The organism is Bradyrhizobium sp. USDA 223, assembly GCF_044909005.1.
Lineage (GTDB): Bacteria > Pseudomonadota > Alphaproteobacteria > Rhizobiales > Xanthobacteraceae > Bradyrhizobium > Bradyrhizobium yuanmingense.
On sequence record NZ_JBIYDR010000001.1, the window covers coordinates 4,985,640 to 5,447,012 of the forward strand.

The 461,373-nt window shown below is 63.8% G+C and carries 405 protein-coding genes, 2 tRNA genes and 11 pseudogenes (2 of these 418 running past the window's edge); 197 read left to right on the plus strand and 221 right to left on the minus strand.

What is annotated here, in order from left to right; translation table 11 throughout:
- On the plus strand, positions 1-266 hold the end of the coding sequence (locus ABIA40_RS23210; protein ID WP_404543363.1) for a uracil-DNA glycosylase family protein. Its footprint begins 541 nt before the window's first position; the window shows 266 of its 807 coding nt (coding positions 542-807); the start codon falls outside the window, past its left edge; the stop codon is at positions 264-266.
- A 151-nt stretch (positions 267-417) separates the two neighbouring features.
- Here the strand turns inward: ABIA40_RS23210 and ABIA40_RS23215 are convergent, their stop codons facing one another.
- The 4 genes from ABIA40_RS23215 to ABIA40_RS23230 form a co-directional block, all read right to left on the minus strand.
- Positions 418-1,926, minus strand: coding sequence for a glycosyltransferase family 39 protein (locus tag ABIA40_RS23215; protein WP_404543364.1), 1,509 nt, complete (start codon positions 1,924-1,926; stop codon positions 418-420).
- Positions 1,927-2,193: 267 nt separating this feature from the next.
- Positions 2,194-3,051: a ribonuclease HII gene (locus ABIA40_RS23220; protein WP_404543366.1), complete on the minus strand. Its 858-nt coding sequence runs from the start codon at positions 3,049-3,051 to the stop codon at positions 2,194-2,196.
- Between the two features lie 76 nt (positions 3,052-3,127).
- Positions 3,128-3,583 (minus strand): VOC family protein, encoded by a 456-nt coding sequence (locus ABIA40_RS23225; protein ID WP_271540442.1) that lies wholly within the window; start codon positions 3,581-3,583, stop codon positions 3,128-3,130.
- Positions 3,584-3,607: 24 nt separating this feature from the next.
- Positions 3,608-4,771 carry a PA0069 family radical SAM protein gene (locus ABIA40_RS23230; RefSeq protein ID WP_404543368.1) on the minus strand — a complete coding sequence of 388 codons (1,164 nt, stop codon included), beginning with the start codon at positions 4,769-4,771 and terminating at the stop codon, positions 3,608-3,610.
- Between the two features lie 210 nt (positions 4,772-4,981).
- Between ABIA40_RS23230 and ABIA40_RS23235 the strand changes: the two genes are divergently transcribed.
- Together ABIA40_RS23235 and ABIA40_RS23240 are read left to right on the plus strand one after the other, a co-directional pair.
- A complete protein-coding gene (locus ABIA40_RS23235; protein WP_404543369.1) occupies positions 4,982-7,396 on the plus strand; it encodes a phosphoketolase in 2,415 nt (804 codons plus the stop codon).
- A gap of 2 nt (positions 7,397-7,398) precedes the next feature.
- Positions 7,399-8,571: an acetate/propionate family kinase gene (locus ABIA40_RS23240; RefSeq protein WP_271540437.1), complete on the plus strand. Its 1,173-nt coding sequence runs from the start codon at positions 7,399-7,401 to the stop codon at positions 8,569-8,571.
- Positions 8,572-8,659: 88 nt separating this feature from the next.
- On the opposite strand, the gene ABIA40_RS23245 is transcribed toward ABIA40_RS23240, so the two are convergent.
- Entirely contained in the window at positions 8,660-9,502 is an 843-nt protein-coding gene (locus ABIA40_RS23245; RefSeq protein ID WP_157284784.1) for an RMD1 family protein, read from the minus strand.
- 257 nt (positions 9,503-9,759) lie between these two features.
- Here ABIA40_RS23245 and ABIA40_RS23250 point away from each other — a divergent pair, with 257 nt between their 5' ends.
- Positions 9,760-10,335 carry a glycosyl transferase gene (locus ABIA40_RS23250; protein WP_404543371.1) on the plus strand — a complete coding sequence of 192 codons (576 nt, stop codon included), beginning with the start codon at positions 9,760-9,762 and terminating at the stop codon, positions 10,333-10,335.
- 63 nt (positions 10,336-10,398) lie between these two features.
- A complete protein-coding gene (locus tag ABIA40_RS23255; RefSeq protein WP_404543372.1) occupies positions 10,399-11,358 on the plus strand; it encodes a GNAT family N-acetyltransferase in 960 nt (319 codons plus the stop codon).
- A gap of 256 nt (positions 11,359-11,614) precedes the next feature.
- On the opposite strand, the gene moaB is transcribed toward ABIA40_RS23255, so the two are convergent.
- Both moaB and ABIA40_RS23265 read right to left on the minus strand, forming a co-directional pair.
- Positions 11,615-12,175 carry a molybdenum cofactor biosynthesis protein B gene (gene moaB, locus ABIA40_RS23260; protein WP_271538261.1) on the minus strand — a complete coding sequence of 187 codons (561 nt, stop codon included), beginning with the start codon at positions 12,173-12,175 and terminating at the stop codon, positions 11,615-11,617.
- Positions 12,176-12,333: 158 nt separating this feature from the next.
- Positions 12,334-13,275 (minus strand): neutral zinc metallopeptidase, encoded by a 942-nt coding sequence (locus tag ABIA40_RS23265; RefSeq protein ID WP_036006315.1) that lies wholly within the window; start codon positions 13,273-13,275, stop codon positions 12,334-12,336.
- 418 nt (positions 13,276-13,693) lie between these two features.
- Between ABIA40_RS23265 and ABIA40_RS23270 the strand changes: the two genes are divergently transcribed.
- The 3 genes from ABIA40_RS23270 (at position 13,694) to ABIA40_RS23280 (ending at position 16,156) form a co-directional block, all read left to right on the plus strand.
- The gene (locus tag ABIA40_RS23270) at positions 13,694-14,824 is read left to right on the plus strand and encodes a site-specific DNA-methyltransferase (RefSeq protein WP_036037228.1); all 1,131 of its coding nucleotides are present in this window, start codon (positions 13,694-13,696) and stop codon (positions 14,822-14,824) included.
- A 195-nt stretch (positions 14,825-15,019) separates the two neighbouring features.
- On the plus strand, positions 15,020-15,346 hold the full coding sequence (locus ABIA40_RS23275) for a hypothetical protein (RefSeq protein WP_225147847.1): 327 nt from the start codon (positions 15,020-15,022) through the stop codon (positions 15,344-15,346).
- A gap of 129 nt (positions 15,347-15,475) precedes the next feature.
- Positions 15,476-16,156: a glutathione S-transferase family protein gene (locus ABIA40_RS23280; RefSeq protein WP_404543374.1), complete on the plus strand. Its 681-nt coding sequence runs from the start codon at positions 15,476-15,478 to the stop codon at positions 16,154-16,156.
- Between the two features lie 161 nt (positions 16,157-16,317).
- Here ABIA40_RS23280 and ABIA40_RS23285 read toward each other — a convergent pair whose 3' ends face one another.
- The 5 genes and pseudogenes from ABIA40_RS23285 to ABIA40_RS23305 all read right to left on the minus strand — a co-directional run bounded on the left by ABIA40_RS23285 (position 16,318) and on the right by ABIA40_RS23305 (position 22,512).
- A complete protein-coding gene (locus tag ABIA40_RS23285; protein ID WP_404543375.1) occupies positions 16,318-18,327 on the minus strand; it encodes a methyl-accepting chemotaxis protein in 2,010 nt (669 codons plus the stop codon).
- A 268-nt stretch (positions 18,328-18,595) separates the two neighbouring features.
- A pseudogene (locus tag ABIA40_RS23290) lies at positions 18,596-21,143 on the minus strand (HWE histidine kinase domain-containing protein).
- A complete protein-coding gene (locus ABIA40_RS23295) occupies positions 21,140-21,724 on the minus strand; it encodes a biliverdin-producing heme oxygenase (protein WP_404543377.1) in 585 nt (194 codons plus the stop codon). The pseudogene ABIA40_RS23290 and the gene ABIA40_RS23295 overlap by 4 nt, the downstream one beginning before the upstream one ends.
- A 124-nt stretch (positions 21,725-21,848) precedes the next feature.
- Positions 21,849-22,064: a DUF1127 domain-containing protein gene (locus ABIA40_RS23300; protein WP_404543379.1), complete on the minus strand. Its 216-nt coding sequence runs from the start codon at positions 22,062-22,064 to the stop codon at positions 21,849-21,851.
- Between the two features lie 4 nt (positions 22,065-22,068).
- On the minus strand, positions 22,069-22,512 hold the full coding sequence (locus ABIA40_RS23305; RefSeq protein WP_198400037.1) for a nuclear transport factor 2 family protein: 444 nt from the start codon (positions 22,510-22,512) through the stop codon (positions 22,069-22,071).
- Positions 22,513-22,603: 91 nt separating this feature from the next.
- Here ABIA40_RS23305 and ABIA40_RS23310 point away from each other — a divergent pair, with 91 nt between their 5' ends.
- On the plus strand, positions 22,604-23,527 hold the full coding sequence (locus ABIA40_RS23310; protein ID WP_404543381.1) for a LysR family transcriptional regulator: 924 nt from the start codon (positions 22,604-22,606) through the stop codon (positions 23,525-23,527).
- A gap of 103 nt (positions 23,528-23,630) precedes the next feature.
- Here ABIA40_RS23310 and ABIA40_RS23315 read toward each other — a convergent pair whose 3' ends face one another.
- Positions 23,631-24,251 (minus strand): glutathione S-transferase family protein, encoded by a 621-nt coding sequence (locus ABIA40_RS23315; protein WP_404543383.1) that lies wholly within the window; start codon positions 24,249-24,251, stop codon positions 23,631-23,633.
- Between the two features lie 124 nt (positions 24,252-24,375).
- Between ABIA40_RS23315 and ABIA40_RS23320 the strand changes: the two genes are divergently transcribed.
- Positions 24,376-25,653 carry a flavin-dependent oxidoreductase gene (locus ABIA40_RS23320; RefSeq protein WP_404543384.1) on the plus strand — a complete coding sequence of 426 codons (1,278 nt, stop codon included), beginning with the start codon at positions 24,376-24,378 and terminating at the stop codon, positions 25,651-25,653.
- Positions 25,654-25,848: 195 nt separating this feature from the next.
- Here the strand turns inward: ABIA40_RS23320 and ABIA40_RS23325 are convergent, their stop codons facing one another.
- Together ABIA40_RS23325 and mutY are read right to left on the minus strand one after the other, a co-directional pair.
- On the minus strand, positions 25,849-26,268 hold the full coding sequence (locus ABIA40_RS23325) for a PaaI family thioesterase (protein ID WP_404543386.1): 420 nt from the start codon (positions 26,266-26,268) through the stop codon (positions 25,849-25,851).
- 65 nt (positions 26,269-26,333) lie between these two features.
- Positions 26,334-27,434 (minus strand): A/G-specific adenine glycosylase, encoded by a 1,101-nt coding sequence (gene mutY / locus ABIA40_RS23330; protein WP_404543387.1) that lies wholly within the window; start codon positions 27,432-27,434, stop codon positions 26,334-26,336.
- A gap of 202 nt (positions 27,435-27,636) precedes the next feature.
- Here mutY and ABIA40_RS23335 point away from each other — a divergent pair, with 202 nt between their 5' ends.
- The 8 genes and pseudogenes from ABIA40_RS23335 to ABIA40_RS23370 all read left to right on the plus strand — a co-directional run bounded on the left by ABIA40_RS23335 (position 27,637) and on the right by ABIA40_RS23370 (position 37,347).
- Complete coding sequence (locus ABIA40_RS23335) at positions 27,637-28,134, plus strand: DUF721 domain-containing protein (protein WP_128263036.1); 498 nt, start codon at positions 27,637-27,639, stop codon at positions 28,132-28,134.
- Between the two features lie 139 nt (positions 28,135-28,273).
- Complete coding sequence (locus tag ABIA40_RS23340; RefSeq protein WP_404543389.1) at positions 28,274-28,930, plus strand: DsbA family protein; 657 nt, start codon at positions 28,274-28,276, stop codon at positions 28,928-28,930.
- Between the two features lie 217 nt (positions 28,931-29,147).
- Positions 29,148-32,613: pseudogene (gene smc / locus ABIA40_RS23345) on the plus strand (chromosome segregation protein SMC).
- Positions 32,614-32,737: 124 nt separating this feature from the next.
- Positions 32,738-33,715, plus strand: a complete 978-nt coding sequence (locus ABIA40_RS23350; protein WP_271538298.1) for a small ribosomal subunit Rsm22 family protein — start codon at positions 32,738-32,740, stop codon at positions 33,713-33,715.
- A gap of 138 nt (positions 33,716-33,853) precedes the next feature.
- Positions 33,854-34,414: a LemA family protein gene (locus ABIA40_RS23355; protein ID WP_036037187.1), complete on the plus strand. Its 561-nt coding sequence runs from the start codon at positions 33,854-33,856 to the stop codon at positions 34,412-34,414.
- A gap of 32 nt (positions 34,415-34,446) precedes the next feature.
- A complete protein-coding gene (locus tag ABIA40_RS23360) occupies positions 34,447-35,655 on the plus strand; it encodes a M48 family metallopeptidase (RefSeq protein ID WP_404543390.1) in 1,209 nt (402 codons plus the stop codon).
- Positions 35,656-35,863: 208 nt separating this feature from the next.
- Entirely contained in the window at positions 35,864-36,616 is a 753-nt protein-coding gene (locus ABIA40_RS23365) for a hypothetical protein (protein WP_271538302.1), read from the plus strand.
- Positions 36,617-36,678: 62 nt separating this feature from the next.
- A complete protein-coding gene (locus tag ABIA40_RS23370) occupies positions 36,679-37,347 on the plus strand; it encodes a hypothetical protein (protein WP_271538304.1) in 669 nt (222 codons plus the stop codon).
- Between the two features lie 18 nt (positions 37,348-37,365).
- Here ABIA40_RS23370 and ABIA40_RS23375 read toward each other — a convergent pair whose 3' ends face one another.
- From ABIA40_RS23375 to petA, 6 genes are all read right to left on the minus strand, one after another.
- Positions 37,366-37,905 carry an adenine phosphoribosyltransferase gene (locus ABIA40_RS23375; RefSeq protein WP_036024845.1) on the minus strand — a complete coding sequence of 180 codons (540 nt, stop codon included), beginning with the start codon at positions 37,903-37,905 and terminating at the stop codon, positions 37,366-37,368.
- A 9-nt stretch (positions 37,906-37,914) separates the two neighbouring features.
- A complete protein-coding gene (locus ABIA40_RS23380; RefSeq protein WP_404543392.1) occupies positions 37,915-40,080 on the minus strand; it encodes an anthranilate synthase component I in 2,166 nt (721 codons plus the stop codon).
- A 217-nt stretch (positions 40,081-40,297) separates the two neighbouring features.
- Positions 40,298-40,459 (minus strand): hypothetical protein, encoded by a 162-nt coding sequence (locus ABIA40_RS23385; protein ID WP_157286380.1) that lies wholly within the window; start codon positions 40,457-40,459, stop codon positions 40,298-40,300.
- 4 nt (positions 40,460-40,463) lie between these two features.
- Complete coding sequence (locus ABIA40_RS23390; protein WP_057026276.1) at positions 40,464-41,138, minus strand: dienelactone hydrolase family protein; 675 nt, start codon at positions 41,136-41,138, stop codon at positions 40,464-40,466.
- 213 nt (positions 41,139-41,351) lie between these two features.
- Positions 41,352-43,424, minus strand: a complete 2,073-nt coding sequence (gene fbcH / locus ABIA40_RS23395; protein WP_404543394.1) for a cytochrome b/c1 — start codon at positions 43,422-43,424, stop codon at positions 41,352-41,354.
- Between the two features lie 62 nt (positions 43,425-43,486).
- Positions 43,487-44,017: a ubiquinol-cytochrome c reductase iron-sulfur subunit gene (gene petA, locus ABIA40_RS23400; protein ID WP_036006265.1), complete on the minus strand. Its 531-nt coding sequence runs from the start codon at positions 44,015-44,017 to the stop codon at positions 43,487-43,489.
- Between the two features lie 279 nt (positions 44,018-44,296).
- On the opposite strand from petA, the gene ABIA40_RS23405 reads away from it, so the two are divergent.
- The 4 genes from ABIA40_RS23405 to ABIA40_RS23420 are packed head-to-tail and all read left to right on the plus strand — an operon-like array spanning position 44,297 to position 47,055.
- Complete coding sequence (locus ABIA40_RS23405; protein WP_404543396.1) at positions 44,297-44,734, plus strand: tRNA (cytidine(34)-2'-O)-methyltransferase; 438 nt, start codon at positions 44,297-44,299, stop codon at positions 44,732-44,734.
- 40 nt (positions 44,735-44,774) lie between these two features.
- Entirely contained in the window at positions 44,775-45,407 is a 633-nt protein-coding gene (gene queE, locus ABIA40_RS23410; RefSeq protein ID WP_404543398.1) for a 7-carboxy-7-deazaguanine synthase, read from the plus strand.
- A gap of 20 nt (positions 45,408-45,427) precedes the next feature.
- Complete coding sequence (gene hemF / locus ABIA40_RS23415; protein WP_404546327.1) at positions 45,428-46,315, plus strand: oxygen-dependent coproporphyrinogen oxidase; 888 nt, start codon at positions 45,428-45,430, stop codon at positions 46,313-46,315.
- Entirely contained in the window at positions 46,312-47,055 is a 744-nt protein-coding gene (locus ABIA40_RS23420; RefSeq protein WP_157286432.1) for an HAD family hydrolase, read from the plus strand. Before hemF ends, ABIA40_RS23420 begins: the two co-directional genes overlap by 4 nt.
- 282 nt (positions 47,056-47,337) lie before the next feature.
- Here ABIA40_RS23420 and ABIA40_RS23425 read toward each other — a convergent pair whose 3' ends face one another.
- The 5 genes from ABIA40_RS23425 to ABIA40_RS23445 all read right to left on the minus strand — a co-directional run bounded on the left by ABIA40_RS23425 (position 47,338) and on the right by ABIA40_RS23445 (position 54,146).
- Entirely contained in the window at positions 47,338-48,321 is a 984-nt protein-coding gene (locus tag ABIA40_RS23425; protein WP_404543400.1) for a Bug family tripartite tricarboxylate transporter substrate binding protein, read from the minus strand.
- Between the two features lie 161 nt (positions 48,322-48,482).
- On the minus strand, positions 48,483-48,854 hold the full coding sequence (locus ABIA40_RS23430) for a hypothetical protein (RefSeq protein ID WP_244941361.1): 372 nt from the start codon (positions 48,852-48,854) through the stop codon (positions 48,483-48,485).
- 30 nt (positions 48,855-48,884) lie between these two features.
- On the minus strand, positions 48,885-52,004 hold the full coding sequence (locus ABIA40_RS23435; RefSeq protein ID WP_404543402.1) for an efflux RND transporter permease subunit: 3,120 nt from the start codon (positions 52,002-52,004) through the stop codon (positions 48,885-48,887).
- A gap of 6 nt (positions 52,005-52,010) precedes the next feature.
- Entirely contained in the window at positions 52,011-53,711 is a 1,701-nt protein-coding gene (locus ABIA40_RS23440) for an efflux RND transporter periplasmic adaptor subunit (protein WP_404543404.1), read from the minus strand.
- Positions 53,712-53,762: 51 nt separating this feature from the next.
- Positions 53,763-54,146, minus strand: a complete 384-nt coding sequence (locus ABIA40_RS23445; RefSeq protein WP_036037130.1) for a hypothetical protein — start codon at positions 54,144-54,146, stop codon at positions 53,763-53,765.
- Between the two features lie 259 nt (positions 54,147-54,405).
- On the opposite strand from ABIA40_RS23445, the gene ABIA40_RS23450 reads away from it, so the two are divergent.
- Complete coding sequence (locus ABIA40_RS23450) at positions 54,406-55,455, plus strand: hypothetical protein (protein WP_128263021.1); 1,050 nt, start codon at positions 54,406-54,408, stop codon at positions 55,453-55,455.
- 103 nt (positions 55,456-55,558) lie between these two features.
- Entirely contained in the window at positions 55,559-55,756 is a 198-nt protein-coding gene (locus ABIA40_RS23455) for a DUF2158 domain-containing protein (RefSeq protein ID WP_404543406.1), read from the plus strand.
- Between the two features lie 63 nt (positions 55,757-55,819).
- Here ABIA40_RS23455 and ABIA40_RS23460 read toward each other — a convergent pair whose 3' ends face one another.
- Positions 55,820-56,173 carry a cupin domain-containing protein gene (locus tag ABIA40_RS23460; RefSeq protein ID WP_128263019.1) on the minus strand — a complete coding sequence of 118 codons (354 nt, stop codon included), beginning with the start codon at positions 56,171-56,173 and terminating at the stop codon, positions 55,820-55,822.
- 113 nt (positions 56,174-56,286) lie between these two features.
- Between ABIA40_RS23460 and ABIA40_RS23465 the strand changes: the two genes are divergently transcribed.
- Positions 56,287-56,973 carry a glycosyltransferase family 29 protein gene (locus ABIA40_RS23465; RefSeq protein ID WP_404543407.1) on the plus strand — a complete coding sequence of 229 codons (687 nt, stop codon included), beginning with the start codon at positions 56,287-56,289 and terminating at the stop codon, positions 56,971-56,973.
- Between the two features lie 182 nt (positions 56,974-57,155).
- On the opposite strand, the gene ABIA40_RS23470 is transcribed toward ABIA40_RS23465, so the two are convergent.
- The 6 genes from ABIA40_RS23470 to ABIA40_RS23495 all read right to left on the minus strand — a co-directional run bounded on the left by ABIA40_RS23470 (position 57,156) and on the right by ABIA40_RS23495 (position 61,865).
- The gene (locus ABIA40_RS23470; RefSeq protein ID WP_404543408.1) at positions 57,156-57,986 is read right to left on the minus strand and encodes an outer membrane protein; all 831 of its coding nucleotides are present in this window, start codon (positions 57,984-57,986) and stop codon (positions 57,156-57,158) included.
- A gap of 299 nt (positions 57,987-58,285) precedes the next feature.
- Complete coding sequence (locus ABIA40_RS23475) at positions 58,286-59,056, minus strand: sulfite exporter TauE/SafE family protein (protein WP_404543409.1); 771 nt, start codon at positions 59,054-59,056, stop codon at positions 58,286-58,288.
- Positions 59,053-60,309: a CCA tRNA nucleotidyltransferase gene (locus ABIA40_RS23480; protein ID WP_404543411.1), complete on the minus strand. Its 1,257-nt coding sequence runs from the start codon at positions 60,307-60,309 to the stop codon at positions 59,053-59,055. Before ABIA40_RS23480 ends, ABIA40_RS23475 begins: the two co-directional genes overlap by 4 nt.
- Before the next feature lie 10 nt (positions 60,310-60,319).
- The gene (locus ABIA40_RS23485; protein WP_036013774.1) at positions 60,320-60,583 is read right to left on the minus strand and encodes a DUF6111 family protein; all 264 of its coding nucleotides are present in this window, start codon (positions 60,581-60,583) and stop codon (positions 60,320-60,322) included.
- The gene (locus tag ABIA40_RS23490; protein WP_157286391.1) at positions 60,580-61,251 is read right to left on the minus strand and encodes a CoA pyrophosphatase; all 672 of its coding nucleotides are present in this window, start codon (positions 61,249-61,251) and stop codon (positions 60,580-60,582) included. The genes ABIA40_RS23485 and ABIA40_RS23490 overlap by 4 nt, the downstream gene beginning before the upstream one ends.
- A gap of 2 nt (positions 61,252-61,253) precedes the next feature.
- Positions 61,254-61,865: a DUF1285 domain-containing protein gene (locus tag ABIA40_RS23495; protein WP_404543413.1), complete on the minus strand. Its 612-nt coding sequence runs from the start codon at positions 61,863-61,865 to the stop codon at positions 61,254-61,256.
- Between the two features lie 268 nt (positions 61,866-62,133).
- On the opposite strand from ABIA40_RS23495, the gene ABIA40_RS23500 reads away from it, so the two are divergent.
- The 6 genes from ABIA40_RS23500 (at position 62,134) to ABIA40_RS23525 (ending at position 72,280) form a co-directional block, all read left to right on the plus strand.
- On the plus strand, positions 62,134-63,132 hold the full coding sequence (locus ABIA40_RS23500) for a MoxR family ATPase (RefSeq protein WP_025038173.1): 999 nt from the start codon (positions 62,134-62,136) through the stop codon (positions 63,130-63,132).
- Entirely contained in the window at positions 63,132-64,076 is a 945-nt protein-coding gene (locus ABIA40_RS23505) for a DUF58 domain-containing protein (protein ID WP_036024824.1), read from the plus strand. The genes ABIA40_RS23500 and ABIA40_RS23505 overlap by 1 nt, the downstream gene beginning before the upstream one ends.
- Positions 64,073-66,883 carry a DUF4159 domain-containing protein gene (locus ABIA40_RS23510; protein WP_404543415.1) on the plus strand — a complete coding sequence of 937 codons (2,811 nt, stop codon included), beginning with the start codon at positions 64,073-64,075 and terminating at the stop codon, positions 66,881-66,883. Before ABIA40_RS23505 ends, ABIA40_RS23510 begins: the two co-directional genes overlap by 4 nt.
- Before the next feature lie 7 nt (positions 66,884-66,890).
- The gene (locus ABIA40_RS23515) at positions 66,891-68,954 is read left to right on the plus strand and encodes a hypothetical protein (RefSeq protein WP_157286395.1); all 2,064 of its coding nucleotides are present in this window, start codon (positions 66,891-66,893) and stop codon (positions 68,952-68,954) included.
- Between the two features lie 371 nt (positions 68,955-69,325).
- A complete protein-coding gene (locus tag ABIA40_RS23520; protein ID WP_275497535.1) occupies positions 69,326-69,733 on the plus strand; it encodes a DUF2946 domain-containing protein in 408 nt (135 codons plus the stop codon).
- Positions 69,734-69,877: 144 nt separating this feature from the next.
- Positions 69,878-72,280, plus strand: a complete 2,403-nt coding sequence (locus ABIA40_RS23525; protein WP_404543418.1) for a TonB-dependent receptor — start codon at positions 69,878-69,880, stop codon at positions 72,278-72,280.
- Positions 72,281-72,560: 280 nt separating this feature from the next.
- Here ABIA40_RS23525 and ABIA40_RS23530 read toward each other — a convergent pair whose 3' ends face one another.
- The 3 genes from ABIA40_RS23530 to ABIA40_RS23540 all read right to left on the minus strand — a co-directional run bounded on the left by ABIA40_RS23530 (position 72,561) and on the right by ABIA40_RS23540 (position 74,690).
- Positions 72,561-73,076: a GNAT family N-acetyltransferase gene (locus tag ABIA40_RS23530; RefSeq protein ID WP_157286398.1), complete on the minus strand. Its 516-nt coding sequence runs from the start codon at positions 73,074-73,076 to the stop codon at positions 72,561-72,563.
- Positions 73,077-73,169: 93 nt separating this feature from the next.
- Positions 73,170-74,111: a glycosyltransferase family 2 protein gene (locus ABIA40_RS23535; protein ID WP_275508356.1), complete on the minus strand. Its 942-nt coding sequence runs from the start codon at positions 74,109-74,111 to the stop codon at positions 73,170-73,172.
- An 87-nt stretch (positions 74,112-74,198) separates the two neighbouring features.
- Entirely contained in the window at positions 74,199-74,690 is a 492-nt protein-coding gene (locus tag ABIA40_RS23540; protein ID WP_036037090.1) for an NUDIX domain-containing protein, read from the minus strand.
- Between the two features lie 108 nt (positions 74,691-74,798).
- Between ABIA40_RS23540 and ABIA40_RS23545 the strand changes: the two genes are divergently transcribed.
- Positions 74,799-75,683, plus strand: coding sequence for a metallophosphoesterase family protein (locus ABIA40_RS23545; protein WP_404546329.1), 885 nt, complete (start codon positions 74,799-74,801; stop codon positions 75,681-75,683).
- Positions 75,684-75,789: 106 nt separating this feature from the next.
- Here the strand turns inward: ABIA40_RS23545 and ABIA40_RS23550 are convergent, their stop codons facing one another.
- The 3 genes from ABIA40_RS23550 to ABIA40_RS23560 form a co-directional block, all read right to left on the minus strand.
- Complete coding sequence (locus ABIA40_RS23550) at positions 75,790-76,347, minus strand: hypothetical protein (protein WP_157286400.1); 558 nt, start codon at positions 76,345-76,347, stop codon at positions 75,790-75,792.
- A 184-nt stretch (positions 76,348-76,531) separates the two neighbouring features.
- Positions 76,532-76,741, minus strand: a complete 210-nt coding sequence (locus ABIA40_RS23555; protein WP_036013800.1) for a hypothetical protein — start codon at positions 76,739-76,741, stop codon at positions 76,532-76,534.
- Positions 76,742-76,812: 71 nt separating this feature from the next.
- Complete coding sequence (locus ABIA40_RS23560) at positions 76,813-78,447, minus strand: isocitrate lyase (protein WP_036013803.1); 1,635 nt, start codon at positions 78,445-78,447, stop codon at positions 76,813-76,815.
- Positions 78,448-78,880: 433 nt separating this feature from the next.
- Here ABIA40_RS23560 and ABIA40_RS23565 point away from each other — a divergent pair, with 433 nt between their 5' ends.
- Entirely contained in the window at positions 78,881-80,326 is a 1,446-nt protein-coding gene (locus ABIA40_RS23565; protein WP_157286402.1) for a short-chain fatty acyl-CoA regulator family protein, read from the plus strand.
- A gap of 179 nt (positions 80,327-80,505) precedes the next feature.
- On the opposite strand, the gene ABIA40_RS23570 is transcribed toward ABIA40_RS23565, so the two are convergent.
- Positions 80,506-80,799, minus strand: a complete 294-nt coding sequence (locus ABIA40_RS23570; protein WP_036013813.1) for a hypothetical protein — start codon at positions 80,797-80,799, stop codon at positions 80,506-80,508.
- 226 nt (positions 80,800-81,025) lie between these two features.
- Between ABIA40_RS23570 and ABIA40_RS23575 the strand changes: the two genes are divergently transcribed.
- Positions 81,026-81,826, plus strand: a complete 801-nt coding sequence (locus ABIA40_RS23575; protein ID WP_036024809.1) for a hypothetical protein — start codon at positions 81,026-81,028, stop codon at positions 81,824-81,826.
- 168 nt (positions 81,827-81,994) lie between these two features.
- On the plus strand, positions 81,995-82,342 hold the full coding sequence (locus ABIA40_RS23580) for a hypothetical protein (RefSeq protein WP_404543422.1): 348 nt from the start codon (positions 81,995-81,997) through the stop codon (positions 82,340-82,342).
- Between the two features lie 202 nt (positions 82,343-82,544).
- Here the strand turns inward: ABIA40_RS23580 and ABIA40_RS23585 are convergent, their stop codons facing one another.
- The 3 genes from ABIA40_RS23585 to htpX form a co-directional block, all read right to left on the minus strand.
- A complete protein-coding gene (locus tag ABIA40_RS23585) occupies positions 82,545-82,937 on the minus strand; it encodes a DUF3551 domain-containing protein (RefSeq protein WP_343212577.1) in 393 nt (130 codons plus the stop codon).
- 200 nt (positions 82,938-83,137) lie between these two features.
- Positions 83,138-83,779 (minus strand): tetratricopeptide repeat protein, encoded by a 642-nt coding sequence (locus ABIA40_RS23590; RefSeq protein WP_157286405.1) that lies wholly within the window; start codon positions 83,777-83,779, stop codon positions 83,138-83,140.
- A gap of 135 nt (positions 83,780-83,914) precedes the next feature.
- Positions 83,915-84,853: a zinc metalloprotease HtpX gene (htpX, locus tag ABIA40_RS23595; protein WP_157286406.1), complete on the minus strand. Its 939-nt coding sequence runs from the start codon at positions 84,851-84,853 to the stop codon at positions 83,915-83,917.
- Between the two features lie 367 nt (positions 84,854-85,220).
- Between htpX and ABIA40_RS23600 the strand changes: the two genes are divergently transcribed.
- Positions 85,221-86,486: an HlyD family secretion protein gene (locus ABIA40_RS23600; protein WP_404543424.1), complete on the plus strand. Its 1,266-nt coding sequence runs from the start codon at positions 85,221-85,223 to the stop codon at positions 86,484-86,486.
- Positions 86,483-88,423: a glycosyltransferase gene (locus tag ABIA40_RS23605; RefSeq protein ID WP_404543426.1), complete on the plus strand. Its 1,941-nt coding sequence runs from the start codon at positions 86,483-86,485 to the stop codon at positions 88,421-88,423. The genes ABIA40_RS23600 and ABIA40_RS23605 overlap by 4 nt, the downstream gene beginning before the upstream one ends.
- 39 nt (positions 88,424-88,462) lie before the next feature.
- Here the strand turns inward: ABIA40_RS23605 and ABIA40_RS23610 are convergent, their stop codons facing one another.
- Positions 88,463-90,787, minus strand: a complete 2,325-nt coding sequence (locus tag ABIA40_RS23610; RefSeq protein WP_404543428.1) for an AI-2E family transporter — start codon at positions 90,785-90,787, stop codon at positions 88,463-88,465.
- Between the two features lie 280 nt (positions 90,788-91,067).
- Here ABIA40_RS23610 and ABIA40_RS23615 point away from each other — a divergent pair, with 280 nt between their 5' ends.
- The 3 genes from ABIA40_RS23615 (at position 91,068) to ABIA40_RS23625 (ending at position 94,265) form a co-directional block, all read left to right on the plus strand.
- Complete coding sequence (locus tag ABIA40_RS23615; protein WP_404543430.1) at positions 91,068-92,369, plus strand: lytic murein transglycosylase; 1,302 nt, start codon at positions 91,068-91,070, stop codon at positions 92,367-92,369.
- Between the two features lie 112 nt (positions 92,370-92,481).
- Positions 92,482-92,985 carry a DUF1993 family protein gene (locus ABIA40_RS23620; RefSeq protein ID WP_036013837.1) on the plus strand — a complete coding sequence of 168 codons (504 nt, stop codon included), beginning with the start codon at positions 92,482-92,484 and terminating at the stop codon, positions 92,983-92,985.
- Positions 92,986-93,164: 179 nt separating this feature from the next.
- Complete coding sequence (locus tag ABIA40_RS23625) at positions 93,165-94,265, plus strand: alkene reductase (RefSeq protein WP_404543431.1); 1,101 nt, start codon at positions 93,165-93,167, stop codon at positions 94,263-94,265.
- Positions 94,266-94,483: 218 nt separating this feature from the next.
- On the opposite strand, the gene ABIA40_RS23630 is transcribed toward ABIA40_RS23625, so the two are convergent.
- The 7 genes from ABIA40_RS23630 to glpD all read right to left on the minus strand — a co-directional run bounded on the left by ABIA40_RS23630 (position 94,484) and on the right by glpD (position 102,200).
- Positions 94,484-96,226 (minus strand): ABC transporter substrate-binding protein, encoded by a 1,743-nt coding sequence (locus ABIA40_RS23630; RefSeq protein ID WP_271538835.1) that lies wholly within the window; start codon positions 96,224-96,226, stop codon positions 94,484-94,486.
- A gap of 130 nt (positions 96,227-96,356) precedes the next feature.
- The gene (locus tag ABIA40_RS23635; protein WP_157286412.1) at positions 96,357-96,686 is read right to left on the minus strand and encodes a DUF2160 domain-containing protein; all 330 of its coding nucleotides are present in this window, start codon (positions 96,684-96,686) and stop codon (positions 96,357-96,359) included.
- 10 nt (positions 96,687-96,696) lie between these two features.
- Entirely contained in the window at positions 96,697-97,503 is an 807-nt protein-coding gene (locus ABIA40_RS23640; RefSeq protein ID WP_157286413.1) for a carbohydrate ABC transporter permease, read from the minus strand.
- Positions 97,503-98,477 carry a carbohydrate ABC transporter permease gene (locus ABIA40_RS23645; protein WP_157286414.1) on the minus strand — a complete coding sequence of 325 codons (975 nt, stop codon included), beginning with the start codon at positions 98,475-98,477 and terminating at the stop codon, positions 97,503-97,505. Before ABIA40_RS23645 ends, ABIA40_RS23640 begins: the two co-directional genes overlap by 1 nt.
- Positions 98,477-99,562, minus strand: a complete 1,086-nt coding sequence (locus ABIA40_RS23650; RefSeq protein ID WP_404543434.1) for an ABC transporter ATP-binding protein — start codon at positions 99,560-99,562, stop codon at positions 98,477-98,479. Before ABIA40_RS23650 ends, ABIA40_RS23645 begins: the two co-directional genes overlap by 1 nt.
- A 14-nt stretch (positions 99,563-99,576) precedes the next feature.
- Positions 99,577-100,653: an ABC transporter ATP-binding protein gene (locus ABIA40_RS23655; RefSeq protein ID WP_057026248.1), complete on the minus strand. Its 1,077-nt coding sequence runs from the start codon at positions 100,651-100,653 to the stop codon at positions 99,577-99,579.
- Positions 100,650-102,200, minus strand: a complete 1,551-nt coding sequence (gene glpD, locus ABIA40_RS23660; RefSeq protein ID WP_404543436.1) for a glycerol-3-phosphate dehydrogenase — start codon at positions 102,198-102,200, stop codon at positions 100,650-100,652. Before glpD ends, ABIA40_RS23655 begins: the two co-directional genes overlap by 4 nt.
- Positions 102,201-102,470: 270 nt before the next feature.
- Between glpD and ABIA40_RS23665 the strand changes: the two genes are divergently transcribed.
- Positions 102,471-102,722, plus strand: coding sequence for a type II toxin-antitoxin system prevent-host-death family antitoxin (locus ABIA40_RS23665; RefSeq protein WP_404543438.1), 252 nt, complete (start codon positions 102,471-102,473; stop codon positions 102,720-102,722).
- On the plus strand, positions 102,722-103,138 hold the full coding sequence (locus ABIA40_RS23670; protein WP_404543440.1) for a type II toxin-antitoxin system VapC family toxin: 417 nt from the start codon (positions 102,722-102,724) through the stop codon (positions 103,136-103,138). The genes ABIA40_RS23665 and ABIA40_RS23670 overlap by 1 nt, the downstream gene beginning before the upstream one ends.
- Before the next feature lie 3 nt (positions 103,139-103,141).
- Here ABIA40_RS23670 and ABIA40_RS23675 read toward each other — a convergent pair whose 3' ends face one another.
- The gene (locus tag ABIA40_RS23675; RefSeq protein WP_036013860.1) at positions 103,142-103,987 is read right to left on the minus strand and encodes a DeoR/GlpR family DNA-binding transcription regulator; all 846 of its coding nucleotides are present in this window, start codon (positions 103,985-103,987) and stop codon (positions 103,142-103,144) included.
- 90 nt (positions 103,988-104,077) lie between these two features.
- Positions 104,078-104,764, minus strand: coding sequence for an HAD family hydrolase (locus tag ABIA40_RS23680; protein WP_404543441.1), 687 nt, complete (start codon positions 104,762-104,764; stop codon positions 104,078-104,080).
- A 152-nt stretch (positions 104,765-104,916) separates the two neighbouring features.
- Here ABIA40_RS23680 and ABIA40_RS23685 point away from each other — a divergent pair, with 152 nt between their 5' ends.
- A complete protein-coding gene (locus tag ABIA40_RS23685) occupies positions 104,917-105,369 on the plus strand; it encodes a nuclear transport factor 2 family protein (RefSeq protein ID WP_157286420.1) in 453 nt (150 codons plus the stop codon).
- A gap of 266 nt (positions 105,370-105,635) precedes the next feature.
- Here the strand turns inward: ABIA40_RS23685 and ABIA40_RS23690 are convergent, their stop codons facing one another.
- From ABIA40_RS23690 to ABIA40_RS23750, 13 genes and pseudogenes are all read right to left on the minus strand, one after another.
- Complete coding sequence (locus tag ABIA40_RS23690) at positions 105,636-105,827, minus strand: hypothetical protein (RefSeq protein WP_036013862.1); 192 nt, start codon at positions 105,825-105,827, stop codon at positions 105,636-105,638.
- A gap of 222 nt (positions 105,828-106,049) precedes the next feature.
- Entirely contained in the window at positions 106,050-106,457 is a 408-nt protein-coding gene (locus ABIA40_RS23695) for an acyl-CoA thioesterase (RefSeq protein WP_157286421.1), read from the minus strand.
- Positions 106,458-106,464: 7 nt separating this feature from the next.
- Positions 106,465-108,561 carry a 3-hydroxyacyl-CoA dehydrogenase NAD-binding domain-containing protein gene (locus ABIA40_RS23700; RefSeq protein WP_404546331.1) on the minus strand — a complete coding sequence of 699 codons (2,097 nt, stop codon included), beginning with the start codon at positions 108,559-108,561 and terminating at the stop codon, positions 106,465-106,467.
- A gap of 2 nt (positions 108,562-108,563) precedes the next feature.
- Entirely contained in the window at positions 108,564-109,847 is a 1,284-nt protein-coding gene (locus tag ABIA40_RS23705; protein WP_404543443.1) for an acetyl-CoA C-acetyltransferase, read from the minus strand.
- Entirely contained in the window at positions 109,847-112,114 is a 2,268-nt protein-coding gene (locus ABIA40_RS23710; RefSeq protein ID WP_404543445.1) for an acyl-CoA dehydrogenase, read from the minus strand. Before ABIA40_RS23710 ends, ABIA40_RS23705 begins: the two co-directional genes overlap by 1 nt.
- Positions 112,115-112,399: 285 nt before the next feature.
- A pseudogene (locus ABIA40_RS23715) lies at positions 112,400-113,024 on the minus strand (flavin reductase family protein).
- A gap of 178 nt (positions 113,025-113,202) precedes the next feature.
- Positions 113,203-113,802, minus strand: coding sequence for a TetR/AcrR family transcriptional regulator (locus tag ABIA40_RS23720; protein ID WP_157286426.1), 600 nt, complete (start codon positions 113,800-113,802; stop codon positions 113,203-113,205).
- Between the two features lie 33 nt (positions 113,803-113,835).
- Positions 113,836-116,973 carry an efflux RND transporter permease subunit gene (locus ABIA40_RS23725; RefSeq protein ID WP_404543447.1) on the minus strand — a complete coding sequence of 1,046 codons (3,138 nt, stop codon included), beginning with the start codon at positions 116,971-116,973 and terminating at the stop codon, positions 113,836-113,838.
- A 227-nt stretch (positions 116,974-117,200) separates the two neighbouring features.
- Entirely contained in the window at positions 117,201-118,307 is a 1,107-nt protein-coding gene (locus tag ABIA40_RS23730) for an efflux RND transporter periplasmic adaptor subunit (RefSeq protein WP_157286428.1), read from the minus strand.
- A 242-nt stretch (positions 118,308-118,549) separates the two neighbouring features.
- The gene (locus ABIA40_RS23735; protein ID WP_128262987.1) at positions 118,550-119,881 is read right to left on the minus strand and encodes an MFS transporter; all 1,332 of its coding nucleotides are present in this window, start codon (positions 119,879-119,881) and stop codon (positions 118,550-118,552) included.
- A 297-nt stretch (positions 119,882-120,178) separates the two neighbouring features.
- Complete coding sequence (locus tag ABIA40_RS23740) at positions 120,179-121,339, minus strand: winged helix-turn-helix domain-containing protein (RefSeq protein WP_271538414.1); 1,161 nt, start codon at positions 121,337-121,339, stop codon at positions 120,179-120,181.
- Between the two features lie 114 nt (positions 121,340-121,453).
- Positions 121,454-121,699, minus strand: a complete 246-nt coding sequence (locus ABIA40_RS23745; RefSeq protein WP_271538416.1) for a hypothetical protein — start codon at positions 121,697-121,699, stop codon at positions 121,454-121,456.
- 119 nt (positions 121,700-121,818) lie between these two features.
- The gene (locus ABIA40_RS23750) at positions 121,819-122,055 is read right to left on the minus strand and encodes a hypothetical protein (RefSeq protein ID WP_157286430.1); all 237 of its coding nucleotides are present in this window, start codon (positions 122,053-122,055) and stop codon (positions 121,819-121,821) included.
- 375 nt (positions 122,056-122,430) lie between these two features.
- Here ABIA40_RS23750 and ABIA40_RS23755 point away from each other — a divergent pair, with 375 nt between their 5' ends.
- The gene (locus ABIA40_RS23755; protein WP_128262984.1) at positions 122,431-123,072 is read left to right on the plus strand and encodes an OmpA family protein; all 642 of its coding nucleotides are present in this window, start codon (positions 122,431-122,433) and stop codon (positions 123,070-123,072) included.
- A gap of 55 nt (positions 123,073-123,127) precedes the next feature.
- On the opposite strand, the gene ABIA40_RS23760 is transcribed toward ABIA40_RS23755, so the two are convergent.
- Positions 123,128-124,417 carry a phospholipid carrier-dependent glycosyltransferase gene (locus ABIA40_RS23760; RefSeq protein WP_404546333.1) on the minus strand — a complete coding sequence of 430 codons (1,290 nt, stop codon included), beginning with the start codon at positions 124,415-124,417 and terminating at the stop codon, positions 123,128-123,130.
- A gap of 190 nt (positions 124,418-124,607) precedes the next feature.
- Here ABIA40_RS23760 and ABIA40_RS23765 point away from each other — a divergent pair, with 190 nt between their 5' ends.
- Positions 124,608-125,309 carry a FecR domain-containing protein gene (locus ABIA40_RS23765; protein WP_057026234.1) on the plus strand — a complete coding sequence of 234 codons (702 nt, stop codon included), beginning with the start codon at positions 124,608-124,610 and terminating at the stop codon, positions 125,307-125,309.
- A gap of 2 nt (positions 125,310-125,311) precedes the next feature.
- Positions 125,312-126,496, plus strand: a complete 1,185-nt coding sequence (locus ABIA40_RS23770; RefSeq protein ID WP_404543450.1) for a hypothetical protein — start codon at positions 125,312-125,314, stop codon at positions 126,494-126,496.
- Between the two features lie 160 nt (positions 126,497-126,656).
- Here ABIA40_RS23770 and ABIA40_RS23775 read toward each other — a convergent pair whose 3' ends face one another.
- The 3 genes from ABIA40_RS23775 to ABIA40_RS23785 form a co-directional block, all read right to left on the minus strand.
- The gene (locus ABIA40_RS23775) at positions 126,657-127,145 is read right to left on the minus strand and encodes a VOC family protein (protein WP_275497513.1); all 489 of its coding nucleotides are present in this window, start codon (positions 127,143-127,145) and stop codon (positions 126,657-126,659) included.
- 34 nt (positions 127,146-127,179) lie between these two features.
- A complete protein-coding gene (locus ABIA40_RS23780; protein WP_128262979.1) occupies positions 127,180-127,608 on the minus strand; it encodes a VOC family protein in 429 nt (142 codons plus the stop codon).
- Between the two features lie 129 nt (positions 127,609-127,737).
- Entirely contained in the window at positions 127,738-128,256 is a 519-nt protein-coding gene (locus ABIA40_RS23785) for a cupin domain-containing protein (RefSeq protein WP_128262978.1), read from the minus strand.
- Positions 128,257-128,384: 128 nt separating this feature from the next.
- Between ABIA40_RS23785 and ABIA40_RS23790 the strand changes: the two genes are divergently transcribed.
- Positions 128,385-128,603: a CsbD family protein gene (locus tag ABIA40_RS23790; RefSeq protein ID WP_036013900.1), complete on the plus strand. Its 219-nt coding sequence runs from the start codon at positions 128,385-128,387 to the stop codon at positions 128,601-128,603.
- A gap of 207 nt (positions 128,604-128,810) precedes the next feature.
- On the opposite strand, the gene ABIA40_RS23795 is transcribed toward ABIA40_RS23790, so the two are convergent.
- The 5 genes from ABIA40_RS23795 to ggt all read right to left on the minus strand — a co-directional run bounded on the left by ABIA40_RS23795 (position 128,811) and on the right by ggt (position 135,021).
- On the minus strand, positions 128,811-129,275 hold the full coding sequence (locus tag ABIA40_RS23795) for an FKBP-type peptidyl-prolyl cis-trans isomerase (protein ID WP_036013901.1): 465 nt from the start codon (positions 129,273-129,275) through the stop codon (positions 128,811-128,813).
- Positions 129,276-129,337: 62 nt separating this feature from the next.
- Positions 129,338-131,629, minus strand: coding sequence for a xanthine dehydrogenase family protein molybdopterin-binding subunit (locus ABIA40_RS23800; protein ID WP_271538430.1), 2,292 nt, complete (start codon positions 131,627-131,629; stop codon positions 129,338-129,340).
- A 2-nt stretch (positions 131,630-131,631) separates the two neighbouring features.
- Positions 131,632-132,648: a xanthine dehydrogenase family protein subunit M gene (locus ABIA40_RS23805; RefSeq protein ID WP_271538432.1), complete on the minus strand. Its 1,017-nt coding sequence runs from the start codon at positions 132,646-132,648 to the stop codon at positions 131,632-131,634.
- A 4-nt stretch (positions 132,649-132,652) separates the two neighbouring features.
- Complete coding sequence (locus tag ABIA40_RS23810; protein WP_404543452.1) at positions 132,653-133,267, minus strand: (2Fe-2S)-binding protein; 615 nt, start codon at positions 133,265-133,267, stop codon at positions 132,653-132,655.
- A 167-nt stretch (positions 133,268-133,434) separates the two neighbouring features.
- On the minus strand, positions 133,435-135,021 hold the full coding sequence (gene ggt, locus ABIA40_RS23815) for a gamma-glutamyltransferase (RefSeq protein ID WP_271538436.1): 1,587 nt from the start codon (positions 135,019-135,021) through the stop codon (positions 133,435-133,437).
- A 196-nt stretch (positions 135,022-135,217) separates the two neighbouring features.
- On the opposite strand from ggt, the gene ABIA40_RS23820 reads away from it, so the two are divergent.
- Both ABIA40_RS23820 and ABIA40_RS23825 read left to right on the plus strand, forming a co-directional pair.
- Positions 135,218-135,985, plus strand: coding sequence for a rhodanese-related sulfurtransferase (locus tag ABIA40_RS23820; RefSeq protein ID WP_404543453.1), 768 nt, complete (start codon positions 135,218-135,220; stop codon positions 135,983-135,985).
- Entirely contained in the window at positions 135,975-136,193 is a 219-nt protein-coding gene (locus ABIA40_RS23825; RefSeq protein WP_036024763.1) for a SlyX family protein, read from the plus strand. The genes ABIA40_RS23820 and ABIA40_RS23825 overlap by 11 nt, the downstream gene beginning before the upstream one ends.
- Positions 136,194-136,199: 6 nt before the next feature.
- Here ABIA40_RS23825 and ABIA40_RS23830 read toward each other — a convergent pair whose 3' ends face one another.
- Together ABIA40_RS23830 and ABIA40_RS23835 are read right to left on the minus strand one after the other, a co-directional pair.
- Positions 136,200-138,101, minus strand: coding sequence for a diguanylate cyclase (locus ABIA40_RS23830; protein WP_404543455.1), 1,902 nt, complete (start codon positions 138,099-138,101; stop codon positions 136,200-136,202).
- Between the two features lie 174 nt (positions 138,102-138,275).
- Complete coding sequence (locus tag ABIA40_RS23835; protein WP_036035323.1) at positions 138,276-138,491, minus strand: hypothetical protein; 216 nt, start codon at positions 138,489-138,491, stop codon at positions 138,276-138,278.
- Between the two features lie 106 nt (positions 138,492-138,597).
- Between ABIA40_RS23835 and hemE the strand changes: the two genes are divergently transcribed.
- Complete coding sequence (gene hemE / locus ABIA40_RS23840) at positions 138,598-139,632, plus strand: uroporphyrinogen decarboxylase (protein WP_404543456.1); 1,035 nt, start codon at positions 138,598-138,600, stop codon at positions 139,630-139,632.
- Between the two features lie 160 nt (positions 139,633-139,792).
- On the opposite strand, the gene hemC is transcribed toward hemE, so the two are convergent.
- The 3 genes from hemC to ABIA40_RS23855 are packed head-to-tail and all read right to left on the minus strand — an operon-like array spanning position 139,793 to position 143,068.
- Positions 139,793-140,773 (minus strand): hydroxymethylbilane synthase, encoded by a 981-nt coding sequence (gene hemC / locus ABIA40_RS23845; RefSeq protein ID WP_404543458.1) that lies wholly within the window; start codon positions 140,771-140,773, stop codon positions 139,793-139,795.
- A gap of 25 nt (positions 140,774-140,798) precedes the next feature.
- Positions 140,799-142,424 carry a GMC family oxidoreductase gene (locus tag ABIA40_RS23850; RefSeq protein WP_404543460.1) on the minus strand — a complete coding sequence of 542 codons (1,626 nt, stop codon included), beginning with the start codon at positions 142,422-142,424 and terminating at the stop codon, positions 140,799-140,801.
- Between the two features lie 53 nt (positions 142,425-142,477).
- Positions 142,478-143,068, minus strand: coding sequence for a TetR/AcrR family transcriptional regulator (locus ABIA40_RS23855; RefSeq protein ID WP_275508323.1), 591 nt, complete (start codon positions 143,066-143,068; stop codon positions 142,478-142,480).
- Between the two features lie 299 nt (positions 143,069-143,367).
- Between ABIA40_RS23855 and ABIA40_RS23860 the strand changes: the two genes are divergently transcribed.
- The gene (locus tag ABIA40_RS23860) at positions 143,368-143,733 is read left to right on the plus strand and encodes a nuclear transport factor 2 family protein (protein ID WP_404543462.1); all 366 of its coding nucleotides are present in this window, start codon (positions 143,368-143,370) and stop codon (positions 143,731-143,733) included.
- A 12-nt stretch (positions 143,734-143,745) separates the two neighbouring features.
- Here ABIA40_RS23860 and ABIA40_RS23865 read toward each other — a convergent pair whose 3' ends face one another.
- Complete coding sequence (locus tag ABIA40_RS23865) at positions 143,746-144,690, minus strand: hypothetical protein (protein WP_404543463.1); 945 nt, start codon at positions 144,688-144,690, stop codon at positions 143,746-143,748.
- A 165-nt stretch (positions 144,691-144,855) separates the two neighbouring features.
- Between ABIA40_RS23865 and ABIA40_RS23870 the strand changes: the two genes are divergently transcribed.
- Together ABIA40_RS23870 and ABIA40_RS23875 are read left to right on the plus strand one after the other, a co-directional pair.
- Positions 144,856-145,092: a hypothetical protein gene (locus ABIA40_RS23870; RefSeq protein WP_404543465.1), complete on the plus strand. Its 237-nt coding sequence runs from the start codon at positions 144,856-144,858 to the stop codon at positions 145,090-145,092.
- A gap of 122 nt (positions 145,093-145,214) precedes the next feature.
- Positions 145,215-147,176: a putative bifunctional diguanylate cyclase/phosphodiesterase gene (locus tag ABIA40_RS23875; RefSeq protein WP_404543466.1), complete on the plus strand. Its 1,962-nt coding sequence runs from the start codon at positions 145,215-145,217 to the stop codon at positions 147,174-147,176.
- Between the two features lie 136 nt (positions 147,177-147,312).
- Here the strand turns inward: ABIA40_RS23875 and ABIA40_RS23880 are convergent, their stop codons facing one another.
- The 4 genes from ABIA40_RS23880 to pgm all read right to left on the minus strand — a co-directional run bounded on the left by ABIA40_RS23880 (position 147,313) and on the right by pgm (position 151,969).
- A complete protein-coding gene (locus ABIA40_RS23880; protein ID WP_128262965.1) occupies positions 147,313-148,293 on the minus strand; it encodes a PDR/VanB family oxidoreductase in 981 nt (326 codons plus the stop codon).
- 11 nt (positions 148,294-148,304) lie between these two features.
- Positions 148,305-149,057, minus strand: coding sequence for a GntR family transcriptional regulator (locus ABIA40_RS23885; RefSeq protein WP_271538464.1), 753 nt, complete (start codon positions 149,055-149,057; stop codon positions 148,305-148,307).
- Positions 149,058-149,060: 3 nt separating this feature from the next.
- Positions 149,061-150,110, minus strand: a complete 1,050-nt coding sequence (locus ABIA40_RS23890) for an aromatic ring-hydroxylating dioxygenase subunit alpha (protein WP_271538465.1) — start codon at positions 150,108-150,110, stop codon at positions 149,061-149,063.
- 212 nt (positions 150,111-150,322) lie between these two features.
- Positions 150,323-151,969, minus strand: coding sequence for a phosphoglucomutase (alpha-D-glucose-1,6-bisphosphate-dependent) (gene pgm, locus ABIA40_RS23895; protein ID WP_271538467.1), 1,647 nt, complete (start codon positions 151,967-151,969; stop codon positions 150,323-150,325).
- A gap of 163 nt (positions 151,970-152,132) precedes the next feature.
- Here pgm and ABIA40_RS23900 point away from each other — a divergent pair, with 163 nt between their 5' ends.
- The gene (locus tag ABIA40_RS23900; protein WP_404543467.1) at positions 152,133-153,269 is read left to right on the plus strand and encodes an alpha/beta hydrolase family protein; all 1,137 of its coding nucleotides are present in this window, start codon (positions 152,133-152,135) and stop codon (positions 153,267-153,269) included.
- A gap of 52 nt (positions 153,270-153,321) precedes the next feature.
- Positions 153,322-154,092, plus strand: coding sequence for a transglycosylase SLT domain-containing protein (locus ABIA40_RS23905; protein ID WP_404543469.1), 771 nt, complete (start codon positions 153,322-153,324; stop codon positions 154,090-154,092).
- A 67-nt stretch (positions 154,093-154,159) separates the two neighbouring features.
- Here the strand turns inward: ABIA40_RS23905 and ABIA40_RS23910 are convergent.
- Positions 154,160-154,623, minus strand: a pseudogene (locus ABIA40_RS23910) (winged helix-turn-helix domain-containing protein); the annotation flags it as partial.
- A gap of 182 nt (positions 154,624-154,805) precedes the next feature.
- Between ABIA40_RS23910 and ABIA40_RS23915 the strand changes: the two are divergent.
- Positions 154,806-155,654, plus strand: coding sequence for an MBL fold metallo-hydrolase (locus ABIA40_RS23915; protein WP_404543470.1), 849 nt, complete (start codon positions 154,806-154,808; stop codon positions 155,652-155,654).
- 62 nt (positions 155,655-155,716) lie between these two features.
- Here ABIA40_RS23915 and ABIA40_RS23920 read toward each other — a convergent pair whose 3' ends face one another.
- Positions 155,717-156,604 (minus strand): aldose 1-epimerase family protein, encoded by an 888-nt coding sequence (locus ABIA40_RS23920; protein WP_404543472.1) that lies wholly within the window; start codon positions 156,602-156,604, stop codon positions 155,717-155,719.
- A gap of 181 nt (positions 156,605-156,785) precedes the next feature.
- Between ABIA40_RS23920 and ABIA40_RS23925 the strand changes: the two genes are divergently transcribed.
- From ABIA40_RS23925 to ABIA40_RS23955, 7 genes are all read left to right on the plus strand, one after another.
- A complete protein-coding gene (locus ABIA40_RS23925; RefSeq protein WP_404546335.1) occupies positions 156,786-157,889 on the plus strand; it encodes a glycosyltransferase family 4 protein in 1,104 nt (367 codons plus the stop codon).
- A gap of 253 nt (positions 157,890-158,142) precedes the next feature.
- Positions 158,143-159,282, plus strand: a complete 1,140-nt coding sequence (locus tag ABIA40_RS23930) for a glycosyltransferase (protein WP_404543474.1) — start codon at positions 158,143-158,145, stop codon at positions 159,280-159,282.
- On the plus strand, positions 159,282-160,622 hold the full coding sequence (locus ABIA40_RS23935) for a hypothetical protein (protein ID WP_271538481.1): 1,341 nt from the start codon (positions 159,282-159,284) through the stop codon (positions 160,620-160,622). Before ABIA40_RS23930 ends, ABIA40_RS23935 begins: the two co-directional genes overlap by 1 nt.
- 30 nt (positions 160,623-160,652) lie before the next feature.
- Entirely contained in the window at positions 160,653-161,921 is a 1,269-nt protein-coding gene (locus tag ABIA40_RS23940) for a glycosyltransferase family 4 protein (RefSeq protein WP_404543476.1), read from the plus strand.
- Complete coding sequence (locus ABIA40_RS23945; protein ID WP_404543478.1) at positions 161,918-163,309, plus strand: hypothetical protein; 1,392 nt, start codon at positions 161,918-161,920, stop codon at positions 163,307-163,309. Before ABIA40_RS23940 ends, ABIA40_RS23945 begins: the two co-directional genes overlap by 4 nt.
- 532 nt (positions 163,310-163,841) lie before the next feature.
- A complete protein-coding gene (locus ABIA40_RS23950; RefSeq protein WP_404543479.1) occupies positions 163,842-167,750 on the plus strand; it encodes an RHS repeat protein in 3,909 nt (1,302 codons plus the stop codon).
- Between the two features lie 224 nt (positions 167,751-167,974).
- Complete coding sequence (locus ABIA40_RS23955) at positions 167,975-169,099, plus strand: acyltransferase family protein (RefSeq protein ID WP_404543480.1); 1,125 nt, start codon at positions 167,975-167,977, stop codon at positions 169,097-169,099.
- Positions 169,100-169,124: 25 nt separating this feature from the next.
- On the opposite strand, the gene ABIA40_RS23960 is transcribed toward ABIA40_RS23955, so the two are convergent.
- Positions 169,125-170,606 (minus strand): lipopolysaccharide biosynthesis protein, encoded by a 1,482-nt coding sequence (locus tag ABIA40_RS23960; RefSeq protein ID WP_404543482.1) that lies wholly within the window; start codon positions 170,604-170,606, stop codon positions 169,125-169,127.
- Between the two features lie 109 nt (positions 170,607-170,715).
- On the opposite strand from ABIA40_RS23960, the gene ABIA40_RS23965 reads away from it, so the two are divergent.
- A complete protein-coding gene (locus tag ABIA40_RS23965; RefSeq protein WP_271538494.1) occupies positions 170,716-171,549 on the plus strand; it encodes a polysaccharide pyruvyl transferase family protein in 834 nt (277 codons plus the stop codon).
- A gap of 1 nt (position 171,550) precedes the next feature.
- On the plus strand, positions 171,551-172,666 hold the full coding sequence (locus tag ABIA40_RS23970) for a glycosyltransferase family 4 protein (RefSeq protein ID WP_157286758.1): 1,116 nt from the start codon (positions 171,551-171,553) through the stop codon (positions 172,664-172,666).
- A 17-nt stretch (positions 172,667-172,683) separates the two neighbouring features.
- On the opposite strand, the gene ABIA40_RS23975 is transcribed toward ABIA40_RS23970, so the two are convergent.
- Genes ABIA40_RS23975 through ABIA40_RS23990 form a run of 4 tightly spaced genes read right to left on the minus strand, consistent with a single transcriptional unit; the run spans position 172,684 to position 177,444 of the window.
- Positions 172,684-173,775, minus strand: a complete 1,092-nt coding sequence (locus ABIA40_RS23975; RefSeq protein WP_370129458.1) for an acyltransferase family protein — start codon at positions 173,773-173,775, stop codon at positions 172,684-172,686.
- The gene (locus ABIA40_RS23980) at positions 173,772-174,878 is read right to left on the minus strand and encodes an acyltransferase family protein (protein ID WP_370129456.1); all 1,107 of its coding nucleotides are present in this window, start codon (positions 174,876-174,878) and stop codon (positions 173,772-173,774) included. Before ABIA40_RS23980 ends, ABIA40_RS23975 begins: the two co-directional genes overlap by 4 nt.
- A gap of 9 nt (positions 174,879-174,887) precedes the next feature.
- Positions 174,888-176,225 (minus strand): hypothetical protein, encoded by a 1,338-nt coding sequence (locus tag ABIA40_RS23985; protein WP_157286760.1) that lies wholly within the window; start codon positions 176,223-176,225, stop codon positions 174,888-174,890.
- A gap of 7 nt (positions 176,226-176,232) precedes the next feature.
- Positions 176,233-177,444, minus strand: a complete 1,212-nt coding sequence (locus tag ABIA40_RS23990; RefSeq protein WP_370129454.1) for an acyltransferase family protein — start codon at positions 177,442-177,444, stop codon at positions 176,233-176,235.
- Positions 177,445-177,928: 484 nt separating this feature from the next.
- Here ABIA40_RS23990 and ABIA40_RS23995 point away from each other — a divergent pair, with 484 nt between their 5' ends.
- The 4 genes and pseudogenes from ABIA40_RS23995 (at position 177,929) to ABIA40_RS24010 (ending at position 181,549) form a co-directional block, all read left to right on the plus strand.
- On the plus strand, positions 177,929-178,603 hold the full coding sequence (locus tag ABIA40_RS23995; RefSeq protein WP_246732458.1) for a hypothetical protein: 675 nt from the start codon (positions 177,929-177,931) through the stop codon (positions 178,601-178,603).
- Positions 178,604-178,634: 31 nt separating this feature from the next.
- A pseudogene (locus ABIA40_RS24000) lies at positions 178,635-179,969 on the plus strand (GumC family protein); the annotation flags it as partial.
- 349 nt (positions 179,970-180,318) lie between these two features.
- Positions 180,319-180,867, plus strand: coding sequence for a CpsD/CapB family tyrosine-protein kinase (locus tag ABIA40_RS24005; protein WP_404546337.1), 549 nt, complete (start codon positions 180,319-180,321; stop codon positions 180,865-180,867).
- 394 nt (positions 180,868-181,261) lie between these two features.
- A complete protein-coding gene (locus ABIA40_RS24010; RefSeq protein WP_036013954.1) occupies positions 181,262-181,549 on the plus strand; it encodes a hypothetical protein in 288 nt (95 codons plus the stop codon).
- A 134-nt stretch (positions 181,550-181,683) separates the two neighbouring features.
- Here the strand turns inward: ABIA40_RS24010 and ABIA40_RS24015 are convergent, their stop codons facing one another.
- Positions 181,684-183,114 (minus strand): undecaprenyl-phosphate glucose phosphotransferase, encoded by a 1,431-nt coding sequence (locus ABIA40_RS24015; protein WP_370129450.1) that lies wholly within the window; start codon positions 183,112-183,114, stop codon positions 181,684-181,686.
- 611 nt (positions 183,115-183,725) lie between these two features.
- Between ABIA40_RS24015 and ABIA40_RS24020 the strand changes: the two genes are divergently transcribed.
- On the plus strand, positions 183,726-184,463 hold the full coding sequence (locus tag ABIA40_RS24020; RefSeq protein ID WP_081492935.1) for a metallophosphoesterase: 738 nt from the start codon (positions 183,726-183,728) through the stop codon (positions 184,461-184,463).
- Positions 184,464-184,529: 66 nt separating this feature from the next.
- On the opposite strand, the gene ABIA40_RS24025 is transcribed toward ABIA40_RS24020, so the two are convergent.
- Positions 184,530-184,808, minus strand: coding sequence for a hypothetical protein (locus ABIA40_RS24025; protein ID WP_404543485.1), 279 nt, complete (start codon positions 184,806-184,808; stop codon positions 184,530-184,532).
- A gap of 634 nt (positions 184,809-185,442) precedes the next feature.
- Here ABIA40_RS24025 and ABIA40_RS24030 point away from each other — a divergent pair.
- From ABIA40_RS24030 to ABIA40_RS24055, 6 genes are all read left to right on the plus strand, one after another.
- A complete protein-coding gene (locus ABIA40_RS24030; protein ID WP_271538512.1) occupies positions 185,443-185,706 on the plus strand; it encodes a hypothetical protein in 264 nt (87 codons plus the stop codon).
- Between the two features lie 1,233 nt (positions 185,707-186,939).
- A complete protein-coding gene (locus ABIA40_RS24035; RefSeq protein ID WP_404543487.1) occupies positions 186,940-187,611 on the plus strand; it encodes a hypothetical protein in 672 nt (223 codons plus the stop codon).
- Between the two features lie 668 nt (positions 187,612-188,279).
- The gene (locus tag ABIA40_RS24040) at positions 188,280-189,428 is read left to right on the plus strand and encodes a helix-turn-helix transcriptional regulator (RefSeq protein WP_404543489.1); all 1,149 of its coding nucleotides are present in this window, start codon (positions 188,280-188,282) and stop codon (positions 189,426-189,428) included.
- A gap of 16 nt (positions 189,429-189,444) precedes the next feature.
- Positions 189,445-190,620 carry a helix-turn-helix transcriptional regulator gene (locus ABIA40_RS24045; RefSeq protein ID WP_404543490.1) on the plus strand — a complete coding sequence of 392 codons (1,176 nt, stop codon included), beginning with the start codon at positions 189,445-189,447 and terminating at the stop codon, positions 190,618-190,620.
- Between the two features lie 615 nt (positions 190,621-191,235).
- Positions 191,236-197,268, plus strand: a complete 6,033-nt coding sequence (locus ABIA40_RS24050) for an FG-GAP-like repeat-containing protein (RefSeq protein WP_404543492.1) — start codon at positions 191,236-191,238, stop codon at positions 197,266-197,268.
- A 264-nt stretch (positions 197,269-197,532) separates the two neighbouring features.
- Positions 197,533-197,988: a YybH family protein gene (locus ABIA40_RS24055; protein ID WP_404543494.1), complete on the plus strand. Its 456-nt coding sequence runs from the start codon at positions 197,533-197,535 to the stop codon at positions 197,986-197,988.
- A 344-nt stretch (positions 197,989-198,332) separates the two neighbouring features.
- Here ABIA40_RS24055 and ABIA40_RS24060 read toward each other — a convergent pair whose 3' ends face one another.
- The 5 genes from ABIA40_RS24060 to ABIA40_RS24080 form a co-directional block, all read right to left on the minus strand.
- The gene (locus ABIA40_RS24060) at positions 198,333-199,694 is read right to left on the minus strand and encodes an HlyD family type I secretion periplasmic adaptor subunit (protein ID WP_404543495.1); all 1,362 of its coding nucleotides are present in this window, start codon (positions 199,692-199,694) and stop codon (positions 198,333-198,335) included.
- 18 nt (positions 199,695-199,712) lie between these two features.
- A complete protein-coding gene (locus ABIA40_RS24065) occupies positions 199,713-201,533 on the minus strand; it encodes a type I secretion system permease/ATPase (RefSeq protein ID WP_404543497.1) in 1,821 nt (606 codons plus the stop codon).
- Between the two features lie 12 nt (positions 201,534-201,545).
- On the minus strand, positions 201,546-205,295 hold the full coding sequence (locus ABIA40_RS24070; RefSeq protein WP_404543499.1) for a beta strand repeat-containing protein: 3,750 nt from the start codon (positions 205,293-205,295) through the stop codon (positions 201,546-201,548).
- A 73-nt stretch (positions 205,296-205,368) separates the two neighbouring features.
- On the minus strand, positions 205,369-205,935 hold the full coding sequence (locus ABIA40_RS24075) for a hypothetical protein (protein ID WP_404543500.1): 567 nt from the start codon (positions 205,933-205,935) through the stop codon (positions 205,369-205,371).
- 142 nt (positions 205,936-206,077) lie between these two features.
- Entirely contained in the window at positions 206,078-206,695 is a 618-nt protein-coding gene (locus ABIA40_RS24080) for a sigma-70 family RNA polymerase sigma factor (protein WP_404543502.1), read from the minus strand.
- Positions 206,696-207,547: 852 nt separating this feature from the next.
- Between ABIA40_RS24080 and ABIA40_RS24085 the strand changes: the two genes are divergently transcribed.
- The 4 genes from ABIA40_RS24085 (at position 207,548) to ABIA40_RS24100 (ending at position 212,252) form a co-directional block, all read left to right on the plus strand.
- On the plus strand, positions 207,548-207,745 hold the full coding sequence (locus ABIA40_RS24085; RefSeq protein WP_404543504.1) for a hypothetical protein: 198 nt from the start codon (positions 207,548-207,550) through the stop codon (positions 207,743-207,745).
- Positions 207,746-207,875: 130 nt separating this feature from the next.
- Positions 207,876-209,126: an HlyD family efflux transporter periplasmic adaptor subunit gene (locus tag ABIA40_RS24090; protein ID WP_404543506.1), complete on the plus strand. Its 1,251-nt coding sequence runs from the start codon at positions 207,876-207,878 to the stop codon at positions 209,124-209,126.
- A gap of 3 nt (positions 209,127-209,129) precedes the next feature.
- Positions 209,130-211,526, plus strand: a complete 2,397-nt coding sequence (locus tag ABIA40_RS24095) for a peptidase domain-containing ABC transporter (protein WP_404543507.1) — start codon at positions 209,130-209,132, stop codon at positions 211,524-211,526.
- A 453-nt stretch (positions 211,527-211,979) separates the two neighbouring features.
- Positions 211,980-212,252 (plus strand): hypothetical protein, encoded by a 273-nt coding sequence (locus ABIA40_RS24100; RefSeq protein WP_404543509.1) that lies wholly within the window; start codon positions 211,980-211,982, stop codon positions 212,250-212,252.
- A 551-nt stretch (positions 212,253-212,803) separates the two neighbouring features.
- Here ABIA40_RS24100 and ABIA40_RS24105 read toward each other — a convergent pair.
- On the minus strand, positions 212,804-213,199 hold the full coding sequence (locus ABIA40_RS24105; RefSeq protein WP_404543510.1) for a hypothetical protein: 396 nt from the start codon (positions 213,197-213,199) through the stop codon (positions 212,804-212,806).
- Between the two features lie 318 nt (positions 213,200-213,517).
- On the opposite strand from ABIA40_RS24105, the gene ABIA40_RS24110 reads away from it, so the two are divergent.
- Entirely contained in the window at positions 213,518-214,231 is a 714-nt protein-coding gene (locus ABIA40_RS24110; protein ID WP_404543512.1) for a hypothetical protein, read from the plus strand.
- A 695-nt stretch (positions 214,232-214,926) separates the two neighbouring features.
- Here the strand turns inward: ABIA40_RS24110 and ABIA40_RS24115 are convergent.
- Complete coding sequence (locus tag ABIA40_RS24115; protein ID WP_404543513.1) at positions 214,927-215,223, minus strand: hypothetical protein; 297 nt, start codon at positions 215,221-215,223, stop codon at positions 214,927-214,929.
- Between the two features lie 715 nt (positions 215,224-215,938).
- Here ABIA40_RS24115 and ABIA40_RS24120 point away from each other — a divergent pair.
- The 4 genes from ABIA40_RS24120 to terL all read left to right on the plus strand — a co-directional run bounded on the left by ABIA40_RS24120 (position 215,939) and on the right by terL (position 219,832).
- Positions 215,939-216,283 (plus strand): hypothetical protein, encoded by a 345-nt coding sequence (locus ABIA40_RS24120; RefSeq protein WP_404543515.1) that lies wholly within the window; start codon positions 215,939-215,941, stop codon positions 216,281-216,283.
- 263 nt (positions 216,284-216,546) lie between these two features.
- Positions 216,547-218,010 (plus strand): site-specific DNA-methyltransferase, encoded by a 1,464-nt coding sequence (locus ABIA40_RS24125; RefSeq protein WP_404543516.1) that lies wholly within the window; start codon positions 216,547-216,549, stop codon positions 218,008-218,010.
- Positions 218,007-218,429, plus strand: coding sequence for a DUF5681 domain-containing protein (locus tag ABIA40_RS24130; RefSeq protein ID WP_404543518.1), 423 nt, complete (start codon positions 218,007-218,009; stop codon positions 218,427-218,429). The genes ABIA40_RS24125 and ABIA40_RS24130 overlap by 4 nt, the downstream gene beginning before the upstream one ends.
- Positions 218,426-219,832 carry a phage terminase large subunit gene (gene terL / locus ABIA40_RS24135; RefSeq protein ID WP_404543520.1) on the plus strand — a complete coding sequence of 469 codons (1,407 nt, stop codon included), beginning with the start codon at positions 218,426-218,428 and terminating at the stop codon, positions 219,830-219,832. The genes ABIA40_RS24130 and terL overlap by 4 nt, the downstream gene beginning before the upstream one ends.
- Before the next feature lie 400 nt (positions 219,833-220,232).
- Here terL and ABIA40_RS24140 read toward each other — a convergent pair whose 3' ends face one another.
- Positions 220,233-220,628 carry a hypothetical protein gene (locus tag ABIA40_RS24140; protein ID WP_404546339.1) on the minus strand — a complete coding sequence of 132 codons (396 nt, stop codon included), beginning with the start codon at positions 220,626-220,628 and terminating at the stop codon, positions 220,233-220,235.
- A 250-nt stretch (positions 220,629-220,878) separates the two neighbouring features.
- Here ABIA40_RS24140 and ABIA40_RS24145 point away from each other — a divergent pair, with 250 nt between their 5' ends.
- The 6 genes from ABIA40_RS24145 to ABIA40_RS24170 all read left to right on the plus strand — a co-directional run bounded on the left by ABIA40_RS24145 (position 220,879) and on the right by ABIA40_RS24170 (position 227,761).
- Positions 220,879-221,730, plus strand: coding sequence for a YqaJ viral recombinase family protein (locus ABIA40_RS24145; RefSeq protein ID WP_404546341.1), 852 nt, complete (start codon positions 220,879-220,881; stop codon positions 221,728-221,730).
- On the plus strand, positions 221,714-222,859 hold the full coding sequence (locus tag ABIA40_RS24150; protein ID WP_404543521.1) for an ERF family protein: 1,146 nt from the start codon (positions 221,714-221,716) through the stop codon (positions 222,857-222,859). Before ABIA40_RS24145 ends, ABIA40_RS24150 begins: the two co-directional genes overlap by 17 nt.
- Positions 222,856-223,431: a hypothetical protein gene (locus tag ABIA40_RS24155; protein ID WP_404543523.1), complete on the plus strand. Its 576-nt coding sequence runs from the start codon at positions 222,856-222,858 to the stop codon at positions 223,429-223,431. The genes ABIA40_RS24150 and ABIA40_RS24155 overlap by 4 nt, the downstream gene beginning before the upstream one ends.
- A gap of 356 nt (positions 223,432-223,787) precedes the next feature.
- On the plus strand, positions 223,788-224,147 hold the full coding sequence (locus tag ABIA40_RS24160; protein WP_404543525.1) for a VanZ family protein: 360 nt from the start codon (positions 223,788-223,790) through the stop codon (positions 224,145-224,147).
- A 465-nt stretch (positions 224,148-224,612) separates the two neighbouring features.
- Positions 224,613-225,176 carry a transglutaminase-like cysteine peptidase gene (locus ABIA40_RS24165; protein WP_404543527.1) on the plus strand — a complete coding sequence of 188 codons (564 nt, stop codon included), beginning with the start codon at positions 224,613-224,615 and terminating at the stop codon, positions 225,174-225,176.
- Between the two features lie 515 nt (positions 225,177-225,691).
- Positions 225,692-227,761, plus strand: a complete 2,070-nt coding sequence (locus ABIA40_RS24170) for a carbohydrate-binding domain-containing protein (RefSeq protein WP_404543529.1) — start codon at positions 225,692-225,694, stop codon at positions 227,759-227,761.
- 89 nt (positions 227,762-227,850) lie between these two features.
- On the opposite strand, the gene ABIA40_RS24175 is transcribed toward ABIA40_RS24170, so the two are convergent.
- Entirely contained in the window at positions 227,851-228,921 is a 1,071-nt protein-coding gene (locus ABIA40_RS24175) for a glycosyltransferase family 2 protein (protein WP_370157915.1), read from the minus strand.
- Positions 228,908-229,978, minus strand: a complete 1,071-nt coding sequence (locus tag ABIA40_RS24180) for a glycosyltransferase family 4 protein (RefSeq protein WP_370158099.1) — start codon at positions 229,976-229,978, stop codon at positions 228,908-228,910. The genes ABIA40_RS24175 and ABIA40_RS24180 overlap by 14 nt, the downstream gene beginning before the upstream one ends.
- Positions 229,979-230,489: 511 nt before the next feature.
- On the opposite strand from ABIA40_RS24180, the gene ABIA40_RS24185 reads away from it, so the two are divergent.
- Positions 230,490-230,801, plus strand: a complete 312-nt coding sequence (locus tag ABIA40_RS24185; protein WP_157286778.1) for a hypothetical protein — start codon at positions 230,490-230,492, stop codon at positions 230,799-230,801.
- 54 nt (positions 230,802-230,855) lie between these two features.
- Here ABIA40_RS24185 and ABIA40_RS24190 read toward each other — a convergent pair whose 3' ends face one another.
- From ABIA40_RS24190 to ABIA40_RS24200, 3 genes are read right to left on the minus strand one after another with little or no spacing between them, the layout of a single operon-like run.
- A complete protein-coding gene (locus tag ABIA40_RS24190) occupies positions 230,856-231,548 on the minus strand; it encodes a bifunctional 2-polyprenyl-6-hydroxyphenol methylase/3-demethylubiquinol 3-O-methyltransferase UbiG (protein ID WP_036035408.1) in 693 nt (230 codons plus the stop codon).
- A 58-nt stretch (positions 231,549-231,606) separates the two neighbouring features.
- Positions 231,607-232,893, minus strand: coding sequence for a glycosyltransferase family 4 protein (locus ABIA40_RS24195; protein ID WP_404543531.1), 1,287 nt, complete (start codon positions 232,891-232,893; stop codon positions 231,607-231,609).
- A gap of 47 nt (positions 232,894-232,940) precedes the next feature.
- A complete protein-coding gene (locus ABIA40_RS24200; protein WP_370157918.1) occupies positions 232,941-233,771 on the minus strand; it encodes an FkbM family methyltransferase in 831 nt (276 codons plus the stop codon).
- Between the two features lie 261 nt (positions 233,772-234,032).
- Here ABIA40_RS24200 and ABIA40_RS24205 point away from each other — a divergent pair, with 261 nt between their 5' ends.
- From ABIA40_RS24205 to ABIA40_RS24240, 8 genes are all read left to right on the plus strand, one after another.
- The gene (locus ABIA40_RS24205; protein ID WP_370157919.1) at positions 234,033-235,997 is read left to right on the plus strand and encodes a hydrolase; all 1,965 of its coding nucleotides are present in this window, start codon (positions 234,033-234,035) and stop codon (positions 235,995-235,997) included.
- A 118-nt stretch (positions 235,998-236,115) separates the two neighbouring features.
- Positions 236,116-237,522, plus strand: a complete 1,407-nt coding sequence (locus ABIA40_RS24210; RefSeq protein ID WP_370157920.1) for a hypothetical protein — start codon at positions 236,116-236,118, stop codon at positions 237,520-237,522.
- Positions 237,519-239,570 carry a glycosyltransferase gene (locus ABIA40_RS24215; protein ID WP_370157921.1) on the plus strand — a complete coding sequence of 684 codons (2,052 nt, stop codon included), beginning with the start codon at positions 237,519-237,521 and terminating at the stop codon, positions 239,568-239,570. The genes ABIA40_RS24210 and ABIA40_RS24215 overlap by 4 nt, the downstream gene beginning before the upstream one ends.
- Before the next feature lie 73 nt (positions 239,571-239,643).
- Positions 239,644-241,065 carry a lipopolysaccharide biosynthesis protein gene (locus ABIA40_RS24220; RefSeq protein ID WP_370157922.1) on the plus strand — a complete coding sequence of 474 codons (1,422 nt, stop codon included), beginning with the start codon at positions 239,644-239,646 and terminating at the stop codon, positions 241,063-241,065.
- A gap of 37 nt (positions 241,066-241,102) precedes the next feature.
- Positions 241,103-241,978, plus strand: coding sequence for a glycoside hydrolase family 16 protein (locus tag ABIA40_RS24225; RefSeq protein WP_370157923.1), 876 nt, complete (start codon positions 241,103-241,105; stop codon positions 241,976-241,978).
- A gap of 72 nt (positions 241,979-242,050) precedes the next feature.
- On the plus strand, positions 242,051-243,208 hold the full coding sequence (locus tag ABIA40_RS24230) for a glycosyltransferase (protein ID WP_225147014.1): 1,158 nt from the start codon (positions 242,051-242,053) through the stop codon (positions 243,206-243,208).
- Between the two features lie 153 nt (positions 243,209-243,361).
- Positions 243,362-245,581 carry an AAA family ATPase gene (locus tag ABIA40_RS24235; RefSeq protein ID WP_370157924.1) on the plus strand — a complete coding sequence of 740 codons (2,220 nt, stop codon included), beginning with the start codon at positions 243,362-243,364 and terminating at the stop codon, positions 245,579-245,581.
- 226 nt (positions 245,582-245,807) lie between these two features.
- Positions 245,808-246,500, plus strand: coding sequence for a sugar transferase (locus ABIA40_RS24240; protein ID WP_370157925.1), 693 nt, complete (start codon positions 245,808-245,810; stop codon positions 246,498-246,500).
- A 512-nt stretch (positions 246,501-247,012) separates the two neighbouring features.
- Here the strand turns inward: ABIA40_RS24240 and ABIA40_RS24245 are convergent.
- Both ABIA40_RS24245 and ABIA40_RS24250 read right to left on the minus strand, forming a co-directional pair.
- Positions 247,013-248,341: an NAD(P)-binding protein gene (locus ABIA40_RS24245; RefSeq protein WP_404543534.1), complete on the minus strand. Its 1,329-nt coding sequence runs from the start codon at positions 248,339-248,341 to the stop codon at positions 247,013-247,015.
- Positions 248,342-248,489: 148 nt separating this feature from the next.
- Complete coding sequence (locus tag ABIA40_RS24250; RefSeq protein ID WP_370157927.1) at positions 248,490-248,609, minus strand: sugar phosphate nucleotidyltransferase; 120 nt, start codon at positions 248,607-248,609, stop codon at positions 248,490-248,492.
- Between the two features lie 221 nt (positions 248,610-248,830).
- Between ABIA40_RS24250 and gmd the strand changes: the two genes are divergently transcribed.
- A complete protein-coding gene (gene gmd, locus ABIA40_RS24255; RefSeq protein WP_370157928.1) occupies positions 248,831-249,922 on the plus strand; it encodes a GDP-mannose 4,6-dehydratase in 1,092 nt (363 codons plus the stop codon).
- Positions 249,923-250,018: 96 nt separating this feature from the next.
- Here gmd and ABIA40_RS24260 read toward each other — a convergent pair whose 3' ends face one another.
- The 4 genes from ABIA40_RS24260 to ABIA40_RS24275 form a co-directional block, all read right to left on the minus strand.
- Complete coding sequence (locus ABIA40_RS24260; RefSeq protein ID WP_404546343.1) at positions 250,019-251,200, minus strand: WcaI family glycosyltransferase; 1,182 nt, start codon at positions 251,198-251,200, stop codon at positions 250,019-250,021.
- 187 nt (positions 251,201-251,387) lie between these two features.
- Positions 251,388-252,362, minus strand: coding sequence for a GDP-L-fucose synthase family protein (locus ABIA40_RS24265; protein ID WP_404543536.1), 975 nt, complete (start codon positions 252,360-252,362; stop codon positions 251,388-251,390).
- Between the two features lie 292 nt (positions 252,363-252,654).
- Complete coding sequence (locus tag ABIA40_RS24270) at positions 252,655-252,927, minus strand: hypothetical protein (RefSeq protein WP_271538522.1); 273 nt, start codon at positions 252,925-252,927, stop codon at positions 252,655-252,657.
- 221 nt (positions 252,928-253,148) lie between these two features.
- Positions 253,149-254,138, minus strand: a complete 990-nt coding sequence (locus ABIA40_RS24275; RefSeq protein ID WP_404543538.1) for an ABC transporter substrate-binding protein — start codon at positions 254,136-254,138, stop codon at positions 253,149-253,151.
- Between the two features lie 262 nt (positions 254,139-254,400).
- On the opposite strand from ABIA40_RS24275, the gene ABIA40_RS24280 reads away from it, so the two are divergent.
- From ABIA40_RS24280 to ABIA40_RS24300, 5 genes are all read left to right on the plus strand, one after another.
- Positions 254,401-255,897 carry an undecaprenyl-phosphate glucose phosphotransferase gene (locus tag ABIA40_RS24280; protein WP_404543539.1) on the plus strand — a complete coding sequence of 499 codons (1,497 nt, stop codon included), beginning with the start codon at positions 254,401-254,403 and terminating at the stop codon, positions 255,895-255,897.
- A gap of 26 nt (positions 255,898-255,923) precedes the next feature.
- Complete coding sequence (locus tag ABIA40_RS24285) at positions 255,924-257,012, plus strand: glycosyltransferase family 4 protein (protein ID WP_404543540.1); 1,089 nt, start codon at positions 255,924-255,926, stop codon at positions 257,010-257,012.
- Positions 257,013-257,031: 19 nt separating this feature from the next.
- Entirely contained in the window at positions 257,032-258,189 is a 1,158-nt protein-coding gene (locus tag ABIA40_RS24290) for a glycosyltransferase family 4 protein (RefSeq protein ID WP_404543542.1), read from the plus strand.
- 27 nt (positions 258,190-258,216) lie between these two features.
- The gene (locus tag ABIA40_RS24295) at positions 258,217-259,137 is read left to right on the plus strand and encodes a hypothetical protein (RefSeq protein ID WP_404543544.1); all 921 of its coding nucleotides are present in this window, start codon (positions 258,217-258,219) and stop codon (positions 259,135-259,137) included.
- Positions 259,138-259,290: 153 nt separating this feature from the next.
- Positions 259,291-260,433: a hypothetical protein gene (locus tag ABIA40_RS24300; protein WP_404543545.1), complete on the plus strand. Its 1,143-nt coding sequence runs from the start codon at positions 259,291-259,293 to the stop codon at positions 260,431-260,433.
- Here the strand turns inward: ABIA40_RS24300 and ABIA40_RS24305 are convergent.
- Complete coding sequence (locus tag ABIA40_RS24305) at positions 260,386-261,369, minus strand: hypothetical protein (RefSeq protein WP_404543547.1); 984 nt, start codon at positions 261,367-261,369, stop codon at positions 260,386-260,388. The genes ABIA40_RS24300 and ABIA40_RS24305 overlap by 48 nt on opposite strands.
- A gap of 268 nt (positions 261,370-261,637) precedes the next feature.
- Here ABIA40_RS24305 and ABIA40_RS24310 point away from each other — a divergent pair, with 268 nt between their 5' ends.
- Positions 261,638-262,750 carry a hypothetical protein gene (locus tag ABIA40_RS24310; protein ID WP_404543548.1) on the plus strand — a complete coding sequence of 371 codons (1,113 nt, stop codon included), beginning with the start codon at positions 261,638-261,640 and terminating at the stop codon, positions 262,748-262,750.
- Between the two features lie 524 nt (positions 262,751-263,274).
- Here ABIA40_RS24310 and ABIA40_RS24315 read toward each other — a convergent pair.
- From ABIA40_RS24315 to ABIA40_RS24340, 6 genes are all read right to left on the minus strand, one after another.
- Positions 263,275-264,018 (minus strand): hypothetical protein, encoded by a 744-nt coding sequence (locus tag ABIA40_RS24315; RefSeq protein ID WP_404543550.1) that lies wholly within the window; start codon positions 264,016-264,018, stop codon positions 263,275-263,277.
- Between the two features lie 13 nt (positions 264,019-264,031).
- Complete coding sequence (locus tag ABIA40_RS24320; protein WP_404543551.1) at positions 264,032-266,296, minus strand: polysaccharide biosynthesis tyrosine autokinase; 2,265 nt, start codon at positions 266,294-266,296, stop codon at positions 264,032-264,034.
- 275 nt (positions 266,297-266,571) lie between these two features.
- Entirely contained in the window at positions 266,572-267,186 is a 615-nt protein-coding gene (locus tag ABIA40_RS24325) for a hypothetical protein (protein ID WP_404543552.1), read from the minus strand.
- A gap of 135 nt (positions 267,187-267,321) precedes the next feature.
- The gene (locus ABIA40_RS24330; protein ID WP_404543553.1) at positions 267,322-268,809 is read right to left on the minus strand and encodes an O-antigen ligase family protein; all 1,488 of its coding nucleotides are present in this window, start codon (positions 268,807-268,809) and stop codon (positions 267,322-267,324) included.
- Between the two features lie 28 nt (positions 268,810-268,837).
- On the minus strand, positions 268,838-269,419 hold the full coding sequence (locus ABIA40_RS24335) for a hypothetical protein (protein ID WP_404543554.1): 582 nt from the start codon (positions 269,417-269,419) through the stop codon (positions 268,838-268,840).
- A 170-nt stretch (positions 269,420-269,589) separates the two neighbouring features.
- Complete coding sequence (locus ABIA40_RS24340) at positions 269,590-270,792, minus strand: polysaccharide biosynthesis/export family protein (protein ID WP_404543556.1); 1,203 nt, start codon at positions 270,790-270,792, stop codon at positions 269,590-269,592.
- A 279-nt stretch (positions 270,793-271,071) separates the two neighbouring features.
- Between ABIA40_RS24340 and ABIA40_RS24345 the strand changes: the two genes are divergently transcribed.
- The 3 genes from ABIA40_RS24345 (at position 271,072) to ABIA40_RS24355 (ending at position 273,351) form a co-directional block, all read left to right on the plus strand.
- On the plus strand, positions 271,072-271,644 hold the full coding sequence (locus ABIA40_RS24345) for a hypothetical protein (RefSeq protein ID WP_404543558.1): 573 nt from the start codon (positions 271,072-271,074) through the stop codon (positions 271,642-271,644).
- Positions 271,645-271,719: 75 nt separating this feature from the next.
- On the plus strand, positions 271,720-271,995 hold the full coding sequence (locus ABIA40_RS24350; RefSeq protein ID WP_404543559.1) for a hypothetical protein: 276 nt from the start codon (positions 271,720-271,722) through the stop codon (positions 271,993-271,995).
- An 84-nt stretch (positions 271,996-272,079) separates the two neighbouring features.
- On the plus strand, positions 272,080-273,351 hold the full coding sequence (locus ABIA40_RS24355) for a hypothetical protein (RefSeq protein WP_404543561.1): 1,272 nt from the start codon (positions 272,080-272,082) through the stop codon (positions 273,349-273,351).
- A gap of 11 nt (positions 273,352-273,362) precedes the next feature.
- Here the strand turns inward: ABIA40_RS24355 and ABIA40_RS24360 are convergent, their stop codons facing one another.
- A complete protein-coding gene (locus ABIA40_RS24360; RefSeq protein ID WP_225188405.1) occupies positions 273,363-273,989 on the minus strand; it encodes a transglutaminase-like cysteine peptidase in 627 nt (208 codons plus the stop codon).
- Between the two features lie 193 nt (positions 273,990-274,182).
- Between ABIA40_RS24360 and ABIA40_RS24365 the strand changes: the two genes are divergently transcribed.
- Positions 274,183-274,920, plus strand: a complete 738-nt coding sequence (locus ABIA40_RS24365; RefSeq protein WP_275497428.1) for a metallophosphoesterase family protein — start codon at positions 274,183-274,185, stop codon at positions 274,918-274,920.
- Positions 274,921-274,940: 20 nt separating this feature from the next.
- A complete protein-coding gene (locus tag ABIA40_RS24370) occupies positions 274,941-275,594 on the plus strand; it encodes a hypothetical protein (RefSeq protein WP_404543563.1) in 654 nt (217 codons plus the stop codon).
- Position 275,595: 1 nt separating this feature from the next.
- Here the strand turns inward: ABIA40_RS24370 and ABIA40_RS24375 are convergent, their stop codons facing one another.
- Positions 275,596-275,955, minus strand: coding sequence for a hypothetical protein (locus tag ABIA40_RS24375; RefSeq protein ID WP_157285517.1), 360 nt, complete (start codon positions 275,953-275,955; stop codon positions 275,596-275,598).
- A gap of 481 nt (positions 275,956-276,436) precedes the next feature.
- Here ABIA40_RS24375 and ABIA40_RS24380 point away from each other — a divergent pair, with 481 nt between their 5' ends.
- Positions 276,437-276,763, plus strand: a complete 327-nt coding sequence (locus ABIA40_RS24380) for an Ig-like domain-containing protein (protein ID WP_244941382.1) — start codon at positions 276,437-276,439, stop codon at positions 276,761-276,763.
- An 86-nt stretch (positions 276,764-276,849) separates the two neighbouring features.
- Here ABIA40_RS24380 and ABIA40_RS24385 read toward each other — a convergent pair whose 3' ends face one another.
- Complete coding sequence (locus ABIA40_RS24385) at positions 276,850-277,092, minus strand: hypothetical protein (protein ID WP_128262894.1); 243 nt, start codon at positions 277,090-277,092, stop codon at positions 276,850-276,852.
- Positions 277,093-277,169: 77 nt separating this feature from the next.
- Positions 277,170-277,412, minus strand: a complete 243-nt coding sequence (locus ABIA40_RS24390; RefSeq protein WP_036035522.1) for a hypothetical protein — start codon at positions 277,410-277,412, stop codon at positions 277,170-277,172.
- A 183-nt stretch (positions 277,413-277,595) separates the two neighbouring features.
- Between ABIA40_RS24390 and ABIA40_RS24395 the strand changes: the two genes are divergently transcribed.
- Positions 277,596-278,807: a hypothetical protein gene (locus tag ABIA40_RS24395; RefSeq protein WP_404543565.1), complete on the plus strand. Its 1,212-nt coding sequence runs from the start codon at positions 277,596-277,598 to the stop codon at positions 278,805-278,807.
- A gap of 15 nt (positions 278,808-278,822) precedes the next feature.
- Here ABIA40_RS24395 and ABIA40_RS24400 read toward each other — a convergent pair whose 3' ends face one another.
- The 3 genes from ABIA40_RS24400 to ABIA40_RS24410 form a co-directional block, all read right to left on the minus strand.
- Positions 278,823-279,044: a hypothetical protein gene (locus tag ABIA40_RS24400; RefSeq protein WP_244941397.1), complete on the minus strand. Its 222-nt coding sequence runs from the start codon at positions 279,042-279,044 to the stop codon at positions 278,823-278,825.
- A 357-nt stretch (positions 279,045-279,401) separates the two neighbouring features.
- On the minus strand, positions 279,402-279,818 hold the full coding sequence (locus ABIA40_RS24405; RefSeq protein WP_036011274.1) for a hypothetical protein: 417 nt from the start codon (positions 279,816-279,818) through the stop codon (positions 279,402-279,404).
- A gap of 41 nt (positions 279,819-279,859) precedes the next feature.
- Entirely contained in the window at positions 279,860-280,150 is a 291-nt protein-coding gene (locus tag ABIA40_RS24410) for a hypothetical protein (protein ID WP_036011277.1), read from the minus strand.
- A gap of 909 nt (positions 280,151-281,059) precedes the next feature.
- Between ABIA40_RS24410 and ABIA40_RS24415 the strand changes: the two genes are divergently transcribed.
- The 3 genes from ABIA40_RS24415 to ABIA40_RS24425 all read left to right on the plus strand — a co-directional run bounded on the left by ABIA40_RS24415 (position 281,060) and on the right by ABIA40_RS24425 (position 283,976).
- Positions 281,060-281,353: a hypothetical protein gene (locus ABIA40_RS24415; protein ID WP_404546465.1), complete on the plus strand. Its 294-nt coding sequence runs from the start codon at positions 281,060-281,062 to the stop codon at positions 281,351-281,353.
- Positions 281,354-281,981: 628 nt separating this feature from the next.
- Positions 281,982-283,520, plus strand: coding sequence for an EAL domain-containing protein (locus tag ABIA40_RS24420; protein WP_404543566.1), 1,539 nt, complete (start codon positions 281,982-281,984; stop codon positions 283,518-283,520).
- Between the two features lie 90 nt (positions 283,521-283,610).
- A complete protein-coding gene (locus ABIA40_RS24425) occupies positions 283,611-283,976 on the plus strand; it encodes a VanZ family protein (protein ID WP_036035545.1) in 366 nt (121 codons plus the stop codon).
- A 44-nt stretch (positions 283,977-284,020) separates the two neighbouring features.
- Here ABIA40_RS24425 and ABIA40_RS24430 read toward each other — a convergent pair whose 3' ends face one another.
- The 4 genes from ABIA40_RS24430 to ABIA40_RS24445 form a co-directional block, all read right to left on the minus strand.
- Positions 284,021-284,467, minus strand: coding sequence for a CHRD domain-containing protein (locus tag ABIA40_RS24430; RefSeq protein ID WP_157285483.1), 447 nt, complete (start codon positions 284,465-284,467; stop codon positions 284,021-284,023).
- Positions 284,468-284,601: 134 nt separating this feature from the next.
- Complete coding sequence (locus ABIA40_RS24435) at positions 284,602-284,886, minus strand: hypothetical protein (RefSeq protein WP_036011293.1); 285 nt, start codon at positions 284,884-284,886, stop codon at positions 284,602-284,604.
- A 158-nt stretch (positions 284,887-285,044) separates the two neighbouring features.
- Entirely contained in the window at positions 285,045-285,488 is a 444-nt protein-coding gene (locus tag ABIA40_RS24440) for a hypothetical protein (protein WP_404543568.1), read from the minus strand.
- Between the two features lie 144 nt (positions 285,489-285,632).
- The gene (locus tag ABIA40_RS24445; protein WP_271538602.1) at positions 285,633-285,884 is read right to left on the minus strand and encodes a hypothetical protein; all 252 of its coding nucleotides are present in this window, start codon (positions 285,882-285,884) and stop codon (positions 285,633-285,635) included.
- A gap of 255 nt (positions 285,885-286,139) precedes the next feature.
- Here ABIA40_RS24445 and ABIA40_RS24450 point away from each other — a divergent pair.
- Both ABIA40_RS24450 and ABIA40_RS24455 read left to right on the plus strand, forming a co-directional pair.
- Positions 286,140-286,809, plus strand: a pseudogene (locus tag ABIA40_RS24450) (hypothetical protein).
- Between the two features lie 34 nt (positions 286,810-286,843).
- Complete coding sequence (locus ABIA40_RS24455; protein ID WP_404543569.1) at positions 286,844-288,994, plus strand: CHASE2 domain-containing protein; 2,151 nt, start codon at positions 286,844-286,846, stop codon at positions 288,992-288,994.
- A 57-nt stretch (positions 288,995-289,051) separates the two neighbouring features.
- Here the strand turns inward: ABIA40_RS24455 and pobA are convergent, their stop codons facing one another.
- Entirely contained in the window at positions 289,052-290,224 is a 1,173-nt protein-coding gene (gene pobA / locus ABIA40_RS24460; protein WP_404543571.1) for a 4-hydroxybenzoate 3-monooxygenase, read from the minus strand.
- A 49-nt stretch (positions 290,225-290,273) separates the two neighbouring features.
- Between pobA and ABIA40_RS24465 the strand changes: the two genes are divergently transcribed.
- On the plus strand, positions 290,274-291,179 hold the full coding sequence (locus ABIA40_RS24465; RefSeq protein WP_404543572.1) for a helix-turn-helix domain-containing protein: 906 nt from the start codon (positions 290,274-290,276) through the stop codon (positions 291,177-291,179).
- A gap of 346 nt (positions 291,180-291,525) precedes the next feature.
- On the plus strand, positions 291,526-292,137 hold the full coding sequence (locus ABIA40_RS24470; RefSeq protein WP_036035558.1) for an NYN domain-containing protein: 612 nt from the start codon (positions 291,526-291,528) through the stop codon (positions 292,135-292,137).
- A 23-nt stretch (positions 292,138-292,160) separates the two neighbouring features.
- Here ABIA40_RS24470 and pcaG read toward each other — a convergent pair whose 3' ends face one another.
- The gene (gene pcaG / locus ABIA40_RS24475; protein WP_404543574.1) at positions 292,161-292,787 is read right to left on the minus strand and encodes a protocatechuate 3,4-dioxygenase subunit alpha; all 627 of its coding nucleotides are present in this window, start codon (positions 292,785-292,787) and stop codon (positions 292,161-292,163) included.
- A 5-nt stretch (positions 292,788-292,792) separates the two neighbouring features.
- Entirely contained in the window at positions 292,793-293,581 is a 789-nt protein-coding gene (pcaH, locus tag ABIA40_RS24480; protein ID WP_036026596.1) for a protocatechuate 3,4-dioxygenase subunit beta, read from the minus strand.
- A 90-nt stretch (positions 293,582-293,671) separates the two neighbouring features.
- Between pcaH and ABIA40_RS24485 the strand changes: the two genes are divergently transcribed.
- From ABIA40_RS24485 to ABIA40_RS24495, 3 genes are all read left to right on the plus strand, one after another.
- Positions 293,672-294,601, plus strand: a complete 930-nt coding sequence (locus ABIA40_RS24485; protein WP_404543576.1) for a LysR family transcriptional regulator — start codon at positions 293,672-293,674, stop codon at positions 294,599-294,601.
- A 99-nt stretch (positions 294,602-294,700) separates the two neighbouring features.
- Positions 294,701-296,005: a nicotinate phosphoribosyltransferase gene (gene pncB / locus ABIA40_RS24490; protein ID WP_036011351.1), complete on the plus strand. Its 1,305-nt coding sequence runs from the start codon at positions 294,701-294,703 to the stop codon at positions 296,003-296,005.
- 327 nt (positions 296,006-296,332) lie between these two features.
- Positions 296,333-297,646, plus strand: coding sequence for a GGDEF domain-containing protein (locus ABIA40_RS24495; RefSeq protein ID WP_404543577.1), 1,314 nt, complete (start codon positions 296,333-296,335; stop codon positions 297,644-297,646).
- A gap of 8 nt (positions 297,647-297,654) precedes the next feature.
- Here ABIA40_RS24495 and ABIA40_RS24500 read toward each other — a convergent pair whose 3' ends face one another.
- Positions 297,655-298,275, minus strand: a complete 621-nt coding sequence (locus ABIA40_RS24500) for a TetR/AcrR family transcriptional regulator (RefSeq protein ID WP_404546344.1) — start codon at positions 298,273-298,275, stop codon at positions 297,655-297,657.
- Positions 298,276-298,937: 662 nt separating this feature from the next.
- On the opposite strand from ABIA40_RS24500, the gene ABIA40_RS24505 reads away from it, so the two are divergent.
- A complete protein-coding gene (locus ABIA40_RS24505) occupies positions 298,938-302,342 on the plus strand; it encodes an acyl-[ACP]--phospholipid O-acyltransferase (protein ID WP_404543579.1) in 3,405 nt (1,134 codons plus the stop codon).
- 27 nt (positions 302,343-302,369) lie between these two features.
- Here the strand turns inward: ABIA40_RS24505 and tcuB are convergent, their stop codons facing one another.
- Both tcuB and tcuA read right to left on the minus strand, forming a co-directional pair.
- Complete coding sequence (gene tcuB, locus ABIA40_RS24510) at positions 302,370-303,470, minus strand: tricarballylate utilization 4Fe-4S protein TcuB (RefSeq protein WP_404543581.1); 1,101 nt, start codon at positions 303,468-303,470, stop codon at positions 302,370-302,372.
- Positions 303,457-304,848: an FAD-dependent tricarballylate dehydrogenase TcuA gene (gene tcuA, locus ABIA40_RS24515; RefSeq protein WP_404543583.1), complete on the minus strand. Its 1,392-nt coding sequence runs from the start codon at positions 304,846-304,848 to the stop codon at positions 303,457-303,459. Before tcuA ends, tcuB begins: the two co-directional genes overlap by 14 nt.
- A gap of 140 nt (positions 304,849-304,988) precedes the next feature.
- Between tcuA and ABIA40_RS24520 the strand changes: the two genes are divergently transcribed.
- Positions 304,989-305,666, plus strand: a complete 678-nt coding sequence (locus tag ABIA40_RS24520; protein WP_404543585.1) for a GntR family transcriptional regulator — start codon at positions 304,989-304,991, stop codon at positions 305,664-305,666.
- A 17-nt stretch (positions 305,667-305,683) separates the two neighbouring features.
- On the opposite strand, the gene ABIA40_RS24525 is transcribed toward ABIA40_RS24520, so the two are convergent.
- From ABIA40_RS24525 to mobB, 7 genes and pseudogenes are all read right to left on the minus strand, one after another.
- The gene (locus tag ABIA40_RS24525; RefSeq protein ID WP_404543586.1) at positions 305,684-306,769 is read right to left on the minus strand and encodes a HupE/UreJ family protein; all 1,086 of its coding nucleotides are present in this window, start codon (positions 306,767-306,769) and stop codon (positions 305,684-305,686) included.
- Positions 306,770-306,785: 16 nt separating this feature from the next.
- Complete coding sequence (gene ybaK, locus ABIA40_RS24530) at positions 306,786-307,259, minus strand: Cys-tRNA(Pro) deacylase (RefSeq protein ID WP_157285465.1); 474 nt, start codon at positions 307,257-307,259, stop codon at positions 306,786-306,788.
- Between the two features lie 226 nt (positions 307,260-307,485).
- A complete protein-coding gene (fdhF, locus tag ABIA40_RS24535) occupies positions 307,486-310,254 on the minus strand; it encodes a formate dehydrogenase subunit alpha (RefSeq protein ID WP_157285464.1) in 2,769 nt (922 codons plus the stop codon).
- Positions 310,251-311,958, minus strand: a pseudogene (locus tag ABIA40_RS24540) (NADH-ubiquinone oxidoreductase-F iron-sulfur binding region domain-containing protein). Before ABIA40_RS24540 ends, fdhF begins: the two are co-directional and overlap by 4 nt.
- Before the next feature lie 268 nt (positions 311,959-312,226).
- Complete coding sequence (locus tag ABIA40_RS24545; protein ID WP_157285462.1) at positions 312,227-312,460, minus strand: sulfurtransferase TusA family protein; 234 nt, start codon at positions 312,458-312,460, stop codon at positions 312,227-312,229.
- Positions 312,461-312,507: 47 nt separating this feature from the next.
- Positions 312,508-313,764, minus strand: coding sequence for a gephyrin-like molybdotransferase Glp (gene glp, locus ABIA40_RS24550; protein WP_404543589.1), 1,257 nt, complete (start codon positions 313,762-313,764; stop codon positions 312,508-312,510).
- Between the two features lie 9 nt (positions 313,765-313,773).
- A complete protein-coding gene (mobB, locus tag ABIA40_RS24555; protein ID WP_036011416.1) occupies positions 313,774-314,301 on the minus strand; it encodes a molybdopterin-guanine dinucleotide biosynthesis protein B in 528 nt (175 codons plus the stop codon).
- Between the two features lie 209 nt (positions 314,302-314,510).
- Between mobB and fdhD the strand changes: the two genes are divergently transcribed.
- Together fdhD and mobA are read left to right on the plus strand one after the other, a co-directional pair.
- On the plus strand, positions 314,511-315,401 hold the full coding sequence (gene fdhD / locus ABIA40_RS24560; RefSeq protein WP_036026616.1) for a formate dehydrogenase accessory sulfurtransferase FdhD: 891 nt from the start codon (positions 314,511-314,513) through the stop codon (positions 315,399-315,401).
- Positions 315,382-316,038: a molybdenum cofactor guanylyltransferase MobA gene (gene mobA, locus ABIA40_RS24565; protein ID WP_404543590.1), complete on the plus strand. Its 657-nt coding sequence runs from the start codon at positions 315,382-315,384 to the stop codon at positions 316,036-316,038. The genes fdhD and mobA overlap by 20 nt, the downstream gene beginning before the upstream one ends.
- Positions 316,039-316,043: 5 nt before the next feature.
- On the opposite strand, the gene ABIA40_RS24570 is transcribed toward mobA, so the two are convergent.
- The gene (locus ABIA40_RS24570) at positions 316,044-316,343 is read right to left on the minus strand and encodes a hypothetical protein (protein WP_404543592.1); all 300 of its coding nucleotides are present in this window, start codon (positions 316,341-316,343) and stop codon (positions 316,044-316,046) included.
- A gap of 110 nt (positions 316,344-316,453) precedes the next feature.
- Between ABIA40_RS24570 and ABIA40_RS24575 the strand changes: the two genes are divergently transcribed.
- Positions 316,454-316,684 (plus strand): hypothetical protein, encoded by a 231-nt coding sequence (locus ABIA40_RS24575; protein WP_036011421.1) that lies wholly within the window; start codon positions 316,454-316,456, stop codon positions 316,682-316,684.
- A gap of 44 nt (positions 316,685-316,728) precedes the next feature.
- Here the strand turns inward: ABIA40_RS24575 and ABIA40_RS24580 are convergent, their stop codons facing one another.
- The 3 genes from ABIA40_RS24580 to ABIA40_RS24590 are packed head-to-tail and all read right to left on the minus strand — an operon-like array spanning position 316,729 to position 320,686.
- Positions 316,729-318,678, minus strand: a complete 1,950-nt coding sequence (locus ABIA40_RS24580; RefSeq protein WP_404543594.1) for a molybdopterin biosynthesis protein — start codon at positions 318,676-318,678, stop codon at positions 316,729-316,731.
- A 13-nt stretch (positions 318,679-318,691) separates the two neighbouring features.
- Complete coding sequence (locus tag ABIA40_RS24585) at positions 318,692-319,798, minus strand: molybdopterin-binding protein (protein WP_271538653.1); 1,107 nt, start codon at positions 319,796-319,798, stop codon at positions 318,692-318,694.
- A 60-nt stretch (positions 319,799-319,858) separates the two neighbouring features.
- On the minus strand, positions 319,859-320,686 hold the full coding sequence (locus ABIA40_RS24590) for a substrate-binding domain-containing protein (protein ID WP_157285455.1): 828 nt from the start codon (positions 320,684-320,686) through the stop codon (positions 319,859-319,861).
- Between the two features lie 281 nt (positions 320,687-320,967).
- Here ABIA40_RS24590 and ABIA40_RS24595 point away from each other — a divergent pair, with 281 nt between their 5' ends.
- Positions 320,968-321,861: a substrate-binding domain-containing protein gene (locus tag ABIA40_RS24595; RefSeq protein ID WP_404543596.1), complete on the plus strand. Its 894-nt coding sequence runs from the start codon at positions 320,968-320,970 to the stop codon at positions 321,859-321,861.
- A gap of 101 nt (positions 321,862-321,962) precedes the next feature.
- Positions 321,963-323,177: an ABC transporter substrate-binding protein gene (locus tag ABIA40_RS24600; protein WP_036026621.1), complete on the plus strand. Its 1,215-nt coding sequence runs from the start codon at positions 321,963-321,965 to the stop codon at positions 323,175-323,177.
- Positions 323,178-323,245: 68 nt separating this feature from the next.
- Here ABIA40_RS24600 and ABIA40_RS24605 read toward each other — a convergent pair whose 3' ends face one another.
- Complete coding sequence (locus ABIA40_RS24605) at positions 323,246-324,208, minus strand: TAXI family TRAP transporter solute-binding subunit (RefSeq protein ID WP_404543598.1); 963 nt, start codon at positions 324,206-324,208, stop codon at positions 323,246-323,248.
- Positions 324,209-324,315: 107 nt separating this feature from the next.
- Here ABIA40_RS24605 and ABIA40_RS24610 point away from each other — a divergent pair, with 107 nt between their 5' ends.
- From ABIA40_RS24610 to ABIA40_RS24625, 4 genes are all read left to right on the plus strand, one after another.
- Positions 324,316-325,290 carry a Bug family tripartite tricarboxylate transporter substrate binding protein gene (locus ABIA40_RS24610; RefSeq protein ID WP_404543600.1) on the plus strand — a complete coding sequence of 325 codons (975 nt, stop codon included), beginning with the start codon at positions 324,316-324,318 and terminating at the stop codon, positions 325,288-325,290.
- Between the two features lie 334 nt (positions 325,291-325,624).
- Positions 325,625-325,700 (plus strand) — tRNA-Ile (locus ABIA40_RS24615).
- Between the two features lie 84 nt (positions 325,701-325,784).
- On the plus strand, positions 325,785-326,042 hold the full coding sequence (locus ABIA40_RS24620) for a hypothetical protein (protein ID WP_404543601.1): 258 nt from the start codon (positions 325,785-325,787) through the stop codon (positions 326,040-326,042).
- 480 nt (positions 326,043-326,522) lie between these two features.
- On the plus strand, positions 326,523-327,362 hold the full coding sequence (locus ABIA40_RS24625) for a phosphotransferase (RefSeq protein ID WP_404543603.1): 840 nt from the start codon (positions 326,523-326,525) through the stop codon (positions 327,360-327,362).
- Here ABIA40_RS24625 and ABIA40_RS24630 read toward each other — a convergent pair.
- Both ABIA40_RS24630 and ABIA40_RS24635 read right to left on the minus strand, forming a co-directional pair.
- Complete coding sequence (locus ABIA40_RS24630) at positions 327,334-328,239, minus strand: MBL fold metallo-hydrolase (protein ID WP_404543604.1); 906 nt, start codon at positions 328,237-328,239, stop codon at positions 327,334-327,336. The genes ABIA40_RS24625 and ABIA40_RS24630 overlap by 29 nt on opposite strands.
- Positions 328,240-328,262: 23 nt before the next feature.
- Complete coding sequence (locus tag ABIA40_RS24635) at positions 328,263-329,264, minus strand: Bug family tripartite tricarboxylate transporter substrate binding protein (RefSeq protein WP_404543606.1); 1,002 nt, start codon at positions 329,262-329,264, stop codon at positions 328,263-328,265.
- A gap of 103 nt (positions 329,265-329,367) precedes the next feature.
- Here ABIA40_RS24635 and ABIA40_RS24640 point away from each other — a divergent pair, with 103 nt between their 5' ends.
- Positions 329,368-330,315, plus strand: a complete 948-nt coding sequence (locus ABIA40_RS24640) for a LysR family transcriptional regulator (RefSeq protein ID WP_404543607.1) — start codon at positions 329,368-329,370, stop codon at positions 330,313-330,315.
- A gap of 486 nt (positions 330,316-330,801) precedes the next feature.
- Here the strand turns inward: ABIA40_RS24640 and ABIA40_RS24645 are convergent, their stop codons facing one another.
- The 11 genes and pseudogenes from ABIA40_RS24645 to ABIA40_RS24695 form a co-directional block, all read right to left on the minus strand.
- The gene (locus tag ABIA40_RS24645) at positions 330,802-331,383 is read right to left on the minus strand and encodes an amidase family protein (RefSeq protein WP_404543609.1); all 582 of its coding nucleotides are present in this window, start codon (positions 331,381-331,383) and stop codon (positions 330,802-330,804) included.
- Positions 331,308-332,129: pseudogene (locus tag ABIA40_RS24650) on the minus strand (amidase family protein); the annotation flags it as partial. The gene ABIA40_RS24645 and the pseudogene ABIA40_RS24650, both read right to left, overlap by 76 nt.
- A 21-nt stretch (positions 332,130-332,150) precedes the next feature.
- Positions 332,151-332,834 (minus strand): DUF2848 domain-containing protein, encoded by a 684-nt coding sequence (locus tag ABIA40_RS24655; protein WP_404543610.1) that lies wholly within the window; start codon positions 332,832-332,834, stop codon positions 332,151-332,153.
- On the minus strand, positions 332,818-333,510 hold the full coding sequence (locus tag ABIA40_RS24660) for an ABC transporter ATP-binding protein (protein WP_404543611.1): 693 nt from the start codon (positions 333,508-333,510) through the stop codon (positions 332,818-332,820). The genes ABIA40_RS24655 and ABIA40_RS24660 overlap by 17 nt, the downstream gene beginning before the upstream one ends.
- On the minus strand, positions 333,510-334,256 hold the full coding sequence (locus tag ABIA40_RS24665) for an ABC transporter ATP-binding protein (RefSeq protein ID WP_404543612.1): 747 nt from the start codon (positions 334,254-334,256) through the stop codon (positions 333,510-333,512). Before ABIA40_RS24665 ends, ABIA40_RS24660 begins: the two co-directional genes overlap by 1 nt.
- Positions 334,253-335,176: a branched-chain amino acid ABC transporter permease gene (locus ABIA40_RS24670; protein WP_404543613.1), complete on the minus strand. Its 924-nt coding sequence runs from the start codon at positions 335,174-335,176 to the stop codon at positions 334,253-334,255. Before ABIA40_RS24670 ends, ABIA40_RS24665 begins: the two co-directional genes overlap by 4 nt.
- On the minus strand, positions 335,176-336,075 hold the full coding sequence (locus tag ABIA40_RS24675) for a branched-chain amino acid ABC transporter permease (protein WP_404543615.1): 900 nt from the start codon (positions 336,073-336,075) through the stop codon (positions 335,176-335,178). The genes ABIA40_RS24670 and ABIA40_RS24675 overlap by 1 nt, the downstream gene beginning before the upstream one ends.
- 33 nt (positions 336,076-336,108) lie before the next feature.
- Positions 336,109-337,497 (minus strand): ABC transporter substrate-binding protein, encoded by a 1,389-nt coding sequence (locus tag ABIA40_RS24680; RefSeq protein WP_404543617.1) that lies wholly within the window; start codon positions 337,495-337,497, stop codon positions 336,109-336,111.
- 52 nt (positions 337,498-337,549) lie between these two features.
- Positions 337,550-337,930, minus strand: a complete 381-nt coding sequence (locus ABIA40_RS24685; protein ID WP_404543619.1) for a cupin — start codon at positions 337,928-337,930, stop codon at positions 337,550-337,552.
- 17 nt (positions 337,931-337,947) lie between these two features.
- A complete protein-coding gene (locus tag ABIA40_RS24690) occupies positions 337,948-339,417 on the minus strand; it encodes a 4-hydroxyphenylacetate 3-hydroxylase family protein (protein WP_404543621.1) in 1,470 nt (489 codons plus the stop codon).
- Between the two features lie 20 nt (positions 339,418-339,437).
- Entirely contained in the window at positions 339,438-339,956 is a 519-nt protein-coding gene (locus ABIA40_RS24695) for a flavin reductase family protein (RefSeq protein ID WP_404543623.1), read from the minus strand.
- Between the two features lie 151 nt (positions 339,957-340,107).
- Between ABIA40_RS24695 and ABIA40_RS24700 the strand changes: the two genes are divergently transcribed.
- The gene (locus ABIA40_RS24700) at positions 340,108-340,713 is read left to right on the plus strand and encodes a MarR family winged helix-turn-helix transcriptional regulator (protein WP_404543625.1); all 606 of its coding nucleotides are present in this window, start codon (positions 340,108-340,110) and stop codon (positions 340,711-340,713) included.
- A 37-nt stretch (positions 340,714-340,750) separates the two neighbouring features.
- On the opposite strand, the gene ABIA40_RS24705 is transcribed toward ABIA40_RS24700, so the two are convergent.
- From ABIA40_RS24705 to ABIA40_RS24720, 4 genes are all read right to left on the minus strand, one after another.
- Positions 340,751-340,948, minus strand: coding sequence for a hypothetical protein (locus tag ABIA40_RS24705; protein WP_404543626.1), 198 nt, complete (start codon positions 340,946-340,948; stop codon positions 340,751-340,753).
- A 112-nt stretch (positions 340,949-341,060) separates the two neighbouring features.
- Entirely contained in the window at positions 341,061-341,870 is an 810-nt protein-coding gene (locus tag ABIA40_RS24710) for an N-acyl homoserine lactonase family protein (RefSeq protein ID WP_404543628.1), read from the minus strand.
- A gap of 27 nt (positions 341,871-341,897) precedes the next feature.
- Positions 341,898-342,284, minus strand: coding sequence for a carboxymuconolactone decarboxylase family protein (locus ABIA40_RS24715; RefSeq protein ID WP_157285224.1), 387 nt, complete (start codon positions 342,282-342,284; stop codon positions 341,898-341,900).
- 28 nt (positions 342,285-342,312) lie between these two features.
- A complete protein-coding gene (locus ABIA40_RS24720; RefSeq protein ID WP_404543630.1) occupies positions 342,313-343,818 on the minus strand; it encodes an MmgE/PrpD family protein in 1,506 nt (501 codons plus the stop codon).
- An 83-nt stretch (positions 343,819-343,901) separates the two neighbouring features.
- Between ABIA40_RS24720 and ABIA40_RS24725 the strand changes: the two genes are divergently transcribed.
- The 12 genes and pseudogenes from ABIA40_RS24725 to ABIA40_RS24780 all read left to right on the plus strand — a co-directional run bounded on the left by ABIA40_RS24725 (position 343,902) and on the right by ABIA40_RS24780 (position 355,937).
- A complete protein-coding gene (locus ABIA40_RS24725) occupies positions 343,902-344,795 on the plus strand; it encodes an NAD(P)-dependent oxidoreductase (RefSeq protein ID WP_404543631.1) in 894 nt (297 codons plus the stop codon).
- Positions 344,796-344,825: 30 nt separating this feature from the next.
- A complete protein-coding gene (locus ABIA40_RS24730; RefSeq protein WP_404543632.1) occupies positions 344,826-346,220 on the plus strand; it encodes an MmgE/PrpD family protein in 1,395 nt (464 codons plus the stop codon).
- Between the two features lie 79 nt (positions 346,221-346,299).
- Complete coding sequence (locus ABIA40_RS24735; RefSeq protein WP_036011532.1) at positions 346,300-347,235, plus strand: branched-chain amino acid ABC transporter permease; 936 nt, start codon at positions 346,300-346,302, stop codon at positions 347,233-347,235.
- Between the two features lie 2 nt (positions 347,236-347,237).
- Complete coding sequence (locus ABIA40_RS24740) at positions 347,238-349,010, plus strand: branched-chain amino acid ABC transporter ATP-binding protein/permease (protein ID WP_275509194.1); 1,773 nt, start codon at positions 347,238-347,240, stop codon at positions 349,008-349,010.
- Positions 348,997-349,704 (plus strand): ABC transporter ATP-binding protein, encoded by a 708-nt coding sequence (locus ABIA40_RS24745; protein WP_036011537.1) that lies wholly within the window; start codon positions 348,997-348,999, stop codon positions 349,702-349,704. The genes ABIA40_RS24740 and ABIA40_RS24745 overlap by 14 nt, the downstream gene beginning before the upstream one ends.
- Before the next feature lie 32 nt (positions 349,705-349,736).
- Positions 349,737-350,969 (plus strand): ABC transporter substrate-binding protein, encoded by a 1,233-nt coding sequence (locus tag ABIA40_RS24750; RefSeq protein WP_404543634.1) that lies wholly within the window; start codon positions 349,737-349,739, stop codon positions 350,967-350,969.
- Positions 350,970-350,999: 30 nt separating this feature from the next.
- On the plus strand, positions 351,000-352,235 hold the full coding sequence (locus tag ABIA40_RS24755; RefSeq protein ID WP_275497221.1) for an ABC transporter substrate-binding protein: 1,236 nt from the start codon (positions 351,000-351,002) through the stop codon (positions 352,233-352,235).
- A gap of 29 nt (positions 352,236-352,264) precedes the next feature.
- Positions 352,265-352,645, plus strand: a complete 381-nt coding sequence (locus ABIA40_RS24760) for a carboxymuconolactone decarboxylase family protein (RefSeq protein WP_036011548.1) — start codon at positions 352,265-352,267, stop codon at positions 352,643-352,645.
- A 16-nt stretch (positions 352,646-352,661) separates the two neighbouring features.
- Positions 352,662-353,432: an SDR family oxidoreductase gene (locus tag ABIA40_RS24765; RefSeq protein WP_404543636.1), complete on the plus strand. Its 771-nt coding sequence runs from the start codon at positions 352,662-352,664 to the stop codon at positions 353,430-353,432.
- Positions 353,433-353,456: 24 nt separating this feature from the next.
- Positions 353,457-354,197 carry an SDR family oxidoreductase gene (locus ABIA40_RS24770; RefSeq protein WP_404543638.1) on the plus strand — a complete coding sequence of 247 codons (741 nt, stop codon included), beginning with the start codon at positions 353,457-353,459 and terminating at the stop codon, positions 354,195-354,197.
- Positions 354,198-354,220: 23 nt separating this feature from the next.
- Positions 354,221-354,938, plus strand: a pseudogene (locus ABIA40_RS24775) (GntR family transcriptional regulator).
- 24 nt (positions 354,939-354,962) lie between these two features.
- Positions 354,963-355,937, plus strand: coding sequence for a tripartite tricarboxylate transporter substrate-binding protein (locus tag ABIA40_RS24780; RefSeq protein WP_404543639.1), 975 nt, complete (start codon positions 354,963-354,965; stop codon positions 355,935-355,937).
- A 70-nt stretch (positions 355,938-356,007) separates the two neighbouring features.
- Here ABIA40_RS24780 and ABIA40_RS24785 read toward each other — a convergent pair whose 3' ends face one another.
- Positions 356,008-356,355, minus strand: a complete 348-nt coding sequence (locus tag ABIA40_RS24785) for an SDR family NAD(P)-dependent oxidoreductase (RefSeq protein ID WP_404543641.1) — start codon at positions 356,353-356,355, stop codon at positions 356,008-356,010.
- 411 nt (positions 356,356-356,766) lie between these two features.
- Between ABIA40_RS24785 and ABIA40_RS24790 the strand changes: the two genes are divergently transcribed.
- Complete coding sequence (locus ABIA40_RS24790; RefSeq protein ID WP_271538691.1) at positions 356,767-356,892, plus strand: hypothetical protein; 126 nt, start codon at positions 356,767-356,769, stop codon at positions 356,890-356,892.
- Between the two features lie 1,407 nt (positions 356,893-358,299).
- On the opposite strand, the gene ABIA40_RS24795 is transcribed toward ABIA40_RS24790, so the two are convergent.
- Complete coding sequence (locus ABIA40_RS24795; protein ID WP_271538849.1) at positions 358,300-358,713, minus strand: hypothetical protein; 414 nt, start codon at positions 358,711-358,713, stop codon at positions 358,300-358,302.
- A gap of 222 nt (positions 358,714-358,935) precedes the next feature.
- Entirely contained in the window at positions 358,936-359,589 is a 654-nt protein-coding gene (locus ABIA40_RS24800) for a TetR/AcrR family transcriptional regulator (RefSeq protein ID WP_404543643.1), read from the minus strand.
- 113 nt (positions 359,590-359,702) lie between these two features.
- Here ABIA40_RS24800 and ABIA40_RS24805 point away from each other — a divergent pair, with 113 nt between their 5' ends.
- The 3 genes from ABIA40_RS24805 to ABIA40_RS24815 all read left to right on the plus strand — a co-directional run bounded on the left by ABIA40_RS24805 (position 359,703) and on the right by ABIA40_RS24815 (position 361,690).
- Entirely contained in the window at positions 359,703-360,599 is an 897-nt protein-coding gene (locus ABIA40_RS24805; RefSeq protein WP_271538697.1) for an NAD(P)/FAD-dependent oxidoreductase, read from the plus strand.
- Positions 360,600-360,620: 21 nt separating this feature from the next.
- A complete protein-coding gene (locus tag ABIA40_RS24810) occupies positions 360,621-361,094 on the plus strand; it encodes an isoprenylcysteine carboxylmethyltransferase family protein (RefSeq protein WP_271538851.1) in 474 nt (157 codons plus the stop codon).
- 137 nt (positions 361,095-361,231) lie between these two features.
- The gene (locus tag ABIA40_RS24815; protein WP_128262808.1) at positions 361,232-361,690 is read left to right on the plus strand and encodes a nuclear transport factor 2 family protein; all 459 of its coding nucleotides are present in this window, start codon (positions 361,232-361,234) and stop codon (positions 361,688-361,690) included.
- 146 nt (positions 361,691-361,836) lie between these two features.
- Here the strand turns inward: ABIA40_RS24815 and ABIA40_RS24820 are convergent, their stop codons facing one another.
- Complete coding sequence (locus ABIA40_RS24820) at positions 361,837-362,313, minus strand: DUF3833 family protein (RefSeq protein ID WP_271538701.1); 477 nt, start codon at positions 362,311-362,313, stop codon at positions 361,837-361,839.
- Positions 362,314-362,560: 247 nt separating this feature from the next.
- Between ABIA40_RS24820 and ABIA40_RS24825 the strand changes: the two are divergent.
- Positions 362,561-362,828 (plus strand): annotated as a pseudogene (locus tag ABIA40_RS24825) (hypothetical protein).
- Between the two features lie 27 nt (positions 362,829-362,855).
- Here the strand turns inward: ABIA40_RS24825 and ABIA40_RS24830 are convergent.
- Together ABIA40_RS24830 and ABIA40_RS24835 are read right to left on the minus strand one after the other, a co-directional pair.
- Positions 362,856-363,797 (minus strand): Ku protein, encoded by a 942-nt coding sequence (locus ABIA40_RS24830; RefSeq protein ID WP_271538704.1) that lies wholly within the window; start codon positions 363,795-363,797, stop codon positions 362,856-362,858.
- Positions 363,798-364,016: 219 nt separating this feature from the next.
- A complete protein-coding gene (locus ABIA40_RS24835) occupies positions 364,017-364,814 on the minus strand; it encodes an adenylate/guanylate cyclase domain-containing protein (protein WP_271538706.1) in 798 nt (265 codons plus the stop codon).
- Between the two features lie 175 nt (positions 364,815-364,989).
- Between ABIA40_RS24835 and ABIA40_RS24840 the strand changes: the two genes are divergently transcribed.
- From ABIA40_RS24840 to ABIA40_RS24855, 4 genes are all read left to right on the plus strand, one after another.
- Entirely contained in the window at positions 364,990-365,358 is a 369-nt protein-coding gene (locus ABIA40_RS24840; RefSeq protein WP_157285238.1) for a rhodanese-like domain-containing protein, read from the plus strand.
- A 94-nt stretch (positions 365,359-365,452) separates the two neighbouring features.
- On the plus strand, positions 365,453-365,659 hold the full coding sequence (locus tag ABIA40_RS24845) for a hypothetical protein (protein ID WP_050991724.1): 207 nt from the start codon (positions 365,453-365,455) through the stop codon (positions 365,657-365,659).
- A gap of 86 nt (positions 365,660-365,745) precedes the next feature.
- Positions 365,746-365,925 (plus strand): hypothetical protein, encoded by a 180-nt coding sequence (locus ABIA40_RS24850; RefSeq protein WP_128262804.1) that lies wholly within the window; start codon positions 365,746-365,748, stop codon positions 365,923-365,925.
- 262 nt (positions 365,926-366,187) lie between these two features.
- Positions 366,188-366,481, plus strand: coding sequence for a hypothetical protein (locus ABIA40_RS24855; protein WP_128262803.1), 294 nt, complete (start codon positions 366,188-366,190; stop codon positions 366,479-366,481).
- On the opposite strand, the gene ABIA40_RS24860 is transcribed toward ABIA40_RS24855, so the two are convergent.
- The 4 genes and pseudogenes from ABIA40_RS24860 to ABIA40_RS24875 form a co-directional block, all read right to left on the minus strand.
- A complete protein-coding gene (locus ABIA40_RS24860; RefSeq protein ID WP_275497231.1) occupies positions 366,468-367,673 on the minus strand; it encodes an adenylate/guanylate cyclase domain-containing protein in 1,206 nt (401 codons plus the stop codon). The genes ABIA40_RS24855 and ABIA40_RS24860 overlap by 14 nt on opposite strands.
- Positions 367,674-367,777: 104 nt before the next feature.
- Complete coding sequence (locus ABIA40_RS24865) at positions 367,778-368,365, minus strand: HutD family protein (RefSeq protein WP_404543649.1); 588 nt, start codon at positions 368,363-368,365, stop codon at positions 367,778-367,780.
- Complete coding sequence (locus ABIA40_RS24870; RefSeq protein WP_404543652.1) at positions 368,340-369,278, minus strand: alpha/beta fold hydrolase; 939 nt, start codon at positions 369,276-369,278, stop codon at positions 368,340-368,342. Before ABIA40_RS24870 ends, ABIA40_RS24865 begins: the two co-directional genes overlap by 26 nt.
- Positions 369,279-369,458: 180 nt before the next feature.
- Positions 369,459-371,550, minus strand: a pseudogene (locus tag ABIA40_RS24875) (adenylate/guanylate cyclase domain-containing protein).
- 309 nt (positions 371,551-371,859) lie between these two features.
- Between ABIA40_RS24875 and ABIA40_RS24880 the strand changes: the two are divergent.
- The 4 genes from ABIA40_RS24880 to ABIA40_RS24895 are packed head-to-tail and all read left to right on the plus strand — an operon-like array spanning position 371,860 to position 374,425.
- Positions 371,860-372,165, plus strand: coding sequence for a DUF2282 domain-containing protein (locus ABIA40_RS24880; protein WP_036026732.1), 306 nt, complete (start codon positions 371,860-371,862; stop codon positions 372,163-372,165).
- Positions 372,166-372,202: 37 nt separating this feature from the next.
- Complete coding sequence (locus ABIA40_RS24885; RefSeq protein ID WP_404543654.1) at positions 372,203-373,117, plus strand: DUF692 domain-containing protein; 915 nt, start codon at positions 372,203-372,205, stop codon at positions 373,115-373,117.
- Entirely contained in the window at positions 373,107-373,889 is a 783-nt protein-coding gene (locus tag ABIA40_RS24890) for a DUF2063 domain-containing protein (RefSeq protein WP_404543657.1), read from the plus strand. The genes ABIA40_RS24885 and ABIA40_RS24890 overlap by 11 nt, the downstream gene beginning before the upstream one ends.
- Positions 373,886-374,425, plus strand: a complete 540-nt coding sequence (locus ABIA40_RS24895) for a DoxX family protein (protein ID WP_157285245.1) — start codon at positions 373,886-373,888, stop codon at positions 374,423-374,425. Before ABIA40_RS24890 ends, ABIA40_RS24895 begins: the two co-directional genes overlap by 4 nt.
- A gap of 51 nt (positions 374,426-374,476) precedes the next feature.
- Here the strand turns inward: ABIA40_RS24895 and ABIA40_RS24900 are convergent, their stop codons facing one another.
- Genes ABIA40_RS24900 through ABIA40_RS24910 form a run of 3 tightly spaced genes read right to left on the minus strand, consistent with a single transcriptional unit; the run spans position 374,477 to position 376,560 of the window.
- Complete coding sequence (locus ABIA40_RS24900; RefSeq protein ID WP_271538725.1) at positions 374,477-375,322, minus strand: SDR family NAD(P)-dependent oxidoreductase; 846 nt, start codon at positions 375,320-375,322, stop codon at positions 374,477-374,479.
- A gap of 1 nt (position 375,323) precedes the next feature.
- Positions 375,324-375,884, minus strand: a complete 561-nt coding sequence (locus ABIA40_RS24905; protein WP_271538727.1) for a carboxymuconolactone decarboxylase family protein — start codon at positions 375,882-375,884, stop codon at positions 375,324-375,326.
- Positions 375,862-376,560: a TetR/AcrR family transcriptional regulator gene (locus ABIA40_RS24910; RefSeq protein ID WP_404543661.1), complete on the minus strand. Its 699-nt coding sequence runs from the start codon at positions 376,558-376,560 to the stop codon at positions 375,862-375,864. Before ABIA40_RS24910 ends, ABIA40_RS24905 begins: the two co-directional genes overlap by 23 nt.
- 100 nt (positions 376,561-376,660) lie before the next feature.
- Between ABIA40_RS24910 and ABIA40_RS24915 the strand changes: the two genes are divergently transcribed.
- The 3 genes from ABIA40_RS24915 (at position 376,661) to ABIA40_RS24925 (ending at position 379,132) form a co-directional block, all read left to right on the plus strand.
- Entirely contained in the window at positions 376,661-377,665 is a 1,005-nt protein-coding gene (locus ABIA40_RS24915; RefSeq protein ID WP_404543663.1) for a Bug family tripartite tricarboxylate transporter substrate binding protein, read from the plus strand.
- A 25-nt stretch (positions 377,666-377,690) separates the two neighbouring features.
- Positions 377,691-378,230 carry a VOC family protein gene (locus tag ABIA40_RS24920; protein ID WP_271538733.1) on the plus strand — a complete coding sequence of 180 codons (540 nt, stop codon included), beginning with the start codon at positions 377,691-377,693 and terminating at the stop codon, positions 378,228-378,230.
- An 89-nt stretch (positions 378,231-378,319) separates the two neighbouring features.
- Positions 378,320-379,132 carry a class I SAM-dependent methyltransferase gene (locus ABIA40_RS24925; RefSeq protein ID WP_271538735.1) on the plus strand — a complete coding sequence of 271 codons (813 nt, stop codon included), beginning with the start codon at positions 378,320-378,322 and terminating at the stop codon, positions 379,130-379,132.
- A gap of 29 nt (positions 379,133-379,161) precedes the next feature.
- Here ABIA40_RS24925 and ABIA40_RS24930 read toward each other — a convergent pair whose 3' ends face one another.
- Positions 379,162-380,703: a L,D-transpeptidase gene (locus ABIA40_RS24930; protein ID WP_404543667.1), complete on the minus strand. Its 1,542-nt coding sequence runs from the start codon at positions 380,701-380,703 to the stop codon at positions 379,162-379,164.
- Between the two features lie 251 nt (positions 380,704-380,954).
- Positions 380,955-382,391, minus strand: a complete 1,437-nt coding sequence (locus ABIA40_RS24935) for a lipopolysaccharide biosynthesis protein (protein ID WP_404543669.1) — start codon at positions 382,389-382,391, stop codon at positions 380,955-380,957.
- Positions 382,392-382,669: 278 nt separating this feature from the next.
- Here ABIA40_RS24935 and ABIA40_RS24940 point away from each other — a divergent pair, with 278 nt between their 5' ends.
- Both ABIA40_RS24940 and ABIA40_RS24945 read left to right on the plus strand, forming a co-directional pair.
- On the plus strand, positions 382,670-383,758 hold the full coding sequence (locus ABIA40_RS24940) for a glycosyltransferase family 1 protein (protein WP_404543672.1): 1,089 nt from the start codon (positions 382,670-382,672) through the stop codon (positions 383,756-383,758).
- Positions 383,755-384,822: an endo-1,4-beta-xylanase gene (locus ABIA40_RS24945; RefSeq protein ID WP_271538745.1), complete on the plus strand. Its 1,068-nt coding sequence runs from the start codon at positions 383,755-383,757 to the stop codon at positions 384,820-384,822. Before ABIA40_RS24940 ends, ABIA40_RS24945 begins: the two co-directional genes overlap by 4 nt.
- 3 nt (positions 384,823-384,825) lie before the next feature.
- Here ABIA40_RS24945 and ABIA40_RS24950 read toward each other — a convergent pair whose 3' ends face one another.
- From ABIA40_RS24950 to ABIA40_RS24960, 3 genes are all read right to left on the minus strand, one after another.
- Positions 384,826-385,773 (minus strand): DUF6492 family protein, encoded by a 948-nt coding sequence (locus ABIA40_RS24950; RefSeq protein WP_404543674.1) that lies wholly within the window; start codon positions 385,771-385,773, stop codon positions 384,826-384,828.
- Between the two features lie 96 nt (positions 385,774-385,869).
- A complete protein-coding gene (locus ABIA40_RS24955) occupies positions 385,870-386,664 on the minus strand; it encodes a protein-L-isoaspartate O-methyltransferase (protein WP_271538748.1) in 795 nt (264 codons plus the stop codon).
- 1 nt (position 386,665) lies between these two features.
- Positions 386,666-390,124 carry an ATP-binding protein gene (locus ABIA40_RS24960; protein WP_404543677.1) on the minus strand — a complete coding sequence of 1,153 codons (3,459 nt, stop codon included), beginning with the start codon at positions 390,122-390,124 and terminating at the stop codon, positions 386,666-386,668.
- 136 nt (positions 390,125-390,260) lie between these two features.
- Here ABIA40_RS24960 and ABIA40_RS24965 point away from each other — a divergent pair, with 136 nt between their 5' ends.
- The 3 genes from ABIA40_RS24965 to ABIA40_RS24975 all read left to right on the plus strand — a co-directional run bounded on the left by ABIA40_RS24965 (position 390,261) and on the right by ABIA40_RS24975 (position 397,970).
- Positions 390,261-396,704 carry an amino acid adenylation domain-containing protein gene (locus ABIA40_RS24965; protein WP_404543680.1) on the plus strand — a complete coding sequence of 2,148 codons (6,444 nt, stop codon included), beginning with the start codon at positions 390,261-390,263 and terminating at the stop codon, positions 396,702-396,704.
- 139 nt (positions 396,705-396,843) lie between these two features.
- Positions 396,844-397,017 carry a hypothetical protein gene (locus ABIA40_RS24970; RefSeq protein ID WP_275508170.1) on the plus strand — a complete coding sequence of 58 codons (174 nt, stop codon included), beginning with the start codon at positions 396,844-396,846 and terminating at the stop codon, positions 397,015-397,017.
- 221 nt (positions 397,018-397,238) lie between these two features.
- Positions 397,239-397,970: a 4'-phosphopantetheinyl transferase family protein gene (locus ABIA40_RS24975; RefSeq protein ID WP_404543683.1), complete on the plus strand. Its 732-nt coding sequence runs from the start codon at positions 397,239-397,241 to the stop codon at positions 397,968-397,970.
- Between the two features lie 232 nt (positions 397,971-398,202).
- Here the strand turns inward: ABIA40_RS24975 and ABIA40_RS24980 are convergent, their stop codons facing one another.
- The 3 genes from ABIA40_RS24980 to ABIA40_RS24990 form a co-directional block, all read right to left on the minus strand.
- Positions 398,203-399,228: a histone deacetylase family protein gene (locus tag ABIA40_RS24980; RefSeq protein WP_404543686.1), complete on the minus strand. Its 1,026-nt coding sequence runs from the start codon at positions 399,226-399,228 to the stop codon at positions 398,203-398,205.
- A gap of 125 nt (positions 399,229-399,353) precedes the next feature.
- Positions 399,354-400,289: an SMP-30/gluconolactonase/LRE family protein gene (locus ABIA40_RS24985; RefSeq protein ID WP_271538761.1), complete on the minus strand. Its 936-nt coding sequence runs from the start codon at positions 400,287-400,289 to the stop codon at positions 399,354-399,356.
- Positions 400,246-402,333, minus strand: a complete 2,088-nt coding sequence (locus ABIA40_RS24990) for a PQQ-dependent sugar dehydrogenase (protein ID WP_404543688.1) — start codon at positions 402,331-402,333, stop codon at positions 400,246-400,248. Before ABIA40_RS24990 ends, ABIA40_RS24985 begins: the two co-directional genes overlap by 44 nt.
- 200 nt (positions 402,334-402,533) lie before the next feature.
- Here ABIA40_RS24990 and ABIA40_RS24995 point away from each other — a divergent pair, with 200 nt between their 5' ends.
- The 4 genes from ABIA40_RS24995 (at position 402,534) to ABIA40_RS25010 (ending at position 405,442) form a co-directional block, all read left to right on the plus strand.
- Positions 402,534-402,767 (plus strand): DUF6894 family protein, encoded by a 234-nt coding sequence (locus tag ABIA40_RS24995; protein WP_157285260.1) that lies wholly within the window; start codon positions 402,534-402,536, stop codon positions 402,765-402,767.
- A 9-nt stretch (positions 402,768-402,776) separates the two neighbouring features.
- The gene (locus ABIA40_RS25000) at positions 402,777-402,953 is read left to right on the plus strand and encodes a hypothetical protein (RefSeq protein WP_198399843.1); all 177 of its coding nucleotides are present in this window, start codon (positions 402,777-402,779) and stop codon (positions 402,951-402,953) included.
- A gap of 533 nt (positions 402,954-403,486) precedes the next feature.
- Positions 403,487-405,076 (plus strand): gamma-glutamyltransferase family protein, encoded by a 1,590-nt coding sequence (locus tag ABIA40_RS25005; RefSeq protein WP_404543691.1) that lies wholly within the window; start codon positions 403,487-403,489, stop codon positions 405,074-405,076.
- Between the two features lie 147 nt (positions 405,077-405,223).
- Complete coding sequence (locus tag ABIA40_RS25010; RefSeq protein ID WP_198399845.1) at positions 405,224-405,442, plus strand: hypothetical protein; 219 nt, start codon at positions 405,224-405,226, stop codon at positions 405,440-405,442.
- Positions 405,443-405,494: 52 nt separating this feature from the next.
- On the opposite strand, the gene ABIA40_RS25015 is transcribed toward ABIA40_RS25010, so the two are convergent.
- From ABIA40_RS25015 to ABIA40_RS25030, 4 genes are read right to left on the minus strand one after another with little or no spacing between them, the layout of a single operon-like run.
- Positions 405,495-406,778, minus strand: coding sequence for an NAD(P)/FAD-dependent oxidoreductase (locus ABIA40_RS25015; RefSeq protein ID WP_404543693.1), 1,284 nt, complete (start codon positions 406,776-406,778; stop codon positions 405,495-405,497).
- An 11-nt stretch (positions 406,779-406,789) separates the two neighbouring features.
- Positions 406,790-407,521 (minus strand): amino acid ABC transporter ATP-binding protein, encoded by a 732-nt coding sequence (locus ABIA40_RS25020; protein WP_404543695.1) that lies wholly within the window; start codon positions 407,519-407,521, stop codon positions 406,790-406,792.
- Positions 407,518-408,171 carry an amino acid ABC transporter permease gene (locus ABIA40_RS25025; protein WP_024341720.1) on the minus strand — a complete coding sequence of 218 codons (654 nt, stop codon included), beginning with the start codon at positions 408,169-408,171 and terminating at the stop codon, positions 407,518-407,520. The genes ABIA40_RS25020 and ABIA40_RS25025 overlap by 4 nt, the downstream gene beginning before the upstream one ends.
- Positions 408,172-408,216: 45 nt before the next feature.
- A complete protein-coding gene (locus ABIA40_RS25030) occupies positions 408,217-408,975 on the minus strand; it encodes an ABC transporter substrate-binding protein (RefSeq protein ID WP_404543697.1) in 759 nt (252 codons plus the stop codon).
- A 178-nt stretch (positions 408,976-409,153) separates the two neighbouring features.
- Between ABIA40_RS25030 and ABIA40_RS25035 the strand changes: the two genes are divergently transcribed.
- A complete protein-coding gene (locus ABIA40_RS25035) occupies positions 409,154-409,804 on the plus strand; it encodes a helix-turn-helix domain-containing protein (RefSeq protein ID WP_404543700.1) in 651 nt (216 codons plus the stop codon).
- A gap of 132 nt (positions 409,805-409,936) precedes the next feature.
- On the opposite strand, the gene ABIA40_RS25040 is transcribed toward ABIA40_RS25035, so the two are convergent.
- Positions 409,937-411,202: a D-amino acid dehydrogenase gene (locus ABIA40_RS25040; protein ID WP_404543702.1), complete on the minus strand. Its 1,266-nt coding sequence runs from the start codon at positions 411,200-411,202 to the stop codon at positions 409,937-409,939.
- A 66-nt stretch (positions 411,203-411,268) separates the two neighbouring features.
- Positions 411,269-412,597 (minus strand): aspartate aminotransferase family protein, encoded by a 1,329-nt coding sequence (locus ABIA40_RS25045; RefSeq protein ID WP_404543704.1) that lies wholly within the window; start codon positions 412,595-412,597, stop codon positions 411,269-411,271.
- A 148-nt stretch (positions 412,598-412,745) separates the two neighbouring features.
- On the opposite strand from ABIA40_RS25045, the gene ABIA40_RS25050 reads away from it, so the two are divergent.
- Entirely contained in the window at positions 412,746-413,294 is a 549-nt protein-coding gene (locus ABIA40_RS25050) for a cupin domain-containing protein (RefSeq protein ID WP_018646206.1), read from the plus strand.
- A 233-nt stretch (positions 413,295-413,527) separates the two neighbouring features.
- Here the strand turns inward: ABIA40_RS25050 and ABIA40_RS25055 are convergent, their stop codons facing one another.
- From ABIA40_RS25055 to ABIA40_RS25065, 3 genes are read right to left on the minus strand one after another with little or no spacing between them, the layout of a single operon-like run.
- Positions 413,528-415,789: a xanthine dehydrogenase family protein molybdopterin-binding subunit gene (locus tag ABIA40_RS25055; protein WP_404543706.1), complete on the minus strand. Its 2,262-nt coding sequence runs from the start codon at positions 415,787-415,789 to the stop codon at positions 413,528-413,530.
- Positions 415,782-416,837 (minus strand): xanthine dehydrogenase family protein subunit M, encoded by a 1,056-nt coding sequence (locus ABIA40_RS25060; RefSeq protein WP_271538790.1) that lies wholly within the window; start codon positions 416,835-416,837, stop codon positions 415,782-415,784. Before ABIA40_RS25060 ends, ABIA40_RS25055 begins: the two co-directional genes overlap by 8 nt.
- Positions 416,834-417,331: a (2Fe-2S)-binding protein gene (locus ABIA40_RS25065; protein ID WP_271538792.1), complete on the minus strand. Its 498-nt coding sequence runs from the start codon at positions 417,329-417,331 to the stop codon at positions 416,834-416,836. Before ABIA40_RS25065 ends, ABIA40_RS25060 begins: the two co-directional genes overlap by 4 nt.
- A 240-nt stretch (positions 417,332-417,571) precedes the next feature.
- Between ABIA40_RS25065 and ABIA40_RS25070 the strand changes: the two genes are divergently transcribed.
- Together ABIA40_RS25070 and ABIA40_RS25075 are read left to right on the plus strand one after the other, a co-directional pair.
- The gene (locus ABIA40_RS25070; RefSeq protein ID WP_404543710.1) at positions 417,572-418,210 is read left to right on the plus strand and encodes a TetR/AcrR family transcriptional regulator; all 639 of its coding nucleotides are present in this window, start codon (positions 417,572-417,574) and stop codon (positions 418,208-418,210) included.
- Between the two features lie 272 nt (positions 418,211-418,482).
- The gene (locus ABIA40_RS25075; protein ID WP_404543712.1) at positions 418,483-418,971 is read left to right on the plus strand and encodes a hypothetical protein; all 489 of its coding nucleotides are present in this window, start codon (positions 418,483-418,485) and stop codon (positions 418,969-418,971) included.
- Between the two features lie 601 nt (positions 418,972-419,572).
- On the opposite strand, the gene ABIA40_RS25080 is transcribed toward ABIA40_RS25075, so the two are convergent.
- Complete coding sequence (locus ABIA40_RS25080; protein ID WP_074448090.1) at positions 419,573-419,950, minus strand: PRC-barrel domain-containing protein; 378 nt, start codon at positions 419,948-419,950, stop codon at positions 419,573-419,575.
- 219 nt (positions 419,951-420,169) lie between these two features.
- On the opposite strand from ABIA40_RS25080, the gene ABIA40_RS25085 reads away from it, so the two are divergent.
- Positions 420,170-420,574, plus strand: coding sequence for a DUF4864 domain-containing protein (locus ABIA40_RS25085; protein WP_271538797.1), 405 nt, complete (start codon positions 420,170-420,172; stop codon positions 420,572-420,574).
- A gap of 74 nt (positions 420,575-420,648) precedes the next feature.
- Here the strand turns inward: ABIA40_RS25085 and ABIA40_RS25090 are convergent, their stop codons facing one another.
- Positions 420,649-421,914 (minus strand): MFS transporter, encoded by a 1,266-nt coding sequence (locus tag ABIA40_RS25090; protein ID WP_271538855.1) that lies wholly within the window; start codon positions 421,912-421,914, stop codon positions 420,649-420,651.
- Between the two features lie 149 nt (positions 421,915-422,063).
- On the opposite strand from ABIA40_RS25090, the gene ABIA40_RS25095 reads away from it, so the two are divergent.
- From ABIA40_RS25095 to ABIA40_RS25130, 8 genes are all read left to right on the plus strand, one after another.
- Positions 422,064-422,510: a hypothetical protein gene (locus ABIA40_RS25095; protein WP_404543715.1), complete on the plus strand. Its 447-nt coding sequence runs from the start codon at positions 422,064-422,066 to the stop codon at positions 422,508-422,510.
- A gap of 76 nt (positions 422,511-422,586) precedes the next feature.
- A complete protein-coding gene (locus ABIA40_RS25100) occupies positions 422,587-422,868 on the plus strand; it encodes a hypothetical protein (protein WP_271538801.1) in 282 nt (93 codons plus the stop codon).
- A 9-nt stretch (positions 422,869-422,877) separates the two neighbouring features.
- Positions 422,878-424,305: a TolC family protein gene (locus ABIA40_RS25105; RefSeq protein WP_404543718.1), complete on the plus strand. Its 1,428-nt coding sequence runs from the start codon at positions 422,878-422,880 to the stop codon at positions 424,303-424,305.
- Between the two features lie 13 nt (positions 424,306-424,318).
- Positions 424,319-425,653 (plus strand): multicopper oxidase family protein, encoded by a 1,335-nt coding sequence (locus tag ABIA40_RS25110; RefSeq protein WP_271538805.1) that lies wholly within the window; start codon positions 424,319-424,321, stop codon positions 425,651-425,653.
- A 32-nt stretch (positions 425,654-425,685) separates the two neighbouring features.
- Positions 425,686-426,141 (plus strand): cupredoxin domain-containing protein, encoded by a 456-nt coding sequence (locus ABIA40_RS25115; protein ID WP_157285276.1) that lies wholly within the window; start codon positions 425,686-425,688, stop codon positions 426,139-426,141.
- Between the two features lie 17 nt (positions 426,142-426,158).
- On the plus strand, positions 426,159-426,461 hold the full coding sequence (locus ABIA40_RS25120) for a copper-binding protein (RefSeq protein ID WP_157285277.1): 303 nt from the start codon (positions 426,159-426,161) through the stop codon (positions 426,459-426,461).
- A 340-nt stretch (positions 426,462-426,801) separates the two neighbouring features.
- A complete protein-coding gene (flhA, locus tag ABIA40_RS25125) occupies positions 426,802-428,943 on the plus strand; it encodes a flagellar biosynthesis protein FlhA (RefSeq protein WP_271538810.1) in 2,142 nt (713 codons plus the stop codon).
- 294 nt (positions 428,944-429,237) lie between these two features.
- Positions 429,238-429,438, plus strand: coding sequence for a hypothetical protein (locus tag ABIA40_RS25130; protein ID WP_057027387.1), 201 nt, complete (start codon positions 429,238-429,240; stop codon positions 429,436-429,438).
- A gap of 280 nt (positions 429,439-429,718) precedes the next feature.
- Here the strand turns inward: ABIA40_RS25130 and ABIA40_RS25135 are convergent, their stop codons facing one another.
- From ABIA40_RS25135 to fliI, 6 genes are all read right to left on the minus strand, one after another.
- Complete coding sequence (locus ABIA40_RS25135) at positions 429,719-430,939, minus strand: NAD(P)/FAD-dependent oxidoreductase (RefSeq protein ID WP_271538813.1); 1,221 nt, start codon at positions 430,937-430,939, stop codon at positions 429,719-429,721.
- A 117-nt stretch (positions 430,940-431,056) separates the two neighbouring features.
- Positions 431,057-432,016 carry an AraC family transcriptional regulator gene (locus ABIA40_RS25140; RefSeq protein ID WP_157285281.1) on the minus strand — a complete coding sequence of 320 codons (960 nt, stop codon included), beginning with the start codon at positions 432,014-432,016 and terminating at the stop codon, positions 431,057-431,059.
- A 150-nt stretch (positions 432,017-432,166) separates the two neighbouring features.
- Positions 432,167-433,228: an anti-sigma factor domain-containing protein gene (locus ABIA40_RS25145; RefSeq protein WP_271538816.1), complete on the minus strand. Its 1,062-nt coding sequence runs from the start codon at positions 433,226-433,228 to the stop codon at positions 432,167-432,169.
- A 37-nt stretch (positions 433,229-433,265) separates the two neighbouring features.
- A complete protein-coding gene (locus ABIA40_RS25150; RefSeq protein WP_157285283.1) occupies positions 433,266-433,811 on the minus strand; it encodes a sigma-70 family RNA polymerase sigma factor in 546 nt (181 codons plus the stop codon).
- A gap of 312 nt (positions 433,812-434,123) precedes the next feature.
- Positions 434,124-434,543: a flagellar export protein FliJ gene (gene fliJ / locus ABIA40_RS25155; RefSeq protein ID WP_404543723.1), complete on the minus strand. Its 420-nt coding sequence runs from the start codon at positions 434,541-434,543 to the stop codon at positions 434,124-434,126.
- Positions 434,544-434,664: 121 nt separating this feature from the next.
- The gene (gene fliI / locus ABIA40_RS25160; RefSeq protein ID WP_271538821.1) at positions 434,665-435,990 is read right to left on the minus strand and encodes a flagellar protein export ATPase FliI; all 1,326 of its coding nucleotides are present in this window, start codon (positions 435,988-435,990) and stop codon (positions 434,665-434,667) included.
- A 448-nt stretch (positions 435,991-436,438) separates the two neighbouring features.
- Between fliI and ctrA the strand changes: the two genes are divergently transcribed.
- From ctrA to ABIA40_RS25180, 4 genes are all read left to right on the plus strand, one after another.
- Positions 436,439-437,140, plus strand: a complete 702-nt coding sequence (gene ctrA / locus ABIA40_RS25165) for a response regulator transcription factor CtrA (RefSeq protein ID WP_016848562.1) — start codon at positions 436,439-436,441, stop codon at positions 437,138-437,140.
- A 165-nt stretch (positions 437,141-437,305) separates the two neighbouring features.
- Complete coding sequence (locus ABIA40_RS25170; RefSeq protein ID WP_128262757.1) at positions 437,306-437,710, plus strand: DUF350 domain-containing protein; 405 nt, start codon at positions 437,306-437,308, stop codon at positions 437,708-437,710.
- A gap of 1 nt (position 437,711) precedes the next feature.
- Positions 437,712-438,098 carry a hypothetical protein gene (locus ABIA40_RS25175; protein ID WP_271538824.1) on the plus strand — a complete coding sequence of 129 codons (387 nt, stop codon included), beginning with the start codon at positions 437,712-437,714 and terminating at the stop codon, positions 438,096-438,098.
- 3 nt (positions 438,099-438,101) lie between these two features.
- Positions 438,102-439,259 (plus strand): glutathionylspermidine synthase family protein, encoded by a 1,158-nt coding sequence (locus ABIA40_RS25180; protein ID WP_271538826.1) that lies wholly within the window; start codon positions 438,102-438,104, stop codon positions 439,257-439,259.
- Between the two features lie 157 nt (positions 439,260-439,416).
- Here the strand turns inward: ABIA40_RS25180 and ABIA40_RS25185 are convergent, their stop codons facing one another.
- The 6 genes from ABIA40_RS25185 to chpT form a co-directional block, all read right to left on the minus strand.
- Positions 439,417-440,289 carry a protein-glutamate O-methyltransferase CheR gene (locus tag ABIA40_RS25185; RefSeq protein WP_271538828.1) on the minus strand — a complete coding sequence of 291 codons (873 nt, stop codon included), beginning with the start codon at positions 440,287-440,289 and terminating at the stop codon, positions 439,417-439,419.
- Positions 440,286-441,473 carry a chemotaxis response regulator protein-glutamate methylesterase gene (locus tag ABIA40_RS25190; RefSeq protein WP_271538830.1) on the minus strand — a complete coding sequence of 396 codons (1,188 nt, stop codon included), beginning with the start codon at positions 441,471-441,473 and terminating at the stop codon, positions 440,286-440,288. The genes ABIA40_RS25185 and ABIA40_RS25190 overlap by 4 nt, the downstream gene beginning before the upstream one ends.
- A 75-nt stretch (positions 441,474-441,548) precedes the next feature.
- Positions 441,549-441,914, minus strand: a complete 366-nt coding sequence (locus tag ABIA40_RS25195) for a PleD family two-component system response regulator (protein ID WP_007600538.1) — start codon at positions 441,912-441,914, stop codon at positions 441,549-441,551.
- Positions 441,915-441,988: 74 nt separating this feature from the next.
- A complete protein-coding gene (locus ABIA40_RS25200) occupies positions 441,989-442,459 on the minus strand; it encodes a chemotaxis protein CheW (protein WP_036036030.1) in 471 nt (156 codons plus the stop codon).
- A gap of 32 nt (positions 442,460-442,491) precedes the next feature.
- On the minus strand, positions 442,492-445,284 hold the full coding sequence (locus ABIA40_RS25205; protein WP_404543730.1) for a chemotaxis protein CheW: 2,793 nt from the start codon (positions 445,282-445,284) through the stop codon (positions 442,492-442,494).
- Positions 445,285-445,480: 196 nt separating this feature from the next.
- Positions 445,481-446,134 (minus strand): histidine phosphotransferase ChpT, encoded by a 654-nt coding sequence (gene chpT / locus ABIA40_RS25210; protein WP_271541498.1) that lies wholly within the window; start codon positions 446,132-446,134, stop codon positions 445,481-445,483.
- 200 nt (positions 446,135-446,334) lie between these two features.
- Between chpT and ABIA40_RS25215 the strand changes: the two genes are divergently transcribed.
- Positions 446,335-447,159, plus strand: a complete 825-nt coding sequence (locus ABIA40_RS25215; protein WP_271541496.1) for a 3'(2'),5'-bisphosphate nucleotidase CysQ — start codon at positions 446,335-446,337, stop codon at positions 447,157-447,159.
- 9 nt (positions 447,160-447,168) lie between these two features.
- On the opposite strand, the gene ABIA40_RS25220 is transcribed toward ABIA40_RS25215, so the two are convergent.
- Entirely contained in the window at positions 447,169-447,654 is a 486-nt protein-coding gene (locus tag ABIA40_RS25220) for a YHS domain-containing (seleno)protein (protein ID WP_157284948.1), read from the minus strand.
- Between the two features lie 139 nt (positions 447,655-447,793).
- On the opposite strand from ABIA40_RS25220, the gene ABIA40_RS25225 reads away from it, so the two are divergent.
- The 4 genes from ABIA40_RS25225 (at position 447,794) to ABIA40_RS25240 (ending at position 450,787) form a co-directional block, all read left to right on the plus strand.
- A complete protein-coding gene (locus tag ABIA40_RS25225; RefSeq protein ID WP_157284949.1) occupies positions 447,794-448,399 on the plus strand; it encodes a DUF1134 domain-containing protein in 606 nt (201 codons plus the stop codon).
- Between the two features lie 120 nt (positions 448,400-448,519).
- A complete protein-coding gene (locus ABIA40_RS25230; RefSeq protein ID WP_404543733.1) occupies positions 448,520-449,833 on the plus strand; it encodes a hypothetical protein in 1,314 nt (437 codons plus the stop codon).
- A gap of 150 nt (positions 449,834-449,983) precedes the next feature.
- A tRNA-Val gene (locus ABIA40_RS25235) sits at positions 449,984-450,058 on the plus strand.
- A gap of 297 nt (positions 450,059-450,355) precedes the next feature.
- Positions 450,356-450,787, plus strand: coding sequence for a hypothetical protein (locus ABIA40_RS25240; RefSeq protein WP_404543735.1), 432 nt, complete (start codon positions 450,356-450,358; stop codon positions 450,785-450,787).
- Between the two features lie 28 nt (positions 450,788-450,815).
- On the opposite strand, the gene ABIA40_RS25245 is transcribed toward ABIA40_RS25240, so the two are convergent.
- The 4 genes from ABIA40_RS25245 to ABIA40_RS25260 all read right to left on the minus strand — a co-directional run bounded on the left by ABIA40_RS25245 (position 450,816) and on the right by ABIA40_RS25260 (position 456,884).
- Positions 450,816-451,358, minus strand: coding sequence for a 2'-5' RNA ligase family protein (locus ABIA40_RS25245; RefSeq protein WP_404543738.1), 543 nt, complete (start codon positions 451,356-451,358; stop codon positions 450,816-450,818).
- Positions 451,359-451,427: 69 nt separating this feature from the next.
- Entirely contained in the window at positions 451,428-452,267 is an 840-nt protein-coding gene (locus ABIA40_RS25250) for a universal stress protein (RefSeq protein ID WP_404543740.1), read from the minus strand.
- A gap of 118 nt (positions 452,268-452,385) precedes the next feature.
- A complete protein-coding gene (locus tag ABIA40_RS25255) occupies positions 452,386-452,775 on the minus strand; it encodes a response regulator (RefSeq protein ID WP_036009791.1) in 390 nt (129 codons plus the stop codon).
- Positions 452,772-456,884 (minus strand): GAF domain-containing protein, encoded by a 4,113-nt coding sequence (locus ABIA40_RS25260; protein ID WP_404543742.1) that lies wholly within the window; start codon positions 456,882-456,884, stop codon positions 452,772-452,774. The genes ABIA40_RS25255 and ABIA40_RS25260 overlap by 4 nt, the downstream gene beginning before the upstream one ends.
- Positions 456,885-457,138: 254 nt before the next feature.
- Between ABIA40_RS25260 and ABIA40_RS25265 the strand changes: the two genes are divergently transcribed.
- The gene (locus ABIA40_RS25265) at positions 457,139-457,912 is read left to right on the plus strand and encodes an SDR family NAD(P)-dependent oxidoreductase (RefSeq protein WP_404543745.1); all 774 of its coding nucleotides are present in this window, start codon (positions 457,139-457,141) and stop codon (positions 457,910-457,912) included.
- 155 nt (positions 457,913-458,067) lie between these two features.
- Here the strand turns inward: ABIA40_RS25265 and ABIA40_RS25270 are convergent, their stop codons facing one another.
- From ABIA40_RS25270 to ABIA40_RS25295, 6 genes are all read right to left on the minus strand, one after another.
- Complete coding sequence (locus ABIA40_RS25270; RefSeq protein ID WP_157284956.1) at positions 458,068-458,745, minus strand: hypothetical protein; 678 nt, start codon at positions 458,743-458,745, stop codon at positions 458,068-458,070.
- A 125-nt stretch (positions 458,746-458,870) separates the two neighbouring features.
- Positions 458,871-459,353 (minus strand): transcription elongation factor GreA, encoded by a 483-nt coding sequence (greA, locus tag ABIA40_RS25275; RefSeq protein ID WP_157284957.1) that lies wholly within the window; start codon positions 459,351-459,353, stop codon positions 458,871-458,873.
- 55 nt (positions 459,354-459,408) lie between these two features.
- Entirely contained in the window at positions 459,409-459,936 is a 528-nt protein-coding gene (locus ABIA40_RS25280; protein ID WP_404543749.1) for a hypothetical protein, read from the minus strand.
- 278 nt (positions 459,937-460,214) lie between these two features.
- Entirely contained in the window at positions 460,215-460,553 is a 339-nt protein-coding gene (locus ABIA40_RS25285; RefSeq protein WP_036009769.1) for a hypothetical protein, read from the minus strand.
- A 175-nt stretch (positions 460,554-460,728) separates the two neighbouring features.
- Positions 460,729-461,247, minus strand: a complete 519-nt coding sequence (locus ABIA40_RS25290) for a hypothetical protein (protein ID WP_271541478.1) — start codon at positions 461,245-461,247, stop codon at positions 460,729-460,731.
- A gap of 38 nt (positions 461,248-461,285) precedes the next feature.
- On the minus strand, positions 461,286-461,373 hold the 3' portion of the coding sequence (locus ABIA40_RS25295) for an acetolactate synthase large subunit (RefSeq protein ID WP_157284959.1). Its footprint extends 1,460 nt past the window's final position; the window shows 88 of its 1,548 coding nt (coding positions 1,461-1,548); its start codon lies off the right edge, out of view — the gene reads right to left on this strand; it ends in the stop codon at positions 461,286-461,288.

A 461,373-nucleotide genomic window follows, 5' to 3' on the forward strand; every position in this document is an offset into this window, starting at 1 on the left:
AAATCTGCCTGCCCTTCATCCAGCGCCAGATCGAGCTGGTGAACCCCGACGTGCTGGTGACGCTCGGCAATCCCTCGACGCAGACGCTGCTGTCGACGCGCGAAGGCATCATGCGCACGCGCGGGCGCTGGTTCGACTACGACACCGGCCAGCGGCTGATCCGCGCGCTGCCGACGTTTCACCCGGCCTACCTCTTACGCTCGCCGGCCTACAAGCGGCTGGCCTGGCAGGATCTGCGGGCGATCGCGAAGGTGCTGGCGGGTTAGCGAGCTCTCGTGTCCCGGACGCGGTGCGGCACCCAGTGACGCTCCGCAGAGCCGGGACCCAGAAACGCAAGATAGTACGATGCGGCGAGATGGGCCCCGGCTCTGCGGCGCACCGCCGAAGAGGCGCTGCGCCGCGTCCGGGGCACGAGACCTACGTCCCCTTCGGCCGCACGATGGCCCAGCCGATTCGCAACAGCTGCTGCCGGCCGGTCACCAGCCATTCAAAGGCGCGCGGCACTTCCGGCACGATGCCGGGAAAGCGCTTGACGATCTCGGGCGGCGGCGTGCCGGCGGTATCGGAGGCGCGCCAGACCACGACGCCGCCGGTCTCGCTGAACTTGGTCTGGCTCATCCACGGCGTCCGCGCGGGGGCGGCGTCGATGAACAGGTGCGGCCGGCCGGAATGAAGCGCGATCAGGCTGGCGAGCTGGGTCTCGCCGGCGACGGCGCGCAGGCGATGGTTGGTGCGGCGGGCGAAGCTCTCGTCGAAGAAGTCCGAGATCGCGCGCGCCGGCATCGAGGTCGCAATTTCGCTAGTGCCCGTCCAAGGCAGGAACAGGACGGCGAGCACCACGCCGGCGGCGGGCGCGGCGACGGCGGCGGCCCAGACCACGCGCAGCATGCGCGCGCGGCGCATCGCGATGAGATCGCCGGCCGCGACGACCACGGCAAGCCCCGACATGATCAGCACGACACCGGGGCCGCCGACGACGGATTCGAGCCCGAGCAGGCCGGAGATCAGCACTGCGCCGAGCGGCAGAGCGAACGCGAAGAAATAGACGAAGTTGCGCGCGAGCGGCTCGACCGGCGGGCGGTAGATGATCGGTGGCTCCTCGCCCTTGCCGGCGAACATTCCGGTGTTGAGAAAGGTCAGCGCCGGGATCGCAGCTGCCCCCAGCACGAGGCCACCGAGCAGCCAGGCCGCATGCAGCGCGCGGGCGTTGAGCTCGGCGACTTGCGGCAAGGCCGGCAGCGTCAGCGTCTCGGCACGCATCAGAAAGACCGCATAGGGCAGCGCCAGCACGGCGACGACGATCAGCGCGAACAGCGGATCGAGTCCGCGCAGCGTCCGGCGGCCGCCGGCGGTCGAAACCGCGAAGACGACGATCAGCAGCAGCAGGAAGACCGCGGCGGGCGTCGTCAGCAGCAGGAGGCCGGCTTCGATCGACCAGGCGAACCAGGCATTGCCTCGGCGCTGGCCGATGATCTGCCAGGAGTGCAGCAGCAAGAGCGCCCAGAGCGGCCGTGCGAGGATCAGCGGACCGAAGTCCAGCGCGGACGAGGAGAAGGCCAGCACCGTCATGGTGAGCAGCACGGCAAGCACGGCCTGCTGCGAGCCGACCACGGCACGGGAGAGATGATAGAGCGCGATGAAGGTCGCGATCTCGCAGAGCTGGGCGAGCACATAGACGCCGAGCATGTGGCCGCCGGCGGCGCGATAGGCGATGTCGGCAAGCCAGACCGCAAGCGGCGGGCCGAGATCGGTGCCGACCTGGTATTCCCTGCCGAAGGCCAGAAGGGTCGCGAGAGTGCCGGGCGGGCTGCGGTAGAACACCAGCGCCACGAACAGCCACATCGCGGCCTGCAGCAGCACCGCAATCCAAACGATCAGCCGCGGCCGGGCGCGAATGAGCTCGATGACCAGGGAGGTAAACCGCATGCAACGTCCGAAGGTGCAGCCAACCCGTCCAGCCGGCCCTATTCGCTCACGTCTGTTTTGATAAAGGGCGCTGTGCGTCGTGGCAACTTCGGTCTGCTCCCTCTCCCCGTTCTTACGGGGAGAGGGCCGGGGTGAGGGGCTGCATCCGCGAACACGGCAACAGTTGGACTCGCGGAGAGTCCCCCTCACCCGGAATGCATCTGCGATGCATTCCGGCCTCTCCCCGCAGGCGGGGAGAGACGAAGGAGCGCTGCCGAAAGAGAAATCCTAGAGGCCGGCGGAAGCGTCGATCTCGACGCTCGCCTCCACCTGCACCTCGACCTCGGTCACCGAGAACAGGTCCTGCACCGGCTCGACGGTCCAGGGCATGTGCTTGGCGCGGGCGGCGGCGACGGGGGCGAAGAAGCTGCGGTGGTGGATGGAGGGGCCGAGGCGATCGAGCGCGTCGAGATGCTCGGGGACGGCGTAGCCCTTGTGCTGCTCGAAGCCGTAGCCCGGGCAGTCCTGCGCCAGTGCGCACATCAACCGATCCCGGGTGACCTTGGCGACGATGGAGGCCGCCGCGATCGAGAGCACGATGCCGTCGCCGCCGATCACGGCCTCGCAGTCGCATGCGGTGTCGAGCCGGTCGCGGCCGTCGACGAAGACGTGCCTGGGCGCCTCGGGCAGGGCCACCACGGCGCGCTTCAGCGCCCACAGCGAGGCACGCAGGATGTTGTCGCGGTCGATTCGCGCCGGCGAGGCGACGGCGACCGAGACCTGCGCGGTGGCGCAGATCTTGTCGAACAGCTTTTCGCGCTCCTCGGCGGTCAGGCGCTTGGAATCGTCGATGCCGCGGGGAATCCGGTCGGGATCGAGAATCACGGCCGCCGCCACCACAGGGCCGGCTAGCGGGCCGCGGCCCGCCTCGTCGCAGCCCGCGACCGGCCAGACGCCGCGCTTGATCAGCGCGCGCTCGCGGCGGAAGCTCGGGGGAGCAACGGCGATGATGCCCTTCTTGCCCGCAGGAACCTTCGCCGCATCGGCCGCAGAGATCTTTGCCGCCTTGGCGGGCACAGCCTTCTGCGCGGCCTTTTTCTTTAGCGCGGCTTTGGCTGGGGTCTTGGCGGAGGGGTCCCGAATCATGGCTGGGATCGTGCGCACGCAGCTTCGCCGACGCAACCGGGAACCCAGGATATTCCCGTTATTCAGGCCGCCCGCCCTACTCCGCCAGATGCACCCGCCGGTCCTCGCCCACCTTGATACCGGGCGCGACCACGACTTCCCAGACATGTGCATCGGGATCGGCAAAATAGCCGCAATAGCCGCCGTAATCGGTCGCGTGCGCCGCCTTGAGCAAGGTGGCCCCCTTCTCCACGGCGAAGGCCAGCACCTCGTCGACCTCCTCGCGGGTCGCGCAATTCCAGGCGAGCGTCATGCCGCGAAAGGTCGTGGGCCTCGGCTGGTCCTCCAAGGACGCGTCCGCGGCGAGCCGATCCCAGTGATAAAGCGCGAGCACCGGACCGCCGGTGTCGTAGAACGCAACCGCCTCGCCGGTCTCCTTCAGCCGGCGCGAGAAACCGAGCGCTTCGTAGAAGGCGATGCTGGCGCGGATGTCGTTCACACCGAGCGTGATGACGGTCAGCCGCGGCACCGGCACGGCGAGTTCCTTAAGCATGCGACACCTCTTGCACGTGTCCGCTCAAAACAGGCTGAGCTGATCGCCGTTCCGCTTCGGCCGCGCAAAGTGATCAATGGTCAGCTTTGAGCGCCGCTTGTTGAGGCCGAGCCGCTGGCAGGCGATCTCGAAACGGCGGCCGATGGTCCAGGCCATCGGTCCGGTGCCCTTCATCCGCTCGCCCCATTTGGCGTCGTAGTCGCGCCCGCCGCGCATGTCGCGGATCAGGGTAAAGACGTGGCGATAGCGGTCCGGATAGTTCGCCATCAGCCATTCGCGGAAGAGATCGCGCACCTCCAGCGGCAGCCGCAGCAGCACATAGGCGGCTTCCTTGACGCCGGCATGGGCGGCGGCGTCGAGGATGCGCTCGATCTCAGAATCGTTCAGCGCGGGGATCACGGGCGCGACCATCACCGTGGTGGGAATGCCGGCCTCCGAGAGCTGCTTCAGCGCCTCCAGCCGCTTCGGCGGCGTCGAGGCCCGCGGCTCCATGGTGCGCGCCAGCTTCGGATCGAGCGAGGTGACCGAGATCGCGACCTTGGCGAGGTTGCGCTTGGCCATCCGCTGGAGAATGTCGATGTCGCGCAGCACCAGCGCCGATTTGGTGACGATGCCGACGGGATGCGAGGTGCGCTCCAGCACTTCCAAAATGCCGCGCATGATTTTGCGCTCGCGCTCGATCGGCTGGTAGGGATCGGTGTTGGTGCCGATCGCGATCATTCGCGGCTCGTAGCCGGGAGCCGCAAGCTCCTTCTCGAGCAGCGAAGGCGCCTCGGGCTTCACGAACAGTTTTGACTCGAAGTCGAGCCCCGGCGACAGGCCGAGATAGGCGTGGGTCGGCCGCGCGAAGCAATAGACGCAGCCGTGCTCGCAGCCGCGATACGGATTGATCGAGCGGTCGAAACCGATGTCGGGGGAATCGTTGCGAGTGATCACCTTGCGCGAGGTGTCGATGGCGACACTCGTCTTGAACGGCGGCAGCTCGTCCAGGCTCTGCCAGCCGTCATCGAAAGCGACGCGCGCCTCAGCCTCGTAGCGGCCGCTGGCATTGGATTGTGCGCCCCGCCCTCGCCTTCGCGCGCGGTCGATGGCGACGCCAAGCTCGGGGAAATCTGAAGGCGCACCCGCCGGCTCGGAGGGCGCCGTGACCGGCGGGTGCTTGAGAGCATGAGAGGATGCTGGACTCATGCAGCCAAGATAGCACGGCGCGGGAACAAATCAAGAACGCAAACCAAAAACGTGAAAACAACCCCATGCACAGTAGAGCTGCCCAACCTTCGCGCGCCCGCCTTTGACCTCACGCAACACGGCCGTCACGACCATCCCGTCTCATGCCCGACGGATCGATCGCCCTGGAACCGGGTTGGTGACGATCGCGAAGTGAAGGTCGGCAGGAACATGACAATCCAACAAAAAACGGCCGAAGCGAGCAGCGACCTCGATCTGCTCGATCGCTATTGGCGCGCCGCCAACTACCTCTCGGTCGGGCAAATCTACCTGCTCGACAATCCGCTGCTGCGCGAGCCGCTGCGGCCCGAGCACATCAAGCCGCGTCTGCTGGGTCATTGGGGCACGACGCCGGGCCTGAACTTCATCTACGCCCATCTCAACCGCGTCATCCGGGCGCTCGATGTCAGCGTGATCTATGTCTGCGGTCCCGGCCATGGCGGTCCGGGCATGGTCGCCAACACTTATCTCGAAGGCAGCTACAGCGAGATCTATCCCGATATTGCGCGCGACGCGGACGGATTGCGCAAGCTGTTTCGGCAGTTCTCCTTCCCCGGCGGCATCCCGAGCCACGCCGCGCCGGAAACGCCGGGCTCCATCCACGAAGGCGGCGAGCTCGGCTATGCGCTGGTGCACGCCTATGGCGCCGCATTCGACAACCCGGATTTGATCGTCGCCTGCGTGGTCGGCGACGGCGAGGCCGAGACCGGGCCGCTCGCTGCGTCCTGGCACTCCAACAAGTTCCTGAACCCCGCCCATGACGGCGCGGTGCTGCCGATCCTGCATCTCAACGGCTACAAGATCGCGGGCCCCACCGTGCTCGGACGGATGCAGGACGCCGAGATCCGGGACCTCTTCCGCGGGTTCGGCCACGAGCCGCTGTTCGTCACGGGCGACGATCCCAAATTGATGCACCAGGCCATGGCCGATGCGCTGGACGTCGCATTCGCCAGCATCCGCTCGATCCAGCAACATGCCCGCGACGGTCGCACAAGCGTCGAGCGGCCGCGCTGGCCGATGATCGTGCTGCGCAGCCCGAAGGGCTGGACCGGCCCGAAGGAGGTCGACGGCAAGAAGGTCGAGGGTTTTTGGCGCGCGCATCAGGTGCCAGTCGCAGGCTGCCGCGAGAACCCGGCGCATCTCAAGGTGCTCGAAGACTGGATGCGCAGCTACGAGCCGGAAAAGCTGTTCAATGGCAACGGCGCCCTCGTTGCCGAGCTTCAGGCGCTCGCGCCCGACGGCGTCAGGCGCATGGGCGCCAATCCGCATGCCAATGGCGGCGTGCTGAAGAAGGAGCTGAAGCTGCCCGACTTCCGCAGCTTCGCGATCGAGGTGCCGCAGCCCGGCGAGGTCGTGGCGGAAGCCACGCGCGAGCTCGGCAAATTCCTGCGCGACGTCATTCGCCTGAATGCGAAGGCGCGCAATTTCCGCATCATGGGCCCGGACGAGACGGCATCGAACCGGCTCGACGCCGTGTTCGAAGCCACCGAACGCGTCTGGATGGAGCCGACCGAGCCTTACGACGTGCACCTCGCCCAGGACGGCCGCGTCATGGAGGTGCTGAGCGAGCATCTCTGCCAGGGCTGGCTGGAGGGCTATCTGCTCACCGGCCGGCACGGCTTCTTCTCGTGCTACGAGGCCTTCATCCACATCGTGGATTCCATGTTCAACCAGCATGCCAAATGGCTGAAGGTGACGCGGGAGCTGCCGTGGCGGCGTCCGATCGCCTCGCTCAATTATCTGCTGACCTCGCATGTCTGGCGCCAGGACCATAACGGCTTCAGCCATCAGGACCCCGGTTTCGTCGATCTCGTCGCCAACAAGAAGGCCGACATCGTCCGCATCTACTTCCCGCCGGATGCCAATACGCTGCTGTGGATCGCCGACCATTGCCTGCGCACCTATAACCGCATCAACGTGATCGTCGCCGGCAAGCAGCCGGCGCCGCAATGGCTGTCGATGCAGGACGCGGCGACGCATTGCGATGCCGGCATCGGCATCTGGACCTGGGCTGGAACGGAGGATGGAAAGGGCGAGGCCGACGTCGTCATGGCCTGCGCCGGCGACGTGCCGACGCTGGAGACGCTCGCTGCCGTCGACCTCCTGCGCAAGACGCTGCCGGACTTGAAAATTCGCGTCGTCAACGTCGTCGACCTCATGACGCTGCAGCCGAGGGAGCAGCATCCGCACGGCCTGTCCGACCGCGACTTCGACAGCCTGTTCACGCGCGACAAGCCTGTGATCTTTGCCTATCACGGCTATCCCTATCTCATTCACCGGCTGACCTATAGCCGCACCAACCATGCCGGAATGCATGTGCGCGGCTTTGCCGAGGAGGGCACCACGACGACGCCCTTCGACATGGTCGTGCTCAACGAACTCGACCGCTATCACCTTGCGATCGAGGCGATCGAACGCGTGCCGGGACTGGCGACCAAGGCCGCGCAGGTGAAGCAGCAATTCCGCGACAGACTGATCGAACACTCCCGCTATGTCCGTGAGCATGGTGAGGACATGCCTGAGATTCGTGACTGGGTCTGGCAGAACAGCGCCGGCGGCAACACGCCGGCCGAGGCCGGCGACTAGCGATGCCGGACACGGTCCTCGTCCTCAACGCGGGATCGTCGAGCATCAAGTTCGGCCTGTTCGATGTCGCGGCGGCCGAGCCCGCCCTGCTCTGCAAGGGCCTGCTGGACGAGCACGAGGCCAAACCCCGGCTGGTGGTGAAAGGCCCTGCAGGCGAAGACCTGTTCGAGACAAGCAAGCAGGCGCCGCAGGCAGCCGGCGACCATCTGTTCGCGGACGTGCTCGCCTTCATCGAGGACCGGTTCGGTGGACGCAGCCTGCGGGCCGTCGGCCATCGCATCGTGCACGGCGGGGCGGATTATTCAGGCCCGGTGGTCCTGATGGACGACATCATTGCGAAACTGGAGGCCTTGACGCCGCTGGCGCCGCTGCACCAGCCGCGCTGCCTCGCGCCGGTGCGAACGCTGGCGGCGATCCGGCCCGAGCTGACGCAGATCGCGTGTTTCGACACCGCCTTCCACCACGGCCTCGCGCCGCCCGCGAGCCGCTTCGCCATTCCCAGGCGATTCGAGGCGCGTGGCGTCAGGCGCTACGGCTTTCACGGCCTCTCGTTCGAATATGTCGCGGGACGCCTGGCCGAGATCGCGCCGGAGCTCGTGGCCAAGCGCACTGTCATCGCGCATCTCGGCAATGGCGCCAGCCTCTGCGCCTTGCGCGATAGCCGCAGCATCGACACCACGATGGGGCTGACGCCGCTCGACGGCCTCGTCATGGGCACGCGCTGCGGTGCGATCGATCCGGGCGTGCTGCTCTATCTGCAACAGTACGAGAACATGTCGGCCCGGGAGGTCCAGCACCTGCTCTATCACGAGTCAGGCCTGCTTGGCGTTTCCGGCATCTCCGCGGACATGCGTACACTGCTGGCGAGTAGCGAGGCTGCGGCGCGCGAGGCGGTCGATCTCTTCACCTTTCGTGCGGCGCAGCAGGTCGCGATGATGGCGGCCACGCTCGGCGGCCTGGATTGTCTGATCTTCACCGGCGGCATCGGCGAACATGCCAGGGAGATCCGCGGCGCCATCGGCCAGCGTCTCGCCTGGATGGGCGTGCGCATCGACGCCGCAAGCAACGATGCCGCGCGCGAGCGCATCAACGGCAACGACAGCACCGTCGCGGTCTTCGTTATTCCCACCAACGAAGAGATGATGATCGCGCGCCATTGCGCGGCGCTGATCTAGGGGGTTATGCCATTGCGGAAACACCCTCTCCGCAGGCGGAGAGGGTGTGCACTTACGTTGTAGCAATCAAACCTGAACTCATCGTGCTTTAGTGACCGCGGCCGGTCAGGAGCTGAAAAGTCCCCATCGCGATCTCGATCACGATCAGCACCACGATCGCGATCTCCAGGCGCAGCGAGCGCTGGGTGTCGATGATGTCGGTCAGCGCGTTGGCGGTCTCCGATACCGCGGTGAGCTTGCGCTCGAGCGTGTCGAGGCGCTCCTTCAGCTCGTACTCGTCCTCGAGACGGGAATACAGCCGATCGAGCTCGGGCTTCTCCCAGAGCACGTCGGGCTTCTCGGCGACCGCGACGCGGCCGGCAACGCGCTGCTGTACCAGCAGCGCGTTGCCGATCAATTGCAGAATGCCCGTGCGCCGACGCGGGGTGCGGCCGTGTTCGGCGAGCTCCCGTGCAAACGGCTCGATGACGTCGAACACCGCGGCGACGCGGCGCTCGTCGCGCGCCAGCGACGTGCTCTTTGCGAGCGCATCGGCAACCAGCAGCAGCCGGTCGTCGGAGAACTTGGCGAGGCAGATCGGCCCGCCCGGCTGGATCGTCTCGCCCGCTTCCTCGTTGCAGAGCTGCGCCTGCGCGATCTCCTCCTCGTACGGGCTGAGCTCTCCGGTCACGCGTGATTTCAGGCTGTCGACGAGAACCTTCTCCTCCGACGGCAACAGCCCGATCAGCACGACCACGCCATAGCGAAAGATCACGGCAAGGCCGGCATGAACGCGGAAGGCGGCCGGCGTCGAGGACACCAGCGTGCCGATCTCCAAGTTGGAAGCATTGATGCGGTCGCCCAGCATCAGCGCCCGGATCCGCAAGGTCGGTGCGGCCTCCTGCTTCGGCGATTTTGGCGCCGTGCCAACGGCGAGATGATCGGCGTTCATGCAAGGTCTCTCCCGGGCAGCGAAAGGTCGCTACGAAGCATCGGGGATAATACCGTCAGGATCGGCTTGTGCCGAAACATTCGGCAATATTATCAGCCCGCGCCTGGCACATCTGGCCGCGATGAACTCGCGGCAGTTTACCATCGCACGCCGAAGCCCCTTCCGAAAGTTGCACTCGGCAGCGCGACGGGTTTATGACAACATTATGCAACGCAACGCTACGCTTCTCCCGAAGTGCGGAAACTGAAGCCTCAATCATGCTGAGCGTCATCATTCCGACCGAAGGTGTCGAGCAGACGGCGGTCGCAACCCTGGCCGCGCTGGTGCCCGGCGCCGCAGCCGGCGTGATCCGGGAAGTGCTTCTGGTCGACGGCACGCGCAACGGCGTCATCGAGCGTGTTGCCGACGTCGCGGGCTGCCGTTTCATCGGCTTCGATGGGCATTCGCAAGGCGCTGCGCTTGCTGCCGGCGCGCGCCAGGCCCGATCGCCCTGGCTGATGTTCCTGCCTGCGGGCGCGGTGCTGGAAACCGGCTGGATCGAGGAAACCACCCAGTTCATCCAGGCCGTCGCCACCAGCGGCCGGGATCGTGCGGCGGTGTTCCGCTATGCCCGTTCGCCCTACGCAAATACCGCAGTGCGCGACGTCCTCTGGGCCGTGGCGCGCAGGCTCATCGGTCCGCTCGGCGATCAAGGCCTGCTGATCGCGCGTGATCATTACGACCGGATCGGTGGATACCCGCCCCACGCCCGGCATTCCGAGGCGCGGCTGCTCCGGCGGCTCGGCCGGTCGTCCCGGACCATGCTGCGCAGCCGGATCGTGATGGTCGGCTGAAGCGCCGAGATACTTGCCAACGTCAATCAATTAATTGACAATGGCAAATATCGAGGTGATCCCATGCTATCGAAAGCTTCGTCATCAAGCGCCGTGGCCGAACAGGCCGCCGACGACCACGTCGCAGCGGTTCGCGCCTTCAACCGCTTCTACACCCGCAAGCTCGGCGTGCTCGACCAGCACCTCGGCAAGAGCCCGTTCTCGCTCAGCGAGGCGCGGGTGCTCTACGAACTCGCCCAACGCGACGATCTTGCGGCAAAAGAGATCGGACACGAGCTCGGTCTCGATCCCGGCTATCTCAGCCGCATCGTCCAGAGCTTCGACGAGAAGGGGCTGATCACGCGAAAGCCCCTGCCCGCGGACCGCAGGCAATACCAGCTCAGCCTGACCGCCAAAGGCCGGCAGGCTTTCGTCAAGCTGAACCAGAGCTCGCAAAACGAGGTCGCCGCGATGCTGGCTCAGCTTTCACCCGGCGATGCGACGCGGCTCACGCAGGCGATGGCGACCATCGAGGCCGTGCTGGAGCAACGCCGAAGCTCGCCCGCTTCTTTCATGCTGCGCAGCCATCGCGTCGGCGATATGGGTTGGGTCGTCTCCCGCCAGGCTGCCGCCTACGCCGCGGACTACAATTGGGACATTAGCTACGAGGCGCTGGTCGCCGAGATCTGCGCACAGTTCATCAGGAATTACGACGCCGCGCGCGAGCACTGCTGGATCGCCGAGGCCGGCGGCGAGCCGGTCGGCTCGGTGTTCCTGGTCAAGGCCACGGACGAGATCGCCAAACTCCGCCTGTTGCAGGTTGAGAAGAAAGCACGGGGCCTCGGCGTCGGCCGCGCCCTCGTCGAGCAATGCATCCAGGGCGCCCGCGAGCGCGGCTACAGCAAGATGACGCTGTGGACGCAGAGCATTTTGGTGGCCGCGCGGGGGATCTACAAGAGTGCGGGGTTCAAGCTGGTCGCGACGGAGCCGCATCACAGCTTCGGGCAGGATCTGATCGGCGAAACGTGGGAACGGGATCTCTGACTGTTTTTATTCAACAACGCGCGCCGTGACCTTACCCTCCCCTGGAGGGGTCCTGGAGGGGGAGGGTCGGCTCACATGGAGCGCAGCGAAATGTGAGACGGGGTGGGGTGACGGTCTCTCCACATCCAACACTACTGGAGTGGAGAGATCACCCCACCCCGCTCGCGCTGCGCGCGATCGACCCTCCCCCTCCAGGGACCCTCCAGGGGAGGGTAATCCGTGCCTCGATCAGTTGGACATCATCCGTACAACGCGCTCACACCGTCGCGCCCTGCGCCTTTGGCCTTCGCAGATGCTCGTCCAGCCGCGGCATGATCTCGACGAAGTTGCAGGGGCGCGTGCGGTAGTCGAGCTGAGCCGCCAGGATGCCGTCCCAGCCGTCGCGGCAGGCGCCGGGCGAGCCCGGCAGGCAGAAGATGTAGGTGGCGCCCGCCACGCCGGCGGTGGCGCGACTCTGGATCGTCGACGCCCCGATCTTGGCGTGGCTCAGCATGTGGAAGGCGATCGAGAAGCCGTCCATGCGCTTCTCGAACAGCGGCTCGATCGCCTCGGGCGTGACGTCGCGCCCGGTAAAGCCGGTGCCGCCGGTGGTGATGACGACGTCGATGCCGCTATCGGCGATCCAGCGGCGGATCACGTCGCGGATCGCCTCGACATCGTCGGTGACGATCTCGCGCGCGGCGAGATGATGACCCGCAGCGGTGAGACGATCGGCGAGGGTCTGACCGGACTTGTCGTCGCTGAGCGCGCGCGTGTCGGACACCGTGAGCACCGCAATGTTGAGCGGGATGAATTGTTTGGATTCGTCGATGGCCATGTTGCGTCTTTCGTGTCCCGGACAAGGTGCGGCGCATCAGCGCCGCGCCGCAGAGCCGGGACCCACTTCAGAGGCTTGGGCAACCGGCAATATGGGCCCCGGCTCTGCAGCGCACCGCTGAAGGCGCGCCGCGCTGCGTCCGGGGCACGAGCCTTTCCTTACAACGCCCCCGCACCGAACGTGTTGCAGGCCTGGACCGTGCCCTGCTGGTACCCGATCATGAACCATTGCTTGCGTTGCGCCGCCGAGCCGTGGGTGAAGGAGTCGGGCACGACGCGGCCGGTGGCCTGGCGCTGCAGCGTGTCGTCGCCGATCGCGCTTGCCGTGGTCAGCGCGGCCTCGATGTCGCCGGGCTCGAGGAAGTTCGGACGCTTCTTCGCCTCGCGGTTGACCCAGACGCCGGACAGGCAGTCGGCCTGCAGCTCCACCTTGACCTGGAGCGCATTGGCCTCGGCCTTCGAGCCGACCTGCTGCTGCAGCCGCGTCACACGCGGAATGATGCCGAGCAGGTTCTGGATGTGATGGCCGACCTCGTGCGCGATGATGTAGGCGGTGGTGAAATTGCACGCCGACTTGCCGGAGCAGCCGCGAAAGCGGGTCTCGACCTCGCGGAAGAAGGCGGTGTCCAGGAAGATGGTCCGGTCGGGCGGACAATAGAACGGCCCCATGGCCGACTGCGCCATGCCGCAGCGGCCGCCATTGGTAGCGTTGCGGAACAGCACGATCTTCGGGCCGGTGTACGACTGGCCGTTGGCCTGGAAGATCTCGCTCCAGCGATCGTCGAGCTCGCCGAGGATGCCGGAGATCATGCTGCCCATCTCGTCGGTCGGCGCGCCGCGCTTGCCCGAGGAGGCCTGGCGATCGGTCTGGTAGGTCGGCGCATGGCCGCCGCCGGAGAGGATCTCGGCGCCGCCGATCAGGATGCGGGGATCGATGCCGAAGGCGTAGCCGACCAGGCCGAGGATGATGATGGTGCCGATGCCGAGCCCGCCGCCGCCCATCGGCAGGCCGAACCCGCCGCCTCCGCCGCCGCCAAAGCCACCACCTTCGTCGCGACGATCCTCGATATCGTCGCTGCGGCGGAAGTCATCGTAGCGCATGGCGGCCTTTCCTCTGGGGTCCCTGATTCAAGTTTCGACGGCGCACAGAAACGCGAAAGCTCAACGCGCCACATACGTAAAATTTCCGTTGCTTTTATCAATATCGTGGCCGGCAAAAATTGCCTAGTGCGACAGCCTGTCGATGCCAGCAAATTTTTCCGAGGGCCGAGCAATTTTTTCCGAGAGAAATTTACAGCCTTTTTCCCGCCACGATCGATCTCGCGAGGCGCGCAAGCGCGAAATACACTGTAAAACAAGGCGAATGCGCGCAACAATTTGCGCGCGAACGATGATGCGGGGAGTGCTCACGAAAGCGGCGGGTTAAGTCGATTTTTACTTTGCCCCTTCAATGTAACGGCCAGTCGGTTGTTTGGTCCCGCGTCGCCGACAGCGTCGCCTGAGTCAGAGTTCTTGAGTCATGGTAGAGTCGCGTCGCGGGGCGTCTGCAAGGGCGCCCCGCACAAATTTTGAGTCCCCATCGCATCGCATCATCGTCGGCGATTGCGTCGCCGAGATGTCGAAGCTCCAGGCAGGCAGCGTCGACCTGGTGTTCGCCGATCCGCCCTACAATCTGCAGCTCAAGGGCGACCTCAAGCGTCCCGACGAATCCCATGTCGATGCCGTCAACGACGACTGGGACAAGTTCGATTCGTTTGCCGCCTACGACGATTTCACCCGCGCCTGGCTGCTCGCCGCACGCCGCGCCATGAAGCCGTCGGCGACGATCTGGGTGATCGGCTCCTATCACAACATCTTCCGCGTCGGCGCCATCATGCAGGATCTCGGCTTCTGGCTGCTGAACGACATCGTCTGGCGCAAGACCAATCCGATGCCGAATTTTCGCGGCCGCCGCTTCACCAACGCGCACGAAACCATGATCTGGGCCGCGCGTGACGAGAAAGCCAAGGGCTACACGTTCAACTACGAGGCGCTGAAGGCCGCCAACGAGGACGTGCAGGCGCGGTCCGACTGGCTGATTCCGCTCTGCACAGGCGAGGAGCGCCTCAAGGGCACCGACGGCAAGAAGGTGCATCCGACGCAGAAGCCGGAAGGCCTGCTGGCGCGCGTGCTGCTGTCCTCGTCCAAGCCCGGCGATCTCGTCATCGACCCGTTCAACGGCACCGGCACCACCGGCGCGGTCGCCAAGCGCCTCGGCCGCTCCTATATCGGCTTCGAGCGCGACAAGACCTATGCCAAGGCGGCCGAGGCGCGCATCGCCAAGGTCGAGCCGTTGCCGGAAGAGAGCCTTGCCCCGTTCATGACCGCGCGCGAGGCACCGCGCGTTGCGTTCTCCGAGCTGATCGAGCGCGGCATGATCATGCCCGGCACCAAGCTGTTCGACGCCAAGAAGAAGCTCGGCGCATTGGTGCGCGCCGACGGCGCCATCATGCTGGGCGACAAGGTCGGCTCGATCCACCGCATCGGCGCGGTGGCGCAGGGCGCACAGGCCTGCAACGGCTGGACCTTCTGGCACGTCGAGACCAAGAAGGGCCTCAAGCTGATCGACGAGTTGCGTGCCGAGATCCGCGCCGGCATGGCGGCGGAGTAGCTTTCCTCTCCTAAGTCATTCCGGGGCGCGCGCAAAGCGCGCGAGCCCGGAATCCATCCAACAGCGTCCCATGCCGCCCAATGGATTCCGGGCTCGCGCTTCGCGCGCCCCGGAATGACGGCGGCGTGAGTTGAAAGCCGCGCCAACCAGGACTAGATTCGCCCGACTAGCCCCCTCCTGACCGGTTGGGCTCCCATGCGACGACAGTCCGAGACATTGCTGCTGGTGCCGCTGCTGCCGATCTTCCTGGTCGGCATGTTTCCGATGTTCCTGATCGCGCTGCTCGGATTCTTCGGCCTGGCGCTGTTCGGCGTGCTCGTGATCTGCGTCGGCCTCGCCAGCAGCAACGAGGCGCACGACAATTTCAACCACGACGTCATCGTTCACGGCTATGCGCGCGGTTCGGAGCGCGCGGCGCGCGCCTCCGACATGCATCTCGCAGCGCGGCTCGGCCTGCGGCTGGAAGCCGTTGGTGCGGCCATGGTCATCGCGGCGGCAATCGGCCTTTGTTACGCCGCCTGATCTGCGTACCGCGCAGACACCGCCCGGCAAACTCGCCGGTTGCTCTCTCGGACGAGGTTCAGGCAAGACAAGGCTCGCCCAACGACGCCGCGTCCGCGCGCGGCAATATAGACACCGGGGAGATGCTGGATGCTCAAGTTCTATTTCAATGGATCACCGAACCCGACCAAGGTCGCGCTCTTTCTCGAAGAATCCGGCCTGTCTTTCGAGCCGGTGAAGATCGACACCCGCAAGGGCGAGCAGTTCACGCCGGAATTCCTGAAAATCAATCCGAACGGCAAGGTGCCGGCGATCGACGATGGCGGCGCCATCGTGTTCGATTCGAACGCCATCCTGCTCTATCTCGCCGAGAAGACCGGCAAATTCCTGCCCGCCAACCGCGCCGAACTCCTATCCTGGCTGATGTTCGTGGCCACCGGCGTCGGGCCCTATTCGGGTCAGGCCGTGCACTTCAAGCATTTTGCGCCGAAGGAGCAGAACCACGACTACGCCCATAACCGCTATCAGTACGAGACTGACCGCCACTACAAGATTCTCGACGCTCACCTGAAGGACCGCCGCTACATGGTCGGCGACAGCTATTCGATCGTGGACATGGCGATGTGGGGCTGGGCGCGGATGGTGCCGTTCAAGCTCGGCGACGAGGCCTTTGCGCGATACCCGAACGTGAAGCGGCTGGTCGACGAGATCTCGGCGCGCCCGGCGGCGGCGCGCGCCATCGCCCTGAAGGACAAGTTCACCTTCAAGGCCGAGATGGACGACGAAGCGCGCGCCAACATGTTCAAGCACATGACGACCAAGGTGGCCTGATCGCGCCGCACCGCTATTCGAGGCCACGCGTATGCGCGTGGCCTCTTGCGTTCGAGACTCTAAAGCGCGATGCGATCAGGATGGAGCGTCATCGCGCTTTAGGTTGGTTGTTCAAGCATGATCTCTTCGGAAAAGCGCTGCACACTTTTCCGGATCATGCTTTAGGCGGCGTGGACCGAGCTCAGGAACTTGGCGACTTCCTGCTTCAACCGGTTGCTGTCGGCCGACAGCGAGCGCGCCGCCGACAACACCTGCGAGGAGGCCGAGCCGGTCTCGGAGGCGCCGCGCTGCACGTCGCCGATGTTGGACGAGACGAGCTGGGTGCCCTGGGCCGCCTGCTGGACGTTGCGGGAGATCTCCTGCGTCGCCGCGCCCTGCTGCTCCACGGCCGCGGCGACCGTCGACGCGATCTCCGACAGCCGCTCGATGGTGCCGCTGATCTCCCGGATCGAGCCGACCGACTCCTCGGTCGCGGCCTGGATGCCGGAGACCTGCTGGGCGATCTCGCCGGTGGCCCTGGCCGTCTGCTCGGCGAGCGCCTTGACCTCGGTAGCGACCACCGCAAAGCCGCGGCCGGCTTCTCCCGCACGCGCCGCCTCGATCGTGGCGTTCAGCGCCAAGAGGTTGGTCTGGCCGGCAATGGTGCTGATCAGTTCGACCACGTCGCCGATCCGCGCGGCGGCCTTGGAGAGCGCGCCGACGCGCTCGTTGGTCCGGCTCGCCTGACCGACAGCCTCGGTGGCGATGCGGGCGGATTCCTGCACCTGGCGGGCGATCTCGGAGACCGAGGAGGAGAGCTCCTCGGTCGCAGAGGCGACCGCCTGCACATTGGCCGAGGCCTCCTGCGAAGCGCTGGCGACCTCCGTCGAGAGGTCCTGGGCACGCGCGGCAGTCGTCGTCAACGTGCCGGCGGAGGCTTCGAGCTCGCCCGATGCCGACGACACCGTGTTGACGATCTCGCCGACGGCCTGCTCGAACTGATCTGCGAGCCTCGCCATGTCTTTCCTGCGGTTCTCGGCCTGCCGTGCCTCGAGTTCGGCCTGCTCGGCGCGCATGCTCTCGGTCTCGATCATGTTGTCCTTGAAGACCTGGATCGCCTTGGCCATGTCGCCGATCTCGTCGGCCCTGCCGCGGCCGGGAATCTCGACCTCGAGATTGCCGCCGGCAAGCCGCCCCATCGCCTGCGTCATCGAGGTCAGCGGACCGACGATGCTGCGGGCGATGAGGAAGGCGACGATGCCTCCGAACAGGATGGCGAGGCCGCCGGCGATCTCCTGCACGGTCGTCGTTCCCGCGATCACGGCCTCGGCGGTGGTGCGCGATGCCTGGTAGTCCTCCTTCAGCGTCGTTTCCGCCACCTTGAGCTTGCCGATGCTGTCGACGATGAGGGGCGCGAGGCTCTTGTTGTAGATCTCGTCCGCTTTAAGCATCGCTGCGGAGGTCGTCTCGAACGCCGTCTTGTAGGTTTCAAGCGAGGTCTTCACCGGCGCCAGCGTGGCGCGCAACGCCGCCGCCTGCGGGCTCTTTTCGAGTGCCCCGAGCCGTTGTAACGCCCTGTCGATGCTCGCCCTGAAGGTCGCGGGGCCCTGCGCATCGCGAAGGGCCAGAAAGCGCCAGTTTACGATCCTCACGAGCAGGATTCGGGATTCGAGATCGGCGACGAGGGAAGCGGTATCTTCATCGACGGCGGCGCGCGCCACGTCGACGAGCTTGTTCGTCTTGGTGGCCAGGTCCTCGCCACTCGGCAGCAGCGTCGCCTTGCCCGTTCTCGTCTCGTTGACGGCGTCGCCGAGATTGTCACGCAGGCGTCGCATTTTCGCGATCTCGTCGATCAGGCCGTTGTAGAGCGCGCGCCGCTCCTCGGAGAGCGTCCCCTGAGCGCCGACCCGGAGCAGCTCGCTCGCCGCGGTCTCGCGCTCTTGCGCTTCCTTCATTGCGGATTCGTTGCCGTCGTAGACGTAGCGCAAATTGGCCCGCTGAATAGCCTGCAGATGGGCCGATATTTCCAGCACCCGCGCCGTGCTGTCCGAGAGGGCGGATTGTTTTGCGACCTGATCCTGCACGTCCCGCAAATTCCAGACGGCAACCACCGCCATCACGATACCCACCGCCACCAGGGCCATGAAGCCTGCGTACAGGCGTCCCCTGATCCGCAAACGAAATTTCGGCATTCCCACTGTCCACCCAGATGCATGTGAATTAGAGGGGCCGAACGACTCCGGCGATCGTCACGGCCACTCCGACAGCCGCACGCCGCGCCCCGGCGGCCTACGCTGCACCGCGATACAATGGGGGACACTTCTTAATTGAACCTTCAAATTCCTCGCGCGCCCGATCTCGACCCGTACCAAATCTGCCGATTTTGGCGGCAGCTATGCAAAGCCGCATGCGAATCCGCTGTGCCATGCACGCCGATGCATACTGTTCGTCAGGGGATGGCTATTGGGCGCCGGCCTGTTGCAACTTGCCGAGTGCATTCTCGACCACTTCCAGCGTGTAGGGCTTCTGGACCACCGGCGCGGAGGCCAATTGCTCGGGGATCGGCGCGCGCTCGCCATAGCCGGTCGCGAAGATGAAGGGCACCCCGATCTCCTTCAGCTTCTGCGCCACCTTGATGCTGCTCTCACTGCCGAGATTGAGATCGAGCAGAGCAAAGCTCGGCCGCGAACGCTCGATCGAGCGCAGTGCCTGGTCGACGGTTGCGGCGGTGTCGACGTGGCGGGCGCCGAGGTCGAGCAGGATGACCTCCGCGGCCATCGCGATAATCAGGTTGTCCTCCACGATCAGGGCCGTGTCGGAAATCCGTGGACGGGCAGATTGCTGCTCCTCGATACGCATGGCGGCTCCCGCGATGGATGGGACGAGCTGGACGAAGTTGGGCGGAATGACGAACTTCGCCTGGACGCCCAGGAGGTCGAAACGGATCTCGGCATCGCCCTTGAGATCGAACGGCACCGACCGCTCGATGATGGTGGTGCCGAAGCCGCGCCGCGACGGCGGCTGCACGGGCGGCCCGCCGCTCTCCTTCCACTCGATGACGAGGCTGGAAGACGGGTCGAGGCGCCAGACCACCTCGACACTGCCGGTGGAATCGGCAAGCGCGCCGTACTTGGCGGAATTGGTCATCATCTCATGAACGACGAGCGCCAGCGTCGCGAACGCCTTTGGATCGAGCGCGACGTCCGGACCGCCCATCTTCACCCGGTCTGCGCGCGCACCGAGGTACGCGCCGGCCTCGGACTCGACCAGGGTGCGGAGCGCGACGGGTGCCCAGTTCAGGTTCGTGATCTGGTCGTGGGCGCGCGCGAGGGCCTGGATGCGGCCGCCGAGCACGCTCGCAAACTCCTCGATGCCGGTCGCGGTGTCCTTGCTCTGCGCCACCAGGGCGCGCACGAGGCTCAGGATGTTGCGGACGCGGTGATTGAGCTCGGCGATCATCAGTTCCTGCCGCTCCTGTGCCCCGCGTCGCTCGCGCGCGGCGAGGTCGGACAGTTGCAGGATCACCTCCAGCAGCGTGACGCGCAGGCTCTCGGCGATGCGGATATCGGCCGCCGACCACGGCTTCGACTGCCCCGCCACCGTTTCCTGCCATAGCTCGAAGCTCTTGCGCGGGGTGAGGCGCGGCCCGTGCGGACCTTCGTCGTAGACCTTGTTGGGATCGGCGGCCCATTTCACCGAGCGCGTGACCTCGCGACGGAAGAAGATCAGGCAATCGCGCGGGATGCGCGAGATCGGGATGGCGAGAAAGCCCGCCGCACGGTCACGGAAGGCCTGGCCGGCGGCGTAGACCTCGGCGATCTCGGCGCTGGCGAAGATCCGGCCCGGCGAAGTCCGGTTGATGAAGGCGACGAGATCCTTCACCTCATCTTCGGTCGGAGTCTCACCCTCGAGCGCGATGGTGTTGTCGGACCAGACTGCGACGCCGTCGCACTCGATCATCTTGCGGTAGTCGCCCAGGAAATCGACGATCGCCCGCCGGCTGTGGTCATGCGAGGCAGCGTTCTCGATCAATCGTTCCTTGGACCAGATGCGCGCGAGCCTCATAGGCGACGTCGCCCTCGCGCTCGCGGCCTTCCACGATCCACGAGAACATCTGACCGAACAGTTCGGAGGCCGTGCGCTTGTCGAACGAAATGTAGCGCGGCGAATAATGGTGGCAGGCAAACAGACCCCACAGCTTGCCGTCGCGCAGGATCGACACCGACATGGAGGCGGCAACGCCCATGTTGCGCAGATATTCGATGTGGATCGGCGACACCGAGCGCAGCACGCTCATCGACAGGTCGAGCAGTCCCGCATTGTGCGTGGCCGTGGACATCAGCGCGGCAGGCCGCGCGTCGACGTCGGCGATGATGCGCAGCCAGTTGCGCTGATAGAGCGCGCGCGCCTGCCTTGGGATGTCGGATGCAGGGTAACGCAGGCCGAAAAAGGATTCGAGCCCGGACTTCGCCGTCTCGGCGATCACCTCGCCGGACCCGTCCGGGTGAAACTGATAGACCATGACGCGGTCGAAGCCGGTCAGCACCTTGAGCTGACGCGCCGCCTCGCGCGTGAGATCGGCCATGCCGCGTGTCTTGCGGATCCGCTCGAGCATCAAGCGCACGAGCTCGCCGGAATTGACGCCCGGCTCGTGGACGCTCGGCTCCGCCTCGATGATCAGATAGACGCCGGAGAGATGAATCGAAAGATCGAAGGGTGGCTTGCCGGGCTGCAGCTCGACGCCGAACAGGCGTTCGGTCGCATCCGGACCGCCGAGATGATCGACCCGGCTGCGGATCGTTTCGACCGCCGCCTCGGAGATCACGCCCGACAGCGGCCGCTGCAGCAGGTCGGCAACATCCGTTCCAAGGAAGCTCTCGACGTTGTCCGACGCCATGCAGATCGTGAAATCGGAGAGCACAGCCAGCAGGAAGCCAAACGGCTGCACGCTGCCGGGAATGTGGATCGGCTCGCGATCGCAATTGGTGAGATTGACGGCCTGGTTCATGCCCGGTCCGCCGCCTGCTCGAATGCGGCGAAGGTGATGCGAGCCGCCTCGATCGCCTCGTCTTCGTCCCAGCGCTCGTCGGTTGCAAGTTTCGCCAGGAAACTTTGCCAAAACCGCCTGCCGGTGCCGTGACTGAGATAGGCGACAGCTTCGCAAGTCCGCGGATCGGCGGAATCGGCGACCATCTTCAGCAGGAATTTTGCCCCGAGACGGGAGCCTTCGAGCACATACATCGTGCCCACAACGCCGCTGCGCGTTAGTGGGGGCACCGACACCAGCCGCGGCACCGCGCTGCCAAGGCGCTCGAGATCAGCCAGAATTGCCGGGCTTCGCGATCGCTCCGGCCAGTCCGGGAAAGCCCTGCTGACGCCGGCCTCGACAAGTGCCGTCTCGAGTGGCAGCAGGGCGCCGGCACTGGCTTGCAGAAAGCGACGATAGCCGGAGAGCTCGGTCAGATCGAATGCCGACAGCTGCGCGTCGAGGTCGCGGTGCGCAGCCGACGTTGCGTCTCTTAGTCGTTCGCGGAGTCCGGAGAAGCTGCGGCCTACCTGCGTTGAAACGTCCGAAGCCACAGCCAGCATGAAATTCCCGAGAACGCAGGTTGCCGCGGGCGCGGCGCGCCCGGCAACCGAGGGAACGCCGGCGGCACGCAATAGTTCCGCCGGCCTGGCACCGCGAGGGGCGAGACATCGGGGTCCGCTCCGTTCATTTCTGCCGAACCGGCTTTCTGAGCTCGTGCTCGATCTCGCTCCAGGACACCCCGAAATCCTGAAGCTCGCGTTCGGTCATGGCCGCGAGCTGATAGCGGACCCGAGACCGCTCGCGCCGAGTCTGCATGAGTTCCAGCAGCGTCCGACAGGCCCGCACAAATATCGCGGGCCGTGACGAACAGGAGCGGCCGGTGGACACGACCTCGTCCAAGCCGTTAGCCCGCGGCCCTCGCGGGGGCTTGCGGAAACGGGCCGAGCGCCTTCTCGGTCAGCATGGAGTCGCAGTACTCGCGAATCTCCTTGATCTTGCCGTCCTCCAGACGAAAGACCAGGCAATAGTCGTTGTCATAACGCACGCCCTCGGGCGTGACGTTATCGCCCTTGGCTTCCACCACCACGATGTCGCCATCGGCGATGAAGCGATGGGCGATGGTTCGCGTACGGTCGCGCAGGCGCGTGCGGACATAGCCGTGGAGATCTTTGAGGATCGCCTCCTTGCCGGCAAAGGTGCGCGACCAGGAATATTGCCCCGTGACGACCCATTTGGCGTCGTCGGCGAGACTTGCGCTGAACAGGGCGCGGTCGCGCGCGGCCGGATCGGGATTGGCGGCCGCAGCAAAGATATCCTGCAGCAGTTTCTTGTTGGCGCTCGCGTTCATGTCGGCATCTCCTTGTGGTGACAACGCCGAGATCATCGCCGGCCCAACGTCATTCTTCAAATCGATATGAAATATGATATCTATTCACCCCATGAATTTGAATTCGCTCGACCTTAACCTGTTGACCGCGCTCGACGCATTGCTCCGCGAAGCCAATGTCAGCCGCGCGGCCCTGAGGATCGGCCTGTCACAGCCGGCCACGAGCCACGCCTTGCAGCGCCTGCGCGACATCTTCGGTGACCCGCTGCTGGTGCGCACGGGCGTACGGATGGAGCTGACGCCGCGGGCGCTGGCCCTGCGTGCGCCGCTGGCGCAGGCGCTCGACCAGGTCCGCGGGCTGTTCGTGCCCGATGACTTCGATGCCGCGCGCAGCGAGCGGCAGTTCCGCCTGATGATGCCGGATCTCGCGGTCGAGCTGTTGATGCCGCCCTTGATGGCGAAAGTGACGCGCCTTGCCCCCAACGTCCGCATCGACGTGGTGCCGTGGCGGGGACCTGCGATCTTCCACGCCGAGTTCGCCCGCACCATCGATCTCGTGATCTCGATCGGCAACGCCTTCAAGGGGTTTCATCGCCAGTTGCTCTACACCGACAGCGACGCGCTGGCGGTGCGGCGCGGCCATCCTGTGGGAGCGAGGCTGAAGCGGCGCGAGGCGTTCCTCGCCGCCCGCCATGTCGGCGTGATCATCCGCGGCCAGCCTGAGGATCTCATCGACACCTGGCTGCGCAGCAAAGGCGTCGAGCGACATGTCTCGCTGGTCGTGCCGGGCTATCTCGAAGCCTTGCACGTCGCCGCGCGCACCGATCTCGTCGCCTTCGTGCCGCGCCGGCTGATCGCCGCGCTGTCGAAGCAGCTCGGCATCGTCGCGGTGACGCCGCCGTTCGATCCCGGGATCGACGAGCAGTTCATGTTCCATCCGACACGCGCGCAGATGGACCCCGGCTCGATCTGGCTGCGGCGGCTGATGCTGGAGACGGGGCGGGAGCTGGAGCAAGCCAGGCGCCAGCTCTCGTAGGGTGGGCAAAGCGAAGCGTGCCCACCACCTTTGTTGCAATCTTGGAAAGATGGTGGGCACGGCGCTCTGCGCCTTTGCCCACCCTACAAGAATCGTCGCGTTGTTACGCCTTCTGCGCCACCATCACCTTGCTCACCGCGGGGCGATCGGACATGCGCTTGAAGTGATCGGCGATCTTCGGCGTCGCATTGATGTCGACGCTGTCGCCTTCGAGCCAGGTCGAGAGCGTATAGAGATAGGGATCGCAGATCGTGTACTGATCGCCCATCACCCAGGGTCCCCGAAACATCTTCTGCTCGATCAGCTTGAAGCAGGCGCCCATGGTCTTCGGCACCATCGCCTTCATGTCGGCGAACGAGTTCTCCTCCGTCGCCCAGCGCGCGCCGCGCATCTTGTGGGCGTGGTTGATGTGCACGGTCGAGCAGAGATAGGAGTTGAACGACTGCACCTGCGCGAAGTCGAAGGGATCGTCGAGCGGCGCGAGCTTCGCCTTGGGGAAGGTTTGCGCGAGATAGGCCAGCATCGCCGGCGTCTCGGTCAGGACGCCGCGGTCGGTCACCAGCGCCGGCACCCGGCCCTTCGGGTTGATGGCAAGATAGTCCGGGCTGTTCTGCTGGTTGTCCTTGAAGCTCAGCCGCTCAGCCGTGTACTCGGCGCCGGCCTCTTCCAGGGTGATGTAGGTGGCAAGCGCGCAGGTGCCGGTGGCGTAGTAGAGCTTGAGCATGTCGGACCTCATGGGGAAAACCGGAGGTTAACGGTCCTCCGCCGCGCCGTCCATAGGCGGCCTGTTCGCAGTTGCCCACGGCCGCCCGGCTGTGCCAAGACGCCTCCATCGGAGGGGTTTTCTCATGACGGTACTCATCGCCGGTGGCGGCATCGGCGGACTGACGCTTGCGCTCAGCCTGCATCAGATCGGCGTTCCCGTGAAAGTGTTCGAGAGCGTCGCGGAACTGAAGCCGCTCGGGGTCGGCATCAACGTGCTGCCGCATGCGGTGCGCGAACTGATCGAGCTCGGCCTGCTGGACAAGCTGGACGCCAGCGGCGTGCGGACGCGCGAGCTCGCCTATTTCTCCAAGCACGGCAAGCCGATCTGGAGCGAGCCGCGCGGCCTGGAGGCCGGCTACAAATGGCCGCAATTCTCGATCCATCGCGGCACCCTCCAGCAGATCCTGCTCGACACCGCGCTCGAGCGGCTCGGCCGCGACAACATCCTCACCAGCCATCATCTGACCGGCTGGACCGAGACGGCGGGCGGCGTGCGCGCCGACTTCGTCGACAGGGCGATCGGCAAGGCCGCCGGCACCTACGAGGGCGCGATCCTGATCGCCGCCGACGGCATCCATTCCGCCGCGCGAGAAAAGCTCTATCCGAACGAAGGCCCGCCGATCTGGAACGGCCGCATCCTCTGGCGCGGCGTCACGCCGGCCAAAGCCTTCCTCACCGGCCGCAGCATGATCATGGCCGGCCACGAGATCCTGAAATTCGTCTGCTATCCGATCTCGAAAGAACCGGATGCAAACGGCAACCACCTCATCAACTGGGTCGCGGAGCGCCACATGCCGCCGACCTATCAGTGGCGTCGCGAGGACTATAACCGCACCGCGCGGCTGGAGGAGTTCCTGCCCTGGTTCGAGAGCTGGACGTTCGACTGGCTCGACGTGCCCGCCCTGATCAGGAACTGCCCGCACGCTTACGAATATCCGCTGGTCGACCGCGATCCGGTGTCGCAATGGACCTTCGGCCGCGTCACGCTGATGGGCGATGCCGCGCATCCGATGTACCCGATCGGCTCGAACGGCGCCTCGCAGGCGATCCTCGACGCGCGCGTCATCACCCGCGAGATCCTGGCGCACGGTCCGACGCAGGCGGCACTGCTCGCCTATGAAGCCGAGCGGCGGCCCGCGACCACCGACCTCGTCCTGCTCAACCGCAAGAACGGCCCCGAGCAGGTGATGCAGCTGGTCGAGGAGCGCGCGCCGGATGGCTACAAGGTCGTCACCGATGTCCTATCGCAGCAGGAACTGGAAGACATCGCCGCCAACTACAAGCGCGTTGCGGGATTCCAGGTCGAGGCGCTGAATGCGAAGCCGCCGATCGTGAGCAAGGACGCCCGCGCGAGCGCTTGAGGGTCTGATCAATCAACTCGCGCGGCGCATTCCTCTTCACCTCTCCCCGCTTGCGGGGAGAGGTCGGATTGCATCGAAGATGCAATCCGGGTGAGGGGGTACAGGTCTCTCGTGGATCTCCCGTGTTGAGAGAGGCCCCTCACCCCACCCTCTCCCCGTAAGAACGGGGCGAGGGAGCGAGAGACCAGTGCCCGCTCACTTCACCACCCTCGCCGCCTCCAACAATCGCTCGCTGGCGCTTGCCGTCGCCAGCACGGTGCCGTCCTCCGCCATCAGCTTGGCTTCGACGAAAGCGATGGTCTTGCCGAGCTGCGTGACGTTGGCTTCGCCGGTGATCGGGCCCGGCTTTGCGGGTGCTAAAAAATTCACGGTCATGCTGATCGTGGTGGTGTAGAGCCGGCCCTCGCTCATCACCAGCACCGCCGGACCCATGGTGTCGTCGAGCATGGCCGAGAGCATGCCGCCCTGGATGAAGCCCGCGGGGTTGCAGAACTCCGGCTTGCCGTCGAAGCCAAGCTTGATCCAGCCCTCCTCCGGACGGGCATCGAGCAGGCGCCAGCCGAGCAGCTCGGCGCATGGGGGCCTTGGGAAGTTATCGAGCGCGGTCTTGACCATGCGAGATCTCCTTTGCCCCCTGTTAGCGCAAGACTGCTGACAGCCTGCTGTCAGCAGGATGGATGCTAGAGATCCAATCCATGCGCGATGATCTTGCGCATGACGTTGGGCAGCGCCTCATCTGCCAGAGTCGCGATCGGTACCCAACGCATGCCCTCGGGCGCGCGGACCCGGGCCTCGGCCTTGGCCGTGTAGACCACCAGCTCGAGCGGAAAATGCGTGAAGACGTGGGTGACGACGCCCACCTTGCGCTGCCAGCGCGACAGCCCCTTGAGCTGCGGCGCCTGCTGCTTCGCCGTTGCATCGTCCTGGCCGGCGAGCCAGTCCGAGCACGGCACCTCCGTCATGCCGCCGAGCAACCCCTTTTCGGGCCTCGAGCGGACGAGCAGCTCGTCGCCGCGCGTGACCACGAAGGCGGCGCCGCGCCTGAGCGTCCCGCTCTTCTTCGGTGCCTTGCGCGGGAACGTCTCCTGGGTGCCCTGCGCGCGTGCCGTGCAGTCCTCGTTCAGCGGACACAGCGAGCAGGCCGGCTTCTTCGGCGTGCAGATCGAGGCGCCGAGATCCATCAGCGCCTGCGCGCTGTCGCCGGCGCGAGACTCCGCCAGCAGCGTCGCGGCCAGTTGCTGGATGAGCGGCTTGGCTTGCGGCAGCTCCTCCTCGACCGCGAACAGCCGCGACACCACGCGCTCGATATTGCCGTCGACCGGCATGGTGCGGCGGTCGAACGCGATCGCCGCAATCGCCGCCGCCGTGTAGGGCCCGATCCCCGGCAGCGCGCGCAGCCCCTCCTCGGTATCCGGAAACACGCCGCCATGCTCGCCCGTCACCGCAACCGCGCAGGCATGGAGGTTGCGTGCGCGCGAGTAATAGCCGAGCCCGGCCCACATCCGCAGCACGTCGTCCTGCGAGGCTCGCCCCAGCGCCGTGACATCAGGCCAGCGCGCGACGAATTTTTCGAAATAGGGGCCGACCGCCTTCACGGTGGTCTGCTGGAGCATGATCTCGGAGAGCCAGACGCGGTAAGGATCGGACGCCTCGCCCGGCGCGGCGCGCCAAGGCAGTCGGCGCCGGTGGCGGTCGTACCATTGCAGGAGCGCGAGCGGGCGCGATGAGGTCTCCGGTTGAGAAGGTTCCGGCTTCGGCTTGCGTGCGGATCTGGGGCTCATTCCTCACTGTAGCGGCAATGCACTGGCCTCTCCACGTCATGCCCGCGCTTGTCGCGGGCATCCACGTCTTTCTTCGCAGGAAGAACGTGGATGGCCGGGCCTCCACCTCGCCGAAGCGGCTTCGGCCGCGCAGGCGGGACAAGCCCGGCCATGACGGGCCCGGGGGGTCTGTGGCCCGGCGTTCGAAGTGCTATAAGGCCTCATGTCCAAATCCGGCCCCATCTTCAAGCCCGGCCCCGTCAGCGCCAAACCGCTCGGGATCCTGCTCGACGACGTCTTTGCCGAGGCCTATGCCAAGCAGGGCTTTGCGGCGCGCGAGTTGGTGACGCGGTGGGCGCAGATCGCGGGGCCGGAGATCGCGGCCCATGCCGAGCCGCTCAAGATGCAATGGCCACGGCCGGTCGAGGGTCAGCCGCAGGAGCCGGCAACCCTGGTGCTGCGGGTCGAGGGGCCGATGGCGCTGGAGATCCAGCATTCGGCCGACGTGATCCTGGAGCGGGTCAACCGCTTCTTCGGCTGGAGCGCGGTCGGCAAGCTGGCCTTCCGCCAGGCGCCCCTGTCGCGGCCGCAGGCCCGGAAGCGGCCCGGCCCGCCCGACCCCAAGGCCGTCGCCAAGGTGGCGGAGAACCTGACCGACATCGAGGATGAAGAACTGAAGACCGCGCTGGCGCGCCTCGGGGCCGCCATCAAGCGAAATTGAGCCTCATTCCGCGGCCAAACTGGACCTGTCCGTAGCGCCCGCCATTGCCTCAAACGACGTTTCAAGCTAGCGACAGGCCGTCCGAGCAGGAAACCTTGACCGTCCTTTGGGCGAACCTTGCCAATCCCGGGAGCCGACCTTGATCATTACCCGCCGCGCCTTCACCACGATGCTGTCGCTGACCGGGCTTGCCGCGTTCGCCGGGCTCTCGCCGCTGCGGTTCATCACGGAAGCGATGGCTCAGTCGGCCGCCGACGTGGCCAAGCCGGTGTCGCTGCCCGACATGGCGCTCGGCCCGAAGGACGCCGCCGTCACCATCACCGAATATGCCTCGATGACCTGCCCGCACTGCGCCGCCTTCAACGAGCAGGTGTTCCCGAAGATCAAGACGGAATACATCGACACCGGCAAGGTGCGTTACGTCTTCCGCGAGTTCCCGCTCGACATCAAAGCCGCCGCCGGCTCGATGCTGTCGCGTTGCATTGCCAAGGACGACGCGCCGAAATACTTCGCGGTCACCGACATGCTGTTTCGCCAGCAGAACGACTGGGTGATGAAGAACACCACCGAGACCCTGACGCGGATCGGCAAGCAGGCCGGCCTCACCCAGCAGCAGGTCGAGGCCTGCCTGAAGGACCAGGCGCTGCTCGACAAGATTGCCGCCGACCAGAAATATGCCAGCGACGTGCTCAAGGTGGATTCGACGCCGACCTTCTTCATCAACGGCGAGAAGATCAAGGGCGACACCTCGTTCGAGGAGTTCGCCAAGAAGATCAACCCGCTGCTGAAGAGCTGATTCGCTCGTCAAGATCCTGATTCGCATCTCGAAAGCCGTATCTTTCCCGGCATAAATCCCTTGGGAAAAGAGGCTTTCGCCGGTTGCCCTCGCGGCGCACCGCGGCCATTGTCCAGCCGCATGAGGCGCCTCGCGCGACTCACCCAGACAGCGACATTGCCTTCCATGGTATTGTCCCGGCAGGGGGATTCGTGCCTGCCAACAGAGATGCGTGCTTATGAAAATCACCCGCCTGCGCCTTCACGGCTTCAAGTCCTTCGTTGAGCCCACGGACTTCGTCATCGAGCCCGGCCTGACCGGCGTGGTCGGCCCCAACGGCTGCGGCAAGTCGAATCTCGTCGAGGCGCTGCGCTGGGCGATGGGCGAGACCTCCTACAAGAGCTTGCGCGCGGCCGACATGGATGCGGTGATCTTCGCCGGCTCCGGCAATCGTCCGGCGCGCAACCATGCCGAAGTGACGATGACGATCGACAATGCCGATCGCACCGCGCCGGCGGCGATGAACGACAGCCAGATTCTCGAAATCTCCCGCCGCATCGAGCGCGAGGCGGGCTCGGTCTACCGCATCAACGGCCGCGACGTGCGCGCCCGCGACGTGCAGATCCTGTTCGCGGACGCCGCCACCGGCGCGCGCTCGCCCGCCCTCGTCCACCAGGGCAAGATCGGCGAGATCATCCAGGCCAAGCCCGAGCAGCGCCGCCGCGTGCTGGAAGATGCCGCGGGCGTTGCCGGCCTGCATGCCCGCCGTCACGAGGCCGAGCTGCGGCTGAAGGCGGCCGAAACCAACCTCACCCGCGTCGAGGATGTGATCGGCCAGCTCTCCGGCCAGATGGAAGGCCTGAAGAAGCAGGCTCGCCAGGCCGTGCGCTATCGCGAGGTCGCCGCCAAGGTCCGCAAGGCCGAAGCCACGCTGTTCCACCTGCGCTGGGTCGGTGCCCATGCCGACGTCAACGAATCCGGCCAGACCCACGATCTCGCCGTGCGCGAGATGGCCGAGCGCACTCAGCACCAGGCCGAAGCCGCCCGCATCCAGGCGATCCGCGCCGCCGAGATGCCGGCGCTGCGCGATGCTGAAGCGCGCGCCGCGGCCGGCCTGCAACGCCTGACCAATGCCCGCGAGCAGCTCGACCGCGAGGAAGAGCGCGCCAAGGAGCGCGTCGCCGAGCTCGAGCGCCGCCTCGCCCAGTTCGAGGGCGACATTTCGCGCGCCCAGCAGCAGACCATGGACGCCGACGTCGCGCTGCAGCGGCTCGACGCCGAAGATGCCGAGCTGAAGGAAGAGATCAAGTCGCGCGTCGAGAAGCGCTCCGGCGTCGACGAGCGCGTCGCCGAGGCCGAGGCGGTGCTGACCGAGACCGAGCAGCGCTTCGCCGAGCTCACCACCGCGCTCGCCGACCTCACCGCTAAGCGCAATCAGTTAGAGGCCAACGTCCGCACCCATCGCGACAAGCTCGCCCGGCTCGATCAGGAGATTGCGAACGTCACGGCGGAAGAGCAGAAGCTTGCCGCCGATACCGGCGGCTTCGGCGATCTCGACGAGCTGACCGCGCTGGTCGAGACCGCGGAAGAGACGCTGGCCGCCTCCGAAGCTGCGGCGCAGGCGAGCGAAGCGGCGCATGTCGCGGCACGCCAGACGCTGGAATCCTCGCGCTCGCCACTGGTCGAGGCCGACAAGCGCGTGCAGCGGCTCGAGACCGAGGCGCGCACGATCTCGAAGATCGTCAACGGCGAGACCAAGAATCTGTGGGCCGCCGATCATCGACGGCATCACCGTCGACAAGGGCTTTGAAAAGGCGATCGGCGCAGCACTCGGCGACGATCTCGATGCACCGATCGATCCGTCGGCGCCGATGCGCTGGACCAATGTCGGATACACCGAGGGCGATCCGGAGCTGCCCGAGGGCGCCGTTCCGCTCTCCAACCATGTGCAGGCGCCGGCCGAGCTGGCGCGTCGCCTCGTGCAGATCGGTGTCGTCCCGCACGAGCGCGGCGCCGAGCTGGTGTCGCAGCTCAAGACCGGCCAGCGGCTGGTCTCGCCCGAGGGCGACGTCTGGCGCTGGGACGGTTTTGTTGCCGCAGCGCATGCCCCGACCGGCGCCGCGCGGCGCCTGGCCGAGCGTGCCCGCCTCGTCGACATCGAGAACGAGCTGGAGCAGGCCCGCATCGACGCGCAGATCAAGCGTCAGGCGCTGGAGAACGCCGAGTCCGAGCTGCAGATGGCGGCGAGCACCGAAGGCGCCAGCCGCGAGGCCTGGCGCGCCGCGCAGCGCGAGCTGAACGTCGCGCGCGAGCGCCACGCCAATGCCGAGCGCGAGATCAGCCGCCATGCCGCGCGCAAGGCGACGCTGTCGGAAGCGCACAGCCGGCTCGCCGCCGATCGCGCCGAAGCCGAGGCCGCCTACGAATACGCCCAGGCCGGCATCGGCGAGCTGCCGTCGAGCGAAGACACCGAGACCCAGCTCGCCGCCGTCCGCAGCGACATCGAAGGCCGCCGCCGCATGGCCGCCCAGGTCCGCGCCGAGGCGCAGGCGCTGGCACGTGAGGCCGAGCTCGCCGATCGCCGCGTGCAGGCGATCCTCGCCGAACGCACCGAGTGGCAGAACCGCAAGGAGAGCGCGGCCTCCCATATCGACACCATCCAGGCCCGCATCGCCGAGCTCACGATCGAGCGCAGCGAGCTCGAAAACGCCCCGGCCGTATTTGCCGAAAAGCGCAGCGCGCTGATCACCGAGATCGAATACGCCGAGAACGACCGCCGCATGGCCGCCGACGCACTTGCCACCGCGGAAACCGCAATGGCCGAGACCGACCGTGTCGCCAAGCTGACGCTCGAGGCGCTCTCCAGCGCCCGCGAGGCCACCGCCCGCGCTGAGGAGCGCATGGAAGGCGCCCGCCGCCGGCTCGAGGACATCGAGCGCGAGATCCGCGACATGCTCGAGGTCGAGCCGCAGGCCGTCGCCGGCCTTGCCGAGCTCGAGCCCGGCGCCGAGCTGCCGCCGCTGCACGAGATCGAGGAAGACCTCGAGAAGATGCGCCGCGACCGCGAACGCCTCGGCGCCGTCAATCTGCGCGCCGAGGAAGAACTGCGCGAGGTCGAGACCCAGCACACCGGCCTCGTCACCGAGCGCGACGACCTGGTCGAGGCGATCAAGCGGCTGCGCCAGGGTATCCAGAGCCTCAACAAGGAGGCCCGCGAGCGGCTGCTGACCTCGTTCGACGTCGTCAACGACCACTTCAAGCGCTTGTTCGTCGAGCTGTTCGGCGGCGGCGAGGCCGCGCTGCACCTGATCGAGAGCGACGACCCCTTGGAAGCTGGCCTCGAAATCATCGCCAAGCCGCCGGGCAAGAAGCCGCAGACGCTGTCGTTGCTCTCGGGCGGCGAGCAGGCGCTGACCGCGATGGCACTGATCTTCGCGGTGTTCCTCACCAACCCGTCGCCGATCTGCGTGCTGGACGAAGTCGACGCGCCGCTCGACGACCACAACGTCGAACGGTACTGCAACCTCTTGCACGAGATGACCGGCTCCACCGACACGCGCTTCATCATCATCACGCACAACCCGATCACGATGGCGCGGATGAACCGGCTGTTCGGCGTCACCATGGCCGAGCGCGGCGTCTCGCAGCTGGTGTCGGTGAGCCTCGCCGAGGCCGTGGACATTCTCGACCAGAACGTGGCGTGATCTTGGACCGTCATTCCGGGGCGATGCGCAGCATCGAACCCGGAATCCATGGTGCGACCGACGCTGCGGATAAATGGATTCCGGGTTCTCGCTTCGCGAGCCCCGGAATGACGTGGGGTTGCTGATGATCTCCCCCACCCTTCCCGCCGAACTGAAAGCCGCCCTCGACGGCAAGCTGCAGGGCTTGTCCCGCAGCGACGCAGCCCAGCGCTCGCAGAAGATCTCGACTACGTATCGCGCCGGCGGCACCTCCAGCACGATCAAGTCGGACGCCGATGCGCTCGCTTATGCGCTGGCGCGCATGCCCGCGACCTACGCGGCGGTGGCGGCCAGCCTCAATGCGCTCACCGAGATCGCGCCTGATCTCGCCCCCGAAACATTGCTCGACGTCGGCGCCGGCCCGGGCACGGCAAGCTGGGCCGCCGCGGAAGCCTTTCCGTCGCTACAGGATTTTACCCTGCTCGATGCCAACACCACGCTGAGCCGGCTCGCGCTCGAACTGGCACACGGCAGCTCGCGATTGGCGGAGTGCCGTTATCTGCCCGGCGATGCCGGCGGCAACCTCGCCGAGGTCTCACAGGCCGATCTCGTCATCGCCAGCTACATCATCGGCGAGCTCAGCGAGGCCGATCAGCGCAAGCTGACCGAGGCGATGTGGGCCAAAGCGCGCCACGCGCTGGTGGTGATCGAGCCCGGCACGCCCGCCGGCTATGCCCGCATCCTCGCCGTGCGGCAGCAGCTGATCGCAGCTGGCGCTTTCGTCACCGCGCCCTGCCCGCACGAAAGGCCGTGCCCGCTCATCGCGCCCGACTGGTGCCATTTCAGCCAGCGCCTGCCGCGCTCGCAGGCGCACCGGCAGATCAAAGGCGCCGAGGTGCCGTTCGAGGACGAGCGCTTCATCTACGTCGCCCTGACCCGCACGCCGCCCGCGAGCCGCGCCGCGCGCGTGCTGGCACCGCCGGACGTCGGCAAGGCCGAGATCACGGCCAAGCTTTGCACGGAGGCCGGGGTCGCGCCGGCAAAAGTCCCGCGGCGGGACAAGGTGGCCTATGCCGAGGCCCGGCGCTGGCGCTGGGGCGATGCCGTCATGTCCGAAAGTTAATTTCGCTGGCCGTGCCTGCCTTGAACTCGGGCCGTTCCTGATCCGACCAAGTCTTACCTTCCCTCCGCGCCGGGCTCTCATCCTGCGTTAATTTCGTCTACCCTAGCGCCCGCCTTCTTCCCTCTTCAGGAGTTCTCCATGTCGACCGGCTGGATCGTCCTCGGCGTCATCGTCGTCCTCGCGCTGATCGCTTTCAGCGCCTACAACCGCCTGGTGGCGCTGAGCCAGCGTGTCGGCCAGGCCTTTGCCGACATCGACGTGCAGCTCAAGCAGCGTCACGACCTGATCCCGAACCTGGTCGAGACGGTGAAAGGCTACGCCTCGCACGAGCGCGGCACGCTCGACGACGTCATCAAGGCGCGCAATTCGGCGATGTCGGCGCAGGGCCCGGCGCAGGTGTCCGCGGCCGAGACCCAGCTCTCCGGCGCGCTCGGCCGGCTGATCGCGCTGTCGGAGGCCTATCCCGACCTCAAGGCCAACGCCAATTTCCAGCAGCTCGCCTCCGAGCTCTCCGACCTCGAAAACAAGATCGCGGCGAGCCGCCGCTTCTTCAACAACGCGGTGCAGGAATACAATACCGGCATCCAGCAGCTGCCCGCAGCTCTGTTCGCCGGCATGTTCGGCTTCACCAAAAAGGACTTCTTCGATCTCGGCGCCAGCCGCACCGAGGTCGAGACCGTGCCGCAGGTGAAGTTCTGATTTGAGCCGATAGGCCGGCAGGGCATCGCGTCATGGCCGCGTATGGTCTCTACACGCACATCGCCTCGAACAAGCTTCGTTCGATGCTGCTGCTCGCCGGCTTGTTCGCGCTGGTCTATGTGCTGGTCTATGCCGGCGCGCTGGTGGCCGAAGTGTTCATCGATGACAGTGAGACCGTCGCGTACTATCTCAGACACGCCTTCTCGGACCTGCTCAAGGCCGCGCCCATTGCAACGGTCGTGGCGGCGGTCTGGATCGTGATCGCCTATTTCTTTCACCAGTTGATGATCGATGCCGTGACCGGCGGCCACAGCGTCACCCGGCAAGAACAGCCGCGGCTCTACAATCTGCTCGAGAATCTCTGCATCTCGCGCGGTCTCACCATGCCGAAGCTGAAGATCATGGAGAGCCCGGCGCTGAACGCCTTCGCGACCGGTCTCAATCCGCGGCAATATTCCATCACGGTCACCACGGGTCTCCTCGATGCGCTCAACGACAAGGAGATCGAGGCGGTGCTCGGCCACGAGCTGACCCACATCAAGAACGGCGATGTGCAACTGATGGTGGTCGCCGTCATCATCGCCGGCGTGGTCGGCTTCTTCGGCGAATTGTTCTTCCGCCTGTTCACGAATCTGAACTGGAGCTCCGGCGGCTCCTCGTCCTCCGGCTCCTCCTCGTCGTCGCGGTCGTCCTCGTCGTCGAGCGAAAGCAAGAGCTCCGGCGGCGGCGCGATCATCGTCATCATCATCGCCATCGTGCTGATCGTGCTGGCCTGGCTGCTGTCGCAGGTGGTGAAGCTCGCACTGTCGCGGTCGCGCGAATATCTAGCCGACGCGGGTTCGGTCGAGCTGACGAAAGACCCCGACGCCATGATCTCGGCGCTGCGCAAGATCGAGAATCGCGGCGAGCTTCCCGGCGCGACCTCGGCCGTGATGGAGCTCTGCGTCGACAATCCACGCGAGGGCTTTGCCGACCTGTTCGCGACCCACCCTTCCGTGCAGTCCCGGGTCGACGCGCTGGTCAAGTTCGCCGGCGGGCGCGATCCGGGACCGCTGCCGGACCCCGCCGAAGAGACGGAACAACTCGAGACCGAACAAGCCGGCGCGCAGGACGGGCCGCCGCCGCTCTCGCAGGGGCCGTGGAGCGATGCGGCCGGTCCCGCGAGCCCGCCGCCCGTTCCCGCGCCCAGTCCCTCAGGAGCCCCGGCAGCCAATCCGATGGGACCGTGGGGCCGTCACTGACGGCGTGATTTGCCGCTTCATGCGCCGGGTTTCCCGGCAATCGGGAAAATCCTCGGGAATTGCCGTAAGTGGAGCGCGAGGAATTGAATTCTCCCTTGTTTCTGCCATGTTCGCGCCCAACAGCAGACTCGGGACGTCTTTCGGGACATCGATTTGGGGCCCGGCCGATTGCGACCTCGCGATCGGGGGCGCGCGTTAGGGGACAGCAATGGCAAAGCCGGCAGTGGTTGTGGTGGGCGCGGACAAGGGCGGGGTCGGCAAGACCACGGTATCGCGCACCCTGCTCGATTATTTCTCGGCCAACAACGTGCCGACGCGGGCGTTCGATACGGAGTCGCCGCGCGGAACCCTGAAACGCTTCCACCCCGACATCACCGAGATCGTCGACATGACGACGACGGCCGACCAGATGAAGATCTTCGACACGCTCAACGCTGTCAGCCCTTCGGTCACCGTGATCGACGTCCGCGCCGGCCTGCTTTCGCCGGCGCTGGCCTCGCTGCGCGACATCGGCTTCCTCGACGCCGCCAAGGCCGGCCAGATCACCTTCGCCGTGTTCCACATCCTCGGACCCTCGATCGCCTCGCTGGAGGAGATCGCGGAGACCGCAGGCTTCATGGGGGGCGCGAAATATTTCCTGGTCAAGAACTTCATCAACGACACCCAGTTCTTCCAGTGGGACCAGGCGACCTACAATTCCTACTTCCACCGCATCAAGGACGCGACCGAGCTGACGATCCCCAAGCTCAACGAAATGGCCTATGAGCAGGTCGAGGTGTCCTCCGTCCCGTTCCTGAAATTCGTGGCCAACAAGGGCATCAGCGACGAGGCCGCGAACTATTCCTTCGTGCTGCGCGGTTATGTCCGGCACTGGCTGGCCAATGTCTGGAGCGAGTTCGACCGCATCCGCCTGACCGACATCGTCGGTTCGAAGCCGGTGACCCGCAACAGCGAAAAATAGTTGCGCAAGCCGGGTGGATACGGCTGGATTGGGCGGTGAGTTGGCCCAGATAATAGCTGTCGATGCCCGCAACGCCCGTCTACATCATCTGCTCGCCTCGCCCGCAGGTCGGCAAGACCTTGCTGGCGCGGCTGCTGACGGAATTCCTGCTGCTCAAGAACGGCAACGTCGCGGCCTTCGACGTCAACCTGAAAGAGCCGTCGCTGCTCGATTACCTGCCGAAGGTGACCGAGACCGCCGACGTGATCGACACCTTCGGCAAGATGCAGCTGATGGACCGCGTCATCGTCGATGACGGTATTGCCAAGGTGATCGACCTCGGCTTCCACGCCTTCGACGAGTTCTTCAAGATGACCGACGAGATCGGCCTGCTGAAGGAGGCGGCGCGGCGCCACGTTGCGCCGATGATCCTGTTCGTCGCCGACACCGACCGCGTCTCGGCCCGCGCCCACGAGATGCTGCGTGGGCAGATCCCGCGGATGAACCTGGTCACGGTGGACAACGAATATGTCGTCCGCGGCGAGCTGCCGCCGGCAATGGGAGGCGGCCGGCTGTTCCGCCTTCCCGCGCTGCCCGGTTTCCTCAAGACCTATATCGATCGGCTAAATTTCTCCTTCACCGGCTATCTGCGCCAGGAGAAGGACTCTTCGACCGAGTTGCACCAATGGACCCGGCGGAATTACATCGCGTTCCGGGAGCTCGAGCTCAGCCTGATATTGCAGCGGTCGTAGGCGAAACGACCAGGACGCTCAGTGCCCCTCGAACGACATCAGCGTGCGCACGGGCACGTCCATGGCGCGCAGCTTGGCGGCGCCGCCGAGCTCGGGCAGGTCGACGATGAAGCAGGCGGCAACCACGTTGGCGCCAATCTGGCGCAGCAGCTTGACCGCGCCTTCCGCGGTGCCGCCGGTGGCGATGAGGTCGTCGACCAGGATCACGCGCTCGCCGGGTGCGACCGCGTCGACGTGCATCTCCATCTCGTCGATGCCGTATTCGAGCGAATAGGCGATGCGCACCGTGGTATGCGGCAGCTTGCCCTTCTTGCGGATCGGCACGAAGCCCGCCGAGAGCTGATGCGCCACCGCGCCGCCGATGATGAAGCCCCGCGCCTCCATGCCGGCGACCTTGTCGATCTTGTTGCCGGCCCAGGGATTGACGAGCTCGTCCACGGCTCGGCGGAATGCGCGCGCATCCGCGAGCAAGGTGGTGATGTCGCGGAACATGATCCCGGGCTTGGGATAATCCGGGATGGTGCGGACGCTCGCCTTGATGTCGTGGTCAAAAGTCATTCGTGCCTCTCAATTGACCGGCGCATCCAGCCGGAACGCGTTTTCGACAATACGTAGCCCCACCTCGCCGCCGAGCGACATCAGCGATTCCGGGTGGAATTGCACGCCGGCGATCGGCAGGGTCTTGTGCTCCAGCGCCATGGCGACGCCGTCCTCGGTGCTGGCGGTGACGGACAACACCTCCGGCATGCTGTCGCGCTCGACATAGAGCGAGTGATAGCGGCCGATGACGATCTCGTTCGGCAAATTGCGCATCAGCCGTCCGCCGCGCACCTGCACCCGCGAGGGCCGGCCGTGGGCGGGATGGGTGAGCTGGCCGAGCTCGCCGCCGAAATATTCGCCGATCGCCTGCACGCCGAGGCAGACGCCGAACACCGGCAGCTTCTTCTCCAGCGCCGCATCGATCGTCGTCTTGATCCCGAAATCCTCAGGGCGCCCGGGGCCGGGCGACAGCACCAGCAAGTCCCACCTCTTCTGCTTGAGCATGTCGAGCGCATGCACATAGCGGACCACGGTGACGCTGGCGCCGACCTGGCGGAAATAATCGGCGAGCATGTGCACGAAGCTGTCGTCATGGTCGATCAGCAGCACCTGCTTGCCCGAGCCAGTGGCATCAGGCGCAAAGGTCGAGAGCGGCTTCGGCGGGTCGCCGCGCAGCGCCTGGAACAGCGCGGCGGCCTTGACCTGGCACTCGCGGTCTTCTGCGGCGGGGTCTGAATCGAACAGGCAGGTGGCGCCGACGCGCACTTCGGCGAGGCCATCCTTCATGCGGATGGTGCGGATGGTGAGGCCGGTGTTGATACTGCCGTCAAAATTCACCGCGCCGATCGCGCCGGCATACCAGCGCCGCGGCGAGCGCTCGTGGTCCTCGACGAACTGCATCGCCCACAGCTTTGGCGCGCCGGTGACGGTGACGGCCCAGGCGTGGGTGAGGAAGGCATCGAGCACGTCGAAGCCGGGGCGCAGCATGCCCTCGACGTGGTCGACGGTGTGGAACAGCTTCGAGTAGGTCTCGATCTGGCGGCGCGCCAGGACCTTGATGGTGCCGGGCACGCAGACGCGCGCCTTGTCGTTGCGGTCGACGTCGGTGCACATGTTGAGCTCGAACTCGTCCTTCTCCGAATTCAGCAGCTGGCGGATCTGCTCGGCATCGCCGATCGCATCAAGGCCGCGCGCGATCGTGCCCGAGATCGGGCAGGTCTCGACGCGGCGGCCGTCCGAGCGCACGAACATTTCGGGCGAAGCCGAGACGAGAAACTCGCCTTCGCCGAGATTCATCAGCGCACCATAGGGCGACGGGTTGATGACGCAGAGGCGCTGGAACACTTCGGCCGGCGAGCGGTCGCAGGGCTCGGCGAACAGCTGGCCCGGCACGGCCTCGAACAGATCGCCACGGGCAAAGGCGGCGCGCGCTGTCTCGACCGTGGCCTGATATTCGCCCGGCGCGTGATCGGCAAAGCCCTGACGCGGCGTCTTCAGATAGGGGCTGTCGGCGGTCTCGCGCGGCAGGCCTTCGGTCGATTTGCCCTTCCAGGCGAAATCGTAAGAGAGCACGACGCCGCGGCCGGTGGCACGGTCGTAGGCGAGCAGGCGATCGGGAATATAGAGCACGATATCGCGCTGGTCGGTCTCGCGCGGGCGCTTCTGCACGAGGTCCTCGATCTGGAACACGAGGTCGTAGGCGAAAGCGCCGAACAGGCCGAGCAGGCCGTCGTCACTGGCGGAGAAGGCAGCGACGAGATCGCGCACCAGCGACATCACGCTGGCACGCCGCGTGCGCTGGTCCTCCTCGACCGGCGCATCGCCGCGGATGATGTGGCCGGAAAGGCGCGTCGCCGTCTTTTCGGAGATCACCACGCAGGGTTCGTGCAGCACGTCGCCGAGGAAGGCGATCAGCACCTCTCCGCGCGCGTTCAGCGCTTCCAGCTTGAAATTGACGCCAACGGTCTCGAGCTTGAGCGGCGGGTCAGAGAAGCCGAGATCGAAGCTCTCGTAGCGGCCGGGCACGGTCGTGCCCGAGGACAGCACCACGCCGCGGCGGCGGTCGAGCAGGTTGATCAGGTCGTCGAGCCGGTTGGCGCCGCCGGTGAACTGCTCGGCCACACGCGTGATCGCAAGACCGGCGCGGGTCGCGTACGCACTTCTGGCCGGGAGGGCAAAGACTGTCCTGTTCATGTCGTCCTCTTACGAAACTTGTCGAGGGAACGCCACACAGGACAAACGATCAGGCCGCCGCACTGCGTGGCGACCTTCGACGATTTTGAGAAATGAAATCGCACCGGCCACCTCTTTAGGAGGTGCGCCACCAAAGACGGGCTGGGCGGACGGCGGTGCTCATGGGCGGATACTCACCATGGCGCGGGGGCGGCGTCAAGGGTGGCCGAGCTGCGGGTCAGAGGCCACCCTTCTTCCAGAGGGCTGCCATCTCGGCGTCGCTGGCAAACTCGCCGCGCTCAGCTTGATCGAGCCCCTCGCGAACGGCCGCCCTGTGCTCCTCCGGGATCGCGAAGACCTCGCGCTCCCGACGCCTTTTGTTCTCGGATCGGTCTGGCACGCTCCTACCCCAGATGCTTCCTGAAAAACTCCGTCGCGCGGCCCCAGGCGAGCTCGGCGGCTTCGCGGTCGTGCACGGCCTGGCGCTGCTCGTTGACGAAGGCGTGCTCGGCGTCATAGCGGAACAGCTCCAGCGACTTGCCGGCGGCCTTCATGGCCTTCTCGAAGCCGTTGACCAGCTCCGGCGTGCACCAATCGTCCTTGTTGGCGAAATGGGCCTGGAGCGGGATCTTGACGTCGGCGGGCTTGGCCGCCTGCTCGGGCGGGATGCCGTAGAACACGACGCCGGCCGCGAGCTCCGGGATTTTGGTCGCGCCGATGATGGTCACGGCGCCGCCGAGGCAGAAGCCGGTCAGCCCGACCTTGGCACCGTTGCGCGACAGATATTGCGTGGCGCCGCGCACGGTCTGCGTGGTGGCGTCCATGAAGTCGAGCGAGTTCATCTCCTTGTTGGCGCTGTCCGTGTCGTGATACGGCACCACCTTGCCCTTGTAGAGATCGGGCGCCAGCGCGTCGAAGCCGGCCAGCGCGAAGCGGTCGCACAGGCCCTTGATCTGATCGGATAGGCCCCACCATTCCTGGATCACCACGACGCCCGGCGCATTGCCGCGCCCGGCATTGGCGAGATAGCCCGAGGCGTCCTTGCCGTCCGGGCGCTTGAAGGTGATGCTGGTTCCCATGGTGTCCTCCGGTGAGTTTCTGGGGGATCGGTTGGCGGTATTTTGGCGGGTGGGAGCGCGCGGCGCAATCCACACTCTCGTCATTCCCGGCGGTGTGCAGCACCGAACCGGAATCTCGATATTCCGGGTTCGCGCGATCACGCGCCCCGGAATGACCAGTCAACAAAAAGCCCCCTCGCGGGGGCTTCTTCATCTCGTCTCGTCCTTCGCCGCTCAGTGCGGGGCGGCCCAGACCTTCTTCTTGGTGAAGTACATCAGGCCTGCGAAGACGATCAGGAACACGAAGACCTGGAAGCCGAGGCGCTTGCGCGCTTCCATGTGCGGCTCGGCGGTCCACATCAGGAAGGTGGTGACGTCCTTGGAGTACTGCGCGACCGTAGTCGGCGAGCCGTCGTCATAGGTCACCTGGCCGTCGCTGATCGGCTTCGGCATCTTGATGGCGTGGCCCGGGAAGTACTTGTTGTAGTACGAGCCCTCCGGGAGGGTGACGCCCTCCGGCACCTTGTCCTCATAGCCCTGAAGCAATGCGGCGACGTAGTCAGGCCCCTGCTCCTGGTACTGGGTGAAGACGTCGAAGATGAACCAGGGGAAGCCGCGCTTGTAGGAGCGCGCCTTGGTGATCAGGGACAGGTCCGGCGGCGCCGCACCGCCGTTCGCGGCACGCGCGGCCTGCTCGTTCGCGAACGGCGAGGGGAAATAGTCCGCCGGCCGGCCCGGGCGCTCGAACATGTCCCCCGCATCGTTCGGGCCGTCCTTGACCTTGTACTCGGATGCAAACGCCGCGGCTTGCGCCACCGAATAGCCGGGCCCGCCGGGCTCGGCGAGGTTACGGAAGGCGACGAAGGACAGGCCGTGGCAACTGGCGCAGACCTCCTTGTAGACCTTGAGGCCGCGCTGCAGGGCGCCGCGATCGAACGTACCGAAAGGCCCAGCAAACGACCACTTGTTGCCCGGAGGCTTGTCGCTGCCTTCGGCCGCTTTCGCGCTGTCGATCGAGCCCGCGAACAGCGAGCCGGCGAGCGCCAGAACGATCGCGGTCGAGACCATCGGCGTCGACCGGCTGCCGGTCTTGGCCAGCACGGCATCCGAGATCGAGTTCGGCACCGGCCGCGGCTTCTCGATGCGCGCGAGCAGCGGCAGCACGATCAGGAAGTAGGCGAAGTAGCAGAACGTCAGGATGCGGCCGGCGATGACGTAGATGCCTTCCGGCGGCTGTGCGCCGAGATAGCCGAGCAGGATGCAGACCGCGACGAAGATCCAGAAGAACTGCTTGGCGAGCGGACGGTACTTCGAGGACTTGGTCTTGGCGGTGTCGAGCCAGGGCAGGAAGCACAGGATGATGATCGCCCCGAACATCGCGATGACGCCCGCGAGCTTGTCGGGAATCGAGCGCAGGATCGCGTAGAACGGCAGGTAATACCATTCCGGCACGATGTGCGGCGGCGTCACGCCAGGGTTCGCCGGAATGTAGTTGTCGGCGTCGCCGAGATAGTTCGGCATGTAGAAGATGAACCAAGCGTACAGCAGCAGGAAGCAGGCGACGCCGAACATGTCCTTGATGGTCGCATGCGGCGTGAACGGCACCGTGTCCTTTTCCGTCTTCGGCTCGACGCCGTCGGGATTGTTCTGGCCGGCGACGTGCAGCGCCCAGACGTGGAGCACGACGACGCCTGCGATCACGAACGGCAAGAGATAGTGCAGCGAGAAGAAGCGGTTCAGCGTCGGGTTGCCGACTGCATAGCCGCCCCAGAGCAGCGTCACGATGCTCTCGCCGACATAGGGAACGGCCGAGAACAAATTGGTGATGACGGTGGCGCCCCAGAAGCTCATCTGGCCCCAGGGCAGCACGTAGCCCATGAAGCCGGTCGCCATCATCAGGAGGTAGATGATGACGCCGAGGATCCACAGCACCTCACGCGGCTCCTTGTACGACCCGTAGTACAGACCGCGGAACATGTGAACGTAGACGGCGACGAAGAACATCGAGGCGCCGACCGCGTGCATGTTGCGCAGCAGCCAGCCGTAGTTCACGTCACGGACGATCAGCTCGACCGACTTGAAGGCGAGATCGGCGTTCGGCGTGTAGTGCATCGCCAGGATCACGCCGGTCAGGATCTGCATTCCGAGCATGAAGGAAAGAATGGCGCCGAAGGTCCACCAATAGTTCAGGTTGCGCGGGGTGGGATAGGCGACGAAGGAGGAATGGATGAGACCAAAAATCGGCAGGCGCCGCTCGATCCATTGCAGGGCCGGATTGCTCGGCTGGTAGTCGGATGGTCCGCTCATGATGCGATCCTGAGGAAATAGTACGACGAGACGGCGCGAAGCTTCGGACTTGAGTCCGAAGCTCAGCCGATCTGGATTTTGGTGTCGGAAACGAACTGGTACGGCGGCACTGCCAGGTTCGTGGGCGCTGGGCCCTGGCGGATGCGGCCGGACGTATCGTACACCGAACCATGGCAGGGGCAGAAGAAGCCGTCGTAGCTGCCTTCATGAGCGATCGGGATACAGCCGAGATGGGTGCAGATGCCGATCACGACCAGCCACTGCTCGTGGCCCGACTTGACCCGGGCCTCGTCGGTCTGCGGATCCGGCAGGCTCGCCACGTTGACGGCGCGCGCCTCGTCGATCTGCTTCTTGGTGCGGTGGCTGATGTAGATCGGCTTGCCGCGCCAGAACACCTTGATGTCCTGGCCTTCCGCGATCGGGCTGAGATCGACCTCGATCGGCGCACCGGCGGCGATGGTCGAGGCATCCGGATTCATTTGGGAGATGAAGGGCCAGAGCGCAGCCGCGCCCCCTACTGCTGCAAATGCCCCTGTTGCAACAAATAAGAAATCACGGCGTGTCGGATGGTCCGCCGAAGACGCTGTCGTCACGATTCCAACCCTTTCTTCTTGCGCTACCGGTGGAACCGCTCCGGGGGGCGCCCAAGAGGTCCCCGGAAAGGCTGCCGGCGCCCGCGGCCCCCCGCGGCGGCAGAACTTGGCTTATTCACCTCTAAACGGGTGAAACAGCAGTCCAGAATCGTTCTATTGGCACCCTTGCCGGGCGAGCGCAAGCCCGCTAACGGCGTGGGAGCGTGCAATGCACGAATTCCCGGGCGGGCGATGTTTTATTGAGACATTTTGCGCCCGCAAGCCAACTCGCCGCCGCCCATGCAGATCGCACTTTTCCAGCCCGACATCCCCCAGAACACCGGCACGATTCTTCGCCTCTGCGCCTGCCTGGGGCTCGATGCCCATATCATCGAACCGGCGGGCTTCCCCATTTCGGACCGCCTGTTCCGCCGGGCGGGAATGGACTACCTCGACCATGTCAGGCTGACCCGCCACGTCTCCTGGGCGACATTCGAACACTGGCGCGCAGGCCAGGGCCACCGGCTGCTGCTGTTCACCACCGAGGCCGCCACCGACTACCGCGATTTTCATTACCAGAGCTCGGACATCCTGCTATTCGGGCGCGAGAGCGCCGGCGTCACCGATGCCGTGGTCGAGGCGGCCGATGCGCGTCTGGTGATCCCGATCAAGGCGGGGCTGCGGTCGCTCAATGTGGCCATGAGCGTGGCCATGGCCGCCGGCGAGGCGCTGCGGTAGATCCGGAACCCGCAAGGTTTGACAGGTTGAGGAGAGAGGCTTGAGTTACGCGGTCAAGGAGATCTTCCTGACCCTGCAAGGCGAAGGCGCCCATGCCGGGCGCGCGTCGGTGTTCTGCCGATTTGCCGGCTGCAACCTCTGGAGCGGGCGGGAGGCCGATCGAGCGGATGCGACCTGCAAGTTCTGCGACACGGATTTCGTCGGCACCGACGGCACGCTGGGCGGGCGCTATGGCTCGGCTGCGGAACTCGCCGATACCATCGCCGCGCAATGGACGGCGGCGGCCGCCAATCGCTATGTGGTGCTGACCGGCGGCGAGCCGCTGCTCCAGGTCGACACTGCGCTGATCGAGGCGCTGCACGAAAGAGGCTTCGAGATCGGCGTCGAGACCAACGGCACGATCGCAGCTCCTGATGGGCTCGACTGGATCTGCGTCAGCCCCAAGGGCGGCAGCGCGCTGGTCCTGCGCCAAGGCCACGAGCTGAAGCTGGTCTATCCCCAGGCCTTGGCGATGCCCGAAGCATTTGAGGATCTCGCCTTCGAGCGCTTCTCGCTGCAGCCGATGGACGGGCCTGAAATCACCGAGAACACCGCGCGCGCGATCGATTATTGCCTGCACCATCCGCAATGGCGGCTCAGCGTGCAGACCCACAAATCGCTCGGCATCAGATAGGACGCGACCCGCGAATGCAGATGGACGTGACGACGATCGAAGCCCGCAAGGCCCGCGCCCGTGCCTGGTTCGAGCGCTTGCGCGACGACATCTGCGCGAGCTTCGAGCGGCTCGAGGACGACGCGCCGCAAAGCCTCTATCCGGGCGAGGCCGGCCGCTTCAGGCGCACGCCGTGGCAGCGCACCGACCATTCCGGCGCGGCCGGCGGCGGCGGCGTGATGTCGATGATGCATGGCCGGCTGTTCGAGAAGGTCGGCGTGCACTGCTCGACGGTGCACGGCGAGTTCGCACCCGAATTCCGGGCCCAGATCCCCGGCGCGGCGGAGGATCCAAAATTCTGGGCCTCCGGCATCTCGCTGATCGCGCACATGCGCAATCCGAATGTCCCTGCCGTGCACATGAACACGCGCTTCGTCGTCACCACGAAGGCCTGGTTCGGCGGCGGCGCCGACCTGACGCCGGTGCTGGAGCGAAGGCGGACGCAGGACGATCCCGACAGCATCGCCTTCCATGCCGCGATGAAACAGGCCTGCGCGCAGCCGAGCGGTGTTGCCGACTACGACAAGTACAAGAAATGGTGCGACGAGTATTTCTACCTGCCGCACCGGAAAGAGGCACGCGGCATCGGCGGCATTTTCTACGACTGGCACGACAGCGGCGACTGGGACGCCGACCTCGCCTTCACCCAGGACGTCGGGCGCGCCTTCCTGAAGCTCTATCCCGAGATCGTGCGACGCAATTTTGCGAGCGCCTGGACGCCTGCTGACCGCGAGGAGCAATTGATCCGCCGCGGCCGCTACGTCGAGTTCAACCTGCTCTACGACCGCGGCACCATCTTCGGGCTGAAGACGGGCGGTAATGTGGACTCGATCCTGTCGTCGCTGCCGCCGGAGGTGAAGTGGCCATGAACGCCGTGCTGCCGCCGCTGCCCCGCGCCATGCTGATCGACATGGACGACACCATCCTGTCGGCCTATGGCCGGCCGGAGATCGCCTGGAACACGATCACGGCCGAATTCGCCGAAGAGCTCGCTCCGCTTCCGCCGCCGATGGTCGCAACCGCCGTGCTGGCCTTCGCGCGAAACTTCTGGGCCAGTGCGGAAGCCGCGTGGCGGATGAAGCTCGCCGAGGCGCGGCACCTGACGGTGAAGGGCGGCTTCGCCGCGCTCGCGGCCGCTGGCCACCGCGCCCTGCCCGACGATCTCGCCATTCGCCTCGCCGACCGCTTCACCGCCTATCGCGAGGAGGAGATGTTCGTCTTTCCCGGCGCGCACGAGGCGATCGACCAGTTCAAGGCGCTCGGCATCAAGCTCGCGCTGGTCACCAACGGCGCCGCCGACATGCAGCGCGCCAAGGTCGAGCGCTTCGAGCTGGCGCATCGCTTCGACCACATCCAGATCGAGGGCGAGCACGGCTTCGGCAAGCCCGAGGAGCGCGCCTATCTGCACGCGATGCAGGCGCTCGGCGTCACCGCTGAGGACACTTGGATGATCGGCGACAATCTGGAATGGGAAGTGGTGACGCCGCAGCGCCTCGGCATCTATGCGATCTGGATGGACGTGCATGGCGAGGGCCTGCCCGAAGGGTCGACGGTCAGGCCCGACCGCATCATCCGCTCGCTCGGCGAGCTGCTGCCGGACCGGCCGTAATCAGCCGGTCAAAACAAGACTCGAAAAACAACCCCATGCACAGTAGCGCGCTGCTGTAAAATCAAGGGCTTACGGATTTTACGAAAAATTTCTGACCCGTCGGGCAAAACAGGGGTATTATGGCATCGTCGCGAGGGTTGTCATCGAGCCTAGAGCGCGATGCGATCAGGATGAATCGTCATCGCGCTTTAGCTTATGTTCGAGCATGATCTTTTCGGAAAACCGCTACGCACTTTTCCGGATCATGGTCTATCGCGCTCCCGCGAGCACGCCCAAGGCAACCTATTCCACGGTGATATTGCCGGTCTCAATGACCCGCTTCCAGCGGGCCAACTCAGAGACCAGAAACTCCTGGAATTGCTCCGGGGTGTTGGCCACGATTTCGAGGCCGATATCCTCCATTCGTTTGCGTACGTCCGGTGCCTTCAGCGCCGCGACGATCTCGCCATGCAATTTTGCTTTCACATCGGCAGGAAGCCCCTTCGGAGCAGCCACCGCCTGCCACGAAAAGACATCGACACCATCAATCCCAAGTTCCTTCAAGGTGGGCACTTCGGGCAAAAGACGGGATCTGGCATCACCGGTGATGGCGAGAACCTTGAGCTGCTTGGATTGAATTTGCCCGATGACGGCGTTGATGTTTTGAAACGATACGTTGACATGCCCCGCGAGGAGATCACTCACAGCGGGCGCCCCGCCGCGATATGGCACGTGGAGACCGGTCGTCCCAGTGCGCTGCCAGAACAGCGCCGCCGTGAGATGATCGGACGAACCTGCACCCGAGCTTGCAAAAGTGATCTTGCCGGGGGCCTTCTTCAGCTGGTCCACCAATTCGGCGACCGTGTTTGCCGGAAAGTTCAAGTTGGCGACCAGGACGTTCGGTGCGCGCACAGCGACCGTCAAGAGATCGAAGTCCTTCAGGGGATCATACTTCAGATTGGGCTGAAGAAATGGATTCGTCGCATAGACACCGATCGAGCCGACGAGAATGGTGTATCCATCCGCTGCCGCCCGGGCCACCGCTGTTGCTCCAAGCGCGCCCGTTGCGCCGGAGCGGTTTTCGACGACCACCGGCTGCCCCAGCGTATCGGAGACCTTTTGTCCGATTGCTCGCGCGACCATGTCGGACGAGCCTCCCGCCGGGAATGGAACGATGAAGGTGATATTCCTTTCCGGCCAAGCCGCGTATGCCATCGAGGTCGCGGCAAGAAGCACGATGCCAGCCGCACCAAATCGAATCTTCGATAAGAGAGTTGCATTGCCCATTGTCGATCCTCCATTGCGACATTTTCTGAGGGCCTATTTTACGTGCTCGTGACATCCCGATTGATGCTCAGATTGTATTGATTGATCCACTATTTATCATCAGCGTTTGTCGCAGCGAAATCGCCGATGTACAAACCTGCCGAGGGGCGGCGCTTCGTCAATCATTGCGCAGCGTATCTCGCCGTCAGCGAATGACCGTGCAAGCTGCCGGAGAACACCACGATCGCCTTTGGCGACAGCTCGGCCTGCAGCTTTCCCGTCATCATGTTGGGAGTGGCCGGCGCAAGTGGAACGGTGACCGTCTTGCCGCCATCCTGAATCGTTGCGCGTCCGCGCATTTCCTTCGTCGACAGCGGCGATCCATCGTCGTCGCCAACGTAAAAGATGATGTCGGTCCCCTTGCTGACGAATTCGATCGGATGCCCTTGCGACTTGACGACGGGCCCCCCGTTGCTGCCCTTCGTCTGCGCCGCGGCAACATCCAGCGTCGCGATCATCACAGCCGTCATGGCGAGGCCGATATAAGTTCTCATTGCAGGCTCCTCGGTGGTTGTCCGCGCGCGTCAATAGGCTTCCGCGGGGGTGAACGTTGCGGCGTGTCCGGCCACCAGTCGCTGCAGCGGCTGTTTGCCGAACATCAGAAACAGAATCGGGGTCACGATTGTGTCGAGGACCGTGGCGCTGAGCAGGCCGCCGAAGATCGTCACGGCCACCGGGTGCAGGATTTCCCGGCCCGGCTCGTCCGCGCCGATCAAGAGCGGCGTGAGCGCTAGTCCTGCGCAAAGCGCCGTCATCAGCACCGGACTGAGGCGCTCCATGCTGCCTCGAATCACCAGCCCGGCCCCGAAACGCTCGCCTTCGTGGATGGCGAGATTGATGTAGTGCGAGATCTTCAAGATCCCGTTGCGCGCCGAGATGCCGGCCAGCGTGATGAAGCCGATCATCGATGCCACCGACAAGGGCTGCCCGGAGATCTTCAGCGCGGCGACGCTGCCGATCAGGGCGAGCGGAATACCTCCCATGATGATCAGCGCCAGTGCGATCGACCGGTAGCGGCTGTAGAGGACGACGAAGATCATCGCCATCGAGGCCAGCGACAGAATGCCGATGCGCCAGGTCGCCTCCTGCTGGGCCTGGAACGCGCCTTCGAGGCTGGTCGTGTAGCCTTGCGGGAAATCGAGCTCGCGAACCGACCTCTGAATGTCGGCCGCGATATCGGCGATGTCGCGGCGTCCGTCCCCGTTGCCGTACACGACGATCCTGCGCTGGGTCCCCTCCCGCTGAATCTGGTTCGGCCCGTCTGTCTCGACGATGTCGGCTAAAGCGCTCAGCGGGACGAACTCCGAGCCGGTCGGGATGAGCAAATTGTGCAGTCCCGTCGTCGAACGGTCTTGCTCCGACAGGCGCATCACGACGTCGAAACGGCGATTGCCGTCGACGATCTGGGAGACCTTCCGGCCATTGGACAGCGCGTCGAGTGCCTGGGTGACCGCAGCCGGCGTCAGGCCGTGAAGCGCGGCGCGGGCATGGTCGATTTGAACCCGCACTTGCGGAATCAGCACCTGCTTCTCGACCTGGAGATCGACCAGACCCGGGATCGTCGATAGACGCTGGCGCACCGTTTCGGACAGCCGCCGCAACATCTCGATGTCCTGGCCGAAGATCTTGAGCACGATCTGGGCACGAATACCGGACTGGAGATGATCGAGGCGGTGGCTGATCGGCTGTCCGATGGCCACCGACGCCGGCAGCGCGGACAGGGCTTCCCGGATGCTCGCATAGATGTCCGCCTTCTGGCGCTTGGACGGTGTGAGATCGACATCGATCTCGCTGTAGTGCACGCCTTCGGCGTGTTCATCCAGCTCGGCGCGGCCGGTGCGGCGTCCAACCGATTTCACCTCGGGCACCTTTGCGAGCAACTGCTCCGCCAATATGCCAAGACGGTTGGATTCCGCGAGCGAAATGCCTGGATTGTACTGCAGCGACAGGACCAGCGTCCCCTCGTTGAAAGGAGGAAGAAAGCTGCGGGGCATCTGGCTCGCGGCATAGCCTGCCACCGCGACCGCAGCGGCGACGAAGACCAGCACCAAGCCCTGCCGCTCGAAGGCCCAGCCGAGCACCCGCCGATTGGCCTGCTTCAGCTTCGTGACGACAAAGCTCTCGCGGTCACCTGAATGAGCTCGTCCCGAAAGCAGATAATAGGACAGCACCGGCGTCACGGTGATCGAGATCAGCAGCGAAGCGAGAATCGAGACCACATAGGCCACGCCAAGCGGCGTGAACAGCCGCCCTTCGATTCCCGGAAGGGCGAACAGCGGCACGAAGACGAGGACGATGATCATCGTTGCATAGACGATGCTGGAACGAACCTCCTGGCTCGCGCCGGAGATCACGTCGAGGACAGGGCGCGGGGTGCTCGACGCAGCGTTCTCCCGTAGGCGCCGCAGGATGTTTTCGACGTCCACGACGGCATCGTCGACCAGCTCGCCGATCGCGATGGCGAGGCCGCCCAGCGTCATGGTGTTGATCGTGAGGCCGAAGGCGCGAAACACCAGGACCGTCACCAGGATCGATATTGGAATGGCCGTCAGCGAGACGAACGCGGCGCGACCGTTCATCAGGAAGACGAACAGGACTATTGCGACGACGATCGCGGCCTCGATCAGGACGCGCTCGACATTGCCGATCGAGGTCTCGATGAAGGTGGCCTGCCGGAACTGCACGTTGGTGACGCTGATGCCCCCGCGCATAGTGCGTTGCAGCTCCCGCAGCGTTGATTCAACATTGCGCGTCAGTGCTACAGTATCCGCAGCCGGTTGCTTCATGACGCTGACGATGACGGCGGGCTTGCCGTTATATCCGGCGTCACCGCGCTTGGTCCGCGCGGCAAATTCCACAGAGGCAATCTGCTTCAGCAGGATCGGCTGCTCTCCGCGGTTGACGACGACGGTGTTGCGGAGGTCCTCGATACGCCTGGTGAGACCGACATTGCGGATCAGATATTCGCGGCCATGCTGGTCGACGAAGCCGCCGCCGCTGTTGGTGCCGAACCTTGCGACCGCCTGCTCGATCTGATCGTGGGTGACGCCGAGTGCCTGCATGGTGGCGACGTTCGGCGTCACGCGATATTGGCGGACCTCGCCGCCGATGGGTATCACCTGGGCGACGCCGGGAATGGCGAGGAGTTGCGGCCGGACGACGAAGTCGGCGATCTCGCGCACGTCCATGGGTGAAGCCGTGCCATCGCTCGTCAGCGCGATCAGCATGATCTCGCCCATGATCGAGGTCACCGGGCCCATCTGGGGATTGACCGCGGACGGCAATTGCTCGCGGATCAGCGCCAGCCGCTCCGAGACGAATTGCCGGGCGCGGTAGACGTCGACGCCCCAGTCGAACTCGACATAGACGACAGACAGACCAACGCCCGAGACGGAGCGTACCCGGATGACGCCGGGCATGCCGTTCATCGACGTCTCGATCGGGAACGTCACCAGCTGTTCGACCTCCTGGGGCGCCAGTCCCTCTGCCTCGGTCAGGATGTTGACGGTCGGGCGGTTGATGTCAGGCAGGACGTCGACTGAAACGCTCGGCAGGACGAACAGGCCGTAGCCGACCAGGACGCCGGCGACCGCCAGCACGAACAGGCGATTGCGCAAGCTTGTCTCGACGATGAGCTTGAACATGGCCGGCTACCGGATCTGGTTGATGAGGTCGGTGCCGCGAACGACGACATGTTCGCCTTCGTTGATACCGGCGGCCACGATCACGCGGGCTGCGTCTACCTGCACCACGCGAACCGGCCTCGGCTCGAAGCGCTCGGGCTCTGTGTGCAGCCAAACGATATTCTCACCGTTGCCGCTTCGAACGACGGCATTGCGCGGCACGACCAGGCCCGATACCGGCGCTCCGGTCTGGACCATCACATTCAACGGCTGACCGATGTTGAGACCTGCTGGTGGCTCCGGAATGGCGAACTGAACCACGGACGCATGCTGGCGCAGCGCCCGGCTCGTCCCGACGAAGCTCAGCGCAATCTGCTGCCCGTTCGGAGCCATTGCCGTTGCGGCTTCAGGCTGCTTCAAGCCGATTTCGTCATAGGCGAGCGCCTCGACCCAAAGACTGCTTGGGTCCGCGATCTGAAACAGAACGTCTTGCGGCTGTATGACCTGGCCCGGCGCGACCTTGGCTGCGGTGATGATGCCATCGGTCGATGCCCGCAGCTCCTCGAAGCCGGTGCGGGAATTGCGAACGGTCTCGCGGCGCGCCCGCAGACCCTCCAATTCGCTTTCGAGGTCGTTGACCTGCCCTTGCGGCACCGCGCCGCGTTCGGCCAGCGGCCGGAGACGCCGCAGCTTGTTGTCCGTGATCGCCATCAGCTGTTCGATCTCGCCGACCTTCTCGAGGATCGTCGTGCGGTCGGCGATTGGCAGATGCGGCTCGATCCGGATGAGCAGATCGCCCTTGCGGACGGTTTGCCCGATGCGGGGGATGCCGTCATCGCCGGGAACCACGCGGCCGCCGTAGATGCTCTGCACGATGCTGCTGCGGTTGGGGTCGGCCATGACGCGGCCGATCAGGGTGACGGCGGGACGAATCGTCTGCGGCTCGGCTGCAGCGGTGCGTACCTCGAGCAGACGCTGCGTCGGCTTGGCCGCGAAGACGGTGCCGTCTTGCAGGCGGCGCGGGGCATCGCTCAGCGCGGGAACATCAGGCGGATTTGGTTGCGTTGCATTGGTCCGGCCCTCGCCGAACATGACGGAGGCGAGAATGACCAAAGCCCCCGCCAACACCGCGGACATCGAGGCCGCCATGAAGCGGCCACGCCGCTTCCAATAGGCGAAGAGACCGCCGAAGCCCAAGGCGGCGAGCACGGACGCGGCGATGGCGGCTCGGTTCGAGAGAAGCCAGCCGGGCGCGTGCTTCTGCTCTGCGGGCCGGGCCTCTGCACGCGGTATGAACGAGTTGACCAGCAGATCATTTCCCCTGCTAGCGTTGATCGAGAAGATCACCTCGACCGATCCGGACGGTGTGCCGTTCGGAATCGGGGCGGTGTAGACGCCGTTCTCCTGGCTCAATGCCTCGATCGGGGCGGAATCGCCGATCGTGACCTGCAAGGCGGCGTCCGAGACCGGCTCGTTCGTCGCGGCATCATCGATGAAGACGAACAGCCTGCCGTCTTTCAGGATGCCGACGACTTCGTAGAGCTCGGAGCGCGCGGCAATCCTCGGATAGGCTGAGGACACGACCGCCGTCTTTTCGGCGTCGCCGTGATCGTGCCCTTCATGGCCAAAGGCGCCCGACAAGCCAAAGACCAGGCTCACCAACCAGACACCGCCGGCCAGCCCAAGAGCTGCGAGCCGCCCTTTTGGGCAGCGCTGATTCATCAACATCGAAAGATCCTTCAGACATGCGAAAAGGCGGCGGCCGAAGCGCCGCCGGGACTACGCGATGCTGAAGGTACTTGGTGGCCGGACGAGTCCCTCGGGGCGCACCCCGACAATGGCCCGCGCGAGCGGCAGGTCCATGGCGCCGAGCACTTCGAAGACGCTGAGCAGGTGAACGACCTGCGTTGAGGCGATCGAGGTGCCAAACATGTCCCAGGCCACGCCGGGAGCGCCGTCCTCATCGTGATCCGGCCCGTCATGGACGTGGCCTTCCGCGTCGTCGCCCGCGTGGGAATGCACGTGGCCGGCCAATTGATCGTGGAAATGCAGGGAACCGCTGAGCGTGACGGACGGCATCGGAATGGCGCCAACAGCCGCCTGCGCCTGCGAGACCGAGATCAGGGCCGCCTGAAGCACAAACGCGGATATCGCCACGAACATGGCCGTTCTGGCGAGTTGACGAAGATGGTGGCGGACACCGTGCGGCACGCCGAAAAACTAGGCGATGCCGACCGCGAATTCAAGGCGACGTTCGCATCGCGTGGGAGGTGGTCCAGACACCCTCCCCGTTCGATCGAGGAGCTGCCGCCGCCCGATATCCGGCAGCCCGCCTGCCTTACTTGAAGTGAAATGCTTCACAAGCCGCAATCCGCGATTGCGGTAGCCTCGTGCCATGGGGCGTGGTGAGTTGGAGGCGACAATGGAGCAGGACCTTCCGAAGCAGGCAGCGCGCACGCGATCCCCGGTGAAGGCGGCGGGCATCTGGCAGAGAATTCAATCCTGGGACAGCCGCCTCTCGGTCACCAAGGGACTGACGGCCGTGACCCTGCTGACCGGCTTCCTGGGCGGATATTTCCAGTACCTGAATTCCTATGAACAGAAGGTCGGCGAGCAGGCCAAGGCGGACATGCAGAAGGCGACCGACACCTTCCTCGAGATCTCGGACGCCTTCGCCGACGTGCAGATCCAGCAGGAGACCATGCTGCGCGAGCAGTTCGGCTCGCTGAAGGCGCAGGCAAGCCCTGCTTTCATTCCGGTGGACTCCAAGACATTCGGCTCGTTCTCGGACTATTGGAAGGCGCGCACGTCGCTGCGGCGGAACGGCGCCATCTTCGCGCGCAAGGCGGAGATCTACATCGACTGGCCCAGCGACCTCGGGCGCGATCCGGCCGCAGAGCACACGCTTGACCAGGATCCCCTGACGGCAACGCTGCTCACCAAGTACAATTTCGATTGCGATTCCGACGCCAACCTTCCGCAGTTCAAGGGTGCGATCTTCAATGGCGCCGATCCTGGACGTCCCAGCGACGAATTGTGCAACGACCCGACGGCCAATGGGCTCAAATCCTACGTCAACCTCTGTGCCAGGCGGGCGGATGGCGAGATCGATGCGTTGCAGAAGGTCGTGACCATCAACTGGTGGAGCGCCAAGCACCACGTCCTGGTGATGCACCATTGCTTCGAGGTGCTCCGCGGCGGGCCGAATGCGTTGCAAGCTCCGGCCTCCGGCAACGACGTGCCGAACGATCGCAAGCTCGACAAACCACGCGACAGCAATGAGCACAGGCTGCAACTTCAGGCCCGCCGGCTGGACGCGTTCATGACGCTGACCATGGCGCAGCTGGATCGCATCAGGGTGCGATACCGCCCCACCGGCTTCTTCTGCCATGTTCCGCTCGCGCGCGATGCCATCGGCTATTTCAGCAACCAGTGCCTGCCGAACCAGCCGGTCACGAGCGAGCGCAGCTGAGCCGTACCGCGGAGACACCTTCCGGCACCGGCAGCCGGCGTGATCGGCCTGTCATGACGGCCTGTTAGCGTCGGCCGTGTCGATCAACCTGAAAGGACAATCCATGGATCTGAAGGCCGGCGATGTCGTGATGCTGAAATCCGGCGGTCAGCCGCTGACCGTCGCGGAGGTGAAGGAGAACGAGGCGCTGTGCCTGTGGATGGGCATGGAAGGCGACCTGTTCCGCGAGACGCTGCCGCTCGCCGTGCTCGTGCAGGTGGAAGACGAGGACGACGAAGACGAAGATGATGACGAGGAGTAGGCACTTCTCGGACTGCATTCTCGTGCGACCGAGCGCTTCCCTTGATGACGGGCGCGGGGTTGATCAGACGAGGATACGAGGCGCCGCCGTGGCCTTGTCTCCGGAATTCGGCGTCCCCGTCGGTTCGATCAAGAGGATGTGCACTTCCCCACGCGCCACCGGCCGGTGCTCAACGCCCTTCGGCACGACAAAAACCTCGCCGGGCTTGAGGGTGACCGTGCGGTCCCGCAGCTCGATGTCGAGCGTCCCGCTGAGCACGAGAAAGAAGTCGTCCGTGTCCTCGTGCTTGTGCCAATGAAACGGCCCCTCGAGCTTGGCCACCATGATGTCGTTGTCGTTATAGGTCGCCACCGTGCGCGGGGAGAAGCGATCGGTAAACGTTGCGAGCTTCTCGGCGAGATTTGCGGGTGCTTTCATCGCGTTTCCTCAGGTGAACACTTCCAGCTCATATGGTGACGGGTTACGCTCCTGGAAGGGATAGCACGACGTGCTTTGGGAGCTTCATGTGACGCCTTCAAGGAGCACCATGGATGAGGATCGCAATTGTCGGAAATGGCGGCGGTCCGCTCAAAATGAAGCTTGGACCATTGATTGACGGGTGCGATCGAGTCGTTCGCATCAACGAATTCCGGACCAACGGTTATGAGGAATCCGTCGGTTCGCGCCTCGATATCCACATGGTCAATAGTTGGACCAGGATCGCCGGCCGGGACGACCAATGGCGAACCGGCCAGTGTCTGTGGTTCGCCTTTCCAGATCCCGTGTCATGGACGAGGATGGCGACGGAGTACGAGGGCTTCGAGCTGGAATACCTGACGAGGTGGCATCTCGATTTTCTTCCGGAGGAGGCGTCTTCTGAAATCCACGCTCGTGCACTGGAAGCGGTCGTTTCAGGTCCCGTGCAGTATTTCAGCCAGTCATTGATGATTGATCTGGTGCGCGCAATGGATTTTGAACGCGCAGGGATCATGATCGGCAAAGACGGCAAAGTTGTACAGCCAACGACAGGTCTGAAAGCACTGTCGCTCGCGCGCCATCTTTACCCAGATGCGGAGCTGCTTGCTTTGGGCTTTGATGGCTTCCAGTCAAGTACCTACTACTGGGATCCGCAGCGAGCCGACCAGTACGACAATCACGCCTACGCTCGGGAAGTCGATTATTTCAGTCAGCTTGTGCAGCGGGGGGCGATAACGAGACTTGATGTTCGCGCGCCCTGACGGGCTGCTGCATAGCGCTGTCAATGGCAATGAGGGCTTGCGATGACGGCATTGCCTGAGAGCTGGCCGGATTGTCGGCTGACGATGCTGCTCACCGCACCGGCGGTGAGCAAATGACGACATGGATCGAGGCGAGGGTTTCGCAACGGCGAAACCCTCCTACGAGCTGATGCCGGTCGAGATCAGAACCGATAGTTGATGCCGCCCTTGGCCGTATGAAGCTGAACCTCGGTGTCGGTGAAGGACGCTCCGGGGAATGCAAGCGCATTGCCGTTCGACTTTCCGAGATTGATGTAGATGTACTCGGCCTTGAACGTCCAGCGCGGGTCGAAAGCCCATTCAAGGCCGCCACCGGCGGAGAAGCCCACCTGGACCTCCGACGAGGACGCGCTTCGCGTCAGGGCCGGGAAGAAGCCGTTGAAATTGGCGATGTTCGGCGTGGCGAGATTGGAGGTGAAGATGCTGTTCTTGACGTGGCCCCAGGCGAAGCCACCGGTACCGTAGATCAGCAGGTTGTTCGCCGCGTATCCGAGACGTCCGCGGATGGTGCCGAAGACATCGATTTCCTGCTTGAGATTGAATACGCCGGTGAAGGCGCCATTGTCGCCGCCGATCGTGCCGGTGACGCTGAACGGGCGGCTCGCCGTCTCCCTGATGGCTGCGCCGCTCACATCCGCTTCCAGACCGTACACGAACGTGCCGGACTGCCAGTTATAGCCGATTTGGCCGCCGCCGAATCCGCCCTTGGGGTTCACATCCAGGGTGAACGGCCCAGTCCCACCCGTGACGACATAGCCGGGCACCGTCCCGGTTGCGAGCGCGCCCGGATCGAAGGTCGCGGTCGGATCGCTCCAGCCATAACCACCATGCACGCCAGCATAAAAACCGGTCCAGCTGAACGCGACCGGCGCGGGCGGCGCCTTGGTGTAAGCCCTGCCGAGATCGGCCGCGGAGGCGGCGTGGGAGAGACAAAGAGCCGAGATCAGGAGAGTACCGGAGACAATGGATTTCATAACTTCCCTCGAGGCGCCGCTTGAGCACTCGTACAACCGCCGATGACCGGCCGTCCGCTTGAGCCAAGTCATACAGGTGGTCTCGCAGTATTGCTGTAGCGTCCGCGACACGGCGTGGAGCTGTGGAACACGGTTTATGCGCGCAAAATTCGCCTGGCGCGACGTGATCCGGATTTTCGCGACGTCAGATGCTCCTGGGACGCCAGACGCGCGGTGGGACTTGCGGAACGACGTGAGGGCGCTTCAAGCCAACGACATTGGGATTCGGCGCTGCACCTGCGCCATTTCAGCCGGCGTCGTTAGGCCATCAGCTGCCGCGCCACCACTGAAATCATCACCAGCCCGCCGGTGATCACGGCGGCATCGAGGATCGCCGTGTGAATCTGCACCGGCATCCGTTCGACGAAAGCCCTGGCCAGGAACGCGCCGGGCACGGCCATGCCACCGATCAGCAGCGCCAAGGCGAGCACCTGCGCGGTGACGGCGCCGGCGAGGCCGAATACCGAGATCTTGATGAGGCCGGTGCCGAGCGAGATCATCGCGTCGGTCGCAATCACCGCGGCGCCTTCGAGCCCTGCGGCCATCAACAGCGAGAGCAGGATCACGCCGGAGCCCGAGGTGCCGCCGACCAGGACGCCATAGCCGACCGAGCCAGCGGCGAGGCCGGCGTCGCCGATCCTGACATCGCGGCGGCGAAGCCTGCGGCGCAGCGGCACGCTCAGGATCAGCATGGCGCCGATCACGAGCGCGGCGCCGGCATTGGTGAGGCGGGTGTAGCCGTAGGCGCCGAGCGCGGTGGTCAAGCCTGCGCAGGCCAGCACGACCAGCACGCGGCGGCGGTCCGCATGGCGGACATAGGCAAGCGCGCGGCTCGCATTGGTCAGCATCGCGGAGATCGCGATGATCGGCACGACGGGCTCGGCCCCGACCAGCGGGACCAGCACCAAGGGCATCAGCGCACCGGTGCCGTAGCCGGCGAGACCGCCGATAATCGATGCAAACAACGCCATCGCTGCGACCAGCAGAAGCTGCAGAAGCGAGATATCGGCGAAGCCTGAGACGATGGTCAATCTTTCTGGTCGCCTCTGATGCGGGCCACGGCTTGATCGGCGATCGCGGCGAGCGTGGCTTCCTCGCGTGGGAAATCCGACGCGAGCCAAGCGTCTTCGGCGAGCGTCAGCACATGGCCGAGCGCGGGTCCTTCGGCGAGGCCGCGCGCGATGAAGTCGGCGGCCTTCAGCGGGAATTTCGGCGCGCTCCAGCGCTGCGGCAGCTCGGCGAGCGCGCGCCAGCGCGTCGATGTGACGTCGCCGCCGTTGCGTGCCCAGCCAAGCAATACGCGATCGTGATAGCGCTCGGGCCCGAGCCGGTACAGCAAGCGCCGTGCCCTGGCTTCGTCTTTGGTGGCGAAGCGCCACCAGCGGTGCCCCATCGAATCCAGCGCCTTGGCCTCGGCATTGGAAAGCCGCAGGCGCACGGCGAGGCGCTTGGCGTCTTCGGTGACGGCGACCGCGAGCGCGGCCAGGCGCCGCGTGCTGCTGGGGCTGAGGCCGAGCTCGCGCTCGATTGCGATCATTGTGTCCAGGGGACCCGTGTAGACGACGCCGCCGGTCAACGCCTGCAGCAATCCGCCCTCGGCCATGGCCCGCACGGCCGCAGCCGCACCACCGGCGACCAGCAGCTTGAGCATCTCCATGCGCACCCGCTCGGCCGACAGGCTGGCCAGGCCCGCGCGTCCGCGGATGCAGGCGAGATAGCCGTCGCGGTCGGGCTCGCCGGCACCGAAGGCGGCATGGATGCGGAAGAAGCGCAGGATGCGTAAGTAATCCTCGGCGATGCGCTGGTCGGGATCGCCGATGAAGCGCACGCGCCGCGCTTTGGCGTCGTTGATGCCGCCGACATAGTCGTAGACGACGCCGCGCGCATCGACCGACAGGCCGTTCATGGTGAAGTCGCGCCGCTCGGCATCCTTGACCCAGTCGCGGCCGAACGCGACCTTCGCCTTGCGGCCGAAGGTCTCGGTGTCCTCGCGCAGCGTCGTGACTTCATAGGGGTGGGCATCGATCACCAACGTGACGGTGCCGTGGTCGATGCCGGTCGGCACGCTCTTGATGCCGGCGGCCTTGGCGCGCCGTATCACCTCATCCGGCAGCGCCGTGGTCGCGATGTCGATGTCACCCGGCGCAAGACCGAGCAGCGCGTTGCGCACGGCGCCGCCGACCACCCGCGCCTCCTCGCCATCGGTGCCGAGCAGCGCCAGGACGCGCGCGGTGCCGCCTGCGGTCAGCCAGGGCGCATCGGCGAGTAAAGGCTCCGCGCTCATGGACCCGCCCCTACTTTTCCGTGCCCGGCACGAGCTTGCCGTCCTCGATATGGGCGGGGACGTAGGTCGAATCCGGCGGCGCGCCGGAGAACTCCGCCAAGCCGATGAGGCCCGCGATGACCAGCACGATCGCCACCAGCGCAAGACGCGCGACGATCGCGACCGGCCATGAGGAGCGTGCGAACACACCGGACCGCGTCGCCGCCAGGAACAGCGCATAGACGGCAAAGGGGATGAGGAAGATTCCGATCTCGGTCAGAACCGTCCGGATCATGACGAATAGATCCGCTCATACAGCACACGCAGCATGCCCGCCGTCGCACCCCAGATGTAGCGTTCCGCGAACGGCATCGCGTAATAGGATCGCGGCGTGCCGCGGAATTCCTTGCTGTGCACCTGGTGGTTCACCGGATTCATCAGGAAGGATAGCGGCACCTCGAACGCATCATCAACCTCGGAATGGTTGATGCTGAGCGAAAAGCCGGGCCTGACCCTGGCAACCGTCGGCAGGATGCGGAAGCCGAAGGCGGTGCCGTAGAGATCGAGATAGCCGAGCGGCTCGACGAAGTCGCGCGACAGCCCGACCTCCTCCTCCGCCTCGCGCAGCGCCGCATCGAGCGGCGAGGCATCGATCGCGTCGATCTTGCCGCCGGGAAAGGCGATCTGGCCGGCATGGTCGTTGAGATGCGCCGAGCGCTGCGTCAGCAGGATGGTGGGCTCGGGATGGTCGACCACCGCGATCAGGACCGCTGCCGGGCGCACCGGCTGCTCGCGCGCGATGATCTCGAGCATCTTGTCGGTGCCGGGATCGCCCGAGGCCGGGATGATGTTGGGATCATAGAGGCCGGGCGGCACGTCGAAGCCGAGCCGCGCCCTGGAGCGGGCGAAGAAATCCGCAGCGCCAAGCGCGACCGGCTCGTTCGTCAGGATAGGGTTGTTCAAATTCAAAGCGCCGCCCTCACCTGCTCCGCATCGGCCATGGCGAAGAACTCGCCGGCCGACTCGACACCGAACATCGGCTGGCCATCGACCATCCGCTCCTCGCCCATGTCAACCAGATCGTAATAGAGCGCGCGCGTCACCTTGGCCCAGAGGTCGGCGCGGACGTGCAAGTAGGGCGTCAGCCCGCCATCCCTTGCCTGCTCGAAACGCAGCCGGTGCGCCGCGTCGCAGCTGACCCAGTCGTCGACATTGGTGCGGAAGTGCAGCACGCGATGGCTGCCCTCGCCGTCCTTCTGCATCTCGACCGCCATGAACGGCGCATCGTCGACGCGGATACCGACCTTCTCCACCGGCGTGACCAGGAAATGCTTGTCGCCCTCGCGCTTGAGAATGGTCGAAAACAGCCGCACCAAAGCGGGACGCCCGATTGGCGTCCCCATGTAGAACCAAGTACCATCGGAGGCGATTCGGATGTCGAGATCGCCGCAAAACGGCGGATTCCACAGATGCACCGGAGGCAGGCCCTTTTTGGCGCCTTCGGCACCGGCAGCGCTTTTGGCGGCAGCAGTCAGTCCCTCGAGACCCCGATCGGCGCTCTGCCCTTGGTTCGCCATGGTTTGCCCTGACTTTGTGATTGGCACGATTGGTGCAGGTCTACGTTGTACTTAGGTGCGCGGTTCCATCCGGAATAGTCCGATGTGGAGGTCGCCACTTCGTGATGCCGTACATACCCCGAAGCCGATAAGGTGGGGATAGGTTAATTCAACGAATACATGGCCTTCCTGCAAGTCTAGCATGGGGCCCATGATCTGGCGTGATGACCTGACGTGACAGGCTGACGATGCAAGCAAGCCGCGTTGCACAGGCTGAAGGAGCAAGCGAATGGCGGAGAGTGTCGAGAAACTCGAGGACGGGATCGTCCGTTCGGCCGAGCAGGTGTCGAGCCAGGTTCGCGCGGCCAAGGACGCGATCGCCTCGGTCATCTTCGGCCAGGATCGCGTGATCGAGAACACGCTGGTCACCATCCTCTCCGGCGGCCATGCGCTCCTGATCGGCGTGCCGGGCCTTGCCAAGACCAAGCTGGTGGAGACGCTCGGCGTCACGCTCGGTCTCGACGCCAAGCGCATCCAGTTCACGCCCGATTTGATGCCTTCCGACATTCTCGGCGCCGAAGTGCTGGACGAGAGCACCGCGGGAAGGCGCGCCTTCCGCTTCATTGCCGGTCCCGTGTTCGCGCAGCTCCTGATGGCCGACGAGATCAACCGCGCCTCACCGCGCACGCAATCGGCGTTGTTGCAGGCGATGCAGGAGCAGCACATCACCGTCGCCGGCGCGCGTCACGATCTGCCGAAACCCTTCCACGTGCTCGCGACGCAGAACCCGCTGGAGCAGGAAGGCACTTATCCGCTGCCCGAAGCCCAGCTCGACCGCTTCCTGATGGAGATCGACGTCGACTATCCCGACCGCGATGCCGAGCGCCGCATCCTGTTCGAGACCACGGGCGCGGAGGAGACGCTGGCCAAGGGCGCGATGACGCCCGATGCGCTGATCACCGCGCAGCGCCTGATCCGGCGCTTGCCGGTCGGAGATTCCGTGGTGGAAGCAATTCTCTCGCTGGTGCGCTCGGCCCGCCCGGGTCCGGACGCCGGCGAAGCCGGCAAGTTCATTGCCTGGGGCCCCGGCCCGCGCGCCAGCCAATCCCTGATGCTGGCGGTGCGCGCGCGTGCGCTGATCGACGGCCGCCTGGCCCCGTCGATCGACGACGTGCTCGACCTTGCCGAGCCCGTGCTGAAGCACCGCATGGCGTTGACGTTCCAGGCGCGCGCCGAAGGCCGCACGATTCCGGACGTGATCCGGCAATTGAAGACACGGATCGGTTGATGGCAGCGGAGAACGGGCGGGCAGCGAAGGAGATCCTGGCGATCCGACGTGCCGATGGCGAAAGCCGCACGCTCGCCGCTTCGTTGCCGCGCCTGGTGCTCGAGGCCCGCCGCATCGCCGCCAACGTCATCCACGGCCTGCATGGACGGCGCCGCGCCGGCTCGGGCGAAAACTTCTGGCAGTACCGCCGCTTCGTCTCGGGCGAACCGTCGCAGAACGTCGATTGGCGCCGCTCGGCGCGCGACGACCATCTCTACGTGCGCGAGCTGGAATGGGAAGCCTCGCACACGGTCTGGATCTGGCCGGACCGCTCGCCCTCGATGGCGTTCGCCTCGAAGACCGCGCGCGTGTCCAAGCTCGAGCGGACGCTGATCGTCGCCTTCGCACTGGCCGAGCTGCTCGTCGCCGGCGGCGAGCGCGTCGGCATTCCCGGGCTGATGGCGCCGACCGCAAGCCGCAGCGTCATCGACAGGATGGCGCAGGCGATGCTGCATGACGATGCAGACCGACTGAGCCTGCCGCCATCCTTCGTTCCGGCCGCGCTGGCCGAGATCATCGTGCTGTCGGATTTCTGGTCGCCGATCGCCGAGATCAGGACGACGCTCGCCGGGCTGTCCAGCTCCGGCGCGCACGGCACGATGGTGCAGGTGGTCGATCCCGCCGAGGAATCGTTCCCCTATTCCGGCCGCGTCGAGTTCGTCGAGCCGGAAGGCTTTGGCGTGATCACCGCCGGCCGCGCCGAGAGCTGGGCGCAGGACTACACCGCGCGGCTCGCGCTGCACCGGGACCAGATCCGCGCCGAGACCAACAAGCTCGACTGGCTGTTCACGACGCACGCGACCGACCGCTCCGCCGCCGAACTCTTGCTGTTCCTGCATGCGGGCATGCAGGTGAGCAAGTCCGGCGCACGCACCACGACGATCAAGGCGGGGCCGGCCGCATGATGGGATTGCCGCTCGCCTTCACACAACCGCTGCTCCTGATCGGCCTCCTCAGCCTGCCCGTGCTGTGGTGGCTCCTGCGCGTGATGCCGCCGCGGCCGCGGCGCATCGAGTTTCCGCCGACGCGGCTGTTGTTCGACATCACGCCAAGAGAAGAGACGCCCTCGCGGACGCCATGGTGGCTGACCGCGCTTCGCCTGCTCGCCGCCGCGCTGGTGATCTTCGCCGCCGCCGGCCCGATCTGGAATCCGCAAACTGGCGTCGCCGGGAGCAAGGCGCCGCTGATGATCATGTTCGACGACGGCTGGAGCGCTGCATCGCACTGGGACGTCAGGATCAGGACCGCCGACGAGCTTATCGCCAATGCCGACAATGACGGCCGCGGCATCGCGCTGGTGCCGCTGTCCGAGCCGAACCGCGACATCACCCTGATGCCGGCGGGTGCGGCGCGCGTCGCGCTGCGGCAGCTGGCGCCAAAGCCCTATTCGATCGACCGGGTCGAGACGCTGGCTGCGGTCGACCGTTTCCTCAAGGTCACCGGCGACTGCGAGATCGCCTGGCTCTCGGACGGCGTCGACACCGGCCGCGGCGAGGACTTCGTGGCCGGCCTCGGCAAGACCATCGGCGACCGCAGCCTGACCGTGTTCGAAGGCGGCACCTCCTCGCCGCTGGCCCTGGTCGCCGCCGAGAACGCCGCGGCGAAGATGACGGTGAAGGTGCTGCGCACCGACAGCGGGATTGCGGTCGGCACGGTGCGCGCGCTGGACCAGAAGGCCTCGCCGATCGGCGAAGCGCGCTATTCGTTCGGCCCGCAGGACAAGGAAACCGAGGCGGCGTTCGATCTGCCGGTCGAGCTGCGCAACGACATCACGCGGCTCGAAATCTCCGGCGAGCGCTCGGCCGGCGCGGTGCAGCTGCTCGACAAGCGCTGGCGTCGCCGCGCCATCGGCATCATCTCGGGCGCGACCAGCGAGACCGCGCAGCCACTGCTGGCGCCGACCTTCTATCTCACCCGCGCGCTGGCGCCGTTCGCCGACGTCCGGCTCGCCGACAAGGGCTCGCCGCAGCAGGGCATCACGCAGTTTCTGGACCAGAAGCTGCCGATGATCATCCTCGCCGATGTCGGCACCATCGCCCCCGAGCTGCGCGAACGCCTCAATGCCTGGGTCGACCAGGGCGGCGTGCTGGTGCGGTTCGCTGGGCCCCGGCTGGCACAGGCGGAGGACGACCTCGTGCCGGTCAAGCTGCGCAAGGGCGGCCGCACGCTCGGCGGCAGCCTGACCTGGGAGAAGCCGCAGCATCTCGCCTCCTTCGCCGTCGACGGCCCGTTCGCCGGCGTCGCGGTGCCCAAGGACGTCACCGTGAGCCGGCAGGTGCTGGCCGAGCCCGACGCCGTGCTCGCCACCAAGAGCTGGGCCTCGCTGGAAGACGGCACGCCGCTCGTCACCGGCGAGCATCGTGGCAAGGGCCTCGTCAGCCTGTTCCACGTCAGCGCCGACATGCGCTGGTCGGATCTGCCGATGTCGGGCACCTTCGTCGAAATGCTGCGGCGGGTGGTCGACATGTCCGGCTACACCGCGAAGCCCGGCGCTGGCGTTGCCGGCGAAGCGACCGCTGAGACCGTGGCGCCGCTGCACATCCTCGACGGATTTGGCGCGTTCGGTCCGCCGCCCGCGACGGCCAAGCCGCTTCCTGCCGATTATCGCGACCGCGCCACATCAGATCATCCGCCCGGCTTCTACGGTCCGGCAGAAGGACCGCTCGCCGTGAACACGCTTGCCAGCGCCGACCGCATTGCCGCCCTGAACACCGCGAGCCTGCGCGCCCGGCACGCCACCTACACCAATGCCGAGCCGCGCGATTTGCGCGGCTGGCTGCTGTCGACGGCGCTCGCGCTGTTCCTGATCGACGCCATCATCATCGCGGTGCTCGGCGGCGGCATTGCCGCGCTGCTGCGCCGCCGCGCCGCGCCCGCGATGATCGTGCTCGCCCTGCTCGCGGGATTCGCGGCGCTCTCGCCGGCGCCGTCGCGCGCCGACGGCATCACGGACGAGTTCGCGATGAAGTCGGTGTCGCAGACCCGCCTCGCCTATGTCGTCACGGGCAATGCGGACGTCGATTCCATCGTCAAAGCGGGAATGAACGGCCTGACGCTGTTCCTGGCCCAGCGCACGGCGCTCGAGGCCGGCGATCCCGTCGGCGTCGATCCCGCGCGCGACGAGCTCGCCTTCTTCCCGCTGATCTACTGGCCGATCGTGCCGGGCGCGCCGAAGCCGCCGCAGGACGCCATCAACAAGATCGACGCCTACATGAAGCAGGGCGGCACCGTGCTGTTCGACACCCGCGACGCGATCGAGGCGCCGCCCGGCGCCAACGGCGCGGCGCAGACGCCGGCGATGCAGACTCTGCGCGAGATCCTGTCCTCGCTCGACGTGCCCGAGCTCGAGCCGGTGCCGCGAGAGCACGTGCTGACCAAGACCTTTTATCTGCTGCGCGACTTCCCCGGCCGCTTCACCGCCGGCCAGACCTGGGTCGAGACCTTGCCGCGCGAAGACGACGATGAGAGCGCGCAACGGCCGGCGCGCGGCGGCGACGGCGTCTCGCCGATCATCATCACCTCGAACGACCTGGCCGGCGCCTGGGCGGTGCGGCCCGACGGACAGGCCATGCTGCCGGTGACCGGCGGCGACGCCCGCCAGCGCGAATTCGCCTACCGTGCCGGCGCCAACATCGTGATGTACACGCTGACCGGCAACTACAAGGCCGACCAGGTGCACGCTCCGGCGCTGATCGAACGGCTGGGGCAATAGGATCGACATGAACTACGGCATCGCGTTCACACCGCTTGTTCCTACCATCGTGCTGTGGCTCGCGCTCGCCGCGATCGTCATTGTCGCGCTCGTGCTGCTGCTGGCGCGCGCGCGCGGCGCCGCGGTGCGGGTGGCCGCGCTGGCGCTGTTCCTGCTGGCGCTTTCCAATCCCTCCTTCACCCGCGAGGACCGCGATCCCCTCACCTCGGTCGCCGCTGTTGTCGTCGACAAGAGCCCGAGCCAGAACTTCGGCAACCGCAATCGCGAAGCTGCGCAAGCGCAGGAGGCGCTGGTCGACAGCCTGAAGAAGATCAAGGGCCTCGAGGTCCGTGTCGTCGAAGCCGGACAGGCCGACGGCGAGACCGACGGCACCAAGCTGTTCGGCGCACTGGCCTCGGCCTTGGCGGACGTCCCGGTCGACCGCGTCGCCGGCGCGTTCCTGATCACCGACGGCCGCGTCCACGACATTCCCGCGAACGCCGCCGCGCTCGGCTTCCAGGCGCCGGTGCACGCGCTGGTTACGGGCCAGAAGGACGAGCGCGACCGCCGCATCGCGATCACCGCCGCGCCGCGCTTCGGTATCGTCGGGCAGAGCCAGACCATCTCCTACCGCCTCGACGACCAGGGTGTCACCGGCGAGCGCGCCAGGGTCACGGTCCGCCGCGACGGCGAGGTCATCAACGAGCGCACGCTCTCCAGCGGCCAGGCCGCGAGCGTCGACGTCGACATCAAGCATGCCGGGCCGAACATCGTCGAGATCGAGGCCTCGCCGCTCGAGCGCGAATTGACGCCGGTGAACAACCGCGCCGTCGTCGCCATTGACGGCGTGCGCGACAAGCTGCGGGTGCTGCTGGTCTCGGGCGAGCCCCATTCGGGCGAGCGCACCTGGCGCAATCTGCTCAAGTCCGATGCCAGCGTCGACCTCGTGCATTTCACCATTCTGCGCCCGCCGGAGAAGCAGGACGGCACGCCGATCAACGAATTGTCGCTGATCGCGTTTCCGACCCGCGAGCTGTTCCAGCAGAAGATCAACGAATTCCAGCTGATCATCTTCGATCGCTATGCCCGCCAGGGCGTGCTGCCGATCCCCTATTTCGAGAACATGGCGCGTTACGTGCGCGCAGGCGGCGCCGTGCTGGTCTCGGCCGGCCCCGACTATGCCTCCAACAGCAGCATCTGGCGCACGCCGCTCGATTCGGTGCTGCCGGCCGAACCGGTCGGCGTCACCGAGAAGCCGTTCTATGCGCATCTGTCCGACCTCGGCAAACGCCATCCCGTCACGCGCGGGCTGGAGGGCTCCGCCAGCGAGCCGCCGCGCTGGAGCCGGTTCTTCCGCACCGTCGATACCCGCAATGCGGTCAACCCGCCCGTCATGACCGGCGTCGACGGCAAGCCGCTGCTGTTCCTGTCTCGCTTCGGCGAGGGCCGCGTCGCGCTCCTGCTGTCTGACCACATCTGGCTGTGGGCGCGCGGCTATGAGGGCGGCGGTCCGCATCTCGACCTGCTGCGGCGGATGTCGCACTGGCTGATGAAGCAGCCTGATCTCGACGAGGAGGCGTTGCGCCTCCAGGTGCAGGGCAAGGACCTCGTCGTGGTGCGTCAGACCATGGCGGACAGCGTCCAGCCCGTCAGCGTGACCTCGCCATCGGGTGTATCGCAGGATCTGACGCTGAGCGCCGGCGATCCCGGCGAGTGGCGCGCCAGCCTGCCGGCGAGCGAGCTCGGCCTGTGGCAGGCCACCGACGGCACGCTGAAAGCGCTGATCAATGTCGGCCCGACCAATCCGAAGGAATTTTCGGAAGTCACCTCCACGGTCGATACGTTGAAGCCGCTGACACAGGCGACAGGCGGCGATGCCGTGCGCGTGGCCTCTGGCTCGAGCGTCGAGCTGCCGCGCATCCTGCCGGTGCGCTCGGTCGGCATGTTCCACGGCGATGGCTGGATGGGCGTGCGGATGCGCGACGCCAGCGTCGTCAAGGGCGTCGGCGTGCTGCCGATCTTCGCCGGCGTGATCGGCCTGCTGCTGCTCCTCGGCGCATTCGCGGCGACCTGGGTGCGCGAGGGGCGGTGAGCTCCTGAGGCGCGATGAAATTCTGCCGACTGTCCATGGCTCACCTCTCCCCGACGGGGAGAGGTCGGATTGCTACGGCGCGCATTGCGCGCCAAAGCAATCCGGGTGAGGGGCCGCAGCGCATCGTGAGACCGTAAGCCCCACCCGGCTCGCATCTCCGATGCGATCCGACCTCTCCCTTCGGGAGAGGTGTTTCGAATGCTTGGCGAGCACCATTCATCCCACGCCCGTTGCCCGAAGGACACATCGGGCGGCTGCGTGCACAGGCAGCTCGCCCTGCCGTTGACATGCACGGACCGTCGGGCGATGTTATACTATAACATCGCGGCGTCCTGGGATTGACGCCTCGGTGTGGGGGTGGCGTTTTCCAGATGAAGTGGTTCCGGTCGAAGATCAGGCACGGCGCCCGGCTCGCATTGTTCGCGATGCTGGTGCAGCTCGCGCTGACGTTCGGCCACAGCCATTGGTTCGCGCAGGCCGCGCCGCTTGCTCAATCCTCGGCCCAGCACACAGAAGGCGGCGCCAAGGACGTTGCAACCACCGACAGCGCCGCCGTCGAGAAGCAATCGCCCTCAAGTCCCGACCGCGAGCATTCGCGCGACGAGGGTTGCGCCATCTGCGCCATCATTGCGATGGCGGGCACGATCGTGTCGGCGACGCCGCCCGTGCTGCTGCTCCCGCAGGCGATCGAGCTGCTCCGGCGCAGCCTCGACGCCGAGTTCGCTCATCTGACATCGGCCGGCACGGCGTTCCAGCCGCGCGCCCCTCCTGCGTCCTGACTCCAACGCTTGATCACGCCCAGCCTCGCCGCCCATCGGCAAGTATCTGGGAGAAGTTGAAGTCGAATTCCGTCGCGTCGCGACGGCAGGCCGCCTCCGGTCAGCAGAGCATCATCCGGACGGCGCCTGAGTGGAATCAGGACCATGTCATTTCAATTGCGACGCGCGCAGCGCCTTGGCGGAGCAAGCCTGCTCCTGCTCGGCGCCGCCGCTACATCCGCGTTCGCCCAGGACTCGGCACAACGACCGGCACAACAGCCGGCACAAGATAAATCGTCGACTGAGCTCCCCGCCATCACCGTAACGGCGCCGAGCCCGATCGTACGCAGAGCAGTGGTGCCGACCCGCAACGCAGGCCGCGGCACGCGAACCGCGCGGGTGCGCAGCCGCGAGCAGGCAGTTGAAGCGGCGCCGGCAGCCCCGGTGCCCGCCGCGCCTCAGCAAGGCGTGCTGCCTGTTGTGACCGATCAGTTCGCGACCGTCACGGTCGTGCCGAACGAGGAGATTCGGCGCAACGGCGGCGGCACGCTCGGCGATCTCCTGTTCTCGAAGCCCGGCATCACCGGCTCTGAATACGCACCCGGTGCATCGAGCCGCCCGATCATTCGCGGCCTCGACACCAACCGTGTCGGCATTGTCGAGAACGGAACGGGCAGCAACGGCGCGTCCGACCTCGGCGAGGATCACTTCGTGCCGATCGATCCGCTGGCAGCCAACCAGGTCGAGGTCATCCGCGGACCGGCGACGCTGCGCTACGGCTCCACCGCGATCGGCGGCGTGGTCAGCGCAACCAACAATCGAATTCCGGATGCTTTGCCGTCCTGCACGGCGCCCTTCCCGACTTACGGACTCCCGACCAAGGCGCCGCTGGCAAACGTGGGATCGCCGGGCTGCATCACCGCGGAAACACGGACGGCCGTGACGTCGGTCGATCGCGGGACCGAAGGTGCCGTGCTGCTCGACGCCGGCGGCGGCAACTTTGCCTTCCACGCCGATGCCTTTGGCCGCAAGGCCGGCGACTACAACATCCCGAGCTACCCGTTCTTGACCGACCCGACGCTGCCGTTCAACGGCCGTCAGCCGAATTCGGCATCGCAGGCCTACGGCGGATCTGTCGGCGGCTCCTACATCTTCGACGGCGGCTACGTCGGCGCGGCAATCACGCAGCACAACGCGCTCTATCACATTCCCGGTATCGAGGGCAGCGAGTTCCTGACGCGGATCGACGGACGACAAACAAAATTCACGACAAAAGGCGAGTATCGGCCGGACGCGGCGGCGATCGATGCGATCCGGTTCTGGGCCAGCGCCACCGACTATAAGCACGATGAGGTCGGGCTCGCCGACTCTGCCGACCTCGGCTCCCTCGGCGTGAGACAGACCTTCACCAACAAGGAACAGGAAGGCCGCGTCGAGGTGCAGCTTGCGCCATTCGACGTCCGCTTTGCCGCGCTGACCACCGCTGTGGGTGTTCAGGCGTCGCACCAGAAGCTGACTGCGCCGAGTCCGGACGATCCAGGCAGTCCGGTCAACGGACTGTTCGATCCGAACAAGAACACAAAGGTCGCCGGGTACATCTTCAACGAGTTCAAGTTCAGCGAAGCCACCAAGGCTCAGATCGCCGGGCGCGTCGAGAGCGCAAGGTTGAGCGGCACGGCGCCAGCCTTCGTCCCCGATGTGTTCGACCTCGCCGTCGATCCGGCCGCGATCGGCCCCGCAACAGCGGTCAACCGCAACTTCGCGCCGGTGAGCGGGAGCATCGGCCTGATCCACAGCCTTCCCTGGGATCTGGTCGCCAGCATCACCGGCCAATATGTCGAACGCGCGCCGAAACCGGCGGAATTGTTCTCGCGCGGCGGCCACGATGCCACCACCACTTTCGACATCGGCAATCCCAATCTCGGCATCGAGACCGCCAAGTCGGTCGAGGCGGGACTGCGACGGGCGGTCGGGCCGCTTCGCTTCGAAATCACCGGCTACTACACCAAGTTCAACGGCTTTATCTACCGGCGCCTGACCGGCAACACGTGTGAGGACGGCGTTTGCCAGCTTGGCGCCGGCCTCGAACTGAATCAGGCGGTCTATTCGCAGCGCGACGCGACATTTCGTGGCGGCGAATTCCAGTTCCAGTACGACGTGATGCCGGTCTGGAACGGGATCTGGGGCATCGAAGGTCAATACGACATCGTGCGTGCGACCTTCGATGACGGCACCAACGTGCCACGCATTCCGCCCCAGCGGCTGGGCGGTGGTGTGTACTATCGCGACGCCAACTGGTTTGCGCGGATCAACCTGCTGCACGCGTTCGCGCAAAACGACATCGCACCGATCGCGGAGACGCCGACGCCCGGCTACAACCTGCTAAGGGCCGAGGTCAGCTACAAAACGCAGCTCGATCAACGTTGGTTCGGCGCGCGCGAGATGCATGTTGGGCTAGTCGGCAACAACCTGCTGAACGAAAACATCCGCAACGCCGTCTCCTTCAACAAGGACCAGGTGCTGTTGCCCGGCATCGGCGTCAGGGCGTTCGCGAACTTCAAGTTCTAGGTAACGACACACGCCGTCATTGCGAGGAGCTCTTGCGACGAAGCAATCCAGACCGCCTCCGCGGAAAGATTCTGGATTGCTTCGCTGCGCTCGCAATGACGGAGTATGACGCGCGCAGCCGCGCGTCTTCTCGACGGTCTCTTAGCCGGATGAGCTACGAGCAGTGTCGTAGCCCGGATGGAGCGTAGCGTAATCCGGGGTTCTCTCGTTGCGGCAGGACCTTCCCGGATTGCGCTGCGCTCCATCCGGGCTACGGCGTTTCCAACGACGCGCGCCGCTCCTATGTCCGCGCCTTGCTCCAGTCGGGGCCGACCGCGCCCGACACGCCCTCGAAGGCGCCGTCGACGAGCTCGAACACCAGGATGCGCGCGGCATCGACGGGACCCGGCATGGTGACGCGGCCCTTCGGCACCTGCTTGAAGCCGACGCGGCCGTAATAGGGCTCGTCGCCGACCAGCAGCACGAGGCGGTGGCCTTTTTCCCTGGCGTCCTTCAGCGCGCGCTCCATCAACTGACGGCCGATGCCGCGGTCGCGGAACGGCGGCTCGACGGTGAGCGGCCCGAGCAGCAGCGCGGGCGTTTCGCCGATCAGGATCGGCAATTGCCTGACGGAGCCGACCAGGAGCGTGCCGATACGGGCCGTGAAGGACAGTTCGAGCAGATGGTCGACGTGCTCGCGGATCCGGTAGGCGCTCAGCACGAAGCGGCCGGGGCCGAAGGTGCGTTCGTGCAGCCGCTCGATCGCCTGAGCGTCGCCGGCGGCTTCGGGAAGAATGGTCAGTGAGAGATCGTTCATGTCAATTCGCGGAGTAGCACTTGCGCCTGCGAAGGTCCATGGGCGGCGGCGGTGCCCCGTTTCACCTCCCGGCGGGCGAACTGCAGGCCTGGCTCAACCTGCGTCCCGTTTCGACGCCGGCTGGGACAGATAGGCCAGCATCTTCATCTCCCGCCGCCCTCGCGTCACCGTATCGAGCACGAGCCCTGATGACACCGACAGCAGGGCCATGATCATCAGGCCCATCGACAGCACCGCGGTGGGCAGGCGCGGCACGAGGCCGGTTTCGATGAAGGTGATCACGATCGGAATCGCGAAGATGATCGACGCCAGCGCCAGCAGGATTCCGATCACCGTGAAGAAGCGCAACGGCCGCTCGCTGCGATAGAGCTTCAGCATGGTGCCGAGGATGCGAAAGCCGTCGCGCCAGGTGTTGAGCTTGGAGAACGAGCCTTCGGGGCGCGCATAGTAGGGCGTCTCGACCTCGGCGACCGGCAGCGACAATTCCAGCGCATAGACCGCAAGCTCGGTCTCGATCTCGAAACCGTCGGAGAGGACGGGAAAGGACTTGACGAAGCGGCGCGAGAACACCCGGTAGCCGGACAGGATGTCCTTGAAAGCGTGACCGAAGGTATCGGACAGGAAGCCGGTCAGCATGCGATTGCCGGTGCGGTGGCCGAGCCGGTAGGCGGCCTGGACCTGATCGACGCGAAGCCCGACCACCATGTCGAGATGCTCGTCGAGCAGCTTGTCGATCATCATCGGTGCGCTCGGCGCATCGTAGGTGGCATCACCGTCGACCAGCACATAGACGTCGGCCTCGACGTCCGCGAACATGCGGCGTACGACGTGACCTTTGCCCTGCCGCCGCTCGCTGCGCACGATCGCGCCGGCTTCGCGCGCGACCGCGGCGGTCCGGTCGCGCGAATTGTTGTCGTAGACGTAGATCTCCGCCGCGGGCAGCGCCTTGCGGAAATCGGCAACGACGGTCGCGACCGCGGCCTCCTCGTTGTAGCAGGGCACCAGCACCGCGATACGAAGTTGCGTTGTGGTCATCAGGGCAGCACTCCGAGGCTTGTCGGCTCGCGCCCGAGCGGCGTGGCCTACCGTGCGCGTCGAGCGGGTTACTAGCACAAGCCGCCCTCAGCGCCACGTCGCAATCACGGGCCTGCCATCGAGCACTTCGGCGATCCGCAGCCGCGTGCCGGGCGTGGTGCCCTCGGGCAATGCGGCATTGTCGAAGAACCCGCATTCGACGATCTCGCGGTTGGGCTCAGGGACGCGGTCCTGCCTGAACTGCCTGACCACGTAGACCGCGACGTGGTCGCGGCGGGAGACGTGGCTGTTGAGGAAGACGCCGTGCAGGATCGCCTCGCCGGTCAGATCGATGTCGCCCTCCTCCTTGAGCTCGCGTCGCAACGCCTCTTCCATGGTCTCGCCGAAGTCGACGCCGCCGCCAGGCAAATACCAGCCGCTGACGTAGCTATGCCTGACCAGGAAGACGCGATTGTCGGCATCCAGCACCACGGCGCGGACGCCGAGCGTCATGCCGCGGACGAGCAGGAAATAGACGTGGAAGAACCGCCGCAGCAGCGGCTCGGCTTTCCGTCGGGCTCGGTTCAGACGTTCTCCCATCAGGCTCCTCGACGCCCCCCGTTTCAGGCCCTGCTTGCGCGGCGCGCGCGACCTTGCCATTACAGCGGAGCAATAGCGAGGCATTCGCGCGCCATGACTCCCTTCACGCTGGCTCCCTTCACGCTCGCCCACCTGTCCGATCCGCATCTGGCGCCTTTGCCGAAGCCGCGGCTGATCGAGCTCGCGGGCAAGCGCGCGCTCGGCTATGTCAACTGGACGCGCAACCGCCACAAGTACCAGCGCCGCGAGGTGCTCGACGCGCTCGTCGCCGACATGAAGGCGCAGGCGCCCGACCACATCGCAGTGACGGGCGATCTCGTCAACCTGGCGCTGGAGGCGGAGTTCGCACCGGCGCTGGCCTGGCTCGAAAGCGTCGGCCCGCCCGACCGCGTGACCGCGATCCCCGGCAATCACGACGCCTATGTCAGCGCGACGCGTCATCGCTTCGACGAGACGTTCCTGCACTACATCGCCGCGGACACACCTGGCGGTGCAGCCTTCCCAGCGGTGCGCCGGCGCGGGCCGCTGGCCCTGATCAGCCTGTCCACGGCGGTGCCGACCCTGCCGCTGATGGCGACCGGCACGCTCGGGCGCGATCAGCTCGCCGCGCTTGCGGAGGTGCTCGAGCGGCTCGCGGCGGAAGACGTCTTCCGCGTGCTGCTGGTGCATCATCCGCTGAAGTCCAGCGCGCGGGCGAAGCGGATGACGGACGCGCCGGAATTGCTGGGACTGTTGAAGCGCCACGGCGTCGAGCTGGTCCTGCACGGGCACGACCACATTCATTCGACGATGTGGTTCGAGGGTCCAAACGGCAACATTCCCGCGCTCGGCGTGCCGTCGGCCTCCGCGCTGGCGCACGGACGTTATCCAGCGGCGGCGTATAATCTGTTCACCATCGAGAAGGACAATGCCGGCTGGCGCTGCGAGCAGACGGTGCGAAGCCTCGGGGCTGGATTTCAGATCGGACAGATCAAGCATGTGCGGTTGATCTAGTCCCCGGCCGTCATTGCGAGCGCAGCGAAGCAATCCAGGAATCTCCGCGGAGGCAGTCTGGATTGCTTCGTCGCAAGGGCTCCTCGCAATGACGGCGGAGAGAGCCTCACCAGTTCCGCAAGACCGCCAGCACTGCAAGCCCGAACAGCGCGGCCGCGCCCAGCACGAAGCCGAACACGAACGGCCAGACGCGCGAACGGCGCGGCGGCGGCGCGGCGGTCGGTGCTTGCGGTTCGGGCTGGACCACCATCGCACGCTCGCGCTCGACCATGCGGCGCGCGACATAGTCGGTGACGGCCTCGACGATCACGGCGGTGTCGTGCGATTCGGCGAGCACGATGCGGCCGAAGCGGGTGTCCTGGACGAAGCGGTACATCCGCTTGTCGCGCCCCATCACGATGTGGGCGACGACGTCGATCCACAGCCGCGGCGTATCGCCCTGGCTGATGCCGCGGTCGAACAGATCGATCTGATCGGGCACCTGCGCGAACAGGGGATCGAGCGCGTCGTTGAGGATCTCGAGCCGCGCCACCTCGGCGTCGCGCAAATCGACGACGACGCCGGTGCGGTCGGCCGCCTCGATCCGCGCGCGCAGCAGCGCATCGCGCAGTCGCACCGGGCGCGGCTGGCCGGGATCGGTCCCGCTGGTCTCGGGCTCTGACATTGTCGGCCTCGTCCTCGACTTATCCCCATTAACCTATCAGCAACCAAACCCTCCGCAAAGGCCCACAATTCCAGAGACTTACGGCGCCCACAGCCGTTTCACCTGTGCCAAAAACAGACGATCCCACCCAGGCAGGGCCTGGATGGGACCATCCGTCCTTGGACGTCTTCTTAAGTCGGGGCGATCAGGCCGAGACCCGCGAGGGCTCTTCCACGATCGAGAAGCGGACGCCGGCCTTGTGACGGCTTTCTTCCGAGACTTCCTTCCAGCACTCTTCGGCTTCCTTGCGGGTCTTGAACGGACCTTTGACCTGGGCCGAGCCTTCCACGAGCTTGTGGAAGTTCATCGAACCGAACTCGCCGCCGATCACCCAGAAATTGCTGCCTTTGGTCATTGTCAGTCTCCTGTTGAGGTGCGTGACCGGCCTGGACTCCAACCTGGCTTCCAGACCGGTCCGATCCGCCGTTAGCCGAACTGGTTCATCGTGTTGTGGACGCCGCCCGCCTTCAGCGCAGCTTCGCCCGCGAAGTACTCCTTGTGGTCGTCGCCGATGTCGGAGCCGGCCATGTTCTGGTGCTTCACGCAGGCGATGCCCTGACGGATCTCGGCGCGCTGGACGTTCTTGACGTAGCCCAGCATGCCCTGCTCGCCGAAATACTCGCGGGCGAGATTGTCAGTCGAGAGCGCGGCCGTGTGATAGGTCGGCAGCGTGATCAGGTGGTGGAAGATGCCGGCGCGCTTGGCCGAATCCGCCTGGAAGGTACGGATGCGCTCGTCGGCTTCCTTTGCCAGCGGCGTGTCGTCGTACTCCGCCTTCATCAGCTCGGCACGATTGTACTTGCTGACGTCCTGGCCCGCTTCCTTCATCGCGTCGTAGACCTGCCAACGGAAGTTGAGGGTCCAGTTGAACGACGGCGAGTTGTTGTAGGCGAGCTTGGCGTTCGGCACCACCTTGCGGATGCGGTCGACCATGCTGGCGATCTGCTCGATATGCGGCTTCTCGGTCTCGATCCAGAGCAGGTCGGCGCCGTTCTGCAGCGAGGTGATGCAATCGAGAACGCAGCGGTCCGCACCGGTGCCGGGGCGGAACTGGTAGAGGTTCGAGGGAAGCCGCTTCGGACGCATCAGCTTGCCGTTGCGGTTGATGATGACGTCGCCGTTCTTGGCGTTCTCCGCGGTGATTTCCTCGCAATCGAGGAAGCTGTTGTACTGGTCGCCGATGTCGCCGGGCTTGTGGCTGACGGCGATCTGCTGCGTCAGGCCGGCGCCGAGCGAGTCGGTGCGGGTCACGACGATACCGTCTTCGACGCCGAGCTCGAGGAAGGCGTGGCGGCAGGCGCGGATCTTCGCCAGGAAGACGTCATGCGGCACCGTGACCTTGCCGTCCTGGTGGCCGCACTGCTTCTCGTCGGAGACCTGGTTCTCGATCTGCAGCGCGCAGGCGCCCGCCTCGATCATCTTCTTGGCCAGCAGATAGGTCGCCTCCGCGTTGCCGAAGCCGGCATCGATGTCGGCGATGACGGGGACGACATGGGTCTGGAAGTTGTCGATCTTCTCGATCAGCTCCTTCTCACGGGTCTTGTCGCCTTCCTTGCGCGCCTTGTCGAGCAGACGGAAGATGTCGTTGAGCTCGCGCGAATCGGCCTGACGCAGGAAGGTGTAGAGCTCCTCGATCAGCGCCGGCACCGCGGTCTTCTCGTGCATGGACTGGTCGGGCAGCGGACCGAATTCGGAGCGCAGCGCCGCGATCATCCAGCCGGAGAGATAGAGGTAGGTGCGGTCGGTCTTGCCGCCGAAATGCTTCTTGACCGAGATCAGCTTCTGCTGGGCGATGAAGCCGTGCCAGCAACCCAGCGACTGGGTGTACTTGGTGGGATCCTTGTCATAGGCGGCCATGTCGGCGCGCATCACGGCCGCGGTGTAGCGGGCGATGTCGAGGCCGGTCTTGAAGCGGTTCTGCAGGCGCATGCGCGCGACGGCCTCGGCCGACACGCCGTTCCAGGTCGGCTGGGTCTCGAGGAGCGCCTGAGCCGCCTTGACCTCGTCCTGATACGAGGACGGACCCTGGAGGGTGCTGATACCGCGGGGCTGGTAGTTCATGTGCCTGATCCTTTCGCTGACGACGGCGAGGGCAACCATCGACATTCTTGACAATGCATTGCGAGATGCGTGTCAGGAGCTAAACGCGAAAAGGAAAAGTTCGTACAGATGGCTTGTTTTTTATTGGTGATGTCATGTAACATCTGAACGTGTAATAGATGTCACTTTGTAAAATCTGTAAAATAATAGGTCAATGATTCTGACCTTGATTGAGTCTGGAGATCTGAGACATGCCCGTCGAATCCGCTGTTTTCTCCCTCTCCCCGTTCTTACGGGGAGAGGGTCGGGGTGAGGGGCTCTCTCCGCGAGTCCGACTCTCACCTCCCCTGCGGAAGCTCCTCCTCACCCGCCACGCCCCGAACGATGCTTCGCATCGCTCGGTGCGTGTCGGCCTCTCCCCGCAAGCGGGGAGAGGCGAAGAAGGGAGCTGGTGATGCCCGCCGATTCCGGGAAGAAACTCTTCGTCGGCCCGCGCTTCCGGCGGATCCGGCAGCAATTGGGGCTGTCGCAGACCCAGATCGCCGAGGGGCTCGGGATCTCGCCTAGCTATGTCAACCTGATCGAGCGCAACCAGCGCCCGGTCACGGCGCAGATCCTGCTGCGGCTCGCGGAGACCTATGACCTTGACCTGCGCGACCTCGCAACCGCGGACGAGGACCGCTTCTTCGCCGAGCTGAACGAGATCTTCTCCGATCCCCTGTTCCGGCAGATCGACGTGCCCAAGCAGGAGCTGCGCGACCTCGCCGAGCTCTGCCCGGGCGTCACCCATGCGCTGCAGCGGCTCTACGCGGCCTATACCGAGGCGCGCCAGGGCGAGACGCTGGCCGCGGCGCAGATGGCCGACCGCGACGTCGGCACGCGCTATGAGGCCAATCCGGTCGAGCGCGTGCGCGAGCTGATCGAGGCCAATCGCAACTATTTTCCGGAGCTGGAGCAGGCGGCGGAAAATCTGCGCGACGAGCTGAACGAGCCCGCCGAAGGGCTGTATGCCGCGCTGATCGCGCGCTTGCGCGAGAAGCACTCGATCCAGACCCGCATCATGCCGGTCGACGTGATGCGTGAGACGCTCCGCCGATTCGACCGCCACCGCCGCCAGCTGCTGATCTCGGAGCTGGTCGATCCGCCCGGCCGCGCATTCCAGCTCGCCTTCCAGCTGGGCTTAGCAGAATGCGCGCAGGCGCTGGAGACCATCATCGGCCGGGCCGGCCCGCTGGACGATGCGCCGCGGCGGCTATTCCGGATCACGCTCGGCAATTACTTCGCGGCCGCAGTGATGATGCCCTACCCGGCGTTCCTCGCGGCCGCCGAAGCGCTGAATTACGACATCCACGTGCTGGCACAGCGCTTCAATTCCGGCTTCGAGCAGGTCTGCCACCGCCTCACCACGCTGCAGCGACCGAATGCGCGCGGCATTCCGTTCTTCCTCTTGCGCGTCGACAATGCCGGCAACGTCTCCAAGCGCTTCTCCTCCGGCACCTTCCCGTTCTCGAAATTCGGCGGCACGTGTCCGCTCTGGAACGTGCACTCGACCTTCGACACGCCGGATCGTCTGCTCAAGCAGGTGATCGAGCTGCCCGACGGCACGCGCTATTTCTCGATCGCGCAGATGGTGCGCCGCCCCGTGGCGCCGCATCCGCTGCCGCAGCCGCGCTTTGCCATCGGCCTCGGCTGCGAGATCCGCCACGCCGCCCGCCTGACCTACGCCACCGGCATGGACCTGGAGAAGGCCGAGGGCACCCCGATCGGCGTCAACTGCCGCCTCTGCGAGCGCGAGAACTGCGCCCAGCGCGCCGAGCCGCCGATCACGCGCACGTTGATCCTGGACGAGACGACGCGAAGGGTGTCGAGCTTTGCGTTCTCGAATGCAAGGGAGTTGTGAGGGAGCGGCTGCGCGTTTGGCAAAAGGAGCACGCTACACCCACCGCTGTCATGCCCCGCGAAAGCGGGGCATCCAGTACGCCGCGGCCCATCGGCTCAATCACTGCTGCCGCGGAGTACTGGATCGCCCGCCTCCGCGGGCGATGACAGTTGAATGTGTGGCGATAGCGACCCGCCCAACTACGCCAGCGTATGCACGATCACCGGTCCCGCCACGGCGCGGGCGTCGCCGGCGAGCAGCGGGCCGAGATCCTTCTCGATCCAGGCGATGGCGCGCTTGTTCGCTTCCTCGGCCTGCTCGAACTTGTCGAAGATCGAGATCGCGGTGACCGTGTCGTCGCCGCCATAGACGACGTAATAGGCGCGGAAACCGTCGACGTCGCTGATGATGGGAACGGCGCCGTCCTTGATGCGGCGCGTCAGCTCTTCCGCGCTCCCGCTTTTCGCCTTGGCCTGACGGATGGCGGCATACATGGCATCCTCCCCTTCGGCTATGATGTGAGGGCCTCGAGCCCGGGCGGATGTTACGCCGAAGCGCGCAGCCGATCCACGCTTGGTTAACCCGACCCTAATCCGCCCGCGCGATCTGCAACCAACGGTTAAGCACGCCTCAACATCGGTGCCTTAGTCTCGCCGCACTCACTTTTCGCAAACAAGGGCGGCCTAATCTGCCGGGCGAAGTGACATCAGGGGGTTCACCATGCGCATTGCGTTGCTGCTGACCGCGACCATTGTCGGCGCGCTATTCGCCAGTCCAACCATCGCCGGGTCGCTCGATGCCGGCGCGGCGCAGCCGCTTCCGCCGGGCTTCCAGAGCTACCGCGGCTACATGTTCGACATCTCCGAGAACCGCGACCGCAAGGATGTCGACAAGCTCACCGAGAACCTGAAGAGCCAGATCGACGTCGTCGAAGGCGTCGGCCTCTCCCCGCGCGTGCTGCGCTTTTTCCACACCGTTCCGATCGTCGCGAGCGAACTCGCCTGCCTCGACGAAGGCGCCGCCACCGCCTGCTACGGCCGGGTCACGCCGGACATGCAGCGCACCGCGCCCCGGACCCTGACGGTCTGGGACCCCGCCAAGCAGCGCTGGACCAATCCCAATGCCGTCGACCTCGCGGTCGATTCGGGCCTCGGCGTGATCATGCTGCGGCCGGACATGATGCGCTACGAGAAGGAGGCCGTGCTGCTGCACGAGATGCTGCACGCCTTCCACGCGCGGCTGCTGCCGGACGGCTACGCCAACAAGGGCGTGATCACCTATTACGCCCTCGCCAAGTCCAAGGACCTCTTGCCCAAGGAATCCTATGCGATGAAGAATCCCATGGAATTCTTTGCGGTGACCGCCAGCATCTTCCTGGCCGGCAAGAGCGAATTCCACGATCCAAAGTCGCGCGAGGCGCTCAAGGAGAAGATGCCGGACTATTACAAATATCTCGTCGGCGTGTTCGGCTTCGACCCCGAGCCGGCGGCCTCGAACGGCCCGGTCGCCTCGCTGAAATGAGCGGACGGCGCCAAGCCAAGCCAAGCCAAAGAGCCGCGCGAACAGCGCGGCTTTTTTGTTTCGCACGCCGGAAGCTGCGGATGACGCACAGCCGGGAATTGCCAAGCCGGGGTCCGATCTGCATAGTCCCGCCCGCATCGATACCGTTTTCGAAGGGGATGAGAGACCATGGCGGACGCCGACCTGGATGTCGTGATCCGGCAACTGGCCAGACAGCTGCATGCGGGCCTGATGACCCGCGCCAAGGAGCGGCGGGATCGCTTCAACAGCCTTGCGGCCAAGGCCAAGGGCAAGGAGACCGGCGAGCGCTTCAAGATGATGGCCAAGGCCACCATGGAGCAGGCCAATGCGGCCGCCAAGCGCCTGCAGATGTCCGCCGACAACGTCGCCGACAGCTACGCGCGGTCGATGCGCCTGGCCGCCAACACGCCTGTTACGGTGAAGGCGGAGAAGGCAAAGGACGGGAAGCCGGCGAAGAAGGCCGCAAAGAAAGCCAAAGCGAAAAAGAAGACGTAGCCGTTGCTCCTCCCTGATCGCCGCTGCGGGTTGGCGATCTGGAGGCTCGACGACCTGTCTACCCTGTCATCTCCGGCGTGATCGGATCGCCGCGTTGCGCGTTTGCGACACGCTCCCGCGCGCCCGCCGCAATCGGGCCGGCCGCGACCTCGACGATCCCAGCCCTAGGATGCGCTGCGCCAACACAGTCGAGCGACATCCCTCACATGTATTGCCTCACACTTTGGAGAAAGCGCTCTTTCTCGCCAGGCGCGTAACCTTGGGACGCTCCATAATAGGGTTCATTGAACTGATTGTAGGGTGCAGCCCGGTAGTGGATCGGCGGCCTCGGTGGCACGTAGGTCTGGCGATGCTGACGCCGAGCGTTTCCTCTCGCCGGAGGACCGGCGTAGTAGGGATTGAGGACGCACATCTGGCCGTTTGCCGACGCCCTGCATTGGTCCATCGTCGTGAAGCTGCATCGGTAGTAAGGGGTCATTCCGCGAGAAACGACGTTCAAGCAAACGGGATAAGCGGGGTCATATCTTTGGGCCCGGGCATCTCCCGCTGTCAGGGCGATACTCACGGTCAGAATCGTCAAAGCCCATTTGTACATTGGAAGCTCCTCCAGGGGCGCACGACATGGATGCACTCTGGACCCTGCCGGTATTGATCCAACTCAATACTTGTTGAATTGGTTCATACGCGCAGCAGGCAGCCGCGACAGTCTCGCTTTCCGCATCTCTCACCGATCTCGTCGCTATGCGGCAAGCCACCTGTCCTAAAGACGTGAGAGGGTGCCGCCGCGCCAGATGCTCATCTTCGCGGCGCGGCCACCAGTGTCGGCTCGGCGCTGTCGAGTTCCGCGAGCTTGGCGCGCGCGGCCTCTCGCGCGTGACCGTCCTTGCCGGCGGGCAGCGCCAGCGCGGCCTCGAAATCGGCGCGGGCGTCGTCGGTCTGGCCGCGGGCGAGGAACGCAAGGCCGCGGTCGAGACGGGCCTGCGCATCGGAGGGGTCGAGGCGGACCGCCGTGCTGTAGCTCAGGATGGCGCGGTCGAGATCGCCCATTGCGGCGAGCGCGAGACCACGCTGGTGATAAGGTGCGGCGCGCTTGGGATCGTGCGCGATCGCCTCGTCGTAATCCGCAATGGCAAGCTCGAGGTCGCCGTTCTGCCGGCGCGCCAGCGCCCGGTAGCGATAAAGCGAAGCGCGGTTGGGATTGAGGTGGATGGCCTCATCGAAATCGGCGATCGCCCGCTTGAAGTCGCCGTGACGTAGCGCGATCCGTCCACGTCCCGCATAGGCGAAGGCGATCAGCGAGCCGCGCAGCGGCGAGAAGCCGATCACGGCCGAGCAGATGTCGGGATCATCCTCGTCGCCGCAATTGACGACCATGTGCGTGGACAAGCCGACGAGCACGCAAAGGACGATCAGCAATGGTACGGCAATTCTGGTCATCTTCGACGGTGGCCGGCAGCGCGCCGGCCACGCATCCCCTTTCGAAGGAATGGTCACGCCGAGGAGTTAACACCGGTCGGGGACCCCCCTGTGTGCGCCAGATCACAAAGCCAAACGCAATCCTTGCCGGCTCCGTCAGCCCCAGGGACTACGACGTGAGGAGGAGCGGCCCCACGGCCCGCGCGGTGGATAGTTTTCGTTGGCGCCGACCGACGGCGCCGCGCGCGCGCCTAGCTCGGCCGCAAGTTGCTGGAGGGCGGCGACGCGGTTCTGCGTCGAGGGGTGGGTGGCAAACAGGTTGTCCACCCCGTGGCCGGACAGCGGATTGATGATGAACATGTGCGCGGTCGCAGGGTTTCGCTCGGCCTCGTAGTTCGGGACCTGGTGCGCGGCGCCCTCGATCTTCACCAGCGCAGAGGCCAGCCACATCGGCTGCCCCACGATGCGCGCACCGAGATTGTCGGCGGCATATTCGCGGGTCCGGCTGATCGCCATCTGCACCAGCATGGCACCGAGCGGAGCGAGGATCATCAACAGGATCGAGCCGACGATGCCCGGACCGTTGTTGTTGTCGCGATTGCCACCGAAGAACATGCCGAACTGCGCCAGCATCGAGATCGCGCCGGCGATGGTCGCGGTGATCGTCATCAGCAGCGTGTCGTGATGCTTGATATGCGCGAGCTCGTGCGCAATGACGCCGGCGAGCTCCTCGCGGCTGAGCTGGTTCATCAGACCGGTGGTGACGGCGACCGCGGCGTTTTCCGGATTGCGGCCGGTGGCGAACGCGTTGGGCTGGACCTCATCCATCACGAACACGCGCGGCATCGGCAGGCCGGCACGGCCCGCAAGCTCGGCGACGAGGCCGACCAGCTCCGGCGCGGTCGAACGATCGACCTCATGGGCGCCGTACATCGACAGCACCATGCGGTCGGAGTTCCAGTAGGTGAAGAGGTTGGTCGCGGCGGCAATGACGAGCGCGATCATGGCGCCCGAGGCGCCTCCGATCAGATAGCCGACGCCCATGAACAGGGCGGTCAGGCCAGCGAGCAGCATTGCGGTACGAAAATAGTTCATGGCCGTCTCCTAGGGCGGCCGCGGGCGAACCTCTGGCCGGCACCTTCGAGGTATGAATGCGGCCGCCGGCTGCAAGGTTCGTGCGTCGTGGAGCCGCAGACGCCAGCGGCGCCAGCCAGCCTTTCCGCCGCCACTAAAGCTTGACCGGGATTTGCGCAAAAACACACGCGGAGGCTTAGCAACCTGGAAAGCGCAATTTCCGCATAACTCGCGGTAACGGGCACGCGGCATTGGCCTTGTGCATTGACCGGGTTCCCGTTGGCCTCCCGTCAGCAAGGTGACCGCCATGGTAGACCGCTCGAGCGCCGCCTCCGTCGCCCCCTCATCCGCCCCCCCTCCCCACGACGCCAGAACTGATGCGAAGGGTTTGCAGGACTCCCTGCACGAGCACCTCTTCACCAATGACGAGTCCGACCATGCTTCCACGACGCAGAGCGGGCAAGAATCGGGGCGCCGCTGGCCGTATCTGCGGCGCGGCGCCAAGGTCGCGATCGGGCTCGCCATCGTCGCCGTTTTCGGCTGGCTGCCGCTGCGGGCGATCTGGGAAAATTCGAGCGTCGAAGCCGTGCTAAATTCCCGCCTCGTCACCTTGCGCACCCCGATCGGTGGCCGCGTCGCAGCCGCCCAGCGCGTCACTGACCAGGCCAAGCTCGAAGCCGGGACCGTCGTCCTGCGCGTCTTCAACTCGCGCGGCGATCGCACCCGGCTTGACGATCTCCGGCGGCAGAAATCGCGCCTGGAGAACGAACGGCCGAGCCTTGCGGCGAAGCTCGCTTCGGCGCAGGCGGCACAAAAGGATCTGGCGCGGCAGGCCGCGCTGTTTCGCGACGGACGCGTGCTCCAGCTCGAGGCCCGCATCGCGGAGATCCAGACCTCGATCGAGGCGGCGGCGGCGCGGCGGGACGAGGCCAGTGCCGCCGTCGAGCGCGCCTCCTCGCTGGCAAAATCGGGCAATGTCTCGACCGTCGAACTGGCACGTCTGACGCGCGAGCTCTCGGTGTCGCAACAGACCGAGCTCGGTGCGCGCAAGCGGCTGGACGCGGCCAAGGTCGAGCTCGCCGCGGCGCGGAACGGATCCTTCCTCGGCGACAGCTACAACGACCGGCCCAGCTCGGTTCAGCGCGAGGAGGAGATGCGCCAGCGTGCCGGCGACCTCGAGGCCGATCTCGCGCGCACCGATACGGAGATCGCCTGGCTCGCCAACGAGATCATCGTGGAGGAGGTCCGGTTCGCGGATCTCACCGAAGCCAACATTACGACACCCGTCGCAGGCCGCGTCTGGGAGATGATGACATCGCCGGGCGAGGACGTGCAGGCAGGCCAGCCATTGCTCAAAGTGCTCGATTGCAGCGGCGCCGTGATCACCGCCAATGTCACCGAGAGCGTCTACAACCGCCTGCAGCTCGGCGACCACGCGACGTTCGAGCCCAATGACGGCGGCGAGCCGATCTCCGGCACCGTGGTCAACCTGACCGGCGCTGCCGGCGCGCCGGCCAATCTCGCCATCAATCCGGATGCGCTGAGCAAGGAGCCCTATCGTGTGACCGTGGCCTCGCGCGATGCCGCAGCTCGCGCCTGCACGGTCGGCCGCACCGGCCGCGTGGTGTTTGCGCGGCACGAGACCGCACCGTGACGGCGGCGCTGACGCCCGGCCTGATCGCGCTCGGCGCCTTCATGGCGATCGTACCGCTGCTGAGGCGCGACAGCACGATGGCGCGCTCGTTCCTGGCCATTGTCTCGGTGACCTTGCTGCTGCGCTATCTCTATTGGCGGATCATGTCGACGCTTCCGCCGCCGCGCCTGACCGTCGATGCCGTGATCGGCTACCCCTTCATGCTGCTGGAGGCGGCCTCGCTCGTCGCGGTCGCGTTGTCGCTGCTGTTCCTGAGCCGGACGCGCGACCGCACCGGCGCAGCGAAGGTCGACGGCCGCACCACCGATCCGGGCGCGCCGCTGATCGACGTCTTCATCTGCACCTACAACGAGGAACGAGGAATTCTCGAGCGCACGATCATCGGCGCGACGGGCATTGGCTACGGCAATTACCGCGTCTGGGTGCTCGACGACGGAAGGCGGCCCTGGCTGCGGCGGCTGTCCGCCGAGCTCGGCTGCCACTATCTGACGCGGCCCGACAACCAGCACGCCAAAGCAGGCAACATCAACCACGCACTGAGGCATGTCGGGGCGCTGCCGGAGCGGCCGCAGTTCGTCGCCATTCTCGATGCGGACTTCGTGCCGCGGCCCGATTTCCTTGCGCGCACCGTCTCGCTCATGGACGATGCGTCGGTCGGCGTAGTCCAGACCCCGCAGCACTTCATCAATCCCGACCCGATCCAGACCAACCTCGCCGCGACCGACGTCTGGCCCGACGAGCAACGCTTCTTCTTCGACATCCTGCTGCCGGCCAAGGACGCCTGGGGCGTCGCGTTCTGCTGTGGCACCTCCTCCCTCATCCGCTATTCCGGACTGATGCGGATCGGTGGCTTTCCGACCGATTCGGTGACGGAGGACTATCTCGTCACGCTGCGCCTCAAGGAACGCGGACTCAATACCATCTATCTCAACGAGCGCCTGACGATCGGGCTCGCGCCGGAAGGGCTGAAGGAATACATCACCCAGCGCGCCCGCTGGTGCCTCGGCTTGATGCAGATCGTGCGCGGCCGCAGCGGGCCGCTCTCGCGGGACTCGAAGCTGCCCTTCATCGACCGCCTCTCGCTGGCCGACGCCTTCATGAGCTGGTCCGCGGTCTACACCTCGAAAGTGGCGGGCCTTGTGGTGCCCTGGCTGTTCCTGCTGTTCGGCATCCAGGCGGTGCGGGCCGATCTGAGCGAGCTGTTACGGGTCTTTCTGCCCTTCTATGTCTGGAACGGCCTCAGCATGGCCTGGCTTTCGCGCGGCCGCTCGCTCGCAATGATGACGGATGTGTCGCAACTGATTGCCGCGCCTGCCGTGCTCAAGGCGGTGGCGACCGGCCTGTTGAAGCCGAAGGGACACAAGTTCAAGGTCACCGCGAAAGGCGGCGACCGCGACCGACGCTTCGTCGAATGGCCGCTGCTGCGCATCTACGGCTGCGCACTTTTCATCACGCTCGCATCCATCGCCTATGCCTTCATCCTGCAGCAGCGCGGTGAGAACATCGCCTATGGCGGACTGGCGCTCGCCTGGAGCTTCTACAACGCGTTCATCCTCACCGTGGTCTGCTTCGTCTGCATCGAGCAGCCGCGCAAGCGCAAGGCGGAGCGCTTCAATCGCAACGAGCCGGTGCTGCTGCGCCAGGACGGCAGGTCGCATCTGGCGCGGCTCGCCGATATCTCCATCACCGGTGCGCGGCTAATCGATCTCGATCCGCCGGCGCTTGGGAGCACCATCGAGTGCCAGCTCTACGGCCGCTCGATCGCGGCCATCGTGGTGCGGCGGACCATTGATGGATTTGCCGTGCGGTTCGCGGAAGGCATGGACACGCGCGTGCATGCAATCAGGGCGTTCTATGCCGGCGAATATGTTCGGGCCTATCGGGGCGTCAGGGCGCTCCCGGTCGGTAAGGCGCTGCTGATGCGGCTGTTCGGCTAGCGCCGCGCACTGTTAGCGGCAAGGTCGGCTTCCTCTCCGCTAGGGGGCGGGATGCACCTCTCTCGAGCTATCCGACTCGACGCCTGTGGCCACTCGAGCGCTCTGGATATCGATCATCAATTGCTTCGCCATCTCCTGCAGGCGGTCACGATCCCGGTCGGTGAACTCCCGCGGCTGAGTATCAATTACACAAAGACAGCCTACAACATGACCGGATGAAGTCCGTAGCGGGACCCCCGCGTAGAAGCGAATGCCTCGCTCCAGCACATGCGGATCGTCGGCGAAGCGCGGGTCTTCGGTCACATCCTCCGAAACCAGCATATCGCCTGCAGCGATCACATGCGCGTCGAGGGAGCCCTCGTGATTGCTCGGCAGACCTGCTTGAACTTCTTGGGCGCGGGTTTCAGCGGCGGTTAGCTGAATATTATCGACCAATGTCACCAGCGCGATCGGAACGTTGAACGCTTGCGCGACCTTTCTGGACGCCTCATCCAGGTCCTGGCGTTTCGAGGCGTCCAGGCCAAGTCCGCGCAGCGCGGCGAGCTGCGCACGTTCGGCGTCGGCCGTGAGCTGGGGCGTATCGCCGAGAGCTGCCGCGCGACCGACCCATGCTTCAACCTGCTCGACGCATGCTTGGAGAGAGGCGAATGCCGCGTCGGCCGCCATCTGGGTCTTGAGCTCTCCCGTCTGTTCCGTTCCGGCGATCAAATTCCAGCAGCAGGCGGCAAGCTTCACCTGTGGAGCCCGACGGCGCAGGCGACGAAAGACATAGCGGGCGTAGACCTGCGGCTGCGGGTGAAAGTAGGACAGGCACACCACGTCGACCCCCTGGAGATCGAGTTGCTCCAATGCTCCCCGACTGACCGCGATCGGCGGCAAGACCTTGGCGCCGATGGTGCGCTCCTCGAGCACCTGCGCGAGCATCTCCGCCGCTGCATGATCGAGCTCCGTGCGTCCAGCGAGACAGAGGACGCATGGTCGCTGCGCCGAGTGATTGCCCTCTTTCACTGCAGGCGCCTTCTCGCAGATATGGTCGTCAACCTCCCGCACAACCGAGATAGCGGTATCCGCGACCAGACGACGATAGTTGGTATCAATGCTGCTGCGCTGACGATCGTTCTCCGCCAGGCGCAGCGCTGGAATTCCGACGTTATCGTACAGCTCACACGAGGAACACTCGTCGACATAATTCTCGGCGAACTCAACCGCCTCCTCCAGGTTGCCGGCCAATAGGCGCTGGTAGAGTTGCTCCTCCGGCGCGAGCACAGGGTCGCTGCCGAGAAGTATGCCCAAGAACTCTAACTGCGGGACGTAGCGCCCGATGACGACGAGGCAGACGGTCAAAGGTGTCGCCAGAAACAGCCCGACGGGTCCCCACAGCATCGTCCAGAAGATCGCGGCGATGATGATTGCGAGGGACGACAGCCCGGTGCTGGAGCCGTAAAGCCAAGGCTCTATGACATTGTTGCTGACGAGTTCAGCGGTAACGAACAAACCGACGACCCAGAACAGCATCGTCCAGCCCGGATCGACGGCGATCGCCAGGGCAACGGGAAATATCGCAGCCAGGAAAGGGCCGAGGTAGGGAATGAATCGGAGTACCGCTGCGAGCAAGCCCCAGAGAATCGCGTTCGGTACGCCAATAAAGTAGAGTGCAAGACCGATCGGCACGCCGTAAGTCAGATTGACAACGAGCTGCATCAGCAGATAGCGGCTGACCCGGGACGCAGCATCGTTGATGGCCTGAGTACTCTTCTGAAGGTCACCGGCTCCTGCCAGTTTGATGAATCGATCGCGCAGGTCTTCGCGCTCGAGCAGCACGAAGATCACGAAAATGACGACCAGCCCGGAAGTCGCAAGCGGCGCCAGCAGCGGACCTATGACGGAACGAATGAGCTCCAGCGGTCTCGGCTGTGGCGGCTCCACCCGCACGGTGATTGGCTCCCGACTCTCACCACCGGTGCCAAGCCGGGAGGACGCGGCCGGCGACTTTTTCTCATCTCCCGAGATCTCTCTGCCGAGATCCTGCATCGTCGTGGTGACGGCGTCGACGACCCCACCGCCCGGCGCCGAGCTTTGCAACGATCGGATCTTCTCGGTGATGGTGGTCTGATAATTGGGAAGGTTGCTGGCGAGCTGGACCAGTTGGCGCCCAACGACCACGGCGATCCCTGCGACGACGATGAAGGCAAAGAAAACGGCAATCAGCACTGCCGCAATGCGGGGCACTTTCCAACGTCTCAGCCAATTGACCAAGGGCGTGAGAACGAAGCTCAGCAGGATCGCAAGGGCAAAAGGAACGAAGATTTCCCGGCCGAGATAGAGGGCTCCGATGGCGAGGACGATGCCGCCGGCCGTGAGCATGGGCGAGGATGCGGCTGGCACCGCCGGTGTTCGTTGCGTCGACGCCGGAGGCAACTCGGCCATAGCACGAGCCTTTCCGTAACGGTTTCGACAGGTCAACCCCGATTTCGCTGGATTGATCCCACCGAGCCAAGCGCTTGATTTCTGGATACATGCCCCGCGCACCAAGGCGGGCGACCTATCGTCCTCCAGATCAGGTGCAGGGTGGGGATGGCCTGGGGCGGCCGCTTCCCCTAAACTCCGGTCGAATCCACGCCTGCTCCTCCCCGCCGGAACCCCCATGGTCCAGACCCGATTTCCGATCGCGGCCGTCGCGCTTGTCGCATGCACGGCCACGGCATCCGCCCAAATGCTTCCGCCGCCGGCCAAGCCCGCAGCGCCGAAAGCGACAGCCCCCTCGCCGCGCGCCGCCTCGTGCCACAATGGCGCGAGCTTCTATCGCTTCGTGACTGAGGTGAAGCAACAGGCGGTGGCCGCCGGCGTGTCGCAGCGCACGATCGCGGAGGCATCGCCCTATCTTGTCTACGACCAGGGCATCGTCAACCGCGACCGCGGCCAGCGCGTGTTCGGCCAGCTCTTCACCGAATTCGCCGGCCGCATGGCCGCGGCCTATCGCATGCAGAACGGGCAACAACACATCAAGCAATACGCCGCGGCGTTTGCGCGCGCGGAAAAGGAATACGGCGTGCCGCCCGCGGTGATCGCCGCGTTCTGGGGCCTCGAAAGCGATTTCGGCGCCAACATGGGCAATCTGCCGACGCTGAAATCGCTGGTGTCGCTGGCCTATGATTGCCGCCGTTCGGAGATGTTCGTGAACGAGACCATCGCGGCGCTGAGGATCATCGACCGCGGCGATCTGCATCCCGACGAGATGATCGGCTCCTGGGCCGGCGAACTCGGCCAGACCCAATTCCTGCCCGTGCACTACGTCAACTACGCGGTCGACTTTGACGGCGACGGACGGCGCGACCTGTTGCGCTCGCCGGCCGACGTGATCGGCTCGACCGCGAACTACATCGCAAACGGACTGAAATGGCGGCGGGGCGAGCCGTGGCTGGAGGAGATCAAGGTGCCGCCGAACCTGCCGTGGGAAAAGACCGACCTCACCGTACGCGAGCCGCGCTCGACATGGGCGCAACTCGGCGTCACCTATCCCGACGGCCGGCCCTTGCCGAACGACAATCTCGCAGCCTCCGTGCTGCTGCCGATGGGACGCTTCGGGCCGGCCTTCATGGCCTATCCGAATTTCGCCGCCTACACCGAGTGGAACAACTCGCTGATCTACGCGACCACCGCGGGCTATCTCGCCTCGCGCATCGCCGGAGCCGCGCCGATGCGCAAGCCGGCTGCGCCGGTCGCGCAATTGCCGTTGAACGAGCTCAAGGAGTTGCAGCAGCTGCTGGTGCGCGCCGGCTTCAACGTCGGCAAGGTCGACGGTGTGCTGGGGCAGCAGAGCCGCGCCGCGGTGAAGGCGACGCAGATCAAGTACGGCCTGCCGGCGGATTCCTGGCCGACCGCCGAGCTGCTTGCGCGCATGCGCGGCGGCACGGCGCAGGTCCTGCCCCAGACGACGGTGCGGTAGAATTTTCGCATCGCACAAGCGGCTTTCCGCGATTGCAATTTTCCATGAGGCTTCCATGTGAGTGGCTCAGGTTTTCTCCTGGGATTTCCCCACCATTTAAAGCGAGCATCACATGTCCTTCTACGACGCCGTCGTCCCCGCCTATTTGCAGATGCTGAACAGCGTGACCGGGCTGCTCACCAAAGCTGAGGCGCATTGCGCGGCCAGGAAGATCGATCCCAGCGTCCTGCTCGGCTCGCGCCTGTTCCCGGACATGCTGCCGCTGTCGCGGCAGATCCAGCTGGTCAGCGACTATCCGACCAGAGGCTGCGCGCGGCTGACGCATAGCGAGGTCCCCTCGACGCCCGACACCGAAACGAGCTTTGCGGAGTTGAAGCAGCGGCTGGCGAAAACGATCGACTATGTCAAGTCCTTCAAGCCCGAGCAGTTTGAGGGCGCCGACGCCAAGGACGTCACCTTTCCGATCGGCCCCGGCAAGACCATCACCATGACGGGACAGCAATTCCTGAGCTCGTTCTCGCTGCCAAACCTCTATTTCCACGCCGCAATCGCCCACGGCATCTTGCGTCACAACGGCGTCGAGATCGGCAAGCGCGATTTCCTCGGCGCGAACTGATTTATGAAATCGCACGGCCGCGACAGTGGGATTTCGCTGTCGCAGCCGACATTGCACATGAATTATGCTACGCGCGCCCTGCCGCGTAGCTCGCCTGCACTTTCCGTATGGCTCATCCCTTGCGCCCGATGTCGCGATGCACAATTGTTCGAGACCTCTCACCGCCCGGAAGCATTCCCATGAGCCGTTCGGCCAAATTGTTTGAGACCTACAAGCTCGGCCCGCTCACGCTGGCCAACCGCCTCGTCATGGCGCCGCTGACGCGCAACCGCGCCGTATCCGGCACCTTCGTGCCCGGTCCGCTCGCCGCCGAATATTACGCCCAGCGCGCGTCCGCAGGCCTGCTGATCACCGAGGCAAGCCAGGTCTCGCAACAAGGTCAGGGCTACCAGGACACGCCTGGCATCTATAGCAAGGAGCAGGTCGCCGGCTGGCGCAAGGTCACCGACAAGGTGCATGAACGCGGCGGCAAGATCTTCGTCCAGCTCTGGCATGTCGGCCGCATCTCGCACGTCGATCTGCAGGCGAATGGCGCAGCCCCGGTGGCACCGAGCGCGATCCGCGCCAAGGGCAAGACCTTCGTCAATGGCGGCTTCGCCGACGTCTCCGAGCCGCGCGCGCTCGAGCTCGCTGAAATTCCAGGGATCATCGACGACTTCAAGCGCGCCACGAAGAACGCGCTGGAAGCCGGCTTCGACGGCGTCGAGATCCACGGCGCCAACGGCTATCTGCTCGAGCAGTTCGCCAAGGACGGCGCCAACAAGCGCCTAGATGCCTATGGCGGCTCGATCGAGAACCGCGCGAAGCTGATGCTGGAGGTCTCCAAGGCCGTCGTCGCCGAGGCCGGCGCCGAGCGCACCGGCATCCGCATCTCGCCGGTGACGCCGGCCAACGACATCTCGGATTCCAATCCGCAGGCGCTGTACGATCACATCGTCGACGGCCTCAGCGCGTTGAAGCTGGTCTATCTCCACGTGGTCGAGGGCGCCACCGGCGGGCCGCGCGACATCGCGCCGTTCGACTATGCATCGTTGCGCAAGCGCTTCTCGGGCGCCTACGTCGCCAACAATGGCTACGATTTCGACCTGGCCAGCAAGGTGCTGGATGCGAACGCCGCCGACCTCATCGCCTTCGGCAAGCCGTTCATCTCCAACCCCGACCTGGTCGAGCGGCTGAAGCAGGGAGCGGCGCTGAACGATTGGGACAAGAACACCTTCTACGGCGGCGGCGCCAAGGGCTACACGGATTACCCGACGCTGGCGGCCGAGCCGGCGGAGTAGGTTCTTCTCCACACAGGACGCTGTCATGCCCCGCGAAGGCGGGGCATCCAGTAGGCCGCGGCTTCTCGGTTCAACCACGACCGTCTCTGGAATACTGGATTGCTCGCCTTCGCGGGCAATGACACCGAGGGTGTGAAAAACCCTCGCACCACAACGACAAAACAAAAAGGCCGGGATCGCTCCCGGCCTTTCGCGTTTGATGTCGCTCTAAGCGCCGCTTACTTCGCTTCCGCGCGCTTGGGCGGAGTGGCGGGCCACGACTTGATCAGAGTGTCGTAGTCCACCGTCTCGCCCTTCGGCTTCTCGTTGGCGAGCTTGCGCTGCGGCGCGATGGTGCCGTCCTTCTGAGCCTTGGCGAACCAGTACTCGGCCGACTCCTTCTTGTGCAGCTTCGGACCGCAGGCGCCCTGCACGCCGGACTTCTCCAGACGCTCCAGCACGGAGTCCTGAGCCGCCGCGAGAGCATCCATCGCCTGCTGCGGCGTCTTCGCACCGGACGACGCATCGCCGATGTTCTGCCACCACAGCTGCGCGAGCTTCGGATAGTCGGGCACGTTGTTGCCGGTCGGGGTCCACTGCACGCGCGCGGGCGAGCGGTAGAACTCGATCAGGCCGCCGAGCTTCGGCGCACGCTCGGTGAACGACTTGTCCCAGATGTCGGATTCACGGATGAAGGTGAGACCGACATGGCTCTTCTTCAAGCTCACCGACTTGGAGACGATGAACTGGAGATAGAGCCAGGCTGCCTTGCGGCGATCCGGCGGAGTCGACTTCAGCAACGTGGCGGAGCCAGCGTCCTGGTAGCCGAGCTTCATGCCTTCCTTCCAGTAGGAGCCGTGCGGCGACGGAGCCATACGCCACTTCGGCGTACCATCCGCATTCACCACCGGCAGACCCGGCTTCACCATGTCGGCAGTGAAGGCGGTGTACCAGAACATCTGCTGGGCGATGTTACCCTGCGACGGCACGGGGCCGGACTCGGAGAAGGTCATGCCCTGCGCCTGCGGCGGGGCATACTTCTTCATCCAGTCGAGATACTTCGTGATCGAGTAGACTGCGGCCGGGCCATTGGTGTCGCCGCCACGCTCCACCGAAGAACCGACCGGGCGGCAGCCCTCCATGCGGATGCCCCATTCGTCGACCGGCAGACCGTTCGGAATGCCCTTGTCACCGTTGCCTGCCATCGACAGCCAGGCGTCGGTGAAGCGCCATCCGAGCGAGGGGTCCTTCTTGCCATAGTCCATATGGCCGTAGACCTTGACGCCGTTGATCTCCTTGATGTCGTTGGTGAAGAACTCGGCGATGTCTTCATAGGCCGACCAGTTCACGGGCACGCCGAGCTCGTAGCCATACTTGGCCTTGAACTTGGCCTTGTAGTCGGCATTGGTGAACCAGTCGTAGCGGAACCAGTAGAGGTTCGCGAACTGCTGGTCGGGCAGCTGGTAGAGCTTGCCGTCCGGCCCGGTGCCGAACGACTTGCCGATGAAGTCGTTGACGTCGAGCATGGGGTTGGTGACGTCCTTGCCCTCGCCGGTCATGTAGTCGGAGAGCGCAATGGTCTGGTTGTAGCGGAAATGCGTGCCGATCAAATCGGAATCGTTGATCCAGCCGTCATAGACGTTCTTGCCCGACTGCATCTGGGTCTGCAGCTTCTCGACGACGTCACCTTCCTGGATGAGATCGTGCTTGAGCTTGATGCCGGTCAGTTCGGAGAATGCCTTGGCGAGCGTCTGCGCCTCGTATTCATGAGTCGTGATCGTCTCGGAGACGACGTTGATCTCCATGCCCTTGAACGGCTCGGCGGCCTTGGCGAACCACTCCAGCTCCTTCTTCTGGTCTTCCTTCGACAGCGTCGAAGGCGTGAATTCCGCGATCCACTTCTGGATCACGGCCTCGTCGGCGGCGCGAACCGGCGCCGAGACGGCGAACGACACCGCGATGATCGCAGCGGCGCTGGACATGGTCAGAAAACTATTCTTGGTCAATGGACCTTTCCTTCTCCTAAACTGTCGCATGTTGTTCCTCCGTTGCAGCGACAAACTTTTATACAGGCCCGGGTTGCTCCCGGATCTGGCCGTCCCTTCGCAAGCTTCAGACCGTGCGGAAAATGAGCGCGGCCGTGACCAGCGAAATTCCTGATGCGAGCCACAGGCTCGAGATTTCAAACCCCTCCTCGCCGATAGGCAGCGTAGCGATCGCGTCGGTGCCGACGAGGCCGATCCAGGCGAGGTGGATGACGGCGGCCGCGATCAGCGAGATGAACAGGCGGTCGCCGCGCGTGGTCGGAATGCGCAGCACGCCGACGCGCTCGGCCTCCGGATAGACCGCGGCGAGCCAGGTCATCAGCGCCAGCGTGCAGGCGAGCGCGGCGAAGAAGATCGCGGTCGGCAGCGTCCAGGCCATCCATGCGATTGACTCCATGGTTGCCTCCTTACACGCGGCCGAGCGCGAAGCCGCGCGCGATGTAGTTGCGGACGAACCAGATCACCAGCGCGCCCGGAATGATGGTGAGCACGCCGGCGGCGGCGAGCAGGCCCCAGTCCATGCCGGCGGCCGAGACCGTGCGCGTCATGATCGCGGCAATGGGCTTTGCGTGCACCGAGGTCAGCGTGCGCGCCAGCAGCAGCTCGACCCAGGAGAACATGAAGCAGAAGAAGGCGGCGACGCCGATGCCGCTCGCGATCAGCGGCACCAGGATCTTGATGAAGAAGCGCGGGAAGGAATAGCCGTCGAGGAAGGCGGTCTCGTCGATCTCGCGCGGCACGCCGGAGACGAAGCCTTCGAGGATCCACACCGCCAGCGGCACGTTGAAGATGCAGTGCGCGAGCGCGACGGCCCAGGGGGTGTCGAACAGGCCGATCGCCGAATAGAGGTTGAAGAACGGCAGTGCATAGACCGCCGCCGGCGCCATGCGGTTCGACAACAGCCAGAAGAACAGATGCTTGTCGCCGAGGAAACGGTAGCGCGAGAAGGCGTAAGCCGCCGGCAGCGCCACGGCGATCGAGATGATGGTGTTGAGGACGACGTACTCCAGCGAATTGATGTAGCCCGAATACCAGCTCTCGTCGGTGAAGATTCGCTTGTAGTGCTGCAGCGTCGGATTGTGCGGCCAAAGCGTCATCGTCGAGACGATCTCGCTGTTGGTCTTGAAGCTCATGTTGACGAGCCAGTAGATCGGCAGCAGCAGGAAGATCAGGAACAGCCCCATGATGAGGCGGCGGCCGGGGATCGAATGCATCAGGCCACTCCTTCCCTTGGCTCGAGTGCGGGCACGGGCTTGAGCGCGGGCGAAGGCTTGGGCTCCACCGCCGGCTCGCTCGAAGCCTGGACTTTGCGTTCGACACCGGCATTGGTCATGACGGTGTAGAAGATCCAGCAGACAATCAGGATGATGAGATTGTAGACCAGCGACAGGGCGGCGGCCTTGCCGAGGTCAAATTGGCCGAGCGCGATCTTGACGAGCTCGATCGACACGAAGGTGGTGGAATTGCCGGGTCCGCCGCCGGTGACGACGAACGGCTCGGTGTAGATCATGAAGCTGTCCATGAAGCGCAGCAGCACCGCGATCAACAGCACGCGGTTCATCTTCGGCAGCTGGATCGCCTTGAACACGGCCCAGCGCGAGGCGCCGTCGATCTGCGCGGCCTGGTAATAGGCTTCGGGAATCGACTTCAGGCCGGCATAGCACAGCAGCGCGACGAGGCTGGTCCAGTGCCAGACGTCCATCACGATGACCGTGAACCAGGCATCGACGTCGTTGGAGACGTAGTTGTAGTCGAAGCCCATGGCGTTGAGGACGTAGCCGAGCAGCCCGATGTCGGGACGCCCGAAGATCTGCCAGATGGTGCCGACCACGTTCCAGGGGATCAGCAGCGGCAGCGCAAGAATGACGAGGCAGGCTGCGACCGTCCAGCCCTCGCGCGGCATCGACAACGCGACGACGATGCCGAGCGGCACCTCGATGGCGAGGATGACGAGCGAGAAGAACAGGTTGCGGCCGAGCGAGGCGAGGAAGCGGCCGCCGAGGTCGGTGGAGGGATCGAGCAGCTCCTTGAACCAGCCGACGCCGTTCCAGAAGAACTGGTTGTTGCCGAAGGTGTCCTGCATCGAATAGTTCACCACCGTCATCAGCGGCAGCACCGCCGAGAAGGCGACGACCAGGAACACCGGCAGCACCAGGAACCAGGCTTTTTGGTTGACGGTCTTGTCCATCAGGCGGCTCCCTCCACCAGAAGGCTGTCGGCATAGACGTGGACGTGCGACGGATCGAATTTCAGCCCGGCGGTACCGCCCGCGCTGGTGAAGCCGCCAGGGGCGCGCGCCGCGAGCTTGGCGTCGCCGACGCGCACGCGCGCGAAGCGGATGCGGCCGAGATCGTCGATGCGCTCGATCCTGGCAGTGAGCAGGCTAGGTGCGGGCGCGACCACCTCGACGAATTCGGGACGGACGCCGATCTCGATCTTCGCCCCTGCAGGCAGGTTGTCGTAGCTGCGATTCAGCGCGATGACGTGGCCGTCGATCCTGGCCTCACGCCCCCTCACCTCGGCCGGCAGGATGTTCATGCCGGGCGAACCGATGAAATAGCCGACGAAAGTATGCGCCGGCTTGTCGAACAGCTCGGCCGGCGTGCCGCTCTGCACCACGCGGCCGTCATGCATGACGACCACGGTGTCGGCGAAGGTCAGCGCCTCGGTCTGGTCATGGGTGACGTAGATCATCGTGAGGTCGAGCTCGCGATGCAGCGCCTTCAGCTTGGAGCGGAGCTGCCATTTCAGCTCGGGGTCGATCACGGTCAGCGGCTCGTCGAACAGCACGGCGGCAACGTCGTTGCGCACGAGGCCGCGGCCGAGCGAGATCTTCTGCTTGGCGTCGGCGGTCAGGCGCGTGGCCTTGCGGTTCAGATAGGGCTCGAGATCGAGCAGGCGACCGATCTCGGCGACGCGCCTGTCAATGTCGGCCTTCGGCACGCCGCGGTTCTTCAGCGGAAACGCCAGGTTCTGCCCCACCGTCATGGTGTCGTAGATCACCGGAAACTGGAACACCTGCGCGATGTTGCGCTTCTGGGTTGACAGCGGCGTGATGTCCTTGCCGTCGAACAGGATCTTCCCTCGCGACGGCGTGATGATGCCGGAGATGACGTTCAGAAGCGTGGTCTTGCCGCAGCCGCTAGGGCCAAGCAGCGCATAGGCGCCGCCCTGCCGCCAGGTCATAGTGACAGGTTTGAGCGCAAAGCTCTCCTGCGGCGCATCGTTGCCGCCGTAGGAATGGGCGAGATCGACGAGGTCAATGCGGGCCATGGCGCATCTCCCTCCTAAGAGCCCGGTGCCGCGACCAGACGGTCGGCGGCATCGAAGACGAAGACATCATTGGGATCGAGCACGGCATCGAGCATCTGGCCCGGCTCGAACTCGTGCACGCCGTGCAGCACCGCCACCCAATTCGATCCGTCGCGGGTCAGATGCACGAAGCTCTCCGAACCCGTGATCTCGGTCACCGTGACAGTGGCGTGGAAGGCGTGACGGTCGGCCTCGCCATTGGCAAGCCCGAGCTGATGGGCACGAAAGCCGACGCGATAGAAGCCGTCGGGCAGACCGGCATAAAGCCCGGAGGCGGGCGCTGCACTCCCGCCCGCATATTGGACCATGCCGTTCCCCTTCTCGAGGCCCACAAGATTCAGCGGCGGATCCGAAAACACCTGCGCAACGCGCAAGGTCTGCGGCCGGCGATAGACATTGGTGGTCTCACCCATCTGCAGCGCCTGGCCCTCCCACATGCACACCGTGTTGCCGCCGAGCAGCAGCGCCTCGGTCGGCTCGGTTGTGGCATAGACGAAGATCGCGCCGGAGGCCTCGAAGATGCGCGGCAGCTCCGCCCGCAGCTCCTCGCGCAGCTTGTAGTCGAGATTGGCGAGCGGCTCGTCGAGCAGCACGAGGTCGGCGCCCTTGACCAGCGCGCGTGCGATCGCGGTGCGCTGCTGCTGGCCGCCGGAGAGCTGGAGCGGCGTGCGCTTCAGGAATGGCTCGAGCCGCAGCAGCTTTGCGGCCTCGGCGACGCGCGCCTCGATCTCGTCGCGCGGCTTGCCCTGCACGCGCAGGGGCGAAGCGATGTTCTCGTACACCGTGAGCGAGGGGTAGTTGATGAACTGCTGGTACACCATCGCGACCGAGCGCTGGCGCACGTCGGCGCCGGTGACGTCCTTGCCGTTGACGAACACCTTGCCCGTGGTCGGCTTGTCGAGGCCGGCGAGCAACCGCATGATCGAGGTCTTGCCTGACAGCGTCGGCCCGAGCAGCACGTTGAGCGTACCGCTTTCGAGCGTCAGCGAGACGTCACGGATGTGCGGCACGCCTTCCACGGTCCGGGTCACGTGATCGAGTGTCACGGTCATGAGCGTCCTCCCGCTTCCAGCAGGGGACTTTGCGCCACGGCATGGCTCCTGATCCAGTCGTCGAGGGTCGCGATCTCGTCGGCAGATAGTCGCAGGCCGAGCTTGGAACGGCGCCAGACCACGTCCTCGGCGGTGACGGCCCATTCATTGGCCATGAGATAGCGGACCTCGCGTTCGGTCAGCGTGGCGCCAAAGGCCTGGCCGAGATCCGCAGCCGATTTTGCATCGCCGAGCAGCTTGATCGCACGGGTGCCATAGGCGCGCGCCAGGCGCCGCGCATGCTCATGGCTGAGGAAGGGATAGCCGCGTTGCAGCTCGGCGATCAGGCCGTCGATGTCGGATACGTTCATGTCACCGCCCGGCAGCGGCCATTTGCCGGTCCAGCCCTCGCGCGCTTTCGCACTGCGCAAGTAAGGCGCAAGGCGCTCCAGGGCCTCTTCGGCGAGCCTGCGATAGGTCGTGATCTTGCCGCCATAGATCGACAGCAGCGGCACGCCGCCGGGCGTGTCGAGCTCGAACACGTAGTCGCGCGTCGCGGCCTTGGCCTCGCTGGCGCCGTCGTCATAGAGCGGACGCACGCCGGAATAGGTCCAGACCACGTCGGCGGGCGCGACGGGCTTGGCCAGATATTCGCTGGCCGCCTTGCAGAGATACTCGATCTCTTCAGTCGTCGCCTTCACCTTGGCAGGATCGCCGTCATAGTCGCGGTCGGTGGTGCCGATCAGCGTGAAGTCATCCTGGTACGGGATCACGAAGATGATGCGGCCATCGGCATTCTGGAACATGTAGGCGCGGTCGTGGTCGTAGAGCTTCTTCACGACGATGTGCGAGCCCTGCACCAGGCGCACCTTGGCTTTCGCATTCACGCCGGCGCCGCGGCCGAGCACGTCCTCGACCCAGGGCCCGCCGGCATTGATCAGCGCCTTGGCCTGGATCTGCGAGCGCGCGCCGGTCAGCGTATCGACCATGCTGAGGGTCCAGACGCCGTCCGACTGGCGAATCTCGGTGGCGCGGGTGCGGGTGCGGATCTCGGCGCCCTTGTCGGCTGCATCGCGCGCATTGAGCACGACGAGGCGGGCGTCGTCGACGAAGCAGTCCGAATATTCGAAGGCGCGGCTGTAGCGGTTCGGGATCAGCGGCTTGCCGACCTCATCGCGCTTGAGATCGACCGAGCGGGTCGCCGGCAACAGGTGGCGGCCGCCGATGTGATCATAGAGGAAGAGGCCTAGGCGCAGCAGCCAGGCTGGGCGCAGGCCGGCGTGATGCGGCAGAACGAAGCGCAGGGGCCGGATGATGTGGGGCGCGATGCCCCAGAGGATCTCGCGCTCGATCAGCGCCTCGCGGACCAGCCGAAACTCGTAATATTCGAGATAGCGCAGGCCGCCATGCACGAGCTTGGTTGACCAGGACGATGTCCCGCTCGCCAAATCGTTCATTTCGCACAGGAAAACGGTATTGCCGCGGCCCACCGCGTCACGCGCGATGCCGCAGCCGTTAACACCGCCTCCGATGATGGCGAGATCGAAAATACGCTCCAACTGACGCATCCCCCGGCGACCGCCCGTTCCGTCGAGCGGCTACTTTCGCTTTTGATTAGATCACACCGAAAAACGAAAGCAAGATGAAAGAGAGGCGAAAGGAAGCGAAAGAGGAACTTTTTGGTGGGCAAGGAGGCGGCGAGATCGGCAGGTGGACGGACAGACTTGCGGCAAGCCGCACAATCGAACGGCAGCCAGCATCGGCGAACCAGCTTGCATGTAGCAACATTTCTACATAAATTCCCCCAATCGACATTCCACGGCTTGGAGGCTCAGAAGATGGTCACCACCCTCAGCAGCCGAGAATTCAATCAAGACACCAGCGGCGCCAAGAAAGCGGCATCGCGAGGACCCGTTTTCATTACGGATCGCGGCCGTCCAGCCCATGTCCTGCTGACCATCGAGGATTACTTGCGCCTGACCGGCGGGCACATGAGCCTTGCGGAAGCTCTGGCGCAGGCGGATGCGGCCTTCGACTTCGATCCGCCTCGCATTGAGGGCGGCATCTCTAAGCCCGCCGATCTCGACTGATGTTTCTGCTGGATACCAATGTCGTTTCCGAGCTGAGGCGACCGGACAAGGCTGATCGGCACGTCGTTGCCTGGGCAGGCGCAATTCCAGCAGCAAACTTCTTCATCTCAGTCATCTCGATTCTCGAGATCGAACTTGGCGCACGCCTGATCGAACGCAAGGACACAGCGCAAGGTGCCATCTTGCGCAGCTGGATCAACAGCCAGATTCTGGCTCGCTTCGAGGGTCGGATCCTGGCGATCGATACCATCGTGGCGCAGCGTTGCGCGCAACTTCACGTTCCCAATCCGCGCGCTGAACGCGACGCGCTCATTGCTGCAACGGCGCTAGTTCATGGTTTGACGGTTGTTACGCGCAATGTAGAGGATTTCAAACCGACGGGCGTTCCGCTGCTCAACCCGTGGGACGACGCTTAGCCGCTATCTCAGCCGCACCACTGGTGCGGCTTCCGGTGCGGCATCCTGCACCTCGGCCGACGCATCGTCGACCTCCGCGCCCTTCGGCATCGCCTCGACCACCTCGATGCCCTTGCTGTGACAGATGGTGGCGAGGCGCTCGGGCAGCTCCTGGTCGGTGACGAAGGTCTGGATCTGGGTGATGTGCGCGATGCGCACCGGCGCGCTGCGGCGCAGCTTGGTGGAATCGGCGACCAGCATGACGCTGCGGGCATTGGCGATGATGGCCTGCGCCACCTGCACCTCGCGATAGTCGAAGTCGAGCAGCGCCCCCTCCTCGTCGATCGCCGAGGCGCCGATGATGGCATAGTCGACCTTGAACTGTCCGATCAGCTGCGTCGCGGTCGAGCCGACCACGGCGCCATCGGCGCGCCGCACCGTGCCGCCGGCGACCACCACCTCGATGCGCGGATGGCGGTAGAGCAGCATCGCGACATTGAGGTTGTTGGTGATGACGAGCAGATCCTCATGCGAGGTCAGCGCGCTCGCCACCTCCTCCGTCGTGGTGCCGATGTTGATGAAGAGCGAGCAGCCGTTCGGGATCAGCGAGGCGGCGGCAGCGCCAATCGCCTTCTTCTCGTCGGCGGCGACGAAACGGCGCGCCTCATAGGCGAGGTTTTCCACGCCCGAGGCGATGATGGCTCCGCCATGGATGCGGGTCAGCGATCTCCGCTCACAGAGATCGTTGAGATCCTTGCGGATGGTCTGCGCGGACACCTCGAAGCGGCGCGCGAGCTCCTCGACCATGACACGGCCGGAGGCGCGCGCGATGTTGAGGATTTCGGCTTGGCGATGGGTCAATCCGGTCACGGCAAAGGCCTCACATCAGAATAATGCATGGTGCGGCGGTTTGCGCCCTCGGTCAATGCGGACGCCGATCACGGTTAACCGACCGAGGTCTTACCATGCCATGGCACTCGCGAGACGCGCGAGCAGCGTCGGGTCGTCGAACGAGCTCGCGGACGTGACTGCGCCTGCTCCAACTAGGTCAGAATGGCTGAGGCTGGTGCGGATGCCGACAGTCGGGATGCCGGCGGCCGTTGCGGACTGCACGCCGGTGCGGGAGTCCTCGAATGCGATCGAGGCTTGCGGGCTCGCGCCGACGAAACGCAGCCCTTCCTGATAGGGGAGCGGATGCGGCTTGCCGTGCGGCAGCTCGGCGCCGATCACCAGCGCCTTGAAACGATGCGTGATGCCGAGGCCGGAGAGCAGCAGCTCGGCGTTGAGTCGCGGCGCGTTGGTCACCGCGACCACGGGGATGCCGGCGCCATCGGCGCGGTCGAGCAGCGCCATCAGCCCCGGCAGCGGTGCGATCTGCCCGGCCACCAGCGTGCGGAAGACCTCCTCCTTCTCTTCGAGAATCAGGGCGCGCCGCTCCGGCGCCTCGTGGGGCAGAAAGCGCTCGCCGATCGCGACATTGGCAAAGCCCTGCAGCTCGAGGGAGAAACGTGCGTGATCGAAGACGTGTCCGTGGGGGCCGAGCACCTGGTTGAAAGCCTTCAAGTGCAACGGATCGGTGTCGGCGAGCGTGCCGTCGATGTCGAACAACAGCGCCCGGCCCATTCCATCGTGTTTGGTCTCGATCATTTCCGTACTTTCCCAAATGCGCGACGCATCGATGCGGAAGGCGTATCAATACGGCCTCGATCGCGCAATGACGCATCCACATGAGGCAGGTGACACTCGACAAAGTCGCGTGCGACTGCAACACTGATTGCAAGATCAAAAAGGAGGAAACCATGACGATCAACCGACGCGATCTGGCTCTCTCGACGCTCGCCGTGTCCGCGCTTGCGTTCGCGACGCCCGCGCTCGCCGCTTCGGCAGACGAGGAAGCGGTGGCGAAGAGGGTCGAGGCCTTCCGCCTCGCCCAGATCGCGGCCGATCCCAAGGCGCTCGGCGCGCTCTGCGCGGAGGAACTGAGCTACAGCCATTCGAGCGGCAAGGTCGAGGACAAGGCGACGTTCATCGCCAACGCGACCGACGGCAAGTCGAAATTTCTGTCCATCGAATACAAGGATCCCACCATCAAGGTCGTCGGCCCCGCAGCGATCGTGCGTTTCCACTGGCTGGGCGAGCAGGAGATGGCGGCCGATGGGAAAAAAGTATCGACCAACCTTCACATCCTGATGAACTGGCAGAAGCAAGGCGACGAGTGGAAGCTGTTGTCGCGGGCGGCGACGAAGTTGTGATCACGTCTTTCCCTCTCTCCTTGCGGGAGAGGGTGGCTTCGCAAGCGAAGCCGGGTGAGGGGTATCTATCCGCGGATCTAACTCTCTATTGAATTCGCGGAGCCAACCCCTCAACCGGCGCCGTTGCCGAAGCTTTGCTTCGGCGTTCTATTAACGCACGGCCGCCGGAGGCGGCCTAGGCCACCTTCCCCCACAAAGGGGAGAAGGAACGGCAGCGGTGCGCTCGGCAAAAAATTCCGACCACGCCTCGCGGGCCGGAATGACAGTTACGCCGCCTCCTTCACGTCGCCATTCACCAGCCTGCGCGCGGCGCGCTCGGCTTCGCGGGCGTTGCGGAATAACTGGCCTTCGAGACGGTTGAAGCGGTGCGATGAGGCGAAGAAGCAGTAGCCTCCAGAAGAACGAACGACGATACCTGCGGTCTGCGAATCGACTTCGATGATGTAGCTGTCCGGCATAGTCCGTGGCTTCCTCAGTGCGGGCAAATAACGGTGCTCGTGCCCAAAGGTTCCCTAGGGCATTGAGGCCGTTTCCACCCCGAATCGACACGCAATTGAGTACGCCGGGACCTCATCCGTTTTATGACTGGTTCTTGGCGAAGCCGCGACGAGGTGACTAGCTCGTGCCGTGTTTTGCGGCGCTGCAAGACCTCGCAGGTGGGGCAGAGCGTCGCGCGCGGATTACGTCGCGATCGGCGGATCGTTTCGCTGGATAGCCTGTGGACGGCCGTGGTCGTCGATCGAGACGTAGGTGAAATGACCGTCGGTGACGAGGAACGGATGCAACTCCTTGCGCCGCAATGCCCAGGCCTCGAGATGCACGGTTAGCGAGGTGCGCCCGACGCGCACGAGATTGGCATAGACCGAGACGAGATCGCCGACATAGACCGCTTTGCGAAAATTCATCGCCTCAATCGCGACCGTCACGGTGCGCGACCGCGCGACCTTCGAGGCGAACACGCCGCCGCCGACGTCCATCTGGCTGAGCAGCCAGCCGCCGAAGATGTCACCATTGGCGTTGGTGTCGGCCGGCATCGCCAGCGTGCGGATGCAGAGATCCCCGCTCGGTCCGGTCTCTTGTTCGCTCATATGACTCTCACTTGAAATTGTCCCAGCCCGGATCGGGCGCGAAACGCGCGCCGAATCGTTCCGCCAGCGCGCGCAGGGTGGATACGATGTTTTCCACGCCGCGCGTGCGCGCATAGTTCAGCGGACCGCCCCGGAACGGGGCATACCCCGTGCCGAAGATCATGGCGCCATCGACCGCTTCGGCGTCGTCGACGATACCCTCGCGAAGCGCCGCAACGCAGACATTGGACATCGGCAGCACCAGGCGGTCGATCATCTGGTCGGTGACGCGCGGTCCGGTCTCCGGCAACGGTGCTTTCTCCGCCTTGCCGTCCTTCCAGGTGTAAAAGCCCTTGCCGGTCTTGCGGCCGAGTTCGCCCTTGGCGACCTTCTCCCGCAGCCAGGCCGGCGTCGGCGGCAGGAGATCGCCGAACTTGGTGCGCAGCATGTCGCCGACGTCGAGGCAGATGTCGAGCCCGACCTGATCGGCCAGCTCGATCGGACCCATCGGCATGCCGAACTGCACGGCCGCTTCATCGATCAGGCGCTGGTCGATCTTCTCGTCCAGCATCATCATCGCTTCCAGCATGTAGGGCGTCAGCGCGCGGTTGACGAGGAAGCCCGGCGAGCTCTTTACAGGCAAAGGCAGACGGTCGATCGCTCCGACGAAGGCGAGCGCCTCTTTCAGCACGTGTGCATCGTTGCCGTCATGGCTGACGACCTCGACCAATTGCAGCCGCGACACCGGGTTGAAGAAATGCAGGCCGACCAGCCGCTCCGGCCGCGCCAGCGTGGTGCGCAGGTCCTGCAGCGGAATGCTGGACGTGTTCGTCGCAAGGATGGCTCCGGGCTTCATCCGCGGCTCGAGCACGGCATAGACCTTCTGTTTCAGCTCCAGCTTTTCCGGCACCGCCTCGATGATGAGGTCGGCGTTGCGAACGCCCTCGCCGTCCATGTCCGGGATCAGCCGATCGAGCGCATCGCGCACTTCGGTGGGCTTGCGGATGATCTTACGATAGAGGTCGGCCGCGCGCTTGACCGCGCCTGCGATCGGCTCCGGCTTCATGTCGGCGAGCGAGACGCGAAGGCCCTGCCCCGCACACCAGGCCGCGATGTCGCCGCCCATCGCGCCGGCGCCGATGACGTGGACATGCTTCACCGTGCTGCCGGCGCCTGCCGCCTTCTTCATCTGCTCGCGCAGGAAGAAGACCCGGATCAGATTCTGCGCGGTCGGCGTCACCATCAGCTTGGCGAACGCGGCCTGCTCGGCCTTCAGCATCGCGGACTTGCTGCCGCCATGGGACTCCCAGAGATCGATCAGCGCGTAAGGCGCTGGATAATGCTCGCGCGATGCGGCCTTCGCGGCCTCCGCGCGCATGCGCTTGGCCAGCAGGCTGCGCACCGGCCCGAGACTGGCGGCGCGCGTCAGCAGACCGGGCTTGGCCCGCTTCAGGCGGCCGAACAGCGCATCCTTCACCGCGCCCTGGACATGCCGCTCCTGCGTCACGGTGTCGACGAGGCCGATCGCCTTGGCGCGGCGGGCGTCAATGGTGCGGCCGGTCAGCATCAGGGCCATCGACTGGGTCGGGTTGACCAGCGCCGTGAACCGCGCCGTGCCACCAAGGCCGGGATGCAGGCCGAGCATCACCTCCGGGAAGCCGAAGCGTGCGCCCTCGATGGCGATGCGCGCCTGGCAGGCCAGCGCCACCTCGAGCCCGCCGCCGAGGCAGAAGCCGTGAATGACAGCGACCGTCGGCAGCTTCAATGCTTCCAGATGGTCGACCACGGCGTGCGCGGCGCGGATGCGCGTCTCCACCATGCCTGCATCGCTGGCACCGCGGAATTCATTGACGTCGGCGCCGGCAATGAAGCCCGACGGCTTTGCCGAGCGGATGACGAGACCGGCGGGACGCTCGGTCTCGATCGCTGCGAGCACCGCATCGAACTCCTCCATCACGTCGGAGGACAGGGTGTTGGCGCTGGCATCAGCGCGGTCGAACAGCAGCCAGGCGATGCCGTCTTCATCTCGCGTCAGCTTGAAATGCTTGTAGGGCCCCTCCGGCGCGGGGCGCGGCCCGAGCTCCAGCACGCGGTCGGCGAGCACGGTCATGATCTTGGAATCCATGGTCATACCGCCTCGATCAGCATGGCGCCGCCGAGCCCGCCGCCGATGCATTCGGTGGCAATTCCGCGCCGCGTGCCGAGCCGCTTCATCGCGTTGACGAGATGCAGCACGATGCGGTTGCCGGAGGTGCCGACGGGATGGCCGAGCGAGATCGCGCCGCCGTCGACGTTCAGCTTCTCGCGCTCGATCTCGCCGGCGGCGCCGTCGAGCCGCAAGATTTCGCGACAGAACTTGTCGTCGTTCCAGGCGGCGAGACAGCCGAGCACTTGCGTTGCGAAGGCCTCGTTCAGCTCCCAGGTCTCGACGTCCTTGAGGGTGAGATCGTTGCGCTTCAGCAGCGGCGTCACCGACATCACCGGACCGAGCCCCATGATGCTGGGGTCGAGCGCGGCCCAATGGCTGTCGACGATCGCAGCTTTCGGCGTCAGCTTGTGCTTTGCAACGGCAGCGTCAGAGGCGAGGATCACCCAGGAGGCACCGTCTGTGATCTGCGAGGAATTGCCGGCGGTGACCTGGCCCCACGGCCGCTCGAACACCGGCCGGAGCTTTGCGAGCGTCTCGGCGGTGGAGTCCGGACGCACGCCATCGTCGTGGTCGAAGAACTTGCCGTCGCGGGAAAACGCCGTTTCGACCTCGCCCTTCAGATAACCCGCGCTTTGCGCATGCGCGAGCCGGCGATGGCTCTCGGCCGCATAGGCATCCGACTGCGCGCGCGTGATGCCGAAGAGATGGCCGACGACCTCCGCCGTCTGGCCCATGTTCAGCTCGGTGACGGGATCGGTCAGGCCGCGCTCGAGGCCGATGATCGGCTTGAGATCGCGCGGCCTCAGCTTGAACGCCGAGGCGAGCTTCGCGGCCACGCCCTTGGCGGTGGCAAGGCCGGCGAACCAGCGCACGCCGGAATTCGGCCAGACCAGCGGCGCGTGGCTCAAGGCCTCGGTGCCGCCGGCGAGGATCATGTCGGCATGGCCTTCGCGGATATAGCGGTAGGCGGTGTCGATCGACTGCATGCCCGAGCCGCAATTGATCTGCACGGTGAAGGCGACCATGTCCTCGCCCATGCCGAGCCGGAGCGCGGCGACGCGGGCCGGGTTCATCTCGTCCGCGATCACGTTAACGCAGCCGAGGATGACCTGGTCGAAGCTGTCGGGCGAGAACGGCTGGCGCGCCAAGAGCGGCCGGCCGCATTGCACGGCGAGATCGACCGGCGTGAACGGCCCCGGCCCCGAACGCGCCTTCAGGAACGGCGTCCGGCTGCCGTCGACGATGAATACCGGTCGTGCCATCAGCTCGCCGCCCTCTGCTCACCGAGTTCCTGGAAGAACTGATGCACATTGACGGTTTTCTTGTAAATCGGCGACAGCGCCTCTGGCGCAAAATCGTCGACCTCTATCACTTTTGTGACGGCTTCGCGGGCAGCGGCGAGTTGCTCGCCCTCGGCTTGCGTGATCACGCCCTTGGTCACCGCCTCCTTCCAGTCGCGGATCTGCGCAGCGCGCATGCGCCTGGCGATCGCATCCGTCGCCGCGACCAGCTTGAACGCGCGCTCCAGCCGCGCAAAGCCGCCGTCGTCGTCGACATGGGCCAGATCCGGCGTGAGGCGCTCGCGTGCCGCCGATGGCTCCAGCACGATGGCAGCGCATTGGTGCACGATTCGGTCGGACGGGCCGAGCACGCGGGCGCCGAACGGCTGGACCACGAGCCTAAGGAAGCTGGCAACGAAGCGGTTCGGCAGGTTGGCGAGGATTTCGGCGAGCCGGTTCTCGATGGTTTTGAACCCGGTCGCCATGCACCATTCCAGCGCGGCAAAGTCCTCCTTCTGCCGCCCCTCGTCCTGCCAGCGCTTCAGCGCGGCCGAGAGCAGATAGAGCTCGGACAGGATGTCGCCGAAGCGGGCCGACAGCATTTCCTTGCGCTTGAGCGCGCCGCCGAGCGTCAGCAGCGCCATGTCGGCACAGAGCGCGAAGGCCGCCGAGTAGCGCGAGAGCTGGCGATAGAAGGGCGTGGCATCGCCCGCATCGGGCACTGGGGCGAATGCGCCAAAGGTCCAGCTGCGACCCATGGCGCGGAAGAGTGTCCTGAAGCTGTGGCCGACATGCTTCCAGAACGCCTTGTCGAACGCGCCGAGGCCGCGCTCGCGATCGCTATCTGCGAGCGCGTTCATCTCGTCGAGCAGGTAAGGATGGGCGCGGATCGCGCCTTGCCCGAACACGATGAGATTGCGGGTCAGGATATTGGCGCCTTCCACCGTGATGCCGACCGGCACGGCGCGGTGGAGATTGCCGAGATAGTTTTGCGGACCGTCGATCACGGCCTTGCCGCCATGGATGTCCATGGCGTCGTCGACCGCGGTGCGCATCCGCTCGGTCGCGTGCAGCTTCATGATGCCGGAGATGACGGCGGGATGGATGCCGGCGTTCAGTGCCGCGCAGGTGAGCCGGCGCGCGGCGTCGAGCTGGTAGGCGGTCGCGACGATGCGGGCGAGCGGCTCCTCGACGCCTTCGAACTTGGAGATCGAGATGCCGAACTGCTCGCGGATGCGCGCATAGGCGCCGGTGGTGCGCGCCGCATAGGCGGCCCCGGCGGCCGACAGTGACGGCAGCGAGATGCCGCGGCCGGCTGCGAGCGCGGTCATCAGCATCTTCCAGCCCTGCCCGAGGCGCTCCTTGCCGCCGATGACGTAGTCGAGGGGGATGAAGACGTCGCGGCCCCAATTCGGGCCGTTCTGAAAGACCTGCATCGAGGGCAGATGACGCTGCCCGATCTCGACGCCGGGCAGGTTCGTCGGGATCAGCGCCACGGTGATGCCGAGCTCTTCCCGGCTCCCCACGAGATGATCGGGATCATAGGCCTTGAAGGCAAGACCGAGCAGCGTCGCGACGGGACCGAGCGTGATGTAGCGCTTGTGCCAGTTGAGGCGAAGGCCGACGACCTCGCGACCCTCGAATTCGCCCTTGCAGATGATGCCGGTGTCGACCATCGAGGCAGCGTCGGAGCCGGCTTCCGGGCTGGTGAGGCCGAAGCAGGGAATCTCGCGGCCGTCGGCAAGGCGCGGCAGCCAGCGCTGCTGCTGCTCTGTGGTGCCGAAGCGCATCAGGAGCTCGCCCGGGCCGAGCGAGTTCGGCACCATCACGGTGACCGCGGCCGCGATCGAGCGGGTCGAGATCTTGCGAACCACCTCCGAATGCGCGTAGGGCGAGAAGCCGAGGCCGCCAAACTCCTTCGGAATGATCATGCCGAAGAACTTTTCGCGCTTGACGAAGTGCCAGACGTCCTGCGGCAGGTCGCGCGTTTCCCAGAAAATCTTCCACTCGTCGAGCATGGCGCAGAGCTCGTCGACGGGGCCATTGAGAAAGGCCCGCTCCTCGTCCGTCAGCGTCGCCTGCGGGACCTTCAGCAGCTTCGACCAGTCGGGGTTGCCGGTGAAGAGATCGGCATCCCACCAGACGTCCCCCGCCTCCAGCGCCTCGCGCTCGGTGTCGGACATCGCCGGCAGCACGCCGCGCGCCAATGAGAAGATCGGCTTTGTGATGGTGTCGCGGCGGAAGCTCATGGCGGACCTCATGCATCGGCGCGGTTGTCAGGCATTTTAGCGGAAATCGGCTGGCGGAGGCGAGCATCTCGCCTGCAACATTGACGCGGCCGGGCGGCCGCCCGAGCGATAACGGCGGGGGCGTGGGTCCAGTTCCGGGAGGGGAAATGGGTTAACTATTTGTCGACGTCATTCCGGGGCGACGCGCAAGCGTCGAGCCCGGAATCCATAACCACCATCGGGAGTATGGATTCCGGGCTCGCGCCTAACGGCGCGCCCCGGAATGACCGTGTTGAGGGAGAGGGCCTAATCCGGCCGCACCATCTCGAACATGTTTTCCGGCTTGATCTCGAAATAATCGCCGCGCCGGCCGGCGCGGACGATGGGGCGGGCGGCGGCGGTCTGGTAGACGCCGTCCTTGATCAAGGCCTTGTCGATGTGGACGGCGACGACTTCGCCGAGCGTCAGCCAGGCGTCGGCCTCCTTGCCATTGGCGCCCTTGAGGCGGACGATGTCGGACACCTTGCACTCGAACGCGACGGGGCTCTGGCCGACGCGCGGGACATTGACGAGCTTGCCGGGCCACGGCGGTGAGGCCCGCGACCTCGAACTCGTCGACCTCGGGGGCGACATGCGCCGCGGTCGCGTTCATGTGCTTGGCGAGATCCATCGTCGTCAGATTCCAGACGAACTCGCCGGTCTGCTGCATGTTCTCGACCGTGTCCTTCCAGTTGGTCGAGGAGAAGCCGATGATCGGCGGCACGTAGCAGAACGCGTTGAAGAAGCTGTAGGGCGCAAGGTTGACGTGGCCCCTGGCGTCGCGCGAGGAGATCCAGCCGATCGGCCGCGGCGCGATGATGGCGTTGAAGGGGTCGTGCTTGAGGCCATGGCCCTTGGAGGGCTCGTAGAAGTACAGGTCTTTGTCGGTCACGCGCTGCTTCCTTTTCGTCATTGCGAGCGCAGCGAAGCAATCCAGAATCCCTCCGCGAAGACAGTCTGGATTGCTTCGCTGCGCTCGCAATGACGGAGTTTGTGGGTCCGTCCCGGTCCGCCTCCGGCGGTCATGCCCGGGCGATCAGTCTGCTTATAGGAGGAAACCCGCTGCCGCGTCAGTGGCGCGGCGACAGACCCGCGATGACGAAATCGATCATCTGGTCAATGGTCGGGCCCGGCTTGGTGGCGCACTGGGCGATCATCTGAGGGTGGAAGAAGCGCATCATTGCCGTGCATGAGCAGAGCGCGGCCAATTGCAGGTCGGGCGCCTCGAACTCGCCGGAGGCGACGCCTTGCGCGATCATCTGGCCGATCATTCCGGCAATGCACTCCATATGGGTGACGCAGACCTCCCAGTCCTCCTGCATCGCGATCTCGACCATCTCATGCAGCTTGTTGTCGCCGACATAGCGCTCGGTATTCATGCGATTGATGGTGATGAGCAGCTCGCGGAAGCGCGGCAGCACCGGACCGGGCCTTGCCACGATCCGCTGCGCCTCCAGCTCGACCTCGCCCATCAGCGAGCGGGCCACCGCCTGATGGATCGCCTTCTTCGATTCGAAGAAGCGATACACGTTGGCGGGGCTCATCCTGAGCTCCTTGGCGATGTCGCCGACGGTCGTCTTCTGGTAGCCGATCTGGCGGAACAGCCGCTCGGCCACCTCGAGGATGCGATCCCGGGTGTCGACTTCGATATGTTCCGAAACAAGGGCCATCAGTCAGGACTCGCTGGTCAGCAGTCTTCTCATCTATTCAGCCGCTTCGGCAAGCGGAATTGCGTGCGGGTCATCGCTCCCATGCTGCGGCGCGGCCGGCTGCTCGGGCGTTCCGGCCTCGTCCAGGCTCTTGCGGAACCACAGGGCGTAGAGGCCCGGCAGGTACAGCAGCGTCAGGAAGGTCGCGACGAACAGGCCGCCCATGATGGTGATCGCCATCGGGCCCCAGAAAGCCGAGCGCGTCAGCGGGATCATGGCGAGAATGGCGGCGAGCGCCGTCAGCACCACCGGCCGGGCACGGCGGACGGTCGCCTCGACGATCGCCTCGCGCCGGGTCAGGCCGTGGCTGACGTCGGTCTCGATTTGGTCGACCAGGATGACCGTGTTGCGCATGATCATGCCGGCGAGCGCGATCAGGCCGAGCAGCGCCACGAAGCCGAACGGGGCATTGGCGACGTTAAGGCCGAGCGAGGCACCGACGATGCCGAGCGGCGCGGTCAGGAACACCAGGATCAGCCGTGAGAAGCTCTGCAGCTGGATCATCAGCAGCGTCAGCATCACCATGACCATCACCGGGAAGAGGATGAAGATCGAGGCGTTGCCCTTGGCGGATTCCTCGAACGCGCCGCCCGGCTCGATCCGGTAGGCCGGCTCGAGGTGATCCATGATCGGCTTCAGCTTCGGCGTGATCTGGTTAGTGACATCAGGGGCCTGCACGCCGTCGACCACGTCGGAACGCACAGTGATGGCCATGTCGCGGTTGCGCCGCCACATGATCGGCTCCTCGTGCGCGTATTCGATCTTGGCGATCTGCTGCAGCGGCACGGCGACGCCATTGCGCGAGGTGATGGTGAGATCGCCGACGCCGCCGAGGTCGAGGCGCTCGGACGGGATCGCGCGGGCGACTACGCCGACCTTCTCGATACCGTCGCGCACGGTGGTGACCTGCGAGCCCGAGATCAGCATCGCCAGCGCCTGCGAGACGTCCTGCGGGGTCAGGCCCATGGCGCGGGCACGATCCTGGTCGACGACGAGCTTGAGGTAGGGCGACTGCTCGTTCCAGTCGAGCTGGACGTCCTTGACGCTCTTGTTCTCCCGCATGACTTCGCGGACCTGGTAGGCGATCTCGCGGACCTTGTTGGCGTCGGGGCCGATCACGCGGAACTGGACGGGAAAGCCCACCGGCGGACCGAAATTGAAGCGGTCGACGCGCACGCGTGCCTCGGTCAGGAAGCCCTCGGCAGCCGCGGTCTCGATCTTGGCCTTGATGCGCTCGCGCGCCTCGACGCCCTTGGCGACGATGACGATCTCGGCAAAGGCCTCGTTCGGAAGCTGCGGGTTGAGGCCGAGCCAGAAGCGCGGCGAGCCCTGGCCGACATAGGCGGTATAGGTCTCGATGTCCTTGTCGTCCTTGAGCAGCGTCTCGGCCTTCTTCACCGCCTTCTCGGTGACGTTGAAGGCGGTGCCTTCCGGCAGGCGAAGCTGGAAGAACAGCTCGGGCCGCTCCGACAGCGGGAAGAACTGCTGCTGGACCTGGCCGAAACCGACGATCGAGGCGACGAAGACGCCGACGGTCGCGACCACCACGGTGATGCGGTGGTTGACGCACCATTTCACGATGGCGCGCAGGCCCCGATACATGCGGGTCTCATAGACCGCGTGCGGATCGTGATTGTGGTGCGCCTTCATCTCGGGCAGCAGCTTGACGCCGATATAGGGCGTGAAGATCACCGCCACGAACCAGGAGGCGACCAGCGCGATCGCCACGATCCAGAAGATGCTGCCGGCATATTCGCCGACCGCGGAATTGGCAAAGCCGATGGGGAGGAAGCCAGCGGCCGTGACCAGCGTTCCCGTGAGCATCGGAAACGCAGTAGATTCCCAGGCAAAGGACGCCGCACGCATGCGGTCCCAGCCCTGCTCCATCTTCACCACCATCATCTCGACCGCGATGATGGCGTCGTCGACGAGCAGGCCGAGCGCGATGATCAGCGCGCCGAGCGTGATGCGGTGCAGGTCGAGCGACATCGTGTTCATGACGATGAAGACGATGCCGAGCACGAGGGGCACCGACAATGCGACCACGATGCCGGTGCGCCAGCCGAGCGCCAGGAACGAGACGAACAGCACGATGACGAGCGCTTCCATGAAGGAGTGCACGAACTCGCCGACCGCGTGCTCGACCACCTTGGGCTGATCGGCAATCAGCTTGACGTCGACGCCCTGCGGCACCGCCTTCATGAAGTCGGCCGTCGCCTTCTCGACCTCCTTGCCGAGCTCGAGGATGTTGGCGCCCTTGGCGGTGACGACGCCGATGCCGATGGCAGGCTTGCCTTCCTGGCGCACAACGAAGCTCGGCGGATCGACATAGCCGTGGGTGACGGTGGCGATATCGCCGAGACGGAACACGCGGCCGTTGCTCTCGACCGGCGTTTCGGCGACGGCCTTGGCACCGTCGAGCGCGCCGGTGACGCGCAGCGGGACGCGCTGCGAGGAGGTCTCGACCGTGCCGGCCGGCGTCACGTTGTTCTGCTTGGCGAGCGAATCGAACAGCGCCTGCGGCGTGATGCCCAGCGTGGCGAGCTTGGCGTGGCTGAACTCGACGAAAATGCGCTCATCCTGGTTGCCGTAGACGTCGACCTTGGTCACGCCGGGCACCTTGAGCAGGCGCTGGCGAAAACCTTCGGAGACCTTCTTGAGCTGGGCATAATCGGCGCCGTCGCCGGTCATCATGTAGAGGATGGAATCGACGTCGGAGAACTCGTCGTTGACGACGGGCCCGAGAATGCCGGACGGCAGCTGGCCCTGCACGTCGACCAGCTTCTTGCGCAGGAGATAGAAGAGGTAGGGCACGTCCTTCGGCGGCGTGTTGTCGCGGAAGGTGACCTGGAGCGCGGTGAAGGCGGGCTTGGAATAGGTCTGCACCTTCTCGAAATAGGGCAGCTCCTGGATCTTCTTCTCGATGGGATCGGCAACCTGGGTCTGCATTTCCTGCGCGGTCGCGCCGGGCCAGATTACGGAGACGTTGACCACCTTCACCGTGAAGAACGGATCCTCGGCACGGCCGAGCTTCTCGTAGGAGAAGAAGCCGGCGACGCCGAGGATGATCATCAGGAAGAGCACCAGCGTCGGATGGCTGACGGCCCAGGCCGAAAGGTTGAAGCGCTTCATCGCACTCTCCGAAAGACGATCCAGTTGCAAACAACGACAGCCGCTCTGTTCAAACCGTCGTCGCGAGGCAGCGAAGCAATCCAGGGGGCTGGGCAGGTTCTGGATCGCTTCGCCGCTTCAGCCTTTGCTTAGGGACAAAGGCCGAAACTCACCTCACACGACGTAACTCACTTCTTTTGTCTCGCCGATCCGGGGCGACCGCAGGGCGAACCCGGAAAATGACAGGACTAGAAACTCAGTGACGACACGATCCGCACCCGCTGGCCGGGATCGAGCTTCTGCACGCCGAGCGCGACGATCTTGGCGCCCTCTTCGACGCCGCCGGTGATGACGACGTCCTTGCTCTCGTAGGATTTCACCGTGACCGGCTTGAGCGTGACGCCACCGTTGTCGTCGACGACGTAGAAGGAGGGCTTGCCGCCTTCGTTGAAGAGCGCCGACAGCGGCAACCGCGCGACGCGCTCGGTCGCGGCATCCGACAGCGTCAGCGTCGCCGTCATGCCGAGCGCGACCTTGTCGTCGGCCTCGGGCAGCGAGAACTTTGCCAGATAGGTCCGCGTGGCGGGATCGGCTGCCGGCGCGATCTCGCGCAGCTTGGCCGTGTATTTCTTGTTCGGCTCGGACCAGAGAGTGACGCTGGCGACGCCCGACTTGGCGCGTCCGACCAGCGTCTCAGGGATCGCGACGACCGCTTCCTTCTCGGCAAAGCGGGCAACACGGATCGAAGCCTGGCCCGCGGCAACCACCTGGCCGGGCTCGATCAGCGTTGCGGTGACGACGCCGCGGGCGTCGGCGTTGAGCGTCGCGTAGGAAAGGGAATTCTTGGTCAACTCGACCGAGCGCTCGGCCCGGTTCAAGCGCGCACGGGCTTCATCGGCGGCGGCGCGGCTCTGGTCGAGCTGGGCGTCCGTGGTCCAGCCCTTGGCCTTGAGGTCCTTGGCACGCTGCTCGGCGGCGGCGGCCTGGGCCAGCACGCCGGTTGCGGCGGTCTGCTCGGCAACGGCCTGCTCGGCCTGGAGCTTCAGGTCGACCTCGTCGAGGGTGGCGAGCGGCTGGCCGATTTCGACTGTCTGGCCGACTTCGACGAGGCGTTTGGCAACCTTGCCGGCGACACGGAAGCCGAGATCGCTCTCGATCCTGGGACGGATGGTGCCGACGAAGCTGCGCTCCGGGGTCTCGGCAGCGTAGTGGGCGGTTGCCACCAGAACTGGCCGCGGCGGCTCGGCCTTCTCGGCGACGGTATCGTTGCACCCTGCCAGCGAAACGGCCATCAGGGCGAGCGCGGCTCCTGCGAAAAGCTTGGAATAGCTCGACAAAATCGACCGGACGAACATCGAAGGACACTCCTGCATCTCGATTGAGAGGAATGTCGACTGTTCACTGATAAAAGTCAATAATCGTCAGTCATCAGGAATGCGTGATCGTGAACGGGTGGTAAGGATTTGGGGACCACTGCGGAGGTACTATCGCAGGGTAGGCAAAGCGGAGCGTGCCCCCCATTTGCTCTTGGTGGAAGGTGGTGGGCACGGCGCAAGTGCGCCTTTGCCCACCCTACCGAGAGTAACGAGCTGCGCCCTCACCGCCCCCGGTCGGCGAATTCGTGCTTGCTGTCGTGTCCGCCGACGAACACCAGGATGCCCGCGATCAACGGCAGCACGGCGAGCACCAAGAGGCCCGTCGAGGTCTGCCCCGTCGCTTCCTTGACCCAGCCGATCAGATAGGGCCCGCCGAAGCCGGCGAGGTTGCCGATCGAGTTGATCAGCGCGATGGCGCCGGCGGCGGCCGTGCCGGAGAGCCAGGCAGTCGGCAGCGTCCAGAACACGCCGAAGCAGCAGAACACGCCGATCGCGGCCACCGTCAGCGCCACCATCGTCAGCGTGGGATCGGTGAGATAGGAGGAGATGCCGAGCGCGACTGCGGTGAGCAGCAGCGGCGCGCCGACATGCATGACGCGCTCGCGGCTCGCATCCGAATGCCTCGCCCACAGGATCATGGCGATGGTGCCGAACAGATACGGGATCGCCGTGACGAATCCGGTCTGGGCGTTGGTGAGGCCGAACGCCTTGACGATCTGCGGCAGCCAGAACTGCATGCCGTAGAGCGCGCCGACGAAGCCGAAATAGACCAGGCTGAGCGCGATCACCTTCGGTGAAGACAGCGCCTCGCCGAGTGAGAAATGCTTCACCGCCTGCTTGGCCGCGATCTCCGAATCGAGCTTCGCCTTCAGCCAGGCCTTCTGCTCGGCCGAGAGCCAGTCCGCCTTCTCCGGCTTGTCGGTGAGATAGAACCAGGTGACGATGCCAAGCAGCACCGATGGGATGCCCTCGAGGATGAACAGCCACTGCCAGCCTTTCAGCCCCATCATGCCGTCGAGCCCGAGCAACAGGCCCGAGATCGGCGCGCCGATCACGGTCGAGACCGGCACCGCGATGGCGAAGGCAGCAAGGAAGCGGGCGCGATATTCGGCCGGATACCAATAGGTGAGATAAAGGATGATGCCGGGGAAGAAGCCGGCCTCGGCGACGCCGAGCAGGAAGCGCAGGACGTAGAAGCTGGTGACGCCGCTGACCACCGCCATCAGCGCCGAGATGATGCCCCAGGTCACCATGATGCGGGCAATCCAGCGGCTCGCGCCGAATTTCTCCAGCGCGAGGTTGCTCGGCACCTCGAAGATGAAATAGCCGATGAAGAAGATGCCGGCGCCCCAGGAGTAGATCAGCGGCGTGAATTTCAGATCGGCGTTCATGGTCAGCGCGGCGAAGCCGAGATTGACGCGATCGAGATAGGAGAAGAAGTAGGCCAGCACCAGGAACGGAATCAGCCGCCAGGAGATGGCGCGGATTGTCGAGGTTTCGATGTCCGACTTGGTGGCACCGGTGGAACCGGCATAGGTGGTGGTCTGGCTCATGGCTTCCCCCGGGGTTGTTGCTTTTTTCGGGTCTGCGGCCGTTTTCAGCATCGCGAGCAAAGAGTCAATGGAGCAAGCAATGCACGAGACGCAGCCGGGCACGCCTGTTGCGCCTCTACGGACCTCACTGATCCGCGCTGCTTTTGGGATTGCGTTTGGCATGTGTATCGATCGGGTTGCCATGCGCGGTCCCGCAGGGTGGGCAAAGACGCCGTAGCGCCGTGCCCCCTCGTCGTCGAATTGGCAAGACGTGGGCACGCTTCGCTTTGCCCACCCTACGAGACTGCCGTCGGAGACTCACTCCGCCAGTTGAAACCGTTCGAAACGGTCGAGCTCCTCCTCGATCACGCGCTTCAGCTCCTTGCGGCCCGCCGTCTTCCTGCCCTGCCCGACCCAGGTCCATTTCTGCATCAACAGCTTCTTGTTCTGCCGGTCGGTCTTGAGATCGAGCGCGGCGACGATCTCGTCCCCGACCAGCACGGGCAGCGCGAAATAGCCGAGCTTGCGCTTGGCTTTCGGCACATAGGCTTCGAACAGGTGGTTGTAGCCGAAGATGAGGTTGGTGCGCTTGCGCTGGATGATCAGGGGATCGAACGGCGAGAGGATGTGGACGAGATCGGGCGACACCTCATGCGGCTCAAGCGCTGCAGGCGAGGCCCAGTGCTCCTGCTTACCGGCGCCCTCGATCGCGACGGGCACGAGCTCGCCGCGGCGGACGCGCGAGGCGATCAGGCGCGCGACCGGCTTCTTGCTGGGCGCATCGAGATGGCAGACCGAATCGAGGCTGACCACGCCCTGCGAGCGCAACGCGCGGTCGAGCAGATAGGCCGTGATCTCGCTTGCCGGCGCCGGCTTCGGCAGCCTATCCCAGCCGAAATGACGCGTCGTCAACTCGTAGGTCTTAAGCATGCCCTGGCGCGCGCTGATGGTGACCGCCCCGGTATAGAAGGCGAGCTGCAGCGCCCGCTTCGAGGGCTTGCGGCTCTGCCACAGATGCTCCTTCTCGACGAGCACGTCGTCGTCGATGTCACGGATCGTCAGCGGCCCGCCGCGCAGCAGCCGCATCACCTTGCGCGTGTCGGCCGGCTTCACCGCGGCGAACCATTTGTGTCCCTCGCGGCGGTGCTCGCGCATCGCCGGCAGGAAGAAACGGAAGTCGTTCGCCGGCACGTAGGAGAGCGCGTGCGTCCAGTACTCGAACACGGTCTTGTCGACACTCTGGGCGTGGCGCAGATCGGCGCGGCGATAGGACGGGATCCGGCTGAACAGGATGTGGTGATGGCAACGCTCGATGACGTTGATGGTGTCGATCTGCACATAGCCGAGATGGGCGACAGCGGCCGAGACGGCCTCTGCGCCTTCGCCGAACGGAGCGCGGTCGGTCAGCCGCTGGGCATGCAGCCAGATCTGCCGGGCCTGTGTCGTCGAGAGCGGAAGCGGTTTGGGCGTGCGGGGCATTGCAGCGTGCAATGTAGCGGGATTCGCCGCGAGGCAAAGAAGCAGAGACGCGAAAAAGCCGCGCTGCCATCTGCTGCCAGCGCGGCCAGAACGTGTCAATTCGGCGGGAATGTCTTACTTTTTCGCCATCGCCTTCTCGGCACTCGCGTAGTGCTTGCAGGCGCCGCGCATGTTGCCTTTGCTCATGTCGGAATTGGCCGCAGCCATCGACTTCCGCGCTGCCATCTTGCTGGGCGTGTCTTCGCCGCCCAGTCCGGCAACGAGCTTTGCCATGTTCGCACTGGTGCACGCCATCTTGGCAGCCGATGCGGGGGTCAGAGCGAGTGCCACGAATGCCGTCGCGAGCAACAGGGTCTTCATCAAGTTCTCTCCTCGAATAGGCAGCCGGCCTGATGCCGGACAACGCGACTGCCATTCTTCCGCCACGAGTTTGCAGGGAAAAGACAATTTCGTTGCTGCGCTGCAGTGATACCCGCTTTTCAGCGTGCGGCTTTTGGGCGCTCCCCGACGCTGCCGGTGGCAACCTCCGGCTCGCACATGGCCTTGCCACGTCCTTCCGCCTGACAGCGATAGACACTGCCGGTGAGGCGATCGACCAGCCAGACGTTCTCGTCGGTCGGCCCTTCGAGTCCGACATAGCGGGAGGTCAGCCCGGCGATCAGTGTCGAGAGCAGGATGGCCACCGCGATCATCGCCGCACCGATATAGATGGGCATTGCGTTCAGGGTCTCTGTCCGATCCGGCGGGCCACTGCGATGGAACTGATAGTCGCGCTGATAGTCACTTGGCCTCGGCACAGGACGGAACTCGGCTCCCCTCGCGTCAAATTATCGAATGATTGAAGTATGTTAGGCGGACATCTGGACGAATTCTTGTTCGCGGGCAGGCGGCGAGGCGACGCCTTTGCGACGTTCGGGTTTCCCAGAAACCCGCTGCGGCCGGCTCGAAAGCAAACTGCGAAATGATCGAACCGGACCACAGTGCCCTCGGCTCGCCATTTCGAATGTGACCGAGATCACATCGGAGCCGTTGAACCTCCCCTACGCTCGCAGCATCAAATCGCCATCAGGCGTAACAGCGAGGATACCACCATGACGCATTTCAATAAGTCTTTTGGACTGACGGCGATCACCCTGACAGCCGTCCTGTCGATGACGGCCGGCCTTGCGCTGGCTGGCGACAACAACATCTCCGCCGGCCAGATCGTCGATGCGCTGAAGCCGAAGCCGGCGACGCGCGGCCTGTCCGTTGGCCCCCAGACCGACACGACTGTGCAGGCCAAGGAAGCGACCTTCCTGAACACCGTGCGCAACCGCTCGACGCGGTCGCTCTCGACAGGCGAGCGCGAGCAGATCGCCGAGCTCGCTGCCACCAAGCCGAAGATCGATCTGGAGATCCAGTTCGACTACAACTCGGCCGACATCGCCAAGACCTCGATGGCCTCGGTGCAGGCGCTCGGCAAGGCGCTGTCCGATCCGGCGCTGAAGGGCTCGACCTTCGTGGTCGCCGGCCACACCGACGCGACCGGCGGTGAAGGGTACAATCAAGGGCTCTCCGAACGGCGCGCCGATACCATCAAGAAGTACCTGATGCAGAATTACGGCCTCAACGGCAACGATCTCGTCACCGTCGGCTACGGCGAGACCAAGCTGAAGGATGCTGCCAACGGCGCTGACGCCATCAACCGCCGGGTCCAGGTCGTGAACATGGACACCAAGACCGCGGCGAAGTGATTCTCGGCTCCTGGAGTAAAACACGCCGCCTGCCGCAGCCCGGCGGGCGGCGAAATCATATCCAGCTTTGGAAAAGCATTAGCCGGTTGAAGTTCCCCATCGAGGTGCCGACGAAGGCCGCGGAAATCGGCAGCATCACCGCAAAGCCGGCTGCCGCGACGCCGACATAGGCCCACAACAGCCAGCGCGGCAGCCCCTCGCGGCGCAGCACATAGACCAGTGCCAGGGACGCCGCGGTCGCGGCCGGCAGATAGTAATAGATGAAGCCCAGCGTGCGGGGCAGCAATGCCCAGGCGAGCCAGGGACCGAAATAGAATGCGGCGATCAGGAATGCATCCCAGCGCCGCGCCACGATGAAATCTCGCAGCACTATGGCGAGTGCAGGCAAAGCCGGCCACAGCACGAGCGGATTGCCGAGGAAGACAATCGCGGCGATGTGGTCCTCCGCGGTCTTGTCGAACAGGAACCAGACCGGGCGCGCGAGCAGCGGCCAGGACGGCCATGCGCTCATATAGGTGTGGCCGGCGATGGCCGTCGTGGTGTTGTCGGCAAAGATCCGCCGCTGCGCCTCGATCAAGTCCGGCGGCGACAATGCGTAGAGCGGGACGAAGGCGGCAAGATAGGCCAATGCCGGCAGGACGGCGAAGCAGAGCGCGACATGATGCAGCTTGAGGCCTGGCCAAAGCTCCGGCCGATACCAGTCGTCCGGCTTCGCATCGGCGAACAGCATGTGCCAGCCCTGCATCAGGCGGATCACCGCAACGACGACGATGCAAACGCCGAGCGGGAACAAGCCGCTCCATTTACACGCGGCCGCAAGGCCGAACAGGCTGCCCGCCACCGCGAACAGCACTTGCGGCCGCTCTCGTCGAAACCCATGCATGAAGGCGGCGGTGGCGAGCAGGCCGAAGCCGAGCGCAAAGATGTCGAGCATTGCGATGCGCGCCTGCACGTACAGCATCTGGTTGAAGGCTGCGATCAGCGCGGCGGCGATCGCCGGCGACTGCGCGCCGAACAACGCGAGTCCGCACAGATAGATCGCGACGATCGCGAGCGCGCCGAACAAGGTCGCGGGATAACGCCAGCCAAGCGCGTTGTCGCCGAACGTTGCGATCGATGCCGCGATCAACTCCTTGGCCAGCGGCGGATGCATCGGATTAAGCATCGGCTCCGACATTGCAGGCGTCAGCATCTGGCGCGCCGCCGGGACGTAATGCACCTCGTCGAACACGAATTTTTCCGGCGTCGTGACTCCGATCAGCAGCACCAGATGCGCGATCAGGAAAATCGCGACAGCAATCACTGCACTCCGCGACACCGCAGGAACCGCAGGCAATTCGCGCATCTTTTGTGGGGCTGTGTTGCGTGGCAAATCGGCTTCACCGCGGAGAAAAATAAACTGCTTCCCGTCATTGAACGCATTCTGCCGCAACTGTCACTAAGCATGACGCACGTCCGCGCCGCTTGTGATAATTCCGCCACATCAGAAGCGCGCGCGTTCCGGTACGATCAGGGACACATCGATCGGTTGCGAAATGAATTTGCGTTTTTGCCTTTTCTCCACACTGCTCACGGCCGCAATCTGTGCGGCATCCGGCGCCGAAGCGCAGACGCGCGTCGGCCAGGCTGTCGTCATTCAGAACGAAGTGGTGCGGGTCGCAGCGACCACGACGCCGATCAATGTCGGCGACAGCATGCTGCGCGACGAGACCGTGCGGACCGGCGCCGACAGCGCGGCCCGTTTCGTGATGGCCGACAGCACCAATCTATCACTCGGGCCGAGCGCCACGCTGAAGCTCGACCGCACCGTCTTCAACGACGAGCACAGCTATCGCGACGTCGCGATTCGCATGACCACCGGCGCCTTCCGCTTCGTCACCGGACGCTCCGACAAGGCCGCCTACAAGATCACGACGCCGCTCGCCACCATCGGCGTGCGCGGCACCACGCTCGATATTCTCTCGCAGCGCGGGCGCTCCGTCGTCGTGCTTCAGGACGGCGCGGCCAGCGTGTGCACGAAGAGCGCCCAGTGCGTGCAACTCACCCAGCCCGGCGACACCGCCATCATCACCTCGACTGGCGGCAAGGTGAGCATCACCAAGAGCAACACGCCGCCCTGGACCTTCGCCGCCAATTGCGCCGCGAGCGCCGGGTTGTGCGCAGTCAACCAGTACGCCGGCGCCTCGCCGACCATCACGCCTGCCGTCGAGGACGACGCCATGCTGTGCGGGCGCTGACGATGGCGAAGTTCACCGTCCGGCACCTCATCCTTGCCGTTGCGCTGGCCGCATCTGCGGCGTTTGCGCTCGTCACGTTCGATGCCCGCCCGGCGGCTGCACAGGCCTCGGAGTGCGGGTCCGAGTGCGGTGAACCAGAGCCCACTCCCTCCCCAACCTATTCGCCGTCGCCATATCCGTCCCCGACCTATTCCCCGTCGCCGAATCCCTCGCCCACGCCGACCCCCTCCCCATCGCCCAGCCCCTATCCGTCGCCTTCACCGAGCCCGGCTCCGTCGCCGTCGGGACCGACGGGCGCGGATTCCAGTGGCAATTCGATCGGCGGCCTTGCCAATCAGCGCTTCAATCAGATGATCACCAACCGGGTGCTCGGCACGGTGCTGCTCGGCGTCAACGAGCAGATCAATTGCGGCGACTGCATCAGCGCGTTCGGCTCGGCCGGCTCGTTCTCGGCCGGCATCCACGGCCGCAAGCAGCTGACCAACAATCTGTCGCTGCTCGCCGGCATCGCCTACACACACTACGAAGGGGGCGGCTACGAGATCACGAGCGCACCGATCGGCGCTTTCGCGCTGCGCTACGACTTCACCGATTGGGGCTCGTCGCGCCCGTTCTTCGACGTCGGCGCGATCCTGACCCCATGGGAGAAGGCGCGCTACACGCGCAGCTACGACACCAGCCTCGGGCCGGTGACCGTGACGAGCTCGACCAACGCGTCCAACTACGCCGTTTACGGCCGCGCCGGCTGGATGAGCCGCCTCTCGCCGCGCGACGAGGTCGCGGCCTCGATCGAGGTCTGGCAGCTCTGGCAACGCGTCTCCGGCTATCGCGACAGCGCGGTGGCGTTCAACCCGTTCGACGCCAGCATCGCTGATGGCACCGACCGCACCAGCCTCGTCAAGATCGGCGGCCAGTGGACGCATCTGTTCGGCAGCAACATCGAGACCAACATCAATGGCGGCTGGGTGCAGTCCTTCGCCAGCCACAGCGGCATCGTCGCCACAGTGACCGGCCAGGGCACGGTGGTGCCGACCATGGGCAACCAGGGCTGGTTCGAATATGGCGGCCGCCTCGGCTTCCGCGTGCAGAAAGGCTGGATCGTGGACCTCTTCGCCAACGGCACGCTCGGCCCGCAGCCGGTCGGCAACACCATCCACGGCGGCGTGGGACTGCGGATCAATTATTAGCCGGCGAGAATCCCGCCTCACATTCCGCTGTCATGCCCCGGCTTGACCGGGGCATCCAGTACGCCGCGGCCCATCGGTTTAATCACTGCCGTCTCGGAGTACTGGATCGCCCGGTCAAGCCGGGCGATGACAGTGAGTATGTGGCGAGAGCGACCCGCCCTCACGCGGCCGACTTGCCCTCGAACGCGCGCCGCAACACCTCAACGTCCAGCTTGACCATCTTCATCATCGCCGCCATCGCGCGTGCGGCTGCGGCCTTGTCCGGGCTCGACAGGAACTCGAACATCACCTTCGGCACGATCTGCCAGGCCACGCCCCAGCGATCTCTCAGCCAGCCGCACTGCTCCGCCTTGCCGCCATGGGCGAGGAACGCGTTCCAGACGCGGTCGACCTCGGCCTGATCGTCGCAATGAATCATCAGCGAGATCGCGTGGGTGTATTCCATCTTCATCCCGCCATTGAGCGCGACCAGCTTCTGTCCGGCCACGGTGAACTCGACGACGAGCACGGAGCCTTCCTTGCCGGAGGGGCCGTCCGAAACGTTGCGCTGAACGTGTGTGATCGCCGAATTCGGGACCAGTGAGACGTAGAATTTTGCAGCGTCCTCGGCATCGCCGTTGAACCACATGCAGGGCACGAGCTTGGACATGGTGAATGCTCCTCTTGAGGTCTGCTGTTTCGGCTCAGGCGTTCGCCAGGTCGGGCTGCAGAGGGGCGGCGGAAAGGTCCATCCAGTTCACGCCCCACATATGGCCGTCCGGATCCTCGAAGCTGCGGCCGTACATGAAGCCGTATTCGTCCTTCGGGCTGGGATCGGCAACGCCTCCTGCAGCCTCCGCCCTGCCAACGATGTCATCGACCTCGCTGCGGCTGTCCGCGGACAGGCAGAACAACGCTTGGTTGGAGATCCTGGCGTCCGCGATCGGCTTCGGCGTGAACTGGCGAAATTTGTCGTGAGTCAGCAGCATGGCGAAGATGGTCTCGGAAAAGACCATGCAGCTCGCGGTCTCGTCGCTGAATTGCGGGTTCTTGACCGCGCCGACCGCCTCATAGAAGGCAGTCGCGCGCTTGAGGTCGGTCACCGGCAGGTTGACGAAGATCATCTTGGGCATCGGAAGCTCCTTGGCGGGGTACTGGCCAAGGACGGATGGCCAGGCCGCCATCCGACATGACTTCCGACAAATTTTTGGACCCCGACTGCGGGGGCCCTGTCGCGCCGCTCTCCGCGCCCCTGAAGAGACTTACTTCTTCTCGTTGGGATCCCGGTGCACCGGGTCGATCCACAGCACGGTCTCGGGCTTCTCGACCGGCTCAATGTCGAGGTTGATGGCCACCGCCTCGCCGTCGCTGCGCACCAGCACGCATTCCAGCACCTCGTCGGGGCTGGCGTTGATCTCCTGGTGCGGCACGTAGGGCGGGACGAAAATGAAGTCGCCAGGGCCGGCTTCCGCGGTGAATTGCAGGCTCTCGCCCCAGCGCATGCGCGCCTTGCCCTTCACGACATAGATGACGCTTTCGAGATGGCCGTGGTGATGTGCGCCGGTCTTGGCATCCGGCTTGATGCTGACGGTGCCCGCCCACAATTTCTGGGCGCCGACGCGGGCGAAATTGATCGCGGCCGCACGGTCCATGCCCGCTGTCGACGGCACATTGGTATCGAGCTGATTGCCGGGAATGACGCGCACGCCGTCATGTTTCCAGCGGTCATCATGATGATGACCATGGTCATGGTGGGAATGCGAATGGTCATGGCCGGTCATGGGACTTGCTTTCTGTTGGTTCCGTGCGCGGCAAACTAACCCAAAGCCGCAGCCGCAAGCCATACCAAAATCGGAACCCTCATAGCCGCCCAGCGTTGTCATTCCAAGCAAACTGAAAGGAGATTTTCATGGGCAGCACGACCGACAAGATCAAGGGCACCGCCAACGAGGCGATCGGCAAGGCCAAGCAGGGCGTCGGTGAAGCCACCGGATCCGATCGGATGAAAGGCGAAGGCGTGGTGCAGGAAGTGAAGGGCAAGGGCCAGCAGGCAATGGGCGATGCCAAGGACGCCGCGAAGGATGCGATGGATCGCGCCGCCGCTGCGGCTCGCCGCGCCGCGGAGTGACGCGCGTTGGATTGAAACTGAAAGACCGGCCGCAAGGCCGGTCTTTTTGCTTGTATCGATTTCATCCGTCATGGCCGGGCTTGACCCGGCCATCCACGTCTAGACCGCACGGCACGAAGATCGTGGATGCCCAGGCCTTCGCCTCGCCGAAGCCGCTTCGGCCGCGCAGGCGGGACGAGCCCGGGCATGACGATGTAGAGACGTCAGTCACTTCACCGCGAGCAATTCCACGTCGAACATCAGCGTCGCGTTCGGCGGGATCACGCCGCCAGCACCGCGGGCGCCGTAGCCGAGCTGCGGCGGGATGATCAGCGTGCGCTTGCCGCCGACCTTCATCGAGGCGACGCCTTCGTCCCAGCCGGCGATGACACGGCCCTTGCCGATCGGGAATTCGAACGGCTCCTTGCGGTCGACGGAGCTGTCGAATTTCTTGCCCTTCTGGCCATTCTCATAGAGCCAGCCGGTGTAGTGCATCACGCAGATCTGGCCGGGCTGCGGCGAGGCACCGGTGCCGACGGTGGAGTCGATGATCTGCAAGCCTGAAGCTGTGGTCATGGTCTTTCCTGCGGTCTGGGCCGAGGCCGTGGTAGAAACGAAATGCGACACGCTGGCGATCACGGTGATCGCGAGTGCCGACATCAGGGCGAGGAGCGCGCGCTGGAAACGCTGCATAAAACACCTTCCGTTTGAGGCGGGAGGTGTCTAACCCAAGGCGGTCGCCGTTTCCACCCCCTTTAGAGCTCGATATCTTCGAGCCGAACCGGCAGCCTGCGGATGCGCTGGCCGGTGGCGTGATAGATCGCATTGCAGATCGCAGCATTGGTGCCGACATTGCCAAGCTCGCCGAGGCCCTTTGCGCCCAACGGGTTGATGTGATCGTCCTGCTCGGACAGCATAATCACCTCGACGCCGGGCACATCGGCATTCACGGGCACGAGGTAATCGGCAAGATTGTCGTTGACGTAGCGCGCATTGCGCTCGTCGATCTCGGTGGCCTCGAGCAGCGCCGAGGACATGCCCCAGATCAGGCCGCCCATGAGCTGGCTGCGCGCGGTGCGCGGATTCATGATCCTGCCCGCCGCGAACGCGCCGACAAGGCGGGGGCAGCGGATCTCGTGCGTGAAGCGATTGACGCGGACCTCGACGAACTCGGCGCCGAAGGCATAGGCGATCTGGTCCTTCATTTGATGGCCGCCGACCAGCCGGACCTGCCCGCTGTGCATGGCCCTGAAGGAATCCAGCGGCGCGCCCTCCGGCTTCCACTCGCCATATTCTTCGACCACGCCGACGCCGAGCGCATCGAACGCCTTCTCGATGTCGAGCGAGCGATCGCCCTTGGCCGCCTGGGTCGAGGGAGCCGGGCTGATGCCGACGGTCTCCTTGGCCTTGTCGGCAAGGCTGTCGCTGGGCATCAGCGCCTTGAACAGGCGCTGTCGGATCTGATCGCACACCATCATCACGGCCGAGCAGGTGCTGGCAGTGGAATTGGAGCCGCCGGCAACCGGCGCGGGCGGCAGGTCGCTGTCGCCCATGAAGACCGCAACCTTCTCCAATGGCACGCCGAGCCGCTCGGCAGCAGTCTGGGCTATGACGGTGTAGGCACCGGTCCCGATCTCATGGCCGGCGATCTCGACGCGCGTGCGGCCGTCGCGCTGCAGGCGCACGCGTGCGGCGGACGGTCCCGCCAGCGTCGGATAGCACGTGGCGGCGCAGCCGTAGCCGATCAACCAGTCGCCATCCGACATCGATTTCGGCTGCGGCGAGCGCTGCGACCAGCCAAACGCCTTGGCGGCTTCGTCGAAGCACGCCATGAGCGATCGCGACGTGTAGGGCTTGCCATCGATGGGATCCCTGGTGGCGTCGTTGATACGGCGAAGCTCGACCGGATCCATGTTCAGTTTCACCGCGAGCTCGTCCAGCGCGCTCTCCAGCGCGAACAGATACGGCACCTCGGGGGGCGAGCGCATGAAGCCGGGCGTGTTGCGATCGGCACGCACAATCGAGACTAGGCTGTCCACGTTCGGGCAGGCATAGAGCCGCGTCGTGGTCTTGGTGCCGCCGACGCAATAGGCGTCGGGGCGCGAGGAGACCTCGGCCCCCTCATGCCTCAAGGCGACCAGCCTGCCGTCGCGGCTTGCACCCAGCTTGATCTCGTGACGGGTCTCGGCGCGATGAGTGGTAATGGTGAAGCCCTGGTCGCGGGTCGGGACCAGCTTGATCGGACGGTTCAGGCGCCTGGCCATGGCGGCGATGATGGCGGTGCGCGGCGTCATCGAACCTCGCGAGCCGAATCCGCCGCCGACATAGGGATTGACCACGCGCACCTTGTCGGCGTCGATGCCGAGCTGCTCGGCCACGCCGTTCTTCAGGCCATGGACATACTGGCTGCCCTCGTAGATGACGAGATTGTCGCCCATCCAGGTGCAGCTGGTCGTGAACAGCTCCAGCGGATTGTGATGCTGCGTCGGCGTGGCGTAGGAGGCGGTCAGCTTGACCTCGGCCGCGTCGAACGCCTTGGCGAAATCCCCGACCTTCGGGTCTTCCTTGAACTGCGAGTTTTGTCCTTTCGCGGCGGCTGTCGTCGTCCCCGGCGAATCGAAAGTCGCGCTGGGCGTAGCAGCGCTATAGCTGACCTTGACGCGGTTGGCCGCTTCGCGCGCGGCCTCGTAACTCTCCGCCACCACCACGGCGATGATCTGGCCGTCATGGGCGATCTCGGCCGATTTCAACGGCTGGATCGTGGTGCCGGCATAGCCGCCATTGCTGAACAGTTTCGACTCCTTCAGCTTCGGGGCGTTCTCGTGCGTGACGATGTCGATCACGCCGCGGACGCGCTTGGCATCGTCGAGGTCGAAGCGGTCGATGCGGCCCTTGGCGATGGCGCTGGTGACCAGGAACGCGTAGGCTGGATTGTCCAGCGGCATGTCCGAGGCATAGGTCGCCCGCCCCGTCACCTTTGCGGCTGCATCATAGCGCGGCACGGGCTGCCCCATATTTGTCTTCGGCCCGGGAGCTGCAGCGGTCATGGTCAGATCTCCATCGTTACGGCCTGCTGGAGCGCGCGTGCCACGACCCGCTTGCCGAGCGCAATCTTGAAGCTGTTGTGCCGGCGCCCGCGGGCGTCTGCGAAGGCGGCATCGGCCACGCGCTGTGCCAGAGCTTCGTCGAACCTCTGTCCCTTCAACAGCGCCTCGGCCTCACGCGCCCGCCACGGCACGGTGGCGACGCCGCCAAGCGCGACGCGGGCGTCCCGGATCGCCCCGTCCTGAACGTCGAGCGCGATCGCGGCTGACGACAGCGCGAATTCGTAGGATTGCCGGTCGCGGGCCTTCAAATACACCGAGCGTGGCCAGCGGCCGGAAATCGAGAACGACGAGATCAGCTCGCCGGGCTGAAGCGCAGTCTCGATGTCGGGCGTGCTGCCTGGTGCCTTGTGAAGCTGCGCGAACGGCATGCTGCGCGTACCGGCCTTGCCGGTGATCTCGACCATGGCATCGAGCGCGATCAGCGCCTGCGCGAAATCGCCAGGATACGTCGCGATGCACTGATCGGAGGTCCCGAGCACCGCATGAATGCGATTAACGCCGTCCATCGCGGCACAGCCGGAGCCTGGGTTGCGCTTGTTGCAGTTCTCATAGGAGACATCGCGGAAGTAGTTGCAGCGCGTCCGCTGCATCACGTTGCCGCCGAGCGTTGCCATGTTGCGCAGCTGGGCGCTGGCGGCGAGCTTCAGCGAATCCGCGATCACGGGATAGTTGCGCTGGATCTCCGCGTGCGCGGCGACGTCGGACATCTTGGCGAGCGCGCCGAGGCGCAAGCCGTCGCCGCCTGGCGCGATCGCCGACCAGGCATGGGCCAGCGGACTGATATCGACGATCGCGGTGGGCCTCATCACGTCGAGCTTCATCAGATCGATTAGGGTGGTGCCGCCGGCAAGCGGCTGCGCCGCCGCCTTCGTCAGCGGATCGTTGGCGGCCGCGGCGGCGCCGAGCGCCTGCACGGCCATATCCGGGTCTGATGCTCTCTGATACGAAAACGGTCGCATGCGCCTAGCCTTTCATGATCTCGGGCGCGGCCTGCTTCACGGCGGCGACAATGTTGGGATAGGCTGCGCAGCGGCAGATGTTGCCGCTCATATATTCGCGGATCTCGGCCTCGTTGCCGGCATGGCCTTCCTTCACGCAGGCGATCGCCGACATGATCTGGCCGGGCGTGCAATAGCCGCACTGGAACGCATCGTTGTCGATGAAGGCCTGCTGCATCGGATGCAGGCGGTCGTCGGTGGCGAGGCCCTCGATGGTCGTGATCTCCTGCCCCTCGGCGGCGAGTGCCAGCGTCAGGCAAGACACCACGCGGCGACCGTCGATCAGCACCGTGCAGGCGCCGCACTGGCCGTGGTCGCAGCCCTTCTTGCTGCCGGTGAGCTTGAGATGTTCGCGTAAGGCATCGAGCACCGTGGTGCGCGCATCGATGCTCAGGCGCTTGTCCTTGCCGTTGACGTTCAGCGTGACCTCGACCGGAAGCGACGGATCCTGCGCCGCTGACGCCCGCGCGTCCTCCGACGCCGCGCGCGCCGTGATCGGGATCAGCGCGCTGCCCGCCGCGCCGGTCATGAAGGCGCGCCGGTCGAATCCGGATGATCTGGAACCTGGTTTGTCGGGCATGGCAGGCCTCCGCCGCTGATCTGCAAAGCAGCGCACGCCTGCACCGCTCATCGCCCCTTAACCTGGAGCAATGGGCGCAGTTCCGGATGAAGAAGGGCGGCGCTGCAAATGCCGCGCCGCCCTTCGTCAACTTTTCCTGATCTCGCCGTGGGGAACTGCGCCGGCGATCAATAACCCAGCGCGCAGCCGTCCTTGCGCGGATCGGAGCCGCCGGTGAGCGTGCCCTTGTCCCAATCGATCCAGATCGCCTGGGCACCGCCGAGCGGGCCGACCACGCTGGTGGTCTTGTGCCCGAGCTTCTTCAGGCCCTCGACGACGGCCGCCGGCACGCTGTCCTCGAGCTGATACTGGCCCTCGTAGTGCAGACCGCGCGGCATGTCGATCGCTTCCTGCACGTCGCAGCCGTAGTCGAGGATGTTGGTCAGGAGATGAGTCTGGCCCGTCGGCTGGTACTGGCCGCCCATGACCGCGAACGACATCGTGGAACGGCCGCCCTTGGTGAGCAGGCCCGGCATGATCGTGTGCAGCGGGCGCTTGCCGCCTTCGATGCAATTGGGATGGCCCGGCTGGATGCGGAAGCCGCCGGCGCGGTTCTGGAACAGGACACCGGTCTTGTTCGAGACAATCGCCGAGCCGAAGGAATGCGCAACCGAATTGATGAACGAGCAGACGTTTCGGTCCTTGTCCACGACCGTGATGTAGATGGTCGAGGGATTCATGGGCGGCGCGACGTTCGGCAGGTCGAGCATGCCGTCCAGGCGGATCTTGCTGATGTACTCGTCGGCAAAGCCCTTCTCGAGCATCTCGGCGACGTTGATCTTCATGTGCGCAGGCGAGGCGACATGCATCTCGCGGTTCATGTAGGCGATGCGGGCCGCTTCCGCCTCGAGATGAAAGCGCTCGACGCTCACGGGCGCGTACTTGGTCAGATCGAACCGCGACAGGATGTTGAGCATCAACAGCGCGGTGACGCCCGGGCCGTTCGGCGGGCACTGCCAGACGTCATAGCCCTTGTACATGGTGCCGATCGGCGTGGTCACTTCGGTCGTGTGCGCGGCGAAATCGTCGAGCGTGTGCAGGCCGCCGATGCCCCTGAGGGTCTCGACCATGTCGTCCGCGATCTCGCCCTTGTAGAAGGCGTCGCGGCCGTCCCTAGCGATCGCGCGCAGCGTCTTGCCGAGCTCGGCTTGGCGAATGACGTCGCCGGCGACCGGCGGCTGGCCGCCCGGCAACAAATAGCGCACGGTGTTGGTACCGTTCTTCAGCTTCTCGAACTGATTCTTCCAGTCGAAGGCGATGCGGGGCGCGATGACGTAGCCCTCCTCGGCCGCCTTGATCGCGGGCTGGAGCAGCCGGTCGAAACCGAACTTGCCGTGATCGCGCAAGACGGTCGCGAAGGCATCGATCACGCCAGGGATCGAGACCGCATGCGCCGAGGTCAGCGGCACGGAATTGATCTTGCGTTCGAGGTACCAGTCGGCATTCGCCGCCTTCGGCGCACGGCCGGAGCCGTTATAGGCGACGATCTTGCCCTCGCCCCGCGGCTGGATCAGCGCAAAGCAATCACCGCCGATGCCGGTCGATTGCGGCTCGATCACGCCGAGCAGGGCCGAGCCGGCAACCGCCGCGTCCACCGCGGTGCCGCCCTCGCGCAGCACCTCGATCGCAGCGAGCGAGGCCTGCGGATGCGAGGTCGCCACCATCGCATTGGTGGCGTGGACCGTGGACCTGCCGGGGAAATGGAAGTTTCTCATCGAATGTCTTGCTCTCTTGGCCGTCGGCGCGGTTGGCGCGCCATCTCGAAAACCGCGTCTACATGGCACATTCCCGCCCCGCGGGGCAATGCTGGCATACCAGGAAAATGGCTGCTATCCGCTGAGCGTATGGACCTTTTGCAGGCTCTTGCGATGCGGGTTTTCCGGGCGCGGGCCGCCTGCTAAACGAGCGGCCATGACGTCGAGCAATACGCCTTACAAGGTCTGTGCCTTCTATCAATTCGTCGCCCTCCCGGATTACCGCGAGCTGCGCGAGCCGCTGCGCGCCTGCTGCGCCGGCCTTGGGCTGAAGGGCAGCGTGTTGCTGGCGCAGGAGGGCATCAACGGCACGGTCGCCGGTGCACGGGAGGCGATCGACGCCTTCGCTCACGAGCTCGCACGCGGCGACATGTTCGCCGGCAGGCTCGATAATCTCGAATTGAAATTCTCCGCTGCGGAGGCGATGCCGTTCGGACGGCTGAAGGTGCGGCTGAAGAAGGAAATCGTCACGCTGGGCGATGCGGCCGCCGATCCGACGCGCCAGGTCGGCACCTATGTCGATGCGCGCGAATGGAACGCGCTGATCGCAGCACCCGATACCCTCGTGCTCGACACCCGCAACGCCTTCGAGGTCGCGATGGGCACGTTCGAGGGCGCGCTCGATCCCGGCATCAAGAGCTTCGGCCAGTTCAAGGACTTTGCCGCCGAGCAGCTCGATCCGGCACGGCACCGCAGGATCGCGATGTTCTGCACCGGCGGCATCCGCTGCGAGAAGGCGAGCGCGCATCTGCTCGCACGCGGCTTTGCCGAGGTCTATCACCTCAAGGGCGGCATCCTGAGATATCTGGAAGAGGTGCCGGAGGCGGAGAGCCGCTGGCGCGGCGAATGCTTCGTGTTCGACGAGCGCGTGGCGCTCGGCCACGGCTTGCGCGAGAAAAACAAGGACGTAACGCGTGACGAATGAGATCAAGACGCTGAGCGAGCGCATCGACACGCTGGAAACGCGCCTCGCCTATCAGGACGATACGATCGAGACGTTGAACCAGACCATCACCGCGCAGTGGAAGCAGATCGACAGGCTGACGCGGCAGATCACCGAGCTCAATGCTCGGCTGCAGGACGCCGAGGCAAATGCGCCGGGGCCTGCCAACGAGCCTCCGCCGCATTATTGAGCGGTGTTACTGGCCGGACGCCTTGGGCAGCAGGTCCATGACCTCGCCGGACATTACCAGGCGGTTGCGGCCTGCGGCCTTGGCGGCATAGAGCGCCCGGTCGGCAGCTTCGACCAGCGCAGCGACCCCCGCGGTTCGTTCGAACGCCGGTCGGCAGGCTGCGCCGCCAAGCGAGGCAGTGACGCATCCAGCCGCCTGATTGCTGCTATGGGCGAGGCCGGCCTCGTGAATGGCGATGCGGATCCGTTCGCCGACGCGGGCGCAGCCGGCGGCATCGATGTTCGGCATCAGCATGGCGAATTCCTCACCGCCGTAACGCGCCGCCAGATCGCCGGCGCGCTGCGCTTCGGCCGCGATGATCTTGGCGATCAGGCGCAGGCAGGCATCGCCCGCGGGATGGCCGTATTCATCGTTGTAGGCCTTGAAGTGGTCGACGTCGATCATCAGCAGAGCAAGGCTGGAGCGGTCGCGATAGGCGCGCGCCCATTCCTCCTTCAGGCGTTCGTCGAAACGACGGCGATTGGCGAGGCCGGTGAGACTGTCCTCGATCGCCAGCGTCTCGAGCCTGGTTTCCAGCCTCTTGTGCTCGGTGATGTCGCGGGAGATCGCAACCACACCGTCGACGCGGCCATCGTCCTTGCGTGTCACCCGCATGGTCGATTCGAGCCAGATTTCGCCGTTCTGCCGATGCGAGTTGCGGTAGGTGAGACGCGCCTCCTCCTTCTCACCGCGCTTCATCGCGTCGACGATCGCCTGGACCTCCGGCAGGTCTTCCGGATTGATACCCGCGAGGGCAGGCGTGCCGATCAACTGATTTGGACGCCAGCCGACGACACGGACTGACGAGGGCGAGACATAACGCAGCCGCTCATCGAGGCCGATCCGCGTCACCATGTCGCTGGAGCCTTCGGCGAGCAGGCGGAAATGCGCCTCCGTCTCGGTCAGCGCGACGGCCATGCGCTGGCCGCGCTGCAACTGCCGCACCAGGACGCCGCCGATGACTGCGATCAGCATCACCAGCGCGAACACGTAGAGCATGCGGGAGATCGCCGCCGCGCGCCACGGCGCGAGCAGCTCGTCCTTGTCGACGGTGGCGAGCAGGAGGAGCGGGAATCGACTGCTGCGATTGAAGAAGCTGACGCGTTCGGCACCGTCCAGCGGCGAGGTGAAATGATAAGCGCCGCTCGGCCGTTGCAGGCTCGGCTCGCGGAACAACGGCTTGTCGGCGACACTACGCCCGACGAACGTCTCGTTGCTGGGATTGCGCGCGACGATCAGTCCGTCGCCATGCGCCAGTGACACGGAGCTGTTGCGGCCGATTTCGAACTGCTTGTAGAAATGCGACAGATAGTTCGAGCTGATGGTCGCGAGCACCACGCCGCCGAAGCTGCCGTCCTGCTTGCTGAAGCGGCGTGACAGGGTGACGACCCATTCGCCGTCCAGCAGGCTCTTCACCGGACGGCCGACATGGGCCTCGCGCTTCGGCGAGAGCTGGTGATATCGGAAGAAGGCATCGTCGCTGAAGGTCGTGCCAATCGTACCGGGTGAGGTCAGCCAGTTGCCCCGATCATCGATGATGGCGAGGCTGTGAATGCGCGCGATCGCCTTCTTGCGCACATCCAGCAAGGTGCGCAGCTTCGCGATCGTGACCGGGGCGGTGCCATCCATCTCCAACCGGCTGACCACGCCGACGACACCGGAATCCAGGAGATCGAGGCTGTCTTCGGCATGCTGGGTCAGCGAACGGGCAACGTTCGCCATCTCCATCTCGGCGTCCTTAAGCACCGCATCGCGAGCCGTCCATTCACGCCAACCGCTGACGCCGAGGATGGTCGCGCAGGTCAGCGCGACGAAAGCCGCCGCGCGCAGCGGCAGGCGGCTCCATCCGGCTCGTTGGGTAGCACTCATGCGGCAGGGTCCTCCGATCGCTCGGAAACCTCTGCCGCTTGTGTTATTTAATTCTGAAATCGCTACCGGACTACGCGGCGGTTTCCGCCCTTTCCAGTAGTCTTACGGACGCGGCGATCGGCGCATCGCTAACAAGACATTAGCGGGCCGATCGGAATCCGGCGCCCGCCGCCGCTAGCTGAAGATGGCCTTGACCTTGGCCCAGAGCGAAGGATGCTCGGCATCGGCGTCGGCCTTCGAGGGCGTCGGCTGCGCCGCGCTCACGGGATCGGACGCTGGGAACGTGTCCCTCAGCCCGTCGTCGAGCTTGGACTGCCGATCGGCAGCGAGCGCCTCGCGCAGGTCTTCGGCGTGCTTATCGTGCGGCGCGGGGTTGAATGTCTCAGCCATGATCTCCTCCATTGGCTGGTCAACGCGGCCCGATTGCGCTGGTTCCACTGTTCCGCTGAGGGCCGCAGCGGTGTATCAGGAGGCACAACCTTTTTCAGGACCATTCGTGCCCCAGCCTTCGACGAAACCCTTCATCGACGTCCTCTCTGGCCAGCGCCAAGCCATCCCGCCCATGTGGATGATGCGCCAGGCCGGGCGCTACCTGCCGGAATATCGCGAGGTGCGCGCCAAGGCGGGCGGCTTCCTCGATCTCTGCTTCAACCCGGAGCTTTCCGCCGAGGTGACGCTGCAGCCGATCCGGAGGTTCGGTTTCGATGCGGCGATCATCTTCTCCGACATCCTGGTGATCCCCTATGCGCTTGGACGTTCGGTGCGGTTCGAGGCCGGCGAGGGCCCGCGGCTCGAGCCGCTGGACGATCCGGCCAAGGTGGCGACGCTGGCGACGCGCGCCGATTTCGGCAAGCTAGAGCCGGTGTTCGAGGCGCTGAAGATCGTGCGCGGCGCGCTCGATCCCAGGACCGCGCTGATCGGCTTCTGCGGCGCACCGTGGACGGTGGCGACTTACATGGTCGCGGGCCACGGCACGCCGGACCAGGCGCCGGCCCGGATGATGGCCTACCGCCATCCGGAAGCTTTCTCAGAGATCATCGACGTCCTGGTCGACAACTCTATTCAATATCTGCTGGCACAGCTCGACGCCGGGGCCGACGCGTTGCAGATCTTCGACACCTGGGCCGGCGTGCTGCCGCCGACCGAGTTCGCGCGCTGGTCGGTCGAGCCGACGCGGCGTATCGTGGAGGGCGTCAGGGCCAAGGTGCCGGACGCGAAGATCATCGGCTTCCCGCGCGGGGCCGGCGCGCAGCTCCCCGGTTACGTCGAAGCCACCGGCGTCAACGCCGTCAGCATCGACTGGACCGCGGAGCCTGACTTCATTCGCGAGCGGGTGCAGAGCAAGGTCGCGGTGCAGGGCAATCTCGATCCACTGGTGCTGATCACGGGCGGCGCCGCGCTCGATGGCGCGGTCGACAACGTGCTGGCCAATTTTGCTGCCGGGCGGCTGATCTTCAACCTCGGCCACGGCATCCAGCCGGAGACGCCGATCGCCCATGTCGAGCAGATGATCAGGCGCGTGCGGGGGTGATTTGTTTCGCCGCTTCGCGCGGCAAGAGTCGAAAAACAACCCCATGCACAGTAGCCAAGTCATTGAAAAGCTTGGACTGGCGTGACTCGCCTGTGCGTTTTGACTTGTCGGGCAAAACACGTGCAAAATGACATCATCAGAGATCGTGATTTCGGCATGCTTACCGCGGCCGGCTGCGCTCGATGATCTCCGCCGCACCCTTCGCCAACAGGTCCAATCCCACCGCGCGGCCGAGCTCCCGCGGACGGTTGGCCGGCCCGGTGCGCGAGGCTTCGACGATGGTGTTGCCGGAGAGATCGAGCACCGAGGCGGTGAGCGACATCTGATCGCCCGTGATGGTCGAGAAGCCCGCCACCGGTGAATTGCAGTGGCCGTTGAGCACCCACAGCACCTCGCGCTCGGCGTCGGCGGAGGCGTGCGCAGCGGCGTTGTCGATCGACGACAGGATCTGTCGCGTCTGCCAATCCTGCGCGGCGCATTCGACCGCGACGATGCCCTGCCCTGCCGCCGGCAACATCTCCACTGCTGTGAATTCGTAGGCGATGCGATGGGACAGGCCGACGCGGTCGAGGCCCGAGCGCGCCATGATCAGCGCATCCGCGGGCCCTACAGCGCCGCCATCCGGCAGGCGCTGCTTCTCGCCGTTGTCGAGCTTGCGCACACGCGTGTCGGCGGCGCCACGGAAGTGGATCACCTCGACATCGGGGAACAGCCGCCGCACATAGGCTGCGCGGCGCACCGCGTTGGTGCCGATCTTGAAACCCTTGCCGCGGGACTGCCGTAGCGCCTCCAGCGTCACACCCTCGCGCAGCACCAGCGCATCACCAGGCGGATCGCGCGACAGCGTGGCGCCGATGACGAGGCCGGGCGTGTCCTCGTTGCCCGGCATGTCCTTCAACGAATGCATCGCCGCCTGGAGCTCACCCGACAGCACCGCGGCGCGGATCTGCGCCACGAAGGCGCCGCCTTTGCCGCCATGCGGCAGCAGCTTGCTGGTCTGGTCGAGATCGCCCGTGGTATCGAACTTGACGATCTCGATGTCGAGACCGGGCACGGCGGCGGTCAGGCGGCGCGCAATCTCTTCCGTCTGTGCCAGCGCCATGGCGCTCTTGCGTGTGCCGATCCTCAGTCGCGTAGCCAAGTCCAAATCCTTTCAAAGCGCGAATTTAACGCGCATCCTCCAATATCATGTCGGAGGCCTTTTCGGCGATCATGATGATCGGCGCATTGGTGTTCCCCGATACGAGGTCCGGCATGACCGAGCCATCGACGACACGCAAGGCTTCGAGTCCCCTCACCTTCAGCCGCTGGTCGACCACCGCGAGCGCGTCGTTGCCCATACGACAGGTCGAGGTCGGATGGTAGATGGTGCTGCCGCGCTCGCGGCAATAATCCAGGATCTCGGCATCCGAGGATACCTTTTCGCCGGGGTCGTACTCACTGATCACGAAAGGCTTCAGCGCCGGCGCGTTCAGGATCTTGCGCAAGATCTTGATGCCCTCGACATTGGTGGTGCGATCGGTCTCGGTCGACATGTAGTTGATGCGGATCTCCGGCGGCACGGTCGGGTCTGCGCTCTTGATGCGCAGGGTGCCGCGGCTCTCGGGCCGGAGCTGGCACACCGAGGCGGTGAATCCGGAGAAGGCGTGCAGCTTCTCGCCCATCTTGTCGGTCGAGAACGGCAGGAAGTGCACCTGGATGTCGGGCGAGGCGAGACGCGGACTGGTCTTGAAGAAGGCGCCCGCCGTGCCGGCTGCGATCGTCAGCCATCCCTTGCGAAACAGCGCATAGCGTGCGCCGGCCATGGTGCGGCGGAGCGGATGATTGATGGTGTCGTTGAGCGTGATCTTCTGCGAGCAGCGCATGACGATGCGGACCTGCATGTGATCCTGCAGATCATGGCCCACGCCGGCAGCATCGAGCACCACCTCGATGTCATGCTTGCGCAGGAGATCGCCGGGCCCGACGCCTGAGAGCTGAAGCAGCTGCGGCGAGTTGTAGGCGCCGCTCGACACGACGACTTCCCGCCGTGCACGCGCGCGGCGCAAAGCTGCGCCTTGCCGGTATTCGACGCCGACGGCGCGGCGCCCCTCGAACAGGATGCGTTGGGCGTGCGCAGAGGTCTCGATCTTGAGATTACTGCGGGACTTGGCAGGCCCGAGATAGGCGACCGACGTCGAGGCGCGCCGGCCGTTGCGCGTCGTGGTCTGAAACAGGCCGACGCCTTCCTGCGTCGCGCCGTTGAAATCAGGATTGTAGGGCAGACCGCTCTCGACGGCGGCGTCGATGAAGGCCTTCGACAACGGATCGGTCACAATCATGTTGGACACCGGGAGCGGCCCGCCCGTGCCGTGATACTGATCGGCGCCGCGCGACTGATTCTCGGCCTTCTTGAAATAGGGCAGCACGTCGTCATAGCCCCAGCCGGTGTTGCCGAGCTGGCGCCAGCGGTCGTAGTCCTCGTGCTGGCCGCGGACATAGAGCAGGCCGTTGATCGAGCTCGATCCGCCCAGCGTTTTTCCGCGCGGCTGGAACACCTGGCGGCCCTTCAGCTCGGGCTCCGGTTCGGTCTGGTACATCCAGTTGACGCTCTTCTCCTTGAACAGCTTGCCATAGCCGAGCGGGACGTGAATCCAGATGTTGGAATCCTTCGGGCCGGCCTCGAGCAGCAGCACGCTGTGCTTGCCGTTCGCCGAGAGCCTGTTGGCGAGCACGCAGCCGGCAGAGCCGGCGCCGACGATGATGTAGTCGAATTCGGGATCGGTGGGTGTGAGAGAGGAAGTTGCGTTCATGCGCTACTGTTCTTCTTGTTGGCGTGGGCGTTTCGAGCTCGTGAGTAGCACAATCAAGCCCTGACGCGCAGCGCCTCGACCAGCGACTTGAACGCACGGGCATATTCCGCGCCGGCCTTTGCGACATCGACGCGTCCGGCGCAGGCGACCGCGGCCTCGGTCACCGCGCCGAGCAGCAGCCGGGCCAGCGGCTCGACCGGCTGGCGCGCGATCAGGCCAGCCTCCATCGCTGCGGAGAGCGCACGCGGCAGCTTGCCGCCAAAATGTTGTGCGTCTATCTCGCGCCAGCGCTCCCAGCCGAGCACGGCCGGGCCGTCACGCAAAATGATCTGGCCGGTCGGACCCTTCGCGGTGGCCGCAAAATAGTGCTGGGTGCCGGCGACCATGGCGGCGAGCACGTCCTTTTCAGTGCGCGCCGTGCGGTCGATCTCGGCAACGAGGTCGCGCGAGACCTGGTCGAACACGGCTGCGAACACCGCCTCCTTGGTCTTGAAGTGATGATAGACCGCGCCCTTGGCGACCGAAGCGCCTTCGGCAATGTCGTCCATGGTGGTGGCGGCAAAGCCGTGCGTCCCGAACAGGCGCCGCGCCGCCGCCAGGATCGCTTCCGATGTTGCCGCCCGCCGCTCCGCCTGTTTGGCCATGTACTCTTCCTGTCCAGCACAGGTCGGGCCGCGGGCTTGCTCAACCTCTGCCGCTTGCGGGAGAGGTCGGCGCGAAGCGCCGGGTGAGGGCTGTTGCCTCTTGGGGATTGTCCCTTTGCGGAGACACCCTCTCCCCAGCCCTCCCCCGCGAGCGGGGGAGGGAGCCCGACCGCCTTCGCGGACGCACCTCGACCTGACCCGTTGATGCTCTAACCGAATTCGAACCAGCCGGCCAGTTGACATTTCGACTATCGGTCGGTAATTACAGACTATCAGTCGGTTTTAATTGTGAGGTCGCCATGCCGAGCCGTGAGATCGTCGAAGCCTTTGCGAAACGGCTGGAGGATGGGGATTTCGTCGGCGCGATCCTCGACTATTACACTCCGGACGCAGCAACCTATGAGAACCTCGCCGCGCCGGTGGTCGGGCGCGACAAGCTCGCGGACAAGGAGCGCGGCGTGCTGGCGGCGTTCAAGGAGGTCACTGCCGTGCGCCTCGGCCCGAGCCTGATCGATGGCGACGTCGTCGCCAGCCGCTGGAAGTTCTCCTTCACGGGCGCCGATGGCGTGACGCGGACACTGGAGGAGATCGCGTGGCAGACCTGGCAAGGCAATGAGATCGTCGAGGAGCGCTTCTTCTACGATCCGAAGCAACTCGGCCGCTGAGCAGGAATTCCCCTATCGGTACAGCACGACCACGGCCAGGCCGACGAGAGGCGCAAGAAACTGAACGGCCTGCCACCGAGAGCCATCGATCGACCAGCGTCCGTAGAAGACGGTGCCCCCGCGTTGGGATGGCGACGCCGCTTGATCCCGAAATGCCTTCCACCGCGCCTCGGCAGGCCCGAGAAAATCTTCCGGCTTGACCACCATGTCGGCGCTGCTCAGCACCACCTGCATCATCTCGCCTTTCGGCTGGAACATGGCCTCGGCCCCGGGGGGCGAGAAGAAGCTGCGCTTCGCGGCGATATGCTGTTCATAGAAGTTCTGACCGACCGTGACGGCCGCAGCGTATGGACTGACATACGGCACCCCTGAGATGCCGGGAACGACGAGATGGCCCACCCCGCGCACCTCCTGCCAGGGAATGAAGAGACCCTTCAGCCAGGGCCTGTGAAAGTGGATGCCCGCGGCAGACATGGAGACGACCGCCCGATCCGAATAGAAGTGCCGGTAGGACGAGAACGCGATCCATCCCAATCCAAGGTAAAGCATCATCCAGCCGAAAACATTCAGCGACGGGTTCACGAGATGGCTCCAATAGAGACTGCCCATGGCGCCGACATAGCTGGAGCGGCCGCTTGGTCCGCCGACCAACACGCTGATCACACCAATCACGCCGGAGACGATGAACAGGACAAGGACGCCGATCAACAATTCAAGAAGCAATGGCAGGCCGGACCGTCCGATCAGGCTCGTCAGTGCATAGCCCGCGAACGCCACACCGAGCAGAGCCACATAGACGACGGCCAAAACCGCTCCATTCTGGCCGCGGCTCTCCGCGTGAAGCGCGACCGCAAGGCCGGCGACGCAGGCCCACATGGCCCAGGGGACCCGGTCCATCCGCCACTTGTCCATCGTATATTCGACCGTTGCCGACACGTCGGCTGAAGGCTCGCTCATGGACAGGCCCTCGGAACTCAAATGCATGCAGTGCCGACGCGGCGCGCGGTGGCCTGCCGGTCTATGAAACGTATCACGCGATCGAGGGAACGTCTCGATCCGGCGCGGTGCGCAAAGCCGATCGAGGAGCGGTTCTATTACGATCCGAAGCAGTTGGGGCGGTGATTGTTCGAGCAGGCGTTTAGGGCATTGAGCCACCACGTCGTCATGGCCGGGCTTGTCCCGGCCATCCACGATCTCTTTCGCGGCACGAAGAACGTGGATGCTCGGGCCTTCGCCTCGCCGAAGCGGCTTCGGCCGCGCAGGCGGGACAAGCCCGGGCATGACGGTCTTCTTGTGATTGAGACGATTGCTTGTACGGCGGTCACGCATTTGTATCGATTTGTTATCGATACTGCGTGAAGAACACGCAGAAGTGGTCGCGGCCAGCGCGGCAAACGGGGATAATTCATAGTTCGTCAAAGATTTGCGGCGAATTCTCCGGATCGAGCCGAAATGAACGGCCCTTGGTGCTAGGCTCTGGGATGCGGACTCAAACGACCAACTATGTCGCACGGCTGTTCGCCGGCGATCTGTCGGCCTTTGGCGGTCCCGCAACGGACGAGGCCGTGGCCGGGCATATCCGCGCCGAGCAGATGTCGCTGGTGCTCGGCTATTCGGTCGGCATCATGCTGGCCAATGCCTGCAACGCCATCGTGCTCGCCATCGCGCTGTGGCAGTCGCCGGACAGGATGCCCGCCCTGATCTGGGCGGCGGCTGTCGCCAGCGCCGCGATCGGATTTGGCCTGCAATCCCACGTCGCGCGCCGCATCACCAAGCCGCAATTCGTCTCGCGTCGCGCGATGTACCGGCTGGTGCGCAACGCCTTCATCCTCGGCGCCGCCTGGGGCATCGTCCCGGTCGCCTTCTTCGCCGACGCTTCCAGCGGCGGCCAGCTCGTCATTACCTGCCTGTGCGCGGGCATGCTGGCCGGCGGCGCGCTCGCCTTCGCGACCATCCCGATCGCGGCGATCGCCTTCACGGCGCCGATCTTCCTCGGCATCGCCATCTGCCTCGGCCGGAACGGCGATCTCGCCTTTCTCCTCATCGCCTTTCTCGTCGTGATCTACGGCAGCGTCCTTTTGCGCGGCGTGTTCATCAATTCGTTCTCGTTCGCGCGGCGCGTCATCCGGCAGATCGAGGCCGAGCGCACGGTGCGGCTCGATCCCCTGACCCACCTGCCCAACCGCGTCGCCTTCAACGAAACGCTCGATGCCGCGCTCAAGCGGCTGGCGCTATCGGGCGAGGAATTCGCGGTGCTCCTGCTCGATCTCGACCGCTTCAAGGAGGTCAACGACCAGTTCGGCCATCCCGCCGGCGACGAATTCCTGGTCCAGGTCGCCAGCCGCCTGCAACGCTGCACGCGCGCCGCCGAGCACGTCGCGCGGATCGGCGGCGACGAGTTCGCGCTGGTGATGGCCAATCTGACACGGCCCGAGGATGCGCTCGAGATCGCCGAACGCTTCGTCGCGGCGTTCAGCGAGCCGTTCCAGATCGAGGGCCGCCAGATGGTCGGCGCGACCAGCGTCGGCATCGTGCTGGCGCCACGCGACGGCAACACGCCGCTCGACCTCATGAAGAATGCCGATGCCGCGCTCTACCGCGCCAAGAAGGCGGGGCCGGGCACGGTGTGCTTCTTTGAGCAGGCCGACGACAAATCGTCCCGCGAGCGCAAGGCGCTGCAAGCGGACCTCGCAGGCGCGATTGCGCGCAACGAGCTGTTCCTGGTGTTCCAGCCGTTCCTCGATCTCGGCACCAACCGGATCACCGGCTTCGAGGCGCTATTGCGCTGGCAGCATCCTTCGCGCGGGCTGGTGCCGCCGAGTGAATTCATACCAGTCGCCGAGGAGACCGGGCTGATCCACGAGATCGGCGAATGGGTCATCCGCCGCGCCTGCGCGACGGTTGCGGATTGGCCGGAAGAGATCAGGGTCGCCGTGAATTTCTCGGCCGCGCAATTCCACAACACGGCCATCCTCCAGACCATCGTGCAGGCGCTCGCCGACGCCAGGATCACCCCGCATCGGCTCGAGATCGAGATCACGGAATCGATGCTGCTGGCGAAATACGGTTCGGCCGCGACGGTCCTGAACGCGCTGCTGGAGCTCGGTGTCACCCTCGCGCTCGACGATTTCGGCACCGGCTTCTCCTCGCTGACTTACCTGCGCAAGCTGCCGTTCAGCCGCATCAAGATCGACCAGTCATTCATCCGCGACATGCTGGTGCAGCCGGACTGCGCGGCCATCGTGAAATCGGTGATCTCGCTTGCGAGCGATTTGCGGATCGGGGTCGTTGCGGAGGGGGTCGAGACCGCCGACCAGCTCGAATATCTCAGGCAGATCAGTTGCGACGAGGTGCAGGGCTATCTGATCAGCCGGCCGGTGGCCGCGGACGGGGTGATGGCGCTGCTGGAGACGAAGAAGTACCGGGCGATTTACGCGGCCTGAGGATCCCTCAGTGTGAGGATGCTGACGCTCCCAAAGCGTCATGGCCGGGCTTGACCCGGCCATCCACGCCCTTCCACGCGGCACAAAGAACGTGGATGCCCGGGACAAGCCCGGGCATGACGTCTTCTCCCCGCGGTTAGACCGCATCCGCCCTTAGCAGCGTATCCACGGTGATCGTGCCCCGTGCCCGCGAGACGCAGGTGCAGATCTTGTGGTTGCTCTTCTTCTCGTGGTCGCTGAAGAAGACGTCGCGATGGTCGATCTCGCCGTCGACGTCGACCACGTCGATGGCGCAGAGGCCGCATTCGCCGCGCTTGCAATCGGATATCACCTCAAAGCCGCTGGCATTGAGCACGTCGAGCATCGAGCGCTCGCGCGGGATCTCGAGCTCGACACCGGAGTCCTTGAGGCGCACCGTGAACGTTTCGGTCGGCAGCGTACCGCTGGAGCCGAAGGTCTCGTAGCGGAGATCGGGGAGCGGATGGCCGGCGCCGATCCAGGCATGGCGTGCGGCGTCGAGCATGCGCATCGGGCCGCAGAAGAGCGTCAGCGTGCCTTGCGGTAATGAGGCGAACAGCGCGTCGAGATCGAGCCGGCTGCCCTCGTCGCTGGCATGAACCACGAGACGATCGCCAAGCATTGCGCCGAGATCGTCGAGATAGGCGGCCTCGCGGCGCGAGCGTACGGCATAATGCAGCGTGACATCCGCCCCGCGCCGCGCCAGCGCCTGCGCGGCGCCGAGGATCGGGGTGATGCCGATGCCGCCGGCAATCAGGCAATAATTGTCGCGGGTCCAATCGACCGCGAGCAGCGAGGCGGGCTGGGTGATGTCGAGCCGCGCGCCCGGCTGCAAGGACCACATGTAGCGGGAGCCGCCACGGGAATCCTCGGCGCGGCGCACAGCAATTCGGAGGCCGTGCGAGGAGACCTCACCGACCAGCGAATAGGACCGCGTCTCCGGCAGGCCGTCGATGGTGATGCTGACATTGATGTGGCTCCCGACCGGATAGGCCGCGGCCTCGAACTGATCCGGCTTGATCAGGAATTCGCGGACGTTCGGGGTGAGATCGCGGGTGGTGACGAGCGTTGCCGGGGTCCAGGTCTCGATGAAGCGCATGGTGACTGCCCTCAATCGGTTGCGGTCTTGAGCAGCGCGAGCGCCGGCAAGAGGTCGAGATGGGTGCGGTTGCGCAGCGCGAGCCGCAGGTTTCGCACCGCGAGCCGGGCATGCTCGCGCATGACGGCCTCGGCGCGCGCGCCTTCGCGGTTCTCGATGGCGTCGATCACGACGCGATGGTGCTCCTGGGCGATGATCAGGATCTGCTGCGCCTCCGGCAGCGCCGATTGCGCCATCACGAAGCCGCTCGGCGAGGCAAACGGCAGCGCCGAGGCGCGGTCGATCTGCCGGATCAGCGGGGGGCTGCGCGACAGTTCCGTGAGCTGGGCGTGGAAGCGCGCATTCAGCGCGACGTAGGACGAGAAGGCATCGACCGAGATCGGCACCTGCCCCAGCAGCTCGTCGATCGCAGCAAGGCACTCCTTCAGCGGCTCGAGCTCGCGCGCGGAGACGCCGCGCTCGGCGGCAAAGCGCGCCGCCAGGCCTTCCAGTGTGCCGCGCAGCTCGATGGAATCGGAGATGTCGCGCTCCGAAAACGCCTTCACCATGAAGCCGCCGGAGGGGATCGCCTCCAACAGCCCCTCCTCCTCCAGCCGCACCAGCGCCATGCGCACCGGCGTGCGCGAGGCGCCTGTCGTCTCCACCGCCTGCAGCTCGGAGATGCGCTCGCCCGGCCGCAAGGCGCCCGACAGGATCTGGTCGCGCAGCGCGAGCTGCGCCTTCACGGTTTGCGAGATGGAGCGGTCGACCTCACGCTCGGCCATGTTCTACTCCGCGGCCTGAAGGTGCTTTGGGGCGTTCTCCTTCGCCACCATCCGGTCGATCAGCTTGCGCGACCACATCGCGCCGGCGTCGATGTTGAGGTTGTAGAAGATGCGGTCGGGGTTTTCGTCCATCGCGCGCTGCTGCGCTTCGAGGATCAGCTCGTCCTCGCGGAAGATGCCGGAGACGCCCTCGCGGATCTCGGTGGTGAGGCGCTGCTCACCGAGACGATAGTTGCGGACGAAAGACCAGAAGTAATGACAGGTCTTCTCGGTCTCCGGCGTGATGGTGTTGAGCACGAAGCCGTTGACGCCTTGCGAGCGGTCGCCTTCCGGTGCACCGGTCCCCGTCGGCGCGACGCCGACGTCGATCGCGATGGTGCACGGCGCCTCGAAGCGGATGATCTGCCAGCGGTCGACGAGGCCGGGCTTGCCGAGCTGCTTGGCCCAGAACGGCGGCGGCTCGATGCCCCGCATCCAGCGCGTCACCGTTACCGTCTTCTCGCCGTGGGTGACGTCGAACGGCGCCTCGGCGACGGCGTCGTTACCGATGGAGGAGCCGTGCACGAAGGTCTCATGGGTGAGGTCCATGAGATTGTCGAGCACGAGGCGGTAGTCGCATTTGACGTGGATGGTCTTGCCGTCGCCGGCCCAGGCCGGATCGTGATTCCAGTGCATGTCGGGGACGAGCGCGGGATCGGCGAGCGCGGGATCGCCCATCCAGAGCCAGACGTAGCGGTGACGCTCGACCACGGGATAGGCACGCACGCAGGCCGAGGGATTAATGGTCTCCTGCGAGGGCATGAAGGTGCAGCGGCCCTGCGCATTGTACTTGAGACCGTGATAGCCGCAGACGACGGTGTCGCCTTCAAGCCGGCCCTTGGACAGCGGCACCAGGCGATGCCAGCAGGCGTCCTCCAGCGCGGTCACCGTGCCGTCGGCCTTGCGATACATCACGACATGCTTGCCGCAGATCGTTCGCGGCAACAGCGCCGCCTTGACGTCGGCGTCCCACGCCGCGGCGTACCAGGCGTTCATGGGGAAGGGTTTTGTCATGTCTCACTCCCACGGCTTATGAATACGTTATGTATACAATAGCTGAAGGATAGAATTGTTCAAGATAGAATCAGCTCTACCTCAATACCTTTATCCTTGTGATTGTATACATAGCGGGGGAATGACCGCGTCCGGCTCCGGCTCCGCTTACCCTCCCCTGGAGGGAGGGCCCTCCAGGGGAGGGTAGGACAGCGGCGACCTCTCGGAACAACTTACGCCGCGAACACCTTGGCTAGGCCCGCCTGGGCGTCCTCCTGGATCCGTTTCAGGTGCTCGGGGCTGCGGAAGCTTTCGGCGTAGATCTTGTAGACGTCCTCGGTGCCGGACGGGCGCGCCGCGAACCAGCCGAAATCGGTTTCGACCTTGATGCCGCCGAACGGCTGGCCGTTGCCGGGCGCCTTGCTCAGCGTCGCACGAACGGGATCGCCGGCGAGGTCCTTGAGGCCGAGCTGCTCCGGCGTGAGGGACTTCAGGATGTTCTTCTGCGGCCCGGTGGCGGCAACGTCGATGCGGGCGTAATGCGGCATGCCGAACTCGGCGGTGAGATCATTGAAGATCTGGCTGGGATCGCGGCCGGTCTTGGCCATGATCTCGGCAGCGAGCAGGCCGAGGATGACGCCGTCCTTGTCGGTGGTCCACACCGCGCCGTCGCGGCGCAGGAACGAGGCCCCTGCACTCTCCTCGCCGCCGAAGCCGAAGCCGCCGGTGACGAGGCCGTCGACGAACCATTTGAAGCCGACCGGCGTCTCCACCAGCTTGCGGCCGAGCTTTTTGGCGACGCGGTCGATGATCGAGCTCGACACCACGGTCTTGCCGATCGCGGCATCCTTGCCCCAATCCGGACGGTGCGCGAACAGGTAGGAGATCGCGGTCGCCAGGTAATGGTTCGGATTCATCAACCCGCCGGTGCGCGTGACGATGCCGTGGCGGTCGGCGTCGGTGTCGTTGGCAAAGGCGACGTCGAAGCGGTCGCGCATGCCGATCAGGCTCGCCATCGCGTAAGGCGAGGAGCAGTCCATGCGGATCTTGCCGTCCCAGTCCACCGTCATGAAACGGAAGGTCGGGTCGATCGCCTCGTTCACGACCGTTGCGTTGAGGCCATAGCGCTCGATGATCGGATGCCAGTAATGCACGGCGGCGCCGCCGAGCGGATCGATGCCGATCTTGACGCCGGCGGATTTGACGAGGTCGAGATCGACGACATTGCCGAGATCGGCGACGTAAGGCGTGATGAAGTCGTAGGCGTGGACATTGGCGGCCTTGCGCGCCTTGGCATAGTCGATGCGCTTCACGTCCTCGAGCTCGCCGGCGAGATAGGCGTTGGCGCACTTCTCGACGGCAGCGGTCACGTCCGTATCGGCCGGGCCGCCATGAGGCGGATTGTATTTGTAGCCGCCATCCTCGGGGGGATTGTGCGAGGGGGTGATGACGACGCCGTCGGCGAGGCCGCTGGTGCGGCCTTTGTTATAGGTGAGGATCGCATGCGAGATGACGGGCGTCGGCGTGTAGCCGCCATCCTTGTCGATCATGACCTCGACGCCGTTGGCGGCGAACACCTCGATGGCGCTTGCAAGCGCCGGCTCGGCCAGCGCATGGGTATCGATGCCGATGAAGAGCGGGCCGGTCAGGCCCTTCTCCTTGCGGTAATCACAAATCGCCTGCGTGGTGGCGAGGATGTGGCCTTCGTTGAAGGTGTTCTTGAATGAGGTGCCGCGATGGCCCGACGTGCCGAATGCCACGCGCTGTGCCGGATCGGACGCATCCGGCTTGCCGGCGAAATAGGCCGTCACCAGCCGCGGAATATTGGTGAGCGCGTCCGGCGAGGCCTGCTTGCCCGCCGCGGGATGAACATCAGCCACTGGAATACCCTCGTCCTGTCGTGAGTGCGGGACACCATAGCATCGGCCAAGCCCCCGCCAAGAGCACAACACGCGCGAGCGGGAAGGCGTTCCTTGGCGGCGTTGCAGTCCCGATGAGCGGCCTTCGTGCTATGCTCGGCAGCACCGCCCGTCGAATCGTCTCATGATCCCTTCGCGCAAGCTGCTCGTGCTGATCGCCGGCCTCGCCCTGGCCGGTGCACCGGCGCGCGCCGCGGAGTTCTACACCGAGGACCTGCGCATCCCGATGGCGGAGGCCGGACCGCAGGGGCTGGAGGCCTTTCTGGTCCGACCAGTGGGGACCAAGCGCTATCCGCTGGCGCTGCTCAGCCACGGCTCGCCGCGCAAGTTCGAGGACCGCGCGACCATGTCGGCGCACAGATATTATGGCATCGCGCTGGAATACGCCCGGCGCGGCTTTGCGGCGCTGGTGGTGATGCGGCGCGGCTACGGCACCTCGCCGGGCGGGCGCGTCGACAGCGTCGGCAGTTGCGCAAGGGCCGCGTACCTGCCGGCGGCCGCCGTCGCGGTTGCCGATCTGCGCGCCGCGATCGATGCGATGGCGCACCGGGCCGACGTGACGACATCGGGCATGATCGCGGCCGGCCATTCCGCAGGCGGCCTTGCAACGGTGGCGCTGAGCGCACAGGCGCCGGCGGGCCTCGTCGCCGCGATCAATTTTGCCGGCGGCCGCGGCTCGCGCGAGACAGAGGATGTCTGCAATCCGGATGGGCTGGTGCAGGCCTTCGCCACCTTCGGCAAGACCTCGCGCGTGCCCATGCTGTGGGTCTATGCCAGCAACGATTCCTATTTCGGTCCCGATCTCGCGCGCCGGCTTCATGACGGGTTTCGCGCCGGCGGCGGCAATGCGAGCTTCGTGGGGGCACCGGCTTACGGCGAAGACGGGCATTATCTCTATTCGGTCGCGGGCCGGCCGCAATGGACGCCGTATCTCGACGCCTTCCTGCGCGAGCGCGGGCTCGGCCATGACCTGTTGAGCCTGCCCGATCCGCTGCCGCCGCCACGCCAGCTCAACGAGGCCGCGCGGGCCGAGTTCGCGCGCTATCTCGCCAGCCTGCTGCCGCACAAGGCCTTTGCGGTGTCGCCGAACGGCGGCTACGGCTGGCGCGCTGGACGTGCGACGACCGAGGAGGCCCGGCGCGACTCGCTGGCAGCCTGCATGAAATGGTCGCCCAGCTGCACGCTCTATGCGGTCGATGACCAGCTGGCGGAGCCGTCGCAGGCCAGTTCCACCGACCAGAGCGCCCGCGCGCGACCGTGACGCACACACGCCTGAGGCCGGTTTGTTAACTCCGGCGCTCTATGACAAGCCCATGCTGCGGGATCGGGCACGCTTCATTCTCGGCGCGACGTGGAAGCACGTCGCGGTCGTCCTGCTCGTGTCGACTCCGATCGGCGCACATGCGGCCGACGGCAGCAGCGAGCTCGGCGCCGGCGAAACGCCGTCGTCGCGGGCCACGATCCGGAAGATCATCGAGAGGGAAACCAAGAACACCAATCTGCCGGCCGATATCGCCGAGGCGGTCGTCTTCGTCGAAAGCGGCTACAACCCGGCGGTCATCGGCAGCGCGGGCGAAATCGGCCTGATGCAGGTGCGCCCCGAGACCGCGGCGATGCTGGGCTTCCGCGGCAGCAGCGCGGAGCTGGCCGAACCCGACGTCAACATCCATTACGGGGTGCTCTATCTCAGCCAGGCCTGGCGGCTTTCGGGCGGGGATCTCTGCCGCGCCCTGATGAAATACCGGGCGGGTCATGGCGAAGAGGAGATGACCGCGCGGTCGCAGGTCTATTGCAACCGGGCCCGCAACCGGCTTGTCGCGATGAGCGCGATGCCGGGAGAACGCGAAACTGCGGCTGCTCCGGATCCGGCGTCCACGGTTGCAGCTGCCGCTGCGGTTGCGGCCGCGGCGCCCGTGAAACCGGCGAGCCGCCCGAAGATGCCGGTGCAGCCCAAGGCGGTCTATGCTCGTTATCGTCAAGGCACCGCGGCCGCCAGCCGCGCCTATTGGGCCGCCCATGAGGCCAGGGTCGGCCAGATCAAGGCGCGCATCGAAGCACGTTGGAAGCGCGTCGCGTCGCGCTGACGGCGATGTCCTATTGTCTGAGCATGATCTTGCCGGAAAACCGCTGCACGCTTTTCCGGATCATGCGCTACAGCCGCTCGCTGAGCGCGAGCTTGTAGCCGACGCCGGTGACGGTCGCGATCACGGGCGTGCCGCTGCCGACGAGCTTGCGGCGCAGCCGCGCCACCAGCGCATCGACGGTGCGGATGTCGACCTGGCCTGGCGATTACTGACCACCTCGATCAGATAGTCGCGGCTGAGCGGCCTGCCGTCGGCGCCGACGAGCGCCGCCAGCAGGTCGAATGCGGCGCGCGTCAGCGCCACCGGCCTGCCGTCATTGCCAAGCAATTCGCGCCGGGTCAGGTCGATGATCCAGTCGCCGAACGCGATCGAATTGTGGCTGCGCGCCGCCTTGCGGTCGATCGAGCGGCGCCGCAGCACGCTGCGCGCACGCGCGAGCAGATCGCGCAGGTTGATCGGCTTGGTGACGTAATGGTCGCCGGCGACCTCGAGGCCGAGGATGCGGTCGACGTCGGTGTCGCGCCGCGTCACATTGGTCATGCTCTTGGCACATTAAGTATGAATTGGCCCACAATTCTCATTCCGCGCACCGTCGCGCCGACAGCCTCTCGATTCGGAACATCAGCTCGTACTTCGAGCGGCCGCCTGCGGCTTGCTCCCCTGTGAGCTTCGCATCTACTGTGCCTCCAAAAGCCTGCACTCGGAGGTGGCGCATGGAGGTCATACTGCTCGGCACCGGCGGCCCGCGCCCGGACCCGCGCCGCATGGCGACGACCACGCTGATAAGGCTTGGCGAGGAGAACATCCTGTTCGACGCCGGTCGTGGCGTCATGGTGCAGCTTCACAAGGCGGGCGTGCCGCTCGGCGCCATCAACACGGTCTTCCTCACCCATCACCATTTCGATCACATCGGTGATCTCTACGATGTGATGTTGAATTCGTGGATGCACGGGCGCAAGGACGCGTTGCGCGTCTACGGGCCGCCCGAGACCGAACGCCTCGTCAACACGCTGGTCACGCAGGTCTACGACAAGGACATCGCCTGGCGCGACCAGGGCGAGCCGACCTTCGGCGGCTGGAAGCCCGTCGCCGCAACGGACATCATTCCAGGCCCCGTGGTCGACACCGGTCGCTGGAAGATCAGTGCCGAACTGGTCTCGCATGGCGACGGCCTCGACATGTCGCCGGCCTTTCTGGCGCGCTGGATGTGTCTCGGCTATCGCTTCGAAGCGGAAGGCAAGGTCATTGCTATTTCCGGCGACACCGTCCCCTGCCCCGGGCTCGAGCGGCTGGCCGAGGGAGCCGACCTGCTGGTGCAGTGCTGCTTCCTCGCCACGCCGGAGATCAACAACGAACATTTGCGCCGGCTCGCGAAATATACGATCGCCTGCGGCGACACCGTCGGGAAGATCGCGGCCAAAGCCGGCGTCAAGAAGCTCGCGCTGACCCATCACCGTCCGCGCACCGACGATGCCATGCTGAACGCATTGCTTGATGACGTCAGGCGGGACTATGCAGGACCCGTCGTGGTCGGCGAGGATCTCACGCGCATCGAGGTCTGAGGATGATCGAAGATCGAAGCACGCGCGCCGCAACAAATCATGCGTGCGGAAGCCGTTCGGCGTCAGGACGATCCGACCTCGATCCGGTAGGATAACTCTTCCTCAGCGCCCGGCGCGATGTGCATCAGTCCCGGCTTGTCGGCGAACTCGCCATGGAAGCCGGCGGGACTTGCGTAGCCGCGCCAGGGCTCGATGCAGAGGAACGGCGCGCCTGACGGTTTCGACCAGACGCCGAGCTCGCGAAATCCGCGCCAGGACATTTTCAGCCATGGCCCGGTCGATGCACCTCCCGCCGCGGCATAGCGGACCGAAGTGCTCTCGATGCGGTCAAGGATGATGGCGTCGTCGACGAACAGGGAGTCCGACAAGGGAAGCGAGGTGCCTTTGACCGGGCTCGGCTCCGCTGCCGGCCGCAGCAATCCACCTTCGAGACGGCGGACCGGAGACGGTTCGGCGCTCGCGAAAGTCAGCGCATGGCTCTCCTTCGCCGCGCCGGGCTGCAGCGGCCAATTGAAGGCGGGATGACCGCCGAGCGAGGCCGGCAACGTCTCCTTGCCGGTGTTGGCGATCGTGAGCGTCAGATCGAGGCCGGACTCATCGAGAGCATAGGCCGCCGTCAGCCGGAACGGGAACGGATAGAGCGCGCGCGTCGTCTCATTGTCCTCGAGCACCAGGGTGCAACGGCTCTCGCCGCGTTCTGCCCACGCAAAGCGGCTGTCGCGGGCGAAGCCGTGCTGCGTCATCCGATACGTCTTGCCCTGATGCCGCAATTCGTCGTTGGCAAGGCGCCCGACGATCGGAAACAGCAGCGGCGCGTGACGCGGCCATTCCGGCCCCGACTGCCAAAGGAATTCGGTGCCGCCGCCCTTCAGCGAGCAGAGCTCGGCGCCGTGCGCCTTGACGGTCGCGGTGAGCGAGCCGCAGCGGAAGGAGTGGGTGTCATCGGTCATGGCCGACCTCTACACCCCGGCCTGGCACGCAGCAAGGCGACGCCGGGCCATGCAGGCGGCGCCTCCGAGCCATGCCCGGCTGCGTCATATTTCTGTACCTAACGATTGCTCACGTGCGGCTCCTCCACCGCGAGCTCCCCGCGAACCCGGCCGGAACTCCATGAACCATCGTGGTCCTCAATTGAAATTCTTCATCAACGGCCGCTTTCTGTCGCAAAAGCTCACGGGCGTGCAGCGCTATGCCGCTGAAATGGTCAAGGCAATCGACGTGCTGCTCGCGTCGGAGCAGATTCCGGCCTCGCTGCGCAACGCAGACTGGCAATTGTTGAAGCCCGCGGATGCAAGCGAGGAACTTAATCTCGACCGGATCAAGATTCGCGCTGTCGGCCGGTTGCATGGGCACGCGTGGGATCAAATCGATCTCGCCCGCGCTGCCGCCGGAGGCCGCTTGATCAGCCTGGCCAATTCCGGGCCTGTCTTCCATCGCGACCATATTGTCGTGCTTCACGACGCCCAGGTCTTTCGCAGGCCCGACTTCTTCAATTGGCGCTATCTGACCGTCCATCGCACGATGGGCCGGATGCTCGCGCGGCACGCAAGCATCGCAACGGTGTCGGGATTTTCCCGCAAGGAGCTTGCGGACGTGCTGAATCTCTCGGCATCGCGCATTCCCGTCTTCCCCAACAGCGCCGAGCACTTTGCAGCCACGAAGCCCGATCCCAGCATCCTGGCCCGACTTGGCGTTCAGCCGCAGAAGTTCTTCCTCTTCGTGGGCTCGAAAACCAAGAACAAGAATCTGTCCGTCGCGATCCGCGCCATCCAGCTGCTCGACCGGGCCGACGTTCCCCTGGTCATTGTCGGCGGCGATAACAGCAAGGTCTTTCAGGATAATTCGGGCGAAGGGGCTTCCGGCCTGGTGCTGGCCGGCCGTCTGACCGACAGCGAGATTGCCGCGCTCTATGCGCACGCATCGGCCTTCGTGTTTCCCTCGCTCTACGAGGGGTTCGGCGTGCCGCCGCTCGAAGCCATGATCTTCGGCTGCCCGGTGATCGCCTCGAGGGCCGACGCCGTCGTGGAGACGTGCGGCGACGCGGCTGCGTATTTTGACGCCACTGATGCCGATGCGCTGAAGCAGCTCATGCTCGAAAGATTGGCAATCGGCGCGATCTCGGACCAGGAACGCCGGCGGCAACAGGATCGCCTTGCACTCTATTCGTGGAAGAAATCGGCGAAGACGTTGCTCGATCACCTCGCAGTGCCGGCGAACGTCGCCAGCGCTGCGTGAAACGAGGCGCGGTTCGCCTATCGCGCGCAACGGTTCTTGCACAAACGGTTTGCAACTCGCAGCTCTTTGCCTGGTTCCATGATTCTTTTTCTTCGTTCTTGCGGTGATCGCAAGCACGAGTGCCTTGGCGCAACATCACCACATCGCTGCCCCAATATCGCTACGTATTCGAGGAACTGTGTTTCGCACTAGCGAACACAGAACAGGGATACAGATGTCCGGCTCTCCAACGCGGCCCTACGCAAGGCAAACGATGAAAGTGCTGCACATCGCCGAAACGATCCGTGGCGGGATCGCGAGCTATCTGAACGAGTTGCATCCTCAGCAGCAGGCCAGCTTCGGTGCCGAGAACGTGCACTATGTTGTACCGTCGGATCATCGGGGCGACCTCGGTGCGATCGATGACAACCAGATTACAACATTCGAACGATCCGGCCGCAGCGTCGCCGGCCTATTCCAGATGCTGCGTGCCAGCATGCAAGCGCTGGATGCCTTCAGACCGGACGTGGTGCACCTGCATTCTTCCTTTGCAGGGCTCGTGCTCCGGCCCGCGCTCGCAGCCCGCTCGGGCGGACCGCGCGTCGTCTATTGTCCGCACGGCTGGGCATTTTCGCGCGAGACCGGCCGCTTCAGTCATAAGCTGACGAAGGCGGCGGAGAACCTGCTTGCGCGCACCTCGGACCGAATCATCTGCATCTCCGGCGACGAGTATAGCGAGGCGGTGCGCGCGGGAATTCCTGCCGACCGCCTCACCGTGGTCCACAACGGCATCTCGAAGAGCCGCACGCCGCAGCCCGTCGCGGCTGACTGGACCTCGAAGAAGGTCAAGGTGCTGTTCATCGGACGCCTGGACCGGCAGAAGGGGTTCGATCTGCTGATCGAAGCGGCACGCGCGCTCGAGGATGTGCTGGACGTCCGCATGATCGGCGCCTCCGTCGTCAACAAGTACGAAGGTCCGACCGTCCCGTCCAACGTGTCCCTGTTGGGCTGGCTCGACCGCCCGACCATCGAGACCCAGCTCGAGGCCGCCGACCTCGTCGTGATTCCGTCACGTTGGGAAGCCTTTGGCCTCGTTGCGCTCGAAGCGATGCGGGCGGCCAAGCCCATCCTGGCGTTCCGTAGCGGAGCTTTGCCCGAGATCGTCGTCGATGGCGTGACCGGCGTGCTTTGCGAACCCGTCGCGGTCCAGCCGCTCGTGGATGGTTTCCGGCGCGCACTCGATCTCGATCTCAAGGTGCTGGGGCAGCGCGGCTACGACCGGTTCAAGCAGCTCTATGACGTCGAGAAGACGCATGCGCAATTGCAGCAGGTCTATGTCGAGCTGCTTCAGGACGACCAGACGCCCGTCGCAGCGAAGGCGGGGCTGCAGTCGGATCTCTCCAAGAATTTCTGATGGCTGCACCGCTCCCACGCACCTTGGTTCGCGACAGCCTCCGCCTCGCGAGCCTCATCGCATCCATTCTCCTTCCGGTCTCGGTCTGCGCACAGCAGGCGCAACCGCTCGATGCCCGATTCCTGCTCGGGGTCGGCACGCATCAGGGGCTGGGCGGCCCGGTGAGCGCGCGCGGATACGTGCCTTCGGAAAACGTCGCCCAGATCAAGCAACTCGGTCTCAATTCCTTTCGCGATGATTTTCCCTGGTCCGAGTTCGAGGTTGGGGGACGCCGGATGGGCTTCACACCCCGACTGGGCAGGCTCGAAGCGCAGGTCAAGGCCGGCGTCGCGCGCCCTCTCCTGATCCTCGCCTTCGGCCATCATCTCGTTCCGAATTCCTCGCCACCGACGACCGACGAGGCGCGGCAGCGGTTCGCCGATTATGCGGCGGCGGCGGCGCAATCGGTGGTGGCGCAGCATCCGCTGTTCGAGCTCTGGAACGAATGGAACCTGGCGGCGAAGAAAGATCCTGCGTTCTCGCCGGAAAACTATCGGGCGCTTGCCGAGGTCACGCGGCCGGTAGTCAAGCGGGTGGCGCCAAATGCGCCGTTCTTGGTGGGCGCGCTCGGCGACGATCTGGGCTGGACATGGACCGAGAAGATGCTGCGGACCGGCATTCTTCAATATGCGGACGGCGCATCGATCCATCTCTACAATTTCTGCATGGGCCCGAGCAAACGCACCTCGGCCGAAATCATAGAGCGGCTCACGGCGTTTCACCGCCTGGTCGGCCAGGCCAGCGGAAACCCCGATTTTCCGATCTATGTCACCGAGACCGGGTGGACCACGGCTGCCACCAATAAATGCGGCGTCAGCGAACAAGCCCAGTCCGACAATACGGCACAGCTCATCTTGTGGGCATCGACCGCGGCGCGCTGGCTCAAAGGAATGTGGTTCTACGAACTCAAGGACAGTGGAAAGGACGCATCGGACCTGGAGCACAATTTCGGGCTCTACCGTTTCGACAATTCGCCGAAGCCCGTCGCCTGCGCGGTTCAGGGCGCCTGGGCTTTCATCCGCTCCAGCCTGAGCGCCGAGAAACGCGAGCTCGCCACCGGCGTCGTGTCGATCAATGCAACGACGACGTCCGGCGCCAGAGTTGCGGTGTGGTCCGAGACTCCCGAGCGGCGTTACGAGGTCCGGATCAAGGGCGACCAGGACGGCGCAACCTTTGCGATGCCGTGCGACTCGGCCGCAAGACCTGCGTCCGGTGCCTGGATTCCGGTTTCGACCACGCCTGTCCTCATTGCAGCGAGCAACGGTGCCATGCCCGCTTTGGAGATAAGGCCGGCGCGGTAAGCGCGATTTTGCAAAACATGAGGTTCAGTGATGAAAGTTCTTTTGACGTCCACGCTTTATCCGACGCCTCAGGCCCCTAAGATCGTCGGCGGTGCAGAGATCTTCGCACGGCGCTTCGCCGAAGGCCTGGTGCAACGCGGAGACGAGGTCGAGGTGATCCGGGCCGCATCGTCTCCTGGGCAGGAGCGCGAAAGCTGCAACGGCATCAACGTCTATTCCGCGCCGGTCCAGAACATCTACCGGCCCTTCACGGAGCAGAAGAACGCCGTCTTGCGCAGCATCTGGCATGCTGTCGACGACTGGCAGATGCAGGCGCCGCTGATCGCGGAACGCATCCGGGCCTTCAAGCCGGACGTGCTGCACTCTAACAATCTGTCCGGTCTGACCACCGCGATCTGGCGCGTTGCCGCCCAGCTCGGCGTGCCGGTGCTGCACACGCTTCACGACTATTATCTGACCTGTCCGCGCTGCTCGCGCTTCGACAAGGGACGCTCCTGCGAGCACACCTGCACGAGCTGCAGCATCCTGACCTTCCATCGCAAGCGGGCGACGCATTGGCTCAGCGCCGTGGTCGGCGTGAGCGAGCGCGTGCTGTCCATTCATACCGACATGGGCATGTTCGCGGAGACGCCGATCCGCACCGTGATCCGCAACGCCTCGACCGAGCCGCCGCGCGAGCCCTACCCTCGCCCGGTCTGCACCACGGAAGTGACGTTCGGGTTCATCGGCCGGCTCACTGAGGAGAAGGGCATCGACAATCTGATGCGGGCACTTGCCATGCTGCCCCGGGATCGCATCCGGATGCTGATCGCCGGTCGCGTCAGCGACGAGGAACAACGGCGCCTCAGGGCGCTCGCGCCGGATGCGCGTATCGAGTTCATGGGATTCGTGGTGCCGGACGATTTCTACAAGCAGGTCGACGTGGTGATTGCCCCCTCGATCTGGCACGACCCTGGTCCGCTCGTCGTCGCCGACGCCAAGGCGGCCGGCAGGCCGCTGCTCGGAACGCGCTTTGGCGGCATGCCCGAAGTGATCGAGCATGGCGTGACCGGCTGGCTGACTGAAGCCGATCCTCGATCCCTGGCCGACAGCATGCTCGCAGTCGCCTCCGATCCGCACAAGATCGACGAGATCAGCCGGCGCCTCATTGCGGATACCAACAAATGGATATTTGCCGACGTGCTGTCGTCATACAAGAATCTGTATGAACAATTGCGCGAGCAGCGAATGTCGCGCGTGCGCGCAGCAACGACTGAAGCGCCGCGGGCCGTCGGCAAGGAGCGCCTCATTCCGAGATGACACGCCTCTTCGCGATGGCGGGCTACCTCTATCAGAGCGCCGCGGCGATCATCCTGATCTTCGCGATCAGTCATCTGTTGCCCGCCGCCGACTACACCAATTTCTCGCTGGCACTGGCCTCGAGCCAATTGCTCTGCGTCCTGATGTTCGAGTGGCTGCAGCTCGCCGGATTGCGTTTCCTGGCAGCAGCCGGGGAGAACGAGGCGGCGCGGCTGAGGTGGTCGCTCTTTGCCGCGGGCCTGTCGAGCGCGGGCGCGCTCGTCGTGGTCGGCGCCTGCGCATCTCTGGCCAGCGTGCTCCCGGCCGGGATCATCGCGCTGGGCCTCGGCATCTCCGTGCTTCAGGGCCTGACCGACCTCTATTTGCTGTCGGTCCGCCTGTCCGACCGGCTGGGTGTCGCCTCCTCTCTCCTGGCGTTTCGCGCTACCGCCCTTCTGACCGGAGCCGCCGCGGGTGCGGCGATTTGGGGAACGGCGGAAGCGGCGCTGCTCGGCGTCAGTGCGGGCCACGCCCTGGGCCTGCTCGCGGGGCTGGTGGCCTATCGCACCCCCCTGGAGCGCGTTCCGCTGCGGACGATGCTGGCCGACTGGAAGGATTTCTCCCGCTACGGCATGCTGGCGGCGGGTGCGTCCGTCATCCATCTCTCGGTGCCGGTGCTGCTCCGCTTCATCATCATCGGCCGGCTGGGCGCGACGGGCGCCGGCGCCGGATTTTCGATCGCGCTCGACCTGCTGCAACGCCCGTTCTGGGTCCTCAATGCAGCGATCCACACCGTGAGCTATCCCGATGTCGTGAAGGATTTCGAGCACGGAACCGTCATGAAGTCGGTGCAATCGACGCGGCGGATGTTCGAGTTCATGGTCTGCACGACCCTCGTGCTGCTCGGCGGTCTCGTCGGCTTCATTCCGGATGCAGCCCGTATCCTGGTGCCGCGGGAGAGCCTTGATGGCTTCCTGACGACGGCACCTGTTGTGGCCGTCTTCTATTTCCTGCACACGCATCTCCAGGCGACCGTCGCGGTCGTTCCGCACCTGGAGAAGCTCGCAACGAGGCTCGTGATCGTCGCGGCCGGCCAGCTCGCGATCGTCGCTGCCGTTGCGCTGGCCGCGGCATGGGCCGGCCTGTCGCCGCAACAGGCGGTCGGCTGCGCTTGCCTCGCCACGCTCGCGACGATCGTGGTTGCGCTCGGTCCGACCCTGCGGTTCGAGGCATTCCCGCGCTGGTCACTGGTCGCGCAGGCGGTGGTGGCCGCCGTCCTGATCGGATCACTCGGCGCGATGCCGACCGAGCCCGCGACATGGCTTGCCGGCAAGATCTTGATCGCCGGAATCGCGACAGCCGTTATCGGTTGGCGCGGAGATTTTCTGATGTTGGCCCGCCGCGACTAATTCGCCGCACCGGCATGGATCGGAACGCAGCGTGCGAGCAACTGAGCCGTTGGGCCACCGCGCTGATTCAGTTCCTGGACGGAACCATTGCGCCTCCCCGGTCCAACCAAATGGCAGTATCCGGGAAAATACGGACGCAACCAACGCGATAGAATCTGTCAAATTACTCGCCCGTGAAAATGGCATCTGCCGACTCCCTGTGCAATCCGATGACGCAGACGAAGAGTCGCACCCCAGCGCCGCGTTCGTATGACACGCTCTCAAGCCGAAGCATTGGATCGAACTCGCACCGCCTGCGCATATATTTAGCAGCGTGAATCGTGGAAATCTTGAAAGCGCCTTTCTCACGCCATCCTGCACGGGCATCGCATCAGCATTCTGCTGCAACACGAGTCGAGCTGTTCCTGCGCAAGGAACCGCATTTCACTCGCGATTTGTAGCTTCGATTTTTATCTGAAATTCACACTCGACAGAGAAGCTTCGACGCAAATCCCTGCGAGCAATTTCGTTCGCGCTCAAACTCGAGTTTGCAATGTCTGATCAAACCATCCTGTCCGCCAGCGGCTTCATCAACTCCATCGGCGTCAATACGCACGCCGGTTTCGGATGGACCGGCTACAACAACCTCGCGCTGATGGCCGACAGCCTCGAATATATCGGCGTCACCCATCTCCGCGACGCGATGGGGACGAGCCCCGCTGCGCAACCGGTGGTCGAGGGCCTCGCCGCGGCCGGTTACAAGTTCGACTTCTTGGTCTCCTCCGCCCTGCCGCAGACGGGGACGGCCGGACTTCAGAAGTACATCGCCTCGCTCGAGAAGTTCGCGGCGACCCACGCGGGCAGCATCATCGCCATCGAGGGTCTCAACGAGGCCAATCACCAGCCCTTCAGCTACAATGGCAGCTCCAGCCTCTCGGCCGCGGCTCAGTTCCAGAGCGCGCTCTATCAGGCCGTCAATTCCAACGCGGCGCTCGCCAGCATCCCCGTCTACAATCTGTCATTGGCCTACAACGATCCGCAAGGCTACAGCCAGCTCGGCAACATGTCGGGCTCGGTCGACTATGCCAACGCCCACGCCTATGTCAGCACCGGCCTCAATCCGAGCAACTCCATTGCGGCGACGCTGAGCGCCGTCATGGGCGCGGCACCGGGAAAGCCCGTCGTCATCACGGAAACCGGTTATACCACGCAAAACAATACCCAGTATCTCGGCGTCAACGAGACGGTGCAGGCCAAATCGATCCTGAACACGCTGGTCGTCGCCTACAAGGCCGGCGCGAGCGCGACTTACCTCTACGAGCTGTTCGACCGCGACTCGTCTGCCGCCAACACCAATCCCGAAGCCAATTTCGGCCTGTTCAACTCCGACGGCACGCCCAAGCTCGCCGCGACGGCGATTCACAACCTGACGACCATCCTGGCCGACGACGGCAAGGGCGGCCTGCAGCCGACTGACCCATTGAACTACACCCTGAGCAACATGCCGGCCACAGGCAACAGCATGGTGCTCGGCAAGAGCAATGGCGCCTACGAACTCGTCGTCTGGGCCGAGCCGAAGCTCTGGAACGATGCCACCGATACCGAGCTGTCCAATGCGGCCCAGACGGTGACGGTGAACCTCGGCGCCGTCCATCATACCGTGAAGGTGTACGACACGCTGACCGGCACCACAGCGATCGCCAGCTACACCGACGTCAGCACCATCACCATTCCGGTCAGCGATCACCCTGTGATCATCGAGATCGACGCGCCCCCGACTACGCCGCCCGCCCCGGACACAAGGACCAGCGTTACCGGAACGGCTGCGGAGATCGTGCCGCAACTGTCCGATCTGAGCGACTCGACGGCGCTGCAGACAATCACCCTGACCGACTCCCACGTCCTGCAGGTCGCGTCGAAGGCGACCATGGACTACATGATCGCCCATTACGGCAACGCGCTCTCGAAGATCCAGGGCGGATATTCGTTCTCGGTGACGAACTCGGCGGCGACCTGGACCAGCACGAGGACTTACGATTCGAGCGGCAAGCTGCTCTCGAAATCCGACACCGGCCTCAATTCAAGCGGGCAGCCGACCTCGACCACCATCGTCCACAGCGACGGCTCCAAAGACGTGATCAGCTACACCGGCGGCGTGCAGACGAAATTCGTTCATGTCGGAACCGACGCAACCCGGACAACCGACACCTACAACACGGCCGGCACCCTGCTGAGCGAAGTCGTCCAGAAGTCCGACGGCTATTACTCCACCACGCTCTACACGAACGGCGTGAAGACAGCCGCCTATGTCAAGAACGCGGACCGCTCGCAGGACAACTATACCTACAACATCACGGGCAAGAGCTTCACCACCCAGGTGCAGCACCTCGACGCCTCCGGGAAGGTCACCTCGGTGATCCGCAGCCACGCCGACGGCACGCTGGACTCGACCCAGGTCTACAATAGTGACGGCAGCAGCGTGATCACGCTGTACAGCGCTACGGGAGTGAAACTGATCGAGACCGCCTACCATGCCGATCGCAGCAAGGATGTCTGGACGTACAACATCAAGGGCCAGAACTATACGACCCAGCACGACGTTTACGATTCGACCGGATTCCTCACGACCCTGACGCGCCTGCATGCCGACGGCAGCCTGGCCTTCGAGCTGATGCAGACCGCCGACGGCACCAAGACGACCAACTGGTACAATGCCGCCGGCAGCCTCACCAGCGAGGTGGTCCAAAAGGCCGACGGCTTCACCTCGACAACCCTCTACAGCAACGGCGTCAAGACTAAAGCCTATATCAAGAACGCCGACGGCAGCCTGGACAACTATGCCTTCGGCATCACCGGCCAGAGCTACACCACGCTGATCCAGCACATCGATCCGTCCGGCAAGGTCACGTCCGTCACCCGCAAGCACGCGGATGGCACGCTCGACTATACCCAGGTCGTCAACAACGACGGGAGCAGCGTCGTCACCATCTATGACTCGACGGGAGTACGGACGAAGCAATCCGAGTACCACGCTGATGGCAGCAAGGACGTCTTCCTCTACAACATCACCGGCCAGAACTACACGACCGAACACAATGTCTACGATGCAACCGGCTTCCTCACGACGCTGATCCGGAAGCACGCGGACGGCAGCATGGCGTTCAAGCTGGTGCAGAGCAAGGACGGGACCAAGACGACGGACTGGTACGATGCCAAGGGGGTCCTCACCAGCGAGGTGATCACGAAGGCCGACGGTTACAGCTCGACAACGGTCTATACCAACGGCCTGAAAACTGCGGCCTACATCACCAATGCCGACCTGAGCCAAGACAATTACACCTACAACATCACCGGCCAGAGCTATGCCACGCAGCACCAGCATCTCGATCCGACCGGCAAGACGACGGAGGTGACCCGCTGGCACGCCGACGGCACGCTCGACTATACCCAGGTCGTCGGCAGCGACGGTGGCAGCGTCGTGACCAATTACGACGCTTCAGGCCTCAAGAAGACACAAACCGACTATCACTCCGACGGCTCGAGGGATGTCTATCTCTTCAACGTCGTCGGTCAGAACTACACAAAAGAGCACGATACCTACGATACCACCGGTTTCCTTACGCACATCGTGCGGACCCACGCCGACGACAGCCTGGCATTCACCCTTGCGCAGAGCGCCGACGGCACCAAGACCTCGGGCTGGTATGACGCCAACGGAATTATCACCAGCGAGGTGACGACCAAGAGCGACGGCTACAGTTCCACCACGGTCTACACCGGCGGTATCAAGACCGCTGCCTATATCAAGAACGCCGACGGCACGTCGGACAACTGGAACTACAACATCACAGGCCAGTCCTACACGACGCAGCACCAGCACCTCGATGCCTCGGGCAAGATCGTCGAGATCACAAGGACCCACGCCGACGGCACTCTGGACTATACGCAAGTCATCAACAATGACGGCAGCAAGCTGACCGACATCTATAACAGCGCCGGCATCAAGACCCAGGAGATCGCCAGCCACGCCGACGGCTCGAGGGACGTCTTCCTGTTCAACTTCAACGGACAGGCCGGCGTCACGCAGCACGAGAGCTACAACACCGCCAAGGCGCTCGAGTTCATCGATCAGACCAAGTCCGATGGCACCCACAACGTCACGGCCGTCGCCAGCGGCGTGACGATCCAGGGCGGGGCCGGCAATGACGTGTTCTCGGCGGCGCCGAACTCGACGACCATCGCGTACGACCACGGCCAGGACCAGATCCTCAACTTCCAGGCCGGCAGCGGGACGACGCACGACACGATCGCGATCTCGAAACTGCTGGCGGAGGACTACAGCCAGCTCCAGATCACGCAGTCCGGCACGAACGCGCTCATCACTTTCTCGGCGACCGATTCGATCCTGCTGAAGAACGTCTACGTCTCCAGCCTGACCAGCCACGACTTCGTGTTCGTCTAAGCACGGCGAAATCTGCCCAAACGGGCGCCAACAGCGCTAAGGGAGCCGGGACCGTGCAGGGTCCCGGCTCTGTTCGTTTGTCGCCTGCCTCATCGATGAGCAGAGCTGACTCCCATTCGCAATTGGATAGGCCCCATGAATTCGGGCGGGCCGCCGCGCTTGCGAACTTGCGTCACAATTCGACTCTAGAAGGGAAACGAACCGCGCAAGGACTCCGAGGCCCGATGGAAGCCACTGAAGCAAGACGTTTTGTCGTTCTCGACTTCTACCGCTTCGTCGCCGCGCTCGGGGTCTTCATCTTCCACCTGAAGCTGATCGACAAGGGCATCTCACCGGCCTGGAACGGGTCCTATGGCCTGTTCGTGGACATGTTCTTCATCCTGTCCGGGTTCGTGATCTCCTATTCCTATCCTTCAAGCTCGACAGGCCTGCGCTCCTATGCGCGCTTTCTCGTCAGGCGGATCGCGCGAATCTACCCCTTGCATCTGCTCACCTTGTTGATATTCGCCGTGCTTGCTCTCATCGGCATATCCGGTCCGACCTCCCACGCGAGCTGGACTGATTTCCTTCAAAACCTCTTCCTCGTGCAGGCGTGGGGTATCACAGATCATCTCAGCTTCAACTCGCCGGCTTGGTCCATCAGCGCCGAGCTGTTCTGTTACCTATTATTCCCATTGTTCATGCTGCTGGCCGGGAGGATCTCGCCGCTGATGCTCGCGATCATCGTCGCGCTCTCTTACGGCATCCTTGCCCATGCTCACCTGCCGATCTGGCAGGAACGCTCACAGATGTACGGGGCAACTTTCGATTTCGGGATGTTACGGGCGCTTCCGAGCTTTCTGAACGGGATTCTCCTAACCGTCCTGTTCAGGCTCTCGAGCGACTATCGCAAGAAGCCGGTCGCATTCGCCGGAATAGCGCTGTTTGCCGTCTCGATCCTGGTTCTCAACTTCTTTGCCAAGCCCGACCTTGCAATCATACTGTTCTCTCTCGCGATCCTCGTCACAGCCACGGGAGAAAGCGCCTTCGCGCGGTTTCCCGGCTCCGATTGGCTCGGCCGCCTCGGCAACACGTCATATGCCATCTACATGGTGCACGAAGTGCTGTTGATCCTGCTCTTCAAGCCGGCCTGGCACTATTTCGGACTTCAGCCAAGCATGTTTCCGGTGTTTGCATTGGTCTGCTGCATCGTTCTGACCGTCGTTGCCGACGTGACATATCGCTACGTCGAAGATCCCGCTCGAAGATTGATCAACCGGCTTGCGCCTGGCGGGGCAAGATCAGCCCGCGTCCCGAAGCCCGAGCCGCTCGGTCTTGCCGAGGCCAGACAGGCGGCCAACGCAAGCTAGCTGGTGCGTGCAAGCCGAATTCTGGCTAGGTCTTAGACGATCGCCGCACACGACCCCAGACTTCCTGGCATATCCGCACCACGGCCGGCCGGGCGACCGCCATGACAACGGCAAGATAGACCGAAGAACCAAGCAGCACGAGCGCGGCGAGACGCAGCCATGGCGACGCGGCCGGCATGGTTACGGAGGCAGCAACGACTGCGCATGCCATCACCGCGGAGCCCGCAAGTGCGGGCATCAGCGCCGCGGCATAGGGCCTGATGCCGAGCGCCAAGATCCGCATCGAGGCTCCGGCGGATAGCGGATACAGCAACAAGGCGCGAACGACATAGCCGACAGCGATCGCGATAAGGCCAAATGGCGCAGCGAGGATGAAGATCGTTATGTTCGAAACCGCGTAGATCAGCGTCAGCCAAGTCTGCCAGTGCGGTTTGCCGAATGCCAGGATCACCGAGTGATTGTAGAGGCCGATCGTGGTCAAGAACCCGGTGATCGACATGATCGCGAGCAGAGGGGCGGCCTCGCCCCACTTGGATCCGAAGAAACCGACGATGAGATCCGGCGCCAGAGCCGCTATCCCCGCGAAAAGCGGGGCCGTCAGCAGTGACGTGTATTTGACGAAGTCGACCAGCGTCGAACGCGATGCTTCCCGGTCATGCTGGAGGCCAGCGATGGTCGAAAAGAACACGCGGTTCAACGCATTCCCGATCACGGTACTCACGGCGTTGACCAGGCGCTTGGCAAGGCTGTAGAAGCCCGCGCCGGCGGCGCCGGTATACCAAGTGACGAAAATCAGATCGGAATTGGCATTGGCAAAGTTCGTGATTCCCGTCAGTGCCACGTAGCGCGCATAACTCAGGAGATCGATGACAGCCTGCCGGCTGACCCGGAGCCGAGGGCGCCAGGGCGTCAGGATCCAAAGGCTGACCAGCGAGATCAACGAAGTCGAGACGAGCTGTCCGACCAGCGCAACGACCCCGTAACCCTGTATCGCCAGCGCGATCCCTACCGCCCCGCCGATAGAGATTGAAGAAAGCGAGCGGATGGCGAGGGATCGAAAGAGTTGATTGCGCGTCAGCCAGGCTTCGTGCGTCCGTGACAGGCCTTGCACAGCCACCACGATGCAAAATCCCTTGAGAACGATGGCAATATCCGAAAGACCCGAGAATCGTTCGATGGCGCCGCTCGAGGCGAACAGTGCGAGTGCTGCAAACAAGGAGAGGCCCGCGATGAGCCAAAACGAGGCAGTGTAATCCTCATCCTTCGGATCGGGACGCGCCTGGACGGCAATCGCGATGCTCTCGATCAGGACTGCCCTGCAGAACTCGAGCGCCAGCGCTCCCGTTGCCACGATGCCGAGAATCTGCGGCGACAGCAGCCGCGCCATGATCATGTAGATTGCGAGCGTGAGCGCCTGCCCGACCGCGGAATCGAGCGCCGACCAAATGACGCCCGAAACGATCGAGCGCGGCTTGATAATCTCGTGGCGCAATTGGAAGCCTGTCACAATTCGGGGTTAGGTCGACAACCGTCGATGAGCCATTGGCTGCTATGGTCCAATAGTCGCCTTGTTTACGAGGACACTACGGCAAGAAAGCAGCTACATCCGAGGCAGCATGAATTTTCGAGGCAATCTACGACGGCTGATCAACGAGGTCGGCTGCGACTTTATTCATCAACTGCCCTATCCGCACGTGGACTTGTTCTTCTGGCGTCCCGACGACGGAACGATCAATTTCGGTGATCATCTTTCGATCGTTGTCGTTGACCATCTCTTGCGGCAATTCGGCTATACGCTCGCCGATGAGGTGCCGCGGCAAGCGCGCTTGTTCGCGATCGGCTCCGTGCTCCACTACGCGCGAAATGGCGATGTGATCTGGGGAAGCGGCGTAAACGGACGCCCCGGCCAAGGTGACCTCAACCACCGCGTGCAGAATTTGGACGTGCGAGCGGTGCGCGGCCCCCGTACCCGGGAAGTTCTGCAGCGCCGGGGCATCGCGGTTCCCGAAGTGTTCGGAGATCCGGCGTTGCTACTTCCTCAGCTGTTTCCAAATCGTTTTCGCCCTACTGCCAAGAAGCCGTGGGTGTTTGTTCCGAATTTGCACGATTTGAGTCTCGTCGACCCTGGCGCCGATACGGTGGTCTCACCGCTGGGATCCTGGAACCGGCGAATTGACGCCATTCTCGAAGCTGAACTGGTTCTGGCCAGCTCGCTCCACGGCATCATCGTCGCCGAGGCATTCGGGATACCGGCTCGATACGTACGGCTGAGCAGCGGAGAGGCCGAGTTCAAGTATCATGACTATTATGAGGGCACCGGCCGGTTCGCCGTCGAGTTTGCGACGAGTATTGACGAAGGTCGCGAGATGGGGGGAGCTGCGCGCCTCAACTTTGATCATCGTGCCTTGATGAGTGCATTCCCGATCGACCTCTGGAGCGGAAAGAACTAACATGGCCAAGCGCCTCCGCGTGGCCATCTACGCGCCGCATTTTGCGGAATATTCCTACCGCCTCGCATCGGGATTGGCGCATCATTGCGACGTTCGGCTTGTGCTCAACCGCAAAGACGCGAACCAGCAATGGGAGCTTGCCGATATCGCCGTGACGGCGCCGTTCGAGACACGGATTCGCGACCTCAGTCTGCGGCGCGGCGGCGCAATCGGCATCCCTGCCTCGTTCATCGACATAATTTCCTTCCGCCCGGACGTGATCCATTGTCACGAAGTTCCCGAGATCTACACGTCCAAGCTGATTCAGCTCCTGCGTCCGCTCGGCATTCCCTTGGTACTGACCGTTCACGATGCTATCCCGCACTCGGAGGGCGGCTCCGGCACCTCGCCCCGTGAAGATGCCTGGCGCGGGCGCATGCGTGCGGCCGCCTCGATCGTCACGACGCACGGCGAGAGCTGCATTGCCGATTTTCATCGCGCCTCGCCCGACTTCAAGGGCGAGACGGTTTCCAGCATGCACGGCGTGCTGATGGTTCCGCCGGACAAAAGCTCGTTCACCGAGCCCGAATCCGGACGCATCCTGTTTTTTGGACGGATGTGGGCTTACAAGGGCCTCGACGTCTTCATCGACGCGATCGACATGTTGGCCCAGCGCGGCGTCACGCATGAAGCGATCGTCGCCGGGCGCGGCCCCGAGATGACACGGCTCGGCGCCCGGATGGAGGCAATGCCGACGGTCAAGACCATCAATGCCTACATTTCGCCTGCGGATACCGGACGTCTATTTCAATCTGCTACGGTGGTTGCCTTGCCCTACAAGGATGCATCACAAAGCGGGGTGCTCGCATCCGCCTATGGGAATGCGCGTCCCGTCGTCGCCAGCGCCACCGGTGGCATTCCCGACGTCGTGACGGACGGCGTCAATGGTCTCCTGGTTCCTCCCGGCGATGCCACTGCGCTCGCCGATGCACTCGAGCGCGTGCTGACGTCGAATTCACTCGCCGCAACGTTGGCTGACGGCGCGCGGCAGACCGCGGCCGGCCCTCTGAACTGGGACCACATTGCCGAACGGTTGCTTGGATCCTATCACAGGCTCGCCGGTCGTACCGTGAAGTGAGCGCGACACGCGCTCTCTCAAGCCGATTGCCCCACTTTCAGCGGTCGAAAGAACGTGCTGCGGAACGCGCCGTCCAGCAAGCGCCTCAGCCGGACCTCGATCAGTTCATAGCTGATCGCACTTGCAGCCAATGACATCACCAGCCCAAGTCCGATGAAAGCCGCCCATAGCAGCCAGCGGTCGACGCCGGCGGCAACCAGCTTCAGGCCAACCACTTGCAAGGGGAAGAGCACGAAGGGGTGCACGAGATAGAGGCTGTAGCTGATCTTGCCGATATATTGGAGCGCCGGCGTGCTCAGGGCCTTCCCGAGGCCTGATTCCGGAGCGAGCACCATGGCGAACAGCAGAAATCCGGGAATGAGGCCCACGAACGGATGAAACAGCACCAGGCTCGCATACAGCGCGGCCCCGCAGACGAGCCCTGCGACCAGACCGAGCCGTCCGGGAATGGAAATGCGAAATCCCGTCGCGCTGAACAGCATCCCGATGCAGAAGAACGCGGTGATAGGCCAGCGCATCAGGCAGGCCACGCCCAGCAGGATCAGAGGCGCAGCCAGCAGCCTGCCGCCGGCGCGCCACATCGAGAATGTCAGCGCAAACCAGATGTAGAACGCCCACTCATAGGTCAGCGTCCAGGCATTCTGCTGGGCAATGGGCAGGCCGAGCGCGTCCTGCACGAAGAACAGGTTGGCCGCAAAGATCCCGAGATAGCTGGTGAGATCGATCCCGCGGAAGAATTTGTAGGCCACGATCGGCCCGATCGCGAACAGCGCAAGATGCAGCACGACGAACACCGGCATGATGCGCAGGACGCGGTCGAAGAAGAACCGCGAAAGCGAGCCGTGGCGTATCAGACTCGCCGGAATCAGGAAGCCGCTGATCATGAAGAACAGCTCGACACCGTGCCCGCCGACATTGATCACCGACTGCAGCCAGGGCCAGAGCGGCGGCAGAAAACCGGGATTTGGGATGTCGTACATGCCTGCCTTCGGCATGTCGTAGAAATGATCCATCAGCACGCTCAGCGCCGCGATGGCACGAAGGCCCTGGACCGAAGGAAGGAACGATCCATCATAGGCGGCGCCCGGCTGGTGAGGTGCATTGATCACTCTGCGGCACCCTGGGTGCTGAGCACTGGCTCGAGGACGACAGGCTTTCTTCGCGCGGAGCGGAATCTTTGCCCGAAGGAAATGCTGGGCTTCTCGATGAACGTGTATGTCATCCAACTGACGAGGATCGACAATGCCAGGATGACGACCAGGAAGATCGACCATCCGAAGGGTCCGTCGCCGAACCATACCAGGCGATGGACGTAGACAATCGCGAACGGCGACATCAGATAGACCGAATAGCTGATCACGCCGACGAATGCCATCGGGCGCCAGGCCATCCGTTCGCCGAACACGGCAAAGCCGATGAAGACAACCGCCGCGCAGATATAGGCCGATCCGATCGAATAACTGTAGAAGAAATTCTCCTGATACACGCCACCGAACCGGCGGTCGGATAGGGTGGCGGCGAAGACCGCATATAGAAGCGTGCAGACGGTCACATGCGTCCACCGCAGCTTGCCGCCAATGACGGTGTCGCGGATGATCTTGCCCAGGAACATCGCCGACAGGTTCAAGCCGACCTCCATCACCGAGGAGACTGCCCTGCTCTCAATGAAAAGTGCAGCTGTGGTTCCCACCAGCGCGGCGGCAACGACGATGGTCACCGCCGTGAAGCGCCGGTTGAGCAGCCCCATCGCAAAGAGAATGGTGCATCCGACGTAGAACAAAAGTTCGATCGCCAGCGTCCAATAGAACACCCAGAGATTCGGGACGTTCACGAAAGTCTGCAACATCGTCACGTTAGCGGCGATCTGCCCCAGCGGAAAACTCTTCGAATCCAGCAGCTGCACCGACACGAGCCCGACAACGATCGAAGTCCAATAAGCCGGATAGAGCCGGAAGAAGCGGCTGATCGTAAAATCCCGCACAGGCGTGGCGCTGTCCGGGAAGCTGAACGGAATGACGAAGCCGCTCACGAAGAAGAACAACACGACGCCGAACCGGCCAAAGTTCATGTAGTAGCCGAATATGTCGTGGAGGGGCCCGTAATAAACACCCGTCGGGTGCTTTTCCAGGATGACCTCGAACACGTGCTGGACCAGGACGGCCAGCACGGCAATGCCGCGCAGCGTGTCGATGAATGCGAGCCGTTTATGCATAGTTCGTTCTCACCTGCTTCCGCTCGCCGCCGGTGCATCCGGGCGGAAGCCTTCTAATGACGGCATCGGTGGCCGTACGATGATTGGCACGGCGTCGCCCGCCCGCGCGGTGGCCGCGCGCCGCGAGAACACCTCGCTGAAGCTCAACGCGATGATCAGCAGGCCGGACGCCGGGCCGTAGTTCAGAACGGTGATCGTGAACAAGTTGACGACGAAGATCAGCGTCAGCTTGTAGACGTCGGTCGTGCCGAACGTCGCCCGGAATACCATCACCATGAATGCGACGAACGGGAGTCCGAACATCAGATACGTGCCGATGTAGAAATTGTCGACGGGAACCCAGAAGGGCGCGAGCGGCGAGAACAGCTTCTGCGGATAGTTGAAGCAGCCCACGCCACAGCCGGTCACGAGACCAACGGGCATGAGCTGGCTCAGGTAGACGAACGGCAGTTGCCAGCTGTTGTTGATGCGGTCGACGATGCTGAACAGGGTCGTGTGCGGCACCGCGGCGGTACCCGAAGCGAGCACGATCATGAAGAACGGCACCAGGATCGCGGCAAACGACCACAATGCAATGTTTCGTATCGCGGAGAAGCGCGACTTCTCCGGGAGCATCCGCACGAACACCAGCAGAATCAAGTAGAGCACGAGGACGATCATGGTCGTCTTGCTGGTCGTCAGACGGATGATGTAGACCGCAAGAGAGCCGTACAGAAGGCACCAAATCGTGCTCTTACGGATCGACGTAATTGCGAAGGACACGAGTATGAAGAAGGCCGCCATGGTACTTTCGGCAGCAAAGCCCGTGAGACGCTGATCGTCACCGCCATAGGCCCACCATAAGCGACCCGCCTCACGAACGGCGCCGAAGGACTCATATTTGTATCCGACCCAGGGCATGAAGTAGAATTTCGTCAGCAGCACGCCGATCAGCGAGAGGTAGAACGTCGCGGCGATGACCGACAGCAACTTCTTGTAGGAGCCCAGACTGGTGTCGCAGAAACAAAATCCGACGAACACCGGGAGCATCATCTTAAACGACGACATCGCCGCGTTGACCGTCCCCAGCATGAAGTAGCCGAGCACCAGCGACAGCATGATCTGCACGAGGACAACTGCAGCCATGATACTGCGATTGCGCAAGATGCAATGCACGACGAACTGGACCAGGCACAGAAGCGCAATGCCATCCGGCACGAACCAAAGCGCGTCCAAATGCATGATGCTGGTGTAGTACCGCATCATACCGCCGAAGGCATCCCGGACCAGATAGGCTGCGAGCGCGATCGCCTCGATATTGAGGCTGATCAGCATCATCCTGCGGGGTTGCAGCGCGAAGGTGCTCATGCGCGGCTCAGTTGCTCAGCCGCGCCGATTGGGCGGGGGATGGCGCAAAATCCGGGGGGCTTCCGAATGCATTTCGCAGGAGCCTGCCGCCGGGAATTTCGACATAGAGATAGGTGAGGTGCGAAACCGCGAGCACGGCGGCCAGTGAAACGACGAGATTCAGCGTCGCCGGCAGGCCTGCCCAGATCGAATCCAGGGCGGCGATTCGCCCCGCCCCCACGCCCCGCACGAAGTATTCAGCCAGCAGCACCACGAGCGCGTGCACCATATAGATCGAGTACGAACGACGTCCCAACCAGATCAGCGGCTTGGCCACCAGGATCCGCGGCACCAGCCGCGCATCCGGAAAGGCCAGCAGGCTGCCGAGGAAGATCGCGAACATCACTGGCGCGAGGAAGGTCGCGGCAGGATTGGCCTCCGCCAGGGACACCAGGACGATGCTCGCGATCATGGCGACGAATTGCAATGCGCCCTGCACGGCAGGCCCCGGCTTGGCCGGCAGGCGATCGACGATCCTCACCATCAAGACGCCCAGGAAAAAGCCGACGAAGCAGCGTAGCAAGCCGAAATCCGTCTGAAGCTCGATGCTCTTCTTTTCGAGCACGAAGATGATGAAGACGAGACTTCCGACCGCGAGCAGCCCGGAGAGGACATAGAACCACGCCAGCGAGCGCATGCGCAGGGCAATGAGAACGATCAGACCAAACACCAGGTAGGTGTAGAACTCAACGCTGATGCTCCAGCTCGGCGCATTCCAGCTGAGATAGTCGATGAACCCCATCGAGTGGAGAAGCAGGACGTTGAGGCCGAAGGAATAGGCATTGTTCACTTCGAACGCCGCAGGAGCGGCGACGACCACCCCCGCCATGACCAGGCCGATGCGCAGCAGGCGAAAGACGAGGTTTGCCAGCAGCATGACGATATGCAGCGGGTAGACTCGCGCCAGGCGCCGTACCATAAATTCGCGCAGCGAGAAGCGCGTGAAGTCGTTCTCGACATAGCTGAGCGCCATGACCATTCCGCTGAGAACGAAGAACAGATCGACCAGCAGCCATGCACTCCTGAAGAAGGAGCAGTTGATCCAGGCGTTGTGCGGGAATGCCGCGAGAAAGGTTGGCATCAGCAGCAGATGGTGGATCACCACGGAAGTCGCGGCGATCCCCCGGATGCTGTCGAGCGGCAGGACGTGCGCCTTCTCACGATGAACCAACTCCGTCACATCAACATTCCGTAGCTGTTGCACCGCAGCAGTGTGTATCAGGTCTCAACGCGTGATCAATCTCTGCAATCACGGAGCCGCATTCGATGCATGACGACCGACAATAATTTCAAAGCTTGCAGATCATTCGGACATGCGAGCGCCAAGTTCATGCCACTTTTCATCCGACGTGCGCCTGCTTCGGCGCGCAAGCCAATCGGCATTGGGATGATTGCGAGTATTTGCGCGCAAAGTGTGCGCGAAATTCGGCACTGTTGCGATCGAGGTCCTTGCAGCACATTGATTGCTGCGTGCCAATGTCGCACGAAAAATTCTTTCGCCAACGGGGAACAATAACGCGCGTCGTGACTTGTGTCGGCTTTGCGACGAGCGGCTGCGCGAGTGCCCGATATGTTTTCAGGTTGCAACATTCATGGGCGTGATTTGCCGATCTCGCAGGCATTGTAGAGCTTGTTTTTGCAACCGGCGAACAAGCGAGCTTGGGTTGTTTTGTCGCCAGCTTTGCACCAGCTTTTGCGTCGCACAAAAAGATGACACAGTTACCTGTCAAGTTTCACCTGTTCTCCTATTGCAACAGAAGCAAGGAACACGGATGGGCCGCGGACTAATACGTCGTCATGCGCAGCCGCGATGGCTAGCGATTGTCTTGATTGGTTCTGCGCTGATCGTGTCGAGCGCCGGTGCTTGCCGCGCGCAGTGCGTCGAATTCTCGGACCGCGCCTCGCAACTCGAACTCGACACCTTCGTGAAGTCGCCGTCCTCGCTCCTCGAGCGGTTGCGCAATGACAAGGAGAAGTTGCGGTATTGGCTCGCGCGCTACGTCGCGACGAATCCGTCGGTCCTGCCGTCCGTCCAGACGCTCATCTCGGCGTCGGCTTCAGCCGATCGCTCGTCCATCGGCGCTGCGCTGCGCCTTGCCGAAGCACGTTGCACGTCGACCAAGCCGGACGCCGCGCGCAAGATCAGGGATTTCGTGCAGCGGATCGGCGATCTCAACGTGCAGGCCGGTTATTCCGGCGCCGGAGAGGACAGCTCCGGCGTCCAGGCCCAATCGCAAATCAAGACCTCGCCGCAGCCGGGCCGCGGCGGCGCCCTGCTCGAGGGCGAGTGGAGGACCAAGCTGGCCAATCCATTCAAGCCCGTCCCCCTTCCGAATTGATCCATGATCGTCAAAGGCAGCGAATTAGCACATGTACCAGCCTAGGGAACATTTCCAGTCGGGGCACCGATTCGGCATCGAATTCGGCGGGGCGGTCCTCAGCTTCGAGCGCGTGGCCGACGTCCTTCGCCGCCAATGGCCAATCATCGCGGTCTGTACGGGAGCTTCGCTGGCCCTGGTGATCGTCTACCTGGCCATGGCGCAGCCCATGTATACGGCAAATGCCCGCATCATGATGGATACGCGGCAGACGCAAGTTCTGGACAAGGACAGCAACGCCAGCAGCGCCCTGATCGACACGGGCTACGTCGACAGCCAGGTGGAGATCATCAACTCGGACGACCTCATTCTGTCCGTCGTCCGCCGCCTGAAGCTGACAGAAGACCCGGAGTTCAACGGCTCCAATCCCGGCCTGCTCTCTATCATCATCGGCAAGCTGACATCGCTATTCGGCTCCGGCGAACCAGCAAGCCAGGAGCGAATCGAACATGCGGTCGTCCAGCAGGTTCAGAAGAATCTGCGTACGGAGCGCGTGCTGACGACATATGTCCTGTCGCTGAGCTATAAAGCGCGGAGCCCCGACAAAGCCGCCAAGATCGCCAACGCGATCGCCAGTGCCTATCTCGTCGGCGCCCTGGAGGCCAAATATCAGTCCACCAAGCGGGCCACCGAATGGCTGCAGCAGCGCAGCCTCGAGCTGAGCGAGCAGGCATCGGCCAGCGATCGCGCCGTCCAGACCTTCAAGGCCGAGAACAACATCGTCGGAACCAGCCGCGGCCTGATGTCCGAGCAGCAATTGTCCGACCTCAACACGCAGCTAGTTCAGGCGCGGGCTGCGACCGCCGAAGCCAAGGCCCGGCTTGACCGGATCGACACGATTTCCGATCAGGATGTTGCGCAGTCGACCGTGACGGATGCCCTCAACAACTCGGTGATCACCCGTCTGCGCGCTCAATATCTCGACCTCCAGGCGCAATATGCCGACTGGTCCAGGCGCTACGGCAAGTCCCACCTTGCGGCGGTCAATCTGGCCAACAAGATGGAGGAGCTGCGCAAGAACATTGCTGACGAGCTGCGTCGGATCGCAGACGCCTATCGCAGCGACTATGAGATCGCGAAGAGCCGGGAGGCCTCGCTCGAGAAGAACGTAAAGGACCTCGTCGCCCAGGCCGGCAACAAGGGCCAGGCTGAGGTCAAGCTGCGCGATCTCGAAAGTGCCGCCGACACCTACCGCAATCTCTACAACAACTTCCTGGAAAAGCTGCAGAGCGCGACGCAGAACCAGAGCTTTCCCCTCAGCGAGGCCCGCCTCATCAGCACCGCCACCAAGCCGGACCGCAAGAGCTCGCCCCGGACGGTCCTCGCCCTCGTGGGCGGCCTGGTCGGCGGCCTCTGCCTCGGCTTCGGCGCGGCATTTGCGCGTGAACTGCTGAGCGACGTGCTGCGGACCCCCGGCGAGGTCGAGGATGAGCTCGGCGTGAAATGCCTCGGCGTGCTGCCGGACATACGTCCGCCGACGAAGGCCGGCGCGTTGCTCCCGACGTCAGCGAAGACCGGCTCTCCCGATCTCTCCCCGCTACGTCGTCGATCATCCGTTCTCACGCTTTGCCGAGACCTTGCGCAACATCAAGGTTTCGATCGACGTCGCGCGTCTGACCCGCGAGATCAAGGTGATCGGAATCGTCTCCTCGCTTCCAAAGGAGGGCAAGACGACGGTGGCCGCCAATTTCGCGCAGCTGATCGCCCTCACCGGGCATCGCACGGTTCTGATCGACGGCGATCTGCACACGCGCTCGCTGACGCGGGAGCTCGCGCCCAACGCCAAGACCGGCCTCGTGGAGGCTCTCAACGATCCCGCGAACCTCGGCTACCACGTGCAGCGAAGCAAGGAGACGGGACTGGATTTCCTGCCCTCCGTAGTGGCCTCGCGCATGGTCAATTCGGCCGACGTCATCGGATCCAAGGCAATGGCCGAGCTGCTCAAGGTGCTGAAGGAGCACTACGAGTACATCGTGATCGATCTCGCCCCGGTGATGCCGGTGGCCGATTCCAAGGCCGTCAGCTTCCTGATCGACGCCATGGTCTACGTCATCGAATGGGGCCAGACCACGCGAACCGCTCTGCAGGAGTCGGTTTCGGGTTCGGAAGTCCTCCAGAAGAAGCTGATCGGCGCCGTGCTCAACCGTGCGAACCCGAAGATGCTCAAGCGCATCGAGGCCTACAAGGGCAAGCACCACAACAGCTATTACGTCGAGCACGCCTAGGCGGAGGCGAGGCGCCGCTCCCACTGAACAACTGGAATGAGCTCGGGCCCGTTGCCAATTGGCAGCGGGCCTTATTCGTGCTTGGCGGTCGCTTGGATGGGCATCCCCTGCGCCCTCGCGCACGGACCGGAGATGCGGCAAGCGCTCCGGACCTGCTCGCGGGCTCCGTATTCGTCCGGAATCCACAACTTGCAGTTATTGCTCTAGCCAAAAGCAAGGATTGACGGATACGGTGGTCGCCGGGAAAATTGTGCCGGTGCCATCAGCTGTCAATATGACGAGACGATCCGAGCCTTGAGGCCTGAAAATGCCGAAACTTTAGGCATCTTTCTTTCTCGGTTCCCCGGGGCTAATCTCGGCTCATTACTCGCAGTTATTTTTCCGGTAGGCTCGGATGCTGATCGTCCTGACGATTTTGACTATTTGGGTCCTGCTCAACATTCTGTTCGTGTTGATCGTGGTCCCTCCACGCAAGCCGCTCCGCCACCCCATGGCGACGACGCTCTCACCCGCGCCCATCGACCCGAGCCGGCGCCAGATCGAGCAGGACGAGCCTTTCTCGATCCGCCATGTCATCGTCTCCGTCGCAATGGGAGCCTTCTTCGTGCTCGTGCCGCCGCTGCTCGCGCTGCGCGATGCGATCATGCGGCTCTTCCGCAGGCCGCCGCGAAATGGAACCTGAAACCCCGGGACGGAGGTTTCCGGCGATTGAGAGATCGAGCGGCTAAAGCGCGATGCGATTAGGACGAATCGCCATCGCGCCTTTAGGAGCATGATCTTTTCGGAGAACCGCTACGCACTGTTCCGGATCATGCTCTAGTAGGCCTCCTGGAACATCACTGCGGACGCGGTGCGGGCCATGATCTTCAGGTCGAGCCAGATGCTCCAATTGCTGACGTACCAGACGTCGTACTCGACCCGCTTTTCCATCAGATCAATCGTTGGCGTTTCGCCCCTGAATCCGTTCACCTGAGCCCAGCCCGTCAGGCCCGGCTTCATGTGATGGCGGTAGACATACTTGCTGATCAGCTCGTCGTAGTAATTGTCATGGGCGAGCGCGTGCGGACGCGGTCCCACCAGCGACATGTCCCCCCGTAGCACGTTCCAGAGCTGCGGCAGCTCGTCGATGCTGGTCATGCGCAGGAAGCGCCCGATCTTGGTGACGCGGGCATCCCCCTTGGTCGCCTGGGTCACCGTGTCGCCATTCTCGGCCACCGTCATGGTGCGGAACTTCCAGATCTCGAACGGCTTGCCGTTGAAGCCGCGGCGCGACTGCCGGAATATGACGCTTCCCGGCGAATCCAGCTTGATCAGCACGGCTACCGTCAGCAGCAGCGGCGTCAGCAGCACGAGCGCGAACAGAGCGACGCCGACGTCGAGACAGCGCTTCTGCAGCCGCTCGAGAATGGTGAGCGGCGGCCGCTGAATCTCGACCGCGACGGTTCCGCTGACCGGCAGGAACGGACGGGTCACGAGGTCGGCAACGGAATCGTCCGGCAGCAGGCGAATGGGCTGCGGAACGGCGCGCAAATACGGCCCGAGCTTGCGCAGCATCGGCAATTCGTTCCAGTCGATCGCGAGCAGATATTCGTCGACGTTGGCCGCGCGCGACTGACGGATGACGTCGCGAATCTGCCGCTCCCATTGGCCGTCATCCCGGTCCTCTCCGAGCACGAAATGGCGCATGACGTCGAAGCCGTTCCTGCGCAAATCCTTGAAGCGGCTCGAGGTGAAGTCGAGCGGCTTCAGGCTGAGCAGGATCACCTTGCGGTCGACCAGGCGGCTTCTCGCAAAGCTCGTGCCGAACACGGCCTGCCAGACGAAGCGCAGGCTGATCAGACCGAGCCCGCCGATCACGGCGAAGACGATGACGGTGCCGCGCGACAGATTGTCGGTCGATTTCAGCAGGAAGGCCGCAACGGCGAGGATCGTGAGCGACGTCAGCCAGATAAAGGCCGCCATTCGAAGCTGCCAAACCAGATTGAGCAGGCGGTGCGTGGAATAGACGTCCCGGAAATAGGCGATCCCGACGAACACCACGCCGACAAACAATCCGGCTCCCACCGATGCACCGTCGGGCGGCGATGCGACCACCACGCCATACAGCGAAGCTCCCGCCGCGTAGCTCAGCAGGATCAACAGAAAGTCAGCAGCGATGACGACGACCTGAAAGGGCCTCTGAAGCGCACTGCCGCGCGCAGATGACAGCGCATGAGCGCTTTCAGAACCGTAAGTTGCAACAGCCATTCGAACCTCTGCGTATAGAGAGTGCCTGACGCTCATCGTGATGCTGAAGACTCGTCAATTCCCCGCACGGAAAGTGTTGGTCGATCGCAGCGACATTGTGGCGCTGCACGCGAAACTTTTGCGGCGCACGGACGATGTGTCGCGTTGAGATGCGCGGCGAAATTCGATGCGCTGAAAATGTCGTCACAGTGCTGACATACGAGCGAACGAACTGCCCTATTTTGAATCAAGTTCCGCATCCGATGCGACGCTATCGTTGCACGGGCCGCTGTTCGCTCAAGTTTGAGGCGCTGCTTGCTGCCGACGAACGCAAACATCGGATCACTTGCGAGAATTTCCAGAGATTTCTATCTGCGGGTGTATGCGAGAATTTGCGACGAGTCATGCAGACTTGCCGCACACGCCGAGGCAGCGATGCAATTCCTACGGCCCCCTCTCGTTCCCGAAGTCCATCAAACAAGTCGGCAAAAAATGCCGTGCCCTTCTTTTGGCGTGATCGGCACCGACAACGAGCTGCGGCCCCACGGAACTCGCGTTGTTCGCGTTGGATGGACGCTCTCCGGTGCCGGTGACTTGGGGATATTTTTCCGACCACCCGATCGATGAGCGCCATGAAATCTTTTGCGCGATCCCACCCGTCGCTTCCCAAACCGCAATTGCCGGACGGCGTCCGCATTTACGCGATCTCTGATATTCACGGCTGCGCGCATCTGCTCGAGCCCATGCTGCGGGTGATCGACGCCGACGTTGCGCGCAGCCGGCCGCGCTATGCCGTCGAAGTCTTCATGGGTGACTACATCGATCGCGGCCCGGATACGCGGTCCACCCTCGACATCCTGGTCGAGCGGAGCCGCCGGGGAAATGCGGTCTTCCTCAAGGGCAACCACGAGGCCTTTCTGGTGAGGGTGTTCGAAGACCCTTCATTGTTCGAGGACTGGATCGCCTTCGGCGGGACCCAGACATTGATGTCCTACGGGCTTGCTCCGCCCGATCTCAGGCGCGACGAGCCGGCATCGATCCTGCGCGACTTGATTCGCGCCATGCCGACCGAGCATCTGGAATTCCTGGACAATCTGCGGCTGAGCTTCAGTTGCGGAGACTTCTTCTTCGTCCACGCCGGCGTTCGCCCGGGCGTGCCGCTCGCCGAGCAGACCGAGCGCGATCTGCTCTGGATTCGCGAGGAATTCCTGCAGAGCGAGGAGCAGTTCGGCAAATATATCGTCCACGGCCATACGCCGGTCCGCAGCGCCGAACTACTGGCCAACCGCGCCAATATCGACACCGGCGCCTATGCGACCGGCAACCTCACCCTGATGAGCATCCAGGGAAGCCGTATGCTCGCGGTGTGATGAGCTTCAGCCTCCTGCCACCGATGCCCGAGACCGTCTCAGGGAGGGGATGGACGTTCGCGATATCTAGTTGAGCAATTGCGGCTGCGCCGGCCGCGCACGCGTCTGGGCCATCCAGTCGCTCCAGGCTCGCTCGTGCTTGACGTAGAGCTCCACCCAACGTTCGCCAAGCCTGGCCTCTCGGACGCGCGCCGCCTCCCCGAGCAGCTCGGCGCCGGGACGGGTGTCCGGCTTGTCCAGCGCTTCGAACTCGATCGTTTCCGAGATCGTCAGACCGACAAGCACGCGCTGTCCGGCGCCGTCCACGATGTAGCGTCGCGGCGCATCCTTCTTGGGCTCACTCATGTCGTCATGTCCCATCGGGTTCAGTGTGAAGCTGGATACCGTCATCGAATGGGACGATGCCTAGAAGGCTCGCCGGGCGTGGCCGAACGTCGAGGTCGGAGCGGGCCGCGACGCCCGGCGCGAGGCGCTGCTGGATGAGCTCACGGCTCTTCGTTGGACGCGCCAGGCGCGTAGCGCGTATCCGAGAATGAGACCAGCGCCGAAAATGGAAGCAGAGACAAACGCAGTAGTCATGAGAGTCGTCCTGGGAGTCGTCCTGGATCGTGCGCGTCCTATCAAGAGTGAGCAGTGTGTCGACATCATGGTTCTCGAGGATTCACGAGCGCCGAAAAAATGTTCAAGGTTCGATCGCTTCCATGCATGCCGCGCGCGTGGCAAAGCTGCCGACCTCTGTCTGACCTCGTCACGGCCGGAGGTGATCATCGAACACTCTATATATATGACGACCACATATCTAAGAGACGTTCTCGCAGCCCAATGCATCAAGGCTCGTCGCGGTCGATCCGACGCGCCTCGGCGAGACCATGCGCTCCTGCAACCGGAAATTCGGCGTCAGCCGGCCTGCCCGTACCCTTGCAACCATCCGGAACCCGTCGCATTATCACCCATCGCATTTCATGAGGGATTCAATCCAATGAACTTCCGCGCCCTTATTCCAACCATTGCCCTGGCCGCTCTCGGCCTCACTTTGGCAGCATCCGCGACATCAGCCGCCGAGCTCGCGCTTGCCCCGTCACAGCGGGCAGCCGCCGTCCAGGGCGGGCTTGTGTTCTGGGACGACGTCTACCCGCCGGCGGTCTATGGCCCGCAGCTTCGCCCGGCCGAAGAAGTCGCAGCGATGAAGGCGCAGGCACGGCCGGTGTCCCAGCGCTGGTGGGGATATTGGTACGTGCGGTAAAGGCAACCGGAGCGACACGCTAAGCGCACCCAACCGTCCTCATCAACCGCCGCGCCCGAGCAAACGGCCGCGGCGGTTTTTGTTTGACTCACTCTCTTAGTGCTTTTGGGAGAGCGGCCGAACAAGCGTGGCCGACGGCGAACAGGGAAACTCGCGCCTCCGCCCGCCCATAGCCCAAGCTACGCCGACATTAAAAACGCCTGTCTAAAAGTGCAAAAAGCGCCGGCGATCAATTCCCTGCTTACAGGGAATTCTGCAGGGAAAAATGCCCGTCGCAGGGGCGCCAACGGGCGTAAAATCCGAAATGAGGGTTGAAATCGCAGGCATTGCGTCGCGGTGCATTGAAATCCTAACAGGGAAATTCCGTCGATGATCAGGGAATGTGCTCGCGTCAACACGACCACTATTTGGGCGCGACGCAAACGCCTGCGTAACTCAATCCGAACTGGCCATTGCTATTGTTCGTTGCGGGACCTCTCCCCAACGTGGCCGCCATGGTTCGCAAGCAACCCCATCCCCGTCGCATCGTGGTGCTGCCAATAGCCGGGCTCTCCGCGCCGCGCGGGTGCTAAGCCGACCAAGCGGGCAAAATCGCAATTGGGGGCGGACGCGATGTGTTTCAGCGTGATCGTGACCGGCCACGGGCTCGAAACAAGGAGCCAAATTGCTGGATATGCGGCCAACACGGCAGCGATTGCGATCAATGCCGTGATGGCCCTGCGCAGCCTAGCAGAGCGCAGCTTGGGGGTACGATCATGGCGCGCCGATACCGCACGGAAACGACGCTGCAAATTGCGCAGTCGCTGTTCAGGACCGGGACCGGGACGAATGGGATTGGGGTTGGGAAGCTGGGGCATGACATGATCAAAGTAACGTCACTGAAATCTTCTATCATGAACCAGGATCGCGCCCGACCTGCTCCGTCACGCCCGGCTCAGTGAGGGCGAATGGGCGCAACGGGACTGATCCTAGCGGCCGCAGCTGCGGCCAGTCTCCTGCACAACCTGATCGCGGCGTCAGTATTGCGGCCATAGAAGAACATGGTCGTGGACCGGCCCGCCAGGCTGGACGCTGCAAGTTTCGCGGCTTGGCTTCATTCCGCATCTAGCCTAGCATTGACTTGGTTTTAAGCGAAACCGCCTCGGCCCACGACCTTCATAGCGATGCGGACCTTATCGCGACGGCGATGTCGTTGGCCGATCGACTTGCTTTGTATGAGCCGCGGCACCTGCGATGCGCCTTCAAAACCTCAGTTTTGATGATTGGCTGGAGCACGCATTTGGACGCGAGGTTCGCTTTCAGCAAGCACCGTGGTACTTCGATCCCCAGCATGATTGGTGGGATCCGCCGGCGGCTGACGCCGTGTCTTATCTCACCCGACTGTTTGAAGACCCGGAGCCAGCGTTACAGGGATTTGCTGACAGCCAAATCGCGCAGGGCCTAACCTACCTCGTCAATACCAGTGCCGGCGGCGATAGCCGGTGGCTTTGTTCAACTGATGTTCCGGTCGAAGACCGTGTTCGCTGCGTCACGTCTGTCGCCGCGCTGTTTGCGAAATTGTTCGAGCCTCGTTGCGACCCTAGCCTGTCCCACCTGAGCGAAGCCGCCAGCAAAGCCCTAAACGGTGTTTGCTACATGTGGTGGGATGCGTTTCCGAGCCTGGCTCTTCCCGACGACCCCGCCCTCCCAACGCTCCACGATTGCGCGCTGCAAACCATGGACCGTATCCTTCAGCTTGAATCGATCGCCTGTCAGGAAAGCGCTCTACACGGCCTTGGGCACTGGCACCGCGACTACAGAGATAAAGTCAGCCAGATCATAGACTGCTTCTGCGAGGCGCATGCCGGGATCGACCCGCGCCTTTCGGCCTATGCCCAATCGGCTCGGTGCGGATGCGTCCTGTGATCCCGCGGCAGTGGCGGCATGGTTGCGTCCTGCATTGAGGACATCATCGAGACCTCGTATCAGCGAGTCGGCGGCGCCCGAACAGGGAACGGCCGTGAGTCCGAGCGTCGGAAGTGTCTATTGTCGCGCACCTACTCGAGGGTCCGAGTAATTAATCCACGGCGGCGACGTAGTCGATTATAAAGCTAAATTACTCAAGCGCCCGGAATTTCGCGCTGTGTAGCGAATTCCTCTTGCCGCTTGATTAAATTGGTTATTAAATATCTATTTAATTAGCGACTGAGCATCAACCGTTCCGACAACTCACAGCGGGTCACGCACGAGGCCTCGACGATGCACCGACCGTACGTTGCCGCCGTTCTGCAGAAGGCAAGCACGTTCCGTTCGAATGTGGTTCGCGTTTCTTAGCCAGATCGTTGCGTCCGGATCTTGGGGCCGCACAACTCGGAGGAGAGGGGTTATGGCAATCCAGATCGTAATGCACCAACGTGGCGACAGCCGTCGGAATTCGACCCCGGCGACATAGAGGAAGTGACGAATGCGGAGCAGCGGTTTTACGAGCTGACGAAATTGGTTGTCACTTTGCGCTGCTTCGACATGCTCGCGATTCTAAGCCAGATCGGCGCAAAAGTGCGGTTGCTCTTTTTTAAATTGATGATGGCCGGGGCATGTCTGTTTCCACCAGAGCTTTGCTTGAAACAGTCGATCAGATCTACCAGGCGGGCTGTGATCCTGCACACTGGCCGGAGGCGGTCGCGAGCTGCCACAGTCTGTTTCCAGGGACAGCCTTCAGTCTGTTCATCTGTATGGACGGCATTGGCCATCTTCCGCCGACAACGACAGCCGGCTGGGATCCGGACTCGATCAGGCAATACGTCGCGCACTATTATAAGCTGAACCCGTACAACGACCTGTTGCGATGCGTTGCGCCGGGACAGGTGGCGCGAGCGTCCCAGATGTTCGGCCGGCAATGGCTTGACCGGCAGCCCTTCTATCACGAATGGCTGAAACCGGCCGGCGACTATACGCACGGCGCCAACCTGACGTTCAAGCGATCGCCCGGCTCCTTGACGCGGCTCAGCTGCGATATCCCCGAGCGCCTGTCGCGTCTCGAAGCGCCCGCCGCGCAATTCTTGCACAGCGTCGGTCGGCACTTTGCGCGGGCGCTGGAAATGACCTCCCGCCTGCGCGCGGCGCGGGCTACCGAGGGGGGATTGCAAGGGCTGCTCGATCGAATCTCCGGGGCCGCGTTCTTGGTGCGCCCGCCGCGCAAGGTGGTGGCTGCCAATCGACGGGCCGTCGTTTTTCTCGAGCAACGTCGGCTCGTGCGCATGTCGCTGGCATCGGAGCTGACGTTCGTCGCGTGTCGGGCGGACGAAGCGTTTCATCGCGCGCTCCAGAGTGGTTTCGTGACGGCGAAGGCGCCGCCTCCGGCGAGCTTTATGGTGACGAATGGGGGCAACGGGCGCTATCAGGTTCTCGTGTTGCCGTTCAGGATCTCGAAGACGCTCGCGACTCTGGGCGCGGATCCAGGGTTTGCCCTCGTATTGATCAACGACCGGCGACGTGCGCCAAGTCCCCCGAGCGAGGTGCTCAAGAACCTCTATAGGCTGTCGCAAGCCGAAGCGAGTGTAGTCCTGAGTATCACCGAGGGTGACAGCCTGCAGACAACTGCCGATCGGCTTGGCATATGCCGCGCCACCGCGCGCAACCAGCTGGCAGCCGCGATGGCCAAGCTCGGTGTTCACCGGCAAGCGGAGCTGGTTGGCGTCGTGACGGCGCTGGCGCCATGTCTGGACCTCGGTCCGGACGAGTGACCGGAGGGGCGGCGCCATGCGTATCTTCTACGAGAAAGAGTTCCCCCGATTGCTAGATATGCTCTACGACTCGGCGCTCGATCCCGAACGATGGCAGGCGTTCCTCAATGCGCTGCCGGGCCCCTTTGGCGGCGCGCGCGGCATCTTGCATTTCTATGATGTGGCTACGGCAACCACACCTGTATTCCGACATTTCGGCGACGATCCCGGACTCAACTCGTCTTATGCCAAGCATTTCCACAGCATCAATCCGTATCCACCGGCACGCCTCGAAACCATCCCTGTCGGCAAGGTAATTTACGCAAGCGATCTTCTTGACCCTGAGATCGCTGAACGCACCGAGTTTTACGCCGATTTCATGAGACCGCAGGGCATCACCACCGATCATCTGGGTGTATCGCTCCACAATGACGGTTATGGCGTGACGCTGCTAAGCATCGCTCCGCACGAGTCCGTGTACCGCAGCAACAGAGAGACCTACAGACGTCAATTGGCGCTGCTGGTGCCGCACCTGATGCGCGCCATCGAGATCAATCGCGTTACGACGGCTGCGCGCACAGCCCAGCGAGCGCTCGGAACCGGTCTTGATGCGCTGAGGCTGGCCGCGTTCCTGGTTGATGGGACCGGGCGGCTCCTGCTCGCCAATCAAAAGGCGGAAGACCTGTTACGGCGAGACAGCGTGCTATGCACCGATCGCTCCAAGCGGCTGCGCGCCGCCAATTGCGCCGACAACGCTGCATTCGAGGTCGCCATGATGCGCGCCTTGCGCCCGCCGACGGCGCTCGCAACCCAGCCCGTGCGTTTGACCTCAAGCGCCTCCGGACGGGCGTTCGTTGCCTGGGCCGTGCCCATGCGGTCGGAGCAGCCAAACGGACCGAACCATCGCTCGGAATTCATGCTCGGTCTCCGCGCCGAGGCGACCGCGCTTGTGCTGGTTGTCGCGGCCGAGTGTGCGTTATCTATTCCCCCAGAGGCGATCCAGGCGGCATTCAAATTGTCCGCCGCCGAGGCGCGGCTCGTCAGCGCGCTGATCGCGGGCCGGACGCTGGCGGAGTATGCGCGCGCCAGCGGCCACTCGCGCAACACCGTGCGCAACCAGCTCGCATCAGCGCTCGAGAAGACCGACACGCGGCGGCAAGCCGAGCTCGTGACCGCGATCGTCGGAACGCTGGGCATATTCGGATCTCGGTGAGACGCCGGCGACGCATCTGGACCTGGAGCCGAACGAGTGATGAGAACGTGCGATGCGCAACCGCCACGAGCCAGAGTTTACGGCAACCGAGGCGATCTACGACGCTGCTCCCTTTCCCAGCTCGCTGGCCTGCAGCGCTTCCAAAGGAGCCGGCCGAGAAGCTCGGAATCGCGAACGAGACCGTACGAAATGTGCTCAAGCGAGTGTTCTCCACGGTTCGCGGACTTGTGGCGTTTCGCGTCATGCTGAGTAACCGGGGCAGTTGGCCTGGTGATTTCACGGGACCTTGTGCCTGTTGATCGTCGTGGTTCGTCCCGACGTTCAATCGCGGTTGCCCCTTCCAAGCAAACCTCTGGGACATCGAGATCGGAAGGGTATGCGGGATTTACAGGGTTACGCGATCCTCGCTAGACCCACTTGGGCTACGGCAGTCCGTCGCAACGTCGCTAGGGTGGAGCAGAGGCTTAGCGACAGCAAGCATCCCCTACCTCGAACGAGGTACATGGCGATTGGTACATTTGCATCATTCGCGCCGCTCGCAGCCTGTTCAGAATTCGAGCGCCCAGGCGCTCAAGAAAAGAAGAAATAAGGCGCGGCCACGGAGGGGAGACGGCAATGACTATTCAGGCCATCGGATCTGAATTCCTCGTCAACGCCACGACGGCAAACAATCAGTCCCAGCCAATCATCACCGGCCTGGCCGACGGGCGTTTTGTCGTCGCGTGGGCTGATTTCAGTCAGACGGGCGGCGACACGTCCTCGTGGGCGGTGCGGGCGCAGGTGTTCAACGCCGATGGCACGCCGGCCGGCTCCGAGTTCCTGGTCAACACGACGACGGCAAGCGATCAGATCGAACCCACCATTACCGCCCTGGCCGACGGGCGTTTTGTCGTCGCGTGGACTGATGACAGTCCGACGAGCGGCGCTGCCGTGCGAGCGCAGGTCTTCAACGCCGACGGCACGCCGTCCGGGTCCGAGTTCCTGGTCAACACCGTGACGACTAGCCAGGTCAGGCCCGCCATAACCGCTCTGGCCGACGGGCGTTTCGTGATCGCGTGGGACGATTTCGACGTGGGCGAGTACGAAGTGCGGGCACAGATATTCAACGCCGATGGCACGCCGGCCGGCTCCGAGTTCCTGGTCAACACCACAACGGCAAGTAACCAAGTTGAGCCCGTAGTCACCGCCCTGGCCGACGGGCGTTTCGTCGTCGCGTGGATGGATGTCAGTGAGACGGGCGGCGACACGTCCTCGTGGGCGGTGCGGGCGCAGGTGTTCAACGCCGATGGCACGCCGGCCGGCTCCGAGTTCCTGGTCAACACCACGACGGCAAGCTTTCAGTACCTGCCAACCATCACCGCGTTGACCGACGGGCGCTTTGTCGTCGCGTGGACCGACGACAGCCGGACGGGCGGCGACACGTCCGGGCTCGCCGTGCGGGCGCAGATACTCAACGCCGATGGCGCGCGGTCCGGATTCGAGCTCCTGGTCAACAGCACGGCGGCAGGCAATCAGTCCGACCCAACCATCACCGCGTTGGCCGACGGGCATTTTGTGATCGCGTGGGCCGATGACAGCCAGACGAGCGGCGACACGTCCTCGTGGGCCGTGCGGGCGCAGGTGTTCGACGCCGATGGCGTGCCGTCCGGCTCCGAGTTGCTGGTCAACACCACAACGGCAGGTAACCAAGTTGAGCCGGCAATCACCGCCCTGCCCGATGGGCGTTTTGTCGTCACGTGGACTGATGCCAGCCAGACGGGCAGCGACACTTCCGGCAACGCCGTGCGCGCACAAATCTTCGAGGTCGTGCCCGACAACCAGGCACCAGCCATCACCTCGAACGGCGGCGGCGACACGGCGGGCGTCTCGGTTGCGGAAAACATGACGGCGGTCACGACGGTGACAGCCACCGACCCGGACGCCGGGCAGACCCTGACTTATGCGATCGCCGGTGGAGTGGATGCGAGCCTTTTCAACGTCGATCACAGCACGGGGGCACTTTCCTTCAACACTGCGCCGGACTTCGAGGCGCCGATCGACGCTGGCAACGATAACGTCTACGACGTCACGGTGCAAGTCTCCGACGGCAACGGTGGAACGGATACGCAGGCGATTGCCGTGACGGTCGGCAACGTCAATGAGGCGCCGACGTTCGTCGGCGATGGCATGACGACGACGACCATCGGTCCGGCTGATGACTTTGGTCGAGGCGTGGCCGTGCAGCCTGACGGGAAGATCTTGGTGGCTGGCAGTAGCTTCAACGGCACGGGTGTCGACTTCGCCGTGGTTCGCTATGACGTAGATGGCCGCCTTGACACGAGTTTTGGCAGTAATGGAAAGGTAGTCACCGATTTCGGCGGTGCCGATGACAATGGCTATAGTGTTGTCGTAGACCCTAACGGCAAAATTCTGGTTGCAGGCTATACCGGGTCGGGCGCGGACTCCGATTTTGCCATCGTGCGATTCAACGCCGACGGCAGTCTGGACACCGGTTTCGGCGACGGTGGCAAGGTCATTACAGATCTGCTGGTCGATGACTTTGGCCAGAGTGTTGCGCTGCAATCCGACGGAAGCATCGTCCTTTCAGGTTACAGCTTTAATGGCTCGAGCTTCGACTTCGCGATCGTGCGATACAGCGCGGATGGCAGTCTCGACACCACCTTCAATGGCGATGGAAGAGTTACCACGGCAGTCGCGTTTCACGACGCCAGCTACAGCGTCGCCTTGCAACCGGACGGCAAGATCATCGCCGCGGGCCATAGTTTTACCGGGAACGGGCCGAACGACTTCGCAATCGTTCGCTACAACCCGGACGGTAGTCTCGACACGAGCTTCGGTGGCGACGGCACGGTCACCACGGACTTTGGCGGTACCAATGACGTTGGTCAAAGCGTCGCCGTGCAGGCCAACGGCAAGATCGTAATTGCGGGCATTAGCCAAACGGGCCCGAATGCCGACATCGCCGTCGTGCGGTACAACGCCGACGGCAGCCTCGATACGTCGTTTGCCGGCGACGGCACGGTCAGGACTAGCGTTGTGCCGGGCAGCGACGTCGGGAGCAGCGTCGCGATCCAGCCCGACGGCAAGCTTCTGGTCGCAGGCAATAGCTTCAACGGATCGAACACGGATGTTACCCTTGTCCGCTACAATGTTGACGGCAGCCTCGATACGGCCTTTGGCATTGGCGGAGTGGTCACGACGCAGATGGACCTCGGCTCGGACGAAGGCTACAGCGTCAAATTGCAGCCCGACGGCAAGATCCTGATTGCGGGATATAGCAGCAACGGGTCGAATGCCGATTTCGCGCTCCTTCGCTACAACGCTGACGGCAGCCTCGACACCACTTTCGGCGCGCCCGACCTGCTGTCGATCTCGATTGCGGAAAATATCACGGCCGTGGCGACCCTCGCCGCAACCGATCCGGAGGCCGGGCCGGCCCTCACCTATACGATCACAGGCGGTGAAGACGCCAGCAAGTTCGTGATCAATGCCGATACTGGCGCGCTCTCTTTTGCCTCCGCCCCAAACTTCGAGGCACCCACCGACGCCGATGGCGACAACGTATACAGGGTGACCGTGCAGGTTTCCGACGGTAGTGGTGCAACGAATACGCAGGCAGTTGCAGTGACCGTGACCGATGTCGACGACATCGCGCCGACGGTCATGAGCGTCACGCGCAGCGACGATACGCCGACGAATGCGCAAACAGTGCACTACACCGTCACGTTCTCCGAGGCCGTGACCGGCGTGGATGCGAGCCAGTTTTCTCTGACGACGACTGGCGCCGTGATCGGCGCCAGCATTGCCAGCGTGACGCCCGTCACGGGCAGCGATGGCGCACAATACGTAGTGACCGTCGATACGGGCTCTGGTGATGGCACGGTGGCACTCGGTGTCACCGGCGCGGAGGTGCGCGACCTCGCCGGCAATCCCCTGGCGGGAGGCGCCTTCCAGGTCATTTCGTCCATCTCAGGGATCGCTGGGCATGTCGCGAGCGGTGACTTGAGCGGCGATGGCAAGCAAGATCTCGTGTCCGAATCCTCCTCGGGCGAGATTTCGGTCATGTTAGGCAATGGTGACGGCACCTTCCAGGGGCCGGTGAACTACGCTGCAGGCCACGATCTCAACGGCGTTTCGATCGCCGATGTCGATAACGACGGCCTGCTCGATCTCGCTATATCGAACGCAGGCGCCAACGGAGCCATTGCCGTACTCCTGGGCAATGGCGACGGAACATTCCAATCGGCGATTTCGTCCCCGACTAACCGCGCCCACTCATCGGATTCCGCGCTGGCGGACCTCAATGGAGACGGTCGACTCGACGTTCTCGTTGCGAACACCGGCGAGAATGGCGGCGTTTCCGTGCTCCTTGGAAACGGAGACGGTAGTTTCAGTCTCTCTACCGTGCTGGCCTCGAACGCGGATCCACTCGGCGTTGCGGCCGCCGATCTCAATGGCGACGGCATCGAAGATGTCGCCTTCTCAAACGTTCCAGGGGCATTCGGCATTCAAATCTACCTCGGGACCGGAGCTGGCACGTTCACGGCGGCTCCCAATGTTCCCGCCTCCACACACACAGCTTCCGTCGCGCTCGAGGACCTCGACGGCGATGCCGATACGGACTTGGTGTTCAGTAGCTACGACGGAACCGTATCGGTGGCGTTAGGAAATGGCGATGGAAGTTTCCGGGCGCCGTTCTCCTATACACTCGGCATAGCAAGTGACGGTGTTGCACCTGGCACCGTGACACTCGCCAATGTCAATGGCGATACCGCATTGGATCTTGTGTACGCCAACCCGTTGTTGAATTCCGTTTCGGTTCTGTTCGGCAATGGTGATGGTACGTTCCAGAGCCAACAGCTATTTGCGACTGCCGGGACCCAACCCGGCTGGGCAGCAGTCGGCGACTTCACCGGTGATGGGCGGCTAGATATTGCAGTCGCAAACTTCGGCTCGAATTCGATCTCCATTCTGCAAGCCAGCCCGCCGACCATTGTGGGGGATGCCTATGTCATCGACAAGAATGATACGCCAGCCATAACCTCCGATGGCGGGGGGGCGGCGGCAGGTATTGCGATCGCCGAGAATACGACGGCAGTCACGACTGTGACCGCCGCCGATCCTGACACGGGACAGACGCTCACCTATACGATCGCTGGCGGATCAGACGCGAACCTCTTCGCGATTGATGCCAACACTGGCGTGCTGTCTTTCAACGCCGCACCTGACTTTGAGACGCCAATCGACGTCGACGCGAACAACGTCTACGACGTCATCGTCCAGGTCTCCGACGGCAATGGCGGCACCGATACGCAAGCCATTGCGGCTACGGTCCAGAATGTGGCCGGCATATCCCTGATCGGCAACGGTGCCGCCAATACTCTGAACGGGACCGGTGAGGAAGATACGCTCAGCGGCCAGGGCGGCGGTGATACGCTGCTGGGGCTCGCGGGCAATGACGCGCTTGATGGCGGCGCTGGTGGCGACCTGCTCGATGGCGGTACGGGCAACGACAGGATGGCCGGCGGCGCGGGTAACGACGCTTACGTCGTGGACAGTTCTGAGGACGTCGTCGTCGAGAATACCAGCGAAGGGACCGACACGATCCGGACGGCACTCGCCGTATTCACGCTTTCCGGAATCGCCAATGTCGAGAATCTCACATTCGTCGGCACCGACCATTTCGCAGGTACCGGCAACGCGCTGGCCAATATTATCACGGGCGGCGCCGACAATGACACGCTCGATGGCGCAGGAGGCGTCGACCGGCTGGTCGGCCTGGCCGGCAACGACACCTATCTTGTCGACAACTCGTCGGACGTAATCGTGGAAGCCGCGAATGCTGGCACGGACACCGTCGTGGCGACCAGCACGACCTATTCTTTGTCCGCAGATATCGAGAACCTGGCCTATGGCGGCACCGGCAGCTTCAATGGTACCGGTAACGGTTTGGCCAACACGATCACCGGCGGCAGCGGTGCTGACACGCTGTCTGGCGCTGGCGGCAACGACACGATCATTGGCGCCGGTGGGAATGACACGATCAGCGGAGGAGCGGGCGATGACATGTTCGTTGCCACGGCAGGCGATGGCAATGATAACTATACCGGCAATGGCGGGAACGACACCTACAGCCTCGCCGGACTCAGCGCCGATGCAGTCATCAACCTGACTGCAGGGACGGCAACGAGCAGCGAGATCGGCACCGATAGTCTGACATCCGTTGAGAACGTGGTGGGGGGCTCCGGCCAAGACACGATCACGGCCAGCAATGCGAGGAGCGAGCTTTTTGGCGGAGCAGGCAACGACACATTCACATTCGCGAGCACCGCGGCCGCAGGTTTTGGCACCAATCGAGATCTGATAATCGATTTTACGGCGGCAGCAGATCGCATCGATGTCGGTGGGATCGACGCAAACGGAGGCCAAGCTGGCAATCCCGAGTTCGTGTTTGTTGGCGAAATCACCAACGTGGTCGGCGGCGTGGGCCAACTCGGGCGTGGCCAACTCGGCTACCACTATGAGACCGACGCAACCGGCACCGAGCATACCATCGTGGAGGGGAGTGTCGACTCTGACCCGAGCGCGGAATTCCAGATCGACCTGGTCGGCCGGCACACGCTCTCGGTAAGTGACTTCGTACTCTGACGTGCGCCGTTGTCGTTCGTGGCTAAAGAAAACGAAGGGGGTCTCCTAGAAACGGGAACGGGCTTGGTAGTTATTGGCCGAGAGCCTTTGCCGATCATCGATGAACAACAAGGATGTCGGCGGCAGCGTGTACGAAGAGGAACTGGTCAGTACTTGCCCATCCCAAACCCGCGACCGCGCGATCGATGTTGCTAAGGAGGACGGAGGCCGGCCTCGTCTCCATCCCCTATTCGAGGGAGGCATCAACAGTAGGGAGTAACACTCATGCGCATATTGGGAGCTGTATGTCTTTCACTGTTGCTATCAACGATCCCTGCGACTGCATCAGATCACAATCTCAAGGATGAATTCCGCAGGTTGACGACAGCGTACGAGCAGCACTTCAACAAGAAGGATGCTGCAGGGATCACGTCGCTTTTCACCAAGAACTACCTGCGAGTGACCCAGAATGGGATTGAGCCGGATAACACCAAATATTATGAAGGCGCGTTCAAGAGAGGGGCGGATCATCTGGCAATCACGACCAACGCTATTCAGCCTTTATCAGAGAACATGGTCATCCGCACCGGCGAAGCGCACGTCACCGGCAAGACCGAGAAGGGTGATCCTATTAACTTGAATATTGTCTGGACGACCCTTGATGTTCGTGAGAACGGGCAATGGAAGATCCGTATGCTGACATCGGTTCCTAAGCCGCAGCCGCCACAAGCAGCAAGGTAACTCGAGGAGAACTTGGGAGCGCGCGATCAAAGCGGCGGTGGGTAACCAACACCGCCGTTTTGCAATTAGCACTTGATATGCTTGCAGGAAGCGACTTTAGGAAAGCCCCAAGCAGCCGTTGAACAAGGTCCAAGGCGAAGCGGGAGGGCGCGTCGCGCGTAAGGTCAGTGACGCCTTTACCCTTACAGCCCAGAGCCTCGGCCCCCCGCATCAACCTGAACGCGGCGTCAGTATACGCAACCGAAAGCTTTCGGCGAGAGCGAAGTGGCGCCGTTTAGCAAGCCTTAGACGAAAGGCTTGAGCTCACCGTCCCTGCGCTCAGCATCAAGTCCAAAATGCTCGCTTCAGGTTTCGCGGAACGCGCGGGAGAAGCTGTCGAGGACAGGTTTCATGATGTACTCGAAAAACGTACGCTCTCCGGTCTTGATGTAAACGTCCGCGGGCATCCCAGGCGTCGGGATGAATTCAGGCATTCGCCTGAGAATATCGTCCTGGTCCAGGCGCAGCCGAACAACATAGAATTCCCGACGCGTGTCGCCGTCGGGACGGGCTTCGGTCTTTCCCTGCACTTGCTCCGCCAAGGCGTCCGCTGACACGTAGATGACGCTCGCCCCGACCATGGGCGTGATGCGCTGGTTGAGCGCCGACAGCCGCACCAGCGCCTCCTGGCCGACACTCACGTGCGAAATGTCCTTGGGATTCACATGTGCCTCGATGATGCGCTCCTCGCCAATCGGCAGGAGCTCAAGGATCACGACACCAGGAGAGACCACGCCGCCCGGTGTATGAAAATTGTTCTTCACCACGATACCTCGGACCGGCGACCGGACATCGACCCGATCGACCACATCCTGAGCGGCGCGAATCTGCTCCTCTCCGTCGTCCAGATCCGCCTCGGTCTCGCGCAGCTCCTTGATCGCGTCGCGGAGCGTCGTGGCGTGGAGCTGCGCTATTCTTTCGTTCGCCTGAGCGATCCGCTCCTTCGCATCGGCGATGCGGCCGAGATATTCGCCGAGGTCACCCCCGAGACTCGCCTCTGAGCGTCGCAACGCCAGTACATCCGACTTGCGGACCAGCTGTTGGCCAAGAAGCGAATTCTTGTCCTTCAGCTCTTCGGCGAACAAGGCAATACGCTCTTTGGTGGACTGAACTTGCGCCTGATATCCGCGGATGCTTTCCTCCAGCGCAGCGATCTGCTTCACAAGTACGCTTTCCTCGGTCACCAGACTAGCCCGGCGTGCCTGAAGCTCGGCACGTTGCCGCTCAAGAATCGCTTTGATTTCTGGATCACGTGCACTCTCGCTGAATGCGGCCGGAGTTTTGATAGTATCCGAAGAGCTCATTTCAGCTTCTAGACGCGCCTTCATGGCGAGCAGTCGATACTTCTTCAAAACCAGCCGTCTCAGCTTGGCATTGGCAGCGGTGTCGTCCATGCGAACGAGGACCTGGTTGGCCTCGACGACATCCCCGTCCTTAACCGCAATCTCGCGGATGATGCCGCCCTCGAAGTGCTGGACTAGCTTGTTTTGCCCGGTAGCCACAAACGTGCCCGAGGCCACGACCGCACTGTTGAGGGGGGCAACTGCGGCCCAAATGCCGAAACACCCGAGCCAAACAACCAGGATGGCAAGGCCGGTAAAGATGGGCCATTTGGCGCTCAGCGGAACGCCGCGGTACCACTCACCGATGTCGTCCTTTACCCTCATGCTATCCTCCCGCGCTGGTCACCCGCCCGAGGATTCGACGCGCTGCGGCTGCTCCGGCGCATCTCCGCCGACCGTGGCGGGCGACCGAACCAAGCGATGCAACACCTCGCTCGGAGAGCCGAACGCTTCCGCGCGTCCGGCCCGCAGTATGAGCACCTTGTCAACACTGTTCAGGAGCGCCGGGCGCAGGGTTACAACGACCGCGGTGACCCCCCGCCTCTTGGCGCGCTGCAGGGTCTCGGTCAAAGCCTGCTCGCCCGCCGCATCGAGATTCGAGTTGGGCTCGTCGAGCACGACAAGCGACGGATTGCCGAAGAAAGCCCGGGCGAGCGCGATGCGCTGCTTCTGTCCTCCCGAGAGCGGCCCGCCACTGCGGTCGAGCACGGTCTCGTATCCTTGCTTCAACTGGCAGACCATGTCGTGAATGCCCGACAACATCGCCGCCTCATAGATGCTCTCGTCGGGCAAATCGTCGCGCATGCGGCAGATGTTCTGCTTGATGGTACCGGGAAATAGCTCGACCTCCTGGGGCAAGTAGCCGGTATATTCCCCGAACTGGCGGCGATCCCAGTTGCGCAGCTCTGTTCCGTCCAGCCTGACCTTTCCGGCTGTCGGCACCAGACATCCCACCAGAATGCGCGCGAGAGTCGACTTGCCCGATCCGGACGGTCCGACAATGGCCAAAGACTCTCCGGGCGCGAGCTCGAGCGACACACCATTGAGTACCGGCTCCTTCGAGCCGGGCGGAAGATACAAGACCCGATCAACGCTCAGGCGCCCTTGCGGTCTTGGCAAGCGCAGCTTGGGCGTCTCGCGCTGGAATGACTCGACCGCCTGCTTGACGTGGGCATAGGCCGATCGCGCCTGCACGCAGCTGCGCCATCCCTCGATCAAACCTTCGAGCGGCTGCAGGGCGCGGCCGGCAATAATCGAAGCCGCGATCATCATGCCCGCGGTGATCTCGGCGTGGAGGGCCAGATAGGCGCCAGTACCTAGGATCGTGATCTGGGCCACGAGCCGGACGAACTTCGACGCGCCGCTGATCCAGAAATTCCGGTCAAGGGCCTGGCTCTGCACCGTCAGCGCCGGCGCCTGCCGGCGCCCCCAGTGTAGAATGCTTTCGCTCAGCATTCCCATCGCATTGATCACTTGCGAATTTCGCGCCAGCGACTCGGCCGCTGCATCGGCCTCGGCGGCATGCAGCCCTGCCTCGCTCAGACGCTCCGAAGTCGCTTTCTGGTTGATCAGCGCAATCAGTGTGAGGACCAAGCCCGATACCACTGCGATCCAGCCCAGATGTCGATGAACGAGGAATATGACTGCGAAGTAGAGGGGCGAGAGTGGCGCGTCCATCAGCAGAAGCATGATAGGGCTCGAGATGAAACCCCGCACCTGGTGAAGGCTGCGGATCGCCTGGATCGTTCCGCCCTCGCCAGCCCTGGCGTTGTTGATGCTGCTCGCCAACACTGCGCCGCCGAGCACCGCCTCCATCTTGGTCGCAAGACGCCCCAGCACCTGCCGGCGCAGAATGTCCACGATCGAGAGGATACCGATGAACGCCAGCGCGAGAGCAGAGAGCATCAGCAGTGTCTCGAGACTACGGCTCGTCAGCACGCGATCGGATATTTGAAACAGGTAAATCGGCAAGGTGAGCATCAGCAAATTCACAACGACCGAAAATGCCGCGACTGCTATCAGGTTGGTGCGCGCAACCGAACGCCAGGCGGCCAGCGCGTTGACAGGTCCGACATAGTCGCGGGCCTCGCCGTTGGGTGTGACGCGAAGTTGAGCTCTGGAGTGGGTGCGCTGCGGATCGTCCAGTGTCTCGACAGCTGCCATGTTTGCCTCCCACTAGAGGATGGCATCGTGAGTTCCAACGTGATCGATCGGAGTACTATCCACGATGTCGGGAGGCGGCGGCGCGGAGTTTTGGACATCGGCAGGCACCGGCGCCGAATTGTCTTGAGCCGAGACGACGTCTGGCTGAGACACGGCGGTCTGGGAGGGCGCAATGTCGCTGCTGAGCGTGACGCCATAGTCAGTATACTGGGTTCCGCTGAACAGCGAATCCGCTGGCGGCGGTGGCGCATCGTTCAACGCGATCACATCGCCCGGGGCAGTGGTCGTTGCCACGGCATTCGATGTGTTGGTCACGACGTTCTCCGGGGCAGTGGTCGCGGATTGCGAACTGTCGATCGGTGCGTCAGCTGTGCTGGCGAGCGCAAGAAGGGTGTCGGCCGATCCAGACGTTTGAGCGCTGCCAGTGTCCGGCGCGGCCGGCTCTACCGACTCGGTCGTGGGGTTGCTGAGCGAGTCTCCGGCGCTGGTGAGCACTGGCTCGCTCGCGTCCGCGACCGGCGCCGCACTCGCAAGAGCATCGCCCGCCACACCGCCCATGTCGACCGGATGCGCCACGTCGCTCGTCGGATTGGTCAGAGCGGCAGCTGTTGTGGTGAGCACCGGCTCGCTCGTGTCAGCGACCGGTGCCGTACTCACTACAGCATCGCCAGCCACACTGCCCGTGTCGGCCGGTTGCGTCACGTCGCTTGGCGGATCGGTCGCAGCCCCAGCCGTTGTGGCGAGCACCGGCTCGCCTGTGTCAGCGACCGGCGCCGCACTCGCAAGAGAATCGCCCGCCACACTGCCCGTGTCGACCGGATGCGACACGTCGCTGGTCGGATTGGTCAGAGCGGCAGCCGTTGTGGTGAGCACGGGCTCGCCCGTGTCAGCGACCGGCGCGGTACTCACCACAGCATCGCCAGCCACACTGCCCGTATCGGCCGGTTGCGCCAGGTCGCTCGGCTCATCGGTCAGCGCAGCAGCCGTTGTGGCGAGCATCGGCTCGCCCGCGTCAGCAACGGCCGCGAGAGAATCTCCCGCCACACTGCCTGTGTCGACTGGATGCGAGACGTCGCTGGTCGGATTGGTCAGAGCGGCGGCTGTTGTGGTGAGCACCGGCTCGCTCGTGTCAGCGATGGGCGACGCACTCGCAGTCACACTGCCCGTGTCGGCCGGTTGCGACACGTCGCTCGTCGCATTGGTCAGAACCGCAGCCGTTGTGATGAGCATGGGCTCGCTCGTGTCAGCGACCGGAGCCATACTCGCCAGAGCGTCGCCAGCCATACTCGCAGTGTCGCCCGGATGCGAGAGCTCGCTCGGCGGATCGGTCGGAGCAGCAGCAGTTGTGGTGAGCACCGGGGCGCTCGTGTCAGCGACTGGCGCCGCACTCGCCAAAGCATCGCCAGCCACATCGGTGGGCTGTGATACATCACCAGGTGCTCCGTTGCCCGTAGCCACTACCAAGTCCACGATCTCAAGGGCTGGTGCTGAACTAGCAAGGGTGTGAGCTCCCATGCTGTCCGATGCGACCGTTTGCGGCAGCGCGGTGGACTGACTGTCTGGACCCGTCGGCCCAACTACCTCGTTGCTCAGCGTGCTCACGGTGTCGGCGACGGCCGTGAGCGTCGGCGGCACCGCATCGAACGACGCGATTGTGCCGGCGACGTCGTTGGGCGGCGTGCTGACGGTGTCGGTCACCGTCGTGAGCGCCGGCGGCACCGCCGCTTCGACCGCCGCAATCGTTCCAACCACGTCGTTGGACAGCGGGGCCGCGGTGTCGGCCAGGCTCGTGAGCGTCGACGGCACTGCCTCGGCCGGAGCGATTGCGCCGGCCACGTCATTGGCCAGCGTGCTGACGGTGTCGGTCGTCGTCGCGAGCGCCGGCGGCATCGCCGCTTCGACCGGTGCAATCGTTCCAACCACGTCGCTGCCCGCGGTGTCGATCGCCATTACAAGTGCCGGCGGCACCGCCGCCTCGACCGCCGCAATCGTACCAACCACGTCGTTCGGCAGCGTGCCCGCGGTGTCGGCCAAGGTCGGGAGCGTCGGCTGCACCGCCTCGGCCGCCGCGATTGCGCCGGCCACGTCGTTGCGTAGCGTGCCCACGGGATCGGTCGCAGTGGCGGATGCCGGCATCACAGTCGCCTCGTCTGGTGCAATCGTTCCAACCAGGTCATCGGGCAGCGTGCCCACGGTGTCCGCCAACGCCGTGAGCGTCGGCTGCACCGCCTCAAGCGGCGCGATCGCGCCGACCACGTCGTTGGGCAGCGTGCCCACGGTGTCGGTCGCCGTGGCGAGTGCCGGCATCACCGCCGCTTCGACTGACGCAATCGTAGCAACCATGCCGTCGGGCAGCATGCCCACGGTGTCCGCCAACGTCGTGAGCGTCGGCGGCACCGCATCGACCGGCGCGATTGCGCCGGCGACATCGTTGGGCGGCGCGCTGACTGCGTCGGTCACCGTCGTGAGCGCCGGCGGCACCGCCGCTTCGACCGCCGCAATCGTTCCAACCACGTCGTCGGGCAGCGGGCCCGCGGTGTCGGCCAGGCTCGTGAGCGTCGGCGGCACCGGCTCGACCGGAGCGATTGCGCCGGCCAGGTCGTTGGCCAGCGTGCTGACGGTGTCGGTCGTCGTCGCGAGTGCCGGCGGCATCGCCACTTGGACCGGTGCAATCGTTCCAACCACGTCGCTTCCCGCGGTGTCGGCCGCCATTACAAGTGCCGGCGGCACCGCCGCCTCGGCCGCCGCAATCGTACCAACCACGTCGTTCGGCAGCGTGCCTACGGTGTCCGCCAACGTCATGAGCGTCGGCTGCACCGCCTCAAGCGGCGCGATCGCGCCGACCACGTTGTTGGGCAGCGTGCTGACGGTGTCGGTCATCGTCGCGAGTGCCGGCGGCACCGCCGCTTCAACCGCCGCGATCGTTCCAACCACGTCGTCGGACAGCGTGCCCGCGGTGTCGGCCAGGATCGTGAGCGTCGGCTGCGCCGTCACCTGGAGCGACGCGATCGCGCAGACCTCGCCATCCGATAGCGTGCTGACGGTGTCGCTCGTCGTGAGCGCCGGCGGCACCATCGCCTCGACCGGCGCAATCCCTACCACCACGTCATTGCTCAGATCGCCGACCATTCCAAGCAGGGGAACGGAGCCGCCGATCGACGGGCTAGACGAGCCGCAAAGCAAATCAGACCGAACGGATTCGAACGTTGACACACCGGGCAATTGAGTGCTTCCGACGTCGGACCCTGCTGACGGCGAGTTCACGCAACTCAAGCTACTAACGTCGGCTGAGGTGCGAGCATGGTGCTTGCATGAATCGGTCTCTTCGCTACCTCCGCCCTCACCCCCATAGTTCGCAGCAGCGACTGCGTCGCCACGAGCGGTGCTTGGTCTGGGCGTATGCTCATGCGGCTCCGCCGGGAGGCCGGTCGGATCGAGCTGAGCCACATGCGTCTCTGACGAAGCGGCCGGCCCTTTGGACGTCTCATCCTCCGCGCCCGGTTTCGCGGGATCGCTCGCAGGCAGCTCGTCGTTCGTCCGTTGCGGCTCCGCACCTGCCTGAGCGGCTGTCGCATCTTCTTGCTCGGCCAGCGCTGATTTGAACCAGGCAGCAAGAAACTCTTCGCAGGCAATCAGCGGGGCAATGAAGAACGACCACGTCAAGAAGCTGAAAGAGCCGGATCGCTTGTCGGCATGTTGCACTCCGGCTTCGAAAATCTTCCGCTCTTGTTCGAACAGTTCGCGCTTTTCTACCTGCTGCATGACCGCCGCCCTTCTCGCTCAAAAGCCACTCTCGCCCGGCAGCATTCACCGCCAGGCGCGTCTCTTCGGCATGTCAGGCATCCGTGTCGTGCGACGTATCCGTCGCCGTGTCGAAATGCCCTACGTCGAAGTGCTCCGCTGGGCCCATTAAACCGATGGCGTATTCGAGCGCATCGTCGCAAGACATCGAAGCGAGCGCGCCGTGTATGTCACCCGAATGATCGGGACCGTGCGAGCTGAAATCACCCGCGAAATCACCATGGGAGAAGTCGAACTTGGCCAGCGCTTCACCCGGACTGCGATCGGTGTCGCCCGTGCCGCCGTGGTCGGCCGACTTGAGGTCACAATAGTCCCTGGCCTGGTATTCGCCGTCCTTGGCGTCCTTCCAGCCACCATCGTGCTCTGGGTAGTGGCCCTTGCCGTCGTTCGGGTAGGCGCCCATGCCGCCAAGCTTGGAATAATTGTCCTTGCCGTCGCCGTTCGAATACTCGTCGTTGCCGCTGTGATCGTCATTCCACTTTGACGGCTTGCCGTCGCCGCAGTCGTCAGGCTTGGTCGACGCGCTTTCCTCGGGTGGGACGCCGGTTCCCGCAAGCTTCATAAGCCCGAGGATGCTCGTAACACTGCTCAGGATAGACATGGCTTCGCTCCTCGCTTCAGCTCTGCGACGGTCACGAGCACCTGCGTACGCGCGCGTGCCCTGCCCGGATCACCACGCGGTCACCCCTACTGTCGCCGAAGCACGCTTATGGATGCAGCGGCGAAAAAAATAAGTTCACGTCTCATTCGAGCTGCCGGCGCATGGCCACGAGCTCTCTCCGGATCCACGCCTTGACAGTTCCGACAGGAACCCGGAGGTATTCGGAAATTTCCTCGTGTGTGCGCCCGTCGACGATCGCCAAAAGCAGGCTCGCACGGCGCTGTGGCTCAAGTTGATCGAGCATGGTTCGCAGCGTCATGCTGTCTGGGATACAGGACGCAGGGTTCGGAGTGGTCTGTTCGCGCGCGGAGAGCGCATTCAATGCATCGTCCTCGAGCGCGAGTTCGCGCCCGGCGTTCTGCCGCATCTTGAGCGCCGTGTTGCGGACGATCGCGTAGATCCAGCCCCGTGCGGATCCGCGTGCAGGATCGAAGTTTTTCGCATACCGGAGAATCTGCGCGAATGCGTCGTGGATGACGTCCTCGGACCGCGATCTGTCGTGCACGATACGGTGCGCCATCGCGCGCAACTGTTCCTTCTCCCGAGCGTAGATCTCGCCGACGGCCGACTGCGATCCGGAGGCGCACTCAAGCAGGGCTGTTTCATAATTAAGAGCCGTCTCGCGATTGATATAACTATCATGGCGCGGCGCGCTGGAGCGAGACTTCGCCTTTGTTAAAGCGACGCATTGATGGGGCATGGTCGAAGTCACCCCTCAAAAGGCAGAAAACCTGCTGCTTTCAGCCGCAGGGTCGCCGCCCGCTACATTTAATACCCTGCATTTAAAATGCATTTAAATGATCTGCTTTAAAAAAATACGAAATCGGCTGTCGGCGAACTCAAGTCAACAGCATCGACTTCGTTCCCGAAGTTTTCGAACTTTTTTCCCAACCGCCCTGCGACGTGGTCGTGAGGGTGCAGGCGGACCATGGCGAGCCGTGCTCGCTGACCAGGTGAGCCGCTATGAGCAGCGGTGAAACTCATCGAGCCGACTTTGAAAAATGGGCAGCATCAACATGGTCGCTAAGTCGCGCTTATAACTTCAGAGCACGCATCGGATCGGGCTACCGTGTAATGCCATCAAGGGTCAGTCGAAGGCCCCTCAAGAGAACTATATTCCCCTCCCTCGCTTCGGGCCTCTATCCCAACCTGCCTACAGATCAGCTGCGACGGCTCTCAGCCTTATCGTGCCAATCGGCGCGGCGACTTGCGTAGCTATCGCGACGAGTGCAGCCGTTGAAACACAAGCTAAGGCGCTTCTTGGACCACGCTCGCGCCCACGGCGTCCCAACGCGCTTTCCTTCGGAAGGCGCGATGTCGTATCTCGGCCGCACCGAACGCACCAACAGATCGGAACATCCAAGACACCACACTGAGACTCACTTTAAGGTGCCTTGCATACGACGTCGCAAAATCACGACGTAACAAGCGTCGAACACATGTCGCTCACAAAATTTGCGCGGCCGTGCATCTAGATTGGCGTCTTACACCTAGTGCTGACGTGGCAACAGTTACATCAACGTTCCGCCACTTACATTGAAAGGAGACCAACATGCTAGAGATGACCAATCTTGCGCGCCCTATCGAACTGTCTGATGAGGAGCTCGACCGCGTGGCCGCCGGCACCGGCGGCTGTGGCTGCAGTGGCGGATCACTGATCCGAACTGGCGACATCAATGTTCTCAGTGGAAACCAAGTTCAGGTTGGCCTGCTGTCCAAGCAGTACCAGTCCCAAATCTTTGTTGGGTAAAGCCAGGGTGCGTCGGCGAACCGCTTCTCCATAAGGGGAAGCGGTTCTCCGGTATCGACCCGCAGTCGTGCTGCGGAACACTACTCCGCGCAGCGCATAAATGTGAACGTGTGCACAGCAAGGTGCGTCCATGTCGACTCGGCCGGCGCTATTTCGCGAGGAAGCTGTCGACTTTGTGCGTCAGCGCCACAGCTGGGGTGAGGTCGTATTGCTGCAGCCGCTATCGAGCGCGCTCCTTGGCTGGAGCCTTGCGGCACTCGTTGTACTCGTTGTGTGTTTTCTCTCCATCGCGCAATACGCCCGCAAGGAGACCGTCTTCGGGTATCTCACCCCGACCTCGGGCACCGCTAAGATTTTCGTACCACAACAGGGCTTCATCAAAGCGATACAAGTGAAGGAGGGGCAAGAGGTTACGGAGGGTGACCCGCTCCTGACCGTAGTCACTTCCCAAATCACCGCCAGTGGCGATGACGTCAATGCCACCGTACTTGCAGTGCTGACGCAGCAACGCAATGTGGTCGAGCGACAGATCGATGCGGAAGATCGGCGAACCGCCTCGGAACGGGATCGTCTCGATTCCACGATCAAGGGAATTGAAGGAGAGATTGCCCAGCTCGAGGACCAGCGGAACATCCAAAACGAGCGGCTGAAGCTTTCCGAGAGTTTTGTATCAACCGGCGCCAAGTTAACCGCGAGCGGTGCATTACCAACGATTGAGCTTAAGCGCCGCGAGCAGGCCGCACTTGAGCAAAAGCAGAGCGTGATCTCGCTGGATCAGCAGATCACCGCGCGGCGCACCCAATTGACAGACGCTCGGCATACACTCGAGCAACTCCCAACCGTCGCCGCAGAGAGGATCCGAGGACTGCGCAATGAACTCTCCTCGATCGAACAGCGCGTGGCGGAGGTGAATGGGCGGCAGGCTTACGTTATCAGGGCGCCAACGAGTGGGCGCGTGTCCACGCTGCAGGGGACTGTTGGCCAGATCGCTGATCCAAGGCATATGCAGCTGGAAATCATTCCCCTTGATGCGCACCTGCAGGCGGAGTTGTTCTTTCCGACGCGCGCGTTTGGTTTTGTGCGCCGAGGCCAGCAGGTTAGGATCCTTTACGATGCATTTCCCTATCAGAAATTCGGCACCTACCGCGGCAGCGTGACGAAAGTCTCCCACACGATTCTGACCGGCAACGAAACGACCGGACCGATCACCCTCAAGGAACCAGCTTACCGTGTGACTGCGGCTCTCGAACGGCCCGACATCGACGCCTATGGCCGCAAGATGCCGCTTCAGCCGGACATGCTGCTAAGGGCCGACGTGATCCTTGAGCAACGGTCCCTGATGAGGTGGCTGCTCGATCCGGTGTTAAGCGCAAGGATGTAGCGCATGCAGGGACTTTTGAATTTCAGCGGACGCAGATCCCTCCCAGTCATCCGGCAGACGGAGGCGACGGAATGCGGGCTCGCATGCCTCGCCATGGTAGCGTCTTATCATGGTCATCGAACTGACTTGAACAGCCTGCGGCGCCGACATCCAGTGTCCCTAAAGGGCGTCACTCTTCGCGACCTCATGCAGATTGCAGCTCACCTCGGGCTGGCATGTCGGCCGCTGCGAATCGAGATCGGCCATCTCTGCCAATTGCGTGTTCCGGCTATCCTGCACTGGGACATGGCTCATTTCGTTGTACTCAAAGCATACAGGAGGAAAGGGATCGTGGTGCACGATCCGGCAGCTGGCGAAAAATGGTTCCCCCTCACTGAAGCGTCTAGACATCTCACCGGGATCGCGCTCGAGCTCTCGCCCACTGAAAAGTTCTGCCGCACAGACGAGAGAGTGAAATTGCCGTTCTCGGTATTCTGGAGCGGAATGAATGGAAGCGCTTTCGCCCTCGCCCAAATATTAGTTCTGTCGGTGGTCATCGAAATTCTTCTCCTTGCCGCCCCTTTCTATATGCAGCTCACCGTTGACGAGGTCATCGCCAGAGGGGATGTCGATCTGCTGGTCGTACTCGGACTAGGATTCGCGTTCCTTCTCCTGATACGGGTCGCGTCGACCGCAACCCGCTCGTTCACTATTCTTGTTCTTCAGAACACGTTGAGCTTTCAAATCGGCGCGCGGCTATTTCATCATTTGGTGCGCTTGCCACTCTCATTCTTCGAAAAGCGGCATATCGGCGATATCCTGTCTCGCTTCAACTCGATCGAACCCATCCGCAACGTGCTCGCGGAGGGATTGATCACGGGGCTGATCGACGGTCTCATGTCGGTGTTGATGCTGGTATTGATGTTCACCTACAGCGTCCAGCTCGGACTTGTCGTCCTGCTGGCGTTCGTGTTGTATGCCGCCCTGCGGCTCGCTCTCTTCGGCATGTTCCGACAACGGAGCGAAGCCGCCATTCACAGCAAGGCAGACGAGGACTCCACTTTCATCGAAACCGTGCGAGCGGTGCAAAGCCTAAAGTTGCTCAACCGAGAGAACGAACGGGAGGGCCAGTGGCTGAACCGCTATGCTGCATATATCAATGCCAACGTGCGGCTAGGTCGGGCGAGGATCAGCTTCAAAGCAATGAACGACACGATATTTGGCTTGGAGAACGTAATCACGATCTACCTCGCCGCTCGTCTCGCACTAGACAACCTCATCACGGTTGGCATGATATTCGCGTTCGTCAGCTACAAGCTGCAGTTCGCTGAGCGGACAGCGCTGCTGATCGAGAAGCTGATGGATGTCCGCATTCTCGGTCTGCACCTGGAGCGTCTCGCCGACATCGCGCTCACCCCGCTCGAGCGGGGGCACGACCTGGACCTGTCGTATATCCGACAGATTCGAGGCGCGATCGAACTGCGCAACGTGTGCTTCCGGTATGCGGAAGGAGATTCTCTGATTCTTAACAACGTCAATCTGTGCGTTGCTCCCGGACAATTCGTGACGATCATGGGACCCTCGGGCTGCGGCAAGTCAACTCTTGTCAAGATTATGCTTGGGCTGCTCGAGCCGACGAGCGGAGAGGTTCTGATCGACGGCCTTCCGCTGAGCCAGATCGGACTGCGCGCTTATCGCGAGCAAATTGGCGCGGTGATGCAGGAGGATCAATTGCTGTCGGGATCGATTGCCGACAATATCTGCTTTTTTGATACAACATTCGACCTGCAAGGGATGATCGATTGCGCGCGCATTGCCGGCATCCACGACGATATCATGGCAATGCCGATGAGCTACAACAGCCTCATCGGCGACATGGGAAGCTCGTTATCTAGCGGGCAGAAGCAGCGAGTCTTGCTTGCGCGCGTGCTCTATCGCCGACCAAAGATCCTGTTTCTAGACGAGGGCACGGCACATCTCGACACCGAGAAGGAAAGAGAAATCAATGCGAATCTCCGGCACCTCAATATGACGCGCGTGAGCGTAGCGCACCGACCCGAAATCACCCAGGGAGCAGATATGATCGTCCATCTTGGCGCGGCGGCGGAGCCATTTCGGGTCGGAATGACAAGCGGCAGACCAGCAGCGGCGCCTGAGCGAGATGTCGGGGTCACCGAGTTTGCCGCCGAAGGTGCGAAATCGACCGAAACCGCGCACCCCCACGATGCCTGCCCGGGGGATGCCACGGGCGATTGCGCGAAGCGCGATCCTGGCTCGAGGGACGCCAACGACGACTGCCATCCACACAAGGACTACGGCCAGCCGTCGAAAGACGACTGCAACTTCAAGCCGTCCGACGATTGCGGCAAAGCCGATAACCCGGGTGAAGCGCTGGCCAAGATCGACTTCTCACGATGCTGATGTCGGTTCGCGCCGTCCGGATCTCGGGTGACGGCGCTTCGATGTCGTCCGACGACGGGCTCGGATGTGGCATCGGCCGGCCAAACGCGAGACTGATCCGCCTGAGGGTCAGATTCCGGGAGGGCAATCGAGAGACGGGCCGTGGCCACAGAAGATGAGGCTCGCGCGCACCAAGTCGGAGCCCGTCAGGCGCGGGCTCGCCATTGAAGATCACCAGCACAGTCCGTTTATTGAGTTGGGCTGCGAAAGGCGCTCCGTCGCAGCTTCAGCATGCGGCTGCGCATGGCCAAATTTGCGCGACGGTGCGTCCCGATTGTCGGCTTCCGACTAGAAACAACATGGCAACCGCTACAGCAGGTTCGTTCGCCGGGTGGCCGAAAGCAGGCATGCCCACCGCGTACATCGGCGAAGAAGCGAGCGATGCCTGGGCTTCTCCGATTGGAGGGTAAACCGATGGACGTGCATGACGAGACAACCGATGATCTAATCGGCGAAGGGACTATCATCATCGATGGGCGCAACGAGAGTGTCTCTTACTGGCTCACCGTTTCTCCTGAGGGTGATCCCCTACTTGCTGAGGGCTCAATCTCGGGCTCGGAACGACTCATAAGAAGCGTTACTAATGCAAGAAATGTCAAGCTTGCTCTGGGCGACGGGCCGGTTGTCACCCTCGAATGCGAAGGCGGCTCAGGCGAAGCGCAGTGGGTCAAGGCTCTGACCGGCTGAGAATCACAAGACTAGTATTTGGCTCTCCATAACAGGGCGGTCCGGCGAGTCCTATGATAGACCGTCCTAAGACCGAGGCCGAAGCATCCCGTTCGAGACACGCGTTCCAGTGCAATGATTAACCGAACGCAGCTCCAGGATATGTCCATTGACCAGTTGTGGGAGCTGCACCAGGACGTCGATTCAGTGCTGGCGGCGAGGATAGCCGCCAAGAAGGAACTCCTCGAAAGTAGGCTCGAGCAACTTCGCGATCAAGGGCAGCAACCAGGAAAGGGCTCGCGCGATTCCTCTGAAAGCTAAAGTGGAGGCGCCTTCAAGGCGGCCAGCGTGCCGACGTCATCAGCGCCCATCAGGCGCGAGTAGCCCACGACATCGGCTGCGAGGATGGCAGCAGCAGGCTCCGACATGTAGAAGCGAGAACAATCAGCAGACGGCGGCGTGCCAAGGTGGGCAGCAGAGCACGAGCTGTTGGAAAGGCGCGGCGTGCACACTTCGGAGGCGCGGCTCTATTGGGCGCCACGAACCAGGCGCGTCGCAAATGCCTGCGCGACTCAATCTGAGTAGGACATTGCTATGGTTAGTGGCGAGACATCCCCCACCGCGCCGAGATTCACAAGCAAACCCATCCTGTCGCGATCATGGTGCATCCAATAGCCGGGCTCTCCGCGTCTCGCGGGGGCCAGGCCGACCAAGCGGGCAAAATCGCAGTCGGGGCCGGATGCGATGTGTTTGAGCGTGATCGTGACCGGCGACGTGCTCGGAACGGGGAGCGAAATTGCCGGATAGGCGGCCAACATGGCAGCGGCTGCGATCGATGCCGTGATGACCCACCGCAGCTTAGTGGTACAATCATGGCGCGCCGATACCGCACGGAAACGACGCTGCAAATTGCGCAGTCGCTGTTCGGGACCGGGACGAACCGGCTTGGGATTGGGAAGGTGGGGCATGACATCATCAAACTAACATCACCGAAGTCTTCCTATCACGAACTAGGATCGCAGCCGACCTGCTCCGTCACGCCCGGCTCAGTGAGGGCGAATGAGCGCTACGGGGCTGATCCTAAGCGACCGCAGCTCGGCCAGTCTCCTGCACAAGCTCGAGCGCGGCGTCAGCATTGCGGCTAGAAGAACATGATTGGGCCTGATCCGGAAAGTTTCGCGGCTTGGCTTCATCCGACATCTAGCCTAGCATTGGCTAGGTTAAGGCGAAACCGCATCGGCCAGCGACCTTCATAGCGACGGGGCTTATCGCGGCCGCGATGTCGCTTGGCCCATCGACTTGCTTTGGATGAGCCGCAGGCACTTGCGATGCGCCTTCAAAACCTCAGCTTTGATGATTGGCTGGAGCACGCGTTTCGACGCGAGGTTCGCTTTCAGCAAGCACCTTGGCACTTCGATCCCGAGCATGATTGGTGGGATCCGCCGGCGGTAGAAGCCGTGTCTTATCTCACCCGACTGTTTGAAGACCCGGAGCCAGCGTTGCAGGGATTTGCCGACAGCCAAATCGCGCAGGGCCTAACTTACCTTGTGAATACCAATGCCGGCGGCGATAGCGGATGGCTTTGTTCAACTGATGTTCCGGTCGAGGACCGTGTTCGCTGCGTCACCTCTGTCGCGGCGCTGTTCGCGAAATTGTTCGAGCCTCGTTGCGACCCTAGCCTGTCCCACCTGAGCGAAGCCGCCAGCAAAGCCCTAAACGGTGTTTGCTACATGTGGTGGGATGCGTTTCCGAGCCTGGCTCTTCCCGACGACCCCGCCCTGCCAACGCTCCACGATTGCGCGCTGCAAACCATGGACCGTATCCTTCAGTTTGAATCGATCGCCTGTCAGGAAAGTGCTCTACACGGCCTTGGACACTGGCACCGCGACTACAGCGACAAAGTCACTCAAATCATAGACCGCTTCTGCGAGGCGCATGCCGGAATCGACCCGCGCCTTTCGGCCTATGCCCAATCGGCTCGGTGCGGATGCGTTCTGTGACCGCGGGCCATGTTGCGTCCCGCCCGGCATTGAGTGCATTATCGCGACCTCGGACAGAGACGCCGCACAGCCCAAAACTAGGCCTGCCTACTCATAATCGGATTGCCGGCTGATATCCGCTAAAGCTCCAGCGGCAGCCGAAGTGTCGGCAGTCGCAAACGGACCGGTTTCGGACCTCCAAAGGCAGTTTTTTGGAGCGCTACGGCCGACCGCCCCAAGGAAACCTTTTGATGGTCGCAGGGCGTCGATAGTTGGAATGCTCCGGTAGGCTTGAATGTTTGAGCGCCAAGGATGCGGCATGGCCAGCAAGCTCTGAGCTCTCAACAGGGAGCACACACACATATCTTCGATGTCGATCGCGAGCTTTTGCAACGCGCAGCTGAAGCAGCGCCCACCCTCCCTATCAGGTCAATCTACCGGGCGTTAGGTGGAATCGCCCTATGTTTTCTTTCTCTGTCGACCAGTCGCGAGCAGTACGAGGAAGAAGCATTGGCGTCAGGTGAGCTACCGTGTGAATTCAGCAATTAAACTGTGATCTGGTTTGCGTTCAGATAGGCACAGCGGCCGAGCTATTGATATTTTAGGGATAGTTGCGCTCCCGGCAAGGACTCGAGCCTGCAACCGGCGGAGTAGAAACGTTGTGGACGCTGAGCTAATCAATGGCTTAGCTCCTTGGTGTTGCGCTGGCGTTGCGCTCACGTGCGAGTGAAGATCACGCGATCGGATTCCAAGCGAAAATCGCAGTCGTGCTCGGCGTAACCCGTGAATTCGGAAAGAGCAAGTATGCCTGCGCTGTCCCATTCATCGAAGACAACATCGCTGGTTGAGTAGAGTTGGGCCGCCTCGCTCTTGCTAATCCATCCGCTCGCGCCGACGGGTAAGCTTTTAAGAGCCGCAGATAATGCACCTTCGGAGCTGGCATCGAGATGCAACGGCCAGGAGGGGGCGATTACCTTGTTTTGCCGAAACAGAGACTTAAACAAATCCAACATCAAATTTGCTCCCGAGCAATCGGGCCTGAAGTGCTTCGGCGGCGCATTGATCCGCGTCAGCGTCTGAAAAATGTGCCCGTAGACGTCAAATGTAACCTTGATCGAGCTATGCCCCCATCAGGCGCTGGATCTGCTTCGGGTTGTGGCCGTTTTCGATCCAGAGGGAAGCACAGGCATGGCGCAACGAGCGCATGCCGTACCATCCTGCCACAACCGTCTGCGGTGCACCAGCGTGGTCCAGCACTGGCGTGGCGGCCTCATCCAGCACGGGCGAAGTTCAGGAATGCCGGCGGCGATCAAAATGGCTCCAGGCCGCGCTCTAGCAGATGAGAATGGCTTTCGACCTTGCCGAAGCCGTTGGGAAAGGCCAGGTCCAAGAGAGGACCGACTTCGTGACTTTCAGTGCGCCAAAGTCACCACCCGACCGGACTGCCACACGGACGGAACTCACACCCTCTGCCCCCCACGTGGCTGGGTACTCCTGAGAGGATCGTCGGTGATCCGGCGCGCGCGGCATTGACGCCTTTGACTGAACGGCTGCTGTCCTCTCTGTTGGTTCACCGTAGAGCTACGGACTATCATCTTTAGTCGGCATGTCATCAGACTTGGGGCTGAAGTTGCCAGGGACGATCCGAACTGGCCCGTCAGTCAATGAGACGCTCTCCGGAAATGAACAAAGGCGCCATCGGATCTCTCATCCATGGAGTGTCCCAACATGCGCAAACCGTTGCAGCGCGGACCCAGACCGATGCCGCTCGAAGAGCTTGCGGTAAACTTGCTGTTCAAAGCTCTGGGTGAGCATCGGTACAATCGATCTCCGCAGGAGTATGCGGATCTGATCTCGCTCATTCCTCCGCTCAAGAAAGCCATTTACCTGGTGAATCAAGGCCTCCAAGAGATCATCGAAAGCGGCCAGCAGCACGAAATTTGCTACTTTCAGCCCGGCGATTTGGCACCGCGCTATATACCGTTTCCCAGCAAGATCTCGATTGATACACTTCGGAAAGGCCTGATTACTGCCGGCCTCCGAGAGCCCAAATGGCAGAAAGCTCGCAGCTAACATTTTTCAATACCACGATGGCTCTTGCGCGTACGGCCCCTCAGCTGCCCTGAGCAAGCCAATCATGACCGGTCACGCGGCCACAGCACCGTCCGCGAAACGAAGGCTATGCGCTGCCCATCGTACAAGCGGATCACGCCGCGACCCCCAACAGCATTGCCGCGCGTCCTAACCGGCTGATCACTATACACTTTTTTGATCATTTACCCAACGCACCTGCTGTGGCGCATATGAGTTGCTCCTTCAACAACAGGAGCAGCAACATGACGCTGGGTCGAACAAAGGCCGTCTCCAAACCACGGCCTGACAGACGTACCGCGCTTTCCAACTCCAGTAAACGAACTAACCACCTCGAACGTCCCATTGGAGGAGATTTGAAAGCTCCCGACACTCGCTTGTCGCCAGCTGTTCTACGCGACCTGATGCTTCTGCCGCTCGGGGATCTCAAGCGAGCTACCAAGAACGCGCGAACCCACGCCAAGAAGCAAATCAAGCAAGTCGCCAATTCAATCCTGCGATTCGGATTTACCTACCCGATCCTAGCGGACGCAAATCGGCGGATCATCTGCGGCCATGCCCGCTGGGAGGCGGCCAAGCAGCTTGGCCTGAAGGAGGTCCCCGTCTTGGTGATGCGCGGCCTGAGCGACGCAGAAAAGCGCGCACTGGCTCTCGCCGACAACAAGATACCAGCGAACGCAGGCTGGGATCGCAAGCTGCTCGCCGAAGAACTGGGTGAGCTCGCGTCCTTGCTGCCGGAATGCAATCTCAGCCTCGACATCACAGGGTTTGCGCCGGCCGAAATTGACGGGTTGATGCTCGATTTCGGCAACTCGGAGCATGATTCAGCTGACGCGTCCTGCACCATCGGCGAGCAGCCCATCAGCCGCTGGGGCGAGCTATGGCAGCTTGGTGCGCATCGCGTGCTGTGTGGCGATGCCTGCGATCCGAACGATTGGGCGAGATTGATGGGATCCGATCGGGCCAGCATGCTGATCGCCGACTGTCCTTACAATGTGCAAATTTCCAAGACGCTCGGCCGCGGCAAGATCAAGCATCGCGAATTTGCGGTGGGGTCCGGGGAAATGTCGCCGGCCGAGTTTACCGATTTTCTCAGCAGCTGGACGCGACTGGCCGTCAAATTCTCGCATGACGGGTCAATGCACTACATCTTCATCGACTGGCGTCACCTTGGCGAAATGCATGCCGCGGCCTGCGCCGTCTACGGTCCGCTGCAGAATCTGCTGGTCTGGAACAAAACCAATGCCGGCCAAGGCAGCTTCTACCGCTCCCAGCACGAGCTGATCTTCCTCTACAAGAACGGCGATGCGCCGCACCTCAACAACGTCGAGCTGGGCCGCCACGGCCGCAACCGCTCGAACGTGTGGACCTATGCAGGCGTCAACACTTTCCGCAAAGATCGACTCGATGATCTCACGGTGCATCCCACTGTCAAGCCGGTGGCGATGATCGCGGATGCGATCAAGGACTGCACCCGGCGCGGCGATCTCGTGCTCGACCCCTTTCTGGGCTCTGGCACCACCCTGTTGGCGGCCGAGCGCGTTGGTCGCCGCGCTTGTGGCCTGGAAATCGATCCGCTCTACGTCGATGCTGCCATCCACCGCTGGCAGGACGTCACCAAGCGCGATGCCATCCTGGTCGCGACCGGCCAGACCTTCGACGAGGTCGCGGCCGAGCGAGCGACCACGTCAGCGGAGCGCAGCACATGAGTCGCCGCAAGCAAACCGGACCGGGCGGGGGGCGCGGAAAACGAACCGACGTCGGTTACGGCCGCCCGCCGCCCGAGCACCAATTCAAGCCAGGTCAATCCGGCAACAAGCACGGTCGGCCGAAAGGCTCGAAGAACGAGGCCACCATCATCAACGATATTCTCGGCCGAAAGATTTCCATCCGTGACAACGGCAAGGCGCGGAAGATCACCGTGCTCGAGGGCATCCTGACCAAAGCTGCCGACGATGCGCTGAAGGGCAAGGACAAAGCGGCCGCCTTCCTTCTCAACCGCAAGCAGCAGGTCGAGTCCAGCGAACAACCTGCAGCGCCGCAGCTCGACATCGACGATCGCAAGGTCTTGGATTTTTATAACGCACAGCTCTACGAGGAATTCAAAAAGCAAGGAGATCCCAAATGACTGCCCACGACTTCGCATTGTTAAGCGCCATCTTGCGCACTGACTTCGTCAGCTTCGTCTACCGCTGCTTTCTTCATCTCAATCCAGGCGCGCAATTCCTACCCAATTGGCACATCCAGGCGATTGCCTATCAGCTCGAGCGCGTACGCCGCGGCGAGCTGACGCGTTTAATTATCAACATGCCACCACGCTACCTCAAATCGATTACGGTATCGGTGGCATTCTCGGCGTTCTTGCTCGGGCACGCGCCAGGCCGCCGCATCATTTCCCTCAGCTATGGCGATGACCTCTCGGCCAAACATGCCAGCGACTTCCGGTCCATCGTGCATGCCGAATGGTATCGGCGCGCGTTTCCCGACATGCGCATCGCGCGCAGCACCGAATCCGAGCTGATCACGACCCGGCGCGGTTCGCGCCGGACGACATCGGTGTCGGGGACGCTGACGGGACTAGGTGGTGACCTGATCCTGATTGATGATCCGCAAAAGCCGGCCGATGCGCAATCGGAGGCGCGCCGAATTGCCGTGAATCAGTGGGTGACCAATACGCTGATGTCGCGGCTCGACAACAAGCGGACCAGCTCCGTGATCTTGGTGATGCAGCGCGTTCATCTCGACGATCTGTCTGGGTTTCTGGCCAGTTCATCCGATGAGTGGGAGGTGCTGAGCCTGCCCGCGATCGCCGAGACCGACGCAGCGATCCCGATCGGGCCCAACCAATTCCACTTCAGGAAGGCCGGCGAGGCGCTGCATCCGGCCCATGAATCGATTGAAATGTTGCGTAAGCTGCAGCAGACGCTCGGGCCCGATGTGTTCGCTGCGCAGTACCAGCAGGCGCCGGTGCCGGCCGGCGGCGCCATGATCAAGCGCGCTTGGCTGCGGTATTACGACGAGCCCCCATCACAAGACGGGCTGGGCTGCCGCATCATCCAGAGCTGGGATACCGCTGCGAAAAATGGCGCCCAAAATGACTGGTCGGTGTGTACGACCTGGCTGGTCGTGGATGGGACCTATTACCTGCTGGACCTTGTCCGCGGTCGGTTCGAGTATCCGGCGCTGCGCGACACCGCGATCGAGCTCGCCAGGCGCTTCAAGCCGCACGAAATCTTGATCGAGGAGGCCTCCACTGGAATTGCCCTGGCCCAGGAGCTCGGCGAGCGAACGGATTGCTTCGTCAACCCGATCAAGGTCGAGCACGACAAGATCGGTCGCCTTTATGTGCAGCAGGCCAAGTTTGCCGCCGGACGGGTGTGGTTTCCCAGGAACGCGCCATTCCTACCCGAGCTCGAAATGGAGCTATTGACCTTCCCGCAAGGCCGTCACGACGATCAGGTCGACAGCATCAGCCAGGCGCTGGCTTACGATGACACTAATGGCTACGACCACACATTCAGTTGGCTCTGATGGTCGCCGCTGGGCGAGCCTCTCAATCACCCAATCGCGCAGCGCAGCCCGCGCCGCATGACAGTCGAACCTAACTCGCGACCGGTCCAGACGCAAATGTCCGGGCGGCCGTCGGGGGCGCATAGCGCCCCCTTCGGCGAATGACAAGAAGCAAACTGCTCGGTGACGTCCATCCGACGGATGCTGGCATCCAAGGTCTTTTGGCTGGCGGCGGACTTGACCTCGACTGCTCCCCGCTCGTTGAGCACCGCATGCTCCCAGCTCGAGGTCAACCAGCTTCTTGGTGCCACCGAGCACGGAGACTCGATTCCAGCCACTGCGCGCAAAGATGAAGTCAACAAGGGTCACAGCCATCGGGGCGGTGCGGCCAATTTCCAGAACGAAGCCAACTGATCTTGCCCTACTCGCGTGCCAAACCTAGCAAGCGAAGCGTCCGCTTCTGCTGCACCAAAGCAGCCCGGTCGTAGCGCTCCAGCCCTTGAAGCCCTTTTAGATCTGCCGGCAACGGACCGGTCAGAAGCGCGGCCAACATCGCCTGCCGCAAGCTGCGGATTTGCAGCAGCGCGAGCTTGGAGCGCGCAAGCGCCATCGCCGCATCGGGCGTGCCCTGACGCCCGAGCCCGGAACCAATCGCGACGGCAAGATTCGCCGCCTCGGCAGGATCGCTGATATCGCTGCGCGCCAGCCCGTGACGCAGCGCGTTGAGGCTGGACCTCGTCTTGCCAGCCGCCGTGTTCGGCCCCGTGCTGCGCTTGGCGTTGCTGCGATTGGCTTCGATTTGTCGAACTGACGCCATGTCCAAGCGCCTCCGTCTGGGGCGGGTTGCGGCCTTCGAACGCTCGCTCCAACCTCCTGAAACCTCAAGGCTTTTGACGCCAAACGAGCCGCAAAATTACTGCAGAAAGGACTGGCATTCCCGCGCGAAAGGAGCGTTAATCACCGGACCGGCCTTTCGGCCCTTGGCCCCGGTCTTTCCCCTCGCAGCGGCGGGGGTTTTGGCGGTGCGGCGGCAAGCCGCGTCAACCCAGGAGAGACCGGTGACTACGATTGCAACCGACGGCGCCGCGGCGCCCCGCTCCGTTACCACCTTGAACCGCCACGACCGCCGCGCCTTCATTGGCGGCTCGGATGCGCGCATCATCATGGGTGATGACCAGGAGAGTCTCACGCGCCTGTGGCGCGAAAAGCGCGGCGAGATCGCGCCGCAAGATTTGTCCCGCAACCTGGTCGTGCAGCTCGGCGTTGCCACCGAGGCGCTCAACCGCGCCTGGTACCAGGCCGCCACCGGGCACGCGATCACCGACATCCAGAAGCGGGTGCGGCATTCCGTCCATTCCTGGATGGCGGCCACGCTGGACGGCATCGTCGAGCAGACCGGCGCGGTGTTCGAGGCCAAGTTCATGCTGCCCTGGGGCTTTACCGAAGAGGCCGCAGCGGAGAAGCACATGGCGCAGCTGCAGCACAACATGTGGGTGGTCGCGGCCCGCGCGGCCGTGCTCTCGATCATTACCGGTGGCGGCAAATGGATCGAAATCACCGTGCATGCCGACCCGCTCTACCAGCACCTGCTGCTGACTGCGGAGAAGAAGTTTTGGCGATGCGTGCAGAGCGGTGAGCCGCCGCTGCTGTTCGGGATCGAGACCCCACGGCCGCGGCTTGCCGCCGTCAAGGTCGTCGACATGACCGCGTCCAATGTCTGGGCCGAATGTGCGGCGATCTATCTGCGCACCCGCGACGCCCATGCCGAGCACGAACTGGCCAAGGCCGAGCTCAAGAAGCTGCTGCCGGAGGATGCCAAGGAGGCGTTTGGCCACGGCGTGCGCGCCAAGCGCTCCAAAGCCGGCGCGATCAGTTTTGATCCGGTTGAGATGGAGCGCGTCCATGCACCAGGCCAGTGAGCATATCGGCGCGATCGCGGCGGCGCTGGCCCGCGCGCAAGCCGAACTGACCAACCCGGAAAAGACCCTGACCGCTCAGATCCGCTCGCCGTTCCTGCGCGATGACGACCGCACCTTTCGCTACGCCTCGCTGGCGAGCGGCCTCGATATCGTGCGCAAGACCTTGAGCCAGCAGGAGATCGCCACCATCCAGACCACCCGGGTCGAAGAAACCACCGGCCACATCCACCTTACCACCCTGCTCGCCCATTCCTCCGGCGAGTGGATCTCCTCGGACTGGCCGGTCTGCGCCGCACGGGACATCGAGGCGCCGCATCGCATGGGGGCGGCGCTGACCTACGCCCGACGCTACGCCCTGTTCGCGCTGGTCGGGATTGCCGGTGAGGATGATCTCGACGCCCCGGATACGGTCGCCGGTCCCCCCGCAGCGCCCAACCTCAAGGCCGCGCTCGGCAAGGGCGCGCTCAACCATGCGCCGGTGCTGCGGCCGGGCGAGTCCGCCGCACTCCGGGAGCAGCTGTTGCGTCAGCTCGAAGCGCTGCCCGCCAGCACCGATCTGCTCGGCTGGGCCATGGCGAGCCTCCCGCTCAAGAACAGCCTGCAGGAGTCGGATGCCCGGCGCGTCGAGGCCGCCTATCAGGCCAAGCTTGAGGACGCCGCGCGTCCCGCCGAAAGCCAGACCGACCAGCCGGCCGTCCTGGATGGCGCCGCAAGCCTGCCCGCGGCGGCGGCTGCGGACGCGCTGCAGCCCACGCCACCCGAGGCCGGGCTCGCTCATCCCAAGGAGCCGCCCCGCAAGCGCAGCAAGGCGCACCTGCTGTTTGTCCGGGAGCAGCCCTGCCTGGTGTGCCGGCAAATGCCGTGCGATGCCCATCATCTGACATTCGCCCAGCCGCGGGCGCTCGGGCGCAAGGTCAGCGATGAGTTCACGGTGCCGCTGTGCCGCGCCCATCACGAGGAGCTGCATCGGCACGGCAACGAGCGGGCGTGGTGGGCGAATCTGCAGATCGCCCCATTGCCGCTCGCGCAGCAGCTGTGGGCGGCGAGCCCGGTCCATGGTCGGACCGACAGCGCGGTCGGCATCACAGCCGTCCTCGCCAACCTGGGCGCGGAGGCCGCACCCCGATGAACGGCCCCTTCCAAACCGCGCGCGAGCTGACCGCCACTGCGCTCCCGGCGGAGTTTTCCGCCTTGGCGCCGCCGCCCCTGCTGCTGCCCGGCGAACATCTCGAGCATTACCACGCGCTGCGACAGGCTATCTTCGCCGACCTTGCGCCCCGGTCCGCCATCGAATGGCTGCTCGCCATCGATGTGGCCGAACTGTCCTGGGAGATCCAGCGCTACCGCATGCTGCGGCACAAATTGCTCGAGATCTATCGCCAACAGGCGATTGAGGCGGCGCTGCGGCGCATCGACATGGTCGGGATCGATCCCGACTTCGCACCCCAGGCCGAGTACTACACCCAGCAAAATGCCCTGAGCTGGCGGACTGACCCGATCGCTGCGACCGAGATCGAGGCGCGGCTTGCCGCCTATGGCTTCGATCAAGACGCCGTCACCACCGAAGTCTACGTCCAGGCGCGCGAGGTCCTGGTGCTGTTCGAAGGCTTGCTCAACGCCGCACAAACCAAGCGCACGCTGCTGCTGCGCGAGATCAGGCATCAGCGCTTCGTCAGCGCACCGATGCGCCGGCCACGCTGAAAGATCAGATCGATATTCCCGACCGCGCAGTCTCGCATCTCGCTTGCGCTCACAGATGTGTTCGCTTGATCAGAGTTCCAAAAGCGAAATGCGAAGCAACATCGGAGTAGCGGCATGTACCCGGAAGCTTCGGGGTCGCCTACCGCTGCGAACTCCGCCACAGCAGGCGCTCACAACTCGTTCACTCGGACGAACGCAAATACAGGCTGCGCCTAAAACGGTTTCTGCCGATCGATCGTGCGGCCCCTGCCTACCTTTTGATCATCCGATACTGTTGATAACCGCTCCGACACAGGGCCAGATGTTCGCGCCGCTCGCCTCATTGCACCGAACACGAACTCTGGATCATAACAGACATGGTCAAATTCTTTCTCGCCGCGGGATGGTTGGCTCTCGCCCTCGTCGCTTTCGTGACGCTCGCTCCCATTTACGATCGGCCCATGATTGCGCCGCCTAACGTCGAGCGCTTTGCCGCATTCTTTATCCTCGGTCTCGCGCTCGTGCTGGCCTACTCGAATCGCATTATCCTCATAACTCTGATCGTCGTCGGCAGCGCAGTTATCCTCGAAGCCTTGCAGCTGCTGACTCTCGATAGACATGGTGACCTCATGGATGTGCTGGTCAAAGTGGCTGGAGGTGTCTGCGGGATCTCTGTCGTCACTCTCGCGCGCGTCGGCATAACTCAGGCAATGACCAAGATCGTATCTCGCGGATGATCGGGCACGGCTCTGAAATACGTCTGCTCCTAGCGGCCGCTACAAGCTGAGGCGGCGCGAATAGCTAGGCTAACCACGTCATGGATGATCTCTGGCTGATCGCAGCTATGTTGTCGCTCGGCTTGAGAGCCGGGTGCATTCTGCGGGACCAACAGGCACCGCGATGGCACCGCAAATTGGGCCGGCGGCTGCTCGAAACGACGCTGGCGCCCTCAGTGTACTAAGCAGGTTTTTGGACAACGAAGCCAATTTTTCAGGTGGAAGTCTGTCCCGCTTCTCTGGAGCGGTGATTGCATCCTTGCGACCACGTTCGCGCGCCAGCGCCGCGTTGTTGGTTAGGCAAACAGCTGCGGCAGCGACGCTTCAAGGCTAGGCATCAATTGCCCCATAATTGATATAGCGCTCCAATTTTTGCGCCTGCAATATGGAGCGATGGTGTAGTCGTTTCTGTCAGGCACCCAAGTGATGATCCGATATGCTGCAAGCACACTTGCCATAATGTATTGGATTTGCGGCCAACCGGCCTATTGCGGTTTTGAACACCAAGTCGCCGCACCCCTTTCGTTCGCGCTGTTCTGCGTCCGATATCCCGAAGATTGCCAGCAACATGGCGATCTGCGCATCACAGATTTCCGTTCTCGTAGTCAGCGATGGCGACAGCTCAACCAGATCAATTCCATGGTCAATTTCAGCATCATGCCGAAGGCGTTAGCGGCAAGCCGGAATGACTATGACTGGCAGATCTTTCCCAGCGAGGGAAACTGCGCGGACTATGCTGTCACAAAGCGCCATCTGCTGCTGCGAGCTGGTTGGCCGAGTTCGTCTCTTCTCCTTGCGGAGGTTGGCATTCGGGCAACCGGAGAAAACCACCTGGTTCTGCTTGTACGAGAAGGCAGAGCTATTTTGGTTCTCGACAATCTGAGTACGGCCATTCTCAACGTCAACGAAGCTTCCGACCAATACGCCTTTCTGCGCATACAATCGCGTCACGACCCGCAACTCTGGACACGTAGGCTTACCGTATCGTAAGTCCGTGGAATGGCCGAGAGTCGACGAGACCTGGTCCATGCGCGCCTTGGTCCGAAGTCATGGCGGGTTGGCTTATGACGCGCTATCAGCCGACCGCAGCTGACTGGCTCGGCCCAAGCCCACTGCTCTGCGTCTGTTGTGATTCAAGAGAATTGACGCAGTACCGCGAAGTCAGCGTCCGCGCCGGGAAATCGCCTAAAATTGGTGCAGGGATGCGCTTCCCTCACCATGCACTTCCAGGCTTGACGAGCGTATAGTCGAGAGAGATCGCGGTGATCCGGTCCTTTGAATTTGCTCTTGAAGGGCGTGCGGTAGGTCAGGCCCTCACATGCCGACACTGACGGTCCGATCCGTGTGAACTGTCTACTGACGCAAGTTTGATACTCCGAGCCGTCGAACGATCAACGCATCGCGAGCAAGTCTCTCACAGCTTTCACTGCAGCAACTTAAAGCATTCGTTTCTCGCGCAAATATTTCGTTCGTACCGCTCCGGGCTTTACTCGCGGAGATTTTCGATGATCGATCTTAGCGGCTACAAGCTGACGTTCGACGATGAATTCAATTCCAGGAGCATTTCACTTACTGGCGCCGGCGCGAAGTGGGCCGACACCAGAGCCGAATGGCGGGGCGATGCGGCGTCCGACGTTGGCTTCGGCACCAGCTCGTTCGTCGACCCCAGCTCGGGATACGATCCTTTCTCTGTTTCCCAAGGAGTGCTTGCGATTACCGCTGTTCCGGATCGTACTCCATTCGGAGTTCCCGGAAGCTGGGAGTCCGGACTGATAACAACCCAGAGAACCTTCTCGCAACAGTACGGTTACTACGAGATTCGGGCAGAGTTCTCGTCGTCACCAGGTGCTTGGGATGCATTTTGGCTGCTGCCCGTGAACAATCTTCCCGATCCGAACGGGCTCGGACGGTGGCAAGAACTCGATGTTGTTGAGCGCTATGGCGTCTGGAGCAAAGGGGTATACAGCACCATCCACACCACGGACCGAGCGTTGAATGACAACTGGCAGACGCAGCTCCAAGTCTACAGCGAATTGCCCAATCCTGGTGGCTATCATACCTATGGCGTAAATTGGCAGAAAGAGCAGATCAGTTTCTATGTCGATGGCCAGCTGGTTGGGAGTCGCGCAACGCCGAGCGACATGCATCAACCCATGTACCTTCTGGCGAATCTTGCTACGCAAGAGCCCGCAAGCCTCGCAGGGGTGCCTATCACCAGTAAGATCGACTACATCCGCGTTTATTCTGCCGACCCATCCGCCACAGCTGTTTCTCTGGAGCCGGTCTCGTCTCCAGCGGGTAATGATCCCGGGACCTACGGTGCTGCAACTGCCTCGAGCACACCCCAAGTCACACCGACATCAACATCGATCGGCGCCGGTCCCGATCAACTCGTATTCAAGATCAGCGAAGATGCCTATCTTGGAGACGCGCTCTACACCATCTCGGTCGATGGCAACCAGGTCGGCGGGACATTGACGGCCCATGCATCGCATGCCGGCGGTCAATCCGATACGGTCGCGGTGCACGGCGATTGGGGACCCGGCGATCACACCGTCCTGGTTCACTTCCTTAACGACCGCTGGGATGGCACCCCGGCTACCGACCGTAATCTTTACGTGGACTCCGTCAGCTTCAACGGTGCGAACCTTCCGCAAGGTGCCATCGGAAACGTACTCGGACAGACCTTCAGCTTCCATGATGGTGCACCGGCCGAACCGACCACACCGGTGACAACGACCCCACCTCCGACAAATACAACCGGTACGCCTTCACAAACACCAAACGGCTCATCACTATCGATCGGTGCCGGTCCGGATCAACTCATCTTCAGGATCAGCGAAGATGCCTATCTTGGAGACGCGCTCTACACCATCTCGGTCGATGGCAACCAGATCGGTGGGACATTGACCGCCCATGCATCGCATGCAGCCGGTCAATCCGACACCATTGCCGTGCACGGGGATTGGGGACCCGGCGATCACACTGTCCTGGTTCACTTCCTTAACGACCGCTGGGATGGCACCCGGGATACCGACCGCAATCTTTACGTGGACTCCGTCAGCTTTAACGGTACGCACCTTCCGCAAGGCGCTATCGGAAACGTACTCGGGCAAACCTTCAGCTTCCATGATGGTGCATCGCCCGACACGACCACGCCGGTGATAACGCCCCCACCGCCGACAAATACAACCGGTACGCCTTCACAAACACAAAACGGCTCATCAACATCGATCGGCGCCGGTCCGGATCAACTCGTGTTCAAGATCAGCGAAGATGCCTATCTTGGAGACGCGCTCTACACCATCTCGGTCGATGGCAACCAAGTCGGTGGGACATTGACGGCCCATGCATCGCATGCGGCAAATCAATCCGAGACTATTGCCGTGCACGGGGATTGGGGACCCGGCAATCACACTGTCCTGGTCCACTTTCTCAACGACCGCTGGGACGGCACACCCGACACCGACCGCAATCTTTACGTGGACGCTGTCAGCTTCAACGGAACGAACCTGCCGCAGGGCGCGATCGGAAATGTGCTCGGCCAACTCTTCAGCTTCCATGATCTAGTTTGATAGATAGGTGGAACCGATAGCTCGGCCCGTGACGGCCGGCTCCCAGGGTTCAATGGCAACACCGAGAAAGGCCAATGGCAGCGCCTTATCTAGCGCCGCGAAACGAAGCGGAGGCGTCCCGATCGTCTCCGGTTTTGAGACCGGTAGGCCATCAATGCTCTGGCTGGTTCGTGAGGCAGCATGGCCGCAAGCACGAAGAAAGCAATCAGCGCAATTTTCTTAACGATCGGGAAAGGCTCAGAGCCAACACTCGCTATCAATTTCGGCAACATCGATGCGCGTGAGCTGCTTGCCGATACGATTTGAAGGCAGAAGCTGCGCTCGCGATAGTAAAAGGCGCCTTGCGGCTCAACCAATCTTCGTCCCGGAGCCACTCGAGCAAGAATCGCGCGCAAATGCTCGGTACGTGCCACAAACCTCTTGATATCGCGCTGCAGCAACGAAGCGCTTGGAAGCTGACCGAGCTGCGAATCGTTTAGGCCGTGCACGCGGTAGTTTCCCAGCTCTTCGGAAAGGCTGACGACGTCCCCAAAGAATGGAGCAACAAACAAAACCACCCCGTCAACGGCCTTGTCATAGTCCACCTCGCGCAGCAGCTCGCAGACATCCCGACGAAATACGTTTCCAGACGTCGGTGGTGTCTTGTAGACGCCGCGTCTGAGCACCTCATCGACCAATCGGTCGCGCTCCCGAAACGATTCGAGCGACGAGAATGATCCGACGGGCCTGCTTTCGGCATCGATGAGCGTCAGCCCAAATTGAAGTTTTGCAACGCGCTCGTCTAATTCGGCCAAGATTCTGACCAGTGAACCTGGCTTGAGCTCATCATCGGCGTCGAGAAACAAGATGAATCTTGCTTGGGTCTTTTCTAGCCCAAACAGGCAGGCCCCTAGCTGCCCGCGGTTTTGGATCTTGAATGCAGTCACCGCATAGCGGGTGATCGTCTCCCAGGAGCCGTCAGTTGAGCCATCGTCCACCACCAGGAGTTCGCAGGCATCGCAGTTCTGGTCTAAGACGCTCCTGATCGCTCGCTCAACGTAAGCCTCGTAATTGAAGCAGGTGATGATGACGGCGAGCTGGGGAGCATCGCTAGCCTCTGTTCTCGAGTACGTCGTCGCTATAGCTGCGTCACTGACATCGCTTGCTTCAGGCGTGAGCATGAGTGGGACCTGACGCCTCTTCGTAAATCGCCAGCGTTTGACGAGCGACCCGCTCAATTGTAAGAAACTCTAGATTGAACTGACTTTTCTTTTTCCACTCCAGCACGGCTTGTCGGTCTTGGAGCAAACAGCGCAATACTTCGGCAAGTCTTTGCGGGTTGCCCACGGGAACGAGAACGCCTGCTTGTCCCTGTTCAAGCAATTCAGGAATTCCGTCGACATCGGTCGCGACGATGGCGCAGCCAGCTTCCCGCGCTTCCGACAGCACCAGCGGAGCGGGATCAGCATGCGACGGCAACACGAATATGTCGGCCCCTGACAGGAACGGAAAAGGATTATCTTGAGGACCCAAGAAGGTCACCGCCGACGCGCATGCCATCGAGCTGACCTGGACGGCATATTGCTCGCGGTGCGGACCGTCGCCGACAATATATAAGCGTCCTGCTCCGAGCGCCGCGTAAACCATATCGAACGCTGAAAAGAGGTCCGATAGCCCTTTTCGCGGATGCAATCCGCCAACGAACACAATCGCCGGTGATTGAAGCGAGGCTGGCGTGCGATCCTTTTGGTCGAAACGCGCTGCACCGATTGTTCCATTCAGAACCACGCGGATCCTCGACTGTGGGATTCCTCGTCTTCGCATTGACTTGCCAACGGCTGCACTCACCGCGATCACTCTCGCTCCGAGGCCCATGAGGACTGCGCTAGACTGGAATTCATTGTGAACGGTTGTGATGAGCGGGATTCCGAGCAACTTGCAAATTGGCCAGGCAAGGACAGCGCTGGTCATCATATGGGCATGAACCACCTCTGCCCGCCAATCGCGCATCAGCCGATAGAGCGACAGCGTGGCCTGCAGCAGCTCCTTAGGTCGACGCTCCAAACCAATGCGGATGTTTTCGACATTGTTTTCCGCGAGCAAGGCATCAAAATCGCCGCCGCCGCTCACCATCGCGACCTGATGGCCGAGTTTCACCTGCGCACAGGCGAGGTCCACGGCGGCATGCACATGACCATTCAGCCGGCGTGTATGATTGAGTAATTGTACAATACGCATGCACACCTGCGGCAAATAGCCAGGGAAGATGCAAGACACCCCAGTGCTTGGTCCGGCGCGTTCACCGGGCCGATTGACCTCAAGAAAAAACAACCAACGATGCTTGCGTTGCAAATACCCTGCCAAGGTGACATCGGCCGAAACACCAAAGCGCTGTGCCGAAAAAAATCCGTTGACGGGGGGAACCTCTAACTTGATCTGGTTCCTCTGCTTGCTATTGTGGCTCGTCGGCGGCTTTCACAGAGCTTGGCCTGGCAAGCCGACCTAAGCTGTTGTTCGGATGCACCAAACTGGCTTTGGCGCTCCGAGAGTGCTGCACCGCCACAAGATCTTGCCACACTGCGAGTTTACGTTCTCGCAGCAGGTGATCTGTCACTTGACCGGTTCGTCGGTTGGGCAAGCGAGGCGAGGTGTCGAACTCCGGCCGGCGTGAGGGGGCGCGAAACCGATCGCAAGGACGTTGTTTCAGCTCAGCTCTTCCAGGGGACTTCGCGTATCGCGGGACACTGTAATGGAATACGCGGCTATCGGACTGGCAATTTTCGGAGCGGTGTTGGGGCTGCGCTTCCGATTTCGGGCATTGCTCCCCTTTGCCTTGCTTGTCCTGTTTGTCACGATCTTCCTGACACTTAATCAGCGCCTCGGCGGGCTTGAAACCGTTCTTGCCGTCTTAGCCACCCAAGCCATCTTGCAAGGCGGTTACTTTGTCGGCGTCATTATCCGCGCGCTGTTTCGTGCCTATCAGCGCAAGCTGATTGCGCCAGACGAGCTGGCTGCAGCGGATAAGCGCAGCTCCAATTCAGGATCGATCGCCTCCAACTGAGGCCGATCACCCGGCTCAGCCTATGACCGCAACCCAGCCGACTTGCGCCGGTCCTCATTTTGCGAGGACCAACAGCGAGTAGCCGCCTAGCAAACGCACCGCGAGATCCGCATTGAAGGCAAACATCAGGCGGCGGGGCACTCGCATGAGACGGCTTGTGAACGCCTGATTGGGCAATTCCAACCGACTAGCGGTGTAACAATGATCGACAATCGTGTACCCGCAATCCTCGAGCGTGGCCAACGCTGACTGTTTGAAGAAGTAGTGAATGTGTCCGACATTGCGTCTGAGGTCGGCAATCGGCCAAGCCCGCAAAATGGATTGCGCGGAGAGATCCAACGGGATGTGAAAGATCTTAAATGTTCCAAACCTACGCAACTGCTTTATGAATGAGATATAGTCCTCAACGTGCTCGATCACGTCAATTGCGAGGATAACATCAAATTCCAAATCGTGTTCGCCGAGAAGGTTGCTTAAGTGAAACTTTGTGCGTTGAGTACTTTTTGCTGCTGCGCGCCTGAACGCATCGGGCGAGATTTCGTACCCCGATAACCGCGCATCCGGAAACGTCCTTTCCAGGTTCAACAAGATCTCGCCAGTCCCGCAGCCAATCTCGCATATGCGCTGGGTTGGGATATTGTTTCGCCGGATCATCTGCGCGACGTGACCCGCCTTCCACGGCGCATCCTCCTCGTGCCATGTCGGATTGTTCTTTCCGTAAGCATCACCCTCGTATAATTCCTTCATTACGCAAACCTTCTCAAAAGATGGGGGAGCGTCGCCTATGATTTCCTGCCTCATGCCGCTAAGACAAAGCCTCCAAGTTCAAGCTTGATTCCGCCGCGGTGGCTACAGCGTGATGAGCGGATCTTCGCAGACTATCTGCCAGCTCCGCGTACAGCTTCTCCGCATTGTAGCTTTGGTGGACAGTTTCGATTGCTGCTCGGCCAAGTGCTTGGTGATTGCGCCAGGCATCGAGGATGGCAGCGGATAGACCTGTTACGTCACCGACGGGAAACAGCACGCCATTAACTCCGTGCGTGACCAATTGCTCAAACGCCCGTATGCGGCTCAGAACCACCGCCGCACCGCAAGCCATTGCCTCCAGGACAGCAAGTGCCACCGCCTCGTTCGCCGAGGGCATCACGTATACGCCGCACCGGCACAGCAAGGAGCGCACCTTGGATCGGTCGACAAATCCATGAAATCGCACCCGGTGCGACAAGCCGAGCTTGGCGGCGAGCCCCTGCATCAGGTCCTTGTCCGGCCCCGTGCCGACAATATCCAGCGTCCATTCCTCTGGCAGGTTGGCGAGTGCGCGAATGAGGTCGGTCGTGCGCTTTTGCCTGTTGGTCAAACGCGTGATTGTCAGGATCGTTTTGGAACGGCTCGCGGCCGCATCCGGAAAGAACTCCGATACGTCGCAGCCGTTCGGCTGGAGACGGGATCGACCGCCATATCGACTGACGATGCGACACTCCTGCTCGGTTTGACCATAGAGCAACGCCGCCCTGCAAAAGCTATCGCGTTTGAACAGCTTCACGACACGATCCGGCAGGCCGCCATGATCTGCACCGACTATTGGCAAATCAATTCGACCTGCGAGGTGATCGAACCTGCCGCTCCAATATTCCTGCACGTACAGCAGATCAATTCTATCCGCTGCCAGCGCTTTCCGAAGCGGCCGCATAAATGCAATCGTGTTCAACCGTTCCTCAGCATATAGGGACCAGCGCGAACGGCGCGACAGGCGCTTGACCCACACCCGTTCGATCAGCTGGTACCAATTCTCGAGCGGCAGAAATCGAACGTCGATCCCAACATCGGTGGCGAACTTTCCCGACTCCCGCAGTGAGGGGATGTAGAGCATCGGTCTAATCCCGTTTCGGCTCAAACCGCGAGCATAGTACCACGCCCAATCGTTTCGATACCGCTCGAGATAGCTAGCGCGCGTCTGACCCTGCACCCACCCAAAAAACCCTTCGAAGGAACTGCAGCTGAGCAGCATCGCGACATTGATGCGCTTTGCTTCAGCCGCGGGCTCTAACGATGACATGTGCGGCATTCTTGCTCGTGCTGAAAACTCTTTCATTCAAGCTCAGTCCGGGTCTGGTCAGCCATTCGTTTTCTCGACCAACGCTACCTGCACGGGGCTTGCGCCAATTGCCCGTCAAGATTCGTGCCACGCCGAGAGGTCATGCGCTCCGAATGCACATACCAGCCGTCCCACTGCGAGAACTCCTCGAAGACTCGCTTGTATCCGTGCGTCGCAAGAAGCGCCTGAATCGCAGCTTCCGTTTGTCGATTCTGCTCCACGCTGAGTAGATCGATGCTGTAGCGGGAGAAATCGAAGCTCTTTAGGATATCGTACTCGCTCCCCTCGGTATCGATCGACATGTAGTCAATCCTGCGAGGAGCATTGCAGTCCGCTAGCAGCTGGTTAAGCGAAACCGTCTCGACTTCGATCTCTTGTCCGGCTGAACGCACAGCTGCAAAATGATCACCCGAGGCGAATTCGGCTACCCCGCTGAGCTCCGGATCCACGTCGTTCGTTACCAAGAAGCGTACCTTCTTGCCTGAACTAGAGCTGATGCACCGATGATCCTTGCGCGAAGTCCGGTTCTGTGTGAGCGCGTCGTGCCAGATTGGATTTGGCTCAGCTAGAATTCCTTGCCAGCCGTATTCCTTTTCCAACAGCCAGGTATTGCTATTCGTAACGCCGTTGGTTGCACCAAACTCAACAAAGAACCCGCCCTGCTTCTCTCCGAGCTCGTAGCTGACCCAGAGGTCTTGAAATATCTGCGATCGCGATCGATCGCGATTCAGAAAGCAATGGGCCAAGAAGCGGATCTCGTCCATTCGACCAAAACGTTCCACTTCAGGGCGCCGCAACCGGATGCCATTGAAGATCATCCTGCGCAACGACGCGCTTTGTGCAGCCCTGGAGGCAACAGAAGCGAGCGCAGACATCCCATGCTTAGTAAGCGATCGCATCATTATTCTCTAAATACCCCTCGCTGGAACGATCAGCTGAGATCGTGAGAATTCGGCTGGTAATTCGCCAGTCCATATAATTCTTAAATATGAACGCCCCTCAGAGTTGGCACGCAAAATGCTACAAGCAATTTATTGATCTGAGCAACATCTAATTGCGGAGCCCGCCTAGCACAAATCAATTTGCGACCGTTACGCGTGTTCTGCGTCATTCGGTGCGTTGGAGTTTGGTAATTTATGAAGTCACATAGGCTAGCCGAGCGCGTCAGAGCCGCCGATGGAATCGATCTGATATCCGTCGACGTCTTCGATACGCTTCTGCTGCGAACCGTGCGCTCCGCTCGCTCACGTATTGTGCAAGGTGAGCATTTATTCAGCAACCTTCTTCGGGCGCGCGGCTGGCAAATTGAACCTGTTCTGCTGGCGAGAGCCAGACAAGAAGCCGAGCGAATTGCCTTCCGAGTGCTCGCCGTGCGCGGTTCCGGTGAAGTCCGACTGCCCGACGTGATCGATCGGCAACTTCGCTTGCTAGGTCTTCCGGATTCCTTGAGCGCTGCGCGATTGGCAATTGAACTCGACATCGAGAAGACCTCGCTCGTTGCAAACCGGACCTTGGCCGAGTTTCTGCGCGCACGTCGAGCGGCGGGCAACCGCGTTGTCGCCGTCAGCGACACCATGCTGTCGTCTGCAGACCTCGATAGACTAATCTCGCATTTTCATGGGCGCGATGTTGTTGATCAGATCTACAGCAGCGCCGATCAGAGATGCACCAAGCGTGACGGTGCCCTGTTTGCCCGGGTCGCCGAAGCAGAAGGGGTGTCCTTAGGACGAATTCTGCACATCGGCGATGATCCGCATGCCGACGTCCGTCGCGCCTCGGCACATGGATTAACTGTCATTCATACACCCCGGCCGGTCTGGTTCAGCTATTTGCGCAAGGCGAATGGCGGTTTGGTTGCTGCTCGGGCCGCATTGTCGCGACCAAAGCGCGGCAACCGCTCGGCAGCGGAGCCACCCGAAAATGCGTACGCGTTTGGACGTGTTGTCCTTGGGCCCATCGTCACTCAGTTTTGTTTGCTGATTTGGCTATACGCCGCCGAAGTGAACGCATGCGACAAGGCGACCTTGCTGTTTTGCGCCCGGGGCGGTGTCGGAATAAGGGAGGTCTTCGAACGAGTCATCGCTCGGCTTTCGCTGCCGCTCGGCATGCCACGGCAGAACTTCATGGTCTCGCGCCTCGTTGCGGCGCGCGCCGCGGTGTTGGTTCGCAGCGCTTCCGCGCTCGAGGAGATTGCCCGTGAGTTTCGCGACCGCTCGTTTCTTGATGTAGCTTGTGCCCTTGGTGGAGGACGCTACGAGCTGCCAGAGGAATGGAAGCAGCCATTTCGTGCAGACGTATTCTTGACCATGTTGTTCGACGATCGCGCGAAGGCGGTTGTGTCTGACATCCGCGTGCAGAACGCGTTGTTCGAGCGGCACTTTGCCAAACTCCGGGGCGATGCTCGCCGAATTCTGCTGTGCGATACCGGTCTCTACGGAAGCACACAGCGGCTATTGGCCAGTGCCTTTCCGGCGCTACAAATTGAAACCATTCAGTTTGCCCGATCAAACTATAAGGGACACAGCGAAGAACATTTCAAGCAGGTTCTCGGTCTCTTGGTTGAGCGCAATCGCTATAGTCCGCTCGACGTCCGTTCCTCAGTCCTGCGGTATTGGCATCTGATTGAGAGCCTGTTCGAGCCAAGGATCCCCTCGGTCACTTCTTTTGTCGACGAGGGAGCGGATGTCGCGGCCAATTGCGGCGACATCCGGTTTGGGATCAGCGATGCCAGCCTCGGAAACGAATTGCTGTCCGGCGCGCTCCGTTACGTAGACAGCCTTCCGATCGACGGCGGGGCAGCGGCATTACGCGATGCCGATGCCGCCTGGGTTCGGCTCAAGCGGGCCATTACGCGGCCTACCGCCGGCGAATTGCGATGCCTCGAAGTGCCGGGCCGATCCGTCGACTTTGGCAGACCCGATGTGCTGCAGGCATTGCGCGCCGAGCAACCCCAGCCGGTGTTGAGCAGGCTGGCATCGCTGCGATTTGAACTCTGGCGTGAGGGCGCAATCGCTCGGCAATTCCCTGTCCTTAAGCACGCTCTGCTGCCGATGCTTGATTCCATACATTCTATCAGGGGCATGATGGCTCGCCAGCATTGAAAAAGCCGATGCCGAATCCAGCAGCACTTCACGTGCCGTCTCCGGTCAGCCGCCCTGGCTCCGCGACTCTGGTCAGGACGTGTCGCGGCGTACTCGAGTCAACCCCCGGCGGTGCGCCATGTCGCTAGAACCGATCGGGATTTTGACCATCCTACTCGGGTTGCTCTGCCTGCCGCTCGGTTATCGCGCCACTTTCGGCGTGCTGATGGGCACTGCCCTGTTTGGCGCGGCCGCCGCCATCCTCGTCGGCGGCGCAAACATTCAACCGGCACACCTGTTCTTAAGTTTTGCCATGGCGGCAGTGCTCGCTCGGCGCCACGAGGCTGCCGCTGCGATGCGAGCCATGAGCTTCGGCCAACCCGGATTCTGGCTGTTGTGCTTGGTGATCTTTGGTGTCGGCTCTGCTGTCCTGATGCCGCGCTTACTGGCTGGCGCAACGCAGATCGTTCCTCTTGGCGCGTCGGAATACGCCGACACCGGCTCAACCGTCCCGCTTGGGCCAGTGTCCAGCAATTTTACTCAGTCCGTCTACATGGCAGCGGATCTTGCCTGCTTCGGGATCACGGCCGCGATCGCAACGACTCATGCCGGCTTTCGCGCCGTTGTCGCCGCAGTACTCGGCTATTGCGCCGGAAACGTCCTGCTCGCCATGCTGGACATCGGAACGTATGCGACAGGCACCCAAAGTCTCCTCGATTTCATTCGGAACGCCCGGTACACAATGCACGCCGATGATCAGGTCAACGGTGTAAAGCGGATCGTCGGTTCATTTCCCGAAGCTTCCGCATTCGCGCGCGCCACTCTCGGAGCGTTCGCGTTCACCGGCACCCTCTTTCTGAGCGGCAGGATGCCAATGCTCACCGGCCCGATGGCGCTTGCATCGCTGGCGCTGGTCGTTCTGTCAACCTCCTCGACAGGATTTGCTGGGGCTCCACTGGTCGGCTTGATCCTTTACGCCGGACTTCTGCGGCGATCGGGCTTTCAACCGAACCGTCCGCTCAGTTCCGCGGCCGTGCTATGCACGCCGATCCTCTTGGTCATCGTGATCTTGGGCGTGCTCCTCGACGAGCGAGCCAGCGAAACGATGCGTACCTATGTCGATACGTTGATTCTCAACAAATCCTCTTCGACCTCGGCCGTCGAGCGCAGCTCGTGGAACGCGGCTGCCCTACAGAACTTCTTTGACTCCTTTGGTTTCGGCGTTGGGCTCGGAACCATCCGCACATCGAGTTTTCCGATCGCACTGCTTGCCAACGTTGGTATTCCGGGAACTGCCTTCTACCTCCTTTTTGCGGCAACAGCCCTGTTCGCACCATTGAATGGTCCGCGGGCTTATGAGACCGACGCTCGCCTAGCCGCACGGAATGCATGTTTTGCTCTCATCATTGGCGACACGTTGGCAGCTCCATCCGTGGAGCAAGGTCTGCTGTTTTACGCCCTCGCCGCGCTGGCTTGCGCTTCACCGCGGGATCACCTCGAAGGAGTGTTGCTCACGCCGTCCGAACCATCGGGAGCCAAAGCATGAATGCATCCAGCAGTTTTGCCGTCAATGGCCGCTATCTGACTCAGCCCACGAGCGGCGTGCAGCGCTACGCCCAGGGCGTCACGGCGGCAATGAATCAGGCACTCGTCGGGTCCGGCGCAAGCGTTCCGATCATTGCCCCCGCGGCCGCCCCCGATCCTCGGCTTCAGGCTATGCCGCTCATTACGGCAGGGCCGCTCGGCGGGCACCTCTGGGAGCAATTGGTTCTTCCCGGGCGGTGGCCCGGACCGTTGCTCAATCTCGGCAACACAGCGCCGGCCGTCAAACCGGATCAGGTCGTGTGTATTCACGACGCCAACGTGTTCGACGCACCGGAGAGCTATCGACCAGCGTTTCGCGCGACCTATCGCGTGCTGCTACCGCTGTTGGCAAAGCGCGCTGCAAGGATCACCACCGTTTCAGCCTATTCGGCCCGACAGCTGGCCCGGCACCTGCCGCTACGCGCCGCGGACATTGCGGTGCTTCCAAATGGACACGAGCACGCCTTGGCCTGGGACCCGAGCCTTGCGCGCAAGGATTGCCAGGTTGCGGCCGGCACCCGGTTCGTGCTGGCGCTCGGATCGCGCGCTCCGCATAAGAACCTGCAGCTGGTTAGCACGATCGCCCCGGAGCTCGCCGCAATGAACATCGGCGTGATCGTCGCCGGTGCCGGGGCGGACATATTTTCCCCTGAACCTTTAACGGACGCATACGACTTAACCCTCCTCGGCCGCGTCACAGATGACGATCTCGCCTATCTGATGGATCGCGCCTTGTGCTTGATCTTTCCATCATGGACAGAAGGTTTCGGACTTCCGATCATCGAAGCCATGGCGCGTGGTTGTCCCGTCATTGCCTCGGATCGCGCCAGCATGAGCGAAGTATGTGGCGATGCCGCTTTGCTCGCCCCCCCCGACGATCCACGACGCTGGGTTCAATGCATTCGGCAGCTCTCGACATCCGGCGATCTGCGCGATGAACTGGTCGGACGTGGCCGCGAGCGGATCAAGATGTTTTCTTGGGCGCGCACCGCGGCTGGATATGTCGAGCTGATGGAAGAGCCTACATCGGCTCTGAGAAGACCTGAGACCACCGTTGGACGCATGCCCAGAGTGGCAGTGGCAATCGCAACACGAGGACGACCCGAAACGGTGACGGCAACCCTGACTCACTTGCTGCAAACCCAAACCCTCAAGCCGGACGCCGTCATCGTGTCTTGCGTCAACCTTGAAGATGCGGGCGATGCCGCCAAGCTGCCCGGCGTTCGGCTTGTCACCGGCCCCGGCGGCTTGCCGGCTCAGCGAAATACCGCGTTGGCCGCGCTCAGTAATGAGGCCGACGTGATCGTGTTCTTCGACGATGATTTTCTGGCGGATCCCGATTGGTTGGCCGCGGCCGCGCAAACATTTCGAGACGAACCAGAGGTCGTCGGCTTCACTGGCTATCTCTATGCTGACGGCATCCTCGGACCGGGTCTCAGCTTTGATGAAGCGCTGCGCATCTTGACGGAAGGCACGCTGTCGCCCGAAGCACCGCGCATCGAACCATTCAGCCCGTACGGCTGCAACATGGCTTTCCGCATGTCTGCGATCGGCAACATTACCTTTGATGAGCGGCTCGTCCTCTACGGATGGCAGGAAGACCGGGATTTTGGCGCAGCGCTCGCAAAGCGAGGCGGCCGCCTGATCAAATCCCCCCGCGCCCGAGGCGTGCATATGGGACTGAAGGCGGGCCGTGTTGCCGGAGATCGCCTGGGCTATTCCCAAGTCGTCAATCCAATCTACCTGCTGCGCAAAGGCACGATGACGCCTCGGCAGGCAACCATGCAGATCTTTCGGAACGTCGCCATCAACCTGGCGCGCGCCGCCAGACCTGAACCTTTCATCGACCGGCGGGGCCGGCTTCGCGGTAACGTGCTCGGTTTCGCCGACGTTCTGAGAGGCCGTCTTGAACCCGAGCGAGCAGCGACCATCATACCGAGCGACAAGAGCTCGGGCCCGCGACCACTATCTCCAAGCACAGGCACTCGCGATGACGCCACTGCCTCATGAAGCCGCGCGAGCCGGCACTCTTTCCGCATCGGCGACCAGGCAATGCCTCGTCGCAACGTGCAGGCATTGAGTCGTGCTTGCCCGCAAAACCCTCTTGGGCGCCGCTTGGACTGTGTCGTCCAGGCTAACAGCCCGGGCTATCGATTTCGTCACGCTTCTGGTCCTCGCACGCATCCTGACGCCCGCTGATTTCGGCCTCACCGCCCTCGCCGCTACCGTAACGATCATCGCGGACATGGTGCTCGAGGTACCAACGCTGCAGGCTCTGACGCGCTTGCCAAGCGTAACGAAGTCGCACTTGGACACTGCCTTCACCTTGAGCGCTCTCAGAGGCATCGCCTTGACATTGGTGCTTTTGCTCGTGGCGTGGCCCTTTGCTCAGATTTACCAGGATTCCCGCTTGGCCAGCTTGATCATCGTGAGCGCCATCGGACCCTTGGCTCGCAGCCTGTATAGCCCTGGAATGGTCGAGCACACCCGCAGCCTGGCTTTCAGGCCAGTCTTTGTTGCCGAAATCTTTGGCAAACTTGCCGCAGCAATCATTGCAGCGACAGCAGTCAAACTTGGCGCTGGGTACTGGGCCATCGTCGCCAGCGGCATCGCAGCTTCCTTGGCCGCCACATCGATGTCGTACCTGTTGGCCCCTTACAGACCAAACCTCTCGCTGTCGAAGTTTCGGGAGTTCTCGGCTTTTCTGGGTTGGCTGAGCGGCGCTCAGATCATCATCGCGCTGAGCTGGCAGTTTGATCGAATCCTACTCGGCTATTCCTCGAGCAAGGCCACATTGGGTCAATACACCATCGCGAGCGATCTATCGGTGATGCCAACCCAGAGCCTGATCGGCCCGGCGATGCAGCCTCTCATGGCCGCACTGTCGCAGATCAACCAGAACCAGGACCGGCTCCGTCATGCCTATTCGAAGGCGTCCCGGCTCACGATGTCACTTGCCGCGCCGGCTTGCATCGGAATGTCGTTGACCGCGGACTTGATCGCCGAGGTCTTGCTGGGGCCCCAGTGGGGCGAGTCTGGACTCTACTTGCGGTGGCTCGCATTGTCGACCGTCCTCAGCGCGTTCTATCAGCCCCTGCATTCGTTGGCGCTGGCCACCAATCGAACCCATCTGGTGTTTCGCCTCACCCTGGTCGAGCTGTGCGCCAAGATCGTTCTGATGTGTTTTGGCTTCTACTTCTATTCGATTGCAGGCGTGGTCGCGGCACGAGCCGCGGTTTCGTTCATCATGTTCGTTCTCTCCTTGATGGGAGCCCGGCAACTGGTCGGAACAAGCGTCGCGTCGGAGGCGGCCAATCTATGGCCAGTCGCCGCCGCATCTGCGGTGATGACCCTTCTGGTGATGGGCCTGCGATACAAGCTGCCTGAAATCCAGCTGGCTGCCTTTTTTGAACTGGGAGTGATCTCTCTGTTCGGCGCCAGTGTGTATGTCGGCGCGCTGTATGGCTTTGGTGTTCGGGTCAGCAGCCGCGCAGGTGCGGTGTGATGGTCGAAGTGCACGATGCAGGATCAAGGAGAGCGAGATGACCGAGAAGGGGCATGCAACAAAACGCCCGACCTGGGCAGCCACGTCGGTCGTGCTCACGGTCGGGATTTCACTCAGTTCTGCGATCGCAGCTGAGCAGCCTGCATCCTGTGAACTTCATCCCGTCTTGCTTGAAGACTTCAACGACCTCAGTGTCTCAGCGACCCGCCTGGGCGCTGCCCGTTGGACCGCACACACCCCTTGGTCGGGCGATTTCGGCGACGCGGCATTTGCCAATCCGGGACCGAGGGGGCCATTCAAGGTGGAAGACGGAGTTCTCACCATCACCGCTTCAAAGGATCGGAACGGCAAGTGGACGTCGGGTCTTCTGGCGGCAGCCGATGCTTCCGGCGCCGGGACCGGAACCCGGTACGGCTATTTCGAAGCACGTATGAAGATGCCGCCCGGTCCGGGAACGTGGCCCGCATTCTGGCTTGCCGCTCTGAAGCCCGCCACGGTGACGGAAGGAAACGTCGAACTTGATGTCATCGAATATTATGGGCAGTTCACATCCGCTTATCAGGCCGCCACGCACATCTGGTACAAGCAACAACCGCAGAAGACCCGGGGCGAGGGGCAGAAGGTCACGGTACCGAACGATGCGCTTGTGCAAGACTTCCACACTTTCGGCGTAGATATCTCGCCGCAGGCCATTGTGTTCTTCTTCGACAGAACCCCGGTGTGGAGCCAACCAACTCCACCTGAACTCGACGGTCCGCTCTACCCTCTCGTGAACCTGGCCCTCGGCGGTGGTTGGCCGATCGATCAGACACCCAATCCTTCCACGCTGTTGGTCGACTATGTCCACGTGTACGGGCGCGGGCCTGGTCCGGCCGAAGGCTGTCCGCCTGCCCCTGAAGTCCTACCACGCTGAAGCATAGATGTCCGCTCGATCCCAATGCGCAATCACAGCACATCTTTGATCAATTCGCGAAGGGCTGACTGCATGAAAGTCGCGATCATTCACTATTGGCTTGTGGGGATGCGCGGGGGCGAGAAAGTCCTCGAAGCTCTTTGCGAGATGTATCCCGAGGCGGACATCTATACGCACGTCTATGTTCCAGAAATGGTCTCCGAAACTATTCGCAAACACCGCGTTGTTTCGACCTTTATCAATCGGCTACCGCGCGCTCCACGCATGTACAAGACCTATCTCCCGCTCATGCCGCTCGCTCTGGAGCAGCTAGATTTGCGCGACTATGATCTGATTCTCAGCAGCGAATCCGGACCGGCAAAAGGCGTCATTGCTCCTCCTCACGCCCTCCACGTCTGCTATTGCCACACACCCATGCGCTACATCTGGAATATGTTTCACGATTACCGAGCCAGCGCCGGTTCGCTCGCGCGCCTGGCCATGCCCTCGCTTGCGCACTATCTAAGACTGTGGGATGTCGCTTCCGCCGCACGGGTCGATAGCTTCGTTGCCAATTCCGCAACCGTCGCCGGCCGCATCCGCCGCTACTACGGACTCGACGCCAACGTGATTCATCCTCCAGTGGATACTGCAGCATTCTCGCCGTGCCCCTCCTCCGAACTCGGCGACTACTATCTGATGGCCGGCGAACTCGTGTCCTACAAGCGGCCCGACCTTGCGGTACGCGCGTTTAACGAATTGAAACTGAAGCTGGTGGTCATCGGCGGCGGCGAGATGTTATCCGAGATTCGCCGCCTCGCCGGCCCGACCGTTTCCGTGCTCGGACCGCAGCCGTTCGAGGCACTCAAGCACCATTACGCGCGCTGTCGCGCGCTCATCTTCCCGGGAGAAGAAGACTTCGGCATGGTCCCGGTAGAGGCCATGGCGAGCGGACGTCCGGTGATCGCTTTCGGGCGGGGGGGCGCTACCGAAACAGTCGCAAACGACCTGACTGGTCTCTTCTTCGACGAGCAGACCATTGATGCCATCAGCAATAGCATTGCCCGATTCGAGCGAATGACCTTTGAGCCCGAGGCTATCGTTGCTCACGCCCAGCAGTTTGGCCGCGAGCCATTCATCCGCAAAATGCGTTCGCATATCGATTTCCTTTTCGCCCAACGCGCCAGATCGGAGACAGCAAAGCAAGGAAGCGCTCGACATGAGCTCAACTCTCAATTGACTGTTTCTTGAGCACAGCCTGCACGGCATTTGGGCTCTGTAACATCAATTTAATGGGCGATACTGCTTTTTGTTTAAATGCCAATTCTTGTTTGCGCGAGCAGATGCGAGCCGCTCCTTTTGGACTGTACGCGTTCATAAAACGAGTTGAGTTGAGGGCGTGGAATGAACATCGCCGGCGAATTTCGGCCCTACGCGACGGCGACAGAAGCCGCCCCTGATCAGGCAAGATCTCTGCTTCTGCTACGCGACTTCTTACGTCGCGAATGGCGTCTTATTGCCTTCATGACGGCCGCCTCGTTGGCGCTTGGCTCGCTCTACGTCGGGATGGCGCCTCGCAAGTTCACGGCGCAGGCCGACATGTTCGTTGATACCAAGGGAATTACTTCGCCACGAAGTGAGAATGCCCAGGAACATCAAGGCGTAGACGACGCTGTTGTGGAGAGTGAGATCGAGACCACTAGGTCCGAAAAGGTCGGCAAAGCGGTCATAAACAAGTTGCATCTCACGGATGATCCAGAGTTCGTCGCCTCGGGCAATGCAATCACAAGCCGCTTGGCCCGATGGTTACGGCTAACGAAACCGTCCGAAGAAAGGCCTTCGTCTGCCGAGCTGGAGCGACGCGCGCTTGGCGTTCTCAAGGACAATCTGCGCGTCACCCGTTTGGGCCGCAGCTACGTCGAGCAGATCGCCTATACTTCGCTTGACCCGGACAAGGCTGCACGGATCGCCAATGCTTTCGCCGATGCCTATATCGAATACCGGCTGCAGGCAAAGTACGAGGCTACCCGACGCGCTAGCGTTTGGCTGGAACAGCGGATCAGCGAACTCCGTCAGCAGGCCAGCAATGCCTACAAAGCCGTGCAGGACTTCAAGGCCGAAAACGGCATCATCATTGGCGTCGAAGGCAAATTGGCGAGCGAGGTTGAGCTCGATCAGCTCGGCGTCGCACTGGCCAAAGCTCGCGCCGACACCAGCCAAGCTCGCGCCAAGCTCGAGCGCATACAACGTATTCTCGAACAACGACCTGAGAAGGAGAACTTCACGATCCCAGATCCGGTTGTCACGGATGCGCTCAACAGTCCGGTGATTACCAAGCTACGTCAGAAATACCTGGAGAACCAAAACAAGCAAGCCGAATGGAGCGCGCGCTATGGGGCCGAGCATGAGGCCGCCAGGAATCTGCGATCCGAAATGGCAGCGCTGCAACGGTCGATGTGGGATGAAATCTCTCGTATCGCGGAGAGCTATAAGAGCGAACTCCAGATTGCGAAGTCGCAGGAGGAGGCGATCGATACGCGAATGATCGAGATCTTCCAGCAATCCGGGGCGACGCGGCAAGCTCAGGTTCACCTGCGGGAGCTGGAAACGGGTGCAAACACCTATCGTGGCATCTACGAGGCCTTCCTGTCTCGATTCACCCAGTCGGTGCAACAGCAGTCGTTTCCGTCGACCGAGGCCCGCGTGGTGACGGAAGCGTCGGCACCTACAAAGCCAAGCTCGCCCAAGCTCGCCATCGCCTTGGCTTTCGCAGCGATGTGCGGGCTCGGCCTGGGCACGCTCGCAGCAATAGCCCGAGAGCAATTCATGTACCGGAGGGTCCACACACGTGACCAGCTCGAGAAGCTGTTGAGCACGCCCTGCCTCGCCGCTTTCCCAGCTGTTTCAAAGCTGCGGACGCGATGGCGCGGCGGTCACGCCAGCGCCTTCCAGCAGATCAACAAAGCCGCTCCTTTTTCAGCTACGGCCGAGGCGTTGCGTTACATCAAGGTCGCCATCGACCTGCATCCGGCCAAGCCAAAAGTGATCGGCATTACGTCGGCCCTTCCCGGTGAAGGGAAGACAACCGCCACCGCGGCGCTCGCCGCATTCCTCGCGAAAAGCGGAGCCCGCACGCTTCTGATTGATTCCGATCTGCGTAAACCGGCCTTATCAAAAATGCTTGGCTACGAGCGCCGGTTGGGGCTGCAACGGATGGTGGTCGATCGGTTGCGTCTCAAAGACGTGATCATCAACGACCTGAATTTCAACTTCGATGTCGTCCCCTCGCCATCCGGGGCACCGCCCTCGAACAGCTCGGATGTGCTTTGTGCGTCACCGGTCAGGCTGGGACTGGAGCGAGCTCGCGAGGACTACGACTACATCATTTGCGATTTGCCGCCGATCTTGCCCATCGCTGACGTCAGAGCGGTCGCAAGCCTGTTTGACGCTTTTGTGATGGTGGTTGAATGGGGCACGTCCACCAACGAGGTCCTCAAGGCAATCCAGTCATCGCCGCTTGTTTCGGAGCGATTGCTTGGCACCGTCCTCAACAAAACCGACGAAGCGTTTATGCGTCGCTTTGAGGGTTATTCCGATCGGCGCTATTCCTATTACCAAAACTGAAGGAAGGTAGAGGCGCTGCTTCCGCCTTTTCAAATCGCAAAGTCATCACGAGCTCAATTGATACTACGCTGAAAAAATCCGCTGGCTCTGCCGAAACTTTAAACTTGTATTAATTTTGCACCGCCGTCAGAATTTAATCTGCTCGCATTGGGGGGCGATGAGACCGCAAGAAAAGAGGGGACCGAGCTCGAAGGCATTTTAGGTTTTGTTTTATGGAGTTCCCGCAATGGCCAATGTGGTCGATACACGCGGCGAGTTGCCTTTCATTTCCGCAAAGAGACGTTCTCCCGCCCACGTGGCACCGCGTCCCGTGGGTACAGGCGTAAAGAGATCGGTTGATCTTGTATTGGCAGCTTTTGGCATTCTGCTGCTTTCTCCTTTGCTGTTGCTCTGTTGCTCGGCCTTGATTTTGTTCTCGCCAGGACCGGTGCTGTTTCGTCATAGACGGGTTGGCTTTAATGGTCAGACCTTCGACTGTCTGAAGTTCCGTACCATGGCCCCTGACGCAGCGGAGCGGCTGCAACGGTTGTTGGAGTCGGATCCTGCGGCCGCAGCCGAGTGGAAGGCCACTCGCAAGTTACGCGCAGACCCTCGCGTCACGCTGTTGGGCGCAGCGCTGCGTCGCTCCAGCCTCGACGAATTGCCTCAGTTGTTCAATGTCATTCGCGGTGACATGAGCATCGTCGGACCTCGGCCGGTCACCGAAGAAGAACTGGCGCGGTACGCGTACAAGGTCGACGCCTACCTCGCCTGCCGTCCTGGAATTACCGGCCTTTGGCAAGTGAGCGGTCGCAGTACAACCACTTACCGCCGGCGCGTTGCCTGCGATGCATTCTACGCGCGCAATTGGTCCATGGTACTCGACAGCAAGATCATGCTGGCTACCATCCCGGCTCTATTCGAGGATGCAGCATATTGAAGGTCGACTCGCCGCCCCCACCGGACATCTCTGAAGACAGGAGGCCTGATACCCTCTGCGCGCACAGAAAACCATTTGAACCGAAGATTTGATCACCGCTCGATTGGGATCCGACTTTAAGCCGTTGCGACACTCTCGAGTTGCGAGATCGATCGAACCATTGAGGGATGATGATGAGAGCGAGCTCGACCCAGGCCACAGCTTTCGAATCCGTTTGCTCGAACTGCGCGACCCTGGCGGTTACGTTTCAGTGTGCTGACGGAGCCCTCGATGACACGCCAGTTTTTTGCACGAACTGCGGTCGCTTGCGCGGCCTCATTGGCGCGGTCAGGAAGATGGCGCATGAGCCCGCCGCCCGCACCCCCACCCTGCTCGACCGCCACTGAGTGACGCCCAATTTCCGCTTCGAAGGCTCCTTTGTTGCCCGAACACCCGTTGACCGCGTCTTCAACAGGCCCTGTACAAAGTGTTGCAATCTACCTGATGAAGTCGAGGGCGCGCTCGCATCTGATCTAGACCAGGTCTGACCGAGGCTGATCCGAACAAAGCGCCGCTTCGGCTTTTAAGGTGGAGTCGCGAGCGGTCGGTTGATAGTCAAATCTGCCTTGCCGTCCAATCGATTCGATGCCTAACTTGCGCAGTGCGGCCACCGTGCTTGCCGCGTGTTCGTCGGCCTGGTCGGTGTAGATCGGGTAGGCATTGTCAAGCATATGCGCGCCCTCAAGCCGAAGGTCGCCCAAAAACAGTCTGTTGTCGCAGGTGTGAGTTCTAAAGTCGCTATCTGCCGTACTAATGTCGTGCGCCACGTGCTCAGCATTGACTTCGACGGAGAAGAATTCTCGGCCGTGGCACCTGCCGTAAAAATCGGAATGAATCGTGAGGCGCTTCCACGCCCCTTCGCTTGAAAAATTGTACAGGATCGGTTGCTTGAAGCCTCTCTCACCGGAAAAGCTATAGAACAACGTCAGCAACGTCACAGTTTTCAGCTCTCGATGCGTTTGCAGCCCGCAGAGATCTTGGATGCGTGCTAGGGGAATGGTCGAGACCAGGCGACGGCCGACGATCGCACGGTCGTTCGCCAGGACGATCGAAAACTCGCCGTTCTGCCTTTGAACGCGAGCTATCTTGGTCCCCAGCACAAAGCCTGCGCCTTGACCTTCGAGCCGCTCCATTGCCTTGCGATACAGGACTCCGAAGCCCTCCCGCGGTCGAACGAGTTGTTGATTGGGAGCCACATTGGGGGCACGACGAAAGGCCCGCCCAACAAGGTTTCGCAGCGTCGCATGCTCCTTAATCCAAAGCATCCTTTTCTCTGCAAACTTGACGTCGACCTGATCGGCAGGAAATCCGTAGAACCGGCTCAAATAATAGCCGAGCCCTGTGCGCTCCAGTAATCGCCTTCCAATCCAAAAGGTTGCAAAGTCCTTGGCACTTCGGATCCTGCGGCGGAAGGTTCGGGCAAAGATGATCGAGCTCACCATCCAAAGCCATTCCAACGGACCGGCTGAAAGCAGATCGTCCTTGATGGATAGCGGATAGTGACTTACTCCGCCTTGCGGAGTGAGACGCCCCCACGACGGGTAGATTTGAATATAGAGCGGTAACAACTCGGGAAAGTGCGCCAATAACGGCGAATCGTCCTGAAAGATGTAGCTGCCGACATCGAAGGTGTAGTCGCCGAACTTGCAATCGATGTGGTTTCCACCGCTCCAGGCGTACTCGTCGACGACAAGGACGTTCCTCGCGCCGTCGCGCAGCAAGATCGATGTCGCCACAAGGCCGCTGATTCCAGCGCCCAAGACCACTGCATCGTACCGCGCCTCGTCAAGGCTGTTCGTCATCAGCGACCATCCAGTGACCCGGTATGTATTGGATTATTGAAGCGCATTTCTGAAAGCGCGACCAGCAAATTAGATGCTGCGAGCAGAAGCTCCTGGTGCCGCCTGCTCCGCGCAAGCGCAGCTCGCGCGGTTTTCGAGACAAAGATTCTCAGAGAAGCTGACTTAGGTTTGTGCAGGGGAACTGCTTGGGCCGAACCTCGCGCGAGGCGGGCCACAGCTGCGTGCCGGCACCGCCGCACATGATCAGGGGGATTATGCGTTTGTCCAAAATCTGAAGCTCCAGGCCCAATTCAGTTCACAAATCGTACAGCATTCATAAAGCCAGAATTTCTCTGTTGGGAATACAAATTCGAAATAGCCTTAGCAGGACTCTGTTGCCTATTGCGCAGACCTCAACGCTGTTAATCTAAGCTTGCTTTTTTGACCCAGCCCATCTCCCTATTCTCTTCGTTTTCGAGTACGAACGGCCTACTGAACCTAGAGATTATTATGACAAAGAAACGAGCACTTATTACCGGCGTCACCGGGCAGGACGGCGCCTATTTGGCCGAACTTCTTCTGCAGAAGGGATACGAGGTTCACGGCATCAAGCGCCGGACCTCCCTCTTCAATACAGACCGCATTGATCATCTTTATCTCGACCCGCACGAGCCCGACCCGCCCTTCCGGCTTCACTACGGCGATCTGACCGATTCTTCGAGCCTGATCCGCATCGTTGGCCAAGTGCAGCCAGACGAAATATATAATCTTGCGGCGCAGAGCCACGTTGCCGTTTCGTTCGAAGAGCCGGAATACACGGCGAACTCCGACGGCCTCGGCACCCTGCGCATCCTCGAGGCCATGCGTATTACCGGCTTGGAGAGGAAGGCGCGCTTCTATCAAGCGTCAACATCCGAGCTTTACGGATTGGTCCAGGAGATTCCGCAGAAGGAGACCACGCCGTTCTATCCGCGTTCACCATACGCGGTCGCCAAGCTGTATGCCTACTGGATTACGGTCAACTACCGCGAAGCCTACGGGATGTATGCCTGCAACGGCATCCTCTTCAACCACGAATCTCCGGTCCGCGGCGAGACCTTCGTGACCCGAAAGATCACGCGTGCTTTGGCGCGCATCCATTTGGGGCTGCAGGAAAGGCTTTATCTGGGTAATCTGGATGCCTTGCGCGACTGGGGACACGCGCGGGATTACGTCGAGATGCAATGGCTGATGCTGCAGCAGGACAAGCCCGAGGATTTCGTGATTGCTACTGGCGTGCAACATTCGGTCCGAGAGTTTGTCGATGTCGCAGCAAACGAAGTCGGCATGACGGTCCGCTGGGAAGGAAGCGGCGTCGAAGAAAAGGGATATGACGCCAAGACCGGCAAGTGCGTCGTTTCGGTCGATCCCCGCTATTTCCGCCCAACTGAGGTTGCGACGCTTCTTGGTGATCCGTCAAAGGCCAAGCAGAAACTTGGCTGGGAGCCTAAGACGTCGTTCGAAAGCCTGGTTCGAGAAATGATGAAGGAAGATCTCGGGTCCGCAAAGCGCGACGAGCTCATCAAGCAGCACGGGTTTAGATATTATCCGCGCCACGAGTAGTTCTCATAGATCGGCTATCAAGCAACTCAAGCAAGCAAATGAGCGCCCATTGCGGCGCTCATTCTTTTCGGACCGTATCCAACTCTGTCGAATGCCTCAGGGCGACCGAACGGCATCGCCCACAGGAAGCCCAATATCGTTGGCAGCGCCCGCCGGGCTGGCACTCGTCTGCCCTGTCGCATTGCCCTGCCCTGTCATGGCCTCCGACCACCGGCGCACGATCGTGCGTCGATCCCAGCGATCAAGAGCTCGCTTTCTTCCTTCTTCGCCGTAATGCTCACGCAGGGCGGGCGCGTCGCTGAGCTGGCAGATTGCAAGCTCGAGAGCCGACGAATCTCCTGGCGGAATCACGAGGCCCGCATTCGTGACTTCCGCCGCGAGGCCGGTGCCTTCTTCGGCCATCGCAATGACCGGCCGAGCGGATGCGAAGATCGCGCCGAGCTTCGACGGCAACACGAGATCGGCGGCCTCGGCCTTCTGCGGAATCAGATGGAAATCGGCCGTGGCCATCAATTGATTGAAGCTGTCATTGGGCTGAAGCCCGAGAAAGTGGATATTGCGATGTCCGGCTGCAAGCTGCTCGAGCCTCATCTTGTGAGGCCCTTCGCCTGCAAGGATGAAGTGGATATGTGGATGACTTCGCTCCAGGCCAATCGCGGCCTCGATCACGAGTTCAAGGCCTTGCTTGTTGGACATCGTGCCGGAATAAAGTCCAACGATATCGCTCTCAGCCAGGTTCAGTTGTTGACGGTATTTGGTCGCTCGAGGCCCCGGGCAGATCGCAGTCGTGTCGATCCAGTTTCTCACTTCCGCGGTTTTGTCGGGCCGCAATCCCTTGATCCTCAACCGCTCTACCATCGCTTGAGAGATGGTTGAAACGTTGTCGAACGATTTGAGGATCGCCGCTTCGATTCGAAGCATCCATTTTCGCAGAGAAGGATTGCGCAGCAAACCAAGATCGAACGCCGCATCCACCTCGAAATCCTGCACGTGAAGCCATGATTTGGCGCCGACGCGACGAGCGACGAACGAGACGAAGGCTGCCGACATCAGCGAAGGTGCGACAGCGATCATGACGTCGGGCCGCCAGGATAGCGCCTCAAGAAGCACCGGGGCCGAGCTCGTGAGCGCGAATGAAGCGTGATGGACTAGCCGTTTGACGCCAGAGGGATGTCCGGGCACATAAATCGGCGTACGCGTTACTCGAACTCCGTCAACATCTCTCGGTCTGAAGTACGAGGAATTGAATGCAGGGAGGGATTTTCCAGGCGGGGTAATAGGGAGGCGCCGTAATCACTCTGACTTCATGGCCTTCGGCGACCAGACTGTCGCAGAGCTCGGCGTTGTATTTCGCCACACCGATCAGATCGGGGGCATAATTGATGCCGACCAAGAGAACACGCATAAAGTTCGCCCCAATTCAAACTTCAGAATGAAAAAATCTCTAGCAATCTAACTAGTCTACTCAGCGCGTTGCGCCGACTTCCAGATGACGCCCGTAGCCATGAAGATAATCTGCGTAGGCGGCTGCAAGGCCAGTCCGCAAGGCAACTTTCGGCTGCCAACCAAGTACTCGGATTCTCGAGCTATCCAGCAGCTTGCGTGGTGTCCCGTCAGGCTTGGATGCATCGAACGCGAGCTTGCCCCCGTAGCCCACCACCTCCGCGACTGTGGTCGCGAATTCGGCAATCGACAATTCGTCGCCCGTGCCGACATTGATCGGCTGGTCACTCGAATAGTTCTTCAGAAGGAAAACGCAGGCATCCGCAAAATCATCGACATTGAGGAATTCGCGCAGCGGCGTGCCGGTGCCCCACACGGAAACGCTGGGTGCATTGGCGAGCTTGGCTTCGTGGAAACGTCGGATCAATGCGGCCGGCACATGACTATGGTCCGGATGATAATTGTCGCCGCGGCCGTAGAGATTGGTCGGCATCACCGAGATGAAATCGTCGCCATATTGCCGACGATACGCCTGGCACATCTTGAGGCCGGCAATCTTGGCGATCGCATACCATTCGTTGGTCGGCTCGAGCGGTCCTGTCAACAATTCGCTTTCAGCGATCGGCTGCTTGGCGTGCTTTGGATAGATGCAGGACGAGCCGAGGAACAGCAGGCGCCGCACACCAACCGCGTGACTTGCCCGGATCACGCTCAATTCCAGCGCAAGGTTGTCGCAGAGAAAGTCGACCGGGAAATTGTTGTTGGCTGCGATACCGCCGACCTTTGCAGCGGCATGAACCACGACGTCCGGGCGATTGGCCTCGAGCCATTTGAGCGTGGGTTCTTCCTTCGTCAGATCCAGCTCGCGCCGATCAGCCGTGAGCACGGTGCAATTCTCCGATGCAAGCCGGCGAACGACAGCTGATCCCACCATGCCGCGGTGACCCGCGACGAAGACACGTTTGGCCGTGAGATCGTAGGTTAAAGCCCCTGTCATCGTACCCTCTATCAGCATCGGTTTGGCTGGATCGCACCACCTGGCGAGATCCGGCGACCGGTCGCTTTACGCAATCACGCTGCAGATGCAGCCCCGCCGAACTGCTAACACAATCTTCACCATGCGACAGCCTGCCCCGGCCCGACAAAGATATTCATGGTGAACCTGCGCTGCGCGCACAAATGATCAGCACACAATGAAACAAAAACGAGCAAGGCAGCCGCATCATTTGTGCGACTGCCTTGAAAACGATCGGTGACAGGCGGCAGCCGCCGCTCGGTTTATTTCGATCTCAGTACGCCCGACGCAGGACCGGACCGACCGGCGCGCAAACGCGATCCATGTACCAGCCATAGGGCGTCTCGACCCGCACCAACGGACAGTGGCGCCGCGGCACATACCGGTAGGGATACGGCTGGGCCCAGAACGTAACGGGCGTCACCTGGCTCCCGCCTGTGAGCAGGGCAGCCGGCGCGGGCATCTGCATTGCGGCGCTCGCTCCGCTCGCTGCGCAGAAGGTAACGGTTGCAGTCAAAAGACCTGCTCGCATCAACGTCTTGAACATCTAAAAAGCTCCTCGCCCCTGCGGATTTGAACCCCGACCCGCGCTTGCCAGACCCCAGCCGACCAACGTCACGGTCCGTAAAGCCACTCCGCAACTAGCCCAAATAGTGAACCGAACTTTACCAAGGCCACCGACGGAAATGCAACCGATGCCGGGGCGGCCGAGGGCCTTTTGGGACGATATAGCGCGCAAGTGTGGCTTCTTGGTCCTATTTTTTGGTCCTATTTGTCCTGGCTCCACGCGCCTGGAGCCGCGAGGTCGGGTGAACGGCGGTACACATCCCGCAAGAACTGGTAGCTGACCGTTTGAGCCAAAGGCACGTCTTCCTCGCCCAGCTTGGCGAAGAGAAGGATATCCCGAAGCGTCCGCCAGCGGCTTTCGTCGTAATCGCCGATGCGGCCGCCCGTCGGCAGCACCAGCGGGCGCTGCTGCTGCAGCTCGAACTTCAGCCGCTCAGGGTTCAGGCCAGCCGGTCCGGTACCCGTAAGAACGGGCACGCTCCGTGCATAGTCCGCGTAGGTGAATTGCCATCCTCGAATGAGGCCCTGAAGCACGTCGGCAATCATAGATGGCTGTTCATGGACGAGAGTATTGCTCGCGAAGTAGACTAGGCCAGGAACATGGATACCATAGTCTTGCGGTTTGATGACGTTCAGCTTCACGAAGGTCGAGCTGGTGGGATCCGGCTGCTCGTCGATGGCGGCGATGATCGCATCCACCTCCCCGGCCCTCAGCGCTTCGAAGCTGTCGCGGTCAGGGACCTTGGTGATCTGGCTGCGGGGCAGCCCGAGCTGCGCCATCATGGCATCGAAGACGACGTCTCCTTCACTCGCCCTGCGGTATCCGACCCGCTTTCCGACCAGATCGGCCGGCCGCCGCAAGGCGGAGCTTTCGAGCGTGAAGATCGCGACAGAGGTGTCGAGGAAGCTTGCAGCAAACGCAGTCACGGGGACGCCGCGCCAGCTCGCCAGCAGGAAGTTCTGGCCGCTCGTCACGCCGATGGCATGTTGGCGTGCAATGGTTTGGACGAAGTCGGGACCGGGCTGCGCCGACACCTCGATGCGGGAGGAGAAATATCCCTGCCTCGATGCGGCGAGCTCCCCGGCAAACCGCGCGCCATACGGCCCATCAAGGAGGAGCTTGATGGCGACGGGCCTGGACGCTGTTGGAGCTCGGATCGGCGCCGCATCGGGGCGCAGAAGGAGAAGCACAAGTCCCACCAAAGCGACGGCCGCAAGGCCAATGGCGAGGTAGCGCTTCCCTCTCGGCCGGGTCCGCCGCCGGGACTGGGTGCGAGGCAACGAGGACTTCCTAACGGGTTGTGAAATTTAACATATCAGTCGAGGCGGGATGAGCTACAATGCACGCTTGTGGGGTAAGGTTAATTTTTCCTTCGCCTTGTTCTAACAGCGATTTTGCCCGATAGCACGGCTTGTTCGGGCTAATGAATTTTGCGTCAATGGATTTGGCAGGATGACAATTCTTTCCACTCGGCCGGTGCCCGTCGCTGATTCTGCGGCGGAAATTCGCGTGGTCGAGCCGGTCGCGTCGACACCTACAGGGTTTGCGCCGAGCTGGTTGCGACCTGTGGTGGTCGAACGGCTGCTGGCGGTGGTGGATGCGGCGCTGATCGTGGTCAGCGGCATCGGTTGCGCGGTCGGGTATCACGTCGTCACCGTGGGCACGCTCGGCAAGGCGGATGTCTATGCGGCCGCGAGCGTGCTGGTGGCGATCAACTTCGTCCTGCTGACCATCGTGCAGCAGGGCTATCGCCTCAAGACGGTCACCCACCTGCCCCGCACGTTCCGGATGACGCTGGCGACGTGGACCGGCCTGTTCGGCGCGCTGCTGGCGATCGCCTTCACGATGAAGGTCAGCGACGAGTTCTCGCGCGGCACCACGATCTCGTTCTACCTGGTCGGCCTCGTCGCCCTGCTGGCCTGGAAGACCGCTGCGGCGCGCTGGACCGCGCATGCCTTGCGCACGGGCGCCTTCGCCAATGGACGGGCGCTTCTGATCGCCGAGTTCGGCCTTGCCACCTCGTCCAACACGGTCGAGGACCTCGGCCAGCACGGCTACCGCCTGATGCGCGTGATGGAGATCCCGGCCAAGGAGCTGGCTTCGCCGCTGCTGCTGTCCTCGCTGGCGCCGCGCTTCGAGGAGCTGATCAATTACGCCCGCGAGCAGCGGATCGAGCACGTCTTCCTGCTGATCAACTGGAGCCGGCAGCATGCGATCGACAGCATTCTGGACGTGCTGAAGATCCTCCCCCTCCCCGTGCATCTGGTGCCGGACCCCAACACCGCGCGCTTCCTGCGCTATCCGCTGGTCGGCACCGGCAACACCTTCACCGCCGAGCTGCGCCGCGCCCCGCTCACCTGGCGCGAACGCGCGCTCAAGCGCGCGCTGGACCTTGCCGGCGCCAGCCTTGCGCTGTTCGTGTTCGCGCCGGTGATGCTGGTGACCGCGCTCCTGATCAAGCTGACCTCGCCGGGGCCGGTGTTCTTCCGCCAGACCCGCCACGGCTTCGGCGGGCGCGCGTTCAGGATCTTCAAGTTCCGCACCATGCGCGTGCTCGAGGACGGCCCGACGATTCAGCAGGCGCAGAAGAACGACCCGCGCGTCACGCCAATCGGCAAATGGCTGCGCAAGACCTCGATCGACGAGCTGCCGCAGCTCCTCAACGTGCTCAAGGGCGACATGTCGCTGGTCGGCCCCCGCCCGCACGCGGCCGCCCACAACACCGAATATGAGCAGATCATCGGCAACTACGCCTTCCGCCACCACGTCAAGCCCGGCATCACCGGCTGGGCCCAGGTTAATGGTTATCGCGGAGAAACCCGCACGCTCGACCTGATGCAGAAGCGCGTGGAGTATGATCTGTGGTACATCAATAATTGGAGCTTGGGGCTGGATATCAAGATCATCATGCGAACCGCCTTCGGCGTGCTTGATACCGCGGCTTACTGATTCGCACTTCAGGCGACTGCGCTCGTATGAACCCCAATCGACGTTTCATCGTGGCGATCGGACAGATTCCACCGCCAACAGACGGGCTCGCCTACATCACGTCGGAATACGTCAAGCTTCTCGCTGAAGATCACGACGTGAAGGTTCTGAATATCTCACCGAGGGTGTCGAAGCGGGGCTTGGCTTACCACCTGTCGAGGACAGCAATCGTTCTGCGCGCCTCGCTGCATTTGGTGCTCAATTCATGGCGCGGAAACCGCGCCTGTTACATGCCGTGCCAGAGCGATTTCGGACTCGTTTACACACTGTATCTTTTGGCCGTCGCCAGGCTGTTCGGCTATCCGACCTACCTTCACCACCACAATTTCGGATACATCAATGAACGGCGCCCGTTGATGGTAGCGACCCTCCGAGCGGGCGGCTCAGAAGTCGTCCACATCTTCCTTTGCGATCACATGCGAACGTGCTTCGGCCAAACCTATTGGAAACCGGAACGCTCCCTGGTGGTTTCGAACGCCGCGTTCGTGTCTCCTCACGCTAGCCGAGCCTCTTTCCCGACTAGCGAATCTCTCAGAATAGGACTCCTGAGCAACCTTAATCGCGAAAAAGGGCTCTATCTCTTCCTCGATCTGTTGCGCGCTGCACGCGACCATGGGTTAAACATACATGGAACGCTAGCCGGTCCTGTGCGCAAGCCGGACGACAGACGCGCTCTTGAGGCTGCGCAGAAAGAGCTCGGCGATCGATTGCAATACGCTGGGCCGCTCTATGGTGATGAAAAAAACCGATTTTACGAGTCGATCGACGTGTTCGTGTTTCCGACCATCTATGCCAACGAGGCTCAGCCCACGGTGCTCTACGAAGCCCTGGCGGCCGGCAACGTCGTGATCGCGTACGAGCGGGGCTGTGTTGCCTCGCAAGTCGGAAGGAACGGGATCATCATACCGCCAAGCGAACCGTTCCTGCCCGCAGCCCTCGCTTCGGTACGCAATCTTGGGGCGAGCCGGGAAAGTATGGCACCTCGGGCTTCCATAGCTCGTCAAATGACTGATATGCATATTGCGGAAAGAACGAAGGCGCGAGCGGCTCTTTCGGCACTTCCTTCAATTTCGTAGCCGCAGAGTTTTTCATTTCATGAAGATTGCGATCTGGCACAACATCATGTGGTCTCGTTACAAGGCGGTCGTCTTTTCTTCGATTCACCGCCAGGCCCAGGCTGAGAACATCGCCGTTAATTTCTATCAGATCGCGGAGACGGACGCTAATCGCGCCGGACTGTCTCCGATCGATCAAAGCTGGCATCAATACCCCTTCAAGCTGCTGTTCAAAGGAGCATCGTCAGAGATTCCTGCTCTCAAGTTACTATGGAGAGCAGGTTTGCTGACTTGGAGGGACCCAGCCGACATCGTGGTCCTCGCAGGATATGAGAGACCCGTCGTATGGCTTCAGGCTCTCATTCTGAGCCTCAAGCGACGGCCGTTCGCGCTATTTTGCGACTCTACCCTCTACGATCAACCCCAAAGTTTTTGGAAGGGAGTCGCCAAGCGCATCATCTTCAATTGGGCGGACGGAATCTTCTGCTATGGCGTTCGCGCCATGGAGTATGTGAGCTACTACGGCGTTCCGAGCAGTAAGAGCTTTGTCCGATGTCAGGCAGCGGCTCTGCCGAAAGATTACTCCGCGGAAACGGCCTTCGAACGGCGGATCGAAAAAGCTCCTCGGAATGCACCTCCGAGATATCTTTACGTTGGACGTCTGTCGCCGGAAAAATCTCTTGACCATTTGCTCCTCGCCTTCAAGCAAGTAGCGGCATCGATTCCCGGAGCACAGCTCAATCTTGTGGGCAAAGGACCAGCTGAGCAGGAACTGCGCAATCTTGTTGCCCAACTTGGAATTCAGCACGGCGTCACTTTTGCGGGACCGAAGTTCGACTCTGATCTTTTCGATGAATACTGCAAGGCGAGTTGCCTTGTTCTACCAAGCTATAGCGAACCTTGGGGATTGGTGGTGAACGAAGCTATGAGCTTCGGCTGTCCAGTCGTTGTGAGCTACCGTTGCGGATGCGTCCCTGAACTCATTGCTGACAGAAAAACTGGCTTCTCCTTCGAATGGGGAGAAGTTAACCAACTCGCTGAGAAGATGATTGCTGTTCCGAACAGTTTCTCGGATATCGCCGCTACTGCGCGAGCTTGCCTTAACCAGATCGCGCCTTTCAGCCCCGACAACGCCGCGAGATCCATTCTTGATGGATGCAAGACAATATATAACGCGGCAAGTTCTGGCGCTAACTAGCGGCGCTCGGCAATCGAACAGGAATTCATGGTGCACAATCAATCACTATTCTATCCTTGCTTGGGCGGCGTTCGGGACCTAGCGTTCCTGCGTCTCTCTGGCGTCGGCTTGGGCAATAGCTTCTTCAATTATTTCCACACCTATGTGCTCAGCCAAAAGCATGGCGGACGAATGATCCATCCCGCATGGCCTTCCTTTAAGATTGGGCCAATTCTACGCCGCGAGTCCCGCAAACGTTTTTACATTGGACTATTCCGGGTCGCAGGAGATGAGATTGCGGGCGTAGAGAAATTGGTAGCCCTGGCTAAGCTGGGCATGAAGGCGAACTTGGTTTCCATAGATGAAGCTGGCGCTTCTCAAGTTTCGTCTACAGGACTAAATTTAGTTTCGTCCAAGCGCTTTACGTTCTGCGGCTTGAATGATTACCGAGACGATATCCGCAAGAGGCTCTTGGAGATGATCCGAGATCCTCTCCCAGCCGACTTCTCTTGGGGGCGGTCCGACTACATAGGTTGTCACGTTCGTCTGGGCGGCGATTTTCCTCCGGCGATGGACGTAGCTGAGTTGAATCGCGGTGTTTCGAATAGACGCATACCCATCTCGTGGTACGTCGGCGTCCTGAAAAGGCTGAAGAATGACTATCCAAACAAACGAATTCTGGTGGTCTCAGACGGACGTCCTGACGAGCTTCAGGACCTGTTGGCATTGGGTGCAGAGCTTCCGCCAACGACCTCAGACATTGGTGACATACTCACGCTATCATCGGCTTCGATTCTGGTAGGATCGAATTCCACGTTCTCTCGTTGGGCGGCTTTCTTTGGCAACATGCCTTCCGTTTGGATCGCGAAGACCGATCTAGCCAAAGAAATGTGCGCGAGCGACATTCCGGTGTCCTATGTACCCGTAGGCTCGGAAAACTCACCATCTCCCATTTTCGTCGATCAATAAACTCGGATGAGACTTAGCGCCGACAAAGTTCGATTGCTCGCTTCCATCGGTTTCAACATGGTGGCGAAGCTACCGTCTGTCTTGGGTCTCCTCATCATCTTGCCGCTCATAAGCCGAAGCTTGGGGCCAAGCGCGTATGGAGAATTCCTCTCGATGCTTGCGCTGGGCTCAACCTTCACGTTGTTCTTCGGCGGCATCAATACCGTAGGGAGGCGTCGCCTCAGCTTCGCGTACTCGACTCAGAATGCTCTAGGGCAAGCTGGTGCGTTCAGCGATACGATCTGGCTTGCCGCACTGTGTACGCTTGTGGCCGGCGCGGTCGTTGCTTTGATAGCGAGCCAAACGGCGAGCACACCCACACTTGTCGTTGTCGCGCTCATTCCGATTGTTGCGGCGTTTACAAATACCTTCGACAACCTTCGGGCTGCTTATAATCAGCACTACGTCACCGCGATCTTGCAAACGATCACACAGACAGCGATATTTGGGTACGTAGCCTTCTCAGGCTTGCCAACCTCAGCTGTGATTTTCTCGGCGTTAGTCCTCAACTTCCCATATATCCTAGCAAGCGCTCTAACGCTTTTGGGCCTGTGCTGGGAGAAGCCTGAACTGCGTTTGCGAAGCCCCGGAAACTTAGTTCCGAACTTCAGAGCTGCGACCTACGTCACCTTGGCTGACGGCGCTGTGTTTTCTGCACTTAACGCAAGTCTCTATGCTCTGGGTGCGTTTGGAGCGACCGACGCTGCAGCGTGGTACGGAACCCTGATGCGGGCTTTCCAGACGCTACTTGCCCCAGTTCTCCTTATCTTGCTACCCTTGACGAGCTTCGTTACTCTTCGTTGGGCCGAATGGAATGCAAGTTCGCGACGGAAGGCCTTTAATCTGATAGCTATCATTGCGTTGCTATATGGCAGTTTCGTTGGAATCTGCTTCCTGCTTGGCAGTAATCTTTACGTGGAATACTTCTTTCCCGATGTGCCCCGCGTATCCACCTTCACACTAGCCTGCGTAGCGATGTTCTTCGGTGCGATCATTGCACAAAAGATCTACATTCAGCTAGTCTATTCAGTTGACGAAGCCCGCGGGCTGTCCTTCCGAATTTTTCTCGCTGTCTGCTTCGCCGCGCTTCTGGCACTCAGCAGCAAGCTGTCCCTAGCTCCTATCCACGTCCTAGACGTCTTTTGTTTGGCAACGAGCATTCCTCTAATCGCGGTAATTTTCTTCGATCAATCTGCACGGCGATCGAGCCTAGTTTCGCATATTGAATCGATCCGTTGCCTGCCAGACGTTGACTGAACGAACTGTAATTGGCGAAGACTTGCTTGAACCCAAAATCAGGATCAGGTGTTGCCTGTCGACCACACCAAGTTTCCACTTGCTAGAGTTGATAACAGGCGGCGACTGATCAACAAACTTTTCCCAAGTGATTTGAGACCCAATTGGCTGATCATCGAAATAGAATACTACCTTTCCTTGACGATCATCCGAAGCCGGCACCCAAAGCATCCCAAATTTGTGAAACTCGTTCCAGCGCGTACCGATAGGCGCCACTCTTTCGTTTGCGATCGAGTCAGCCTTACATCTGGCAGGTGGGCAGGTGACGCCGTAGATGCCGAAAAAGTCGTGGCCAGAGGCTCCATAGACGTTGGGTGCCTTGGTACGGGAATAAAGGTACTCGAAGATATCGAACTCGACCGTATGGTTATATCCAGGAGGCTGCCCCTTCCACTGCTGCCCTGGCAGAGCTGCAGAACTCTCTAGCGAGACTGTCCAGAAAGCCGGCCATTGTCCCTCCTTGAGATCAAGCGTGGCTGGGTCAAACTTTAGCTCGGCTTCAAAGTAGCCGCCTCCGCCAAATGCTACACCAACGAAACCAGGATCCTGTGCGATGTTTGCTGCCGATACTATTCCTAGACCGTAAGCCGGGCTAAAAGTTGTGATTGAGCCATCGGGGTTGAACTTATTGTAATTCGGCTCTTGCGGCCGCTGTTTCACGATGTTCGAGTTGTACCACTTGAACCCGCTCGCGAATGTAAGAGATTGATCTACAGTTGCTACACTGAAGTCTGCATCCGAGGAAAACGTATTCAGCAGAAACTGTTCCATTAGGGCGGCCGGTGGAGCCTTATCCTTGGCCAATCCCGCCGACGGCAACAGCCCGCTCAGCAACAATAAAACCGCTGAGAACTGCATCACGATTAACCAAGCATGTTTCTTGATCTTACGAAGCATACGCATCCTAGGCTAGAGTCGAATATTACGCTAACTTCTTTAGGTGGGCAGGACTACCCAGACTATTCTCCGGCAGCACCAGAATCCTCAGCAACCATTTATCGAAGCTCACGTAACAACCATGCCAATTTCCGGGTCTTCGCAGTTGCAGAGTCGCGCCCCATTAGGTCCGGCCAACGTGATGTTGCGATCACTTGGGAAGAGTTGGCAGTGGATATCGCTCGCCGTCCTAGGTCTTTCCTTTTTTTCGAACCTTCGAATTGGAACGTTGACGAGCTTCGACGTCGTCGCGGCGGGTTATTGTCTGCTGGCGGCGCCCTTCGTTCTGCTGAAAAGCAATCGCGATTTAATAGCACGGCACGGACTGCCACTATTCGCTTTGGCACTCTTTATCCTCGCGACACTAGCATCCGCAAGCGTCGCATACGATACAAACGACCATTTGCTTCGCTCTTCGCTTCTTGCAGCTGGCGCGTTTCTGATGATCACGTTTAGCTTGACGATCGGCCGTGTCGAAGGGCTCAGTTTTGAAGCTATCACACAGACCTTGGCTATATCGAGTGCAATAACAGGGGTCGTTTGTATTGCGCAGGGGAAATTTGGTTTGTTTCTAAACTTGCTCCCGAGCGAACGTCTTGAGTTTTGGACGCGTCCGACAGGACTGGCGGAGCATCCCGTCGAGGCAGGTCAAATCGCCGCTTACGGGTGCTTGTTCGCCACCTCACTTCTACTTCGGAAGCGCAGGATCTATCTAAACGGCGCCTGTCTAGTCATTATCGCATATTCAGAAACGATATCCGCATCCCTAACAGGCGTCATCTGCAGCATCGGCTGCGTCCTGGCGCTCCTAGTCGCTCGGGGATCTCTGAAATTTTCTTCAATTGTAATTATGGCAGTCTTAGTTCCAGGAATTGGCTTTATCGCTTCGGAGTTCTTTTCTGATACATTCCTCGCTGCCCGTGTCTCTGAATTGTTTCAGACCGGACTTGAATACGGAACACTGAATAGCCGCACATCGCAGATGGCAGACGCGATTGACGCAATTTTCGCCAGTGCCTCCAGCTTCTCTTTGGGGTCAGGTTATGATCCTGGCGCCCTGATCAGCAAGCTAGACATCCATAACGGGCTATTGGCAAGCTGGTATCATTTTGGCCTTCTTGGAGCGGCCAGCCAGCTACTTTTCATTTTCTATTTTGTTTCGGCGGCCCTTAGGAAAGAGAAGAACGAGCGGATTATTGCTCTATTGGGCCTTGCCATATTTGTTCTCTTTTATTTCAGCGGTCCCGCATTCTTTCGCAGATCAGTTTGGCTTCCAATCTTTCTGCTCTCCGAGCCGTGGCAGATATGGAAGAAGGATAGGACCGCAACGATCCGGAGCTAGACTGTCATATCATTGTCTAGCATCGAGAGCATGCCACGATAAAACTACATTGCACATCGCAATGTTAGCTCCTATCGAATGCAAGCCTTCGAACGTAAGGTCGTCACGTATTGGTCTCTATTTTTGAACCAACGAATATCTGAAGCTCGTCACCTTGGTCATTGTGCCAAGGATGCTGTCCACGCGTTCGTACGCGTGAATGTTAAACTCCTTGCAGCGATCCGTCTGGAAATAGCAAAGCTTGACCTTGATGGCTCGAGCGCATTTGTTCTTGACGCTCACTATGTGGTCCTTGACATCGGGATTAACTACGTGAGCTCGTGACATTGCCTCTACATCCAGGCAGGGCCGATTGAGAGCATCGCGGATTGGCAATGAATTCGACTGCTCGGCGCCCCCCTGCATCGTGAACTTAGCTTGACCGGAATTGCTGGCTTGAGCGAACGCAACCACAGGCTGCTGCACCACAACAAATAGGCTGAGCGCGCAGGCTCTAGCGGGTCGCCGCCTCCAAGCACTTTTGATCACCGGAAGAACCTCTCATCTAAACGAACACCCGGAATCTTAATCATCACTCCGTCGCGCATCAATCTCTTGGCAAGAGCCTCGCGCGGAACGGCATCAACACCTTCGAGGCTGGCCAAAAGGCGTTCTTTATGAGTCCAACCCGCCCCCATCAGGTTGAGCGCAGCGTCTTCCGTGAACTCACTGTCGACCATGCTTCGAAATTCTGCGACTGTCCTATTGCGTATGGAGTCAGGGAGCACCGGAAAGGCGGCTAGCGCGAGCCGGTTCCGCCGAAGCGCAATCCCCCCTTCAAACGGTCCGGTTGCGTAGGATTGGTCGAGAAAGCCAACCGCTCGAGCATCGAAGCCGCCGCCTGAGATATTGAGGGAAAAAAGCACTGACCACAGTAAAGAATCGGTCGGATTGAGCGCTAGAGACGACTTCAGCCTGTCTTCCGCGGCGGTCGCATCAAGATCGGCATCCTCCGAACTTTTTCGTCCTACCATTTCATCTGCGATCCGTAGCCGAAGAAGGGCCTCCGCCCGCACCAGATCGGTACGCCACATTGCGGGTCCCGGCGTGGCCTGCATCGACGCCAAAACCTCACTCAGCGTGCCCCTCTTGAAACGATCATTGGCAAGGATGCGTGCCACGACGGCCTTTGCCGTGGCTCCCGACCAAAACGCCGGCAGCAAGGCGACAGACCAAATTATGCCAGCAAGACCAAGCGACAGCCAAAGGCCGCGCAGCAAAGCCGGCACGTTAAGTCGAGCACTATTCCACATACCCGTAGCGGGCGTAATATTTCTGATAGTAGTAACGCCCGTGATAAGACTCGTAACGGGCGAGCAACTTTGTGTCTGCCTTGTTCAGTACGACACCCAGCAGCTTATCCTGAATCTCCGGCGAGCCGCGTAGATTGTGCCTGACGACATCGATCTTGGTCCGCCCCCACTCGATCACGAACACGTAGGAATCGACGAAGCTCGACGTGACACGCACGTCCACGACCGGCGCCATCGGAGGCATGTCCAGCACCACGTAGTCGAATTTCCCGCGCAGCAGAGCGACAAGCGCGTGCATCGCCTTTGAGGCCAGTATCTCGTTGGTGTGCAGCAGCTTCGAGGTGCTCCCGGCCGGCAGGATCGAGAGCTTCGTACTGGGGTCGATCACTAGAGCGTCTTCCAGCTGAACTTTTTGCGCAACGACGTCGACCAAGCCGATCTTTGCATTCGGCACCAGAGCACGTGATAGTGAGGGGTTGCGCAAATCGGCATCGACCAAGATCACTCGCGCGCCGCCATGCGCGATCAGCTGAGCGAGGTTGGTTGATAGCGTGCTCTTGCCCTCGTTAGGCAGGGTCGAAGTCGTTGCCAGTACGCGGTTCTCGCGTACGATCGCGTTGAGGTCCACCGCCACCTTCACCGAGCGCACGGCTTCGGAGAAGCGTGACAGTGGATTGTCGACAACGTAGCGCAAGAGGTCCGGCTGCGGATTGCCCTTTCCAACGCCTTTGCCGCCCAGCATCTGCTCGCCGAGTCCCGGCGTGGCGGCAGCGCCAAGCGCCGGTAGAATGGCGATGCAGTTCGCCCCCAGCACTTCCTCGACTTGGCCAGTGGTGCGGAACACCTTATCCGTGAGCTCCCGCGCCAGCGCTGCGCCCAAGGCTAAGATCAGGCCGCCGAATATACTCGCTGCCAAGATGATCATCGTTTTTGGGTAGCTCTTTTTTAGCGGCGGCGTCGCCGCGCTAATCACACGCGCCTCGGTGATCGGGAAAGACTGCTGCTGCACACTTTCCATGTAACGTTGGAGGAAATTATCATACATCGCTTGATAGCTCTGCGCATTGCTCTCAAGCTCGCGCAGCGCCACCTGCGCCTGGTTGGTCAGCTGGGATTCCGAGACCACGTTGGCAAGGCTCGACTTGATCGCCTCCTCGCGGGTCACGGCGATGTCGTAGTCGCTCTTGTAGGATTCCTGGATGCGCTTGAGCTCGTCCGTGATGTTCTTCTTGATCTCCGCCATCTGCCGGCGGAGGTTAACGGCGGCGAGATGATCCGCGCCGTATTTCATTGCCCAGATCGACTCCTTGGAAGCCATGTCGACATACTGCGCGCGCAGCTTGACAATAGTGTCGTTCTTCAGCGCGTCGGCGACATTGGCGTCCGGTATGTCCTGCTTGAGGATGTCGTTCATGCGGTCGAGCCGCGCCTTGGCCTCAGCGGTGGCCGCATGCGCCATGATGAGCTGGCTGTTCACTTCTGCGAGTTGCTGCTCGTTCATCAACCGGCCACCGGTATCGACGATGTTGTTGGCGGTCTTAAAATCAACCACTGCCTTCTGCGCGGCAGAAGCCTGGGTGCGCAGCTCCTTGATGCGGTCCTGCAGCCAGACGCTGGCGCGGCGCGTGGCCTGGTACTTCGCCTCAAGCGAATCGACGATGTAGGCGTCCGCGATGGCGTTGGCGATCTTCGCTGCCTTTGCGGGGTCCTTCGAGGTGAATCCGATCTCCATGACATAAGTGAGACCGAGGCGCTTGATGGTGCGGCTCTTCTCGAAGCGCTCGAGAGCCTTGCGAGTCTGCTCAAACTCGGACGGAGGATGGCGATCAGAGAACAGGCCAGAGACAGCGCCAATCACAGTGCCGAGCAAGCCGCCACCGCCGCCGGTAAATTCGGGATCATCGATCAGCCGCAGATCGCGGATCACTGCGAGGCTGATGTTCTCGGATTTGAGGATCTCGACCTGGGTCTCCACGGTCGGAGAATCGATCGCGATGTCGCCGAGAACGGATTGCTGCTGGAACAGCTGCACCTTGCGCGTGTCGATCACCATCGAGGCGGTGGAGGTGAACAGCGGCGCGGCGGTGAAGAGATAGAGCAGCGCCAGGATCACGCAGGCCGAGACGATCGCGACCATGGTCGGGAACTGGCGGCGGATGATGTCGAGATAGGAGGTCAGCGTCTGCGACGGGGAGCCGTCGGCCTCGGGGAAATCACGGTTGATCTCCGAGGTCGGCTTGTTCACCTGCAACATTTATCGATTCCTGAAATCAATCCGCGATCTGCTTTTTAGGGATGGAGGTTTGTGTGGAGGCCTGGCAATTGCCTCCCGCCTTCGGAAGCAAGCCCCTCTGCTCCGTCGCTATATATTAAGGTAGCACAAGGTCATCTGAAGTTGAACGCTGTTGATGCAGGGCAGCGCGACTTTGACACTACAATTCGCGTGAGCGTTAACGCCACCAACGCGAAAGCGGCGCTCGATGGCGCCGCTCTGCTGGACTTTCGCAACAATGTCTGCCGCGCACGGGTTTAGCGCGGGCTCACCTGATTGGGGGTGGTGCCGCCGACACCGCCGCCGGCGGTCGCGGGCGGATTGTTGGCGTTGTTGTTGTTGCCGAACCTGACAGCGCCGCCGCCATTGCCGCCGTTGGGGAAGTTGTTGCCGGTCGGGCCGCCTGAGCCGCTGCCACCACCACCGCCGCCGCCGGTCGCGGCGATCGCGACGTCGCCGGTCGCGGCCTGGTAGGCGGCGATCACGTCGGGGTTGCCGATGCCGGCGATCGCGGTCTGGATCTCATTGGCAAAGGCCTGGTCGCTCTGCGCGGCCAGACGGGCGACCTGGGCGAGGCCGCCGACGATCGCGCGCATCTGGTCCTTGGTGGTCGCGGGATCCTTGAGCAGCGCGATCAGGCCCGGAAGCGTGGTCGGATCGGAGGCGCCGAGGTCGCGCACGCGCGAGATCAGCTGCGGGCCGCCGGTCGGATATTGCTGCAAGAGGCTGTTGGGAGCGGCCTTGAAGTCGGAAATGACGGTGGCCGGCAGCTGGCGCTGCGGCGGGTAAACGGCGGCGCTGGCGGCCGTGGTGATCGTCGCGGCGAAGGCCGCGGCGGCAGCCATGCGAAGCGCGTTTCGGATAACGCTCATAAATCAACCTCCAAAAAATCAGCTGCCCCGATTCCTCGGCCCGGGCAAATGGCTGTGCAGTGCGGAACCTAGCGGAAGAGAAAACAGCTGTCCACTTATTCTAAAGACTTCGTAAACGGCGCAACTGCTTCATATCTAGACACTTTTGTGAAGCTCGCCCTGCGCGCGCGGGGCTCGGGCCGCGGTTGCCGAGCGGCCCTCGCCTCGCGGTGCGGTGGCGATGGCATCGGCCGTGGCGCGGCCGTCACGGCGGGAGAAGGACTGCGCCAGGCCGACGCCGAAAAGCGCAAAGAACGGAATGCTGTAGCCGGGCACTTGCAGCGTGAAGTCGAGGCACGAATGCAGCAGCGACAGCGTCGCCGTCGCCGCCGCCGCCAGCGGAATGATGACGTCCCGCCGGCGGGTGAATACGCCCCGCGCCAGCACCAGCAGCATGATCGCCCAGCCGAGCGCCACCAGCAGCGCCATCGGGATGCCTACCTCGGAGGCAAGCTCCAGCGGCGTCGAATGCGCGGCGTCCCAGACGCCGCGAATCGAGATGTTGGGGCTGCGGTACGGCGGGAAGGCCCATTGGAAGGTGCCCATGCCGGTGCCGAACCAGGGATTGTCGGCGATGATCCGCAGCGTCGATTTCCAGGCCTCGATGCGGCCCTCGTCGACCAGGCCCTGGCTGTCGAAGCGGCTGGAGACGCGGCCGCCGAGCAACTGCAACAGGCCAAGCGCGACGGCGAGCCCTGCGCCGAGCGAGATCCAGATGCCGGTGCGCGGCGGCAAGTCTTTCCGCAGGAACAGCGTGAAGGCGACGATCATCGCGAGCAGCGACAGGCCGACGCCGGCGCGCGAGGTGGTCATGAACATCGCCATCAGGCAGATCAACAGGCACGCGAGCTGCGGCAGGATCTCTCTCGGCGGGATCGCGCGCAGGTCGAGCGACAGGCGCCGCCACTCGATGTGCCGCTCCGGCAGGCGGCGACGGACGTCCTCCAGGATCAGCAGCATCCAGATCACCGCGGCCGAGCCGAAATAGGCCGCCGCCGTGTTGCGGTTGATAAAGGTGCCGGTGACGCTGCCGAGATAGGCCGTCTTGTCCCGCCACAGGATCATGGTGGGCTCGATCAGGAACGAGAGTACGCCGTAAAGGGCATAAGCCGCGCCCGAGATCGCGATCACCCAGACCAGGCGGCGCGCACGCATCCGATCGGCGCCGACGGTGATGCCGAGCACGATGGCGAGGATGTTGGCGAGCGGCGCGCCGAGCGCGAAGAACGCCTCGTTCTTGACGATGGACGCGGACGGGGCGATCGGCACGCCGAGCAGATCCGAGGCCTGCTTCCAGATCGGCTGGAACGGCGCGACGAAGGGATGATCGGAAAGCTGCTCGTGCAGCACGAAGGCATAGGCGGCAACGATCACGCCGATGCCCGCAAGCAGCCAGAGATGCGGCGTGCGGAGATCGCGCGTCGGCGCGAAAATGACCGCGATGCCGAGGCACAGGCACCAGAACGCGATCGACAGGTCGTTGGTCGAGCCGAACGGAAACGGCGCACTTGCGGCCACGAAGAACAGGATGAAGGTCGCGGGCAAGCTCCACGACCAGCGAATTTTGGGAAGCCAAAGGCGCATCGTCGTTCTTGCGAGCTGTGCTCTGGGCTTAGAGGAAGCAATCGATGGGATAGATCTTCAGATCCACGTTGAGGCGGCTGTTCCGGCTCTGCGCGCGGAACGCATAGAATAGTCCAAAGCTATCACTCCCCTGATCGAGCTTTATTCCGGGGGTTAATTCGTCGGGCGGGACCAGGACGCCGATGTGCCGGTTGATGGCGGAAATCTCGATCCGCCCCTCGCCTTGCGCAAAATGCCCGCCGAGCTGGGTCACGGTGACCTTCGGCAGGCCGCGGCGCTGATGGCAGACATCCTCCTCCCACAGCTTGGTCTGCTGCACCAGCGGCTTGCCCGGGCCATCGGGCACGACGATGTCGGGGAAGGACGGGCGCAGCATGCCGAAGAACTTGCTCTCCTTGGAGTTCGCCGAGAGGCGGACGGTGAAGGACAGCTCGCCCTTGGCGCCCTTGAGGCGCGACAGCACGGGAGCATCGGGCTCGGCGGACACCATCACGTCGATGCGGTGGCGGACGCCCATCTCTGCGGCAGCGCCGAGCACCGGCCCGACCGGTGCAAGCGCGAAGGTAAGCGGGACGAGAGCCAGAAGACGGCAAAATGTTCGAAAGCGCATGAAGCCCCTTGCAAAGCCGCGGGGTGACCGATGACCGGCGCGCCCGTGCCGAGTGGCGCCTTGATCCAGATCCCGGGCTGTCGGCGCAGCAGAACCACTTCGATTGCTAAACGAAAATGGCACCGGGACAAAGCCCCGGTGCCATCGATTTCGTCGATCAAGTCGGCGTCTTACGGCGCCAGCTTGATGTTGTTGCGGAAGATCAGGGCGTCGTTGGCGAGATTGATGCTGTCGCTGCCGGTCGCCATGATCACACGCAGGTAGTTCAGGAACTTGGCAACTTCGACGTTGCGCGAGTTCGAGACGTAGATGATGTCGCCGTTCTTCATCATGACCTTGGTGGCAAGGAAGAAGCCGCCTGGATCGCGGAAGTTCACGTTGAAGATGACCGGGATCGTCTCCGAGGTGTACTTGCTCACGTCGATGCCAAGCTGGGCCGCAACCTCGCGCGGCTCGCGGCGATAGAGATAAACGGCCGCCGGATCGGCCTGGCCATCCAGGAGACCGCCAGCCTTGCCGACCGCTTCGCCGAGATTGATGCGCCAGGCGTCGAAGTTGAACTCGCCGCTCTGGCCGCTGGCGCCGAACGCCAGGAACTTCTGCTGCTCGCGATAGACGTAGATGCTGTCGTCGGGCCGCACATAGACGTTGTTCTCGGGCGCCATCACGAGATTCTCGAACGGCACGGTGGCCCGCCGTCCGCCACGCTCCAGCATGACCCAGGTCTCGAAGCCCTGGCCCTTGATGCCGCCGGCGCGGGTGATCGCATCGAGCACGCGATCCTTCGCGCCCGCCGCGCTCGCCGGATAACGCGCCGGCGAATTGACCTCGCCGAGCACGCTGATCAGCTGGGTGCGCTGCGAGGACATCGCCACGACCGCTTGCGGCTCGATGGCGCGGTTGCCGATCCTCTCGACAATCGCGCGCTGGATTTGGACCGCCGTCAGGCCTGCGGCCTTGATCTGACCGGCATAGGGCACGGTGATGAAGCCGTCATTGTCGACCGACTGATCCGGGATCGTCACATAGTTACCCGGGCGGACACCGGCTTCCGCCGGGATGAACAGACCGCCTGCCGCGGCTTCGAAGATGGTGACGCTGACGACGTCGCCGATGCCGAACACGATGCTCGCGGGCGGACGGCGGTCGGTGAACACGCCGGCGAGGCCCTTGGGCTCGTGGGTGTGCAGGATCTTCACGGTCGCCGGATTGAGTGGCACCAGCTCGTAGGCCGGCGCGTTTTCGGTCTGGATCTTGTTGTTGACGTCGTCGGTGAGCGGTCCCGATCCGGGATTGGTCGAGCAGGCCCCGAGCGCTAGAGCGGCCAGCAGAAAAGCTGGCTTGAAAAGATATGACTTGGCAAAGGAATGCATGAATCGCGCCCCAAGAGACCCCAATAAGCTCTGGATTGGTACGGCCTAGGGGGCGGTGCGACAAGGGTTCCCGAGTGGTTAACGATGCGATCGGCCGACCACTGTTGCGTGTGGGCCACTGTTTGGGGCTTGGTTTAAGTCTTTGTGACTATTTGTTGTATTTCGTGTGCCCGATTAGGCGGCAAATCGCCCCGGTTGCGGGCCAAGTGTGTCGACCGCGAGGCTTCTTGGACGTGCCGCCGTCTGCTAAGTCTGCGCTGTTAAGGATAGGAACTCCCGGTGTCTGGCCTCCTTCTGATCCCGCTGTTGGCGGGCTCCCTCTTTGGCGCCGCCGATCGCACATGGGGCCCCGCCGTCGCCTGCCCTGGCAGCGCCGGGGCGTGGTGTCGCGGCGCGGCCGTTGTTGAGGTGGCCGCCCCTGCGTCCGCGTCCGTCTGGAAATTCACCCGGACCCAAGGGGCCAAGGACGGCGAAAGCTTCGCGGCCATCATGAAGACTGCCGACACCAGCCAATCGGACCCGGACTTCGCCGGCCTGATCGTGCGCTGCGCCCCGAAGGGCAAGGTCGATGTGCTGGTGGCCTTGATCCGGCCCTTCCCGCCCCGGAGCCGCCCCAAGGTGACCATCGCTGCGAGCGGCGGCGGCACTTTGACCTTTGATGCCAGCATGGCGGCCGCGGGCGCGGCCGTGCTGTTGCCCGACGAGGTCTCGGCCTTTGCCGCCGGGAAGTGGCAGACGACGGCCTCCCTGTCCGTGGTGGTCCGGGAAGGCGACAGCGAGATCAAGGGGATGGTGGCGCTCAACGGGCTGCGGGAGGCCTATCATTCGCTGCTGGCAAATTGCGGCCAATAGGCCAAATTTAGCCATACAACTTAAGGGTCTTTTTAGGCGGGGAATCTAGGGTCCGGAGCACGGAGAGTGTTTCGGATGACCGCCTTTTTGATTTTCAGCTTTCTCACAGGTGCCGTGCTGGGCCAACGCTTTCGCGTGTTCGTGCTCCTGCCGGTCACATTTGCGCTGGTGCTCACCATGCTGCCGGTTAGCATGATGACCAGCCTGGGCTTTCTTGACGGCATGAAGGCTGCGGCGTTGGCCGCCATCGCCCTCCAGGGCGGTTACCTCTTCGGTTCGGGCGCGCGCTTTGCCCTTGCCGCCGCACGCGCCACCCGCGTCTTCGGTCGACCGGTCAAGGCCACCCGCTGATCGCAACGCAAGCCTCTGTTTGAAAACGCACCGCCCGCTTGTATGGTGACCTGACCGTTTCAGGATTCGCTTCGAGCGCGCCGTTTGTCCCTCGCTTATTTTGCCCTCATCGTCTCCATCGTTTCCGCTACCGCTCTCGAAATCGCCGGCGCCACGTTGGGGGCGCAGCTCGGGACGATGGCCGCAGCGTTAGGCCTGCTGGCCGCCGCCTTGAGCGCGCGAAAGGTCGACTACGAGCACTATGTCCGTGCGACCTCCTGGGGCCGCTGGATTCTGGTCGCCATTCCGCTGTGCATCGCGGCCCAGCTCGCTCCGCTTCCGCTGCGCTTTGCGCATCCGATCTGGGCCAGCGCCCACGAGGTGATCGGTGGCCTCTCGCTCGGGCCGATCACGGCCGATATCGGCTTGACGGTGAATGCGCTGCTGCTGGCGCTCGCCGCTATCTCATTACTCGGCGTCGCGATCCTGGTGGTCCGCAACCGCGGCCGTGCGGAGCTGGTTCTGTTCGTTCTGAGCGGCATCACCGCGGTCTCCGCCTTGATGTTGGACATGCATCGGCTCTCGCCGACGCTAGCCGGATCCGTCCCTCATGACCTCACGACCAGCCTGGCCGGGCTCGGCCTCATGCTCAATCTGGCGGTCATGCAGCTCGCCGCTGAACGGGCGGAGACGCATCATTCGGTCCTTCGCTCGATCGCGATCGGACTTTGCGGTCTCGTCGGAGCCTTGGTCAGTGCCGCCGCGATCTTTGGGTTATCAGGGACGAACAGCGCCATCGCAGCGGCCTTCGGCGTCGTGCTGATCCTGCTGATCCTTGTCATCCGCAGACTCGATCTGTCGCTCTTGGCCGCGAGCGCGTTGTCGGTGGCAGCCCTGGCCGGCGCGGCCATCGTGCTGACCTTCCTGTTCGAGAAGAACTCCGGACCGATCCTCCTGCGGCTCGTGCCGGAGATGGGAGCCGAGACGAAGGCCGCGCTCGAGCGGATGTTGGCCGACACCCGCTGGTTCGGCGCCGGCGCCGGCACCTTTACTGCGGTGGGCAGGATCTATCTGAGCGATGCCGGCGCCGTCCTGACGGCGCCCTCGGCGGCCACATCGGTGTTTGCGGGGATGGGCTGGGTCGGCTTGGTTGCCATGATCGCGGTGAGCCTGCTCGCTTTGGTGCGCCTGTTCTTCGGCGCGCTGCAGCGCGGACGCGACTCGTTCTTTCCCGCGGCGGCCGCGGCCTGTGTGCTGTTTGCGCTGGTTCAGAGCTTTGCCGGACCCGGATTGCTGCACCCGGCAGCAATCCTCTGTCTTTCGGTGATCGTGGGCCTCGGGCTGTCGCAGAGCGTCAGCCAATCCGGATCACGATAGCGCGCGGGTGATCAGACCGCGCGGTCACCGAGCGAGGCCCAGTAGTTCGGGTTCTTGGGCGACTGAATGCGGACCCAGCGATAGGGCTTCTTCGACCACGACATGATGTGGCCGGAGAGATTGTCCAGCACGAGATCGCCGGAGAAGGTGCGCACCACGACCACGAGATGATGCTCGCCCCAGCTGGTCACGACCTCGCTCAGCAGCACCGAGCGCGCCGGAAAGCCCTTGGCGATCAGATCGTGGCGTTTTGTCACGGCATAGTCGTTGCAGTCGCCGCTTGCCGGATGCAGCAGCCACTTCTCGCCGCGCAGCCCTTCCAGATTGGCCTCGGGGCGGATCGCGGCATTGACCCGCTGATTGACCTCCTGCATCTGCGCCATGCGCTCGGCCGTCAGCTTCAGACGGCCGCCGCGGAAGACGATCCGCTGCGGACGCGGTTTGCACTCGTCCTTGTACTTCAGGCAGAAGAGCGTGAACGCCATCGGCGGCAGCGTCGGCTGGTCGAACTTGATGTAGTGGATGGCGCCGCGCAGCCCCAGGGGCGCCCCGACGAAGGCGGCTTCCGCTTTCTGCTGCACCCCCGCAGCAACGACGATGGCGGCGACGGCCGCCAGGAACTTCACAACTTTGCGCATGTCGCGCTCCCCGTTCTTGTTGGGGAGACGCTACGCGAGACCTCTTGAAATACGGCTCAAAGGCCACGCGAGGCTTTAATCAAAATGCGGGCTCATCGGTCGGAAACAATTAAGAATACCGATGTGTGACTTGTTCTGCTAAGAGCGGTCACGACGTTCCGCTCGTGACGCTGGAAGCGATTCGACCGACCTGATGGGCCTTTCCTCCCGCTTTCGAAAGAAGACCAAGCCGCGGCTTCCCGACGGCGTCCGCGTCTATGCGATCGGCGACGTGCATGGCCGTGCCGACTTGCTTCAATCGCTGTTAACCGTGATCGACGCCGACTTGGCCCGCTCGGCGCCGCAACGCGCCATTCAGGTCTTTCTCGGTGACTATGTCGACCGCGGCCCGGACTCACGCGCCGTTCTTGATCTCTTGATCGAACGCTCGAAGTCGCACGAGACGGTATGTCTGAAGGGCAATCACGAGGTCTTCCTGCTCGAGGTCCTCAAGGACCCGGCCCGCCTGCAGGAGTGGCGCCACTATGGCGGTCTGCTGACGCTGGTCTCCTACGGCGTCATGCCGACGATGAACCCTTCCGCCGAGCAGCAGGTCGAACTGATCGAGGGACTGAGACGTGCGCTCCCGCCGGAGCACCTCGCCTTCCTCCAGCAATTGCCCTCGTCCTTTACCTGCGGCGACTTCTTCTTCGTCCATGCCGGCGTCAAACCGGGCGTCCCGCTCGATCGCCAGAAGGATGAGGATCTGCTCTGGATCCGCGAGGAATTCCTCGCCTCCGAGGAGCGCTTCGGCAAATATATCGTACACGGCCATACGCCGGTCAGCGCGCCCGATATCCGCTCGAACCGCATCAACATCGACACCGGCGCTTATGCGACCGGCAACTTGACCCTATTGACGATCCAAGGCGATAGTCTCCTCGCAATTTGAAAGCTTAGGCCGCAACTTCGGTGATCACGCTTCGCGCCATTGGTATCTTGACCGCGATCGCGCTGGCGCTCCACGCCGGCATGACGTTCTATGGCGATCTCGTACGGCCGAACTTTCGCGCCCGCGACTTGTTCTCGGGCGAGATTCCGCCGGACAAGGCCAAGCTCGCGGCGGCAGGCAGCCTGGCATCCTTTTCGTGGGATGGCGACCTCCTGGCAAATCATGCGGCAGCGATGGCCGCCGACGTTCTGCACCGTCCGTCGGCCGAGGCAGGCGGAAGGGCCAGCGAGAACAAGACGGCCCAAGCCGCTGTCGTGGCAGCCTTGAAAGTCTCGCCGATCAGGCCGGCGCTCTGGCTCACGCTCGGCACGCTACAGGCCCAGGCCGGCGAGGCGGTCACGCCTGCGGTGAAGATGTCGTACTTGACCGGGTCGGTGCCGATCGACGTTGCCTTCTCACGCGTCCGCACCGTGACCTCGAGCGCCGCGGCAACCGACGACGAGATCAAGCTGCTGGCGCAATCCGACATCCGGTCGGCGCTGGCCAACCGCTCGCGTTACGAGCCGCTGCTGATCGCGGCCTATGTGCAGGCAACGCCGCAAGGCAAGTCGCTGCTGCTCGAGGCCACGAAGGTCACCGATCCCAAGTTCAACGAGATCTTGCGGCGGTACTAAATCAGCGGACTGATTTCGGGTTCACCGGCACGAAGTCCTGATCGCGGCGCGGCTGGTCGGATCGCCCCTGGTAGACGAACATGCCCTTCTTGGTGGCGACGATGTCGCCTCGCTGCAGGCTGTCGTCGCGAAGCAGACGTTCGGTCGCGACGAGGTCCGGATCTTCCGGAATCGGCTTGTAGAGGTCCGGATGCTCGCGCCGCTCGCGCGCAACCCCCTTGGCACGGCGCCGCGCATCCTCGATGCGCTGCCGCCATTCGTCGCGCGAGACTTCCGGCTCGCTCGGCGGAAGATAGTCGTTGATGGACGGCTCCGGCTCGGTCTGAGCACGGCACGAGAGCGGGCAGGCGTAAAGAGCCAATCCGACAGCGGCCGCCCGAACCGGCGCGCGCGCCAGTCTCCAGCGGTTTGATACCGACTTGCAGCGAGCAGATTGCACTCAGATGACTCCAAAGCGGGCCGAGCGGCAGCAGAGCCCGCCGCGCAACTTCAGCTTATGCGGTCGCCGATTGCAACATCTTATCAACGCGGGGGCCGTCCCAACAAAAAGCGAAAAACAACCCCATGCACAGTAGCCGTCACCCAGCCAAATCAATGGCTTACGTATTTCCCGAAATTCGATTTGATCCGTCGGGCAAAATAGGGGTAGTATGGCATGATCCGAGGCAGGCCGACCGGATGATTGGTGGACCCGAGATCCACGTCCGTGATCGCCTTACGGGGCAAACTGCTCCGTTCTCGCACCAGGTCATCACAGCCGGTTTCGGCATTCGCTGATGGAGTAGCCGAGAATGCGAGCAAGACCGACATTGCTGTTAAGTGTTGCCGCTGCGGCGTCCGCCATGCCTGGCTTGCTGGCTCACGCCAGTCCCGCCTGCGTCAAGGAGCGTACGCCGTTTGAGTTGTCGCAAGACACCGTGAAATGGACGATGTCGATCGCGCCTGGAGCGGATTGCATCCAGGGACTGCGATGGTCGTACATGCAAATCTTCAAAGTATCGGTCGTGAGCGGGCCATCACGGGGACAATTGGCGGTGGTCGGGTCCGGCTTCCGCTATTCGGCAGAAGCCGGGGCGCGCGGCAGCGACAAGTTTACACTGCTGATCTCGGGCAAGAACCGTCATGCTGCGGGGACATCGACCCTGGAGGTCGAAGTCAACCCGCAATAACGCCTCGAAGGGTGGTCAGCGCGGCTAACGCGATGAGACCAGGACAAAATCGTCATTACGCGGAGCATGCTCCAGAGCAGTACGCTCTAATAGCGGCGGCTCGACCCGCTGCCCCGGGTTGTATTCCCGTGATAGGGCCGGGCCCGTCCGTAAGTCGTCACGGGAGGCTCGATCCGGCTCGGGATATTCGGCGTCGCGTTGGGACGCGCGGGCTGCGACGGGTTGACGATGATCACATTGCGGTTGGGCGTCGACGGATCGCTGACGCCCTGGGCCCAGGCGCCCGCAGGCACCACAAGGGCGAGTGTGATCAAGACTATTCGTTTCATGCGATATCTCCCGAGCAAGAACGTCAGGGAGGCGAAGACCGTTCCTTCACGACGGCATCACGGTTCGTTGCGCGACCTCACCGCGGCACGGCGATCAGCTTGCCATTCCTCCAGACACCTTGGGCCGCCTGTCCGGTAGAACCGCTACCCACGTTCCGGACAGCCGTGGGCCGCGAGGCAGCCTGGGTGGTCTGCTTCTTTTTGTCGGTCGTCGTCACGATGCTGGAGCTCGTCGTGTTGGCCTGATCCTTGGTCCCTTGTGCAGAAGCAGACTGAACCAGAAAGGCCAAAAACATGATTGCTGTCAAAATGCCGCGCATGGTCACACACCGGAAGAAGGAGCCGGTCGAAATGTCACAGGTTTCCGCCCAAAAGCAAGCGCTACGAAACGAACGCGCAGGACCTTTGCGGCCGGAGCATCAGCGTGTTTCACCGCAACCGACGCGATCCGGGGTGAAAAAACCTAGCGAAACGGCACTATCCGGGCTAGTTGATCGCTCTTGATGACCGAGACCGGCGACACCGCAGCCAACGCCTCGCAGGCGCAAGAGATCAAGGCCGGGCTCGTCCGCCTGTTGTCAGAGCGGATCCGCGAAGTCTCCGGCGACCCCAGGCAGATGCGGGATGTCGTCTACGAGCTGGCTCGCGTCAAGCTTCTGGAACAATTCACCCACGCCGATGCGCGGGAAGCGCGAGAGCTCCAGCAAGTCCTCGAACGCGCCATTCGGGAGGTCGAACGCGCCTTTGAGCGAAGCGAGAAGTCTTCACCGACCAGGGATGCCTCGGTCCCCGTGCCGAATTCTCCACCGGCGAACGTCCCCGTCCCCCCGCCCATTCCGACGCTCGCTGCCTCGGCGTCATCAGCCATTCCGATGGCTGCCGAGACGCCGCGGCGTCCTGCCGCACCGCCAGGGTCGCCCGACCAACCCAAACGGAGCGGCGCTTTCAAGTCTCTCGTTCGATTCACCGCGATCCTCCTGCTCATTGCGGGCGCCGGCACTGCGGTCGTGTATTGGCCGCGGCTGAAGGCACAACTGACGGCATCGTCGCAGATGGCGCAGCCCGAACGTTCGGCCAAGAGCCCGGAGCCTCAGCTGACCGCGATTCCGACTCCCTCGGCCAGCGAGACCGCTGAACGAACCCCGGAGAGCGCAAAGGAGCCGGCGCCGGCGGCGCACCCCTCGATGCCCCTGCCGACGACGTTCGGCGTCTACGCCTTGAGCGAGGGCCAGCTCCATGAGCTCAAGCCAGTGCCGGGAAAGATTCCGGACCGGCGCGTCGCGATCTCGGCCGCCATCAACACGCCGAGCGCGACCACTTTGATGGACGGCGACGTCAAATTCATCGTGTTCAGGCCCGACGGGGGTGTCGATGCGACCGGGACCGAAGTTCGGGTGATCGCGAAAGTGTCCCGGTCGATGGGCATCGATGCCACGGGCAAGGCCGCCATGGTCAGCGCCGGCGATTCCTGGGTCATCCGCAGCATGTCCTACCCCTACAAGGTAGGTCCGATTGACGACCAGTCGAGAATGCTGTTGCTGCAACCGGAGCAAGACGGCTTCACGCTCGCGCCCGGCCGCTACGTCGTGGTGGTCAGGGGCATGGGCTATGACTTCACCATCGCTGGGACGATCACCGATCCCAACCAATGCGTCGAGCGCATCAATGCGGCGAACGGCGCGTTCTACTCGCCCTGCCCGCCGCCGCGGCGATAACGCAGCCTTTGTTTCCTATTTGGCCGGCTTGCTGTCCTTTGGCGCATCCGCCGGCATGTCGTCGACCTTGCCGTTGTTGGCGACGCATTTCTGGAAGTACTCGCGCTGGTCTTTGCCCGTTCCCTTGGCACTCCCCGCTGCGGGGTTGCCGATCTGCCTGGGCGGAAAGGCCTTGGCCACCGCGGCGTCGCATGCCCGCGCCACTTCGGCGGTGATGGCCGACGCCGTCGCCGGCACGGCCAATGTCAAAGCACCTGCCAATCCAACCAACGTCCGCAAATTTTTGACTGGCACCTCTTACGCTCCTTCAATCCATGAATGATTTTCGTAATCATATCAAAAAGGATCGAAGCACCAAACGGCAAACCGGTGAAGTGTCGTGCGATCTGCCGTACGTGCCGGTAGGGCTACCGCGGCGCCTCCTGACGGCGACTATGTTCACGCCTCGTCCTTCGAGACGGCGCTTGCGCGCCTCCTCAGGATGAGGCCATTTGGCGTCGGTGCTCGTTGACATTGCTGCTGCCGCGCATTCCCTCCTCATCCTGAGGAGCACGCTGAAAGCGGGCGTCTCGAAGGATGGCCGCAGACGCGTGACTAGCTGTTCAGCTGCGGCGGCTTGAAATCCGGAAAGCGCGTGAGCATTGCCGTCTTGACGAACTTCAAGTGGGCGATGCTGCTCGCCAATTCCTTGAGCCGGCGCTGGCCGTTCGAGATGTCGGCCGCGAAGAGATCCTGATGATGATTGTCGAGCGGCTCCCGCTCGAGATACTCATCGGTGCCGTTTCCGAAGGTGACGGAGGCACGGGCAAGCGCATCGTCGACACGCCGGTTGAGCCCGGCCTGCTCCCTCTCCGCCTCCTGCAAGGCGGTTTCGATCGCGGCCAAAACGGCACCGATCCGCCCGCGGTCGGTCTCCGCGTCACGCTCGGCCGAGCGGGCCTTGAAGGTTTTGTCCTCGCGGCGGGAGCCGAGAAGATTGTGTGCGCGCGCTCTCAGGAACAGCTGAAACATCCGGGCCATCCCACATACGAGATCCAGGCGGGTACCATCGGTCAGACGTAGTTAACAAATCCTGAATCCGGCGCCCGTGCGGTCTGGCTTTGTGCAATCCATGCCCGCCAAGCTCCCGCGTGCTTGGAATAGAGCTCGTGCCAGCGGATCTCGCCGTCGGCAGCGGCTCCTTTTCGCACGCGGACCTCGGATGTAAATTGCCCTGTCTCGTTCGATGCAAGATCCAGAGCTTCGAACTCCGCCGTCTCTTCCGGAGACAGACCGATCAAAACGCGATGCCCTTGGGCATCGACGAAGTATCTGCGCGGCGCGTTGTGCCTTTGATCAGTCATTCGCAGGGCCCTCGTTCATGATCCAAGGCCCCGGACGATCCTTCAGCCGCCGCTCAAAGCCACGAACAAACGCGATCAAAACGAGGACGCAAGTCGCGCCAAGCAACGCAATCAAATACGCCATTCACGCCCACCTATGCGAGCCGCGAAAAATATGGAGGCGGCTAAACTCTCACCATGAATTGCTACGTTCTAGGTTGCCTTTCCAAAGCTCTCAAGCGCCGCACCACGTTAACCTAACTGCGCATGGTTATCCGACCCGGTCGCACGGCAGGATCAGTGTGCGCTCACATGGCTGTGCGCCTACGATGGATGCTCACTCTGCTTGGCGCCCATCGCTGCCGGCGTGTAGGGCGCATAGAGACGATATCGTGCCGATCGCCTGCGCGAGCGCCATGCCCGCACGCCGTAGCCGCAGCAAAAGCCAGCTGCAAAAATCGAAATCAGAACCAGAATTGCAAACATTTGGAATGTTCCCAATGATCGGAACGCTCCTCCCGGTACATTTCATCGCGATGTTCTGACGACTTCAAGATCATCGGCGCTGAAAGTTTTGTCAGAGGAAGATGAAGTTTGTGCAACGCGGTGCTTGAATTTTAGCCGTCGCGAGAACCACGAGGCCAGAGGATGACGAAATCTCTCATCGTTCGAGGGCGATATCCAGGCTGCGATGTTAACCCGTGTTCACTGCGGCAGCAGCCTCGAACGAAGCGGCCGGATGCGCTGCCTTCGGGCACAGCTGCGATATGCACGAGAGGCCGATATGTTTCTCGAACGTTTCTGGCGGCCGTCGCAGACAACAATTCTGACGAAGCATCCGTGCTTCTACGGAGCGCCATGCACCAACTTCATCGCGGTAAGGTTGAGAGGTTAGCTTAACCCGCGTTGTTTGTTGCGAACTTTCGGCGATTGCTTATCCATCTCGCACCGGGCTCCCCCAAGCTCGGCCCCACCCAAGCAAAGCCGTCGAGCGAACATGGGTCCGCTTGGCGGCTTTGTCGTTGTGTCGACGAGAGGATCATTTCGGTTATGGCGCGCAGGCCCTGGTCGTTCAAGGAAGATCGCCGGCTCATCGAGCTGGCCAAGTCTTCAACCTCGCTGGAGCAGGCAGCGAAAGCTCTCGGGCGCTCGCCCGATGCGATCAAGCGCATGGCGTTGCGGCTTGGTCTTTCGTTGAAGTCGAAGGCGGCTAAGAAGAGCTGATCTTAGAAGTGCACCGGCCCTCGCCTCGGCTTCATGGCCGGCCGCTGCAGTCCAACGGGCCCCGCATCGATAGGGCCAGCCGCCCTTATCCCGGGGTCGTTCCGGTCCGCCATCGTCTCGGACGGTGGATTGAGCGGGTTGCCGGCGGTGCCCCGCCAGCCGCCACACTTAATTCTGCGTCCTCTTCTGGGACCCCATCCCGGGGCTGGTTCCGTAGCTGGGCGTCCCCGTTCCCTTGAAGGCGCCGCCCATCGTGTCCGATCCGGAATTCGTGCCCGTGCCACTGCGCGTCGCGGAGGTGGGTTGCGTGCCCGATGGCGTGTCTTTGGTTCCCTGCGCCGAGGCCACAGAGCTCCCGATTGCCAACGCCATCACGAGGCTTAACGTCCTGATCATACTGCTCAACTTTCCATGCTTGTTTCTAACCCCGAGCCGCCGGACTATTGGCTGGGGGCACTCAGGCGCGCCTTTCGGGCCCGTCCTCCGTTAAACCCTATCTTAGCCCCGGCTGGCTAGGATCAATCTCCACGCCTTGCTTGAATTTTCCACCCCGCCCTGTTTTCGCCTGAGCCGGATGAGAGTGCTGCGACCAGACCTCCCGTTTGTGGCACTCGTGCTTGCGAGCACGATGGCGTTCGCCTTGGCGGGTCATTTCGCCGCTGGCGCCGTCATTCGCCAGCACCAGGCGCATCAGCTCAATGAGCTCACCGAGGTGGTTCTGCGCCGATCGGAGCTTGCAGTCGATTTCGCTGCAGGCAGCCTGGACGAGCTCGCGCGGCGCAATTTCGCCAGCTGCGAGCCGGCGGCGCTGCAAGCCATCCGCCTGCATGTCTACCAGCGCTCGGCGATCAAGGACGTCCGCCTCGTCAAGCCGGACGGCTCGGTGATCTGCTCGGCCTATTCCGAAACGCTCGAATTCGACAAGGGATGGGTGGATCGCCGCGACATGCTGCCTTCGCGCGACAAGACGCTTTCCCTGTTCCGCGTGGAGCAGTTCGGCGGCGACGCCCTGGGCGTGCTCAGGGACGTCAATGGCAACTCCGCCCTGGTCGCCATTGTCGGTGTCAATGCCAGCCTGTTCGACATCATGCCGGCCGAGCTGCGCGCGCACAGCCAGGTGATCCTCGCCTTGAGCAATGGCGAGAAGCTCGGCGAATTCCAGACCGAGGCCGGCAAGTCTCTGCCGGTGCCGATCGGCTTCGAGCGAGCGTCCGCTCGGCTCCCGCTTCATGCCACGATCCGGCTCGAGCACGCGGTGCTGTCGAGCTGGAACAACGAGGCCTATTGGCCAACGCTCGCAGTGGCCCTCGGACTTGGCGCGATCTTCGGCATCCTGCTGGCACGCAACCGCCGCATGGAGGGGCCAGTGGCCGATCTCGACCGGGCGCTGACAGCCGGCGAATTCAAGCCATATTACCAACCGATCTTCGACCTCCGGACAGGTCGGATCAAGGGCTGCGAGATTCTGGCGCGCTGGCTGCGCCGCGATGGCTCGGTGGTCCCGCCGATGAATTTCATTCCGCTCGCCGAATCCAGCGGACGCATCCAGGCGATGACCTGGCAGATCCTGGGATCGGCGCTCACCGAGCTCAGGCCATTGCTCAGGGCCGACAAGAATTTCAAGCTGTCGCTGAACGTCGTGCCCAAGCACCTCCTGAGCGCCGGCTTTGTCGAGACACTGCGGCGCACGGTTCTGACGGCACGCGTCTCCGCGCGCCAGATCGTGGTCGAGATCACCGAGCGCGACGAATTGGATGATCTCGCGCGCGCCGCTTCGGTCGTGGCCGAGCTGCGGGACCGCGGCTTCCGCGTCGCCATCGACGACGTCGGCGTCGGCCATAGCGGACTGTCGCGGCTGAAGGGCCTCGGCGCCGATACGATCAAGATTGACAAGTTCTTCGTGGACACGATCACGGTGGACGCATCGACGACCACGATCGTGGAAATGCTGGTGGCGCTCGCCAAGGATCTCAATATGAGCGTGGTCGCCGAAGGCATCGAGACCGAGGAGCAGCTCCGCGCATTGCTCGCCTCCGGCGTCGAGGAAGGCCAAGGCTATCTGGTTGCGCCGCCCCTGCCCGCCGCCAAATTCCATGAGCTGATCGAGTCGCGTCAGGTTGCGCAGCCGGGCGCGGCGACATCCGGTACGACGGCTTTGGTGGCCTGACTGGCCGGCCCACAGAGGCCTTAACGATACTTTCTAACGATGTTTTCGGCTTTCGAACCGGAGCGGCGACCAACCTTGTATGTTGGCGCCATGCGCAGGAACCACCTCATAGCAGCCGCAAGCATCTGTCTGGCGCTGATCGCCTATGCCACGCTGGCGAAGCTGTCGGGCCGGCCTGCGCTCATGGGTCACCACGAGGCCTATTGGATCGTCGTAATCGAGCGCTTCAGCGCCTATGGCCTGCTCGGCTTCCTGCTGTCGTTCCTGCTGCCCGGACGGTTTAGCCTGGCTTGCTCGCTCGTCATCGCAGTCGCCATGGGGCTGGAGCTGATGCAAGCGTTCATACCCGATCGCGATCCGGGCTTTCTCGACGTGCTGCAGAAGGCGGCGGGCGGCACCGTGGGCGTCATGCTCGCCCAGATGATCCTGGCGTTCCTGCCCAGACCACCTGCCTGAAACGGCGAGCACGGCCTCGGCGGAATGACCGGGCGACGCGGTCCTTACTTCATCATCTGACCGCGCAACTCACCGCCTGGGTTGGCGGCCGTGTGAATGTTCGCGTACCATTTTCCGCCCAGCAGATCCGCCGCCTGCGCCTCGGTGAGGGTGGCACTGCCTTCGATCGGGCTTTGCGCCGTCTTGAACGGCAAGGCGATGCCGGCATTCTTCCCGGCCTCGCCGGGGCCGTGAAAATGCGCGCCTATCGCCGGTCCCGTCAGCCCGGTGAAGGTGACGACGTAGGTCAGGACCTTCGTTTCGGTGTCGTAGCTCGCCTCCGCCTTGCCCGACCCGGTCGAGCTGTTCGGCGGCACTTCATTGCTTCCCTTGAGCTCCGCTCGCAGCTTCACGACCTCCGCGCCTGCCGTTCCGCTCGTCGCGCTGAGGCCTCCGACCAGCGCCAATGCCCCCAACAGTGCCACGGACCGTCGACACACGGCTTTGCTCATGCACTTCCTCCTGCGGATTTCGTTGGCCCCCGCGATGAAAACACCGAGGGCTGCCGGACATTCCACCGCAAAGCTTATGCTGATTCGGGACAACGCTCGCAGGAATTAGCCTTCGCAAGCGAAACACGCGCCGCTCAAGCCGCCCCGCGCCTCGTGTGACGCTCGGAGGGAACCAGGAGCTCGGCCATCTTCCGGTGGGTGTCGTGCAGCGCTTCAATGGCGCAGTCGAGATCGAAATCCGCCTCGCGGACGGATGCAAAGAACTTGGCCGTCAGCGCCAGATCGAGCTTGACGCGTGTGGCACCGTCGCGACTCCTGCGACGATCGAGCGACAAATGGATGGCGCGGTCCCTCGCCTCCACAGCATCGCAGCCGCAAAGCGCGCCGAGTTCGTCATATGTCATCCAGATTTGAGGCATGTTCTTCCACCACGCTTGATCTATCGCAGACTAGATAGCTCTCGCTTCTGAAGGCGGAGTTGCTGCAGCGCGAATTCGAGCCAACAACGTCAACGCAATGCTAAGCGCGGCGCAGACGCGAGCCGGGTGGACCGGCGCAGCTTGTTGCCGATCCACTGTCACTTGGGCGCGCCCGTCGTGAACGGATGCCGCGGCCGTGAGCGGCTGTCGAGCCTCTTGGGCAGCTTGTCGGCCTTGAGCTTCACGACCGCGCCCCGGGGGTCGGGAGTCGGCGCCTCTTCCTGGCTGAAGATCAGAGTCGCTTCGAACCTCACGTCGGGCGCCTGCCGGGCCGTTCCCGAACAGGTCGCCATCGCCCCGCTATAAACGCCGGAGAGCTCGACCTCGACCTCGTCGAGCCCGAACACGGTCGGCGGCCCGTCGGCATGTCGCCGCGTGGTCAGGACGGCCGTGAAATGCCGGTCGTTGTCGAACTGATAGGAGCCGCCATAGTTGAAGAAGCTGTCGCTGCCCGAGATACGTCCTTGGGCCAGATGCACGATACCGGTGCCTTGCGCGTGCGCGGTCCTGAACCACGCCGCGTATTTGCCCTCTTTCAGCATGGAGACATCCACCCGTAATTTCCACGTGTATTTGCAACGAAGCTTGAGGCGCGACAATGACCGACACGGCGAGCATTCCGCCACGGTTAATGCCCTGCAAAATCATCCGTTAAATTTCTGCGGCCGCGCCCGGCGGCAGGGACGTCAAAACAATTCGATGCCGTCGTCAGCCGTCTCCACCACTTCGACGCGGCGCGTGGTGGCGGCGGAGCTCAGCCCGAGTGTCTGCAGGAACTGGCGATGGACATCCCGCTCCCGCTCCATCGTGTAACGCGCAAATAGCTCGTCCAGCATCGCCTCGTCCTGCGCCTGCGGCTTCTGGGCGCCCGCGCTCGCCGTCTCAAGCCGCGCGGCGACCGCGGGCAACGCCGCGGAGCCGTCGTCGAGCGTGCTCATCCACCGCGTAAATCTCGTCCTTCGTCTTGAGACACCACTGCGCAGCTTTGCGATCTCCGCGATGAACCTGACCCGATCGATCCGCCAACATCTTGCCGCGGCACCATTTTTCTCCGGTCGCCGGTTTGAACCTGTTCCTGCTAAAGTGGCACCAAGACCTGAGAGTGATTCTGGTCACACTTGCCCCGGCGCCCTGCTGCTAGGCATCGAACCAGGACGGGCACCAGAGCATCGTCGAATTGGATGAGAATTCCCATGAAAAGCCTGATCGGCGCCTGTGTCGGCGCATTCTGCCTTGCGGCCCCCACTTGGGCGGAGACTCCCGCTGCGATCGTCGAGGACGTCCAGGGCAAGGTCGACGGCATCGCGTTCATGGACTACGTGGCGCCGGGCAAGATCATCAAACTCGGGCCCAAGGCCAGCATCACGCTCAGCTACCTGAAATCCTGCCAGCGCGAGACCATCAGTGAAGGTGTCGTCCTGGTCGGCGCCGAGCAGAGCACCGTGCAGCTGGGCGAGGTCAAGCGGGAAAAGGTGCCCTGCGACACCAATGCGGCAAAACTGTCCGAGCGCGAAGCGAACCAGAGCGCCGCGACGACCTTCCGCACCATGCGCTCGGACGCCAAGGGCGGGCCCGCCAAGCTGCCGACGCTCTACGGCGTCTCGCCACTGGTGCAGGCCAAAGTCGGCAGCACGCTGGTGATCGAACGCACCGACGGCAAGGAGCCCACGATCAGCGTCCCGCTCAAGCGCGATGCCATGGTCGGCGGCAAGTTCTATGATTTTGCCAAGGCCCGGAAAGACACTGACCCCGGGCGGCAGCTACCTCGCCATTCTCGGTGCCAAACGCTACACCTTCCAGATCGACGCCAGCGCCACCTCCTCGCCGACCCCGATCATCGGCCGCCTGCTGCGGCTCGAATAGGCGGACTCGAATAAGCGGAATTGGCGACGGGGCGATGCGGCGGATCGGGGGACGGGACATCGTTGCGGCAATCCTGATCGCGCTCCTTGCGGGCGCGGTCTTCACGTCCCCGCCGCTACAGGCGCTGCAAGGCCTCTCGCTCGACATCCTCACCGCGCTACGCGGGAAGATCATCGGCGAGCGTCGCGATCCCGCGACGTCGCCGGTTGTCGTCGTGGCGATCGACGGCGAAACCTACGAGACCCCGCCCTTCAAGGGATCGCCGACGCAGACCTGGACGCGCGAGATCGGCCGGGTGCTCGGCAGTATCAGCGACGGCGGCGCCAAGGTGATCGGCTTCGACGTCATCTTCAAGAACTCGATCGAGCAATCCGAGATTCCCTTTGGTGACGCGCCGCTCGGTGCCCGGATGCGCGGATTTGACCGGGACTATCTAATCGCGCTGCGGCAGATCTCCGACAACGGCAAGCTGGTGCTCGGCGAGATCCTGAGCAACGACCTTGCGGAAGTGCCCTACCGTGCGCAGCGACTGGCGGTGCGAAACAACGTCCGCGCGCTCAATGTCCACACCGACGCCGACGATGTCATCCGGCGGATGCCGCTCAGCTTCTCGATCGACGGCAAGCCGGTGCCCACAATGGCGGTCGAGCTCGCCGCCCGCGCGCTCGGCGAGAAGGTCGAGATGGCGCCATCCGGCGCGGCTGGGCTGTCCGGCTACGCAATCCCGAGCACTGTACCGAACACGCTGACGCTCAACTTCCGCGGCCTCAGTCGCGACGTTCCGACCTTCTCCTTTGGCGATCTGCGCGCCTGCGTCGAAAAAGGCGACCGCGATTTCTTCCGGCGCGCCTTCGAGGGCAAGGTCGTGCTGCTCGGGACCGTCCTCAACTTCGAGGATCGCAAGCTCACCTCGATGCGCCTGTCCGGCGGCCATGACGGAACGCCGTCGGCGCGATGTGCCCTGCCCGCGGCTGCGGACACCGCGGAAAGGGCCCGCAGCGACGTCGCCGGTGTGTTCGTGCACGCCGCTGCGGTCCGAAACCTGATCGAGCGCGATGCCGTGACCGAGCTCGGCTTTCCCTCGCGCACCCTTCTCACGATCGCGTTCGCGGCCGTCATCGCCTGCGCAGCCGGCGTGTTTGCGCCGAGTGGCGCCCTGATCGCCTGGCTCGGTCTCACGATCGTCTACGCGGTCGTTGCCGTCGGCGCATTCGTCCATGCCCTGGCGCTGCCGCTGACCGAGCCGGCGCTCGCCGGCCTTGCCGCGCTCGCGATCATGATCGGCTATCGCTTCGTGCTGGCCGACCGCGACGAGCGCTTCCTGCGCAAGAGCTTTGCCTTTTACCTCGCGCCCGAGGTGATCGAGACCATGGTCGCCTCCGGCAAGATGCCGGCGCTCGGCGGCGAGATGCGCAATGTCACCATGTTCTTCTCCGACCTCAGCGGCTTCTCGTCGATCGCCGAGACGATGACGCCGGTCGAGCTGGTGACGCTGATGAACGAATATCTGTCCGCCATGACCGACATCATCGAAGGCCATGGCGGTTACGTCGACAAATATATCGGCGATTCCATCGTCGCCATGTTCGGCGCCCCGGCCGACGATCCCGCCCACGCGCGCAATGCGGTGCGTGCTGCGCTGAAGTGCCACGAAAGGCTGGCCGAGCTCAATGAAGGCCATCCCGCCTTCGCCGGTCACGGCCTGTCGCACCGTATCGGGCTCAACAGTGGCGAAGCCGTGGTCGGCAATATCGGCTCGCGCCGCCGCTTCAACTACACCGTGATGAGCGACACCGTGAACGTCGCCTCGCGGCTCGAAGGCGCCAACAAATATTACGGCACCGCGATCATGGCCTCGGAAACCACGATGGCGCAGACTGGCGATAGCTTCGCCTGGCGCGAGCTCGATGCGATCAGGGTGCAGGGCCGCGGCGAGGCGATCAGGGTGTTCGAGCCGCTGGCGGAAACCGGCGCGGAAAGCGCCGAGCAGGCGAAGGTCGCCGCAGCCTATGCGGAAGGGCTGGCGTGCTGGCGGGCACGGGAGTTTGCCAAGGCGGCCGATGCGTTCGAGGGCGTCGCGAAGATCGATCCTGCGTCAGCCCGGTTCGCCAAGCGTGCGAACGTGCTGACGCAGACTCCGCCGCCGCCGGACTGGACACCGGTCAATACGCTGGAAGGAAAGTAGCAACCTCTTACCCTCCCCTGGAGGGGCCCTCCAGGGGAGGGTGAGAGTGATGATCGCCTAAAACGGCAGCCCCGTATAATTCTCCGCGAGCAGCCGCTGCGCCGTCTCGGACGAGAGCAGGTAGTCGAGCTCCGTCTGCTGCAGCCGATCCTCATATTCGATCCGGTCGGGGAAGCGGTGCAGCATCATCGTCATCCACCAGGAGAAGCGTTGCGCCTTCCAGATTCGCGCGAGCGCCTTGGCGGAATAGCCCTTGAGACCGGCATCGTCGCCGCTCTGATAATGCGCGAGCAGCGCGTGATAGAGATAGTAGATGTCCGATGCGGCGCTGTTCAATCCGCGCGCGCCGGTCGGCGGCACGATGTGCGCGGCATCGCCGGCGAGGAACAGGCGGCCATAGCTCATCGGCTCGGCGACGAAGCTGCGCAAGGGCGCGATGCTCTTTTCGATCGACGGACCCGTGATCAGGCGGCCGGCGACCTCGTCCGGCAGGCGGCGCTTCAGCTCGGCCCAGAACGCATCGTCGCTCCAGTCCTCCACCTTGTCGGTCAAAGGCACCTGGATGTAATAGCGGCTCAGCACCTGCGAGCGCAGCGAGCAGAGCGCAAAGCCGCGCTCGTGCTTCACGTAGATCAGCTCGGGCGATACCGGCTTCGTGCGCGACAGCACGCCGAGCCAGCCGAACGGATAGACCTTCTCATATTCGCGCAGCACGTCCTTCGGGATCGACTTGCGGCTGACGCCATGGAAGCCGTCGGCGCCGACGATGTAGTCGCAATCGACGCGGATCGTCTGCCCGTTCGAGCGATACGTCACATAGGGCCGATCCGACGTCAGATCGTGCGGCGTGACGTCCTCGGCATTGTGCACGACCTTGCCGCCGGCCCGGTCGCGCGCCTCGTAGAGGTCGCGCGTCAGCTCGGTCTGACCGTAGACCAGGACCGAATTGCCGCCGGAATGCTTGTGCAGGTCGATATGGGACAGCACGCCGTCATGGGCGATCTCGAACCCGTTGTGGATCTCGCCCTCGCGGTCCATCCGCTCGCCGCATTGCGCCTCGCGCATCAGCTTCGCAAAGCCGTGCTCGAGCACGCCGGCGCGGATCCGGGCCAGCACGTGGTCGCGGCTGTATTTCTCCAGCACGATGGTGTCGATGCCCTTGAGGTGCAGGAGCTGGGACAGCAACAGCCCGGACGGCCCCCCGCCGATGATACAGACCTGAACTTTCATTTTTGCGTCCTCCGTCGGCATTTTTTTGCATACGTTAAGCCTCAGACCGATGGAGGGTTTCGCCTTTGTCTTGTACTATTCGAACATGAAAAGCGCGGCCCCCGCCCCGGCCATCCGGGTCTACAATCTGTTCGGCGAGTCCGGCGATCTGCCCGATGTCGTGCATTGCGAGACGATCGCCTCGCGTTCGGTGCTGCACGACTGGACGCTGGCCGTGCACCGCCATGCCCGGCTGCACCAGGTGCTGCTGATCGAGCGCGGCGGCGGCGAGGCGACGCTCGACGGGCGCGTGGTGCCGCTGAGGCCAATGCAGGTCGTCAACGTGCCGGTCGGCCACGTCCACGGCTTCCGCTTCGTGCCCGATACGCAAGGGTGGGTGTTGACCATCGCCGCGGAGATTCTCGATGAAGCGCTGCTCGCCGCCGAGGGCCTGCGCGGTGCGCTGTCGCGGTCGGCCGTGGTGCGCGGCACGCCGCAGATCCGCGCCACGATGAAGCAGATCTTCGCCGAGCACGCCGCGCGCGACTTCGGCCGTGCGCATGTGCTCCGCGCCTTGTCGTCGGCCATGATCGGGCTCGTGGCCCGCGCGCTCACGGGCGAGGCCGGCGGCAACGGCACCGCGGAAAGCGGGTTGTTCCGCCGCTTCGAGGCGCTGCTGGAGCAGCATCATCTGGAGCGCTGGAGCGTCGCCGACTATGCCGAGGCGCTGTCGGTAACGCCGACGCATCTCAACCGGATCACGCGGGCGGCGACCGGCGACACCGCCTCGCATCTGATCCTCAACCGACTGATCCGGGAGGCGCGGCGCAACCTCGTCTACACCAACCTGCCGGTCTCGACGATTGCCTACGCCCTCGGCTTCGAGGACCCCGCCTATTTCAGCCGGGTCTACGCCGCCGCCACGGGCGTTTCGCCACGCGCGTTTCGCGCGCGGCTCCATGGCGGCGAAGGCTGAGGCACCGGACAAAGGACCGGGGCATGTCTGATCGACGCGCCGCGCAGAACCGCGATGTCTCTCGTTGCCACTTACCTTCGTATATAGCGCCCCATCCTTTGGATAGAGGCGCTTTACCTCCGTACAATTGAGCGGGGCACGCCCTCGCCCTAGCGTCACAGCATTCGGCGCCCTGGCGCTGGTGGCATGGAACCTCCCTAACCTCGGCGCAAGGCGGCCAACCCTGTCCGGTCGTCTGCGCCGCTTTTTCAGCAAGCCATCGGCGCGCTCAAGTATTTCCCGCCGATACGCCGCGCCATTTCGGCTGGACGGTCGGCTTTCGTGCCGAACCTGGGAGTTGTGCATAATGTCTTCGCTTGGGAAGAGCGCGCTCTTTATCGACGGCTCCAATTTCCATGCCACCGCTAAGGCGCTCGGCTTCGAGATCGACTACAGACGCCTGCTCAGTGAATTTCAAAGCCGAGCTACGCTGTTACGGGCCTTCTACTACACGACGATCATCGAGGATCAGGAATATTCGTCGATCCGCCCCTTGATCGATTGGCTCGACTACAACGGCTTCACCGTCGTCACCAAACTCGCCAAGGAGTTCGTCGACTCCGCTACCGGCCGCCGCAAGGTGAAGGGCAGCATGGATGTGGACCTCGCCGTAAGCGCGATGGAGCTTGCCCAGCACGTCGATCAGATCGTGTTGTGCTCGGGCGATGGGGACTTCCGTTCGCTGGTCGAAGCCTTGCAACGCCGCGGCGTCCGCGTGACCGTCGTCTCCACACTCTCCACTCAGCCGCCCATGATCGCCGACGACCTGCGCCGGCAGGCGGACATATTCATCGATCTGGTGGAGTTGAAACCAAAAGTGGGGCGCGATCCACCCGATCGACCTGTATCGCGCGAAATGCGGCAGCCACCGCAATTCCTCGCGCGCGGAACGATCAGGCGCGACGACCGGGTGGAATGATCGAAGGACGGCGGCCCGACACCTCACACGTCGAAGAACACCGTCTCCTCCGGCCCCTGCAGATTGATCGTGAAGGAATACACGACCTTGCCGGCGCGGTCGGTGCGCTTTGCGATCAGCGTTGCGCGCCGGGCCGGCTGCTCGATGAGGTTGAGCACGGGATCGGCGGCGTTGGCCGCTTCCTCGTCCGAGAAGTAGAGCCGCGTGTTGAGGCCGATGTTGATGCCGCGGGCGACGATCCAGAGGTTGACGTGCGGCGCGCATTTGCGCCCCGTCCTGTCGGTGATCGCGCCCGGCTTGATGGTCTCGAAGGTGACGAGGCCGCTGTCGAAGTCGGAGCCGGCGCGGCCCCAGCCGCGAAACTCGTCCTCCAGCGCGCCGGCGGAGCGATCGGCGGGATGGTTGTAGCGGCCGGCTGCATTGGCCTGCCAGATCTCCAGCAGCACGTCGCGCAGCGGCGTGCCGGTGCCGTCGAGCACCTTGCCCTCCAGCGTGATGCGCTCGCCTTTGGTGTTCGGGCTCACCAGCACGTTGGAAAAATTCGTCTCGAAGATGTCGAAGCCGGCCATCGCAGGGATCAGGCCGATATGGACGTAAGGCCCGGCGGTCTGCGAGGCGGTTTCCTTGAGATAACTGAGCGGTTGCGGCATGGACGTTAGTTCCCCGCGGTGCGATTTTCGAAATAGGTGGAGCGCTGGCCCCGCAGCACGATGTCGAAGCGGTAGGCGAGCGAGTCGAACGGCGTCGAGGCGTTGAGATCGAGCGGCGCCACGAGGCGGTCGAGCGCGTCCTTGTCCGGGATCGTCGTCAGGATCGGGCAGACCGGGATCAACGGATCGCCCTCGAAATACATCTGCGTGATCAGCCGCTGGGCAAAGCCCGAGCCGAACACCGAGAAGTGGATGTGGGCGGGGCGCCAGCTGTTGACGTAGTTGCGCCAGGGATAGGGGCCCGGCTTCACGGTGCGGAAGTAATAGTAGCCGGTGTCGTCGGTGAGCGCGCGGCCGCAGCCGCCGAAATTGGGGTCGATCGGCGCCAGATAGGTGTCCTTCTTGTGCCGGTAGCGGCCGCCGGCATTGGCCTGCCAGAACTCGACCAGCGTGTTCGGAACGCCCCGGCCGGTCTCGTCCAGCACGCGGCCATGGACGATGATGCGCTCGCCGACGGGATCGCCGTCCTTGGCGTAATTGCGGATCAAATCATTGTCGAGCGGGCCGAGATCGTTGTGGCCGAACACCGGCCCCGTGATCTCCGAGATCGAGTTCTCCAAGGACAGCAGCGACTGGCGCGGCGAGCGCAGCACCGAGGACTTGTAGCCTGGCGCATGCGCCGGCGGATGGATCGCGCGGTCGCGCTGGAAGAAGCCGCCGTCGCCGAGCGGCGGCGTCAAGGGCTCGGGACGATTGAGGCGGGGATCCCGCAAGGCTGGCGCCTGGGCATTCATCGGCGTTGTCTCTCCCTGGGAGCCCGGGGTCGGGCGGCTTATCGGGAGAGCATGAGCCAGCCTATTCTCAAGATAAATAGATGAATTATAATGAATTACATGAAGGAAATCGATCATTTGGCCCTCGACGGCCATGCCCTCGAGCTGTTCCTGGCGGTGCTGGAGGAAGGCTCGGTGACGGCGGCAGCGACGCGGCTCGGCCTCACCCAGTCTGCCGTCAGCCACGCCCTGAACAAGCTGCGACGCATTGCCGGCGATCCGCTGTTCGCCAAATCCGGCCGTGGCATCGTTGCGACGGCCCATGCGCAGGCACTGGCCAGCAAGGCACGCGCGCTGATCGACGAGATGCGCAGCTTTGCCGGTGGTGTCAGCTTCGCGCCGGAGGAGGCCCAGCTGTCGCTGACGATCTCCGCCAACGACTTCCAGCGCGACCTGCTGTTGCCGCGGTTCTTCGATCACGTCGCCGCACAAGTGAAGAGCCTGAACCTGCGCGTGATCCCCTCGCAATCGCCCTCGCCCGCGATGCTGCGCGAAAACCGCTGCGACCTCCTGATCACGCCGCTGCCGCCGTCGGGCGTCGACATCGTGCAGAAGCGGCTGCTGAGGGATCACTACGTCTGCTACTACGATCCCAAAGCGCGCGCCGCGCCGGCCAGCCGAAATGCCTATCTCGCGGCGCGTCACATCACCGTGGTCTATACCGACAATGAGCGGCTCGACTTCGACCGCCGGCTGGCAGCGAACGGGCTCCACCGCGACATCGCGATCTCCGTGCCGAGCTTCTCGGGCGTGCCGTCGTTTCTGCGCGGCTCACAGATGCTGGCGAGCATGCCGAGCCTGCTCGCGTCCGACGTAATGCGCGGCTTTGCGCAAACACCGATCCCGCTGGCGTCCCGCACGAAGACCCTGGCCGAGCTGCCGATGTTCATGGTCTGGCACCAGCGCTACCAGAAGGACCCGGCCCACCGCTGGGTCAGGAGCCAGCTCGAGGCCGTCGCGGCGACGGCCGCCACGTTCTGACCTGCCGTTCTCATGGCTTGATATCAGGCGCCGCGCTCCGCAAGACTGCCCTTCCCAAACCCACTGGTTGCGCAGGGGGAGCCGCGCTAAAATCCCCCCATGACAGTGACTGACATTGCGAACCGGACCTACAATCACAGCTGGCGGCTGGATCCCATTATCCGCAGCCTGCTCGATACCGACTTCTACAAACTATTGATGTTGCAGATGATTCGGGAGGACTACCCGAGTCAGAATGTGACCTTCTCGGTCATCAACCGCTCGCGCCATGTGCGGCTTGCCGAGATCATCGACGAGGGCGAGCTGCGCGCCCAGCTCGACCATGCCCGCACCATCCGCTTCACCAAGAAGGAGCTGATCTGGCTGGCCGGCAACACCTTCTACGGCAAGACCCATATGTTCTCGGCGGATTTCATCCGCTGGCTGGCGGAATTCCGCCTTCCCGAATACGAGCTGCGCAAGGTCGAGGGCCAGTACGAGCTGCATTTCCACGGACCCTGGACCCACACCACGATGTGGGAGATTCCGGCGCTTGCGATCCTCAACGAGCTGCGTTCGCGTGCGGCGATGAAGGGCCGCGGCCGCTTCGAGCTCGACGTGCTCTACGCCCGCGCCAAGGCCAAGTTGTGGACCAAGGTCGAACGGCTGCGCCAGCTCGAGAACCTGCGGCTCTCCGACTTCGGCACGCGTCGCCGCCACGGCTTCCTCTGGCAGCGCTGGTGCGTCGAGGCGGTGAAGGAAGGCCTCGGCCCCTCCTTCATCGGCACCTCCAACGTGCTGCTCGCGATGGACAACGATCTCGAAGCCATCGGCACCAACGCGCACGAGCTGCCGATGGTGGCCGCCGCGCTCGCCAGGGACGACGAGGAATTGCGCTGGGCGCCCTACCGCATTCTCGACCAGTGGCGTCAGACTTACGGCGGCAACCTCCTGATCGCGCTGCCCGACGCCTTCGGTACCAGGACCTTCCTCCGCGATGCACCGGAATGGGTCGCCGATTGGACCGGCTTCCGCCCCGACAGCGCGCCGCCGATTCAGGCCGGCGAGGAGATCATCGCCTGGTGGCAGAAGCAGGGTCGCAACCCCAAGGACAAGCTGCTCGTCTTCTCCGACGCGATGGACGTCGGCTCGATCGAGGACACCTATCGCCACTTCGCAGGGCGCGTGCGGCTCTCCTTTGGCTGGGGCACCAACCTCACCAACGATTTCGTCGGCTGCACGCCGGACGGCTCAATCAGCCTCGATCCGATCTCGCTGGTCTGCAAGGTCTCATCGGTCGACGGCCGTCCGGCCGTCAAGCTCTCCGACAATCCGGAGAAGGCGACCGGCCTGCCCTCGGAAATCGAGCGTTATCTGCGCGTGTTCGGCGACGCCGGTCGCGTGCGCAAGCCGGTGCTGGTGTAGGACACACGTCCACGGAGAGTGTGTAGCGCCCGTCCGCCGCTACGTCGTCATTGCGAGGAGCTCTTGCGACGAAGCAATCCAGAATGATGCCGCGGAGGCAGGCTGGACTGCTTCGCTGCGCTCGCAATGATGAAGCATTGGTTCGCGATATCGCATCAGCTCCGATTTCGCGGCATTTGAAACGATCTGCGCGCATCCACGTCACATTACCTTCACCCTCCGTCACAATCCCTCGCGCGTTTCAGGTCGAGTTAAGCAACCATCTCGTCTACTTTGCGTTGCAGGCGCAACGCCCTCTAGGGCGCGTCGATCGACTTGGGGACTGGTGTGTTTCGCAGAACAGCGGCGTCGGCGGAGGGCGGCAACCTCCTTCACGTCATCAAGCTCGTCTCGCCTTTCGTGATGGTCGTCGTGCTGCAGGCGGCGATCGCCGGATTCAGTCTCGAGGTGATGTCGTCAGTCCGCGCCTATGTCGCCGGCGAAGCACTCTGGTCGCGCTCGCAGAAGAACGCAGTCTACTTCCTCAATCTCTATCTGCATTCGGGCGAACCGAGCCAGTTCGCGCAATATCAGGCTTCACTCGCCGTCCCCATCGGCGACGAGTTCGCACGCTGGGCGCTGGAACGCGATCCGGTCGACGTCGAGGCCGCCCGCGTCGGCTTTCTGCAAGGCGGCAACCATCCCGATGACGTCCCGGGACTGATCTGGCTGTTTCGCTATTTCAATCGCGTCAGCTTCCTCCAGGACGCAATCAGGGAATGGGCCGCCACCGATCCCATGCTGCTGGAGCTCAGCGTGTTCGGCGAGGTCATTCGATCCGAGCTGAAGAAAGGTCCCATTCAGGACGACGACCGCCTGCAATTCCTGTCGTCGCGGCTATCGGAGCTCAATGCCCAGTTCACGGTGCATGCCAAGCAATTCTCCACCGTCCTCGGCGAAGGATCCCGGGCGATCAAGCTGACGCTGACGGGCATCAACATCCTCACCGCCGCGGCGCTGATCCTGCTCCTGATCTGGCATACGCGGCGCCTGGTGCGGCAACGGCAGACCTTCGAAGACGCCTTGCATGCCGAGAAGGAGCGCTTGGCCTGGCAGGCATCGCATGATTGGTTGACCGGCCTCTCCAACCGCCGCGCCTTCGAGGCGCGCCTGCAAGCCGAGCTGGACAATGCCGCGGCGGGTGCGCTCGCCCTCATCCTGCTCGACCTCGACCAGTTCAAGAGCGTCAACGACAGTTGCGGCCACCTCGCCGGCGACCGCCTGCTCTGCCAGGTCTCGCGCCTGCTGCAGCAGGACCGGCATGCGCATGATCTGGTGGCCCGGCTCGGCGGCGACGAATTCGGCCTGATCCTGCCGCGATGCTCGCCCTTCGATGCCGTCGACATCGCCGAGCGTCTGCGCCGGTCGCTGGAGCTGTTCAATTTCGCCTGGGACGACCGTTGCTTTGCCGTGACCGCCAGCATCGGCGTCGCCTGCATCGCCGACGGCAACATCACGCTCGAGGATGCGATGCGACGCGCGGATGCCGCCTGCTACCGCGCCAAGGAAAAGGGCCGCAACCGCGTTCAGGTCGAGAATGGGCGATCGGACGTTGTCGTCGTTGCGCCGCGCCCGCGCGAAGCGGTCGCGGCACGAGGGTAATGGCGTCGTCACCGCAGGGGCCGAATTCCAAGTCCTGCGAGATGGGTGTCGATGAATTGTTCGATCTGCTGGCGCAGCATCTGCGACGGCACGGCCACCATGCGCTCCTCTAGGCCGAGCGAGATGATGCCATGCACGGCGGAAAACAGCGTGCGTGACAGCAGCGCGATCTTCACGTCGTCCGCATCCGGCAATAGCCGCACCAGGGGCGGATGCATCAGCGCGAACGCATCCATCACCATCTGGAGGATGTCGTCCGGATAGGGGCGATCGTCCTCCATCCGATGCTCGAACAGGGAGCGCAGCAAATTGGCGTGCGCGGCGAAGAAGTCGAGATAAGTCTCGGCGAGCCCATAGAGCTGGCGGACCGGATCCTCGGCAGGAACAGCACGGAGTCGGGCCGTGAGCGCCTGAACCGTTTCCCGGTTCACCGTCAGAATGACCCCGTCGAAGTCGCCAAACTCGTTATAGACGCTGCCGACCGAGCAGCCGGCAGCCTCGGCAACATCCCGAACCTTCAATGATCTCAACCCCTTAGCTGAGATGATGCCGCGGGCGATCTCGACGATATGGAGCCGGCGGCGAAATTTTTTCTGATCGCGCCGCGATTCTTCTTGAACATTGTTCATTTTCAAGCTACTCATGTGAACATTGTTCAATTTAACCTGGAGACCTGGAAAATGCAAACCCTTGCTGTCGAGATCGCCACCACCTTCGTCGATGACGCCGCCGCCCTTGTCGCCGGCTTTGGCCGGGCCCTGCTGCGGCTGGCCATGGCGCCGATCAATCGCATCGCCAATGCCTGCGACGTCGCAGGTGTGCTCGCCGAGCGCCGGGCGACCTTCCGGCTGTGGCGGACCAATCGTGCCCGTGCGCGTCAGGAGCAGCGCCGGTTCAGCCTGCTCGGCCGCTTCTCGCCGTTTCGCCACCTCGCCCATCTCACCTGAGGCACGTGCACGCGGGTCGGCTCGAATGCAAGCGCCGGCTGCAAGGATGGACTTAACCATGTCCGGACGGGCGTGGCCGATCCGGCGGATTTCGACGATGCGGGTCAGTCTTTCCTTCATCGCCCGGCGCCATATCCGGGCGAGCGAGGCCGCTCCGCCCGGCCTCGACCGGATATTTGCGAACCTAACGATGCCGATTGGAGACCAACAGGATCGGAGGAACCGAGGGGACAGAGCAGGCCAGCAACTTGGTTGCCGCGCAATCGTTCGCCCTATGCTTCCGGTCGTGACGTTTCACAGACAACGTAACAACCTCAGTCTGCCTTGCCAAAACAGGACTAGTCATGATCAGGGAATTGATGTCGTCACGCCGCTTCGCGCCGCTGTTCTGGGCGCAATTCTTCTCGGCGCTCAATGACAACGTGCTCAAGAACGCGCTCGTCATCATCCTGCTCTACAGCGCCGCGACGAGCCATGGCGATGCGCTGGTGACGGTGGCAGGCGCCGTCTTCATCTTCCCCTACTTCATCCTGTCCGGGCTCGGCGGCCAGCTCGCCGACAAATACGTCAAATCCGTCGTCGCAAGGCGGCTCAAATTCGTCGAGATCTTCGCAGCTTGCTTCGCCGCTGCCGGCTTCTTCCTGCATTCGGTGCCGCTGCTGTTCGCGGCGCTCGCGCTGTTCGGCACCATCGCCGCCCTGTTCGGTCCCGTGAAGTATGCGATGCTACCGGACCAGCTCGAGCTCGGCGAACTCGCGACCGGCAACGCGCTGGTCGAAGGCGCGACCTTCATGGCGATCCTGCTCGGCACCGTCGCCGGCGGCCAGTTCGTGGCCGGCTCCGCGCATATGGGCTGGGTCGCATCGGCCGTGGTCGGGCTGGCCGTGTTGTCGTGGGCGTTCGCCTCCCGCATCCCGCAGACGACGCCCTCCGCGCCTGAGCTGCCCGTCGATGCCAATCCCTGGACCTCGACGGTGAGCCTGCTCAGGACGCTTCGTGCCGACCATCGCCTCTGGGACGGCACCGTGATCGTCTCCTGGTTCTGGCTGGTCGGCGCCATCGTGCTGTCACTGCTGCCGGCGCTGATCAAGGACGTCGTCGGCGGCACCGAGGGCGTGGTGACGCTGTGCCTTGCGATCTTCGCGATCGGCATCGCCATCGGCTCGCTGTTTGCCGCCAGCCTCAGCCACGTTCGCCCGAACCTCGCGCTGGTGCCGATCGGCGCCATCATCATGGGCTTTGCGGGCCTCGATCTCGCCTTCGCCATCGGCGTCACCGCCAAGGGGCAGGACATCACCGCGCTCGGCTTTGCGACCTCGTTCGCCGGCTTGCGCATGCTGGCCGACTTCGTCGCCTTCGCGTTCGGCGGCGGCCTGTTCGTCGTTCCGTCCTTTGCAGCGGTGCAGGCCTGGTCGCAACCTTCCGAACGCGCCCGCATCATCGCCGCCGGCAACGTGCTGCAGGCCGCCTTCATGGTGGTCGGCTCGCTGTTCGTCGCGCTGCTGCAGGCGGCCGGTCTGCATATCGGCTGGATCTTCTTCGGCCTCGGCGTCGCCAGCTTCGGCGCGGTGTGGTTCGTGCTGACCAAGTGGGGCAAGGAGGGCGTGCGCGACGCCGGCGGGCTTCTGTTCCGTGCCCTGTTCCGTACCGAGGTGCGCGGCCTCGAAAACCTGCCGCCTCCGGGAACGCGCATGCTGATCGCGCCCAACCATGTCAGCCTGATCGACGGCCCGTTGCTGCACGCCGTGCTGCCGATCGACGCGAGCTTTGCAGTCGATACCGGCATCGCCAAGGCCTGGTGGGCCAAACCGTTCCTGCGCGCCGTCAAGCACTACACCATGGATCCGACCAAGCCGCTGGCCGCACGCGACCTGATCAAGCTCGTCGCCGCGGGCGAGCCCGTCGTGATCTTCCCGGAAGGACGGATCACCGTCTCGGGCTCGCTGATGAAGGTGTATGACGGCACCGCGATGATCGCGGACAAGGCCGACGCCGTGGTCGTGCCGGTCCGCATCGAAGGCGCGCAGCGCTCCTATCTCAGCTATCTCAACTCCAGCCAGATCAAGCGGTCCTGGTTTCCGCGCGTGACGGTCACGATCCTGCCGCCGGTCAAGCTTCCGGTCGACGAAACGCTCAAGGGCAAGGCACGCCGCAACGCCGCCGGTGCCGCGCTGCAGGACGTCATGATCGACGCCCTCGTCAAGAACGCCATGCTCGATCACACGCTGTTCGAGGCACTCGGACACGCCTATCGCGACCGCGACACCGGCAAGGTCATCATCGAGGACGCGCTCGGCACCAAGCTGACCTATCGCAAGCTGATCCTCGGCGCGCAGGTGCTGAGCCGGAAGCTGGAGAGCGGCACCGCAATCGGCGAGAATGTCGGCGTGCTGCTGCCGAACTCCGCGGGCGTTGCCGTCGTCTTCATGGCGCTGCAGAACAGCGGCCGGGTGCCGGCGATGCTCAACTTCTCGGCCGGGCCGGTCAATGTGCTCGCCGCGATGAAGGCCGCGCAGGTCAAGACCGTGCTGACGTCGAAGGCCTTCATCGAGAAAGGCAAGCTCGACAAGCTGATGACCGCGATCGCGGCGGAAGCGCGCGTCGTCTATCTCGAGGACGTCCGCGCCTCGATCGGCCTCGCCGACAAGATCAAGGGCCTGCTTGCCGGCACCATGCCGCGCGTGCCCCGCCAGGCCAACGATCCCGCCGTCGTGCTGTTCACCTCGGGCTCGGAAGGCACGCCGAAGGGCGTGGTGCTGTCCCATCGCAACATCCTCGCCAACGCGGCGCAGGCGCTGGCGCGGGTCGACGCCAATGCCAACGACAAGGTGTTCAACGTGCTGCCGGTGTTCCACTCGTTTGGACTCACGGGCGGAATGATGATGCCGATGCTGGCGGGCATTCCGATCTACATGTATCCCTCGCCGCTGCACTACCGGATCGTGCCCGAGCTGATCTACCAGACCGGCGCCACGATCCTGTTCGGCACCGACACGTTCCTGACCGGCTATGCCCGCTCGGCGCACGCTTACGACTTCCGCACCCTGCGCCTCGTCATCGCCGGCGCCGAGGCGGTCAAGGATCGCACGCGACAGGTGTTCATGGAGCGCTACGGCATCCGCATCCTCGAAGGCTATGGCGTCACCGAGACGGCGCCGGTGCTGGCGATGAACACGCCGATGGCCAACCGTCCCGGCACCGTCGGGCGCCTGTCACCGCTGATGGAAAGCCGTCTCGATCCGGTCCCCGGCATCGAGGAAGGCGGACGCCTCTCGGTGCGCGGCCCGAACGTGATGCTCGGTTACCTCAGGGCCGAAAATCCCGGCGTGCTCGAAACGCTCCCCGACGGCTGGCACGACACCGGCGACATCGTTTCGATCGACGCGGCCGGCTTCATCACCATCAAGGGCCGCGCCAAGCGCTTTGCCAAGATCGCGGGCGAAATGGTCTCGCTGTCGGCAGTCGAAGCCATCGCGGCGTCGCTATGGCCGCAGGCGGCATCCGTCGCCGTGTCGATCCCCGACCAGCGCAAGGGCGAGCGCATCGTGCTGCTGACGACCGAGAAGAACGCCGAGCGCAGTGCGATGCAGGCCCAGGCCAAGGCGATCGGCGCCTCCGAGCTGACCGTGCCCGCTGCGATCATGGTGGTCGACAAGGTGCCGTTGCTCGGCACCGGCAAGACCGACTATGTCACGGCCACGACGATGGCGCGCGAGCAGGCATCCCCGCCGGAGCGCGAGGTGGCGTAAGAGGTTGCGAGACGGGCGGCGCGCGGGTCACGCCGCCGTCCGCCGCTCCTGCGCATAGCGCACCAGCGCGGCGAAGCGATAAAGGCCGTGCACGAACTTGCCGTAGGGCATGGTGATGAACAATGCGAACACGGCACCGAGATGCAGCGCGAGCAGCGGCCCCATCGCGCTCGTCTCGCGCAGCACCAACAGCAGCATTCCGGTGAGCCCGGTCAGGAACAGCATGGCGATGAAGCCGACATCCATGCCGTAGCTGACCTCGTCGAGCAGCGCGGGGTCGCGCCGCATCCTGGCGGTGAACAGGCCGATCGGCCCGACGATCAGGCCGATGCCGCCGAGCGTGCCGAGCACCACAGGCAGGTCCCACCACGGATAGGGCGCCTCGCGGCCGAGCAGATAATGATAGAGCGTCGCCACCGAGGTCGCTGCGAAGCACAGCAGGAAGCCGTAGAAGGTCAGGTGGTGATAGAGCTTGCGCCGATCGGTGGGCTTGTCGTCCTCGTTGTAGCAGCCGACGCCGCCGCCATGGAGATAGCGCAGCTCGCCGGCGTCGCGGACCGCCTGAAAGATCGAGCCGCCGTCAGCGCGGCCGCCGATCGGTGTGCCGATGTCGCGCCAGAAGGCACGCACGCTCATGACGAGTGCGAGGATCGCGTAGAGGAATGCGGCGCCAAACAGCGCGACCATCGCGTTGTGCGGCATCAGCTTGTAGAAGGCGCCGGGGCCGGTATGCACGCCGAACAGCACGCTGCGGTCGTTCACGGCCACAAAGCCGAGGATGAAGGCAGCCATGCTGAGCGCGGCGGTGATGCTGATGACGAGGCCGTTGCGCGCAAATGTGCCGGAGAGCGCCCGCGGCCAGGCATAGGCCGCATAGGACTCCGCGCGCGCAACCGCCAGCGTCTTCGGGACGTTGACGTTGAATTCGTGAGGCGGCGAGAACTGGCAGTCGACATAGCAGGCGCCGCAGGAATGGCAGAGATTGGCGAGGTAGTTGAGATCGCCGTCCGAGAAGGCGCGGCGCATCTCCATGGCCGGAAACACCGCGCACAGGCCCTCGCAATAGCGGCAGGAATTGCAGACCGTCATCAGACGGTCGGCTTCGTCCAAAATTCTAGTTCCGTGCATGTTTCGCCGCTTCCCGTCCTGCGATCCGCCCGAAAACGCTGCCGATGGTCATGCCCATGCCGGCCGCATAACCCTTGCCGAGCACATTGCCGGCCATGATCTCGCCGGCCGCGAACATGTTAGCGGACGGCTTGCCGTCCTTCATCAGCATTCGCGCCTCCTTGTTCACGCGCGTGCCGAGATAGGTGAAGGTGATGCCGGGCCGCACCGGATAGGCGAGAAAAGGCGGCGTCTCGATCCGGCGCGCCCAATGCGTTTTGGGCGGCGTAATGCCCTCCGTCACGCAATCATCCAGAATGGTGTGGTCGAAGGTCCCGGGCCGCACCGCGGCGTTGAACTCGGTGATGGTCTTTTCCAGCGCGACCGGATCGAGCGCGAGCTTGCCGGCGAGCTCCGCAATCGTCTGCCCGGCGATAGGCGAAAACAACGTCGGCATGAAGCTGGTCACGACGGTGGAATCGAAGATGATGTAGGCGATCTGGTCGGGCTGCGCCGCGACCAGCCGGCCCCAGATCGCGTAGCGCTTCGGCCAGATGTCCTCGCCCTCGTCGTAGAAGCGCTGGGCGTGCTTGTTGACGACGATGCCGAACACGACGGAGTCGTGCCGCGTGATGATGCCGCCGTCGAATTTCGGCGCGCGGGCATCGATCGCGACCGCATGACATTGGGTGGGATCGCCGACCTCCTGCACGCCCTTGTCGAGCAGCATCTTCAGGATGGAGCCGCGATTATACGGCGTGCCGCGGATCAGGAAGTTGTCGGCGGCCTCGCCCCAATATTGCTTCAGCCATTCGATGTTGGCCTCGAACCCGCCGGCCGCCGCAACCAGCGAGGTAGCACGGACTTCGGTCTCGCCCTCGATCGGCCGCTTCAGGCGCGCGGCGAGGAACTGGCCGTCCTCGATCACGAGATCGGTCACCTCGGCGTCGTATTCGACGGCGACGCCGAGCCGCTCGGCGGTCAGATACAGCGCGTTCAGCATGGCCCGGCCGCCGCCGAGGAAAAAAGAATTGGTGCGGCCGAGGCCGAGCGTGCCGCCCAGCGAAGGCTGCCAACGCACGCCCTGCTCCACGATCCAGTTCAGGATGTCCTTGGATTCGCGGATCATATGGCGCGCCAGCACCTCGTCGGTTTGCCCGCCGGTGACGCGCAGCAGGTCCTCCCAGAACTCCTCCTCGGTATAGGGTCCAGTCAGGATTTCGGTCGCGGCGTCATGGGCGCAGCGCATGTTGCGGGTGTGCCGGGTGTTGCCGCCGCGGTAGAATTTTGGTGCGGCCTCGAGCACCAGCACTGACGCTCCGCCGCGCCGCGCGCTGATCGCCGCGCACAGGGCCGCATTGCCGCCGCCGATCACCAGCACGTCGTATTTGCTGCTCATCCCGTCTGCCCGATGCGGCGAAGTTGGAGACATTTTTCCCGCAATCGGCCTCAATCCGCCATTGCGCACTTTTGTATACAAAGATATACATTGATGGTGCAAGCGGCGTCTCTGCATGGCAGGATGCGCGTCGAGGGATAATGGCCAGGCGTCCGGCAGGCTCAAGTGGAACGATCGCACGCGGCGGCGGCGTTGCGCTCGGCGAAGCCGTGTTCCGCTCGCTGTGCGAGGCGCTCCAGGCCGGCAGCTACCGCGCCGGCGACCGGCTGCGCGAGGAAGAGGTCGCCCGGCGGCTGAAGGTCAGTCGCACGCCGGTGCGGGAAGCGCTGGGCCGGCTCGCCGCGCGCGGCTTCGTCGCGCCTGCCGGCGGCCGCGGGCTGATCGTGCGCAATCTGGACATTTCCGAAGTGCTCGAGCTCTACGCCATGCGCGAGATCATGGAAGGCGCCGCCGCGCGCCTGGCCGCCGCGCACGCTTCTCCGCCGGAGATCGACGCGCTCCGCGATATCGAGCAGGCCTTCGTCGAAGCGAACGATGCCGCCGAAATGGCAAGGCTCAACCGTGGCTTCCACGAGACCATCTGCCGCGCGGCGCGCAACCGCTATCTCGACAACGCCTCGCGGGAATTGCAGGACTGGATCGCCCTGCTCGGCCCGACCACGTTCACGGTCACTGGCCGCCCCAGGACGAGCCATGGCGAGCATCAGGCGATCATTGCAGCCATCGCCGCGCGCGACGGCGACAAGGCCGAGCAGCTCGCTCGCGCGCATATTCGCGAGGCGCTGCGCTGCCGGCTGAAATTGTTGCAGAAGCAATAAGCCGATCGCCGACGCGATCACGCCTCGAACACACGTATCAGGAGCCAATATCCGCCGAGCAGACCGATCCCGCCGGACATGGCGTACACCAGCCCCGCCGCCCGCGCCGGCTCCTCCCGGCCGGCCGCGGTCAGCCTGTCCAACAAGCCGAGCGCCGGCAACATCAGCGCGACGATCGCGATCTGCCCGATCTCGACGCCGACATTGAAGGCAGCCAGCGCTGGAACGATCGCATCCGGCGGCAGGCCGATCTCGCGAAGCACGCCGGCGAAGCCGAAGCCGTGGATCAAGCCGAACAGAAAAGCCACACGCCAGCGCCGGTCGACGTCGCGCGAAAAGAAGTTCTCGACCGCGACGAACACGATCGAAGCCGCAATCGCGGGCTCCACGATGCGGCTCGGGATGACCAGGATGTTCAACGCCGCCAGCGACAACGTCAACGAATGGGCGATGGTGAAGGCGGTGACGATCTTGATGACCGGAACGAGCCTGCGTGCCCACAAGACGACTGCAACCAGAAATGCGATGTGATCGTAGCCGAGGAAGATGTGCTCGATTCCGGTGACGACATAGCGCTGCATCGTCGTCCACAGCGACGGCGGCGCGGTTGAAAGCGTGACCGTCGTGTTGCCGACATCGAGCAAGGCCTGTTTTTCCGACCGGCCCTGGGCAATCAGCACGATCTGACGCGCGGCCGGGTCCTTTTCGGTCAGCACGGTGGAGCGATAGATGATATCGCCGGCGGCGGCGGCGCAGGCAAAGCTATTGCGATAGATGATACCGTCGCCGTCGGCCAGGATCGCGGCATCTCCAGCAACACAGGCCTTGGCACCGCCTGTAACAGCCAGGTGCGTCCTCATATAGGCGAGGATGGCGGATCTGGCCGCTTCCACCGCGGCAGGATCGACCGCATCCCGTCTCGCATCATAGATCTTCCTACCGACCAGACGATCGACATCGCTGCCCTTCAATCCGAGCTCGACGTTCACCGTGCGATCAGGGCTCAGCGCTACCCGCGCCGTGACGAGGTTGACCTCATGCGCCTCTGCCGGAAACGCAAGGCCGAGCAGCACCGCGAGCCACGCCAGAAGCGGCTGCCTCATGATCCTGCTCCATCGCTCATGCCAGCACATCCGCCACGACCGCCTTCAGAACATCCCGCACGCCGGTGGGCTTCATCCGCACCTGCAAGCCGCGCTGGCCACCGTTGAGATAGACGAGATCATGCGCAAGCGCGCTCTGCTCGATCACGGTGCGCACAGGCTTGCGCTGCCCGAACGGGCTGATGCCGCCGACCTTGTAGCCGGTGACGCGCTCGGCCTCGGGCGGCTTCATCATCTGCGCCGACTTGCCGCTCGCCGCCGCCGCCAGCTTCTTCATCGAGACTTCCTGGTCGGACGGCACGACCACGCAGACCGGCTTGCCGTCGACCAGCGCCATCAGCGTCTTCAGGACGCGCGCCGGGTCCTCGCCGAGCGCGGCCGCCGCCTGGAGCCCGATGCTCTCGGCGTCGGGATCATAGTCATAGGTGTGAACGGTGAAGGCAACACCGGCGGCCGCGAGTGCGCGTGTGGCGGGGGTGACTTTGGACATGGACGGTATTTACCACCGTCATTGCGAGGAGCGAAGCAACGAAGCATCGACTGTGTGGGACAACCTAGCACCGCAATAGCTGTCATCGCCCGGCTTGACCGGGCGATCCAGTATTCCGCGACGTCTGCGATTGAACCGAAAGGCCGCGGTGTACTGGATTCCCCGCCGTCGCGGGGAATGACACCCGTTTTGTGGCAAGCCTCGTGCGCGATGACGAGGCATCCCCTTATTCCGCGGCGTCCCGCATCTCGGCGCGCTCGGCCCGCGCTGCGCAGAACTTGAACTCCGGGATCTTGCCGAACGGGTCCAGCGCCGGGTTGGTGAGCAGGTTCGCCGCCGCCTCGGCGTAGCAGAACGGCATGAACACCATGTTCTCCGGCACGTCGCGGTCTGAGCGGACCTTGACCTCGACGGCGCCGCGGCGGGTCTCCAGGCGAATGAAATCGCCGGGCACCAGCTTCTTCTTGCGCATGTCCTTTGGCGACATGAACGCGACCGCCTCGGGCTCGATCTGGTCGAGCACCTGGGCGCGGCGCGTCATCGAGCCGGTGTGCCAGTGCTCCAGCACGCGGCCGGTCGAGAGCACCATCGGATATTCGTCGTCGGGAATCTCGTCCGGCGGGATGACCTTGGCCGGCACGATCTTGCCGCGGCCGCTCGCGGTCGGGAAGCCCGTGGTGAAGATGATCTCGTTGCCGGGCTTGTTCGGATCGTCGACCGGATAGGTCACCGCGCCTTCGCGCACCAGCCGCTCCCAGGTGATGTTCTTCAGCGACGGCATCAGCTCTGCCATCTCGGTGAAGACGTCGCCGGGTCCGGCATAGTTCCACGGCAGGCCCATGCGCTTGCCGATCTCCTGGATGATCCAGAGATCCTGGCGCGCATCGCCGGGCGGCTTGATCACCTGACGCGCCAGCTGCACGCGGCGGTCGGTGTTGGTGAAGGAGCCGTCCTTCTCGGCGAAGGCCGAGGCCGGCAGGATCACGTCGGCGTGGAACGCAGTCTCGGTGACGAAGAGGTCCTGCACCACGAGATGATCGAGCATTGCGAGCGCCTGGCGCGCGTGCTGCAGATCGGGATCGGACATCGCGGGATTCTCGCCCTCGATATACATGCCCGTGATCTCGCCGGCATGGATCGCGTTCATGATTTCGACCACGGTCAGGCCGCGGACGGGATCGAGATCCTGCTGCCAGAGCTTTTCGAAACTGCCGCGCAGATCGTCGCGGCCGACCGGCTGGTAGTCCGGCAGGAACATCGGGATCAGGCCGGCATCGGAAGCGCCCTGCACGTTGTTCTGGCCGCGCAGCGGATGCAGGCCGGTGCCGGGACGGCCGACCTGACCGGTGATCAGCGCGAGCGCAATCAGGCAGCGTGCATTGTCGGTGCCATGGACGTGCTGGCTGATGCCCATACCCCAGAAGATGATCGACGATTTCGCGCGCGCATAGGTGCGCGCCACCTCGCGCAAGGTCTGCGCGGGGATGCCGCAGATCGGCTCCATCTTCTCCGGCGTGAACTCCTTGATCTTCTCCTTGAGGTCCTCAAAACCCTCGGTGTAGCCGGCGATGTACTGGTCGTCGGTCAGGCCTTCGGTGATGATCGTGTTGATCATCGCGTTCAGCATGGCGACGTCGGACCCCGGCTTGAACTGCAGATGCTTGGTCGCATGCCGCGACAGCGACTGCCGGCGCGGATCCATCACGAACAGTTTTGCGCCGTTCTGCTTGACCGCGTTCTTGATGAACGTCGCCGCAACCGGATGGTTCACCGTCGGATTGGCGCCGATCACGATGATGACCTCGGCGTCCATGGCAGCAGAGAACGGTGCCGACACCGCGCCCGAGCTGAGGCCTTCGAACAGCGCCGCCACCGACGAAGCGTGACAAAGACGCGTGCAGTGGTCGACGTTGTTGGAGCCGAAGCCGGTGCGCACCAGCTTCTGGAACAGATAGGCCTCTTCGTTCGAGCCCTTGGCCGAACCGAAGCCGGCCAGCGCTTTCACGCCCTTCTCGTCGCGGATCTTGACGAGGCCCTTGGCGGCGATGTCGAGCGCTTCCTCCCAGCTCGCCTCGCGGAAATGCGTGAACGGATTCGCCGGATCGACCTGGTCGTTGGCGTCCTTCTTCGCGTTCGGCAGCCGCACCAGCGGCTTCGTTAGGCGATGCGGATGGTGGATGTAGTCGAAGCCGAAGCGCCCCTTCACACAGAGGCGATTGTGATTGGCGGGGCCGTCGCGGCCTTCCGCATAGATCACCTTCTCGTCCTTGACCTCATAGGTGACCTGGCAGCCGACGCCGCAGAACGGGCAGAGCGAATCGACCTTCTTGTCGGCATAGGTGACGCGCGTCTGCTTGTCGTCGAGCATCACGGCCGGCATCAAGGCGCCGGTCGGGCAGGCCTGCACGCATTCGCCGCAGGCAACGCAGGTCGACTCGCCCATGGGGTCGTCGAAGTCGAATACGATCTTGGCGCCGGCATTGCGGTAGGCCATGCCGATGACGTCGTTGACCTGGACCTCGCGGCAGGCGCGCACGCAGAGGCCGCACTGGATGCAGGCATCGAGATTGACGCGCATCGCCGGATGGCTGGCATCGGTGGCCCAGCGCTCGGCGGCGGGAAAGCGGCTCTCGGTGACGCCAGTAGTCTCGGCCCAATGCCAGAACTTCGAATCCGGATCGTGGCTGGTCTCGCGCGCCGGCTGGTCGGCGACGAGCAGCTCCATCACCATTTTTTGCGCAGCAGTCGCGCGGGCGCTCTCGGTCTTCACCTTCATGCCGACCGACGGCGTGCGCTTGCAGGATGCGGCGAGCACGCGCTCGCCCTCGATCTCGACCATGCAGGCGCGGCAATTGCCGTCGGGGCGATAGTCCGGCGCCGGCGAATAGCAGAGGTGCGGAATGTCGCGGCCCTGCCGCTTTGCGACCTGCCAGATCGTCTCGCCGGGCTTGGCCTCGACCTGCTTGCCATCGAGTTCGAACGTAATCTTGGTCATTCGGCCGCTTCCTTGAACTCGTCAGGGAAATATTTGATCACGGAAGACAGCGGATTCGATGCCGCCTGTCCGAGCCCGCAGATCGAGGCATCGCGCATCGCCTGGCTCAATTCTTCCAGCAAGGCACGGTTCCAGACCGGCCTTTGCATCAGCAGCGCCGCCTTCTGGGTGCCGACGCGGCACGGCGTGCACTGGCCGCAGCTCTCGTCCTCGAAGAACTTCATCAGGTTCAGTGCGGCCGACCGCACGCTGTCCTTGTGCGACAGGATCACGATCGCAGCCGAGCCGATGAAGCAGCCGTATTTCTCCAGCGTGCCGAAATCGAGCGGGATGTCGTCCATCGCTGCAGGCAAAATGCCGCCAGACGCACCGCCCGGCAGATAGGCGTAGAACTGGTGGCCGTCGGCCATGCCGCCGCAATATTCCTCGATCAGCTCGCGCACGGTGATGCCCGCGGGCGCGAGCTTCATGCCGGGATTCTTGACGCGGCCCGAGACCGAGAAGCTGCGCAGGCCGTGACGCTCGTGGCGGCCATGGCCCTTCCACCAATCGGCACCCTTCTCGACGATGTCGCGCACCCACCACAGCGTCTCGATATTGTTGATCAGCGTCGGCAGGCCGAACAGGCCAACCTGGAACGGGTAAGGCGGCTTGTGCCGGGGCAGGCCGCGCTTGCCCTCGATGCTCTCCAGCAGCGAGGATTCCTCGCCGCAGATGTAAGCGCCGGCGCCGCGCCGCAGATGCAGCGTCGGGCCGCCCGGCGGAAGCTTGGCGATCTCGCGCTGGAGGATCTCGCGCGAGGCCGGATATTCGTCGCGCAGATAGATATAGACGTCGGATGCCTGCACCACGTGGGCGCCGATCAGCATGCCCTCGATGAAGCGATGCGGATCGGTTTCGAGGTAATAGCGGTCCTTGAACGTGCCGGGCTCACCCTCGTCGCCGTTGATCGCCATCAGCCGCGGTCCGGGCTCGCCGAGCACGGCGCGCCATTTGCGCCCGGTGGGGAAGCCGGCGCCGCCAAGGCCGCGCAGCGAAGCGTCGTCGAGCGCTTTCAGGAGATCGTCCTTCGACAATTCGCCGGAGCGCAGACGATTGAGCAGCTTGTAGCCGCCACCGGCAACGTAGGAATCGTACTCGGTATACTTGGGCAGATGCGTATGAGTATCGCCGACCTTTGCCGCCGCCATCACATCGGCGACGGTCGCGTGGTCGACGAAATTGTGCCCGACCTCGGCGGCCGGCGCTGTGTCGCAGCGGCCGACGCAGGGCGCGCGCACGACGCGGATGCCGGGACCTGACGCGCTCTGTAGATCTTCGAGCAGGTTCTCGCCGCCAAGCATCGCGCAGGTGAGCGAATCGCAGACGCGGATCGTCAGCGGGGGTATGTCGGGCTCGCCTTCCTTCACCACGTCGAAATGCGGCGTAGAAGGTCGCCGTCTCGAACACCTCGGCGAAGGCGAGCTTCATCTCGTCGGCGAGTGCGGCCAGATGCGCCGCCGAGATCTGGTGATACTTGTCCTGGATCAGGTGCAGATATTCGATCAACAGATCGCGTCGTCGCGGCCTGTCGCCGAGCAACAGCTCGATCTCGTGCGCGGCCGTGGGATCGACCTGCCGCCCCTTGGGAGTCGCCTTGGCGCGTCGGCGTCCCTCACCGGGATGCTCGAAGGAGCGGACCTTGTGCACGTCCTCATGGCTCATCGCTTCGTCTCGATCTCGTCCTTATCAGGACTCCACTTCTATCCCTTGGCATGCCAGATGCCAAGAAAATTATCACGCTGGCGGAAGTGGTTACGCTGCACGGCTCAACGGAGCCCAGCACGGCCCTGCGTTCTTGAGCAAGGCCGAGCCAAGCCCGAATTGGCCGGGAGATCAATAAAGGCGTCTCATGCTGCGATAGCGAAGTCCTATCGACTTCGCTTGAGGCGCGGCGGGAGCGCAAAGGCCGCCGCCGTGAACATTCGCCTTTCTACCGGGCGTCGCTCTTTTCGACCAGGAACACGATGCGCGCCTCGTTGCGCTCGGTGATCTCGACCTTGTCGCCGGTCTCGCGGATCAGATTGGGAATATCGATCACCGAGAGTGGATCGGTGCAGTGAACTTCGAGCTGGTCCCCTGCCTTGAGCGGCTTGAGCGCCTTGCGCGTCTTGAGGGCCGGCAACGGGCATTTCAGCCCGGTGAGATCGAGTGTCGTCCTGGTCATGGCCGCACCATGGCGAGGCGGAGCGGCTGCGTCAACGGCAGGAGGCGTCAGATCAGGCTGGCATAGGGCAGGAAGCCGACGTCCTGCCCCGGCTCGACATTCGTGATGTCCTCGCCGAGTTCGACGAGGCCATCGGTCTCGACCAGCGAGGATAGGAGCCCTGCCCCTTCGCGCGGGAACTTGATCGCCTCGAGCCCGCCGTCCTGCGCGCGCCGCAGCGAGGCGCGCACATATTCACGCCGGCCGGACTTCTTCTTGTAGGTGAACGCCGCGCGCAGCGGGATCGGCAAGAGCGGCTCCGGCAAGGCGCCCGCCAGCGCCAACACCGTCGGGCGCACCACGTGGACGAATGTCACGAAGCTCGCGACGGGATTGCCGGGCAGTCCGATCAGCGGTGTGCCGTCGATGATGCCCATCGCCACGGGACGACCGGGCTTGATCGCCATCCGCCACAGCACCAGCGAGCCGATGCTCTCCACCGCCGCCTTGACGTGATCCTCCTCGCCGGTCGAGACGCCTCCAGTGGTGAGGATCAGGTCATGGTCGCCTGCGACCTGCTTCAGGCCGCACGCCAGCGACGCTCGCTCATCGCGCAGAATGCCGAGATCGCTGACCTCGCAGCCGAGCCGCCGCAGCATCGCCATCAGCATGAAGCGATTGGAATCGAACAATTGCGAGGCGGCGCGCGGCTCGCCGGGCGAGGCGAGCTCGTCGCCGGTCGAGAACACGGCGACACGGATGCGCCTGACGACGTCGAGCTTCGCCAGGCCGAACGCGGCGGCAAGGGCGACATGCTGCGGCCGCAGGCGCTGGCCGGCGCGCAGCGCGACCTGACCTTGGGGAATGTCCTCGCCTGCAGGCCGCACATTTGCGCCGGGCTTCAGCCCCGGCGGCAGCACGATCCTGCCTGAAGCATCGATGCGGACGTCCTCCTGCATGAAGACGGTCTCCGCATCCGGCGGCATCGGCGCGCCGGTGAAGATGCGCGCGGTGTGGCCGGGCTTGATCGGCGCTTGCGCAAGGCCGCCGGCCTGGATGCGGCCGTCAAGCGGGAAGGCCTGCTCTGCGCTTGCCGGAAGGTCGGCGTTGCGCACGGCGTAACCGTCGACGGCGGAGTTGGTGAACGGCGGCAGCGGCAAAGGCGCGGCCACATCGCGCGCGAGCACGCGCCCGTCGGCATCGACCAGCGCCACCGTCTCGAGATCGACGATGGCGTTGACGCGCGTCGTGATGAGGTCGACGGCTTCGTCGACCGACATCATCGGGCCGCCAAAGGCAAAGCAATCGTCCGACAGTTGCGCCATGGTGCCTCGTCAGCGTGTCGCGGCGCTTCTTGCTACCGCTTCCTCGACCGGCATCGCCGCCCGTAGCATCAATGCCGCGGCGCCTTCGATATCGTCGAGATGGACAGTCGGGAGCCTCGTGTCAATCGCGACGTCGGTCGCAATCCCGGCAATTCCGGGATCGTCCGGAAACAGCAGCGGCTTGCCGTTGGCGGCACGATGCACCTCGATCTTGCGGTGCGGCTCGCGCTTGAATCCCTCGACCACGACGAGATCGACCGCAGAGAGCTTGTCGAGCAGCTCCGGCAGCCGCGGCTCCGCCGCCCCGCGCAGCTCATGCATCAGCGCCCAGCGTTTCGACGAGGCCACCAGAACCTCCGCCGCGCCGGCCTCGCGATGGCGCCAGGAATCCTTGCCGGGCACGTCGACGTCGAACTGGTGATGCGCATGCTTGATCACGGAGACGCGCAGGCCCTGCGCGTTGAAATGCGGGATCAGCCGCGTCAACAGCGTGGTCTTGCCCGCACCGCTCCAGCCTGCAAGGCCGATGACTTTCATTCCAGCTCTCTTTTCCAGCAACCAGCGCTCGCCGATGGAACCACCATCCCCTCCCCGTCATTGCGAGCGGAGCGAAGCAATCCAGACTGCCGCTGCGGAAAGATCCTGGATTGCTTCGCTGCGCTCGCAATGACGACAAGGCGGCATTTCGCTCTCTCCCCGCCATGCTTATATCGGCTTGACCCGAATGTCATGCTAACCTCGCCGCCATGATGAAGATCGACAAAGCCCCGGTGCCCCTGATCGTCCCCAATCCGGACGACCCGCGCCTGACCCAGAGCGTGACCGGCACCGACCAGACCGGCGCCAGGGTCGAGATCAAGGTGCCGATGGAGCGGCCGCTGACGCTCTATCTGAACGCGCAGGAGATCGTCACCATGATGACGATCGGCGACTATCCGGAATATCTGGCGCTCGGCTATCTGCTGAACCAGAACATGCTGAAATATAACGACGTGGTCACCGAGGTCGAGTACGACGACGACCTCCAGGTGGTCGTCGTGCGCACCTCACACCACACCAATTTCGAAGCCAAGCTGAAGAAGCGCACGCAGACCTCCGGCTGCGCGCAGGGCACCGCCTTCGGCGACCTCTTGGAGGCGGTCGAGAGCGTCGCGCTGCCCAAGGCGGAGCTGCGCACCTCCTGGCTCTACCAGATGACGCAGACCATCAACACCATGCCCTCGCTTTATCTGGAGGCCGGCGCGATCCACGGCTGTGTGCTGTGCAAGGAAGGCACCCCGCTCTGCTACACCGAGGATGTCGGCCGCCACAACGCCGTCGACAAGATCGCGGGCTGGATGTACCGCCACGGCGTCGACGCGTCCGACAAGATCCTCTACACCACGGGACGCCTCACCTCGGAGATGGTGATCAAGACGGTGCGCATGGGCATTCCGATCCTGGTGTCGCGCTCCGGCTTCACTGCCTGGGGTGTCGATCTCGCAAGGCAGGTTGGGTTGACGCTGGTCGGACGCACCCGCGGCAAGCGCTTCATCGTGCTCGCAGGCGAAGAGCGCATCGTCTACGACCAGAACCTCGCTTATGTCGAAGAGGAATCGGCCAAGCACAAGCGCAAGGGTGAAGGCGGTGACGACTGACCTGTCCGCGGCGCGTGTTCCGCCGACTCTCGGCGTGCTGCTCGCCGGTGGGCTCGCGCGGCGCATGGGGGGCGGCGACAAGCCGATGCGCACCATCGGCGGCCGCACCATTCTGGAACGCGTGATCGCGCGCCTTTCGCCCCAGTGCAGCGGACTGATTCTCAATGCCAACGGCGATCCCGCCCGCTTTGCCGCGTTCGGCTTGCAGGTCGTCGCCGACGACGTGCCCGGCTTCCCCGGTCCCCTCGCCGGCATCCTCGCGGCGCTCGACTGGGCCGCGGCGAACCGGCCGCAGATCGAATGGGTGCTCAGCGCCGCCGGCGACTGCCCGTTCCTGCCGCGCGACCTCGTCGCGCAGCTGCATGAGGCGCGCGCGCGTGAGAATGCGCAGCTTGCGGTCGCAGCCTCAGGCGAGCAGTCGCATCCGGTGATCGGCCTGTGGCGCGTCGCCTTGCGCGAGGAGCTGCGCCACGCGCTCGTGGACGAAGACCTCCGCAAGATCGACCGCTGGACCGCGCGTTATCCGCTCGCAACGGTGACCTGGCCGAACGAGCCGCTCGATCCGTTCTTCAATGCCAACACGGTCGAGGACATTGCCGAGGCCGAGCGGCTGGCGGCGCTGGATGCCGCATCCTAGCGACTCTATGATTTCGGAAACTCGTTGAGGAGCTGCGCCCAGATGATCGCGAAGGCGATCAGGCCGCAAATGCCGACGGCAGTGGTGAAGCGCGGCAAACGGCCGATCGCAACCAGCACCCAGGCCGGCAGGAAGAACGCCCCGAAGACCATGCCCAGCGGAAACACCGCGAGCCATTGAAAGCCGCTGCCGTCCCCGGGCGGGACATTCGCGATGTAATGGAAGGTGTAGAGCCAGAACAGCGTGCCGGCCGCCGCGACGAGAGTAGCGATCTTGCGGAAATTGAGGCGCGTCGATGCGGTCATGACCTGGCTCATGTTCCTTGGTCGCTGCGGCGGCCCGCCAAGTTCATGACGTCTTGAACCGGACCTGGAACGGGAGCGACCACAGGTCTGGACATTCCCCGGACGAAGCCATGGCCGCCCCTCTCTTGAATACGATCTTCGAATTCGTCGATTTCGTCTTCGATCTCTCCGAGACGATCGATCGCACGAGGCAGCTGAGCAAGCCTGACATCGTCGAGGTGCCGCCGGATCCAAAGCCGCTGCCGCCCGCCGCGCGGCGCGCGCTTGCCGAGGCCGAGGATCGTGAGCGCAAGCGAGAGCAGGCCGCTCAGGCGGCCAGCCGTACCGACCAGGCATCGTAGCCGTAGACCTCTCCTGGGTCGAACGCCGCGTCGTGGTCCCTCGTCTATGCGGGCCGGAAGCCCGCTCGCGCGAGCGACGCGCGTACCTCGTTCGAGCCGAGTGCGTCGAGAAAAGCCTGCACTGCCGATCGTTGCTTTCGCGCACTCACCAGCGCGAAATCGTAGTGCTCTTCGGCCAGCGGAATGAAACCGAGGCCGACGGCGTGGGCGACCGGCGCAATGGTCATGCCCCAATCGGCCCGGTGCTGCGCGACGGCCGCCGCGACCGCATTGTGCGAACGCGGCTGGTTCCAGTAGCCTTCCGGCCGCGCGCCGCCGAGCAGCCGGTCGATCAGGATGCGGGTGCCGGCGCCCTGGTTGCGGTTGACCATGATGCAGGCGGGATCAGCGAGCGCCGCCGCAACGGCGTCCTTTGCACCAAGACCTTCGAAACGTCTGTCGTCCTTGCGGAAGACGATGCCCTGCATCCGCCGCCAGCCTGGCACGAGCTCGAGACCTTCGACGAGATAGGGCGTGTTGTAGGTCTCGCTGCGGTCGTCGAAGAGGTGGATCGGCGCGAGATCGCATTCGCCACGTTTGGCTGCTGCAAGCCCGCCGAGGCTGCCGACCGCGATCGAGCGCACGGTGAGACCAGCATGCGCGAGCTGTGCGGTGACGAGATCGAGGCCGGTGCAATGGCTGCCGACGATGACGAGATCCGGCACGCGCACATGCGGCGTGAACAGCGTCACCTCGGTCTCCGTGCCGGCCGGCATCTGGTCGGCAAGTGCGTCGATGCGCAGAAAGCCGTCCGCCTGAGCAAAGGACGTGATCGCACCAGACCCCTTGCCGGAGGGATACGCGATGAGGCCCTCCATGCCCTCGACCAGCGAGACCATGACGAATTCGGTGCGGCCGAGCTCGGAGGCGATGCGCACCGGCACCGTTGCGATCACCTTGGCATCGGAGCGCGGCGGCAATCCGGCCATCCTGCGCAGCACCGGCACGATCATGTCGTGGAAGGTGAACATCGCCGAGGTCGGAAAGCCCGGCAGGATCACGACGGGCTTGCCGTCGCACACCGCAAGACACAACGGCTTGCCGGGCTTGAGCGCGACGCCATGGGCGATGATGCCGGGTGCGCCGAGCCGGCCGATGATGCGATGAGAGAGATCGCCGGCGCCTTTCGACGTGCCGCCCGACAGCACCAGCATGTCGGCTTCCGCAAGCGCGTTGCGCATGGCGGCTTCGAGCCTGGGTTCGTCGTCCGGAATGGCGCCGAGGAAGACCGCCTCGCCCCCGTTTTCGTCGATCGAGGCCGCGACGATGGCGCCATTGGTATCGTAGATCTCGGCAGGCGCGAGCACTCCGCCGGGCTGAACCAGCTCATCGCCGGTGGAGATCACGGCAACCCGCGGCCTGCGCACGATACTCACCTCGGCGATGCCGCAAGCCGCCAGCATACCGATCTCGCGCGAGCCGATGATGGTGCCGGCGCGCAGCAGCGCCTCGCCGCGCGCGATGTCGGAGCCGGCATACGAGACGAATTGCCCCGGCGAGACGGCGCGACGGACGTCTATCGCATCCTGGCCGGCCGGCTGGGTGTGCTCGACCATGACCACGGCATCGGCGCCGCGCGGCAACGGACCTCCGGTGGCGATCGCCGTTGCGGTTCCAGCCGCCACCTGCAGGGTCGGCGCGGTCCCGCAATGAATGGTCTCGCCATTCAGCGCGAGGCGCACGGGCGCGCCCTCCCCGGCCGCCGCGAGGTCGGCGGAGCGCACGGCAAAGCCGTCGACATTGGAGCGGTCAAACGGCGGCACGTCGATCGGCGCCGTGACATCTTCGGCAAGGGCCGCGCCCAGCCCGGCTGCGAGCTTCCGCATTTCGGTGCGAAGCGCGCGCGGGAACAAGGCCGCCTCGAAGCGCGCCAAGGCCTCCTCGCGCGAGAGGATCTTGAGGAACTGCTCCTGCTCGAGCGCGCTGCGGTCCGGTGATTTCGGGATCATCGTCATGCCAGACCCCTTATCACGCCCGCATCAGATACGCATCGATCGATGTACCTGCCGCAAATCCCTCGTCGCTGGCGGAGATGAGCAGCCATGCGTCCGCACGGGCGATGGCCTGAAGCGACCATTCGCCCACGGCAAGCGGCATCCAGGCGCGATGTTCCTCAGCCAGCAAAGCGATCTCGGTGATGCCGACGCTGGAGGCGATTTTTCGCGCAAGCGGCAGCGACACTTTTCGACGCGGCCGGCGCGCCGACAAACCGTCGACGAGCGGCAGCACGAGTGCAAGCCAAGCTGCAAGCGCATGATCGGGCGAGCCGGGCAAGGCGACGACGGGAACCCGCCCCAGCCGTCCGACCGCAGCGGTGCGCCCCGGCTGCAGCGCAAGGCCGTGCGCCATCACCTCGCCGCGCCCGGCGAGGGCGGCGATGGCGGCGTCCTGGCGGCCGACGCCGCTACCGCCGATGGTCAGCAGGACATCGCAGGAGGACGCATCGAGCGCATCGGCGATCGACGCTTTATCGCGTGCATGCGCTTGATGCGTTTCCACATCCAATCCCGCTGTGTGCGCGATCCCGGCAATCGTCTGCGCTGTAACCGTTCCACCCGGCACATTGACGATGCGCAGCCGCGGCCGCCTTACGGCGAGTTTCTCCACGCCCGCCACACGCGCCAGCAACAGGTCCGCCGCACGGATGGGATGGCCGGCGTCCCCCACGGCCCTGCGCGCGGCGATGTCGCGGCCTGCACGCCTGACACCCTGCCCCGGCGCGCCCTCCGCAAGCACCTGGGCAAGCGGCCCCGACGTCTCCACGGCGTCGACATCGAGCACGCAGTCGCATCCCGCCGGCATCGCCTCACCCGCCTCGACCCATAAGGGGGCCATTGCCAGCGGCACAGGCGAGTAAGCGGACGCCCCGACGAGATCGTTGGCAGATAGCGCCCAACCGTCGACGGCCGCAACGTCCCGCGAAGGATAGGCGGCAAGCAGCGGCGCACCCGCCGCGATGCAGCCGATTGCGTCCGCCAGCGGCACCTCCACCGGCGCGACGGGATCAACGCCCCGCAGCAGCGCGGCGAGCGCGGTGTCGAGCGGCGTGAGCGAAGGCGGCAGGCGCTGGGTCATGCGCCATGAGGACCATGCATCGTCCGGTTTGGCAACCGCCGGCGGTGCCGGCCTCAACCCTCAGCCGCCCGACCTATCCGAATTGGGGAAGAACAATTGCTGCCCGTCCACCTTGTAGCCGGCGATCGCCGTCTGCCCCTCCGGCGAGGTCAGCCAATCGACGAAGGTCTGCGCGAGGTCCTTCTTCACGTTCGGGAACTTCGCAGGATTCACCAGCATCACGCCATATTGGTTGAGCAGCCGCCGGTCGCCTTCGACGACGATGTCGAGATCGCCGCGATCGCTGAACGCGATCCAGCTGCCGCGATCCGCAAGCACATAGGCATTGGCGGCGCGCGCGGCCCCGAGCGACGCGGCCATGCCGGGGCCGGCCTCGCGATACCAGGCGCCCTTGGCGCCGGCAATGTCGATGCCGGCGACGATCCAAAGCGCGAGCTCCGCGGCATGAGTGCCCGACCGATCGCCACGCGTCACGAACGGCGCGCCCTTGGCTTCGATCGCCTTCAGCGCCGTCGCGATGTCCTTGCCCTTCACGCCCGCGGGATCGCTCTTCGGCCCGATCAGCACATAGTCGCTGTACATCACGTCGTAGCGCTTCACGCCAAAGCCGTCGGCGACGAACTTCTCCTCCTGAGGCCGCGCGTGCATCAGCACGACGTCGACCTCACCCCGCCGCGCACCATCGAGCACTTCGTCGGCGCGCCGCGCGATCACGGTGACGTCGATGCCGGTTTTGTCGCGGAAGATCGATAGCAGATAGTCGAGCAGCCCGGATTCCTGAGTCGCCGTCGTCGAAGCGAGGACGATGCTGCGGTCCTCCGCGGCCGACGCCGCAACGCCTGCGGCAAGGCCGCAGAGAAGCGCAAGTGCAACGGACAGGCGGCCCATGATCGGGTTCCCTCAGGTTTGACGCCGTCATGATGATGATCGATTGCGCCGCACTCGTGACGCGTTTTGCGCTGCCGGCCGGGAAATTTCGGCAACTTCATCGCGGCGCACCGCCCGCGCGATCTCTCTAGGATCGTTCACCAAAGCAGAGATCGCGCGTCGTGACGTGTTGCAAAGCAGCGAGATGATCGGGCATGGTTCCCCGCGACAAATATCTGAAATGCAGAATTCCACCTGCGTCGGACGTCAAAAAGAAGCAAGAATTTGCATAGGAATGCAGGATGGAATTCCTGACCACCAGCGAAGCCGCCGACTACCTTCGGCTCGGCGAACGCAAGCTTTACGAACTCGTCACCACCGGTGCGATCCCCTGCAGCAAGGTGACGGGAAAATGGCTGTTCCCACGGCACGAGCTCGACCTTTGGGTCCTGTCGGGCCTTGCGCGCCCGGCCGGCATGTTGATCGCCGAGCCGCCGCCGGTCGTCGGCGGCAGCCACGACGAACTGCTCGATTGGAGCCTGCGCGAGTCCGGGTCGGGGCTCGGATCGATGAGCGAGGGCAGCGCGCGCGGGCTCGAGCGCTTGCAGCGCAATGAGGTGATGGCTGCGGCGGTGCACTTCCACGCGCTCGACGCCGGCGACAATTTCGCCAGCGATGCCAGCATCGAAGCGCTGCGGACCACGCCAGACCTGCATGATGCGGTGCTGATCGCGTTCGTGCGCCGCGAAGAGGGTCTCCTGCTGCCGCACGGCAATCCCAAGCACCTGCACAGCCTGACCGACGTGCTCGCAGCCGGGGCCCGGATGGCGATGCGGCAACAGGGCACAGGCGCGCAGATGCTGCTCGACGTGCTGCTCAGGCGCGCGGGCGCCTCGATGCGGGACTTGCGCCGGATCGAGCCGCCGGCGCTGACCGGCCCGGATCTGGCCGAGCTGGTTCGCGCCGGCCAGGCCGATTGCGGCATCGCGACGCGCGCCGCGGCGCGCTCGGCCGGTCTCGATTTCGTGCCGCTGGTCTGGGAGAATTTCGACCTCGCGATGCGGCAGCGCAGCTATTTCCGCCCCGCCATGCAGGCCTTGCTCCGCTTCCTGAACGAGCGGCGGCTGCGACAGCGCGCGGAGGAGCTGACCGGCTACGATCCGTCCCCCGCAGGACAGATCCGCTTCGCAGCCTGACATTGACGCCAGCCCCCTAATAGTTGCAAAAGAAACCAATTCGACCGGGCCATACCCGGACAAGCAACACCGGCCAATGAGCCGGATCAGGGAGGACGAGCGTGAACCCAATCAGATTTGGCGTGCCGGTCGCGGCCGCCTTGCTGGCGACCCTGCTGTCCGGCGCGGCGTCGGCGCAGGTTTCCGACGACGTCGTCAAGATCGGCGTGCTCACCGACATGAACGGCCCGGCCTCGGCGCCGACCGGCCAGGGCTCGGTGACCGCGGCGCAGATGGCGATCGACGATTTCGGCGGCAAGGTGCTCGGCAAGCCGATCAGCGTCGTGATCGGCGACCACCAGCTCAAGGCGGACATCGGCGCTTCGCTGGCGCGGCGCTGGTTCGACGTCGAGCAGGTCGATCTGATCGTGGACGTGCCCGTCTCGGCGGTCGGGCTCGCGGTGCAGACCATCGCCAACGAGAAGAAGCGGCTGTTCATCACCCACTCCACCGGCACCGCGGACTTCCACGGCAAGTTCTGCTCGCCTTACGCCATCCAATGGGTGTTCGACACCCGCGCGCTCGCGGTCGGCACTGCGGATGCGGTGGTCAAGCGCGGCGGGGACAGCTGGTTCTTCATCACCGACGATTACGCCTTCGGCCATTCGCTGGAGCGCGACGCTTCCGCCGTCGTCACCGCCAATGGCGGCAAGGTGCTGGGCTCGGTGCGGCCGCCGCTGGCAACACCCGATCTCTCCTCCTTCGTGCTGCAGGCGCAGGCCTCCAAGGCCAAGATCATCGGCATTGCCGCCGGTCCCCCCAACAACATGAACGAGATCAAGACCGGCGCCGAGTTCGGCGTGTTCAAGGGCGGCCAGCAGATGGCGGCGCTGCTCGCGCTGATCACCGACATCCACGGCATCGGCCTGCAGGCGGCGCAAGGCCTGCTGCTGACCACCTCGTTCTACTGGGACATGGACGACAAGACGCGCGAATGGTCGAAGCGCTATTTCGCCAAGATGAACCGGATGCCGTCGATGTGGCAGGCCGGCGTCTATTCCAGCGTGATGCACTATCTCAACGCCATCCAAGAGACCGGCAGCGACGATCCGCTGAAAGTGGCAGCCAAGATGCGCGAGAAGCCGATCGAGGATTTCTTCGCCCGCAACGGCAAGCTTCGCGAAGACAATCTGATGGTGCACGACCTCTGGCTGGTGCAGGTGAAGACGCCGGAGGAGAGCAAATATCCGTGGGACTATTACAAGATCCTCACGACGATTTCCGGCGACAAGGCGTTCGGCCCGCCGGACCCGGCCTGCCCGCTGGTGAAGAAGTGAGATTGGCGAGTGGCGAATAGGGAGTAGCGAATGGAAGCTTCCATTCGCTATTCGCAATTCGCCACTCGCTATCTCACCACCCCGATCTCGCGGAAATACTTCAGCACGCCCGGATGAATCAGCTCCGGCCTCGGCGCGGCCGCGACCGTGTTCGCGGCTTTGGTCTCGCAGGCCTGGGCGAGCTTCCTGCAGAACGTCGCTTCGATACCGTGCAGCGTCTTGGCGAGGCGGTAGGCGACGTCGTCGGCCAGATCCTCGCGCGTGAGGATGAAGCTCCAGGAGCCGAGCGAGGCGATCGGCTCGGTCTGCTTCGGGTAGGAGCCGGCCGGCACGGTCAGCGGCTTCAGGAACGCATGCTTGGCGCGGACGCGCGCGATCTCGTCAGCACTTGGGGCAATGAAGCGCGCGCCTGATGCGCTCGATGCGACCGCGGCAAAGCCGGGCCAGCCGATGCCGGCGCCCCAGAGCGCAGCGACGCGGCCGTCCTCGACCATCGCGTGGCCGTCGCCCGCGCGGTCGAGATAGACCGCCCTGAAGTCCTCGTCCTGCTTCAGGCCGAGACCATCGAGCACATAGCGCGCCAGGATCGGCAGGCCGGAGCCCCTGGCGCCGAACGCGACGGGCTGACCGACGAGATCGCGGATCGTCGTGTAGGGGCTGTCGGCGCGCACCACGAACATGCCGGGGTTGGAATAGATCGCGGTGAGGATCTTGAGCCGCACAGGCGCGCGGCCGATGCCGGCGAAGGCCTCGTAGGCCGGCTCGCCCGCGACCAGCGCGAGATCGAGCTCGCCCTTCTCCAAGAGCGGGATGTTCTCGTTGCTGCCTTTGGTGTTGCGCGGGGTGATGGTGAGATGCGGATCGGCCGCGTTCATCAGCTCCGCGAAGGCGTTGCCATAGAGCGGGAAGCCGCCGCCGGGTGTCGCGGTTCCCAGGCTGATCGTCGCGGTCGGAATGGCCGTGCCTCCGGTCTGGGCGGCGGCGGGGCTGGCGAGCAGCGCCGCACCGAGAAGGATCATCGCGAATCTCATCGTTGTCCCTGACGGGCCTGCGTCAACACCGACTTGCGGCGATGTAGGCAGCCGCCGGTTTTTATGAAAGCATGCCGCGCAACGACAATAGAACAATGGGAGGTGTCATGTTGCGAATTTTGCGTCACGGTGTTTTCGGACTCGCAGTCCTGTTGGGTCTTTTCAGCGCCACCCCTCCCGCCGCCGCAGCCTATCCCGATCGTCCCGTACACTGGCTGATCGGCTTTTCCCCCGGCGGCCCGGTCGACATCGTGGCGCGGATCATGGCGCAGTGGCTGTCGGAGCGGCTCGGCCAGCAATTCATCGTCGAGAACCGCACCGGCTCGGGCGGCAACATCGCCGCCGCCGCCGCGATCAATTCGCCGCCGGACGGCTACACGCTGCTGTTCGTCGCGCCCAACAACGCGATCTCGACCTCGCTCTACAAGAAGCTGCCGTTCGACTTTTTGCGCGACACCACCCCGGTCGCGAGCATCATGCAGCTCACCAACATGCTGGTCGTCTCCAACGCGTTTCCGCCGAAGTCGGTTCAGGAGTTCATCGACTTTTGCAAGGCCAATCCCGGCAAGATCACCTATGCCTCCTCCGGCAACGGCACCTCGGTGCACATGTCGGCGGAGCTGTTCAAGGTGATGACGAAGTGCGACATGGTGCACGTGCCCTATCGCGGCTCGGCCGTCGCGTTCCCTGACATCATCTCCAACAAGGTGCAGCTGATCTTCGACAATTTGCCCTCGGCGATGGAGCAGGTGAAGGGCGGCAACGTTCGCGCGCTCGGCGTGACCTCGCCGCAGCGCTGGCCGAGCGTGCCCGACGTGCCCGCGATCGCCGAGACCGTGCCGGGCTTCGAATCGGTCGGCTTCTACGGCATCTCCGCGCCGAAGGGCACGCCGCCGGAAGTGATCGAGATCCTCAACAAGGCCGTCGGCGAAGCGCTGAAGGACCCGAAGCTGGTGGCAAAGCTCAAGGACGTCGGCGGCCTGCCCAAGGCGATGGCGCCCGCCGAGTTCGGCAAGCTGGTCGCGGACGAAACCGAGAAGTGGCGCAAGGTGGTCGAGTTCGCCGGCGTCTCGGTGGACTAGGCGGCGGCCCCGCCGCCCAGCGCCGCACCGCATTTGAGAGGGCCGACAGGCCCTCTCAAACAAAGTTGCGAAAACAACCCCATGCACAGTAGAGGGGGCCAGTGATTTCAATGGGTTACGGCCCAGCTCGAAAAGACTTGCGAAAAGGCGGTTTGCTCCGTCGGGCAAAACAGGGTTATACAGGCATCATCGGCAAATTTCGGGTATTCGAAATTATCAATGATGCCGTGCCGGCGTTCCCATGCACCAGCGCCAGCATTGCACCCCCGCCTCCGGCCCTGTAAACGAACCGCGCACCGTTGCCGGCCGCCCTACCTGCGGCCGCCTCGCGGCGGGGCCTGTAGCTCAATGGTTAGAGCCGGCCGCTCATAACGGTCTGGTTGCAGGTTCGAGTCCTGCCGGGCCCACCAGTGAATATAGGCATTTCCTGAAATCGTCGAAAACCACGGGTCCCGCTTCGATTTCGGTTCTGCTGATGCATCAACGAAAGCAACATGAAGACCCTATTTCTTATCGCAGCGATCATCTGCATCGCCTCTACGGCTGCCGCTGAGAGCCCCTATCCGACACCCACGCGAGATGGCCGTGAGCGCCTCCAGCGCAGCGGCGCCTGCCCAACCGGCTACGTTGGCATTGGCAACAAGTGCGAGGCGCTGCACAAGGACACGCCCCGCGCCTACCCGAAGATCCAGGGCACACCATGTCCGTCCGGAACTTTCCGGAGCGGCGACTACTGCAAGGAGTTTCGATGAGGGAGTCTGCCCCCTGTAACAGCCAGACACCTGAGCAGGTCGAGGCTTACTACCGCAACGTCAAGCCGGGAGATCTCGCCATGATCCGTTGCACCCAAGGCAATATCTTGGAGTATCGCGTCGAAGATCGCCGATACCAATCCGAAGCGTGGCAGAGTCTACCTTGAGCAAGGCGATGCTTGGGGCGGCCGAGCATATTACGCCGCAAACGGCAAGAGCTGCTTCTCACCAACCGGTCGGGTAAACTTGATCGTCCCCACCGAAGAGTCCGCTATGCCCGGACAGCGACCAAATTCCGCAGCGCAGCGAAATGACGCGATGGGCGAGAACCGGACTTGTCTCAAACCGCGCGTCGCTTCGCGATTCTGGCAAACGCTGCGGCCGGGGACAAGCCACGATCATGGCTGGCAGCCAAGATCGCGGGAGCGTTCTCTTTTGCCCGCCGTTGGTGTTTGGTCGCGGCCGGCGGGAGGACGGGCGATGAGGGGATCCCTCGGGGAGAAGATCAACCAGGGCGGCACGGCGGACATCCACGCCTGGGCGCCAGGTCAGGTCGTAAAACTGTTCAAGGAAGGTTTCCCGCCGCAGCTCGGCCAGCAAGAGGCGCGGATGACCCAAGCAGTCTTCGCCGCCGGCGTGCCAGCGCCGGAGGTGTTCGGCGAGGTGATGCTCGACGGACGCTTCGGCATCGTGCTCGGCCGCCTCGACGGACCGACGCTGCTGCAGCTCACGCGGAACGGCGCCGTGACGTTCGCCCAGGCGGGTGCGATACTCGCCTCCCTCGGCCTGTCCGTTCACAGGATGTCGCCGCCGCCGGAGGCCATCTATCTGCGCGGCTGGATGGACACCGCCTTCAGGCTATCGGGCGACATCGTGCCGAAGCACATCGCCTCCGGCATCCTCGCGCTAATCGACCGCCTGCAGCAGCCGGGGGACGGGCTGTGCCATGGCGACATCCATCCTGAAAACGTGATCATGACGGCGGACGGTCCGCGGCTGATCGACTGGACCTTTGCGATCCGCGCGCCTGCGGCCTTCGATCATGGGCACTTTCACATCAACCTGACAGAGCTCGCCCTCGACGTCACCGACAATCCGCAGCGGCCGCTTGCGGTCCATGCGGCCGCGGAAACCGAATACGCGCGGCTGTCCGGCATGCCGGTAGCGGCGCTGAGGCAAGCGATGGAGACCTGGCTGCCGATCGCGATAGTCCGCTACTTCCTGCTTATGGGCGGGCCGACAAGCGAGCGATGGCGGCGGATGATGCAGCGCGCCGAAGCGGCCCTGCGCGCTAAAAAATATCCAAGTCGTGCCCGGTAACAACATTGCCCTTGTACAGCCGCCGTACTTCGTCGAGCAGGACATCTTCCGGATCGGGCATCGCCATTGCGGCACCAATGTTGACGCGATGCGTCAGGATCAGCAACTCCGGTCGCACTCGGTTTGCAAGCTCGGCCAGCTCAGTCGAGGACGTGTGGTTCTCTCGCCTGTAGGCCTGCCACTTCGGCGCAACCTTGTCGTAGGTTGCTTGTGAATAGGCTTCGTGGATCAGCACGTCGCAGCCATGGGAATTGTCGAGCAGGGACTGTGTCGGGGCTGTGTCTCCCGAGAAGACGATCGTTTTATGAGGCGTTTCGACGCGAAAGCCGAAAGCGTTCTCAAGCCCTGCGTGCCGCACAGGAAACGCGGTCACCTTAATATTGCCATCCCTGTAAAAGATACCTGCTTCAATCTCATGCGTATGAACCGCGCATCCAGAGGCGGGAAGTCTGTCGATACCGTTGAGGCGACTGTCGATATCCACCTTCCATGCGTTCAACACATATTGGGTCATATCGCTCAGCCCCTTGGGGCCGTACACGGAGACTGGGTCCTTTCGGCCCAAGATCCACGGCGTCAGGAGCAAGTCTGGATATCCCGCTGTGTGATCGGCGTGCAGATGGGTTACAAATACCGTTCGCAAATTGACTGCGGCGGGGCCAATCGCCAGCACGCCCTTGTTGTAAGCGGCTACTGCGCGGCGAATGACTCCAGGGCCGAAGTCGATCAAATAGGGCATGCCGTTCACGACGATTACCGTGGCAGGCCCAGATCGATCTGGATCGGGTCGGGGCGTACCCGTACCCAGCATGACGATCTGGGTCGTCAGGCTCGGTTCTGGGCTGCCAGCCTGCTGGTCCGCATCTGAGATGGTCACGCGCTTTCTCTCACCTGGTGTGCTTAGTCGAGTTGGATCTTGGCTGTCTGGATCACCAACTTCCATTTCGCGGCAGTGGTCTTGAGCCAGTTTTCAGCCTCGGTGCCCCCCGTTCCAATAGGTTCAATTTCCTGAGCGCGAAGCCGCGCTTGTACGTCGGGCGACTTCAGAGCTTGGAGCACCTCATACTCGAGGACCGCGCGAACGGATGCAGGAGTTTTGGCTGGGACCAACATCACGAGAGAGAACGCAACGTCGAACCCAGGATAGCCTGCCTCGGAGACCGTCGGCACATTCGGCGCGCCTGGCGCGCGTCGCGGACTCGAAACGGCGAGGGCCTTCAATTTGCCCTCTCTGGCAAGCCCGATAACGCTCGGTGTCGCCAGGAAACCGGCTTGCACATGTCCGCCAACGAGATCAGCTACAACTTGAGGGTTGCCCTTGTACGCAACGTGCACGACGTCGAAGCCTGCTTGCACGCGCAGCGACTCCAGCGTCAGATAGCCAGGGTTGCCCTTTGCGCCGCCGCTACCGAGGGTCACGCTGTTCTCCTTTGCGAAGCGGACGAAATCCATGAGGGAATTCACGGGGACGGAGGGATGAACGACAAGCATCTGAGAGAAACTCGCGACAATCGAGATCGGTGCGAAGTCGCGTTCCGGATCAAACGGCAGTTTCGGGTAGAGCGCCGGATGCGCGGTGAGTGGGGTATCGAGAACCATGAGCAGGGTGTGACCGTCCGGCGTTGCCTTGGCGACGGCCTCGGTGCCCATGTTGCCTGCGACCCCCGCCCGGTTCTCAACAATGAACGGCTGCTTCAAGCTGGCGGAAAGCTTTTCCGCGAGTAGACGCGCAGCGAAGTCCAGCGGTCCGCCCGCGGGGAAGGGTACGATGATCGTGACGGAATGGCTTGGATAGCTCTGAGCGAAAGCGGCTCCGGGGGAGCGGAGCCCGAGAAGGCCAGCCAACGCGACGGCTAGGGCAAGAGAGAGGGCCGGGAAACGTGTCCAACGGATCAGGGTCATCGCTACCTCCACGCAGACGTTGGCAGAACAGTAGCCAAATCGGATATAACCGGGTAATCGTAAGACGTGATCGGGACATATCAATTTTCGTAAGGGTGCTCCGATGCAGTGGAACGAGCGCATTGGGCGCCGCCTGAAGTTGCGAGACCTTCATGTCCTGCTCGCCGTCGTGCAGCGCGGCACCATGGCCAGGGCCGCCAATGAGCTTGCGATGTCCCAGCCTGCGGTATCGAAGGCAATTGCAGACATGGAACGTGAACTTGGCATCCGCCTGTTGGATCGCACCCCGCGCGGAGTCGAGCCTACAAACTATGGGCGCGTGCTCGTGAAGCGCGGGTTGGCTATTTTCGATGAGCTCAGGCAGGGGGTGCAAGAACTCGAATTTTTGGCCGATCCGTCAGTTGGAGAGCTCCGCATCGGTAGTTCGGAAGGAATGGCGGCCGGGGTTCTACCTGCCATCATCCGGGAAATTTCTCGACGACACCCTCGTATCGTCATCAACGTGGCTCAAGCGCTGTTCGCGACGACGCAATACCGTGACCTCCAGGAGCGCAGTGTCGATCTGCTTTTTGGCCGCGTGTTTGGGTCGCCCCCTCCCGAGGAAGGTGTGGTTGTAGAGAAACTGTTTGACGACCACGTAGTCGTCGTCGTGGGCAAACACCACCCACTGGCGCGTTCCCGGCGGCTTACACTCGCAGATCTCGCGGAGCAGCGTTGGATCTTGCCGCCGCCAAGCAATGAAGCAGGACGTCTTGCTGCCGAGATTTTTATCTCAAGCGGCTTGAAGCTGCCGCATGCGCCGGTGACAACAATCTCAATCCACCTTGCGCTGAGGCTGCTGGTGAGCGAACGGTTCGTCGCATTCTTGCCGGGTTCGGTTCTCCGATTTGGTGGCTACGAACGAATGTTGAGCGTGTTGCCGGTCAAATTGCCGGTCCAGCAGCGACCAGTCGGAGCTATCATGCTGAAGGACCGAACGCTGAGCCCGTTGGTCCAAGTTTTTCTAGAGTGTGCCCGCCAAACTGTTGATCACCCGCGGGCGCGGAATTAGGCGCGTTAAGGGTCAATCGCGACCGGGTCGCGGCGATAGCAAGTCCAGCATGTCCGCTATGCCGCCGAAGACGGAAGTAGATTCGGAGCATTGGCGGTAGCGCTGGGTTGATCTCATATGACGGAATCAGCCGTTCTCTTTTGTTCTTCGAGTCCTGTCGGGGTCCCGGTTGGGTCCCGCATGAACGTGAACGAACGCAGAAGATCGCAAATTATCGACGTAAAAAATCCCGAGAAAACAAGGGCGTTCTGCTGATCCAGACCGCTCATAACGGTCTGGTTGCAGGTTCGAGTCCTGCCGGGCCCACCAGAAAAAATCAGCGGATTGCCAGATATCCGTTGTCGTTCGTCAGTCCACCGCACCAGAAACGTCTCGTTTCTGTCCCCATGGACATACATTGGCAATCGGCAAGCTACAGCTTCACAGGCGGCCTCGCCACAGCTTCTCCGCGTGATCGTGGATTTGGCGGCCTTTCGCGCGAAAGGGCTATGCAGCATGCAAATGTCCTCGCAGCAGCGCTTCTACACTGGCTGCGATCTCCAGCAACCGCCGGTCGGCATTCCTGCGGCCAATCAACATCAAACCCACGGGAAGACCTTCGAGCGGCAACGGCAGCGAAATCGACGGGCAGTCGAGCAGGTTGGCGACGCGCGGATTGCGCAGGACGAGGCCATTGAGCTCATGGAATGCCGCATGCTCCGCGACGGACGCAAGAAGCGGCGCTCGGATGGGCGTCGTCGGCAGGACGAACGCCTCGTTGTTGCCGAAGGACTGTTCGAAGAATCGTATCGCATCCTGCCGCAGCCGCACCATGCGCACATAGTCCGTGGCGAGAATGCCAGCGCCAGCCTCAATGCGGACGCGCGTTCGAGGATCGACCCCATCCAGCACCGAGAGCTCCAAACTGCGCAGCGTCGCGCCGACCTCGATCGACGGGAAGGTGCCGATCTTGTCGATCTGGGCGACGTCATCGAGCGCAGCCTCAATGGATCCATCCCGATCTGCAAGCCGCCTGATCGAAGCCGCTCCATGGCGTTCTCGAACGCGGCGAGCACCTCGGGTTCGCATCGATCGAACAAGCGCCCGCGGGCAACGACAAGGCGGAACGTGCCGGAGGATGCTGGCCGCAGCCGCGACGGCGCGACTTCACCTGAAAGCACCTGATCGGCCACGAAACAGTCCTCGACGTTCGCGGCGACCGGACCGATCGTGTCGAGACTCGACGACAGCGAGAACGCGCCGGCGGTCGGCACGAAACCGCTGGTCGGCTTGAATCCGACCGCACCCGACAGTGAGGCGGGGATTCGGATCGAACCGCCGGTATCGCTGCCGATGGCGATGTCCGCCATGCCGCCAATTGCGGACACGACAGCGCCCGCTGAGGAGCCTCCCGGAATGCGGGTGCGGTCCCGCGGATTGGCCGGCATCCCGTCGTGTGGGTTCGTACCCAACGCGGAGAAAGCGAACTCCGTCATCTGCGTCTTGCCGATGACGATGGCACCCGCAGCGCGCAACCGCTTGACGACCTCGGCATCTTCGACGGCCGGTGGCCGGCCGCGCAGGACAGCCGAGCCCGAGCTCGTGACGGTGCCGGCGACGTCGAACAGCGCTTTTATCGAAACGATGCGACCATCGAGCGGACCACGGAGCGCTCCGGCAGCGGCGCGACGATCCGCAGCTTCGGCCTCCCAGCGGGCGCTATCCGCAAACACGGCCGTGAAGACGTTGTTCGCTTCCGGCGAATGGATCCGCGCAAGTGCCGCCTCCAGCCGTGCGACGGCCGAAGGGTGCGATGGATCCTTTGTTGCTGTCATGACACGCGCCGGGCAGAAAGATCAGGAGACGACCGGCAGGACGTCGATGTCGTAGCCATGGATCAGGGACCGGTTCAGGACCGGGTCCTTCAGCTCCATCTCAAAACGCGTCCCCGGCCGAATGCCGCCGATCGCGCCCGGCGTTCCGCAGAACATCAGCGTGCCGGCTGGTAGCATGTCCGTTCCGGCGTAGCGACGAATCAGATCGCGCGGCGTTCGGAGCGAGGAGACCGGGCTGTCCTGGTAGAGCACCCGTTCCCCGTCGATCGTCGCCCACGAGCGAAGGACCAGTTCATCCCAATGCCCCGCGACATCTGCATAAGACCAGAGCTGTGAGCCGACCGGCTTGCCGCACAGCTGCTTCGAAAGGGCGATGCCGGACGCTTCGGCCTTGCGGTCGGTATGGTCGGAGCCGATGCCGACCCAGAGCCCATCAGCCATGGCGACAACGACAGGCTCGACCTCGCCGGAACTGTCGGGCCCAAGGACGGTCAGGCGGCTGTCCTGGGTCAATGTTTGCGCAGCGACACGATAGTAGAGCGGTGTGGTGGAGGGACGCGGAATGCCGAGCGCGGCGAGCTCCTCGACATGATGTTCGATCGCCGCCGCATCCCTGCCCGCCCAGCCCGCGATGACAAGGGACCCGATCTCGACGGCAATGCGGTCGGTCCGGTCATTGGCGAGGCGTTCAAATTGCAGCAACATGGAATTCCCTATCCTTGATCGATGTGGTCAGGATTTCGCCGCGCTCGATCTGCAGCGTCCTGTCTGCGATCCGGTCGAGCAGCGCAGGCGACGATTCCGTAATCAGCATGGCGAGTTCCGGCCGATGCTTGCGCAATTCGTCAAGCGTCCGCGCATAGTCGAGTGCGAGGGCCGGCGCCAGACCTTGAAACGGCTCGTCGAGCAGCAGAACCTTGCGTGCTACCGTCAGTGCGCGCCCCAGCGCGACCATCTTGCCCTGCCCTCCGGACACGCCGCCGGCCGGCCGGAACCGCATCACGTGCAATTCGGGCAACAGCTGATAGATCTCGTCGAGCCTTCGCACGACCTCGGCACGGTCGAGCTTCAGCGCCAGGGCCGGGAGGCGGATGTTCTCCTCCACGCTCAGCTCCGGAATCAGACGGCGGTCCTCCGGCGCATAGCCAATCCCGGCGCGGGCGCGGGTGTGGGCAGGCCTGTTGCCGAGATCTTCGGCATCGAGCCGAACAGAGCCTTCGTCCATCGCGATGAGGCCCATGATTGCGCGCAGGGTCGTGGTTTTGCCGGCGCCGTTGCGCCCGATCAACACCGTCGACTTGCGCGCGATGATTTCGCAACTCACGGCGCGCAGCACGCGGACGCCCTCGATCGAGACGCTGACCTTGTCGAGCCTCAGCATCAGGCCACCCCTACGACTCGTTGGCGCACTTGCGCGTTGCTGAACACCTCGTCGGGCCGTCCCTCGGCCATGATGTTGCCGGCGTTCCACACCAGGACTCGGCTCGCGTAACGCGCGACCACGTCCATGTCGTGCTCCACGAACAACGCCGTGATGCGGCGCTGGCGCAGCGCCGCCATCAGTGCCTCCATCAGCGGGAAGCGTTCGAGGGCGCTCACCCCGCTGGTCGGCTCGTCGAGCAGCAGCAACCGAGGTTTCAGGGCCAGCGCAACCGCGATATCCAGCAGCTTGCGATGCCCTTCGGGAAGCGTGCTGCTGACCCGGTCGGCATCGTCGGCGAGCCCGACGAGGTCGAGCAAGGCCCTCGCCTCCTGGCGCCGGCTCGCGGTTTCGAGCGGCTGCACCGCGCTCCACAGACCATCGGTTGCCGCCAGCGCCAGCATCATGTTGTCGATCACACGCTGTGCGGAGAAGAGTTGCGGGATCTGGAATGAGCGGGCGACACCACGGCGCGCGATGGCGCGCGGCGACAGATGGGTGATGTCGTCGCCGTCGAGCAGCACGCTGCCCGACCTCGGGCGGATGTAGCCCGTGCAGATGTTGAGCAGCGTCGTCTTGCCAGACCCGTTCGGACCGATGATCGCGAGGAACTCGCCGTCATGGATCGCGATGCTGACATCGTCGGCGGCCTTGACGCCGTTGAATGCGACGTGGAGGCCTTTTGCTTCCAGGATGGGAGGCGTCATAGGCTCGTCGCCTCCTTGCGCGCGAACAATCCATAGACCCCTTGCGGCATGAACATGATCACGATGATCAGTGTCATGCCCACGATCAAATTCCAGGAATCGGTAACAGTGACCGCGGCGCTGTGCAGCAGTTCCAGGAACAGGGCACCGATGAACGCGCCCGGCACGCCACCGATGCCGCCGAGCACGGCGATCAGCACGAGGTGGCCGGATGCGGTCCAGAACGCGAAATCCGGGACCACGCGACCGATCGCAAAGCTGGCGATCGCACCGCCAAGCCCGGCGAGCGCCGCCGAGACGACATAGGCGATCAGCAGGATCGCCCAGACCGGGATGCCGAGATATTCGAGCCGGATCTCGTTGGTATGGACGGCCGAGAGGGCGTGACCGAGCGGGCTGTTCAGGTAGCGATGCACGGCCAGGCCGACGAGCACCATCAGCCCGAGACTGAGATAGAACAGCACGCTCTTGAAGGCCGGCTCGCCAAGCACGACGCCGAACACGGCCGGAACCGGCACCGGCATGCCGTCGGTCCCGCCGGTGACACCATAGAGCTTGGCGCAGAGCGCGTAGAACACCATGGAGACCGCAAGATTCAACATCGCGAAGAAGATCGCGCGATAGCGGACGAGAAACGATCCGGCGATGGCGCCGATGAGCGCCCCGCCCAGCACCGAGAGGATCAGCAGCAGCCCAAGATCGTTGACCCCGGCACGCGCCAGGAACGCGACTGCATAGGCACTCGCGGCAAAGAACATCGCATGGCCGATCGAGATCAGCCCGGCGCGGAGCAGCACGGCGACACCGAGCGCCGCAAAGCCCTTGGCGATCGCAAGCGTCAGGACGAATTGAAGCCAGGGCGCGGCCACGGGCAAAAGCGCAATGACGACGACCGCCGCAGCGGCAATGATCGTTGGCATCATATCCTCCGCGCCGTCACTGATCCGAACAGGCCATAGGGGCGGATCAGAAGAACGACAAGCATGGCCGCATAGGGCGCGACAGCATCCAGCGACGGCACCAGATAGATCGCGAGCACGCGCGCCAGCCCGACGATCAGCGAAGCCAAGGCGGCTCCCTCGATCTGCCCGAGACCGCCAATCGCAGCGACCGCAAAGGCGAGCACCATGGTGTCGGCGCCGAGACCTGGCGCGATCCCTGACGTCGGCGTTGCCAGCGCGCCGCCCAATGCGGCGAGGAATACGCCAAGCGAAAACGCCAGGATGAAGATCCGGTTGGTGTCGATGCCGATCGACTGCGCCATCTCGCGGTCGGTGACGACAGCCGTGATCAGACGCCCCAGCCGGGTGTGATTGATCAGGAGCCGCAGGCCGATGACGACGAGGAGCGCCATGGCGATCAGGAGGATCTGGTAGTTGAGATAGACGACGCCACCGATGCTTGTGGTGCCGAGCAATCGCATCGGCGCGTCCTCATAGAAGGACTGGACGCCGAAGATCACGCGCTGAAGGTCCTCCAGGATGAGGAACAGTCCGAACGTGATCAGGATCTGCACGGCTTCCGATTTGCCATAGGTCCAGCGAACCAAGCCGCGTTCGATCAGCGGACCGAATATCGCCGCCACGCACACAGCGCTGAACAGGAGCGCCAGGAACGACAAATACGGGTTGAGCTGCCGGCTCGCGATGAACAGGCAGATCGAGGCCGCGACATAGCCACCAATCGAATACAGGCTGCCATGGGCGACGTTGAGGACGCGCAGCACGCTGAACACCAGCGTCAGGCCGACCGCCGCGAAGAAGATCAACGCGGCGTTCGCCAGACTGTCCAGCAGCAGGGGGATTATTGCATTCAACATCGGCCTACGCCCTCACGTGAACATCATCCCGGTCTATTTGTAACTGCCGGGCTTCGGCAGGCTCTTTGCGAATTCGGGCTTGAGCGTCGCAATCCAGGCGAGCGGATCCTGGCCGGCCTGCGGCATCAGGCTGTCGCCCTTGTAGCGGGCCATGTCGCCGATGACGGGAAACTGCTGCGCCGGGGTCTTGGCTGTGACGCCGACGATCTGGTCGACGAGGCCGTCATTGTCGGCGCGCGTCTGCGCCATGCCGGTCAAGGTCTCGACCTTGCTGCCCTTCATGGCGGCGGCGAGCTCGGCACGCGTCGGCCATTTGCCGCCGTTCTTCTGCATCGCCGCATCGTAGGCTCCCTTCACGTAGATCAGCGCGTTGGCCATCTTGATCGACGGGAACACCGGATACTCGCCGAAGCGCGCCTTGTAGGCCTCGGCAAACTTCACCGTCTCCGGCTTCTTCTTGGCGTCCGGCGACATCCACCAGCCATCACCGAGAACACCGACGATCACGCCGTCCGGCAACGGCACGCGTTGCAGCACGGTCTCGCCGAGCGCCAGGATGACCTGACTGGAGGTGAAGATTCCACGCGGCGCGGCCTGGCGAACGAAGTTCTCGAGGTCGGCCCCCCAAAGATTTGAGAAGACCACGTCCGGGCGCGCCGTCGCAAGGCGCGAGATTTCGGTCTGGTAGTTCGGCGAGCCGAGTTTCGGATAGAGCTCGGCGACGATCTCGACGTCAGGCTTCAGGGCCTTCAACGCCGCGGTGAAGATCTTTGCCGCATCATGGCCGAACGCGTAGTCCGGGTTGATGATCGCCACCGTCTTCACGTCGGGCTTGCGGTCCAGCAGGTAGATCGCGTAGGCGATGAATTCGGGCACGGTATTGCCGTTGGGCCGGAACAGAAATTTGCTCTTGCCGTCCATCAGCAGCTGATGGGTATCGCAGTTCCAGCCGACAGTGGGGACCTCGAGCTGTTCGGCGAGCGGCGCCAGCGCCAGGCAGTTCGCGCTCGACAGGGCGGCGACCATGACCTGGTTCTTCGCGTCTCCGGCGAGCCGCCGATACTCTGCGATCACGCCTTGCGCGCCCTGCGCCTCGTCGACGTAGGTCGCACTGACCGGCACGCCACCGATGCCGCCCTTTGCATTGATCTCATCGATCATGAGGTCGGCCGCGTTCTTGCCCGGCATGCCGTAGGCTGCGGCAGGACCCGATGTGAACGTGAAAATACCCAGCCCCAACGCGCCCGGCTTCTCCTGCGCAGCGGCCGGCGTGGCGGCGACGACACCGAGCGCGAGCGCCCCGGCAAGTCCGTCCACCACCCATCGGACCTTGCCTTGGGGCACACCGCGATCCAGCCTGAAGAGCCGTTCAAGTGACGACAGGCAACGCGCAACTACGATAGAGATACCTTTGGACGTCATGACTTCTCTTCCCCCTGTGCTGGTCGAATGATGTTCGCGGCAGCGATCCGGATCACACCGGATCGAAATAGTGCATCTCGAGAAGCAGACAGCCGTTCACGGACTTGAACGGGCCATGCGGCGCGTGCGGTGGGCGGCAGGCATAGGTGTTCGGCGGGAAGCTCTTGCCGCCCTCGCCGTCCGCATCGTTACCGACGATCAAATCACCCGAAACCAGATAAACCTCCTCCCAATATTCGTGGGAGAACGGCGCCGTGGTGTAGACCCCTGGCGCGAAGCGCAGCAGCCGCGTCCGTGTCCCGCGCCGGTTCTCCTCGTCCAATCCGCCCGCGATGATCTTCTGCTGGATGCCGGCCGGATAGCCTGCCGGCACTTCCCAGCCGGTGGTCATGTCGAGCGTGTGAAATTCGTCGTGCTTCTTGTTGACGGGCATGCATTGTCTCCTTCGGATCAGGCGGCTTTGCTGGCCGCCGAGACGCCGTTGAGGTCGTAGGAATCGAGCATGGACTGCACCAGACGGTCGGCGCCGGCCCAGTCGTAGGTGCGATAGGAATGCCCCTTGGTGACGAAGGTCGCGCCGGCGTAAAACATCTCGTATTGCTGATGGCGCGAGCCGAACTCCGAGCCGACAGCATCCCAAGCGAGCTTGTAGAATTTCACCCGGTCATGCGAATTGGCCTTGGGCGACTGCTGGGTCTTGCCGATCAGGGCCGCGATCTCGGGATTGTCGAAGTCCGCGACCGACGAAGGCAGCATGATCATGCCGCCGCCGGCGAGCTCGCGAAGCGTATTGATGACGTGCGCGTAGAGCTGCTGTGTCAGCACCTGCGCGGAGTAGAGGGTGTGCCGGTCCGGGATGAAATAGGGACCGACCTGCGTGCCCTTGGCTTCCATCGCGGCCACCAGCGCGTCGACCATGCCGGTCTCGGCCGCGAGCTGGCCGAGCATTTCGCGCACCTGCGGGAACTGGGTGACGCCGTTCATGTCGGCGGTCCGATGCCCAAGGCCGGTCAGGAATTTGAGCTTGACGCTCAAGCGCACCATCGCCTGGTAGTTCTGATAGACGTGGCACGGCGTGCCGTGAAACTGCTTCTGGCACATTTCGACGTTGCCTTCGATGAAGACGCGGTCCCACGGCACTTTCACGTCGTCGAAGTAGAGAACCGCGTCGTTCTCGTCGAAGCGGCTGGACAAGGGATTGTCGAACACTGCGCCAGCGGCATCCTCGTAGGACTTGCGCGACAGCATCTTGAGGCCCTTCGTGTTCATCGGAATCGCGAAGGACATCGCATAACGCTCCTCGCCCGGACGCATCGGCTGGATGGTGGTGACGAAGACCTCATCGGCGACCACGCCGCCGGTGGCGAGCATCTTGGCGCCGCGGATGGTGATGCCTTCCGCGTCGCGGTCGACGACTCCCGCGGTGAGGAACGGATCCGCCTGTTCGGCTGCGCCTTTCGAGCGGTCCGCCTGGGGATTGATGATGACGTAGGTGAGATAGAGATCCTTGTCGCGGACGTAGCGATAGTAGCTCTCGAGCGCGCCGGCGCGGGCAGGATCATACGCCTTGAAGACGTCGAGCCCCATGTAGAGCCCGGAAATGCACGACGCCACGTGGTCCGGCGCGCGGCCCATGAAGCCGGCATGCAGCGAGGCCCACGCCTCGAGCGCCTTTCGCCGCATCACGAGCTCGGCATAGGAGGTCGGAAGTTGCCAGATGCGGTTGGCGCGACCTGCGCCCGTGTCGAAGGTCATCAGCTCCGTGTTCTCAGACGCGCTCGCGAAGTCGAACATGCCCGCCATGGAGCTGGCGAGGTTGCGGAAGGCATGGTGCGTCGTGACATCGCCGACCGAGGCGCCGTTGATGTAGATGGTCCGGCCGTCCTTCAGGCCTGACAAATATTCCTTTGCGCTACGCATCGCAGGTCTCCGGTTCAAAGCTAGTAGTGGATGGGAAGCGGCCAGGTCGGCTCGCGCTCGGTCTCATCGACGAGATCGCGGTATCGGCCGCGAAAGAAGATCAGGGGAGCAGCGGCCTCGGCGCGGCTCGCGTGCCTGATGACGCGGACGACAAAGATGACGTGATCGCCGCCCTCGTAAATCGCATAGGGCGTGCATTCAAAATGCGCCATCGCGCCCGAGATCAGCGGCGCCTCGGCATGGCCGACCGACGTTCTCACCTGGTCCCATTTGTCGGAGAGAGCGCGCGCGAACTGATTGGAGATCTGCTCCTGATCGCGCGCGAGAATGTTGACGGCGAAGCCCTTGGCTTCGAGCATTGCCGGCAGGCTGCGCGCCTTGCGGTCGACACTGAAGAGAACGAGCGGCGGATCGAGCGAAACGGAGTTGAACGAGCTCATGGTCATACCGATGAGCTCTTCCCCCTTGCCGCGCGCCGTCACCACCGCAACGCCGGTGGCGAATTCGCCCAGGGCACGCCTGAATGCACGGTCCTCCATCGGACTCCGCCTCGCTTCCCACTGCGAATTATAATTCTCAAGTAGCTTTTTCGCAAAGCTATCTGGAAATGTCAAGCCTACTTGCCGGGCGGGCGCATGCGTGCTTCTTAAGCAAGCCGCAACGCCATGATTTGGTGAGGAGATTGACCGCGTGACCGATGCGCTTTTGACGGCGTCTAAACCTGAGCTGCTCGACAAGGAGGGAGACCGCACGCTTCGCGGCCTGCTCTACGACTATTTCGCGTTCGGACGCAGCCTCGAAGCCTGCCGTGAAATATTCGCGGGCTTTGTCGACCTGTCGCCTACCCAGTATCTGATCTTGATCGCGATCAAGAATTCGACTGCGGAAGAACCGATGGGCGTGAACCAGGTCGCCGAACGGCTGTACCTGAGCGGCGCCTTCGTCACCAACGAGATCAACAAACTGGTGTCCGATCGCTTCCTCGAGAAAACCCCCCATCCCGAGGACGGACGTCGGGTGCAACTTGCTCTCACCCAGCGTGGAATGAGCTTGTTGATCCGCCTTGCCGCCTTGCAGCGACCGGTCAACGACGCACTGTTTGGAATGCTGACGCGTGAGGAATTCAAAATGCTGGGCCAGCTGCTGTCCCGGCTCGCATCAAACGCTGATAGCGCGTTGAAGCTGGCCGTACATATGCAGGCTACGCTCAAGTCGCAGGAGGAACAGCCGGCCTCCACAGCGCCTCCGCCGGAGTCCCGCAAGAAGCGGCGCGCAACGCGCAGCAGCGGTCGATAGCGGCAATTGGAGGTTGGCGTTTTGACCAGCCCTCGGCTCAATCTCCGAGACCACGAAGTGGGCCGGGATCATCAAGAAGATCGGCATCGAGCCCGATGTAGCGATGCTTGGCGAAGGCCTTTCGTTCCAATCCGCTTGGCGCCTCCAACCTGACCGCATCATGATCTAGATGCTGCGCGGTTGCGTTCCTCTGCATGCCGGCCTCGCAATACGCGACCGGCACCGTCGTTGCCATCGATGGCGGCTTTCTGCCAGGATAGTCAGCCGTCTCCGATCGGCCGCAGATCGTGCCAGAGTTGAAGATGCGGAAGCTCGACAAGGATGCGGTGCGTGGTCCTCTCGCCGCCCTAGGAGTGAGCAGGCCCGGACGGCGCCACATCCAAGCGGACCGCGATCCCGTTCAGATCCGGAGTCGGCGCTGGATAATGCATCATGACGAGCGGATCGTGACCTGGAACGATGTGGTCCGCATCCGGCGCTGCGGCGCGCAGTTTGTCGAACCCCACCAGCATGTCGCCGACATGAAACGCCGTCGTAAAGGGACGCTCGCTGGTCAGGTTTTCGTAGAAATGACTGACGTCGGAAGCGAGCACGACCGGACCGCGGCGCGTGTTGGCCCGGACGAATTGAAGCCCGGCGGAATGTCCCCCCGCCGCATGGACCGTCAGCCCCGGAGCGATCTCAGCATCGCCATCGTAGAACAGGACGCGGCGCGCATAGTTCAGCCGCACGATGCCGCAGACATCCTCGACCTCGAAGGAATGCGACAGCCTCGGATATTGCATGTAGCGGCCGGTGGCGTAGGCAAGCTCGCGCTCCTGGAGATGAAATCGCGCGTTCGGAAAGCGGTCGAAATTGCCGGCATGGTCGTAGTGCAGATGCGTGAGGATCACATCCCTGACGTCGGCTGCGTCGATGTCGAAGGCGCGAAGCGTTTCAACCGGACAGCGCAGGAACGCCCGCTTGCGCTGCTTCGCGATCGCGGCGTTGAAGCCGGTGTCAATGACGAAGACGCGTCCGCCACCCCTCGCCAGCCACATAAAGTAATCCATCGGCATCGGCCCGTCGTGCGGGTCACCGCCGATGAAGTGCTCGCTCCGCCGCGCATCCCGCGTCGCGTAGCGGATGGCAAAGAGCTCGTATTCCGGCTCGCTCATGACTTCCACCAACCAAATGGGGCGCGTTCAGGACTCCGCGTCAACTTCCTTGAAAGCCTCGCGTGCGTTGCGGAAAGCGTCGATGCCGGCGGGCACGCCGCAATAGACGGCGACCTGGAGCAGGATCTCCTTGATCTCCTCCTTGGTCAGCCCGTTCTTCAACGCGCCCTTCACGTGCAGCTTCAGCTCGTGCGGCCGGTTCAGTGCGCCGAGCATCGCCAAATTGACGATCGAGCGCGTGCGACGGTCGACGCCGGGCCGCGTCCACAGCGCGCCCCAGCAGAATTCGGTGGACCATTCCGCCATCGTGCGCGTGAACTCGTCGGCACCGGCGATCGATTTGTTGACGTAGTCCTCGCCGAGCACCTCCTTGCGGACTTTGAGGCCCTTTTCGAACAGTTCGGTCTTGGTCATGATCGTCCCTTTCAGGTCTTGCGAGAGTCTAGATGGAAGTTGTTCGGCGCATCGCCGAGGGCGGCCGCAACGATCGCAGCAGTTCGGCGACGTCAGCCACCGCATCGAGACGCCAGACGGCGTCGATGACACCATCCGCGTCCCAATTGCTCTGGCCCGTTCGCACGCTTTCGCGCAGCTTGGCCTCGAGATCGCGATCTCCAAGCGGCGCTGCCAGGCTGCCGCGCGGCGAGATGACGGTCTCGGTGAAAACCTCGCCGGACGACAGGCGCACGGTCACGCGTGCCGCACCATCCGGCATCCCGTCATCCCACTCCGCCCTCACCTTCTGTCGCAGCTGCACAATATCGGGCCGGACGACCGTCTCGCGTGCAAACTCGGCGACGCCGGCTCTGCCGAGCAGCAATCCACACGCCACGGAATGATGGATGCTGACGCGCGCATCGCGCTCGTTGTTGACGGGGCGGTCGCCGCGCGCAAGCAGCAGCGTCGAGCCTTGAACGGTCACGGTGTCGATCTGGTCGAATCGCCGACCGATCTGCTCTCGCAACTGAAGGCAGGCATCAATGACCGCATGAAAAACGATGCCGGCGGGATAGGGCTTGTAGGTGTTCCTGGCGATCTCAAAGGTCTTGCCGAGACCATCAAGCAAGCGGGCAATATCCGGCTTGTCACCCATGGTGCGAGCCCAACCGACCGGGCCTTCAATGGCGTGGGGGGCCGCCTCATAACCCTGCTCTGCAAGCAGCGCCGCAAACAAACCGTTGCGCGCAGCGTTACCGACGCTGACATTCTTCGCGGCACTGGGCAGGTTCTCGACATTGCCTGCCGACTGGCTCGCCGCGAGCCCGATGGCATTCGCAATGACCTCCGCGGGCAGGCCCAATAGTTTGGCGCAAGCCGCCGCGGCGCCAAAGATCCCGCAGGTCGAAGTGATGTGCCAGCCGCGCGCATAATGGCGCGGCGAAACGGCGGCGCCGATGCGGCATTCGACGTCCACACCGAGGATGAACGCCGTCAACAATTCGCGTCCAGACAGTTTATGCGTCTCCGCGAGTGCGAGGACTGGAGCTGCGACCGGTGCCGCCGGATGAATGATCGTCTCGGGATGGGTGTCATCGAAATCGAGCAGATTGGCCGAGATGGCGTTGAGAAACGATGCGCACATCGCGTCCATCGGCTGCGAATGACCGATGACCGTCGCGGTCGCGGCGCCGCTGAACGGCGACAGGGTTCGCATCGCCGCCATCACCACCGGATCGCGTGCGGAGCCGAGTGCCGTGGCGAAGAAATTCAGTATCGAGCGCCGCGCCTCGCCGCTCTGCGCCTCCACGTCCGCCCACGACGTCGCCGCGACGAAATCGGCGAGCGTCCTGCTCACGCTGGGAATTGAGTCTTGCGGCACGCGGGGCGTCTTCCTCGTTTTTCGGACCTTATGCCGATCCGCGGCAAACTGTCGACCCCAAATGTTATGCTTGACAGCTTGTCTGACAATCATAACAATCCGAACGCTGGCGCGGGGTCCCGCCGCCACACGGCCGTCCGGAACGGCCGGCGACAGACAACAACAAGATCAAGACGGCGCACCCTGCTGGGGCGCGCTACAGGGAGTGAACTATGCCGGGAGAGACGCTCGGAGTGATCGGAACCGGCCGCATGGGCGGCCCCATGGCGGGGCGGTTGATGGACGCGGGCTATTCGCTCGTCGTCTACGACACGCAGACCGACGCGACGCAGCCGCTGGTCAAGCGCGGTGCCTTGGTCGGCAAGTCGCCGGCCGACGTCGCCTCGCGCGCCGACATCGTGCTCGCCAGTCTGCCGACGCCCGACATCGTCAAGGCCGTCACTCTCGGCGAGGACGGCATCAGCAGCGGCAGCCGCGCCAAGATCGTCGTTGATCTCTCGACCTCTGGTCCCGGCGCGGCGAAGTTCGTTGCGGAAGGGCTGAAAGCCAAAGGCATGACGCTGGTCGATGCGCCCGTCAGCGGCGGCATCAAGGGCGCCGTGAACGGCACGCTCGCCGTTATGGTGTCGTGCCCGCAAGCGACTTACGACGTCGTGCAGCCGATCCTGAAGAATTTCGGCAAGCTGTTCTACACCGGCGACAAGCCCGGCGTGGCGCAGACCGCCAAGCTCGCCAACAATCTGATGGCGGCGGCGGCGCTGGTGATCACGTCGGAAGCGGTCGCCATGGGCGTCAAGGGCGGCGTCAACGCCAAGGTGCTGATCGATATCATCAACGCCAGCAGCGGCCGCAACAGCGCCTCCGAAGACAAATTTCCCCGTTCGGTGCTGCCGGGCACGTTCGATTTCGGATTCACCACCGGCCTTTCCTACAAGGACGTCCGTCTCTGCGTGGACGAGGCCGAGGCCATGGGCGTGCCGATGGTCTGCGGCGCAGTGGTACGGCAGATGCTGGCGATCACCAACGCCAAATACGGCCCGTCATCCGATTTCACCTCGATCGCCAAGGTGCTCGAGGAGTGGGCCGGAGTCGAGATGCGCGGCTGAGCGCAAGAACCTTTGGGAGACACACTTGCGATGACGAACGGCCCGACCGGATCAGGCAAGGTATCGCTCGCGCGCCAGATGGCGCGGAGCGCGTTTGCCGTTGATTTCGGAGATTTCGGGCCTGAAGTGGTCGCCAAGGCCAAGCTCTGCCTGCTCGACTTCCTGTCCTGCGCCTTCGAGGCGGGTCATCATCCCTGGAGTCGTCAGGCAATCGCGATCGCACAAGGTGGCGGCAGCGCAACCATCGTCGGAATGTCGCAACTCTCAGCGCCGGCCGATGCCGCCTTCGCCAATGCCGTGATGGGGCACGGACTCGTGCGGGAAGACATGCATGCCGCCAGCATTGCGCACCACGGCGTGGTGATCTGGCCGACATTGCTCGCGCTGTCCGAACAGTCGCAGCTGCACGGCTCGAGGCTGCTCGCAGCCGCGATCATCGGCTATGAGACCGGCGCGCGGATCGGCCGCGCGTTGCTGACCTCCGATCTCGCCCGGCTCTATCGTCCGACCGGCCTCGTGGCCCCTCTGGGCGCGGCGCTCGCCGGAAGTTTCGCGCTCAACCTGTCCGAAGACGCAGCGACCAGCGCCATCGCGATCGCAGCCAACACGTCCAGCGGTCTCAACGAGTGGCCGCATGCAGGCGGCTCCGACATGTATTTTCATCCCGGCTTCGCCGCCAGCAATGCGATCAAGGCAGTCGGCCTCGCCGCAGCCGGCGCTTTCGGCTCCGAAACGATCCTCGAAGGCGAAGCGGGCCTGTTCGCCGCCTATCGTCGCCAGGCCGCGCCCGACAGCATCGCGCTGTTCCCGAATGGCGAATGCGAGATCATGGCGGTCTACAACAAGCCGGTGCCGGCCTGCAATTTCGCGCAGACCGCCGCGCAAGCGGCCCTTCGCGTCTCGCACGAACTCGCCGGCCCCGAGGAGATCGACCGCGTCGTCATTCGCGCTCCCGATGCCGCCGTGCGCTATCCTGGGTGCGCCTCCACCGGCCCGTATCGCAACGCGCTCCAGGCCAAAATGAGCATTCCCTTCAGCGTCGCGGCCACGCTCGTGAGGGGCGAGATCGAGGAAGGCAACTACGCCGAACTCGATGATGTCGATATCATCCGCCTGGTTGCGATCACGAAGCTTGAGCCGGATGTCGGCTTCACCACCGCGTTCCCCGACAAGCAGGGCGCGGATGTGACCGTGCATCTGCAGAGCGGCCGGACGATCCGGCACGCGCTACCCGACGTCATCGCCGCAACGCCTTCAGATATTCGCACGCGCTTTCGCACGGCCGCTCAGGGAGTCCTCGGTGAGGACCGCACGTGCCAGTTGGAGCAACTCATCGAGAACTGCGAACGGCTCGGCAATGCCGGCGATATCGCAGCACTATGCCGCCTGGACACGGCGGAACGGGTTTCACGATCGGCATCATAAGAAGTGCCGGAGAGTACGGGGGAAACATGGTCGACTTCGAGACCCGCTTAGGTTCGTCAGCCGCGCGGAGGCGAAGCTGATGGAAGGATTTTTGCAAGCGCTCGCCGCGGGCCTTCTGATCGGCGCCGTCTACGGCCTGATGTGCGTCGGGCTCGGCCTGATCTTCGGCGTCATGCGCGTCATCAACTTCGCCCATGGCGATTTCATGATGCTCGGCATGTACACTGCCTTCTATCTGTTCACCGCCGCCGGCGTTCAGTCGTTCTTCGGCAATGCCGTCGGACCGTTCGTCTCCATCCTGCTGGCCGGCCCCGTGCTTGCCGTATTCGGCTACTTCGTCCACCGGGCACTGATCTCGCACGTCTCGGGGACGCGCACCGCCTCGCTCGAAGGCGAGGGACACTACGCCCAGCTGATCCTCACGCTCGGCATCGCGCTGATCCTGCAGAACGGCGGCCTCATCGTGTTCGGCTCGGTGCTGGCCTCGATCCGCACGCCGCTGTCGAGCTCGGCCTGGGAGCTCGGCCCCTTCTTCGACATGAGCATCTTTCTCAACAAGGCCCGCAGCATCGACATGATCGTTTCGCTGATCATGATGATCCTGCTTTCGCTGCTGATTACGCGCACGCGGATCGGCAAATCGCTTCGCGCCGCCGCGGATAATCCGACCGCCGCGACCTATATGGGCATCGACGTCGACCGCGCGCACCGGACCGCCTTCGCGCTCGGCTGCGGCATCACGGCGATCGCCGGCGGCCTCCTCGCTACGAACTATCCGTTCCACCCGTTCGTTGGCCTCGAATACGTCATCGTCATGTATGCGGGCGTCGTGCTCGGCGGCATGGGCAGCATCATCGGCGCGTTCTGGGGCGGCATGACGATCGGGCTCGTGCAGCAGATGTCGACGCTGATCCTGCCGACGCAGCTGCAGAACGCCGCGATCTTCGCCGTCTTCCTCCTCATCATCTTCTTCCGACCGCAAGGCTTCTTCGGGCGGATGGTGGAGAGGACGTGATCATGCTCCGGATGCGCTCCTTTCTTCCTCCCCTGCTCTTCACGATCGCCTATGCCGCGCTGTCGCTCGGCGTCACCAATTCCTACTACCAGCTGATCCTGACGCTGGTGCCGGTGTGGGCGGTGTTCGGCCTCTCCTGGAACCTGCTCAGCGGCTACACCGGACTGATCTCGTTCGGCCACGCCGCGTTCTTCGGCATCGGCGCCTATGCAACCGCGCTCGGCCAGATCTATTTCGACATCTCCCCCTGGCTGCTGATCCCCATCGCGGCCGTGCTCGGCGGCATCGCCGGGCTGCTGATCGGATTTCCGACCTTCCGCCTCCAGGGCCACTATTTCGCCCTGGCGATGCTCGCCTACCCGCTTGCCATCCTCTACGTGTTCGAGTGGCTCGGCTTCCAGGAGGTGACGCTTCCGATCAAGCGCGACGCGCCGATCGCCTACATGCAGTTCGCCGATCCGCGCATCTACACGCTGCTGGGGCTCGCAATCATGCTTGCCACCATCGTGCTGACGCAATTCATCGAGCGCTCCCGCTTCGGCATGGCACTGCTCGCGATCAAGCAGAACGAGGCCGCCGCCGAGGCGGCCGGGATCAATACGCTCGCCTGGAAGCTGCGCGCGATCACGCTTAGCGGGGCCATTGCCGCGGCGATCGGCGGCTTTTACGCGCAGGTGTTGTTGGTCGTGACGCCGCAATCGGTGTTCGGCATGCTGGTGTCGGCACAGGCGCTGACGGTTGCGATGTTCGGCGGGGTCGGCACGGTCTGGGGACCGGTGATCGGCTCGGTGATCCTGATCCCGCTCGCCGAGATCCTGCACGCCGAGGCCGGCGCACGCTTCCCGGGCATCCAGGGCGTGATCTTCGGCTTCGCCATCGTCTGCGTCATCCTGCTGGCACCGGAAGGCCTGTTCTGGAAGCTGCGCGATCTCCTGCGCAAACGGATCGCGCCTAAGGCGGCTGCCTCCAACCCGCCCGAAACATCGGCTGCCAACGTCACCACGCTGAAGCCCGCCCCCCGGCAGCGCGCCGCCACCGGTGAAGTCGTGCTCGAAGTCAAGAACCTGTCGCGGTCCTTCGGCGGGCTCAAGGCGGTGCAGGATGTCAGCTTCAAGCTGCACCAGAACGAGATCCTCGGCATCATCGGACCCAACGGCGCCGGCAAGACCACGCTGTTCAACCTCCTCAATGGTTTCCTGAAACCGAGCGAGGGCGAGGTGCTGATCGATGGCCGCAACATGTCCGGCCAACGACCGCACGTGATCTGCGAGGCCGGCATCGGCCGCACCTTCCAGGTGATGCGACCATTCCTGCGCATGTCGATCCTCGACAACGTCGTGGTCGGTGCTTATGTGCGCGCGCGGTCCGACGACGAAGCCCGCAAGCTTGCCGCCGATGCAGTTGCCCGTGTCGGGCTCTCTGCCGTCGCCGACCGCGTCGCCGGCGAGCTTTCGACCAAGGAGCTGCGGCTGATGGAGCTTGCCCGCGCGATCGCCGGCCAGCCACGCATCCTGCTGCTCGACGAGACGCTCGCAGGCCTCGGCCACGGCGAAGCCGACGAGGTCGTCGCAGTGATCCGGCAACTGGCGCGCGACGGCACGACCATCGCGATCATCGAGCACACGATGCAGGCGATGGTCCGCCTGGTCGACAGATTCGTCGTGCTCGACCACGGCGCCGTCATCACCGAAGGCCTGCCGGAAGTCGTGACGCGCGACAACCGCGTGATCGAGGCCTATCTCGGCAAGAAATGGGTGGGCCATGCTGCGAATTGAGGGATTGAGCGCGGGCTATTCGGCCAAACCCGTGCTGAACGACATCTCGATCAATGTCGGCGCCGGCCAGTTCGTCGCGATCGTCGGGCCAAACGGCGCCGGCAAGACCACGCTGTTCAAGACCATCTCCGGCATCGTCAAGCCAAGCGGCGGGGCCATCACGTTCGACGGCGTCGATCTCCTCGCAGTGCCGCCGCCACAGCGCGCCCATCTCGGCATCGCCCACGTCCCCGAAGGCCGCCAAGTCTTCCCGTCACTGACCGTGATGGAGAATCTGGAGATGGGTGCGATGACGGAGAGCGGTCGACGCGACTGGCAGAGCAACATCGAGCGCATCTTCGAATGGCTGCCGGTGCTGAAGGAGCGCCGCAGCCAGTTCGCAGGCACGATGTCAGGCGGCCAGCAGCAGATGCTCGCGATCGGCCGCGGCCTCGCCTCCTCCCCGAAACTCTTGATGCTGGACGAACCCTCGATGGGGCTGGCGCCCTCAACCGCCGACTTCATCTTCGATCGGCTGATCGAGATTCGCCGCCAGTCCGGGCTGACCATGCTGCTGGTCGAGCAGCGCGTGGCGGAAGCGCTGGAATCCGCGGACCACGGCTACGTCCTCGAAGCCGGCCATGTCGTGCTCGAAGGCAACAACGACACGCTGCGCGCCGACGACCGCGTGCGGAAGGCCTATCTCGGTATGTGACGACCATAAAAAAAGACCAGGGAGCAAACAAAATGAACAAGACATCGAAGGGACTCTCGCGACGGACCGTGCTGTACGGCGCCGCCGCCGTGGGCCTTGCCGGCGTGGCACGCGCGCAGACACCGGCCGAGATCAAGGTCGGACTGATCGTGCCGTTGTCGGGCATCTACACCCGCCCCGGTCAGGTGATGAAGATGGGCGCCGAGATGGGCATCGAGCACATCAACGCGCAGGGCGGCATCAAGGCGCTCGGCGGCGCCAAGCTGAAGCTCGTCGTGATCGATTGCGGCGACACCACCGAGAAGGCCAAGAACGCGGCGCAGCGCATGGTGGCGCAGGAGCCGGATCTCGTCGCTGCCACCGGATCCTATCTGTCGTCCTTCACGCTGGCGGTCACCGAAGTGACCGAGCGTGCCGAGCTGCCGGTGCTGACGCTGTCCTATTCGGATCTTCTGACGGACCGCGGCTTCAAATACATCTTCCAGACCGCCGCGACCGCGAGCCGCCAGTCCGAGCTCGGATTGCCGACTCTGATGAAGCTCGCCGAGAATGCGTCGGGCAAGAAGCCGAAGACGGTCGCGATGTTGATGGACAACACCGCGACTTCGGTTGCCACGGCCAAGGCGCTGAAGGAGAAGCTGTTCGCGCAGGAAGGCCTGCAGCTCGTCGTCGAGGAGGTGTGGACGCCGCCTCTCGCGGACGCCACCCCGCTCATCCAAAAAGTTCGCTCGGCCAAGCCCGATCTGCTGCTGTTCATGCCGAATGCGGTGTCGGACGCCAAGCTGGGGCTCGAGAAGATCAGCGAGTTCGGCCTTGGCCAGGGCAAGATCCCGACCGTGTCCTTCAGCATCACCATCGCCGAGCCGGACATGCTCCAGAGTGTGAGCCCGGAGACAGTGCAGGGCATCATGACCATCGTCGCCAATTGGGGCTCGAAAGGTCACGAGGCGCTGATCGCCGAGCTCAAGGCGAAATACAAGGAGCCCTGGATGACGCAGAACGTCATCTCGACCTATGGCGACATGTGGCTGATGAAGGAAGCCTTGGAGAAGGCCGGCAAGGCTGACCGCAATGCGGTCGCGCAGGCCTTCCGCACCATGGATGCCGGACCGTCGAAATACTATCCCGGCGGACAGCTCAAGTTCGACGAGAAGGGCCGCAGGGTCGGTGCCGGCGTCGTCATCGTGCAATGGCAATCGGGCGTGCCAATCACCGTCTATCCGCCCGAGCTCGCGCAGGCGCAGCCGTTCTGGCCGAAGAAATAGCATCGCGCATTTTCAGGGAGGAGGATTGTCATGAGTGCAACGAGCAAGATCACGATCACCCGTCGAACACTGCTTGCGGGCGCGTCCGGCACGCTGATCGCATCCCACGCCTGGGCCCAGCAGCCTTCGGAGGTGAAGGTCGGCCTCTTGGTGCCGATCTCCGGTATCTACGCCCGTCCCGGCACGGTGATGCGTCAGGGCGCCGAGATGGCCGTCGAGCACATCAACGCGCAAGGCGGAGTCAAGGCGCTCGGCGGCGCCAAGCTGAAGCTCGTGGTGCTCGATTCCGGCGACACCACTGAGAAGGCCAAGAACGCCGCCCAGCGTATGGTGGCGCAGGAGAGCGACCTGGTCGCAGCAAGCGGCGCCTACCTGTCATCCTTCACGCTCGCGGTCACCGAGGTCACGGAACGCGCCAACTTGCCCGTCCTCACTCTCTCCTACTCCGACCTGATCACGGATCGCGGCTTCAAATACGTGTTCCAGACCTCGGCCACGGCAGGCTCACAGGCCCGTCAGGCCTTGCCGCAAATCATCAAGCTGGCCGAGACGGCGTCGGGCAAGCGGCCGAAGACGGTCGCGATCCTCACCGACAACACGGCGGCGTCGATCGCCTCGGCGAAATCGATGCGCGAGGGCCTGCTGGCAGAGAACCAGCTGCAGCCGATCGTGGACGAGACCTTCACTCCGCCGCTGGCGGACGCGACGTCGCTGGTTCAGAAGATTCGCTCGGCCAAACCCGACCTGCTCTTCTTCCTGCCGACGGTGATCTCGGACGCAAAATTGCTGCTCGAGAAGATGAACGAGTTCGGCCTCGGCCAGGGCAAGGTGCCAACCATCTCGTTCGGCATCGCCATCGCCGAGCCGGACATGCTGCAGACCGTGAGCCCTGAACTGCTACAGGGAGTCCTGACCTGCGTTGCGAGCTGGGGCGCAAAGGGCCACGAAGCCCTGATCGCCGAATTGAAGACCCGCTACAAGGAGCCGTGGATGACGCAGAACGCGATCTCCACCTATGGCGACATGTGGGTGATCAAGGACGCGCTGGAGAAGGCCGGCAAGGCCGACCGCGTCGCCGTCGGCGAAGCGCTGCGCACCATGGATGCGGGTCCCTCGAAATATTACCCGCTGGGCGAGATCAAGTTCGACCAGAAAGGCCGTCGCGTCGGCGCCGGCATGACCATCGTGCAGTGGCAATCCGGCGTGCCGGTGACGGTGTTCCCGCCTGAGCTTGCGCTGGCGAAGCCGTTCTGGCCCAAGACCTGATACCGCTCGAAAGCGAAACGGAGAACAGAATGGACAAGGCGACCTACGACCGCGGCCTCGAAATCCGCAAAAGCGTGCTCGGCAGCGAGTTCGTCGACAAGGCGATCGCGTCAGCCGACGAGTTCAACCGCCCGATGCAGGATCTGACCACCGAGTATTGCTGGGGTTACGTCTGGGGCCGCGAAGGGCTGACGCGAAAGACGCGCAGCTTCCTCAATCTGGCGATGCTCTGCGCGCTCAACCGTCCGCACGAGCTGAAGACCCACGTCCGCGGCGCCCTCGCCAATGGCGCGACCAAAGAGGAGATCCGCGAGGTTTTCATGCAGGTCGCGATCTATTGCGGCGTGCCGGCCGGCGTGGACGCGTTCCGCAACGCGAAGGAAGTCTTCGCCGAGCTCGACAAGAAATAAGGGAGCGCGGGCTGCGATGAAGGGCAAATGGGCACTCGTGACCGGCGCGACCGCAGGCCTTGGCCTCGCCATCGCGGAAGGCCTGGCCGGCGCGGGCTGCAACATTGTCCTGCACGACCTCGTTGCGCCGAAGCAGCCCGCGGACAACCTCAGCGCCCGCTTCGGCGTCGAGGTCATCCCCGCCGCTGCCGATCTGTCCGGGCGCGACGACATCGAGAGCATGATGGTTGGCCTGCTCGACCGCTGCGGCGCCATCGACATCCTTGTCAACAACGCCGTTGTCAGGCATTTCTCGACGATCGAGCAGTTTCCACCCGATCGCTGGGACCAGGCGCTCGCTGTTAACCTGTCGGCGCCGTTCCACCTGATCCGCCTTGCGCTGCCCGCGATGAAGCAGCGCGGCTGGGGCCGGATCATCAATATCGGCTCGATCTATTCGAGCCGCGCGATCGAAGATCGCATCGACTACGTCACGACCAAAGCGGCAATTCTGGGCATGACCCGCGCGGTGGCCATCGAGACCGCCCGCAGCGGAATCACCTGCAACGCGCTCTGCCCGGGTACGCTGCCGACGCCGGCGATCCTGAACAAGATCGCGACGATGGCCGCGAATAGCGGACGCCCCGTCGATGACGTGACCCGCGAATATCTTGGCGAGCGGCAGCCGACGCAGCGCTTCGTCGAAATGGATGCGGTCGCCGCCATGGTCGTCTTTCTCTGCGGTACCGCGGCAAATGACATCACCGGCGCCAGCCTGCCCATCGACGGCGGCTGGTCAATCGCATGAGAGCATTGGAATGGGAGTGCTGAGATGACCGAACAACCAGGCCAGACCGTCGTCCTGACCGGCGCTGCCGGCGGCATGGGACGCGCCATCACCAAGGCGCTGCTGGACAGCGGCCGCCGCGTCGTGCTGGTCGATCGTGACGCCAAGGCGCTTCAGCAGCTGGCGGCCACCGTCGGCGACAAGGTGTTTCCGATTCAGCTCGACGTAAGCGATTCCCGGGACGTGGATAGTCTGCCGGAGGTCATTCCTGCTCATTTCAAGCCGGTCGAAATCCTCATCAACAATGCCGGGCATGACATCGGCGGCCGGACACGCTTCGACGCCGGCTCCGCCGACGACTGGTCCAACATCATTCAGACCAACCTGATTGGCCTGATGCGCGTCACCCGCGCGATCCTCCCCGACATGGTCAAGCGCAACGCCGGCCATATCGTCAACATCAGCTCCATCAACGCCGTCCGTATAATCCCGGATATGGCGGCCTACAGCACCAGCAAGGCCGGCGTGCACATGTTCACCGAGACCCTCCGGGGCGAGCTGGCGGACACCGCGATCCGGGTCACCGAGCTCCAGCCCGGCCTGACCAGGACCAACATCATCCTGACCCGCTACCGCGGCGACAAGCAGAAGGAAAAGGACTATTTCGACCAGTTCAGGATGGCGCTCGAGCCGGCCGACATCGCCCGCTCGATCGTGTTCGCGCTGGATCAGCCCGCCCACGTTCAAATTGCCGAAATGATGATTCTGCCTGTAAACCGGTATTGAATCATTCCAACCAAGGCCCGGACATGGAAAGACGCCGCGAATTGCAGTCGACACTCCGCATCGATGACGTACCGACCGTCCGAGCGATGGTGGCGCAAAAGCTGCGCGAGGCGATCATGTCCGGCACGCTGAAACCGGGCCAGCGCCTGGTCGAGCGCGAGCTCTGCGAGATGATGGGCGTCAGCCGCCCCTCGATCCGCGAAGCACTACGCGCCCTCGAGGCCGACGGGCTGGTCAATACGGTCCCTCACCGCGGCCCTGTGGTCTCCACGATCAGCCTGGAGGAGGCCCGGCAGCTCTACGCCGCCCGCGCGGTGCTCGAAGGCTTCGCCGGCCGTGAATGCGCCAGGCTTCACGACCCGGAAGTGGCTCGCCGGATCGGGGAAGCTCTGACCCGGCTGAAGGCAGCCGCAGCCAAGCAGGACCTCGTCGGATGCCTGGAAGCCAAGACCGACTTTTACGCTGCTCTGATCGGTGGCTGCCCGCAACGCGTTCATCGAGCGCATGCTCAAGCCGCTGCATGACCGAATCCAGCTGTTGCGGATCACCTCGATGTCGCAGCCGAAGCGGATCAACAAGAGTTTGCGCGAGGTTACCGCGATCTGGCGCGCGATCCAGAACGGCGATGCTGACCTCGCCGAGCGCTGCTGCGTCGACCACATCAATGCGGCTGCGGTGGCCGCGCTCGACATGATCGAAAAATCGTCGGCAGCCAAGGAGGCGGCGCCTTCCGACGACTAAAACATTGCCGCCAGGGAGTGTTCGATGACGTATCTCGTACGATCGCTGATCCTGTTTGCCCTGCTCTATCCCTGCCGCGCAGCCATTGCGGAAGACTACCCCACCCGCCCGGTCACGATGATCGTGCCGTTCTCAGCTGGCGGTCCCGGCGACGTGATCGCACGCATCCTCGGCGGCGCGATGAGTGCGACGCTGAAGCAGTCGATCGTGATCGAAAACGCCGTCGGCGCCGGCGGCACGCTCGGCACCAACCGTGTCGCCAAGGCGGCCCCCGACGGCTACACGCTGCTGCTGATGCATGTCGGCCAGGCCACCGCGCCGGCCCTCTACGCCAAGCTGCCGTTCGATCCGGTCGGCGATTTCGCCCCCATCGGGCTCGTCACCGACGTCCCAATGATCCTCGTGGCGCGGCCGAACTTTCCCGCCAAGGACCTCAACGAGCTCATCGCGCAGATCCGCAATGCCGGCGACAAGATCACCTTCGGCAATGTCGGACTCGGCTCGGCCTCACAGCTCTGCGGTTTGATGTTCATGAGCACCACCGATACCAAGCTCACCCCGATCTACTACAAGGGCGGCGGCCCAGCGCTGAACGACGTCATCGCCGGCCACATCGACGTTTATTGCGACCCTGCAACCGGGCCGACGCCTTATATTCAGTCGAACACGATCAAGGGCTACGCGATCACGAGCAAGAAGCGGGTTGCAACGCTGCCGAACGTGCCGACCTCGGCCGAGGCCGGCCTTCCCGCGTTCGACGTGACGACGTGGTATGGCCTCTACGCCCCGCGCGGCACGCCGAAGCCCGTCGTCGACCAACTCGTCGGCGCGCTGCAGACCGCGTTGAAGGATCCCGCCCTGATCAATCGGTTTGGTGAGCTCAGCATGTCCCCGGTTGAACCCGAACGCGCGACGCCGGAAGCCCTTGAAGCCTTTCTCAAGGCTGAGATCGGCAAATGGGGAAGGATCATCAAGGCAGCCGGCATCGAGCCGCAATAGGTTAGCTAGAGCGGATCGACCCCGTTGCTAGCTGTAGAAGATGCTCCGTCGACGTTGAGGGCTTGGCCGGTCACAAAGCAGAATCGTCAGACGCAAAGAACGCAACGGGCCCGACGACGTCCTCCGGCTGCCCGAGCCGGTGCAGGTCCGTGACCTTCTCGAAATAGGCGACACGCTCGGGATCGCGGAGATTGTTCATCCCCATCTCAGTCACGATGATGCCCGGGCATACGGCATTGACCGTGATGCCGTAGCCGCCGAACTCCATGGACGACACCCGGGTGAAGCCGACCACGGCCGACTTCGATGCAGCGTAGTGGGACTGTCCCGGACCGCCCGCTCGAGCGGCGAGCGAGGCGATGTTGACGATCCGCCCGTATTTGCGCTCCTTCATATGTGGCACCACGGCCTGGGTCATCTGGAAGACGGCCCGACGTGGCCGCCGACACAGTCGCGGCGACCACGCCGTTCCATTATCCGGGCGAGCGGGCCTGCGTTCCGGCGCCGCGCGTCGGCGCCTTTGTTACCGCGCCGTGGACCGGCAACAACGTACCGTGCGAGCCGGGCACAGTACTGATTGGGTGACGCAGCCTGCCCTGTAGCTTCGCCGCATTGTGCAATAACAAGGAGCGGACTGCGCTGGTCGGCCCGCTCCTACGCGTGCGTCGCGCCGATCCGCGAGACGCTCTTCGCGAGCGGCTTGCCTGACATCTGACATCGAATTCAGTTGGATCGCCTCGTACCGGACCTACCTCTCCCTCATCACTGACCCGGCCATCGGCAACCTCGCGCGGAACATGGCCGGACAGCGCAACAAGAGGAGTCATCCATGAAACGTGCAATCATTATTCTGGCGACAGCAGCACTCGCCTCGACGCTCGCCGTCGGCGCGGCCAATGCACATGGCGGCGGTGGTGGCGGTGGCCACGGCGGTGGTTTTGGCGGTGGCGGCTAAGCCTCGACCGGCGCGGCGCTCGACGATCGCACATCGATCTCTCGATAGCGCTCCACCGCTTCAGACGACTTGTGCTGGCCCCGACGGTTTTCCTCGAGCAGGTTGTTCATTGCGGGCCGCGCTCGCAGCACCAAGCTCCACAAGACCACGACATCTGGACAACAAATCGCGGCATCCAACCCAAGATCCGGCGTCATCACCCATTCGACTCGCAAATCTTTGGAAGTGACCTGAAACGACTCGCACTTCCTTGTTTTTCCGACTCGCGATCTTTTGGCGACGGACGCGAAATCAATGACTTAATCGAGCGGATTGATTTTCTGATCATTCGACTTGGCGATTCGACTTGGCGCGCTACGGTTTCTCCGCCGCAATCCGACCATCCGGATCCATTTTCAGATACTCACCGCGATCGGTGGCGAAAGCCGTGGTGCTGGGCAACGCCAGGCGTTGTCTCATAAGCCCTGTTGGCCCCAAACACGGGAGCCGCGCCGCCAGGGCGTTCCAGGCCCATTCTGCCTGCTGGCGTCAATTCGCAGTCGTTCAACACATCCCGATCGGGATATTGCGCCTGAAACGAATTTGGATCTTGAATCGCCCACAACGGGCACTGGGCGCTTGCAGAGCTTATCGCGCCAATCGACATCATCGCTGCAATAACAAAGGTCCTGAATCCAGTCATGGTCGTGCTCCGAACGGCTGTTGCTTTCGTGCGGAGCATTCGCGCTGCCTCGACCGGCTGCTCTGTTGAAATGCGTTTCCTTCGAATTTCTTGGTTGAACATTAGGTGGGGATGCGCTCGGGAAAAACACGTGGGTGAACAATCACGCCTGCGCGAATGGCAAATCGGTGTGCTCACCATTGCGTGACGCACCCCGGCGACGAAGGACTCCAAACCGTGACGCAACGGCCAGCATGAAGCCGAGTGCGAGGTTTGCAGATTCGCACGAATTCGACCGCCGACCGGCGCGGGATGCCGAGGACGTTACCAGTCTTGCAGGCGTGGCCGATTGCGAGGGCGTAGACCGAGACTCATCTAACTCCTCATCGTAGATCTATCGGAGAAACTACCATGCGATCGGGTGTCGTTTTGAGCCTTTTGATAATCCTGTGTGCACCCGTCAGCGCCGCGGTGGCAGGCCAAGTCCATCGGCATCAGGTCCATCGGCATCATGCGACAGCGCATTCTCGTGTTTTGACGACTGGGACCGCTGGGGCCTGGGCCTATTCACCGGCACGGCCGGCCCGCCATCAACCGACCCCGCACTATGATGACCAACCAGAACCAGGTCATAATCCGTACGAGGGATGGGGTGGTTAACACCCCTCCCCGCCGCGTCTCCGCCGACTTGGCGCCCTTCGAGCGCGGCGATGTACAGCGAGTTCGCCGCCGACCTCAATCCCGGTTCAGGAGGCGTTCGCCCTCGCCCGTTCGCGGGCTTCGCGGCGGCGCTCTCGGCGCTCGCGCCGCGGCTTGGCCCGCTCAGCTGGCTGCGGCAGCGGAGCAATCTCGAATACCGGCTGGGACGTCTCATTGACCAGGGACGTCAGGCTGGGCTCGCTCGGTGCTGGGCGGGCTTCCATGAACTCCAATATGTCTCGCCCCTTGGACGTCAGTCTCCAGCCACCGCTGATGCGCTCGACAAGCCCCTGTGAAAAGATGTCGAGGTCCGGCACCCGGCTGGCGAGACGCCTCGTCCGGTCGGCCCAATCGCGGCCACTGGTCGCCAGGATGGCCATGTCGCGCTTGAGGTCTTCCATGACGGCAAAGCCGTCCGGATAGCTCACCAGGATCTTCAAAACCGTAACCTGGAAATTCACGCCCCCGCCCCCGCCCTGGATCAATCAGCGCCAGAAGATCCCCTCACGGGAAATGGCCACCGTACTTTGCTTCCGTGCGTTCGCGATTCAAAAATGTTAAGCTTGAGAAAGAAGGGCGCGCAGGCATGGCTGCAGCCCGCGTCACCAGCCTGGGATTACGGTGACAGTGCGCACAATTAACTCCGGCTTTCGCGGGTCCGAAGTCCTGAATTAGGTGCATTGTCACCGTGATACCGCGTCGTCCCTGCCACCGTGCCCGGCGATGAACATTGCGACGGCCGACCGGCAATAGGATTCGATTTCCTTGTCGTTCTCTGCTCTCGCCTGATCGAAGCGCGCGATCATCACGAGATCGGATCCTTTGAAAAGCGCGGCAAACAAGCGGGCGGACCGGTGAGGATCGGGCACGTTCAGAAGCGCCTTCGCGTGCAACTGACGCAACAGGGCCTCGATCTGGCCGATGACATGGGCGGGGCCGGCTTCGAAATGGAGCTTGCTTAGCGACGTTTGATTGGTCTTGTCGGCCATGACCATGGCTTCGACACTGCGGACGTCCGGTCTGAGCAGCGTGCGAAGCAGCAATGATCCCACCGCCATGAGCTGATCTTCGACCGAACCATCGTCGTCCTCATGCAGGGCCTGTGGTGCAAACAAGAGCTGGCAGCCGGCCGCGATGGCCGCGCCGAACAGCGCCTCCTTGTTCTCGAAGTGCCTGTAGATGCTAAGCTTGGATATCTTCGCGCGCCGGGCGACCTGGTCCAATGTCGTCGCTTGAAACCCCAATTCCAAAAAGAGTTCGCGCGCGGCGTCGACGATCGTCTGGCCAAGCGCCTCGTTGGCGGGCCGGCCGCGCCGGCGCTGGCGATTTTCGGTCACCAAATTACAGTCCTTGACAGTATCCTAATTCTTGAATTACGATACCACGCAGTGTCCAAAATGTCCAAGCCAATGGGTAGGTCTCGACCTGTCCTCCAACGGAGCTTATCCCCATGGATGACGTCATCATCATCGGCGGCAGCTTTGCCGGTCTCGCCGGCGCCCTCCAGCTCGGCCGTGCGCGGCGCAAGGTCACCGTTCTCGACACCGGCCTGCCGCGAAACCGCTTTGCCCACCACTCGCATGGCCTGCTCGGCCACGATCACAAGCCGCCGCTGGATATCCTGGCCGAGGCGCGGCAGCAGCTGGCGCGTTATCCCACGATCAGGCTGGTCAATGCCCGGGCCGACAGCGTCTCCGGCGCCATCGACAATTTCTCCGTCCTCACGTCCGGTGGCGAAAGCTTTCGGGCGCGACGCCTGATCCTGAGCTATGGCATCACCGACCAGATGCCTGATGTTCCGGGCTTTGCCGAAGGCTGGGGCACGTCGATCGTGCCCTGCCCGTATTGCGACGGCTTTGAAGTCGCCGGCCAGCATTGGGGCCTCGTCTGGTCCGGCCCGCAGTCGCACAATCAGGTCAGGCTATTCCGCGATTGGACCGACAGGTTGACGCTCTTCGCCGATGGTCACGATATTCCGCCCGATATCCGGGCCGATCTGGCGCGACGCAACATACCCGTCGTCGATGGCCGGATCACCGGGATCGCCCAACGCGGGGCCCATAACGCCACCGTCAAGCTCGATTCCGGCCCCAATGTCGCAGTCGACATCCTGTTCGCGCATCCGCGCAACAAGCCGTCCGCAAGCCTGCATGAATCACTGGGCCTCGCCACGGTCAAAACACCCCTCGGCATCATCCTCAAGGTCGACGAGCGCCGCGAAACCAGCATGCACGGCATCTACGCCGCCGGCGACCTCGCCAACCCCATCACGCCGCCATCGGTCACCCTGGCATCATCGCACGGCGCGATGGCGGGTATCTTTGCCCAGCAGTCGATGGTGGTTTGAGAGCACAGATGCAGGATGAGCATGGCCGTCGAACGAGACAGCGCGGGTGTGCGCTTCCCTCCGCCCTTCGTCTATCTGGGAGCGCTGCTGTTGGGGCTGGCGGCGGAGCGGTTCGTCACCCAGCGTTCTTTCGGCATCGACTGGCGGTTGCTGGTCGCGGCGGGCGCGCCGCTGTTCGTTGCCGGCGCGGCGATGATGCTTGCGGCGGCGGGGTTGTTCCGGCGGCTGGGCACCAACGTTCCGCCGTCGCAGCCAACGACCCTCATCGCAACGACCGGCCCTTATCGGTGGACCCGCAATCCCATGTATCTCGGCATGGCGCTTATCTATGCCGGCCTTGCGATCAGCTTCGACGGGCCGATCGCCTTCGCCTTGCTCCCGTTGGTGCTGATCGCGATCCAGACGCAGGTGATCGCCCGCGAGGAGCGCTATCTGGAAGCAAAGTTCGGCGACGACTACCGCCGCTACAAGGCCAAGGTTCGCCGCTGGCTCTGACTTCCGCCGCTGCCGCGTGTGGGGCCGGCCGTCAGCCAGCTGTCCCGACGGATCGCCGTCCTTACCCGGAGCAACTCTTCAGTGTCTGGAAAGTATCCATCCGTCTTGCAGGGCCGTCCAAACAACTGGAGGCATCAATGGTCTACAGTCAAATTGTCAAAAAAGAGATCCGCAGGAGCTTCGATCATGTCAACAACCAACGTTGGGATGATGCTGCAAAAGGCCTAACGCCAAACGCGTATCACTGGGTTGCCGGAGATCATGCGTTGGGGGGTGAGCGACATGGAAAGCAATCGGTGAAGCAGTGGTTCGAGCGCATGGGCCGTGTTTTCCCGAAGCTGCACATAGATATTGAACAGGTCGAGGTGACGGGTTGGCCATGGAACACCACAGTGTTCGTCAAGTGGCGGGCCAACGCGAGGCTACTTGACGGCCAAAGCTCGTATGTGAACAGGGGCGTCCACGTCTTCAAGTTGCGATGGGGCAAGGTTTATTCGATTGAGGAATACTTCGACTCGCAGGCTGCAGAACGAAGCCTCGCTATCCAGGCTCGTGCCGGTTTGGAGGAAGCTGCGGCTGGACCAATCGTGAGCTAACGCCGATCATTCGTGTGATGCCACCATCAGCTTGGCGTTAAACAGGCGTTGAGCACCTGAGCCGTTGCGTGGTGGCATTCGAAATGCAGAGTGACGCGCATTCCACACAAGGATGTACAGAGTATACTGTCACCATCGCGCCAAACCTATAGCTTGCGATACGTCACATGCGCCGTCGCGAACGGAATGCCCGCGCGCCCGGCGCTGCCGCGCACGATGCAGGCGTGGTCATCGACCGCATAGAACCAATCATCGAAGTTCAGCTTGAACGACTTGCCGTCGCCCTGGGGCGTGTCGCGCGTGTAGGTCCAATGGAATGCACAACCGGCCTGCTCGCCGGTGGCCTCGCCTTCCAGGCGGTTCTCATGGCCGGTGTATTGGCCTTCGCCCAGCTTGTGGATGGTCCAGCGCAGCGTGTCGCTGTGGCCGTCATCGAAGGTGTAAGTTTCGGTCAGGACGACGGTGTCGGTGTCCGCGTCCAGCTCGCCATGAGCGGCGATCGACGCGCGCTTCAAGAGCCCGCCGACGAGGCTCTCGACCACCGCCCAGCCTTCCAGGCGGCCGACGAAGAACTGCTCCGGGAGAAACACGGGCGTTGTGCCCGCGAACGCATCAATGGCCATGGCTTTTCCTCCGAAACCGGTGACGACATAAGCCGCCTCTCAGCACCAGGTTCCTCAGGAGGAAACTTGCCTGTATCGGCCGCGTGCTTGCAACGCGTGCAGACCCCGCGCCAATACCTCGCGTTCTCCACAGTCTGCCGGAACAGGTGGACAAGCCGAGTCCTGCCGTTTGGGAATCCCTGCCCCGTGCTAACCGCGGGGAACGAGTGGGTGGGCGGACGGATTCGTCCCGCAGGAGCGGCCTCGCATGCTGATGACCAGGGAAAGACGACCGGCGATCCGAACCCTGCGCGGCTGGGCCATCCACGTGCTGCACGAGGCCGGCGCGATCTGCGTGCGAGGAGCACGGCTGGGCCAAGGATCGCGCCGACCCGCACGCTCGGAAACGCGCGGTCGAGCGTGCGCGCCAGGATCCGCCGGACGGCGTCTCGGCCGATGAGGCGATCGCGGAGATCAACGATGTCCTCGATTCGATCGGCGATACCTGTCCGGAGTGTCCTGACGAGGGCCTTTGAGGCCTGCTGCAAGGCGCTTCGCGTGCTTCATGCGGATTTCCGCCGCGCCCCTGAGGCCTGCTTCTTCGCGGACGTCTCCTTGGCGGCCGCCTTCTTGCCCGCGATCGGCATCAGCATCTCCTTCTGGCCGGCCGCCGCCTTCCTCGGCTTCTTCGCCGGCTTGTCCGCCTTCGCGGGCGCGGCCTGCTTCCCGGCGTCCTTGCCGACGCTGCGGCGCAGCGCCTCCATGAGGTCGACGACGTTCTCGCCCTTCGGCCGCTCCTTCGGCCGGATCACCTTGCCGGCGCGCTTCTCGTTGATCAGCTCGATCAGCGCGGTCTCGTAATGGTCCTCGAATTTCTCGGGCGCGAAGCGTCCGGCCTTCTGGTTGACGATGTGCCGGGCGAGATCGAGCATGTCCTTGGTGACTTTCACGTCTTGGATGTCATCGAAATATTCCTGCTCGCTGCGCACCTCGTAGGGGTAGCGCAGGAGCGTGCCGACGAGGCCCTTGTCCATCGGCTCCAGCGCGACGATGTGCTCGCGGTTGGTCAGCACCACGCGCCCGATCGCGACCTTGTCCATCTCGCGGATGGTCTCGCGGATCACCGCGAAGGCATCGTGGCCGACCTTGCCGTCGGGGCGGATGTAATAGGGGCGGATCAGGTAGCGCGGGTCGATGTCCGATTTGTCGACGAATTCGTCGATCTCGATCGTGCGCGTCGATTCCAGCGCGATCTCCTCGAGCTCTTCCTTCGAGACCTCGATGTACTGGCCCTTCTCGAGCTCATAGCCCTTGACGATGTCCTCGTTCGGCACCTCGTCGCCGGTCTCCGCGTCCACCTTCACGTATTTGATGCGGTGGCCGGTCTGCCGGTTGAGCTGGTTGAACGAGATCTTCTCGCTCTCGGACGTCGCGGGATAGAGCGCCACGGGACAGGTGACGAGGGACAGTCTCAGGAAGCCTTTCCAATTGGCGCGCGGGGCCATGTACGCAGAACTCCGTTTCGAGGCGACTTGGATTCAAGACGAACGGCGGGCCTCGGTTCCGACATGGCATGGAACAGAAAAGCGCGGGACATCCGACGGCCGACCGCAACCGCCGATCGGCTCAATCCGGCCCGAAATGGCGCGAAACGCTTGTTTTGAAACTTGAATAGCCGGAGCCTTCCATCTGGGCGCAGCCTCGCGAAGGGCCGTCCAGTCCCGTCACCCCTCCACCCGCCACAGCCGCCACCGCTCCGGGACGCCCTTCAGCCGGTGCACGCCGTGATCCCGCAGTGCGATCGCCGCCTGCGCCGTCATCAGCTCCTTCACCGCGCTCGACACCAGGACCTCGCCGGCGCGCGCTTTCGCGGCGATGCGGGTGCCGATGTGGAAGGCGAGGCCGACCATCTCGCCGCCGCTGATGGTGTATTCGCCGACGTGCAGGCCCACGCGGATTTCGAGGCCGAGCGTGCGCACGGCTTTCTGGACCGCGGTGGCGCAGGCGATGCCGGCGGCGGGCTTCTTGAAGGTTGCCAGCACGCCGTCGCCAGTGGTCACGACCTCCTTGCCGCCGCACGTCTTCAGCTCCTTGCGCACCGCCGCGTAGTAATGGCCCATGACCTTGGTCCAGCGCGCATCGCCGAGCTTGGCCGCCTTCGCGGTGGAGCCGACGATGTCGACGATCAGGATGGTGGCGAGCGCCTGCTTGAGCTCGGCCCCACGTGCGGCCGACGGCCGCCGGTTCGCGATCGTGCCGGTCAGCGGCTCATAGCGATGGCTGCGGCGCCGCGCGATCGCGGCTTTGGTGTAGTCCTGCGCGCGCTGCGCGGTGCCGCAACGAACGGTCTTCTCCTGCGGCAGACGCGACCAATAGACCTTGCGCGCCGCTCCGGTGCCATGCACCTCCACCGCGCCCCATTTCAGGAAGACCGCCGAGCCGACCCGCCTGACGCACCACGCCTTCGAGGTGTATCCGGAAACGTTCGACTGATGGACACCGATGCGGAGGAATTTGGGCATGAAGGCGCGGCCAGAGACCGTTTGGGCGTAGCTTCGGCAAAGCTAGTCGTACAATCCGGCCTTGGCAACCAGCCCCGGCCTGCTGACTCCAGCAGGACAAGTTCATCCGGGAGCGATGTCCAGATCGATGTGCTATCGTCTTGTGGGGCGGCAGATGAAGACCCGGAGAGAACCCATGGCAACGAGTGTCAAGCAAATGCTGGAAGCTGCGAACGCGGCGGTCCCGAAAATCACCTCGGAGCAGGCGGCCGAGATGATCAACCAGGGCAACACGCTAGTCGTGGACGTTCGCGATGCGCCGGAAGTCGCCGCCAGCGGCAAGATCGCCGGCGCCGTGAATGTCTCGCGCGGGATGCTGGAGTTTCGCGCCGACCCGGAGTCGCCCTATCACGACAAGGCGTTCGACAAGAGCAAGACCGTCATCCTCTATTGCGCATCCGGCGGCAGGTCGGCGCTGGCCGGTAAGCTCTTGAAGGATATGGGTTACGAGAACGTCTACAACGTCGGCGGCTTCAAGGACTGGACGGGCGCAGTCGAGAAGTAGCGAGATCAGCAGCGCGGTTCCGTTGACTGCGCTGCGAACTCCGATTGGCACTTTCTGCGGCAAGGCGCGTTGCGGTGTTGTCGAGGAGGCGCAGATGACCAAGACCAAGGCTGCCCACGCGCAAGACGCAAAGATTCCGACGCAAGCAGCGCTCAATCCCGGTGACGAAGCCCCGCCCGGAACCAAGGGCACCGGCGACGACGTCTGTCCCGATTGTCACGGCAAGGGACGCATCGACGGCGCGCCTTGCGCCACCTGCGGCGGGAGCGGCACCATCACGCGGGCAGTCGGCGGCGCCTGACGCCGCCTCGTCCAGCGGCTTCATCTTCGTAGCAACGATCGGCCCTTCACGTGTGTTTTCCCCAACTGGAGACAGTGAGGCGCACTATGAACAAGACGACCGGACTGACACCCGACGATTTTCCGATCGAAGCCGACAAGGACAAGCTGAAGACCCACAAGGGCGAGCCGGTGGGCTCGGCCGAGACCGAGCAGATTGCGGACGAGATCGCCGACCGGCTGAACGAGCACGCCCACCAGGAAGAGCAGGATCGCTGGTCGGCGTAGTTCAGCGGGGTTGCGACCGCCGGCAGGAATTGGAACGACCGCGCGTTCCCGCGCATTGGCCTTTCGCCGGCGTCTCACCATTCCGGCAAATGGCGGCCTCGGCTCAAGCCCCGCCCCCGGATGCCGGGCCGGGGCCGCCTAGAGCGCGACGCGATCAGGATGAACCGTCATCGCGCTACAGGTTATTGTTTGAGCATGATCTTTTCGGAAAACCGCTGCGCACTTTTCCGGATCATGCACTAGGCCGAGCACAGGAGCGGACATGAAAGCACTCGTCATAGCAGGGCTCATCGCGGCGCTCGCCTCGTCTCCTTACGCCTTCGCGCAAAGCGGCGCGGGGCCGTCGAGGACGGGCTCCGGCATCAATTCGACCGGCACCGGCGGCACGACCGGCGCGGGCGCCTCCAGCCTCAATACGTCGTCGGACGCCAACAGCGGCGGCGCCAGTGCACCGGCGAAGTCGTCAACGATGAGGCCGGGCGACAACGATCCGGCCAGGCAGACCCAGGGCGGCCAGCAGGCCCTGCCGAACGCTCCCGGAACTAACCGGAAATAGCGCGAGCCGGATAGGCATACAGCTCGATCGGGGCGTTGAAGCCGCGCACCTCGTGCCGGCCGACATGCTCCAATGCGAACTCCTTTTCGACAAGCTCGGCGAAATCGCGTGACAACAGCACGTTCCTGCCGAGCGTCTTGGTCAGCGCCTCCAGGCGGGAGGCCATGTTGACGGCCGGGCCGATCACCGTGAAATCCAGCCGCTGGGCCGATCCGATATTGCCGTACATGACATCGCCGACGTGGACGCCGATGCCGTAGTTCAGCGGCGCGCGGCCGGTCGCGCTGTTCCGATCGTTGAGCGCGGCCATGGCTCTCCTCGCCTCTGCCACCGCGTGCAGAAGATTGGCGCAGGCGTTCGGCTGATGCAGCGGGAAGATGGCGAGCAGCCCGTCACCGATGAATTTCAGGATCTCGCCGCCGTGCCGCGCGATCGGCTCCGACATCGCGTCGAAATAGTCGTTGAGGAGGTCGATGACGTCATCGCGCGGCCAGTTGTCGGAGATCTTGGTGAAGTCCCTGAGGTCGCAGATCATGATCGCGGCGCGCACCGTCGTGCCGGTGCCGCGCCTTGTGGCGCCGGCCAGGATCAGCTCGCCGGCATGGGAGCCGACATAGGTCTCGAGCAGCGTGCGCGCCAGGCGATTCTTGATGCGGATCTCGCTGACCAGCGCCAGCACCGGCAACAGCTTCTTCAGACCGGCGACATGCGCGTCGTCGAAACCGCCGGGACGATCAGTGGCAAACGTGACGACGTGGCGCTTGCCGAGCGTGTGCAGCAGCGGCCAGGCCACATAATCGGTCATGCCCAGCGAGCGCATGTCGTCATAGAGAGCATGCTTGCGACCGAGCGAGGAATCCTGTTCGAGCTTTTCGCGGACCTCGTCGGCACCGTCATGGATCTCGTTGGCGGAGCTGCCGATATATTCGGACCGCTCGCGAACGTCATAGTCGGCCAGCGTGATCTCCGCCTCGCGCTTGCCGTCGGACCACATCATGCGGGCGCCCAGCCATTGCGGATGATGGATCATCACGTGAAGCGTCGACCGCTTGAGCGGAATGCCCGCCTGCTGCAGGCGGATGCACATCTGCGCAAAGATATTATCGATGAAGCGCTCGTCGCGCGTGCCGTTGGTCAGCCAGTCGATGACGCCGTCGGCCTGCGTGGGGGCGTATGTGTCTGGCGCATTCATATTCTGCCCCTCGAGCTGGCATCTTTAGCGAAGCAGATATTGTGTGCCGGCCGGGCGGCGTCAACCTGGCCAGTTGCATGGATTGTGCGCATCGGTCCGAGGTTCTAGACCAGAAGCCGGATCGACCCCAGCACCGCCAGGCCCGCGACGAGCGCAAGCTGCGACGGCCCCGCCAGCTCGAGCTTCAGCGTGCCGGTGCGGGGAATCGCAAATTCCTCATTGTCGAGGCGGATGCGGCATTCGCCCCGCGGGGCGTAGACCAGATGCGTGCCGGCGGCGAGGTGCCGGTGATCGCCGGGCTGCTTCAGTGCGAGGAGATCGATCTCGGCCGCACCGCGTCGCGCCATGAGGTTCACGACCTCGACGGGACCGGCCGCGAGCTCGGTCACGATCTCGAGCTCGCCGGTGAAACGCACCGTCGTAAAAGGTTCACGCTCGTCGAATTCCTGCGTCGGCGACTTCAGCACCAGCCCGCGCCCTTCGACGACCATCTGCAAGCGGTCGATGCCGGGCATGTGGGAGAAGGGACCGGGCGCAAAAATCGGCGTCGACGCAAAGCGCCAGAGCAGGCTGTCCCAGTCCTTGCGCGGCGCATCGGCCCGGTGCGCGTCGGCGATGTCGGTGAAGACGCCGCCGCCGTTCTTCCACGGCGAGCGGGTGTAGTTTTCAGGATTGAGCAGCGTGGTCTTCATGGAGATCCCCAATGCGATGAGGGTGCGGATCCAGGAACGGCTCGGCCTCCTTGCGCACCGCATCCAGATGCGTGAACAGCGAGACGTGACCGCCATCGGGGAGCGCCAGCAGCTTCGCCTGCGGGATTGCCCGGCAGACGTTCTCGGCATGCGAGAACGCCACCACATCATCGGCGCGTCCGTGCACGACGAGAGCAGGCGCCGAGACCGTTCCTGCAGGCAACCGCTCGAGCGCGGCAAATTGCGCGATGTCGTTGACGGTCCCGGGGATCCTGGCGGCTAGATGCTCGAACACGCTCGCCTGCAAGGTGCGCAATAAGAGGCCTGCCTCGGGATGGCGCAAGGTTCGCTCGCGCATTGCGTCATCGGGAATCGCGCGGCGCGCACCAGCTTGCGGATTGCGTTCAGCCCGCCACTTCAGGACCCCTGGCAATCCGGGAAGACGCGCAAGATGGCGCATCATGCGCAGGCGCGCGGCGATGTCCGGCGGCGTTTGCAGTCGTCCCGTGCAGGCCGACACCAGCACCAACGCGCAGCAGCGCGAGGGATGCCGCGCGGCAAATTGCAGCGCCGAAGGGCCGCCGGCCGAGACCGCGACGACGGCCGCGCTGGAAATCCCGAGCGCGTCGAGCAGATCGCGATAGAGATCAGCCTGGTCATCGGGCGAGGCGCCCAGCTCCAGGCGCGAGCCGAGATAGCCCGGACGAGACACGGCAAGAACCCGCTTGTCGCAGAGCGTCGAAGTGAGTGCACGCGCGAGCAGCCACGATTGGTCGTGGCCGCCCATGCCACCATGGATGGCGAGGATCGCAGGCCCCTCGCCTGCGACCGAGCATTGGATGATCCCGCGGGAGGTCTGCACCGAGACCGGAGCAGGCCCGGCGAGCGGCAATGCGTCCGGATTTGCGGTCATGTTGCGCCTTCCACGCTTCCGGGTGCGCCGGCCTTGAGATGACGCAGAAGCTTCGCGGGACGCTGACGCCTGGGTGAACTGCAGACCCAGGCGATCCCTTACAATAGGCCCCCGGCTAGCTCAAGGGTTCGGCCTGCGGAATGCGCGGACGCGCGCATGACGCCCGCGGAATCCGCGCGGCTATTTCGACGCCAATGCCGCCACAGGCCGCCAGCTGACGTCGGGCGCAGCTGCAGCGAGCCGACGGCAGCGGTCGCGCATCAGCTCGGCCGGGCGATCGTCGCCGCGCTGCTTCAGCACCGCCTCGAAATCGGCGAGCGCATCGGCAAAGCGGCGGGCGCGATAGGCGGCGAGGCCGCGCTCGTAATCGGCGATCCAGCCGGTGCTGCCAACCGCCATCTCGTTCACCATCCCGATCAGCTCGTGAACGGAGAGTCCCTCCTCGCGTCCGTAGACCGCGATGCTGTCGACCTCGCGCGTGACGACGGCACCGCGCGCCAGACATTCGGTCGCCGCGCCGATCAGGATCTGCGTGCCGTAGGATTTGTTGGCGCCTTCGAGGCGGCTCGCGACATTCACGGCATCGCCGATCACGGTGTAGTTCAGCCGCAGCTCCGAGCCGATATTGCCGACCAGCATGCGGCCGGAATTGATGCCGATGCGGATCTGGAGCGGCTGACCGAGATCGTCGACGAGGCCCGATTCGTCGATCGCCCGGCGGCAGGCGAGCGCGGCGCGGCAGCATCGTGCGGCGTGATCGCCTTGCGGCTGCGGCGCGCCCCAGAACGCCATCACGGCATCGCCGATGAACTTGTCGATGGTGCCGCCATTGGCGACGATGATCTCCGAGGTGAGGTCGAGATAGCGCGACAGCAGCGGCACGACGCGGTCACCGAGCCGCTCCGACAATCCAGTAAAGCCAGCGATGTCGATGAACATCACGCTGAGCTCCTGAACGCTGCCGCCGGGCTTCGCCTCGACGCCCTGGCGCAGCAGGCCGCGGACGAGATCCGCCGGGATGAACTTGCGGAATGCGGACAGGCCGGCCGCCATCTCGGCGATCGCACCCGACAGGCTTGCGATCTCCTTGAGCCGTGACGGATGGCGGCGGACCTGCTCCAGCGCGAAGGCTTCGACGTGGCGCAGTTCGCCGACGACGCGCGACAGCGGCGCGGCGATGACGGACCGCGCCAGCATTGCCGAGGCCAGCGCCGCGAGCACGGCGCCGACGGCGAGGCCGAGGATCAGGCGATGCAATGTCGTCTCGACCGGCCCGAGAAATTCCGCCTCGGGGATCACGGTCGCGAGCGACCAGCCGGGAAACGGCAGCGGCGTCAGTGCAACCTCATAGGCCGCGCCGCCCGAGGTGAGCCGATTTCGCCACGCCTCCTTGCGGCCGGCCTTCCCCGGCCTGGTCGAGCGCTGCGCGCGCCAACGGCAGCAGCGCCGTGTCGCCACGCGCCGGATGGAGCTCGTCGGCGTCCTTATCCGGCGCCGCGACAAGCTCACCGCTGCCGTCGACGATGAAGGCGGTGCCGGTGCGCCCGACCTCCAGCTGCGACAGGAAGCGCGCAAGCCTGGTATATTCGATGATGACGGCAAGCACGCCTTGGCGCTCCTGGTAGACGTCGATCGGGCCGGCGAAGGCGATCGACGGCCGCTCGCCGGTCGCGTGGTGCGTCACCCTGAACCATTGCGGGTCGTCCGCGCCGAGGCCGGCCTTGAACCAGGCCTGATCGGCGACGCGGAAATCGGTCGGCTCGAAGCGGCGGTTGGCGAACTCGATGTCGCCGGGCACCACGTCGTATTCGTCGACGCGGCGCTCGCCCGGATGATCCGTGAGCGAGATCTCCATCATCTCCAGGCGCCGGTCGCCGAGCTTGTGCGCGGCGAAGAAGGAGCCGTCGGGCCAGCCGAACGCGACCCAGGAAATCGTGGCCTGCGATTGCAATTGCGAGAGGAAGACGAATTCGCGCTTGTCGGCCTCGCGGGTGTCGAGCACGTTCTGGAGGAACAGCGTGCGGATCGCGGTGTGCGCGGCCCGCGCCTCGTCGACGATGGCCGAGACCTCCTTGCGCACCGCCGCGACGATCTGCTCGTTGATGGTCGAGGCGAGCTGCCGGCTGGCCGCCTCCGCCGTGCGCCACCACAGCAGGCTGGAGAGCGCCGCGGTCAGCAGGATCGCGGCGAGGACCAGCGCGGAGACCGCAAGGCGGATGCTCACCGTCATCCTTGCGATCGCATGAAGCCGTCGTTCGAGATCGACCGTCATCGCTGTCTTCGCCTGCGCCTTGTCGCGAGCCACTGACATGGCCTTACGGCCGTCAGCGCTCGTTCGTTACGTCTGGCAGGAGCGGGCGCCGGTTGCCAATGCCCGCGGGCTAACGTCTCGATAGAAGCTGGGCATTGGCTTTACCCCCCACTTGCCCGCTACTCCTCACCCAAGCGCACCGCCCGTGCGCCCGATCCCAACCGGTCTCACGGATTTGTGAGCAGCCCGCCGTAACGCGGGCGGCACGCGGAGCGAAGAGACCATGCGCGCATCCCGCCAGGCGATGCCACCTCGAACAGGAGAACCTCGATGTCTGCCAAACATACCGTCACCTCCCTGGTCCTCGCCGGTGCGGTGTCGACCGCCCTCGCGACCCTTGCCTCCGCCGCCCCTCTGAGCAAGGCCGAAGCCGATGCCGCCGTCGCCGCCAAGAAAGAGAAGTGCTTCGGCGTCGCACTGAAAGGCCAGAACGATTGCGCGGCGGGACCGGGCACCACCTGCCAGGGCACCTCGACCGTGGACTACCAGGGTAATGCCTGGAAATTCGTCAAGGGCGGCACCTGCACCAGCATCGAGCTGCCGGGCGGCAAGAAGGGCTCGCTGAAGCCGATCTGACGGCCGGCGCAACGGCAAGCGCGAACGGAGCAGCACGATGAGCACAATCAAGCCGGCCCCGCCAGCAGCGCTGCCGCTCCGCTTCGCAACGCCGATCGGCGGCGTTGCCGGGACGAGCTTCAAGCCCGAGCACCTCCCGGCAATCCTCGAGGCAAAGCCTCGGGGCGGCTTCTTCGAGGTCCACGCCGAGAACTACATGGGCGCTGGAGGGCCGCCGCATCGCGCGCTGGAGGCGATCCGCCGCGATCATCCGCTCTCGCTGCACGGCGTCTGCATGTCGATCGGCGGGCCCCGGCCGCTCGACAAGGCGCATCTGGCGCGCTTCCGCAGCCTGGTCGCGCGCTATCAGCCGGCGCTGGTCTCCGAGCATCTCGCCTGGTCGACGCACGAGACCTGCTTCTTCAACGATCTGTTGCCCCTGCCCTATACGGCGGCGACGCTGGCTTGCGTCTGCGATCACATCGATCAGGTGCAGGAGGCGATCCGGCGGCCGCTGCTGTTGGAAAACCCGTCAACCTATCTCGCCTTCCGCGAATCCTCGATGCGCGAGACTGAATTCATCCGCGCCATTGCGGAGCGCACCGGTTGCGACCTGCTGCTCGACGTCAATAACGTGTTCGTCTCCGCGGCCAACAATGGATATTCGGCGCTCGACTACCTCGCTGATTTCCCGCTGTCGCGCGTCGAGGAAATTCATCTCGCCGGGCATGCCGAGCAGGCCGACGACGAAGGTGACCTGCTGTTGATCGACAGCCACGATGGCCCGGTGGCCGACGCAGTCTGGAAGCTCTACGAGATCGTGATCCGCCGCCGCGGGCCGGTGCCGACGCTGATCGAATGGGATAGCAAGATTCCGGACTGGCCGGTGCTGCAAGCGGAAGCCGCTGCCGCCCAGGCGATCCTCGACCGCCATCAGTCCGCCGTGCCGGCAGGAGAGCGTCATGCCGCCTGAACCAGGTCTGTGCTTTGCCGCATCGTTCGCGCCGGCGCTGCTGGATCCGGCGCGCAGCACGCCTGAGCTCGTGACCGGCCCGAGCGGCAAGGCCGCTGGCCGGCGCTACGACGTCTATCGCAACAACGTCACGGTCAGCCTGATCGACGCGCTCGCCGCGATCTATCCGGCGGTGCAGCGCATCACCGGCATGGACTTCTTCCGCGCGATGGCGCGCTTGCATGTGCGCAGCAAGCCGCCGACATCGCCCCTGCTGTTCGAATACGGCCGCGATTTCCCGGAGTTCATCGCAGCTTACGAGCATGCGCAAGATATGCCCTGGCTCGCCGACGTCGCGCGTCTCGAGTGGGCCTGGCTCGATGCCTATCACGCCGCCGACGCCGTCCCGCTGTCGCCGGCCCGGCTCTCGGCGGTGACACCCGACCGCATGGCTGATCTGGTTTTCATTCCGCACCCGGCCGCGCGATGCCTGCGTTCGAACTACGCTGCCGTGACGATCTTTGCGGCCAACCGCGACGACGCACCGGTCATGCGGATCGATGCCTCGACGCCGGAAGATGCCCTGATCACGCGAGGCGAGTTCGACGTCGCCGTGCGCCGCCTTCCACCCGGCGGCGCGGTCTTCGCCCACCATCTCATGTCGGGCCGGCCCCTCGGCGACGCCGCGACGGCAGCGCTGGAGGCGGCAAGCGAATTCGACATTGCCGCGAACATTGCCGGGCTGATCGAAGCCGGCGCCTTCACCTCGCTCTGTTGCGGAGACCCATCATGATCACGGAGCAACCCATGACGCCCGCCAGCGGCCTGCCGTCGCCCGGAGCAATCGTCGACAGAGCCAATCATCTGGTGCAGGCGCTCGCGGTGCCATCGCTGGTCCAGCTGGTGCTGCGCCTCGCGCTCGCCGTGCCGTTCTGGCGCTCGGGCCTGCTCAAATGGGACGGCTTCCTCAGGCTCAACGACACGGCAGTAACGCTGTTCAGCGACGAATTCATGCTGCATCTGCCCGGCGGTCCCTATCACTTTCCGGCCCCGACGGTGATGGCCTTTCTCTCGGGCTCCGGCGAGATCATGTTGCCGATCCTGCTGGTGCTGGGGCTGGGCACGCGGTTCGCAGCGCTCGGATTGCTGATGATGACAGTGATCGTCGAGCTCACGGTGCCCGACGGCTGGCCGATCCATCTCACCTGGGCGGCGATGGCGCTTGCCCTCATGGCTTACGGGCCGGGGCACATCTCGCTCGATCATCTGATCTGTCGCATCCGTAGCCCGGATGGAGCGCAGCGCAATCCGGGGCAGGTTGCACGGTGAGGCATCGGTCCCGGATTACGCTTGCGCTCCATCCGGGCTACAAAAGAGCACTTACATCCCGCTCAAGCCGCTATCGACCGCGAGTGTTTGTGCGGTGACGTAGACGCTTTCGTCGGAGAGGAAGAACAGCACGGCATAGGCGATCTCCCAGGCCGTCGCCTGACGGCCAAAGGGGATGTGGCCCTTGCCACGGCTGGGGCGCCCGGCGCCGGCTTCGCGGCCGTTGGGGGTGTCGACGAGGCCGGGATAGACGAGGTTGGCGCGGATGCCGCGGCGCGCTCCGAGATGGGCGATGTTGCGCATCAGGCCGCCGAGCGCGGCTTTCGAGGAATCGTACACCGCCATCTGCGAGCCCGCCTTCAGCGCCGCGATGGAGGAGATGAAGACGATGGCGCCGCCATCGTCGAACCTGGGCATCGCGGCGCGACAGCACAGCATGGGGCCGCGGACATTGACGTCGTAGATCTTGTTCCACTCCTCGGGGCTGACGGCATCGAGCCCGACCTTGCCGAAGGTGCCGATGTTCAGCACCATGCCGTCGAGCCCGCCCATGGCGCGGTGCGCCTCGTCGATCATGCGGACGACGTCGGCCTCTGAGGTGACGTCGGCCGCGATGGCAAAACCCTCGCCGCCTTCATCCGTGATGCGCTTCACCGTCTCTTCGGCGGAGCTGCGGTTGAGATCGGCGACCGCGACCTTGGCGCCCTCGCGGGCGCACAGGATGCTCATGGCACGGCCGTTGCCGATTGGATCGCTCGCTGCGTCGAACACGCGTTGGCCGCCGCCGACGATCAGGATGCGGCGCCCTTTGAGGCGCCCCCTGCCCGGCGCTTCGCCGGATGATTCCGCGCTGGGCGGACGGACATAGCGCTCCGGCTTGCCTTCGGTGTCCGCCATCTCAGCCGCCTGGCTTCTTGCCGCCGTCATAGACCTGCATGCCGGCCGCGGGATCGAGATCGGTTTCCGTTGCTTCGGTCAGGCGCGCCATCATCATGTAGAAGCCGAGCGCGACGATAGCCTCGACGATCTCCTGGTCGCTGAAATGCTTTCGCACGGCCGCGAAAGTCGCTTCCGCCACGCGGACGTTCTCGACCACCTCGCGGCCAAATTTCAGCAGCGCGCGCTCGGCCTCGCTCAGGCCGGCAGCGTCGTAGTGCTTGCGCTCGACCGCATCGATCTGCGCTTGCGTGCAGCCGACGCCGAGCGCGATCGGCACGTGCTGGCGCCATTCATAGGCGCCGCCTTCGAGCTGGGCGGATTGGAGGATCAGAAGCTCGCGGTTGACCGCGCTGAGCTTCTGCTTGTGCAGGATGGAATTGCCGAGCCGCATCGCCGGAATCATGTTGGCCTCGGCGTGGGCCATCATGCGGAAGATGTTGAGCTTGACCGGCATGCGGTCGAACGAGGCGCGGATGTCGCCGCTCGTCGTTTCCGGATCAATCAGGGGCAGCCTTGCCACGCGTTTCTCCCTTGGGCTTTCGTTTCTTGTTGTCGGCGTCACCGCCTGCCGCGACCAGCGACAGGAAGAAGGCAAGGTAGCGGTCGATCGCCTCGATCACCTTCGGCCGCGGCGACGGCACCGCGCCCATCACGTAATGCTCGAGGCGGATGTAGATCAGACCGGCGGCGAACAGCCGCGCGGTCTCGCGCGGGTCGGGTGTCGAGATCAGGCCGGCGAGCGCGAAGCCGCGGAAATAATCCGTCATCAGCCTCTGCTCGCGCGCGTAGAAATGATCGGCGAACTTGGCGCGGATGCCGGGCACGCGGTTGCGCTCGGCGGTGATGACCTTCTGGAACTGGTGCTCGCGCGGATCGGACCATTGCTCGACGAGGTCGAGCGCGAACTGCCGGCAGAACTCCGCCGGCTGCCGCGCCAGCTGCTTGTAGCGCGGCTCCTCCAGCCGGCTCGCCGAGCTGGCCGGGCCATGCTCGCTAACGATCGCCTCGAGGATCGCCGCCTTGCCGGGGAAATGATTGTAGAGGCTGCTCTCGCGGATGCCGACGCGGCGCGCGAGCTCGCGCATCGAGGCGCCGCCATAGCCGCTCTGCGCGAACAAATTGAGCGCTTCGGTGAGGATGCGCTCGCGCGTCGTGGGCGCAGCCGCTGCCGCCGCGCTGGAGGTATGGACAGCCATGATACTTGACTAACGAACGCTCGTTCGCTAGTCAACCGCACGAACGATCGTTCGTTTCAACTCCGCTCGATAAGCGGAGAGCAATTGGGGGAAGAACGCCATGGCAAGCCACGCTCGCCTTTTGCCCGCGCCAACCATCGCAGCGCTTCGCATCGTCACATCATTGCTGCTGATCCTGTCTGCGGGGGCGTCCGCCCGCGCCGAGGATGCTGCCGCCTACCCCACCCGCAAGATCAGGATGCTGTTGCCTTATGCGGCCGGCGGCGGTGGCGACGTGGTCGGCCGGCTGCTTGCGGAGAGGATGGGCAAGACGCTCGGGCAGAGCATCTATATCGAGAACCACACCGGCGCCGCCGGCACGATCGGCACGCAGATGGTCGCGACTTCCGCGAATGACGGCTACACCATCACCGTCGGCGGCATGACCACGCATGTGCTGGCGCCCGCGATCTATCCAAAACTGCCCTACGATCCGATCAAGAATTTCACGACCATCGGGCGCGTCGGCGTCTCCGCCATCATGCTGGTGGCCACCAAGGACTTTGCCGCCAATGACATCAAGGATCTGGTCGCGCTGGCCAAGAAGGGCGAGCCGATCCAATACGGCAGCTGGGGCGTCGGCTCGACCGGGCAATTCTGCGCGGAAATCCTGATGCAGCAGACCGGCATCAGGATGGACCACGTGCCGTTCAACGGCATCGCAAAGCTGGCCGGCGATTTGCTCGGCCGCCACATTTCGCTCGCGACGCTCGACGTCGCCACCGCAACGCCGCTGGTGAAGGAGGGCTCGATCAAGGCGCTGGCCGCCTGCGGCGAGCGGTCGCCGAGCCTGCCTGACGTCGCCAGCTACAAGGAGCAGGGTGTGGCGTTCGACCGCAGCCTCTCCTGGGCGATGTATGCGCCCGCCGGCGTGGCGCCGCCGATCGCGCAGAAGCTGTCGGCGGCGCTGAAGGAGGCCCTTGGCGATGACGTCGTGAAGCAGAAGCTGCTGGCGCTCGGCATCACGCCGCAATTCGTGCCCGGCGAGGAGCAACGCGACATCAACGCGCGCGACATCACGGCCTGGAAGCAGGTTGCCAAGGACGCGGGCATCGAGGTCAAGTGATCGACGTGACGAGGGGAGCGCGGGCATGAGCCGCATCTTCGGCGCGGTGCGCCAGAACGGATATGTGGTGCGGGACATCCACGCCGCGATGAAGCACTGGATCGAGGTGATGGGCGTCGGGCCCTGGTACTACATGGACCGGGTCAAGACCGACTGGTTCCGCCATCGCGGCCGGGATTCGGCCGTCGAGATGAGCATTGCGCTGGCGAATTCCGGCGATCTCCAGATCGAGCTGATCCAGCAGCGCAACGACGCGCCCTCGCTCTACAAGGAATTTCTCGATGCCGGGCACGAAGGCCTCCAGCATATGTCGTACTGGAGCCACGACTATCAGGCGCTCTACGACAAGGCGCTCGGGCTCGGCTACAGGCTCGGCCATGAGGGCCAGATCGGCGGCGAGAAGGGACGCTTTGCCTATTTCGACACGCAGGCGCATCCGGGCACGGTGATCGAGATCTCCGATATCAGCGGCACCAAGGGACCGTTCTTCGAAAAGGTGCGGCAGGCCGCGATGAACTGGGACGGCACGCGGCCGATCCGCGAGGTCGGCGGCGGGAGATCGTAGAACCGATTGCCCGCAATGTACGCCGTTGCTGGCTCTTGCGGGAAACCATGGTAACGTGGCCTCGTGTCCGAACCTTCAGCGAGGCTAGCATGCCCGACACTGACAAGGTCTTCGCCGGCTCGATTCCGAAAATCTACGACGAGTATCTGGTCCCGATGATCTTCGCCGTCTATGCGGAGGACATCGCAAGGCGCGTTGCCGCACGCTCTCCCGCTGTATTGCTCGAGATCGCAGCGGGCACCGGTGCGGTGACGCGGGCCGTGGCGGCGGCGCTGCCGCGCGGCGTTCGATACCTTGCAACGGACCTCAACGAACCGATGCTCGCGGTCGCAGCGCAGCGCCAGGCGAATGACGATCGCATCACCTGGCGTCAGGCGGACGCAATGGCCCTGCCCTTCGGCGACGCCGAGTTCGACGTGGTCTGCTGCCAGTTCGGCGCGATGTTCTTTCCGAACCGCATCAAGGCCTATGGCGAGGTCAGGCGCGTCCTGAAGCCGGACGGCACGTTCGTGTTCAACGTTTGGGATCGCATCGAGGAGAATGCACTCACGCATGAAGCAACGGTCGCGCTCGAGAAGCTGTTTCCCAATGATCCGCCGCGTTTCATGGTCCGGACGCCGCACGGCTATCACGACAAGGCCGTCATCAGGAGCGATCTCGAACGAGCTGGCTTCCGCGACATCTCGATCGAAACCCGATCCGAAATCAGCCGCGCGCCTTCAGCCGAAGATGTCGCCATTGCGCTCTGCCAGGGCACGCCACTGCGCAGCGAGATCGAGGCACGGGATGCCGGCAAGCTTCAGGCTGCGACCGATACGGTTGCGGAGGCAATCCGGGCCCGCCATGGATCCGGTCCGGTGGAGGGCAAGATCCAGGCGATCGTGATCGAGGCCCGCCCGTAGCAGGGGCGTTGGCCGAGGCGGCGCGTCCTTTACCAGAAGCCGCGCTGGAACGGCTGCGCCGGCTGATAGTACTGATACTGGCTGCGCCGGCGCGGGTTGGCCGGCTGGACGTAGGGATCGCGGTAGAAGAAGCCGAAGCCGTTGTCCCAGCCGTCGTCGCTGGCGACCATGGCGGGCGCGGTCGGCTTGCGCGTGATGAAGCCGCCTTGCGGCTCGTTGCTCAGGACCGCGACGAACTCGGTCCGGTAATTGGTCTCGCTGCTCAGCGGCTCGTCCGAGATGACGATCGAGGAACGCGGCAACGCGGTCGGCCCGATGCGGTCCCATACGTCCTGCGGGATGGTGATGCGGTCGAGCGCGTTGCGGGCCTCATCGCCGTTCTCGATCGTGACAACGCTCCAGCGCAGCCCCGTCGCGGTCTTCGCCATCGCCGTGAAGATATGCGTGCCGATCGGCTGCTCGGGATTGCGGATCGTGACGGGGACCTCGATGCTGGTGTCGAAGACCTCGCCGCCGCCGTCGGGCGCCGGCTTGTGCGTGTTCCGCCGCACATAGAGCTTCTGCGTCGCCCGGCTGATGTAGACAGAGACCGGCTCGCCCGCGAGCTTCGCGTCGGTCGCCGCCTTCACGGCCTCGGTCTTTCTGGCCGCAGCGGTCTTCGCGGCTTCCTTGGTCGCAGCCACCGCATCGCGCTTCGGCTGCGCGGCGGCCCTGGCGGCCTCGAGCTGCGTCGCCGCGTCGGCAGCCTTGGTTGCTGCCTTCTGCTTCAGCTCCTCGGCCTTGGCGCGGGCCTGATCCGTCTTGGCATTTGCGAGCATTTTGTCGGCGAAGGCGAGCTCGGCATCGGCGCGGGTCTTCTGCTGTTCCAGCTTGCGCAGCGCGGCCGGCAGCGCGGAGGCCTCCTTCGCGGCGACGGACGCAGCCTTCTTGGCCTCGTCGGCCGCCCTTGTGGCTTCCTCCGCCTCGGCGGAGAGCTTGTCGGCCCGGCCGGGCACGGCCGCGATGGCCTCCGGCTTTGGCACGAACAGCGAGGGATGAGAGAATTCCGTCGGGACCGTGTCATGCGGCGAGACGATCACGCGCATCCCGATGTAGGTCTTGTCGAACACATTCTCGGCGAAGCCGAACGGCATTCGCACACAGCCGTGCGAGGCGGCATAGCCGGGCAGCGGTCCGCCATGCAGGGCGATGCCGTTCCAGGTAATGCGCTGCATGTGCGGCATCCAGGCATCGTCATAAAGGCTCGAGCGATGCTCCCGGTTCTTCTCGAGGATGGCAAAGACGCCGGCCGGCGTCTCGCGTCCGGTGGTGCCGGTCGATACCGGCGCGCGCACGATCCAGCCATCGGCATCGTAGAACGTGACCTGCTGGCTCTTGATCGACACGATCGCCATGACCGGATCGCCGGCCGCCCGCGGCGCGACTGCCTCAGCCACCTGGCGCTGCTGCTTAGCCGCAATCGCCGGGGTGGCCGCCGCAAGGGTCGCCGCCGCCACGAGCGCCATGATTCCGGCAGGCCCCCGGCGCCCCACCGCCCTGATGGATTGCGCCGTCGTCGATCGGTTTTTCATGCCATCCTCGGTCGAGCTGCCAGTCGGCTGGTATCGCTCACGTGTCAGATTGGAATCGTTGCATTAAGAAATTGCAGTCGCCTTACGTTCCCTCTGTGGCGAGATTCGGCACGTTGCGGCGACAAATCTCTCATATACGACGCCTTGCGCAGGCGGAAGGCGGCCGTCAGCCGGGCTGGCCCGAAGCTGGTCTCGGCCACTGCGGCAGAATGTCCGGGAGAGCCGCCGGAGACGCGCCCACGGAAGCGCGACTAGACGCCCAACGCCTTGCGGTTCAACGTTCGCAGCACACGCAGCGACAAGGTGCGCACGTTCGCAACATTCAGCAGCCAGGCCGCGGCGGCATAGGCAAGGCCGCCGGCGAGGCTAACGATGACGAGCGGCACGAGGCCGGTGCCGCCCACTTGCGCCCGCGCAATCAGGATCGCGGCGGCCATCGCGGCCGCGGAGGCAGCGACGCCGGCGAGGCGATTGAGCTCGAACGGGACCGGATGGGCCCGATACATCAGGACGAGTGCGACGAGGAAGCCGATCGCCTCGGTCGCCAAGGTCGCCAGCGCCGCGCCGTAAAGGCCGTAGCCGCCGATCAGCGCGAACATCAGGATCACGCTGATCACCAGCGTGAGGAAAGATTGCGCCGCCAGCATGAACGGCCGCTCGGCGAGCTGGAAGCTGATCTGCACGTAGAACTGATTGGCGATGCCGAAAAGCCGCGCAAGCACCAGCGTCGGTAACAGGGCCGAGACGCCGGCGCGGAAGTCGATCCCGACGAGCGTTCCGGCCACCTGGTCCGCCGCGAGCGCAAGCCAGACCGCAACGGGCGCCACCACGACGAGCAGCAGCTCGAGGCTTTCCGTCAGCCGCTCCCGCGTCGTCTCGCCGTTGGTCTCAGACAATGACCGGAACACCAGCGGCACGGTCGCCGCGGCGACGCTGGATGCGATCATCACCATGAACTGGCGCGGCAGATCGGCGGCAACGCCGAAGATGCCGGCAGCATCCTTGCCGAGCAGATAAGCGACAATGAGGCGGTCGCAGGCCGAATAGACCGCCACGGACAATCCCGCCAGCGTCAGCGGCAGGCCGTAGCGCGCCAGCTGCATGAACTGGCCGCGCTGGAAGCGCGCGATCCCGGTGCGGTCGCCGACGAGGTTCAGGATGATGCCGGCGAGTGACCCCAGGCCGAAAGCGGCGAGCAGCCCCAATCCGCCCCAGCCCAACCAGATGCCGAGAAGACCGAAGCCGACGGTGGAGACGCTGCGCACGATCGAGATCGCCGCGAAACGGTAGGGGCGCAATTTGGCGCGCTCGAACTCCTGGCCGACATCGACCGCATTGGCCATGATCGCGACGAACATGCTGGCGAGCAGCAGTTCGACGCTGAGATCGCTGCGGACCAGGACGACCAGCGGAGTGGTGGCGCAGAGCACCGCGGCTGTGAGCGCGAAGGCGACGATTGCCGTGCCACGAAAATCGACCTCCGCCGACATCGCCTGATAGCGCGACACCGACAGCTTGATCCAGGCGAAGAAGATCGCGCCCAGAATCCCGGCAAGGCTGATGCCGACGACATAGACGCCGTACTCCGCCGGGCTCAAGAGCCGCGTATAGGCCGTGACGGCGAAGAAGCCCACCGCCGCAGGCAGGATGTAGGCGACGAGATAGATCGAGAAATGGCGGTTCAGCATGCGAGCACGGGACCGTGGGCAGCCATCAGGATTAACGGGTCGTTAAGACGATCGGGTGCGACAATCGGGCTCGCCGCTGGCATTGCCAAGGATAGGTCAAGGACGGGTCAAGGATAGCCGGATAACCCTGCAAATCGGATCGCTAAAGGAGCGAGCGCGCGGTTATCGCGCGTTAGCGTTAAATTTGCCCTGTTCTTGAAGGAGCGGGCGCGATCACAGAAAAGAAGTATTGATAGCGAACCGTCGCCCGACTCCTCCGACGCACTGATGTGACTGACATGGACGTTGTCGAACGAACACGGGCGAGATCGACCTCCCTCCCGCGTCGAACCGCCACTGCTCCCGCGGTTCCCGCGTATCCCGGCGCGAAAGGTCGCGACAGGATGGTTCTCAACCTCTTCTTCGAGGAACGAGACGACCGCTGGTTTCCCGGCGACCGTCACCTTCGGCCGCTGCTGCGCCGGTTGTTGATGGGCAAGTCCTTCATCAGCGGACAGCGGCGCGTTCTGCTCAATCTGTGCGCAGGCCTTGATCGGCTCGGCATTCGCTACCGCGTCAACGATTATCGCTACATTCGGAAGCATCCGGAGGAACTGGCCTGCATCATAGGCCGGCCGTTCGTGCTTGATTGGTTCAAGTGGAAGAATCCGCTGCTGCTTGGCGTCGCCATGTATGACCATCCGATCGACGCACCGGAAACTCTGAACGACCTCGACGTGAGGCGGGTGCTGTTGCCCTGCGCCTGGTATGCCGACATGTTTCGTCCGCACTGGCCCCATGTCGGTGCTTGGCCCGTCGGCATCGAGACGGATCTGTGGATCCCCACGCCGGCTGCGCAGAAGAAGGTCGACGTGCTGCTCTACGACAAGGTGCGCTGGGATTACGACCGGTACCAGCCGGAGCTGATCGAGCCGATCCGAAAGCTTCTCGAAGCCAGCGGCCGCACGGTCGAAACGATCCGCTACGGCCACTACAAAGAAGAGGATTACAAGACCGCGCTGGCTCGCTGCCGCAGCATGATCTTCCTCTGCGAGCACGAGAGCCAGGGCATCGCCTGCCAGCAAGCACTGTCGAGCGGCGTGCCCGTCTTCGCCTGGGATCGCGGCGGCCCCTGGCAGGATCCGAAATATTTCCCGGACAAGGTGCGATACGAGGGCAACGTGTCCTCGGTGCCCTATTTCGACGCGCGCTGCGGCATGACCTTCACTGATGCGGGCAGCTTCGCGGAGGGCTGGGGTCGTTTCTGGTCGCAGGTCGACGCAGGAGGCTTCGCGCCGCGCGATTATGTGCTGGACCACCTGACGCTCGAGAAGGGCGCGCTTCACTATTACGAAATCGCGGAAGCCGCGATGCAGCGGCACGCGTGACCGGGCTCGACCGACGCGAATTCCTGCTCGGCTGTACCGCCACGCTTGCGGCAGGCGCATCGGCGTCCGCGGTGCCGGCCTCGAAACGCGCCCAACGCCGCCCGGGCTACGGCGCAGCCGCCACGCTCTGGGACCTGCAAGCCGATCCGCGGCTCGGCGAGGCCATCAGCACCTATTGCACGCAGGTGGTGCCGGTGCTCGAGCTGAAATGGCCGATGCTGCGGCCGGACGCCCATACGTTCGCCTTCGAGCGCGCCGACGCGATCCTGGATTTCGCGCGCGACAACGATCTGACCATGCGCGGCCACGCACTCGCCTGGTATCACGACATTCCGGACTGGACCAAGCAGATCAAGGGCAGCAAGGGCGTCGAACGCGCGTATCTCGACCACATCGGCACCGTCGTTTCCTACTACAAGGACAAGCTGACGTCGTGGGATGTCGTCAACGAGCCGATCCCCGACAATCCGCGCAGCCCGAAGGACCGGCGCGACACCTTCTGGACGCAACATCTCGGCGATCGCTGGATTCCGCTGGCGTTCCGCACGGCGGCCGCGGCCGACCCCTTCGTCAAGCTCGCGATCAACGAATATGACATCGAATCGGCGAAAGATTCCTTCATCGCCAAGCGGGCCGCCTACCGCACCCTCATCATGGACCTGCTCGATCAGGGCGTTCCGCTCCACGCCGTCGGGCTGCAGGCGCATCTTCACGCCGAGCTCGAGATCGACACGCACGGGCTCGCCGAGTTCGTCACCGAGCTGCGCTCCTGGGGGCTCGAGGTGCTCATCACCGAGCTCGACGTCGACGACCAGAAGCTGGCGGGCAGTCCTGCGGAGCGCGACGCCGTCGTCGCCAAGCGCGTCGACGACCTGCTGACGGCCGTTGCCGCGAGCGGCCCGGTGCGCTCGATCCTGACCTGGGGCATCTCGGACCGTTACAGCTGGATCAACGGCACCTTCGCCCGCAAGGACAAGCAGCCGAACCGTCCGCTGCCGCTCGACGGCGAGTTCAAGCCGAAGCCGTTCATGGACGTCATCAGCAAGTTCACGAAGGACGCTTAGAAATCAGCGCGTCTTCGGCGTCTCGAACGCGGCCACATCGCCGATGTGTTCGGGGGCCAGGCTCGGCGCGCGCCGTTCGCGCGAGGAGAGGCGGAACACGTCGCGGATGTCGGCGATCGACGTCGACGAATAGGACTGAATGCAAAGCGCGACCTGCTCGGGCGAGGCCGTGCGCATCATCGCTTCGATGGCCGGGCGGTCGAGCGGCGTGTCGTCCCAGTGCGAAACCGCGATGCTGTCTTCGGTGAGCCGATGTCGCGCCAGGTGTTCCGGCGAGGTCGCGACGAAGTTTCCGTAAAGCAGATACTCCGAAAACTTCTTCTTCCGGCACAGCGCCAGCGCCCAGCTCAGGCCGGTCGCCGACTTGATCGCGTCCGTCATCGCACGCGCAGTGTCCCTGTCCCACACCAGCGCGTTGCCGACATAATCGTCCGCCGGGAACGCGCGCTCCTTGATGCCGAGAAGCTGGTCGACGGTGCGCAGCCACAGGCCGTGCAACGGGTGGTCGGCGGCGATCGCTTTGCGCGTGACGAACAGCGGCGTCGTCTCGGCGCCGGCATAGCGGCCGACGTCGAATTCGCGGAAGAACAGATTGTCCGAATCCAGGATGCAGACGCGCTGCTCGGGCGCGTTGAGGACGCCGGCGATCTTCAGGATCTGCTGGATGTGCCAGCCGTGCACGGGCGAGGACAGCAGCGACAGCCAGACGCGCCGGCTGCCGAACTGGAGCGCCGGCGGCAGCGCGAACAGCCATTTTGGCAGATAGCGCGAGGCCGGAACGATGACCCGCTTGTCGGACGCGAAGCGCGCGAACAGCGGCACGTCCTCATCGTTAACGAGCACATAATGGCGCGTGTATCCTGACAGCCAGGTGTCGATGCTCTCGCTAAGCAGCGAAAAGCGTTCGATATCCTTGGCGTAGCTGGCAGTCAGCAGGGCAACGGAATGCATGGAGCACGCTCAAATGGCCATCAGACCCGCACTGATAGCGGCAATGCGAGATGCCGGAAACTCACGATCGAAATCAAGGTAAAGCGAAACGAAGTGTTAGCCATCCGACGGCAGCCCCTGCTCCAGCTCGCGAAAGCGGAGCGGTGCCAGGGCTGAGGCGCGCTGCCACCAGTCGGCGACGCGGTCGTCGAGGGCGGTCACGCCGCGGCCCCGGCCGGGGAAGATCCGGATCTGCTGGATCGCCTCTGCCTCGAATACCCTGGCCCTCCGCGTGATCTTGAGGGCGGCGCCTTCGCGGTCGCGCTGGGTCAGCGGCACCAGAAGACGGCCGCGCGGACGGAGCGACCGCAGCCAGAGCGGGTGCGGGTGCGGGAAGCCGGCGTGGACGATGATCACATCGGCGGGCTCGCCCACGTCCTTGCATCCATCGCCGTGGACGACCGTGACATTGCCATAGCCGCGCAAATAGCTCGACGCCCGGGCGGCGAGCCGCTCGTCGCATTCGATCGCATGGACGCGGCCCTTCTTGCCGACCATCATCGACAGCACCGCCGAGAAATAGCCGAGGCCGCAGCCGATCTGCACGACACGGTCTGCCCGCTTGACGTCGAGAATGTCGATCAAATGCGCCCACAGGCTCGGCAGGCCGGTGTCGAGCTTGCGGCGTGCATCGATGGCGACCAGCACGTTGTCGTAGAGATGAACGGGATCGGCGTCGGGCGTCAGCCGGTAGCTGCGCGCTGCCTCGCCTTTGATGCGCCAGGGCCCCCTTGGCAGAAATTTCTCGCGCGGAACGGCGGCGAGCGCGGCGAGCAGACGCTTCGAGGCAATCCGCTCGCGCCTGGCGATCAACTCCACGTAGTGCGCCCGCGCGGCGGCAAGCTCGCTCATGTCACAGACCGGCCTGCTCGCGCACCGGCGCGTCCATGCCGAGTTCGTCGACGAGCTGCAACGCCTGCTTCAGGTCCGGCGTGTAAAAGCCCTCGCTGAATTTGCCGACGATCGGCATGAGCAAGAGTCTTGCGTCGTCGCGCTTGCCGGCCTGTTGCGACAGGCGCGCGAGGCCGAGGGCGGTGCGAAGCTCCCAGGACAGCGCACCCTGTTTGCGCGCGGTCTCCAGCGAAAGGCCGAACAGGTCCTCCGCCTCCTGTACCGACGCCGGGTCGCCACCCGCCAGCGTGATCTCGCCTTGCAGGCGATAGACCTCGGCGAGATAGAAGTGATCGCCGGTCCGCCTTGCAGTCGCAAGCGCACCATCCAGCGCGCGCAAGGCGGCGTCGCGCATCCCGACCTTGGCGTAGGTTTCCGCGAGCAGACAGCGGAACCAGCAGCCGGCGAGCCAGGAATCCATCGCCTCGTACTCGTCGAGGCCGAAGCGCATCTGGGCGAGCCCTTCGTCCGCTTCGCCGAGCTGAGCCAGCGCCCAGCCGCGCAGGATCGCCGCCTGCTGCTTCCAGTGCAGGAAATTGTGCTCGGTGGCAATGATCATGGCGCGGTTGGCGTAGTCGCGCGTGCCTTCGACGTCGCGCAAATGCTGGCGGAGATAGGCGCCGAACACCAGCGCGAAGGCGAGCGTGAAAGGATGACGGATCTTCTCGGCGTTCGCGATCGCCTGCTCGCTGTGCTGGCGCGCCGCGTCGGGCCGGCCGAGGAACCACAGGAGGTAACCGAGATAAGACAGCGAAACGACACCGGGATCGATGCCGTGCCGTTCCATCAGGTCGGAGTGCAGATCGGGGCTGAACAGGTTGATGCAGCGGTGCAAATGGTGCTGCGAGGCTGCGAAGCGGCCGCGATAGAGCATGGTCATCGCGATCGCGCGGTGCGCCTCGATCAGATAGCCGGTCTGCTGCGCCGGCTGCGTCCGCTCGTTCAGCCGCTCGCGCTTGGCAAACTTCAACAGCTCGACGCTGAGATCGTGCGCGCGGGTGAGATCGGCGCGGATGAAATGGCACACCCAGAGCCCGCGCGTCGCAGCGAAGACCTTTTCGTCGTCATCGAGCTGACGGCCGAGCTCCAGCGCGCGGATGTAGTTCTCCTCGACCTCCTGCACCGCGTAGCCCTTGGCGGCGATCAGCGCGTTGCCGAGCGCGATGCGCAGCTTGAGCTCCATCTCGTCGGCGCCCTGCATGCGCGCATTGGCCTGCACGACGTTAAGGCCGCGGCGCAGGTGGCCGATCGCCTCCAGATTGGCCCCTGTCTTGGCCGCCTGCTTGCCGGCCTTGAGCCAGAAGCTGGCGGCGCCCTCGCTCTGGCCGGATTCGGTCAAATGATGGGCGAGCAGCTCCGGTTCGCGCTCGGTCCTCTCCGGATACATCTCGGCGAGCACCTGGGCGATCCGCGCATGCAGCTTGCGCCGCTCGCTGTGCAACAGGCTCGCATGCGCGGCGTTCTGGATCATCACGTGCTTGAAGGAGTACAGCGCATCCGGCGGATGGCCGCGGCGCATGATCAGCCCGGCCTCCTGCAGATGACTGAGCGCCGCCTCGATCTGCTCGGCCGGCGTATTGGCGACGGCATGCAGCGTCTCGTAGGAGAACTCGCGGCCGATCGTGGCGCCGATCTGCGCGATGCGCTTGAAGGGTCCCATCCGATCGAGCCGCGCCATCAGCGAGTCGGTCAGGGTGGCCGGGATTGCGAGCTGCCGCCACGGTCCGGACAGCACGTAGCGCCCGTGCCGCTCGGTCAGCAGATTGGACTCCAGAACCGTCTTGGTCAGCTCTTCCAGGAACAGCGGCACGCCGTCGGTCTTGACGATGATCTCCTCGACAACCTCCTTGGGCAGCTCGCGTCCCGCGACGCGCTCGACCAGCGTCGTGCGCAACTGCCGGCTCAAGCGGTTCAGGACCAGGGTCGTGATGTGCGAATGCGCGTTCCAGCTCGGCTGGAATTCCGAGCGCGCGGTGATGATCGCCAGGATCGGCTGGTTCTGCACCCGATCGACCAGGAGGTCGACCACCTCGCGGGAGGTCGGGTCGATCCAATGCAAATCCTCGAACGCGATCACCAGCGGCATCTCGCGCGCAAGGCCGAGGAAATGGTTGACCAGCGCCACGACGGTCGCATCCTTCTGCTGCTGCGGCGACAGCTCGAGCGGCGGATAGCGGTCCTCGGTCGGTATCGACAGCAGCGCGGCAAACAGCGGGGTGACCTGCTCGACGTCGCCATGAGCAGCCGCGATCGCGTTCTCCAGGCTCGCCAACGACAGCGCGGACGAATCCTCGCGATCGAGACCGAGGGAGAATTTGAGCTGCGCGACGAAGGGATGGAACGCGGTGGAGGTGTAGTAGGGTGAGCATTGCAGCGAGACCTGTCCATGGCGGTCGTCCGATATCCGCTCGAAGATCTCCTGGATGATGCGCGACTTGCCGATGCCGGGCTCGCCGAACTTGACCACGACCTGGCCGTCGCCGTCCTTGACCTGCTGCCAGCGTCCCATCAAAAGCGCGATCTCCTCCTCGCGGTTGACGAGCGGTGTCAGCCGCGTACCCATCGCCGCAGCGAACCGGGTCTCCACCCGCGAGGCGCGCACCACGTGCCAGGCCTGGGCCTTCTCGGGGATTCCCTTCAAGTCGTGGACGCCGAGATTGCGGTAGTCGAACTTCCCCTTCAGCAGCGCCTGCGTCGAGGCCGAGATCACCACGCCGTTGGGCGGCGCCAGGCCTTGCAGGCGCGCGGCGAGATTGACGGTCTCGCCCACAGCGGAGTCGCGTTCTTCGGTGCCCTGCCCGACCAGATCGCCGACCACGACGAGCCCGGTCGCGATCCCGATGCGGACGGCGGGCGGATGGCTGAGCGCACCGCGCGACTCGACCGCGTGCGCCGTCGACAGCACCCGCACGATCTCGAGCCCGGCGCGCACCGCGCGCTCGGCATCGTCCTCATGTGCGGTCGGATAGCCGAAATAGACCAGGATACCGTCGCCGACAAAACGGGCGGCAAAGCCCTCGTATTGCTTGACGACCCGGACGCAGGTCTCGCGAAAATCCGCGATCATGTCGCGGACGTCCTCCGGATCGAACTGCGCGGACAGCGAGGTGGAATCCACCATGTCGCAGAACATCGTGGTGAGCTGGCGCCGTTCGGCTCCGACCTCCGCCCGGATTTGCGGACGCGGCGCCTCCGCCTCCGTGGTTTCCGCTTGAAACAGCGCCGCCATCGCCCGCTGCAGCCGCTTGCGATCGCCGAGCGGCAATCCGAGCTCGACCAGATCGGCTTCGGTGAGATCCGCGATGACGTCGAGATCGAGGCGGTGCTGCGCGAAAAGATCGGTGTAGTGCCCGAGGCCGATGCTTTCGAGCCAGTGCTTCAGCCCACCTTCCAAACTCGTGCTCGGCTCGTTCTCCAGCATCGCGATTCTGCCCGACCCTTACTCCGTCGAAGGGCTCGAGGGCCCCTCAACCACAGATTTTGGGGTCCAAACTTCACCTCGGACTGGACGCATTCCCCAACTTCTTGGAAGAATAACTTAATCGGACCAAAAGGGAATGGCGTTGTCGGACATTGCATCCGGAGCGGACGAAGCATCAGCCGGCACCACGGCCGAAACGAAGGTGTTCGCGCATATCAGCGGCCTTCTTGAATTCTACGCCCGCAGGACGCCGGCGGCACCCGCACTCCTCGCTCCCGGCCGGCCGGCGCTCAGCTATGGCGTGCTGGCCGAGTCGATCCGGCAACTGGTCCGTACCTTGCGTGAACTCGGCATCGGTCCCGCAGACCGCATCGCGGTCGCGCTGCCGCGCGGCGCCGATACTGCGCTGGCGCTGATCGCGGTCGCATCAGGCTGCGCCTGCGTCCCCATCAACCCGGATCTGACGGCGGACGAGCTGCAACGCTATTTCAGCGAACTGAAGCTGACGGCGCTCGTGACCCGGGCCGACATGAACTCGGCGAGCCGCGACGCCGCCAGAGTGCTCGACATCGCCGTGATCGATTTCGTGGCGGGGCCCGCCCGCGATCTCGGCGGCTGCGCGTTCATCGCTCCGGCGATCGGGCCGGCCAATGCCGGCGGCTCTTCGCGCGGCGACGACGATGCGTTCATCCTGCTGACGTCAGGCACGGCGGCGCGGCCGAAAATGGTGCCGCTGACCCACCGCAATGTCTGCCTCTCCGCCTACAATGCCGGCCATGTGCTGTCGCTCACGACGCATGATCGCCTGCTCAACGTCCTGCCGCTGTTTCATGCCCATGGCTTGATCTCCGGCCTGCTCACGGCGCTGGCCGCGGGCTCCAGCGTGATCTGCACCGACGGTTTCGACGCATCGTCGTTCTTCGGCTGGATGCGGGAGTTGCAACCGACCTGGTACACGGCGGTGCCGACTATTCATCGCGCATTGCTGACGGCGGCGGAAGTAAACCCGGACCGCGCCCGACCATCGTCGCTGCGCGTGATCCGGTCGGCTTCGGCCTCGCTCGCGCCGGCGATTCTCGCCGGGCTGGAGACAACGTTCGGCGTGCCCGTGCTCGAGACCTACGGCATGACCGAGGCGGCCTCGCAGATTGCGGCCAATCCGTTCGAGCTGCGCAAGGTCGGGTCGGTCGGCCGCGCCGCCGGCCCGGAGATCGCGATCATGGACGAGACCGGCCGCACGCTCGCAAGCGGGGCGCACGGCGAGATCGTGCTGCGCGGGCCGAACATGAGCCGCGGCTATTATAATGACGAGCCGGCGACGCGGGCCGCATTCCGCAACGGTTGGTTCAGGACCGGCGACCTCGGCAATCTCGATGACGACGGCTATCTCTTCATCGTCGGCCGCATCAAGGACGTCATCAACCGCGGCGGGCAGAAGATATCGCCGCTGGAGGTGGAAGACGTCCTGCTCAGCCATCCGGCGGTGCTGGAAGCCGGCGTGTTCGCGGTCCCGCACGACAAGCTCGGCGAGAACGTCGCGGCCGTCGTGGTGCTGCGGCCGAACGCCGAGGCGACCTCGGACCAGCTGCGCCAATTCGCGCGAAAGCGCCTTGCGGCCTACAAGGTGCCGAGCCTGATCCGCAGCGTGGCGGCGCTGCCGAAGGGCGCCAGCGGCAAGGTCAAGCGCAACGCCCTCGCCGGTCTGATTGCAACGGTCGACGCGGGCGACGAGACCCGGCTGTTGCGCAATGCGATCGAGAGCCAGCTCGCCGAGATCTGGGCCGGCCTGTTGGAGCTGCCGCAGGTCGGCGCCGACCAGGACGTCTTCGCGCTCGGCGCGGATTCGCTCGCGGTGACACAGATGCGCTCGCGCTTGCGCGACCGCTTCGATGTCGACTTCTCGTTCGAGGACATCTTCGATTGCCCGACGATCGCAGCGCTTGCGGCCCGGATCGAGACCGCCGCAAGCCGGCGCGAGACGGCGCTGCCGGGCTGGCGCCGGCTTACGGGGACGGACGCACCGCTGTCGTTCCAGCAGCAGCGGATGTACGTGCTCTCGGGACAGGACCCGACCCGGTACAATTATAACGTCGTCGAGATCGCCGTCCTCAAGGGCCCGGTCGACGCCGCCGCGCTGTCTGCGAGCCTCGCTGCGATCTCAACGCGCCATGAGGCGCTGCGCTCGGTGTTCATCGAGCGCCAGGGCGAGCCGGTGCAGCTCGTGCTGTCATCGACGCCGCGGCTGGAGCGCATCAAGCTCAAGCCATGCCCTGCGGGCAGGCGGCCGGCGGCAATCCGGCGCGAGGCGCTCAGGCTTGCGCAACATCAATTCGACCTGGCCCACGCGCCGCCCCTGAAGACGACACTGCTGTCGTTCGACAGGAACAGCCATGCGCTGGTGGTCAACGTCCATCATCTCGCCACCGATGGCTGGTCGCAGCGGCTGTTCTGGCAGGAGCTCGCCGTCCATTACGCCGCGGCGCGCAAGAAGCAATTGGCCGCACTGCCGCCGCCCGCCTTCCAATATCGCGACTTCGCACTTTGGCAGCAAAGCTGGGCGCAAACACCGGCGGCGAAGCAGCAGCTCGATTATTGGCGGGCCCAGCTCGACGGCATCACCATGCTGCCGCTGCGAACCGACAGGCCGAGACCTGAGATCTGGAGCGGACACGGCGCGCGTCACTACCTTGAATTCTCAAAGTCCCTCTCGTCCGAGCTGCGCGCGCTGAGCCAGAACCAGGGCGTCACGCCGTTCATGACGCTGCTCGCTGCCTTCCAGTGCCTGTTGTTCCGCCACACCTCGCATGAGGACGTCGCCACGGGATCGCTGATCGCCAATCGCAACCAGATCGAGAGCGAACGCCTGATCGGGCTGTTCGCCAACACCCTGGTCCTGCGCAACGATTTCAGCGGCGATCCGAGCTTCGGCGAGATGTTGCGGCGGGTGCGGCAGGTCACGCTGGACGCCTACCGCAACCAGGACCTTCCGATCGAGGAGGTGTTGCGCGCATTGCAGGTGGCGCGCCGCAGCGACGGCAATCCGCTGTTCCGGACCATGTTCATCCTCCAGAACGCCTCGATCGAGGCGGCGCGCTTTCCTGGCCTGTCGACCCGGCGGCTGGAAGTCGATCCCAGGGTGGCGCGGTTCGACATCACGCTCGAACTGGTCGAGGCCGATGGCCGCTTCACCGGCTTCTTCGAATACGCCACCGATCTTTTCGACGCCGCGACGATCGAAGCCATGACGGCCCAGTTCAAGACGCTGCTCAAGGCCGTCATCACCAATCCGGAGCAGCGCATCTCGCGCCTGCCGCTCCTGACCGAGGCCGAACGCCGGCAAGCGCTGGCAAAAGGCCGGGGCATGCCGGCCAATTTCACCACACGCGGCAATCTGAGCGACCGCTTCGAGCGCCAGGCGGGGAAGACGCCGAACGCCGTCGCGGTCTCGGACGATCGCACGTCCCTGACCTATCGCGAGCTGGCGCGCCGCAGTGGAGCGGCCGCGCGCTGGCTGGCCCGTGAGGGCGTCGGCGCGGAGAGCGTGGTTGCCCTGCTCGCGGAGCGCGGGCCCGACCTGCTCGCCGCGATGATCGCGGTGCAGCGCGTTGGCGCGGCCTTCCTCAATCTCGATCCCGACCAGCCGACGGCACGGCTCTCGACCATCCTCGGATCGAGCTGTGCCCGCGTGCTGCTGATCGGGCGGGCTCAGTCTGCCATGGTCGAGGCCCTGCTCGAACCGCTGGTCGAGCGCATCCCGGTGGCCGAGCTCGACGACGTGGTCGCGACAAGGGCAGACAAGCCGGCCCGCGCCGCACGGCGCGCCGCCTCGAGCCTTGCCTATCTCGTCTATACGTCCGGCTCCTCCGGCGCGCCGAAGGGCGTCATGATCGAGCAGCGCGGCCTGTCGAACCATCTGGCCTCGCTCATCTCCGAGCTCGGCCTCTCGCCTAAGGACGTGATCGCGCAGACCGCGCCGCAGAGCTTCGTCATCTCGGTCTGGCAATTCCTCGCCGGTCCCATGGTCGGCGCGCGCGTCCATGTCTGCGGCAGCGCGATCGTGCAGGACCCGATGCTGCTAGCGCGCGAGATCGAGGGCGAGGGCATCACGGTGCTCGAGATCGTGCCCTCGCTGCTGCGCCTCATTCTCGAGCGTATGGACGAGGCGCCGATCCGGCGCGCCTTCGCGAAGCTGCGGCTGCTGATCTCGACCGGCGAGCCGTTGCCCGTCGAGCTCTGCCGCGCCTGGTTTGCGCGCTGCCCGAGGGTGCCGCTAATCAATGCCTATGGCGCCTCGGAATGCTCCGACGACGTCTCCCTGCATCGCCTGACCAAGGCGCCGGCGATCGCGGCGGCCAACGTTCCGATCGGGGCGCCGCTGCCGAACACGCAGCTTTACGTGCTCGACGCGCAGCTCCAGCCGCAACCGATCGGCGTGACCGGCGAGCTCTGCATCGGCGGCGCCGGAATCGGCCGCGGCTATATCAACGATCCCGCGCAGAGCCGGCAGCGGTTTCTGCCCGATCCGTTCTCGCGCCAGGCCGGCAGCCGGCTCTACCGGACCGGCGATCTGGCCCGGCGCCGCGCCGACGGGACGATCGAATGCCTCGGCCGCGCCGACCATCAGGTCAAGGTCCGTGGCTATCGTATCGAGCTCAAGGAGATCGAGAACGCGCTGGCCGAGCATCCAAGCGTGCGCGCCGCCATCGTCGAACCGCGCCGCGAGGCGAGCGGCGACATCAGGCTGATCGCCCATGTCGTCGCCAAGCCCGGCAGCCGCAGCAGTGCCAGCGAGCTGCGCGATTTCCTGAAGAGCCGCCTCTCCGTCCACGCCGTCCCCTCCGCCTTCCTGTTCCTGGATCAGGTGCCGCTCAACGCCCATGGCAAGATCGACCGCTCGGCGCTGCTGGCGTCCGTCCCGCCGGAAACGTCCGGCGCGGATGCGGTCGTCCCGGCGCGGCGCTTCACCGAAAAGGTGCTCTCCGACATCTGGATCGACCTGCTGAACGTCGAACGCATCGGTGTTACCGACAATTTCTTCGACCTCGGCGGCCATTCGCTGCTGGCCGGCCAGGTGATGGCGCGCATCGCGCGGGCGCTCGGCGTGTCGCTGCCGATCAAGGCCATCTTCGAGGCGCCGACGATCGAGGGGTTGGCGCGGCGGGTCGAACAGACCGTGGCCACGAAGCCGCACAAGCCTGCCGCAAGCCTGCCGCGATCGGCTGCGGGCGGGCCGCCGGCGCCTTCCATCGGGCAGGACCAGATGCTGCAGATCGAGCGGAATCTGCCGGGGCTGCCGCAGTTCAATCTGCCCTTCGCCTTCCGCCTGCAGGGCCCGCTCGATTCGGCCGCCCTGGCAAAGGCGATCGACGACGTGGTGCGCCGACACGAATCGCTGCGCACCGCGTTCGCCTGGAACGGCGATGAGCCGGAAAGCCGCATCGCCGCGCCACGCACGATCGGCCGAATCATGACGGTCGAGACGATCGGCGACGGTCATCCCCACGACAACAAGCGCCGCAAGGCGCTCGAGCTCAGGAAGATCGATCTCCTGATCGAGCAGGAGGCCTATACCCCGATCGACACCAGGCGCGCGCCGCTGTTGCGCGCCCGGCTGTTGCGGCTCCACGACGACGACCACGTGCTGCTGCTGACGTTGCATCACGCCGTCGTCGACGGCTGGTCGATCGGCGTGCTGTTCGAGGAATTGTCGAGCCGCTATGCCGCGCTGGCCGGATATCCGTCTGCGCCGCTGCCGAGCCCGCCGCCGGCCTTTTCGGACGTGGCACGCTGGCAGCGCTGGTGGTGCGGCACTGACGCGGCGCGCCGCCAGGCTTCCGACTGGATCCTGAATTTGCGCGGAGCGGGTCCCCTCTTCGACGGCGAAGCGAGCCCGGGCGCCTCCACCGGGCATCATCCGGTCTGCCTCGAGCGCGAGCTGATCGACCGGCTGACGGCGCTTGCCGGTCAGCACAATTGCACGCTGTTCATGTGCATGCTCACCGGCCTGAAGGCCATGCTGCTGGCCCGGACGGGCCGCACCGACATCGCGGTCGCGACCGCGATGGCCAATCGTGCCCAGCCGGACACCGACCGGATCATCGGCCCGTTCGAGAACACGGTGATCGTCCGCACGACAATCACGCCGGACTTGTCTTTCGCGCAGGCTCTGCTGCGGGTGCGCCAGAGCGTGCTCGAGGCGCATGCGCGGCAGGAGCTGCCGTTCAGCGTCCTGGCCGATCGACTGGAGCAGGAGGGGATCGATCCGGCCTCGCTGCTCCAGGTCTATTTCACGCTGCAGAATCCGTTGCGCCGGCCGCTCGATCTCCCGGATCTCGCGACGGAATCGATCGGCAACGTCGCGCGCGAAGGCCAGCCGGTGCTGCCGATCGACCAGACCTGGCTGTCGCTGATGCTCAAGGAGCGCCCGACCGGCATTACCGGCTCCTGCAATTACAAGCGCGATTTGCTCGAGGGCCGAGCGGTCGGCGAATGGATGGAGGACCTCGTCGCCCTGCTGACGGCGGCGATCGCCCAGCCCAACGCACCACTCGGCAGATTGCTCGCGCGCAGGGCCGCTTGATGCCGCGACATCGCGCCGGAATACGGGTTCACGCCCCAAAGCTGTGAATGATCAAGTTGCAGCTTGATTATTTGGCGTCGTCGCGCAAGATTATTCTCGGGTTTTGATTAGGATGATCATTTTCAACCGGGGGAGTGTTATGGGTTTCATCAAATTTACCAAGAAGACCTCGCTTAGCGCAGAGGACCGCAAGGCGCTGCAAGACCTGCTCAATTTCGAGAAGCAAAAACTCCAGCTCGCGCTGAAGGATGTCGACGCCAGCCTTAAGGCTCTGCGCGGGTCCAAGAAGAAGTCCAAGAAGAAGAAGAAGTAAATTCGTCGGTCGGGGACGGCCGTACGAATCTTCGCAGAGCGGCCGCTTGCGTGTCGAGTTTGGGGGCTCGCACAAGCTTACGCCTGTAAACCGGCCTGCAAATCGACAAGAATTCGCCCGGGTGGACCGCTAGGTACGGTCCTCTCGGCTGATTCTTGCGCAGTTGTTTCTTCCGTCGGGACCGAGGGATTTGGCCTCGCCCGACGCCATGGGCCCAATTGATGGCAGACGACAGAATCGAACTCTTTGTCGGACTGATCGAGACCATTGACGTGCCGGGCGCGGCCGAGGCGTGCCGACGCCTGCTCTCGGTCGACGAGCGGGCCCGGGCCGATCGCTTCGTGTTCGAGCGGCATCGGCGGCAGTACATCTTCGCACATGCGATGTTGCGCCTCGCGCTGTCGCAGGTCGCTTCCAACGTGGCGCCGACCGACTGGACGTTTGGCGCGGGCCGCTATGGCCGGCCGTTCGTCGCAGCACCGGCTACCTCGACCGCGCTGCATTTCAGCCTGTCGCATGCCGACGGCTGCGTCGCCTGCGTAGTGTCGCGGCATGAGGCCGTCGGGGTCGACGTCGAAACCGTGTCGCGGCGCGTCGCGCCGCTGTCCACCGCGCTTCGCTTCTTTGCGCCGGAAGAGGTCGAAACCTTGCGCGGACTGCCGGAGCCCGCGGCGATCGAGCGCTTCTTCGACTATTGGACGCTCAAGGAGGCTTATCTCAAGGCCAGGGGCTTCGGGCTCAATCTGCCGCTCGACGCCTTCGCCATGCAGGTGTCACGCGAGGCCATCGAAATCAGCTTCAAGCCCGACATCGTCGACGATCCGGACGCCTGGCGCTTCTCGCTGTGCTCGCCATCGCCCGCGCATCGCCTCGCGATCGCCGACGGCTCCCGCGCGGGCGGTGGCCTTCCCATCAGCCGCCATGCCTGGCCCCTCCGCGAAGCGGCTGAGTGAGGCGCGCCAGCGGCGAGGCGCGCGCGCCGATTGGATTATTTTGGAGTCGCGAGCGATGCGGCTCTTCTCCCTCTCCCCGTTCCTACGGGGACGCGACGAGCTTCGCTCGCGCTGAGAGGGTCGGGGTGAGGGCCTCTCTCCGCACGGGGGATCGCTGTGAGACCTGTATCCCCTCACCCGGAATTTGCTGCGCAAATTCCGACCTCTCCCCGCAGGCGGGGAGAGGTAAGTATCAGCGCTCTTCTTCGAAACCCGCCAGCACAGAGGTCAGGTTGGCGCCGAGGATATCCGAGAGATAGCCGCCTTCCTGCACGAGCACGGTCGGCAGGCCCAGCTTCGCGATGGCCTGGCCGATGCGGCGGAAGCCGGGCGTGGTGACGGCCAATCCTTTCAGCGGATCGTGCTCGGAGGCATCGAGGCCGAGCGCGATGACGAGCGCGCCGGGGGCGAAGGACTCGATCGCCTTGCGCGCGAGGTCCAGCGCCTGGAGATAACCGTCATCGCCGGTGCCGATGGGAAGCGGAATGTTGAGATTGGTGCCGAGGCCGGGTCCTTCGCCGCGCTCATGCGCATAGCCCCATACGTAGGGATAATACGCAACGGGGTCGGCATGGATCGAGATCGTGTAGACGTCGGGCCGGGCGTAAAAAATGCCTTGCGTGCCGTTGCCGTGATGGACGTCGACGTCGAGGATCACGACGCGCTCGTGCTTCTGCCGCAGATGCGCCGCCGCGATCGCGCTGTTGTTGAGGAAGCAGAAGCCGCCGGCCATGTCGCGATAGGCGTGATGGCCGGGCGGACGGCAGAGCGCGTAAGTTGCGTCCTCGCCGTCCATCACCATCTGCGCTGCGGTCACCGCAACATCGGTGGCGGCGCAGGCCGCGGCCCACGTGCCCGGGCCGATCGGCGCTGCGGTGTCGGCGGTATGCCAGCCGAGTTTGCCGACGATGTGGGTCGGATAGGTCGCGGCATGGCGCACGGGATGGATATTGCCGATCATCTCCGGGCCGGAATCGCCGAGCGCCGTCCAAGCGTCCCAGGCTTCGCTGAGGAACGACAGGTATTCCGGGCTGTGAATGCGTGCGCGCGGCCCGGGCCCGAACTTGGTTGGCTCGACCAGCTGGTGCTTGCCATCCCGCAATCCCCTGAGCAGGCGGTCGGCGCGCTCGGGCTGCTCAGTGGTGCGCTTGACGACACCGCGCACCAGAAAGAATTGCGGATCGTGGCTGCGGTGCAGCTCGGTATGGACGGCTTTCACTCAAACACTCCGTGGTCGCATGGACGTGCCGCAGAGTCTTGATCGCCACGGCCGCCGGATGCAAGCAAGAAGAATGCCGCCCAGCGTCGCGCTGCCCTGCGCCGAAAGCAGAGCGCTTGCGAAGCTCAGCAACGGCCTCGCTGAAGACAGTGCTCGCGGCCCGGCTGGTCGGTGCGGAAGGACTCGATGAAGCCACCCTGGCGCTGGGTGACGAAGATGGTCTTGCCGTCGCTGCCGCCGAAGGCAATGTTGGTCGGCTCCTTGGCCTTCAGCGGGATCTCGCGCTCGACCGCGCCGGTCGGCTTCATCAGCGCGATCGTGCCCTTGAGAATGCGCGCGACGTAGAGGCGGCCGGCAACGTCGGTGCGCAGGCCGTCGATGGTGTCGGGCTGAAACGCCTTGACGAGTTTTGCAGCCGTCAGCTCGTTGCCGCTGATCGCATAGGACCAGATCTGGCCGCTGCTGGATTCGCCGACATAGAGCGTCTTGCCGTCAGGGCTGAGGTCGATGCCGTTGGTGGTGCCCATCGCGCGCGGCGCCGGCATCACCTGCCCTCGCACCGTACCGTCCGCTCCCCTGGCGATGCGCCAGATGTGGCCTTCGCGCCCCTTCCAGTTCGGATCGCTCGCATAGATCGTGCCGTCCGGCGCGATCGTGATGTCGTTGGGCTGGCTCATCTCGCCGGAGTGAAACCACACCGCGGGCTCGGTCGCACCCTTGGGGATCGCGAAGATGTTGTGCTTCTTGTAGTCGGCGATGAACATAGTGCCGCTGCGGTCGAAACGGATTGCGTTGCCGACGCTGCCTTCGGGGAGCGTCGTGAACAGCTCCGAGGCGGCGCCACCCGCGGGCAATTTGCCGATGGTGCCGGGCTTGCCGAGATTGACGACGAACAGATTGCCGTCGAGATCGGCGGCCGGCCCTTCGATGCCGAAGGTGTATTCGCTGGCGGGCGTCACCTGTGCGCTTTCGAACAGTTTTGTTTCGGCAGCGGCCGGCAGCGTGACCAGCAGGATGCTACTGCACAGGCACCAGAAGTTCCTGCCGGATGTAATAGCCATCGCCGTCGGTGCACTCGCCGTTGAGATAGGGATCGGCTGGCCGGAAGAGTCGGCTGAAGCCGGGTCTGTCTACAGCGTCCCTTTGTGTCACGACGACGACCTTTCCGGCCGGTATTTCGCCGCATTCCTTGTTGGCCTTGCTGAAAAACTTCCGCTGCGGCGGGCCCGGCTTGATCCGCATGCGCGTGCCCGGAACCATTTTGGCGACGAACAGGTCCGCGGTATCGAGCAGGCGCGTGTAACCGGGTTCCAGCTTCGGCAGGCTCTCGCCGCCCGGCGGCATCAGCTTCTCGGCGCCAAGGCCGCGCAGGCGCGTCCGCAGCCTGCCGGCGTCGGGATCGCCAGGATAGATCCAGCCGTCCTGCGCCAGCATGAAGTGCAACACCGCCCTGTCCTTCTCCGCATCCGATTGCGCCGCGCTCAGGCCGAAATCCGAATGGCAGCCGGTGCAATGCTTCTCGACGAGGCCCTTGCGTAAGGTGGTGAGGCGAACGCTGTTCTGCGCGTCTCTGGCGACGAAGGCTGCGAGCTGGTCGATCATCGCCTGGCTGCGGGTATCGCAGGGGAGCGGCTGAGGTCGCTCGCCGGCCGTGCGATCGATCCGGATCACGGTCTTGTTCTTGTCCTCGACCAGCCAGATCGCGCCGTCCTCCGTCACCGTCATGCCGACCGGCGCACCTTGCGGCCGCGCGCCGTTGACGCGGTGCCAACCGGCGATCAGCTCTTCGAACGGCGCGGCGGCGACCTCGCCGGCATCGGTCCGGAAACTGCGGGTCGGCTCGGCCGCGCAGCTGACGTGATAGCGCACCGGTGCCGCGCTGGGCTCTGGAAAGCCGTGATCGTCGACGTCATAGACCAGCAGCCGGCTGCCGGTCGGCCGATAGCCGTGCAGGCCGACCAGGAGCTTGCCCTCAAGCTCGGGGAATTTCGCGCCGTGGTAATACAGCATCGCGAGCGGCGCGCCGTGCGGCGGCAGCAGCGAGAGCGGCGCCTTGTAAAGCGCATTGGCCGAGCAGAACGACTTGTACGCGCCCGATTGCAGCACGAGTCTGAATTCGGGGCTCGGCGTCGACAAATCGTAGCAATAGGGCCAACCATAGTGCCTGCCCTGCTCGATGGCGTTGATCTCCTCGTTCGGCTTGAAGAGATCAGGGAGGTCGCGGGCGTTCTCGCCCTGGAGAAAGGCGTAGCCGGCATCCGGAAACTTCGGGTGCAGCGCCAGCGCCATCGAGTTGCGCAAGCCGCGCGCATAGACGCTGTGCGGCGGGTCGGGATCGCCGGGTTTCAATGCCGGGAAGACGCCGCCTGCGGGCGGCGTGAACAGCCAGATCGATGCCAGCGCGGACGCGCCCTCGGCCGCCGCACAGGGTTTTGTGATCGGCGCCGGCGTGATGCAATCGTCGCTGTGCGAGCCGACATTGACGAACAGCCGGCCGTTCCGGTCGAACACGAACTGCTTGAGCGGATGCGCGCTCTCATCGAGCCTCTTACCATCGGGCAGCGTGATCCGGCGGCCGGGCATGTGGCGGATGATGGTCTCGACCGTGCTGCGTGGATTGTCCGCGAGCGGGTCGAACCGGAAGATCGTCTCCGCGGTCGAGGCGTAGAGCTTTTTGTCCGGGCCGATGACGAGAGCGAACGGATATTCTATCCCCGTCAGCAGCTCCTTGAGGCGTTGCCCCTGCGGGGCGCGCGGATCGAGCAGCAGCAGCCGCCCGTCGGTGTGGCCCCAGCCGCCCATGTCGGCGACCACCAAAAGGTCGCGGCCGGGCACCTGGACGATCGAGCGCGGAAATTTGAGGCGATCCTCTTCGTCGGCAACGAGGCCGGCGCAAAATCCCGCCTTCATGTCGATCTGGATCCTGGGAAAGGCGAGATCGCCGCTGCCGCAGGCTTCGGTGCCGATCACATAGCCGCTCTTCCTGACCGGCTCGGACGAGGCCGGGGCGAAGCCGAGCAGCGCGGCAGCCAAGCCCGCTGCAACAACGGCCGCTGCAGGCAAGCGCAGATTTCGCCGTTCGCGCGCGAATGTGAACTCGTTCACGGTGCCCCCGCCTTCCCGCCGGCGTTGTTCCATGCCGCCGCCGCGCCGTCCAGTCATCACCCGCCTGTGATTAAACCTGTAACGACCTTGGGCCCGACCAATATCCGTAGATTCCCTTACCGGGCTCGACCCGAATGTTTCGCGAATGCTTGGGGTGGTATCCGTTTGCCGTCCCCAATCGCTTTCTACAGGAGGCGCCTATGGTCCAGGTCTATTTTCACTGCTCCAACACCGAGGGCACGCTGATCGACCGCTACGGCGCCGCAGTCGCCAATCTGACCGAGGCGCGCGACCGCGCCGCTCAGATCATGAACTCGATGATCCAGACCCCCGGCGCAGAAGACTGGCGCGACTGGGTGATCCATGTCAGCGGCTCCGACGGCGAGGATCTGTTCGACCTCCCCTTCACCGCCCTGCTCGGCAAGCCGCATTGAGGTGATGCCATGTTGCTCGCTTCCCTGACCCTGCTGCGCCAGCCCCTCAGCTTCGTCGCCACCCGATGGCAGACGCTGATCCGCGTCGCGGGCAACCCCTATCGGCCCGAGCTGCACTACATGCGCGGACCCGGCCCGAAATGGCGCGCCAAGTACCAGGCCAGCCGGCTGGATCGCTCGCACTGAGGCGGCGCTTACCGCGCTTTTTCGGACATTTGTATCTTCCGTCATGGCCGGGCTTGTCCCGGCCATTCACGTTTTGGGGCGCGGATACGAAGACGTGGATGCTCGGGCCTCGCCTCGCCGAAGCGGCTTCGGCCGCACAGGCGGATCAAGCCCCGGGCATGACGGGCTTGGGGGCAGCCCCGCACCTCACTGCCAAGAGTATCGCATATGACTCGCGAGGGCGCCTGCGTGCACGCCTCGTCCTTCGCGACGGCGCTGACGCGCCTCCTCAGGATGAGGCTCCTTGGCATCAGTGTCCCGTGAAACTGCTGCCGCGCACTCCGCCCTCATCCTGGGGAGCCCGCCTCAAGCGGGCGTCTCGAAGGATGGCCGCAGCGAAAAGCTCTCATCCCGCGCCTGTTTCACACCAGCCATGCCGCGCCTGCCTTTGGATGTTCTCGTTGGCGGCAATGTGCCATTGTCCGCGCGCTTCGCCAGTCGCGGAGCCTCGCATTCAACGCAGCGAAGCCATCGACGAGCATCAAGACGACACCATGCCTCACCAGTTCAGCCTCAACCAGACCGTCCGCAAGCCCGCCGTCACCTCCAAGGGCGGCATCGTCGCGTCGCAATCGCGGCGGGCGGCCGAAGTCGGGGCGCAGGTGCTGGCCGCGGGCGGCGATTGCGTCGACGCAATCATCGCGACCACGTTTGCCCTCAACGTCCTGGAGCCCTGGAACAGCGGCATCGGCGGCGGCGGCGCGATGGTGCTCTACCGCGCCAAGGAAAATCGCTATGAGGTGATCGACTACGGCATGTGCGCGCCGCAAAGCCTGCGCACGGCCGATTATCCGCTCAGCGGCGAAGGTCCATCGTCCGACCTGTTTCCCTGGCCAAGGGTGAAGGACGATCGCAACATCCACGGCCCCGGCTCGATCGCCGTGCCCGGCGTCGTCGCCGGAATGGAAGAGGCGCACCGCCGCCATGCCAAAATGCCGTGGAAGGATCTGGTCGCGCCGGCAGCTCAGCTCGCCGGCGAAGGCCTGCTGGTCGATTGGTGGACGACGGTGACGATCGCGGGCTCGGCCGCCGATCTCAGGCGCTACTCCGCGAGCGCGGCCGCATATCTGAAGGACGGCCTGCCGCCGACCGCGCCCTGGGGCATCAAATTCGAGACGCGGCTGCCGCAGGACGCCCTGAAGGCGACGCTGTCACATCTTGCGGACGCGGGCGCGCGTGATTTCTATCAGGGCGATCTCGCCATGAGCATTGCTTCCGACATCAAGGCCGACGGCGGCTCGCTGTCGGTGGAGGATCTCGCTGCATTCCGCGCCCATCTGCGCGGGCCGCTGGCGATCCCCTATCGCGAAGGCAAGGTGTTCGCGACCCCCGAGCTCACCGCGGGCCCGACCATGGCGCATGCGCTGCGGCTGTTGCAGCAGAGCTTGACGCCGGCAGACGCGCCGGATGCCGGCGCCTATGTCGAATATGCGCTCGCCCTGCAGGCCGCCTTCCGCGAGCGTCTCAAGGATATGGGCGATGCCGACGGCAAGCGCTCGCTCGGCGCCGAATATCTGGCGCCGGCCTGCACCACGCATTTCTCGGCGGTCGACCGCCACGGCAACATCGCGGCGGTGACGCAGACGCTGCTCTCGTCCTTTGGCTCGCGATATGTGACACCGCACACCGGCATCACCATGAACAACGGCATCATGTGGTTCGACCCGACGCCTGATACCACCAACTCGCTGGCACCGGGCAAGCGCTGCCTCTGCAACTACACGCCCGTCATCGCAGAGACAAAGGACGGCAAGCGCCTCGCAATCGGCGCCTCCGGCGGCCGCCGCATCCTCCCCGCGGTGATGCAGCTTGTATCCTTCGCGATGGATTACGGCATGGACCTCGACGCTGCCATCCACCAGCCGCGCATCGACGCCAGTGAAGGCGCGGTGGTGATTGGCGATGCGCGCCTGCCGGCGGAGGTGCGCGAGGCGCTGGCCGCGCGCTTCGACTATGAAGAGACCCGGCTGCAGGCGGTGCCGCAGAAGTTCGCCTTCCCGAGCGTCGTGATGCGCGAGGGCGCGGTGAATTCCGGCGCGGTCGAGATTTTCCAACCCTGGGCCGATGCGGTGGCGGAGGCTTGACTCCGCTCGACATGCCAGCGCGCGTTGAGCTCCGGCGCGATTACGCATCCAGGCGAGCGTCACGACTCCTCCACATTCGCAGGGAACTTACCCATCCACCGTTCGTTCACTGAACGGACAAATGCGCTCGCCCCACTGGAGGACATCATGAAGAAACTTGCGCTCGCCGCCTCGCTGATCATTGCGGCCGGCTTCACATTGACGAGCCCCGCGCTGGCGAAGGGTGGGCATGGTCATGGCCACGGACATGGCCACAAGATCGGCCATCATCACCATGGCAAGTCATTCGGATGGTACCACGGTCGCAAGGTCGGCTGGCGCGGTCACGCGTGCCCGCCCGGACTGTGGAAGCAGGGTCGCTGCTAAAGCCGATCCAGGATTCAAGCAAGGCGTCGCTCCTCACCGAGCGGCGCCTTCTTCATATGCCGAGCCGGTCCCGGACCCGGCCCGCGATCACGGCGGTGGTCACGCCGACCGGCCAGAAAGCGTGCATCGGGATCGGCTTGATGCCCGTGATGGGCATGTCGATCTCGGCCTTGGCGCCGCCGATCAGGCGGCGGGCGAGTTGCGCGCCCATCGCAGTCGAAAGCGCGACACCGCGGCCATTGCAGCCGAGCGAGATCAAAACGCTCTCGGCGGGCTCGTGCACGTGGGGGTAATGATCCCCGGTGATGGCGAGCCGGCTGTTCCAGCCGTGGGTCCAGACGACGCCCTTGAGCTGCGGCCAGAGTCGCTCCGCATAACGCATGAGATAGGCGACGTCATGCGGCGACTTGATCCAGCGCATCGGGCCGCGCCCGCCCATCAACAGACGGTTCTGCTGATCGATGCGATAGTAGACCGTGATGTGGCCGCTCTCGTAGAGGACGGGGCGCGTCGGCATGATCGAACGGGCGACTGCGTCGGACAGCGGCGCGGTGGCGGCGATCGAGGAAAACACCGGCACGATGGTGCGGCGGAGGGCCGGCCAGAGATCGTCGGTGAAGCCGTTGGTGGCGAGCAGGACTTTATCCGCATGAACCACCGCGCGCGGCGTCTCGATGCGCCAGCGCGAGCCCTCGCGGCGTAGCGACAAGGCCGGCGTGTCGCCATGAATCTTCGCGCCCGCCGAAATCGCGGCGCGCGCAAGACCACGGGCGTAGCTCAGGGGATGCAGATCGCCGCCGCTTCTATCGAACATGGCGCCGATGTAACGATCGGTGCCGGTCATGTCGCGGAGCTGCTCGCGGTTTAGATAAGTCACCGGCATGCCGCGGCGGATGCATTGCTGCGCGGTCTTCTCGATCGCAGCGGCGCTGCTCTCATTGTAAGCCGCGCGCAAGGTGCCGTTCTGCCGCGCTTCGCACGGGATCTGGTAACGGCGGATCAGATCGTGCGTGAAGTTGGTCGTGCCGTAGGCGAACGCGATCATGCGGCGGCCGAGATCGCTGCCGAAATCGGCCTCGATCTTGTCGGGATCGTGCTTCAGGCCGGGATTGGTGTGGCCGCCATTGTTGCCCGACGCGCCCCAGCCCGGCTCCTGCGCCTCCAGCACCAGCGCCTCGACGCCCTGTTCGGCCAGATGCAGCGCGGTGGAAAGGCCGGTGTAGCCGCCGCCGACGATTGCGACCGAGACGCTCTTGTCGACATCGAGCGGCGGCGTGGCAACCGGCGCGACGGCAGTGTCGGCATAGAGCGAGGGCGGCAGAGGCAGGCGCGTCATGGCGAGTCCGGTCAGAGCGGATGCAGCACGCGGCGCAAGAAGTCCTGCGTCCGCGCGTGCTGCGGATGATTGAGCACCGATTTTGCCGGCCCCTGCTCGACAATGACGCCGCCATCGATGAACAGAACACGATCGGCGACGTCGCGCGCGAAGCCCATCTCGTGGGTGACGACGACCATGGTCATGCCGTCGTCGGCGAGCTTGCGCATGACGCCGAGGACGTCGCCGACCAGCTCGGGGTCGAGCGCCGAAGTCGGCTCGTCGAACAGGATCGCCTTCGGCTGCATCGCCAACGCCCGCGCGATGGCGACGCGCTGCTGCTGCCCGCCGGAAAGCTGCGGCGGATGCGCGTCGGCCTTTTCCGCAAGCCCGACCTGAGCGAGCAGCGCGCGGCCGCGCTCGAGCACCTGGGCGCGCGGCTCCTTCTTCACGTAGAGCGGACCTTCGACGACGTTCTCCAGCGCGGTGCGATGTGGAAACAAATTGAAGCGCTGAAACACCATCGAGACCTGGGTGCGGATGTTCACGATCGACGGCGCGTCGCGGTCGACCTTCAAGCTTTCGACGCTGATCTCGCCGCGGTCGTAGCTTTCGAGACCGTTGATACAGCGCAGGATGGTCGACTTGCCGGAGCCGGAGGGGCCGATGATGCAGACCACCTCGCCCTTCTCGACCGAGGCCGTGATGCCCTTGAGCACCTCGACCTTGCCAAAGCTCTTGTGGACGTCGTTCAGCTCGATCATCGCTTGCCGGCCCGCTTCTCGAAGTGACGGACCAAGAGGATCAGCGGAATGCTCATGGTGAGATACATCAGGGCGACCAGGGTGAACACGCTGGTGTTCTTGAACGTCGAGGACGCGATCAGCTTGCCCTGCAGCGCGAGCTCGGCGACCGTGATGGTCGAGGCCTGCGAGGAATCCTTCAGCATCATGATCATCACGTTGCCGTAAGGAGGCAGCACGATGCGCACCGCCTGCGGCAGCACCACGCGGCGCATGGTGAGCCACCAGCCCATGCCGATCGACTGCGCCGCCTCGATCTGCCCCTTGTCGATCGCCTCGATGCCGGCGCGGAAGTTTTCGGCCTGGTAGGCCGAATAGGCGATGCCGAGCCCGAGGATCGCGGCCTGCAACGCGCTGAGCGTAACGCCGAGATCGGGCATCACGAAGTAGAGGTAGAACAACAGCACGATGATCGGGATGCCGCGGATCACGTTGATCAGGCTGGCGCTGAGCATCGACAGCGCCTTGATGCCGGAGACCCGCATCATCGCCCAGACGAGGCCCAGCACCGTCGACAGCAGCAGCGAGCCGATCGTGACGATGATCGTCAGCGCGACGCCGTTCAGCAGGATCGGGAAGAACTCGACGGCGTCGCGCCAGAAGCCTTTCATCGGCAAGCCTTCACTAAGGAGCCTTCATCGGTCAGACGCTGACGATCAACCTTGTGCCTTCAGGCCCCATTTATCGAGGATCTTGTCGATGGTGCCGTTGGCTTTCAGCTTCGCCAGCGAAGCGTTGATCTTGCCGAGCAGTGCGCTCTCGCCCTTGCGCACGCCGATGCCGACAGAGCCGACCGTGACCGGCTTGTAGCCGTCGACCAGGCGCACCTCGGGGAAGCCGCCCTGCTTCAGATTGTAGGCGAGGATCGGATAATCGGCGTAGCCGGCCTTGAGGCGGCCAGTGTTCACGTCGCGCAGGATGTCCGGGATGGTGTCATAGGCCTTTACCTCGGCGAACAGCCCGGTCTTCTTCAGCGCGTCGACAAAGGCGGTGCCGACCTGGGCGCCGACGGTCTCGCCCTTCAGGTCCTCCTGCGTGGCGTAAGTCTTGGTGTCGGCCTTCGGCACCACCAGGCCTTCGCCATAGGTGTAGATCGGGTCGGAGAAGTCGACGACCTCCTTGCGCGGCGGCGTGATGAACATCGCAGCCGCAATGATGTCGATCTTGCTCGAGGTCAGCGAGGGGATCAGTGCCGAGAACTGCATCGGCTCGATCTGCACGTTGAAGCCGGCATCCTTGCCGACCTCGGTGATGAGGTCGACCATGATGCCCTGGATGGTGTTGGTCTTGGTGTCGAGGAAGGTGAAGGGAATGCCGGTCGGAGTCGAGCCGACCTTCAGAGTCTGTTGCGCCGAAGCCGGTGCGACTGCGGCGATGGCGAGCGCCGCAATTGCGGCCTGAACAAAACGCTTCATCGCATCCCCCTGTTGGGCCTGGCCGGCGGCGGCGCACACATGTCGCGATCAGACGTTGCGGGCCGGCCCGTTTCGGCCTATTTTCACCAATATGAAAATTTGGTCACACTTTTGCGAACGATGCAAGCAGTTTTCATGCACATGAAGGAAGCGGTTTGACGTGAGCGGTGGCAAAAGAATGCGCAAACCGGCCGCCGCCAAGCCGGCCAAGATAACGCCGGCCAAGGTGAAAGCCAAAGCCAAGCCGGCCGAGCCGGCGATGGACCTCGCGGTCGGTCGCCGCATCCGGGATCTCAGGCGGGCGAGGCAATTCTCGCTGGAGACGGTCGCCGCGCGCACGGAGCTGTCGATCGGCTTCCTCAGCCAGATCGAGCGCGGGCTGTCGTCGCCGTCGCTGCGGGTGCTGGCGACGCTTGCCGACGTGCTCGGTGTCGGCATCGCCGCATTGTTCGGCGCGAGCCCGAGCGCCGACGGCGCGTCGGATCAGGTGGTGACGCGCGGAGTGCAGCGGCCCGAATTGAAACTGTGGCGCACCGGCGTGTCCAAGCAATTGCTGAGCCCGGCGAGCAGCGACAACAAGCTCAATCTGTTTCTGGTGCATCTGGAGCCCGGCGGCTCCACCGGCGATGAGCTCTACACCCACGACGGCGAAGAGGCCGGGCTCGTGCTGGAAGGCGAGATGATGCTGACGGTGGACAGCCAGACGTGGTCGCTGAAGACGGGCGACAGTTTTAGATTTGCGAGCCGCAGGCCACACCGGTTTTCCAATCCGGCGCAGGATGCGAAGGCCGTGGTGCTGTGGGTGAATTGCGTGACGGGGGCGGGGTAGCTCTGTTATCAGACCGCGAACGCAACTCCATCGCCGTCATTGCGAACGTAGCGAAGCAATCCAGAGACTCACCGCGGAGACAGCCTGGATTGCTTCGTCGCAAGGGCTCCTCGCAATGACGCGGATAGAGCCTTAGCCGAACCGGTGCTTGTACCGCTCCACCGATAGCGCACTGACGTCGATGTCCGGCTTCTTGCCCGAGAGCATGTCGGCGAGCACGCGGCCCGAGCCGCAGGACATGGTCCAGCCCAGCGTGCCGTGGCCGGTGTTGAGGTGGAGGTTGGCGTAGTGGGTCCGGCCGATCACGGGCGGTCCATCCGGCGTCATCGGACGCAGTCCGCTCCAGAATGTCGCCTTGGACAGATCGCCGCCGCGCGGGAACAGGTCGGTCAGCGAATGATCGAGCGTGGCGCGGCGTGCGTCGTAGAGCTTGTCGGAATAGCCGGAGATTTCGGCGGTGCCGCCGACGCGGATGCGATTGCCGAGCCGGGTGATCGCGACCTTGTAGCTCTCGTCCATCACAGTCGATTCTGGCGCGCCGGAGGCGTCCTTGATCGGCACCGTGATCGAATAGCCCTTCACCGGATAGACCGGCAGCGAAATACCGAGCCGCGCCAGGAGCCGCGACGACCAGCTGCCGAGCGCGAGCACGTAAGCGTCCGCCTGCAGCAGGCCGGCGCTGGTGGCGACACCGCTGACGCGCGCGCCATCGGTGACGATACGGTCGATCGAGGTGTTGAACAGGAAGCGCACGCCGAGCGCCTGGGCGTGCCTCGCCAGCGCCTGCGTGAACATGTGGCAGTCACCGGTCTCGTCCTGCGGCAGGCGGAGCCCGCCGACGAACTTCTCCTTCACGCCGGCAAGTGCCGGCTCGACCGCAATGCAGCCCTCGCGGTTCAGCACTTCGAAGGGAACGCCGTATTGCTTGAGCACGGCGATGTCTTCGGCCGTGCCGTCGAGCTGGGCCTGGTAGCGAAACAGCTGCAGCGTGCCCTGCGAGCGCTCGTCATACTGAATGCCGATGTCGCGGCGCAGATCGCGTAAAGAGTCGCGGCTGTATTCCGCGATCGGGATCATCCGGCTCTTGTTGACTGCGTAGCGCGCGCTGGTGCAGTTGCGCAGCATCTTGAGCAGCCAGACCCACATGACCGGATCGAGCTTCGGCCGGATCACCAGCGGGCCGTGCTTCATCAACAGCCACTTGATCGCCTTCACCGGCACGCCGGGGCCGGCCCAGGGCGAGGAATAGCCGGGCGACACCTCGCCGGCATTGGCGAAGGAGGTCTCCAGTGCCGGCTCCGGCTGGCGGTCGACGACCGTCACCTCATGGCCGGCACGCGCGAGGTAGTAGGCAGAGGTGACACCGATGACACCGCTGCCGAGGATCAGAACTTTCACGCTTCGTCAAACTCCCGCGGCGCTCGCCGCTGCAAGGACACAACTCGCTGGCGGCGAGAGCAATTATCAGGCCACCTTCTTGATGGCGTCGCCGAGGATCGAGACCATCTGGTCGATATGGCTCTTCTCGACGATGAGCGGGGGCGACATCGCGAAGCTGTCACCGCTCATGCGCAGGTAAAGGCCGGTGTTGAAGCAGTCGACCATCACGTCATAGCCGCGCGCGCCGACGACGCCGTCGCGCGGCGCCAGCTCGACGGCGCCCATCAGGCCGCAATTGCGGATGTCGACGACGTTCGGCAGGCCTTTGAGCGAATGCAGCGCATCGCGCCAATATTCGGCAATCGAGGCACCGCGCGTCAGCAGGCCCTCGTCCTTGTAGATGTCGAGCGTGGCGATGCCGGCGGCGCAGGCGGTCGGATGCGCCGAGTAGGTATAGCCGTGGAACAGCTCCATCTGGTTCTCGGGACCGACCATCAATCCGTCATGCACCTTGCGGCTCGCGAACACGGCGCCGCAGGGAATGGTGCCGTTGGTGATGCCCTTCGCGGTGGTCATCAGGTCCGGCGTGACGCCGAAGAAGTTGGCGGCGAACGGCGTGCCGAGGCGGCCGAAGCCGGTGATGACCTCGTCGAAGATCAGGAGGATGCCGTGCTTGTCGCAGATCTCGCGCAGGCGCTGCAGATATCCCTTCGGCGGCGGCAGCACCGCGGTCGAGCCCGGCACCGGCTCGACGATGACGGCGGCGATGGTCTCGGCGCCGTGCAACGCGACCAGACGCTCGAGATCGTCGGCGAGCTCGGCGCCGTGCTCGGGCTGGTCCTTGGCGAAGGCGTTACGGGTGAGATCGTGGGTATGGCGGATGTGGTCGACGCCCGGCAGCAGGGTCGCAAACGCACGACGATTGGCAACCATGCCGCCGACCGAGGTGCCGCCGAAGCCGACGCCGTGATAGCCGCGCTCGCGGCCGATCAGGCGGGTGCGGCTGGCCTGGCCGTTGGCGCGGTGATAGGCGAGCGCGATCTTCAGCGCGGTATCGACCGACTCGGAGCCGGAATTGGTGAAGAAGATGCGGTCGAGACCCTTGGGCGCGATCTCGGCAAGGCGCTCGGCGAAGTCGAATGCCAGCGGATGGCCCATCTGGAAGGACGGCGCGAAGTCCAGCGTCATCAGCTGGCGCTCGACGGCGGCGGCGATCTGCTTGCGGCCGTGGCCGGCATTGGCGCACCAGAGCCCGGCGGAGCCGTCGATCACCTTGCGGCCGTCGACGGTGGTGTAATGCATGCCCTCGGCCGAGGAGAACAGGCGCGGCGCCTTCTTGAACTGTCGATTGGCCGTGAACGGCATCCAGAACGAGTCGGTCTTGATAGTGTTCGGAATCTGATGAAGGGTCACGGCCGCGCTCCTTTGCTGACCCGCCAGCAGAGCCACGGCTTGGAAACCGCAACAAGTCCTTTTCTGATGACCTGCAAGCCATTGATTTGACTGGGGCTGCCGGTCCATATTTGCGCGATCCGCAACACCTGCAACACGGGACTTGGGCATGAGCGTCGACATCGGTGGACGGCTGCGATTCATCCGGGCCCGTCACAAGCTGTCGCAGCGCGAGCTCGCCAAGCGCGCCGGCGTCACCAATTCGACGATCTCGCTGATCGAATCCAACCAGATGAACCCGTCGGTCGGCGCGCTCAAGCGCATCCTCGACGGCATCCCGATGGGCCTAGCCGAGTTCTTCGCCTTGGAGCCGGAGTCCAGGCGCAAGATCTTCTACCGCGCCGAGGAGCTCACCGAGGTCGGCAAGAAGCCGATCTCCTATCGGCAGGTCGGCGACAATCTGTTCGGCCGCAGCCTGCAGATCCTCAAGGAGCGCTACGAGCCCGGCAGCGACACCGGGCGCGTCCATCTCGTCCATGACGGCGAGGAGGGCGGCATCGTGATCTCAGGCAAACTCGAAGTCACGGTCGAGGACGAGCGCCGCATCCTCAATCCCGGCGATGCCTATTATTTCGAGAGCCGCCGCCCGCATCGCTTCCGCTGCGTCGGCGGCAAGCCCTGCGAGGTGATCTCGGCCTGCACGCCGCCGACGTTCTGACGCGAGATCGGCGCGTCCGGTGCGGCTCATTCACCTCTCCCGCTTGCGGGAGAGGTCGCGCCCACCGGGTAGCGCCGAAGGCGCGCCCGATGACAAGCTCCGGCGCGGGTGAGGACTCTTTCCTCTGGGGGATTGTCCCATTGCGGAGACACCCTCTCCCCGACCCTCTCCCGCAAGCGGGAGAGGGAGCGCACCTCCGTCGCTGCAGCGATGTGGCCCATTTCAATCGCGCTTCAGCGCTGCGTCAGCAACTCCTCGATCCGGATCGGGAATTTGCGCACGCGCACGCCAGTTGCGTGCCAGACCGCATTGGCGACCGCGCCGGCGCTGCCGGTGATGCCGATCTCGCCGACACCCTTGATGCCAAGCGCATTCACGTGCGGATCGTGCTCCTCGACGGTGATGACGTCGAGCGGCGGCACATCGGCATTCACCGGGATGTGGTACTCGCCGAGATTGGAATTCATGATCCGTCCGCTGCGCCGGTCTGTGACGGCCTCCTCATGCAGCGCGAAGGACATGCCCCAGATCATGCCGCCGAACAGCTGGCTCTGCACCATGCGCGGATTGATGATGCGGCCGGCGGCGAAGGCGCCGACCATGCGACTGACGCGGACCTGGCCGAGCTCGGGATCGACCTTTACCTCGGCGAACACTGCGCCGTGGGCATGCATCGCATATTGCTCCATCGCCGCAGCGTTCGCCGCGCCGGTGCCGCGCGCCTCGATCTCGGCAACGCCCGCGCGCGCCAGAATCCCGGCATAGCTCTCGCTGCGGCTCTCGTCGTCGCGGCGGATCAGCCTGCCGTCGCGCGCGATCACGCCGGCATTGCCGGCGCCGAACAGCGGCGAGCGCTCGTCGCTGGTGGCGAGATCGGCGAGCTTTCCGATCACGGCCGCGCCGGCGCTGTGGATCGCAGCGCCCGCCGTTGCGGTGTGCGCCGAGCCGCCCGCGATGCCGGCGTCGGGCAGGTCGGACGTGCCGGACTTGAAGTCGAGCCGGTCGATGTCGAGGCCGACGGCATCGGCCGCGATCTGCGCCAGCGCCGTCCAGGCGCCCTGCCCCATGTCGTGCGCGCCGATCTCCATCACGCCGGAGCCGTCGCGGCGGATCGCCGCGCGCGCCTCGGCTTGGAACATCAGCGCCGGGAAGGTCGCCGTGCCCATGCCCCAGCCGACCAGGAGGCCGGCATCGTCGCGCATCTGTCGCGGCTGCAGCGGACGCTTGGCCCAGCCGAAGCGCGCGGCGCCCTGCTCGTAGCAGGCCCGCAGCGCCTTGGAGGAGAAAGGCCGGCCCGTCATCGGCTCGACCTCGGCGTAGTTTGCGAGGCGGAAGGCGAGCGGATCCATGCCGCAGGCCCACGCCATCTCATCGATCGCGCTCTCGAGCGCGATCGAGCCGGTCGCCTCGCCCGGCGCTCGCATGAACAGCGGCGTGCCGGTGTTGACGCGCACGGCATCGTGCGAAGTGCGGATCGCGGGCGCCGCATAGAGCGTGTGCGAGGCGTCGGCGGCAGGCTCGTAGAAATCGTCGAAGGTGCTCGACACAGTTCGGGCGTGATGATCGAGCGCAGTCAGACGCCCCTCGCCATCGGCGCCGAGGCGGAGGCGCTGGCGCGTCGGCGCGCGGTGGCCGACCGGGCCATACATCTGCTCGCGGCGCAGCACCAGCTTGACCGGCCTGCCGACCAGCTTCGCGGCCATGACGCCGAGGATCTGCGGCCCGGTCAGGAAGCCCTTCGAACCGAAACCGCCGCCGAGGAACGGGCTGCGGATGTGAATCTTCTCCGGCGCGAGGCCGAACAGCTCGGCGACGCGGCCGCGAGCCATCACCATGGCCTGGCTCGGCGTGTCCAAGAAGAGCTTGTCACCATCCCAGCGCGCCACGATCGCGTGCGGCTCCATGGCATTGTGATATTGCGGCGGCGTCTCGTAGATCGCGTCGATCTGCTTGTCGGCCGCGGCGAGGCCCGCCTCGACATCGCCGCGATGGCTTTCCGTGGGATTACCGACGCCGACGACCGGCGGCACGAAGCTCTCGCCGGCATCGAGGCCGACGAGCGCAGGCTGCACCTCGTAAGCCGGGGCCAGCAGCGCCGCACCTTCCGTCGCGGCCTCCAGCGTCTCGGCGATCACGACCGCAATCGCCTGATTGGCGTAGCGGATATCGTTGCTCTGCAACACCTCCATCCGGAACACGAACGGATTGGTCTTGAGGTCGGGGTCGATCGCGAGCGCTGGTTTGTGGTCGGGCGTCATGACGTCGACGACGCCGGGATGGCGCTTTGCGGCAGCGACATCGAGCGAGACCACACGGCCTCGCGCGATGCTCGAGACGGCCATCACCGCAAACAACATGCCGGGTGGATGGTTGTCGGCGGCGTAAGTCGCCTGCCCCGTCACCTTGAGGATGCCGTCACGGCGGGTCAGCGGCTGGCCGATATTCGAGCCGTGCCGCAGATGCGCGGGCGCACTGGTCAAATTGAGCTCAGACATGGAGGGCTCCGGAGGTCGTGGCAAAGGGAGAGGCCGGCAGCGCGGGGATACGCGCAGGCGTCCCGGCGGCGGCCAAGGTCAGCGCGCGCACGACGATGCGGCGCGCGAGCTCGATCTTGAAGGCGTTGTCGCCCGATGGCTTCGCGCCCTCGAGCGCACGCCGGGCTGCCTCCTGGAACGCGTCGGCGGTCGGCGCGACGCCCTTGAGGACGTCTTCCGCTCCGCGTGCGCGCCAGGGCTTTGCAGCGACGCCGCCGAGCGCGAGCCGCGCCTGTGCGATTCTGCCGTTCTCGATCCGCAGCGCAGAAGCGGCCGAGACGACGGCAAAGGCATAGGAGGTGCGCTCGCGGACCTTGAGGTAACGCGCATGCGCGGAAAATCCGCGTGCGGCAGGCGGCAGGCGCACCGCGACGATGAGATCGCCAGGCTCGAGCACGGACTCACGCTCGGGCGCATCGCCGGGCAGGCGATGCAGCTCGTCGAGCGCGACATCGCGCCGGCCGCCCCTGCCCTCGATCTCGACGATGGCATCGAGCGCGACCAGCGGCACGCAGAAGTCGGAGGGGTGCGTAGCGATGCAGCTCTCGCTCCAGCCGAGCACGGCATGGCTGCGGTTCTCACCGTCGCGCGCGTCGCAGCCGGAGCCCGACTCGCGCTTGTTGCAGCGGCTGGCGGTGTCGTAGAAATACGCGCAGCGCGTCCGCTGCAACAAATTGCCGCCGACGGTGGCGGCATTGCGCAATTGAGCCGACGCTCCCGAGAGCAGCGCTTCGGCCACCGCCGGATAGGACCGCGCGAACTCCGCATCATGGGCGAGATCGGCATTGCGCACCAAGGCGCCGATGCGCAAGGACCCGTCCGCGAGAGTCTCGATTCCGTCGAGCCCATCGAGATGTGTGACGTCGACCAGCCGGTCCGGACGGCTGACGCCGCCCTTCATTAGGTCGAGCAGGTTGGTGCCCGCGGCGAGGTAGACCGCGCCCGGCTGGGCCGCGGCAGCAACGGCTTCAGTGACCGTGGCCGGCCTGACATAATCGAACTGTTTCATGCGGAGCGCCTCTGATTGGTCTCGTCCATCTGCCCTTGCGCTTCCAGCACGGCATCGACGATGCCGACGTAAGCGCCGCAGCGGCACAGATTGCCGCTCATGCATTCGCGGATGCGTTCCGGATCGTTGCCGGCTTGCGCCTCCTTGATCATGCCGATCGCGCTCATGATCTGGCCAGGCGTGCAGAAGCCGCACTGGAAGCCGTCATGGGCGATGAAGGCGGCCTGCACCGGATGCAGCTGGTCGCCGCGCGCGAGGCCTTCGATGGTGAGGATGTCGGCGCCGTCATGGCTGATGGCGAGCGCGAGACAGGAATTGATGCGCTTGCCGTCGACGAGAATGGTGCAGGCGCCGCACTGGCCGCGGTCGCACCCCTTCTTGGTTCCGGTCAGATCGAGGCGCTCACGCAGGAGATCGAGCAGCGTGACGCGCGGATCGTCGAGGACGAAGTCGCGCCGTGCACCGTTCACGGTGAGGCTGATGGAGTGGTTCATACAAGGCTCCGATCAGAAATGGACATGAGTCATCGCGCAGCGGCCACCGCCGTGGCCGCCGTCGATTGCGCGCCTTCCGATCACGATGCGGCCGGCGCTCGATCGAAGATACGGAGGCTGCCTCCGCTTAACAAGGTCGGTGCGGAAAAATCTGGAATTCGTCAAAAGCCCGTGCGTCACCAACGCGATAAGGCGACCAATGGGTTCAATCTAACCAATTCGTGATCTACATTGCGCGCCATGGACGACCACACCGATCAGACCCGAAAGCCCCGCGCCGACGCCGTGCGCAATCGCGAGCGCGTGCTCGAAGCGGCCAAGCTGGTGTTCAGCGCCGGCGGTTCGGAGGCGAGCCTGGAAGCGGTGGCGAAGCGGGCCGGCGTCGGCATCGGCACGTTGTATCGGCATTTTCCGACGCGCGAGGCCTTGTTCGAGGCGGTGTACCGCCGCGAGGTCGAGCAGCTCAGCGAGCTGGCCGAGCAGTTGAAGAATGCCAGGGACCCGGTCGAGGCGCTGCGGCGCTGGCTGCGCTCAGGGGTCGAGTTCGTTGCGACCAAGAAGGGGATGATGGCAGCGCTCGCGCTCGCGGTGCAGAGCGGGTCGGAGTTGCATGCCTTCTCCTTCGAGCGTCTGACCAAGGCGATCGGCTCGCTGCTGGACCGGGCGGTCGCAGCCGGCGAGATGCGCGCCGACATCAACCCGGAGGATCTGCTGCGCGCCTTCTTCGGCATGTGCTATGTGCACGACCAGCCCGGCTGGCAAGCGACGGCGCTGCGCCTGCTCGACGTGTTCGTCGACGGCTTGCGCGTGCCACCGCCCGGCAAGGCCAAGGCGCGCGCAGCCAAGGCGACGAAGCCCGCGATGAAGCGGAAGCGCTAGGCGCGTGTACTCATAAAAGGAAAGTCGGGTCCTGCGGGCGGAGCGGAAATCTGCTGATCGGCCGGAGCATCGTGGCTTGTGACCCAAACATTCTGGCCAGAGCCAAAATCGGACAACTCCTCGTCACACGCCAGCGGCAAAGTACCACACTCTAGAGTGCAGGGTTGTGCGCGCCAGTTAATACACGCTTAGCCTTAGTCCAGTTTAGTCCGCTCGTTGCTGCTTGCACCCGAGGCCGTATGAGTCTGTGGTCTTTCTTGTAAGAGTCGGATATGAAAATCAAACTTGCCATTGCAGCATTTGCAGTCCTCGGTGTCGCTGTTCTCGGTTATGCTTACGTGCGCAGCTATCCGCCGTTCACGTCTCAATTTGTGCAAACCTGCGAAAACGCGATTCAAGAGCGGCTGACGGATCCCTCCACCTATCAACGGATCGACCTGGAAGACTCCAGAAGAACGATCACGTGGGACGAATTTTTCGCCGAGCCGGAACGGGCCGTACCCGAGTCAACCAGAAGATTCATGATGCAATCAGCACGCCACCTGCCGGTTCAGTATGAGGCGGTGATCGATTACCAAGCTCAGGATTCCGTCGGCGCCATCATGCGAGAAAGGGCATCATGTACATTCAACTCGCTCACTGGCAGCGATGCGCCGACTCGTACGTTTTGGGTGAAGATCGATGGCGAACGCAATCTGGAGTGGGCCGCCAGGCAGCCCAACGCCGCAACGCTGCACCGACGCTTGGTGAAAAATCTGTGATGCGGCGGGCCGGCTATTGGCCCGATCAACCCTTCGATTAAAACGCCAATGCTGGGCAGGATGATTTCGGCCATCGGCACTAAACAGGGTCGCGCCATTTCAACGCGCGTCGCAGGAACAGCAAAGCCACAATGATTGGGAGGTCGGCGAGCCAGAGCAAAGCTGGAACGGGCGACTGATTGTGGATGTGGGCAATGTACAACACGAGGCCCAACAGGACAGTAACCAGCTCGTTCGACACCCAATACAACGGCGAGTGCCCAGTCCCGTTGCTGCGAGTTCAGCAGCTCGTTCGCGTGCTTTTGCGGCGCGCCACCAACAAAAGCCCGAAGAATGCAAGGCCGCAAGCTGACCGATATATTCGGCAACCGAATTTACGATTCGAAGTCCAGCGCCGACGGCACTGCTATCGCGCTTGATGGATATGGTTATCGCTGGTTTTGCCTCGACTGAGCCAATGACCGCGATTCATCGCCAGTCGCCGCGACAAGGCGCGGCGACTGAGGCATCGAGCACCAAGCCCCCAGTCGGCCGGATCAAACCCGACAGCATCCAATGAGAGCCGGTCAATCAGTTCAGCTGTCCTGACGCGCCGCTGGCGTTATAGGCCACCTCGCCCTTCCCAGTAAGTTGGCGTCCCATAATACCGATGGGTTCGCGTTTCCCAATCCCGATCTTCCCAGGAGTCATCGCTGAACTCAGGCGCATCCCTCAGTTGTTGCTCGGTGATATTGGTTCGAAAACCGTCAAGCGACGTGTCATATTTCAGAGCGCCCCAGGGAATCGGGTAGTGGCTGTGACCCAAGCCCACAAATCCACCAAAGCTCATGACCGCATAAGCCACGCGGCCTGACACCTTGTCGATGATGAGGTGATCAATCTCGCCGATATTCGTCCCATCTGCTCCATAGACCTCGGTTCCCTCAATGTCCTCGCTTGAGATGCAGTGATGATCCGGATGTGCTGTTGCACGGGCCATGACTTTGCTCCTTGGTAAGGTGGTTTTGCCGGCTTAACTCGGCCGTCGCGGAGCCGTTCCTGCCTTAGGAGAACATGTCGCAGCTGCCTGCTGCTGCGCCGCTGTCCCGGATGAGCGGCACCTGGAGCGTTCAAACCCAGCGCGTGATATCTGAGTACACGCCCTGGCGGCACAGAGTGCTAGCATCGCCTCCGCCGGGATCTCAACGCGGAGCCTGCCATGCGCATCGCAGCCTTGCTGATCGCTCTCATTGTTGCCTGTCATCATTCAGCGTTTGCCGGCGATATCGCGGCGGCCCAAAGCGTTATCCGCGCCCAGGAGCAGGCCTTCGTTCGCGACGATGCAGCGGCGGCCTATTCCTATGCGGCACCGGCGATCAAGGAGACCTTTCCCGCACCCGACATCTTCATGTCCGTGGTGCGAAACGGCTACGCGCCGGTCTATCGTCACAAGAGTTTCGAATTTGGCGAGAGCAAGACCGATGGCGGCTGGATCGCCCAGCGCGTTCATATCATCGATGCCAATGGCGAGGTCTGGGAGGCACTCTACACGCTCGAGCAGCAGGGCGACGGCAGCTACAAGATCACCGGCTGCTCGCTGCTGAAGGCGGGACAATCGGTTTAAAGCACGATCCGGACCCGGAGGGCCGCGTTAGCGCAAAGTGTGTAGCGGTTTTCCGAAAAGATCATGCTCAAACTTCAAGTGGCAAAGCTCGGGCCGGTCTTGACCGAGCCCGTCCGCGCGCGGATCAAGAGCAGCACGACGATGCCGATGTTCAGCGCGTTCCATGCCACGCCGTTGGCGAACGCCGCGGCGTAGGAGCCGGTGGCATCGAAGATGACGCCGGACACCCAGCCGCCGAAGGACATGCCGAACACGGACGCAAAGATCACGATGCCGACGCGGGTCGCGGCCTCGCTCGCCGGCATCGCCTCGCGCACGATGATCGCGTAGCTCGGCACGATGCCGCCCTGGAACAGGCCGAACATCGCGGAGATCAGATAGAGCGAGGTCAGGCTGTCGAAGAACAGATAGAACACAAGCGCAAAGCCCTGCGCCAGCGATCCCACCAGCAGCGTGTAGATGCCGCCGATCTTGTCGGCGAGGTAGCCCGAGCCGATCCGGCTGACGATGCCGCAGCCCATCATCAGGGACAGCATCTCGGCGCCGCGCGCGACTCCATAACCGAGATCGCCGCAATAGGCGACGATGTGCACCTGCGGCATCGCCATCGCCACGCAGCAGGAGATGCTGGCGATCGAGAGCAGCACCGTCAGCGTATTCGTCGACAGCCTGAGATCGACCCGCGGCGGCGGCGCGTTGGCATGGTCGTGGACAGTGTCGCGCCCCATCTGCGCGCGCAGGATCAGCACCAGCACCGTCATCAGGCCGGCGCAGACGATGCCTATGCCGATATGGGTGTAACGCCAGCCGATGTCCTGCGTGCCCCAGCTCACGATCGGCGGCCACATCGCGCCGGCGACGTAATTGCCGCTGGCGACTATGGTCACGGCAAGACCGCGATAGCGCTCGAACCAGTGCGAGGCTTCGGCCATCAGCGGCGCAAAGGTCGCCGACGTCCCGAGCCCGATGAAGAAATAAGCCGCCACGAACTGCCAGAGCTGGCCCGACAGGCCCGCGAGCACATTGGCGACGCCGAGGAAGGCGATGCTGATCGCCATCGCCGGAACGATGCCGAACCGGTCGGTGATCTTGCCGGCGATCACGCCGCCAAGCCCGAAGCCGAACATCATGAGGGTGAAAGCCAGCGAAACCGCGCCGCGCGTGGCTCCGAATTCGGCCTGCACCACGGGAATCACGACCACGACCGCCCACATGCCGACGGCCCCGATCGAGCCGATCAGGAGGGCAATGACGAGCCGCACCCAGGCCTGACGGGAGTCAGGGGTGAAGGCGTCAGGTGTTTGCCCTGGATGATTTGGCGCGTGCACGAGCAGGACCATGTTCGCGGACCGCCGCATGGTCAACCATCTTGCCGCGATATTGGGCATGCGCGGTGCGCTGCGGTAAGAAGCTCTTGGCGAATGTGTCTTTTGCCATTAGTTTGCAACAAGCGTGTGCAACATTGCCGCGCGAGGAGCCTATCGGCGGGATGTTGATGCGATTGACGCGATCGATGCGGATCAGGGTGGGGCGGATCATCGCCCTCGCCTATCTGTTCTGCGTGCTCGCGCCGGCCGCAAGCCTCGCCTGGGGCAATGCTGCGCCCTGCCTCGGCGACGATGCCCAGGCTGACCTCGTTCCGGCGCATCACCATATGGCTGCGAACCATGATATGGCTGCGAACCCTGGCGATGTTCCGCACGAGCACGCGGGAACGCCTTCGCAGACCGCCGCGAAGGACGCACCTGCCCCGAATCATCACGACGGCAAGGGAACAGTGGGCCCGTGCTGTGCGATGATGTGCGTCAGTGCGCTGCCGGCCGATCTGCCCAGCGTCGCCACGCCGCTCCGGCCGATGTCGACCTGTGCACCCGAGATCGTGCCCAGCCTGAACAGCGCGGCGCCGCCCCAGCACTACCGTCCTCCCATCGCCTGATCTGACACGACGGCGTCGGTTTCGATGCGCGCTTTTGCGCGCGCGAACCTGTGGTCTCCAGATCAGGAATTAAGACATGGTTGCGCTTTCCGGGGCGAAATCTGCCGCATCCTCGGTGGATGATCGACACTCACGTTTCACTTGGCTGCTGCTGGCCTTTGCCGGGCCGACGCTGTCCGGCTGCATGCCGGCAACGACGCACATGGCCAGCGCGGATCCCGCAGATCCGGCGGCGAAGGTGGCCCCCATCGGCTATCGCTCGACCATCGCGCCCTATACCAGCCTGCGGCCTGCGACCCCGGCACCCTGGCGTGGCCGCAACGAGGCGGTGACGCCGCAGCCGAAGCAAGAGCGGTAGGAGCGCGCGATGTCACAGCATTTTGCGCGAGGCCTGCTCGTGCTCGCCGCGCTCGGACTTTCCGGCTGCGCCGCGTTCTCGCCCGACAGCGGCATGAGCGCGGTCTCGGATCTGACGAGCCAGGCCATCAACAAGGACGTCGCCTTCGTGCGCTCGGCCGAGGGCGCCGCCGCGGTCGATGCCCGCGTCCGGCAGCTGCTCTCGCGCACGCTCAGCGTTGACACCGCCGTGCAGATCGCGCTGCTCAACAACAAGGGACTGCAGGCCGCCTACAACGAGCTGGCGCTGGCGGAGACCGAGCTGGTCGAGCAGAGCCTGCCGGCCAATCCGGTGTTCGCAATCTCCCGCATCACCGGCAATGGCGCCAGCGAGATCGAGCGCCAGGTGGTCGGCGACATCCTCGCGCTCGCCACCCTGCCGTTCCGGTCCGAGATCGCCCGCGAACGCTTCCGCGGCGCGCAGCTTCGCGCGGCGCTGGCGACGCTACGGCTCGCCTCGGACGTGCGCCGCGCCTATGTCCGTGCGGTTGCCGCCAACGAGATGGTGGGGCTGCTGACCGACGCGAAGGCGACGGCGGAATCGACCGCACAGCTCGCGCTCAAGCTCGGCGAGACCGGCTCGCTCAACAAGCTCGATCAGGCCCGCGAGCAGGTGTTCTATGCCGAGACCACCGCCGACCTCGCCACCGCGCGGCAGATGGCTGCGAGCGCGCGCGAAAGGCTGGCGCGCCTGATGGGGCTGTGGGACGACGGTCTCGACTTCCGCCTGCCCAATCAACTGCCGCCACTGCCGCGCCGGCCGCTAACCCTTCCCACGATCGAAGCCGACGCGGTGGCGCATCGCCTCGACCTGCAGATCGCGCGGCTGGAGCTGGCCGCGCTGGCGAAGGCGCTGAACCTCACCGAGGCGACGCGCTTCGTGACGCTGCTCGATATCGCCGGCATCTCCCGCCGCACCCAGGATCCGGAAGGGCCGCCGTTCCGCGAGCGCGGCTTCGACCTGCAGTTTCAGATTCCGATCTTCGACGGCGGCGAGGTGCGCGTGCGTCAGGCGGCGGAGACCTACAACCTCGCCTTCAACCGCCTGACCGAGCGAGCCGTGAATGTGCGGTCCGAGGCGCGCGACGCCTATCGCGTCTATCGCTCCACTTACGACATCGCCGGCCACTACCAGCGCGAGATCATCCCGTTGCGAAAGATCATCACCGAGGAGATGCAGCTGCGCTTCTCCAGCATGCAGGTCGACATCTTCGCGTTGCTCACCGAAGCGCGACAGCGCCTCGCGGCGCTGCGCGGCGCGATCGACGCCAGGCAGAGATTCTTTCTCGCCCAGGCCGATCTGCAGACCGCCGTCAACGGCGGCGGCCTACCCGCCGGCGTTGGCGACAATCCAACCACCGTTGCCGCGGCAGCTCCTGCCGAAGGCGGCGGCCACTGAGACGGAGGCCAAGATGTTTTCCCGCCGAGGATTTTTAGGCACCGCCGCGCTTGTCGGCGCATCCGCCATTCAAGGCCGTGTCCAGGCCGCGTCGATTCCGGAAGCACCCACCATGGACAAGGTGGTGATGCAGCCGCCGCTGCATCCGAGCAGCGGCCCGGACTATCGACCCGTGGTCACGCTGAACGGCTGGTCGCTGCCGTTCCGCATGAACGGCGACTGGAAGGAATTCCATCTCGTCGCCGAGCCGGTGGTGCGCGAGTTCGCGGAAGGAATGAAGGTGAATTTGTGGGGCTACAACGGGCAATCGCCGGGCCCGACCATCGAGGCGGTCGAGGGCGACAAGGTCCGCATCTTCGTCACCAACAGACTGCCCGAATACACCACGGTGCACTGGCACGGCATGATCATCCCGAGCGGCATGGACGGCGTCGGCGGATTGACCCAGCCGCACATCCAGCCCGGCAAGACCTTCGTCTACGAGTTCGAGATGAAGAGGAGCGGAACCTTCATGTACCATCCGCATTCCGACGAGATGGTGCAGATGGCGATGGGCATGATGGGCATGTTCATCGTGCACCCGCGCGACCCGAACTTCCGCGCCGTCGACCGCGACTTCGTGTTCGTGATGAGCACCTATCGTGTCGACCCCGGCACGTATCTGCCGCACGTCAACGAGATGACGGACTTCAACATGTGGACCTGGAACGCGCGGGTCTTTCCCGGAATCGATCCGCTACCGGTCAGGCTCGGCGACAAGGTGCGCGTGCGCATCGGCAATCTCAGCATGACAAACCATCCGATTCATTTGCATGGCCATAGCTTCGCCGTTACCTGCACCGATGGCGGCTGGATTCAGGAGAGCGCGCAGATTCCGGAGACGACCACCGACGTCCCCGTCGGCGCCATCAGGGTGTTCGACGTGCTCGCCGACAATCCCGGGGACTGGGCGTTCCATTGCCACAAGTCGCACCACACCATGAATTCGATGGGACACGACGTGCGCAACCTGATCGGCGTGTCGCGCAAGGACCTCGCCAAGGCCGTCGGCAAGCTCGCGCCCGACGGCATGGCCATGGGCTCGACCGGCATGGCGATGGGCAACATGGAGATGCCCACGCCCGACAACACGCTGCCGATGATGACCGGCACCGGCCAGTTCGGGCCGATCGAGATGGGCGGCATGTTCACCGTGATGAAGATCCGCGAAGACCTCGCGCGCGACGATTACCGCGATCCTGGTCCGTACAAATTCCCGCCAGGCACCGTCGCCTACGAAGTCGCCGCACCCGCCCCGGAGCCGGCGCGGCAGAAATCCGGCAGTCCGCCGATGAAGCACAAGATGTGAGCGTTTCGATGAACCACCAACCGGAGACTACGATGAAGACCACGATCAAGCTCGCCCTCGCTCTGGCTGCACTTTCGACCGCGCCGGCCTTTGCGCACGACAAGCACGGGCACGGAAACTATTCAGCCGGCGAGCCCGGCGATCCCAAGAAGCCCGCGCGCACCATCGAGATCCTGATGAACGAGATGGACTACACGCCGGCGAAGATCGAGGTGAAGCGCGGCGAGCAGATCCGATTCGTGCTGCGCAATGTCGGTAAGGAGGACCACGAATTCCTGCTGGCCACACCTAAGGAGAATCTCGCGCATGCGGAGCAGATGAAGAAGCATCCGCACATGGAGCACGACGAGCCCAATGCGGCGCGGCTTGCCCCAAAAAAGACGACCGAGATCCTCTGGAAGTTCAGCAAAGCCGGCACGTTCGAATATTCGTGCCTCATTCCTGACCATCGCGAATACGGCATGGTCGGCCAGGTCACCGTGAAGTAACGCGAAAGGAGATCCACATGACCCGCATCATCCGTATCGCTTCGGCGCTGGCGCTGACTCTCGGCCTTGCGACTGCAACCCTCGCCGCCGAGGGCGCCGCGATCAGCGGCGAGGTGAAGAAGATCGACGAAGGCGCCGGCAAGATCACGCTCAAGCACGGACCGGCGAAGAGCCTCGGCATGGAGGACCCCATGACCATGGTCTATCGCGTCAAGGACGCGGCGATGCTCAAGCAGGTGAAGGTCGGCGACAAGATCACCTTCGAGGCCGAGGAAGCGGCGTCGGGGTACACGGTGACCAAGATGCAGAAGGCGAAGTAGCCCTCCGTGTCATTCCGGGGCGCCCGCAGGGCGAACCCGGAATCCATTCCTCGACCAACTCCGCCGCACGATGGATTCCGGGCTCGATGCTCCGCATCGCCCCGGAATGACAACCCGATCCCGAAACATCCCCTGCCGTCCCCTTCCCACCCCCTCGTTAACCCTTTGCTAACCATACACCGGGCAAAAATTGCCGGGTAAAGTCGAGTGTCGTCAGCCGCGTAGAACGGGAGCTCCCGTGGACGCCAGTGCGGTGCCTCACTTTCGGAACGGCGGCCCGTCGGCCGCCGCGCAGACGTTTGGGGCGCGCGGACGGCAGGCGCGCGGGGAGGCAGCTACCATGGTCGACGTCACCGCGGGACAGGGCGTAGGCGGCGCGAAGCCCGGCATCCCCTCCCTCAACGACATCGTCACCGTCCTCAAGCGCGGCGACATCGCGCTGGCGCTCGGCATCCTCACTATCCTGGTGGTGCTGATCCTGCCCCTGCCGGCGATCGTGCTCGACGTGTTCCTGGCGATCTCGATCACCCTGTCGATCCTGATCCTGATGACGTCGCTGTTCATCCAGACGCCGCTGGAGTTCTCGGCCTTCCCGACCGTCCTGCTGATCTCGACCATGCTGCGGCTGTCGCTCAACATGGCCTCGACCCGCCTGATCCTGTCGCACGGGCACGAGGGCACGGCCGCGGCCGGTCACGTCATCGAAGCCTTCGGCAACTTCGTGATGGGCGGCAATTTCGTCATCGGCATCATCGTCTTCGCCATCCTGATCATCGTCAACTTCGTCGTCATCACCAAGGGTTCGGGCCGCATCGCCGAGGTCGCCGCGCGCTTTCACCTCGATGCCATGCCCGGCAAGCAGATGGCGATCGACGCCGACCTTTCCGCCGGCCTGATCGACGAGAAGGTCGCCAAGGAGCGGCGCAAAGAGCTCGAGGACGAGAGCGGCTTCTTCGGCGCCATGGACGGTGCCTCCAAGTTCGTCCGGGGCGACGCGATCGCCGGCCTCCTGATCGTCTTCATCAACGTCGTCGGCGGCATGATCATCGGCGTCGCGCAGCAGGGCATGTCCTTCGCCGACGCCGGCCGCACCTACACGCTGCTGACCGTCGGTGACGGTCTCGTCACCCAGGTGCCGGCGCTGATCGTCTCGACCGCGGCCGGCCTGCTCGTCTCCAAGGCCGGCGTCTCCGGCGCCGCCGACAAGGCGCTGATGAAGCAGTTCTCCGGCTATCCGCAGGCGCTGGCGATGTCCTCGGCGGTGATGCTGGTGCTGGCGGCGCTGCCGGGCATTCCGACTCTTCCCTTCCTCGCGCTCGGCGCCGGCGCCGGCGCGCTGGCCTGGAACGCGCGCAACCGCAACCGGGTGACGGCCAAGGCCGAAGCGGCCGCCCAGGCCGCGCCCGCTCCGGGAACGCCGGGTGCGCCAGGGGCTGCCGCGACGGAAGAGCCGATCTCGGCCGCGCTCAAGATCGACGACCTCAAGATCGAGCTCGGCTACGCCCTGCTGCCGCTGGTCAACGGCCCGGACGGCACCGACCGACTCACCGAGCAGATCAAGGCGCTGCGCCGTTCGCTCGCGATCGAGATGGGATTCGTCATGCCGGCGGTGCGCATCCTCGACAACGTCCAGCTCGAGGCCAACACCTACATCATCAAGATCAAGGAGGTCGACGCCGGCACCGGCAAGATCTGGCCGAACCAGTTCATGGTCATGGACCCCGGTGGCAGCCAGGTGCAGGTGCCCGGCATCCACACCACCGAGCCGACCTTCGGCCTGCCCGCGACCTGGGTCGATGCCAGCCTCAAGGAAGAGGCCTCGCTCAAGGGCTACACCGTCGTCGACGCCGCGACCGTGCTCTCGACCCATCTCACCGAGCTGCTCAAGGCCAACATGTCGGACCTGTTATCCTACGGCGAGGTGCAGAAGCTGCTCAAGGAGCTGCCGAAGGAGCAGAGCGAGCTGGTCAAGGACATCGTCCCCGGCCAGGTCACGGTCTCCGGCATCCAGCGCGTGCTGCAGCTGCTGCTCGCCGAGCGCATCTCGATCCGCGACCTCTCGACCATCCTCGAAGGCATCGCGGATTCGCTCGCCTTCTCGCGCAACCCCGCAACCATGGTCGAGCACGTCCGCGCCCGCCTGGCGCGGCAGATTTGCGCGCAGAACACCTCCTACGCCGGCTATCTGCCGCTGATCGCACTGTCGGCGAAATGGGAGCAGGCTTTTGCCGAATCCATCATCGGCCAGGGCGAGGAGCGGAGCCTTGCCATGCAGCCCTCGAAACTCTCGGAATTCATGACCGCGGTGCGCGAGGCGTTCGAGCGTGCCGCCCGCGAAGGCGAGGCGCCGGTGCTGGTCACCTCCGCTTCCATTCGGCCCTTCGTGCGCTCCCTGGTGGAACGGTTCCGGGCCCAGACCACCGTGCTGTCGCAGGCCGAAATCCACCCCAGGGCGAGGCTGAAAACGGTCGGAAGCATCTGATTTGCCTTAAGAAGCCGTGTGTTTTTCAGCCACAGGCAAATGGTTTTTGAGTTCCTGGCGCCTTGTCGACCAAGGCCTCAAAAGCCCGGCAATAGGCTCATTACAGCTTTGAAATAATTATATAAAAGAACGATCAAGGGTCGACTTTGATCGCGATCTATCACGTCATATCACGCCCTTGTGATGGCCCCTTGGGAACGAATCCCCCCAATACTAGGTTGATGGGCACCGGAAGCATGAACCTGCCTCAAACGGCCGGCGACTACTTCGGGTAGATGGCGGCAGGAGGCTTCCATGAACCACTCGATCTACAGCGCAGATCGCGCGACCCATTTGAAAATCGTGGTCGTCGCCCTCGTCGCAGGGGTCGCGGTGGCTGGCCTCGGCATCACGGCACGCTCGGGTTCGGATGAAGGCCTGACCCAGACCGCCCACGTCATCAAGGCCGGCAAGCCGGTCGTTGTCACCAGTTCGAACGCGTCCCTCGTTCGCTAAGGAGATCTGACGAGTTTTGTGAATTCACGCGGCTCTTTACCAGCCCCCCAAAGTCGCCACGTGGATATGTAGACGACCCCAACCCCAAGTCGACTACAGAAAGCGCCCGCCCCCCACGGGCGCTTTCCCATTTCTGGTACCTCGTCATTGCGAGCGCACGCGCGTCCAATTCGTCATTGCTAGCGCAGCGAAGCAATCCAGACTTGCCTCCGCGGAAAGACTCTGGATTGCTTCGCTGCGCTCGCAATGACGGAGCAAGCGGCACGGCCCTGCCTGCCAACTACCTTCCCCCATACGTCGGCGGCGGCGCCTGCACGGTCGGAGCGGCCGCGGCAAACAGCTCGTCCTTGCGCCCCGAGAGCGGCGGATAGATGCGCTTGCGGTTGATGGTCTCTTTGGTCGCCTTTGCCTCCGCGCCTGTGGCACGGACCTCGCGATTCCATCCTTCCGTATAGAGCGCGCCCCAGCCGCCGAGATCGAGCACAGTGACGTACCAGTCGATCCGCAGCGGCAGCATGGGCAAGCCGACGAGATCGGCGACCACGTTGTGGCCGGCGAAGCGGCCCATGGGACGGGCGAACTGACAGGACATCACCGTCGGATGCAACCCGTCGATCACGGTCGAGGCGACGTCGCCGGCCGCGAACACGCCGTCGACATCGGCCACGCGCATGTAGGGATCGACGAGGAGACGCCCGAGGGAATCGCGCCCGCCCGGAAAGCTCGCCGCCAAAGGGCTTGCCCGCATGCCCGCGCACCAGATCACCGTCCGTGCCGGAATGAATTCGCCCGAGCTCAGGCGCATGCCCGCGGCCTCGATCGCGGCGACACGCACGCCGAGCCGCGTCTCGATGTCGAGCGAAGCCAGGGCCGTCTCGATCACCGGGCGCGCGTTCGCGCCGATGCTGGCGCCGACGCTCGGATTGGGATCGACGAGGATGATGCGGCGGCGGCCGGTGATCCCTGCGCGCGCCAACTGGTCCGGCATCTCGGCTGCGACTTCGATGCCGGTGAAGCCGGCGCCGACCACGACCACCGTTGAATGGCCCGGAGACGGCGCGCTGCGTCCGAGCGAAACCAGATGATCTTCAAGGCGGAGCGCCGCGGCATAGGTGTCGACGTCGAAGGCGTGTGCGGCCAGGCCGGGAATGTCGGGGCGCATCACCGCGCTGCCGAGCGCCAGCACCAGGCGGTCATAGTGCAGCGTCTCCTTGCCGGCGCTGGTGACGAGCGAGATTTCGCGCCGGGCCGGATCGATCGCCTCGACCTCGCCGACGCCGTGGCTGACGCCGATCGGATCGAGCAATTGCGGAAGCGGAAGCGCGACCTCGGCGAGATCGGCCTCGTAATTGCGCACGCGGATATTGTGATAGGGATTGCGGTCGACGAGACGGATCTCGATGTCGCGATCGCTCGCACCGATCTCCTCGCGCTTGCGCGCGGCGCCGATGGCCGCCCACAACCCCGCAAACCCGGCGCCGAGCACGACGATACGCGCCATCTCCGCCTACTGCACTTTCCAGAGGAAAAACTGCGGCCTGCCCGCAGAGACAGACTAGCGCAACAACACGCGCCGACCAAATGCGGCGGCGTCCGCGCCGCTGCACAAAATCGCGATTTATGCCTCGCGCAGCTCCGAGGGCGTCGTGCCGAAGCGCTTGCGGAAGGCGCGGTTGAAGTAGGACAGATCGGAGAAGCCGGAGGAATGCGCGATGTCGCTGATCTTGCGCATCCTGGCGCGGGGATCGCCGAGCAGCTTGCGCGCGTGGAGCAGGCGCTGCTCCAGCACGAATTCGGTGAAGGTCGTGCCGGCCTGCTCGAACAGGCGCTGGGCCTGGCGTGGGCTCAAGCCAGAGCGCGTCGCAACTTCGGCGAGGCAGAGATCGTTGCGGCCGAGTGCGGCCATCACGTCGGCGCGCATGAGATCGAGGCGCGCCGCCGCCTGCCCGCGACCGCGTGCGCGGCTTGCGTGCTCGGCATCGGTGCCGAGCAGGAGACCGACGAGATCGACCATGTGCTGCGCGGTCAGGCGCTGGCCGACCGCATCGAGATGCGGCGCGTGATTGGCGGCGATCGCGTGGTAGCGGAAGATGGTCTCGGCGACCGCGCCGTCGACGAGCACCTGCGAGAGCTTGTCCTCGGCGCGCGGATTGATGTCGAGCAGTGCACGGCGCGGCATGCGAATGCTGGTGAAGCGGTCGGCCTCGGTGTGGCCGACGGTCCCGGTCACGCTCATGTCGACAAGCACCATCTGGGCGGGCGCGAGCTCGACGGTGTGGCCGTTCTGCCCGACGCGGACGAGCCCTGCGTGGGCCGCGATCAGGACGAGATCGTCGCTGCCGTCGGCAAGTTGGCTCTGCGTGCGGGAATATTGCGCCGAGGCGCCTTCCGGAATGGCGAGCGTGATGTTGTCGACGACGCTGATCTGCAGCCGGCAATCGATGCTGTCGCCATGGCTCGGCCCGATATCGAGGCCGCAGCGACCGACGGCCCGCTCGCGCCAATGCTCGAAGGCCGGACCGTGCGGCAGGCCTGCATATTGGTGAAGGAAGATGCCCGGCGTTCTCGCTGCATCCATCTGATTTTCTCGCCCTTTCCGGCATCACCGACTTCAAATTCCGGGGATTTGACGCCGCGGAGCGAGCGGAGGTTCAAATCGGGGGCGGATTCGGGGGCACTTGTCGGGCTGCGACAGCGGGATGGACCGTGGCGACAGTCGCCGTGGCACCTATTTCTGCGCGGGCGCCTGCGGTTGGGACGGCGGCACGGTCTCGATCAGCTTGCCGGAAAACACCGGGGCGGAGGTCGGCTGGCCGTTCGGCGAGCCGCCCGCCTGCTCGACGGTGACGGCGAAGGTCGCGCTATTGACGACCTCGGCATCGTAGGAGGCGAGCAGTGGACGCGCGGTGAAATCGCCGGCGCCGATCACGCCGAGCGAGCGCGGGCGCGGCAGCTTGTCCGAGATCAGCCAGAGCTCGAAGCTCTTGCCGGGCTCCGGCGTCGCGCCGACCTTCCGCACCGTGAAATTCCGCGTCGCGCCGTCGATGGTGAGGATGAAGGCGGGACCGCCGCCCGAGCCCTGCAACAGCGCGACATATTGCGCGGAGGCGGCGAGCGGCGCGGCCGGCGTCTTCACCTCCACCGTCTGGATGCGCGGCGGAGGACGCAAGGCGCCCGGCAGCGCATCGGGCAGGAAGATCTGCAGCGACAGCGTCACGAGCAGCGCAGCCGCGAGCGCACTGAGCACCGATGCGACGGTGCGCCAGCGCTTCACCCGGCCCTCGAGTCGAATCACATTGCTGTCGTCGGCGAGCGGCGCTTGGGGCGCACGGACGACGTTGGCATCCGGCGCATGGACTTGCGGGATGAATTGCGGCGCGATGTCCGGAAGAGCATCAGGATCGGGACGCGGCGCCTCAGGCGGCCCGGCTTCGGGCTGCAGCATCTCCGGCGGCTGCGAACTCTCGGGCGGAGACTCCGCAGGTCGAAGCGAGAACGTCTCGGGCACAGGCGGCTGTGGTGGCGCCGAAGCTTCGGCAGGCGCAGGCGGCTCCTGCGCGGCGGTCGTGCGCGCGATCTCCGCCCTGATGTTCTCCCACACGATCGGACGCGGCTCGACCGAGCCGACCATCTGGTTGAGCACGCCGAGCCGATAGGCCCAGGCCTGCACGATCTCGGCGAACGCCGGGTCCACCGCCATCATGGTCTCGACCTGCGCGCGCTCGTCGGCGCCGAGCGTTCCGAGCGCATATTCCGCGGCGAGCGCGATATGGTCCTCCGTGTAGGCCATCAATTGCAGTCCAGAACCACCCTCATCATCCTAGCGCTCACAGTCCGAGGCACTCCCGGATATCCAGCATGCTGCGCCGCAGCCACGTCTTCACCGTGTTGACGGGCGCGGCGAATTTCTCCGCCAATTGCTCGCGGCTCCAGCCGTTGTAATAGGCGAGCAGCACGAGCCTCTGACGGTCCGGCTCGAGCCGGCCGATGCATTCCAGGAGCCGCTTCAGCTCCTCGGTCATCTCGCGGCGCGCCAGCGGATCGGGACTTTCGGCCGCGACCTCCATCGCCTGAGGCTCTTCCTCGATGGAGGCTTCCGACTTCTTGCGGACGATGTCGATGGCGCGGTTGCGCGCGATCGAGGCCATCCACGTGATCGGCGAGGACAGGGCCGGATTGAACTGGCCGGCGCTGCTCCAGATCTTGACGTAAGTCTCCTGAATGACCTCCTCCGCGAGATCCTGCCTGCGCAAGATACGGAGCACGACGCCATAGAGTTTCGCGCGCGTGGCGGCGTAGAGGCGCTCGAACGCGGCCTGATCGCCCTTCGCCACCGCCTCAATCAACCCGACCAGCTCCGCTGGCGTCAGCATTCAGCCCCCTGGACCGCGGTCCGTCGCTTCCCTTCACCTCTCCCCGACGGGGAGAGGTCGATTTGCGCAGCAAATCGGGTGAGGGGGCGCAGGGCAACGGGAAACCGTCACCCCTCACCCGGCGCTCCGCGCCGACCTCTCCCAAGGGAGAGGCGGGCACCGCCGTCGCTGACACAGCATTCATTCCCGCCACCATAGCGCCGGGCCAAGCCGACCACCAAGGGGCGCGGCGCCACACTGTGGACAGCACATGCGAAAACCCGGACCTTGCGGGTCCGGGTTTTGGCAATTCCTGGAGGGGCGGCTAGCGGCTCAGGCGACGGCGCCGATGCGGGCACGCATCAGGCCGATGCTGTCGAGGTCGGCCTGCTCGCGGGCGTTCTCCTCGGCACGCTCGCGGGCCTGGTCGCGCACGTCGAGCAGCTCGACCTTTTTCAGCTCCTCGAAGGCCTCGGCCAGTGCGGCCTTGGCTTCCTCGAGCTGGCCCTTGAGTTCGTCGGCCGAACGGGTCAGGTTCTCGCGGCGCTGGATCGCGGCTTTGGCGTAGGTCGGGTAGGCGAAGTGCGAGGGATCGTTGATCCCGGCGCGCTCCTGCTCGGTCTGGATCTCGCGTTCGAGATCGACCGACATGCGCTGGAAGTCGGCGATCATGGTCTCGATCTGGGTGACCCGGCGGCGCTTCTCGTCGACCTGAAACTTCTTCAGGCGGATGAGGGTATCTCGTGACTTCATCGACTCGTACTCCCCAGAAGTCCCCCCGCTGCACGTGGGACGATACCGGTCACCCCACGGGCCCGATGGGGGCCCAGACCGGCTCTGCTACTCTGTGGGATCGGATGATGACCGGACAAAGTTAGCGTTCCGTTTCCAAATTGCCGAGGATTTGCGCCAATTGGCGATAGCCCTCCGCGAGCGACGCCTTTTCGTCCTTGCGCTGGCGCAGGAAGGCTTCCAGCGGCTCGTTCAGGCGGATCGCCTCGTCGACCTCGGGACTGGAGCCGGCGCGGTAGGCACCGAGACGGATCAATTCCTCCATGTCGGCATAGGTCGCCATCACCTGGCGGGCACGCTGGATGACCGGCCAGAACTGCGGATCGGCCGATTTCGGCATCGTGCGCGAGACGGATTTGAGGATGTTGATCGCAGGATAGCGGCCGCGTTCGGCGATCGAGCGCTGCATCACGATGTGGCCGTCGAGGATGCCGCGCACGGCATCGGCGATCGGCTCGTTATGGTCGTCGCCGTCGACCAGCACCGTGAAGATCGCGGTGATGGCGCCCTCGCCCAATCCCGGCCCGGCACGCTCCAGCAGCTTCGGCAACTCGGTGAAGACGGTCGGCGTGTAACCCTTGGCCGTCGGCGGCTCGCCGGCAGACAGGCCGATCTCGCGCTGGGCCATCGCAAAGCGCGTCACCGAGTCCATCAGGCAGAGCACGTCCTTGTCCTCGTCGCGAAAATATTCGGCGACCGCGAGCGTCAGGTAGGCCGCCTGGCGGCGCATCAGCGCCGGCTCGTCGGAGGTCGCGACCACCACGACCGAGCGCGCGAGGCCCTCCTCGCCGAGATCGTCCTGCAGGAATTCCTGCACCTCGCGGCCGCGTTCGCCGATCAGCCCGATAACGCTGACATCGGCATCGACGTTGCGCGCCAGCATCGACAGCAGCACCGACTTGCCGACGCCGGAGCCTGCGAAGATGCCCATCCGCTGACCGCGGCAGCACGTGAGAAAGGTGTTCATGGCGCGCACGCCGAGATCGAGCGGGCTGCCGACGCGCTTGCGCGAATGTGCGGGCGGCGGCGTATTGCGGAACGGCATCGGCGAAGGGCCCTGCGGCAGCGGCCCCTTGCCATCGATCGGCTCGCCCAGCGCATTGACGACGCGTCCCAGCCAGGCCGCGGACGGCCGCACCTGGTTGGCGGCATTGGCGATGACCGCCTTGCAGCCGCGGCGCACACCCTCGAGGCCGGCGAACGGCATCACCACGGCATTGTTGCCGGAGAAGCCGATCACCTCGCACGGAATGGTGCGGTTGGCGCCGGTCTCGATCACCAGCCGCGCGCCGACCGACATCGCGTGGATCGGGCCGGCCACCTCGACCATCAGACCGCGAACGCCGACCACGCGGCCATAGATGTTGATGCCGTCGATGTCGCCGATCTGTTCGGCCAGCGCCTTCATAGGGGGGCCTTCATCAGCAGCGCGCCTTCATATGAGGGCCCTCATGAGATGGTCGCCTTCGGTGATCCCGGGACATCACGGTGAAAACCTTAAGTTTCGCCATATTTCTGAACGGCGCTTAACTTCGTGTTTACCCGCATCATTAATCATTGCGTCACTGTCTTTGAGACTGAGCGTGGCTCCCCTTCAGAAGAAGGCTGAGTCGCGGGAGTCGGTTAGGCCCGTCTCTTAAAGTGGAGCTTGAACGGAATCGGGTAACGAAAGCTGCTTCGCGCACAAGACCTTAGGGCGATTCGACAAAAATTGCACCGGGGGGACTTGCGTTCCAGAATCAGACTTTGTTAACCATCTGTTGTCAGGATCCGAATCAGTTGTTCAAAGGCGTTTTGTTGAGTGCCGCGAATGCGGCCGACCTGACGCCCAGGAGCGGCGACTATGGGGAACTGGCATGCGCGTTTTGCTGATTGAAGATGACAGCGCCGTCGCGCAGTCGATCGAGCTGATGCTGAAGTCCGAGAGCTTCAACGTCTACACGACCGATTTGGGGGAAGAAGGCGTCGATCTCGGTAAACTATACGATTACGACATTATTCTCCTCGACCTCAACCTGCCCGACATGTCCGGCTACGACGTGCTCAAGCAGCTCCGGGTCTCCAAGATCAAGACACCGATTCTGATCCTCTCCGGCCTCGCCGGCATCGAGGACAAGGTCAAGGGTCTCGGCGTCGGTGCCGACGACTACATGACCAAGCCCTTCCACAAGGACGAGCTGGTGGCCCGCATCCACGCGATCGTGCGCCGCTCCAAGGGCCATGCCCAGTCGGTCATCCAGACCGGCGACCTCGTCGTCAACCTCGACACCAAGACGGTGGAAGTCGGCGGCCAGCGCGTGCATCTGACCGGCAAGGAATATCAGATGCTGGAGCTGCTCTCGCTCCGCAAAGGCACGACCCTCACCAAGGAAATGTTCCTCAACCACCTCTATGGCGGCATGGACGAGCCCGAACTGAAGATCATCGACGTCTTCATTTGCAAGCTCCGCAAGAAGCTCGCCAACGCCTCCGAGGGCCGCAACTTCATCGAGACCGTCTGGGGCCGCGGCTACGTGCTGCGCGAGCCGCACGAGGCCGACGAGCGCATCCCCGCCTGATCCCTGGGTTTACGTCGCGAGCCCAGTCAGGCTCGCTCCTCCCAGCCTGGACCCCGCCGCAAATGGCGGGGTTTTCGTTTTTGGGGGGACGCTTCATTGGAAGCTTAACGTTTGAACCCCTAGCCTTCCCCTGCCGACGAATGGTCGCTGCACGATGGGGGAACGATGATCCTGCAATCACTCGCCGGCCTGCCCGCCTTCCTGGTCTATTTCTGCACCGGGCTGATCGCGATCGTGGCCTATCTGTTCGTCTACACCCGCATCACGGCGCATAACGAATTCCAGCTCATTCGCGACAACCAGCCGGCCGCGGCGATCGCGCTCGGGCTCAGCCTGCTCGGCTTCGTGGCGCCGCTGGTCAGCGCCATCGCGCATTCGGCCAACGTGCTGGACTGCCTGATCTGGGCGACGATCGCGCTTATCGTGCAGGTCATCGTGTTCTATCTCGTCAAGGTTCCGGTGCCGGACTTGTCGAGGCGCATCGATGACGGCGAGCTTGCCCCCGCGATCTGGCTCGGCCTGTCCTCGCTCGCCGCGGGCCTGCTCAACGCCGCCAGCATGATCTACTGACATGGCCGACAAACCCGCCAAGAAGGAGTTCGGCAAGCGCCGGCCAGTCGCCGAGCCGCCGCCGCGACCGCCGGTGAAGCGCTCCGGCCACGTCGCGCTGCTGGTGATGGGCACGATCGCCGTCGGCACCACCGCCTACACCTTGATGCCGCGGCAGAACTGCGAGCCCACGCCCGGCGCCGTGCCGGGGCAGACGACCACGACCTGCACCAGCAGCAGCAGCAGTTCGTCGGGCGGCAGCAGCTCGCGTTGGTCGTCGCGATCGAGCCTGTTCAGCGGCGATTCCTCCAGCCATACCTCGTCGGGAACGTCGTCCGATATCAGCCACAGCAGCGTGAGCCGCGGCGGCTTCGGCTCGTTCGGCCACGGCTTCTCGGGCGGCGGCTGATCCATGCAGCGCATCACCTGCCTGGAGCGCGACGACTGGCGAGAGACCGCGGCACGATGCGGCTTCGTCTTTCACACCATCGACGGCGAGCGCTATTGGGACGAGCGCGCCTATTACGGCTTCACGCTGGACGAGATCGAGCGTGGCATCGAGGCGCCGACCGGCGATATCGATGCGATGTGCCTGGAGCTTGCCGGCCGCGTCATCGGCGACGAGCGGCATCTGCGGCGCTTGAAGATTCCGGAAGCGTTCTGGGGCCTGATCGCGGAGAGCTGGAAGCGCCACGACCGCAGCCTCTATGGCCGGCTCGATCTGAGGTTCGACGGCAAGTCGCCGGCAAAGCTGCTCGAATACAACGCGGACACGCCGACCTCGATCTTCGAGGCCGCGGTGTTCCAATGGACCTGGCTCGAACAGGCGATCGAACGCCGCGTCATCCCCTCGCGTGCCGACCAATTCAACTCCATCCACGAGCGGCTGATCGCGGCATGGAAGGAGATCGCTGGGAGCCACGTCCATCTCACAGGGATCACCGGCAACGAAGAGGACGCCGGCACGCTCGCTTATCTCGAAGACACCGCGCGCCAGGCCGGACTCTCGACGACGCTGCTCGACATCGAGCAGGTCGGCTGGCGCGACGGGGCCGGCGGCTTCGTCGATCTCGGCGAGAACGACATCGCGCTCGCCTTCAAGCTCTACCCCTGGGAATGGATGTTCCAGGACACCTTCGGCGCAAAGCTGAAGGATGCTCCGACGCGCTGGATCGAACCGCCGTGGAAGGCGGTGATCTCCAACAAGGGCATCTTGCCGCTGCTCTGGGAGATGTTTCCGAACCATCCCAATCTGCTGCCGGCCTTCTTCGAGGATGATCCGCGCGCCGCCGAGCTCGGCACGTCCTATGTGCGCAAGCCGCTGCTGTCGCGCGAAGGCGCCAATGTCACGATCGTGTCCGGCGGCCTGCCGCTCGACGAGCAGACGGGGCCTTACGGCGCCGAAGGCTTCGTGCGCCAGGCGCTCGCTCCGCTGCCGAACTTTTCGGGCTTCTATCCGGTGATCGGAAGCTGGCTCGTGAACCACGAGGCCTGCGGGCTGTCGATCCGCGAGGACGAGAGCCCGATCACGGGCAACCGCTCGCGCTTCTTGCCGCATGCGATTTTGTGATTTTGTCATTCCGGGGCGCGACGAAGTCGCAAGCCCGGAATCCATAACCACAGTCGGATGAAATGGCCCTGGTCTAACCGCCTGCCTATTTCGATGGCCTGTGGTTATGGATTCCGGGCTCCGCGCTAATGCGCGGCCCCGGAATGACAAAGAGAACTCACCTCGCCGCGGCGATCTTGAGCGACGGCGGCATCAATCCGCCCATCGGACGGCCGGAGCGCGCGGGGTTGAGCTGATAGAGGCCGCGGCGATCGGCGATGGGGCGGAACGCGTCCGTGATGCCGACGACGGATTCGGCCGCCCCGAGCAGCAACGTGCCGTCGGCCTCCATCGCCTTCGCCAGGCGCTCGAAAATCACCGCCTTGGTGTCCTGGTCGAAATAGATCAGCACGTTGCGGCAGAAGATCACGTCGAACGTGCCGAGATGGGAGAAGTCCTGCAGCAGATTGAGCTGGCGGAACTGCACCATGGCGCGAATGTCGGCGTTGAGCTGCCAGAGCTCGCCGGTTTGCGTGAAGTATTTCACCAGATGCTGGATCGGAAGACCGCGCTGCACCTCGAACTGGCTGTAGAGGCCGGCCTTGGATTTCTCCAGCACCTCCTGCGACAGATCGGTGGCGACGATCTCGATGCGCCACCCCGCGAGCGCCGCGCCCATCTCCTTCACGCACATCGCGATCGAATAGGGCTCCTGCCCGGTCGAGGCGGCCGCCGACCAGATGCGAAGCGACTTGCGCGCCGCACGCGCCTGGATCAGGCCCGGCAGGATGGTGTCGCGCAAGTGATCGAACGGAATCTTGTCGCGGTAGAAGAACGTCTCGTTGGTGGTCATCGCTTCGACCACGTCGGTCGCAAGCCGGCCGTCGCCGTTCCTGATCTTCAGGACGAGGTCGGGGATGCCGGGAAGGCTTGCCTTGCGGGCGAGCGGCAGCAGCCGGCTTTCGACCAGATATTGCTTGTCGGCGGAGAGATCGAGACCGGAGCGCTCTTTCAGGAACTTGCGCAGATAGTCGTAATCGGTGGGCGTCACGAACGGTCTCCCGCGAACAGGCGGTTGACCTTGGCGCCGATCTGGTTGAGCGGCAGGATCGCCGCGCAGATGCCGGCATTGGCCGCCGCGCCGGGCATGCCCCAGACCACGCTGGAGGCTTCGTCCTGCGCGATCACGCTGCCGCCGGCCGCGACGATGTCCTTGCCACCGCGCATGCCGTCCGAGCCCATGCCGGTCAGGATCACCGAGAGGATGTTGCCGTGCCAGACGTCGATGGCGGAGGTGAAGAGCGGATCGACCGCAGGCTTGCAGAAATTGACGGCGGGGCCGTCGTCGAGCGCGATCACAGGATCGGCGCCGCTGCGCGTGACGCGCATGTGCTTACCGCCCGGTGCGAGGTAGATCCGTCCCGGCTTCACCGGCTCGCCGTCGACCGCCTCGGCCGCCGGCCGGCGGCTCGAGCGCGCCAGATGCTCGGCCAGAATGGTGGTGAAGGTCGGCGGCATGTGCTGGGTGATCAGCACCGGGAAGCGATCGATCACCGGGCCGAGCTCGGTGACGAGCGCCATCAGCGCCTGAGGCCCGCCGGTCGATGAGCCGATCAGCAGCACCTTGGGCGCCTGGGTCGAGAACGGACGCGTTGACACCGAGCCTGACGAGGGGGCCGGAGCGGGCGCAGGCGCGGCAGGCCGCGCGACAGGACTGCGCGCGACGGGAGCCGGGCTCGCCGGCGCCAGCGGCGGGCTCGCAACCGCAGACTTGCGACGCAGCCGCGCGCCGAGATGGCGGATCTTCTGGATCAGGTCGTGATGGAAAATATCCGCGGCCGACGCCTCACGCGTCGATTCCGGCTTGGGAATGTAATCGGCCGCGCCGAGCGACAACGCCTTGAAGCTGATCTCCGCGTTGCGGCGGGTCAGGGTCGAAGCCATGATAATGACGAGATCGCGCTTCTTGGCGAGCAGTTGCGGCAGCGCCGAGAGGCCATCGAGCTCAGGCATTTCGATGTCGAGCACGGCAACATCGGGATTGATGCGATCGAGCTGGTTGACCGCCTCGAGCCCGGTGCGCAGCGAGGCCGCGACCTCCATGTCGTGCTCGGCGCCGATCCAGCGCGAGATCAGACCGCGGATGACGACGGAATCGTCGACGATCATCACCCGCAGCGGCCCGGTTTCGCGCGACGTGCCCATGGTCGAATTACCTGCGAACGCAACACTCATTACCCACCAACTCAGACTGAAACGGTTCAGTTGAAAACAAGCGCCGAAGGATCCGTTCAGCCTCCGGGCGATCGCTCAGATCAGGCCGACTTCCTGAAATTTCGCCGTCACGATGTCCTTGTCGAACGGCTTCATGATGTATTCGTTGGCGCCGGCGTGCAGAGCGCGCGCGATATGCGCGACGTCGTTCTCGGTGGTGCAGAACACCACCTTGGGCTGGTCGCCGCCGGGCATTCGCCTGAGATGGCCGAGGAACTCGTAGCCATCCATGACCGGCATGTTCCAGTCGAGCAGCACCGCGTCCGGCAGGCCGCGCTTGCAGGCCTCCAGCGCCTTCTCACCGTCCTCGGCTTCGAGGATTTGGAAGTCGAGCCCCTCCAGGATCCGGCGCGCAACCTTTCGGATGACGCTGGAATCATCAACGACGAGACAAGTTCGCATGTGAACCTCTGCTTCCTTCCCCCCTTTGCGGGGGCACTTCCAATCGCAAGTCCCTCGGCGGCAATGCCGCCGTATCAGGCCGCCATCATCTCGGGTGCGAGCTCGAGGACGCGGTCGACGTCGAGGACGACCATGAGCTGTCCGTCGAGGCGGTGGACGCCACCGGCGAGCTTGGCCATGCGGGGGTCGAGGTTGACGGGGTTTTCTTCCTTGCCGTCCTCGGGCAGGCGCAGCACCTCGCCGATCTGGTCGATCAGGAGGCCATAGGATTCGCCGCGCAGGTCGACGCCGACCGCCATCGCGGTCTTGCCGTCCTCGTCCTTGGGCAGGCCGAGGCGCGAGCGCATGTCGACCACGGTGACGATGCGGCCGCGCAGGTTCAAAACGCCGGCGATCTCGCGCGAGGCCAGCGGCACGCGGGTGACGCGCTCGGGCATGAACACGTCCTGGACGCGGGAGATCGGCAGCCCGAACAGCTGGCCGCCGATCATCGCGGTGACGTACTCGACCATGGCGCCTTCAGCGGACTGGGTCTTCTTGCTCATTTCAGTGTCTCCTGGTCCATGCCGCTTAAGGTTTAAGCCGCGGCCGCCCGGCTCAGCTCGGAGGCGCCGGCGGCGCCCGCGGTCTGCTCCTTCAGCGCCGCGATCAGGCCGGGACGGTCGAACTTGGCGACATAATCGTGGAAGCCGGCCTGACGGCCGCGCTCGATCGCCGCCGGCGACACCAGCGCCGACAGGCCGATGATCGGCGTCGCGGCGAGGTTGTTGTCGGAGCGGACGACTTCCGCGAACTCGAACCCGTTCATGTCGGGCATCTCGATGTCGGTCAGGATCACGTCGAAGTTTTGGGCGCGCAGTGCCGCGAGGCCCTCCTGCGCGGTCGGCGCGGTGCGGACGCGGTAGCCGGCCGCCTTCAGCACCGGCGCCAGCATGTTGCGGAAGAAGGCCGAGTCGTCGACCAGCAGCACCGACTGCGAATGCAGCGACGGCTTCATCTCCTTGCGGGTGAACCAGTCGGCGAACGCCATCGGCAGGAAGTGGCCGACGTCGATCACCTCGGTGGCCTGGCCCTTGATCACGGCCGAGCCGAGAATGCCGGAGGAGGAGCCGCCGACCTCGATGTTGAGCCGTTCCTCGACGATGTCGATGATCTCGTCGACGACGAGGCCCATGGAGCGGCCGTCGTCGGCGAACACCAGGATCGGCTGGGCGCCCTGGCTCGCAATGGTGACGCCTTCCATGGCCACCAGCGGCATCAGCTGCTCGCGGTACTGCACCATGTAGCGGCCGTTCGAGAACTCGATCTTGTCGGCGGGCAGCTCCTCCAGGCGCGTGACGAGGCCGAGCGGGACCGCCTTGGGCTGCGACGAGCCGGCGCGGAACACCAAGAGCGAGGTGGTCTGCTCGCCACTTCCGATGTGATGGCCGGCCGCTTCGTCGCCCATGCCATGGGCCGAGGAGCCGGCGGCGCCGAGCGCCTTGGCGATGCCGTTGGGATCGATGATCATGATGACCGCGCCATCGCCCAGAATGGTGTTGCCGGAGAACATGTCGATGTGACGCAGTTTTGTCGACATCGGCTTCACCACGATTTCTTCGGTGTGGAACACGCCGTCGACGACGATGCCAAACGTCTGGCTGCCGACTTGCGTCACCACGATGAAGCCGTTCTCGGGATCGGAGGCCGCGCCGTCGTCGATCTTCAGGAGCTTCTTGAGATGGATCAGCGGCAGCAGCTTGTTGCGGAGCCTGAGCACCGCGGTGTCCTTGATGCGCTCGATGCGGTGCTCGGAGTTGGCGCGGGCGCGGACCAATTCCACCACCGAGAGCTGCGGGATCGCAAAGCGGTCGCCGGCGGCTTCGACGATCAGCGCCGAGACGATGGCGAGCGTCAGCGGGATCTTGATGGTGACGGAGCTTCCTTCGCCGGCCACCGACTTGATGTCGATGGTGCCGCCGATCTGGTCGATATTGGTGCGGACCACGTCCATGCCGACGCCGCGGCCCGAGACCGAGGTGATGGCAGCGGCAGTGGAGAAGCCCGGCGCGAAGATGAACTTGTGGATCTGGGCCTCGCTCATCTTCTCGAGCTCGGCCTCGGTGACGAGACCGGACGAGAGCGCCTTGGCCTTGATCTTCTCGGTGTTGAGGCCGCGGCCGTTGTCGGCGATGCAGATGATGATGTGGCCGCCCTCGTGATAGGCGGACAGGCGAATGGTGCCCTGCTCGCCCTTGCCGCTGGCGAGGCGCTCGGCGGGGGTCTCGAGGCCGTGATCGGCGGAGTTGCGCACCATGTGGGTGAGCGGGTCCTTGATCAGGTCAAGCACCTGGCGGTCGAGCTCGGTGTCGGCGCCGTGCATCTCGAGCTCGATCTGCTTGCCGAGTTCGGATGAGAGGTCGCGGACGATGCGGGGCAGCTTCTGCCAGGCATTGCCGATCGGCTGCATGCGCGTCTTCATGACGCCTTCCTGCAGCTCGGCGGTGACGTTGGAGAGGCGCTGCAGCGGCACCTTGAACTCGGTGTCCTCGTTGCGGCGGGAGATCTCCAAGAGCTGGTTGCGGGTCAGGACCAGCTCGGAGACCATGGTCATCAGGTGCTCCAGCGTATCCACGTTGACGCGGATCGACTGGTTGGCGATGCGGTCGCCCTCGCCCGCCATCTCGTCGGCCATCGACTTCTTCGGCGCGGCCTTCTCCTTGGCGGGCTTTGCGGCTTCCTTCGCCACGGGGGCTTCAGCAGCTGCCGCGGGCTCGGCCTTGACCTCGGCCTTGGCAACGGGCGCGGGCACCGGCGCTTCGATCGCGGTCTCGCGGAAGGCGCGCTCGAGCTCGTCGAGCGAGACCTCGCCCGGACGCAGCGGGCGCTCCAGGGTCTGATCGACCAGCGTGCCCATGGTCATCTCCTTGGCGGGGGCGGCTGCAGCGGTGGGCGCTTCCGGCACCAGCGGCGGAGCTTCGGCGACGGGAGCGCTGCCTGCCGCCATGGCGGCCATGCCCTGCTCGACCATCGCCTCCAGCTTGTCGATGAGATCGCGGTCGTTGCCTTCCGGCTCGGCCTCGGTCGCCTCCAGGCCAGCCAAAATCTCCTTGATGCGGTCGATCGAGGACAGGATCACCGTCACCGCCTCGGCGGTGACAGGCATGCCGTCGCGGAATTTGCCCATCAGGGTCTCGCCGGCATGGGCCAGCGCTTCCAGCCGCGGCAGTCCGAGGAAGCCGCAGGTGCCCTTGATGGTGTGGACCAGGCGGAAGATGTTATCCAGGATCTTGGCGTTGTTCGGCTCCTGCTCGAACTTCACCAGCTGATTGTCCACGGTGTCCAGGCTCTCGCTGGTCTCCGTCAGAAACTCCCGCAACAGATCATCCATGAAAACAGGCCTTCATACAGGAAAGGCGCGCACGAGGCGTGATGCGCCATTTCGGAATGGGGCCAGCTTCACCGCAAAGCGTTTAATATTGGTTGAGTATGTGCAAAAGAACGGCACCAACAAAGAGATAAGGCGCTCCGGACAAGCCGAAGCGCCTCGTAAAGAATAGATTAAGAGGTCGGGCGCGACGCGCCGTTTACGAAGCGGTAACGATGATGGCTTCGCCTTCCGGCTTGAGCGTCACCGTGAGCCCGCAGGCCTGCGCCAGCAGCCGCGTATAGTAAGGCTGGATCGCATGCGCATCGGCAGCCGGCCCGCGCTCGCCGCTCAGGAGCTCGGAGATGTTCTGCGGCAGGCGTGCATTGTGTCCGGTCGCGGTGATGCGGAAGCTCATCGCCTCGCCCTCGCCGACCGGATCGACCGTCAGCATGCCGCCGCGCGGGATCGTGTGCTGGGCGACGACCAGCATGTTGAGCAGCAGCTTGACGCGGTTCTTCGGCAGCAGCAGCCGCGGCAGATTCCAGGTGATCGAGCACTTGCCGTCCTCGATATGGCCCTTCGCCATGGTCTGGGCATCGCCGAGATCGATCTGCGCGCCGGAGGAGCCGGCCGCGCCGAAGGCAAGACGGCAGAACTGGAGCCGGGCGGAGGCCGTCTTGGCGCTCTTGCGAATCAGGTCAAGCGCGAACTCGCGATCCTCGGGCTTGGGATCGTCGTCGAGCACTTCGAGCCCGTTGACGATGGCGCCGACGGGGCTGATGAGATCGTGGCAGACCCGCGAGCACAGCAGCGCGGCGAGTTCGAGCATATCGGGAGCGGCAGTGGTCGCGGGCGACGAAGCGTCAGACATATAATGGGGTCCTGGAGGGTTCCTTGCACGGCGCTGGACGCCGCGAATCACGCATGCTTGACGGATGCTGCGGGTTCTAACATTCGCAACCCCGCGGCAGCTAGCTTGCGATCGGTTCGAGGCGGCCCTAAGCCCCAAGCGAATCGATCGGGGCGAATCAGTGGATGAGGAACGATATTGCTGACAGATGAGGCATCCAGGTGAAGCGGACCATTGACGGAGCGGCCGCTGCCGGCCTGATGGAGCCGCTGACTGCGCTGGTGGTGGAGGCGGGCGAAGCGATCCTCGCCGTCAACCGCGCGGCCATGCGGATCGACGGCAAGCAGGATGGCTCGCCGGTGACCGAGGCCGACCTTGCCGCCGACCGCATCATCGCGGACGGACTCGCGCAGCTCGCGGGCGACGTTCCGACGCTGTCGGAGGAGCGGACCCAGCTCGCCTCCCCGCCGTTCCAGGGCAGCTTCTTCCTGATCGATCCGCTCGACGGCACCAAGGAGTTCCTCGCCGGCCGCGACGAGTTCACCGTCAACCTCGCCTTGGTGACGGACGGCGTGCCGCTGCTCGGCATCGTCTCCGCACCCGCACTCGGCCTGCTGTGGCGCGGCATCGTCGGCCGCGGCGCCGAGCGCGTGAGGTTCAACGGCGCGACGATCGCCGCCGCCGAGCCGATCCGCACCCGCAAGCTGCCGACGCGCGGGGAGCCCTGGATCGCCGCAGTGAGCCGTTCGCACGGCGATGCCAGAAGCGAGGCGTTCATCGCCGACAGGCCCAATGCCGTCAGGATGACGTGCGGCTCGGCCGTGAAATTCGGCCGCATCGCGGAAGGCAGCGCCGACATCTATCCCCGTTTCGGGCCGACCTCGGAATGGGACGTCGGGGCCGGCTGCGCGGTCGTGACCGCGGCCGGCGGCAAGGTGACAGACGGCAAGGGCGGCGAGCTCCGATTCGGCCAGCGCAGCGACACCGGCTTCATCATCCCGGAGTTCATCGCCTGGGGCGACAAGCAGGCGGTAGGCTGCGACTGACCGGGCTCGTTACTGCCCGAGCTTCTCCTGCAGGGCCGGCCAGCGCTTGCCCACCTCATAGAGGAAGCGCTCGGGATCGGCGACGAAGGCGTCGCGATTGTCTTCCCGGCTGAACAAATAGAGCCGCTGCGCCACGATCGCGAAGAAGTGCGGATTGGCGGCGACGGTGATGCCGCGGGCGATATCGACCGGATCATAACCGCCGAATTGCGGTCCGTAGATTTCGGGATGGGCCTGGAAAGAGGCGCGGTTGCCCTCGTTCCGGAAGCGCCAGACGGCCCCCCAGAGGTTCGCCTCGAACTCCGCCGTCCCCTGCACGGCCGCACCGGCGACGAAATAGGCGACGGGGTCGAAACCCTCGATGGCGACGCCGCTGAAGCGATTGACGACGATCCGCTCAGTGGTGGCGGCCCCTGTCGGTCCGCCGGCACCGAGGATCCAAATGCCGGCCAGCAGGCAGAGGCGGCGGGCGATCAAGGCAATTCCGGGGCGCAAAGGGCTATCTTCCTGCCGTTGTGCCGTCATAGTTGCTGCGGATAACATCCGAGTCGAGGGGACACCCGGCGCAACCTAGAGCCATGCCTGTTGGCGTGAGGTTAAGGAAGCGACCGGATTCGGTACCAGGGGTTCTTTTATGACTTTCGCATCACGCCTTGCTGCGCTCGCGCTTGCCGCGATGATCGGCTGGATCGTGCCGGCCTCCGCCCAGCAGGCGCCGCCGCCTGACCTGCCGCCGCCGCAGCGGACCCCGACGCCCAATACCTATGGGCCGGACGAGCTCGTTACCGCCGGCCATCGCTTCTTCGGCAACGTCTCGCGCGGGCTCGCCTCGATCATCGAGAAGGCGGTCAGCCAATGGGGCCTGCCGAACGGCTACATCCTGGGTGAGGAAGGCTCCGGCGCCTTCGTCGCCGGCCTGCGCTACGGCGAGGGCACGCTCTACACCAAGAACGCCGGCGACTTGCGCGTCTACTGGCAGGGCCCCTCGCTCGGCTTCGACTGGGGCGGCGACGGCGCCCGCACCATGACGCTGGTCTACAACCTGCCCGCCACCAACGCGATCTACCAGCGCTTCGGCGGCATCGACGGCTCGGCCTACATCATCGGCGGCTTCGGCATGACGGCGCTCACCGCCAACAACATCGTGCTGGTGCCGATCCGCTCCGGGCTCGGCCTGCGCCTCGGCGCCAATATCGGCTATCTCAAATACACCCCGCGGGCGACCTGGAACCCGTTCTAGGCCCGCGTCCTCCCCACTGCCCACCGATCAAGGTTAACGACAGAGCGGGGCTGGCTTTCTGCCGGCCCGCCATGGCATTGTCGTTGGTGAATTTTTCCTTAAGCTTGGGAGTTCTGGCCCATGGTCGAACCGATCATGTACCTGGCGATCGGTTTCCTGCTCTCGATGCTGTGCGGGCTTGCGATCGTGCCGCTGGTGCATAACCGCGCGGTGCGCCTGACCACGCGCCGGTTAGAAGCCGCCACCCCGCTATCGATGGCCGAGATCCAGGCCGACAAGGACCAGCTCCGCGCCGAATTCGCCATGTCCGCCCGGCGGCTGGAGATGAGCGTCGAGCAGCTCAAGAACAAGACCACGAGCCAGCTCGCCGAGCTCGGCAAGAAGAGCGACGCCATCAACCGCATGAAGATCGAGCTCGGCGAGAAGAACGCCACCATCTTCGCGCTGGAGGCGCGCGAGAAGGCCGTGAAGGAGCAGCTCCGCGCCACCGAGGAGGAATTCGCCGCCAAGACGGCGTCCTTGCGCGAAGCCGAGATCGCGTTGACGGACAAGCAGGCCGAGCTCGCCAAGATCAACTCCGAACTGTCCGACCGCTCGATGATGGCGGAGAGCCGCCAGGTCGAGCTGGTCGCAGTGCGCGCGCAGATCGAGGAATTGAAGCACCGGGTCGGCGATGCCGAGAAGGAATTTGCCGCCACGCAAGCGCGCCTCGCACAGGAGCGCACCGAATCCGAGACCGCCTCGCGCGAGCTCGGCGAGGCGCGCGGCCGCGTCGAGAATCTGAGCCAGCGCGTCACCGAGCTCGACCGCCAGCTCATCGTGCAGGTCAAGGAGGCCGAGATGCTGTCGAGCCGCGTCGCCGATCTCGAGGGACGCCTTGCCACGCAGGGCAAGCTGCTCGCCGAGCGCGACTACGAGAACAACCAGCTGCGCCAGGCCAACGAGGGCAATGAGCGCACCATCAAGGAGCTGCGCGTCGAGATCGCGGGCCTCAGCGGCGGCAAGTCGTCGGCTGCGATGGAGCAGCTGCGCGCGGAAAAGGCCGCGCTGGAGGAGCAGCTGCGCAGCGCGCGCGACGAGCGCGCGAAACTCCAGCGCGACATCAACGCGATCCAGCAGCAGGCCGAGAGTTCCTGGGCGACCGAGCGCATGGAGAACGCGCTGCTGCGCGAGCGCATCAACGACATCGCGGCCGAAGTGGCAAAACTCGCGATGCAGCTCGAAGGCCCGAACTCGCCGATCGAGGCGCTGCTCGCGGCCGAGGCCGGCCAGCCGCCGAAGCCGGCGCCGCGCCCGGCCAACGACGCCGCGACCAACGGCGCCGCGACCAGCAGCGGTTCTGCGCCCCGCCTGCCCGAAGGGGGCGGAACGCTCGCCGAGCGCATCCGCGCGCTCCAGGCCCACGCCTCCCGCGCCCGCCAGCAGGGCGCGTAAACGGGTCAAAACCCGGCTTCCCCTGCGGGAGGCGAAGGTTTTCCGCCCCGGCGACGCCTTGAAAACTTGACACCTTGGGCCGGCACTTCTAAATCGCGGGCTCCGACGTGCCGGCCGGCCTAAGGTTGCGGCCGCCTGCATGATGGTCCCGGGCGCATAGCTCAGCGGGAGAGCGTTCCCTTCACACGGGAGAGGTCCAAGGTTCGATCCCTTGTGCGCCCACCACGCTTCGCCAAAAGGCTTCGCGTGGCGCAGCCACCCCCAATGGCAGCGAAGCGTGTCCGGCGTAGCTCGAAGAACGTAGCCGGACTGCGGGTCTTGCTTCGGCTCTGTCAAAAACTCGAAAACAACCCCATGCACAGTAAACAGCAACAGCGGGATCAAGGTGTTACGACTTTTCCGAATTTTTCTTGCTCCGTCGGGCAAAACAGGGGCATGATGGCATCATCGGAAGGGGCGCAGGCTTGATGAGCATGCTGCGTCTGACCGCCCGCACGGCATCGCCGGCTTAGAGATTCAGGGATGAGCTGGATGACGCTCCCTCGCCCTCCTTCGAAACTCTGGATACGAATCGCGATCACGGGGCTTGCGGTGGCCGGGATCGGAGTCGCGGTCATGGTTGGTCTCATCTGGTTCGCACTCGAAGGGTTCGCCAGCTGCCGCAACGTGGTCCTGAGCTCGACCCGGTCGCCCGACGGCACCAAGGCCGTGTTCGTCTTCAGGCAGGAATGCAACGCAACGGTACCGGATTCCACATATGCGAGTATCGCGCCGATGGACCGGACCTTTTCACCCGATCGCAACCACGCATTCGTCGGCTTCGCCGGTCACGCGGAGATACTACCCAGCTGGCGCGGGAGCAACGTCGTCGAAATTGCGATGATGCCAGGGGTCGAGGGAGGCTTCATCCGGCACGATGAGAAGGTCGGCTCGATCCGGATCGATTACAAATGATCTGCGGGCTCGACGAATGATCACCACTTCACGGAGCCCGAACCGGCAATCTCTGCTCCGCAACCACGCGCACAGGCGGAAAAGAAACGCAATCCACGACGTCGAACAGCACCCTGATGCTGCCGCTGAATAACTGAGCGAAAGCGATCGCGTCATCGCGCTTTGCATCGGCAATCTGTGTGCCGAGCGTGCAATGAGGTCGCCAGTTTTCCGGCCGATAATGCAGCCGACACAAGGCTGGATCGATTGCAGCGCTGATGGAAGCGTGCCACCGGACGAGCGTTTCATCGAACTCCGGCTCCGCCCAGAGCACGAGTGGCGGACCTGCGAACCAACGAATTCGCTTGAACCCGACCTGCAATGGCCCTTCGCCTCCAACTGCGCGGAGCATGGTCTCCCACGCGGTCTTGGCGGCAATCTCGGGCGCATCATAAATGGCGAATGTAAAATGCGGCCGATAGCCGAGACCCCTCATCGAAGGCTGGCTCTCAAACGCGGCAACTTCATCCCACAAGGCTTCGATCCGCTCTGCGGAGGAATGGTCGGACCGAATGTTGATAGCCAAAGCCATGCGCCGGTCGCTCTGTGAAGCAATGGATTTTTGCCTCACCAATGGCAACAAAACCAGGCCTTTTGTGCGCTAGTGAGCCATAAGGACGGGGATATCCGCGTGCTCCATGATATAGCTGGTCGCTCCACCGAATATCATCTGCCGTAGCCGCGTGCGGGTGAAGGCTCCTTTGATCAATAGATCGCAACCGTGTGCCCTGGCGGCATCGAGGACCGCCTCACCAGTTTCGCGCCCGTCCAGCTCAACGCTGATCAAGCTGGCCGCAATGCCATTGTATTGGAGTTGCCGAGCGATCTGACCGGCAGACGGTCCTGGCACCGCTTGGCCGCCGACAACGGTTAGGACCGATACCCTTTCGGCCAGACGAAGCAGCGGCATGGCAAATGCGTTTGCCCGAGCTTGCTCGGTACTCCCGTTCCAGTGGATCATAATGTTTGTTGCGACGCTTCTTGGTCCATTCGACGGCGCCAGTAGAACGGGCCTGCCGCTCTCAAACAGCGCGGACTCAATCGCGCGGCGGTGAGGGCCCGCAGCATCAATATCAGACCGCGCCATCACGATCAGATCGAAAGCGCGCCCATAACTTCCGACAAAGTCTTCGCCCTCAGGCGCGGTCTCCAGCCAGCCGAAGCAAGGCGGGTTCGACCCTGCAGTGGCGCGGGGAACATCATGCTTCAGCATGAATGCTTCAAAAAAGTTGCGCATGTCGTTCAGCTCGGCTTCGCTCTTCACTTGATACGAATCCAGGAGAATGCCGGTGGCCAATTCGGCGGCCGCATATTGTGGGATGCCGAACCGGAGTGGAAAGCCTTCAATATAGGCGCCGGAGCGACGCGCTAGGCCTACGGCCACAGCGAGCGTGTCTGTCATCATCGGAATATTCTGAAGCGGAACCAGGAGCGTCTTCATTTCGAATCTCCGATTTTCTGACGAAGATTGACGGTGGATGCATGCTCTCAATTGGGGCGGCGTCTGCAACAGCTTCACTTTGCGAGCCGCTCTGGTTTACCACCGGCAACGGTTGCAATCATGCGGCCTGCTCAAGCCTCGCATCGATCTCCTGGCGCAGCGCGGCGAAGTCGATTGGCTTGGTCAACAGGTCGGCGGCGCCCTTCTCCAGCGCCTTGCGCTTGGTCTCGGCATCACCGTAGGCCGTGATCATGATAACAGGCACATCGGGGCGGGCCGAGCGCACGATGGGCAGCATCTCCAGTCCGCTCATTCCGGGCATGTTGATGTCGGACAGGATCAGAATCAGGGTGGCATCCGCAATCTCGGCCGCGCGCTGCAATGCCAGGGGCGCCGAGGATACAAACTCCATCAGAAAACGACCGGCGCGCAGATCGCGCCGAAACTGCTGCCGGAACAGCGCCTCGACATCGGGCTCGTCGTCGACCACCATGATATAGACGCTCAACTTCTGCCTCCGCTCTGCAATGGTGCCGCCCGCGTACGTGGCAGCGTAATGATGAACTCGGTATACTCGCCCGGCTCGGTATCGACCTCGATGCTGCCGCCGTGCTGCTTCACGATGATGTCGTGGCAGATCGAAAGCCCAAGGCCAGTTCCTTCGCCGGCCGGCTTGGTCGTGAAGAATGGATTGAATATCTTCTCTCTGACATCGGCCGGGATGCCGGTGCCATTGTCGCGAATGCGAATTTCGACGGCGCCGCCGAGGTCTGTGGTCGTCGCACGCAGCCTTGGCTCGAAGCCGTCACCGACGACCTCCTTTTGCTTGCTGGCCGCGTAGAAACCGTTTGAAACCAGATTGAGGAACACCCGCGTGATTTCCTGCGGATACAGCTCGAGCGCTCCCGCAGACGGATCGAGTTTTCTTTCAAGCGTGATATTGAAGCCGGCTCTTTCCGCGCGGGCTCCGTGATAGGCCAGGTTGAGACTTTCCTCGAGGATGGCGTTGATGTCCGCCGCGCGGCGTTCGCCAGACCCTTCGCGGGAGTGCAGAAGCATATTCTTGACAATGGAATCGGCGCGCGTTCCGTGCTGCACGATCTTTTCCAGGTTACCTTGCAGCATGTGGATCAGCGCATCGATGTCCTGCCTTTCCGCCTCGCCCAGGCTGGCTGAGCGCAGCGCTTCGCCGAGCTCGTCGGTGAGTTCGGAGGACAGCGCAGCAAAATTGTTGACGAAATTGAGCGGGTTCTTGATCTCGTGCGCAATGCCGGCGGTGAGTTGCCCGAGCGAGGCAAGTTTCTCGGTCTGGATCAGACGATCCTGCGCATTTCGCAATTCCTCGAGCGATTGCGACAATTCCATGGTGCGCTCGCGCAGTTCATTCAGCAGGCGTGCATTCTCGATCGCGATCACGCCCTGATGTGCGAAGTTGGACACGAGCTCGATCTGCTTGTCTGTGAACGGTTTCACTTCCTGGCGGAAGATCGTGATGGTGCCAATCAGCTCATCTTCCTTGAGCATGGGCACGATGACGAGGGTCCTTGCGCCGGCGAGGGCAGCGAGCGCGCGAACATTGGGGTTGCCTTCAATATAGGGCGGCTGCGTCCTGATGTCGTCGATATGAACCGTCTGATGAGTCTTCTCGACGGTGCCGAGCCCGCTCGCGGGATGTGGGCGAATGTTCTGGTACAGCCGGGTATCGACATAAGCTTGCGGCGCGTTGTGCAATGCGACCGTGCGAAAACCGCCCTCCTCGTAGAGATTCATGGTGCCAAAGCCGGCGCCGCAAATTCGCGTCGCATTCTCCAGCATCTTGTGAAAGACAGGGGTGAGTGCGCCCGATGAAGCGCTTATGATTTCCAGCACCTCCGACGTTGCCGTCTGCCGCTCCAGCGATTCATTCAATTGCTCGAACAGACGCACATTGCCGATGGCGATAACAGCCTGATCGGCAAAGGTCTGCAGCAAGGTGATCTGCTTGTCGTCGAATGGGCGCACCTCCATACGACGCAGCACGATCGCCCCCATGCTCTCGCCTTCGCGCAAGAGCGGCACACTCAAAACAGTCCGAACGTTCGAGCGAGCCGCATATTCGCGTCCTATTGGGTATTCCTCTCCATCGGGCCCAAGCAAGTCGTGCACTTGAACGGTGCGACGATCGACAATTGCCCGGCCGGTGGGCGATTTGACACTGATCGCCCGCCGGCTCCACACCACGGGAACTTGGCCATGATGCGCCTCGATGACGATATCGTCGCCATCCCTCAGAACGACCAGCGCATCATATGCCTCGCAAAGCCCGCATGCGCTTTCCACGATCGCCTTGAGCACCGGTCCGACTTCAGTCGGAGAGGAAGCGATGACCCGCAAGATATTGGCGCTGCCGGTCTGGTACGTCAGCGCCTCGGATAGATCTCGCGTCCTGGTTTGCAATTGTTCGAAGAGCCGGACATTCTCGATGGCGATCACCGCCTGGTCGGCAAAGGTCTGCACGATCTCGATCTGTCGCTGGGTAAATGGGCCCGGCTCCGGTCGCGCCAAACTGAGAACCCCGATCGAGGTGCCCTCGCGTATTAGCGGTATGTTGAGGGTCGCGCGATAGCCGCCGATTCTCGCGAGGTCGTGCCGCGAGAAGTCGGGGTCTTTCATGAGATCGGCGACATGGTCGACGCGGCCAGTGAGCGCTGCCCGGCCGCTCGGCGTGTCGCGGCTCGGCGCAAGCGGCTGGCTCTTGCGGAGCGCGACCCATTCCGGTGGGTTGTTATGGGAGGCTTCCAGGTGCAGCAACCCATCGCGAATGAGATAGATCGCGGCTCTGGGGTCGCCGCAGAGCCGTGCGGCCGAGCTGACAAGCGTCTCGAGAACATTGGGCAAATCGAACGCCGAACGGCTGATCACCTTCAGCACGTCGGCCGTTGCGGTCTGCTGGCGCAGCGACTCGCTGAGATCCTCAGTACGTTCGCGCAACTCCTTGAGCAACCGCGCATTCTCGATGGCGATCACCGCCTGGTCGGCAAATGTGGCGACGAGCTCGATCTGCTTTTCGGTGAAGGGCTGCACGCGCTTGCGGGCAATCACGATTGCGCCGATCGGCTCATTCTCGCGCAGAAGGGGAACACCGAGCGCCGTGCGTTGACCAGCGATCGTGATCGACGCCTGCAGGCCGTATTCGGGATCGGCAGCGACGTCGAGGATTTGCACCGGACGGCGTTCGAGGACGGCCCGACCCGTGACCGTGGCCCGTCCGGGGGCGATCGGATGAGCCTGCAGAAAGGCAATGTAGTCCTCGGAAAACCCGACCGCCGCTCCGGCCTGATATTCATCGCCCTCGCGGCGCATGATGAATGCCATCTCCGCTTCGCACAGCCGTGCCGCCGACTCGACCAGCGTGTCGAGCACGGTTTGCAGATCGAAGGTCGAGCGGCTGATCATTTTCAGCACATCGGCCGTCGCAGTTTGCTGCTGGAGCGACTCGGCGAGGTCGCGCGTCTTCGCCTGGACCTCATCGAACAGCCGCACATTTTCGATCGCGATCACGGCCTGATCAGCGAAAGTGGAGACAAGGTCGATCTGCTTGTCCGTGAACGAGTTCGCGGTCTTGCGGCCCAGGAATAGCACGCCGATCACCTCTCCGGACCGAAGCAGGGGTACGCCCAGAAGGGTGCGGTAACCGCCGGCCCTCTGTTGCTCGGGATAGGCATAGTCGGGATCGACCAGGACATCCGGGATCTGAACGGCCTTGCCGCACAGGAGGACGCGCCCGACCAGGCTACCGCGTCCGGGATTGAGCCGAATGCCCGCCGAGACCTTGGCCCATTCGGGCGAGAAATTGTACCGAGTTGCATGAGAGTAGGCACCATCGGCGTCCTGCCGGACGATTGCCGCCATGTCGGCGCCACACAGCGACGCCGCCGATTCCGTCAGCGTGTCGAGAACCGTTTGCAGATCGAACGCGGAGCGGCTGATGACTTTCAACACATCCGCGGTCGCGGTCTGCTGCTGCAGCGATTCCCGCAAATCGTCGGTACGCGCCTGCACCTCGTCGAACAGCCGCGCGTTCTCTATGGCGATGACAGCTTGGTCGGCGAAGGTCTGCAGAAGCGGCACGTGATGCGGAGCGAAGGCCCCCGGCTCCGCTCGCGTGACGCTGATCATGCCGATCACCGTGCCGCCAGTCGCGAGCGGAACGAACAACATGCTGCGAAAGCCGCGGGCACGCGCGATGAACTTGATGTCATTCGTCAGCGCTTCCGTATCGGGGGTCGGCACCACCTTGCCGGCCTCTGTCCTCGCAAAACTCTCGAAATCGGCGATCGGACGCGGAAACATCTTCTTCAAGGCTTCATCGGCGGCAGAATTCGTCGGCGTGAACGCCGCCAAGTGGGCATTGCCGTCGATGAAGCGGAATACGGTCGTCGAAAAGCCGCCGAGCAAGGCATTTGCGCGCCTCGCGATAGCATCGAATACCGGCTTTACCTCCGATGGCGAACTGGCAATGATCTTGAGAATGTCCGCAGTGGCGGTCTCGCGATCTTGTGCGGCGCGCAACTCGGCCAGGAGCCGCGCGTTCTCCTGCTGCAATTCCGCCACAACGTCCTGAGGAAGCGCGGCCATGATGAAAATCCACGTCGCCAGCCGGTTCGCGGCCGACGTCAAAATTCAATCAAGAAAGCGTCGGGATTATTCCACCATCAGGTGCTTCCGACCAGACCTATCGTGAGTTGATTTTCAATCGACTGCGCGTCGATTCGCCTCCACGATCTGCGGCAAGGACAAAGGGGGCGGCTGGAAATGGTGAGCGACGAGCCGTATCTGAAATGATCCGCGGGGGCGGTAGATTGCGTCCTGAAACAGCCTGGGAGAACCGCATGGCGACCATATTCATCACGGGCAGCACGGATGGCCTCGGCCGGGCGGCGGCGCAATCGCTGCTCGATCAGGGGCACCGCGTCGTGCTGCACGCGCGTTCGGCCGATCGTGGGGCAGCCCTCGGCGGGCTCGCGTCGCGTGCGAAGGGATTGGTGGTCGGCGATCTCAGGAGCGCGGCGGAGACGCGGAGCATCGCCGACCAGGTCAACGCGATCGGGCGCATGGATGCGGTCATCCACAATGCAGGCGTCTACATGCGGCCGAGCCGCGGGTCGACGCCGGAAGGCCATGCGGAGACGCTCGCCATCAACACGCTAGCGCCGTTCATGCTGACGGCCCTGATCGCGCGGCCGGCCCGATTGGTCTATCTCAGCAGCGGATTGCACCGCGGTGGAGAGGGCTCGCTCGACGATCTCGATTGGACCAAGCGGACGTGGGACGCGGGCACGGCCTATGCCGAGAGCAAGCTGCACGTCGTCGCGCTCGCCTTCGCACTGGCGCGACGCTGGCCCAACGTCCTCTGCAACGCCGTCGATCCCGGTTGGGTGCGCACGAAGATGGGCGGCGCAGGCGCCCCGGTCGATATCGACACCGGGCAACGCACCCAGACCTGGCTGGCAGTCAGCGAGGATCCCGCGGCCCTCGTGAGCGGGCGCTACTGGCATCACCTCGAGCAGCAAGCGCCGGCCCGTGAGGCGACGGATTCGAGATTTCAGGACCGGCTCATCGGCAAACTGAGTGAGCTGACGGGCGTCGAGCTGCCGGAGGTGTGACGCTCGATGTATCCTCGTCATTGCGAGCCAACGGGTCCGCGCGAAGCGCGGCCCGATGACAGGCTCCACGAAGCAGTCCAGAATCCTTCTGCGGAAAGACTCTGGATTGCTTCGTCGCAAGGGCTCCTCGCAATGACGGTGGAGAGAGCGGCGCCTCACATCGCGCGCTGTGGGCGCCAGGCCGTGTAGAGGCCGATCAGTGTCCCCATGGCGACCAGCGCGGCCGCCAGCAGCACCTGCAATTCGCCATCGTCGGTGGGGCCGATGGACGACACCAGCCGGGATACGATGACGAACAGAATGCCCACTGCGGCCGCGGCCCCCACGCAGAGATAAGCGAGCTCGCGCGTCAGGCTGCGGCCGAGCAGTCCGAGCGCGGTGAAATACATCGAGCAGGCGTTGGGATGAACGAACAAGGCAATGCGCGCATAGCGGCCATAGGCGTCGAACAGCGACTCGCATCGGCGCAGGGCCGCCTTCGAGGCCACCCGCTGCAGAAACGGCCTGAAGAAACGCGCCTGTCCATAGCTGAGAACGGCGCCCAGGATGATGGCGAGCCACGCCGCGAGGAAGACGGAGCCATCCACGGCCTTCGGACTGAGCGCCACGGACATCAGAATGAGGGCGGTGCCGGGAAAATAGCCGAAATACGGGAAGACCGCTTCCACCAGCACGCAGGCGAACATGAAGGCTGGAAACCATGCCGACCCGGCCGCACCATGGACGATGGCGTTCAGGTCGAACAGGCTCGTCCTGTAGAGAACGAGGTACATGCACATGGCGAGGCCCGCCAGCGCATAGAACGGCAAGGCTCCAGACAAAAACCGTCTCATCCAATCATCAACTTCGTTTGGCGGAGACGACGGCCTCGCGCTGTTCCGGATCATGCTTTAGGCGAATGGGATTGCTGCTGTCGATGGCGCTCTTTGCCACGCGAACTTCCCCGGGGTGCCCGCCTCTAGGCAATCGACAGAATCTCGATCTCCTGCGCGCCAGAGCCGACGACGTCGCCGACCGCCTTGCCCATCAGCGACCGCGCGACCGGCGCGACGAACGAGATCGAGCCGGCCTTGGGATCGGCTTCGTCCTCGCCGACGATGCGGTAGGTCTGGACGCGGCCGTCGGCGCGGCTGAAGCTCACGGTGCTGCCGAAGGCGACGATTTCGGTCGCGACAGGATCGGGCATCACCTGCGCCGTGCGCAAGCGTTCGGTGAGATAGCGGAGATCGCGCAGGGGCACGGCGGACTGCCGGCGCTTCTCGTTGACGTCCTCGATGGCTTGCGCGGCTTCATAGGCCGCCCGCGCTTCGGCGAGCTGCGCCTGCAATGCGTTGAGGCCTGCTTCCGTCACGAGGTTCGGATGCGGCGAGATCGGGCGGTCCGGCAACAGCGTCTCGGACGCGGTTTCGGCGCTCTCTTCCTTGGTGAAGGCGACGCTCAATTGAAGATCCTGTCGAACTGTTTCGCATGCGACGCCATGGCGCCGACGACCGAGATTATATCTCAAGTTCGACGAAACGGCGGAGCTTGAAGACGAGGTCCGGCACGGCCTGGCGGAACCGGGTTGCGTTCCGGAAACTGGTGGAGAACGGCGCGAAAGTGAGCATCGCGTTCCAGTGCCGGTAACCATAGACCGTGACCGAGACGCCGGAACTCGGGAAGTTGTCCAGCTTGCGCAGCTCGCCGAGCACGAGATCGGCGATCGCCTCCGCCGGCAGCAGCCGCTTGCCGTCACGCGTGGTTGCGATTTGCGCGGGCGGCTCGGCCGGCTCGGCGGCCGCCGCTGCGGCATCGGGCGCGCTCTCGGCTTTGGCCGCATCGGATCCGGACTCGGACTTGGACTCGGACTTGGACTCGGACTTGGACTCGGACCTGGACGTCGCGGCCGGCTCCACGGGATCCGCCGGAACGATCGGCGGGACCTCGGCGAGCGGAGGCGGTGCAACAGGGTCTGCGCGCTTGTTGCCTCCCAGGATGCTGCTGATCATGGCCACAAGGCCGGCATCCTTCACCTCGTCGCTCATCATTCCCCCCGGGCTTCGGCCTACTCTAGCACCGCTCGCGCAGACCGCCACCGGCGATGTGGCAGGGCTATCGCACATGGGAGCTCTTCCCTTGCGGCCATCCTTCGAGACGCCCGCTTTGGCGGGCTCCTCAGGATGAGGTCGGAGTGCGCGGCAGCAGCTTCAACGAGCGCTGGTGCCGCAGAGCCTCATCCTGAGGAGGCGCGTAAGCGCCGTCTCGAAGGACGAGGCGTGCGCGCCGGCCGCGCCACAAGTCATAGGCGATAGCGTGCGATCCGTTACTGCTTAGCGAACGGAATGTATTGGTGGTATCGCTTGGGCACCGAGCTGCGGTAGCGCGCCGGCACGGTGCCGGTGTCGACCGAATGATCGATCTCCTGCTGGCGGGTCATCTTCTTCTTCGCCGGCTTCTTCGACGCGCTCTTCTTGCCGTCAGTAGGCTGGCTGGACGTGTCGGTGGTCGCGCTTGGCGCTGTGGTCGTCGCAGCCGGCGCAGTGCTTGTCGCGGCAGGCGCAGCGGTTCCGCCCGTGGCCGGCGCGCCCTGCGCCAGCGCGAGCGGCGATTGCATCATGAGCATCAGCGCTGCCGTCGCAGCCAGCAAATATGATTTCTGCATCAGAACCTCCAAAGTGCCTGATCCGAATGAGCCAGCGTAGGCCTCCGGCATCGACGCGTGCAAGTCCGCCCAAGATAGGCCTGATCGCACGCCGAAACTGTGGTGGGGGTCACACTCCCGGCATGGTCTGCCTCACGACCTCGCAGCGCGCGCAGGTGCGCAATGGCGCGCTCGGCTATGCGCGAGCTGCGCGGCCGGCCTCCTCCAGTCGCGAGGCGAACCAGCGTGACAGCGGCTCGTCGACGGCACCGCTGACATAGACCTCCGACATCGTCACATGTTGCCTGTCCAGCACCAGGAGCAGGCCGATCCAATAGGGAAACCAGACATGGACGTCGGTCAGCGCCCGCAGCTTGTGCTGGTCGTGATCGAGCGGTGTGTGGTTGCTCGCCTTGCGGATCTCCACGGCGAGCAGATTGTTCGGGATCTCGCGCTGATGCACGACGACATCGGGGTAGATCGACTTACCGAGATGGTCGTCGGTCGAGATGATGGTGCCGTGCGGCAGATGCAGCGTGCGCTCGCCGAGCCGGTCGTAATTGCAGTCGACCGACCAGCCCGAAAACTGCTTCTCCAGATGCACGGCGAAACGGTGCGTGACCGCCCGCTCGCCGACGTCCTTCTCGAACAGGAAGCCCTCGTGGGCGTAGAAGTCCCTGACAGAAGCGATCACCTTGTTCAGCTCGGTCTGCATCGTGCCTCCGGGCTCACGGCGCTCTGTCTGCTGCCGCCCTACATCTGAACTTCGATCAGGCGCGGGCCGGGCTCGGCGACGGCCTCTGCCAGCGCCTTGTTGAACTCGTCGGCGTTGGTGACGGCG

Bases quoted from the DNA above. Each gene is read 5' to 3' on its own strand.
- ABIA40_RS24770 (WP_404543638.1), top strand. From the start codon at position 353,457: ATGACCGAACAACCAGGCCAGACCGTCGTCCTGACCGGCGCTGCCGGC.
- ABIA40_RS23320 (WP_404543384.1), top strand. From the start codon at position 24,376: ATGACGGTACTCATCGCCGGTGGCGGCATCGGCGGACTGACGCTTGCG.
- ABIA40_RS23935 (WP_271538481.1), top strand. From the start codon at position 159,282: ATGGCTGCACCGCTCCCACGCACCTTGGTTCGCGACAGCCTCCGCCTC.
- ABIA40_RS23390 (WP_057026276.1), bottom strand. From the start codon at position 41,138: ATGGGAACCAGCATCACCTTCAAGCGCCCGGACGGCAAGGACGCCTCG.
- mobB (WP_036011416.1), bottom strand. From the start codon at position 314,301: ATGAAAGTCATCGGCCTTGCAGGCTGGAGCGGTGCGGGCAAGACCACG.
- ABIA40_RS25180 (WP_271538826.1), top strand. From the start codon at position 438,102: ATGCAGCGCATCACCTGCCTGGAGCGCGACGACTGGCGAGAGACCGCG.
- ABIA40_RS24695 (WP_404543623.1), bottom strand. From the start codon at position 339,956: ATGGAGGACCGTGCATTCAGGCGTGCCCTGGGCGAATTCGCCACCGGC.
- ABIA40_RS24030 (WP_271538512.1), top strand. From the start codon at position 185,443: ATGAACTTCCGCGCCCTTATTCCAACCATTGCCCTGGCCGCTCTCGGC.
- ABIA40_RS25085 (WP_271538797.1), top strand. From the start codon at position 420,170: ATGCGCATCGCAGCCTTGCTGATCGCTCTCATTGTTGCCTGTCATCAT.
- ABIA40_RS23360 (WP_404543390.1), top strand. From the start codon at position 34,447: ATGGCCGCGTATGGTCTCTACACGCACATCGCCTCGAACAAGCTTCGT.
- ABIA40_RS24385 (WP_128262894.1), bottom strand. From the start codon at position 277,092: ATGAAACGAATAGTCTTGATCACACTCGCCCTTGTGGTGCCTGCGGGC.
- ABIA40_RS24230 (WP_225147014.1), top strand. From the start codon at position 242,051: ATGAAAGTCGCGATCATTCACTATTGGCTTGTGGGGATGCGCGGGGGC.
- ABIA40_RS24320 (WP_404543551.1), bottom strand. From the start codon at position 266,296: ATGTTGCAGGTGAACAAGCCGACCTCGGAGATCAACCGTGATTTCCCC.
- ABIA40_RS25225 (WP_157284949.1), top strand. From the start codon at position 447,794: ATGACTTTCGCATCACGCCTTGCTGCGCTCGCGCTTGCCGCGATGATC.
- ABIA40_RS25095 (WP_404543715.1), top strand. From the start codon at position 422,064: ATGTTGATGCGATTGACGCGATCGATGCGGATCAGGGTGGGGCGGATC.
- ABIA40_RS23615 (WP_404543430.1), top strand. From the start codon at position 91,068: ATGGTCCAGACCCGATTTCCGATCGCGGCCGTCGCGCTTGTCGCATGC.
- ABIA40_RS24845 (WP_050991724.1), top strand. From the start codon at position 365,453: ATGACCAAGACCAAGGCTGCCCACGCGCAAGACGCAAAGATTCCGACG.
- ABIA40_RS24740 (WP_275509194.1), top strand. From the start codon at position 347,238: ATGCTCCGGATGCGCTCCTTTCTTCCTCCCCTGCTCTTCACGATCGCC.
- ABIA40_RS24050 (WP_404543492.1), top strand. From the start codon at position 191,236: ATGACTATTCAGGCCATCGGATCTGAATTCCTCGTCAACGCCACGACG.
- hemF (WP_404546327.1), top strand. From the start codon at position 45,428: ATGGACGTGACGACGATCGAAGCCCGCAAGGCCCGCGCCCGTGCCTGG.
- ABIA40_RS25150 (WP_157285283.1), bottom strand. From the start codon at position 433,811: ATGCTGACGCCAGCGGAGCTGGTCGGGTTGATTGAGGCGGTGGCGAAG.
- ABIA40_RS24195 (WP_404543531.1), bottom strand. From the start codon at position 232,893: ATGAAAGAGTTTTCAGCACGAGCAAGAATGCCGCACATGTCATCGTTA.
- ABIA40_RS24675 (WP_404543615.1), bottom strand. From the start codon at position 336,075: ATGTTGAATGCAATAATCCCCCTGCTGCTGGACAGTCTGGCGAACGCC.
- ABIA40_RS24235 (WP_370157924.1), top strand. From the start codon at position 243,362: ATGAACATCGCCGGCGAATTTCGGCCCTACGCGACGGCGACAGAAGCC.
- ABIA40_RS24085 (WP_404543504.1), top strand. From the start codon at position 207,548: ATGCTAGAGATGACCAATCTTGCGCGCCCTATCGAACTGTCTGATGAG.
- ABIA40_RS23855 (WP_275508323.1), bottom strand. From the start codon at position 143,068: ATGGCCAAACAGGCGGAGCGGCGGGCGGCAACATCGGAAGCGATCCTG.
- ABIA40_RS24730 (WP_404543632.1), top strand. From the start codon at position 344,826: ATGACGAACGGCCCGACCGGATCAGGCAAGGTATCGCTCGCGCGCCAG.
- ABIA40_RS24840 (WP_157285238.1), top strand. From the start codon at position 364,990: ATGGCAACGAGTGTCAAGCAAATGCTGGAAGCTGCGAACGCGGCGGTC.
- ABIA40_RS23800 (WP_271538430.1), bottom strand. From the start codon at position 131,629: ATGACCGCTGCAGCTCCCGGGCCGAAGACAAATATGGGGCAGCCCGTG.
- ABIA40_RS24645 (WP_404543609.1), bottom strand. From the start codon at position 331,383: ATGCGAACCCGAGGTGCTCGCCGCGTTCGAGAACGCCATGGAGCGGCT.
- ABIA40_RS23680 (WP_404543441.1), bottom strand. From the start codon at position 104,764: ATGATCGAGACCAAACACGATGGAATGGGCCGGGCGCTGTTGTTCGAC.
- ABIA40_RS24855 (WP_128262803.1), top strand. From the start codon at position 366,188: ATGAAAGCACTCGTCATAGCAGGGCTCATCGCGGCGCTCGCCTCGTCT.
- ABIA40_RS24680 (WP_404543617.1), bottom strand. From the start codon at position 337,497: ATGACGTCCAAAGGTATCTCTATCGTAGTTGCGCGTTGCCTGTCGTCA.
- ABIA40_RS23755 (WP_128262984.1), top strand. From the start codon at position 122,431: ATGACGCATTTCAATAAGTCTTTTGGACTGACGGCGATCACCCTGACA.
- ABIA40_RS24210 (WP_370157920.1), top strand. From the start codon at position 236,116: ATGTCGCTAGAACCGATCGGGATTTTGACCATCCTACTCGGGTTGCTC.
- ABIA40_RS23905 (WP_404543469.1), top strand. From the start codon at position 153,322: ATGCTGCGGGATCGGGCACGCTTCATTCTCGGCGCGACGTGGAAGCAC.
- ABIA40_RS23805 (WP_271538432.1), bottom strand. From the start codon at position 132,648: ATGCGACCGTTTTCGTATCAGAGAGCATCAGACCCGGATATGGCCGTG.
- ABIA40_RS24270 (WP_271538522.1), bottom strand. From the start codon at position 252,927: ATGTTCAAGACGTTGATGCGAGCAGGTCTTTTGACTGCAACCGTTACC.
- ABIA40_RS23315 (WP_404543383.1), bottom strand. From the start codon at position 24,251: ATGCTCAAGCTCTACTACGCCACCGGCACCTGCGCGCTTGCCACCTAC.
- ABIA40_RS24350 (WP_404543559.1), top strand. From the start codon at position 271,720: ATGACCGCCTTTTTGATTTTCAGCTTTCTCACAGGTGCCGTGCTGGGC.
- ABIA40_RS24130 (WP_404543518.1), top strand. From the start codon at position 218,007: ATGAGTCGCCGCAAGCAAACCGGACCGGGCGGGGGGCGCGGAAAACGA.
- ABIA40_RS23245 (WP_157284784.1), bottom strand. From the start codon at position 9,502: ATGAACGCCGATCATCTCGCCGTTGGCACGGCGCCAAAATCGCCGAAG.
- ABIA40_RS25050 (WP_018646206.1), top strand. From the start codon at position 412,746: ATGAGCGTCGACATCGGTGGACGGCTGCGATTCATCCGGGCCCGTCAC.
- ABIA40_RS24895 (WP_157285245.1), top strand. From the start codon at position 373,886: ATGATCACGGAGCAACCCATGACGCCCGCCAGCGGCCTGCCGTCGCCC.
- ABIA40_RS24900 (WP_271538725.1), bottom strand. From the start codon at position 375,322: ATGGCGGACACCGAAGGCAAGCCGGAGCGCTATGTCCGTCCGCCCAGC.
- ABIA40_RS24660 (WP_404543611.1), bottom strand. From the start codon at position 333,510: ATGCTGAGGCTCGACAAGGTCAGCGTCTCGATCGAGGGCGTCCGCGTG.
- ABIA40_RS23335 (WP_128263036.1), top strand. From the start codon at position 27,637: ATGTCCAAATCCGGCCCCATCTTCAAGCCCGGCCCCGTCAGCGCCAAA.
- ABIA40_RS23930 (WP_404543474.1), top strand. From the start codon at position 158,143: ATGAAAGTGCTGCACATCGCCGAAACGATCCGTGGCGGGATCGCGAGC.
- ABIA40_RS23470 (WP_404543408.1), bottom strand. From the start codon at position 57,986: ATGAAATCCATTGTCTCCGGTACTCTCCTGATCTCGGCTCTTTGTCTC.
- tcuA (WP_404543583.1), bottom strand. From the start codon at position 304,848: ATGAGCAGCAAATACGACGTGCTGGTGATCGGCGGCGGCAATGCGGCC.
- ABIA40_RS25055 (WP_404543706.1), bottom strand. From the start codon at position 415,789: ATGTCTGAGCTCAATTTGACCAGTGCGCCCGCGCATCTGCGGCACGGC.
- ABIA40_RS24395 (WP_404543565.1), top strand. From the start codon at position 277,596: ATGACCGAGACCGGCGACACCGCAGCCAACGCCTCGCAGGCGCAAGAG.
- ABIA40_RS24745 (WP_036011537.1), top strand. From the start codon at position 348,997: ATGCTGCGAATTGAGGGATTGAGCGCGGGCTATTCGGCCAAACCCGTG.
- ABIA40_RS23305 (WP_198400037.1), bottom strand. From the start codon at position 22,512: ATGAACGCGAGCGCCAACAAGAAACTGCTGCAGGATATCTTTGCTGCG.
- ABIA40_RS23760 (WP_404546333.1), bottom strand. From the start codon at position 124,417: ATGCGCGAATTGCCTGCGGTTCCTGCGGTGTCGCGGAGTGCAGTGATT.
- ABIA40_RS23830 (WP_404543455.1), bottom strand. From the start codon at position 138,101: ATGAGTGCTACCCAACGAGCCGGATGGAGCCGCCTGCCGCTGCGCGCG.
- ABIA40_RS23880 (WP_128262965.1), bottom strand. From the start codon at position 148,293: ATGCGCTTCATCGAGACCTGGACCCCGGCAACGCTCGTCACCACCCGC.
- ABIA40_RS24710 (WP_404543628.1), bottom strand. From the start codon at position 341,870: ATGAGCGAGCCGGAATACGAGCTCTTTGCCATCCGCTACGCGACGCGG.
- fbcH (WP_404543394.1), bottom strand. From the start codon at position 43,424: ATGAGCGGACCATCCGACTACCAGCCGAGCAATCCGGCCCTGCAATGG.
- ABIA40_RS23735 (WP_128262987.1), bottom strand. From the start codon at position 119,881: ATGAGCCAGACCACCACCTATGCCGGTTCCACCGGTGCCACCAAGTCG.
- ABIA40_RS24225 (WP_370157923.1), top strand. From the start codon at position 241,103: ATGACCGAGAAGGGGCATGCAACAAAACGCCCGACCTGGGCAGCCACG.
- ABIA40_RS23265 (WP_036006315.1), bottom strand. From the start codon at position 13,275: ATGCGCTACGATGACTTCCGCCGCAGCGACGATATCGAGGATCGTCGC.
- ABIA40_RS24340 (WP_404543556.1), bottom strand. From the start codon at position 270,792: ATGCATTCCTTTGCCAAGTCATATCTTTTCAAGCCAGCTTTTCTGCTG.
- ABIA40_RS24080 (WP_404543502.1), bottom strand. From the start codon at position 206,695: ATGCCCCATCAATGCGTCGCTTTAACAAAGGCGAAGTCTCGCTCCAGC.
- ABIA40_RS23255 (WP_404543372.1), top strand. From the start codon at position 10,399: ATGCTATCGAAAGCTTCGTCATCAAGCGCCGTGGCCGAACAGGCCGCC.
- ABIA40_RS23275 (WP_225147847.1), top strand. From the start codon at position 15,020: ATGCGACGACAGTCCGAGACATTGCTGCTGGTGCCGCTGCTGCCGATC.
- ABIA40_RS23775 (WP_275497513.1), bottom strand. From the start codon at position 127,145: ATGTCCAAGCTCGTGCCCTGCATGTGGTTCAACGGCGATGCCGAGGAC.
- ABIA40_RS23495 (WP_404543413.1), bottom strand. From the start codon at position 61,865: ATGGCGAACCAAGGGCAGAGCGCCGATCGGGGTCTCGAGGGACTGACT.
- ABIA40_RS24860 (WP_275497231.1), bottom strand. From the start codon at position 367,673: ATGAATGCGCCAGACACATACGCCCCCACGCAGGCCGACGGCGTCATC.
- ABIA40_RS23585 (WP_343212577.1), bottom strand. From the start codon at position 82,937: ATGTACAAATGGGCTTTGACGATTCTGACCGTGAGTATCGCCCTGACA.
- ABIA40_RS24885 (WP_404543654.1), top strand. From the start codon at position 372,203: ATGAGCACAATCAAGCCGGCCCCGCCAGCAGCGCTGCCGCTCCGCTTC.
- ABIA40_RS23225 (WP_271540442.1), bottom strand. From the start codon at position 3,583: ATGCTTAAGGAACTCGCCGTGCCGGTGCCGCGGCTGACCGTCATCACG.
- ABIA40_RS24430 (WP_157285483.1), bottom strand. From the start codon at position 284,467: ATGAGCAAAGCCGTGTGTCGACGGTCCGTGGCACTGTTGGGGGCATTG.
- ABIA40_RS23820 (WP_404543453.1), top strand. From the start codon at position 135,218: ATGACGTCGAGCAATACGCCTTACAAGGTCTGTGCCTTCTATCAATTC.
- ABIA40_RS24125 (WP_404543516.1), top strand. From the start codon at position 216,547: ATGACGCTGGGTCGAACAAAGGCCGTCTCCAAACCACGGCCTGACAGA.
- ABIA40_RS25120 (WP_157285277.1), top strand. From the start codon at position 426,159: ATGACCCGCATCATCCGTATCGCTTCGGCGCTGGCGCTGACTCTCGGC.
- ABIA40_RS23575 (WP_036024809.1), top strand. From the start codon at position 81,026: ATGCGCATTGCGTTGCTGCTGACCGCGACCATTGTCGGCGCGCTATTC.
- ABIA40_RS24200 (WP_370157918.1), bottom strand. From the start codon at position 233,771: ATGTCTGCGCTCGCTTCTGTTGCCTCCAGGGCTGCACAAAGCGCGTCG.
- ABIA40_RS23560 (WP_036013803.1), bottom strand. From the start codon at position 78,447: ATGAACTACCAGCCCCGCGGTATCAGCACCCTCCAGGGTCCGTCCTCG.
- ABIA40_RS24245 (WP_404543534.1), bottom strand. From the start codon at position 248,341: ATGACGAACAGCCTTGACGAGGCGCGGTACGATGCAGTGGTCTTGGGC.
- ABIA40_RS25205 (WP_404543730.1), bottom strand. From the start codon at position 445,284: ATGGATGATCTGTTGCGGGAGTTTCTGACGGAGACCAGCGAGAGCCTG.
- ABIA40_RS25290 (WP_271541478.1), bottom strand. From the start codon at position 461,247: ATGCAGACCGAGCTGAACAAGGTGATCGCTTCTGTCAGGGACTTCTAC.
- ABIA40_RS24505 (WP_404543579.1), top strand. From the start codon at position 298,938: ATGATCAGGGAATTGATGTCGTCACGCCGCTTCGCGCCGCTGTTCTGG.
- ABIA40_RS23635 (WP_157286412.1), bottom strand. From the start codon at position 96,686: ATGGAGTCAATCGCATGGATGGCCTGGACGCTGCCGACCGCGATCTTC.
- ABIA40_RS24500 (WP_404546344.1), bottom strand. From the start codon at position 298,275: ATGAACAATGTTCAAGAAGAATCGCGGCGCGATCAGAAAAAATTTCGC.
- ABIA40_RS24880 (WP_036026732.1), top strand. From the start codon at position 371,860: ATGTCTGCCAAACATACCGTCACCTCCCTGGTCCTCGCCGGTGCGGTG.
- ABIA40_RS23365 (WP_271538302.1), top strand. From the start codon at position 35,864: ATGGCAAAGCCGGCAGTGGTTGTGGTGGGCGCGGACAAGGGCGGGGTC.
- ABIA40_RS24410 (WP_036011277.1), bottom strand. From the start codon at position 280,150: ATGACTGATCAAAGGCACAACGCGCCGCGCAGATACTTCGTCGATGCC.
- ABIA40_RS23765 (WP_057026234.1), top strand. From the start codon at position 124,608: ATGAATTTGCGTTTTTGCCTTTTCTCCACACTGCTCACGGCCGCAATC.
- ABIA40_RS25035 (WP_404543700.1), top strand. From the start codon at position 409,154: ATGCGCAAACCGGCCGCCGCCAAGCCGGCCAAGATAACGCCGGCCAAG.
- ABIA40_RS24920 (WP_271538733.1), top strand. From the start codon at position 377,691: ATGAGCCGCATCTTCGGCGCGGTGCGCCAGAACGGATATGTGGTGCGG.
- ABIA40_RS23485 (WP_036013774.1), bottom strand. From the start codon at position 60,583: ATGATCCGGACGGTTCTGACCGAGATCGGAATCTTCCTCATCCCCTTT.
- ABIA40_RS24735 (WP_036011532.1), top strand. From the start codon at position 346,300: ATGGAAGGATTTTTGCAAGCGCTCGCCGCGGGCCTTCTGATCGGCGCC.
- ABIA40_RS24890 (WP_404543657.1), top strand. From the start codon at position 373,107: ATGCCGCCTGAACCAGGTCTGTGCTTTGCCGCATCGTTCGCGCCGGCG.
- ABIA40_RS23750 (WP_157286430.1), bottom strand. From the start codon at position 122,055: ATGCCCATCTATATCGGTGCGGCGATGATCGCGGTGGCCATCCTGCTC.
- ABIA40_RS25060 (WP_271538790.1), bottom strand. From the start codon at position 416,837: ATGAAACAGTTCGATTATGTCAGGCCGGCCACGGTCACTGAAGCCGTT.
- ABIA40_RS23280 (WP_404543374.1), top strand. From the start codon at position 15,476: ATGCTCAAGTTCTATTTCAATGGATCACCGAACCCGACCAAGGTCGCG.
- ABIA40_RS24265 (WP_404543536.1), bottom strand. From the start codon at position 252,362: ATGACAGGGGCTTTAACCTACGATCTCACGGCCAAACGTGTCTTCGTC.
- ABIA40_RS23530 (WP_157286398.1), bottom strand. From the start codon at position 73,076: ATGAACGATCTCTCACTGACCATTCTTCCCGAAGCCGCCGGCGACGCT.
- ABIA40_RS24910 (WP_404543661.1), bottom strand. From the start codon at position 376,560: ATGGCTGTCCATACCTCCAGCGCGGCGGCAGCGGCTGCGCCCACGACG.
- ABIA40_RS23570 (WP_036013813.1), bottom strand. From the start codon at position 80,799: ATGTATGCCGCCATCCGTCAGGCCAAGGCGAAAAGCGGGAGCGCGGAA.
- ABIA40_RS24520 (WP_404543585.1), top strand. From the start codon at position 304,989: ATGGCCAGGCGTCCGGCAGGCTCAAGTGGAACGATCGCACGCGGCGGC.
- ABIA40_RS23710 (WP_404543445.1), bottom strand. From the start codon at position 112,114: ATGAGCTTCCGCCGCGACACCATCACAAAGCCGATCTTCTCATTGGCG.
- ABIA40_RS24075 (WP_404543500.1), bottom strand. From the start codon at position 205,935: ATGTCTATCCTGAGCAGTGTTACGAGCATCCTCGGGCTTATGAAGCTT.
- ABIA40_RS23655 (WP_057026248.1), bottom strand. From the start codon at position 100,653: ATGACCGTGACACTCGATCACGTGACCCGGACCGTGGAAGGCGTGCCG.
- ABIA40_RS23580 (WP_404543422.1), top strand. From the start codon at position 81,995: ATGGCGGACGCCGACCTGGATGTCGTGATCCGGCAACTGGCCAGACAG.
- ABIA40_RS23955 (WP_404543480.1), top strand. From the start codon at position 167,975: ATGGAAGCCACTGAAGCAAGACGTTTTGTCGTTCTCGACTTCTACCGC.
- ABIA40_RS24590 (WP_157285455.1), bottom strand. From the start codon at position 320,686: ATGGGCCGCCTGTCCGTTGCACTTGCGCTTCTCTGCGGCCTTGCCGCA.
- ABIA40_RS24620 (WP_404543601.1), top strand. From the start codon at position 325,785: ATGAAGACCCTATTTCTTATCGCAGCGATCATCTGCATCGCCTCTACG.
- ABIA40_RS24330 (WP_404543553.1), bottom strand. From the start codon at position 268,809: ATGCGCCTTTGGCTTCCCAAAATTCGCTGGTCGTGGAGCTTGCCCGCG.
- ABIA40_RS24580 (WP_404543594.1), bottom strand. From the start codon at position 318,678: ATGACGATGATCCCGAAATCACCGGACCGCAGCGCGCTCGAGCAGGAG.
- ABIA40_RS25110 (WP_271538805.1), top strand. From the start codon at position 424,319: ATGTTTTCCCGCCGAGGATTTTTAGGCACCGCCGCGCTTGTCGGCGCA.
- ABIA40_RS23565 (WP_157286402.1), top strand. From the start codon at position 78,881: ATGCCCGCCGATTCCGGGAAGAAACTCTTCGTCGGCCCGCGCTTCCGG.
- ABIA40_RS24115 (WP_404543513.1), bottom strand. From the start codon at position 215,223: ATGTTGGATTTGTTTAAGTCTCTGTTTCGGCAAAACAAGGTAATCGCC.
- ABIA40_RS23745 (WP_271538416.1), bottom strand. From the start codon at position 121,699: ATGAAGACCCTGTTGCTCGCGACGGCATTCGTGGCACTCGCTCTGACC.
- ABIA40_RS24090 (WP_404543506.1), top strand. From the start codon at position 207,876: ATGTCGACTCGGCCGGCGCTATTTCGCGAGGAAGCTGTCGACTTTGTG.
- ABIA40_RS24755 (WP_275497221.1), top strand. From the start codon at position 351,000: ATGAGTGCAACGAGCAAGATCACGATCACCCGTCGAACACTGCTTGCG.
- ABIA40_RS23380 (WP_404543392.1), bottom strand. From the start codon at position 40,080: ATGAACAGGACAGTCTTTGCCCTCCCGGCCAGAAGTGCGTACGCGACC.
- ABIA40_RS24765 (WP_404543636.1), top strand. From the start codon at position 352,662: ATGAAGGGCAAATGGGCACTCGTGACCGGCGCGACCGCAGGCCTTGGC.
- fdhF (WP_157285464.1), bottom strand. From the start codon at position 310,254: ATGACCAAGATTACGTTCGAACTCGATGGCAAGCAGGTCGAGGCCAAG.
- ABIA40_RS23950 (WP_404543479.1), top strand. From the start codon at position 163,842: ATGTCTGATCAAACCATCCTGTCCGCCAGCGGCTTCATCAACTCCATC.
- ABIA40_RS23215 (WP_404543364.1), bottom strand. From the start codon at position 1,926: ATGCGGTTTACCTCCCTGGTCATCGAGCTCATTCGCGCCCGGCCGCGG.
- ybaK (WP_157285465.1), bottom strand. From the start codon at position 307,259: ATGTCCAAAGTCACCCCCGCCACACGCGCACTCGCGGCCGCCGGTGTT.
- ABIA40_RS23885 (WP_271538464.1), bottom strand. From the start codon at position 149,057: ATGGCCGAGCGTGAGGTCGACCGCTCCATCTCGCAAACCGTGAAGGCG.
- ABIA40_RS23455 (WP_404543406.1), top strand. From the start codon at position 55,559: ATGGATCTGAAGGCCGGCGATGTCGTGATGCTGAAATCCGGCGGTCAG.
- ABIA40_RS23785 (WP_128262978.1), bottom strand. From the start codon at position 128,256: ATGACCGGCCATGACCATTCGCATTCCCACCATGACCATGGTCATCAT.
- ABIA40_RS23860 (WP_404543462.1), top strand. From the start codon at position 143,368: ATGCCGAGCCGTGAGATCGTCGAAGCCTTTGCGAAACGGCTGGAGGAT.
- ABIA40_RS23965 (WP_271538494.1), top strand. From the start codon at position 170,716: ATGAATTTTCGAGGCAATCTACGACGGCTGATCAACGAGGTCGGCTGC.
- ABIA40_RS24390 (WP_036035522.1), bottom strand. From the start codon at position 277,412: ATGCGCGGCATTTTGACAGCAATCATGTTTTTGGCCTTTCTGGTTCAG.
- ABIA40_RS25010 (WP_198399845.1), top strand. From the start codon at position 405,224: ATGAAGAAACTTGCGCTCGCCGCCTCGCTGATCATTGCGGCCGGCTTC.
- ABIA40_RS24120 (WP_404543515.1), top strand. From the start codon at position 215,939: ATGCGCAAACCGTTGCAGCGCGGACCCAGACCGATGCCGCTCGAAGAG.
- ABIA40_RS23430 (WP_244941361.1), bottom strand. From the start codon at position 48,854: ATGAGAACTTATATCGGCCTCGCCATGACGGCTGTGATGATCGCGACG.
- ABIA40_RS25250 (WP_404543740.1), bottom strand. From the start codon at position 452,267: ATGAAGACGCTCCTGGTTCCGCTTCAGAATATTCCGATGATGACAGAC.
- ABIA40_RS24545 (WP_157285462.1), bottom strand. From the start codon at position 312,460: ATGACCAGGACGACACTCGATCTCACCGGGCTGAAATGCCCGTTGCCG.
- ABIA40_RS23515 (WP_157286395.1), top strand. From the start codon at position 66,891: ATGAACTACGGCATCGCGTTCACACCGCTTGTTCCTACCATCGTGCTG.
- ABIA40_RS23650 (WP_404543434.1), bottom strand. From the start codon at position 99,562: ATGGCCCGCATTGACCTCGTCGATCTCGCCCATTCCTACGGCGGCAAC.
- ABIA40_RS23705 (WP_404543443.1), bottom strand. From the start codon at position 109,847: ATGGCACGACCGGTATTCATCGTCGACGGCAGCCGGACGCCGTTCCTG.
- ABIA40_RS23630 (WP_271538835.1), bottom strand. From the start codon at position 96,226: ATGTCCAGCGCCGCTGCGATCATCGCGGTGTCGTTCGCCGTCTCGGCG.
- ABIA40_RS24525 (WP_404543586.1), bottom strand. From the start codon at position 306,769: ATGAGGCAGCCGCTTCTGGCGTGGCTCGCGGTGCTGCTCGGCCTTGCG.
- ABIA40_RS23890 (WP_271538465.1), bottom strand. From the start codon at position 150,110: ATGACAAAACCCTTCCCCATGAACGCCTGGTACGCCGCGGCGTGGGAC.
- ABIA40_RS23420 (WP_157286432.1), top strand. From the start codon at position 46,312: ATGAACGCCGTGCTGCCGCCGCTGCCCCGCGCCATGCTGATCGACATG.
- ABIA40_RS24360 (WP_225188405.1), bottom strand. From the start codon at position 273,989: ATGCGCAAAGTTGTGAAGTTCCTGGCGGCCGTCGCCGCCATCGTCGTT.
- ABIA40_RS24940 (WP_404543672.1), top strand. From the start codon at position 382,670: ATGGACGTTGTCGAACGAACACGGGCGAGATCGACCTCCCTCCCGCGT.
- ggt (WP_271538436.1), bottom strand. From the start codon at position 135,021: ATGAGAAACTTCCATTTCCCCGGCAGGTCCACGGTCCACGCCACCAAT.
- fdhD (WP_036026616.1), top strand. From the start codon at position 314,511: ATGATGAAGATCGACAAAGCCCCGGTGCCCCTGATCGTCCCCAATCCG.
- ABIA40_RS23970 (WP_157286758.1), top strand. From the start codon at position 171,551: ATGGCCAAGCGCCTCCGCGTGGCCATCTACGCGCCGCATTTTGCGGAA.
- ABIA40_RS24605 (WP_404543598.1), bottom strand. From the start codon at position 324,208: ATGAGATTCGCGATGATCCTTCTCGGTGCGGCGCTGCTCGCCAGCCCC.
- fliI (WP_271538821.1), bottom strand. From the start codon at position 435,990: ATGAAGGCGCTGGCCGAACAGATCGGCGACATCGACGGCATCAACATC.
- ABIA40_RS24100 (WP_404543509.1), top strand. From the start codon at position 211,980: ATGGACGTGCATGACGAGACAACCGATGATCTAATCGGCGAAGGGACT.
- ABIA40_RS23525 (WP_404543418.1), top strand. From the start codon at position 69,878: ATGTCATTTCAATTGCGACGCGCGCAGCGCCTTGGCGGAGCAAGCCTG.
- ABIA40_RS23440 (WP_404543404.1), bottom strand. From the start codon at position 53,711: ATGTTGATGAATCAGCGCTGCCCAAAAGGGCGGCTCGCAGCTCTTGGG.
- ABIA40_RS24150 (WP_404543521.1), top strand. From the start codon at position 221,714: ATGCACCAGGCCAGTGAGCATATCGGCGCGATCGCGGCGGCGCTGGCC.
- ABIA40_RS25200 (WP_036036030.1), bottom strand. From the start codon at position 442,459: ATGAGCAAGAAGACCCAGTCCGCTGAAGGCGCCATGGTCGAGTACGTC.
- ABIA40_RS25230 (WP_404543733.1), top strand. From the start codon at position 448,520: ATGGTCGAACCGATCATGTACCTGGCGATCGGTTTCCTGCTCTCGATG.
- ABIA40_RS23460 (WP_128263019.1), bottom strand. From the start codon at position 56,173: ATGAAAGCACCCGCAAATCTCGCCGAGAAGCTCGCAACGTTTACCGAT.
- ABIA40_RS24690 (WP_404543621.1), bottom strand. From the start codon at position 339,417: ATGCGTAGCGCAAAGGAATATTTGTCAGGCCTGAAGGACGGCCGGACC.
- ABIA40_RS23520 (WP_275497535.1), top strand. From the start codon at position 69,326: ATGAAGTGGTTCCGGTCGAAGATCAGGCACGGCGCCCGGCTCGCATTG.
- ABIA40_RS23535 (WP_275508356.1), bottom strand. From the start codon at position 74,111: ATGACCACAACGCAACTTCGTATCGCGGTGCTGGTGCCCTGCTACAAC.
- ABIA40_RS24380 (WP_244941382.1), top strand. From the start codon at position 276,437: ATGCCTGGCTTGCTGGCTCACGCCAGTCCCGCCTGCGTCAAGGAGCGT.
- ABIA40_RS24570 (WP_404543592.1), bottom strand. From the start codon at position 316,343: ATGACCGCATCGACGCGCCTCAATTTCCGCAAGATCGCTACTCTCGTC.
- ABIA40_RS24965 (WP_404543680.1), top strand. From the start codon at position 390,261: ATGGCGTTGTCGGACATTGCATCCGGAGCGGACGAAGCATCAGCCGGC.
- ABIA40_RS24365 (WP_275497428.1), top strand. From the start codon at position 274,183: ATGGGCCTTTCCTCCCGCTTTCGAAAGAAGACCAAGCCGCGGCTTCCC.
- ABIA40_RS23980 (WP_370129456.1), bottom strand. From the start codon at position 174,878: ATGCATAAACGGCTCGCATTCATCGACACGCTGCGCGGCATTGCCGTG.
- ABIA40_RS24455 (WP_404543569.1), top strand. From the start codon at position 286,844: ATGCGGCGGATCGGGGGACGGGACATCGTTGCGGCAATCCTGATCGCG.
- ABIA40_RS24870 (WP_404543652.1), bottom strand. From the start codon at position 369,278: ATGACCGCAAATCCGGACGCATTGCCGCTCGCCGGGCCTGCTCCGGTC.
- ABIA40_RS24830 (WP_271538704.1), bottom strand. From the start codon at position 363,797: ATGGCCCCGCGCGCCAATTGGAAAGGCTTCCTGAGACTGTCCCTCGTC.
- ABIA40_RS23700 (WP_404546331.1), bottom strand. From the start codon at position 108,561: ATGGATTCCAAGATCATGACCGTGCTCGCCGACCGCGTGCTGGAGCTC.
- terL (WP_404543520.1), top strand. From the start codon at position 218,426: ATGACTGCCCACGACTTCGCATTGTTAAGCGCCATCTTGCGCACTGAC.
- ABIA40_RS24025 (WP_404543485.1), bottom strand. From the start codon at position 184,808: ATGAGTGAGCCCAAGAAGGATGCGCCGCGACGCTACATCGTGGACGGC.
- ABIA40_RS23795 (WP_036013901.1), bottom strand. From the start codon at position 129,275: ATGCAGCGTTTCCAGCGCGCGCTCCTCGCCCTGATGTCGGCACTCGCG.
- ABIA40_RS24055 (WP_404543494.1), top strand. From the start codon at position 197,533: ATGCGCATATTGGGAGCTGTATGTCTTTCACTGTTGCTATCAACGATC.
- ABIA40_RS23740 (WP_271538414.1), bottom strand. From the start codon at position 121,339: ATGCCCCGCACGCCCAAACCGCTTCCGCTCTCGACGACACAGGCCCGG.
- ABIA40_RS25065 (WP_271538792.1), bottom strand. From the start codon at position 417,331: ATGAACCACTCCATCAGCCTCACCGTGAACGGTGCACGGCGCGACTTC.
- ABIA40_RS24035 (WP_404543487.1), top strand. From the start codon at position 186,940: ATGCGCCTTCAAAACCTCAGTTTTGATGATTGGCTGGAGCACGCATTT.
- ABIA40_RS24955 (WP_271538748.1), bottom strand. From the start codon at position 386,664: ATGAGCGAGCTTGCCGCCGCGCGGGCGCACTACGTGGAGTTGATCGCC.
- ABIA40_RS23450 (WP_128263021.1), top strand. From the start codon at position 54,406: ATGGAGCAGGACCTTCCGAAGCAGGCAGCGCGCACGCGATCCCCGGTG.
- ABIA40_RS24995 (WP_157285260.1), top strand. From the start codon at position 402,534: ATGGTCCAGGTCTATTTTCACTGCTCCAACACCGAGGGCACGCTGATC.
- ABIA40_RS24715 (WP_157285224.1), bottom strand. From the start codon at position 342,284: ATGACCAAGACCGAACTGTTCGAAAAGGGCCTCAAAGTCCGCAAGGAG.
- ABIA40_RS24420 (WP_404543566.1), top strand. From the start codon at position 281,982: ATGGCGTTCGCCTTGGCGGGTCATTTCGCCGCTGGCGCCGTCATTCGC.
- ABIA40_RS24155 (WP_404543523.1), top strand. From the start codon at position 222,856: ATGAACGGCCCCTTCCAAACCGCGCGCGAGCTGACCGCCACTGCGCTC.
- pobA (WP_404543571.1), bottom strand. From the start codon at position 290,224: ATGAAAGTTCAGGTCTGTATCATCGGCGGGGGGCCGTCCGGGCTGTTG.
- ABIA40_RS25080 (WP_074448090.1), bottom strand. From the start codon at position 419,950: ATGGCCCGTGCAACAGCACATCCGGATCATCACTGCATCTCAAGCGAG.
- ABIA40_RS24835 (WP_271538706.1), bottom strand. From the start codon at position 364,814: ATGCCCAAATTCCTCCGCATCGGTGTCCATCAGTCGAACGTTTCCGGA.
- ABIA40_RS23770 (WP_404543450.1), top strand. From the start codon at position 125,312: ATGGCGAAGTTCACCGTCCGGCACCTCATCCTTGCCGTTGCGCTGGCC.
- ABIA40_RS23945 (WP_404543478.1), top strand. From the start codon at position 161,918: ATGACACGCCTCTTCGCGATGGCGGGCTACCTCTATCAGAGCGCCGCG.
- ABIA40_RS24435 (WP_036011293.1), bottom strand. From the start codon at position 284,886: ATGCCTCAAATCTGGATGACATATGACGAACTCGGCGCGCTTTGCGGC.
- ABIA40_RS23720 (WP_157286426.1), bottom strand. From the start codon at position 113,802: ATGGCCCTTGTTTCGGAACATATCGAAGTCGACACCCGGGATCGCATC.
- ABIA40_RS24105 (WP_404543510.1), bottom strand. From the start codon at position 213,199: ATGCCCCACCTTCCCAATCCCAAGCCGGTTCGTCCCGGTCCCGAACAG.
- htpX (WP_157286406.1), bottom strand. From the start codon at position 84,853: ATGAACTATTTTCGTACCGCAATGCTGCTCGCTGGCCTGACCGCCCTG.
- flhA (WP_271538810.1), top strand. From the start codon at position 426,802: ATGGTCGACGTCACCGCGGGACAGGGCGTAGGCGGCGCGAAGCCCGGC.
- glp (WP_404543589.1), bottom strand. From the start codon at position 313,764: ATGGCGCAACTGTCGGACGATTGCTTTGCCTTTGGCGGCCCGATGATG.
- fliJ (WP_404543723.1), bottom strand. From the start codon at position 434,543: ATGAAGTCACGAGATACCCTCATCCGCCTGAAGAAGTTTCAGGTCGAC.
- ABIA40_RS24020 (WP_081492935.1), top strand. From the start codon at position 183,726: ATGAAATCTTTTGCGCGATCCCACCCGTCGCTTCCCAAACCGCAATTG.
- ABIA40_RS24470 (WP_036035558.1), top strand. From the start codon at position 291,526: ATGTCTTCGCTTGGGAAGAGCGCGCTCTTTATCGACGGCTCCAATTTC.
- ABIA40_RS23625 (WP_404543431.1), top strand. From the start codon at position 93,165: ATGAGCCGTTCGGCCAAATTGTTTGAGACCTACAAGCTCGGCCCGCTC.
- ABIA40_RS24015 (WP_370129450.1), bottom strand. From the start codon at position 183,114: ATGGCTGTTGCAACTTACGGTTCTGAAAGCGCTCATGCGCTGTCATCT.
- ABIA40_RS23240 (WP_271540437.1), top strand. From the start codon at position 7,399: ATGCCGGACACGGTCCTCGTCCTCAACGCGGGATCGTCGAGCATCAAG.
- ABIA40_RS24425 (WP_036035545.1), top strand. From the start codon at position 283,611: ATGCGCAGGAACCACCTCATAGCAGCCGCAAGCATCTGTCTGGCGCTG.
- ABIA40_RS23350 (WP_271538298.1), top strand. From the start codon at position 32,738: ATGATCTCCCCCACCCTTCCCGCCGAACTGAAAGCCGCCCTCGACGGC.
- ABIA40_RS24575 (WP_036011421.1), top strand. From the start codon at position 316,454: ATGGCCGCCCCTCTCTTGAATACGATCTTCGAATTCGTCGATTTCGTC.
- ABIA40_RS23405 (WP_404543396.1), top strand. From the start codon at position 44,297: ATGCAGATCGCACTTTTCCAGCCCGACATCCCCCAGAACACCGGCACG.
- ABIA40_RS25175 (WP_271538824.1), top strand. From the start codon at position 437,712: ATGGCCGACAAACCCGCCAAGAAGGAGTTCGGCAAGCGCCGGCCAGTC.
- ABIA40_RS23220 (WP_404543366.1), bottom strand. From the start codon at position 3,051: ATGATTCGGGACCCCTCCGCCAAGACCCCAGCCAAAGCCGCGCTAAAG.
- ABIA40_RS24485 (WP_404543576.1), top strand. From the start codon at position 293,672: ATGAATTACATGAAGGAAATCGATCATTTGGCCCTCGACGGCCATGCC.
- ABIA40_RS23730 (WP_157286428.1), bottom strand. From the start codon at position 118,307: ATGTTCGTCCGGTCGATTTTGTCGAGCTATTCCAAGCTTTTCGCAGGA.
- ABIA40_RS24180 (WP_370158099.1), bottom strand. From the start codon at position 229,978: ATGCGTATTGTACAATTACTCAATCATACACGCCGGCTGAATGGTCAT.
- ABIA40_RS23670 (WP_404543440.1), top strand. From the start codon at position 102,722: ATGTTTCTGCTGGATACCAATGTCGTTTCCGAGCTGAGGCGACCGGAC.
- ABIA40_RS24670 (WP_404543613.1), bottom strand. From the start codon at position 335,176: ATGCCAACGATCATTGCCGCTGCGGCGGTCGTCGTCATTGCGCTTTTG.
- ABIA40_RS24790 (WP_271538691.1), top strand. From the start codon at position 356,767: ATGAAACGTGCAATCATTATTCTGGCGACAGCAGCACTCGCCTCGACG.
- ABIA40_RS23690 (WP_036013862.1), bottom strand. From the start codon at position 105,827: ATGCCGGACAGCTACATCATCGAAGTCGATTCGCAGACCGCAGGTATC.
- ABIA40_RS23875 (WP_404543466.1), top strand. From the start codon at position 145,215: ATGCGGACTCAAACGACCAACTATGTCGCACGGCTGTTCGCCGGCGAT.
- ABIA40_RS24170 (WP_404543529.1), top strand. From the start codon at position 225,692: ATGATCGATCTTAGCGGCTACAAGCTGACGTTCGACGATGAATTCAAT.
- moaB (WP_271538261.1), bottom strand. From the start codon at position 12,175: ATGGCCATCGACGAATCCAAACAATTCATCCCGCTCAACATTGCGGTG.
- ABIA40_RS24815 (WP_128262808.1), top strand. From the start codon at position 361,232: ATGGTCTACAGTCAAATTGTCAAAAAAGAGATCCGCAGGAGCTTCGAT.
- pcaH (WP_036026596.1), bottom strand. From the start codon at position 293,581: ATGAATGCCCAGGCGCCAGCCTTGCGGGATCCCCGCCTCAATCGTCCC.
- ABIA40_RS23790 (WP_036013900.1), top strand. From the start codon at position 128,385: ATGGGCAGCACGACCGACAAGATCAAGGGCACCGCCAACGAGGCGATC.
- ABIA40_RS24985 (WP_271538761.1), bottom strand. From the start codon at position 400,289: ATGGCTATTACATCCGGCAGGAACTTCTGGTGCCTGTGCAGTAGCATC.
- ABIA40_RS23985 (WP_157286760.1), bottom strand. From the start codon at position 176,225: ATGAGCACCTTCGCGCTGCAACCCCGCAGGATGATGCTGATCAGCCTC.
- ABIA40_RS24935 (WP_404543669.1), bottom strand. From the start codon at position 382,391: ATGCTGAACCGCCATTTCTCGATCTATCTCGTCGCCTACATCCTGCCT.
- ABIA40_RS24760 (WP_036011548.1), top strand. From the start codon at position 352,265: ATGGACAAGGCGACCTACGACCGCGGCCTCGAAATCCGCAAAAGCGTG.
- ABIA40_RS23915 (WP_404543470.1), top strand. From the start codon at position 154,806: ATGGAGGTCATACTGCTCGGCACCGGCGGCCCGCGCCCGGACCCGCGC.
- ABIA40_RS23865 (WP_404543463.1), bottom strand. From the start codon at position 144,690: ATGAGCGAGCCTTCAGCCGACGTGTCGGCAACGGTCGAATATACGATG.
- ABIA40_RS24780 (WP_404543639.1), top strand. From the start codon at position 354,963: ATGACGTATCTCGTACGATCGCTGATCCTGTTTGCCCTGCTCTATCCC.
- ABIA40_RS24640 (WP_404543607.1), top strand. From the start codon at position 329,368: ATGCAGTGGAACGAGCGCATTGGGCGCCGCCTGAAGTTGCGAGACCTT.
- ABIA40_RS25090 (WP_271538855.1), bottom strand. From the start codon at position 421,914: ATGGTCCTGCTCGTGCACGCGCCAAATCATCCAGGGCAAACACCTGAC.
- ABIA40_RS25195 (WP_007600538.1), bottom strand. From the start codon at position 441,914: ATGCGAACTTGTCTCGTCGTTGATGATTCCAGCGTCATCCGAAAGGTT.
- ABIA40_RS23295 (WP_404543377.1), bottom strand. From the start codon at position 21,724: ATGCTGGCTGTGGCTTCGGACGTTTCAACGCAGGTAGGCCGCAGCTTC.
- ABIA40_RS23665 (WP_404543438.1), top strand. From the start codon at position 102,471: ATGGTCACCACCCTCAGCAGCCGAGAATTCAATCAAGACACCAGCGGC.
- ABIA40_RS24445 (WP_271538602.1), bottom strand. From the start codon at position 285,884: ATGAGCACGCTCGACGACGGCTCCGCGGCGTTGCCCGCGGTCGCCGCG.
- ABIA40_RS25270 (WP_157284956.1), bottom strand. From the start codon at position 458,745: ATGAGACGGTTTTTGTCTGGAGCCTTGCCGTTCTATGCGCTGGCGGGC.
- ABIA40_RS24655 (WP_404543610.1), bottom strand. From the start codon at position 332,834: ATGTTGCTGCAATTTGAACGCCTCGCCAATGACCGGACCGACCGCATT.
- ABIA40_RS23645 (WP_157286414.1), bottom strand. From the start codon at position 98,477: ATGGACAAGACCGTCAACCAAAAAGCCTGGTTCCTGGTGCTGCCGGTG.
- ABIA40_RS25140 (WP_157285281.1), bottom strand. From the start codon at position 432,016: ATGGATGCAGCGAGAACGCCGGGCATCTTCCTTCACCAATATGCAGGC.
- ABIA40_RS24290 (WP_404543542.1), top strand. From the start codon at position 257,032: ATGAAGATTGCGATCTGGCACAACATCATGTGGTCTCGTTACAAGGCG.
- ABIA40_RS24610 (WP_404543600.1), top strand. From the start codon at position 324,316: ATGTTGCGAATTTTGCGTCACGGTGTTTTCGGACTCGCAGTCCTGTTG.
- ABIA40_RS24725 (WP_404543631.1), top strand. From the start codon at position 343,902: ATGCCGGGAGAGACGCTCGGAGTGATCGGAACCGGCCGCATGGGCGGC.
- ABIA40_RS23850 (WP_404543460.1), bottom strand. From the start codon at position 142,424: ATGAACGCAACTTCCTCTCTCACACCCACCGATCCCGAATTCGACTAC.
- ABIA40_RS23435 (WP_404543402.1), bottom strand. From the start codon at position 52,004: ATGTTCAAGCTCATCGTCGAGACAAGCTTGCGCAATCGCCTGTTCGTG.
- ABIA40_RS24175 (WP_370157915.1), bottom strand. From the start codon at position 228,921: ATGCTCACGCCTGAAGCAAGCGATGTCAGTGACGCAGCTATAGCGACG.
- ABIA40_RS24060 (WP_404543495.1), bottom strand. From the start codon at position 199,694: ATGAGGGTAAAGGACGACATCGGTGAGTGGTACCGCGGCGTTCCGCTG.
- ABIA40_RS24215 (WP_370157921.1), top strand. From the start codon at position 237,519: ATGAATGCATCCAGCAGTTTTGCCGTCAATGGCCGCTATCTGACTCAG.
- ABIA40_RS25070 (WP_404543710.1), top strand. From the start codon at position 417,572: ATGGACGACCACACCGATCAGACCCGAAAGCCCCGCGCCGACGCCGTG.
- ABIA40_RS24165 (WP_404543527.1), top strand. From the start codon at position 224,613: ATGATCCGATATGCTGCAAGCACACTTGCCATAATGTATTGGATTTGC.
- ABIA40_RS23610 (WP_404543428.1), bottom strand. From the start codon at position 90,787: ATGCTCACGGCCGGCGGCATCGTCCTCGCCATCGGAGCCCTCTATCTC.
- ABIA40_RS24635 (WP_404543606.1), bottom strand. From the start codon at position 329,264: ATGACCCTGATCCGTTGGACACGTTTCCCGGCCCTCTCTCTTGCCCTA.
- ABIA40_RS25075 (WP_404543712.1), top strand. From the start codon at position 418,483: ATGAAAATCAAACTTGCCATTGCAGCATTTGCAGTCCTCGGTGTCGCT.
- ABIA40_RS23310 (WP_404543381.1), top strand. From the start codon at position 22,604: ATGAATTTGAATTCGCTCGACCTTAACCTGTTGACCGCGCTCGACGCA.
- ABIA40_RS24595 (WP_404543596.1), top strand. From the start codon at position 320,968: ATGGAATTCCTGACCACCAGCGAAGCCGCCGACTACCTTCGGCTCGGC.
- ABIA40_RS23355 (WP_036037187.1), top strand. From the start codon at position 33,854: ATGTCGACCGGCTGGATCGTCCTCGGCGTCATCGTCGTCCTCGCGCTG.
- pcaG (WP_404543574.1), bottom strand. From the start codon at position 292,787: ATGCCGCAACCGCTCAGTTATCTCAAGGAAACCGCCTCGCAGACCGCC.
- ABIA40_RS23835 (WP_036035323.1), bottom strand. From the start codon at position 138,491: ATGGCTGAGACATTCAACCCCGCGCCGCACGATAAGCACGCCGAAGAC.
- ABIA40_RS23370 (WP_271538304.1), top strand. From the start codon at position 36,679: ATGCCCGCAACGCCCGTCTACATCATCTGCTCGCCTCGCCCGCAGGTC.
- ABIA40_RS24280 (WP_404543539.1), top strand. From the start codon at position 254,401: ATGACAATTCTTTCCACTCGGCCGGTGCCCGTCGCTGATTCTGCGGCG.
- ABIA40_RS23230 (WP_404543368.1), bottom strand. From the start codon at position 4,771: ATGAGTCCAGCATCCTCTCATGCTCTCAAGCACCCGCCGGTCACGGCG.
- ABIA40_RS23425 (WP_404543400.1), bottom strand. From the start codon at position 48,321: ATGGGCAATGCAACTCTCTTATCGAAGATTCGATTTGGTGCGGCTGGC.
- ABIA40_RS25015 (WP_404543693.1), bottom strand. From the start codon at position 406,778: ATGACGCGCCTGCCTCTGCCGCCCTCGCTCTATGCCGACACTGCCGTC.
- ABIA40_RS25245 (WP_404543738.1), bottom strand. From the start codon at position 451,358: ATGGCTTTGGCTATCAACATTCGGTCCGACCATTCCTCCGCAGAGCGG.
- ABIA40_RS24685 (WP_404543619.1), bottom strand. From the start codon at position 337,930: ATGCCCGTCAACAAGAAGCACGACGAATTTCACACGCTCGACATGACC.
- ABIA40_RS24405 (WP_036011274.1), bottom strand. From the start codon at position 279,818: ATGTTTCAGCTGTTCCTGAGAGCGCGCGCACACAATCTTCTCGGCTCC.
- ABIA40_RS23250 (WP_404543371.1), top strand. From the start codon at position 9,760: ATGCTGAGCGTCATCATTCCGACCGAAGGTGTCGAGCAGACGGCGGTC.
- ABIA40_RS23480 (WP_404543411.1), bottom strand. From the start codon at position 60,309: ATGAGCGCGGAGCCTTTACTCGCCGATGCGCCCTGGCTGACCGCAGGC.
- ABIA40_RS23235 (WP_404543369.1), top strand. From the start codon at position 4,982: ATGACAATCCAACAAAAAACGGCCGAAGCGAGCAGCGACCTCGATCTG.
- ABIA40_RS25030 (WP_404543697.1), bottom strand. From the start codon at position 408,975: ATGAAGCGTTTTGTTCAGGCCGCAATTGCGGCGCTCGCCATCGCCGCA.
- ABIA40_RS24975 (WP_404543683.1), top strand. From the start codon at position 397,239: ATGGCAGACGACAGAATCGAACTCTTTGTCGGACTGATCGAGACCATT.
- glpD (WP_404543436.1), bottom strand. From the start codon at position 102,200: ATGCGTCAGTTGGAGCGTATTTTCGATCTCGCCATCATCGGAGGCGGT.
- ABIA40_RS23505 (WP_036024824.1), top strand. From the start codon at position 63,132: ATGGCAGCGGAGAACGGGCGGGCAGCGAAGGAGATCCTGGCGATCCGA.
- ABIA40_RS24930 (WP_404543667.1), bottom strand. From the start codon at position 380,703: ATGAAAAACCGATCGACGACGGCGCAATCCATCAGGGCGGTGGGGCGC.
- ABIA40_RS24240 (WP_370157925.1), top strand. From the start codon at position 245,808: ATGGCCAATGTGGTCGATACACGCGGCGAGTTGCCTTTCATTTCCGCA.
- ABIA40_RS25025 (WP_024341720.1), bottom strand. From the start codon at position 408,171: ATGAAAGGCTTCTGGCGCGACGCCGTCGAGTTCTTCCCGATCCTGCTG.
- ABIA40_RS23590 (WP_157286405.1), bottom strand. From the start codon at position 83,779: ATGACCAGAATTGCCGTACCATTGCTGATCGTCCTTTGCGTGCTCGTC.
- ABIA40_RS24325 (WP_404543552.1), bottom strand. From the start codon at position 267,186: ATGAGCGTTATCCGAAACGCGCTTCGCATGGCTGCCGCCGCGGCCTTC.
- ABIA40_RS25135 (WP_271538813.1), bottom strand. From the start codon at position 430,939: ATGGCGCGTATCGTCGTGCTCGGCGCCGGGTTTGCGGGGTTGTGGGCG.
- ABIA40_RS23695 (WP_157286421.1), bottom strand. From the start codon at position 106,457: ATGAGCGAACAAGAGACCGGACCGAGCGGGGATCTCTGCATCCGCACG.
- ABIA40_RS25000 (WP_198399843.1), top strand. From the start codon at position 402,777: ATGTTGCTCGCTTCCCTGACCCTGCTGCGCCAGCCCCTCAGCTTCGTC.
- ABIA40_RS24045 (WP_404543490.1), top strand. From the start codon at position 189,445: ATGCGTATCTTCTACGAGAAAGAGTTCCCCCGATTGCTAGATATGCTC.
- ABIA40_RS23285 (WP_404543375.1), bottom strand. From the start codon at position 18,327: ATGCCGAAATTTCGTTTGCGGATCAGGGGACGCCTGTACGCAGGCTTC.
- ABIA40_RS24820 (WP_271538701.1), bottom strand. From the start codon at position 362,313: ATGGCCATTGATGCGTTCGCGGGCACAACGCCCGTGTTTCTCCCGGAG.
- ABIA40_RS25190 (WP_271538830.1), bottom strand. From the start codon at position 441,473: ATGAGTGTTGCGTTCGCAGGTAATTCGACCATGGGCACGTCGCGCGAA.
- ABIA40_RS23920 (WP_404543472.1), bottom strand. From the start codon at position 156,604: ATGACCGATGACACCCACTCCTTCCGCTGCGGCTCGCTCACCGCGACC.
- ABIA40_RS24190 (WP_036035408.1), bottom strand. From the start codon at position 231,548: ATGAAGGAATTATACGAGGGTGATGCTTACGGAAAGAACAATCCGACA.
- ABIA40_RS23725 (WP_404543447.1), bottom strand. From the start codon at position 116,973: ATGAAGCGCTTCAACCTTTCGGCCTGGGCCGTCAGCCATCCGACGCTG.
- ABIA40_RS24010 (WP_036013954.1), top strand. From the start codon at position 181,262: ATGCTGATCGTCCTGACGATTTTGACTATTTGGGTCCTGCTCAACATT.
- ABIA40_RS23500 (WP_025038173.1), top strand. From the start codon at position 62,134: ATGGCGGAGAGTGTCGAGAAACTCGAGGACGGGATCGTCCGTTCGGCC.
- ABIA40_RS24095 (WP_404543507.1), top strand. From the start codon at position 209,130: ATGCAGGGACTTTTGAATTTCAGCGGACGCAGATCCCTCCCAGTCATC.
- ABIA40_RS24065 (WP_404543497.1), bottom strand. From the start codon at position 201,533: ATGGCAGCTGTCGAGACACTGGACGATCCGCAGCGCACCCACTCCAGA.
- ABIA40_RS24865 (WP_404543649.1), bottom strand. From the start codon at position 368,365: ATGAAGACCACGCTGCTCAATCCTGAAAACTACACCCGCTCGCCGTGG.
- ABIA40_RS23640 (WP_157286413.1), bottom strand. From the start codon at position 97,503: ATGCATTCGATCCCCGGCCGCCGCCTCATCATGGGGCTGTTCCTGATC.
- ABIA40_RS24440 (WP_404543568.1), bottom strand. From the start codon at position 285,488: ATGCTGAAAGAGGGCAAATACGCGGCGTGGTTCAGGACCGCGCACGCG.
- ABIA40_RS24665 (WP_404543612.1), bottom strand. From the start codon at position 334,256: ATGACGCCTCCCATCCTGGAAGCAAAAGGCCTCCACGTCGCATTCAAC.
- ABIA40_RS24850 (WP_128262804.1), top strand. From the start codon at position 365,746: ATGAACAAGACGACCGGACTGACACCCGACGATTTTCCGATCGAAGCC.
- pncB (WP_036011351.1), top strand. From the start codon at position 294,701: ATGACAGTGACTGACATTGCGAACCGGACCTACAATCACAGCTGGCGG.
- ABIA40_RS25020 (WP_404543695.1), bottom strand. From the start codon at position 407,521: ATGATCGAGCTGAACGACGTCCACAAGAGCTTTGGCAAGGTCGAGGTG.
- ABIA40_RS24070 (WP_404543499.1), bottom strand. From the start codon at position 205,295: ATGCAGCAGGTAGAAAAGCGCGAACTGTTCGAACAAGAGCGGAAGATT.
- gmd (WP_370157928.1), top strand. From the start codon at position 248,831: ATGACAAAGAAACGAGCACTTATTACCGGCGTCACCGGGCAGGACGGC.
- ABIA40_RS23810 (WP_404543452.1), bottom strand. From the start codon at position 133,267: ATGCCCGACAAACCAGGTTCCAGATCATCCGGATTCGACCGGCGCGCC.
- ABIA40_RS24335 (WP_404543554.1), bottom strand. From the start codon at position 269,419: ATGCGCTTTCGAACATTTTGCCGTCTTCTGGCTCTCGTCCCGCTTACC.
- ABIA40_RS23325 (WP_404543386.1), bottom strand. From the start codon at position 26,268: ATGGTCAAGACCGCGCTCGATAACTTCCCAAGGCCCCCATGCGCCGAG.
- ABIA40_RS24705 (WP_404543626.1), bottom strand. From the start codon at position 340,948: ATGGCAACGACGGTGCCGGTCGCGTATTGCGAGGCCGGCATGCAGAGG.
- ABIA40_RS23540 (WP_036037090.1), bottom strand. From the start codon at position 74,690: ATGGGAGAACGTCTGAACCGAGCCCGACGGAAAGCCGAGCCGCTGCTG.
- ABIA40_RS25285 (WP_036009769.1), bottom strand. From the start codon at position 460,553: ATGCAGAAATCATATTTGCTGGCTGCGACGGCAGCGCTGATGCTCATG.
- ABIA40_RS24160 (WP_404543525.1), top strand. From the start codon at position 223,788: ATGGTCAAATTCTTTCTCGCCGCGGGATGGTTGGCTCTCGCCCTCGTC.
- ABIA40_RS24625 (WP_404543603.1), top strand. From the start codon at position 326,523: ATGAGGGGATCCCTCGGGGAGAAGATCAACCAGGGCGGCACGGCGGAC.
- ABIA40_RS23445 (WP_036037130.1), bottom strand. From the start codon at position 54,146: ATGTTCGTGGCGATATCCGCGTTTGTGCTTCAGGCGGCCCTGATCTCG.
- ABIA40_RS25260 (WP_404543742.1), bottom strand. From the start codon at position 456,884: ATGGCCGCGCTTCCTCAGGACGTTGTGGCGGAATTGCAGCAGGAGAAC.
- ABIA40_RS23620 (WP_036013837.1), top strand. From the start codon at position 92,482: ATGTCCTTCTACGACGCCGTCGTCCCCGCCTATTTGCAGATGCTGAAC.
- ABIA40_RS24960 (WP_404543677.1), bottom strand. From the start codon at position 390,124: ATGCTGGAGAACGAGCCGAGCACGAGTTTGGAAGGTGGGCTGAAGCAC.
- ABIA40_RS23780 (WP_128262979.1), bottom strand. From the start codon at position 127,608: ATGCCCAAGATGATCTTCGTCAACCTGCCGGTGACCGACCTCAAGCGC.
- ABIA40_RS25145 (WP_271538816.1), bottom strand. From the start codon at position 433,228: ATGGCCTACACGGAGGACCATATCGCGCTCGCCGCGGAATATGCGCTC.
- ABIA40_RS24185 (WP_157286778.1), top strand. From the start codon at position 230,490: ATGGAATACGCGGCTATCGGACTGGCAATTTTCGGAGCGGTGTTGGGG.
- ABIA40_RS24305 (WP_404543547.1), bottom strand. From the start codon at position 261,369: ATGCTTCGTAAGATCAAGAAACATGCTTGGTTAATCGTGATGCAGTTC.
- ABIA40_RS24585 (WP_271538653.1), bottom strand. From the start codon at position 319,798: ATGACCCAGCGCCTGCCGCCTTCGCTCACGCCGCTCGACACCGCGCTC.
- ABIA40_RS24970 (WP_275508170.1), top strand. From the start codon at position 396,844: ATGGGTTTCATCAAATTTACCAAGAAGACCTCGCTTAGCGCAGAGGAC.
- ABIA40_RS23375 (WP_036024845.1), bottom strand. From the start codon at position 37,905: ATGACTTTTGACCACGACATCAAGGCGAGCGTCCGCACCATCCCGGAT.
- ABIA40_RS23940 (WP_404543476.1), top strand. From the start codon at position 160,653: ATGAAAGTTCTTTTGACGTCCACGCTTTATCCGACGCCTCAGGCCCCT.
- ABIA40_RS23270 (WP_036037228.1), top strand. From the start codon at position 13,694: ATGGTAGAGTCGCGTCGCGGGGCGTCTGCAAGGGCGCCCCGCACAAAT.
- ABIA40_RS24750 (WP_404543634.1), top strand. From the start codon at position 349,737: ATGAACAAGACATCGAAGGGACTCTCGCGACGGACCGTGCTGTACGGC.
- ABIA40_RS25265 (WP_404543745.1), top strand. From the start codon at position 457,139: ATGGCGACCATATTCATCACGGGCAGCACGGATGGCCTCGGCCGGGCG.
- ABIA40_RS24925 (WP_271538735.1), top strand. From the start codon at position 378,320: ATGCCCGACACTGACAAGGTCTTCGCCGGCTCGATTCCGAAAATCTAC.
- ABIA40_RS24810 (WP_271538851.1), top strand. From the start codon at position 360,621: ATGGCCGTCGAACGAGACAGCGCGGGTGTGCGCTTCCCTCCGCCCTTC.
- ABIA40_RS23465 (WP_404543407.1), top strand. From the start codon at position 56,287: ATGAGGATCGCAATTGTCGGAAATGGCGGCGGTCCGCTCAAAATGAAG.
- mutY (WP_404543387.1), bottom strand. From the start codon at position 27,434: ATGAGCCCCAGATCCGCACGCAAGCCGAAGCCGGAACCTTCTCAACCG.
- ABIA40_RS25100 (WP_271538801.1), top strand. From the start codon at position 422,587: ATGGTTGCGCTTTCCGGGGCGAAATCTGCCGCATCCTCGGTGGATGAT.
- ABIA40_RS25130 (WP_057027387.1), top strand. From the start codon at position 429,238: ATGAACCACTCGATCTACAGCGCAGATCGCGCGACCCATTTGAAAATC.
- ABIA40_RS24805 (WP_271538697.1), top strand. From the start codon at position 359,703: ATGGATGACGTCATCATCATCGGCGGCAGCTTTGCCGGTCTCGCCGGC.
- ABIA40_RS23555 (WP_036013800.1), bottom strand. From the start codon at position 76,741: ATGACCAAAGGCAGCAATTTCTGGGTGATCGGCGGCGAGTTCGGTTCG.
- ABIA40_RS25005 (WP_404543691.1), top strand. From the start codon at position 403,487: ATGCCTCACCAGTTCAGCCTCAACCAGACCGTCCGCAAGCCCGCCGTC.
- ABIA40_RS24465 (WP_404543572.1), top strand. From the start codon at position 290,274: ATGGAGGGTTTCGCCTTTGTCTTGTACTATTCGAACATGAAAAGCGCG.
- ABIA40_RS25240 (WP_404543735.1), top strand. From the start codon at position 450,356: ATGAGCTGGATGACGCTCCCTCGCCCTCCTTCGAAACTCTGGATACGA.
- ABIA40_RS24285 (WP_404543540.1), top strand. From the start codon at position 255,924: ATGAACCCCAATCGACGTTTCATCGTGGCGATCGGACAGATTCCACCG.
- ABIA40_RS25280 (WP_404543749.1), bottom strand. From the start codon at position 459,936: ATGAGCGACGAGGTGAAGGATGCCGGCCTTGTGGCCATGATCAGCAGC.
- ABIA40_RS23510 (WP_404543415.1), top strand. From the start codon at position 64,073: ATGATGGGATTGCCGCTCGCCTTCACACAACCGCTGCTCCTGATCGGC.
- ABIA40_RS24295 (WP_404543544.1), top strand. From the start codon at position 258,217: ATGGTGCACAATCAATCACTATTCTATCCTTGCTTGGGCGGCGTTCGG.
- ABIA40_RS24040 (WP_404543489.1), top strand. From the start codon at position 188,280: ATGTCTGTTTCCACCAGAGCTTTGCTTGAAACAGTCGATCAGATCTAC.
- ctrA (WP_016848562.1), top strand. From the start codon at position 436,439: ATGCGCGTTTTGCTGATTGAAGATGACAGCGCCGTCGCGCAGTCGATC.
- ABIA40_RS25170 (WP_128262757.1), top strand. From the start codon at position 437,306: ATGATCCTGCAATCACTCGCCGGCCTGCCCGCCTTCCTGGTCTATTTC.
- ABIA40_RS24205 (WP_370157919.1), top strand. From the start codon at position 234,033: ATGAAGTCACATAGGCTAGCCGAGCGCGTCAGAGCCGCCGATGGAATC.
- ABIA40_RS24140 (WP_404546339.1), bottom strand. From the start codon at position 220,628: ATGGCGTCAGTTCGACAAATCGAAGCCAATCGCAGCAACGCCAAGCGC.
- ABIA40_RS24915 (WP_404543663.1), top strand. From the start codon at position 376,661: ATGGCAAGCCACGCTCGCCTTTTGCCCGCGCCAACCATCGCAGCGCTT.
- ABIA40_RS24950 (WP_404543674.1), bottom strand. From the start codon at position 385,773: ATGCATTCCGTTGCCCTGCTGACTGCCAGCTACGCCAAGGATATCGAA.
- ABIA40_RS23900 (WP_404543467.1), top strand. From the start codon at position 152,133: ATGATCCCTTCGCGCAAGCTGCTCGTGCTGATCGCCGGCCTCGCCCTG.
- tcuB (WP_404543581.1), bottom strand. From the start codon at position 303,470: ATGCACGGAACTAGAATTTTGGACGAAGCCGACCGTCTGATGACGGTC.
- ABIA40_RS23550 (WP_157286400.1), bottom strand. From the start codon at position 76,347: ATGTCAGAGCCCGAGACCAGCGGGACCGATCCCGGCCAGCCGCGCCCG.
- chpT (WP_271541498.1), bottom strand. From the start codon at position 446,134: ATGTCTGACGCTTCGTCGCCCGCGACCACTGCCGCTCCCGATATGCTC.
- ABIA40_RS24300 (WP_404543545.1), top strand. From the start codon at position 259,291: ATGCTTGCGCTGGGCTCAACCTTCACGTTGTTCTTCGGCGGCATCAAT.
- ABIA40_RS24785 (WP_404543641.1), bottom strand. From the start codon at position 356,355: ATGACCCAGGCCGTGGTGCCACATATGAAGGAGCGCAAATACGGGCGG.
- ABIA40_RS25105 (WP_404543718.1), top strand. From the start codon at position 422,878: ATGTCACAGCATTTTGCGCGAGGCCTGCTCGTGCTCGCCGCGCTCGGA.
- ABIA40_RS23685 (WP_157286420.1), top strand. From the start codon at position 104,917: ATGACGATCAACCGACGCGATCTGGCTCTCTCGACGCTCGCCGTGTCC.
- ABIA40_RS25115 (WP_157285276.1), top strand. From the start codon at position 425,686: ATGAAGACCACGATCAAGCTCGCCCTCGCTCTGGCTGCACTTTCGACC.